This is a genomic window from Leptolyngbya sp. PL-A3, from assembly GCF_039962325.1.
Lineage (GTDB): Bacteria > Cyanobacteriota > Cyanobacteriia > Elainellales > Elainellaceae > Vacuolonema.
The window spans coordinates 1-400,635 of record NZ_JAMPLB010000002.1 but is presented as its reverse complement, the minus strand read 5'-3'; the positions used below and the strand labels follow the sequence as shown (position 1 = coordinate 400,635).

General features: G+C 51.4%; 320 protein-coding genes, 5 tRNA genes and 3 pseudogenes. 172 read left to right on the top strand and 156 right to left on the bottom strand.

Translation table 11 applies throughout. The features are described from left to right. Positions 1–244 precede the first annotated feature (244 nt). Together NDI52_RS03460 and NDI52_RS03455 are read right to left on the bottom strand one after the other, a co-directional pair. On the bottom strand, positions 245–1,312 hold the full coding sequence (locus NDI52_RS03460; RefSeq protein WP_190775089.1) for a WD40 repeat domain-containing protein: 1,068 nt from the start codon (positions 1,310–1,312) through the stop codon (positions 245–247). Positions 1,313–1,588: 276 nt separating this feature from the next. Next, positions 1,589–1,864, bottom strand: a complete 276-nt coding sequence (locus tag NDI52_RS03455) for a hypothetical protein (protein WP_190775088.1) — start codon at positions 1,862–1,864, stop codon at positions 1,589–1,591. Between the two features lie 320 nt (positions 1,865–2,184). Here NDI52_RS03455 and NDI52_RS03450 point away from each other — a divergent pair, with 320 nt between their 5' ends. The 3 genes and pseudogenes from NDI52_RS03450 to NDI52_RS03440 form a co-directional block, all read left to right on the top strand. Further along, positions 2,185–2,301 (top strand): phage integrase N-terminal SAM-like domain-containing protein, encoded by a 117-nt coding sequence (locus NDI52_RS03450; RefSeq protein ID WP_190775087.1) that lies wholly within the window; start codon positions 2,185–2,187, stop codon positions 2,299–2,301. A 310-nt stretch (positions 2,302–2,611) separates the two neighbouring features. Next, entirely contained in the window at positions 2,612–4,240 is a 1,629-nt protein-coding gene (locus NDI52_RS03445; RefSeq protein WP_190775086.1) for a recombinase family protein, read from the top strand. Then, a pseudogene (locus NDI52_RS03440) lies at positions 4,209–5,069 on the top strand (integron integrase); the annotation flags it as partial. The gene NDI52_RS03445 and the pseudogene NDI52_RS03440, both read left to right, overlap by 32 nt. A gap of 19 nt (positions 5,070–5,088) precedes the next feature. Here the strand turns inward: NDI52_RS03440 and mfd are convergent. Beyond that, positions 5,089–8,562, bottom strand: a complete 3,474-nt coding sequence (mfd, locus tag NDI52_RS03435; protein WP_190775084.1) for a transcription-repair coupling factor — start codon at positions 8,560–8,562, stop codon at positions 5,089–5,091. 487 nt (positions 8,563–9,049) lie between these two features. On the opposite strand from mfd, the gene NDI52_RS03430 reads away from it, so the two are divergent. Then, entirely contained in the window at positions 9,050–10,390 is a 1,341-nt protein-coding gene (locus NDI52_RS03430; RefSeq protein WP_190775083.1) for a hemolysin family protein, read from the top strand. On the opposite strand, the gene NDI52_RS03425 is transcribed toward NDI52_RS03430, so the two are convergent. Together NDI52_RS03425 and NDI52_RS03420 are read right to left on the bottom strand one after the other, a co-directional pair. Next, a complete protein-coding gene (locus NDI52_RS03425) occupies positions 10,366–11,244 on the bottom strand; it encodes a stomatin-like protein (protein ID WP_190775082.1) in 879 nt (292 codons plus the stop codon). The two genes, NDI52_RS03430 and NDI52_RS03425, sit on opposite strands and share 25 nt — an antisense overlap. 154 nt (positions 11,245–11,398) lie before the next feature. Beyond that, positions 11,399–11,914, bottom strand: coding sequence for an NfeD family protein (locus NDI52_RS03420; protein ID WP_190775081.1), 516 nt, complete (start codon positions 11,912–11,914; stop codon positions 11,399–11,401). Between the two features lie 409 nt (positions 11,915–12,323). Between NDI52_RS03420 and NDI52_RS03415 the strand changes: the two genes are divergently transcribed. The 5 genes from NDI52_RS03415 (at position 12,324) to NDI52_RS03395 (ending at position 18,731) form a co-directional block, all read left to right on the top strand. Beyond that, positions 12,324–13,094 (top strand): hypothetical protein, encoded by a 771-nt coding sequence (locus NDI52_RS03415; RefSeq protein WP_190775080.1) that lies wholly within the window; start codon positions 12,324–12,326, stop codon positions 13,092–13,094. Between the two features lie 261 nt (positions 13,095–13,355). Then, positions 13,356–13,607, top strand: a complete 252-nt coding sequence (locus NDI52_RS03410; protein ID WP_190775079.1) for a hypothetical protein — start codon at positions 13,356–13,358, stop codon at positions 13,605–13,607. 138 nt (positions 13,608–13,745) lie between these two features. Beyond that, positions 13,746–14,930, top strand: coding sequence for an MltA domain-containing protein (locus NDI52_RS03405; RefSeq protein ID WP_348256317.1), 1,185 nt, complete (start codon positions 13,746–13,748; stop codon positions 14,928–14,930). Positions 14,931–15,009: 79 nt separating this feature from the next. Then, entirely contained in the window at positions 15,010–15,669 is a 660-nt protein-coding gene (locus NDI52_RS03400; RefSeq protein ID WP_190775077.1) for a DUF3386 domain-containing protein, read from the top strand. Positions 15,670–16,688: 1,019 nt separating this feature from the next. Beyond that, positions 16,689–18,731, top strand: a complete 2,043-nt coding sequence (locus NDI52_RS03395) for a M1 family aminopeptidase (protein ID WP_190775076.1) — start codon at positions 16,689–16,691, stop codon at positions 18,729–18,731. Positions 18,732–18,836: 105 nt separating this feature from the next. Here NDI52_RS03395 and NDI52_RS03390 read toward each other — a convergent pair whose 3' ends face one another. Beyond that, positions 18,837–19,757, bottom strand: a complete 921-nt coding sequence (locus NDI52_RS03390; protein ID WP_190775075.1) for a TIGR01777 family oxidoreductase — start codon at positions 19,755–19,757, stop codon at positions 18,837–18,839. A gap of 294 nt (positions 19,758–20,051) precedes the next feature. Beyond that, positions 20,052–20,426 (bottom strand): photosystem II reaction center protein Psb28, encoded by a 375-nt coding sequence (gene psb28 / locus NDI52_RS03385; protein ID WP_190775074.1) that lies wholly within the window; start codon positions 20,424–20,426, stop codon positions 20,052–20,054. A 147-nt stretch (positions 20,427–20,573) separates the two neighbouring features. Here psb28 and NDI52_RS03380 point away from each other — a divergent pair, with 147 nt between their 5' ends. The 10 genes from NDI52_RS03380 to NDI52_RS03335 all read left to right on the top strand — a co-directional run bounded on the left by NDI52_RS03380 (position 20,574) and on the right by NDI52_RS03335 (position 27,282). Further along, complete coding sequence (locus NDI52_RS03380) at positions 20,574–21,272, top strand: phosphatidate cytidylyltransferase (protein WP_190775073.1); 699 nt, start codon at positions 20,574–20,576, stop codon at positions 21,270–21,272. A gap of 382 nt (positions 21,273–21,654) precedes the next feature. After that, complete coding sequence (locus tag NDI52_RS03375) at positions 21,655–21,969, top strand: metalloregulator ArsR/SmtB family transcription factor (protein WP_190775072.1); 315 nt, start codon at positions 21,655–21,657, stop codon at positions 21,967–21,969. Between the two features lie 236 nt (positions 21,970–22,205). Further along, positions 22,206–22,278, top strand: a tRNA-Glu gene (locus NDI52_RS03370). Positions 22,279–22,443: 165 nt separating this feature from the next. Continuing rightward, a tRNA-Glu gene (locus tag NDI52_RS03365) sits at positions 22,444–22,516 on the top strand. A gap of 260 nt (positions 22,517–22,776) precedes the next feature. After that, positions 22,777–23,322 carry a peroxiredoxin gene (locus NDI52_RS03360; RefSeq protein ID WP_190775071.1) on the top strand — a complete coding sequence of 182 codons (546 nt, stop codon included), beginning with the start codon at positions 22,777–22,779 and terminating at the stop codon, positions 23,320–23,322. A gap of 140 nt (positions 23,323–23,462) precedes the next feature. After that, on the top strand, positions 23,463–24,332 hold the full coding sequence (locus NDI52_RS03355) for an AraC family ligand binding domain-containing protein (RefSeq protein ID WP_190775070.1): 870 nt from the start codon (positions 23,463–23,465) through the stop codon (positions 24,330–24,332). A gap of 39 nt (positions 24,333–24,371) precedes the next feature. Continuing rightward, positions 24,372–25,106 (top strand): AzlC family ABC transporter permease, encoded by a 735-nt coding sequence (locus NDI52_RS03350; RefSeq protein ID WP_242045996.1) that lies wholly within the window; start codon positions 24,372–24,374, stop codon positions 25,104–25,106. Between the two features lie 26 nt (positions 25,107–25,132). Next, entirely contained in the window at positions 25,133–25,453 is a 321-nt protein-coding gene (locus NDI52_RS03345) for an AzlD domain-containing protein (RefSeq protein ID WP_190775069.1), read from the top strand. 332 nt (positions 25,454–25,785) lie between these two features. After that, on the top strand, positions 25,786–26,412 hold the full coding sequence (locus NDI52_RS03340; RefSeq protein ID WP_190775068.1) for a CatB-related O-acetyltransferase: 627 nt from the start codon (positions 25,786–25,788) through the stop codon (positions 26,410–26,412). 180 nt (positions 26,413–26,592) lie between these two features. Beyond that, a complete protein-coding gene (locus NDI52_RS03335) occupies positions 26,593–27,282 on the top strand; it encodes a DUF6629 family protein (RefSeq protein ID WP_347280020.1) in 690 nt (229 codons plus the stop codon). A gap of 118 nt (positions 27,283–27,400) precedes the next feature. On the opposite strand, the gene NDI52_RS03330 is transcribed toward NDI52_RS03335, so the two are convergent. After that, positions 27,401–28,156, bottom strand: a complete 756-nt coding sequence (locus NDI52_RS03330; RefSeq protein WP_190775066.1) for a 2-phosphosulfolactate phosphatase family protein — start codon at positions 28,154–28,156, stop codon at positions 27,401–27,403. A gap of 409 nt (positions 28,157–28,565) precedes the next feature. Then, complete coding sequence (locus NDI52_RS03325; protein ID WP_190775065.1) at positions 28,566–29,972, bottom strand: amidohydrolase family protein; 1,407 nt, start codon at positions 29,970–29,972, stop codon at positions 28,566–28,568. A gap of 115 nt (positions 29,973–30,087) precedes the next feature. Here NDI52_RS03325 and NDI52_RS03320 point away from each other — a divergent pair, with 115 nt between their 5' ends. The 4 genes from NDI52_RS03320 (at position 30,088) to NDI52_RS03305 (ending at position 33,650) form a co-directional block, all read left to right on the top strand. Further along, the gene (locus NDI52_RS03320; protein WP_190775064.1) at positions 30,088–30,498 is read left to right on the top strand and encodes a Rid family hydrolase; all 411 of its coding nucleotides are present in this window, start codon (positions 30,088–30,090) and stop codon (positions 30,496–30,498) included. Between the two features lie 134 nt (positions 30,499–30,632). Then, positions 30,633–31,403, top strand: coding sequence for a cysteine hydrolase family protein (locus tag NDI52_RS03315; protein WP_190775091.1), 771 nt, complete (start codon positions 30,633–30,635; stop codon positions 31,401–31,403). Positions 31,404–31,473: 70 nt separating this feature from the next. Next, positions 31,474–31,941: a cupin domain-containing protein gene (locus NDI52_RS03310; RefSeq protein ID WP_190775063.1), complete on the top strand. Its 468-nt coding sequence runs from the start codon at positions 31,474–31,476 to the stop codon at positions 31,939–31,941. 71 nt (positions 31,942–32,012) lie between these two features. Beyond that, complete coding sequence (locus tag NDI52_RS03305; protein ID WP_206758207.1) at positions 32,013–33,650, top strand: CocE/NonD family hydrolase; 1,638 nt, start codon at positions 32,013–32,015, stop codon at positions 33,648–33,650. Positions 33,651–33,912: 262 nt separating this feature from the next. On the opposite strand, the gene NDI52_RS03300 is transcribed toward NDI52_RS03305, so the two are convergent. From NDI52_RS03300 to NDI52_RS03280, 5 genes are all read right to left on the bottom strand, one after another. Further along, on the bottom strand, positions 33,913–34,392 hold the full coding sequence (locus tag NDI52_RS03300) for an NUDIX domain-containing protein (RefSeq protein WP_190769804.1): 480 nt from the start codon (positions 34,390–34,392) through the stop codon (positions 33,913–33,915). A 509-nt stretch (positions 34,393–34,901) separates the two neighbouring features. Next, positions 34,902–35,699, bottom strand: a complete 798-nt coding sequence (locus NDI52_RS03295) for a metallophosphoesterase family protein (protein WP_347280029.1) — start codon at positions 35,697–35,699, stop codon at positions 34,902–34,904. Positions 35,700–36,218: 519 nt separating this feature from the next. After that, positions 36,219–36,938 carry a DUF1995 family protein gene (locus tag NDI52_RS03290; RefSeq protein WP_190769805.1) on the bottom strand — a complete coding sequence of 240 codons (720 nt, stop codon included), beginning with the start codon at positions 36,936–36,938 and terminating at the stop codon, positions 36,219–36,221. 164 nt (positions 36,939–37,102) lie between these two features. Continuing rightward, on the bottom strand, positions 37,103–37,624 hold the full coding sequence (locus tag NDI52_RS03285) for a hypothetical protein (protein ID WP_190769806.1): 522 nt from the start codon (positions 37,622–37,624) through the stop codon (positions 37,103–37,105). Between the two features lie 532 nt (positions 37,625–38,156). Then, a complete protein-coding gene (locus tag NDI52_RS03280; protein WP_199307745.1) occupies positions 38,157–39,113 on the bottom strand; it encodes an AEC family transporter in 957 nt (318 codons plus the stop codon). Positions 39,114–39,526: 413 nt separating this feature from the next. Here NDI52_RS03280 and NDI52_RS03275 point away from each other — a divergent pair, with 413 nt between their 5' ends. Both NDI52_RS03275 and NDI52_RS03270 read left to right on the top strand, forming a co-directional pair. After that, the gene (locus tag NDI52_RS03275; protein WP_347280028.1) at positions 39,527–40,378 is read left to right on the top strand and encodes a M15 family metallopeptidase; all 852 of its coding nucleotides are present in this window, start codon (positions 39,527–39,529) and stop codon (positions 40,376–40,378) included. Then, entirely contained in the window at positions 40,375–41,052 is a 678-nt protein-coding gene (locus NDI52_RS03270; RefSeq protein WP_190775106.1) for an ATP-dependent Zn protease, read from the top strand. The genes NDI52_RS03275 and NDI52_RS03270 overlap by 4 nt, the downstream gene beginning before the upstream one ends. 116 nt (positions 41,053–41,168) lie before the next feature. On the opposite strand, the gene NDI52_RS03265 is transcribed toward NDI52_RS03270, so the two are convergent. Next, the gene (locus NDI52_RS03265) at positions 41,169–41,540 is read right to left on the bottom strand and encodes a hypothetical protein (RefSeq protein ID WP_190775107.1); all 372 of its coding nucleotides are present in this window, start codon (positions 41,538–41,540) and stop codon (positions 41,169–41,171) included. Positions 41,541–41,719: 179 nt separating this feature from the next. Next, complete coding sequence (locus tag NDI52_RS03260; protein ID WP_190775108.1) at positions 41,720–43,306, bottom strand: Hsp70 family protein; 1,587 nt, start codon at positions 43,304–43,306, stop codon at positions 41,720–41,722. An 816-nt stretch (positions 43,307–44,122) separates the two neighbouring features. Here NDI52_RS03260 and NDI52_RS03255 point away from each other — a divergent pair. Next, positions 44,123–44,335 carry a hypothetical protein gene (locus NDI52_RS03255; protein ID WP_190775109.1) on the top strand — a complete coding sequence of 71 codons (213 nt, stop codon included), beginning with the start codon at positions 44,123–44,125 and terminating at the stop codon, positions 44,333–44,335. A gap of 331 nt (positions 44,336–44,666) precedes the next feature. Next, a complete protein-coding gene (locus tag NDI52_RS03250; RefSeq protein WP_190775110.1) occupies positions 44,667–44,879 on the top strand; it encodes a PhzF family phenazine biosynthesis protein in 213 nt (70 codons plus the stop codon). A 71-nt stretch (positions 44,880–44,950) separates the two neighbouring features. On the opposite strand, the gene NDI52_RS03245 is transcribed toward NDI52_RS03250, so the two are convergent. Next, positions 44,951–45,367, bottom strand: a complete 417-nt coding sequence (locus tag NDI52_RS03245; protein WP_348250374.1) for a glutamyl-tRNA amidotransferase — start codon at positions 45,365–45,367, stop codon at positions 44,951–44,953. A 430-nt stretch (positions 45,368–45,797) separates the two neighbouring features. Here NDI52_RS03245 and NDI52_RS03240 point away from each other — a divergent pair, with 430 nt between their 5' ends. The 13 genes from NDI52_RS03240 (at position 45,798) to speY (ending at position 59,355) form a co-directional block, all read left to right on the top strand. After that, entirely contained in the window at positions 45,798–46,955 is a 1,158-nt protein-coding gene (locus NDI52_RS03240) for an ABC transporter permease (RefSeq protein WP_190775112.1), read from the top strand. Between the two features lie 72 nt (positions 46,956–47,027). Beyond that, positions 47,028–47,963, top strand: a complete 936-nt coding sequence (locus tag NDI52_RS03235; protein WP_190775113.1) for an ABC transporter permease — start codon at positions 47,028–47,030, stop codon at positions 47,961–47,963. Positions 47,964–48,046: 83 nt separating this feature from the next. Next, entirely contained in the window at positions 48,047–48,730 is a 684-nt protein-coding gene (locus tag NDI52_RS03230) for an isochorismatase family protein (protein ID WP_190775114.1), read from the top strand. A gap of 41 nt (positions 48,731–48,771) precedes the next feature. Next, a complete protein-coding gene (locus NDI52_RS03225; RefSeq protein WP_190775115.1) occupies positions 48,772–50,319 on the top strand; it encodes an ABC transporter ATP-binding protein in 1,548 nt (515 codons plus the stop codon). A gap of 159 nt (positions 50,320–50,478) precedes the next feature. Next, positions 50,479–51,120: a LysE family translocator gene (locus NDI52_RS03220; RefSeq protein WP_190775116.1), complete on the top strand. Its 642-nt coding sequence runs from the start codon at positions 50,479–50,481 to the stop codon at positions 51,118–51,120. Positions 51,121–51,259: 139 nt separating this feature from the next. Next, positions 51,260–51,928, top strand: coding sequence for an isochorismatase family cysteine hydrolase (locus NDI52_RS03215; protein ID WP_190775117.1), 669 nt, complete (start codon positions 51,260–51,262; stop codon positions 51,926–51,928). 88 nt (positions 51,929–52,016) lie between these two features. Continuing rightward, entirely contained in the window at positions 52,017–52,493 is a 477-nt protein-coding gene (locus tag NDI52_RS03210; protein ID WP_190775118.1) for a TspO/MBR family protein, read from the top strand. 153 nt (positions 52,494–52,646) lie between these two features. Beyond that, positions 52,647–53,057, top strand: a complete 411-nt coding sequence (locus NDI52_RS03205; protein WP_190775119.1) for a ubiquinol-cytochrome c reductase iron-sulfur subunit — start codon at positions 52,647–52,649, stop codon at positions 53,055–53,057. Positions 53,058–53,347: 290 nt separating this feature from the next. Next, positions 53,348–53,773, top strand: a complete 426-nt coding sequence (gene gloA / locus NDI52_RS03200) for a lactoylglutathione lyase (RefSeq protein ID WP_190775120.1) — start codon at positions 53,348–53,350, stop codon at positions 53,771–53,773. A 242-nt stretch (positions 53,774–54,015) separates the two neighbouring features. Next, positions 54,016–55,458 carry a circularly permuted type 2 ATP-grasp protein gene (locus tag NDI52_RS03195; protein WP_190775121.1) on the top strand — a complete coding sequence of 481 codons (1,443 nt, stop codon included), beginning with the start codon at positions 54,016–54,018 and terminating at the stop codon, positions 55,456–55,458. An 86-nt stretch (positions 55,459–55,544) separates the two neighbouring features. Then, a complete protein-coding gene (locus tag NDI52_RS03190; protein ID WP_190775122.1) occupies positions 55,545–56,492 on the top strand; it encodes an alpha-E domain-containing protein in 948 nt (315 codons plus the stop codon). A gap of 92 nt (positions 56,493–56,584) precedes the next feature. Then, the gene (locus NDI52_RS03185) at positions 56,585–57,451 is read left to right on the top strand and encodes a transglutaminase family protein (protein WP_190775123.1); all 867 of its coding nucleotides are present in this window, start codon (positions 56,585–56,587) and stop codon (positions 57,449–57,451) included. A gap of 713 nt (positions 57,452–58,164) precedes the next feature. Next, positions 58,165–59,355, top strand: coding sequence for a deoxyhypusine synthase (gene speY, locus NDI52_RS03180; RefSeq protein ID WP_190775124.1), 1,191 nt, complete (start codon positions 58,165–58,167; stop codon positions 59,353–59,355). 357 nt (positions 59,356–59,712) lie between these two features. Here the strand turns inward: speY and NDI52_RS03175 are convergent, their stop codons facing one another. From NDI52_RS03175 to recA, 5 genes are all read right to left on the bottom strand, one after another. After that, positions 59,713–60,954 carry a hypothetical protein gene (locus tag NDI52_RS03175; protein ID WP_206754923.1) on the bottom strand — a complete coding sequence of 414 codons (1,242 nt, stop codon included), beginning with the start codon at positions 60,952–60,954 and terminating at the stop codon, positions 59,713–59,715. Between the two features lie 430 nt (positions 60,955–61,384). Then, entirely contained in the window at positions 61,385–62,305 is a 921-nt protein-coding gene (gene hetR, locus NDI52_RS03170; protein ID WP_190775127.1) for a heterocyst differentiation master regulator HetR, read from the bottom strand. A 329-nt stretch (positions 62,306–62,634) separates the two neighbouring features. Next, complete coding sequence (locus tag NDI52_RS03165; protein WP_190775128.1) at positions 62,635–62,835, bottom strand: hypothetical protein; 201 nt, start codon at positions 62,833–62,835, stop codon at positions 62,635–62,637. A 56-nt stretch (positions 62,836–62,891) separates the two neighbouring features. Continuing rightward, on the bottom strand, positions 62,892–64,676 hold the full coding sequence (locus NDI52_RS03160) for an FAD-dependent oxidoreductase (protein ID WP_190775129.1): 1,785 nt from the start codon (positions 64,674–64,676) through the stop codon (positions 62,892–62,894). Positions 64,677–64,685: 9 nt separating this feature from the next. After that, on the bottom strand, positions 64,686–65,765 hold the full coding sequence (recA, locus tag NDI52_RS03155; protein ID WP_190775130.1) for a recombinase RecA: 1,080 nt from the start codon (positions 65,763–65,765) through the stop codon (positions 64,686–64,688). A gap of 403 nt (positions 65,766–66,168) precedes the next feature. Here recA and xseA point away from each other — a divergent pair, with 403 nt between their 5' ends. The 4 genes from xseA (at position 66,169) to NDI52_RS03135 (ending at position 69,954) form a co-directional block, all read left to right on the top strand. Next, on the top strand, positions 66,169–67,410 hold the full coding sequence (gene xseA / locus NDI52_RS03150) for an exodeoxyribonuclease VII large subunit (RefSeq protein WP_190775131.1): 1,242 nt from the start codon (positions 66,169–66,171) through the stop codon (positions 67,408–67,410). A 172-nt stretch (positions 67,411–67,582) separates the two neighbouring features. Next, positions 67,583–67,828, top strand: a complete 246-nt coding sequence (gene xseB / locus NDI52_RS03145) for an exodeoxyribonuclease VII small subunit (protein ID WP_190775132.1) — start codon at positions 67,583–67,585, stop codon at positions 67,826–67,828. Between the two features lie 133 nt (positions 67,829–67,961). Beyond that, on the top strand, positions 67,962–68,504 hold the full coding sequence (gene pyrR, locus NDI52_RS03140) for a bifunctional pyr operon transcriptional regulator/uracil phosphoribosyltransferase PyrR (RefSeq protein WP_190775133.1): 543 nt from the start codon (positions 67,962–67,964) through the stop codon (positions 68,502–68,504). A 76-nt stretch (positions 68,505–68,580) separates the two neighbouring features. Next, positions 68,581–69,954 carry a folylpolyglutamate synthase/dihydrofolate synthase family protein gene (locus tag NDI52_RS03135; protein ID WP_190775134.1) on the top strand — a complete coding sequence of 458 codons (1,374 nt, stop codon included), beginning with the start codon at positions 68,581–68,583 and terminating at the stop codon, positions 69,952–69,954. 91 nt (positions 69,955–70,045) lie between these two features. Here the strand turns inward: NDI52_RS03135 and NDI52_RS03130 are convergent, their stop codons facing one another. Both NDI52_RS03130 and NDI52_RS03125 read right to left on the bottom strand, forming a co-directional pair. After that, the gene (locus NDI52_RS03130; protein WP_190775135.1) at positions 70,046–71,833 is read right to left on the bottom strand and encodes a hypothetical protein; all 1,788 of its coding nucleotides are present in this window, start codon (positions 71,831–71,833) and stop codon (positions 70,046–70,048) included. Between the two features lie 500 nt (positions 71,834–72,333). Next, positions 72,334–74,193, bottom strand: a complete 1,860-nt coding sequence (locus tag NDI52_RS03125; protein ID WP_190775136.1) for an ATP-binding protein — start codon at positions 74,191–74,193, stop codon at positions 72,334–72,336. Between the two features lie 527 nt (positions 74,194–74,720). On the opposite strand from NDI52_RS03125, the gene glpX reads away from it, so the two are divergent. Then, entirely contained in the window at positions 74,721–75,761 is a 1,041-nt protein-coding gene (glpX, locus tag NDI52_RS03120) for a class II fructose-bisphosphatase (protein WP_190775137.1), read from the top strand. A gap of 193 nt (positions 75,762–75,954) precedes the next feature. Here glpX and NDI52_RS03115 read toward each other — a convergent pair whose 3' ends face one another. After that, positions 75,955–77,577 (bottom strand): radical SAM protein, encoded by a 1,623-nt coding sequence (locus NDI52_RS03115; protein WP_190775138.1) that lies wholly within the window; start codon positions 77,575–77,577, stop codon positions 75,955–75,957. A gap of 990 nt (positions 77,578–78,567) precedes the next feature. Here NDI52_RS03115 and NDI52_RS03110 point away from each other — a divergent pair. Further along, complete coding sequence (locus NDI52_RS03110; RefSeq protein WP_190775139.1) at positions 78,568–79,590, top strand: tetratricopeptide repeat protein; 1,023 nt, start codon at positions 78,568–78,570, stop codon at positions 79,588–79,590. Between the two features lie 236 nt (positions 79,591–79,826). Here NDI52_RS03110 and NDI52_RS03105 read toward each other — a convergent pair whose 3' ends face one another. Next, complete coding sequence (locus NDI52_RS03105; RefSeq protein WP_190775140.1) at positions 79,827–80,597, bottom strand: glutamine amidotransferase; 771 nt, start codon at positions 80,595–80,597, stop codon at positions 79,827–79,829. Between the two features lie 143 nt (positions 80,598–80,740). On the opposite strand from NDI52_RS03105, the gene NDI52_RS03100 reads away from it, so the two are divergent. From NDI52_RS03100 to NDI52_RS03080, 5 genes are all read left to right on the top strand, one after another. Beyond that, complete coding sequence (locus tag NDI52_RS03100) at positions 80,741–81,013, top strand: hypothetical protein (RefSeq protein ID WP_190775141.1); 273 nt, start codon at positions 80,741–80,743, stop codon at positions 81,011–81,013. 270 nt (positions 81,014–81,283) lie between these two features. Beyond that, positions 81,284–81,631 (top strand): hypothetical protein, encoded by a 348-nt coding sequence (locus NDI52_RS03095; protein WP_190775142.1) that lies wholly within the window; start codon positions 81,284–81,286, stop codon positions 81,629–81,631. A 542-nt stretch (positions 81,632–82,173) separates the two neighbouring features. Then, positions 82,174–83,124, top strand: a complete 951-nt coding sequence (locus NDI52_RS03090; protein ID WP_190775143.1) for an NAD-dependent epimerase/dehydratase family protein — start codon at positions 82,174–82,176, stop codon at positions 83,122–83,124. An 833-nt stretch (positions 83,125–83,957) separates the two neighbouring features. Further along, positions 83,958–84,242 (top strand): RNA-binding protein, encoded by a 285-nt coding sequence (locus NDI52_RS03085; RefSeq protein ID WP_190775144.1) that lies wholly within the window; start codon positions 83,958–83,960, stop codon positions 84,240–84,242. A 224-nt stretch (positions 84,243–84,466) separates the two neighbouring features. After that, the gene (locus NDI52_RS03080) at positions 84,467–85,981 is read left to right on the top strand and encodes a GTP-binding protein (RefSeq protein ID WP_190775145.1); all 1,515 of its coding nucleotides are present in this window, start codon (positions 84,467–84,469) and stop codon (positions 85,979–85,981) included. Between the two features lie 317 nt (positions 85,982–86,298). On the opposite strand, the gene NDI52_RS03075 is transcribed toward NDI52_RS03080, so the two are convergent. The 14 genes from NDI52_RS03075 to NDI52_RS03010 form a co-directional block, all read right to left on the bottom strand. Further along, complete coding sequence (locus NDI52_RS03075) at positions 86,299–87,012, bottom strand: hypothetical protein (protein WP_190775146.1); 714 nt, start codon at positions 87,010–87,012, stop codon at positions 86,299–86,301. A gap of 88 nt (positions 87,013–87,100) precedes the next feature. Next, positions 87,101–88,141 carry a fasciclin domain-containing protein gene (locus NDI52_RS03070; protein ID WP_199307744.1) on the bottom strand — a complete coding sequence of 347 codons (1,041 nt, stop codon included), beginning with the start codon at positions 88,139–88,141 and terminating at the stop codon, positions 87,101–87,103. A 118-nt stretch (positions 88,142–88,259) separates the two neighbouring features. Continuing rightward, entirely contained in the window at positions 88,260–89,063 is an 804-nt protein-coding gene (locus NDI52_RS03065) for an alpha/beta hydrolase (RefSeq protein ID WP_190775147.1), read from the bottom strand. A gap of 20 nt (positions 89,064–89,083) precedes the next feature. Beyond that, complete coding sequence (locus NDI52_RS03060; protein ID WP_190775148.1) at positions 89,084–89,830, bottom strand: lysophospholipid acyltransferase family protein; 747 nt, start codon at positions 89,828–89,830, stop codon at positions 89,084–89,086. Positions 89,831–90,084: 254 nt separating this feature from the next. Further along, positions 90,085–91,026: an aldo/keto reductase gene (locus NDI52_RS03055; RefSeq protein WP_190775149.1), complete on the bottom strand. Its 942-nt coding sequence runs from the start codon at positions 91,024–91,026 to the stop codon at positions 90,085–90,087. A gap of 132 nt (positions 91,027–91,158) precedes the next feature. Further along, a complete protein-coding gene (locus NDI52_RS03050; RefSeq protein WP_347280027.1) occupies positions 91,159–92,481 on the bottom strand; it encodes an AAA family ATPase in 1,323 nt (440 codons plus the stop codon). Positions 92,482–92,547: 66 nt separating this feature from the next. Beyond that, the gene (locus tag NDI52_RS03045; protein ID WP_190775150.1) at positions 92,548–94,719 is read right to left on the bottom strand and encodes a CHASE2 domain-containing protein; all 2,172 of its coding nucleotides are present in this window, start codon (positions 94,717–94,719) and stop codon (positions 92,548–92,550) included. A 221-nt stretch (positions 94,720–94,940) separates the two neighbouring features. Next, positions 94,941–95,897 carry a GAF domain-containing protein gene (locus tag NDI52_RS03040; protein ID WP_348256316.1) on the bottom strand — a complete coding sequence of 319 codons (957 nt, stop codon included), beginning with the start codon at positions 95,895–95,897 and terminating at the stop codon, positions 94,941–94,943. A gap of 15 nt (positions 95,898–95,912) precedes the next feature. Further along, positions 95,913–96,293 carry a response regulator gene (locus tag NDI52_RS03035; RefSeq protein ID WP_190775152.1) on the bottom strand — a complete coding sequence of 127 codons (381 nt, stop codon included), beginning with the start codon at positions 96,291–96,293 and terminating at the stop codon, positions 95,913–95,915. Positions 96,294–96,302: 9 nt separating this feature from the next. Then, entirely contained in the window at positions 96,303–99,395 is a 3,093-nt protein-coding gene (locus tag NDI52_RS03030) for an ATP-binding protein (protein WP_190775153.1), read from the bottom strand. Beyond that, a complete protein-coding gene (locus tag NDI52_RS03025) occupies positions 99,392–100,834 on the bottom strand; it encodes an ABC transporter substrate-binding protein (protein WP_190775154.1) in 1,443 nt (480 codons plus the stop codon). The genes NDI52_RS03030 and NDI52_RS03025 overlap by 4 nt, the downstream gene beginning before the upstream one ends. A 99-nt stretch (positions 100,835–100,933) precedes the next feature. Next, positions 100,934–101,953, bottom strand: coding sequence for an AEC family transporter (locus NDI52_RS03020; protein ID WP_190775155.1), 1,020 nt, complete (start codon positions 101,951–101,953; stop codon positions 100,934–100,936). A 134-nt stretch (positions 101,954–102,087) separates the two neighbouring features. Further along, on the bottom strand, positions 102,088–102,876 hold the full coding sequence (locus NDI52_RS03015; RefSeq protein WP_190775156.1) for an HAD-IIA family hydrolase: 789 nt from the start codon (positions 102,874–102,876) through the stop codon (positions 102,088–102,090). A 62-nt stretch (positions 102,877–102,938) separates the two neighbouring features. Continuing rightward, complete coding sequence (locus NDI52_RS03010; RefSeq protein WP_190775157.1) at positions 102,939–103,718, bottom strand: aldolase/citrate lyase family protein; 780 nt, start codon at positions 103,716–103,718, stop codon at positions 102,939–102,941. A gap of 529 nt (positions 103,719–104,247) precedes the next feature. Here NDI52_RS03010 and NDI52_RS03005 point away from each other — a divergent pair. The 4 genes from NDI52_RS03005 (at position 104,248) to NDI52_RS02990 (ending at position 108,640) form a co-directional block, all read left to right on the top strand. Then, complete coding sequence (locus NDI52_RS03005; RefSeq protein WP_190775158.1) at positions 104,248–105,105, top strand: shikimate dehydrogenase; 858 nt, start codon at positions 104,248–104,250, stop codon at positions 105,103–105,105. Between the two features lie 143 nt (positions 105,106–105,248). Beyond that, positions 105,249–106,937 (top strand): GTPase HflX, encoded by a 1,689-nt coding sequence (gene hflX, locus NDI52_RS03000; RefSeq protein WP_199307743.1) that lies wholly within the window; start codon positions 105,249–105,251, stop codon positions 106,935–106,937. Between the two features lie 372 nt (positions 106,938–107,309). Continuing rightward, a complete protein-coding gene (gene galE, locus NDI52_RS02995) occupies positions 107,310–108,314 on the top strand; it encodes a UDP-glucose 4-epimerase GalE (RefSeq protein ID WP_190775159.1) in 1,005 nt (334 codons plus the stop codon). Further along, a complete protein-coding gene (locus tag NDI52_RS02990) occupies positions 108,311–108,640 on the top strand; it encodes a hypothetical protein (RefSeq protein ID WP_190775160.1) in 330 nt (109 codons plus the stop codon). Before galE ends, NDI52_RS02990 begins: the two co-directional genes overlap by 4 nt. Before the next feature lie 115 nt (positions 108,641–108,755). Here NDI52_RS02990 and NDI52_RS02985 read toward each other — a convergent pair whose 3' ends face one another. Together NDI52_RS02985 and NDI52_RS02980 are read right to left on the bottom strand one after the other, a co-directional pair. Continuing rightward, complete coding sequence (locus NDI52_RS02985; protein ID WP_190775161.1) at positions 108,756–110,765, bottom strand: serine/threonine-protein kinase; 2,010 nt, start codon at positions 110,763–110,765, stop codon at positions 108,756–108,758. Between the two features lie 456 nt (positions 110,766–111,221). Then, positions 111,222–112,511, bottom strand: a complete 1,290-nt coding sequence (locus NDI52_RS02980; protein ID WP_190775162.1) for an FGGY-family carbohydrate kinase — start codon at positions 112,509–112,511, stop codon at positions 111,222–111,224. A gap of 350 nt (positions 112,512–112,861) precedes the next feature. On the opposite strand from NDI52_RS02980, the gene NDI52_RS02975 reads away from it, so the two are divergent. Further along, positions 112,862–113,002, top strand: a complete 141-nt coding sequence (locus NDI52_RS02975; protein WP_190775163.1) for a hypothetical protein — start codon at positions 112,862–112,864, stop codon at positions 113,000–113,002. Positions 113,003–113,539: 537 nt separating this feature from the next. Next, positions 113,540–114,667 carry a nucleoside hydrolase-like domain-containing protein gene (locus NDI52_RS02970; RefSeq protein ID WP_190775164.1) on the top strand — a complete coding sequence of 376 codons (1,128 nt, stop codon included), beginning with the start codon at positions 113,540–113,542 and terminating at the stop codon, positions 114,665–114,667. A 2-nt stretch (positions 114,668–114,669) separates the two neighbouring features. On the opposite strand, the gene NDI52_RS02965 is transcribed toward NDI52_RS02970, so the two are convergent. The 3 genes from NDI52_RS02965 to recN all read right to left on the bottom strand — a co-directional run bounded on the left by NDI52_RS02965 (position 114,670) and on the right by recN (position 121,650). Beyond that, positions 114,670–117,891, bottom strand: a complete 3,222-nt coding sequence (locus tag NDI52_RS02965) for a PAS domain S-box protein (protein WP_206754922.1) — start codon at positions 117,889–117,891, stop codon at positions 114,670–114,672. Positions 117,892–118,242: 351 nt separating this feature from the next. Beyond that, the gene (locus NDI52_RS02960) at positions 118,243–119,352 is read right to left on the bottom strand and encodes an AI-2E family transporter (protein WP_190775166.1); all 1,110 of its coding nucleotides are present in this window, start codon (positions 119,350–119,352) and stop codon (positions 118,243–118,245) included. 450 nt (positions 119,353–119,802) lie between these two features. Next, positions 119,803–121,650 (bottom strand): DNA repair protein RecN, encoded by a 1,848-nt coding sequence (gene recN, locus NDI52_RS02955; protein WP_190775167.1) that lies wholly within the window; start codon positions 121,648–121,650, stop codon positions 119,803–119,805. Positions 121,651–121,980: 330 nt separating this feature from the next. Here recN and NDI52_RS02950 point away from each other — a divergent pair, with 330 nt between their 5' ends. Beyond that, on the top strand, positions 121,981–122,274 hold the full coding sequence (locus NDI52_RS02950; RefSeq protein WP_190775168.1) for a hypothetical protein: 294 nt from the start codon (positions 121,981–121,983) through the stop codon (positions 122,272–122,274). 178 nt (positions 122,275–122,452) lie between these two features. On the opposite strand, the gene truB is transcribed toward NDI52_RS02950, so the two are convergent. Then, the gene (gene truB / locus NDI52_RS02945) at positions 122,453–123,349 is read right to left on the bottom strand and encodes a tRNA pseudouridine(55) synthase TruB (RefSeq protein WP_190775240.1); all 897 of its coding nucleotides are present in this window, start codon (positions 123,347–123,349) and stop codon (positions 122,453–122,455) included. A 357-nt stretch (positions 123,350–123,706) separates the two neighbouring features. On the opposite strand from truB, the gene NDI52_RS02940 reads away from it, so the two are divergent. Next, the gene (locus tag NDI52_RS02940; protein WP_190775169.1) at positions 123,707–124,225 is read left to right on the top strand and encodes a hypothetical protein; all 519 of its coding nucleotides are present in this window, start codon (positions 123,707–123,709) and stop codon (positions 124,223–124,225) included. Positions 124,226–124,442: 217 nt separating this feature from the next. Here the strand turns inward: NDI52_RS02940 and NDI52_RS02935 are convergent, their stop codons facing one another. The 5 genes from NDI52_RS02935 to NDI52_RS02915 all read right to left on the bottom strand — a co-directional run bounded on the left by NDI52_RS02935 (position 124,443) and on the right by NDI52_RS02915 (position 130,649). Next, on the bottom strand, positions 124,443–125,219 hold the full coding sequence (locus NDI52_RS02935; RefSeq protein ID WP_190775170.1) for a PspA/IM30 family protein: 777 nt from the start codon (positions 125,217–125,219) through the stop codon (positions 124,443–124,445). A 326-nt stretch (positions 125,220–125,545) separates the two neighbouring features. Beyond that, positions 125,546–127,432 carry an ATP-dependent zinc metalloprotease FtsH2 gene (gene ftsH2, locus NDI52_RS02930; protein ID WP_190775171.1) on the bottom strand — a complete coding sequence of 629 codons (1,887 nt, stop codon included), beginning with the start codon at positions 127,430–127,432 and terminating at the stop codon, positions 125,546–125,548. Between the two features lie 479 nt (positions 127,433–127,911). Continuing rightward, positions 127,912–128,439 (bottom strand): hypothetical protein, encoded by a 528-nt coding sequence (locus tag NDI52_RS02925; protein WP_199307742.1) that lies wholly within the window; start codon positions 128,437–128,439, stop codon positions 127,912–127,914. A gap of 78 nt (positions 128,440–128,517) precedes the next feature. Continuing rightward, a complete protein-coding gene (gene gltX, locus NDI52_RS02920; protein WP_190775172.1) occupies positions 128,518–129,966 on the bottom strand; it encodes a glutamate--tRNA ligase in 1,449 nt (482 codons plus the stop codon). Positions 129,967–130,172: 206 nt separating this feature from the next. After that, the gene (locus tag NDI52_RS02915) at positions 130,173–130,649 is read right to left on the bottom strand and encodes a hypothetical protein (protein WP_190775173.1); all 477 of its coding nucleotides are present in this window, start codon (positions 130,647–130,649) and stop codon (positions 130,173–130,175) included. A gap of 228 nt (positions 130,650–130,877) precedes the next feature. Between NDI52_RS02915 and NDI52_RS02910 the strand changes: the two genes are divergently transcribed. The 3 genes from NDI52_RS02910 to NDI52_RS02900 all read left to right on the top strand — a co-directional run bounded on the left by NDI52_RS02910 (position 130,878) and on the right by NDI52_RS02900 (position 133,207). Further along, entirely contained in the window at positions 130,878–131,591 is a 714-nt protein-coding gene (locus NDI52_RS02910; RefSeq protein WP_190775174.1) for an ROK family protein, read from the top strand. A 162-nt stretch (positions 131,592–131,753) separates the two neighbouring features. After that, positions 131,754–132,776 carry an endonuclease/exonuclease/phosphatase family protein gene (locus tag NDI52_RS02905; protein ID WP_190775175.1) on the top strand — a complete coding sequence of 341 codons (1,023 nt, stop codon included), beginning with the start codon at positions 131,754–131,756 and terminating at the stop codon, positions 132,774–132,776. A 62-nt stretch (positions 132,777–132,838) separates the two neighbouring features. After that, complete coding sequence (locus NDI52_RS02900) at positions 132,839–133,207, top strand: VanZ family protein (protein WP_242035727.1); 369 nt, start codon at positions 132,839–132,841, stop codon at positions 133,205–133,207. A 75-nt stretch (positions 133,208–133,282) separates the two neighbouring features. Here the strand turns inward: NDI52_RS02900 and NDI52_RS02895 are convergent, their stop codons facing one another. From NDI52_RS02895 to NDI52_RS02850, 10 genes are all read right to left on the bottom strand, one after another. Next, complete coding sequence (locus NDI52_RS02895) at positions 133,283–134,668, bottom strand: GTP-binding protein (RefSeq protein WP_190775242.1); 1,386 nt, start codon at positions 134,666–134,668, stop codon at positions 133,283–133,285. A gap of 369 nt (positions 134,669–135,037) precedes the next feature. Continuing rightward, positions 135,038–136,309, bottom strand: a complete 1,272-nt coding sequence (locus tag NDI52_RS02890; RefSeq protein ID WP_190775177.1) for a DUF3747 domain-containing protein — start codon at positions 136,307–136,309, stop codon at positions 135,038–135,040. A gap of 1,254 nt (positions 136,310–137,563) precedes the next feature. Continuing rightward, positions 137,564–137,986, bottom strand: coding sequence for a hypothetical protein (locus NDI52_RS02885; protein WP_190789314.1), 423 nt, complete (start codon positions 137,984–137,986; stop codon positions 137,564–137,566). Between the two features lie 448 nt (positions 137,987–138,434). Then, a complete protein-coding gene (locus NDI52_RS02880) occupies positions 138,435–138,647 on the bottom strand; it encodes a chlorophyll a/b-binding protein (protein WP_190775179.1) in 213 nt (70 codons plus the stop codon). Positions 138,648–139,089: 442 nt separating this feature from the next. Next, positions 139,090–139,923 (bottom strand): urease accessory protein UreD, encoded by an 834-nt coding sequence (locus NDI52_RS02875; RefSeq protein WP_190775180.1) that lies wholly within the window; start codon positions 139,921–139,923, stop codon positions 139,090–139,092. A gap of 89 nt (positions 139,924–140,012) precedes the next feature. Continuing rightward, positions 140,013–140,834 (bottom strand): tetratricopeptide repeat protein, encoded by an 822-nt coding sequence (locus tag NDI52_RS02870; protein WP_190775181.1) that lies wholly within the window; start codon positions 140,832–140,834, stop codon positions 140,013–140,015. Positions 140,835–141,208: 374 nt separating this feature from the next. After that, positions 141,209–143,488, bottom strand: a complete 2,280-nt coding sequence (locus NDI52_RS02865) for a TolC family protein (protein ID WP_190775182.1) — start codon at positions 143,486–143,488, stop codon at positions 141,209–141,211. Positions 143,489–143,623: 135 nt separating this feature from the next. After that, the gene (locus NDI52_RS02860; RefSeq protein WP_190775183.1) at positions 143,624–145,411 is read right to left on the bottom strand and encodes a M61 family metallopeptidase; all 1,788 of its coding nucleotides are present in this window, start codon (positions 145,409–145,411) and stop codon (positions 143,624–143,626) included. A 139-nt stretch (positions 145,412–145,550) separates the two neighbouring features. Then, complete coding sequence (locus NDI52_RS02855) at positions 145,551–146,234, bottom strand: Crp/Fnr family transcriptional regulator (protein WP_190775184.1); 684 nt, start codon at positions 146,232–146,234, stop codon at positions 145,551–145,553. Positions 146,235–146,639: 405 nt separating this feature from the next. Next, entirely contained in the window at positions 146,640–147,509 is an 870-nt protein-coding gene (locus tag NDI52_RS02850) for an inositol monophosphatase family protein (RefSeq protein ID WP_190775185.1), read from the bottom strand. Positions 147,510–147,878: 369 nt separating this feature from the next. On the opposite strand from NDI52_RS02850, the gene NDI52_RS02845 reads away from it, so the two are divergent. Continuing rightward, the gene (locus NDI52_RS02845) at positions 147,879–148,733 is read left to right on the top strand and encodes a hypothetical protein (RefSeq protein WP_190775186.1); all 855 of its coding nucleotides are present in this window, start codon (positions 147,879–147,881) and stop codon (positions 148,731–148,733) included. 130 nt (positions 148,734–148,863) lie between these two features. Here NDI52_RS02845 and NDI52_RS02840 read toward each other — a convergent pair whose 3' ends face one another. Beyond that, entirely contained in the window at positions 148,864–149,796 is a 933-nt protein-coding gene (locus tag NDI52_RS02840; RefSeq protein ID WP_190775187.1) for a sugar ABC transporter permease, read from the bottom strand. A 334-nt stretch (positions 149,797–150,130) separates the two neighbouring features. Here NDI52_RS02840 and NDI52_RS02835 point away from each other — a divergent pair, with 334 nt between their 5' ends. The 4 genes from NDI52_RS02835 (at position 150,131) to NDI52_RS02820 (ending at position 153,380) form a co-directional block, all read left to right on the top strand. Next, positions 150,131–150,475, top strand: a complete 345-nt coding sequence (locus NDI52_RS02835; protein WP_190775188.1) for a hypothetical protein — start codon at positions 150,131–150,133, stop codon at positions 150,473–150,475. A gap of 69 nt (positions 150,476–150,544) precedes the next feature. Further along, complete coding sequence (locus NDI52_RS02830) at positions 150,545–150,949, top strand: hypothetical protein (protein WP_190775189.1); 405 nt, start codon at positions 150,545–150,547, stop codon at positions 150,947–150,949. A 255-nt stretch (positions 150,950–151,204) separates the two neighbouring features. Continuing rightward, complete coding sequence (locus NDI52_RS02825; protein WP_190775190.1) at positions 151,205–152,380, top strand: hypothetical protein; 1,176 nt, start codon at positions 151,205–151,207, stop codon at positions 152,378–152,380. A 598-nt stretch (positions 152,381–152,978) separates the two neighbouring features. Then, entirely contained in the window at positions 152,979–153,380 is a 402-nt protein-coding gene (locus tag NDI52_RS02820; RefSeq protein ID WP_190775191.1) for a phospholipid-binding protein, read from the top strand. 5 nt (positions 153,381–153,385) lie between these two features. Here the strand turns inward: NDI52_RS02820 and NDI52_RS02815 are convergent, their stop codons facing one another. The 5 genes from NDI52_RS02815 to NDI52_RS02795 form a co-directional block, all read right to left on the bottom strand. Next, positions 153,386–153,877, bottom strand: coding sequence for a YajQ family cyclic di-GMP-binding protein (locus tag NDI52_RS02815; RefSeq protein ID WP_190775192.1), 492 nt, complete (start codon positions 153,875–153,877; stop codon positions 153,386–153,388). A gap of 78 nt (positions 153,878–153,955) precedes the next feature. After that, entirely contained in the window at positions 153,956–154,369 is a 414-nt protein-coding gene (locus NDI52_RS02810) for an MAPEG family protein (RefSeq protein WP_190775193.1), read from the bottom strand. A gap of 54 nt (positions 154,370–154,423) precedes the next feature. Continuing rightward, a complete protein-coding gene (locus NDI52_RS02805) occupies positions 154,424–154,927 on the bottom strand; it encodes a DNA recombination-mediator protein A (RefSeq protein ID WP_190775194.1) in 504 nt (167 codons plus the stop codon). 300 nt (positions 154,928–155,227) lie between these two features. Then, a complete protein-coding gene (locus NDI52_RS02800) occupies positions 155,228–155,971 on the bottom strand; it encodes an FHA domain-containing protein (RefSeq protein WP_190789313.1) in 744 nt (247 codons plus the stop codon). A gap of 272 nt (positions 155,972–156,243) precedes the next feature. Continuing rightward, a complete protein-coding gene (locus NDI52_RS02795) occupies positions 156,244–157,125 on the bottom strand; it encodes an alpha/beta hydrolase (RefSeq protein WP_190775196.1) in 882 nt (293 codons plus the stop codon). A gap of 378 nt (positions 157,126–157,503) precedes the next feature. Between NDI52_RS02795 and NDI52_RS02790 the strand changes: the two genes are divergently transcribed. Together NDI52_RS02790 and NDI52_RS02785 are read left to right on the top strand one after the other, a co-directional pair. Next, positions 157,504–158,415 carry a cobalamin-binding protein gene (locus tag NDI52_RS02790; protein ID WP_190775197.1) on the top strand — a complete coding sequence of 304 codons (912 nt, stop codon included), beginning with the start codon at positions 157,504–157,506 and terminating at the stop codon, positions 158,413–158,415. Between the two features lie 257 nt (positions 158,416–158,672). Then, a complete protein-coding gene (locus NDI52_RS02785) occupies positions 158,673–160,037 on the top strand; it encodes an FAD-binding oxidoreductase (protein WP_190775198.1) in 1,365 nt (454 codons plus the stop codon). A gap of 92 nt (positions 160,038–160,129) precedes the next feature. Here the strand turns inward: NDI52_RS02785 and NDI52_RS02780 are convergent, their stop codons facing one another. Further along, on the bottom strand, positions 160,130–160,984 hold the full coding sequence (locus NDI52_RS02780; protein WP_190775199.1) for a hypothetical protein: 855 nt from the start codon (positions 160,982–160,984) through the stop codon (positions 160,130–160,132). Between the two features lie 677 nt (positions 160,985–161,661). Between NDI52_RS02780 and NDI52_RS02775 the strand changes: the two genes are divergently transcribed. Both NDI52_RS02775 and recR read left to right on the top strand, forming a co-directional pair. Then, positions 161,662–162,822, top strand: coding sequence for an MFS transporter (locus NDI52_RS02775; RefSeq protein WP_190775200.1), 1,161 nt, complete (start codon positions 161,662–161,664; stop codon positions 162,820–162,822). 116 nt (positions 162,823–162,938) lie between these two features. After that, positions 162,939–163,556: a recombination mediator RecR gene (gene recR, locus NDI52_RS02770; protein ID WP_190775243.1), complete on the top strand. Its 618-nt coding sequence runs from the start codon at positions 162,939–162,941 to the stop codon at positions 163,554–163,556. A 125-nt stretch (positions 163,557–163,681) separates the two neighbouring features. On the opposite strand, the gene NDI52_RS02765 is transcribed toward recR, so the two are convergent. Further along, a complete protein-coding gene (locus tag NDI52_RS02765) occupies positions 163,682–164,221 on the bottom strand; it encodes a response regulator (RefSeq protein ID WP_190775201.1) in 540 nt (179 codons plus the stop codon). A 117-nt stretch (positions 164,222–164,338) separates the two neighbouring features. Between NDI52_RS02765 and NDI52_RS02760 the strand changes: the two genes are divergently transcribed. After that, positions 164,339–164,509, top strand: a complete 171-nt coding sequence (locus NDI52_RS02760) for a hypothetical protein (RefSeq protein ID WP_190789312.1) — start codon at positions 164,339–164,341, stop codon at positions 164,507–164,509. A gap of 394 nt (positions 164,510–164,903) precedes the next feature. Here NDI52_RS02760 and NDI52_RS02755 read toward each other — a convergent pair. Then, positions 164,904–164,984 (bottom strand) — tRNA-Leu (locus tag NDI52_RS02755). A gap of 215 nt (positions 164,985–165,199) precedes the next feature. On the opposite strand from NDI52_RS02755, the gene NDI52_RS02750 reads away from it, so the two are divergent. The 6 genes from NDI52_RS02750 to NDI52_RS02725 all read left to right on the top strand — a co-directional run bounded on the left by NDI52_RS02750 (position 165,200) and on the right by NDI52_RS02725 (position 171,875). Next, positions 165,200–166,777 (top strand): adenylate/guanylate cyclase domain-containing protein, encoded by a 1,578-nt coding sequence (locus NDI52_RS02750; protein WP_190775203.1) that lies wholly within the window; start codon positions 165,200–165,202, stop codon positions 166,775–166,777. Between the two features lie 150 nt (positions 166,778–166,927). Further along, positions 166,928–167,578: a hypothetical protein gene (locus tag NDI52_RS02745; protein ID WP_190775204.1), complete on the top strand. Its 651-nt coding sequence runs from the start codon at positions 166,928–166,930 to the stop codon at positions 167,576–167,578. An 81-nt stretch (positions 167,579–167,659) separates the two neighbouring features. Beyond that, the gene (locus NDI52_RS02740; protein ID WP_277874879.1) at positions 167,660–167,782 is read left to right on the top strand and encodes a hypothetical protein; all 123 of its coding nucleotides are present in this window, start codon (positions 167,660–167,662) and stop codon (positions 167,780–167,782) included. Between the two features lie 45 nt (positions 167,783–167,827). Further along, a complete protein-coding gene (locus NDI52_RS02735; protein WP_190775205.1) occupies positions 167,828–169,954 on the top strand; it encodes a thioredoxin domain-containing protein in 2,127 nt (708 codons plus the stop codon). A 146-nt stretch (positions 169,955–170,100) separates the two neighbouring features. Then, a tRNA-Met gene (locus NDI52_RS02730) sits at positions 170,101–170,177 on the top strand. A 234-nt stretch (positions 170,178–170,411) separates the two neighbouring features. After that, positions 170,412–171,875 carry a DUF697 domain-containing protein gene (locus NDI52_RS02725; RefSeq protein WP_190775206.1) on the top strand — a complete coding sequence of 488 codons (1,464 nt, stop codon included), beginning with the start codon at positions 170,412–170,414 and terminating at the stop codon, positions 171,873–171,875. Positions 171,876–172,011: 136 nt separating this feature from the next. Here NDI52_RS02725 and NDI52_RS02720 read toward each other — a convergent pair whose 3' ends face one another. From NDI52_RS02720 to NDI52_RS02710, 3 genes are all read right to left on the bottom strand, one after another. Then, positions 172,012–172,518 carry a DUF192 domain-containing protein gene (locus NDI52_RS02720; RefSeq protein ID WP_190775207.1) on the bottom strand — a complete coding sequence of 169 codons (507 nt, stop codon included), beginning with the start codon at positions 172,516–172,518 and terminating at the stop codon, positions 172,012–172,014. A 97-nt stretch (positions 172,519–172,615) separates the two neighbouring features. Then, positions 172,616–173,311 carry a response regulator transcription factor NblR gene (nblR, locus tag NDI52_RS02715; RefSeq protein ID WP_190775208.1) on the bottom strand — a complete coding sequence of 232 codons (696 nt, stop codon included), beginning with the start codon at positions 173,309–173,311 and terminating at the stop codon, positions 172,616–172,618. A 163-nt stretch (positions 173,312–173,474) separates the two neighbouring features. Beyond that, positions 173,475–174,392 (bottom strand): NAD(+) kinase, encoded by a 918-nt coding sequence (locus NDI52_RS02710; RefSeq protein WP_190775209.1) that lies wholly within the window; start codon positions 174,390–174,392, stop codon positions 173,475–173,477. A 400-nt stretch (positions 174,393–174,792) separates the two neighbouring features. On the opposite strand from NDI52_RS02710, the gene NDI52_RS02705 reads away from it, so the two are divergent. Genes NDI52_RS02705 through NDI52_RS02695 form a run of 3 tightly spaced genes read left to right on the top strand, consistent with a single transcriptional unit; the run spans position 174,793 to position 176,646 of the window. Continuing rightward, complete coding sequence (locus NDI52_RS02705; RefSeq protein ID WP_190775210.1) at positions 174,793–175,584, top strand: DUF2993 domain-containing protein; 792 nt, start codon at positions 174,793–174,795, stop codon at positions 175,582–175,584. 23 nt (positions 175,585–175,607) lie between these two features. After that, the gene (locus tag NDI52_RS02700; protein WP_190775211.1) at positions 175,608–176,258 is read left to right on the top strand and encodes a MotA/TolQ/ExbB proton channel family protein; all 651 of its coding nucleotides are present in this window, start codon (positions 175,608–175,610) and stop codon (positions 176,256–176,258) included. After that, on the top strand, positions 176,242–176,646 hold the full coding sequence (locus NDI52_RS02695; protein ID WP_190775212.1) for a biopolymer transporter ExbD: 405 nt from the start codon (positions 176,242–176,244) through the stop codon (positions 176,644–176,646). The genes NDI52_RS02700 and NDI52_RS02695 overlap by 17 nt, the downstream gene beginning before the upstream one ends. Before the next feature lie 212 nt (positions 176,647–176,858). Here the strand turns inward: NDI52_RS02695 and NDI52_RS02690 are convergent, their stop codons facing one another. Next, the gene (locus NDI52_RS02690; protein WP_190775213.1) at positions 176,859–177,560 is read right to left on the bottom strand and encodes a pre-peptidase C-terminal domain-containing protein; all 702 of its coding nucleotides are present in this window, start codon (positions 177,558–177,560) and stop codon (positions 176,859–176,861) included. A gap of 513 nt (positions 177,561–178,073) precedes the next feature. Here NDI52_RS02690 and dut point away from each other — a divergent pair. After that, complete coding sequence (dut, locus tag NDI52_RS02685; RefSeq protein WP_190775244.1) at positions 178,074–178,508, top strand: dUTP diphosphatase; 435 nt, start codon at positions 178,074–178,076, stop codon at positions 178,506–178,508. 212 nt (positions 178,509–178,720) lie between these two features. Here the strand turns inward: dut and NDI52_RS02680 are convergent, their stop codons facing one another. Next, entirely contained in the window at positions 178,721–178,957 is a 237-nt protein-coding gene (locus tag NDI52_RS02680; protein WP_348256318.1) for a hypothetical protein, read from the bottom strand. On the opposite strand from NDI52_RS02680, the gene NDI52_RS02675 reads away from it, so the two are divergent. Then, positions 178,876–179,451, top strand: coding sequence for a dCMP deaminase family protein (locus NDI52_RS02675; RefSeq protein ID WP_190775245.1), 576 nt, complete (start codon positions 178,876–178,878; stop codon positions 179,449–179,451). The genes NDI52_RS02680 and NDI52_RS02675 overlap by 82 nt on opposite strands. A 104-nt stretch (positions 179,452–179,555) precedes the next feature. Here the strand turns inward: NDI52_RS02675 and NDI52_RS02670 are convergent, their stop codons facing one another. After that, positions 179,556–179,681: a hypothetical protein gene (locus NDI52_RS02670; protein ID WP_348250373.1), complete on the bottom strand. Its 126-nt coding sequence runs from the start codon at positions 179,679–179,681 to the stop codon at positions 179,556–179,558. 327 nt (positions 179,682–180,008) lie between these two features. On the opposite strand from NDI52_RS02670, the gene NDI52_RS02665 reads away from it, so the two are divergent. Further along, positions 180,009–182,963: a PAS domain S-box protein gene (locus NDI52_RS02665; RefSeq protein WP_190775214.1), complete on the top strand. Its 2,955-nt coding sequence runs from the start codon at positions 180,009–180,011 to the stop codon at positions 182,961–182,963. 250 nt (positions 182,964–183,213) lie between these two features. Here the strand turns inward: NDI52_RS02665 and glcF are convergent, their stop codons facing one another. Further along, the gene (glcF, locus tag NDI52_RS02660) at positions 183,214–184,584 is read right to left on the bottom strand and encodes a glycolate oxidase subunit GlcF (protein WP_190775215.1); all 1,371 of its coding nucleotides are present in this window, start codon (positions 184,582–184,584) and stop codon (positions 183,214–183,216) included. A 47-nt stretch (positions 184,585–184,631) separates the two neighbouring features. Here glcF and NDI52_RS02655 point away from each other — a divergent pair, with 47 nt between their 5' ends. Further along, positions 184,632–184,766, top strand: a complete 135-nt coding sequence (locus NDI52_RS02655) for a hypothetical protein (RefSeq protein ID WP_277874376.1) — start codon at positions 184,632–184,634, stop codon at positions 184,764–184,766. A gap of 22 nt (positions 184,767–184,788) precedes the next feature. On the opposite strand, the gene NDI52_RS02650 is transcribed toward NDI52_RS02655, so the two are convergent. Continuing rightward, entirely contained in the window at positions 184,789–186,117 is a 1,329-nt protein-coding gene (locus NDI52_RS02650; protein WP_242035724.1) for an FAD-binding oxidoreductase, read from the bottom strand. A 429-nt stretch (positions 186,118–186,546) separates the two neighbouring features. Between NDI52_RS02650 and NDI52_RS02645 the strand changes: the two genes are divergently transcribed. The 3 genes from NDI52_RS02645 (at position 186,547) to NDI52_RS02635 (ending at position 190,658) form a co-directional block, all read left to right on the top strand. Then, positions 186,547–187,860 carry a branched-chain amino acid ABC transporter permease gene (locus NDI52_RS02645; protein ID WP_190775216.1) on the top strand — a complete coding sequence of 438 codons (1,314 nt, stop codon included), beginning with the start codon at positions 186,547–186,549 and terminating at the stop codon, positions 187,858–187,860. Positions 187,861–187,903: 43 nt separating this feature from the next. Next, complete coding sequence (locus NDI52_RS02640) at positions 187,904–188,668, top strand: ATP-binding cassette domain-containing protein (protein ID WP_190775247.1); 765 nt, start codon at positions 187,904–187,906, stop codon at positions 188,666–188,668. Positions 188,669–189,125: 457 nt separating this feature from the next. Beyond that, positions 189,126–190,658 carry a serine/threonine-protein kinase gene (locus NDI52_RS02635; protein ID WP_190775217.1) on the top strand — a complete coding sequence of 511 codons (1,533 nt, stop codon included), beginning with the start codon at positions 189,126–189,128 and terminating at the stop codon, positions 190,656–190,658. 79 nt (positions 190,659–190,737) lie between these two features. On the opposite strand, the gene NDI52_RS02630 is transcribed toward NDI52_RS02635, so the two are convergent. The 5 genes from NDI52_RS02630 to NDI52_RS02610 form a co-directional block, all read right to left on the bottom strand. Beyond that, complete coding sequence (locus tag NDI52_RS02630) at positions 190,738–191,604, bottom strand: universal stress protein (protein ID WP_190775218.1); 867 nt, start codon at positions 191,602–191,604, stop codon at positions 190,738–190,740. A gap of 572 nt (positions 191,605–192,176) precedes the next feature. After that, a complete protein-coding gene (locus NDI52_RS02625; RefSeq protein WP_190775219.1) occupies positions 192,177–192,371 on the bottom strand; it encodes an NblA/ycf18 family protein in 195 nt (64 codons plus the stop codon). A gap of 772 nt (positions 192,372–193,143) precedes the next feature. Next, complete coding sequence (locus tag NDI52_RS02620) at positions 193,144–193,908, bottom strand: protein phosphatase 2C domain-containing protein (RefSeq protein ID WP_190775220.1); 765 nt, start codon at positions 193,906–193,908, stop codon at positions 193,144–193,146. A gap of 105 nt (positions 193,909–194,013) precedes the next feature. After that, complete coding sequence (locus tag NDI52_RS02615; RefSeq protein WP_190775248.1) at positions 194,014–195,696, bottom strand: AarF/ABC1/UbiB kinase family protein; 1,683 nt, start codon at positions 195,694–195,696, stop codon at positions 194,014–194,016. A gap of 291 nt (positions 195,697–195,987) precedes the next feature. Then, entirely contained in the window at positions 195,988–196,320 is a 333-nt protein-coding gene (locus NDI52_RS02610; protein WP_190775221.1) for a DUF6825 family protein, read from the bottom strand. A gap of 175 nt (positions 196,321–196,495) precedes the next feature. Between NDI52_RS02610 and NDI52_RS02605 the strand changes: the two genes are divergently transcribed. Further along, on the top strand, positions 196,496–197,644 hold the full coding sequence (locus tag NDI52_RS02605; RefSeq protein ID WP_190775222.1) for a DUF58 domain-containing protein: 1,149 nt from the start codon (positions 196,496–196,498) through the stop codon (positions 197,642–197,644). 115 nt (positions 197,645–197,759) lie between these two features. On the opposite strand, the gene NDI52_RS02600 is transcribed toward NDI52_RS02605, so the two are convergent. The 3 genes from NDI52_RS02600 to NDI52_RS02590 all read right to left on the bottom strand — a co-directional run bounded on the left by NDI52_RS02600 (position 197,760) and on the right by NDI52_RS02590 (position 200,530). Beyond that, positions 197,760–198,737, bottom strand: a complete 978-nt coding sequence (locus NDI52_RS02600; protein ID WP_190772423.1) for a fatty acid desaturase — start codon at positions 198,735–198,737, stop codon at positions 197,760–197,762. A gap of 292 nt (positions 198,738–199,029) precedes the next feature. Continuing rightward, entirely contained in the window at positions 199,030–199,377 is a 348-nt protein-coding gene (locus NDI52_RS02595; protein ID WP_190772422.1) for a hypothetical protein, read from the bottom strand. Between the two features lie 673 nt (positions 199,378–200,050). Then, positions 200,051–200,530, bottom strand: coding sequence for a response regulator (locus tag NDI52_RS02590; RefSeq protein ID WP_190772421.1), 480 nt, complete (start codon positions 200,528–200,530; stop codon positions 200,051–200,053). A 468-nt stretch (positions 200,531–200,998) separates the two neighbouring features. Between NDI52_RS02590 and NDI52_RS02585 the strand changes: the two genes are divergently transcribed. Then, positions 200,999–201,421, top strand: a complete 423-nt coding sequence (locus NDI52_RS02585; RefSeq protein ID WP_190772420.1) for an OsmC family protein — start codon at positions 200,999–201,001, stop codon at positions 201,419–201,421. 116 nt (positions 201,422–201,537) lie between these two features. On the opposite strand, the gene NDI52_RS02580 is transcribed toward NDI52_RS02585, so the two are convergent. From NDI52_RS02580 to NDI52_RS02535, 10 genes are all read right to left on the bottom strand, one after another. Next, complete coding sequence (locus tag NDI52_RS02580; protein WP_190772419.1) at positions 201,538–203,385, bottom strand: hypothetical protein; 1,848 nt, start codon at positions 203,383–203,385, stop codon at positions 201,538–201,540. Positions 203,386–203,752: 367 nt separating this feature from the next. Next, complete coding sequence (locus NDI52_RS02575) at positions 203,753–204,694, bottom strand: glycosyltransferase (protein ID WP_190772424.1); 942 nt, start codon at positions 204,692–204,694, stop codon at positions 203,753–203,755. A 56-nt stretch (positions 204,695–204,750) separates the two neighbouring features. Further along, entirely contained in the window at positions 204,751–206,193 is a 1,443-nt protein-coding gene (locus NDI52_RS02570; RefSeq protein WP_190772418.1) for a hypothetical protein, read from the bottom strand. Between the two features lie 442 nt (positions 206,194–206,635). After that, complete coding sequence (locus NDI52_RS02565; RefSeq protein WP_190770120.1) at positions 206,636–207,760, bottom strand: Wzt carbohydrate-binding domain-containing protein; 1,125 nt, start codon at positions 207,758–207,760, stop codon at positions 206,636–206,638. A gap of 45 nt (positions 207,761–207,805) precedes the next feature. After that, positions 207,806–209,044: an ABC transporter ATP-binding protein gene (locus NDI52_RS02560; protein WP_190770121.1), complete on the bottom strand. Its 1,239-nt coding sequence runs from the start codon at positions 209,042–209,044 to the stop codon at positions 207,806–207,808. Next, positions 209,045–209,818, bottom strand: coding sequence for an ABC transporter permease (locus NDI52_RS02555; RefSeq protein WP_190770122.1), 774 nt, complete (start codon positions 209,816–209,818; stop codon positions 209,045–209,047). It lies immediately after the preceding gene. A gap of 128 nt (positions 209,819–209,946) precedes the next feature. Beyond that, entirely contained in the window at positions 209,947–212,646 is a 2,700-nt protein-coding gene (locus tag NDI52_RS02550) for a glycosyltransferase family 2 protein (protein WP_190770123.1), read from the bottom strand. Positions 212,647–212,673: 27 nt separating this feature from the next. Next, complete coding sequence (locus NDI52_RS02545) at positions 212,674–213,813, bottom strand: glycosyltransferase family 2 protein (RefSeq protein ID WP_190770124.1); 1,140 nt, start codon at positions 213,811–213,813, stop codon at positions 212,674–212,676. 196 nt (positions 213,814–214,009) lie between these two features. Further along, positions 214,010–215,467: an NAD(P)/FAD-dependent oxidoreductase gene (locus NDI52_RS02540; RefSeq protein ID WP_190770125.1), complete on the bottom strand. Its 1,458-nt coding sequence runs from the start codon at positions 215,465–215,467 to the stop codon at positions 214,010–214,012. 64 nt (positions 215,468–215,531) lie between these two features. After that, the gene (locus NDI52_RS02535; RefSeq protein ID WP_190770126.1) at positions 215,532–216,572 is read right to left on the bottom strand and encodes a glycosyltransferase; all 1,041 of its coding nucleotides are present in this window, start codon (positions 216,570–216,572) and stop codon (positions 215,532–215,534) included. Positions 216,573–217,392: 820 nt separating this feature from the next. On the opposite strand from NDI52_RS02535, the gene NDI52_RS02530 reads away from it, so the two are divergent. From NDI52_RS02530 to NDI52_RS02520, 3 genes are all read left to right on the top strand, one after another. Further along, on the top strand, positions 217,393–218,487 hold the full coding sequence (locus NDI52_RS02530; RefSeq protein ID WP_190770127.1) for a patatin-like phospholipase family protein: 1,095 nt from the start codon (positions 217,393–217,395) through the stop codon (positions 218,485–218,487). A 125-nt stretch (positions 218,488–218,612) separates the two neighbouring features. Further along, positions 218,613–219,902 (top strand): glucose-1-phosphate adenylyltransferase, encoded by a 1,290-nt coding sequence (locus NDI52_RS02525; protein ID WP_190770128.1) that lies wholly within the window; start codon positions 218,613–218,615, stop codon positions 219,900–219,902. A gap of 18 nt (positions 219,903–219,920) precedes the next feature. Continuing rightward, on the top strand, positions 219,921–220,400 hold the full coding sequence (locus NDI52_RS02520) for an AAA family ATPase (RefSeq protein WP_199307973.1): 480 nt from the start codon (positions 219,921–219,923) through the stop codon (positions 220,398–220,400). Between the two features lie 220 nt (positions 220,401–220,620). Here NDI52_RS02520 and NDI52_RS02515 read toward each other — a convergent pair whose 3' ends face one another. Then, positions 220,621–221,658 carry a DUF1611 domain-containing protein gene (locus NDI52_RS02515; RefSeq protein ID WP_190774656.1) on the bottom strand — a complete coding sequence of 346 codons (1,038 nt, stop codon included), beginning with the start codon at positions 221,656–221,658 and terminating at the stop codon, positions 220,621–220,623. 206 nt (positions 221,659–221,864) lie between these two features. Further along, positions 221,865–222,071, bottom strand: a complete 207-nt coding sequence (locus NDI52_RS02510) for a hypothetical protein (RefSeq protein ID WP_190774657.1) — start codon at positions 222,069–222,071, stop codon at positions 221,865–221,867. Between the two features lie 22 nt (positions 222,072–222,093). On the opposite strand from NDI52_RS02510, the gene NDI52_RS02505 reads away from it, so the two are divergent. Continuing rightward, a complete protein-coding gene (locus NDI52_RS02505; protein WP_190774658.1) occupies positions 222,094–222,699 on the top strand; it encodes a GIY-YIG nuclease family protein in 606 nt (201 codons plus the stop codon). Between the two features lie 49 nt (positions 222,700–222,748). On the opposite strand, the gene NDI52_RS02500 is transcribed toward NDI52_RS02505, so the two are convergent. Next, positions 222,749–223,786: a TOBE-like domain-containing protein gene (locus NDI52_RS02500; protein WP_190774659.1), complete on the bottom strand. Its 1,038-nt coding sequence runs from the start codon at positions 223,784–223,786 to the stop codon at positions 222,749–222,751. A 279-nt stretch (positions 223,787–224,065) separates the two neighbouring features. Here NDI52_RS02500 and NDI52_RS02495 point away from each other — a divergent pair, with 279 nt between their 5' ends. The 5 genes from NDI52_RS02495 to NDI52_RS02475 all read left to right on the top strand — a co-directional run bounded on the left by NDI52_RS02495 (position 224,066) and on the right by NDI52_RS02475 (position 228,869). After that, on the top strand, positions 224,066–225,235 hold the full coding sequence (locus tag NDI52_RS02495) for a sulfate ABC transporter substrate-binding protein (RefSeq protein WP_190774660.1): 1,170 nt from the start codon (positions 224,066–224,068) through the stop codon (positions 225,233–225,235). A 178-nt stretch (positions 225,236–225,413) separates the two neighbouring features. After that, on the top strand, positions 225,414–226,271 hold the full coding sequence (gene cysT / locus NDI52_RS02490; protein ID WP_190774661.1) for a sulfate ABC transporter permease subunit CysT: 858 nt from the start codon (positions 225,414–225,416) through the stop codon (positions 226,269–226,271). Next, positions 226,261–227,142, top strand: coding sequence for a sulfate ABC transporter permease subunit CysW (gene cysW, locus NDI52_RS02485; RefSeq protein ID WP_190774662.1), 882 nt, complete (start codon positions 226,261–226,263; stop codon positions 227,140–227,142). Before cysT ends, cysW begins: the two co-directional genes overlap by 11 nt. Positions 227,143–227,222: 80 nt before the next feature. Further along, positions 227,223–227,540, top strand: coding sequence for an NIL domain-containing protein (locus NDI52_RS02480; RefSeq protein WP_190774663.1), 318 nt, complete (start codon positions 227,223–227,225; stop codon positions 227,538–227,540). Between the two features lie 360 nt (positions 227,541–227,900). Beyond that, complete coding sequence (locus tag NDI52_RS02475) at positions 227,901–228,869, top strand: protochlorophyllide reductase (protein WP_190774664.1); 969 nt, start codon at positions 227,901–227,903, stop codon at positions 228,867–228,869. A 3-nt stretch (positions 228,870–228,872) separates the two neighbouring features. On the opposite strand, the gene NDI52_RS02470 is transcribed toward NDI52_RS02475, so the two are convergent. Together NDI52_RS02470 and NDI52_RS02465 are read right to left on the bottom strand one after the other, a co-directional pair. Further along, a complete protein-coding gene (locus NDI52_RS02470) occupies positions 228,873–229,052 on the bottom strand; it encodes a hypothetical protein (RefSeq protein ID WP_190774665.1) in 180 nt (59 codons plus the stop codon). A gap of 298 nt (positions 229,053–229,350) precedes the next feature. Then, positions 229,351–229,421, bottom strand: a tRNA-Gly gene (locus tag NDI52_RS02465). A gap of 288 nt (positions 229,422–229,709) precedes the next feature. On the opposite strand from NDI52_RS02465, the gene atpD reads away from it, so the two are divergent. Both atpD and atpC read left to right on the top strand, forming a co-directional pair. After that, entirely contained in the window at positions 229,710–231,167 is a 1,458-nt protein-coding gene (gene atpD / locus NDI52_RS02460; protein ID WP_190774666.1) for a F0F1 ATP synthase subunit beta, read from the top strand. A 177-nt stretch (positions 231,168–231,344) separates the two neighbouring features. Then, the gene (gene atpC / locus NDI52_RS02455; RefSeq protein WP_190774667.1) at positions 231,345–231,755 is read left to right on the top strand and encodes an ATP synthase F1 subunit epsilon; all 411 of its coding nucleotides are present in this window, start codon (positions 231,345–231,347) and stop codon (positions 231,753–231,755) included. Positions 231,756–232,074: 319 nt separating this feature from the next. Here the strand turns inward: atpC and NDI52_RS02450 are convergent, their stop codons facing one another. Beyond that, positions 232,075–232,374 carry a 30S ribosomal protein PSRP-3 gene (locus NDI52_RS02450; RefSeq protein WP_190774668.1) on the bottom strand — a complete coding sequence of 100 codons (300 nt, stop codon included), beginning with the start codon at positions 232,372–232,374 and terminating at the stop codon, positions 232,075–232,077. 430 nt (positions 232,375–232,804) lie between these two features. Between NDI52_RS02450 and NDI52_RS02445 the strand changes: the two genes are divergently transcribed. After that, on the top strand, positions 232,805–233,611 hold the full coding sequence (locus tag NDI52_RS02445) for a TIGR01548 family HAD-type hydrolase (protein WP_347280067.1): 807 nt from the start codon (positions 232,805–232,807) through the stop codon (positions 233,609–233,611). 37 nt (positions 233,612–233,648) lie between these two features. Here the strand turns inward: NDI52_RS02445 and NDI52_RS02440 are convergent, their stop codons facing one another. Then, the gene (locus NDI52_RS02440; protein WP_190774669.1) at positions 233,649–234,464 is read right to left on the bottom strand and encodes a tetratricopeptide repeat protein; all 816 of its coding nucleotides are present in this window, start codon (positions 234,462–234,464) and stop codon (positions 233,649–233,651) included. A gap of 313 nt (positions 234,465–234,777) precedes the next feature. Here NDI52_RS02440 and NDI52_RS02435 point away from each other — a divergent pair, with 313 nt between their 5' ends. The 4 genes from NDI52_RS02435 (at position 234,778) to NDI52_RS02420 (ending at position 239,552) form a co-directional block, all read left to right on the top strand. Continuing rightward, positions 234,778–236,187, top strand: coding sequence for an aspartate ammonia-lyase (locus tag NDI52_RS02435; RefSeq protein ID WP_190774696.1), 1,410 nt, complete (start codon positions 234,778–234,780; stop codon positions 236,185–236,187). Between the two features lie 17 nt (positions 236,188–236,204). Continuing rightward, positions 236,205–236,501 (top strand): hypothetical protein, encoded by a 297-nt coding sequence (locus NDI52_RS02430; protein WP_190774670.1) that lies wholly within the window; start codon positions 236,205–236,207, stop codon positions 236,499–236,501. Positions 236,502–236,636: 135 nt separating this feature from the next. After that, on the top strand, positions 236,637–237,605 hold the full coding sequence (locus NDI52_RS02425; protein WP_190774671.1) for a DUF362 domain-containing protein: 969 nt from the start codon (positions 236,637–236,639) through the stop codon (positions 237,603–237,605). Between the two features lie 402 nt (positions 237,606–238,007). Continuing rightward, positions 238,008–239,552 (top strand): hypothetical protein, encoded by a 1,545-nt coding sequence (locus tag NDI52_RS02420; protein ID WP_190774672.1) that lies wholly within the window; start codon positions 238,008–238,010, stop codon positions 239,550–239,552. 207 nt (positions 239,553–239,759) lie between these two features. On the opposite strand, the gene NDI52_RS02415 is transcribed toward NDI52_RS02420, so the two are convergent. The 3 genes from NDI52_RS02415 to NDI52_RS02405 form a co-directional block, all read right to left on the bottom strand. Continuing rightward, the gene (locus NDI52_RS02415; protein ID WP_190774673.1) at positions 239,760–241,052 is read right to left on the bottom strand and encodes an aminotransferase class I/II-fold pyridoxal phosphate-dependent enzyme; all 1,293 of its coding nucleotides are present in this window, start codon (positions 241,050–241,052) and stop codon (positions 239,760–239,762) included. 222 nt (positions 241,053–241,274) lie between these two features. Next, the gene (locus tag NDI52_RS02410; protein ID WP_190774674.1) at positions 241,275–242,438 is read right to left on the bottom strand and encodes an aromatic ring-hydroxylating dioxygenase subunit alpha; all 1,164 of its coding nucleotides are present in this window, start codon (positions 242,436–242,438) and stop codon (positions 241,275–241,277) included. Between the two features lie 207 nt (positions 242,439–242,645). Then, a complete protein-coding gene (locus NDI52_RS02405) occupies positions 242,646–243,359 on the bottom strand; it encodes an aspartyl/asparaginyl beta-hydroxylase domain-containing protein (RefSeq protein WP_190774675.1) in 714 nt (237 codons plus the stop codon). A gap of 393 nt (positions 243,360–243,752) precedes the next feature. On the opposite strand from NDI52_RS02405, the gene NDI52_RS02400 reads away from it, so the two are divergent. Both NDI52_RS02400 and NDI52_RS02395 read left to right on the top strand, forming a co-directional pair. Next, positions 243,753–244,550: a YdcF family protein gene (locus NDI52_RS02400; RefSeq protein WP_190774676.1), complete on the top strand. Its 798-nt coding sequence runs from the start codon at positions 243,753–243,755 to the stop codon at positions 244,548–244,550. A 159-nt stretch (positions 244,551–244,709) separates the two neighbouring features. Continuing rightward, complete coding sequence (locus NDI52_RS02395; protein WP_190774677.1) at positions 244,710–244,940, top strand: hypothetical protein; 231 nt, start codon at positions 244,710–244,712, stop codon at positions 244,938–244,940. Positions 244,941–245,115: 175 nt separating this feature from the next. Here the strand turns inward: NDI52_RS02395 and NDI52_RS02390 are convergent, their stop codons facing one another. Then, positions 245,116–245,340 (bottom strand): ferredoxin-thioredoxin reductase variable chain, encoded by a 225-nt coding sequence (locus NDI52_RS02390; protein WP_190774697.1) that lies wholly within the window; start codon positions 245,338–245,340, stop codon positions 245,116–245,118. Positions 245,341–245,811: 471 nt separating this feature from the next. After that, a complete protein-coding gene (locus NDI52_RS02385) occupies positions 245,812–247,746 on the bottom strand; it encodes a protein phosphatase 2C domain-containing protein (protein ID WP_199307974.1) in 1,935 nt (644 codons plus the stop codon). Between the two features lie 355 nt (positions 247,747–248,101). On the opposite strand from NDI52_RS02385, the gene NDI52_RS02380 reads away from it, so the two are divergent. Both NDI52_RS02380 and NDI52_RS02375 read left to right on the top strand, forming a co-directional pair. Continuing rightward, a complete protein-coding gene (locus NDI52_RS02380; protein WP_190774678.1) occupies positions 248,102–248,527 on the top strand; it encodes an NfeD family protein in 426 nt (141 codons plus the stop codon). Between the two features lie 67 nt (positions 248,528–248,594). Then, entirely contained in the window at positions 248,595–249,545 is a 951-nt protein-coding gene (locus tag NDI52_RS02375; protein WP_190774679.1) for an SPFH domain-containing protein, read from the top strand. A 42-nt stretch (positions 249,546–249,587) separates the two neighbouring features. On the opposite strand, the gene NDI52_RS02370 is transcribed toward NDI52_RS02375, so the two are convergent. From NDI52_RS02370 to NDI52_RS02360, 3 genes are all read right to left on the bottom strand, one after another. Continuing rightward, a complete protein-coding gene (locus NDI52_RS02370) occupies positions 249,588–251,345 on the bottom strand; it encodes a DUF3685 domain-containing protein (protein ID WP_190774680.1) in 1,758 nt (585 codons plus the stop codon). A 168-nt stretch (positions 251,346–251,513) separates the two neighbouring features. Continuing rightward, on the bottom strand, positions 251,514–253,646 hold the full coding sequence (locus tag NDI52_RS02365; protein WP_190774681.1) for a hypothetical protein: 2,133 nt from the start codon (positions 253,644–253,646) through the stop codon (positions 251,514–251,516). 398 nt (positions 253,647–254,044) lie between these two features. Continuing rightward, positions 254,045–254,185, bottom strand: coding sequence for a hypothetical protein (locus NDI52_RS02360; RefSeq protein ID WP_348256315.1), 141 nt, complete (start codon positions 254,183–254,185; stop codon positions 254,045–254,047). A 200-nt stretch (positions 254,186–254,385) separates the two neighbouring features. Here NDI52_RS02360 and NDI52_RS02355 point away from each other — a divergent pair, with 200 nt between their 5' ends. The 7 genes from NDI52_RS02355 (at position 254,386) to NDI52_RS02325 (ending at position 260,331) form a co-directional block, all read left to right on the top strand. Next, on the top strand, positions 254,386–255,948 hold the full coding sequence (locus tag NDI52_RS02355) for a S8 family serine peptidase (protein ID WP_190774683.1): 1,563 nt from the start codon (positions 254,386–254,388) through the stop codon (positions 255,946–255,948). 39 nt (positions 255,949–255,987) lie between these two features. Beyond that, complete coding sequence (locus NDI52_RS02350) at positions 255,988–256,392, top strand: hypothetical protein (protein WP_190774684.1); 405 nt, start codon at positions 255,988–255,990, stop codon at positions 256,390–256,392. A gap of 417 nt (positions 256,393–256,809) precedes the next feature. Further along, positions 256,810–257,628, top strand: coding sequence for an SDR family oxidoreductase (locus NDI52_RS02345; RefSeq protein WP_190774685.1), 819 nt, complete (start codon positions 256,810–256,812; stop codon positions 257,626–257,628). A gap of 44 nt (positions 257,629–257,672) precedes the next feature. Next, positions 257,673–258,347 carry an acetoacetate decarboxylase family protein gene (locus NDI52_RS02340; protein WP_190774686.1) on the top strand — a complete coding sequence of 225 codons (675 nt, stop codon included), beginning with the start codon at positions 257,673–257,675 and terminating at the stop codon, positions 258,345–258,347. 464 nt (positions 258,348–258,811) lie between these two features. Next, the gene (locus NDI52_RS02335; RefSeq protein ID WP_190774687.1) at positions 258,812–259,033 is read left to right on the top strand and encodes an acetyltransferase; all 222 of its coding nucleotides are present in this window, start codon (positions 258,812–258,814) and stop codon (positions 259,031–259,033) included. A gap of 37 nt (positions 259,034–259,070) precedes the next feature. Continuing rightward, complete coding sequence (locus NDI52_RS02330) at positions 259,071–259,505, top strand: hypothetical protein (protein WP_190774688.1); 435 nt, start codon at positions 259,071–259,073, stop codon at positions 259,503–259,505. Between the two features lie 370 nt (positions 259,506–259,875). After that, the gene (locus tag NDI52_RS02325) at positions 259,876–260,331 is read left to right on the top strand and encodes an NUDIX domain-containing protein (protein WP_190774689.1); all 456 of its coding nucleotides are present in this window, start codon (positions 259,876–259,878) and stop codon (positions 260,329–260,331) included. Positions 260,332–260,361: 30 nt separating this feature from the next. On the opposite strand, the gene NDI52_RS02320 is transcribed toward NDI52_RS02325, so the two are convergent. Next, positions 260,362–261,720, bottom strand: a complete 1,359-nt coding sequence (locus tag NDI52_RS02320) for an SLBB domain-containing protein (protein WP_190774690.1) — start codon at positions 261,718–261,720, stop codon at positions 260,362–260,364. A gap of 517 nt (positions 261,721–262,237) precedes the next feature. On the opposite strand from NDI52_RS02320, the gene NDI52_RS02315 reads away from it, so the two are divergent. Continuing rightward, on the top strand, positions 262,238–264,862 hold the full coding sequence (locus tag NDI52_RS02315; protein ID WP_190774691.1) for a M1 family metallopeptidase: 2,625 nt from the start codon (positions 262,238–262,240) through the stop codon (positions 264,860–264,862). A gap of 139 nt (positions 264,863–265,001) precedes the next feature. Here NDI52_RS02315 and NDI52_RS02310 read toward each other — a convergent pair whose 3' ends face one another. Continuing rightward, entirely contained in the window at positions 265,002–266,750 is a 1,749-nt protein-coding gene (locus NDI52_RS02310; protein WP_190774692.1) for a tetratricopeptide repeat protein, read from the bottom strand. A 242-nt stretch (positions 266,751–266,992) separates the two neighbouring features. On the opposite strand from NDI52_RS02310, the gene rpiA reads away from it, so the two are divergent. Further along, on the top strand, positions 266,993–267,700 hold the full coding sequence (rpiA, locus tag NDI52_RS02305; RefSeq protein ID WP_190774693.1) for a ribose-5-phosphate isomerase RpiA: 708 nt from the start codon (positions 266,993–266,995) through the stop codon (positions 267,698–267,700). A gap of 527 nt (positions 267,701–268,227) precedes the next feature. On the opposite strand, the pseudogene NDI52_RS02300 reads toward rpiA, so the two are convergent. Continuing rightward, positions 268,228–268,842, bottom strand: a pseudogene (locus tag NDI52_RS02300) (glycosyltransferase); the annotation flags it as partial. Positions 268,843–269,333: 491 nt separating this feature from the next. Here NDI52_RS02300 and NDI52_RS02295 point away from each other — a divergent pair. Both NDI52_RS02295 and NDI52_RS02290 read left to right on the top strand, forming a co-directional pair. Continuing rightward, on the top strand, positions 269,334–269,573 hold the full coding sequence (locus NDI52_RS02295; protein ID WP_190771476.1) for a hypothetical protein: 240 nt from the start codon (positions 269,334–269,336) through the stop codon (positions 269,571–269,573). A gap of 262 nt (positions 269,574–269,835) precedes the next feature. Beyond that, the gene (locus tag NDI52_RS02290) at positions 269,836–271,017 is read left to right on the top strand and encodes an aldo/keto reductase (protein WP_190771475.1); all 1,182 of its coding nucleotides are present in this window, start codon (positions 269,836–269,838) and stop codon (positions 271,015–271,017) included. 81 nt (positions 271,018–271,098) lie between these two features. Here the strand turns inward: NDI52_RS02290 and rsmG are convergent, their stop codons facing one another. After that, a complete protein-coding gene (gene rsmG, locus NDI52_RS02285; protein WP_190771474.1) occupies positions 271,099–271,839 on the bottom strand; it encodes a 16S rRNA (guanine(527)-N(7))-methyltransferase RsmG in 741 nt (246 codons plus the stop codon). Between the two features lie 66 nt (positions 271,840–271,905). Next, positions 271,906–272,550, bottom strand: coding sequence for an energy-coupling factor ABC transporter ATP-binding protein (locus NDI52_RS02280; protein ID WP_190771473.1), 645 nt, complete (start codon positions 272,548–272,550; stop codon positions 271,906–271,908). 787 nt (positions 272,551–273,337) lie between these two features. Between NDI52_RS02280 and NDI52_RS02275 the strand changes: the two genes are divergently transcribed. Continuing rightward, a complete protein-coding gene (locus NDI52_RS02275; protein WP_190771472.1) occupies positions 273,338–274,312 on the top strand; it encodes a Sll0314/Alr1548 family TPR repeat-containing protein in 975 nt (324 codons plus the stop codon). 165 nt (positions 274,313–274,477) lie between these two features. Here the strand turns inward: NDI52_RS02275 and NDI52_RS02270 are convergent, their stop codons facing one another. Continuing rightward, positions 274,478–277,036 (bottom strand): ELWxxDGT repeat protein, encoded by a 2,559-nt coding sequence (locus tag NDI52_RS02270; protein WP_190771471.1) that lies wholly within the window; start codon positions 277,034–277,036, stop codon positions 274,478–274,480. A 641-nt stretch (positions 277,037–277,677) separates the two neighbouring features. Here NDI52_RS02270 and NDI52_RS02265 point away from each other — a divergent pair. Beyond that, positions 277,678–279,129 (top strand): alpha-amylase family glycosyl hydrolase, encoded by a 1,452-nt coding sequence (locus tag NDI52_RS02265; protein WP_190771478.1) that lies wholly within the window; start codon positions 277,678–277,680, stop codon positions 279,127–279,129. Between the two features lie 410 nt (positions 279,130–279,539). On the opposite strand, the gene NDI52_RS02260 is transcribed toward NDI52_RS02265, so the two are convergent. From NDI52_RS02260 to dnaK, 3 genes are all read right to left on the bottom strand, one after another. Further along, the gene (locus tag NDI52_RS02260) at positions 279,540–281,762 is read right to left on the bottom strand and encodes an ATP-binding protein (RefSeq protein WP_348256314.1); all 2,223 of its coding nucleotides are present in this window, start codon (positions 281,760–281,762) and stop codon (positions 279,540–279,542) included. Positions 281,763–281,913: 151 nt separating this feature from the next. Next, positions 281,914–282,882 carry a J domain-containing protein gene (locus tag NDI52_RS02255; protein WP_190771469.1) on the bottom strand — a complete coding sequence of 323 codons (969 nt, stop codon included), beginning with the start codon at positions 282,880–282,882 and terminating at the stop codon, positions 281,914–281,916. 61 nt (positions 282,883–282,943) lie between these two features. Further along, positions 282,944–285,703 (bottom strand): molecular chaperone DnaK, encoded by a 2,760-nt coding sequence (dnaK, locus tag NDI52_RS02250; protein WP_190771468.1) that lies wholly within the window; start codon positions 285,701–285,703, stop codon positions 282,944–282,946. A gap of 341 nt (positions 285,704–286,044) precedes the next feature. On the opposite strand from dnaK, the gene NDI52_RS02245 reads away from it, so the two are divergent. Beyond that, the gene (locus NDI52_RS02245; protein ID WP_190771467.1) at positions 286,045–286,518 is read left to right on the top strand and encodes a hypothetical protein; all 474 of its coding nucleotides are present in this window, start codon (positions 286,045–286,047) and stop codon (positions 286,516–286,518) included. Positions 286,519–286,669: 151 nt separating this feature from the next. Here NDI52_RS02245 and psbA read toward each other — a convergent pair whose 3' ends face one another. Further along, a complete protein-coding gene (gene psbA, locus NDI52_RS02240; protein ID WP_190770234.1) occupies positions 286,670–287,752 on the bottom strand; it encodes a photosystem II q(b) protein in 1,083 nt (360 codons plus the stop codon). Positions 287,753–288,096: 344 nt separating this feature from the next. Then, positions 288,097–289,515 carry a J domain-containing protein gene (locus tag NDI52_RS02235; protein ID WP_190771466.1) on the bottom strand — a complete coding sequence of 473 codons (1,419 nt, stop codon included), beginning with the start codon at positions 289,513–289,515 and terminating at the stop codon, positions 288,097–288,099. 741 nt (positions 289,516–290,256) lie between these two features. On the opposite strand from NDI52_RS02235, the gene NDI52_RS02230 reads away from it, so the two are divergent. The 5 genes from NDI52_RS02230 (at position 290,257) to NDI52_RS02210 (ending at position 295,310) form a co-directional block, all read left to right on the top strand. After that, entirely contained in the window at positions 290,257–291,225 is a 969-nt protein-coding gene (locus NDI52_RS02230; protein WP_190771465.1) for a sodium-dependent bicarbonate transport family permease, read from the top strand. 4 nt (positions 291,226–291,229) lie between these two features. Beyond that, complete coding sequence (locus NDI52_RS02225; RefSeq protein WP_190771464.1) at positions 291,230–291,538, top strand: P-II family nitrogen regulator; 309 nt, start codon at positions 291,230–291,232, stop codon at positions 291,536–291,538. A gap of 104 nt (positions 291,539–291,642) precedes the next feature. After that, the gene (locus NDI52_RS02220; protein ID WP_199307824.1) at positions 291,643–292,347 is read left to right on the top strand and encodes a carbonic anhydrase; all 705 of its coding nucleotides are present in this window, start codon (positions 291,643–291,645) and stop codon (positions 292,345–292,347) included. A gap of 297 nt (positions 292,348–292,644) precedes the next feature. Further along, positions 292,645–294,405 carry an ATP-dependent zinc metalloprotease FtsH gene (ftsH, locus tag NDI52_RS02215; protein ID WP_242035784.1) on the top strand — a complete coding sequence of 587 codons (1,761 nt, stop codon included), beginning with the start codon at positions 292,645–292,647 and terminating at the stop codon, positions 294,403–294,405. 533 nt (positions 294,406–294,938) lie between these two features. After that, positions 294,939–295,310, top strand: a complete 372-nt coding sequence (locus tag NDI52_RS02210) for a hypothetical protein (RefSeq protein ID WP_190771462.1) — start codon at positions 294,939–294,941, stop codon at positions 295,308–295,310. Positions 295,311–295,382: 72 nt separating this feature from the next. Here NDI52_RS02210 and NDI52_RS02205 read toward each other — a convergent pair whose 3' ends face one another. Further along, the gene (locus tag NDI52_RS02205; protein WP_190771461.1) at positions 295,383–296,057 is read right to left on the bottom strand and encodes a hypothetical protein; all 675 of its coding nucleotides are present in this window, start codon (positions 296,055–296,057) and stop codon (positions 295,383–295,385) included. Between the two features lie 59 nt (positions 296,058–296,116). Then, the gene (gene cax, locus NDI52_RS02200) at positions 296,117–297,193 is read right to left on the bottom strand and encodes a calcium/proton exchanger (protein WP_190771460.1); all 1,077 of its coding nucleotides are present in this window, start codon (positions 297,191–297,193) and stop codon (positions 296,117–296,119) included. A 151-nt stretch (positions 297,194–297,344) separates the two neighbouring features. Between cax and NDI52_RS02195 the strand changes: the two genes are divergently transcribed. Next, positions 297,345–299,180 (top strand): ABC transporter ATP-binding protein, encoded by a 1,836-nt coding sequence (locus NDI52_RS02195; protein ID WP_190771459.1) that lies wholly within the window; start codon positions 297,345–297,347, stop codon positions 299,178–299,180. A 363-nt stretch (positions 299,181–299,543) separates the two neighbouring features. Here the strand turns inward: NDI52_RS02195 and NDI52_RS02190 are convergent, their stop codons facing one another. Beyond that, positions 299,544–299,684 carry a hypothetical protein gene (locus tag NDI52_RS02190; protein ID WP_190771458.1) on the bottom strand — a complete coding sequence of 47 codons (141 nt, stop codon included), beginning with the start codon at positions 299,682–299,684 and terminating at the stop codon, positions 299,544–299,546. A gap of 82 nt (positions 299,685–299,766) precedes the next feature. On the opposite strand from NDI52_RS02190, the gene NDI52_RS02185 reads away from it, so the two are divergent. After that, positions 299,767–303,438, top strand: coding sequence for a CAAX protease (locus NDI52_RS02185; protein WP_190771457.1), 3,672 nt, complete (start codon positions 299,767–299,769; stop codon positions 303,436–303,438). A gap of 204 nt (positions 303,439–303,642) precedes the next feature. Here NDI52_RS02185 and NDI52_RS02180 read toward each other — a convergent pair whose 3' ends face one another. Then, positions 303,643–304,044, bottom strand: a complete 402-nt coding sequence (locus tag NDI52_RS02180; protein ID WP_199307825.1) for a hypothetical protein — start codon at positions 304,042–304,044, stop codon at positions 303,643–303,645. 338 nt (positions 304,045–304,382) lie between these two features. Between NDI52_RS02180 and NDI52_RS02175 the strand changes: the two genes are divergently transcribed. Continuing rightward, entirely contained in the window at positions 304,383–304,595 is a 213-nt protein-coding gene (locus NDI52_RS02175; RefSeq protein ID WP_190771456.1) for a hypothetical protein, read from the top strand. Positions 304,596–305,112: 517 nt separating this feature from the next. Here the strand turns inward: NDI52_RS02175 and NDI52_RS02170 are convergent. Next, positions 305,113–305,727: a peptidylprolyl isomerase gene (locus tag NDI52_RS02170; RefSeq protein ID WP_190772370.1), complete on the bottom strand. Its 615-nt coding sequence runs from the start codon at positions 305,725–305,727 to the stop codon at positions 305,113–305,115. Between the two features lie 542 nt (positions 305,728–306,269). Here NDI52_RS02170 and NDI52_RS02165 point away from each other — a divergent pair. Next, complete coding sequence (locus tag NDI52_RS02165; RefSeq protein ID WP_199307826.1) at positions 306,270–308,114, top strand: NAD-binding protein; 1,845 nt, start codon at positions 306,270–306,272, stop codon at positions 308,112–308,114. 107 nt (positions 308,115–308,221) lie between these two features. Here NDI52_RS02165 and NDI52_RS02160 read toward each other — a convergent pair whose 3' ends face one another. Further along, positions 308,222–309,286, bottom strand: coding sequence for a phosphotransferase (locus NDI52_RS02160; RefSeq protein ID WP_190772372.1), 1,065 nt, complete (start codon positions 309,284–309,286; stop codon positions 308,222–308,224). Between the two features lie 771 nt (positions 309,287–310,057). On the opposite strand from NDI52_RS02160, the gene NDI52_RS02155 reads away from it, so the two are divergent. Further along, positions 310,058–311,047 (top strand): manganese catalase family protein, encoded by a 990-nt coding sequence (locus NDI52_RS02155; protein ID WP_190772373.1) that lies wholly within the window; start codon positions 310,058–310,060, stop codon positions 311,045–311,047. Between the two features lie 471 nt (positions 311,048–311,518). On the opposite strand, the gene NDI52_RS02150 is transcribed toward NDI52_RS02155, so the two are convergent. Further along, entirely contained in the window at positions 311,519–313,786 is a 2,268-nt protein-coding gene (locus NDI52_RS02150) for an HAD family hydrolase (protein ID WP_190772374.1), read from the bottom strand. A gap of 1,086 nt (positions 313,787–314,872) precedes the next feature. On the opposite strand from NDI52_RS02150, the gene NDI52_RS02145 reads away from it, so the two are divergent. After that, entirely contained in the window at positions 314,873–316,279 is a 1,407-nt protein-coding gene (locus tag NDI52_RS02145) for a 1-acyl-sn-glycerol-3-phosphate acyltransferase (RefSeq protein ID WP_190772375.1), read from the top strand. A gap of 12 nt (positions 316,280–316,291) precedes the next feature. Here the strand turns inward: NDI52_RS02145 and NDI52_RS02140 are convergent, their stop codons facing one another. Continuing rightward, entirely contained in the window at positions 316,292–317,227 is a 936-nt protein-coding gene (locus tag NDI52_RS02140; protein ID WP_190772376.1) for an isoaspartyl peptidase/L-asparaginase, read from the bottom strand. Between the two features lie 170 nt (positions 317,228–317,397). Next, positions 317,398–317,553, bottom strand: coding sequence for a DUF2256 domain-containing protein (locus tag NDI52_RS02135; RefSeq protein WP_190772377.1), 156 nt, complete (start codon positions 317,551–317,553; stop codon positions 317,398–317,400). Between the two features lie 62 nt (positions 317,554–317,615). Between NDI52_RS02135 and NDI52_RS02130 the strand changes: the two genes are divergently transcribed. The 4 genes from NDI52_RS02130 to NDI52_RS02115 all read left to right on the top strand — a co-directional run bounded on the left by NDI52_RS02130 (position 317,616) and on the right by NDI52_RS02115 (position 322,995). After that, positions 317,616–318,407 (top strand): RNA methyltransferase, encoded by a 792-nt coding sequence (locus tag NDI52_RS02130; RefSeq protein ID WP_190772378.1) that lies wholly within the window; start codon positions 317,616–317,618, stop codon positions 318,405–318,407. 132 nt (positions 318,408–318,539) lie between these two features. Then, positions 318,540–320,129 (top strand): serine hydrolase, encoded by a 1,590-nt coding sequence (locus NDI52_RS02125; RefSeq protein WP_190772379.1) that lies wholly within the window; start codon positions 318,540–318,542, stop codon positions 320,127–320,129. 89 nt (positions 320,130–320,218) lie between these two features. Beyond that, positions 320,219–320,449 (top strand): NifU family protein, encoded by a 231-nt coding sequence (locus NDI52_RS02120; RefSeq protein WP_190772414.1) that lies wholly within the window; start codon positions 320,219–320,221, stop codon positions 320,447–320,449. Between the two features lie 311 nt (positions 320,450–320,760). Then, positions 320,761–322,995, top strand: coding sequence for a glycoside hydrolase (locus NDI52_RS02115; RefSeq protein WP_190772380.1), 2,235 nt, complete (start codon positions 320,761–320,763; stop codon positions 322,993–322,995). 229 nt (positions 322,996–323,224) lie between these two features. On the opposite strand, the gene NDI52_RS02110 is transcribed toward NDI52_RS02115, so the two are convergent. Continuing rightward, entirely contained in the window at positions 323,225–323,569 is a 345-nt protein-coding gene (locus NDI52_RS02110; protein WP_190772381.1) for a hypothetical protein, read from the bottom strand. A 1,347-nt stretch (positions 323,570–324,916) separates the two neighbouring features. Between NDI52_RS02110 and NDI52_RS02105 the strand changes: the two genes are divergently transcribed. Continuing rightward, positions 324,917–325,459 (top strand): pentapeptide repeat-containing protein, encoded by a 543-nt coding sequence (locus tag NDI52_RS02105; protein WP_190772382.1) that lies wholly within the window; start codon positions 324,917–324,919, stop codon positions 325,457–325,459. Here NDI52_RS02105 and NDI52_RS02100 read toward each other — a convergent pair. The 5 genes from NDI52_RS02100 to ahcY form a co-directional block, all read right to left on the bottom strand. Further along, the gene (locus NDI52_RS02100) at positions 325,431–326,246 is read right to left on the bottom strand and encodes a gamma-glutamyl-gamma-aminobutyrate hydrolase family protein (protein ID WP_242035785.1); all 816 of its coding nucleotides are present in this window, start codon (positions 326,244–326,246) and stop codon (positions 325,431–325,433) included. The two genes, NDI52_RS02105 and NDI52_RS02100, sit on opposite strands and share 29 nt — an antisense overlap. 234 nt (positions 326,247–326,480) lie before the next feature. After that, positions 326,481–327,083, bottom strand: a complete 603-nt coding sequence (locus NDI52_RS02095; RefSeq protein WP_190772383.1) for a 5-formyltetrahydrofolate cyclo-ligase — start codon at positions 327,081–327,083, stop codon at positions 326,481–326,483. A gap of 331 nt (positions 327,084–327,414) precedes the next feature. Then, positions 327,415–329,142 (bottom strand): ABC transporter ATP-binding protein, encoded by a 1,728-nt coding sequence (locus NDI52_RS02090; protein ID WP_190772384.1) that lies wholly within the window; start codon positions 329,140–329,142, stop codon positions 327,415–327,417. A 117-nt stretch (positions 329,143–329,259) separates the two neighbouring features. Then, positions 329,260–329,868, bottom strand: coding sequence for a DedA family protein (locus NDI52_RS02085; protein ID WP_190772385.1), 609 nt, complete (start codon positions 329,866–329,868; stop codon positions 329,260–329,262). A gap of 206 nt (positions 329,869–330,074) precedes the next feature. Next, positions 330,075–331,349, bottom strand: coding sequence for an adenosylhomocysteinase (gene ahcY / locus NDI52_RS02080; protein ID WP_190772386.1), 1,275 nt, complete (start codon positions 331,347–331,349; stop codon positions 330,075–330,077). A gap of 640 nt (positions 331,350–331,989) precedes the next feature. Here ahcY and NDI52_RS02075 point away from each other — a divergent pair. The 3 genes from NDI52_RS02075 to NDI52_RS02065 all read left to right on the top strand — a co-directional run bounded on the left by NDI52_RS02075 (position 331,990) and on the right by NDI52_RS02065 (position 334,065). Continuing rightward, positions 331,990–332,190, top strand: a complete 201-nt coding sequence (locus NDI52_RS02075) for a hypothetical protein (RefSeq protein WP_190772387.1) — start codon at positions 331,990–331,992, stop codon at positions 332,188–332,190. Between the two features lie 234 nt (positions 332,191–332,424). Further along, entirely contained in the window at positions 332,425–332,937 is a 513-nt protein-coding gene (locus NDI52_RS02070; protein ID WP_190772388.1) for an inorganic diphosphatase, read from the top strand. A 210-nt stretch (positions 332,938–333,147) separates the two neighbouring features. After that, the gene (locus NDI52_RS02065) at positions 333,148–334,065 is read left to right on the top strand and encodes an MBL fold metallo-hydrolase (RefSeq protein ID WP_190772389.1); all 918 of its coding nucleotides are present in this window, start codon (positions 333,148–333,150) and stop codon (positions 334,063–334,065) included. Positions 334,066–334,425: 360 nt separating this feature from the next. Here NDI52_RS02065 and NDI52_RS02060 read toward each other — a convergent pair whose 3' ends face one another. The 4 genes from NDI52_RS02060 to ald all read right to left on the bottom strand — a co-directional run bounded on the left by NDI52_RS02060 (position 334,426) and on the right by ald (position 339,196). Continuing rightward, on the bottom strand, positions 334,426–334,854 hold the full coding sequence (locus NDI52_RS02060; RefSeq protein ID WP_190772390.1) for a hypothetical protein: 429 nt from the start codon (positions 334,852–334,854) through the stop codon (positions 334,426–334,428). A 569-nt stretch (positions 334,855–335,423) separates the two neighbouring features. Further along, positions 335,424–336,446: a trypsin-like peptidase domain-containing protein gene (locus NDI52_RS02055; RefSeq protein ID WP_190772391.1), complete on the bottom strand. Its 1,023-nt coding sequence runs from the start codon at positions 336,444–336,446 to the stop codon at positions 335,424–335,426. Between the two features lie 143 nt (positions 336,447–336,589). After that, positions 336,590–337,597 (bottom strand): hypothetical protein, encoded by a 1,008-nt coding sequence (locus tag NDI52_RS02050; protein ID WP_190789388.1) that lies wholly within the window; start codon positions 337,595–337,597, stop codon positions 336,590–336,592. 510 nt (positions 337,598–338,107) lie between these two features. Further along, entirely contained in the window at positions 338,108–339,196 is a 1,089-nt protein-coding gene (gene ald, locus NDI52_RS02045) for an alanine dehydrogenase (protein ID WP_190772393.1), read from the bottom strand. Positions 339,197–339,548: 352 nt separating this feature from the next. Here ald and NDI52_RS02040 point away from each other — a divergent pair, with 352 nt between their 5' ends. Next, a complete protein-coding gene (locus NDI52_RS02040; protein WP_190772394.1) occupies positions 339,549–339,725 on the top strand; it encodes a hypothetical protein in 177 nt (58 codons plus the stop codon). A 255-nt stretch (positions 339,726–339,980) separates the two neighbouring features. Continuing rightward, on the top strand, positions 339,981–340,415 hold the full coding sequence (locus tag NDI52_RS02035) for a heavy metal-responsive transcriptional regulator (protein WP_190772395.1): 435 nt from the start codon (positions 339,981–339,983) through the stop codon (positions 340,413–340,415). 155 nt (positions 340,416–340,570) lie between these two features. On the opposite strand, the gene leuS is transcribed toward NDI52_RS02035, so the two are convergent. The 9 genes from leuS to NDI52_RS01990 form a co-directional block, all read right to left on the bottom strand. After that, a complete protein-coding gene (gene leuS, locus NDI52_RS02030) occupies positions 340,571–343,150 on the bottom strand; it encodes a leucine--tRNA ligase (RefSeq protein ID WP_190772396.1) in 2,580 nt (859 codons plus the stop codon). Positions 343,151–343,301: 151 nt separating this feature from the next. Further along, positions 343,302–345,689 carry a GAF domain-containing protein gene (locus tag NDI52_RS02025; protein WP_190772397.1) on the bottom strand — a complete coding sequence of 796 codons (2,388 nt, stop codon included), beginning with the start codon at positions 345,687–345,689 and terminating at the stop codon, positions 343,302–343,304. Between the two features lie 703 nt (positions 345,690–346,392). Continuing rightward, positions 346,393–347,469 (bottom strand): magnesium-protoporphyrin IX monomethyl ester (oxidative) cyclase, encoded by a 1,077-nt coding sequence (acsF, locus tag NDI52_RS02020; RefSeq protein WP_190772398.1) that lies wholly within the window; start codon positions 347,467–347,469, stop codon positions 346,393–346,395. Positions 347,470–347,943: 474 nt separating this feature from the next. Further along, positions 347,944–349,773: a M48 family metalloprotease gene (locus NDI52_RS02015; RefSeq protein WP_190772399.1), complete on the bottom strand. Its 1,830-nt coding sequence runs from the start codon at positions 349,771–349,773 to the stop codon at positions 347,944–347,946. 159 nt (positions 349,774–349,932) lie between these two features. Continuing rightward, positions 349,933–350,400: a DUF2996 domain-containing protein gene (locus NDI52_RS02010; RefSeq protein ID WP_190772400.1), complete on the bottom strand. Its 468-nt coding sequence runs from the start codon at positions 350,398–350,400 to the stop codon at positions 349,933–349,935. A 450-nt stretch (positions 350,401–350,850) separates the two neighbouring features. Next, positions 350,851–351,627, bottom strand: a complete 777-nt coding sequence (locus NDI52_RS02005; protein WP_190772401.1) for a hypothetical protein — start codon at positions 351,625–351,627, stop codon at positions 350,851–350,853. Positions 351,628–352,107: 480 nt separating this feature from the next. Further along, entirely contained in the window at positions 352,108–352,515 is a 408-nt protein-coding gene (locus NDI52_RS02000) for a hypothetical protein (protein WP_190772402.1), read from the bottom strand. Between the two features lie 551 nt (positions 352,516–353,066). Then, complete coding sequence (psaM, locus tag NDI52_RS01995) at positions 353,067–353,162, bottom strand: photosystem I reaction center subunit XII (protein ID WP_190772403.1); 96 nt, start codon at positions 353,160–353,162, stop codon at positions 353,067–353,069. Between the two features lie 331 nt (positions 353,163–353,493). Beyond that, complete coding sequence (locus tag NDI52_RS01990; protein ID WP_242035788.1) at positions 353,494–354,696, bottom strand: histidine kinase; 1,203 nt, start codon at positions 354,694–354,696, stop codon at positions 353,494–353,496. Positions 354,697–355,633: 937 nt separating this feature from the next. On the opposite strand from NDI52_RS01990, the gene NDI52_RS01985 reads away from it, so the two are divergent. Further along, positions 355,634–356,821, top strand: coding sequence for a glycosyltransferase family 4 protein (locus NDI52_RS01985; protein WP_190772404.1), 1,188 nt, complete (start codon positions 355,634–355,636; stop codon positions 356,819–356,821). A gap of 357 nt (positions 356,822–357,178) precedes the next feature. Further along, positions 357,179–358,807: a DEAD/DEAH box helicase gene (locus NDI52_RS01980; RefSeq protein WP_242035789.1), complete on the top strand. Its 1,629-nt coding sequence runs from the start codon at positions 357,179–357,181 to the stop codon at positions 358,805–358,807. A 133-nt stretch (positions 358,808–358,940) separates the two neighbouring features. Here the strand turns inward: NDI52_RS01980 and NDI52_RS01975 are convergent, their stop codons facing one another. Then, positions 358,941–359,255, bottom strand: coding sequence for a DUF3593 domain-containing protein (locus NDI52_RS01975; protein WP_190772405.1), 315 nt, complete (start codon positions 359,253–359,255; stop codon positions 358,941–358,943). Positions 359,256–359,530: 275 nt separating this feature from the next. On the opposite strand from NDI52_RS01975, the gene carB reads away from it, so the two are divergent. The 3 genes from carB to NDI52_RS01960 all read left to right on the top strand — a co-directional run bounded on the left by carB (position 359,531) and on the right by NDI52_RS01960 (position 365,465). Beyond that, a complete protein-coding gene (gene carB / locus NDI52_RS01970; protein ID WP_190772406.1) occupies positions 359,531–362,827 on the top strand; it encodes a carbamoyl-phosphate synthase large subunit in 3,297 nt (1,098 codons plus the stop codon). 272 nt (positions 362,828–363,099) lie between these two features. Continuing rightward, on the top strand, positions 363,100–364,563 hold the full coding sequence (locus tag NDI52_RS01965) for a HEPN domain-containing protein (protein WP_190772407.1): 1,464 nt from the start codon (positions 363,100–363,102) through the stop codon (positions 364,561–364,563). 383 nt (positions 364,564–364,946) lie between these two features. Then, entirely contained in the window at positions 364,947–365,465 is a 519-nt protein-coding gene (locus tag NDI52_RS01960; RefSeq protein ID WP_190772408.1) for a DUF6174 domain-containing protein, read from the top strand. A 336-nt stretch (positions 365,466–365,801) separates the two neighbouring features. On the opposite strand, the gene NDI52_RS01955 is transcribed toward NDI52_RS01960, so the two are convergent. Both NDI52_RS01955 and NDI52_RS01950 read right to left on the bottom strand, forming a co-directional pair. After that, on the bottom strand, positions 365,802–366,260 hold the full coding sequence (locus tag NDI52_RS01955) for a hypothetical protein (RefSeq protein ID WP_190772409.1): 459 nt from the start codon (positions 366,258–366,260) through the stop codon (positions 365,802–365,804). 105 nt (positions 366,261–366,365) lie between these two features. Beyond that, a complete protein-coding gene (locus tag NDI52_RS01950) occupies positions 366,366–367,805 on the bottom strand; it encodes a bifunctional orotidine-5'-phosphate decarboxylase/orotate phosphoribosyltransferase (RefSeq protein WP_190772410.1) in 1,440 nt (479 codons plus the stop codon). Between the two features lie 360 nt (positions 367,806–368,165). Between NDI52_RS01950 and NDI52_RS01945 the strand changes: the two genes are divergently transcribed. The 8 genes from NDI52_RS01945 to NDI52_RS01910 all read left to right on the top strand — a co-directional run bounded on the left by NDI52_RS01945 (position 368,166) and on the right by NDI52_RS01910 (position 380,450). Beyond that, positions 368,166–368,591 (top strand): hypothetical protein, encoded by a 426-nt coding sequence (locus NDI52_RS01945; RefSeq protein ID WP_190772411.1) that lies wholly within the window; start codon positions 368,166–368,168, stop codon positions 368,589–368,591. Positions 368,592–368,810: 219 nt separating this feature from the next. After that, on the top strand, positions 368,811–369,380 hold the full coding sequence (locus NDI52_RS01940) for a hypothetical protein (RefSeq protein WP_190772412.1): 570 nt from the start codon (positions 368,811–368,813) through the stop codon (positions 369,378–369,380). Positions 369,381–369,673: 293 nt separating this feature from the next. After that, a complete protein-coding gene (locus tag NDI52_RS01935; protein WP_190772413.1) occupies positions 369,674–371,035 on the top strand; it encodes a trypsin-like peptidase domain-containing protein in 1,362 nt (453 codons plus the stop codon). 554 nt (positions 371,036–371,589) lie between these two features. Continuing rightward, positions 371,590–374,604 (top strand): DUF4347 domain-containing protein, encoded by a 3,015-nt coding sequence (locus NDI52_RS01930; protein ID WP_190771502.1) that lies wholly within the window; start codon positions 371,590–371,592, stop codon positions 374,602–374,604. A 373-nt stretch (positions 374,605–374,977) separates the two neighbouring features. Continuing rightward, positions 374,978–376,102 (top strand): THUMP domain-containing protein, encoded by a 1,125-nt coding sequence (locus tag NDI52_RS01925; protein WP_190771501.1) that lies wholly within the window; start codon positions 374,978–374,980, stop codon positions 376,100–376,102. 97 nt (positions 376,103–376,199) lie between these two features. Continuing rightward, positions 376,200–377,819 carry an NAD(P)/FAD-dependent oxidoreductase gene (locus NDI52_RS01920; protein WP_190771500.1) on the top strand — a complete coding sequence of 540 codons (1,620 nt, stop codon included), beginning with the start codon at positions 376,200–376,202 and terminating at the stop codon, positions 377,817–377,819. A gap of 290 nt (positions 377,820–378,109) precedes the next feature. Beyond that, the gene (locus NDI52_RS01915) at positions 378,110–379,051 is read left to right on the top strand and encodes an MBL fold metallo-hydrolase (protein ID WP_190774178.1); all 942 of its coding nucleotides are present in this window, start codon (positions 378,110–378,112) and stop codon (positions 379,049–379,051) included. Between the two features lie 1,018 nt (positions 379,052–380,069). Further along, positions 380,070–380,450 carry a response regulator gene (locus NDI52_RS01910; RefSeq protein WP_190774179.1) on the top strand — a complete coding sequence of 127 codons (381 nt, stop codon included), beginning with the start codon at positions 380,070–380,072 and terminating at the stop codon, positions 380,448–380,450. Positions 380,451–380,700: 250 nt separating this feature from the next. On the opposite strand, the gene NDI52_RS01905 is transcribed toward NDI52_RS01910, so the two are convergent. Next, positions 380,701–381,384 carry a Crp/Fnr family transcriptional regulator gene (locus tag NDI52_RS01905; protein ID WP_199307828.1) on the bottom strand — a complete coding sequence of 228 codons (684 nt, stop codon included), beginning with the start codon at positions 381,382–381,384 and terminating at the stop codon, positions 380,701–380,703. 223 nt (positions 381,385–381,607) lie between these two features. Between NDI52_RS01905 and NDI52_RS01900 the strand changes: the two genes are divergently transcribed. After that, a complete protein-coding gene (locus tag NDI52_RS01900; protein ID WP_190774181.1) occupies positions 381,608–382,255 on the top strand; it encodes a chemotaxis protein CheB in 648 nt (215 codons plus the stop codon). A gap of 54 nt (positions 382,256–382,309) precedes the next feature. Here NDI52_RS01900 and NDI52_RS01895 read toward each other — a convergent pair whose 3' ends face one another. Beyond that, complete coding sequence (locus NDI52_RS01895; RefSeq protein ID WP_348256313.1) at positions 382,310–383,482, bottom strand: CheR family methyltransferase; 1,173 nt, start codon at positions 383,480–383,482, stop codon at positions 382,310–382,312. Positions 383,483–383,947: 465 nt separating this feature from the next. On the opposite strand from NDI52_RS01895, the gene NDI52_RS01890 reads away from it, so the two are divergent. Then, the gene (locus NDI52_RS01890) at positions 383,948–384,685 is read left to right on the top strand and encodes a DUF2993 domain-containing protein (protein WP_190774183.1); all 738 of its coding nucleotides are present in this window, start codon (positions 383,948–383,950) and stop codon (positions 384,683–384,685) included. Between the two features lie 4 nt (positions 384,686–384,689). Next, entirely contained in the window at positions 384,690–385,982 is a 1,293-nt protein-coding gene (locus NDI52_RS01885; protein ID WP_190774184.1) for a glycosyltransferase, read from the top strand. On the opposite strand, the gene NDI52_RS01880 is transcribed toward NDI52_RS01885, so the two are convergent. Next, positions 385,942–386,706, bottom strand: a complete 765-nt coding sequence (locus NDI52_RS01880; RefSeq protein ID WP_190774185.1) for a glucose 1-dehydrogenase — start codon at positions 386,704–386,706, stop codon at positions 385,942–385,944. The two genes, NDI52_RS01885 and NDI52_RS01880, sit on opposite strands and share 41 nt — an antisense overlap. A gap of 455 nt (positions 386,707–387,161) precedes the next feature. Here NDI52_RS01880 and NDI52_RS01875 point away from each other — a divergent pair, with 455 nt between their 5' ends. The 11 genes and pseudogenes from NDI52_RS01875 to NDI52_RS01825 all read left to right on the top strand — a co-directional run. Then, positions 387,162–387,590 carry a peptidylprolyl isomerase gene (locus NDI52_RS01875; protein ID WP_190774186.1) on the top strand — a complete coding sequence of 143 codons (429 nt, stop codon included), beginning with the start codon at positions 387,162–387,164 and terminating at the stop codon, positions 387,588–387,590. A 559-nt stretch (positions 387,591–388,149) separates the two neighbouring features. Continuing rightward, positions 388,150–388,608 carry a nucleoside deaminase gene (locus tag NDI52_RS01870; RefSeq protein ID WP_190774193.1) on the top strand — a complete coding sequence of 153 codons (459 nt, stop codon included), beginning with the start codon at positions 388,150–388,152 and terminating at the stop codon, positions 388,606–388,608. 172 nt (positions 388,609–388,780) lie between these two features. Next, positions 388,781–390,067, top strand: a complete 1,287-nt coding sequence (locus NDI52_RS01865; RefSeq protein ID WP_242045971.1) for a BMP family ABC transporter substrate-binding protein — start codon at positions 388,781–388,783, stop codon at positions 390,065–390,067. Positions 390,068–390,140: 73 nt separating this feature from the next. Continuing rightward, complete coding sequence (locus NDI52_RS01860) at positions 390,141–391,637, top strand: ATP-binding cassette domain-containing protein (RefSeq protein WP_190774187.1); 1,497 nt, start codon at positions 390,141–390,143, stop codon at positions 391,635–391,637. Positions 391,638–391,764: 127 nt separating this feature from the next. Further along, positions 391,765–392,790 carry an ABC transporter permease gene (locus NDI52_RS01855; protein ID WP_190774188.1) on the top strand — a complete coding sequence of 342 codons (1,026 nt, stop codon included), beginning with the start codon at positions 391,765–391,767 and terminating at the stop codon, positions 392,788–392,790. A gap of 56 nt (positions 392,791–392,846) precedes the next feature. Next, positions 392,847–393,839: an ABC transporter permease gene (locus NDI52_RS01850; RefSeq protein WP_190774189.1), complete on the top strand. Its 993-nt coding sequence runs from the start codon at positions 392,847–392,849 to the stop codon at positions 393,837–393,839. A gap of 101 nt (positions 393,840–393,940) precedes the next feature. Beyond that, a complete protein-coding gene (locus NDI52_RS01845) occupies positions 393,941–394,924 on the top strand; it encodes an aromatic ring-hydroxylating dioxygenase subunit alpha (RefSeq protein ID WP_190774190.1) in 984 nt (327 codons plus the stop codon). Between the two features lie 238 nt (positions 394,925–395,162). After that, positions 395,163–395,669 (top strand): hypothetical protein, encoded by a 507-nt coding sequence (locus tag NDI52_RS01840; protein ID WP_190774191.1) that lies wholly within the window; start codon positions 395,163–395,165, stop codon positions 395,667–395,669. A 361-nt stretch (positions 395,670–396,030) separates the two neighbouring features. Beyond that, positions 396,031–397,593: a PAS domain-containing sensor histidine kinase gene (locus NDI52_RS01835; protein ID WP_190774192.1), complete on the top strand. Its 1,563-nt coding sequence runs from the start codon at positions 396,031–396,033 to the stop codon at positions 397,591–397,593. Between the two features lie 408 nt (positions 397,594–398,001). Then, entirely contained in the window at positions 398,002–399,942 is a 1,941-nt protein-coding gene (locus tag NDI52_RS01830; protein WP_347280037.1) for an FAD-dependent oxidoreductase, read from the top strand. A 368-nt stretch (positions 399,943–400,310) separates the two neighbouring features. Beyond that, a pseudogene (locus NDI52_RS01825) lies at positions 400,311–400,635 on the top strand (hypothetical protein); the annotation flags it as partial.

The following is a 400,635-nucleotide window of genomic DNA, read 5'->3' as shown; positions in this document are numbered from 1 at the left end:
AGAGAGGGACTCACACCCTCACGATTATCCAGTTGTCGAGGTTTTATCCTCGCCATCCGTCCCTGAATATTGCTATTCACTTAGGATGAACGAATCGCACACGTCGTAGTTGAACGGCGGCAACCAACTTTTGCATCATAACCGATCGCCCCTTCTCCGCCGTTCCAACGCAGTGTTCGACTGTGCCACAAACTTTTGAAGTACGTGCCTAGCATCATTACAAAATAATGTTTGCACCCTTGTTTTACAAGATTTGCCAAACCTGAAGCATTAAATCTTGGGAACTTAAAGCGAGATACTCACCAGTTTGTGAAAAGCACAATTGCTCAATACCAGATTGAGAAACCTGTTGCTCAAGAAGAACTGCAACATTTTTAACATGAACAGATTGTTCAACAGATTGAGGAAACGATGGTTTAGAAAGTATTGCAGCATTCTCGATGTCAACAAAACGCAGAAAGCCATCTGGTGCACCAAAAGCAACAAAATCCTTGGTGGGCGACCAATCAAATACTCCAGGTGAGTCTAGAAGTAGCATGTTTTCCGAATGTTCAGTCCTAGGTATGCGACGGCTTTCCACAGGTGGTACATTCCATAGAGAGAGAGCACCAATCCCCTCCTCCTTTTTAGAGAATAGAATCTTCTGGTTATCTGGCGAGAAAGCTAGATCAATTCTTTTGCGATCCACTACTCTATCTATATAGGAGTCATATTCATAAGTGCAAACGTGCTCCCCATCCTCAATACACCACTGATCAACAAGCTCACGACAATATATCCAACCGGCTTCTGGAGACCAAGAACTATCTATTCCGCTAGCAGCTAGTTGTGTCCCATCTTTGGAAATTGTGATCGTATCAAGATTTCTACAATCTGTATTAATCCATGAGTTCCCACTAAACCACCTTACAAGTGATGCAGTTTTAGTATCCACCATATAAAGTCCGTCTACTCCTTCGATGAGATTCCGAGGAGGCGGATAAATCCCGAATATGAGATATTTGCCATTAGGAGTAAATTGAGCGCATTCTACTGTCCAAGGGACTGATGAAGTTCGGCTATTAGATAAGGATTGCGCGGTTGTCTGCCCATAGATTGGAATCTTCTCCATAGAGAGAAAATGAGTTCGTTCAATCTGAAATGTGTTGATATTCCAACAAGCAAGGTTTTGCAACTTATCAAAAGAGTATAGATAGTCTTCACAACACTTAATTGCTACTACTGGGGATTTATGCCACTGAAGAGTTGCAACTTCTAAACCACTTTTAAAGTCGTAGCAGTGTATGTCTCCAGCCTGGTTTCCGGTAAACAAACGTGAGGTTCCAGCCTGAAAAGCAAGACTAGCAATTGAGTGTTGAACTTGCCATTGAGATAACCTCTGGATCTCCAAATCTATCGATCCTCACTTTCAAGGCTTACAAACTTTATAGCATTACTTATACAACTCACAGGTAGCTTTCAAGTTACGGCAGCACCAGCACTAGCAGTTTGGCAGTCGAACGGTTGCGGTCAGCGGTTGGCCAGGTCTTTGCATCCCACTCAAGCGGCTTCGGTCAATCCGTTGCACCGCAATTGTTAGATGCGGGATTCACAGCAGTTCGGCGCGGCATCTCTCCGCTTGGTCGAACAGTTGCATGCTCTCCGCAGCGGCTAACATTGCCCGCCAGAACGCAGGCGGGCAATGATTACCCATACCGATCATTTCCAGCTCATCGAACGCCAGCCCCAACTCATTGTGCAATAAGAACTCCTCGAACGCAGTCAGGCTACCGCCCTCTGAATCCTCCCGCAACGGCTGAGGAAGCAAGTGACGAGCCCTCTTTAGGTGGCAACGGGTGATGTTCCAACTCTCTTGTAAACTCATCAATATGTGTCTCGCAGTACATGGGAGAGGCGTTGGAGCCAGCGAGCATCTAACTTGTTATTAGACAGACATAGTCTGCCTAACTACCCCTTAGACGGTAAATAGGCAGACTTGAATCTGCCTATTTACCCAAATCAGGAGTTTATGAAGATCCTTGTCTGCCTAAGATCCTGGATGGAGAATTAGGCAGACAATTTTCTGCATATTAACCCTTGATTCTGGAATTAGGCAGATGTTTTGGGTAAATCTTCAGATGAGAAATTCTTATCTACATTGATACTCTTGAGTAGTACATTTGCATTAACGGAGTGTTTGCAAGAATGGAGGCTCGTCCCAAAAAGCTGTTAGATCAGGTGCGCGAGGTAATTCGGCTCAAGCACTATTCCTATCGCACAGAAGAAACTTACGTTCATTGGATTCGGCGCTTAATGGACTAATCACAAATGATAAATTCTGCTTTGTGAGGCACGCCCACCTCAGCTTGAGTTGGAGTCGGGTTCCGTTACGCTGTCGAGTTGGACTTACAGAGTAAGCAGTCGAAGATCGAGAGGATCTCTATAGTCCTCAAGAGCACGACCATGAAACGCAATTGGAGCGTTAAGCGCAGAGGGGTTGAATACCCAACCGCTCAACGTCGGTGGAATAGCACCTATCAACTGTTGATAGAAATCTCTCAACTCGCAGTTTCACCTTTGTCACCTGCTCAGGCTGATGCTCTGTCCCCACTTGTTTTACCGGAGCAGCACGATGAACACTGCCATTTATGTCCGAGTCTCGACTCAACGTCAAGCGCAAGCGCAAACCATTGAACAGCAACTCGAGCAATTACAAAGCTATGCCAATCGTCAAGGGTGGCAGATCGCCCAGGAATATATCTTTCGAGACGATGGTTACAGTGGTGCTCGGCTCAATCGTCCTGGGTTGGACCAATTGCGAGACCAAGTTGCAATGGCTCAGATCAATCGTTTGTTAGTCCTGGCTCCGGATCGACTGGCTCGAAATTTTGTCCACCAAACTCTGTTAGTAGAAGAACTTCAAAACCGCGGTTGTCAAGTCGAGTTTCTAGAACGTCCGATGAGCCAAGACCCCCATGATCAACTACTGCTTCAAATTCGAGGAGCCGTAGCGGAATATGAACGAACCTTGATTGCTGAACGCATGAGACGAGGACGATTGAGTAAACTACAATCGGGTACTTTGCTGCCTTGGACAGTTGTTCCCTATGGCTATCGTTGCAGCATTGAACACCCTCGTGATCCTGCCGGAGTTGAGATCAATCCGGCTCAAGCAGCGGTCGTTCGTGAGATTTTTAGCCGATATGGGACAGAACACATTTCCTTAGTGCAACTGAGTTGGCATTTGCATGAGCTAGGGATACCGTCTCCAACGGGTAAGGACTATTGGACTCGATCGAGTCTGCGTAGCATCCTGAAGAATCCTTGCTACATGGGGCAAGTATTTAGCAACCGGACTCGGAGTTGTCCTGCCCAGCAACGACGTTCTGCCCTCAAACCGATTGGACGCAAGAGTAGTACCCGTCAGCAGGACAGATCAGAATGGCTACTGGTTTGCCAGATACCCGCCATTATCAGCCAAGAGCAATTTGATGCGGCTCAAATGAACCTGCAACATAATCAGCAATTCGGTAAGCGGAACAATAAAACCCATGAGTATCTACTGCGAACACTTGTGAGTTGTGGACACTGTCAAAGTAGTTGTTTTAGTTGTGCTAGAGGAAAAGGATATCGATACTATGTGTGTAATCGAAGAATAGTTGCAAAACATCTAGAAGGAAACGATAAATGTAACGCTTCCTATATTCCTGCTCAACAACTAGAGAAAATTGTTTGGAACGATATTTGTGAAATATTGCAGCATCCTGAGAGCATTACACAAGCAATAGAACAGCTTCAAGCGGGCCAATGGCTACCTCAGGAGTTACAGGCAAGACTAGCACAGCTAAAGCAAGCTGAAAATAACTTGCAGCAGCAACTAGAACGGTTAACCCAAGCCTACTTGGTTAATGTTGTTCAACTGGACGAATATCAGCGACGACGTGCTCAATTGGAGAGCCAGATACAGGCTTCGGTTGTGCAGCAGCAACAACTGACTCTTCAAGCTCATAAAAAACTTGAGGTCGCCAATTTAGCTCAAGGAATTGAAGAATTTTGTCAACGTGTCAAGACAGGATTGAGTCAAGCTAGCTTTGACCAGAAACGGAAGTTAATTGAGCTACTAATCGATCGGGTAATCGTGACTGGCAATGAAGTGGAAATTCGTTATGTGATGCCAACCCATGCTCGAGGAGAAACCACACATTTTTGTCATTTGCGTTTAGACTATTTTTATCTTGTTTCACAACAAACGGCATCCTAATGAGATGGGAAGTGCTGAGATCGAAGCGTTCCTGACACATTTAGCCGTTAAAGAGAATGTTGCCGCTTCAACACAAAATCAAGCATTAAGTGCCTTGTTATTCCTGTATCGGTATGTCATCAACAAGCCTTTAACAAAACCAATCGATGCATTAAGAGCCAAACCTTCACGTTATTTACCAACGGTACTAACGCCAGAAGAGGTGACGGCTTTACTAGAACGGATGACAGGCACCCATAAGCTGATTGCACAAATCCTCTATGGCAGTGGCCTACGAGTGCGAGAAGGATTACAGTTACGCATCAAAGATATAGATTTTGCTCAACGACAGATCGCTGTTAGAGATACCAAGGGAAATGAGAGCCGAGTTACCATGCTTGCCGAGCGGCTCATTGAACCGATAAAACAACATCTCAGACGTGTTAAGCAATTGCATCATCGTGATTTAGAGGCTGGTTATGGTTCTGTCTATCTGCCCTTTGCGTTAGAACGAAAGTATCCCTATGCCGATCGCGAATGGATCTGGCAATTTGTTTTTCCATCTTTAGGGCTTTCAAAAGATCCACGGACAGAAATTATTCGTCGTCACCATTTGCACGAAACAGGTTTACAACGCGCAGTAAAACAAGCAGCCCGCTCAGCCGGAATTGAAAAGCGTGTGGTGTGTCATACATTTCGCCACTCGTTTGCAACTCACCTCTTGCAAAACGGCTATGACATCCGAACAGTTCAGGAATTGCTAGGACACAAAGACGTAAAGACGACAATGATTTACACCCATGTGTTGAATCGGGGTGGTAGGGGTGTGAAAAGCCCGTTGGATGGCTAATAATTGTTATCCAATCCCGTTACACAGGTAACGCTTCTGGAATGGCTCCCTGCATACGGCTTAACCAATCGGTCAGGTTATCCAACTGCAACTCGGTGCTGAGAACGGCCAGGCCGCGTACGGTGACTTTGCCAGGGGTATAGACAAAGCGCGTTTGCAAATGGCTGGGGAGTTTCTCCTTGAGCAGATTCCAGGCCGGTTCTTCCATCGGGGTTTCCAGCACGATGTGTTGTTTGTTTTCGGGTTTGATGCGAGAGAAGCCGAGTTTGCGGGCGATCTGCTTCAGTTCCATCACCCGCAGCAGTTGGAGAACAGCAGGAGGCATGGGGCCATAGCGATCGCTCCAATCCGCTGCAATCTGCGCCAACTCGCCTCGATTCTGTGCTGTTGCTACCGCACGATACGCACTCATCTTCTGATCCAGATCAGGAATGTAATCGGCAGGAATAAATGCCGTCACACTCAGATCAATTTGCGTATCATCAACCTGTGGAATTTCTTGACCCCGAATTTCCTTAATCGCGTCCTCTAACATTTCCATGTAGAGGTCAAAACCGATCGCATCCATCTGTCCCGATTGCTCAGCTCCCAACAAGTTACCCACACCGCGAATTTCCATGTCGCGCATGGCAAGTTGGTAACCAGAACCTAGTTGCGTAAATTCCTGAATCGCGCGGAGACGCTGACGGGCAACATCCGTTAATTGCGTTTGTTTGGGGTAGAACAACCAGGCGTGAGCTTGAATACCTGCGCGACCAACTCGACCTCGGAGCTGGTAAAGCTGCGAGAGGCCAAATTTCTGGGCGTCCTCCACCAAAATCGTGTTGACGCGGGGAATATCCAAACCCGATTCAATGATGGTGGTGCAGACAAGAATATCCGCTTCGCCGCTACTAAAGGCCAGCATCGTGGCTTCTAGTTCACCTTCTTGCATTTGACCGTGGGCGATCGCAAACCGCGCCCCCGGCACCATCTCTCGCAGTTTCGCTGTATTCTCCTCAATCCCTTCCACGCGAGGCACTACATAGAATACCTGGCCGCCGCGATCGAGTTCCTGGCGAATGGCAGTGCGAACCATTTCAGGATCGTAGGGGGAGAGGTGAGTTTTGATCGGGCGACGAGAGGGAGGCGGTGTGGTAATCAGACTCATCTCGCGCACACCAGAAAGCGCCATGTAAAGTGTTCGGGGAATAGGTGTAGCACTCAAGGTAAGCACATCCACCTGGGTTTTAAGGGATTTGATTTTCTCCTTTTGGTTCACCCCAAAGCGCTGTTCTTCGTCCACCACCAGCAGCCCCAGATCTTTGATCTGCACCCCTTTGCCTAACAAAGCGTGGGTACCGACCACCACATCCAGTTCTCCGGTGGAGAGGCGTTGCACAATATCCTTCTTTTCCTGGGCCGTGCGGAAGCGGTTGAGCAGTCCCACTTTAATGGGGTAGGGAGCAAAGCGTTCCTTTAGGGTGTGGTAGTGCTGCTGAGTAAGAATCGTAGTAGGAGCCAGCAAGGCCACCTGTTTACCCGAAGTAACCGCTTTGAAGATGGCACGAATGGCGACTTCCGTTTTACCAAAACCCACATCGCCACAAACCAGACGATCCATCGGACGGGCATCTTCCATATCCCGCTTCACGTCTTGCGTAGCTTTAAGCTGATCAGGTGTGGGTTGGTAAGGGAAAGAATCTTCCAGTTCCTCCTGCCAGGGGGTATCAACGGGGTAAGCATGACCCGTCTGCTGAGCGCGTTGGGCATAGAGTTGTAGCAGATCCACCGCAACTTTCTTGACCGCTTTGCTGACCTTACTCTTGGTTCGCTCCCAGGCCTTACCTGACATCTTGTTGAGGTCGGGATGGCCTTCGCCCATCGCTCGATAACGAGAAAGGGCGTTGAGTTGGTCAGCGGCAACCCGCAAGGTGCCATCAGCGTACTGAATAACCAGATATTCTCGCGTTTCGTTATTAAGAACCAGGCTCTCCAGTTTTAAGAATTTGCCAATGCCGTGGTTGCGATGTACCACAAAATCCCCCGGCTCCAACTTGTTGGGATCAACCTGTTTAGAGGCGGCGCGGCGGCGTTTGCGAACGTAGTTAGGCGTGGCAAGGGTATGCTGCCCAAAAAACTCGCGATCGGTGATGACGGCAATCCGGAAGGTGGGCAACGTGAAGCCTTCCAACTCCGCCAGGCCGGAGTACTTGACCGCAATGGGAATCTTCTGGGACTGGAGACGATCGATCGCCGGATAGTCACGCGGATTTGGCACAAACTGCGCTGGGCAGTCGTGCTCTTGCAACAACGATACCGAGCGCGAGGGCTGAGCCGAGATGATCCAGATGCCGGTGGTGCGATCGCGCTCCTCCCGCAACAAATCGGCCAACCGCGCAAACTGGTGGGGCATCGACGCAATCGGCCGACTGGAGAGATTCATCCCCCGGTTGGCCTCAGCAATTTCTGACAGTTCGACGGACTCTAGTTCTGCCAATAAACCCAGAGTTCGTTCGGCGTTGCAGTGAGTTTTGGGCAAAGGTTCGGGGTGCTCGCCGTAGAGTTCTTGCCAATGTTCGGTGGCGTGCTCACACCAGCGATCGCCATGAGCCCGACATTGATCCGGCTCGTCCACCGCCACCAGGGTGTTTTTAGGCAGGTAGTCCAGCAGTGAAGCGGGCTCACCATAGGCCAGTCCCAGAAAACGCCGCATCCCTTCAATGGTTTGCCCTTCTTTCAGACGATCCTGGTCTTCTGGGGAGAGGTAGGGGGCGATCGCCTCCAACCCCACCGTCTCCCGCAGCGCTTGCAAAATCAGCGGAGAAAAGCTGGTAGGTGTGAGAACAAGTTGAGAAATGCTGTCGAGCGATCGCTGAGTGGACGGGTCAAACTCGCGGATTTTGTCTAGCTCGTCGCCAAATAGTTCCAGACGGACGGGCAGTTCTGCCGATACGGGGAACACATCAACAATATCCCCCCGGCGGCTCCACTGGCCCTCTGTTTCTACCAGAGGCACCCGTTCATAGCCCAAATCTGCCAACTGCCGTGAGAGCCCCTCCAGGTCTAGCTCCATGCCCTTTTGTAGCGTCAGGCAATAGGGCTGAAAGGCGTTCGGGGGCGGCAAGTGGGGTTGCAACGCCCGCTCAGTGGTGACAACTGCAATTCCCTGCGGCTCCTTTAGCAAATCCGCTAACACCTGCAACTGCCCCCAGATCATTTCCGACTCGGGGTCGAAGGGTTCATAAGGGGAGGCTTCAGAGGTGGGGTAGAAAGCGACAGAATCCCACCCCATGGCTTCCAGTTGTGCTGTCCAACGGCCGGCTTCCTCCAAGGTAGCGGTTACTACGACCAGGGGACGCTGCTGGCTCTGGGCTAAGGCCGAGGCCACCAAACCCTTCGGGATGCGGGCAATGCCATTCAGATGCAGAGATTTTTGCTGCGTCAGTTTGGCGTGCAGCTCAGCGGTGAGGGGCGATCGCCCGAGGGCGCGAACAACAGAGGAAAAGGCCATAGCACCTGGGATGCGACGTGCGGGGGCGAGGCGATCAAGAAAGTTTACATATACGATTCTATAGCGATCGCCACAAAGGTTGGGTTGAGTCGAGCCCGTCCGTCCTCGCTGTCTATTCCCGACTCACCACAGAAAACCTGTACAGGTACTGATTCTATTCCCTAGAAGATTCCGCCAAATTCCAGATCAACCTGCCCAATAGGGTATGTTTTTGTAGCGCTAAATCATAGATTTAGCGCTACAAAAACATACCTAGAGCTGTAATCCTCAAGATCCACCCGATGAGGCTAGCCGATCCCCGGATTTAAGATGTTACTTTCTTCATAACGGTTCTCAATCTCTCCCGTGAAACAATATACCCTTTGGGGGAAGGTACATTCGTCAACCTACCCTTTACAGGATGCCTTGTTCACCCATTGTGGAGACCGTGCGTTACCATCCCGTTGCTCTCGCCCTTTCGTGACCTGCTCATGGGTCTTTCACTGTAATGTCTTCTGCTTCCTTCGAAATTCTGATCGTCCTGGTGCTGATTCTGGCGAATGGTCTATTTGCGATGTCGGAAATGTCTATCATTTCGGCTCGTAAGACCCGGCTCTTAGAACGGGCCGAGAGGGGCGATCGCAAGGCCCAGGTCGCCCTTGAGTTAGCCAATTCTCCCAACCGATTCCTCTCCACAGTACAGGTAGGGATTACCTTGATTGGGATTCTGGCAGGGGCCTTCGGGGGAGCGACTCTGGCAGGACGGCTAGCAAATCTGCTGGCAAAAATTCCCTTCCTGGCAGCTTATAGTCAGCCGGTCGCCTTCGGCATTGTGGTGTTGATTACGGCTTACCTGTCGTTGATTGTGGGTGAGTTGGTTCCTAAACGGTTAGCTCTCAGCAACCCAGAAGAAATTGCAGTACGGATGGCAACACCCATGCGGTGGTTGTCGGCGATCGCCTATCCCCTGGTTCACCTGCTCAGCGTCTCCACCGAAACCGTGATTAACCTGCTGGGAGTTCGGCAATCTCTGGAAGATCAATTAGTCACAGAAGAAGAAATTAAGGTAATGGTGCGTCAGGGTGCTGAGGCAGGCATGTTCGAAGCAGCCGAGCAAGACATGGTGGAGCGGGTGTTTCGCCTGGCCGATCAATCTACCGGCTCTCTCATGACCCCCCGACTGGAACTGGTCTGGCTCGACCTGAACGACTCGGATGAGGTGAACCACCAAAAAATTATCACCAACAACCACAGTCGCTATCCCGTTTGCGAAGGCTACCTGGATAACGTTCTGGGAGTGGTCTACGTGACGGATCTCATGGCCTGTAGCCTGAAGCATCAACCCATCGACCTGGTATCTAACCTGCGTCAACCCCTCTACATCCCTGAGCAGACAACCGCTCTGAAAGTGTTGGAGGTATTTAAAGAGTCAGGCACTCACATGGCCCTGGTAGTGGATGAATATGGCGTGATCCAGGGAGCCGTCACCTTAAATGACGTGATGGAAGTGATCATCGGAGACATCCCCTTCTCGGATCATAACTTCGAAGCACCCATTACCCAGCGAGAGGATGGCTCATGGCTCATGGATGGGATGCTCTCCATTGACAAGCTCAAGGAAGAGTTTGATGTTGAGGAGTTGCCCGGTGAGGATCGGGGCAACTATCAAACCCTGGCTGGCTTTGTAATCAGCCAGTTGGGGCGAATTCCGACGGCGGCGGACTACTTTGAGTGGGGCGGATACCGGTTCGAGGTCATGGACATGGATGGCAACCGGGTGGATAAGATGCTGGTCACACCCCTGCCTCCCGAAGAACCGGAGGATTACATTCCCATCGGTGGCGGTTGAATCCTGCCATTCCCACCACCATTCTCGCCATTGCCCGAACCATTCCCTTCGGGAGGCTCTGTAGAGATCAATTCCCCTAGAGCTTCTGATAAGGCTTTGGGGTCCATAAACACAATCTTAGAGTTGGGGCTGTCTCCCAGGCGATAGTTCGCGTCTACATACCGTTGGGCTACCAGATAGCGCAAAATTTCCCGGCTATTGGGATGCGCCCGGAGTGCTTCTGCCAGCAGATTCATAGACTGCACCGCACCCTCGGCTTCCTCAATGGCCGCTCGCTTTTTACCTTCCGCTTCAGAGATGGCCGCTTTTTTCTTACTTTCGGCGGCCCGCTCCAGTTCCATTGCATCCATCACGGCTTTGGCAGGGGCAATTTTCTGTACCTCCACCCGGGTTACCTTGACCCCCCACGTAGCCGTCGCATCGTCCAATTGCTGCAACAGAGATTGGTTGATTTCGTTACGGGAGGAGAAGGTTTGAGCCAGTTCCATCCGACCAATCTCCGATCGCAGGGTGGTTGTCGCCAGGTTTCGCAGGGCAACCTCCACGTCCTCTACAGCGTAGTAAGTGCGTTCTAGTTGCAAAATACGCCAATACAGCACAGCATCCACCGTAACGGATACGTTGTCCCGTGTAATGGCATCTTGAGGCTCGGTATCAATCACACGTTCCCGAATGGATTCTTCCAGCACAATGGTGTCCAGGAAGGGCACGATGAAGTTCAGCCCAGGGGTTAGCTTTTTGTGATACTTACCCAGGCGTTCGACAAGCGCTTCATTCCCCTGATTAATCGTTTTAACGGAACCGACAATATAGCCAACGGCGATTAGAGCCAGTGCAGCGATGATAGAATCCATAGAATTTAATCCCGGAACGATGCAACGGGTAGCATACAAAAGATCTATATACCCCCTAATCTATCTCGGAATTTGTGGGGTCGGTAAATCTGCCAGCACGCGATGGCCCTACAGAGGAAGCAGGGAGCTCCTTTGTAGGGCTATCGCCTAATTTCTAGAAAGGGGCGCGATCGCGCAAGGTTCGCTGGGGCTTTGAAGCTGGAATGGGCATCACAATCAGGGTGTTGCCCTCGCGCCCCACCACATGTACCGTTTGCCCAGCCCCGATTGTCACATCGGAAATCTGGCAGCGAGCCGACCAGAAAGAGCCCTCATAGGTCACTTCCCCTGTCCCCCCTCGGGGAATGGTGATGCGAACTTCAGCATCGGAGGGTTCTTCTAAGCCAGGGGCTGATTGCGCAGGCACAAAGCCTCGCAATACCAGGGCGATGGTCACGGACAGAGTAGCCCAAACGAGAATCTGAACGGTCACGTTGACGATGGAGAGGGCCGCAATGGACGTAATGATAGCAGCAAGCGAAAGAGCAGCAATCGTGGGTTCAAATAGGAGCAGGTTCACACCGAGGCCCAACAAACCCGCTAGCAGCCAAATCTGATACGGTGGTTGGCTGTATAGCCAGGAGGATTGCTGAGCAGACTGGCCCAAGATAAGCCATTGCAAAGGATTCATGGAAGTTACCCCGCTATCACGTAACGGTGGGTAGATGAAGGTCGGAACCTTAGTTTAAGGGGCCGTTGGGGAAGACTACACAACCCAGAAACACAATTCCTTTCCTATTTTCATTGTGACGTGCTGAGCCGCAGAAATAGAGGCGATCGCCCGTTCTCTTCATGAACTTTGACATAGCCCTATCCCTTGAGGGCGTGGGATTCCCGCAGTAGACAAAGTTACCACCTGGACCATCTCAAACAGATCCTCCACAAAGGAGTACAGATATACTATAATGATGAGAGAAAACTACAGACCTGTTTCCCGCTGAGTCTTTTGGAGAAAGGTCAGCGATTCGATCGGAATCGCCTATCATGAGGGCATTTTCTACCCTCTATCGCCCTTCATCTCAGATAGCGAGCTGCCATCTATGGCCATTATTGCCCTCAAAGCCTGGTACCTCCGGGAATACGAGCCCATCCGTGAACTAGAGAAACGGCCTCATGACCTGCGCCTCAGCCGCAACAGCCTGCTGAAGTCGGGTATGCGAGCTGACTTTTTGGATGACAGCGAGGAAGTCCGCCAATCCGAATGGTTCCAGCGCTACCTGGAAGGTGAAGTCGTGGAGTTTTACATTGAGGGCAGTGGGGGTTATGCCATTTCCAACATTGACCTGATCAGCCACGAAATGTACTTCACCAAGCAGGACGTCATGGCACGGTTGGAGCCCATTATCTTCTTCTCCTACCAGACCGAGTTTGACGACTCCAGCGGGCCCATTCGAGACCTGTTGAATGCGTATGTAGACAAGCTGAATAATGGGCGATCGCGCATCCCCATCACCCTGGAAGAATCTCATCGCCTCACGGACTCCCCCATCCGCCTGGATAGCAGCCTCATGCGCAAAATCCGCAACAGCCTCCTGTTTGTTGCAGACGGTACCCCCATCTTCCAGATCGACGGCACCCCACCCCAGCTCTTTCCCAACCCCAAAGTTTGCGTCGAGCTCGGCTACGCCCTGCAATGCAAGCGCCCCGAACAGATCCTGCTGGCCCAGATGGATCGCGATGACCTCCCCGGCCAATTCCCGTTCGACCTCCCCAACAGCAGCCGAGTTCTCTTTCAAACCAAAACAGAACTCCGCAAGCTCATGACCAACGCTCTCGACAGCCAACTTCAGCGATTCAACCTCGTCAGCTAAGTCCACTGAGCTTTGCTCATAGTTCGTACCTTTCTAAAACCAAAACCCAGAACCGTTGTTCTTTTGTGACGATGCCACGAAAAAACAACGGTTCTGGGTTTTAGGGCGGGATAACCCCTTCTCCCAACTCAAATTCCCCTACCCCGTCAGATTTTCTATACTTTTTGGGAATTATGGTGCCGTTACCCATCGGGGAGTTTATTGTTAAGACGATCGCTCTAACAATGGATTTCTACCGAGCATTGCAGGATTAGTAGACCTATGCCCAGAACCCCTAACGAAATTGCCGTACACATTCTGATGGATGGCGGTCACCGCGAAGAAGTCCGCTTCCCGACCATTCAGGACTTCCAGAAGTGGTACAGCAGCGAACTGGTGCCCAAAGGCAGCTCTGACGAGTTTATTAACGTCCCCATCAAGAACATTCAGGGAGAATACATGGTGGTACGGCCCTCCAAGGTCATGGCTCTACGGGTTGAGCCGATCTTCTCGGGTAGTGTGGATCGGTTCTAGAGGATGGCTGGAAAAACACCTATAGGATTCAATTTTTGTGAGTTATCTCCACAAAAGTTGAATCCAATCTCTCAATGGGACAGGGATTGGTTGCAAGCCCAGAAGCGCCCCTCAGGAAGGCTCCCTCTGGCTATTGCCGTGGGAGCCACACTGATCGGCACCCTTCTGACAGGCCTACCGGCGGCATGGGCTCAAGAAACGCCCGCAGAGAGTGCACCTGCGACTACAGCAGAAGCTCCTCTGCGGCGTTTAGGCCCCGCTGATGTGGTCGATCGCCAAACCCGTTATGCCCTGCTGCGTGACAATCGCCTCTGGCAAGATCGCGCGGCTCTGTTGCAGGCGATCGACCGCTCTCTGGCTTACCTGAGTACTCCTGCCGCCCAGGAAGCTTACACCCAGTATGGAATGCCTGAGTTTACGCGCGATCGCGTCCGTCGTAGCCTTACCCGCTTCCGACAACTGTTGCGCACCTCCAACTCGTTGGAATCCTTCCAGACGGCAATCCTTAACGAGTTCGAGCTGTATCAATCCATCGGTCGGGATGGCGAGGGTACAGTCGACTTCACCGGGTACTTTGAGCCCATTTACCCTGCCAGCCGAGTTCGCACAGTCGAGTTCCGCTACCCCCTCTACCGGGAACCAGCCAATCTAGCTCAATGGCCCCAACCTCATCCCACCCGGCTGGAGCTGGAAGGCATTGATGGCCTGCAAGGAAGCCAGGGTCGGTTGCGGGGGTTGGAGTTGGTGTGGTTGCGCAATCGCCTTGATGCCTACCTGATCCAGGTACAGGGTTCTGCCCGCCTACAATTAGCAAACAACGGCATTATGACGGTGGGCTATGCAGGCCGCACAGAGCACCCCTATGTCAGCCTGGGCCGAGAGCTGATTAACGATGGTAAAGTTCCTGCCGAAGGACTGACTCTGCCAGTCGTTATTGACTATTTTCGGCAACATCCCGACGAGCTAAACGAGTATATTTCCCGCAACAATCGTTTTATCTTCTTCCAGGAAACCGCTGGGCATCCGCCCCTGGGCAGTCTCAACGTACCGGTTACGTCCGAACGCTCCATTGCAACAGACAAAACCGTGATGCCACCTGGTGCCCTGGCCTTGATTTACACCAACCTGCCGTATCCCGATCGTGATGGTCGCCTCTTTTCCCAACGGGTGAGTCGCTTCGTGCTGGATCAGGATACGGGTGGCGCCATTCAGGGGCCGGGACGGGTCGATATTTTCATGGGAACGGGACCGGTAGCGGGCGATCGCGCAGGTCTTGTAAATAATCCAGGGGAGCTTTACTACCTTTTATTACGGGAACCCTGAACGCAAAATCGACGGTTCTTGCTGTCGGGCATTCATCACCCGCTTTACACTAGAGAAGAACCTCAGCAAATCACACATTATGACCGTAACCCAAGATGCTCGTGAGTTAATGCGGGCGGCCTATGAGAATCGCTACACCTGGGATCGCAACTTCCCAGGCTACAAGGCTGACATTGCGTTTGACTGGAATGGCACAACCTATACAGGGCAGGTGCGCGTTAACGCTAATCTCAGCACCGAAATCACAGGAATTGAGGATGAATCGGCCAAGAAGCTGATTGCTGGGCAGTTGCAGGAGATTGCCATCCACCGCATCCGCCGCTCCTTCGATGACACACACAGCAAAAACACCTTTGACCTGGATGAAACCGATGAAACAGGAGCCGTAAAGCTCTTGGTGGGCGGCAAATCCTCTGGAGATTATTACAAAATCTGCAATAACGAAGTGGTGCTGGTACACCGACACATTCATGGTGTTGTCGTTACCATCAACACCTTCAGCAGCCACCAAACCGAAGGCGGCTACCTTTCCCACACCTATGACTCGGTCTATCACGACCCTCAAACAGGCGAACAAAAAGGCGGCAAGAGCTTTTTTGAAGACCAGTACACGAAGGTAGGCGATTACTACATTCTGAGCCAGCGAACTATTCGTACGGAAGGAATGCAGGCAGATTTTCAGGACTTCGCCTTCTCCAACATTGCATTGCTGCAACCGGCTGTTGCTACTGCATCTTAATAACTCAATGCGTTAGACAGTGCGCCATGCTTCGCATGGCGCACTGTTCTTTTTTAACCAGAGTTTGGGTTAAGGGATTTTTCGGAGAGGTGCGCCTCTCCGAAAAATCCCATTTTGGTGTACGTACGCCCAAATGTGGATGAACAAAGCCTGTTCCGTATAAAAAATCATTTAGAGCTATATAAAGCATTTCCCAAGCGGATGAAGTACGAGAGATAGATGCAGGATTTTATCTCACATTTATTTCTCATAAATCATTAGATCGAAAAGGGTTATAAGGGCATCAAAAACAGGGTTCAATCCCACTTAATCAAGCACAAAATTCAAAAAGCTTTGCCATTCGCTTCGTAGGCAAAAAGACTTTTTGGACTTCATATTTAATCATTTCGTGTAATTAAATAAGGGGTAGCGATCGCCTATTTTCTGTCACCTTCTATACAAATTTTCTCACAAGAAAAACAGTCTCTCTCCTTAGGGGGTTGAGGAATACCACTCACATAAAAACAATTTTAAGCTCTGTATTTCCTGATAAAAGATAAGTCTTATACCTTCCTAAAAAAGGAATTTTAAAGATAAAGTTTCCGTAAAAATACTGCCTCTTTTTGATGAGCGTCCCTACTATTAGATGTGTTTACTGTCAGGATTTGCAGAGACTCGAACAAGTATTCTTGCTCAGCTTCTTATTCCTATGGAAGCAGGAATAAAAAGGACATGATAAGCCCCCAAAAAAGGGTTGATTTTTTCATGCGTTTTATACCTCAAAAATTCAATTCTTGATATGTTCTTTGAGCCTGATTCGACTCTCTTGAACCATAAGAATAGAGATTTTCTGACCTAGAAATTTCATTTTCTATGGGGCGATCGCTCTGCTTTTCTATCTTTAGAGTGTTCTTGAAAGCTAATTCTCCATGCGTGATACGCACGAAAATCACCTTTCTTGGAATATCTCAAAGATCGTCTCCAATCCTGCGGAGTAGTAGGCAACTTCCAGCCTCTGTTTTTTACCAACAATAAACTTTATGTGTTCAATTTGTAGGCAGTTTGGCCTCTCTGATCGCTGGTCAGAAGATGCAGTTCAGAGCGCGAATGTCTCGTCGTTTGTACCCCAACAAACAACAACGCTACCTGCGGCAGGGTCGAGCGGTGTAGGAGATTCTCTATATCCTGGTTTTGGGAATGGAGGCTATGACGTTCAACATTACACACTAGATTTGAACGTTACAGATGTTGCGACCAGTGCCCTTACCGCAACAACCACCATTGAAGCTACAGCCACTCAAGCCCTCAGCAGTTTCAACCTGGATTTCATTGGATTTGCGATCGAGGGTATTACGGTTAACGGTCAGGCTGCAACCTTTACTCGTGATGGGCAAGAGCTAACCATTACGCCCACTGAAGCCCTTGGAGAGGGGGAAACCTTTACCGTAGAGGTAGATTATAGTGGCTCTCCAACTCCTACTAACTCGGCAGCCTTTGACTTCCCAGTTCCGACAGGTTGGGTTCTTGCAGATAATGGCAGCTTCGTTCTCAGTGAACCTGATGGTGCTGCGAATTTCTATCCCGTGAATGACCATCCTCTCGATCGCGCTTCTTACACCTTCCGCATTACTGTTCCTGAAAATTTTGATGTCGCCGCCAATGGTGTTTTAGAACAAGAAATTGATAACGGCACAACAACAACCTATTTGTTTGAAGCACGTGATCCAATGGTGAGTTACCTCACCACCATCAATATCTTTGATGGATTTCAACGACAATCCGAAGTTGCTCCCAATGGTGTTGTGATTCGCAATTACTTTGACGAAGATGTTTCAGAGGAATTGCTCACACCATTCCAGCGACAATCTGAAATGATGGGCCTTTTCAGTTCCATTTTTGGACCGTATCCCTTCGAGGTTTATGGTTCAGTTGTCGTGAATGCAGAAACTGGCTCGGCTCTAGAAACCCAAACCCTCTCCATCTTCGGAGTAGATATGCTGGGTGACAACGAGTCTACTGAAGAGACGATCGCCCACGAATTAGCTCACCAGTGGTTTGGCGATAGCCTGGCCCTGAGTGACTGGAAAGACATCTGGCTTAATGAAAGCTTTGCAACTTATGCTCAGGCGCTTTGGGTTGAGTACGACCGGGGTGGTCAGGAAGCTCTGAACAGCTGGGTAACAGACCAATACAACTACATTGCCCGTCGATTTGATACGGTTTACCCACCGGGCGCTCCTCCGGCGAATAACCTGTTTAACGCTGGCGTCTACGAGTGGGGAGCTCTGGGGCTCCATGCCCTGCGATTAGAGATTGGAACCGAGAACTTTCTCGCCACGCTGCGAAATTACTTCACTCAGTTTGAGGGCAAAAATGTCACTCCAGCCGATTTTCTGACAGTTGCGGAGACAACCAGCAACGAGCAGTTGGATAACCTGTTCGAGCGCTGGTTCTATAGCCCCACCCTGGCCTCTATCCCGGAACTGAATCTCTTTGCTGGCACATCAGGTAGCGATCGCTTGGTCGGCTCCTCGGCCAATGAAACCCTGACAGGGTTGTCAGGCAATGACAAAATCTATGGCAGGAATGGCAACAATAGCCTCTTTGGCAATGCAGGCAACGATCAAATCTACGGTGGAGTAAGGGTCGACACCGTTTACGGGGGTGATGGTAACGACCAGATTTATGGCAAAAGTGGTTTGAATGTTCTGAATGGTAACGCCGGCGATGATCTGATCTATGGCGGGTACCAGGCTGACGAAATTCTGGGAGGCACGGGCAACGACACGATCCACGGCAAAGGAGGTGGGGACACCATCAACAGCGGAGATGGGGTAGACGTAATCTGGCTGGGCCAGAGCCGGGCAACGGTTACCTTAGCGGCAGATTCTGGCTATGACACAATCCACAGCTTTAGATTGGGTGCGACCAGGTTCCAGGTGAGTGGCTCCCGCGAGTCTTTGTCATTTACGAATATCAACCAGGGTGTCCAAGTTTTTCAGGGCACCGATCTGCTCGCAGTCGTTCGGAATCAAACAGCGGATACCTTTAGCCGTAACCTGAACAAAATTTTTGTGGCCTAATTTCCACTCAGGTTACCCAACACAAACCCTGTAAAAGGTAAAAGCGCGACGCTAAGCGTCGCGCTTTTACGTGGTTGAATTTTCGAGTTATTTCAATCGTGCAAGTTATTTCAAAACTTCTTCTAAAGCAGGTTTCACCGTTTCATATCGATAGCGGAAACCACTATCCTGGGTGCGTTTGGGAAGTACTTGTTGCCCTTCAAGAACGACGTGGGCCGCATCACCCAGGAGCACTTCCAGGGCGATCGCTGGTACCGGCAACCAGGAGGGACGATGCATCACCTGCCCCATCACCTGAGTAAATTCTGTCATCCGTACCGGGTTAGGAGCCGTGGCATTAAAGACCCCATTCATCTGAGAATTTGTGAGAGCAGCAAGAATCAAATTGACCAAATCATCTCGGTGAATCCAGGAGAACCACTGACGGCCCGAACCAATAGGACCACCAGCAAAGAGCTTGAAGGGCAACAACATTTTTTCGATCGCCCCACCCATACCCAGCACAATACCGGTGCGGAGGATGACCAGACGCGTACCACTCTCCTGCACCTTCTGGGCTTCCGCCTCCCATTCGCGGCATACCTGAGCCAGAAAATCATCGCCATTGGCACTCGTCTCATCAAAGGTAGCGGTTTCGCTGCTGCCATAGAAACCGATCGCTGACGAATTGACCAGGACAGAAGGTTTCGGATTCGCCTGGGCGATCGCCTCCACAATTTTCTGCGTCCCAATATTGCGGCTATCCAAAATTTCTTTTTTGCGTTCAGGAGTCCAACGGCTCTCTGCGATCGGAGCACCTGCCAGATTCACCACGCCATCGCATCCGGCGATCGCCCCCTGCCACTCTCCCGACTCCAGGGGTGTATAAGCCACCACCTCAACCTTAGGAAACGCAGACTCTGGAAACACGCGTCGCCCCCGAACTGCATCACGGGTCAACACTAATACGCTATGGCCTTCTTCCTGAAGCCGTTCCACCAGGCGTGTGCCAACGAATCCGGTGGCTCCGGTAACTGCAATCTTCATGATGGGATGCCAGCCTAAATGATACGAAACTTAAACTATTTCATTATCAAGGTATTCGGCATTCGATTCTACCTAACCTCAGTTCGAGTTAAGCTGAAGTGCTCATTTTGGCGTGCGCAAAGCGCACGCCAAAATGAGCGTTTTCGAGTGCCGCGCAACGCGCGGCACTCGAAAACGCCCTTAACCCGAACTCAGGTTACCTAAAACTCATCCTATTCAGAACAATCACTTGAATAGTTGAAAGAGGGTGGGTGCTGAGCACTCACCCTCTTTCAAAGATAGGAATCATGAAGCTCAATTTCCGGGTTCCCCATACTCCAGCCCATTCGCTTCGGCATAGCGGTAAAGAAAGCGCATCAAGCGTTCCCAATGCTCCTCCTGGTCGATTTCGATGCGGCATTCGACTCGCTGGAGGTCGTCGCCTTCACTGCCACCATAGACAACCTGAAGCGACGAGGGAGTGAGGCTAATGTTACCTTCCTCATCTGTGAGGCGGACACTTTGATTAAATTGGCGTGTGAAGCTATTGAAGCGTTCTAAAGCTTGAAGTTGCTCAAAACTCAGCACAAGGATGTGGGTGCCGGTGTTGCGATCGCGCCGCAAACTTACATCACTCAATGTCTCAGGCAACCCATCAAAGAACTCGATGCTGGGGGTTGAGAAAGCCATAGCAATTTATCCAGGCGGAGGGGCATTGTTTGCAGTATACCGAATAAAAATTGGAGGCATGAAATTACCCCGTTAGAGAGGAATCCATCTTTATAGAAACGACTTTAGGGACGAAACCCGGTAAAATCTCGACAGTCATGAAGAGGGGTGGAACGCACATTGCTAGAAGCTGGAGCAACGCTGCTATTTTGGCAAAAGCTCGTCATCCTGGGCGGGTGGGTTGGCGGTGTTATTCTGCTAGCAGAGATGGTAGGACAACTGGGCCTAGCAGACTCAGAGGTGGTGCGCAAAATTGTTCACATCGGCATTGGCAATGTGATTTTGCTGGCCTGGTGGTTGCAAATTCCAGCGTGGCTGGGGGTTAGCGCATCGCTGCTATTTAGTGGAGTGACGCTTCTCTCATACTGGCTTCCCATCCTACCGGGCATTAACAGTGTAGGGCGTCAGAGCCTGGGCACTTTCTTTTACACGCTGAGTTTTGCATCACTTATCGGCCTGTTCTGGTCGAGTCTGCCCCATTTCGCCGTGCTTGGCATTTTGGTGATGGCCTGGGGGGATGGCCTTGCTGCCCTGATAGGGCAAACTTGGGGCCGGCATCCTTACCAAATCTGGGGCATGAAGAAGAGTTGGGAAGGTACGGCAGCCATGTTTCTAATTAGTTTTATGGTCGCAGGGACGGTGCTATCTGCGTTACCCACACAGGAGCCCATCTGGGTAGTTGCGGGGTTAGTCGCGATCGCCGCCACGATCCTGGAGTCTTGCTCAAAATTTGGGGTAGATAACCTGACAGTGCCGCTAGGAAGCGGGGCGATCGCCTTCCTCCTGAGCCAGTTGTTCCTGGCTTAATAGGCTCTCACCTGGCAAACACAGAATTTACATAACCTCAATTTGGGAGAAGCCCAGATGCCCAATCTTGGCGTGCATTTTGCGCACGCCATTTTTTTGAGGAGCGTGGCTTAAACAATACACTTCTGGGTTCTGAGCACGTGGTGCGATGACCCGAGGACACCCTTTCTAACGTCAGTTCGGGATAAGCCGAACCGCCCATTATTGCGTGCGCGACGCGCACGCAATAATGGGCTTTTTCGAGTGCCGCGCGAAGCGCGGCACTCGAAAAAGCTCTTAACCCGAACTGAGGTTTTCTAGCATCCCCCCAAGATCCTCACATTTGAGCGTCATAATTCAAGCATTCAACTCAGGCATGACCCTTCGAGGGGTTTGAAAACATATGCAAACCTCGACACAACTGGCTCGTTTGGAACAAATGGCTGAGCGATTTCGGGTTCTCTCAGAACCGACTCGCCTGCGCATTCTGGATGTAATCGGCAGCGAGGAGTTAAACGTGCAGGAGATTTGCGATCGCACTGGCTTTAAGCAGGCCAATGTGTCGCGGCATCTCCGACTCCTTAGGGATGTGAAAGCGATCGCCTGTCGGCAGAGCGGGCACTTTCATTACTACCGAGTCATCGATCCCCTGATGCTCCAGTGCTGGCAATGCAACCACAACTCCTGTTCCCGCGAAAGCTCATTGTCTCAGCACTGATCTGAGAGATAGCTGAGTAGTTTCACGTATCTCACAGCTCATCTCTGTGCCTTTTTGCTGGAGGGTTGCAGGTAAGGGCTTGCCTGTAACCCTCCAGCAAAAATCGCACAAAAATCAGCAGAACTCAGGCTGCCACAAAAAATTGCATTCTCTGGGCCAAAAAGTGTTGACAAGTTGCTGCTGTTTTCGCTACCTTAATAAAGGTCAAGCGAAACGCGAAACGCGGTGAGCGACAGGCCCCCATCGTCTAGAGGCCTAGGACACCTCCCTTTCACGGAGGCGACGGGGATTCGAATTCCCCTGGGGGTACTTAAAAAATAGCCTGCCTTTTTCAAGGCAGGCTATTTTTTTATTCTTTAAAAGACGCCCTTTTATTTAGAAAGTAAATTACTTATTCCTGTAAGACTTGGCAAAACCTGCAACATTTAGTGGTAATCTATATAAAGTTGAGGTGCGAGACGCACTGAGCCGCTAGCCCCCATCGTCTAGAGGCCTAGGACACCTCCCTTTCACGGAGGCGACGGGGATTCGAATTCCCCTGGGGGTACTTAAAAATAACCAAGATAGAACCACTACATCTTAGATGCAGTGGTCTTATTTTTTTGTCTTTAAACACTTTTTTTATCTTTGTGCCAACGGTATCCAACGTGTTCTCGTGAGGAGGCGTTGCTGAATGGGGGCTTACAGACCTTTACGCCTGAAAAACCTGGTAATTCTAGTAATGTAAAGCTATGTAAACTTTGGCATGTCCCGCCGCTGTGATTGTTCGCGTGTGACTGCCTGACTTCTAAGCATGATGGAGCTGGTATGAATATCCGTAGATGCATAGTTTTTCTGGGAGCAGCCTTACTAATGCTCGCCGTCTGGTTGCCGATGCCGTCGGCTCTGGCTTTGGGGGGAGAGCAGCCTGCTCTTGAGCAGCCCGCACCAACCTTCACTCTGCCCAGTAACCAGGGAGCCCAAGATATTTCCCTCAGCGATTATCGGGGAAGCTGGCTAGTCGCCTATTTTTATCCCCAAGACTTTACCTCCGGTTGCACTCTAGAGGCTCGGCGCTTTCAGAAGGATTTGCCAAAGTATTTGGAGCGCAACACAAAGATCGTGGGCATTAGCACCGATGATGTCACCTCCCATAGCGACTTCTGCGACTCCGAAGGGTTGCGTTTTCCCTTACTGGCAGACACGACAGGGGCGGTGAGCAAAGCCTATGGGTCTTACCTGACGGGGCGATCGCTCCGCCACACCTACATAATTGACCCCGATGGCATCCTCCGTGCCCGATTCCTCGGAGTCAATCCTGCTATTCACAGCGCTGAAGTGTTGGCTCGCCTGGAAGAATTGCAGGGAGCCTGACGATGAAAGGAAAAGGGGTGCCTCGCACCCCTTTTCCTTTCATAAATATGGAGCGATCCTCGCCCGACTGAAGGATGGTCTGAACGGCAGGAGCAAGGTACACTAACCGCATTTCCATGCCCTTTTAGCCCCTCACCGTTGTGGCCGATCGCTCCCACAAAGAATCTGTCAAGTTTTGGAAAGACCCGTTGTTACCCCAGGTTGAACTACTGCGGGCGACCTACATTACCCACTCCTTTGCTCGCCACACCCACGATGGTTATGCGTTGGGAGTAATTGAGCGTGGGCAAGAAGGGTTCCAGTATCGTGGGGCCTCCTATGTCGCTCCAGCCGGTAGTATTGCGCTGATTCATCCGGGTGAAGTTCATACAGGGCACGCCGCTGAAGCCAGTGGGTGGACGTATCGCATGTTCTACCCGGACGCCTCCGTTCTCGGAGAAGTTGCTAACCAGTTGGCAGGACATCCGGTCACCCTCCCTTATTTCCCCAACCCTGTGATCCATGACCCTGTATTAGTCCGAGAATTATCGGGCGTGCATCAAGCATTGGAACAGGGTGCTTCGCAGTTGGAATGGGAATCGCGGCTATTGTGGGTGCTGGCTCAGTTGATCGCGCGCTATGGGAGCGATCGCCCCATTCCTCGCTCCATCAGCCCCGACCCCCAACGGATGGCCCAGGTGCGCGACTACCTGGCCACCCATCTGAACGAGAGCGTTTCTCTAGATGACCTTGCCGCTTTCGCCCAGATGCAACCCTTCCGCCTATTGCGCACCTTTCGGGCTCAGTTTGGGCTGCCGCCCCATGCTTACCAAAATCAACTCCGCCTTTACTACGCCAAACGGCTCATCGCTCATGGAGTGCCGCTCGTTCAAGTGGCTATTGATAGCGGCTTTACAGACCAGAGCCACCTGAACCGCCACTTCAAACGCATTTTTGGGGTCACTCCTGGCCAATATCAACGCGGCTGCAAAAACGTACAAGAATTTTCCCGTCTGCCTTCCTTAAGCTAACAACCGTGGGCTACCTCTACACCCCCACAGGGCTGTTCTATGCAGGAAAGCATGCGTCTATCCCGTCTCACACCCGTTTCTGAGTTTCTGGCGGGTGCCCGTGACATTATTCCTCTGGTAGTCGGGGCCATTCCCTTCGGCATTATTTTTGGCACGCTGGCTTTAAGCAGCGGTGTATCGGTGGCTGGGGCGATCGCCCTCTCTGCCGTCGTTTTTGCAGGTTCATCGCAATTTATCGCCATTGGCATGGTTGCGGCGGGTACGGCTTGGCCGCTGATTGTATTGACAACCTTTGTGGTAAATCTACGCCACTTACTCTACAGCATGAGCCTGGTGCCCCATGTGAAGCATTTGCCTCAGCACTGGAAATTAGCGATGGGATTCTGGTTGACGGATGAAGCGTTTGCGATCGCCATTCGCCGCTACGAAACCAATCAGCGCAACCCCTTAGCCCATTGGTATTACCTGGGGGCGGCGCTACTGATGTATGTCAACTGGCAAGTCTGGACCTGCATCGGCATTGCCGTTGGCCAGCGTATCCCCAATGCCGCAAATTGGGGCTTAGACTTTGCCATGTCCGTTACCTTTATCGGCATGATCATTCCCTACTTGAAAACGCGACCCATGGGCCTTGCCGTGACGGTTGCGGGTATCACAGCCCTCCTCACCTACTCCTGGCCCCATAAGGTTGGCTTAATGCTTGCGTCACTGGTCGGCATCACGGTTGGGCTATGGAGCGAAAATGCGCTCCGCGACAAATCTTCAAGTCTTTAAACTGCTATCCCCCTTCCCTAAAAACCATGACTGAATTTCTCCTCATCTCCGGTATGGCCCTGGTCACCTTTGCCATCCGCTATAGCATGTTTGCCATGAGTGGTCGTATTCACCTGTCCCAACCGCTATTGAATGCGTTGCGTTATGTGCCACCTGTGGTGTTAACGGCGATCGTTGTTCCGGCCGTGCTGATGCCTTCCGGCGATACTCTGGAAATTGGATTGGCGAATGCGCGATTGGTAGGGGCGATCGCGGCTTTTGCAACGGGATGGTTCACCCGGAATTTGCTACTCACCATCGTGGTGGGCATGATTAGTTTTTTTCTGTGGCAATGGGTCGTGTTTTAAGCGGATCTGCATCCACTACCGAGTTTTGCTACTTCTACAGCGCTTTGCGCTTAAATTAGCTACGGTTGTTTTTGTGAGAACCGCGCGGAGCGCAGCTCTCACAAAAACAACTAGATTTTAAGGGCTTGAAAAGCGTTGTAAGTCGGTAGTTATCATTACACCTGGAATCCAAACTGCTGTGTGGCACGCTTAACAGGTAGCACAGCAGTTCAGATTCTAAACTTAATTGAGATGAGTGCTTGATAGCGTTTCTATGTAACTTGTGAAATGGTTTTGAAAAGGTGGATGGGCTACACTCACTCCACCTTCCCAAAACTATTTAGGATTTTGACATGTACGGCCCCTCCCCCGACACCAAACACCCAATTGCCAGTACAAGCCGATTGGTTTATTTGAAAAATATTATTACCAATCCACAAATTATTGTCGGTGACTACACCTATTACGATGATTTTGAGAATCCTGAGAACTTTGAGAAAAATGTTCTCTATTTATTTGATTTTGTTGGTGATCAACTAATCATTGGCAAGTTCTGTTCCATTGCTTCTGATGTGAAATTCATTATGAATGGTGGCAACCATCGTACAGATTGGTTTACGAATTATCCATTTCCTGTATTTGGTGAGGGATGGGAAAAAGCGATGCCAAATAGCTGGCCCAATAAGGGCAATACAGTCATTGGCAATGATGTGTGGATTGGGTACGGCGCAACCTTTATGCCCGGGGTTGAAGTAGGGGATGGAGCGATTGTTGCAACCCATTCGGTCGTGACGCGCTCAGTACCCCCCTATACGGTGGTAGGCGGCAATCCTGCAAAGGAAATTCGCAAACGATTTGATGACACTACTATTACAGCCCTCTTAGACATCCGCTGGTGGGATTGGGACATTGAGAAAATTACCCGCAACTTACATACCATTTGTGGATCTGAGATTGAAGCATTGCGGCAAGCTCATTAAATTGCCATTCGTTCTAAGGACTGTTTTATAAGGTTGGTTTTCTACGCTCGAAGCACCAAAAAAACCTTTAAAACAGTCCCTCATACGACAGCTGTTCAACGGCCTTATGAAAAGAAAGGTTTTCGCAATCAAGGCTTAACTCTTTCTCGAGAGCCATTTCATGTGAGGGGATTTACAGGTATGTGTTTTTCTGCCACAGCAAGTTTTACAGTGAGTTCGGTCCTGATACCAGCAGGAGTTTGGTGTATTCAGAAGGCCTGGAAGGGCGATCGCCATTATCTTCCCCTCGCCACATTCCCTCTGGCTTTTGGTCTTCAGCAAGGTATTGAAGGGTTAGTCTGGGTGGGGCTGGGAACCGATAATCCAGCGCTTGTAAGCCGCGCGGCTATAGGATTTGCCTTTTTCTCCCACGGGTTTTGGCTTTGCTGGATACCGCTTATGGCATCTCAGCTAGAAAAGCGACCCCAGATGCGTCGGCTTTGGCAAGGCATGGCCTGGGTAGGAGCACTGTACGGCACCTATCTGCTTGTGCCTTTATGGTTTCATCCCGATTGGTTAACCCTCAGCATCCGCCAGCAGACACTCGACTACGCACTCAAAACTCTCATTGATCACCCGCTATTGGGCTATTGGGGTCGCGTGCTCTATATCGCAACTATTCTGACACCTCTACTCCTGACCCGTAACTCAGTTGTCTCAGGAATGGGATGGCTCGTGCTAGGGACGCTGCTAGCAACATCTCGCTTCTTTGAGCAGGGATTTATTTCGGTGTGGTGCTTTTTTGCGGCGATCGCCTCTAGCTATGTGGTCTATCAGTTTCTTCAGGGCGCTGCCACATTAAGACCCAGCTCCCGATTTCGTCCCTCATAAGCATCCAGACGGGAATGAAATCTGTTCCATCACCGTGGAACAGCACAAGCTGCATTCGTAACAAAAAGAGTGTAGAGCCTTTGGCTCTACACTCTTTCATTCAAAGTTAACGATCGCTCTAAGACACGGACACCAAGCTCACATGATTCACCAGCACCCCAGGCTCCCGCTGAATGGGCAACACATCAAGGATGTCAGTCTGAGCACAGTAGGCCAGATCTTCATGATTGTTGAGGCGTAGCAAACGCTGGCCGTGACTGGCGTGGCGCAATAAATCCAGAAGCCGATTTTGCCAGGTGCCATAGAGAGCAGTAGCAGCGATCGCCTCATCATTGCCAGCCAGAGATTCTGCTGGAAGCTCCAGCAGGTCTGCCAGACCTTGAAGAATAGCCCCAGCGCAAACCGTGTCTTCTAACGAATACGCCCCTTCCCAACCGGAGCCAACAATCCAAATTGTCTCGGGGGCATGAGTTTTGAGGAAATTAACAGCAGCGTTGCGATTGATCAAGGAAGCTGCGAGAACCACTTTGGCGGCCCGTACACTGGTAAGGGCACGGGTACCATTCGTTGTGCTGATAAACAACCGCCGCCCGCCAACGACTTCGGGAGTACATTGCAACGGAGAGTTGCCGAAGTCAAACCCTTCTACCTTCGAACCGCCTCGTTCTCCAGCTCGTAACCGTTTCTCAGGTTGCCAACTTTCACTGACCTGCATCAACTCATCCAAGTCACTAAAAACCTGGACAGCCTCGGCCCCAGCAGAGAGGGCTGTAGCCATGGTTGTTGTCGCTCGCAGGACATCAACGGCGATCGCACAATCTGGGACAGACTGGCTCGGAATCTGTTCAGGGGTGTGGTAAACAAAAACCTTCACGGGCGAGCGTTCCTAATTTAGGTGACCAAACCGTGTCTAATGGGCAGGCTGGCCATTCGTCGGCCCCAGGGTTCGGTGCGTGTGTATGGTTATCATCAAGAAAACCAGCGGCCAGCAACTAGCATCTGCCTTATTGTTGCAGATAACGGAATGTTACGAATAGGGATCATTACCTAGATAGCATAGACTTAACTCCATACACCTGAGTTCCATTACGTTAAAGCACCTATACCTTTTTCTTGAGTGTAATGTGTTGTACACACCACACTCAACAGGAGTCCACGAGACTATACGCTCAGAACTAGGCAGTGAATTTTTGAGAGGCCATACTCCGCGCGGCCTCTCAAAAATTCACTGCCCCAACCAGCACGCGCCCCATCCTATGCAGCATCAATAGTTCCGCTGCGGATTAACCAGCCTTCAAACCCATCACTTGCCGATAATGAGACTCCATACTGGCCCGGTAAGCGGATGGGCCCGTTTCCCACTGACTCTGTTGCCAAAGCTCCTGACGCAGTTGAGCCATATCAACCGTCGTAACCTGACCGTCTTCTACTACGGGTTTGCCCTGTACCCACACCCGCTCCACCGCTTGAGTCGGACGCCCCAACACCAGGAGGCCAATCGGGTCAGTGCGGGGAAGCAGCGAGAGGCGAGTCAAATCATAGAGCACCAAATCTGCCTTTTTCCCCACTTCCAGCGTTCCTAGCTGGTCAGCCAACCCCAGACCTATCGCCCCTCCCAGGGATGCCATTTGAATAGCCTCGCGAGGGCTGATCCAGTGCCGATAGTCGAACTCGGTAATAGTGTGCAGCGTTGAGCCGATTTTGATGACCTCTAGCATATCCTGAGCATCGTTGCTGGCTGAGCCATCGCAGCCGAAGCTAACATTGGCTCCCGCCTGCCGCAGCTTTAACACAGGAGCAATTCCACTACCCAGGCGCAGGTTACTGAGGGGGTTATGAACCGCAGTGGACTGAGTTGCGGCCATTAACGCGATGTCGTCATCGGTGAGCCAGACGCAGTGAGCCAGAGATGTACGCGGCCCCAGGAAGCCGAGGTGTTTCAAGTGCTCTACAGCTGAGTACCCATACTTCTCCTGGGCTAGCATTTGTTGGGCTTTGGTTTCAAGCAGGTGAGTATGACGGCAGAGTTGGTGGCGATCGCTCAATTCCACACAGTTCTCGATCAACGCATCCGAACAGAGTTGCAAGCCCGTTGGCGCGACCATGATATGAATCCCTTCTTCAGGCCGGTGGAACTGCTCAACGAGCTGCTCCATTAAGGCCACAATTGATTCTGTCGTTCGGTGATAGGGAGCGATAGTACGAGGAATTCCGCCAGACGGGACACTGGCCGGCAGATCGGAGTCTTGAATCAGCGGCCCTACAAAGGCTCGCATACCCACTTCACGGTAGGCCCGCACAGCTGCTGCCACCGATTCCACTTCTTGCCCCGGCGGAATCGCAAGGTGATCGACGACTGTTGTGCCTCCCGATAGGAGGGTTTCCACCGCTGTGCCTAAGGCACTCAGGTAAATATGTTCTGGGGTTATTCCGGCACAGGCGTCATAAAGTTCTGCTAACCACAATTCCAGCGGTAGGGGAGCGATTAGCCCCCGTTGCCACATCTCCGAAGAATGGGTATGGGCATTGATAAAGCCAGGTAACAGAAGCTTTTGGGAACCGTCTACCAGGGTTCCAAGCGGGGGGAGGTGGGGAGCGATCGCAACAATTGAGTCCCCCTCAATCTGCACATCGACTGTTTGATACCCATCGCTATCCGGAACCAGCACCTGCTGAATTGTCGTACTCACAGAATAATTCCTACCGGTTTGTAAAGCTTCTGTAACGTTGGATTGTACTCCTGTGGACTGTCCTCCATACTCAACTCGACTATGAATTGACTGTGGATCGTTTTAGGAGACGTTTGTGCTGCAATACATTACCCTTCCGGATAGCGTACTGCCTACGGTTGCGCCCTACTGTCATGCTGTCAGGGCTGGTGACCTGCTATTCGTAACCGGACAACTGGCAGAAGATCCTGCTACAGGTCAGGTCGTCCGGGGGCCCATTGATGAGCAAACAACTCGTGTGATGGAGAATCTCAAGTTGGTGTTAGAACACAGTGGCAGCAGCTTCAACCAAATTGTAATGGCGCGGATTTTTGTCACCGACTTCCGTTTTTTTGACACGGTTAATGCCATCTATCGCTCCTATTTCGACCCAGGGCGTCTGCCCGGTCGCACGACGGTTGGGGTCACAGCTCTGGCTGGATTTGGGGATGTGGAAATTGACTTGATCGCCTACTGCGGTGATGAATCGGGTGTGAGTAACCCATAAATCGATCCGCTTCCTGGCTTTGTGATAAAGCCGGGAAGCGATCCACTTGCCGGATCACCCGTGCTTTTGCATACGGAATTCAAGCCCGCTTTGACTTAATAGTACCCGTGTTGCTGTGTTGTATGACTACTGATATGAATGCTCCCTTACGGACGCTGGGCGTGCCTCCTACAGCCTGGTATGTCGATGCCAAAACTGCTGATTTAACACGACCCGGTTTGGAGCCGCACATTGTCACCCTGGCGACCGATACCAAAACGTTACGGCTTGACCTGGCCAAAGCGGCTGTGGTCGTCATTGACATGCAAAACGATTTTTGCCATCCCGATGGTTGGTTATCGCACATCGGAGTCGATGTCAGCCCTGCTCGCAACCCCATCGGGCCATTGCAGGCATTGTTGCCAGTGATGCGATCGCTCCAGGTTCCCATCATCTGGGTCAACTGGGGAAACCGCCCCGACCTGATGAACCTCAGCGCGGCCACTCGTCACGTTTATAACCCCACCGGGGATGGGGTCGGCTTGGGAGACCCGCTACCGAAAAACCAGGCTCCGGTTTTACAAAAAGACAGCTGGGCCGCGGCTGTAGTTGATGAGTTAGAGCAGAAACCTGAAGATGTTCGGGTCGATAAATACCGGATGAGCGGTTTCTGGGATACTCCGCTCGACAGCATTCTCAAAACTTTAGGCCGCACCACTTTATTCTTTACTGGGGTAAATGTCGACCAGTGTGTGATGGCCACTCTGCAGGATGCTAATTTTCTAGGCTACGATTGCATTCTTATCTCCGATTGCACGGCTACGACCTCCCCAAGCTTTTGCTGGGACGCCACCATCTACAACGTGAATCAGTGCTTCGGATTCGTCACACGCTCTTCCCTGATTTTTGATGCGGTGAAAGGCTAGATTCCCTTCATCCCTCTGCTCGGTCTACAGATTCGGTACCACCTACTACTTCACCGGGAGGACTCCTATCATGAGCGCGACCGAAAGCCTACACCAGGAAAGCTGTGTTATCCCAATTATTAAAACGCCGCAAGACTATCAGGCATTCCGCATCAGCCCCCAAGATACGAATCGGTTGGCGATCGTCTTTGATCCCACCTCTGCGAATATGTCACTCACCTACTGTGTCGAAATTTTCGACGTGGGTGGCAAAACACCCCCCAACCGCCATCAATGGGCAGTAGAAATGTTCTTTGTGCTCAAGGGCGAAGGCGTTGCTCGCTGCGATGGCCGCGTCGTCAACATCCGGGCGGGAGACAGCATCCTGGTCCCCCCTACTGGAATTCACGAGATCGAGAACACAGGCTCTGATCGGCTCTACGCACTGTGCATCATGGTGCCCAACGAAGATTTTGCCGAACTGATCCGTAGCGGCATTCCCGTTGAATTGGATGAGGGGGATCTGGCTGTGTTGCGGCGAGTGGATAGTTTGGGGTAATAGAGCAAGGAGGAATTAGAAGGCAATTTTTGCCTTCTAATTCCTCCTTGCTGTCTTCGTTGCTCTGCCCTATGCCCAAACAAACCCTCTCGATGGAGACGCGCGATCGCACTCGTCTCGATGCCGATGTGTATTACCCCGATGTGCCGGGGGAGTACCCGGTGTTGTTGATGCGACAGCCCTATGGGCGGGCGATCGCCTCCACTGTCGTCTACGCCCATCCCTCCTGGTACGCAGCTCAGGGCTATATTGTGGTGATTCAAGATGTGCGGGGGCGGGGAAGCTCAGCAGGCGAGTTTCGGCTGTTTGCCGATGAGGTTGCAGATGGGTACGATGCGGTGCAATGGGCAGCCCACTTACCAGGCAGCACAGGCGAAGTTGGCATGTATGGGTTTTCCTACCAGGGTATGACCCAACTGTATGCGGCTGCGTCTAAGCCTCCCGCTCTGAAAACCATTTGTCCGGCTATGGTGGCTTATGACCTGTATGCCGATTGGGCTTATGAAGGAGGTGCGTTTTGCTATCAACTCAACCTGGGCTGGGCCATTCAGCTAGCTGCTGAAACGGCTCGTCGGGCTGGAGATGCCGACACTTACAAAACTCTCTATGCAGCCGCCCGCAATCCTGACTTGCGTGATCCCGTGTGCCCACGCTCCGAGTTGCTGGAGCGCTTAGAGCCGCATTCTTTTTACCACGACTGGTTACATAACCCAGACCCCCAGGCCGAGTATTGGAAAACCCTATCCCCCACATACATCCTGAAGGATGTAGATTTGCCGATGCTGCACATCGGTGGCTGGTTCGATACCTATTTGAGGGGAACGATGAGGCTATATCGGGCGATCGCCTCCCGCAGTCAGTATCCTCAACACCTCTGGGTGGGGCCATGGGCGCATTTACCTTGGGGCCGTCGAGCCGGAGTTATGGATTATGGCCCCGAAGCCAGTTCCCCGATTGATGAGCTGCAAATTCGCTGGTTCGATCATTTCCTGAAGGGGAAAAATACTGGGATTGGAAATGCAAATCCCGTTTGTTTCTTTGATTTGGGAAGTTATCAGTGGCGTAATTTTTCAGCTTATCCCGAGGGAAGCATTCAGGAATTTTGGTTGGGGAGCGATGGGTTAGCAGCCATGGGCGATCGCCACGGCATATTGATTCCCACCAACACAGCCCAGGAGATACCTGCGGCGATCGATACTCTGGTGCATGATCCCTGGCGACCAGTTCCCGTGTTGGGAGGTCATGCTACAGTACCGGCGGGAGTGGGCGATCGGGCCTCCTTAGACACTCGTACGGATGTGCTCACTTACACCACTCCATGCCTCGAAGCTCCGCTGACTCTGGCTGGCGATCTGTCTGTTGAACTGATGTGCGCCACTGATGCCTCGAGTTTCGACCTGTGCGCGGTACTCTCTGAGGTCAAGCCCGACGGCCGAGTTTTGGCCTTTTCCCAGGGATACATCCGAATAGAAACTGCTACCCCTCACGCCATCATCCCTATCCAGATTTCTCTGCAATCAACTTGCATGAGCCTTCCAGTCGGTAGTGCTCTGCGCCTGAGCGTGAGTGCGGCCTGCTCCCCTGCCTATGCGGTTAACCCAGGAACGGGCACCCCGCCTGCGGACAGTTCCCTGATGCAAGCTCAGGTTATTACCATTCAACTGCACACAGGGCAGGGAGCAGTCTCGAAGGTGAATTTAAGCTCGTAAATAGCCCGACAGGATCAGGGCTTACGCATTTGTGCTGTGGGTGGGGTGCGAAGCACCCCACCCACAGCACAAATGCGCTACGGATAGCGGGCTTGCGTAAGTCCTGAGGATATTAGAGTATTGCACAAACACTTTTACAGTAAAAAATTCAACGTACTTTAGGAGATTTCCAGATAAGAACTTCCCCATTATTTGGAAAAAAGGCGCGGCTTCGCCGCGCCTTTTTTCCAAATAATGGGGATATTGTTTCTCAGAAATCTCCTTAGCTGGAATAGTTTGGTTGAGAAGAGAGAAGCAGCATCAATTCATCCAGCAAGGGTACTTGCCCCTTAACAATCCGACGGCGGGCCTCATCCAGGTCGAACCAGGCAGCCCGATCCACCTCAGGAAAAGTTTGCAATTTTCCTGAATGAGGAGGATATTCAATAGTGAAGGTATTGCTGTGCAGTTGAGATGGATCCCAATTTCCTTCAAACGCCCAGGCTTTGACCCGTTTACCACTGGCCTGTTTTACTTCGGTTAATTCTAAAAACTGACCTGTAGCGACAAATCCGGTCTCCTCGCGAAATTCCCGTTGAGCCGCATCAAAGGGAGTCTCATCATCCAGGTACTCGCCTTTGGGAATGGACCAGGCAGCCAGTTCTTTTTTGACCCAAAAAGGACCACCGTGATGAACCAACAGAACCTGTATGTCTCCCTCGTACCAGCGGTACATCAGTAATCCTGCACTTTTTCTTACCATGTACTGCCTGATGTAGCGATCGCCCTTGACAAATCTGTCCTCTATTGAATCAGGTTTTATCCCGATTTGTCTCTACAGCTTGCTCTTCATCCTCATATACTCGCACCTTGCACCTCTCTTACACCAAAATCAGGTCATGTTCTGACATGTAGATGAGATGTGTGAAAGAGGCGCTTCATACCCCTTTCACACATCTCATCTACTATTTGACCTCCTATTGGGTGAACGAGCTGATTAGGCTCACATTCACTGGAACTGCGAGGAGAGCCTGAAACTAACTTAAGGCTCGCCTCAGTTATAGACGTGTGGGTGGTGGTTGTGAGAGGGGTGCTAAGCACTTCTCTCACAACCACCACCCACACACTTGAGACGAGACTTGAGTACGAGGGCTCGTCGGGTGCATCCCAGTTTTGTTAATGTGGCGGGCGAAGCCCGCCACATTAACAAAACTGGGTTTTCAATCTGCAAAAGTGGGATGTACCCGTCTCGTCTCCCAGTTTGTTGAACCGCTATAGGACGCTGACGTTTGTCTCAGTATCTTGTGCCTGATACATTTTGCGCCTGCGAGGGATAATTTGTTCAGGGTTCACTTCGACACACGCTTCGGACAGAGGCAGAACCCGTACGGTATTTTTGGCAAAAACGTTTACCTGGTAGACCTTCTGGTTGGTCATATCGAGAGCAGTGAGCCAGCCACTGCGGGGATGGTAAACCCCCGTATCAATGCCAAGCCAGCCATGTCCTTTCGCGATCGCCCCGGGTGGCACGTCGGGCAGCGTAAACGTAATCGTGTGCCCCGTAATAATCACTTTGTCTTTGAAATAAGGCTGTTTCATACTGTGAAATTCATCCCGAATCCAGCAGTATTCATGGGGGGTTTGCTTCTCAATCGGGATATCGGGATGTACACCGGCATGAGCCAGCCAAATGTCACCCAAATCCATATGAGTCGGCAAAGAACGCATCCACTCCAGGTGTTCTAATAGAAGCTGGTTGGCTTTGTCGTAGCTCATAACAGTGGTTTGGCCACCACTGTAGAGCCAGGCTTGCAGGGCAGAGTGGTCGATGGCGTCACCCGGAAAAGCTTCAATCAGCATTTGCTCGTGGTTACCCAGCAAGCAAGGAAACCCATTGCTGTAAACAAAGTTAACCACCGCCGCACTCTCTGGGCCGCGATCAATCAGATCGCCCAGGAAGTAGAGCTGGTCATCGGGAGAAAGGGCGATCGAATCTAGCAGGGCCATCAAGCCACTATGGTGCCCATGCACATCTCCGATAAAAATGCGACGACTTCCGATCACGACGATTCCTCGAACTCAGGTAACAGATTGCGATTCAAGAACATGCCGAACTCTTCGAAGTCTGTAAGGCGGTAATCCTAAGACACGCCGGCAGCCACAATGAAGAAGTAACGAAAGCCCTGATAGGCGGCGGCCAACGAAATCAAAAATAAGAGGCACGACCGGGTAGAGTGACAAGATCCGGCATAAGATTAACTGTTTTTATTATGCCCTTTGATCCCCTAGCGAAGATGCATAGTTTATATGAAAGGCTCCTCAAGAAACCGTAAAGTTTGACATGAGCTAGCATTTATTTTTTTGTAGAATTACCACAATATTGCCCCTATGTTAAGTCCCACCAGGGAAGCAAGAGATCGACGGGGATACCTCCTGCGTCCTGCGTTCCCAGTGGCACGTCAGCTGAGCAGTCAGAATAAACTCATCACCAGGCAGCCTGTACGCAAAGGAGAGAGGCGGGACGACGTCCCGCCTCTCTCCTTTGCGTACAGGCTACTTGAAGCAATCGGGTTATTCCGAGCCCAAAACCTATTGATTTAAAGCCCGTAAGAATCCTTTCAAATTGGAGAAAAATCCACGGCGCGGAGCTACTACAGCGGCCTCTGGAGGAGCCTGACCACTGGCCTTCAGGAAAATGGCCTCGATTTGCTCCCCATTAGGCCGTTGGGCTTGCTCTGCAACCAGTTTGTAATCACCATCCTGCTCCATCCAAACCTGCCAAAGGCCAGGGTAGCAGCGGTATACAGCACCTCCTTGAAGGGGGCGCAGATGATAGCAAGATTCTAGAGTGTTGAGGAAGCGATCGCGCAATTGCCGCCCCGCATAACCAATTCCTAAGGTAGCAACATCCTCTAATTTGGGGTTCAGAAACACGACAGGCCGCTCTCCTGCCTGATTGCAGAGTGCTTCCACCTGGTTAACCTCCACCGAGGATGGCTCAATAAACAAAAAGAGCTGCTCTTCCGGTTGAATCTCCGCCTTTAACTCGCCAATGCCCCGGATTGGGAAAGGCTTCTCACCCCAATCTCTCCGGGCCAGAGCCGCCGACCCTGGATCGCTGAAAAACACTCGAAACGCTGGCCCCAGGGATTCAAACTCCTGTACAAACTGCTCTGCCAGAAGCATAATCTTGAGTTCTGAAAACGCCAATTCTACCTGGAGCCGAGTCAAGCCATCATCCAGAGCCGCCTGGGTAGCTTTACGGGCCTGGGCGATCGCGTCATCGAGGGATTGAGGAAGGGTAGACATGGTGGGATCTCCGTAGGGAAAGGGAAGAGGGAAAAACAGCCAAGCATCATTTGAGCTCCTCATTAGATGGAACCGTTTCACGATTCCATCCAGTGAAATATGAAAGAAACAGGTGTGTTTCTTGAAAGGAGACAAAGCCTCCTCAACCGATGCTTGACCGGCCACTACGCTGTCGGATCGACATAATTCTGAATTGTTTCGGGCTTCAAGGGCTTCAGCAGGCGGTTCGCCCGGTTCGTGAAATTGGGTGCCCCTTTAACCACGAGAATATATTTGCCTTCATTCAGGCGCTTGCGGATAGGCAAAGACTCATTATCGTCATTGTTGCCAAACAATAAGCCCGTCCCGCCGCCGATAAAGAAACTACCCATGGCTCCGGCAACGGCCCCAAGCAATGCACCAATCAGGTGATTGCCGATCATACCGGCCCAGGGAAACAGGATGAATTGGGTAGACGCATTGAAAGCAAAGCCTCCAATAAATCCAAAGGGCACCAGCCAGAAGCTCATGAATTTTGCTTGTTTACGGGCAGTTTCTTGAGGATCTAAAAAGCCAAATTCATCCGCAGACTTGTAGCCGTTGCCCAAGATACTGACACCGTCCATGGGAAATTGGTCAGCTTCAAGGGCTGAATATGCCGCTTCGGCCTGCGTGCGGTCGGGCAACACAGCAATCAGATAGTTCATAGGGTCTCTTCGATTCCGGGGCAACCTGCCATTGGCGTTTTCCATTATCCGTGAAAGCGTCTCCCACCGACTTATGGCTTCGCCAGTTGAGTTTCGGTTCAGGTCGTTTTTGAGGACCACACTAGTAGGCTACGGCCTAAGTCCGTAACCTATTTTTCTGTGGGGGTGCTTCGCACCCCCACAGAAAAATAGGTTATATATTTACGCCTCAGCGTACTAGTGCTCTGTCAAAAGGGTGCATCCCACTTTTGTAACCTGAGTTCGGGTTAAGGGCGTTTTCAAGTGCCGCGCGTTGCGCGGCACTTGAAAACGCCCATTTTGGCGTGCGCTTCGCGCACGCCAAAATGAGCACTTCAGCTTATCCCGAACTGAGGTTTTGTAAGTGAAGCGGGCGAAGCCCGCTTCACTTACAAAAGTGGGTTTCCAAATTGCAAAAGTGGAATGCACCCCCTCAAAAACTCCTCAAATCTCATGTTCAAGTGTGGGGTAACCCCATACTTGAACATTGACAGACCACTAGATAGGAAATTGCTTAAACCGGAAACAACCAGACCCAGACAGGCAAGGTGATCAGGAGCGCAACAGAGCCCAAAGCCAGGGCAGTAACCGTTGTCTCCCGATCCAGTTCAAAGTTTTCCGCCAGAACGAGAGTTGAAAAAGCTGGGGGCATAGCTGCCTGGAGAACCATTACTAATCGTGGTGCACCATCGAACCCCAGCAGAGACAACAGTATCCCCATGGTCAAGGGCAACAGCAAGAGCTTGATCCCCAGGCTTACAGAAACCAGTCGGACATGATTCCAGGTGGCTAACTGGCTAAGGCGCATGCCAATGAGAAGCAGGGCTAAGACAACGCTACTCCAGGCGATCGCCTGGAGTATGGAGACGAGAGCGGAGGGAAGGGTGAGCGATCGCAACGCCATCCCTACAAAACAGCTCCAGAGGGTTGGATTGATGACGATGGCCTGTACGGCTTGCGCCAAGGTACGGTGTGCTTGCCCTAGCCGAGAGGCCAACAATACCCCTATGCCATAGGCTCCAACTACAATCGTGGCCATGTCATAAAAAATCGCCCACCCAAAATAAGGAGCGCCTACCAAAGCCAGAATGACGGGATAGCCCAGGTAACCAGTATTGCCCAGCGTGGCTACCAGCAATAGACTGGCCTGGGTTTTGGGTTGCTGAAGTCGTTGCAACGGAGGTGATAAAGACCCACGATGTATTTGCCACTGAATCCATGACCACATCAGCGGCAAGCCTGTTGAAATACCTCCCCAGGCCACCAGAGACGCCAGCCATACCGGTCCCGACAAATCTGCCTGGTATAAAAAGCCAATGACGCTAAGGGGCACCCCGCACCAGAACAAATACTTGCCCAGCAGATACGGAATTTGAAGGGGCAGCAAACGCCCACACATCCACCCAAGGCCAACCCATCCTACCAGTGGCATGTAGAGGTGTAGCAGAGACATTCCCAGGGAGTTGACCATAGGGTGAAGTTTAGTACCTGCTCAGCTTCATCAGGGCGGAGGGAAAACTTGGGGTAAAGCTTGACAATTTTCTTTTGCCACTAAACGGAAGATTTTGTGCAGAGCAAATTTTACCTGCCACACACAATCACTAATCCTGCAGAAATTAGGAGAAGGTTATAGTCGGAGTCGGCCAGGCACAGTTTACAATCGCATGTAGATTGTTGCCGAGAAATTATAGAAGCTCGGCTATTTTGTGGGTTTTGACATAGGATCTTGGGTGCCTGATACCGTTGCATGGATATGTTTCACGCCTGTGGTTGGTTATTGTGGATGGGAGGCGGAACATCCTATCTAGAACAACCAGCCACAAGTTAAGAACAGAACCCATGGTATGAGTGGCGAACCAGATACATGGCAGAGAGGAATTGCGTGTGGTAAACCAAGCCGGACTCCCCGAAGAACAGACCCCGCCAGGAATACCTCTGGATGACATTCCGATGGCTCAGAGAGATGGGTTGTCTGTTGCGTCATCTCCAGAAGCCGCTTCTAGCTGGGCTATCTTCCCGACTCGCCGGAGCTGGAAATTTTTAGGCGGGGTTGCGATCGGCATGGCCATTGCCCTGGGGCTAGCGTCATTGCTAGCCTGGCGCTCTGGGCAACCAGCCACCTCAGTAGCGACCCCTTCACCCAGTCCCGTTGTAGCGGCTGACCTGACACCACCGCCCATGACAGATGGTCTGTTGGGTCACCTGCCCTACGCCGAGGCCCCCGCTAACAGTCTCAAAGCCATCACTCAGGATGGTGAAGTTAAGCTGCGTACTGCCGCTGCTGATCGCTTTACCGCCATGATTCAGGCCGCTCGGGCAGAGCGGGTGATTCTGGTGCCTCTTTCGGGGTTTCGCTCTCTGGACGATCAAACTGAAATATTCTTTGAACGCAAAGCGGAAATGGGTCAGCGCCCTGTGGAGCGAGCTTCCGTGAGTGCTCCGCCTGGATATAGCGAACACCACACGGGCTATGCCATAGATATTGGGGATGGAACGCGCTCTGAAACTAATCTGGAGCTGACCTTTGAATCGACTCCAGCATTCCGTTGGCTCGAAGCCAACGCGGCCCGTTACAGTTTTGAGTTATCGTTTCCCCGCGATAACTCTCAGGGGGTTAGTTATGAACCCTGGCATTGGCGTTTTGTAGGCGATCGCAACAGCCTCGAAACCTTCTACAAAGCTCACCAAATTCGCCCATCTGCCCCTGCGCCCCAACCGTCGCCTGCCGCACCATGAATCAACTCTCCTTCAATCTGATTGCCATTGGGGTGTTTGTCGTGGTGATGACAAGCTTACTGGGGCCATTGATTCATCTGTCTCCCGTCGTTCCGGCAGTCACCGTTGCCGGCATCATGGGCCTGGCGGCCCTCGACACCCTGGGCTGGCAAAACCGGGGTAGCACCCTGCTATTGGACTGGATCGCCCAGTTTTCGGCAGAGCATCGCGATCGCATCCTCCACCACGAAGCTGGCCACCTGCTGGTCGCCCAAAAAGTGGGTATTCCCGTCACAGGCTATACCCTTACGGCCTGGGAAGCCTTCCGGTTAGGGCAACCAGGCAACGGCGGCGTCCAATTCGACACAACGGAACTGGATGCAGAACTGAACCAAGGCAAGCTTTCCAGCACCTTAATCGATCGCTACTGCATTGTTTGGATGGCGGGAATCGCCGCGGAAACTCTCACCTACGGCAGTGCTGAGGGAGGAGCAGGCGATCGCGAACAAATCCAACTTCTCTTCAATGTGTTGAAGCGGCCAGCCAGCGAAGCCACTCAGAAGGAGCGATGGGCCATCCTACAAGCCAAAACGCTCTTACAGGAGGCGCAGGATGTGTATGAACCCTTGGTGGAGGCGATGCGATCGCGCCAACCTGTGAGTATCTGTCAGCAATTGGTGAGCGAGAAGAATTAACCCGATAAAAGAAGAGGACGGTGTTTCCTACCGTCCTCTTCTTTTATGGAGTTTTGAATTGGAAGGCCGTTTTTTCGTGAGCAAAACTCGCAAAAAACGACTTTATAAAGCGGGCTCTAGATGAAAGAATCCAGATCCAGAGCTTTAGAACCACCCTTTTCTAATTGCTTCAGAACTTGACCCAGTTGATACCACACCAGCACACCAATAAATAGGGTCATGGGTACCGCCATCGCATAGGCAATCGTGCTATTAAAGCCAAAGATTTGCATTCCCGCTGACAGGAAAAAACAAATACCCCCGCAAATACCAAAAAACGGCGTGAACAGTTGTAGCCCCTGAAGGTTTGCCAGGGTACGGGTGGATCTGTTCTTCGACCAATCATGTACTGCTTGCTTCAGGGTTGCTTCAAACGCCACACCCGATGTTATGCCCGCAAACAACCCGGCTAGAAGGAGAAAGTAAGGAGGGGAATAGTAGTAATACACGGTGCTGCCTCAGTGGAATGGATGGGGTCACAGTTACAGATCTTCACCATTCTCTCCTGAGATGTACCACGGCGCTAGGCTTAGCAGAAATCCTGTGGGCACAAAGGCCCATAACCCACCTGGCTCATCGGTTGCAAGGCTGATGTTATAAAGCCCTCTATTTGGTGTACAAAACTTCTTTAACTGAGTTGTACGACAGCTTGATCCTCCATCAAGGTTTCCCCTGTGAACAAATCCTCGACCGTGAGGCGGAGAAAGCGATCGCCATCCACAACAAACTGTACTTTGATGCGATCGCTTCCCGGTTTACCCGGAGGGTTTAGTTGGGCAATGCTACGAGCTTCGGGGGTGTCGTTCAGGGGCTTGACGACAGGAGTGCCCCCATCAAGCGTGCGGGTGACCAGGCGATCGCCCTCAAAATACACCTCTGTCGCCGTCGCTTCACGTCCCAATTCCCCCAGCACTAACTCGATGCTGGGCTGGTTCTCTAGAGAAGCACCCAGATACAACTCCACAGGCTTTTCCATCGGGTAGGGTTGGCCTTCGTTGATGATGGGGTGCCAACTGTGGCGGTTGTTGCGACGATCCCAGTAGCGGATGCCGTAGCTGTGGTAGAGGAAATCTTTTACTTCCGCACCTTGATGCAGTTGGAGGGCACCCTGAGCGATCGCCTCAAAGGGCCGCTCTGCTCGAATTTTTTCAGTCGGAAAATGCTGCTTGATCCATTCCTGCACAGCAGGAATTTGGGATGTCCCACCAACCATCAGCACAGCATCAATGTCTTCCGGTTCAAGCCCTTGCTGTCGCCCCTGACGCAGCACATTTGCGAGCGTCGTGTCGAGTCGTTGGAAGAAGCCCCTTTCCTGGAGTAGGGTTTGGAAGCGATCGCGCCCCATCTGCAATTCGTACGTCTCCAGAGTCTCGTCATTGAAGTAAGCTTCTGTCGCCGCCGTCTGCTCTGAAAGCGCAATCTTCAATCGTTCTGCCAACCGCAAGGTCAATGGCGAGACAGGCACGCCCTGTTCCTTCGCAAAATAATCGAGCAGCCAGTTGTCGATGTCGGCTCCTCCCAAATTCTGCCCGGCTTTGCCCAATACTCGCGCGGTTTTCAGCTTCTGCCCCGACTCTTGCAGCGTCTTCTGGCCCCATTTCAACAAAAAACCCATCGGCTTCACCCCCGACGGGCTCTTCTCTAATTGCACAAGAGACAAATCCAGGGTGCCGCCACCAAAATCGACAACCAGCAATGTACTGCCTGCTTCCAGACCATAACCCAGTGCTGCGGCCGTAGGTTCGTCTAGCATGCGCACCTGCTCGACCTGGAGCGTTTCGCACACCTGAGCCAACCACAGGCGATAGGCCTCGAAGCTATCCACGGGCACAGTGATCACCAGAGAATCCAGTCCTTCCCGTTGTTGAATGTCGCGGATAATCCGTTCCAGAAACCACTGGCCTGCCAGCTCAAAGGTAACGGTACGCCCATCCAGCTCAGGCAGAAAACCGCGAATGTCGGTGCCAATGCCCCGCTTGAAGTTACGGAAAAAGCGGGGGTCGGTGCTGAGATCAAGGCCGCGATCGCGCACCTGTTGGCCTGCCAGCACTTGCACAGAAGCGGCATCTTCCACATAGAGCAGGCTCGGCACCAGGGGTGGATTCGCCGCTAATTTCAACGAGAGGTCATTAAGAGAAAGAGTTTCAGCGGTTTGAGTAGCAGCATTCCACCGACAGATGACGGTGTTGCTTGTGCCAAAATCGATCGCGTACATGAAGGCAACCCGACAGAGGACACCACAAAACGGTCAATCGCCAAAATCGAGAATTCTCGATTGCTGATTGTGAACCTAGATTCAGTAAAGCAGATGAGCGCAGCGTTTCACATCTGCCACTGCTCCTATAAGACTTAAGACTGAGACCTGCAGGTTGAGGCCTGAGATTGGGCGCACTACATGAGGTTGGTTGTTGTGAGCTGAGCACTGAACACTTTACTCACAACAACCAACCTCGCATTTAAAGCGCTGTGCGGGTTAACTCAGTACGGTGGCGTGGGGCACGAAGTGCTCCACACCACCGTTTCTGTACTTAACGCACTTGCACATTGCTATAAAGTACGACCTATGCGGCAAAAGAAATTTATGAGAATTTGTTGCAGTGTTTTTTAAGGAAGGTTTTGGGGATGTTTTATCATCTCCGAGAAAACATGGTTCTTTATCGAAAAGAGTTGGAGGAAACCGTGGAAATACGAGTTTAAATCTAATTCATTGCGATCGCCTACAAACCTTACCTAACAAAGCTTTCCAAGCATCTTCTTTTCATTCTTAAAATGGATTCAAAAGCAACATGCAACACATTGTTTCATACGGCTCATTTATGATGAAAACTAGCCCACTTGGGTGAGCCTGTAAGGTGATCGTTTTTGTCATAAAAGTAGGTACCATAGAAGTAAATCAAGAAGGAAATAGATTCTTCTCTCTGATCTAGAAAGCTCACAAAAACATCCAGCAAATGACGCTACAGAATCATTTTCAATATCTGGAATGGGCTTCTCTCCATCAGAGTTAGAAAGAATCTTAGGAGGTTTGAATATGAAAGGAAGACTCGTTGGGAAGGCAATCAATCAAGCATGGCATCGGTTCACTGAGACTCTCACACTCGACACCGAACCCCATGTTTGGAAAACCATAGATCATGGCCATTCGCGTTGGCACACCTATGACCCCAACACCGGAAGAAGCTCGGATTTTGCCTCTGAAGGTGAAGTGCGGGTTTGGTTAGAAGAACGCTATTACAGCCACTAATATGCTGACCACTGGCTCATACTCTGTAGCTATGAGCCAATCATGTGGATGCTAGTTAATGTCTGAAATTGTGATGAATAAGGATAGCAAGGGTGATAGTTATTCACCCTGACTAAACTTTCAAAACTGGCAAAAAAAGGGCAAACCTTCGGGTTTGTCCTTTTTTATATCTAACCCATTGGCATCGTGTGAAATGAGTAGAAACTGAATCATAACTCCCGACCCACATCATGCTATGGATCAATGAGTGCCTTATATAGGCCTAAATGCCAAATCTCCAACACTTGAAAAATTAAGCACAGCACAATGGGCCAATCTCTCATTCAGGTTGATGCATTTACGTTCTGGAGTTGACGAAGACCCCGTAACGGGCTCAGCTCACTGCACTCTGGCTCCTTTTTGGGGCGATCGCCTGCACAAAAATCACTTTTTGGCCTATCAAGCTTCTCCTCGGGGCGGCGAAATTCGGGTGACCTGGGAGGGCGATCGTGTTCTCTTGGCAGGGCAGGCGGTGACCGTCATGCGCGCTGAATTAGCCGTGTAAGAAGAATAGGACTTACGCATTCCTGTTGTGCGGTGTGCTTCGCACACCATACAACAGCCACACGTTGGAAGTCAGACTTTTGCCCCCCAGTAAGCGCGCCAACCGCCCCACTCGGTAATCTCAAGCTGGCCTTCACAGAGGTAAGGTTCCCCCAATACCCCCAGCACCTCCTGTCCATCTGACAGACGCACCCGGCCAATGCTAAGACCGGGGGGTTCTTGCTGCAAAATTTGCACCAGTCCAGCCGGGGGAACAGCCCACACCTCCAGGGCGATCGCAGCCCCTCCCTCAGAAACGCGAAGCATAGCGGGATGGCGATCGCCAATCGACCATAGCCGGTAGCAGGCATCGGTTGTTGCGTCCCGTAAAAAAGTTGCTCCTACCGCCAGCATATTCTTGTTGAGTTCTAACCCCCGCATCAACGTACCGTTGACCGCCAGTTCCAGGGTATCGGGTCGCATCTTCACGCCTCCAGACATAACGTTCATCTTCGCTATCGTCCCACCAAACCAAAGTCAGGCTTAATTTTAAGACTTAACGAAAACAGGACTTATGCAAGTCCGCTATCCGTAGTGCAGTTGTGTTGTGGGTGAGGTGCTTCGCACCCCACCCACAACACAACTGCGTAAGCCCTGGAAAAATAAGGTTGCTGGCGTCACGCAAATTTTGTAACGACCAATACTACTTGGAAACCCCCTGCTGAGTAGGTTAATCCCAAAGCTTCGAACGATGTCTCCCGTTTTCTATTCATTCTCTTTGCGGAGTCACCACCGTGAGTAGTCCCAGAATTTTGGGGTTATCCCATCGCTACGGAGGGCGATCAGCAGAATTTAAGCCGTGCTGAGAGGGGGGTGGCGCGCTCAACCTATCCTCTCAGCCTTCATGATTTGGTTTGAATTTTTGGTTTGGATTTTATTTATGCTGAATCGGCAAAATTGGCGACGGCCATTAGAGTCTATTGTTCTCTCTGGAGGGGCGATTCTGGTGGGTCTGCTCTTGTTTGGTGTGTTCTGTGCTTTGGTAGGGGCAAACCCGATCGCGGTGTTTGGATCTATCTGGAAAGCAGCCTTTGGGAAATGGAGCACCTTCCAAAACACCCTGATTCGAGCAGCTCCGCTGATGCTGTCGTCCCTGTGTACAGCGCTACCCGCTCGTCTGGGTTTAGTCATCATTGGCAACGAAGGAGCACTGGTGATGGGTGGCCTGGGTGCCATCTTTGCCGGGTTGTTTCTCTCCTATGGCAGTATCATTCCCAGCACCGAGCAGTTGGCAGCTCCCCTGGGGATTGCCCCCCTCTGGGTTCATATTGGCATGGCTCTGGCCGGGCTTCTCGTAGGTGGCATCTGGATCATGGTTGCGGGGGCTTTGCGTCACTACCGAGCGGTCAACGAAACCATCAGTAGTTTGCTGTTGAACTATATTGCGATCGCCCTCCTCAACCACTTAGTGGGCGATCCCATCAAGGATCCCAGCTCCCTCAACAAACCTTCCAGTTTCCCCCTTCCCGAAGTCAACATGTTAGGGAATATCCCCGACACGCGAGTTCACTGGGGCCTCGTGTATGGTTTGGTGGCCTGCGTCATCGCCTATATCCTGATTCAGCGCACCACCTTTGGCTTTGCCGCTCGGGTTGCCGGGGGAAACATTCGTGCGGCTCGCATTGCCGGGTTACCCGTCGGTAAGTTGACCCTAATGATCACCTTCCTGGCTGGTTCCTGTGCGGGCTTAGCTGGAATGGTGGAAGTAGCCGCAGTGCAGGGAGCGGCAAACGAATCTCTGAATGTTGGCTACGGCTACGGTGGTATTCTGGTCGCGTTTGCCGCTCGCCATAATCCTCTCGCCGCAATCTTCATTTCGTTACTGGTCGGCGGCATTCTCGCCAGCGGCGGCATCTTGCAGCGTGCGCACAACCTCCCCGATGCCACAGTCCTGATCTTTGAAGGTCTGGTCTTCCTTTGCGTGCTGTACAGCGACTCTCTCTACGGTCGATTTGGCATTTTCAAAGACAAGCCCGTTACGGTTGAGCCGCCCGCTCCCCCCAGCAGCCCAGGGCAGGAACCTGTGGTTGTGTCTTAACCCATTCCTGTTGTCGGTGCAAAGCACCGACAACAGGAATTTCTTGTGAACATTCTTAGCTCTGGAGTAACTATGACAGCCGAAGCAACCGAAGCCCTGGGTTGGTGGGGGGTTCCCCTGGCCATCATTGCGGGGACCATGCGGGGGGGTACCCCATTCTTGTTTGTCAGCCTGGGGGAATGCCTCACGGAGAAAAGCGGCAAGATCAACCTGGGGCTGGAAGGCACACTCTTAACAGGAGCAATGGCGGCCTACGGCGTTTCCTACCTTACGGGTTCCCCCTGGCTGGGTGTACTGGCGGCAGGGATTGCCGGCTGTTTCCTGGGCGCAATCCACGGATGGCTGTCTCAGCAACCTCGGGTGAATGATGTGGCCGTAGGCATTGCCATGATTATTGTCGGAAGCGGTATTGCCTTTTTCTTTGGAAAACCCTTTATTCAGCCTTCGGCTCCACAATTGCCCACGATTAATCTGGCTGCGGGAAGTGTGCCTCCTGCATTGGAAGCGGCCTTGCAGATCAGCCCACTGTTTTTGTTGGGGTTGGCGATCGCCCCCCTGATGCAGTGGTTCTTCCGCTCCACCCGCTGGGGTCTGTTTATCCGCGCGGTGGGCGACAGCCCCGAAGCAGCCCGTGCCATGGGCGTTTCCATCTTTAAGGTTCGTATGCTCAGCGTCGTCGCTGGCAGCTTCCTGGCTGGAATTGGTGGGGCGTCGCTTTCCCTCTATTACCCCGGTCTTTGGACGGAACGCATCTCTAGCGGTCAGGGTTTGATGGCAGTAGCCCTCGTCATCTTTGCTCGCTGGAACCCCATCGCCTGCCTCTGGGCATCGTTGCTCTTTGGTGGTGCGCAAGCCCTGGGACCAGCGCTGCAATCGGTCGGTATTCGTGAAGGGTATTACCTATTCAACGCCGCACCTTACATCTTGACGCTGGTGATCATGGTGTTTACCTGTTCACCGCAGCGATCGCTCATTGGGGCTCCCGGAGCCTTAGGCAAGGACAATTAGCCACTCTACCCCGATCTGCGGATTCTTCAGAAACTTGCAGATCTTCGCCTTCTCAGCAAAAAGTCATCCAGGAGCCAAACACTGTGGGCCGTTACGTCGAAGCCAACCCCTATCCCTATCCCTACAACGGCGATCTGCGTCCCGATAACACGGCGCTGATCATCATCGACATGCAAACCGACTTTTGTGGTGTTGGGGGTTATGTCGACACGATGGGCTATGACTTATCTCTTACCCGTGCCCCCATTGAGCCAATTAAGGCACTTTTAGCAGTGATGCGGAATTTGGGATACTTCATCATTCACACGCGGGAAGGGCATCGGCCTGATCTGGCGGATTTGCCGGAGAACAAGCGGTGGCGATCGCAACGCATCGGTGCAGGCATCGGCGATCCTGGCCCTTGCGGCAAGATTCTGGTACGCGGTGAACCCGGTTGGGAAATCATCCCCGATTTGGCTCCCCTTCCGGGCGAAGTGATCATCGACAAACCCGGCAAAGGCTCCTTCTACGCCACAGATTTAGACTTAATCCTTAAACGTCAAAGTATTCAAAACATCATCCTCACCGGCATCACCACCGATGTGTGCGTCCATACAACGATGCGCGATGCCAACGATCGCGGCTACGAATGCCTGATCCTCTCTGACTGCACCGGAGCCACTGACTACGGCAACCACGAAGCCGCTCTCAAAATGGTCACCATGCAAGGCGGCGTCTTCGGGGCTGTCTCTGACTCCCACGCCCTTATCACCGCCCTCAAAAGCTAACGCCTGGCTCACTCATCCACCCCCTCACCCATCCACGCTCTATGACACCCTCAACCCTGACCCAAAGCACCTCCACCCACGCGGTCCCACCCGATATTCAGGTGGTCAACATGAGCAAGCACTTTGGCCGTCTGATTGCCCTTGATCGAGTCTCCTTGCACTTGAAACCCGGCACATTCCACGCCCTTCTAGGGGAAAACGGAGCGGGAAAAAGCACGTTAGTCAAGTGCTTGATGGGATTCTATACCCCGACCTTTGGCGAAGTGCAGATTGACGGTACCGCGGTCCCCATTCACAGCCCCCGCGATGCTCACCACTATGGCATCGGGATGGTGTACCAGCACTTCACCTCCGTACCCGCCATGACAGTGGCGGAGAATTTAGTTCTGTCTCGCTTCGACAGCCCGTTTCTGGTGAACTGGAAAGCTGAAATGGTCGGCCTTCAGGCCTTTATGGAGTCCTCACCGTTTCGGATTCCGCTGGATGTGCCGATTGCCCAGTTAGCCGCCGGACAGAAGCAAAAGCTAGAAATTCTCAAACAGCTTTATCTCCAAAGCAAAGTTCTGATTCTGGATGAGCCGACCTCTGTATTGACGCCCGGGGAGGCCGACGAAATTCTGGGCCTGCTGCGAGAGCAAGTTACGGCCGGGAATTTGAGCGTCCTCATCATTTCCCACAAATTCCGCGAGGTCATGGCGTTTGCGGACGAAATTACGGTGCTACGGAAAGGCAAGTTTGCCGGTAGCGGCCGGGTGAAAGACCTGACCGTGGCCGATATGGCCGAAATGATGATGGGGGAGAAGAAAGACCCAACGCCCGTCAATAAAACCAATGGGGTGGAGCAGGTTCCTGTCCTAGAAGTCCATGACCTGCGAGCCAATAAAGACAATGGCATCGAAGCTGTAGCAGGCATCAACCTGGCCGTTCACTCTGGCGAAATTGTTGGGATTGCCGGGGTATCGGGTAATGGCCAGCGCGAACTGGTGGAAGTGCTGGCTGGTCAGCGGGAAGCCACCGCAGGCTACATCAAGGTGAACAGTGAGCCCTACAGTGCTACCCGTGCCGAAATGAAGAAGCACCGAGTGTTCGCCCTTCCAGAAGAGCCCCTGCGAAATGCTTGCGTTCCCCACATGAGCGTGGCTGAAAACATGGCCCTCCGGACCTTCGATCATCCGCCCCAATCCAGGAAAGGCTGGCTGATTTTGGGAGCCATTCGGGAGATGGCTGTGGGGCTAATTCAGCAGTTCTCGGTAAAAACTCCCTCGCCCGATACCCCGGTGGGTGACTTGTCAGGAGGAAATGTACAGCGGGCCGTTCTGGCACGGGAATTATCCGCCGATCACATCCGTCTGTTGATTGCTGCCAATCCCTGTTTTGGGCTTGATTTCAATGCGGTGGATTTCATTCACACTCAAATTCTCGAAGCCCGTAATCGGGGTGTAGCGGTGCTGCTGGTGAGCGAGGATTTAGACGAACTGCTGAAGTTGAGCGATCGCATCATCGTCATTAGCGGCGGTGAGTTCGTCTATGAGAGTGCGATCGCCGATGCCAGCTACACCGAAATCGGCCACAAAATGGCTGGGCACTAGTAGGCTGCGGCCTAAGTTCGCAACCTATGTTTTTGTGTAGGGTGCGAAGCACCCTACACAAAAACATAGGTGATGGATTTCCGCCTCAGCGTACTAGTTTATTTTTCGTGCACTCAACGCATAAGCAATAAACCGTTTAGTCAGCGAAAGCACGCATCCATGCCTATCCCCGACTCCGACAAGCTACTGATTTTTATGCTGGCCTCCCTCAGCCTGGCGGTATTACCTGGACCTGTGGTGATGTACATCATTGCCCGCAGTATCAGCCAGGGGAGGAGGGCTGGGGTAGTGTCAGCGATGGGAGCGGCAGTCGGAAGCCTAGCTCATGTTGCGGCAGCAGCCCTGGGAATATCCGCACTGATGGTTTCCTCAGCACTGGCGTTTCAGGCCGTGAAATACCTGGGGGCCATCTACCTGATTTATCTCGGCATTCGCAAGCTGTTAGATAAAACCTCCGATCATCAAGCCCTCACTCTCACCTCCGAATCCCTGCGACGAATCTTTCTGCAAGCCCTACTAGTCAATGTTTTTAATCCCAAATTAGCGCTGTTTTTCCTGGCATTTCTGCCGCAATTTGTAGAACTGGAGAAGGGTGGAGCGATCGCCCAGGTGCTCATCCTCGGTTGCATTTTTATCCTGATCGCTAGCATGAGCGACACCCTCTATGGCTTAGTTGCTGGCAGCATTGGCAGTTACCTTAAGGGCAACCAAAAGTTTTGGAGGTTGCAACGTTACTTTGCCGGGGGCACCTTCATCAGCCTGGGTTTGGTAACTGCTGGCATGGATGTGCATCCCGAGTAAGTTTGGGCCTTTGATTTTCGGTGCATGTCGTGCACAGAACGTTCAAGCCTTGTTATCTGAGCAAGCTTGCGTTGACGGTTGTGCGCTGCAAACGTGAAACATCAGCGCTCGTGATCCATCTTCCCTGGAGACTTCTGCCATGAATTACGTTGATGCCAAGCCCTATGCCTACCCCTTACCCGAAAACCTGAATCAATTGGCTCTGGTCATTATCGATATGCAGCGCGACTTTATGGAGCCCGGTGGCTTTGGCGATGCCCTGGGGAATGACGTGCTGCGGTTACAGGCGATCGTCCCCACCCTCAAAGATTTGCTAAGCACCTTTCGACAACTCCAGTTGCCCGTCGTGCATACTCTGGAATGCCATGCCCCTGACCTCTCCGACTGCCCGCCCTCCAAGCAGGAGCGGGGCAAAGGGAGCCTCAAAATTGGTGATGAAGGCCCGATGGGGCGGATCTTAGTGAAAGGGGAACCGGGAAATGGCATCATCCCCGAATTAGAGCCCATTGCAGGCGAAATCGTGATTTATAAGCCCGGTAAAGGAGCCTTCTACAACACACCGTTATCAGAGCTTTTGCAGGAAAAAGGCATTACCCATCTACTATTAACAGGTGTGACCACAGAGGTCTGTGTGCAGACCACTATGCGCGAAGCCAACGATCGCGGTTACGAATGCTTGATGGTAGAAGACTGCACCGAAAGCTACTTCCCCGAGTTCAAGCAAGCCACCCTGGAGATGGTTACGGCTCAGGGGGGTATTGTGGGATGGACAGCTCCAGCCGCAGCGATCAAAGCCGCGTTGGTTTAGAGCCCCTGGGCTGATGCTGAAATCCTGAATTGGGATTTTAATTTTGAGGTGTCGAGTATCCGGTACCTGAATCGGAATGTGAGGCTCCATGTTGAAATCCTGGATGGTGATTGGGGTAATCACCTTTGGGTTGGCGATCGCTCTCGGTAGCCTGGTTTCCCCAAGAGGCACCCAATGGTTTCGTCGCCTGCGTCGTCCCGACTGGCTCACCTTTGAATGGGCCATTCCTTTGATTTGGACGACGATCTTTACCTGCGGGGCCATTTCTGCCAGTCAGGTGTGGGACACAGAGCCTGGCTCCTCTCGCACTTGGGGCTTGATGGCACTGTATTTGGTTCTGGAACTCGTAACCCTGGCCTATACCCCTGTCATGCTCTGGTTACGGCGATTGCGTGTGGGGGTCTGGATTGGAGCTACAGGGTTTGTGGTGGCGATCGTCCTCACTCTCATCGTCCTTCCCATTGCCAGTTCTGCCGCCTATCTCCTCGTGCCCTACCTGCTCTGGAGCCCTATTGGCACCTACGTCACCTGGGACATGATGCGCCTCAATCCGGGTGATGGCTAACCCAAATTACAGGACGGCTGCCATCTGAAGGCAATTTGTTTTTTCAGAAGTCGCGCTCCGTACGGCTTCTAAACGCCCTGCTTCTGAGCGCGTAGTGCTATGGACCTAAAACAAGGTCTACTATGAAAATGCAGTACTTGAGATAGATGCGTCATGAATCGTCGAGAGTTTTTGGGTTGGATTGGTGTCGGAACCCTTGCTAGCTCGCTGCCTGTGGCGATCGTTGCCTGCACCCCTAGCGGAAAGTCTGACATCTCTGGCCCCCTGACCGTAGGAACCCTGGGAGATCTCGATCAAAAAGGTCAACTTGTCACAGGTGAAGGAGCGGGCAAAGTTTTAGTCATTCGTGACCCAGCCAAATCGGATCAGTTGCTAGCCGTCAACCCCATCTGTACTCACAAAGGCTGTGATGTTGAATGGAAAGCTGACCAAACCGCCTTTGTCTGCCCCTGCCACGGTGCAAAATTTGGTGCTGATGGAACCGTTCAGGCAGGCCCTGCACGAGAATCACTCCCAACCTTTACCGTCAAGGTTGATGGTAGCAACATTGTCGTAGAAGGCTAAGCACTCTGCATTCTGGAATTAAGAGGGTTAGAGCTGCCTCATCCCTCTTAAATTAGGCATTTGTATGGTGTGCAGAGCACACCATACAAATGCCTAAGTCCTGATAGCTATATGCGGTTTAATCTGAGCGTGGGTCAGGTGCATTTTTGAGTGCTGCGCAGCACTCAAAAATGCACCTGACCCAATTGAGGTTAGCTTGCTAAATTCTGATTAGGACTGAGCGTAAGCGACGGTGGAATCCGAATTTTGCTGTCAAAATAATCAGCAGAGTGAGTATTGGAGAAAGCACCATGCGAATGCTACACACCATGCTGCGGGTTGGCAATTTAGACGAATCCCTCAAGTTCTACTGCGATGTACTGGGCATGAAGCTGCTGCGGAAAAAGGATTACCCTGGTGGCGAATTTACCCTGGCGTTTGTGGGGTACGGTGACGAGTCCGACCATACTGTGCTGGAGCTGACCTACAACTGGGGCGTAGAAAAGTACGACCTGGGTAGTGGCTATGGTCATATTGCTTTGGGCGTAGACGATATTTATGGGGCCTGTGAGGCCATTCGGGCGCAGGGCGGCAAGGTCACCCGCGAGCCCGGTCCCATGAAGCATGGCACCACTGTCATTGCCTTTGTCGAAGATCCTGACGGCTACAAAGTGGAGTTAATTCAACTGGGAACCCAGGGTTCGGAGGCTACCAAAGAGGCCGCTGCCACAGTGTAGTGTTCGGTCGTACCAAAGTGTAGAAATCACCCGGCACTTTGGTACTTCTACAAACCATTCCTGGTAGATGGCACAGAAGACCTCAGCCGTTGGTTTTGGAGATTAATTGCCCCTACAAAAACCAGAGGGTTCAAATATCAACTTTTAAGACAACCGACAAAACTGGTATCAGGGGTAACCGATTCATCCCTGGCCTTTGCCCATAGTGATTACGTTAAGCCCCAGCTATCCGTAACCAGACTGTGCAGATTCAGGACTACGACCCCGGAGATTTCTACGACGAGCTGTTTCTCGGAGCCAGGAAGCCTCGCCCCGAGGCAGCGACCCTCTACGACAAACTGTGTGAGCTATCCGTCGAAGAATTATGCCAGCGACAGCAAATTGCGCAACAAGCACTGTTTAAGCTTGGCGCAACGTTCAACGTTTATAGCGACAATGAGGGCACTGAGCGAATTTTGCCCTTTGATATTATTCCCCGCATTGTCTCTGCTTCAGATTGGGCCTGGTTAGATCGGGGTTTAAAGCAGCGCATCCATGCTCTCAACCTGTTTCTGTCGGATATTTACGGTGAGCAGAAAATCATTAAAGATGGGGTGATTCCTGAGGATGTGATCACCTCCTCAAAGGGATTTCTGAAAGCCTGCATGGGGTTGCAGCCGCCCAAGGGGATTTGGTGCCATGTAACCGGGACGGATCTGGTGCGCGATCGCGACGGCCAATGGTACGTGCTGGAAGACAATCTCCGCTGTCCCTCCGGTATTTCCTACGTGTTAGAAAACCGCCGGGTCATGAAGACTACCTTTCCCATTGTCTTCAACCGGATGGCAATCCTACCCGTGGATGATTACCCCGGCCGGCTTCTAGATACACTTCTAAACCTGGCTCCCGAAGCGATTCCACGGCCCGTTGTGGCGGTCTTGACCCCCGGAATTTACAACTCGGCTTATTTTGAGCATTCCTTCTTAGCCCAACAAATGGGGGTTGAGCTGGTAGAAGGAAGTGATTTAGTCGTCTCTGATGGCTATCTCAACATGCGCACCACGAAAGGGCTTAAGCAGGTGGACGTGCTCTATCGCCGCATGGATGACGACTTTCTCGACCCGCTCGCCTTCCGCCCCGACTCTCTGCTTGGTATTCCTGGAATTATGGATGTTTACCGCAAGGGACGGGTTGCCCTGGCAAATGCACCGGGCACCGGAGTAGCGGATGACAAGGTGATTTACGCCTACGTGCCGCAGATGATTCGCTATTATCTGGGCGAGGATGCCATCATCCCCAATGTGCCGACTTACCTCTGCTGGCAACCCAAGGATCAGGGGCATGTGCTGGATAACCTGGATACATTGGTGGTCAAGGCCGCGAATGAGTCGGGCGGCTATGGGATGTTAATTGGCCCCCATGCCACCCCTGAGCAGCGTGAAGAGTTTGCCCAAAAGATTCAGGCTAATCCACGGAACTATATTGCACAGCCAACACTGACCTTGTCGCGAGTGCCCGCCTTAATGGGCGATCGCTTCGAAGGCTGCCACGTCGACCTGCGCCCCTATATCCTCTACGGCGAAGACATCTACATTAGCCCTGGGGGCTTCACCCGTGTTGCATTACGCAAGGGTTCCCTCGTGGTGAACTCTTCGCAAGGCGGTGGCGGAAAAGACACCTGGGTTCTGGCCGATCCCGTGACCTGAAACCTGTGCTGAACGGAATTGCTAACCCAAATTAATCGCCTTCAGGCATCCCCCAATTACTCTTCCCATTACCCATTTCCCTCTTTATGCTCAGCCGCGTTGCCGATTCCATCTACTGGCTCACCCGGTATGTCGAACGGGCCGAAAACATTGCCCGTTTTGTGGATGTGAACCTAAACCTGCTGCTAGATACACCCTTGGGGCTGGCTCAGCAATGGGAGCCGCTGATCTTCACCACTGGAGATCTCGATCTGTTTCGGGAACGCTACGGTGATACCACAGCCGAGAGTGTCATTCACTTTCTCACCTTCGACACCCAGTATCCCAACTCCATCATTTCCTGCCTGCGGGCTGCTCGGGAAAATGCTCGTACGGTGCGTGAAGCCATCTCCTCTGAGATGTGGGAACAGGTGAATGACTTTTACTTTATGGTGCAAGATGCCGCCAAGTCTCCCCTACGAGAGTTCTCCAGCTTCTTTGCAGAGGTAAAAATGGCGAGCCATTTGTTCGCAGGCATTATGGATGGCACCATGGCCCATAACGAAGGCTGGCAATTCGGGCAAATGGGACGAATGCTCGAGCGCGCTGACAAAACAGCTCGAATTTTAGATGTGAAATATTTCATCCTGCTCCCTTCGGTCAAGGATGTGGGTAGTTCTCTGGATGAACTTCAGTGGATTGCACTGCTGAAATCTACCTCTGGCTATGAGATGTATCGTAAGTGTCAGCAGCGCATTTCACCGGAAGGAATTGTCAGTTTTCTGGTTTTGGATCGTGAGTTTCCCCGCTCCATTCAGTTTTGCTTGCTCCATGCAGAGCGATCGCTCCACCGCATTACAGGCGGCACACCTGGCACCTGGCATAACTCCGCTGAGAGAGCTCTGGGCAAGCTGCGGTCGGAACTGGATTTCATCACCGTGGAAGAAATCATCAAGCAGGGCTTGCATGAATTTCTTGATCAGCTTGAAATTAGCCTTAATAACGTCGGCAATCAGGTCTACGACACCTTTATCGCTCTGCATCCTGCTTCATAGCGTGCGATCGTCGCCCCTACCGTAAGGCCAGAGTTGCACGATAGGGGCGCTGCTATCCGTCAGCCATATCTCCACCTACCTCCCCATGCCTTGTGCGCTATTTTGTTTCCCACACGACCCTCTATCAATACGATCGCCCGGTTAGCCTTTCACCCCACGTTATCCGCCTGCGCCCTCGAGCTGACCTGACCCAAACCCTGGTCAATTTCACCCTCGACATCTCTCCTGCTCCTATTCAGATCATCGAAAACGTTGATCTGGACGGCAACGATATTCTGATTGCCCACTTTGACTCCAATCCCTTAATGACCCTGCAAATTGCCACATCCTTTGAGATAGAGACCCATCGGAGTAACCCCTTCGCCTATCTGCTCGAACCCTGGGTCAATCGTTTGCCGTTGGATTACCCCACCACTCTACAGGCCCAACTTCACCCCTATCTCACATCCGCCGCCGCTAACTTCCCGGCTCTAGACCCAGTGGCTGTTGAGCTAGCAGGTACCATTTGGGAGAAAACAGACGGCAACCCAGTGATGTTCCTGTGGGAGCTGAACCAGCAGATTTTTAACACGTGCCAGCACATTGTGCGAGAACAGGGCGACCCCTTTCCACCTGGCCTGACCTGGAAAACAAAAACCGCTTCTTGTCGGGATATGACGGTGCTCTTCATCGAAGCGTGCCGAGCCATGGGTTTAGCAGCCCGCTTTGTCAGCGGCTACCATGAAGGCGATCCGGACTGGAAGCAGCGTCACCTCCACGCCTGGGCTGAGGTCTATCTGCCAGGGGCAGGATGGCGGGGATATGACCCAACTCAGGGGTTGGCCGTGGGCGATCGCCATATTGCCTTAGTCGCCGCGCCCAATTCCCGTACAACAGTCCCCATCTCCGGTAGCCTCAAAAGCGGTATTGGGGTCACTACCGAGATGCAATACGCCCTCACCATCAAAGCTTTGATGTAGAGCATTTGATTGTGATAATGCGGAGTACGCCCTCCTAAGTAACGGGGCGGTTATCCCTGCTGGTTCCTCCGTATTAGCTCCCAAGTGGCTATGGGGACAGGTGTTAGACTAATGGGGATTGTTTAACGATCGAGGTGGATGCGTTGAAGCTGGATTCACTGGCAGGGCGGCCTTGGCTTCCCGTCTGGTATCTAGAAATGAAATTGCAGCGCAGACGGCTCTCCGACCCTGCCCTCTCCTGGGCCGATCGGTGCGAAGGGCCCAGTCCAGGCTGATCGACCTGTAACCGAGGTTTGTGAAGGCTGCCGGTTCAGACAGTCATGCCGAGTCCCTTCTAGCGCAAACTGGGTCGATCGCAGATATAACTTGCACCACTCGATGGCAGTGTTGGAACGAGTTCCGAATTAAACGCAATAGGTGTGTTAATCCTGTCACGTGCAGGATTGGATTCAGAGATGGTTTGAAACGTTGATAGTTCGTGTGTTCCGCACGAAACGTGTTCCCGTTGCGAGACGTTTAATCTTCTCTAACCATGAGCTGTAACAGGATGCAGCCCAAATGCTGATGTTTTGAGGGCAAGCGCTCCCTGGCTCAGTGTTGAATAGCTAAATTTTCCTATGCCTCGGAGGCTCTGAGCCTATTGCTGGAGATCCACACTGCGATCGCATGGGAATTTTGTCATTTTTAGCCATTTCACAACAAAGGAATCCATCATGTCGAATCGTCTTAGCCGCAAAATTGCTCCTGCTCCAGTCTCTGCGAACGTAGGGGTTGTCGAGTTGATTGATCAGTATTTCACCGCCTATAACTCGGCGCGCCTGCGGGAAATTTGCCATCTGCTCACCCGCGACGTGTTCCAAGAGGGCGTTACCGTTGGCCTCAGTCTCTCCGGTGCCTTGACCCCGGCTGGCTTTGGCGTGTCGGTGCTGGCTCCCTTAATGCGGAACGGCTTTATTGATTGGATCATCAGCACAGGGGCTAACCTTTACCACGATCTCCATTACGGCCTGGGTTTTGACCTCTACGCCAGCAATCCTTTTGTGGATGATGTCAAACTGCGTCAGGAAAACCGTATCCGGATTTATGACATCGTGTTTGGTTACGATGTGCTGTTGGAAACGGACGCTTTTATTCGTGAACTGCTACGCGCCGAGCCCTTCCAAAAGCGCATGGGTACGGCCGAATTTCACTACCTACTGGGTAAGTACATCAACGCTATCGAGAAGCAGTTGGGGGTCACACATTCGTGTTTGCTGTCTACAGCCTATGAGTGTGGCGTACCCATCTATACCTCCTCACCGGGAGACAGTTCTATCGGTATGAATGTGGCGGCCCTAGCTCTGGAAGGCTCCAAACTCGTACTGGATCCCTCGCTGGATGTGAATGAGACGGCGGCGATCGCCTACGGTGCCCGCAACACTGGCAACTCTGACCAGGAAGGCAAGAGTGCTGCCATCATTCTTGGCGGTGGTAGCCCGAAAAACTTCCTGCTACAAACTCAACCCCAAATCCACGAGGTACTGGGCTTAGAAGAACGGGGACACGACTTCTTTGTGCAAATTACTGATGCTCGTCCCGATACAGGCGGGCTGTCAGGAGCAACCCCCAGTGAAGCCGTAAGCTGGGGCAAAGTAGATCCCGATGAGTTACCCAACACCATCGTCTGCTATACCGACAGCACCATTGCCCTACCGTTGATTGGTGCTTACACCGTCAATCAGTGTGAGCCCCGCCCGTTAAAGCGTTTGTACGATCGCCGAGAAGAACTGCTGAATACCCTCCGTACAGACTATTTGGCGGCGCTGGAAAAAGGCGGCGAGCACAAGCCCCGCATCCAACCTGTCACGCCCGAGGGTCAGCCCACAATTGCGACTTACCCCTGTGGCACGCCGATTAAGCGTTAATTCCATACCAAAGTGCTTGGTAAGTTAGAAAGCCATCTTGCAACTTAGGCTTTCTACTAAGGAGATTTCTGAGAAACAATATCCCCATTATTTGAAAAAAAGGCGCGGCTTCGCCGCGCCTTTTTTTCAAATAATGGGGAAGTTCTTATCTGGAAATCTCCTAAGCTAACCTTAGTTCGGGTTAAGGGCTTTTTCGAGTGCCGCGCGTCGTGCGGCACTCGAAAAAGCTCATTGTTGCGTGCGCTTCGCGCACGCAACAATGAGCTTTTGGGCTTATCCCGAATTGAGGTTAGCTAATGGCCTGTCCAGATTTTGATAATGTCCCGACTGTTCCAGGTTTGAAACACAATCAGGTATCTAAGGAGCAGCTGTTTCTGCTTCTACTAGAATTCGCCAGGGAATGCTGGGATCAGTCGCGAGATACTCGGCCACGGCTCGTGCCCCATTTCGATTCAGGTGGCTGGGATCTTGGAAGTAGCGAGGTTGAGTATCCCACTGACGGCTCAAATCTCGATAGACAAAGCCGCCCTGAGTCGCCAACTGTTGCATGTGCTGACGAAATTGTTGCTCGCGCGTCAGGCGAAAGTTGTCAAAATGATCTCGGTGGAGGGGCAGGCTGACAAAGACCAGAGGGATCCGCTGACGGCTGAGATAGCGAGCGAGTGCCAGAGTTGCGTCTGTTTGTACCCCTGCCAATTGGAAGGGTGAATAGTTGTTGTCGTACTGTCCTGCCACCCGAGGGAAGCGCTGAAAATAAGTAGCCGGATTATACTCATCTGGGACAGCGTTAAAACCTTTGTCCGTTAACTCCAGAACAGTCGGTTGAGACAGAGTGGCAGTGAGCGTTCGGGTGACCGGAAAATCCTTCCCTTGAAGCAAGCCGGGTAATACGCAGGGCAAAGGCAAAGCAGCTTCACTGGTCATCGCCATGGGAGCCGTCTCAACACAGCGATTATCCTGATTCTCATGAACTGCCACGGGGGGTAGCACGGGGATAGGGCGATCGCCTGCCATCACCTGTCGGTAACCAGGAGACGTTGCAATCCCGTTAAAGGTTAGATCTTCTCGGGCACTGTTAAAGGCGCGGGAGCCGTCGGCCCAAATTATCAGGCGGGGTAACTGCTCAGGGGCCAGCAACTGGCGCACCATAAAATCGACAGCCTGAGCCGTGGCACCATTGATGCTGAAATTGTACACATCAACGTGCGTGAGCCCCTGTGCCACCAGCGCTTGTTGTAAAACAGCTGGATCTACACCCTGCAATGCCCGTGAACTGCCAACAACCAGCACATCTGGCGGCCCATTGGAGAGCACATAATTGCCATAGAGATAAAGCTGCTGGTCTAACAACTCACTATTAAATGTAGGAAAGTCGGGCAAAAAAACACCGGGGCCAGCGGGCAGAATTTGAGTTTCAGCCGTGGCTACCTGGCCGTAATGTCCAGCGCTCAAGTTCATCAGCATGTTGGGCAGTAGGGCAATGGCGATCGCCCCCGGCAAGAGCGACCCCAAATACCAGGGATTGAGATGAGCCGCCTGTTTTGCCTGTTTGTGGGGGGCTGACTTGCTGCGCTTCTTTCTTGTCCAACCCTGCATCATCTGTCAACGTCCATTTAGCTGGCTGTACCGTTAATAGGATATAGCAAGGGTCTGAGATCAAATCCGCCATGTTTTGAGACCAATTAGAACTTCCAGAGGCCCACCATATTTAGAGCATCTATTACTGCGTAGTGCGCTTTGCACACCACGCCATAATAAATGCGTCAGTCTGAACGAATATTGAATACCAGCAGTTCTCATTATGACCTTCAAAGCCAAGATTGCGCGCCCGTCGGGCGCGCAATCTTGGCTTTGAAGGCCGAACGCTTGCCTTCGGCAAGCGGTTTTCGGGCCTAATTCCATACTGAGAATTGCTGATTGAATACATGTGGCATTAGCATAAAGGCCCCGCATCCGTAAAACGAAGCAGAGCCTATAAACAGCCCTTTACTGTTAAAACAAAATGGCAGGTCAGCCCCAAGGCGTCAGGCTAAACGATACCCGGCTCGTCATCCTTAGGCCCAACGGCCATTTGAACAACAAAGGTTGTGGTATCGCCGCCTGTCTGATGGTAGCGATCGGCCCATTGCCGCAGCACCTCATCCAGTTCTTCTAAGGCCTGATCGACCCGCTCTGGTGGAATGTCTAACGTTTCTAACATTCGTACCACTTGAGGTTGGCGATCAGCCCAGTCCTTCATCAAGCGGAAGTAGCGGGCTGTATCTTCCACCATGATGTAGGTGCGTTCTTCATCATCCTGGGGAGAATAAGACGCACGGGTGAGCGCATAGAACGGCATTCCCCATGGCGAATCGATTCGCATGATGGTGCCGGAGTAAAGCAAGCGCCGCTTAATGTGTTCCGCCAGCGCCTCACTCATGGGCAAACGCCGCTCCTCAGGCAGGTCCTCCTGAGAACGTGCATGCAGAAACTCAATAATGTCCATTAACTGGAAGGACGTGATGAGCTGCGCATCGGGAATAATTGGCGGCAACTTCGATTCCAGTTGACGTTTTTCATCCGAGGTCAGACTCGTCCCTGCAATCCGCGATCGCCCCGGTTGCCAGGGATATTGCTGTGTCCAAATATAAGGCAACTGAATGAGATAACCCGGTTCTTGAGAACCCAGCATCTTCAGCAGTTTGCCCTCGGTCAGTGCCTGCCGCACCTCTTCTACAATAACCTTCACCCGCTTTGGCTCAATATGATGCAGGTGGCCTGTCATTCGCAGGTTTTGCTCCTGCTCCAGATAGGTCATGTAGATGGCGCACTTGGCAGCAGTCGCAGCAGCATCTAGAAAAGCTCCATGGCGATGGCCGCTGGTTCGCATCGCGCTAAACGCCAGATAGAGCATGATCTGATCCATTGCACTGGGACCAAGCCGCTTGATCAGATCCAAATCTCTGGTCATTTCAACAAACTCAATCTACGTCGAAGTGTGCAAAACCGTCAGAACTCTGCCATTAGCACCCAAATAGGCAGGTAGCATGAAAATAATGCTAGTTTAGACTATTTTGGAAGCTTCACAACCATTTCTCAGGTATCAGCTCAAGTCTCTGGGTTTGATAGAAGCGGCTGAGGGCTAGATTGACGAATTGTTCTTAGAATGCCCTCTTTACTTGGAAAAACATCGAGCCAGGGGAAAAACCTGTGCATCTAAAGGGGTTGGAAACTGCGCTGCTTCCTCTCCATCAGGCTTCAAACGAAACGCATCCGATATCCGTCAAGTTCGCAATTTACTTAAGCGCTGCAGTTGGGCAGTTCACACCGTCCGCTGCCCCGATGGAAGAATTGCACATGCAACGGGATGGTTGTGGAATGCTGCTTTTCATAGGTCGGATAGGATGGTACACTTGCGCTGGGGCTAGTCATAGCAGGAGCAATCTGGCCAGTAAAAGGCAGCAGAGAAGCTGTCGCAAGCGTAAGAATTGAGATAAGCATGGAAGGGAATCCGTGTTGGGTTTTCTATTCCCTGTTACATGCGTTATGAAATCGAATCAGGACGTTACGTTTAATTTATTGAGATATTCCACTCGAATCCAATTACCATAGAGGTTTGCTTTTCCGTAGACGGTGATGAGCTGCTCGTCTTGTAGCTGACGCAGTTGTTGCTCAACGTCAGGAAACAGAGTCACCAAAGCTGGAGGCTCCGTATTTTTGCCGAGAAGATTGCCTCGTAAACGGTAGCTTTCCTCTGAATGACGCGAAAAATGACCTGTCATTTTCCATGCTTCTGGTGGAGCGGTAGCAGATTCTATTGAGCAGGCTGCGATTCCATTCGTTGGGTATTTTTCTGGATAGTTGAGAAAAAGTTCTTGCTGCGATCGCCACTCCTCATGCCCCAATGTGGGATGCAGGAGGGGAATCACTGCCGCCGGAGCGGTGGGCTCTGCCAGGAGAGCCCGCTGCAACAAAGATACAGGGAGATCGCGGGGCTGGCACTGTTGCTCAATACAAAGAGCGGCTGCCATACCAGCTGCCTGACCAATCCCTAACACTAGCGGTTGTAAACGGGTTGCCCCATTCGCCATGTGGGAAACCGAAATGTTTTTATCGCAGACTAATAACCCATTAAGTGTCAGCGGAACCAGGCTGCGGTAGGGAATGGCAAAGGGTGTCCCCGTCCAGCGACCACCCCAGCGCATTGATTTGGGGTGGAAGGGAATAGCATGGTTCGGGTAGTGGTGGTCATTGGGGTAGTTACCGACGGCGATCGCCTCAACGATTCCCTCAGGAGTCAGCGGCAGCGGGGCAACATTTCCTCCAGAAATCGGCAGAATATCTTGCTCCCGTACCGTCGTTAGCCCAACCAGTCGTCGGCTTTCCCGGAAGTAGGGATGGAGAGCAAAGGCACCACCGCCAGGAGTTCCAGGGATTTGTGGAAATGTATCGGATGCCAGGCCATAGCGATCGCCCAAATTTTGCTGAATGAAGCGAGCAAATTGCTGGCTGTACTGCTGAGCATCCTGAAAAAATTCTTGCCGAGCAGAGGCAGAGGTGACGAGACGATCGCAACCCTCGCCGTAGTCATTGCCTTTCTGGGGCCAGTTGATCATGAAGCGATCGCCTGGCAAACGGCCATAATTCAAAAATGTCTCAGCCCCATATCCATCCCAGGCTCCCTGAAAATCATCCATGACGTCTCCCGGTAAACCAGGGAGAATGTCAGGAGCTCCATGGGAGCCAAAATCCCGTAAAACCACAACCCATGTAGGAGCTTGCACCGGATAGCGAACCATCCAATCTTCTAGCACTGGAGGAGCACTGGGCTCACCCAACTCTGACTGCAACTCCCAGCCCCAGCGGTAAGGTATCTCTGCCAGGGCAAGCAGATCCCCTAACTCGGTGCCATCCAAAATGATGTCGGCTTCAATGAAGTAGTCTTCAAAACGAACAGCGGAAAGGCGATCGCCCGTCCGCTGTACGTCAAGAGGCACCTGCCCCTGAATCCAATGTAAGTTGGGCAGTGCTACTACCCAATTGGCAAAGATTGCGGCTCCAAGACGCGGCTCATAGGTAAAGAAGCTAACCCAGCCATTGTCTAAACCACCTGGCTGTCGCCGTTCTAATTCCTGGACAAAGGTTCCCCAAATGCCGGTCTGCAAAGCTTGTAGCTCATTGCCATCCGGAGCACTCACCCCTGCTGATGTCAGCATCCCCCCTAGCCAGGAAAACTCACTGACTAGAATTGTTTGTGCGCCTCGGCGGGCGGCTTGGAGAGCAGCTGCTGTACCCCCCGTGCCGCCGCCGACAACCAGTACCTCTGTCTTGAGCCGTTCCATGGAAAGACGTTATTCTTCGTCTTCCAGCATATCCTCGTCGTCGCCATCATCAGCGCTTGCCCCGACTGACATGGCCGAAACGACCGCGCCCATCGCCAGCTTCTCACGCACCTTGTTGGCAACTTCTTCTGCCACTTCAGGTTTCTCTTTCATGTACTTGATGGCGTTATCACGACCCTGGCTGATGTTTTCGCCGTTATAGCTATACCAGGCACCTTTACGCACCAGTACGCCCGTCTCTTCAGCCAGGTCTACGATACAACCGAGGGTGGAAATACCTTCCCCAAAGATCACATCAAACTCGGCAATCCGGAAGGGAGGAGCCACTTTGTTCTTGGCAACTTTGACCTTTGCCCGAATTCCGAACTCTTCGTTGCCCTTTTTGAGGGTTTGAATCCGGCGGATATCCAGACGAACGGAGGCGTAGAACTTGAGGGCATTACCACCCGTTGTGGTTTCAGGGTTACCGTAGGTCACCCCAATTTTTAGACGGAGCTGGTTCAGGAAGATAACGCTACAGCCAGTCTTACCGATGTTGCCGGTAATTTTCCGAAGGGCCTGGCTCATCAGACGGGCCTGCAGACCCACGTGAGAGTCGCCCATTTCCCCTTCGATTTCAGCGCGGGGAACCAGTGCAGCGACGGAGTCTACAACCACAATGTCTACTGCGGTCGATCGCACCAGTTGATCCACAATCTCCAGCGCGGCTTCCCCTGTATCAGGTTGGGAAACGAGAAGATTGGCGATATCAACTCCCAGAGCTGCAGCGTAGGCGGGGTCGAGGGCATGCTCTGCGTCTACGAAAGCAGCAATACCACCAGTCTTTTGGACTTCGGCGATCGCATGCAATGCCAGGGTTGTCTTACCCGAACTCTCTGGGCCATAAATCTCAATTACTCGCCCCTTCGGCAACCCACCGCCCAGGGCAAGATCTAACGTAAGAGCACCCGTAGGCACAGTTTCCACCTTCATTCGGGTGGCATCGCCCAGGCGCATGATAGTGCCTTTGCCAAAATTACGCTCAATCTGGTTCATGACCATATTGAGCGCCTTTTCCTTTTCCGAAGTTGCGTCAGTCGCTTTTGCCATGGGTGCCTCAAAACAGGACTAGTGCGGTGAGATGCGGACAGGGTGCAGCCAAAATTAAGGGAAGTCTGGAGGGCAATCAGGCAAGCCTGCTGCTGTGTTTTATCACTCTATAGAAATCCCACCAGAATACAAGGTAACTTTTTCGGACGTTGCTGGCTCTCTCTGAAGATATTGGCGGTTGCCCAACTGTTTGACTAGCTTACAGAACTCCATTATAAAATACAACTGTACTATTCGACCAACTTCAGATCATTCTTCTTGAGTTCTCGCAGAATTTTAGATTTTACGCCCGGTTTCTGGCCTTGAAGATGAAGTAGATTTGGTATCTCGGAAGATGGGGAAGCCAGCAATACTAAAATTCTGATTGGTACATCTTTAGGTTTTATTCACACTCCTCCCTTTAATGTTTCAGGATTCTTCTGATCTGCTCACCGTGGATTCTGTGCTGTCGGTCGCTGGGCTGACGGCCTATCTGCAAATGCTTCTAGAAGAAGATCCGCACTTGCAGCAGGTGTGGGTTACGGGTGAGGTGTCGAGCACGAATGCTCATCGGAGCGGACTTTTCTTTACCCTGCAAGATCCGGACAGCGGCGCATCTATCAATTGTGTCGTTTGGAAAAGTGGGCTCGATCGCCTGGTTTGCCGACCTGAGCCAGGAACCAGCCTGGTTGTGTTAGGACGAATTGCCCTTTATCCTCAGCGGGGCTCGTATCAACTCACCGTATGGCAGGCACTCCCAGCTGGGGAGGGGTTGCGAGCACTGCGCTATCGGCAATTGCGCAGTCGGCTGGAGGCAGAAGGATTATTTGATGTGGAGCGGAAGCGATCGCTTCCCCCACACCCCCATACGTTAGCTGTTGTCACGTCGCCTCAGGCGGCTGCCTGGGGTGATATTCAACGTACACTAAACCATCGTTATCCCGGTTTGACCGTACTGCTGTCTCCTGCCATTGTGCAGGGAGAGCAAGCTCCAGCGTCGATTGTGCGAGCCATTCAGCGAGTCGAGCAGGACGGGCGAGCCCAGGTGCTTATCTTGTCGCGCGGCGGGGGTGCCGTTGAGGATCTGGCCTGCTTTAATGACGAGCGAGTGGTACGTGCGGTGGCAGAATGTTCTATTCCAGTCGTGGCAGGAATTGGGCACCAGCGGGATGAATCGCTGGCCGATCTGGCAGCTGACGTGTGCGCCCATACTCCTACAGCCGCCGCAGAGTTGACCGTTCCCCGTTGGATTGATGTGTATGAAGCCCATCAGGAAAGAATTGTGGCGCTGCAACAAGCGACAGAGCAATATTTTGACTATCAGGCTGACCGGTTGGATGGGTTGCGCGATCGCCTGGAACGGCTACGTCTGGATCATCGGCTGCATCAGCAACAACAGACGCTAGCGTGGTTACGCCAGCGTCTGCTCCATAGCACTCGCCATCTGTTGCATCAGGAAGTACAACGTTGTCAGCTGTTGCGGCAAACTTTGCAAACCCTTGATCCTGCAGCCGTTTTGCAGCGCGGGTATGCGGTGGTGCGCCAGGAGAATAGAGCGATCGTGCGATCGGTTCAAGATGTGGCAGTGGATGAAGTTTTGGAGATTCAACTGGGGGATGGTACGGTTCGGGTTCAGGCGATCGAAAAGTTGCCAGGCTCTGTTTGATGGGGATGAAAGCTTGAATGTGATGATGGTTTGCGGATAGGTTTTGCCGGAAGAGTTTAGTATCGGGGGATGGGATTAGACGGGGCTGGAGGAGCGCTCGGCTCAGTGTTGAACCCCAAGAGGTCTGTGGTTTTGCGCTCAATTGCAATGTTGATTCGGATGGAAAGAACTTATGGCAAGGCGTTCTAAATCTTCAGAAACAGCAACCGATCTGAATTGGCGATATGAGGCATCTATCAGTGAGGTAGAGCGAATTATTCAGGCGATCGAAGGTGGCGATCTGGATTTGGCCGAGGTGTTTGAGCAATTTGCCACAGCAGTCCAGCACTTGAACCAATGCGAAACCTTTTTGGGCCAACAGCAGCAGCAAATGGCGGTACTGATTGAGACGTTGCAGGACGGAGCGGAGGATTTCTGAGGTGATTCACACCTAAATCCAAAGTTCGTCGCCGCTTCTGAGTGACAAACTTTGAGTTCGGGTGGGATGGACATTTCCCCAGGTCTGGCGTCAGAATAAGGGCTGCCCTTCGCAGCACAACGGGAGTTCTACTGTGCCCTCCGAAGTTGTTGAAATCCTCTCGGCTGATGAAGTTCGCCGTACTGTGACCCGATTGGCGTCGCAAATTATTGAACGGGCTGGGGATAACCTATCCCAGGTCACTTTGATGGGGATTTTTACCCGGGGCGTTCCCCTGGCAGAAGTGCTGGCGCGACAGATTGAAGCGTTGGAAGGGGTGAGCCTTCCCGTAGGGCATCTGGATATTACCTTTTACCGGGATGACCTGGATCAGATTGATGTACGAACGCCAGAGAAGACGGAGATTTTATTCGATTTGTCTGGCAAAACTGTCGTGCTGGTCGACGATGTGATCTACAAAGGGCGTACCATTCGGGCTGCGCTGAATGCTGTGAATGACTACGGGCGACCCGCAACCATCTGGCTGGCAGTGTTGGTGGATCGAGGGCATCGGGAAGTGCCCATTCACCCAGATTTTGTCGGCAAGAAGCTGCCGACGGCCCGGGACGAAATCGTCAAAGTGTTTTTGCAAGAGACTGATGGGCGGGACGGGGTTGAATTGCTAACGCGCTCCTGATTTGCTCGCCTTCGATTAATCATTCGTTGTTGAGGAAGGGTTATAGAGCGCTTCCTCTAAATTAATGGAGACTGTCATGAATCCTTCGGACGCGGATGTTCCGCTACCTCAAGCGATCGCCCAATCGTCTGCTGTCGATACTCTCCTCAATGCATTCACGCATTTTGGCGTGGAATTAGGCCTGGAGCGGATTGAACGCTTACTGACCGCCCTTGGAAATCCTCAACGTCGGGTTCCAGTGATCCATGTAGCGGGAAGCAATGGAAAAGGCTCCGTATGCGCATATCTATCAGCTGTGTTGACCCATGCAGGCTATCGGGTAGGCCGTTATACGTCACCGCATCTGGTGGATTGGACAGAGCGCATTTGCTTAAACGAGCGGGCGATCGCTCCCGAAACCCTGACCACTCTTTTAGAACAGGTGATCGCGGCAATTGATCCAGCCCATTCTTCCCCAACCCAATTCGAGATCATTACGGCTGCGGCCTGGCTCTACTTCGCCCAAGAGCAGGTGGATGTAGCGGTGATGGAAGTGGGCCTGGGAGGGCGTCTGGATGCAACTAACGTGTGCGATCGCCCCCTGGTCAGCGTTATCACCTCCCTCAGCCGAGAACACTGGCAACGCCTGGGGCCAACCCTGGCAGATATTACCCGTGAAAAGGCCGGCATCCTGAAGGCAGGCTGCCCGGCAGTTATTGCCCCTCAACCCGAGGAGGCGATGGCGGTGTTAAGGTCGCGCTCAGCAGAGTTGGCCTGTTCAGTCACGTGGGTGGAGCCTTCTATCGCGATCGGTGAAGGATGGGCACTTTGGAACGGTGCCGGGGATGCTAGCCCGGAGGGATTACCAGGGTTAAAGTATCAAGTGCCGCTGGGAGGTGGGCACCAATTGATCAATTCGGCGGTGGCGATCGCCGCTCTCCGGCTCCTACAGAAACAGGGCTGGGCATTGGATGACCTGCACATTTTAGAAGGGCTGGCGAAAACTCGCTGGCCCGGACGGATGCAGTGGATACAGTGGAGCGCTGATGGTTCCTTGAAGAATCAGCGTCCGTTGCTCATAGATGGTGCGCATAATCCGGCAGGAGCCGAGATGTTGCGGCGGTATGTGGATGGAGCGGCCCTTTCGCGCCCCCTATCCTGGGTCATGGGGATGATTGCCAACAAGGATCATGGGGATGTGTTTCGGGCATTGTTGCGGGAAAACGATTCTTGTTCTGAAACGATGGGCGATCGCCTACATCTTGTTCCCGTTCCCGATCACATTACGGCTGATGTTGGGGAACTGACGGCGCTGGCTAAACAAATTTGCCCAGACGTAGACTGCACCGCCCATCCGGATGTATTTTCGGGTCTGGAAGCTGCCTATGCTAACAACCCAGATGGGACGGTTATCTTGTGTGGCTCGTTGTACTTGATTGGGGATTTTTTCAAGCGCGCAGGTATTCATTAGACGTCCTACGTAAACCGTTGCGTGGCTTCGCCACGCAACGGTTTACGCCCTGAAAAATCGATTCATGCCGGAAGCCTTGTCAAAACAGGCCCTAGGGAGGCGGTGCCCATTGCCCCTGGTTGACTAACCGCACATCGGTGCCCGTCAGGTTGGTATGGAATGTCCAGAGAGGCTCCCCCCAATCCGTACTATTCGTCTGGGGTCCTAAAAACTGCACCGCCCAGCCGGGGCGAATATCTGTGCCACAACTAATGGCATCCTCTGCCGTATTCAAGCAGCGGTCGAATAACCGTGCATCAACCCAATGCAAGTGAAGGGAGGAAGCAGACACCCCAGTTTGCTGAGCAGCCGCAGCGAGAATGCGTTGTTGCACCGCTTCCGGAATGCTTTGCTGCCCATCGGGTTGCACTGCCCAGCTTTGCGGGTCGGTTCCCTGAAGGATGTAGTAAACCAGGCGAAATGGATTTTGCGCTGTACCCCCTGCCACTACCATGCGCCAACCTGAACGGGTTATGTTTGGGCAAATCCCTCGAAACGGCCGGGTTGGACCAGAACCTCCCTGGCATTCATTCCAGGTGACAGGTTCAATAGAGTCAACCCCAAAGTCTAATTCTCCAGTAGTTTCGGAATTAGAGTCAGAGACAAGTTCTGTTGTCGTCAGCCGTTCCCAGGCATCTCGCACAACTGCATTGGCAAGGGGAACGGGCAAAGTACCCAGGGCGGCGCGATCGCCCTCACCAAAATAGGCAAACGCATCCTCAACATCAATCGGTTGGCCCAGGGTGGAAATGGGAATAATCCGTTCGCCCCTATTTCCAGCTACCAACACCCGCCAGGCCAAAGCTAGAGGCGGAGAGGGACAAAATCCTTCATCAGGGCATGCGGTAGCAGGGAGTAAGGAGACTTCCTGCACAGCGGAGACTTGCACTTGGGACAGTGGAATTTGGAGCGCTGTAGCGAGTTGCGATCGCTCCGAATCCGTCAAACTAGCCGCCGCATTCATCACTGCCCACCGTTGCCGATCGGCGTAGTAAACCCGTGTGATGCGTTGTTGAATACTGGGAAATTCTCCACTGACCTCAACCCGCCATCCCTCATGCGACTGCGGTTCACAGGGGCCATAGGAGAAGCGCCCCTGGGGTAAGTCGGGCAGGCAATCCTTCCAGGCCACGCGTGCAGAACGGACGATGCGAATATTGGCGAGACGGTTCTGATAATCACGCTGAAAGCTCCGTCGAACCGAGTTCGCAACAGGGCGGGGAAGCGATCGTCGTCGGGGGCGTGTCGTTGTAGTCCCCTCTACCTCCTGAGGCGGCTCCACCGGTTGTTGCGCTTGAGTAGAAATGTTTTCATAGAGCTGTTCTAGCTGCTGCACGAGAGGATTAGAAACATCAATTTGCGTGTTACAACCCCGCAATTCCTCAACAAGCCCATGGACATGTAGAGTATAAATGGCCTCTCGTCCATCCACAGCCACCTGGCAAAGCGGATAAACAGCCCCATTTACGGGTGTTCCGGCGTTGCGAATCGCCCTTATATCGGACTGAGCTATGCGTTCCCGCAGAGATTCTAGTTCGGCTTCGGTCAGATGGCCCGTCACGGGAGTCGTCTGGTGGGTGGTGTAGCGGTAGGTGCCATCCACAAAAATTACGACCTCTGAGAAGCAGCCCGGTTGGATGCATCGCCCCCCTTCCCGACGAATAGAGACCAGCGTTGCGGGAGCATCGCTGCTGGCCAAGGCAGGAGAGGGCGTAATCGACAGACCCAGGAAAGACTCGATCAGGTGGGCACTCTTAGTAGAGGCGATCGGCTGTACCGTTCCAATGGAAATTGCCACCCATATCCCTAATACTCCATAAATCAGTCGTCGAAGCCGCATGGCCGTGCATCCTTCTAGAAAATAGCGAACCTACTGCTAAGGTACTCACTGACGATAGATCAGCGATAGGAGTTTCATTTTTTGCAACCCCTTTAACCCCCTTAGTTCTATGCAATTGAAAAGTAGATTTTTCATGCTTGAACAGCATGAAAAATCTACTTTTTCTACCCCTTATCAAATAGCTTCCAATATGGATTATGAGAGACATTTGCATCTGCCATAATCCCCACAAGCTACCTGATACTATCAGGACATTATTGAATTTAGTTCAAGGGCCCATGTCAGCAGCAATTATCATTATGAGCTTCAAATCAAACAGGACTTACGCAAGCCCGCTATCTGTAGTGCATTTGTGTTGTGAGTGGGGTGCTTCGCACCCCACTCACAACACAAATGCGTAAGTCCTATCAAAATGAGAAGCTAATCAAGATAGTTAATGTAAAAGAGGGTTTGAAATGTTTATTATGGTCTTTCAAGAGATAAGTATTTCAAACACCTCTTTAAGTTGTTTGGGCTTTTTTGCGAACTTTTGAGGCCGTTGATTGTGACGACTGAATTGGCTGTTGAATAGGCAGGGAAACGACAAATCGAGTTCCTTCCCCAATAACAGAATGGCACTCAATCCTACCGTGGTGTTTGGTCTCGATGATGTCTTTGGTAATCGAAAGCCCTAATCCGGTGCCGACCCCTACAGGCTTAGATGTATAGAAGGCATCAAAGATCCGAGATAGCCGCTCAGTGGGTATACCACAGCCATTGTCAGATATCGTTACCTGTATCTCCTCCAGGCTGGAACGGGTTAAATGAATACGAACCGTTGGTGCCCAGGCAGACAGCGCGGTGCCTCCTCTTTCCGTCTCAACGGGCTGTTTTTCCTCCAGAGCATCTAGAGCGTTCACCATGAGGTTCATAAAGACCTGGTACAGGAGCCCGCTATAACCCTGCACCAGAGGCACCTCGTCATATTGGCGCTCAATTGTAATTCCCCGCTTGATACGATTGTTCAGGATTAGCAGTGTACTATCCAGACACTCGGGCAAATTTACTGGATGGGTTCCTTCCTCATCCATCCGGGAAAAGTTTTTGAGGCTCAAGACGATCTGTCGAGTGCGATCGGCCCCAATTTGCATGGAAGTGAGGAGTTTGGGTAAATCCTGAGACAAGAATTCCAAATCAATAGCCTCGGCCAATTCCACCACCTTAGGATCCGGATTAGGAACTGTAGCTTCATAGGTCTTCACCAGCTTCATCAAATCGTTGATGTACTCACTGGCATGAATCAAATTCCCATACATAAAATTGACCGGGTTGTTAATTTCATGGGCAACCCCGGCCAGCATACGGCCCAAACTGGACATCTTCTCGGCTTGCAACAACTGCTCCTGCTGAAGACGTCGCTGCTCTTCGGCAGCAGCCTTTTGATCTTTCAGTAAGTCTTTGACCCGCTGAATTAATTTATTCAGAGAATGCGCTAAAACACCCACTTCGTCCGTAGCGGTAACGGGTGCTCGCAAATCAAAGTCAGCGTCTTCAGTAACCCGACGGGCCACGTTAGTTACGGCACGGAGAGGACTGGCGATCGCCCGGCTCGTATAGGTGGCAAAAAAGATTGCCAGTAACCCCGACAATGCCATGCTGACAAACAAAATTTGCTGCCGCAGTTGCTCAGCCCGTAATACATCCTCCTCAGCCTGTTGTTCCAGACGCTGGGTAATCGTGACCAACTCATTCAATTGAGACGAGAACTCATCTAAACGTTGCGCCGATGAGCTTTGGGTGAAAGCGTCTAGTTCTGCCTCAATCGTTGCCGACGTGGCCTCGGAGGAGGGAGAGAACCGTTGGTTCATCAACTCATTGAGGTGATTCAGGTAGTCAGATGCGATGGGAAGCTTTGTAATCAAATACTCAGCGACTTCCGCTCCCCGCCCCCAAAACTCTGGATTTTTTTGGATATCCTCCATGGTTTTGCGAAAATCTGCCAGAAGAATTTCGGCCCGATCCAGCCGCATATTCGCCATGGAATATTGAAAGGGGAGTTCTTGAGGATCCTGCACCAATCGCATGAGCCGCTGCTCATTGGTACGAACCTCTAGCAAAGCAATTTGGAGATCGTCGATGAGTTTTTCTGCTTGATGAAAGGTCTCTCGGTGTTCAGTGGCTCGATGCTGAATTTGATTTCCGACAATAGAACCAAGGACGGTTCCTAACGTAGCAATGCCCAGGGCGATCGCATAGCCAATCCCAATTTTGGTTCCGATATTGAGGCGACTAATGAGGGGACGAGATTGGGCGATCGCTGTTTTGAGAGAGCTAATACTGGTTGCAGGCTCTCCAGCCTTTGGAGTCGATGGGTTAGACATAATCGCAGGACGTCAGGAAGAAAGTGTGGATAAACCCAACAACAACCCAGAATTTAGTGAGGTTATAGCTTTATAAATTGCTACAACCCATAACATACCCAGGCAACAACCGAAAGTATCGATAACTCTTTACACCCCAATCACTTCATTTTCAGCGATCTTTCACGTTCTTGCCGTAGGAGTAGGCGCCCAAGTGCTCTGTCACTTCTTGAAGGATAAGCAGCCCACGACTTCACGCACAAAAACACTTAGTTTTGTCGGGCCCTGTGGCAAAGTCATGTAGCACGACGAGATGGCTCAGACTCCGTGTATTGAACAACCTGTACTTCTTTTTGTGAGAGTGATAGCTTAGCCGCCACTCTCACAAAAAGAAGTACAGGTTAGTTTATGGATGCCCTTTCAAACTCCAGCGATCGCAGCAGCTCAGATCTGATGTGACTGTTGATCCCCTCAGTCTGGTAAACTTTTAGACTGAACCGATGTCTGTGGAATGACGCAAAATCAGCCGTTTTGGGAGGGTATCTCAGGTGGAAGCAACACTGGGTTTAGAAATCATTGAAGTCGTTGAGCAGGCTGCGATTGCCTCAGCCCGTTGGATGGGTAAGGGCGACAAAAACACCGCAGACCAGGTCGCCGTGGAAGCCATGCGGAAGCGCATGAACCAGATTCACATGCGGGGTCGCATCGTAATCGGGGAAGGGGAGCGCGATGAAGCCCCCATGCTCTACATCGGTGAAGAAGTGGGTATTTGCACCCGCGAAGATGCTAAAGATTACTGCAACCCCGATGAGTTACTGGAAATCGACATCGCCGTAGACCCTTGCGAAGGCACCAACCTTTGCGCTTACGGTCAACCCGGTTCGATGGCCGTACTGGCAATTTCTGAGAAGGGTGGTTTGTTCAACGCTCCCGACTTTTACATGAACAAGCTGGCAGCTCCCCCTGCCGCTAAGGGTAAAGTCGACATTCGCAAGAGCGCCACTGAAAACCTGAAGATTTTGTCCGAGTGCCTAGACCGCTCCATTGATGAGCTAGTTGTAGTGGTAATGAAGCGCGATCGCCATGACGAGCTGATCAAAGAAATTCGGGAAGCGGGTGCTCGTGTTCGTCTGATCACCGACGGTGACGTATCTGCGGCCATCTCCTGCGGCTTCGCTGGTACCAACATCCATGCTCTGATGGGTATCGGTGCGGCTCCCGAGGGCGTCATTTCTGCAGCAGCTATGCGCTGTCTCGGTGGCCACTTCCAGGGTCAATTGGTGAGCGACCCAGCTGTTGTGAAAACTAAGGAATGGGCGAACAAAACCAAAGAAGAAAACGTCGCCCGTCTGAAGGAAATGAACATCACCGATCCTGACAAGGTTTACGAGTGCGAAGAACTCGCCTCCGGCCAAACGGTGCTGTTTGCGGCTTGCGGTATCACCTCTGGCACCCTGATGGAAGGAGTTCGCTTCTTCCACGGTGGCTCTCGGACCCAGAGCCTGGTTATTTCCAGCCAGTCTAAGACCGCTCGGTTCGTTGACACCATTCACCTGAATGAAGCTCCCAAGTACATTCAGCTGAAGTAAACGTTCCTGAGATGTGTGCGGCACTTTTCGCCGCGCATCCTTCAAAGAGGGAGTGGGGCCTATGCATCCCACTCCCTCTTTCTATAGCAATGTGCAAGTGCGTTAAGTGCAGAAACGGTGGTGTAGGGCACTTCGTGCCCTACACCACCGTACTTAATCAACGTGCACAGCGCTATATAGCTGAGCGTATGATTCATACAGCAATCGCTTGCCCTTGCTTTAAAGCATCAGCCCGATGCTTTAATAGTGTGGTCTTCGGCAGTGGCCCACGCAGATGATCCCAGGGGAGAACTTGATCAAGTACCCAGGACTCGTGGACATAGTACTCAAGGGGCGGTAATTGCCCTCGCATTTCCTTGAACGCTCGGCGATAACTGCCCAGGGTATCCCCGTAGTGGCGCACCTTCTCCAGAAGAGGTGCTAGACGGCGATCGCCCCGCGAAATCAAAGCCTGGATCACGGACCAGTTGTAACTCTCCGGTCGAAAATCAACTCCGATGGGGCGCAGATGCTTTTGCAGATACTTCAGCCGTTTCTCGGCCTCTGGATTCACCCCAAACCATTGAAATGGAGTGTGGGCTTTGGGCACGAAAGTACTACATCCCAATGAGAGACGTAGACCTGGTGCCGCTTTTTTGAGATCCTGCATCATCTGCACAGTAGCCTCCATGTCCTCTGGCGTTTCATCGGGAATTCCAGCCATACCATAGAGCTTCATAGCACTTAGCCCGCCAGCCTTTGCCTGTACCGCTGCCTCAATGACCTCCGCTGTGGTGAGCTTTTTATTGATCACTCGACGGAGGCGATCGCTCCCACTCTCGACAGCGATCGTGATGGAACGGGTATCATGCTTCACCAGAGTACGAGCCAGCTTTTCCGTCACCGTGTTGGTTCGCACAGAGGCAATGCTAAGGCGAACATCGTCATATTTCGGTTGATCTAAATAATTCAACAGGGTTTCAAATTCAGGGTGTTGCGTCACCGAAGCCCCAAGCAATCCTAAGCGACGAGTCACCGTCAAACCTTTTTCAATCGCTGGAATGAGAGATTGCTCAAGACTGGCTGTGCGAAAAGGAAGGGTCAGGTAACTGGCTAAACAAAAGCGGCACATCTCTGGGCAACTGCGCACCACTTCCACCATGAAAATGTTTTCCCAGGCCGCATGTTCTGTCACCACGGTAGAAGCCGACAGCACATTCCCCCGATAGGTTTGCTTCTCGACTTGAGTGGGGATGCTGGCATCAATAGGCTCGATGATGGCGATCGCCCCGTCCGGCACATCGTAGCTCACGTGATACAAGCTCGGTACATAAATTCCAGGCACTTGAGCCAGATGCCGCAGTTTTTCTATCCGGGATGCCCCCCGAACCGCCTGGTAGGCCGTTATCAATTCTGGCAGCAGTAACTCGCCATCTCCCAGCAACACAATGTCAAAGAAATCAGCGAAGGGCTCGGGGTTGGCCGTTAGTACGGGTCCACCGCCGAAAATAAGGGGATGAGAATCCTGGCGATCGCTCGCACGTAATGGAATTTCAAAGCGCTCCAGCAGGCCCAGAATATTGACATAGTCAAGCTCCCACGACACTGAAAAACCAAAAAGCTCAGGATGAGCCGGTAATGGCTCTGATTGGTCAGTGAACAATCGGCTAACATTCAGAGCCGGATGGCTGGCCAGAGTTGCCCAAACCACCTGATATCCCAGGCTAGTGATGCCGACACTGTACTCATTTGGGAACGCAAAAATAACCGGAATTGCGTTCGCAGCCGGGATGACAGGTTGAAATAACAATCGTTCAGCAGAAAACACAGAACTCACAAAAGTACCAGCAGGGGATGGAGATTCTTCTTCAGGCTACCACTGCGACTTGATTGTTGGGTTCTGCCCCTCTTGTGCACGAAGGGAGTGTACGTATAATTGCGGGAGAAAACTGGGCTATCTACAGCTCTTCTTCTCAAGATTGGAAACTTGATTTTTGAGCAGCATTCTTCCGTACATTTTCCCTCAATTATCCCTATTAAATTAAGAGATTCCGTGAAATTCGGTAGGCATCCAAAACTGCTATGGGTTAGACCCCTCATTATTTTATCCGCATAAGGAGTATTGTAGAGATAGGTTGCTACTTCACCTAGATCGGGATTAAAGAGGACAGGTTAACAGGTATATGCCTTGCTGTATAGAGGTTTGAGACCGAGAAAGGGTGAACAATATTAGCCCTAAATTACCGTGGATGCGATGAGCTCCTCAGTGGGTTACCAGCAACCGGGTAATGGCTACATCAGCACAAACGAAAGCAATTCAAGGTATGGCCTGAAGACATTACGAGATTTCTCGGATGATCTTCTCTGTACTTTATGAATTTACAAAAGACGATTTCAGAACATATACCGTATGAATTCACTGAATCTTTATGTAAACCTAAAGGAGTTAAAAAAGCTCGTTACCGTTATTCCATACTTCATCCCTTGGGTTTGACCTGAATCACCATTCTCTGAACTATTGGAAGGGAGGGTAGTCCAACAAAGGTGGATCACAAATTATTTCTAAGAAAATACTTTCAAAGTTTGGTACTGATTGTCCCTAGTTTCCCCGCTCAAAGCAGCGTTGGTTCATTTATCCTCTACTGATGTGAAATTTTAGAGTTCGTAGTAAATACTATCGGACAGCTATTACTAAACAGCTCATTTGAAGTAGGTACGATGCTGGGTGGTCGAAGCCAGCCCAGACGGAAAGGTTCCATCCATATCTCAGAAACCGCACAACCGTTATTCAACTCTTCATCTCAGCTATGGGGAGTGAGGTGAATCAATGAAAGAAGCCCACGAACTAAACCACGGAACCTTTGTTCCTGCACTCGAGCGGATGCGGGAGCCCTACGTGGAAACGCAGCAGCAAACCTCCACCGTTGCAGAGCCAGCCCTGGATGAGTTGCTCGAAAAGGCAATTGAGCAATACCAAATTCGTGATCTGGAGTCCTCTCTCTATAACTTTCAGCAGGTGCTGAGAGGATATCGGCAGCACCACGACCTGCAAGGGGAAGGCATGGCGTTAAGCGGTATGGGGCTGACGTTCTATGCCATGGGTCAGTATGCCGAAGCGATCGCCCACTCCTATCAAGCTTTAGCGATCGCCCGCCAGGTGATGGATCGGCGCACGGAGCGCCAAGCACTGGGCAACCTGGGCAATGCTTATCGCCACCTGAACGACTATCCCAAAGCCATTGAATATAAAGTTCAGAGCCTCAACGTCGCACGCGAAATTTGTGACCTGCGGGGTGAAATGGCCGCTTTGAATAACCTGGGTATGGCTTACAAGGCCATGGGAGACCATGCGGCTGCCATTCAATATTACGAGCAGAGTTTGCGGTTAGCTCAGGGATTAAAAGACGTCCAGGTTGAAAGCCAGATTTGGCGTAACCTGGGCAATGCCTACCACTCGCAAGCTAACTACAACAAAACCATTGAGTGCTATGAAGAATTGATGAAGCTAGCCCAGAGCATTAGCGATCGCCAGATGGAGGGCCAGGTACTCAAGAATCTGGCCAGCGCATGCTATAGCCTGGGCAACTACGAAAAAGCGGTGACCTACCACCGCAAGCGCATGGAAATTGCCCGCGCTCTCAATGACTATCGCAACGAAGAACAAGCCCTGGAAAGCCTGGGGGTGATTTACGATTCGATGGGTAACTATACCCTGGCGCTGGAATGCTACGAACAACGCCTGGCTGTAGCCCGCTTGATGGATGATGACCGATTGGAGGAGCAGGCGATCGCCAGCCTCAAATCACTTTGCTATCTCATCGGCGACTACGCCCGTGCCAGCCGTTATTAAATGCAAGCCCACCACAAATGCGTACAGTGCTTTTCAAGCGCTTAAAATTTGGTTGTTTTTGTGAGAGCCGCGCGGAGTGCGGCTCTCACAAAAACAACCGTGGTTGATTCAAGCACAAAGCGCTGTAAGTCCTGTAGCTTGGATGCCGTATTGGGCGTCGTGTGCCTCGCCTGCACCCAATACCCAAGCATCAGAGTCAGAGATCGTAGGTTTGCATCAGTGTTTGGTACACAAGCCTAAGCAACAAGGGCTTCTGGCTCTAACCAGCGACTTAAAAAGCCGTCTAACCATCGCTCTACCTCAGCACCGTAAAGGGTATGGGCTTGGAATTGAGCATCCCGAGACTGGGCTTCAGGACGCTGTAAATGGTCAGGTGGAGCCGCTGTTGTCCAACGATCGATCAGAGTTTGGGTGATTTCTGGGTGAAATTGAAGCCCAACGGCCATATCACCATAGCGAAATGCCTGGTTGGGGAAATCCTGATTACCCAGAGCCAGTAGGGTAGCCCCTCGGGGCAAATCAAACCCTTCGCGATGCCATTGAAAGACATGGCGTAGATTACCCAAATCACTCTGGCCTGCTGGGGTTGGAGCGATCGTGTTGTAACCGATTTCCATACGCCCTTCTGGGTGGGGTGCCACTTCAGCCCCCAACACTCGAGCAAGCAGTTGAGCACCCAGGCATATTCCTAAATAGGGTTTGCCTGCTTCAAGTAGGGTGGCGATCCAATCTAATTCTGTGCGAATGAAGGGTAGAGCCGTGTCATCGTTGGCACTCATGGGGCCACCAAACACGATCGCCGCGTCATAAGGATCAAAAGACGTAGGTAAATCATGGCCAATTGCCGGGCATCGCACGTCCAGATGGTACCCAGCCCGGTGGAGCAACTCGCCGACCAGGCCAGGACTGGAGGTTTCTTGATGTACCACCACTAAAACGCACCGAGCACAAGAGGAGTTTTGAGGGATTCCACCTAGCTTTGGGGAGGGAATATAGGGACTAGCCATCAGCAATTTATCGGAGGAGATCAGACAGGCCTGTGAACTATTTTAGGGTTACCGAGTACAGGCAAGTTGTACCGTTCGTGACGGTTAGTCTAGCGTATGAACGGGCCTGCCGCAGATATCACTCACAATCAGGGTTCTACGCAATGACGACGATGTCAGAACAGTTGACTTACACGTTGGTACAAAATTGCCTTAAGGAAGCAGTCTACGCAAGCCTGCGACGAGATCAGCAGCAACGCAGCCAGTATTTAAGCCTGGTAGCGGCTCGTCTACGGGAATTGCGCCAGGAGCATCGGATGGTCTTCCTGGGAAATCAGAGCAATGATCAGCGATCGCGCTATTTTGCCACTCGCGAACTCGCCCCCCTCTTTCAAAGCATCTCCCAGTACGCTCGCATCTCGCACCAGGTTCACTAATATCTGAGCCGGAGCGTAGAGAAGTGTCGCTACAATTCACGCTCCAAAAAATCGATTCATACAGGAAGTCTACTGATTCCTAAAGAGGGGTGGGAGCTGTATACCTACCCATCTCTCCAGGGAAACAGAAAACCTTTAATTTGTTTTTCAGAAGACACCAATCTCAAGATAGTCGCGGCAACCTGATTATTTAAGGATAATAGCCTCACCCTAGGTTAGCAGGCTGTTTCATCCCTCTTTAAAGTTCCTCATAATAGGTTGCTTTTGACTATGGAGTATACCTTTGACTTTGTGGGAATTACCCCAGTCCTCTCCTTTTTTAACCATCAACTCAATACCAGTACCCCTAAGAAGCGGCAAGGTGCAGCTTATTTAGCAAGCGATCGCTGTACCCTGGATGCCTTTCTAGAATCCATCGAAACCGTTCCACAAGAGCGGGGATGGAATTTGGATCGCGTGGTAGATAGCGTTATTGCTTTCTGGCTCCGCAATGGTGAGCAAGTACAACACTGGAAACGTCGCTTAGAAGATGCAGGTTCCGAAAACCTTCTGGTAGCAAGAGTTGCTGACTTCAGTGCCCTTAAAGCCGAGTTTGAGTCTCTGCTGGGCGAAAGTTGAAGCCCGGTAGGCAACAGGCAGAATTCTCCTAGCTGCTCCTTCTGCATCATGTCTAGCTTTTGCCACCCTGTATACAGTGGCAAAAGCGGGTTGCGGACTCTTACCAGCCCTCAGTGTTAAAAATCAACCTATGTTTAGAGGTGAGGATGCCAAGCACTCGCATCTCTAAACGTAGGCCGACTATCTAGTAAGCTGCGGCCTAAGTTCGCGACCTATGTTTTTGTGTGGGGTGCTTCGCACCTCACACAAAAACATAAGTGATGGATTTCCGCCTCAGCGTACTAGTGGGCCATTTGGCATGAACCTTACTATTGGCGAGCATTGTCCGCAACGCGTATAGGGTGAGCATTGTGCCCGCTCAGTTTCCCGGTAGGCAAGATGCGCACCCCATACGACTCAACCAAATTTGGTATTAGAGCACTTTTGCCACTGTCCCAGCGATTGCTTCCGTGAAGAGATGCCGAAGTGTACAATCAGGCTTTATTTGTAGGGATGTGGCCTGTGAAAGCGCTGCATCCGATTTCTTTTGGGGAGTGGGTTCAATGGGTACGAGCATAGTTACGGGGGCCGCTGGTTTCATTGGATCGCATCTGGTCGAAGCCCTGTTGGAGCAAGGGGAGCGAGTGATCGGGATTGACCATTTCAACGATTACTACGACCCTGCTCTGAAGCGAAAAAATATTATGGCAGCGGAAGCCCATCCTGACTTTCAACTCATCGAAGCCAGCATGGAACTCCTGAATTGGTCTGTTTTGCTGGAGGACGTTGATGTTGTCTACCACCAGGCCGCTCAAGCGGGAGTACGAGCCAGTTGGGGCGAAGGCTTCCGACTTTACACCGAGCGCAATGTGAATGCGACTCAAATTCTCCTGGAAGCAGCAAAAGAGGCTCCAAACCTGAAGCGCATTGTGTTTGCATCGTCGTCCTCTGTATACGGTGATGCTGAAACCCTTCCCACTCGTGAAGATCTGTGCCCTCGCCCGGTTTCTCCCTACGGCATTACGAAACTAGCCGCCGAGCATCTCTGCCGTCTATATGCCCATAACTTTGGGGTACCGGTGGTGTCCCTCCGCTACTTCACGGTCTATGGCCCTCGCCAACGCTCCGACATGGCTTTTCATCTGTTTATGAAAGCCATTCTCGAAAACCGTCCTATTCGGATTTATGGCGATGGTCAGCAAACACGGGACTATACCTTTGTCAAAGATGCGATCGCCGCTAATCTAGCCGCAGCCAGTTCTCCTGATGTTGCAGGAGAAGTTTTCAACATTGGGGGTGGCAGCCGAGTTGCTTTGATGGATGTCATTGACACCCTGGAGCAAATTACCGGTATTCCAATTCAGCGGGAGCATATTGAGCAGGCTCGGGGGGACGCGCGCCACACCGCCGCCGATACGTCAAAAGCAGCCCGCATGTTAGAATACAAGCCCCAAGTAACACTGGCAGAAGGGCTGGCCCAGGAATGGCAATGGATTCAAGCGTTGTATCGGTAAAGCTCACGTTGTAGTGAAGTAACGCTATCAATCCAAAGGCACCCCTTTATAGCGCTTTGCGCGTTACTTCAGTACGGTGGTGTAGGTCGCTAAGCGACCTACACCACCGTACTGAAGTAACGCAGTTGCACACTGCTCTATACAAGTCTGGTTCAAGAAGTATCCTATGCAGTAGTGCGCTGCACTACTGCATAGGATACTTCTTGAACCAGAGATCGTATTTGTCAGGCAAAGCCGAGAGTATTGAGCTTGGTTCGATGCTCTCGGTTGGTTAGGTGGGCGAACAATAAAGTTGGGATTGTGCCTCACCAAGCTATCGGTTTGATACCCAGTTTGTCGCAGGGTGAACATTCCATATAATCCTTTCCAACCGAGTGAGGTACGAGAGATGGATGTAGAACTTCGCCCACATCCATCTCTCGTACCTCACTCGGTCGGGAAATACTATAGATGTTCTTATAGGAACTAATTAGCTGTCAGATTTCTATCTTCAAATGCTGATATAGAAAAGTGTCTTAGAGGTGGTTTAGTTCTTAACTGGTTGTTAACCCCAGTTTTTAGAGACGCTACTGTTAGAGCTTTGCACCTAAATTTTTTGTTAAAAACGCTATATGGCTCATGCCTATATTGAACCCCTATAGAAATTGATAAATAACCTGAATTATTTTTAGGTAAATTGGCGCGATGTTTATTAACAGAATACTGCCATTTTTTAATGGATCAGCTATGATGTCAGCGAATGAAAAGTTCGGTTTGCGTTAAAGCAGTATAACCATATACATTTCTGCCAGTTCATTCCGAGCTGTTTCTTGTATCGAGGTTTGGAGAGCGCCGTGACTATTTACGTTGGAAACCTGTCTTTTCAGGCAACTGAGGAGGACCTGCGCGAAGTTTTCTCTGAATATGGAGAAGTCGTTCGAGTCAGCCTTCCGACCGATCGCGAGACGGGAAAAAAGCGTGGCTTTGCCTTCGTTGAAATGAAGGAAGATGCTAACGAAGATCAAGCGATCGAAGAATTAGATGGTGCTCAGTGGCTAGGGCGTGAAATTAAGGTCAATAAGGCTAAGCCACGTGAATTGAACAATCGTCCTGTGCGAAAGGTTGAAAACCTCTCGTAGAATTTAGGGCGATCGCCAACCTCCCATAAATGCCATCGTCAAAATCGACGATGGTCGCTGTACAGCGCCATTGTCCTCCGGCGGAGCGTTGTGCAAAGGGTAGGCTGCGCGATAATCTGAGCAGGTCCTGGTGTGGATAGCTGATTTCCGCATCCCATCCAGTTATTGGACTGGAACGGGATCTTAAGTGGCTCCAGGTTACCTGTTCGTGTTTATTCCATGCCATGTCGCGTTCACGGCTGCTGCAAATTATTGTAGGTTTACTCGTCATGCTGGGGCTTCTGCTCTGGCTGATTAGTACTCTGGCAAGCCTTCATGCGGGTCTGGCAGGGCTTTCACCTGTCCTGGCGGATCTGGCACTATGGGTTATTCTGGGCCTGATTGCCATTTTGCTGGCAGCTCTCGGCTATTATGCGTACCTGTTTTTTCGGCCCCAACGCCCTCGGGAACGGCCTCAAGTGCCTGAGGTAAAAGCCGAGGCAGCGGCAGAAAACCTGCGGGCTGTGCGGCAGCAAGTCGATCAAATTCAAGACGAAGTAGCCCGTCAGGCTTTTGAGGAGCGCAGTCGCGAAATTGAAGCCTACTTGGCTCGTGGGGAAATTCGGGTCGTGGTATTTGGCACGGGTTCCGCAGGTAAAACCTCCCTGGTCAATGCCATTTTGGGGCAGATGGTCGGGCAGGTCGGTGCGGCCATGGGAACAACTACTCAACCCCAAACCTACAAATTTCGCTTGCCTCACGTGGAACGCGAAATTTGGCTGACCGATACACCTGGCATCCTGGAAGCAGGAGTGGCAGGTACCGGGCGAGAGGTACAGGCTCGGGAGATGGCTTCCAACGCAGATCTGCTGTTGTTTGTGATCGATAACGACCTGCGGAAGTCGGAGTACGATCCCCTACGATCGCTCGCCGTTATGGGAAAACGCTCCATCCTGGTATTTAACAAAACAGACCTGTTTACGACCGAGGAACTGGAGGCCATTCGGCTGCACTTGCAACAACGGGTGCAGGGATTCATTGCTCCGGTGGACGTCATTGCTGTGGCTGCCAACCCGCCAGAGGTGCGGTTGGAGAGCGGCGATCGCTTCCAATCCGCTCCCGAAATTCTCCCCCTCTTGCGCCGCATGGCCGCCATCCTGCGGGACGAAGGGGAAGATTTGATTGCCGACAACATCTTGCTACAGTCACAGCGGCTAGGTGAAGAGGCGCGACAAATTTTGGACGCCCAGCGGCGGCGACAGGCTGAAGCCATTGTCGATCGCTACCAATGGATTGGAGCTGGGGTAGTTTCGGTGATGCCCCTGCCCATGGTGGATTTACTCGCCGCCGCCGCAGTCAATGCCCAGATGGTCGTGGAAATTGGCGAGGTGTACGGCTGCCAGATGAATTTGGAGCGCGGCAAAGAACTGGCCGTCTCACTGGCTCGCACGCTGGTAAGCCTGGGAGTTGTTCGAGGGGCGATGGAATTGCTATCCCTTGCCCTTCAGACAAATGTAGCGACATTCCTCGTAGGCCGTGCCATTCAAGGGGCCACGGCCGCCTACTTGATTCGCATTGCAGGCAAGAGCTTTATTGAATATTTCCGGCGGGATCAGGACTGGGGCGATGGCGGGATGAGCGAGGTGGTCGAACAGCAGTTTCAGCTAAACCGCCGAGATGAGTTTATTAAACTGTTTGTTCAGGAAGCGATCGCTCACGTCGTTACTCCCATTCGCGATCGTCTGGACAATAAGCAATAGGGGCAAAGCATAAATCTTACCCGTATCAAAACTCCTCACACCTATTTCACCTGAGCCGGGTTCAGTTTTTTGGAGGGGCGCAAAGCACGCCCCTCCAAAAAATTGAATGAGGTTATTGCTGTTAGGACTTACGCCAGTCCATATTTAACGCATTCTTGTTATGTGTGGTGTGCAAAGCACACCACACATAACAAGAATGCGTCAGCCCTGTCTGCAATAAGTCCTCTAACGCAGCAACTCTCGGCTTTAAAGCCCGAAAACCGCTCGCGTTAGGCGAGCGGTTTTCGGGCCGGATTCCAAAATGAGAGTTACTAGCTCTAACGCAGACTGGTGGAAGAACCGGAAGAACTACGGCTCAAGACAAAGTCCTCCTCTAGCCGCAAATCCAGGTCCGTGTCGGGTTCGATGACGTAAACATCGACCTCTTCGTTACGCCGAATCAGAACTTCTCCTAAGACCCCAACACCAGCTCCTGCCAGCACCTCTAAAAAATCGATGCTGCCAAAAATTTCGGACAATACAGCCGCAGCCGCAGCCCCAATAGCGGCACCGCGCAAAATATCGGGGTTGGTGCGACGGTCAATAGTTTGAGTTTCGGTAATGGCATCGGAGTACGCGACCAGGGGAATGGCGCGATCGGTGCCATCAGGCACCACCTCTGAGGCCACAAAGTATGTGCCTTCGTCCTCGTTGTCCTCATCCACTGGGCGCAATTCCCCACGGATAATACTGCCTTCGCGCAGTACGACAGTCCCCCGAGAAGAGCGCAGATCCTCTGCCAGCGTTAGCTCTAACTCTACCGTTTCTCCAGGCGCCACAATGACACGCTCAGCAGCATCATAGCGAACCGGGATCTCAGTCCCCGCAGGCAATCCAACCTGGCGACTGGGATTTTGAAATAGCTGAGCAACTTGATACGATTCGCGGGCCGCAGCGGGTAGACTGGCCACCAGGGGCAGTGAAGCGGAAGCGGAAACCCCAAGGGCCATAAACAGAGCAGCGGTCGGCTGCCAGATGCGTGTCGTCTGCATAATCCTGCTCTCAATGCATAGATCAGGAGACGTGGGGCGATCGCATAGGTTCCCCGGCGATCGCCCCTTTGGCTCTGAGAGCAGTTAGTTACAGCCCAGGTGCGGGTTGGGTAGTGTCAGAAGATGCCGTCCGAGACTGGAGTTCTTCGACCAGCCCTTGAGGAATCAGCACTCGGTTGATTGCGTGGATCACTCCATTGCTAGCGGGAACATCCGCCGTTACGACGCTGGCATCATTCACAATCACCTGATTGGGTTCAACCCGAACCGCCAGGCCACCATTCAACGTTTCAACCCCACCGGTTGTCAGCTCATCCGAGGTGACTGCCCCGGGCACAACGTGATAGGACAGAACTTGCGTGAGCAAATCCTGGTTTTCGGGTAACAACAATGCATTCAGAATATTGGGAGGCAATGCAGCAAAGGCTTCATCGGTAGGAGCAAACACAGTAAAAGGCCCGCTGCCTTCTAACGACTCTGCTAAACCTGCGGCTTGAATCGCAGAAACCAGGGTTTTAAACGAACCATTGGTACCTGCAACCTCGATCAGGTTACCCGGCTCCTGCGACACAGGGGGAGTTTGGGCTCCGGGGGTTTGCTCAGATGCAGGCTGTTGAACAGTGCCGGGTTGAACCCCACTTGGAGTTTGGCCACTACTGGGCTGCTGAACAGTACCCGGCTGTTGAACGGTACCCGGCTGCTGAACAGTACCCGGCTGAATCACACTCGGAGTTTGGCCAGTACTGGGTTGCTGAATGGCACCCGGTTGTTGAACAGTGCCAAGTTGATCAACACTTGGCTGCTGGACAGTATTGGGCTGATCAACGGTACCCCGTTGCTGAACGGTGCTGGGTTGATCAACGCTTGGCTGCTGAATTACATCAGGCTGCTGTACAGTACCCGGTTGGGTTGTAGTGGGTTGCTGTATAGTACCCGGCTGCTCGATTGCACTTGGTTGTTCGACAGTACCAGGTGCTTGAATGGGCATGGAATCCTGAGTAATGGGAGTAGATTCCGTAGATTGGGCAGACGAGGGAGCGGGAGTTGCAACGGCCGAGACTGTTGCCAGACCGAAACCACATAAACCCGCTAGAGCAAGCTGTTTGAGGGTTAAACGTTGGTGGGCCATAGTACCTCCGTAATTCTGTAAAGGTTCGTAATGCACCTGTAAAGGTTCGTGAAGTACATCACGCCCTTATGGTAAGCAGAATTACTTTTTTGTGAAGAGGATAAACCTGAATATCCCCTTAGCGGAGGAGTTTCGCCTCTGCCTCTGGAGCGAAAAAATTCTCGGCCTTGAGAATTTGGGCCAGGCAAATGTCTGTTTCTAGAAGACAAGCATGACCGCTGTGAGGTAGGACAACTTTGTGGGCATTCGGCAGGCGATCGATCAGACGATTCGCTTCATCAACAGAGGGGAGGAGGCGATCGCGAGCCGCTGCAATAACCAGGGTCCGTTGCCGTAATCGGTGCAGAGGCAACGCATCCAAATCAAAATCGGTCACGAGCGAGAGCCGCCAGGCAGCACTGGCTTGAGTGACCGAGTGCATAGCATCATAAAGTGCCTGACGATTTTCTGGAGATACCCGGTCAATGGAAATTAACCAGGGCACCAAACCATAACCTGACAGGTTAAACAAGGGGGGCGGAATTAAGCGAGCCAGATCCGAGCCATAACGCATCCAAAACTGGCGGCTAAAGGATGATGCTGGATTGACCAAAATCAAATAGTCAAAACTATCCGGCACATAGCGCGCCAATTTGAGAGCCAGACACCCGCCAAAAGACTCACCACACAGGTAAACCGGACGGCCAGGATTGGCTTCCTTCTCCTGCTTGATAAGTCGGGCCGTTTGCAGGGCCAGCCCTTCCCAACTCGACACATCATCGGGCGGAATGGATAGACACCGAACATCAAAATCTGCTTGTAGTCCCAACTGGTTCCGGTAGAGCTTCCCAGTCCCATCCATCCCAGGTAAAAAAACAAACAGTGGGACGTCCGAACGAGGAGGTGTCAGTTGCAGAAATCGAGAGGAAGTCAGCGCAGTCATTCAGGATACGGAGAAATGGGTTAGCGGAAGTAACGGCTCTTGCGTAATAGGTCGGCTATTTCATCGTTACATGCCCGGGTCAGTTCTTTAGCAAGACGCCCAGCCTGTTTACCGTTGTATTGCTGATGTTGTTCTTCAGAAATCCAAATGGGATTGCCAATGAAAACCTGTACTTTTTGGTACAGCACGAGGGGATGCCAACCTGGCTGCTGAAACATCGGTTCCGATGGGTCAAACCATTGGAAGAGTTGCAATGGGGCCATCGGATTCTGGCTTTCCTGGGAGGGGGAGATCGCAATGGGTAGCACCGCCAGATCCGACACTTCAGCCCGCAGGGCCAGGTGGGCAAACCCCCGATGAAATTCGTTGAAGGAATCTCGCGGAGGAACCTGAATCATGGGTTTAGCTCCTTCAGGAAAGATACCCACGGCTTGTTGCGATCGCAACAGATCCTCGGCTCGTTGAAAGAAACTTTTCTGCTGCCCGGGCTCATCCAGGGGTACGCAGCCCAGCGCCGTTACAATCTCGCGCAAACCGGGTACCTGGCTCATGTAGTGATGACAGGCAAATCGCACAGGCCGCCCCAGTGCTTTCATAAGCAAAGGCGCATCCATAATGCTGCGATGATTGCTGACCACTAACACGCGCTTGGTGCGGGGCAACCGTTCCCGGTGATACACCGATACCTCAACGCCCGAGGCAGAGAGAATCCAGTTTGAACAGGAAAGCGGATCAATGGGAATGGATAGCAGGGGAGACAGCAACATAGAGGAATGACCACCAGTCATAACACGTCCAGAGCACCCCAAGAGGGATCGTTTTGATCAAACCACATTCAACCAGGGGTTATGGTGCATCCAAAGTATAAAAGGCTCCAAATAGCAAGGAAGATTTACAGAGCGTTAAATGTCCTACCTGGCATTAGTTTTAGGACTGACGCATTTTTATAGTGGGCGAAGCTCACCATAAAAATACGCCAGTCCTAACTTTGTTAGATGCCTGCACACCTAACATCAATGCTCTACACTTGCTCCGTTGCGGCAGCAATTTGGGCGACCTCGTCGGAAGATAGAGACCACCCTAGAGCCCCTGCATTCTGCTCAGCCTGGGCGATCGTTTTAGCTCCCGGAATGGGAATCACATTCCCTTGAGCAATGAGCCAGTTCAGAGAGACTTGGGCAGGGGTTTTGCCACGCTGATCAGCAATTTGCTTCAGGGTATCGATGAGCGGAGCCAACTTACGTAAACCATCCGGACTAAAGCGAGGATCAAGACGACGGGCACCCATCGGTGGAGTGTAGGTTTCGGCTGTGTATTTGCCGGTGAGCAAACCCTGGGCCAGGGGGCTGTAAGCCAGAATGGTGATTTGGCGATCGCGCGCCGCCTGCATCACCCCATTGCGCTCAATCTGCCGCGCCAGCAGCGAGTATTGCATCTGATTGACGGCCAAAGGCACTCCTCGTTTCGCAAGCGCGTCATGCGCCCGTTGCATTTGTTCCGATGAATAATTGCTCACCCCGATGGATTGGATGCGCCCTTGCTTAACCTCATCCGCCAGAGCATCCATCAAGGTCTGTTGCCCCATAAAAAAGTCAAAGGGCCAGTGGACCTGATACAACGCCACGCTCGCCACCTGTAACCGCTTCAAACTAGCGGTCAGGGCGTCCGCCACAGCACCTCCCACAAACCGCCAAGGCAGCGGGAAATACTTGGTCGCAATTTGTACAGGTTGATCCGTTTCCTGCATGAATTGCCCCAGTAACCGCTCTGATTCACCCAGACCATAAATTTCGGCGGTATCGAAAAAAGTTACTCCAGCGGCGATCGCTCCCCGAAAAGCCTGCCTCAGGCTCTCGGTGTCGTAATCCTTGCCGTAACTCCAGAAAAACTTGTCACCCCAGGCCCAGGTTCCAATTCCCAGAGCCGGAACGGTGGGGCCACCCGTTAGCGTGATAGTCTGCACAGAGCTTCGTAATATTGCTTTACGTTTTTCAGTGTAGCGGGAAGAGCCGAGATAGGTATCTATCCATTTGTTCAGTCCGGATGGAGTGTGCAGGACAGACGCGATACGAACGAACTAAGCCTATGAAACTCATCAATAAATGAAGAGCCTTCGAGCAGCACGCGTAACGGCAACATAGAGTAACTGATTGCGCTCGCGGATATTCTGGTTGATCAATGCGTTGGGCACATCGACAAAGACATTTTGAAACGTAGAGCCCTGAGATTTGTGGATGGTCAGGCAGTAGGCATAATTTAAGTCCGCAAAAAGGCCTTTCAGGTCCCAAAATTCGCCCCAACGTTTTTCCTGAGCATAGAGGCCGAGAAGCCGCTGAAACTCGCCCAGGCTACTTTCATGGAGGGTATTGACGGTGCGGCGTTTACCTTCATCTGTCAGCACCTGGAGCACCCAGACCTGCCAGGGGCCATGCTGGGCAGTGGTGACCTCCAGCACTTCACATTCGCTAGAAGTTTGCAGAATGACGCTCTCACCCCACAAATAGGGGGTGTTGGCAACCAGACGTTCGCCCTCTACAAAGCGAGGGGTTCCTGCACCGTAGATCGCACGCCGAATTTGCTGATTGAGGTAATCAACGCGGCGGTTGGTGTAAGCCAGAGCACGAACATGATCCGGATCGGCTTTGCACGCATCGCTTTGAAAAGCACGGATCATCAACTTTTCCCAGGCGTAGCGTTGGCAAACGATGACACCCTCGGTGCGATCGCCATTCACATCCGTCTCAAACTGGGGCAAATCCCGTTGCAGCAGGTTATTACGGATAGATTCAGCCAGCAGGGCGATCGCACCTCCATACCGCACGACCTCCGTTAGATCAACCCGCTCATGAATCTCATTGAAGACCGGAGATTCGGGCTCCCCAATAGGAGGCAACTGGGCGATATCTCCGACAAAGAGTAATTGAGTTTTACTGAGAAGATCCATCACGGCCAGGTTTAGCAGTTGCCACAGTTCGGCGTTGATCATCGAGGCTTCGTCCACTACCACCAGTTGGTAGGACTCGATCAGGTTCTCGCTGTCTCGATCTGGCTGAAAGACCTGCTTGCCGGTAGTTTGGTCAATGTCAGGCCGCAAACCCAACAACTTGCAACAGGTCATGCAGTCGATGCTGAGTTCCCAAGACTCGGCCATGTTCTGCAACACTTTGGTCGCTTTGTTACTGAAGGCCGTGAAAACAATGCGGCGGCGATCGCCCTGCTTCCGCATCTTTTTGATGAGGGCTTGCAGCAGCGTAGTTTTGCCCGTCCCTGCATAACCCGTCAGCAAAAACAGCTTTTCTCGGCTCTGAACGAACCCCTCCATTGCCTTCAACGCCTTTTTCTGCTGCCGATTCAAGCGAATACCGGGCAGCACATCAGCCGTGGAACGAGTTGCAGAAACCTGGGTCTTAGAATCCACGGGATAGATCGAAGGGGTGAAAGAACGAGCCAATAGATCAGCACGAAAGCACTTAGAACATTTGTCCTACTTCGGCAGGGTACGTGTCAACTGGTCGGCTTCAATTTTTGGCCAGAGAACAGGCAAACTATGACGGCGATAGTGGCGGAGAATGCGGAATCCAGCGACACCTCCATCTGTGAGGAAAAAAGCGATCGCCGGAGCCACCACGGGAACCCAGCCACCATGGGTAAACAGCACAAACCCACCGCCAACAATCACCAGGAGCCAGAGGCCTGTATTACCCGCTAACAGCAAGGGGTTGCGAACAAACCAACCCAGCACGCCACCGACCACGGCCCAACCCACGATCCAGAGCCCCTCTGCCCAGTCCGGGAAATACCAGAATAGAGGCTGCTCCCCCAAAGCCGCACTGAGCAATTGGCTCGTCATCTGAGCGTGGACAACCACCCCGGCCATCTGGTGTTCTTCCTGCTCCCCCGCGCTGTAGGGCGTGTAGAACAAATCTTTAGCACTAGGGGCGGTAGTACCGATGAGTACAATCTTGCCCTGTACCCAATCGGGTTGAACTTTGCCATCCAAGACATCCGTCAGCCTCACCATACGAGCCGGGCTGCCAGCCTGACGATAGCGCAGCAAAATTTGATAACCGCGATCGTCTAAATTCTGATAACCCCCGGAGGTGGAGTTCAAGGGCGTTAACTGAGCTTGCCCCAGTTTAATTTGATAAGGATCTTCTGAGCTAAGCGGCTGTGGCTCAATGCCTTGGGCCGCTAGGTATTTCAGAGCCAATCGGGTAGCAAACGAAAAATAGTTTTGATCAGCCGTTGAGGCAAAAAGTAGGTTACGTCGAATGACCTTGTCAGCATCGATGGGAAAGTCGTTGAACCCGACCTGCTCAGGTGGAGTTTGAGGGGGCGGTGGAATTTGATCCGCTTCGGTATCGCCCAGTTTGGTAATAGCAATGACGTTATTCGCCTTCAGCTGTTTTAATAGCTCAGCCTGACCCGGTTCTTGAGGGAGATCCCGCAACAAATCTAACCCGATGACTTGGGGCTTTGAAGCCTGGAGCGTCTTAATGGTATTGGCTAGAGTCTGATCAGATGGCGTTGCCCGTTTCAGGGCCCGTAGATCTTCCTCGGTAATTTCGACAACCAATAGGCGTGGATCAGGCTCGGGCGTGGGTTGGAACCGGGTCATTTGATCAAATACGCCGACTTCTAACGGCTCCATCCAACCCAGTTGGCGCATACCCAGTAGCAGACCACTGACCGAAACGGCCGCGATCGCGATCGCCTTAGCCCCGGCCACAACCATCTGCCGCCAACTTTCAGGCGGCAATGGCATGGTGTAGTCGCGACCCCGCAAAGACTCTGGCAGCAGCAGATCTCGGGGCACTTCCGTCAGATTCGTAGGCAATTCAGCCAGTTTATCCAGCGCATTCAGAACATCATCCACATTGGGATAACGCTGGGTGTGGTCATAGCGCACCATGCGATCGAGGACAAACTCGAAACTAGGGCTGATGAGGGCCTTATCTTTCCATTGAATTTCTAATGTATCGGGGTCATCAGGCAGTTGGGATGGGGAAAGCCCAGTCACGGCCTGTACCGCTGTCATGCCCAGGGCGTAAATATCACTGGAGAACCGGGGCCGCCCCATCAACTGTTCGCTGGGAGTATAGCCCTGGGTACCAATACCCACGGTAAAGCTGGTCATCCCGCCCATACTGGTAGACAGTTGCGTGCCGATTTCCTTAACAGCACCAAAATCAATGAGGACAATTTTGCCGTCATGCTCCCGCCGAATCAGGTTGCCCGGTTTGATATCTCGGTGGATGACCTGGTGCTGATGGACGAATTGCAGAACCTCTAGCACGTCACGGAGGAGAGCGATCGCCCCATTTTCTGGCAGCCGGTGCTGTCGCGACAGCTCACTCGCTAGAGAGTGCCCTGCAATATATTCCTGCACCAGGTAAAACTCTTCATTCTCTTCGAAGAAATCATAGAGTTCGGGAATCTGATCATGTTTGCCCAGGCGCTTGAGGGTCTGAGCCTCTGTATGGAACAGCCGCCGGGCTACGTCCAGAAATTGATTATCGTGAAGGGCAGGTTGAAATTGTTTGACAACACAACGTCGGGATTCCTGAGTGTCTTCGGCCAAATAGGTCTGCCCGAAGCCTCCGGCCCCCAGAATAGTAATAATTTTGTAGCGCCCGGCCAGCAGAGTTCCCAGCATGGCTACTCAATCGTGCGTGCTGTAATGATTCTGACACACAACTTTAGACAGAGCTTTAGTTGTTTATAGAAGAAAATTTTCATGAAAGAAAACAGGTAGACGTACGGCTTCTTGTATCGATTCCCCGATGGTTTGTGTCGTCGTCTGCACCCTTGTTGCTGAAAGCAATGACGCTTTCATCCGAAGCGCCAACTACCATCCTAATTTTCAGCTATATAAACTTAAATTAAGGACGGAGGCTCCTTGGAGGAGTCTACCCGCTTTCGCATCAATTCTGCCTTCTTTTTGAGGGATTGGAAAAAGTCGCTTTCTGTAATTTCGGCCACCTGGCGATCGCGCTTGGCCTGGTCAATCTCAATGCGCAATTCCTGAAGCTTCTCCTGCAGCTCAGCCTCCCGCTTGCGAGCCGCTTCCATTTCTTGCTGGAGAAAAAGAGCACTTTCCAGTGCAGGAGCAGCTTGAAGGGCGATCGCCGTCAACAGTTTTAGCTCCTCTGCTCGATAGTTACCCAGCTCATCATTGTAAATACTGATCAGGCCAATCACTTTTTCTTGAGCCTGCATGGGCGCACAGAGCAGGGCACGGATACCCGTCTCTTTTGCCTCAAAGCGGGGATCAGCCAGTACATCATTCACAATTTCAGGCTTTTTAGAAGCAGCAACGTAACCCGTAATTCCTCGACCGGGTTTTAGCACAGGCTCCACAACGTCTGATTGACCCGAAACGGAGATCAGCTTCAGGGTCTGGGTTTTGGCATCTAGTAGGAACAGGGCTGCACTGCTACCCCGGATCAGACGATGCGCTTCTGCCAGAGCCAGCTTCACCACTTCGTCTACTTCACGGCAACTGGTGAGTTTCTCAGCAATGCTATAGAGCAGGTTGATTTCTCGGTACTTCTCCAGGGCTTCAGTGGCAAGCGATCGCCGCTCCACGGCTTGGATCGCCAAGGCCGTCAGCAGTTGAGCCACCTGCTTCGCAGCAGGAGACCCGCTGACCCACCCCAACACCTCATCCTGCACCTCAACGGGAAACCGCTCCCCCTCGGACTCTCGAGCTCCACTCAGCCAGTTACCCTCCTGGTCATAAATCCCGATCGGTGCATCAGCTAATTGCAATACCGGATTTAACAGAGCCGAGAGGTCCCTTTGAATCAGTCGCTTGAGCGTAATTTTTGCCATAGTGCTCAATTCTTATCAGGTGAGACCCAGTACGGCCTGAGACTTCTCCAAAATTTCATCAGGGTCAAAGGGCTTGGTCATATAGACATTGGCTCCTACGACATCACCTTTCTGACGGTCAATTTCCTGCCCTTTCGCCGTCAGCATGACAATGTAAATATTTTGAAGCTCTGCATCATTTTTGACAGCTTTGCACACATCGTATCCATTCATTTTGGGCATCATCACATCTAAAAAGACCAGTTCGGGCCGTTCTTCTTGAATAATGGCCAGAGCTTCTTCTCCATTGGATGCCGTTAATAATTCGATACCTTCATCTTCCAATTCCTCTAGAGTTTGCTCCAGGAGAAGGCGAATATGAGGTTCGTCATCAACAATCAAAATCTTTTGAGCCATAGAAATCCTTTACTCAGTAGCAGAAATCGAAACGGATGCGTCCTGTTGATCGGCCAGGAGAAAAAAGCAAACATCCTCCAAGCCTTCCTCAAAACGCAGGGTCTTAAATACCTCCTGGCGGTTGGCATAGCTGGCATTAGCTAACACCATGTCAGGTTTCATCGCCCGAGCTCGTTCTGTAAATTCGGGCAGACTGTAAGTTTCAGTGACATCGAAGCTGCGCGTTCGCATCAGGTCAGCTAGCCGCTTTACCGTTGCCGCATCGTCATCGATGATCAGTACCGTTTTGCGAGTTGCGGCCCGGGTTATTAACTGACCGACTGCATCTAGCACCGCTTCACTGTCGATTGGCTTGGTGAAGTAGCGATCCACCCCAATTCGAAAACCCTGTTCCTGGTCCTCCGCAATAGACACAATGATGATGGGGATATCCATCGTTTTGGTATCCCTCTTAATCAGGCTAGCCATGTCCAAGCCGTTCAGTTCCGGCATGAGTACATCTGTGATGATCAGATCAGGAGAGACTTGCTTGATCTGGGCGATCGCCTCCACTCCATTCGTAGCCTCCGTCACCAGATAGCCCTGGGCCTCCAACTCCTGCCGCAGCAGCCTACGGATATTGGCGTCATCATCCACCACCAGAACATGCTTCTGGTCTGGGGAAATGGGAGCAGGGGTCACGATACCAACGTGTTGGGTCACCCGCTTTAGCAAGGCATCCATATCCATCGGATGGGATGGCTCCTCGACGGAAACCGAAATCGGCAAGGTAAAGGAGAAGGTGCTACCGTGGCCCAATTCGCTTTCTACCCAGATGGTGCCCCCGTGGTGTTCCACAATTTGTTTACAAATGGGTAGCCCCAACCCGGTGCCCTTTGGCTTATCCGTCAGGGTATCGCCCACCTGCTTGAACTTCTCGAAGACCTTGGGGTGGTCATCCTCCGCAATGCCGATGCCGTTATCGACAATGCTGACGGTCACGAACTGCTGATCAGCACGGGTTCGGCAGATAACGGAACCCTCATCCGTAAACTTGACGGCGTTGGAGAGCAAGTTGATCACGACCTGGAGGAGGCGATCGCGATCGCCCTCCACCACTGGCAAATCAGGCTCCAGATCCTGCTCCAGGGTCAATTGCTTCTGCTCAAACAAAGAGGATGTCGCAGTCACGGCCCGAGCAATCAGCTCATTCACCTGCATCGGCTGCATGTTCCAATCCACCCGGCCCGCTTCCATTTTGGCGATATCAAGCAGGTCGTTAATTAGGTTGGTGAGCCGTTCCCCTTCGGACACGATGATGTCGATATTTTCGTTAACCTGGCGTACTGTGCGTTGCACCTTTTTATCATCAGTTTGCACCAGGGGTAAGACACTCTCCTGAAGCTTTTTCTTGATAACTTTGGCAAAGCCGAGTACCGAGGTCAACGGTGTACGCAACTCATGGGACACCGTGGAAATAAAGTCGGTCTTCATCTGATCGACTTCTTTTTCCTTTGTAATGTCCTGCAGCAGAATCACGGTGCCAATATAGTCTGCCCCAGCCTCATCGGTTGAAGGATCGCCATCGTCGGCTGCATCCTTCAAAATCGCCGTTGCAGATGCTTTCGCAACTCGCCCGTCTGCAAGAGGCACTTCCACCGTTAAAACATGATTGTGTTGACTATGAGATTTGGCAATGAGCTGAGTTAACGCTGGGCTCAAAACCTTCTCTGGGTTCTGAATTTGCATATCAGCCGCTTTCAAATCAAACATTTTGAGCAGGGCTGAGTTGTACTCGGTAATCTTCCCGTCTACGTCGGTTACTAACAAGCCATCGGCCATGTTGTTAATGACCGAGGCTAAATAAGCCAACGTGTCTTGCAGATCAGCCGTAGCAGCCGTGACGCGGGCTTCCAAGTTGCGATTGGCATCAGACAATTGCTCGTTGGAGTGCTTCAGGTATTCCGTCATCTTGTTGAACGCCTGAGACAGAATCCCAATTTCATCCCCTGTCAACACGGGAACACGAATATCCAGGTTACCATCGGCAATTTTGATGGCAGAATCGGCGATCGCCAACACCGGCTGCGTAATCCGCCGGGAGAGCAAGTAAACCCCGACCAGCAGCAAACCTGACAAGCTCAGCCCAATTTGTAGAATTTCACGAGCCAATCGACGGGCCGGGAGGAAGGCTTCCTGCTGCTCAATCTCAACGACGATCGCCAGATTCGCCTTTGCTAACCAGCGATAGACCCCCAACACTGGGGTGTTTTCATAGTTTTGCGTAATCCCGGCTAAGCCCTGAGCATTTTTGGTGTCAACAATGGTCTTCACCCCGGGGCTGTCAACGGTTTCGTTATCCTGGGCTGAAGCATTGGGAGACGGTGTCTGACTCGCATCTGTCTGCTCGTTCTGATCAACCTGTTTCTCACTGCGTGAAATAAAGACGTTATTGGTTCCTGACTTGCCCACTAGATAGGTTTCTGCCGTTCGCCCTAACCCGGTATTTTCCCGAATTAGCGTGTCAATAGCATCCAGATCCAAATCAATGGTGATGGCCCCCATAGGAACATTGTTCAAATCCCGCAGGTTTGTCCCAAAGGTAATGGCCGATTCTCCAGACTTCAAATAGAAGTTCGGAACCGTCAGAGCAGCACTTTCCCGAGTGAAATATGTAGTGGGTTCGCCCAGGGGCCGATAGCGCCCCACAATGGATTGATCCTGGGATGTCGTAAAAATTACGAAGCCACCGTTGGAGGTGATCACCACATTCCGCAGGCTAGGTTTAATGCTTCTCAGGTTTTTGAAATAGTCGTCCAGCTGTTGGTAGGCTTGCTTGTATCGCGGATCTGTCGGGGGCGTTGTCAACAGAACAGCAACGCGAGAACGTACCTCCGGAAGCTGGCTGATCAGCAGAGTATCTTTGCGCTGACTATCGATCCATTCGTTGAGCTGGAGTTCTTTCAGCGAAGCGGCCACCAACAAGCGATCGACAACGGTCTGTTGCAGAGAGTCGCGGGCACGGATATAGGTAGCGATCGCCACGACACTCATGGTGGCAATCGACAGCAACGAGAAGTACCCCACCAACTGAACCAGTAGACTCGCTTTCCAAAATTTCATCGGAACTCCGCAAAAATCTGTTTAGCTTGTTCAATCACATCGTCGATGGCTTGCTCGGCTGACATCCCGTTAATCACCTTCAAAACCGCGCTCGCAAGAACCTTTTGACTGAGCATCTGACTAAATGCTGGGGTGTAGACCTGGTACCCTGGTTCCACACCTTGCTTCAACAGTGCCAGCCCGGCCGCCAAGTGCGGGTCATTTTGTGCCCAGAACGGATCTTGCAGAAGTTGGGGCATCACCGGAAAGAAACGCCCCTTCTGATTGCTGAGCCAGGAATTCACCACTTCAGGGCGAGTCAGATACTCTAGAAACTTTGCAGCCGCTTCAGGATGGGCTGCTTCCTTGAAGGCAACGACTTGTTTAATCCCCACGGTGGAACGATGGGGGCTACCATCCGGATTGCGGGGCCATTTTGCCAGGGTGCGAACCTCGTTGAGATAGCGATCGTTCGATACCTTGTTGTACTGGTTCACACTTTGCTTCTGCGTCAGGGGTACCGACAGTGTCCCGTTGGCTGTCAAAACCGATCGCCCCTCCAAAAAATTGATGTTATTACCGGCATCTGTCCAGGTATTCGCATCAGAAGGCACATATTTGTCGCGGTATAAATCAACAAACTGTGTAAGAGCCTGCACAGCCCTACCCCTCTGCTCAGGTTCACCCAGGCGAAGCTTTCCAGTTTTGTCTACCATCTCAACCCCGTAGGCGTTGAGAAATTCAAGAAAGATTTGGTTCGTATCTTGCCCTTTATCAGACATGCATAGGGCCAGGGCAAAAATGTCCTGTTTGCCCTGCTTGCGCATCCGATCCTGCGCTTCCTTCCAGAAGTTCCAGAAGCCGTTCCAATCTGAGGGAATGTTCTCCTCTCGCAGGTTCACCGACTCAAGGAGGCTCTTCCAATAGTGGATATTGGTTGCTTGCTGAGCCAGGGGAATGGCGTAATAGTGGGGCTCGTTTGTAACGTGGTTGGGATAAAAACTCGCCTCCAGGGCGGCCTCTGTGTAGTTGGCTTTGATGGGTTCAATAATTTTCGAGACATCTGCCAGTTGATCTTCCCAAGCTTGCAGAGGAATCAGATCGGTGTCCCCTGCCACGATAAAGAGGACATCAGGCGGGTTCCCTGCATCGACTGCTTTGTTCGTTTCTTGAATAATGTCCCGCTGGGAAAAGAGAGTGAGATCGGCTTTCAGCCCCGACTCCTTTTCCCAATCGGCCACCAGGGAAACAACAGCCGCATTCTCTTCGGGTAAGAAGCCCTGCGTCCAAACGATACGGATGTCAGTAGCCGTGTCTTCGACAGCAGCCTTATCCGCATTGACGGAATAGGCGATCGGTTCCAGGGAGGTCGAAGCCGAGCAGGTCACCAGCCCCAGCGAAAGGCATAGTAATGCGAGAAACCTGACATGCTGCCGTTTAACCCACTTCAACCATTGCATAACGAGTACCTGCACAAAAATGAGAAGCGATTTCAGAGCCTACGCCGCCGTGTCTGGTAGAGCGCTGCCCAAGGGCTCTGGCTAGCGCAGAGATATCTCCTAGGTCACCGAGCCGAATAGCCATATCCACAGGGGTAGAAGCAGCAGTAAAACAAAAAAGCCGCACACGACATTCGTCACAGCCAGTTCTCGATCGAGGCCGTAGTTTTCTGCAAAGACAACAGTTGCGAACGCAGGGGGCATTCCCATTTGAAGCACCAGGGCCAGCCGCTGGTCAAAGTTGATACCAAAAAACATCAGTCCAGTACCGACAACCAGCGGAATGAGGATCATCTTAATTCCTAAACAGGGAACCGCCTGTTTAATCTTGTTGAGAGATTTAAGCTGGCTGATTTGCATGCCAATCAGCACGAGAGCCAGGTTCACCGAGGTCCAGGCCATGCCTCGAAGCCCATCCTGAACCATGTGAGGCAATATCAGCAGCTTCCATTCCGCCAGCAACCGTAAAAGTAAGCCGGCTCCCATCCCCCACAAAGCCGGATTCTTCAAAACTTTTTGTAACAGTTCTACTTTTTTCAATCGATGAGCCGTTCCATATTTGGCCGCGATCGCCACTCCCAACACGTACGTCCCAAAAAATGAGCCCAACAGGTCATAGAACAGTGCCCAGGCAAAATACTTTTCGCCCACTAGATTTAGCACCACCGGGAAGCCCATATAGCCCGTGTTGCCAATCATCATGGCCAGGAAAAAACTCCCCTGAACGGGAGAGGACCATTGGCTAACCAAAGGCTGATCAGTCGTCTGCTCGCCCCCCAAACCTATCGCCAGGGATTTCAATCGCTCGTCCCCCAGCCCCAGTTCAATCCAGAGCCAGGCGAACATTGCCCCCGAGAGCATGGCAACCCATGCCGTTGCAGGCCCTACCAGGATCAAACCGCTCAAATCTGTGCGGTACAAGAATGAAATCACACTGATGGGAATCCCCACCCGCAGTAGGAGCTGCCCCAACCGTACCGGCACCCGCTTTGGCAAAAGTCGACCCAAAACCCAGCCCACCAGAATCCAGCCAATCAGAGGGGCATAAAGTTTACTCAGGGTCTGAACAAGGTCTGGCATAGACGGGGTTACAGGGCGAGGTTACGAATGGTTGAACTGGAGGTCGGATCTTGAAGGAGCGACTTCAGAGGTTGCATACAGCAAGCGACTGTTGGAACCGAGCAGTGAAGTGAAGACCTATGAGTTGAGGAGAATTACAGGACTAGCGGTTCTAACTCCTGAAGACTCTGAACACAGGCATCAGGGGTGGCGATCGCAGCGTGCACTGCGGCTCGGCTAAGATCAGAAATCCAAACACTGGCAACCCGGGCACGATTGGCCATCAAAACATCAGAGCTAAGACTATCGCCCACCACCAAACAGTCCTCAGGCTTGACCTGTAACCGCTGGGCGATCAGCTCAAACATGATGGTGTTAGGCTTGCCGACCTCAAAATCTGCCGTTCGCTCAGAGCTAGCCTCGATCGCCCCAACCATGGCTCCGCACCCTGGCATTGGCACTCCATTACGCCCTGGATAAGACGCATCTCGATTGCAAATGATGAAGGGAATGGAGCGCTTGAGAGCAATGAGTGCTTGGGCGATAACCGAGTAGTGAAAGTTGGGATCCAGTCCTACTAATAGTGCCCCGCAGGTATCTGGTTGAGAACAAGCCAAACCTTGATTGAGCAGTTCTTGCCGTAGAGCATCCGTCCCCACAACAAACACCCCTTTACCCGAATCAAGATGGTGTTCTCGGATAAAAATTGCAGCCGCCTGACCTGCGGTAATTAAATCACTTTCGTGACAGGAAACTCCCAATCTACATAATTTTTCGACAACCTTTGAGGCCGCAGAAGCCGAATTATTTGTTAAGAAAGCTATCTTTTTACCAGCCCTTCGAAAGTGGGCGATCGCTTCAGGAGCTCCGGCGATCACATCCTCGCCCCTATACACCACCCCATCCAAATCTAAAACCAGGCAGGGTAAAGAACGAAAATCCATAAGACAGACAATATGTAGACAGTTGTTCGACTCGAAGAACAGGAGCTAATCATTAGCGGGTATTACATCAAACGCTTTTCTAGCATTTGAATTCTAAATAAATCTTCCTGAGCCATGATGTTGTAGTAATTTGCTTTATTTTTAAGCCAGAGCAACTCAAACGCTACAGCTTTCTGAATGGCTACTTCAGCATTCTCGATAGCTTCAGGTTTAAAAACGACTTTTCGGGTTTCAAATTTGTCAATTAAATTTTCCTGGTGCAAAGCTTTAATAAAAGAACGGCTTTGAGTCGATATTGCACCACCTAAAGCTGTTTTCAATCCTTGCTTCTTAATTGCCCGGAATGTTTTCTGGCAAACTTCTAAAATTTCATCCCCATCGGCATAGGCACGGGAATAGCCCATAGAACCCGTGAAATCAACCCGTCCAAAAGTCACTCCAGAAAGCAGGTGAAGATTAGGCAAACTTAGAAATTCATCAAGATTTTGGTAGGCTGTAATCGTTTCCAGATTGAACGCGAACTCCATATCCTCCAACACATCAGGAGGAACAAAACTCTCAATGACTCCAAGGAATTTAGAAAGGGCATAGCTACTCTCAACCATGGGTGCCACAATGCCTTTCACCCCAACAGTCAGCCCATGATGAATATCGGTAATAGCCTCCACTCCACCAATTTTAAGGATAATGGGCAAACCTGCTGTAGCAGTTACATCCCGAAGGCGTAGCAATTCCTCTAATCGAGTTCCTTCTGCTTCAAATTCAGCTTTGATTTCGAAAACCCCAAAGTACTCTTTTAATTCTTGCAAACTACTAACAATTTGCCTTTCTAACTTATTCATAAATTGAACTTTGCCCTCTAAGGGCAGTTACGACAATTTTCAGAAGAAGTAACCACGCCATCATGGAATACCAAACCCCAAGGAAACTCCAAACTCAAATATTCATTCTTGAAGGTATCTTTGAAGGTTTGATGAAAATGAAATGTCTTGAGTTATAAAGGAACGAATTATCTGAATAAAATCTCTTGTGTGTTTGTCACGTTTAATACACTCTCAAAGAGATTACTATTTACTCAAATTTAATTACGAACTCTGGCTATCTGTCAAACCCTTGAATGAGTTATAGGTCTTTAAGAAATTGTTGGAAAAGTTGACTTTTTAAAAGTAAGACTCATCAAAAATCAATTTTTCAAACACTTCATAGCCATTTTTCCAGAAAATTCTTTACAGGGACGTTAGGTAAATCAATAAAGTGATCGTTTAGGGTGTTTTTTTGAGAAAATGCTGGCACAGGGTTTCAAATAAACTCACAAGTTCCGAGCATTTTTGAGGACGTTTTAGTCAAACTTAATGGCAGCTTAAAGCTTTTATGATCGACGGTAAAACTGGTCTTTTAGGTGTTATTGGCTATCCGGTCAAACACTCCTTGTCACCTACGATGCACAATGCGGCGATCGCTCACTTAAATGTCAACTACGTCTACCTCCCCCTGCCTGTGCATCCTGATGCGCTGGAGGCAGCGATCGCCGGTTTTAAGGCAATCGGGCTTGAGGGCTTTAACGTTACCATTCCCCACAAGCAGGCGATTCTCCCATACCTGATGGATGTCTCTGACCTGGCGCGGGCCGTCGGTGCCGTCAACACGGTCTATCGCACCGACCAGGGATGGATGGGAACCAACACCGATGTAGAAGGATTTTTAGCGCCTTTGCGATCGCAAGCATCAACCCTGGCTGGGAGCACAGCGCTGGTACTGGGAAATGGGGGTGCAGCGCGGGCTGTCGTCGCCGGATGCACTCAATTGGGTGTGGGAACCATCCAGGTGGTAGGACGCGATCCTCAGAAACTCGAACAGTTTCAGGCAAGTTGGGCTGACTCGCCCCTGGCTAAGGGTCTGGAGGTTCACCCCTGGGAGGATATGTCAAAACTGCTACCTCAAGCGCGGTTGATCGTGAATACCACTCCCATTGGCATGCACACCGATGCAACAGCATCCCCCCTGTCTTTGCAAGACTGGGAGCTGATGCCAGGGGGGGCGATCGCCTATGACCTAATTTATATTCCCCGCCCCACTCGCTTCTTGCAGGATGCTGCTGCCCATGGGCTAACCACCATTGATGGGACTGAAATGCTGGTTAATCAGGGAGCCGCCGCCCTCGAACTGTGGCTTGGGCAAGCTGCCCCTGTGGATGTCATGCGGCATGCTTTGTTGAGTGCCCTGGCATAGCATTAATTCTTGAAGTGGGCAGGTTAGCCTGTCCACTTCAAGAGTGTTTAGCTTCACATTTCGTTGGCTGCTCGTCAGCACATCTCTAATTTGCATTGGTAGAATGCGATCAGCTGTTTTCGAGGGTAGCAGGTCAACCGAGTTTGACAATCGAAACGATTCACGGCAATCCCCAAGGGCTCAAGCCCAGCCAAATCAAGCAAATTCAGAAGCTTTACCATCAGCGCTTACCGGGCGATCGCTTCACAACGGCAGAGTTTGCCCAACGGATAGCGGCCATCAGTAGCGACATTGAGCAACCCCTCTGCGTCTACATCAATCGACGTGGGCAGGTAATTCGGGTGGGAGTTGGAACCTTACGCCAAACTCAGATTCCCCCTCTAGAATTGCCACGCTACGGGGCCGAGCGACTTTCTGGCATTCGCTGTATTGCCACCCAGATGGATACAGAGGCTCCCAGCAGTGGAACTCTGACCGCCATGGCCCTACAACGGCTGGATGCCTTAGTCTCTCTCGTCGTTTCAAAGGAAGGTTTTGAGCGACGGGGGGGCGGTGCGACGGGGTACGTACAATCGGTTTATCTGGCTCACCTGGTGCCGCACCCTGAGGCCACCTGGACGGTGCTCCCTCCGTTCAACTTGGAGGATCTGGCCCAGGAAGATTTTCTCGACCTGGTGGAAGGGTTAGAGGAGGAATTTCGGCGGCAGTATGTAGCCCGCCAAATTCATCCCAGCCAGGATCGCGTGGTGCTGGTGGGGTTGATCGGCGATCGCCAATCCTCTACTGAATTTCACAACACATTAATGGAACTGGGTCGACTGGTGGAAACCGCCGGGGGCGAGGTGTTACAAACCTTGCACCAGAAGCGATCGCACCCCCACCCCCAAACTGTCGTCGGTGAAGGAAAGGTCGAAGAAATCGCTCTGACAGCCCAAACCCTGGGGGCAACTCTGGTTGTCTTTGATCGAGACCTCTCCCCAGCTCAGGTGCGCAACCTGGAGTCCCGGATTGGTGTGCGTGTAGTCGATCGCACCGAGGTCATTTTAGATATTTTTGCTCAGCGGGCCCAGACGGGAGCCGGGAAGCTTCAGGTGGAGCTGGCCCAGCTGGAATATATGATGCCACGTTTGACAGGACGAGGACGGGCCATGTCTCGACTGGGGGGCGGTATTGGTACCCGAGGCCCAGGAGAAACAAAACTGGAAACCGAACGGCGAGCCATCCAAAAGCGGATTGCCCGGTTGCAGCAGGAAGTCAATCACCTGCAAGCCCACCGCTCGCGGTTGCGGCAACGCCGACAACATCGAGAAGTACCCTCCGTGGCTCTCGTGGGGTATACCAACGCAGGGAAATCCACGCTTCTGAATGCCCTCACCAATGCTGAGGTTTACACGGCTGACCAGCTCTTTGCCACCCTGGATCCAACCAGCCGTCGATTGGTCATCACCGAAGCAGACACCCATGAGTCGATGGCGATCGTCGTCACTGACACGGTAGGGTTCATTCACGAACTCCCTGCGTCGTTGATGGATGCTTTCCGCGCCACCCTGGAAGAGGTAACCGAGGCAGATGGCCTGCTGCATGTGGTGGATCTGTCGCATCCAGCCTGGCAGAGCCAAATTCGCTCTGTCATGCAGATTCTCTCGGAGATGCCCATCACGCCGGGGCCTGCTCTACTGGCCTTTAATAAGATCGATCAGGTGGATAGTGAGACGTTGGCGATCGCCCAGGAGGAGTTCCCCCATGCGGTGTTTATCTCAGCGGGCGATCGCCTGGGACTGGAGACTCTGCGCCAACGGCTGGCCCAGTTAATCCATTACGTCCAGGTGTAACGGCTGATTTGGGGCTTTAGATAACCCTAAAACCACCTCTCGAATAAACTTCTGGCGTGAATTGTTGCGCGGCTTCGCCACGCAACAATTCACGCCCTTAAAAACCGATCCATGCAGGAGATTCAATGACGTGCTGTTTCCAGAACAGGGGTGGGAATTCTAGTACCTAGCCCCCTCACTTCTATCGCACAGATCGTGGATCGCGAAATCGAAACTTTACAAACCCGAAGATTTCAGCAAAATCTATCCCGTGTTGATGGATCTGAAGCGGCTAACCGCTAAACATAGGGATGAGGGAAAAATTGCTTCTTGAATAAAAATTCAAAGTGATGCCTTCAAACTTCCCCAGCTTAATCATCGAGGATTTTTTCCATGGCACAAAGCAAACCGACCATTCTCGTTACCGGGGGCGCAGGCTATATCGGCTCCCATGCCGTATTGGCCTTGCAGGAAGCAGGTTACGAGGTCGTGGTGCTCGATAACCTGGTGTACGGCCATCGGGAGTTGGTAGAGGACGTTTTGAAGGTGGAACTGGTTGTGGGGGACACAAGCGATCGCGCCCTCCTGGACCAACTCTTTGCCAGCCGTGACATTGCCGCTGTGATGCACTTCGCAGCCTATGCCTATGTGGGCGAATCGGTTACCGACCCAGCCAAGTACTACCGCAACAACGTTGTAGGTACCCTGGTGCTGCTGGAGGCGATGGAAGCAGCAGGCATTCAAAACTTTGTCTTCTCGTCTACCTGTGCCAGCTATGGGATACCGACCGCCGTACCGATTCCCGAAGATCACCCTCAGGCCCCCATCAACCCTTACGGCATGAGCAAGCTGATGGTTGAGAAAATTTTGGCAGACTTTGGAGTGGCGTATGGCATGAAGTCTGTCATCTTCCGCTACTTCAATGCAGCGGGAGCTGACCCCAACGGTCGCTTGGGTGAGGACCACAACCCTGAGACTCACCTGATTCCGCTCGTTCTACAAACGGCCTTGGGAACGCGTGATTCTATCAAGGTATTTGGTTCCGATTACGCCACCCCCGATGGCACCTGTATTCGCGATTACATTCATGTCTCAGATTTGGCGGATGCCCATGTACTGGGGCTGAATTATTTGCTTAATGGAGGGGACAGTACAGTGTTTAATCTGGGTAATGGCAATGGATTCTCGGTACTGGAAGTGATTGACGCGGCCAAGCAGATTAGCGGTCGAGAGATTGCGGTCGAGATGTGCGATCGCCGCCCTGGAGATCCCCCGGCCCTCGTAGGTAGCAGTGAGAAAGCACGCTCGGTGCTGGGCTGGCAACCTCGTTACGCCGATCTTCCCTCTATCCTGACTCATGCCTGGAACTGGCACCAGAAGCGACACGGAGACGCATGAAGTATTTTTTTCTGTCTGATGGTTGGACAATAGGCCGTGTGTGGGAGTTTGGGGGCCTCTGGAATGAGGTGGCCTGGCGACGTAAGCCAGACATTACCCGACTTGCCATTGCCATGGAGGAAAAGGGCGAGAAGCTCTGGTTATACCGGGTGGAGGAGGCCGTCATCATGGTCGAAGTGAAACCTCAGCCCAACACCGTTGAGGCTCCAGCCGCCATTGGACAGGTAGTACTGAAGCGTTTGATCACAGCAGACCAGGCCATTGACCTGCTATGCAGCTCCGGTGGAATTGCCGAGTCACTACTCTCAGCGTCCACAGCCCTTTAATATCCAATCCCATGAAGAAGTAGCGCGGCGCGCTACTTCTTCATGAAGCTTTTACTGCCCGGAAGGGTTATTTTGCATGTGTAAAACACACCAAAAATAACTTCTAAAGCAGGCTCTAGCCTTGAGTCCAGACCCGAACTGTATTGTCAGAGCCACCACTTACCAGAACTTTACCGTCATTGCTGAGGGCGATCGCATTCACACTATCTGTGTGTCCCATGAGGGTGTCGATTACCTTGCCGGTATTCACATCCCAAATCTTGATAGTGCTGTCACTACTGCCACTGTAGAGCGTCTTACCATCAGGGGCAAACGCAAGCGCATTCACATCGCGGGTGTGGTCTGCAAAATTTTGTACCAGACTCCCGGTGCTGAGATTCCACAGTTTCACCGTCTTATCGCGGCTAGCACTGGCCAGAAACTGAGCATCAGGGCTATAGGCCAAGGCATTAATCGCCTGAATATGACCCGACAGCAATCGCTGCTGCTCAACGGTTTGCAAACTCCAGAGCCGGACTTTGTTGTCTAACCCTCCGCTGGCAAACGAGCGACCGTCAGGGCTGGTGGCAATAGTCTTGATCATGCTTAACACCCCCGGCAGAATCCGCAGGGGTGCTCCATTGGCCAACTGCCAGAGCCGAATCGTGCGATCCTCACCGCCACTAATCAGCAGCTTGCCATCCGGGCTAATGGCGACAGCATTGACATCACGGGCATGACCGGTGCAGGTGCGTTGTAACGCCCCCGTCGGCAAATACCACACTTTAACGGTGCAATCATCACTGCCACTCACCAGAGTTTTACCGTCGGGGCTGATCGCAACCGTATTCACATCTCGGGTATGCCCCGTCAGATTAAAAATTAGCTCCCCTTTCAGGGGGTTCCAGACCTTTACACTATCATCCAGGCTACTGGAGGCTACCAGCGACGCTGAGCCTGCCATGGCTACACTGGTCACCCAGGAGGAGTGATCGACCAGGGTATGCAGGCAGCGCCATCCAGACGCCTGTACCACCGTAGCCCACATATTTGGAGGCCGGGAGGTCGGCGGTGCTGACGCGGGGGAGCGGGAGGGACGAGCGGCCGGAGGTGCCGAGGGCGATCGCATCGCGGGAGGTGGGGGTGCCATCCGAGGAGCGGGACGCTGCGTTTGCTGGGTACGAGTCCGAGACAAATCGGGTGGTCGAAATTTGGGAATGCCGGATGGAGCTCCGGGAGCGGAGGGAATGAAATAATCGGCGTTCAGGTCCCGCATTACTTCATCGGATGACTGGTAACGTTCGCTGACCAGATCTTTCAGCATCGAATCCATAATGTGGGCAAACTGGTCACTGACCGTCGTGCCCCGATCCATCAAATACTCGCGCCAGATCCAGCGACCCTCCAAGGGGTCGTACAGATTGTCTGGACGGTTTTCAGTCATCAAATGCAGGCAGGTCGCCCCCAGGCTGTAAAGGTCGCTAGCAGGATATGCCCGCCCACCGCGAAACTGCTCAATGGGAGCATAACCTTCCGTCCCAATCCGAGTGCCCGTCTCTGCCGGAGAACTTTCGCCAATCTGCTTAGCAACACCAAAGTCAATCAATACCAGACGGTCATCTGACTTACGTCGAAGGATGTTGGAAGGGGTAATGTCTCGGTGGATCACCTGGTGCCCGTGAATAAACCGTAGCACGGGTAGCAAATCGGCCAGAACATCGCGGATTTGGCGCTCGTTGAAAGCACCATTCTGGCGCATCTCCTGAAGCAGGCTCTGCCCTTCAATAAACTGCTGCACCAGGTAGAGGTAGTTGTCCTGCTCGAAATAGGCCAACAACCGGGGAATCTGAGGATGCTCCCCCAGTTCATCCAGACGAACCGCTTCCTGGTTGAACAAGCGAACGGCCTTTTCTAAAGATTTGGTGCCCTGCACCTGAGGCGAAAACTGCTTAACCACGCACTGAGTTCCCAGGCGGTCTTCATCGAGCGCCAGGTAAGTACGGCCAAAGCCCCCCTGTCCGATCGGCTGTACAGGACGGTACCGCCCCCGCAGCAATGGTGTCAGAGGTGAGGCACAGTTCTCACAGACCGTCGCTCCGTCAGGGTTCTGTGGCTTCTTACACTTTGGGTTAAGACAACAGATCATGGTGGTAGCGCACTCGGGCTGTTTTTCCTATTTTCCCCTTTGAGTGGGCGATCGCAACGCCCGGATCGGTGATCCGACAAAAATGGAGTGGCGCGGGGAAGATGCAGCCTCCAGTGCCGACATTACACAAATTGGCAAAATCCCGTTTGGGCGTGTTGAGTAAGCCGTTTTAAGGTTGACGCAACCTGTCAATAAATAGGACACCAAACAGGGGTTAGACCACTCATGTTACCTTAGGTTCCCGCTGTAGTGTTAGCAATCCGACGGTTTTCCTGAAGGCAGGAAAGTGGGGGTGACAGGGGAGGCTAGAAGGTACATTTGGGTGCATCCCAGTTTTGTTAATGTGGCGAGCGAGGCCTGCCACATTAACAAAACTGGGTTTTCAATCTGCAAAAGTGGGATGTACCCGTACATTTTTTAGCTTAGGCCTGAGTTCTAAGCAGTACCCTCCGGCCTCTACCGTTGCTCCGACTCTTGCGCGAACGGCCCCGGTGCCGTGTCCATCGCCAGGAGAGCTGAGCCAAACGCCGCTTCTCGCTGAGTTGAGGCGAGGACGGGAACGCCGAGTTGGCGCGATCGCATCTTGACCCACACAGCATTCTGGGCACCACCCCCAGCGGTGTAAACGCGGCGGGTGGGGGTTGCACCGAGAGCCGCCAAGCGCTCATAGCCCAAAGCTTCGATACGACTGATTCCAGCCAGTAGGCCGTGTAGAAATTGCACGGGATCGGTGGGACGGGGTTCTAGCTGAGGTGGTAGGTCAGGATCGTTGATCGGGAAGCGCTCTCCAGCTTTGAGGAGGGGATAGTAGGTGAGTGAAGTTGGAACATCCAAATTGATGTGCTGGCTGTAGGTTTGTAGTTCAACATCGCTAAAAAATTGTCTCAGCACTGCGCCTCCCGTGTTGGAGGCACCGCCTACTAGCCATAGATCTCCCAAACGATGGCTATAAATGCCTGAGGCTGACTCATCAATGCGGGTGGTGCTGAGCAGTTTTAACACGAGCGTAGAGCCCAGAGAGGTTACAGCATCACCCGGGATATGAGCTCCGCTCGCAAGAAACGCAGCAATGCTGTCTGTTGTACCCGCGCATACCTGACAGGTTGAGGGGATACCAAGACGGGCCGCAACGGCAGGAGTTATAGGGGCGATCGCCGTCCCCGGTGCAACAACTTCCGGCACCTGGAACGGAAGCGGAAGCGCTGTGAACCAGTCTGGGTAACACAACTCACCCACGTCGTAACCCAGCTTGAGGGCGTTGTGATAGTCGCTAATTCCCAAAGTGCCGTGCAGGAGAAAGGCTAGCCAGTCGGCCTGATGGAGAAAGTAAAGGGGATGCGTAGGGGTAGCTTGGGGGAGCCAGTGCTGCTCCCACCAAAATAGTTTGGCAAGGCTGGAGGTAGCACTGAGAACGGTATGTTCAGGTGGCGCGATCGCCCGTAATCGCGCCACCTGATCGCGACCGCGATCGTCGTTATAAAGCAATGGCTCGGTCAGGGGAGCGCCCTCAGAGTCACACAACAGGACAGTGCTGGAGGTGCCGTTAAGGGCGATCGCCTGTAATCCCTGCCGGATGTCAGAAGGCAGGGCCAGAATCAGGCCATCCAAAGCGGATTGCCAAATTGCTGGCTGTTGCACCGTAAAGGATTGCTGGTGCTGGGCAACAATGTGCTGTTGCGCGTTGATGGCGACAGCCCGTGCTCCAGACGTTCCAAAGTCGATTCCCAACCAGTAGGGTTCTGGCATTGGCCTTGAGATAATTACAAAAATTACTTAACCAGAACTTACGCAAGTCCTTTTAAATACACTATTTCCCAATTGGGTGAGGTACGAGAAATGAATGTGGAACTTCTTCCATTTCTCGTACCTCATCCGATTGGCTAGAGTTAAGAATCGCCACAGAACCTCTCTGAGAGTGGACAAACCGTTCTGCCAAAAGGCGAATACCTCTGCATGATGTAATCCTTAAAATTTATTTTTGGTGGGCTATAGAACTCTCCATTGCAGCTAAATCTGTTTAAGATTGCGGATGGATTATTGGTTTTTAGGCACGATGCCGCTGTAAGGACAGCCAGCGCTACAAGGAGGACACCAACATGACCGACCAGAACCGGAGTTTAACAAAAGGAAGCAACGCTAATAGTCTAGTTTCCGTTTGGATTGCAGGTGCATTGATTTTAGGTTCGATCGCCGGGTTGATTTTTTGGGCTTTGCAAGCCGCTTATACCTTCGGCTAATCAACCCGTCGGATCGAACGATTCAAAACAGGTTTGGCCTTCCCCATTGGAGTAACGCGATCGCGTTACTCTTTTTTTGCCGTTGTTGTACCCCTGAGTAACCTCAGTTCAGGTTAAATATAAACCCCAAGTGCTGTGCCGCCCGCTTGACGGGCGATACAGCATTTGGAGAAAGCAAACTTACAAGTCTCACACTACATTTGCACTACATCGCGTATGTTGTAGCGGCCTTGGAGTGGGCAGCCTGTGCACATCCCAGGCTTAAGCATTCATTAATATTTCTGCAACTACCCCTTGTGGAGGGAATAATTATGACATCATTCCAAAACATCGTTGGGTATCTCAGGCGCTACCGCACGGCTGCTTTTTCAGCATTGCTTGTAGTAGAACCCTTGAACTGCTCGATCGGGTGACTCCTTAAGGAGATTTCCACATAAGAACTTCCCCATTATTTGGAGAAAAGGCGCGGCGAAGCCGCGCCTTTTCTCCAAATAATGGGGAAATTGTTTCTCAGAAATCTCCTAACCTGGGTTAGCCATGATGATGACAATCAAACAATGGATGAGGAAGCACTGTTTTTTTCTTGCCCTGTTAGTATCTACGTTTCTTGTTCTAATCGCTTGTCTACCTCAGGAGCCAGCAACACAACCGCCTGAGCTCAGGAGCGATCGCCCCCGCGTTCTCATCACCACCGACATCAACATTGGGCAGGGAGATCCCGACGATCGCCAATCCATGGCTCACCTACTGATGTATGCCGATGAGGTGAACATTCGAGGCATTATTCCCCATCGCTTTTTGGCGGGGGGTGTGAAGGCAACGATGCTAGCGATCGACGCCTACGAGCAGGATTACAACGACACCAACACCCGGTACAAGTCCCTGGGCTATCCTGCACCCGATGCTCTGCGTGCAACCGTCGCCCGTCACCCACGTGCCGCCCGTCGTCTGCTGATTCGAGAAGCGCAACAGGCTACAGCAGACGATCCGCTGTATGTCCTGGTTTGGGGCAATATGCGAACGCTGCGAGATGCATTATTGAAAAAGCCAGCGATCGCCGACCGCCTGCGGGTACTTTCCATCGGCACCCATCTCAGGAGCCCCTGGGATAATGCCTGCCATGAGCAAAACTGGAATGGCTCCGGCCGGGAGGAAATTTACAGCGACCCGCGATTCAATCACCTGTGGTGGATCGAGAACGATTGGACGTTTGAGGGTATGTTTCAGGGCGATGCCCCCCAGGAGTTATTGGAGCAGCTGAAGGGCTACGGAGCATTAGGCCGCAACATCTGGGACGTCGTGCAGCCATTTGAATGGGCTCGTTATTTTCGGGCTGGAGATACCCCCTCCCTGCTCTATGTTCTCGACCCCAACCATTCTCGGGATAAGCCAACACAAGGGAGTTGGGCTGGCCAGTTCTACCAACCCTTCCCAGAAACGCGCCCCAACTACTACACCGACATACATGGTGGGAACGCGTGGGATTACCAGGACCCCTGTCGAACCTGGACTCTTGCTCAGACCGTTTACAAGGCTCGCGTTCAGACCCTGCTGGATCGCCGTCCCATGATGTATGAGGCGTTGATCACAAAACTCAATCGTTTATACAACCAGACGTCTGCGGATGAAAGGTTTTCACCTGGAGCGGAAGCCTTTCATCCGTAGCTCTAGGCTTGCTGGCGGAGCACAGCAAGAATGGTGTCAATGAGCTGGTTGGGCATGATAGGTTTTGCCACGTGAACTTGGAACCCAGCTTCCTGAGTTTGTTGACGATCTTGCTCACCCGCAAAGGCCGTGAGGGCGATCGCAGGAATTTTCCCTCCCGTTTCGGGCGATCGCGACCGGATCTGGCGAATCAACATGTAGCCGTCCATGTCAGGCATGCCGATATCACTGATGAGCAAATCAAAGGATTGCTGATCGAGCAAGGCGAGTCCTTCTTGGGCGGACGGGGCAGCCGTTGCTACGGCTCCACTCTGCTCCAGCAAGAATGCCAGAAAATCGCGAGTGTCGTTGTTGTCTTCGACCACCAAAATCCGCAGCCCCTGTAAACCTGTGGAAGCGCTCAGCGGTTGAGGAGGCTCATCTGGCTCTGCCTCGGTCTGCTGCAACCGAGGCAGTAGCACCGTGAAGGTTGCCCCCTGTTCTTCTCCAGGGCTATCCGCGGTTACGCTACCCCCATGCATTTCGGTAATGTAGCGAACGATCGCCAGACCCAGACCCAACCCTCCAAATTGACGGGTCGTGGTGCTGTCTTGCTGCCGGAAATGCTCAAAAATGTGAGGCAGAAAGTCTGGACTGATGCCTTTGCCCGTATCGTGAATTTGCACCTGCACCTGTGTGTCGGTTTGGGCCAGTTGGATGGTGACATGGCCCCCGTTCGGGCTGAACTTGATGGCATTAGAGAGCAGGTTCCAAATGACCTGCTGAAGACGGCTGGCATCCCCCAATACCATCATCTTGGTATCAATGGGTTTCATTTCAATGGAAATGGATTTGGCATTCGCAGCCAACTGCACCGTTTCAATGGCCGCGTTAACAATGCTGACCATATCGATGGGAATCTCAGTCAACGCCAATTTGCCCCGCAAAATGCGCGACACATCTAGCAAATCATCCACCAACTGCACTTGCAGCCGCACGTTTCGCTCGATCGCCTGCAAAGCTTGGCTCAGCGTTTCCTCACTCACCTTCCGGGTTTGCAACAAGCTTGCCCAGCCCAAGATCGGATTAAGGGGCGATCGCAATTCATGGGAGAGGATCGCCAAAAACTCATCTTTAATTCGGTTAGCCCGCTCGGCCTCGGCACGGGCTAACCTTTCCCGTTCTAAAATTTGCTCCCGCTCGCGCTCAGCCTGCTTGCGAGCTGTCACGTCCGTAATCATCGCCAGCGCCCCAATAAACTCTCTTCTATCGTTCATCAGAAGGTTGGTTGAAATCATCGTCCAGATGTAAGAGCCGCCCTTACACCGAAAGCGGAAGTCTTGCTGCTCCTTAATTCCCTGCTCCTGTTCCTGAAAGTTTGCGGTGGCGATCGCGATCGCCTCATCGTCCATAAACTCGTACATCTTGCGGCCCAGCATCTCGTTTGGGGTGTATCCCAAAAGATGAGCCATCTTTTGATTCACAAATGTCGTACGAGCATTAGCATCGACCATCCAGATGCCTTCATCGGCTGTTTCGACAATTTGGCGATAACGTTCTTCACTCGCCCGTAAGGCCTGTTCAGCCTGCCGCCGCTCAGTGATGTCACGACAAATAGACTGCACTGTCAACTGCCCATCCAGCGTGAAAACAGTCGCACTGACCTCGCAAGGAATCATGTGACCATCCCGATGGCGGTGCACAGACTCGAACATCATTCGCCTATTTTCCAGCAGGGTTTTCAGACTGTAAGCCAAATCGACAAAAGCAGAAACGATAATGTCGCTCACAGCCATAGAGAGTAGTTCTTCGCGGCTGTACCCCAATTTCTTACAGGCTTGATCGTTCACCTCAATGAGCCGACCCGGACGGCCATCGGGTGACAGATGGTACACCAGGCCCCAGTCTTCCATACCATTGAATAGCGTACTGAACCGCTGTTCTCGCTCCCGCAGAATACGCTCGGTACGCTTGTGCTCACTCATGTCAGTGAAGGTGCCAATTACGCCTCGCACCTGCCCCTGCTCATTCCACAAAGGCACCGATCGCCCCCACAGCGTGCGTACACGGCCATCAGCAAACACTACATCAAACTCGTCCTGAGTCTCCTCTCCCAAACGGCCGGCCCGCTGCATCGGCAGATCGGTGAGGGCCAGGGGTTGGCCGTCCTTTTCAAAGTGAAAGGGGAATGGGTAGATACCATTCGCTGGGGTGGCGGTAACCGTGCTACCCGGAGGACAATCTAGAAGTTGATGCGCCGCAGGGTTGGCCGTGACGTGGTGACACTCAGGGTCGTGAGCAATCCATACCCCTGCCGGGACGGCTTCCATAAAGGCTTCGAGTTCCTGGGCGCGGGCACGGGCGATCGCCTCACTCTCGCGCAGAGCCGCCTGGGTTTCCTTCAGGGTATGAATATCTGTAGCAGTTCCCAACCATTGCACCGTCTGTCCTTGCTCATTCTTAACCGGCACAATCCGGGCCAGATGCCAGCGATAAGTTCCATCAAACCGTTTGAGCCGACATTCCACTTCATAGGCTCGACCCGCTTGAATCGCTTGAGAACGAATCTGATAGATTGACTCAAAATCGTCGGGGTGAATCACTGAACGCCACAAACCTTCCCCCAACTGTAGTGCTTGCCCGGTGTACTCCAACCATTGCTGGTTGTAAAACACGATGTTACCTACGGCATCGTTCACCCATAGCAGTTGAGGAACAACGTTGGCCAGCATGCGGTAGCGGCTTTCACTCCGGCGCAAAGCTTCTTCCACCCATTGCTGGTCGCTCTCACTGCAAGAAGGGCGATCGCCCTTCCCAGGACTCGCTGGCCATTCACCTGTTTGTAGCTGGGGCCCCCGTTGCAGATGAAGGTGAAGCCGCGTCAGCAATTCCTGCTGGGAGCAGGGCACGGTTAAATAATCATCGGCCTCTGGCAGAGGTGTATCGCTCCAATCCGAGTGGTGGGATTGTGATAACAACAGGATGAGCGGTATCGATTTGAGTTGAGGAGTTTCCCGAAGAAGCAGCTGTATTTTGATGTCACGGTCAGCCAGGATAATGCGGGGAGGATAGGTTTGGGCGATCGCCACAGCCCTTGCCTCATCATCAGCAATGACTACGTCAAAATAAGGCTCTAATCGTTGCTGTAGAGCCCGTCGCTGCCCTTCATCCTGATTGATGAGCAATATTCGAGAGGGAGGTGACATTGAACTGTCTAGATCGCCAAAATCTTCTACACTGGCCATGCTGTATTGTTTGAATGCGGGCCCAGTCCCAATCTAAGCCTCTCGTCAAATTCTGTTTTCCCTCAGCTTCGGAAAAGCCAACCGCTTAGCAACGATGGTCGTAAATCCCATTGTCTTGAGGACACTATCAAATAGCTTCTATCCTAGGGCGCAATTCTCTACCCTTAGACGTATAGCAAAGTGCTACTTCTTGAAGGGTATCTTTAGTGTAAACATTTACATACTGCTTGTATAAATCTGTATGTTCCAGGTAGATGGTCTTACGTTTAGTTAGTATCTGTTTTAGAGATTATTTTTCGTGCGCGAAACACACGAAAAATAATCTCTAAAACAGATACTGGATCGAGCTACTTACACTTTGGGCTGCGTGTTTGGGTTAGCAGTTGTCAGCACAATAATGTTCTCTGGCTCAACGGTTTGGAGAGATGGATTGGAATTAGGAGCCTTCCAGTTGTTCAGAATATCGTGAATAACGACTTCCTTAATCCATACTTGAGCAACCACAACAATCGGCAGAGCTAGAAATAATCCTAAGAACCCAAAGAAACTTGCAAAGATTAGCTGGGATACCAGAGTCACCGCAGGTAATAGAGACACCTGTTTTTCCATTACCAGAGGTGTCAGGATGTTGGTTTCAACTTGCTGAATCACAATATAGAGAACAATCACCGCCCCAACTTTCCAGGGAGCATCCAGCAAGCCCAAAATAGCAGGTGGAACGACACTTAAAGTTGGTCCTAAATTGGGAATAAAGGTCAACAAGCCGGCCAGAATTGCATTACCAAACACGAGGGGGATATTCAGGATCCATAATCCAATACCACTCATGATAGTAATCACTGTCATATTGAATAAAATGCCTGTTACCCATCCCCCCAAAGCCTTTTCACATTGCTGTAGAATCTCACCTACTCGCCGCCGATAGAAAGATGGAAACAGTAATGTGAAACCTTCACGATAGGGCCGTGGCTGGGCTAAAAGCATAATAATTAAAACCAGCACCAGCAGGGTCCGCAACAAAATACCCAGGGAGTTTGAAAACAGGCTCAAGAAATTATTAAAAACCCGTGGAGTATAAGCTTGTAGCTGTCGTACCAAACCATCTAAACTTCCGAAATCTTCGGTTAACCCTAGAGGAATCCAACGCTGCACTACCTCTGCCCACTGCTCCAAACGTTCTAAACCTGGGGGAATTAGATCTGCTAATTGCTCAAGCTGGTTAATAAAGGGCGGTAAAACGAGGGCAAATAAACCAATCACCAGCGCCAGTAGACCAACAATTGAAAGGGCGATCGCTGGCCCCCGTTTTACATTGAACCGTTGTAGAAGTCGTACCAACCGATTAATGGCCGTGGCAAAGACAACTGCCGCAAAAACCAGAAGCAAAATCTCCCGAATCTTCCAAAGAACGATTAAGGAAGCAACAATAACAACTAAGCCAATTCCACTACCTAAACGCAAGGTAAGACTCCCCTCTTCAAGCGGAATGAATGCCAGATGGTTTTCTATAAAGCAATTCGTCCACTATGGAAAAGGAAGAAAGGAGTTCAATCTTGTAGAAAGGACGGACTCTCAAGCTCCTTTTTCATAGGGTGCGGACGATCGCTTAAAAGCTATGTTTTTGATTCAGAAATCTTGCATGTAGCCTAAAGGCCACACACGTTTTCTCTGTTGTTAGTAATAACTGAACATTGCGAGATACTGTTATTAGCGTAGAAAGAAAGCCTGCACTTCCCATCCACCCTACGCCTTAAATTGCAGAACAACTTGGACGAATTAGTATCCGCTTCTACAGCGACAGAATTAAGACCTTCGGCTATAGGAAAATAGCAGACATCGAGTTTTAATTTCTAATGTTGAGCATGCTTAGCGTGCTCAACATTAGAAATTGAAGTTGCTTTTGCAAGGCTCCTAACTTGATTTACGCCGTTTCGAAGCGCGTGTTGTTGACTTAGCCGCCGTAACCGCTTCTGGCACTTCCCCTCGGGTTTGAGCCGCCTGCGTCAGGAGAGATTCTGCAAAGGCGATCGCCTCCTGATCTGTTCCTCCCACAAGGGCTGCAATCTCCTGTTTACGCTCCGCAGAATCCAATGGAGTGACCCGGACAACGGTACGAACCTCCTCGGTTTTACCATTGTGACCATTGCCATTGCTATCGCCCTTTTTGGCCGTCTTGCTGCCGTTCTGTTGCACGGTACCTGTGGGCAGATCAATGACATGTTTACCAACCCGGAAATGGGCGGTTGCCATCGCTGCAATGAGCGGTTGGTGAGTTACACAGAGCACCTGATGACGTTGGCCGAGCTGATGTAGCTTTTCAGCAATCGCCTGGGCCACCCGTCCCGATACCCCTGTGTCGATTTCATCGAACACCATCGTACCGATAGGGTCTACCTGGGAGAAGCAAGCCTTAAGGGCCAGCAGAAAACGGCTCATTTCCCCACCCGAAGCGATTTCTGAGAGAGGTTGCAGGGGCTCACCAGGGTTGGGGCTAAACAGGAAGGTGATGCGATCGGCACCGCTGGCACTGGGTGTCATGGGAGCCACATTGACCTGGAACTGGACTTTGTCCATCGCCAGGGGTTTGAGCTCCTCCACCAGTTGCGCTTGTAGTTTGTGGGCAGCAGCCTTACGCAAGTCCGTCAGGGCAGCGCAAAGACTGACGAGGGTTGCGAGGCGCTCTTCCACCTGTTTTTCCAGGGTTTCTAGAGATTGTCCACCATCGGTCAGGCTTTCCAGGTCTGCCTGAAGCTGGTTGTGGAGTGCGATCGCATCCGCCAGCGTCGGACCATACTTCTTACAAATCTGTCGCAGTTGCAGGATTCGCTGCTCCACCTCCTCCAGCCGTTCAGGGTCTGTTTCCAGATCCTCACCGTAGGAGTTGATCTGCCGTCCAGCCTCTTCCACCTGAGCCATCGCCTCAATCACCATATCCAGAATGGGCTGGATCTGGGAATCGTAGCGCAGCATGTCTGTCAGGGTATTCTCAGCCCGCCCCAGTAAGTCAGCACAGGCTTCGCCACCGCTATCGTTCTGATAGAGCGCCTGGTAAACCTCATAGCTCTGCTGCTTCAAATCGACGGCATGGGCCAATCGTTGCCGTTCTTGCTCCAGGTCAGTCAGCTCGTCGGGGTCACCCAAGTTAGCCGCGGCCAAATCCCGCGCTTGATATTCAAATAAATCGAGTTGCTGGAGGCGCTGCTGTTCTATTTGGCGGCGCTTTTCTAGCGCTGTGGCCGCTTGCTGATAAGCAGCGTGGGCAGCAGCAACCTTCTCGCGCTGTTCCACCAGAGCAGGCCCACCAAAGCCATCCAACCAGGCTCGTTGCAGACCGGGTTGACCTAGCTGCACTGTTTGACCCTGAGCCGTGATTTCTACCAGGCGATCGCGCAACTCTTCCAACTGCTGCTTATTGACGACCACCCCATTGACTCGAGAGCGGCTCCGCTGGCCGCCTTTCCCTGCTGTCATTTCACGGCTACAGATCAGGTGCCCCTCCGAGGAAGGTTCAATTGCTTGTGCTTTTAGCCAATTTTTCAGCGTCTCATCCAACCGGAAGGTCGCCTCAATGGACGCTCGTTCTGCCCCCGAACGAATTGCTCGGCTCCCGACTTTGCCGCCCAAGACCGCATCCAGGGCATCCAAAATAATCGATTTTCCCGCCCCGGTCTCTCCCGTCAGCACATTCAAGCCGTCGCCAAAACTCAGCGACAGCCGATCAATCAGTGCAAAATCTTCAATTTGAAGCGAAATTAGCATAAATGAAAGATTGACCTACGAAAGCGCTCACAGCCATTCGTTAACACCATCCTTTATCAGTCTAAGTCCTCCTTCGTAGAGGGTGTTTGTCTTGTCGGATTTTTAACCCTCGACCTGCGAAGACCAGACAATAGCCCCACCTTCGGACGGCAAGTGCATAAATGCAAGGCATTTCACATCCCTGACCTATGCTTGATCCTGAATACATCCCTACATCACACGATTTTCTAGGTTAACCACAGGAGGAACTGGACTAATACAATGGATATTTTTCGAACGAATAGAGAGTTTGCCTTAGTATGATAGAACAAGTGTATTAAATTTGGATGCATGCGATCGCATATTAAAGACGATATTCTCTTTGTGCATCACGAAGACCTTCCTGAGTACAAGAAACAGGGATCGGTGGTGCGAAATACTTACTTCTGGGCACTCAAGGCGATCGCCGCTCACGCCCCCTATGAACGGGACTGGGAATTTGACCCTGAGGTCTGGGTTGCCCTTCAGCGAATGTTACTTTCCTTTGCAGAATCCGGCTACCTGGGGCTGCGGGAAACCCTATTGGAATTCCCAGTCGATTCTGAAATTCCTGAACCCTTAAGAATTGTCGCCACCTGGGAATGAATTTGTCGAGCTACCGCCGATTGTAGGGACGTAATATGTTGCATCCCTACAATCGGCGGTAGACGTAGCACAGCTTAGGAGGTTTCTGCATAAGAATTTACCCAGAATGTTGGTGCTTTGCCCGCGAAGCGGGCAAAGCACCAACATTCTGGGGGTAATTTCATTACTGGAAATCTCCTTACTCCTGCGCGAGGACGACCCAGGGAGACAGGATGGGATCTGACTCGTAGGTGCGAATTTGGCCGATACCGAGGAGGCGATCGCCCTCACCATACACTCGAAATGCCTGCTCACCGGGAGCCTCTGTACCTTCCCAAAGCAGTCGTTGACCCATGCACCAACGACGGGCCTCTGGATCAGCCAGTTGAATCACCGGCAGATATTGCAGGGCAACCTCAGGTGAAATGGGTTGAAAGGCATTCTGCTGCAGTTGTTCTTCTAAATCCGTTAGAGACAAGCTGCTGTCGAGGTCAAACCCACTGCTACTGGTACGGATGAGTTTTGCGAGGGTCGCTCCAGTGTGAACGGCCTGACCGAGGTCACGGGCGATCGCGCGGATGTAGGTGCCGGGACCGCAGGCGATCGCCACCTCTAATTCCGGAAACTCCCCTGAATGCCAGGCCAGCACCTCAATGGAGTGCACCTCAACCGTGCGCACGGGAACTTCTACCACTTCTCCCTTACGAGCTTTGTCATAGAGGCGCTGCCCCCCCACTTGAATCGCACTGTATTGTGGCGGTATCTGTTGAATAGAACCCAGAAATTGGTGCAGCTTTCCCTGAATCGCTTCGAGGGTTAAATCGGGGCAGGGATTCGATTGGAGCACCTCACCATCCAGGTCATCGGTAGCCGTTTGAACACCAAAACGAATCACGGCCCGATAGGCTTTATCGGAGGGCAAAAACTGCAATAGCCGGGTTGCCCGTCCCATCGCAATAGGCAGAACCCCCGTAGCTGCCGGGTCAAGAGTACCTGCATGGCCTACTCGTTTCTGGCGAAGCAGTCGCCGCACCCGCGCAACACAATCATGGGACGTAAACCTCAAGGGCTTGTCCAGGTTAAGAAATCCGTCCACTATCTCAATTTCACTGACATTAGCAATCTCCATCCTATCGGGGAAGCGGCTCCTGGAGAGTCCGTTCCACCGTTTATGAGGGCGATCGCTACCAGAAAGACGGGCTATACCCAGTTCTATAGCCTTATACAAAACAGTTTATTTTTTGAACAGCTACGCTTCGCATAGCTGTTCAAAAAATAAACTTCCTGCTTCCAAGCGTGTAGCGCTATAAACAACGGTACTTTGCACCACCTCACTCCTTACCTAACGAAAATAGTTACAGTAGTAGCATTAGTCTATCTGCAAAGATTTTTTCAATAGATTTGTTCTATAAACTTCGCAGTCGGTGATGTAATGACACCCCAAAGGAGATCAATGACTATACGCCGCGCTTTTCTGCTGATGGCTTTTAGCCTTACCTTGACGGGACTAACCGCTTGTTCTCCAGCCCAGGCTCCAGAACAGCAAGCCACAACACCAAGCACCACATCAGCTTCTACGACTGCACCATCCACTAGCTCAGGCGCTGATCCGGCGATCGCATCCGCCACCCCAGCAGGAGATCTAACCATCCTCTTCAGCAAAATTTGGCGCGTCAGCAGTGCGCCTTCAGACCCGGCACCTGGCAGCATTAATGTCTTCCTGCCAAACGGTACCCTCCTTCAAACCTCTTGCGTCGAAACCTACGCTATCAGCGGTTGGACAGCGGATCGGGAGGTACCCAATCGTCTACAGGTAACCGAGGGTGGCCAACCTGTCTACAACGCCGAAATTCTAGAACTGTCGAATACAACCTTACGGCTACGTCTGAACCTCATTCCATCCAATGAAACTCAGGAAATAACCTACACAGCCGTTGAAGACGAATTTACCTGTCCTGACCTACCCCGATAGGCATTTCAGGGCTTACGTATTTGTGTTGTGTGCTTCGCACACAACACACAACACAAATGCTCTAAATATGGCGGACTTGCGTAAGTCCTGATTTCTTACCGCCTTACAGAAAGCGCCTGGAGCTTTTATCTCCAGGCGCTTTGTCATATTTAAATTCAATACGGGAAGTACGAGTACAACGGACTGCGCGCTTCCTATATTCGGCAAACGGCTCCGATTAAAGCTGGTCTAACTGAGTTTTGAGTTTCTCCAACTCATCGTCTACATCACTGGTAGAAGTAGAGTTACCTGCAGGAGCCGAGGCCGCCGGGAGAGAACCCTGGGCTTCAGAACTGCCACCCAACAGTTGAGCTTTCATGGCGGCCAGCTCGTCATCGACATCGCTACCCGACTCTAATTGAGCAAACTGCGCTTCCAAGGTAGAACCCGCCAGTTCCGCTGCGGCCTGAGAGCGGGCTTCCATCTGCAACACCTTGTCCTCCATCCGCTCGAAGGCTCCCATAGCAGTGCTGGTGCCCATGCGCCCCATGGTGCTCTGGAGTTGCTCGTTGGCTTTTGCCGCACTGGCGCGAGCTTTGAGCATATCCTTTTTGGTCTTGGCCTCAGAAATTTTGCCTTCCAGAGCGATCAGGTTGCGCTTTAAGGTGTCTACCGTAGCACTCTGCTGATCCAGCTGAGTTTTCAGAGACGTTGCCATCTCCGTTTGAGTTTTCCGTCGGGTCAAGGCTTCCCGCGCCAGATTCTCATCGCCTTTCTGGAGGGCCAGTTGGGCGCGCTGCTGCCAGTTATTCGATTCCGTTTGCGCCTGATTGTACTGCTGCTGCATGCGCTTCTGGCTGGCGATCGCACTCGCCACCGCCTGTCGCAGTTGCACCAGGTCTTCCTGCATATCAATCAGGGCCTGTTCCAGAATTTTTTCCGGGTCCTCAGCGGCGCTCACCGCTGCATTCAGGTTGGAGCGGACCACTCGGCTGACACGGTCAAACAATCCCATGATTCTCTCTTCCCATATGTAGTGAATAGGGGTGCGACTGCCTGTGCGGGGAGCCGCCAGATTCTATTGTGGCTGACGAACCCACAACTCATCCAGTCCATTAAGGTGCGGATGTCTTGGCTTTCTATGGACTATTTTAGGGGGTGATTTAAGGGACTAGGGGCGATCGCAGTCAACGTTTAAGGTTTGGCCCTGCAGAACTCTCCACAAGTGAGCACAGAACCTATCCCTAACCGCTGTCGGAACGACCGGAGCTCTAAACCCACTTAATCATCAAAAAAGGCGGCGGGCTAAGCCCACCGCCTTTTTAAGAGCGACGTTCTGAATTACAGCTGAGGTATAAACTGTTCCTTCTCGGGAACATTGGCATACTCAGCTACAATCTGACGAAACTCGTCACCGTCAATGGTTTCCTTCTCGATCAGCAGATCCACAACTCGGTCGATCAGGGCACGGTTCTCGCGCATCAAGCGGCACGCATCGTCATAGCAATGCTCAACGATCGTCCGTACCTGAGCATCAATCCGAGAGGCAATCTCTTCAGAGTACTCGGAACGCGTTGTCCAGTCACGGCCCAGGAAGACCTCACCGCTCTGGCTTTCCAAAGACATGGGACCCAAATCAGACATCCCAAATCGGGTTACCATCTGACGCGCCATGCCTGTAACCTGTTGCAGGTCGTTACCGGCTCCAGTGGTTACTTCGGCATCACCAAAGATCACTTGCTCTGCCGCACGGCCACCCAGGGCACCCGTAATCCGAGCCAGGATTTGAGCGCGCGAGATCAAGCTTTGATCTTCGGAAGGCATAAACCAGGTTAAGCCCTGAGCCTGCCCCCGAGGAATCAGGGTTACTTTCTGAACGGGGTCGTGGTGCTTCAGCAGCGTACCCACCAAAGCGTGTCCAATCTCGTGATAGGCAATCAAGCGCTTGCTCTTACCATCCACCAGAGGTGTGCCTTCCATACCGGCAACAACGCGGTCGATGGAGTCGTTGATTTCTGCCATGCCCGTTTCGTCTTTGCGACGACGAGCGGTCAGAATAGCCGCCTCATTCAGCAGGTTCGCCAGGTCAGCACCGGAGAAACCGGGAGTGCGGCGGGCGATCGACTCTAAAGAAACATCAGAGGACAGCTTCTTATTCCGAGCGTGCACTTGCAGCACTGCCAGACGGCCCTTAACATCGGGTGGATCCACCAGTACTTGACGGTCGAAACGACCGGGACGCAGCAGCGCCGAATCCAAAACGTCAGCCCGGTTGGTCGCCGCAATGATAATGATCCCGGTATTACCCTCGAAACCATCCATCTCGGTGAGCAACTGGTTCAGGGTTTGCTCCCGCTCGTCGTTACCGCCACCGATACCAGCACCCCGCTGACGACCTACGGCGTCAATTTCATCGATAAAGATGATACAGGGAGCGTTCTCTTTAGCCTTGCGGAACAGGTCGCGAACGCGGGACGCACCCACCCCGACGAACATTTCCACAAACTCAGAACCCGAGATGCTGAAGAAGGGAACCCCCGCTTCACCAGCGATCGCCTTCGCCAACAAGGTCTTACCCGTTCCCGGAGGGCCAACCAGCAGCACACCTTTGGGAATCTTGGCACCCACAGCGGTGAACTTCTCAGGCTTCTTCAGGAAGGTCACAACTTCTTGCAGTTCTTCCTTCGCTTCTTCAATACCCGCGACGTCATCGAACATAACCCCCGTCTTCGCCTCCATTTGGAAGCGGGCACGGGACTTACCAAAGTTCATCGCCTGGCCAGGGCCACCCGGCATGTTATTAGAGCGACGGAACAATAGGAACAGGCCCCCAATCAGCATCAGCGGGAACAGCAGGTTGCCCAACCAACCCCAAACCGCTGCATCATTACGGGGAGTGTGAATGTCAAAGCTAATGCCTTCGTTACGGAATCTGGAGATCAGCTCTGGTGCGTTGCCGGGCAGGTCAACCCGTAGACGCTGAACCCGGTTGTCGAGGTCGGGATCAACGGCCTCAACAATGGCCGTCCGCCCACTATCAAACAGATCCACTGTCGTGACCCGACCGGCATCCAAATACTCCAGAAAACGCCCATAGGTCATCCGGGTACTGGCGGTGTTATTCCCGGTCGCCATAGGTGCGCTCGAAAAGGCTCCTTGCCAAAAGAAGAAGCCGATGACCAGAACTGGCAACAGCCAGAGTAGGATTACTCTCCAGGAAATTTTCATATTGCGGTGTCGCCCTTTGATACATCTGAGCCTAGAAGCCTGAAACGGTTGCATATGTTGCGATCGCCCAGGACACTAGCCAGTAAACTTAGATTTTCTTTCCGATCTTTTTTTCCAAGCCTGTGGAAGAACTCCTGAGCAGGCTTACCTAGAGGAACTCAAATTTCTGAGAAACGTTCTTAACTAAATTTAACCTAATTTTGTAAAGGCAGACAACCCGGGAAGTGAGGCCCGATTATCATGGCTCCACTTCAAAAGGAGCCATACCCTTCTGTTAAATCCTTATAGCAAATCTAGTGAAAGACCTGGGGCTAGCTAGAGAGAGATAGCGCTATAAAGGTAAACGGTTGATTTTTGAAAAGCTCCCTTCGTGCGGCTTTTCAAAAATTAACCGTTCTAGTTAGGACTGACACATTTATAGGGCGTGGGGTATGCTTTGCACACCCCACGCCCTATAAATGTGTCAGTCCTGAATCAGGCTAGGGTGCAGTTACAGGAGGAGCAACCGGAACCGTGCGGTTGGCGATGGGATTGCTTTCCGAAATCTGGATGACATAGGGATAGTATCGGTTGACCCGATGGGAACCCACCCAAATCTCATAGGTTCCCGGCAACCACTCGCCAGACATACCAGGATTAAAGTCGAGACTGTAATTATCGTTACACCAGGTGCCTCCTGGCCCTCGCACCACTAGGGTCGTATCCGCCGTGCTCTGCACCTGCAAACTCAGATAGGAAAAGCGGCTCGTCAACTGCATTGTGTGATCGGGCTGCTCATCCACAAATCCTAAACATGCCCCAGTGTCTGTCTCTGATTGGCGTGCCAGTTGCGTAGCCGACACTGGCCCACCACTAATCCCTCGGATGGTCGCGTTAGCAAAGTTTGGACTCAGGCTGACGTTCTCAAAAATGCTACTACCACCCGTAACAACAATTTGCTGAGCCTGGGCAGGCAGAGGAAGAAACAGGGCCAACGCCAGTGGGGTAAACCAGAGAGACTTGGGCATGGATAAAGGGAAGTTAAGTTGTGGGGTTAAGACACCCGGTGTTTTTGAAAACACTGGGTGTCTGGTCTGTGGAGGAGACTAGCCTGCGATCGCCACTGCTTTCTCAAGCCGAACACGATCCTGTTGCTTGGCATGAAGGAGGAGCCAGGACTGCACCAGATCAGGTCCTTGAAGAGCACCTGTGAGAGCCGCCCGGAGAGACTTCATCACCAGGCCTTTCTTAAAGCCATGCTCTTTGACCACCTGCTGCACGATCGCCTGGGCATCGGCCTCCGTCTCTAACGGCGCAGACTCCGACACCGCCAGCACGGCCTTCAGCGCATCGCCAACACCCGCCTGTTGGAGGTGCTGCGTGGCATCCTCGTTAAAGGCCAAATCGGTTTGAAACAGATATTGGGTCATAGGCACCGCTTCATCCAGACGAGCCAGACTGGGGGCGATGACAGCTGTCATCCGTTCCAGCCAGGGGCGATCGCCTACCGCATCAATGCTATGGCCTGCCTCCTGCCAGTAGGGAACTAGCAGATCCGTCAGCTGCTCAACGGGCATAGCATGAAGGTACTGGCTGTTGATCCAGTTCAGCTTGTCCCAATCGAACTTGGCTCCCGCTTTGTTCACCCGCTCAAAGCCGAATTTTTCAGCGGCTTCAGGAAGGGCGAAGAGTTCAGTCATAGGCTCTGGGGGCGACCAACCCAGAAGGGTCATGTAATTGGCGATCGCCTCGGCTGTATAGCCCATGCGTTGGAAATCGGAAATGGACGTGACGCCATCTCGTTTCGACAGCTTGGCCCCCTGCTGATTCAAGATCAGTGGCGTGTGGCCAAAATGGGGCACCGTTGCGCCAAGCGCTTCATACAGCAGAATTTGCTTGGGTGTATTACCAATGTGGTCCTCACCCCGAATGACGTGGGAGATGTTCATATCGATGTCATCGACCACCACTACAAAGTTGTAGAGAGGTTGGCCAACTTCACCGGGGTCAGCGGCGCGGGCAATCACCATGTCTCCTCCCAGATCCCGTCCTTTCCAGGAGACGTTGCCACGCACCAGGTCGTTCCAGGTAATCTCGCGATTGTCATCAATTTTGAAGCGAATCACCGCCTGTCGGCCCTCGGCCTGGTAAGCCGCCTCCTGTTCGGGCGTCAGATTGCGGTGGCGGTTGTTGTAGCGTGGTGCTTCATTACGGGCCTTCTGGGCTTCCCGCATGGCATCCAATTCTTCAGGGGTATCGTAGGCCCGATAGGCTAATCCTTTATCCAGCAAGGTTTGGATCTGCTGACGGTAAAGATCCATCCGTTCTGTTTGATAGAAGGGGCCTTCATCCCAGGTCAAACCCAACCACTTCAGGCCATCGAGGATATTTTCGGTATATTCGGGGCGCGATCGCTCCTGGTCGGTATCCTCAATCCGCAAGATAAATGTGCCGCCCTGGTGGCGAGCAAACAGCCAGTTAAACACAGCAGTACGAGCCGTGCCAATGTGCAACAGGCCCGTCGGACTGGGTGCAATACGAACGCGAACCGACATAAATAAAAATTAATTGAGAGTGCAGCCGCACATCTACCTGCGGAAATTCTCCCGGCAGATCTGCACTCCCCATTGTAAGGGCAAGGGAGCAGGGGGGCGGAGGGGCATGGGAGCAGAGGACAGGGGGCAAGGTAACACTTTTTTGATGAACCAGATGCAAGCAATGACTCCCCTGCTCCCTGACTCTCCCACTTCTTTACCTTGCTCTAACCCCCGATGCTCTGGCTTAACAACCGCGCTGACTCAACGGGACAACGCACCACAACGTTGTGATCATCCACTAAGCGGAGATAGCGCAAGCCGATGTCTTGAACTCGATAGACCTTGCCATCAAACTCGACAGAATCGCCCAGGCTGATGGTAGGAGCATCAGGCATGAAGATGGATTCGGTACGCATTTGGCGCTCAATCAGGTTTTCAACGATCGCCAATTCTTCCTCCAGTTCCTTAAGGCGATCGCGACGATGGATGCGTTCAACCCAGTCGCGGTGGCGGGAGCTACCGGCAACGCCTAACTCCCGCTCGCGTACGGGCAGAGTGGTGTGGGTCAATCGCCAGCATTTGTGATTCAGAAAGTCAGCTTCAATCCGAACATTGGGGGGAGCGATCGGCCCCGAAGAAGCGATAGCGTCAATTTGAGCGCGCAAACGTTGCTGCTCGGCCTGTAAATGGGGACTCATCATAAGGAGAAAAGAGCGACAGTAAAGTACTACAAACTCAACAGCTCTAGCCTGAGATATTCTCTCAGTCCGGTTATTTGCTCAATCGTTATCGAGGCTCCTTATGGGCAACCATACCAATCACAAGACCCTTTCGATAGACTTTTTTAAACCAATGAAACATTCCTCAAGGCTGAGCAAGGGAGACGTTAGTCTCTAGAAAGTTATTTAGATATAGAAAAAGGGCGCAGCATGGCATTAAACACATCAGAGCCGCTCAAAACCCTGGCAGTAGATATTGGCGGCAGCGGCATTAAGGTAATGGTGCTGGATGAAAAGGGCGAACCAATGACGGCACGCGATCGTCTGGATACTCCCGTTCTCCCAACTCCCGAAGCCGTTCTTGACATTATTCTGACCCTGGCAACGGACAAAACCTTCGACCGGGTATCGGTGGGGTTTCCAGGTGTGATTCGAGTTGGTGTCACCGAAACTGCCGCGAATCTTCATCCCAGTTGGATTGGGTTTAATCTTCAGGGTGCGCTCCAGGAAAAGTTAGGAAAGCCGGTGCGCGTTGCAAATGACGCAGATTTGCAGGGGCTGGGTGTAGTGGCAGGCCAGGGGCTAGAACTGGTGATCACCTTGGGGACGGGTTTTGGCTCCGCCCTCTTCATCCAGGGAATTTTAGTACCCAATTTGGAATTGGGGCACCATCCTTTCCGCAAAGGCGAAACCTACGAGCAACAGCTCGGCCGAGCCGCTCTGGAGACGGCGGGAAAGAAAAAGTGGCAGGAGCGCTTGAATAAGGCGATCGCCCAACTTGCCCACACCTTCAACTATGACTATCTATATATTGGAGGCGGCAACGCGAAGGAAATCAAAATGGAGTTACCCCCTCGGGTCAAAATCGTGCCCAATATTGCTGGGCTCTTGGGTGGAATTGCACTGTGGCGAGGTGAAGTATAAAAAGAAACGTCCATCCTGAGACGAAGTAATTTCCGAAGCGGCTAGAGTCGGGCTGCTTGTTGAGGATCGTTGCTACAGACGAAGAGTCTCAAAGCATCGATCTAAGCATTCCTGGCACTGCGGTTGTCGCGCCCCAGTCCAGATTATTTCTTCAGGAGGGTTATGGGACTCCGCTCACCGTTGCTCCGATTGGTTTCGAAAGTAAGGGCGATCGTCTCCGCTATCCCCCTAAACATTCCGCTCATTGGGATCCTGGTTCTTTCGCTAGCGGGGTTCCTGAGTCGTTGGAACTTCGTCTTCGATCTGGTCACGCATTTTCGTGTGCAATACCTGCTTGTTTCTGGGTTGCTGTTTGCCCTTTTTCTCGGGCGGCATCCACGCTGGGGATGGAAGCTCAGTCTGTTTTGTCTGGTCCTAAATCTCAGCCAGGTCGTGCCCTGGTACTTCCCCGTCCCCGTAGCCCACGCTGCCACAGATGGCTCTGCTCTGCGGGTGATGATTAGCAACGTTCAGGCAAAAAACCGTAATTATCAAGCGCTAACCGAGCTGATTCGCAAGGAACAGCCTGATTTACTAATTCTTCTGGAAACCAATCCAGCCTGGTTACAAACTATGGATTCGGTTGCCAGCTTGCTGCCCTATGGATTGAACCAGCGCAACACCCATCCCACGGATGTCGCGATTTACAGCCGCTTTCCTCTCACAGAGGTATCTCTAGGTACCGCATCAGGGGCATCCAAAACCCTCAAATCCGTCCAGGAGGATGTGTTGGTCGCCCAATTTGAGCGCAATGGGGTACTGGGAGTGGCGATCGCCATCCACCCGCCGCCACCCCTCTATTGGAATCTTTTCGCCCGCCGCAATCAAGTGTTGCAGCAGGTATCCCAATACATCCAACACATTCAACAGGAAAAAGCTCCTGGGGCTGATCACATTATTTTGGGAGGCGACTTCAACATTACGATGTGGTCTGCCTTCTACCGTGAATTAATCGCCCACACGGGTCTCAAGAATAGCCGCGATGGGTTTGGCATTCTCCCAACCTGGCCTGCCTTCGCTCCACCATTGTTCATCCCCATCGACCACTGCCTGACCAGCCCCAACATCTCCGTTGTAGATGTCCATACAGGGCCTCGAATCGGGTCTGATCATCTGCCAATTGTGACGGATTTAGCTTATCCCTGAAGTTTTTGTTGCGTGTATTGATGCATGCAACAAAAACTTCAGGAAATCACTCCCTCAACTCCATGACTAAAACCCGCACCCTGCCCTGGATTTCAACCATTATTTTTGCTGCATTATTTGTCGTCATCCTGGTGATGGCCTACACCGGCAATTTGCCAGCCGAGCTTCAAGCCATCCCCAACTATGACAAACCGGGGCACATCATTCTGTATTCAGTAGCAGCCTATCTGGGTCATCGCATCTTGCAAAAACGTCGTATCCGTTTTCTAAGGATGTTAATACCCTTGTGGATTTTGATCTTCGGCACCTTCACTGTGGTGGAAGAAGTCATACAAGGTTTCTCTCCAAACCGCAGCCTCGACGCCCTGGATTTAGTTTGTAGTGGACTGGGAATTGCCCTCGGATATTGGCTCGCCGAGCGAGAAGATTAATCCTGTCATTGTTTGAAGCGTGAATCATGGCCTAGCTTCACCAGGCCATGATTCACGCAGAAAGCCCCATACAGGTCAACGTAGCACCGTTACCTTTTCTTCCAATTCCCGGCGCAGGCGATAGAGAACGGTATCACGATCGACTTGATCCAGAATGTTGTGCAAGACCGTATTCACGCCCTCCGGCCCCCAGGTGCAGCCCTGTTCCAGATAAACCTGGGCAGCTTTACCAACACGGTAGGAACCATAGCCGGCCAGGGTAGCTTGGGCGATCGCCGCACTCCCATAGGCCATTACTCCACTCACGCCATCAAAAAACGACACCGCCGCAGAAGCGCTTTTGCCAACACCCAAAAGCAATCCGCTTCCTACTTCCCCAGCCAGGACACCCCCCGCACTCCACAAAATGCTGTTGAGCAGTTTCCCGGCTTCATGGCGGGTCATAGGCAGCCCATACAGTCGAGCCAAAGCGCGAATCATCACGAGATCGGTGGCAAAGCCACCAAGGATGTCGACGACGGCGATCGGGTTGAGGCCAATGGCGATCGCCTTCCACTGGGCAAATTTCCAGATCAATTCCTCGGCTGCTTCCTGGTTGAGGCGCAAAGCTTTGCGGGCGATTGATTGCTCTGACTCTCGGGCCTGCCGCAGGGCATTGAGGGCCAGTAGCGACTTACCTTCCTGGTTGAGGATTGCCAGGAGCTTTTGCTTCAATTCTGTAATGTTGGGCGGTGGAGCCTCCCACTCATACGTGACGCGGCCATCTTCCCACTCCACGCGCACCTGCATCTGGGCAGGCTCTGCGGCAACTCGCACAATATCTTCAGGGCGAAGCCTGGGACGATTGACATCTCCGCTCGCATCAAATAAGTCTTGTAGCCTCTGATAAATAGCTTGCCGATCCTGATCAGGATACAGATCCGTCTTGTTGAACACGACGATCAACGGCTTATGAGCAGCCTGAAGTTCTGTCAGAGCACGGTACTCCGTCCGAGTCATATCGCCAGCAATGACGAACAAAATTAAATCCGCATCATGGGCCACTTCCAGAGCCATTGCTGCACGAGATTGCCCACCCACTTCATCTAACCCTGGGGTGTCAATTAGTTCGACAGTGACCGGTTCACTCAATTCCAGCGACCAGTAGATCGAGCGAGGAAACTGGGTCACCCCGTGGAGTGGGCCTGTGGGTACTAAACGCTGACCAACCAATGCGTTAACTACCGCTGATTTGCCTCGGCTAACCAGGCCAAAAACGGCAATTCTTACCAGATTGGAGTTCAACTTATCGAGGGCGTAGGAAACCTGGTTCAGATCTGCTTTCATGGCGGCCTGCAACTCCACCGAGCCCTGGCGACGAGGTTGACGCATCGCCGTAGAGTAGCGCTGGAGCAACTGCTTCAGACTCGCCTTAGCTCGTTGATAGTGAATATCTTGCAACCCCAGGGGGATCAATCCCATGTTCGTTGCGGGAGAAGACGGCTCGGGGGACTCGATCGGTGCAGCCAAGGTTAGTGATCCTCAAACGCCATTTTAATTTTCGCGTACCCACCTCAATTTTCACTATGGGGTTTACCGGAGGAAGAGGGTGGCGATCGCCCTATTCGGCATCCTCAAAACTTATAGCGCTGCGCGCTTAGAGACCGGGAGTTGACTTTTGAAAAGCCGTGTCTCGCCTGGCTTTTCAAAAGTCAACGGTTCATGCCCTCAAACAACAATTGGTACTACACAGCATAAAAAAAGGGCATGCCCACATGCCCCAAGTTCCCTAAGAGGAACATTGAAATGTTATCTTCTCGTACGGTATCCGTACGAGAAGGTAATCATTCATTACTGCGGCCGTTGCACACAGGTCATCATTCGCAGAGTTGCCGCTGCTGCATAGTTACGGAGGGCTGAGTCGTTGGGGGCAAAAGATGTACCCCGCTCGTTCAGCGGTGACGCAACGCCACAGAAGGCTGACATTTCAGAAATCTGACTAGCAGCCCAGTGGTTCGCGGTATCGCCGAAGTTGATGGGCTGTTGTGTGGGCGTCAGGACTGCCGAAGACCCACGCAGGGTTCGAGCATAGCCTGCTGCACGGCGCAACACCGAAATCAACTCTGCACGAGTCACAGGGCGATCAGGACGGAAGCTACCATCCTCATAGCCGCTGATCAGGTTGTTGTCACGGGCAAACTGAATCTTAGCCGCACTCCAACGGTCAGAACGCACGTCACTGTAGGGATTACGGGTTGCTCGGGTGGGCACTTGCAGGTTCGTATTAGGAACTCGCACCAGAGCATCGAGCACCATTGAGACCATTTGTTCTCGAGTCAGAGTTCCCTGTGGCCGGAAGGTGTTGTCTTCAAAGCCAGCGATGAAGCCTGTTTGTACAGCCTGTTGAATCTCCGTCGCATAAATATCCCCAGAAATGTCACTGAACCGGACAGGGCCAGGGCTAGGCGAGGGCGATGGGCTGGGAGAAGGCGATGGGCTGGGAGAAGGCGATGGGCTAGGTGAGGGACTCGGCGATGGGCTGGGGTTGGTTACCACACCACCGGGTGGAAGCGTCCCCTCATAGGTCAGATAGACGTGCCCCAAGGCCTGGTCGTTAAAGGTACGGCGGGTAAAGCGCCAGCCAGAGTTGAAATTGAGTTTGGCAAAGTCATTGGTGAGGCCATTGGAACGGGCAATCTCCAACCGCGGCACGCCGCTTTGACGAGGAATCGCTGTCAGTACCAAATCATTCTCACGGGGCAACACACGCAACGTGTAGGCCAGACCCATATCTTCACCGTTGATCCGAATGGAGTAGCCATTGCGATCGGTGCTTCGGCGGCAAATGCCCGTAAAGTCAAAGTTGAGCAGGAGTGGGTTCACAATGACCGGCCCAGCACCACTTTCGCTCCAGCAGGCACGGGAGTCGGTAACCTGTTCAACGACGACCAATTGGCGATCGCTCGTTCCACGGGATGAAAAGGCAATAAAGCGGTTTTGATCCACTTCCTGTTGACCGAAAGACGTGGCGGAAGCAGACGTCTGAATCATGGAGTGGGCGATGGGAAGGGCACCCAGTGCAACGGCGGCCAGGGTAGTTAAGCTACGAAAAATGCGTTTCATAACAACGAGGGGTTCTCTTCTAGCAGGATAGATGACTGCCCTATCGGGCGCTTCTGCCCCTTTAAGGCATTATTGCCTCTTTAGGGCACACGGTAGAGTGTTCACTGACACTTCGCAAAACACTCTGGACAGATTTCTTGCCAGGGTATTTAAGTGACTGCCAAGCTTCATCATCCCCATTTGTTGATATCAACAAAACTACAATAGCGTGGCATCAGGAGTGATGAAGAATTTATTCCCAGGCAAGAGGGATCAGTCAGAATCTAATACGAAGTCTCAGAACCGACGGTATTGGACAGAGCGAACCAAATCGAAAAGTTGGGCAATAAATACTTCGAGTGTGGGGAAATTATGACACCCGAATTTTAGCTAATAGATGATGTGAATTGATTTCATTAATCAGATTCACGTCCTGGATGCAAGCATTACCTGATTGGAGTGAATGGATAATTGACTTGACGAAATGATGGCTTTTTTTGTGCCGCGATCGCTCACATATTTTCCATCAAGCTTCATCTACAAAACGTATCTTTGGGGTTATGTTATTAGGCTACACAGCTTAATAGAGGTAATCCGGGAAGTTTGGTGCAAGATAATTAGCTCTCTATCTTGAAGCGTTAATGTCGAGACTGGTCGTCGAATTAGCAGCAATTTATGCGGATCAAACAAGCAGCAACTCCTTGACAAAATCAAGTGAGGACAGTTCTGAAACTGTACATACACAGCCATGTAATAGCAGGCTCTAAGGGGTAAGTAGATGAGTTAAAAACAGCTTTTAATTGTGCCAATTAGGAAATTGGTTATCGTTTTTGCGATTCACGATTAAATTACCTCAGGAAGCCTTTCGAGAAGCCATTGAAAAGGCTTACTTTCCACACTTTCAATACGGAAATCAACCTTTTCAATAGCTAATAAAGGTTATACACAAAACAACCTGAAATTCTTTTTGTGAGGTAGCAGTGCAGCCATCGCTCCTACAAAAAGAACCACAGGTTATAGAACAACACGCTCACTATTTTCCTCAAGCCCTGGATTCTGCGTACGCGCCGCGCCGTAAAATCCCAGCAATTCTTAGTATGGAATTAAGCCCGAAAACTGCTTGCCGAAGGCAAGCGGTTTTCGGGCTTCAAAGCCAAGATTGCGCGCCCGACGGGCGCGCAATCTTGGCTTTGAAGCTCATAATGATAACTGCTGGTAAAATCCAGGGCTTGAGAAAAATGGCGAAGGTATGGATAGAATATGCGGCTCTCAGGGTTATGAACCGTTGAATAGCTGGTAGATCTGGCGACAAAATGTCTTTAATTTTTCTTTGACAGATTCCTTCGGTTGTACGTTACCCAGAAATTGCCAATCATCAATTGTAGACAGTCGCCACTTCTCACCTTCATAGCTAAACCCGACCGCTTCTACACCAATGACCTGCCGAGTTTCTGTAGTCGGATCCTCAAATAGGCGAATTTGTACCAATATGGAACGGCTTTGAAAGGTAGGACTCCAACCGGGAAAATGAAAGCCGATATCAATAGAGTCAGGATCCACGAGCTTGCGAGTATCAGGATCATTAGCCCAGGGCTTCAAGTCAGCCCGCGCATCGGGGAAGAGCGTTTTGAATAGGTTAACCACCGCTGCAATTTTGGTAGTGGTTTCTAAGCCTTTCGCTTGTTCTGCTGCATTCACACCGATCACTCCAGCCACTTTGGGTCATCATCTACCAGGTATCGGACTTAAAGGGTGATGCCTGACACGTTATGAAAGATTTCTTCCTGTTTCACAGTGTAAAGGACTTTGCTGGAAGGCGACATCTACTTAACTTCAATTCGGGCTTGGCCCAAGTGCCCATTTTGGTGTGCACTCCACGCAACTAAAAAGGGCTTTTTCAAGGGGCGCGCAAGGCGTGTCCCTCGAAAAAGCCCTTAACCATACGGCCATGTAAGGATAAGGTGAATGGGCGTAGATGATTTCCCTTCAAAAAACTCCAGATTTCTGCACCTTTACACGTCCATGCAGAAATCTGGAGTTTGGCTCAACAAACGTTCCTACACTTTGTCAGGGTTTTAGCGCCATCAAAACAGGGGAAAAGCTTGAGAGAACTGTTCCCTCCCCACGATAGAGGAAGCAGCTATGACTAGAGGCTGGTCAACCAACCCACAACGCCATGACCCGTTGTGGCTTCAAGAATCAGGGCAGACACAAAACCAATCATCGCCAGACGACCATTGATCTTTTCTGCATGGGCATTGAAGCCAAACTGCTGGGTTTCATCCACATACATCTTGGGCTCTACGGCGAAATTGTTCATCAGCCCACGCTCTTCAGTCGTATAACCCTTGCTAGTCATAGAAATTTCCTTCTCATGTATTTATGTAAATAACTATAACATACATGTTAAGTTTTATTTCAATTCTGATAGAAGCTTTCTCCTTATTCAGAGGAAGTGATTCACCGTCATAAAACAAACCTAGTTTTAACCTCAGTTCGGAATAAGCTAAAGTGCTCATTTTGGCGTGCGCTTTGCGCACGCCAAAATGAGTGTTTTCGAATGCCGCGCGTTGCGCGGCACTCGAAAACACCCTTAACCCGAACTCAGGTTAGTTTTAAGCCTCTGCAGTGAGCAGATTGCAGCAGTATCTTTGGCACACAGACAGGTTCGTTCAACAAGGCACCCGAAAAATCTTGCAGGCTACTTTATGGGAAGGTAAAACCCTAGAACCCCGGTATTTGACCAAACACCGGGGCTCTAGAAACCAACATCTCCCTCTATTAACTTCTGTTAACTTTTCTCACCAAACTCGGGGATGGCAGGCCGGACGCATCAGCAGCTCCTGTCGGACCTGGTGCCATACCTCAGCAAACCAGCGACGGGCTTCTAGAGTCGAATGTCCTCGATAACGGCAGAGCATTCCTTGCCTCAGACGGGTTACACCCACCTGAGCTAGAGGCACAGGCTGGGGAATGGTCGAACCTGGGAGCAGAGTTTCGGTTGAGGCGCGGCCCTGCCAGAACTGACGGGCCACATCTATTAAGCCCGGCGATAGATCCTGGCCTACAACAGAGAAGCTCCCTACTACCGGGCAGCCTGCCAAACCATGCAGGCTGTCCAACATAGCAGAACCACCCTGAAGCCACTGAGGATCAACCCAAAGAGGACGGCCCTCTTGCCATACCTCTGTACGCGATCGCCATTCCCCACTGGCAAACCGTTCTCCGCGAGCTGTACGCCCGAAACGTGTGATTTCCCACCCTATCCATAGAGCTCCTTCCGCCAGATCAATCCGGTTATGCTGGCGGGAGATCGCTCCATTAAACACAATGGTTTCCTGGGGTAACCATTCTAAACAGGCTCCCGCTGCCACATGGATCCGAGTTGATAGCTGCGACTCCAGACCAGCACTGCGGTAAATTTTTCCGGCGGTAGCTGTGGTCAGTAGCGCATGGGTGTTGGGCTGGAGGTGAATTGTGGAGGAGAGGCGATCGCCTCCCACAATGCCCCCCGCTGTATGCAGAGTCACCACATGACACACGTTCCCTTCTGGGTAGAAGGGGCGTTGAACTTTGAAGGGAGCCTGCACAGAACAGCGGGCCAGGAGCGTGCGTTCTGCTGATGGGGAAAACATCAGCTCCAGATTTCCCTGCCAACTCGAGGTTGGGGCAGAAGCAATAGGATCAAGGTGGGTCGTCAAGGGGAGTAGCCGCGATGCGCAAACTAATACAGCGTTGACATGAGTTTACGCCGATAGGCCATCGTTAAGGCATGGTCATCTCCCAATAACGCGAAAATCGTCAGCATGGTCTTGCGTGCTGCATCCTGACGGTATTTGCGATCGCGTGCCACCAGTTCTAGCCAACTTTGCAACGCTGCTTCGTAATCTTCTGCCAGGGTAAGCTGCACAGCCTTTAGATAGTGCGTATCCAGGTCGCTGGCAGGAGTGAGGGTCTCACTGTCTTGGTGAAGTTGAATGAGCGATCGCAAGGCTTCTACCTTTTGCCCAAATTCGCGATCGTGGGGTGAGACTTCTGCCAGGGCCTTCTGGGCTTCGTCAAACTTTTGGCGACTAATGAGAAACTGAGCCGCTTCCATTGCTAGCCCTTTGTCCTCGGGATATTGCTCAGCCAGGTTGACAAAAAGCTTTTCTACTTCTTCCCACTCACCCGCTGCTTTGGCAACCTGAATCGCCTCTAAACCCGTTTCTCGGGCAGATGTTAAATTCAGATCCACCAGAAACTGACGGAGTTGTGGCTCAGGCAACACGCCCACAAAGCCGTTTTGCATCTGCCCATTTTGCACCACTCGCACATCAGGCACCCCTTCCACCGCAAATGCGTTGGCCAGATCAGGGTTCTCATCAATATCAACTTTCGCGAGTACAAAGTCATACTCCTGCACCAGTTTTTCCAGCATGGGCTTCAGCAACTTGCAGGGGCCACACCACTGGGCATAGAAGTCAACCAGTACAGGTTTTTCAAAGGACTTTTGCAGGACTTCCGCTTCAAAGGTTGCATGATTAACAACAACAGACGTTCCCATGGCACAGTGACTCCATAACGAATGAAATGGATTAGCGGAAATTGGCAAGCGAGACAACATTTCTCGCGGGTTAGCATCCGGAACCTGTAACGCAGGATGCCCGCTAACTTTAGTGTAACGTCAGTTCCGAGGAAGCTTTTGCGGATAGTTCGCATTCGCAAATAGCTTATTTGACCTCAGTTCGAGATGGGTCTAAAAGCCCATTTTGGTGTGTGTAGAGCGCACGCCAAAACGGGCTTTTTCGAGGGACGCAAGAAGCCGCCTCTTGAAAAAGCCCTTAACCGTGGTATGCGAAGCACACGACACACAACAATACGCATCCGTCTTGATGTCATTAAAAAAGCAGGGAACGGTATTCCCTGCTTTATGAGGGGCTAGGGGCGATCGCCCAAATCCCCAGTTGGGTAATTGCTAACCGAACGGCGCAACTGAGCCAGAGATTGGTTGTAACCCAAAATGGCCTCCACCAGGTTAAATTCGGCCTGGGTTAGCTCAGTTTGGGCTCGCAGCACATCACTCTGAGTCCCAACTCCAGCCTGAAAGCGGAGGCGAGCCAACCGCAAAGATTCTGTCGCCCGCTCAACGTTGAGCCGAGCAGTGGCAATGTTGGTTTGATTGGCCTGTAGGTTAAAGTAAGCCTGCTCTACCTGAAACCGGACTGTACTGCGAGCATCAGCAAAGTTTGACTCGGCAATCTGAATGCCAATCTCTTGCTGACGGGCCTGGGCCGTGCCTGCACCCGCATCAAACAAGCGCCAATTGAGCTGCAAACCCAATGTCCAGTCGTCTTCTACTCCCGTTTCATCATTGCTTAAAGCATCTTGCACCTGATACTGAGCAAATGCTGAAACCTGAGGACCGTACTGAGCATTGGCGGCCTGCCGCTGATTTTCACTGAAATCGCGTTGTACAAGCTGTTGCTCAAGCTCAGCGCGGTTGCGGAAAGCCTGGACAATACTCTCCTCCAGGGTCAAGGGCCAGTCGCCATTCACCTCAACGGGGTCGGCAGCCGCCAGGTTAACAGTCTGGGAAATATTCAGCCGCTGAGCCAGTTGGCGTCGAGCAACCTGCTGGTCGCTGAGAGATTGAACGAGTTCTTGCTGTCGGTTGGCAACATCCACTTCCGCCTGCAGTACATCAAATCGAGTACCGACCCCAGCTCGCTCTAGAGCCTGAGCGTCCCGCAGGTTTTGCAGGGCCTGGTTCAGAGCGTCGCGGCGAATTCTCAATTGCTCATCAGCCCGTTGTAAGTCAAAGTAGTCTTGACTCACCTCAAACCGCAGTTGCTCAGTTTGGGCTTCTAACTGGAGTTCCTGAACCCGTAAGTTGTTCTCAGCCGCATCAATTTGGGCACTGCGAAGCCCTGAGGTAAAAATGTCGTAATCAACACGGATGTTACCGCCGAAGATAACATCAACTTCATCGCCAACGGTTTCCGTTTCCCCTGTAAAAACGTTCGTCGTGACTTCTTGTTGTTGCCCTTCTGAAGCCGTCAAACTGCTATTTAAGCTGACATTAGGAAAGAGGGCTGCCCGTTGTTCTTCTAACTCAGCTCGACGCTGGTTCAATTGCAACCGAACGGTTTCTAGCTCAGGGTTGTTGCGCTCAGCCAGGGCGACCGCTTGCTGCAAGGTAAGAGGCTGAATTCCCTCCAGCTCCACCTCTTCAGGGCGAGTCGGAAAATACAGAGGGTTGGGGTTGGGCTCCAGGTAGTCGGGAAACTCCACTTCCTCGCCGAGAGGATACTGCTCAAGATTCTCTACGAAGGATTCCACTTCAGGCAGAAAGTCTGTTGAGGTAGACGGCCGATCAGAGGTAGGGAGTGGGACATCAGTTACCCCAGTCGTGGGAGTCGTGGGTTGTGGAACGTCAGTCACTCCTGTTGTGGGAGTTGTAGGCTGTGGAACATCAGTTACCCCAGTCGTGGGAGTTATGGGCTGTTGCTGACTAACTTCAACAGGATTTTGGGTTTCTGGGGGAGCGATCGCTTCGGTAATCGGGATCGGCATCACGGCATCCTCGGTTGCTGGAGAGGGTGCATTCGCAAAAACATTTTCTAGAGCCGAAAAGGTTTTGTCTGTTGCAACCGCAGTATCCGTCTCAGATGCCTCACCAACAGCCGGGGCTTCGGGAGGCGCACCCTGCGCCGATTCGTCTGTTCGCTCTCCACCCGCTACAACGGCAGTATCAACCTCATCCATAGCAGGTTCTGCCGCAGGTTCGATATCCCTTGCACTGAGGGTATCGGCTTCATTGTCAGCAGCCTCATCCATTTGCGAATCCGATGCTGCTTCAGCTGGTGCAATGGAGGTATCAGATGAAGACGCTTCAGCCACAGAAGGGCTTTCGGCAACCTCATCCATTGCAGATTCTGTCGCATCCTGACGAGTTGATGTCTCCTCAGGAAACAGCAAAGCTCGAATTTGGGTCACAGATTCTTCAGAACCGGGTATTGGGGTAGAAACCAGATTAGTCAAATGTGAGTAAGGAGAAGGCTCACCAGTTTCTTGCGTCTGCACCGGAGTTGTCACGGTAGCAGCGATCGCATTGCCAGGTTCAAACTTAGAGTCGAGGGGAGTTGCACTGGCGACCGTGGGGCTCAAGCTCAGAAGCAAGCCAATTCCAACGGTAGCAAAAGCATCGGAAGCTTCCATAAGCACGGGCAGACGGGGGTAATGGTCAGGAAATGCTAAAAGTCGGGAACAACCTCATGCAGAATAGCCGGTAACGGTAACCGGGTAAATGCCCCAGGTGGATGATTCCATCCGAAGAGTGATGCATCTAGAAAGCTATGCTAAATCTGAAGTTGCGATGCTGAGCCAGCCTTTCAGGTTGGCTTGCTGAATTGGCGTGGGTTGCTCCACGGGAACAATGTGATAATTCATTGGCCGGGGCGGAGCCAGATGCAAAACGCCTACCCGCAATACATCCTGATGGAAAAAAGTCACTTCGACCGTATCACCCGGTTGGTAATCTTGCAAGCGATCGCTCAATTGTTCCGCCGTCACTCGCAACCCGTCCAGCGCTAACAATTCATCCCCAGCATCAAGCCCGGCACGCTGGGCAGGAGAGCCGTACTCGACAAACTTAATCACGTCCCGGCCATGCTCTGAGCGCACCTGCATCCCTGTAAATGGCGCGGCGTGAGAGACATCATCCGGCTTCAAGCGCAACCCGAAAGGCTCCAGATAGGTATCAAAAGGCAGTTCTTCCGTGGTATGCAGGTAACGCTGAAAGAAATCGTTTAAGTCAGCCCCTGCTACCCCAGCGATGATGGCCTCCAGTTGCTCCGGCAGGAAGCCAATCTCGTCCTGACCGAATTGGTGCCACATCTGGCGGAGTACATCATCGAGCGATCGCGCATTTCCGTGCCGGGCCCGAATCAGAAGATCCAGCAGCAACGACACCATCTCCCCTTTCAAGTAATAGGAGATCTGAGAGTTGTCGCTGTTGGCATCCCGCCGATACAACTTGATCCAAGCATCAAAGCTAGATTCCCCTAAGGGCTGCACCCGCCGCCCTGGAGTGGTCAAAAATCGCGTGATCTCCCGGCTCATTTCCCGTAGAAAATGGCGCGCATCATAAATTCCTGCACGAAGCGGAATCAGGAGGTCGTAGTAACTGGTCGTCCCTTCACTGAACCAAAGGGAGGGGGTGTAGCACTCGCCGTCGTAGTTAAAGACTTCCAGGGCTTTGGGACGAATTCGCTTCACATTCCACAGGTGGAAAAACTCGTGGGCGACCAGTTGCATAAAGCGGCTGTATTTCTCAGCAGAGCGGAAGACAAAACGCGAGTAATTGAGGGTGCAACTGTCCTTATGCTCCAGGCCGCCATACCCCTGATTGGAAAGGTGAAGCAGGAATAGGTACTGGGAGTAGGGTAACCCACCAAACAGTTCCGCCTCTGTTTCCACAACCTTGCGCGTGTCCCGCAACAAGGCTTCAGAATCTAAATTGTTCTGTCCCCAAACGACAAACTGGTGAGGTTTTCCCAGTACATCAAAGCTGTAGGTCGTATGCTCCCCAATTTCAACCGGACAGTCAACCAATGTGTCGAAGTCGGGAGCCTCGAAGGTATTGGGTTGACCTGGAACGGGCGGCAGTGTTGTCGCAATCTTCCAGGTGGCGTGGGGCGGCACCAGGGTCAACCGCAACGGCGTCTTCTCATGATTGGGAATGTAGAAGAAAGTAGCCGCGCCATTGAAGTATCCGTGCGTGCCATCTAAATGATTCGTGCGAACGGTTAACTCATTGGCAAAGAGCCGGTAAGAAATTGTAATTTCGTCCGTCCCATTGGTATCAATGCGCCAGTGGTTTTTGCTGACCTTCGACCAGGGCAAGGGCTTCTGCTGGGCCGTAGCCGCAAAATCTTGCACATGGCGGGCGTACTCGCGCACTAAGTACGACCCCGGCGTCCAAACCGGCATCTTCAAGTCGAGAACAGGCGATCGCCATCCCCGCACTTCTAACGTAATTTCAAACAGATGGGATTCAGGCTGCGACATTGCGACCCGATAGTGCAGGCCTACGGAGGAATGTCGGGCAGTGAGTGGAGCGGTCTCAATGGCTTCAGTCATCAGGCAGTCGCAAACGTCAGCAATCACGCGCAGAGTCGCACAGTGCCCGAATTATAGCGAACTTCATAAAAGAAGGCAGAAGGGAAGAGATTCTACATTCTCTTCCCTTCTGCCTTCTGCCTCTTGTTTTCTGTCTTAACTAAATTCGGCCAGCCAGGTGCGAAAGCTGGCGCATATTCGCAATATCAATGATCTGATTGCCAGGGTCAATATGAATCCAACCCTTGCTATCCAGCTTTTCCATAATTTTGGTCGCTTCATCAATGGAAATGTCGGCAATATCAGCCAAATCACGCATGGGAATGTTGAAGATCTGCAACCCCTGGCTGGTGCGCTGCCCGTAGGTTTCAGCAACGGCAACCAAAATGTTAGCAAGCTTGATAGCTGGCGGTTGATGACGAAGTTGAAAGCGGAAATTGGTCATCCGAAGCCGCCGTACCATCAATTGCAACATGCGGTGATGCAATTGTGAGTCTTTGAAGAGAGTCTGAATGAAGCGCTGGGCAGAAATACTAAGCAGTTTTACGGAAGAGAGAGCGACCACATCCGTTGAACGGGGAGACTCATCCAGGATGGCCATTTCACCAAAGAAGTCACCTTTACCAAGGATTGCTAGGGTAACAAAATCTTCACCAACATGGCGACGCACCTTCACCCAACCTGATTGGATGAAGTACACAGCATTGCCCCAGGCATCTTCCATCAAAACGGCTCGATCTGCAGGGTACTCGTGCTCAACCGCAATGGACATCAGCCATTCGAGGGTCTCAGGGCTGGCGGAGTGGAATAACGGAAAAATCTCACTAAAAGCTATGGTCTGCATGAAAGGTAATGCTGAATAAACACAAACAGACGAGTCAAGAGGCTTGCGTCAAAACCGGGCACAACAAAACCTATTCCTTACGGGCAAAGGCTTACAGAGGCGAACCCTGGCGTTCCCGATACCACAAGTGAGACAAAATCGGAGGTACATTGGCAGATAGCCCACCCTATCTATCGTACCCACCGCTCCAGCAAAGATTCAAATAATAAGAAATCTGAACCGCACAGAGCGGAACCATACTCATTCTTACCTTATTAGAACCTGTTTCGGCTGAAACGATTCCAGAAATTATAGCCGGAGAAACATAAACGGCCCGGGCAGTGTTCTAGACATACATTATGAATGGGGTGTAGTGAAAGGGGCACAAAGTACGCTTTTTACTACATCCCATTCTCTTATTTGATTCTAAGATTCTGACGCATGAAGAACGGTCTGGGCTGCTTTTTGCAGGGGCGATCGCCATCGTTCCACAGCTTCTGGACTGCCGACCAGGATAGTCTGTTGATGGGTCAGGGTTTCGGAATCTACAGCATCAGGAGTGAACCGCAACGGTTCCCCGTTCAGGTCGCAGCATACCAACCCGGCAGCGTGAGCCAATGCAATAGGGCCCGTGGTATCCCACAGTTTGACCCGTCGGTTGAGGTAGACATAAAGTGCCGCTCGTCCCAGGATCACCTCCATGACCTTCAGACCAAAGCTTCCAAGGGTATTGAATTGAGCCTCGGGAATGTGCTGGGTAATGGCCTCCCCATAGCGCCGTAAATCTTTAGTACCAATCAAAATGGGGCAGTGGTCCTGCCATTCGGGGAACTGTGGCTGAATGGGCGTTGCAGGAGCATCGCCTTGAGCCTGGTAAAGACCAAGCCCGACTCCACCAAAATAGAGTTGTTGAAATACAGGAGCATAAACCCAACCCGCGATCGCTCGCGCCTGCTCCAGCAATCCCACCATCAACGCGTAGTGGGGCTCTCCTTTAATAAAGTCTTCTGTGCCATCCAGGGGGTCGATCAACCACAAGCGGGATGGAGCATCCGGGGCCAGAAATAGGGAACGAGATGAAGCATTTTCTTCAGAAATCAGCCCGTCTGAGGGAAAGAGTGTCCGTAATTCCTGAACCAGTTCTACATCCAGAGCGTGATCGACATCGGTGACGTAGTCTTGCACACCTTTCTCGTAGACCTGAAAATCCTTAGCCGCCATATCGACGGCTAATTGCCCACAGCGCTGCAACAGGAAGCGCATCCGATCCAATTGCGCCGAAGAAAACGAAGTCATGGTGGGAAGTTGGAAGGAATGGGCGATCGCTCTCCACTATCCCATAAATTCTGAATTCAAATGTGGCCAGTTAAATCCCCCTAGAGTTGATTTTGTGTGCAGTTCATGCACAAGTCCACATTGCTAACTAACGCAACAAAGGGTGCGTCCTACTCTTGCAAGTTTGGAAACCCACGTTTGTAGGTGAAGCGGGCGAAGCCCGTTTCACCTACAAACGTGGGACGCACCTCGCAACAAAGGCCCCAAAAACCTGGCTTCACTGACTCAAATACACCTGAGTCAGCAAGATCAAATGCTCCTTTTAGATGTTTCGACAAACGGAAAACGTGCAGTAAGTTTGGGAGTGTTCTATCGGGTTTGGAGAAACGTATGGGATTCTTCAATCTGTTTTGGGTGTTTCTCATCATTTCGTCGGTGGTGCCCATCTTGCAGCGGCGATCGCTTGAATTTCGCCGCATCTCTGCCATTCGAGCTTTCGAACAGGCACGGGGCAGTCGAGCCATTCTGATGATTCACCGCCAGGAATCCATGAGTTTCTTAGGGTTTCCAGTGTCACGGTTCATCACCATTGAAGATTCGGAGCAGGTGTTGCGAGCCATTCGCCTAACGCCCGACACGACCCCCATTGACCTCATTCTGCACACCCCAGGTGGGCTCGTGTTAGCCACCGAGCAGATCGCGCATGCCCTGATTCGCCATCCCGCTAAAGTCACGGTCTTCGTGCCACACTACGCCATGAGCGGCGGTACAATGCTCGCTCTGGCAGCCGATGAAATTGTGATGGATGAGAATGCTGTTCTTGGGCCTGTCGATCCACAACTTGGAAATATGCCAGCTGCAAGTGTCATTAAAGTTGTTGAGGAGAAACCAATTAGTGAGATTGATGACCAAACTCTGGTAATGGCCGATGTGTCGCGAAAGGCGCTGGCTCAGGTGCAAGCGTTTGTGCGATCGCTCCTTCGCGATGAGCTTCCCGAAACTAAAATCAAGCCGGAGAATATCGATCGGATCGTCGAGGCTTTCACAACGGGACGCGTCACTCACGACTATCCCTTCATGGTGGAGGAGGCTAAGGAACTGGGGCTACCCATCACGACGGGTCTTCCCCGAGCCATTTATGAACTGATGGATTTTTACCCACAGCCAATGACAGGTCGTCCCTCCGTACAGTACATTCCGATGCCCTATGAGCCTCGGCCAGCGTTACCAGTCGCTGACAAGTAGTACAAAAGGTGGGCAAGGCCCACCTTCTTTTTTGGGTCGTGTTTCAAATCCGTAGATGGGATGTGGTGGGGTACGAAGTGCCTCACCACATCCCATCCACAGGTCTAGAAAATTACCTTTTTTTGCGGTTTTATGCGATCGCTCCCGGCTCCCCTCGGCTTACAATCAACCGCACCATTGAGAGCCCAAGAATTAGCAAGAAGAGAGCTAAGCCAACCGTACAGGCATAGTTGATCTCCAAATCTTGAAACGCCTGCTCGTAAACGTAGTACACAATCGTTTTCGAGCTGTTGCGAGGCCCCCCCTGAGTCATCACATAAATCTCTTCGAAGACCTTAGTGGCCGAAATAGATGAAATGACAGCCACCAGGAACAAGTAGGGCCGCATCAAGGGAATGGTAATATCCCAATGCTTTTGCCAGCCCACCGAACCGTCAATGGAAGCCGCTTCGTACAAGTCTGCTGGAATGGACTGCAACCCGGCCAGGTAAATCACCATGTAGTAACCCAACCCTTTCCACACCGTTACAGCCATCACGCTAAACAGGGCCATGCTAGGGCTAGTCAACCAGGGAATGCCGTCTTTCGACAGGTGGAACGCCTTGAGGAACTGGTTGAGCAGCCCATTTTCGGTATAAAGCCATTTCCAGGCAATGCCTGCCACAACCATCGAGATCACCACTGGGGTATAGTACGCCGCGCGGAACCAGTGCATCCCTGGCAGCACCCGGTTGACCAAAATTGCCAGCAGCAGCGGGAAGATTACCAGTAGCGGAACCACACAAACGAGGTAAAGCAGGGTGTTTCCCAGGACTTCCCAGAACACTTTGTCACGCAGCAAGCGCTGCATATTCTCCAGGCCCACCCACTCCGGAGGCTGTGTCACATCAAACTGGTACTGGGTGAAGCTCAGCAAAAATGCTTGCACCGCCGGGAAAAACACGGTCAGCCCCAAAATCAATAGGGCTGGAGCCAGAAATAAATAAGGAGTCAGGCGCGGCCCCCAAACGCTCCAGAATGAGGGGCGCTCAGCGCTGTCCCAACGGGAATCACCTTGATGCATAGAAGTGGACACTCAACCCGCAATGGTTTCAGTCTACAGTGCTGTGCGCGATCGTTAAGAACGATGGTGCGGCTCACATCGCCTTCTAAACCGCCAATCAAACACCTACCCTGCCTACCCCCACATTAGACTTCCTGTGTGAATCGTTGCGCGGCTTCACCGCGCAACGATTCACACCCTCAGGAACTGATTCATGCAGGAGGTCTATTACCGGATCGGCAGCATTCTTACAGGGATATGGGCTGGAAATTTCTTCGATAGAGCCCTTGCTTTATAGCAAATTTATAGTACACTTGCACCATAAGTTCAGATGTACTACTTTAGCTATATTTCTATGGACAGTCGCCACCCGCTTTCTCCCAGGTCTCCGCTGCTCGTTTCTCGCCGTTCTCCTGCACCCTCTTGGATGCGGGTGAAAACACTGCTGTCGCCGCCTCGGGGCGATCGCGCCATTCTTCTGGAGGCTTTACTGTGGGTTGCTGGGGCGGCCGTTCTACGTATGGTGGCTGATTTTGTTTTGACAGCGATGCCCATCCTTTGGGTGCCTGTCGCATTAATTTTGGCCCTCCCATCTGTACTAGCTATCAGCCTGGCAACGTGGGCTCCCCCCTTAAGCCTGGTGTTGGGATATCGCTTAACGCTGACCGCAATGGGTCTACTTCTTGGAGGAAAACTATGAGTATTATTCTTGGTGCTGCCTGGTTATTAATCGTTCTGTCCTGCCTGATGCTGGCTGGGGAGGGCCGTCATGATGAAGCCTCGTAAGCCTGCTCGTCGCTCCTCCAATTTCCAGTATTTTCTTGTAGGCGGCTCAATGCTAGTAATGATGAGTATGCTGGCCGATATGCGAGATACCTGGAAGCCCAAACAGGTTAGCAATAACTGTGCCGAGATCGTGCAACCGAGCTCTATACTGGGTCGGGATGAGTTAGCCAAACTTTTGGCTATTCCTGAGCGCGATCGCAAAGAAGCTGTCCAAGCCGTTGTGAGCGAGCCCTACTGCCGCCTACCCAAGGTTGAAATTCGTGAGGGAGTTGCTGCAGAACGGGAGGTTTATCCTCTGGCCTTCGATCCACAAACGTGGTTCGTGGTGCTTTATGAGGGGGATGAGTACGCAGGCTATTCCTTCCTGTTCCAACGTAACGGTCCCTAATTCTTCATCCGTCGTTTTGCTATCAGTCTAGGGTGTGTTTTGAACCCAAGTGGAAGGGTTGTTTTTACGTGTGCTCCGCACATGAAAAAACAATCTCTAAAACAGACCTTAGGAATTGCAGTAGAGGTATCCCTCAAAAGGCGCTGCAACAAGTAGAACTGGCTCGTACGCTCTATACAATGCTGCCGTCAACAGCCCATCAGTGGGGTGTTGGCAAGCTCTCCGTGCCCTTATTGCCAAAATTCTAGCTTGACCATGTCGAATTCCTACGTCCTTGCCCCCTACACGGTCGCCCTACTATCGGCCGGTTTCCTTTGCCTTAGCCCGGTTGCCCAGGCCGCTGAATCGGATATTGCTTTATCCTTTGACCCCGCTCCTGTTGCGGAAGTTCCCAATGAGAGTCTTTCCTTTGAACCCACTTCCACTGCTTCAACAGCGGATGCTGAGCCAGACAAACCCGATCCCAATCTACCACTGACCATTCCAAGCCATGCCATGGAAGCTCCCGTGGGCAAAGGAGGGGATCTGGCAGAATTGCCACCACCACCTGAGCCTATAGCAACCGGGATCGCGATCGCGTCAGAAGCAGCACCTCCCGATCCAGTTGAAGCCCCGGTAGCCCCAACACCCACACCGGCCCCAGCTCTGACCCAACCCGAAGCCGTTGTCGCACAAGTGCCTCAGCCTGATTCAGGAGCCAATGGGCTCTCCTTTGCCATTCCTGATTTACCGCCCCTACCCGACATTGTTCAGAACCTGGCCCAAGCGATACATTCCAAGGCCAATGCTCCTTTCCCCAATGATGCTCAGATTCCAGAAGCTCTGGCTCCCCTGTTTACAGGCGGCCCTGATTCGCTGGTGGCGATCGCCGTTGGAAGTGCAGAAGGCACTCGCACCCCTACCGGAGAAACAACTCCTGCTTATAAAGGACACAAAGATCCGGGTAACGGGGTTTGGAATTTAGGTTCCTTCTCCTACCAACATGGGGCAGCAACCCCTCAAGAGGCTAATGCCCGACAACTGGTACGGCTACAAAAACAAGCGATGACGCTGTTTCAGGATGCAGCACAACGAGGTATGGCTTTATCTCTGGAGGAGCAATTAAACGCCATCGATCTGGCTAATCAATCTCCGGCTGCCGCTTTAAGTCGAGGCGGATACCTGGATCGCCTTCAAGAAGCTCGTCAAATGGGGCTTACAGGAACAGAAGCCATAAGTTGGGCACGCACTCGAGCTTATCTCGACCCGGATACCCGCCAATGGAATGCACCCGGTTTGGGTAATACAGTAGGAAGCATTACCGCTGATCAGGAGCGCCGGATGGGAATGATCGCCCGAGCTTTGGAAGCATGGTCCGCAAACACTCCCCAAATAAGCGCTAGTAAAGTTGAGGCAGTGGCTGATAATCTCTTTGCAATTGATCTTCACTAACGCAGATCTTGCACCAAACCCCGGAAGGGATATTTTCCATACACTTTTCGCACGGGAAATATGCCTTTCGGGGTTTGGTTTTAGGAAGAAGATGTAAGCTAACTTGCATCACAGGATTACGCGAACTGCAAAGGAAAGGTTAGATAGTTATCAACATCTAAAAGGAAAATTTGCTTTCCTTTTATAACTAAAAATACATAGACCGAACGATCGCTTTCACCTTACCTCTTTGTTAAAAAAAACACACTGCCATTTGATTTTTTTCGGTTTTTACGGGAAACTTTATGAAGGATTGACAAAGAAGCCTGAGGGTAAAGTTAATTTTGATACGTGCCACGCTTCGAAATCCTATTATTCTTAGGCTTGAGTAGGGAGTTTTGCCTTCCGTTCTAAAGGCTTCGTTTTTCTGTGTTGTTGTGTGTCCCAGTTAAGGTTGCTGTATTGCTAGTACAACGCCAGTCCTCAGGACGTAAGCTGAGTGCTGCAAGTGATTCGGATGGTTCGTCGCTAGAAAGAGTCGCTTAGGATTTTAGGGTTTTCTAGCTAACCTTAAAGTCCAAAATGCTCTATTTCATTGTGTTAAGCACCACAGACCTTTATGGAATTTCAAAATTCGGTAGCCTCGGTAGGGATACAACCATACCGAACTTGTCCAGCTACCTCTGCTGTGGCCAGTGGCGCATCTACCCTATTTGAGACCATTCCTCCCGAAAGAATGGGATTGAATGGCGAGTACGACTACCACGGTTTAACCAAACGGGTATGCCACGCCTTCTGCCAACGCTTTGGGGAAGCCAGTCTCACCCCCTGGGCGATCGCCCAACGGGGAGGTATCGTTACCATTCGAGGGCGCATTACCAGTGCCTACTTGCTTTATCAATTTATTGACTTAGCTTTAAGAACAGAAGGTACTGTGGGTGTCGAGATCAACGGCAACACAATTTTTTCCCATATCGATTTGCATCGTATGGTTCCTCCCCCACCAAGCCTAGCCAGTTGAAATGGCTATCGGTAATTGGTGAACTGAAGGGCCGCCGGCCAATCTTCCTGCTTCAAGCGCTGAATAACTTCCTGCAACTCGTCTTTCGACTTTGCCGCCACGCGTACAGCGTCTCCTTGAATTGACGCCTGCACCTTCTTAAACTCATCTCGGATGAGTTTGGAAATCTGCTTGGCCAGTTCCGTAGTAATTCCCTTTTGCAAGCGAATCTCCTGGCGTACGCGGCTACCACTGGCCGCTTCTACCTTACCAAAGTCAAAGATTTTGAGGGATAGATTGCGCTTCGCGGCTTTCGTTTGCAGGATCGTATGAACTGCTTGCAGAGTCATATTGCCGTCGGTCACCACCGTGATGGTGTCCTCAGACAGTTCGAGGCTGGTCTTGGTATCTTTCAGGTCGTAACGGCTCTGGATTTCACGCTGCGCCTGGTCCAGAGCGTTAACCAACTCCTGGCGATCAAAATCGCTAACGATGTCGAATGAATAGGTAGAAGCCATAGAGCGAACAAACAATGTCGATGACTAAGGTGAATAAGCAAACCGTAACCGATTCAAACGGTAATCTGCGATCGCCCCTCAAAACACCTTCAGGAAGCTAGAGATCATAAGGGTAGCTGAGCTTAGAGAACCAATTCCAAACATCAGCGATCGCAACAATGGCACATTCAAGATGTAGAAAATGGAATATAACAGCCGCGCGCTGAGATGGGCAATGACAGCACCCATCACCCACCCCCCTGTGATCCCCGTTACATAGGCCAGCAAACAGGCAGCCGCAAATAGAGTAAAGGCTTCGAAGGAATTTTGGTGGGCCCAAGTTGCCCGTTGGGCATAAGCAGGTAACTTATCGACAACCGCCCGGGGAGTCGCCAACGCCTGCATCCCTAACTGCAGCCGCCCATAGGCCACTAACCCAAACGGTACATACACCAGAAACGCCGCAACGACGACGCCACCAACTAATACCGCTTGAACCGATAAGCTTTGCATTACGAATTCTCAGCAATAGAACGACTCGATGAGCAAAGCGGGTTGAACCCGAACTTAATCGAAGTAGAAGAGGGTCACGATTTTACGCTGATCCTCAGCATCCCCACAGGTTTTCAGTAGGGTATGGCTATCGTGGAAGGCAAAGCAAATGAGTTGCTGGCAGCGTGAAACAATCTCCTGGTTACAGATGGCGCTCGCCTCTGCCAGTGACATGTGGTCATTGTCAGGATTTTCCACTAGATGAATCACCTGCTCCAGTTGTTCACGAGATTCCCGAGGTTGCCGCTCTAGGCTTTGGGGCAGAATCACCGTCAGCAGGTTCGGATCAGCCCGCATAGCCCCGCGAATGGCAGCAGCATTGGTTCCCGTAGCCCCTGAGGTCAACAAGCGGTTACGCCCCAGTACAAGGGCGTAGCTCATCTCCTCAATGAGGATCTGGTGGGTAATGGGCACATGGCGGGAGCCCAGAAGTGCAATGCGTTTTGAACCCGTTTGTTGAATGGCCGCAAGCTCTTGCAGGAAATCATCAACCCGGGGTAGATCAACCGACTGGCTCAAAGATACACTCAACAGGCGAAACGACCCAGATATTTTAGCAGGTGTCAGCGACTCAGCGTATCCGTTGCTATTTAACCTGAGTTCGGGTTAAGGACGTTTTCGAGTGCCGCGCGTTGCGCGGCACTCGAAAACGCTCATTTTGAATTGAAGCCTGAAAATAGCCCGCCAAAGACGGACTATTTTCAGGCTTCGGCAAAATTAGGGTGCATTTTAGAATTTGCTGAAATGATTGCTATTTCGTACACTTCACGTACAAAATAACAACTTTTAGAACAGACCCTACCAGAGCCGGTTCTTAACCTAACTTTGCTTCCGGAGAAACATGAAGGTTTCTTCGATGGGATTGGGCCCATCTTGCACTTTTGGTGGGGGAGGCTGAATGTTGGTGGTAGCCTCTTCCTCTGCAACTCCTAGAGGATGGGCGGGTGTTTGCGAAAGTTGCGGCATGTCGCGGGCATTGGGCACCTCAGAGGAAAGTTGAGGTGGCGAATGCATGAAGTCACAGATGAAGAAGGAAAAGGAAACACTACCGAGCCGGATGCGATCGCCATCCTTCAAGGACGTGCAGCGGCGGATTGGTTCCCCATTGATATAGGTGCCATTGCTGCTGCCCAAATCTACCAGGTAGAACTGTTTGTTGGCATAGCGAATAGCAGCATGGCGACGGGAAAGCCGCTTATCTTGAATCGGCAAATTGACCCGTCGAGAGTCGCGGCCAATAATCCATAAATTTTGAGACTGAGTCAAAGCTTGGGTTTCTCCACCCAAAACATTTGTCACTAAATAAACCTGCTGGCGTAGCACCAACCCCTGGATGTAAGGTAACGTCACCCTGGCCAAGGCTTTACTACCACTGTTTTCCAAGCTAAGAATTTCGTCTAACAGCCCCCGGTTTTGCTCATACAGCTTGAGGAACACCTGGTACAAGCCTAAACGCTGCTGAATTTCGGGGTTTTCAGTTGTACTTTGCTCCCGTGAGGAAAAAGCAGACATGGAGTGGGGATCTAGCATGGTGGACTGGCGGGTGAGATGGGGGATTGGCAAGACGCAACCAACGGCAAAAACTCAGAAGGCGGAAGGTCGAGGAGCGTTGCAACCATCCTTATTCCTTGTATTTCCAGAGTAGGCGCTTCTTAAAGTTCGTATAACCGGGTGATCACGGGAAGGAAACGGTTCCCTTGGGAAAACCATGAAATATGGCCCCATTCCTCCTGATATCTACGGAAACCAGTGTCCCCTTTGCTAACATGCCTACTTAAACCATGCGGATATTACGGCCTGGATAGGCTATATGCCTTTCAAAATCAAATTTAGGGTTAGGGTTGCCTGAGAAATTTTAGTAACTCACGGTTAACAATCTGTGGTGTTTCCTGCTGAATCCAGTGCCCACATTCGGGAACGAGCTGAACCTGAAATGGCGCATCTACTAATTGCCGCACACGATCCAGAAAACGAGGGTTGAGGAGGGTGTCATCCTCACCCCAGAGCACTAGAGTGGGGGATTGTACCGGACGGGGCGATCGCTCCCACTGGTTCAGTAGAACCTGAGGAGTCAGTAAATGCCGATAGTAGTTTAGAGCAGCGCTGAGAACTCCAGGCTTTTCGAGGGCAGCCTGGTAAATTTCGGCATCCTGCCTCGTAAACGCGCCTTTGCGGACGGCCTGCCCCTGAAACGTACTGCGGACGAAGTTACTCAGATTCTGACGAATTAACCAGTCGGGTAGCCCTGGCACCTGAGCAGCCAACATATACCAACTCCGACGCAGTTGATCCAGATTGCTCGTCAGCTCCTGCAATAACTGTTGTGGATGAGGAGCATTAAGAATTGCTAAACGGTTCAAATATTGGGGGAAATGGTGGGCAAAGTGCCAGGCAATAGAGCCACCCCAATCATGACCAATAATATGAGCTTTGCTGTATCCTAATCCTTCAATCAGGCCACGAATGTCAGCACCCAAGGTATCCAGGTCATAGCCTGAAGTTGGCTTATCAGAATCATTAAACCCACGCAGATCGGGCACCACCACTTTGAAGTGGCGAGCCAGAGCTGGGATTTGGTGCCGCCAAGAGTACCAAAATTCGGGAAACCCGTGGAGGAGAACAACTAGATCTCCCTCGCCCTGGGTAACGCAGTGGAGACGGATACGATTGGTTTCAATAAAGCAGTGTTGCCAGCCAGCCAGGGTGATTGCAGTCATAGGGATAGGGATACCTGCTGGCAGTTGAAAAAGCCAGGCACGCGTGTAAATAGAAGGTAAGAAGATTTGGAAAAGGAAGATTAGGTCTTGCCAGCTTTTCCGAATAGAAGACTGTGCTAGAAGGCTCGCTCAAGCGCTTTCATTTCTAAAATGAAAGTGCGAGGAGATTTTCTGAAGCTGTAAAGCAGTCTCTAGGATAAGCTTGTATTATACGATACAAGTCTTACTACAACTATCCTAACGCCTGCTGTTAACGATCTGTGTCCGTATTTTCTAGGAAGCTTTCATAGGGTCACTTCGGAATATCCGTAGACCTTCTTTAAAGCACGCACCGGAGACTAAATAATTTGGCAAGGGCAGGTAGCAGGAGCAAAAAGAATGGCAGACAAACGGCGTATTGTGTCTCTGTTACCCAGTGCAACCGAGATTGTGGCATTTTTGGGATTGACGGGGGAATTAGTGGGGCGATCGCACGAATGCGACTACCCTCTTGAAGTCCAGCACTTACCCATCTGCACCGAACCCAAGCTCGACCCCTCTGGAAGTAGTGCGGCTATTCATGCTCAGGTTACCGACGTTTTGCAGGCGGCCCTCAGTGTTTATCGGGTATACGACGACCTGCTGCTACAGCTTCAACCGACCCATATCGTGACCCAGGCACAATGCGACGTATGCGCCGTCAGCCTGCGAGATGTAGAGGAGGCCATAAGCCGATTAGCTGACATTCAGCCGCAGATCATCTCCCTGCAGCCCATGGTACTGACGGATATATGGTCTGATATTCAAAGAGTTGCAGAGGCATTGGGCGTTGAGGCTCCCCTGGAACGTTTGCAGCAGCGGCTTGCTGACTGCCAGACTCGCGCCGAGACCCTCACATCCAGACCAACGGTTGTATGTATCGAATGGATTGAACCGTTGATGGCAGCGGGTAACTGGGTGCCAGAGTTGGTAGCGATCGCCGGAGGTCAGTCCTGCTTTGGCACCGTAGGCAAACATTCTCCCTGGCTCTCCTGGGAAGCTTTGCAGCAAGCCGATCCAGACGTTCTGGTTATTATGCCCTGTGGTTTTGATTTAGAGCGGACTCGTCAGGAAGCTCAGACCCTAACACAGCATCCTTACTGGGCCTCTTTAAAGGCGGTGCAAACTGGACAGGTCTTTTTGACAGATGGCAATCAATACTTTAATCGGCCTGGCCCACGTTTAGTGGATTCGCTAGAGATTCTGGCTGAGATTTTTCACCCTGATGAGTTTGGCGATCGATACCGAGGGCACGGATGGCAACCTCTTTAGAAGAACAAGTAGAGGATGATCAAACATTAGGCCCAAAAGACCGTATCGCCCCCTTCGCGAGCGATACGGTCTTTTGGGCCTGATATCTTAACTAACGCGACAAAGGCTATATGAGGCCATATCACAGATTTCATATCACTGTTCGTTAGCAGAGGTTTCCAGCATATTGATAGATGGAAAGCTGTAGCTAAATTTCCAACTCTATTTTTTTATAGACATTAGGTTAGATAAAGTACCCAATCCGTACAGGTATAGTCATGACTGCTACTACGCTCCGCCCAGTTGACTGGGATGCTTTTTCCGCCGCACTGGAGGGCATCGAAATCATTCGTGACGCCGCACAAGTGGCGAAGCTGTCGAAAGACTATTACACCTACAGCCCAATTTTGGTGGAACAGTTGCAGGACAAGGTAGGAGAGGTGGTCGTGAAACCCACCTCGGAGGCTGAGGTTCTGCGAGTTGCTCAAGTTTGTGTGCAGCAGCGCATTCCCTTAACGGTACGGGGGGCTGGGACAGGCAACTATGGGCAATGCATCCCTTTGCAAGGTGGTGTAATTCTTGATCTGAGCAAGATGCAAGCGGTGAAGTGGATTAGGCCAGGTATTGCCTGTGTGGAAGCTGGGGTCAAGCTAGCAGCACTGGATAAGCAGACACGGGAAACCGGGTGGGAATTGCGAATGGTGCCTTCCACCTATCGAACAGCGACGGTGGGCGGTTTTATTGGTGGGGGTAGTGGGGGCATTGGTTCTATTAGCTATGGTCAGTTGCGCGATCGCGGTAATTTGCTAGCCGTGCGGGTTGTCACGATGGAAGATGAACCTCGGGTGATCGAGCTGCGGGGCGACGACGTGCAAAAGGTGAACCATGCCTACGGCACCAACGGTATCATCACAGAGCTCGAAGTCCCTCTGGGGCCTGCTTATCCCTGGGCTGAGTTGATTGTGGCGTTTGATGATTTTATGACAGCGGCCCGGTTTGGTCAGGTGTTAGGGGAAGCCGACGGACTGATTAAAAAACTGATCTGCATCTGTGCAGACCCAGTTCCCGGCTACTTTGCAGCCTTGAAGAGCGCCATTCCATCGGGCTCGCATGTTGCCCTTGTGATGATTGCGGAACCCTGCTTGGAGCCGTTTGGCGAGCTAGTGAAGGAAATGGGTGGCCAAATTTGCTATCACAAATCAGCTCAGGAAGCTGGGAAAGGCACGATGCTCCTGGAGTTTACCTGGAACCACACAACGCTCCATGCCCGGAGCGTTGATCCGACATTAACCTACTTGCAAACGCTCTTTCCCTATGATCCTAACTTGGCCCTACTGGAGGAGATGTACCATCACTTCGGTGATGAAGCGATGATGCACCTGGAGTTCATTCGGGTACACGGACGAGTAGTTCCGGCAGCGCTACAAATTGTGCGATATAGTACCGCCGAGCGTCTGTGCGAGATCATCCACTACCACGAGGAGAAGGGCGCATTTATTGCCAATCCGCATACCTACATCCTGGAGGATGGTGGACGGAAGACCGTGGATCCGGTGCAATTGGCCTTTAAGGAAGCAATGGATCCTTATGGTCTGTTAAATCCTGGAAAGATGAAAGCGTGGGAATTGCGCGATCGCTCTTAATCCCAAATCCCATGGAGAACCTGATGTACAAAAAAATGGGTAGGCATAGCCTACCCATAGGTCCTTGTCCAGGCCGCTTGAGATAGAGAGCGTTATTTGGCTGCAGGGAAAATACTCTCAACTACGAGAACCGGCTTCTCGATAAATTCGTCATCAATTTTCTGTTTCAAACCGCTGTCCCAATCGAGGTCATAATCCTGTTCAAACTCGTTTGGAATATAAGGCCGAAGAACACCCGTAATCACAATATCTTCCTTCTCGGCTAAGGCTGCATCTGGGGTTGAACCAATAACCAGAACTTCCTCGCCAGCAAACAGGTCGTTATCCTGAAGAGTAAAGGTACTCGGTGTGAGTTGGTCAGCGACGGTTCCCTCGACGGAGATGGTTTGACCGTAATAGGATTCCGGATTTTTGCTAATCTCCTCGGGTTCAGGAGCAAAGGCGATCGATTGGGCGATGACTACAGAGCTGTCTTCGTACTGCTGGTAAGTTTGAGGGTCCAGATTCAAGCCATATTCCTTCTGGAGGTCAGCGGTGGCTAGACGGCGAACCTGCCCTATCACCTGGAGATTCTTGGTGAATTGGTTGCCATCAGGAACCAGAAACGGAGTTCCTGTCGCATTAATAACAAGCACATCTTTACCATCAAACAGGCGATCGCCCGCCATGGAAAATGCAATATCTCCAACAGATTCTCGCATTTCACCACGGATAGAGAGCGTTTCACCCATGTACTTCTCGATATTGCCTGTCAGTTCGCCTGTCCGTACACTTTGATCACCTGTAGTGCTAATTGGATGCTCTACGGCAGGGTTGGGAGATGTGGATTCAGGCTCTTCAACACTCGTTTGAGTGTTGGTTTGGCAAGCCGTTAGGAGCCCGGCCGATAGAATGAGGGCGATCGCTCCTTTTCCAAAGCCTTTGCTGATATCGCCAATCAATTTCATCACGATTCCCTCCTAACCTTGCTTACCCAACAGCTTAGTTTTTGCAGAGAATCAACACCTCTTTCTAGGGGACAGAACTTTACTACAACTGTTTATAGATTTTAAAATTCACTTCAATTCTTTAGTTCAATGAGTGCCTATTTGCAACAAAAGGCTCAATCTCAGCAATTCTCCAGTATGGGCTTCAAAGCCAAGAGTTCACGCCCGTAGGGCGTGAACTCTTGGCTTTGAAGCCCGAAAACCGCGCGCCAAAGGCGCGCGGTTTTCGGACCTGATTTCAAAATGAGAATTGCTGGCTCAATCTTTATATTCGTACTAGAGGTATAGACAAGCAGGAAGGCATACAAATTTTGAATTTTATGTTTGATTGAGTAACTCACTTCTATCAAAAATGAAATATAAACACTGCCAGTTTTAAAACCCCTTCTTTGTTCCTTCTAGGGGGATAGTTTTACAACGGACTTGACATGACTCCTAGCCTATTGAAAACTTCAAAGTTGCACTTTTGACTCGTCAGTTCCAGAAGGGTTACATCATAAGGAAGTCATAGGACAGTTCACAAGGATGCCTACTGGATGAACCATCTCAACCCGCGATCTTCTAGCGTGAAACAATACGTCGAACAGGCGTGGGTGTGATGTGAGGAAGGGACATTGATCGCACTGTTTAAGAAAAACATGTCAACAGAACGAAGCATTCAGTTTAGCTTGTTGCTGTTGGCTGGTTGTTTAACAACCATGACCGGAGGTATCGTCGCGCCAGTCTTTCCAGAAATGGTGCAGGAGTTAGGTTTAAATCCTCGTTGGGCCGGCACCCTCCTGAGTATTCACGCCCTAACCAGTGCTTTGATGACACCCATCATGGGCCTACTTGCCGATCGGATTGGCAAGATGAAGGTCATGATTCCGAGCCTTATACTCTATAGCTTCTTTGGTATTTCGACGGCATTTCTCACAAGTTTTCCCCTGTTGCTGGCATCTCGTGCCCTACTGGGCGCAGCCAGCGGGGGTATTGCCGCTGCCACCATTGGTATTCTCAGCAGCATGTATGAGGGGGAATCCCGCTCCCGGGTGCTGGGGTTTGCCACCAGCGCCATGACCACATCCGCCATCTTGTTTCCGCTTTTGGGGGGATGGGTCGGCAAAACCCACTGGCAATATTCCTTCTATTTATATGGAGCGGGTGTTATTCTACTCAGCTTTATGCTGGTTGTCTTTAATGGCATTTCCTCCAAGGTCTCTGGAATGATGCCTTCGGGGGGAACCTCTGAACTACGCACTGTTCTGAAGCAACCTCAAATCTGGCGTATTTATGGATTGATCGGCGTCGCTGCCACAGTGGTCTATACCGTGGTCATCTATACGCCTCTCTACCTCAAAGCTGCCATTGGCGCAGGGCCTGAACTGAACGGCTTTGTGTTAGCAATCCGGGCAGTGGGAGCTGCCATCGTTGCAGCCGTGGGAGCTGCCTGGGTGGCTAAGCGACTAGGAGAAAACCGGGCGATCGCCCTAGGCTTTAGCCTCATGGCCACCACCATCTTCACCATCCCGCTCCTGACTCACCTATCCCTCATCGTGCCGGCTGCCATCCTTTTTGGCATTGGGTTTGGCATCATCACCCCCAACCTCTACAACGTTCTCGCGGGTCACACACCCCCTGAGCTACGGGCCAGCGTTCTGGGGATCGGAACAGGGTTCAATTCCCTGGGGCAATTCATCTGCCCCTGGCTTTTGGGACCCGTGTGGAAGTATGCCGGATTGCACTCTGTCTTTTTTGCGGCCACTGCATTGGCAGTACTCGCTAGTTTTATCAGCCTGACACACCCAAAAACGAGTTAACGCAGACTGGGCCCACTAATTCTGGTACGTTTTTGGGGCGTGAAACCGTAATTTTCATGCCCCAAAAACGTACCCATAAGCCATCTTCAGAACCGCTATGATGGCGTTGGAAGCAAATTTTTTCGGAGGATAGACCTACGTACACGCGCCCCCTCGCCCGGTTAGTCGAACAATTTCAACGGCTACCCGGCATTGGCCCCAAAACTGCTCAGCGGCTTGCCCTCCACATCCTGAAGCGGCCAGAATCTGATGTGCGTGAGTTGGCCCAGGCTTTGCTGGAAGCCAAACAGCAAGTTGGCTATTGCAGTGTTTGCTATCACCTCTCCGCCGAGGAGGTGTGCGATATCTGCCGTGCCCCCAGCCGCGATTCCGCTACTATTTGTGTCGTTGCTGACTCGCGAGATGTGATTGCTATTGAAAAAACGCGGGAATACCAGGGCAAATACCATGTTTTAGGCGGGCTCATCTCTCCAATGGAGGGAATCGGCCCCGACCAGCTTCACATTACCCCGTTGATCCGGCGGGTGAATCAGCAGGATGTGAAAGAAGTAATTATGGCTATCAGCCCAAGTGTTGAAGGGGAAACTACAACCCTCTACATTGGCAAACTTCTGCAACCCTTCACTCGGGTAACGCGCATTGCCTTTGGCCTACCTATGGGCGGGGATCTGGAATATGCCGACGAAGTTACTCTGGCACGCGCGCTGGAAGGGCGACGAGATTTGGAGGTGTAATGAGGGGGCACTTTGTGCCCCCTCATTACACCTCCTGTTATAGGCGCTTCACCCAAAACCTGAAATAAATATCGCCCTGGTAGAGGGGCAGAAGCCATCCACCAGGGCGATCGCAAAGAATTGGATTATTTCATCCGCTGCTTGATGAAGGTCAGGATTTGGCCCATCTGCTTCTTCATCATGTCAATCTCGGCCTGCATTTTTTCGATCTTCTTATTGAGGAGTTCGACTTCAGCAGACCCAGCAGCACCATCAGCTGCTGGAGCGGCAGCAACAATCGGTTGCGGCCACTTCTTAAACTTCACCATCGCCGCTTTGATCGCTTCCACCAATTGCTTCTGCTCAAAGGGCTTCTCGATAAACTCAAAATACTCGAACGGCTCAGGAATCTTTTCCGTGACCTCTTCTTTACGACCAGACATCAGCACGAGGGGGGCTCGCAACTCTGGCTTCGCCTCGATCTCCTGAAACACCTCCCAGCCGCTCATACGTGGAAGGAGGAAGTCCAGCATGATCAGGTTAGGTCGTTCTTGATAAATCGTATTAACGCCTTCTACCCCGTCCTTTGCTTCTAATACTTCAAAATTACCTTTGGGTAGCATGTCCCGCACCATGTTGCGGATCACCCTGCTGTCATCAATAACCAAAATCTTATGAGTTGCCACGGCGAACTCCTCGGGTAACGGTTGAAGGAAATGGCAAAAGGCTTTAGCTCTCTCAGATTAACGCTGTTCGGTTCTAAACGTAAATCTAAACCGTGCCTGAGCCTACAGATGATACCGATGACTGGCTCTGCATTACAGTCTATGCCACTCCTGATGAACTTTTGCCTGTCGATAGTAGACCCCCCTGAGCGATCGCCCCTGGGAACCCGTCTTACTCCTGGGATAGCATCTAGTGTAGCTGCGAGTCTGGAATTTGGTTCGGCGAAGTGGGATATAGATTACACCTGACGGAAAAACAGAGCCTTTATGCCTGGATCCTTCGCCTAGAGTGCCCAACTTTCACAAAAAATTTACGTAGGTGAAGTAACTTCAGATTTCCTTTAGGACCAGCGAATAAAGTACCAAGCACCCCCATTGATTCTCGCCGCTTAGTACTAGGGGCATGCCCGGTTGAGGGTTGATGCGGCGTGCGAAATACACCACATCAACCCTCAATATTCCTTTAATGAAGCTTTAAAGCTGGTTGAAAGGGTCATTTTTTTTGTGAGAAGCGCCATAACCGAGAGCCCACTTCTGCTAGTTCGCGACAGACATGGATCCTAGGTTATGTAACTAAAAATTAAGGGAGCCCTGCATCGCAGAACTCCCTTAATTTACTTGGTAAGTGCTATGCACCTACAGATGCGGATGGCGAGACTCGAACTCGCAAGGCAAAGCCACACGCCCCTCAAACGTGCGCGTATACCAATTCCGCCACATCCGCTCAGAGGACTCAAGACATCAATGTCTGATGTATTTAAGCATTTACAAGCATAAACTATATTAGCCATCTCTACACAAGAGTTTTTCGATTTCAACGACATTTTTTTAAATTCCTTAGAAAAGCGCCTTTACGTGAGGGGGTTTTTGGGAGGATAGTCGTGAGGAGGGGCATTACTGTATGTCGATCGTAGAGACCACCCATTCCCCCAGGCTTTTATGACCCGTTTACCTGTGTCAGAACATGCGGTTTTGGCCGAAATTGAGCCTCAAATGCGCCGCTTGTTACCCGCTGACCTTTATGCACGGGTGTGGTTTGATCCGGAGCCAGACCGTCTGATGCAGGTGTTCCAGCATTTGCGCACCCTACAGCGAGCTTTGCAGGATTACGTCCCCCGGCAAGTCGCTGAACAGCCACCCCCATCTGGAAAAGTACGCTACGAATGGCGACAGGGTACTCTCCTATTTACGGATCTGGCGGGTTTTACGCCTTTGATGGAGGCCAATGCCGCTTCCGGACGCAAAGGGGCAATGGCGCTCCTGGAGGTTCTCAATCGCTACTTCTCCGAAATGATCGAAATCATTGGCAAGTCAGGGGGGGACCTGCTGGAGTTTACCGGGGACGCGATGCTGGTCCAGTTTCTGGAAGATGTCCAGGGAGACGACACCGCCCAGGCCGTACGGACAGGGCTACGAATGCAGCGGGCGATGCGAAATTTTCGAAGTATTGAAACTCCGCAGGGACGATTTTCGTTAGCCATGCGTGTCGGAATTCATGCCGGTATGTATCTCGCTGCGGATCTAGGCACCCCACATCGTATGGCCCATGTGCTACTGGGGCAGACGGTACAACGGGCAAAACTGGCTGAGAGCAGTGGCAAGGTAGGACGGGTCTGTGTGACCCAGGAGGCGGGCGATCGCCTCCGCGCGGACGACCAATTTGATATGGAACCCTGCCAGAATGAACGCCAGCCAAGCTGCCATTACCTGATTCAGGACGACCTGACCACAGGTTTCCTGGGGGATTATGACATCAGCCTGAACCGGCGGCGGTTGACCAGCCCTCTCCTTCTCGATCGCAGTACGGAGGGCCTATTGAACGAAATTCAGGACGCACTGCGTCGAGTCCAACTCCTCGCATGCTACCTACCCTCCGAAATTCTCACCCAACTTGTAGAGGGCGCTGCCGAGCGGCGAATTCCACCGAATTTTCCAGAACCAACTGTCGTGTTCATTAACCTGATGGGCTATCCCGAAGCAGCGGATATTGCCCATCCTGATGAAGTACCAGCGCTGACAGAAAGCTTTTCAAGGACCTTTTCACTCATTGATGCGGCGGTAAAGGCGCGGGGTGGCACTTTACAAAAAGTTACTTATCACGCCGTTGGCTCTGATATTTTGATCTACTTTGGTGCATTTAGTAGCCATCCAGAGGATGCCTTACGGGCGGCTGGCCTAGCTCTGGCTGTGCAGGAAATTGTGCAACAGCTACCACCTCCTATTGCCGGAGGTGTTCCAGTCTCTTTAGGGCTGCGTGTTGGCATCTGCTCAGGGGCAGTTTTCTCGGCGGAAATTGGAGAACCTCGGGGTCGACGAGAGTTTAATATTCTGGGCGATCCCGTCAATACGGCAGCTCGACTGATGGCTCGAGCGCAGGTCGGCGATATTCTCCTGACGGAGCGCGTGTATCAAGCGATCGCCCCCCATTTTTACTGTGAACCCCTGGGAGCGCAGGTGCTGAAGGGAAAGGCACAACCTCAGATGCTCTATGCCTTGAAGAGGCAGGTGGAGCGATAGTAGGGAGGACAGAGGGCAAAAGCGATAGAAGGTTGAAGAAAAAGGCTGAAGGCCGACAAGCGAGGCTGAAGTTTAAAATTGAGTACTCCGTTCTTACCCTCTACCATCCTCTACTCCCTTGCTTCTTCTGCCCCTTGCCTTAATCCTTTTATGAACAAGTCCGGTTTCTTCATGCTTTGGATGGTGATGGGAGCGCTGGTCGGCTCAGTGTTCGCGATCGCCTATTCAGTACGCCAGGCAACTCGATTGCCCGATTGGTATGTGGCTCAAACGATAGAGTCTTCTAACTCAGCAATAACGTCGGCATCAGAAGCTCAATCAGATGCAGAGGTGGTCTTGAGTTCCGCTCAGGTAGAGCAGTTGTTGCAGGAGGCGATCGCTTCCCATGTCGTGCCATCCGAGTGGCAGGAGCCTGCTGCCAACTTGAGCGCAACCGTGAAGAATGGGCGGTTAGAGACGGGTACAGTGGTCAACCTGGCAGAGTTGCCATTGGATAAGTTGAGCGATCGCGATCGGCTACGCGTGGAGCAGTTGCTCTCGATGGTGCCGGGGTTGGATGAGCAACAGTTATTCATTGGGCTGGAGAGTAGCCCTCAGATTCGAAATGGGCGTCTGGAGCTAGAAGGCAATACCAGTGTCCGAGTAGGACGCCTGCAGCTACCGCTGGACGTGGTAGCGCAACAGTTTGGGGTGTCAGTCGATGACCTGGAGACGCAGCTGATGGAGTTGCTTCAGCAGCAGGGCATTTCACTGGAGCAAATTCGCATTGAGGGCGATCGCATTTACCTTGCACCGCAATAACATGACGTGATCAGAAGCAGGCCGTTGGAAAACCTTACAGAGCAAAGCCTTTCAACGACCTGCTTCTGATCGCATAGCGCTATGCACGTTGATGAAGTGCGGTGGGGCACGAAGCGCCCCACCCCACCGTTGCTGTACTTAACGCATTTGCACATTGCTATAGACGCTGACAACACCCTGCTAGAGATTGAGAATCCCTCTTAAATCTCGCGGTAGACTCTAGGTGAAAATCCTGAGAGGTCTGCCCCCATGCCCAACCGTCTGGCTGACGCCCACAGCCTTTATTTGCGGAAGCATGCCCATAATCCCATCGATTGGTGGCCCTGGAGTGACGAGGCGATCGCCCGAGCTCGCCAGGACAATAAACCAATTTTCCTCTCTATTGGGTATTCCAGTTGCCATTGGTGCACGGTGATGGAGGGCGAGGCATTTTCGGATGGGGCGATCGCCGACTACATGAATGCAAACTTCCTGCCCATCAAGGTTGACCGGGAGGAGCGCCCGGACCTGGACAGTATTTATATGCAGGCGTTGCAAATGATGGTGGGCCAGGGGGGATGGCCACTCAATATTTTTCTAGCTCCCGACGATCTGCTGCCCTTCTACGGTGGCACTTATTTTCCTGCACAGCCTCGCTATGGACGGCCAGGATTTTTGCAGATTCTTCAGGCCATTCGGCAGTTCTACGACACGCAAAAAGACAAGATGCAATCTGTCCGGGACGAGATCTACGGACGGCTGAATCAGATGGCCCAGTTCCGGGACGAAACAGAACTCACGCCCGACTTGCTACGGCAGGGATTAGAGTATAGCGCGGCTATATTAGCGGCTTCCCGTACAGGGCCAAGCTTTCCCATGATTCCCCATGCAGAGGCGGCGCTGCATGGAGCGCGCTTTCAGTTCCCCGATGCGAAAGTAGCGGCGCGGGAGATCTGCCAGCAGCGCGGGCTGGATCTGGCGCTGGGAGGCATCTATGACCATGTAGCTGGGGGGTTTCATCGCTACACCGTAGACCCCAACTGGACCGTGCCCCACTTCGAGAAGATGCTCTACGACAATGGGCAAGTAGTGGAGTTTTTGGCAAACCTGTGGAGTGCCGGAATGGAGGAGCCCGCCTTTGAGCGGGCGATCGCCGGTACCGTTCAGTGGCTCCAGCGGGAAATGACGGCCCCTGAGGGCTATTTCTATGCCGCACAGGATGCTGATAGTTTTGTCAGCCCAGACGAGGCCGAACCGGAGGAGGGAGCATTTTATGTATGGGACTACTCCGACTTACAAACCCTGCTGAGTGAAGAGGAGCTGACCGAACTTCAGGAACAGTTTACGGTCACAGAAAAAGGCAACTTTGAGGGACACAATGTTCTGCAACGGAAGCACCCGGGCCCTCTGAGTGCAAACCTAGAACAAGCCTTACAGAAGCTGTTCCGGGTTCGCTATGGCGATGAACCTGCCAACGTCGTTACCTTCCCCCCAGCTCGCAATAACGAGGAAGCCAAGACCTATCCCTGGCAGGGTCGTATTCCTGCAGTCACCGATCCCAAAATGATCGTCGCCTGGAACAGCTTGATGATCTCTGGCCTAGCCCGTGCTGCGGTGGTGTTCAAAAATTCTCAATACTTAACTTTGGCCGATCGCGCCGCCAATTTTATCGTGACTCAACAACAGGTGGAGGGCCGGCTGCATCGTCTGAACTACGAAGGAACTGTCAGCACGATCGCCCGCTCCGAAGACTATGCCCTGCTGATTAAAGCCTTGCTCGACCTGCACCAGGCTCACCAGTGGGATTTCTCCACCCGAGCTGTAGCCGACCCCGTGGATGTGGTTTCCTCGTTCAGCATCAAGCCCGATTTCCAGAGTTCGGCTTACTGGCTCAGCCATGCCCTCGCTCTCCAACGAGAGTTTGACGCCCATCTATGGAGTTCCAATCTGGGAGGCTACTTCAATACGGATGACAATGCTGACTTGGTAGTGCGGGAACGGAGCTTTGATGACAATGCGACTCCCTCCGCGAATGGAGTGGCGATTGCCAACCTCATCCGTCTCTTCCTCATTACGGAAGACCTGCCTTACTTGGACCGGGCAGAGCAGGCCCTTCGCTCCTTCAGCGGCATCATGGAGCAGTCTCCCGCCAGTTGCCCCGGTCTGTTCATCGCCCTGGACTGGTACCAAACGCAAACCCTCGTCCGCACCCAGCCCCAATATCTAGCAGCGATCGCTCCCCGTTATCTTCCTTCAGCGATCCTTCGGCTCCAGCTCGACCTACCCAAAGGAGATGCAGCCTTAGTCTGCCAGGGCCTGAGCTGTCGAGGCCCGGCTCATAGCCTGGAAGAACTACAGTCTCAGCTCGATCGTAGCCTTACACGTCCATTCAGCTAGCGTGCAGAACGAATGAGCACCCACCGTCTACTCGAAGCCCGAGAAGTAGCCCATTCGGATAAATTCAAATCTTTTTTAGTAAATCATTTGTCAAAACGCTCGATGTTCGCTACTATGAATAAGTGCGAGACGAAAGCACAGAGCGACGCGGGATAGAGCAGCCTGGTAGCTCGTCGGGCTCATAACCCGAAGGTCAGTGGTTCAAATCCACTTCCCGCCACCAAGTTAAAAAGCCCTACCAATTTCAGGTGGGGCTTTTTTAATTCCACCTAAAGGCTAGAAGCAGAGGGAGGGTGCAATGCACCCTCCCTCTGCTTCTAGCCTTTAAGGTATGCCAGTCTCTGTAGCACTGGTAGAAAATTCGGGAAATTCCAGTACAGGGGTTCGGTCGAGGGGATCTCCGGAGGGGGCTACCCCGATACAATAAGAAGAGGTATCACGTCATGAGGTTAGGGACATGGGCCAGGGGATCCGGCAGCCGATTTTGATTGGAGGTTTGGCACTAACAGCAGGAACTTGGGTGCTGAACTGGATACACCCGGGGGCTGCACATATGGGCGAAAGTATGATGTGGGGGGCGATCGCCCTCGGCAGCGGTATGTGGTGGTTACAGCGACCCCGTGCCAGCAAACTTGATTTATCCCCAGCTCCCGTCATTTTGGATCGTGCCACTGTAGAAAAATCTCTCGCGACAGCAGACCATTGGCTTACCCGGCTAAAGGCGGAAGTCGAAACTCCTGGAACAACTTCCAATGTTTTACCAGGTTTGCAGGAGCGGTTGACAGCCTTACAAACTGAACTGGAACGGCAGAATCTGCGGGTTGCGATCGCTGGTTCGCGCGCTTCAGGCAAAACGACCCTGCTCAATTACCTTCAGCAGCAAGGCATTCCCCAACCCACCGAAACCCCTCGGCCCATTGAGCTTTTTGACCTGGCTACAGATGCCGTCAGTTCAGAGTTAGTATCGGCAGATTTAGTGCTGTTTCTGATTACAGGTGACCTGACTGATTCTGACTTGGCTCTGTTGAAGCAGCTCCAACAGCAGCACTATCGCGTGGTGTTGGCCTTCAACAAGCAAGACCAGTACTTACCGGATGAGCGACCGCTCATCTTGCAGCAAATTCGGGAGCGGGCGCTGGGTGTCGTATCTGTGCAAGATGTAGTGGCGATCGCTGCTGCCCCCGCACCCTTCAAAGTACGCCAGCATCAGGCAAACGGCACTATCTCTGAACGTTTAGAGCAACCTCAACCGGAGTTAGCATCCCTGCTAGAGCGGTTAGAAGCCATTGTGACGGTAGATGCGCCACGATTGGTGCTGGCAACCACCGATCGCCAGGCCCGACACCTGAAAGACGAGATCAAAGCCGAAGTGAACCGGATTCGTCGCGATCGCGCCCTTCCTGTCATTGAGCAAGCTCAGTGGATTGCCGCTACCGCCGCCTTCGCCAGCCCCGTTCCCAGCCTGGATCTGTTAGCCACGGCTTCGATTAACGCCCAACTCGTGATGGATTTGGGGTCGATGTATCAGCAGAAGGTGAGCCTGGAGCAAGCCAAGAATGCAGCCAGCACTCTAGCAGAAGCCATGGTGAAGCTAGGCCTGGTAGAGTTGACGAGCCAGGCCATTACTCCCCTTCTCAAGAGCCACGCGCTTACCTTTGTGGCTGGAGGGGCGTTACAGGGCGTTAGCGCTGCCTATCTGACCCGTATGGCTGGCTTGAGCTTGATTGAGTACTTCCAGGAGCAGGAAGCCCTGGAGGCAACCTCGGGCGGTTTGCAGCTCGATAGGCTGGCCCAGAAACTTAGTTGGGTGTTCCAGGAGAATCAGCGCTCAGCTTTCGCCCAGACGCTTGTAAACCAAGCTCTACAACGGCTTAAGCCTCAAGCTAATACAACGTTAGCCTCAGCAGAAGCCAGTGCTTAAATAAACAAAGCAAAAAGGGTGGGAGCTGAGCTTCCACCCTTTTTGGTGACTTACTTCTGAGTTTGAGTTAAGGGCATTTTGGAATGCGCTTCGCACACTTCAAAATGGATGTCAGCTTATCCCGAACTGAGGTTACTTACGACTGAGACCCTTCAAGGAAGCGAATTTCGACGCGATCGCCTGGAGTAATCCCAACTTCTTGAGCCCGGCCACCCCGCAGCTCGATTACGCTATCGACGGCGGTGCTGGGGCCATAGGTGGGGCAGGGTTCATCTTCACAGGGGGGAGCTGTCACCACGGCCTGTACTGTCCCGTTGCGTAAAAACACCATATCCAGAGGAATTAAGCAGTTCTTCATCCAGAACTGCACAACGCGCTGGTACCTGAAGGGGAATAACATCCCGCGATTATCTTCCAGGGACGGGCGATACATTAAGCCCATAGCTTGTTCTGAAGGGGTCCGAGCGACCTCTAGCTGGAACTGCTCACTCCCCAACTCAACCTCAGCGGTAATTGGAAGCATCTGGCCCTCAGACGTACTTGAATCGGCAGTCGCCGCATTACACCCCAGAGCCACCAGGCACAGACCAATAATGGTCCAGCTCAGGAATCGCTGCCGCAGGGTTTGGCGTTTTTGTCTCATACCACTTTTTCCCATAATTTTTTAACCTGCACACCTGGTTCTGTAAGTTCTCATTCCGAAGGCTTTAGCAGCTTATAGAAGCAAGCTCTCTGTACCCTCAAGCTTCTCGCAACACATAGCCGACGCTACGCACGGTCTGAATGAGGCGCTTCTCTCCTTCATCCTCAATCTTGAGGCGAAGATACCGCACATACACCTCAATGACATTCGACTCGCCCATAAAGTCGTAGCCCCAAACATTCTCCAGGATCTGCTCCCGCGTCAGAACCTCTCGAGGGTGTTCCATTAAGTATTTCAGTAGCTCGAATTCTTTCATCGTCAGGTCGATTGGCCGTTCTCCCCGCTGAGCCCGCCGGCTGGACAGGTCAAGGGTGAGATCAGCAAATCGGAGCTGCTCACTGGGAGATGTCTCGGGCTGCAGGTAAAACCGTACCAGCTTGACAAATTCATCGCTGCGGTAAGGCTTGAGAAAATAATCGTCAGCCCCAGCCTCCAGGCAGGCAGTACGGTCTTCCACCGTATCTCGGGCCATCAGCAGCAAAACTGGCATCCGGATGCCCTGGGAGCGCAAGCGGTGGCAGAGAGTCAGCCCTGAGTCCTCAGATAAAGCGCGATCGATGACAATCAGGGCAGGCTGGAGAGCCTGGGCTTGCTTGAGACCACTTTCGGCATCGTGGGCGATCGCAGCCTGATACCCCAAGTCCTGCAAATCCGTTGCAACGTGCTGAGCCAGGCTACGGTCTGTCTCAACGACTAGAACACAGAGGTTAGTTTCGCTAGCAGATGCATTCATAAACTACAGCACAGGGGACACGTCTGTTTTATCACAGAGCCCCTAGCACCTTGGGGCGTTAGTTGCCTACGATCTAACAAGTGAGCGCTGATTGCCCACCTCGTCAAATGGTAGGCAACTGACGCCCGATTCAACCAGTTACTTTCCAGGGACGGCGGCCCCCTCAGGGAAGTTCCACAGAAGTTGGCTTAGCCACGTGGGGCAACCCCCATCCCAGTTTTTCGCGCAGAACATGGAAAAATTCTGGAGGTCTCATTCGGATAAAGCGGGCTGTGTAGGGCGATCGCTGCACCCGTACCCGATCCTCTGGCAGTACGTAACATCCGGCATTCCCATCCACCACCATCACCAATCGATTTGGGTTGGCTGGAAAGATGGTTACCTGTTCGCGATCGTCAAACACCAGAGCTCGTGAAGCCAGGGAATGGGGACAAATCGGCACCAATTGCAACACGGGAACCCCTGGAGTTATAACCGGCCCTCCCGCTGATAGGGCATAAGCTGTAGAGCCCGTTGGCGTAGCAATAATCACCCCATCCGCAGCAATATCGACTGGCGCGTGTTTACCAATTTCGACCTCAAAGTGGCACATGCTAGTCAACGGCTCACGGTGGATCACCATTTCGTTGAGGCAGAGCGCCTCCCAGCAGGCGATGTCATCTCGCACCACCTCTACTGTGAGCATGGCCCGTTCTTCAACGCCGTAATCTTGATTGAGCAATTGCTCCACTGCCTGAGGCAATTGATTCAAGTAAGCTTCCGTGAGAAAGCCCATATGCCCTGTGTTGATTGCCATTAAGGGAATACCACAGGGGGCCACCTGCCGACAGGCCGCTAACACCGTTCCATCGCCCCCTAGAACAATGGCAAAGACCATGTCTTCATCAAAGCCTTCGGGCACCAGGCTAGTGATCGGGGTATGGCACATGGGGCGGTTAGGCTTCGAATAGCCCAAAATCCCGCCGACCCCTGTCGCCATTTGAACATCCCAGCCATTAGCCACGAGCTTGTCTCGCAACTCTTCGGCAGTGCGACAGGCTACGGGCTTAATGTCGTTGTAAATAATGCCAGCTTTGGGCACACGCAGCGTCCAATAACAAATCTCGTCTGAATTGAGCTATTTGCTGTCATCCAGCATGATAGCCTGAGGATGACTGAGCAAATATTGAGCTCTGCATCCGGCCTACGGCCTAAAGCAGGAACTCTGAAGGATGGAGACAAATCCGAATCTAAGATATGGATGCGCTTGCCTGCCAATTCCTCTTTACTAGATTAGAGCTTCCCCGGATCTCTTGCAAAAACTCCAGGTTTACAATCCCTGAATTGTGACTGCAGCCGGCCAAAAGCAGACATATAGCAATTTCAACACTGTGCTATAAGTTTCGCTGTGCTCAAATTGGCCCTCAAACGTTGCAATGTGTATGAAGAATTTGTTACAACAAGGGCGTTACGAAAAGTAACATTCTGGTCTATTCCCCACTATGTTTAGCCTGTTTACCTCTCCCAAACCCGGCGCTGGAACTGACTTTGGGGAACAGCTCCTGAACAAAGTTGCCACCCAATCTATTCGGCATCTTTTTTCGGCTAGCGAAGCTGTCGACGTACAGATTCGATGTAATCCCCCAAGTAAATTGCTTCAGGGCAGTATCGATGCCTTTCAAATGTCTGGGCGCAATCTTGTCATTCGCCGGGAGTTTGAAGTGGCAGAAATGTCCTTTATAGCGGACGCTGTTGCCATTGATCCTGGCTCGATCCTGTCGGGGCATGTACGCCTGAAGAACCCAACCCAGGCCGTAGCTCAAGTCGTCTTGACTGAAGATGGCATCAACCGGGCATTCAAGGCAGAATTGGTGCAAAAACGCCTGGTGAATTTGCAGTCCGAGGCCCTGACTAATCTATCGGGAGGGGAACCGATTACCTTCCGGGATGTCCAGGTCAACCTGCTGCCTGACAATCAACTCAAAATTAGTGCTTTAACTGATCTGCCGAACCGCAGTGATGTACCTATTCGGATGAAGGCAACCTTAGAGGTAGAACGACGACGGCGTATTCAATTCCAGAACCCGACCTTTGAATCAGAAGACGTGCCAGAAGACGTACGGGGGCTTTCTCAAGTGTTAACGATGGCCTTTGCTAACGTGCTGAACGAGATGGTGGATTTGGATCGGTTTGACCTAGACGGGGTCAGCATGCGGCTCAACCGCCTGGAAACTTCTGGCAAAAAACTTATCTTCAGCGGTTATGCTCAGATAGAACACTTTCCTGGTACTTGATACGGGTACCTGAGCCAACTGCGATGCCTTTGCGTGACCTGTTCATAGCGGGTGGGGTCGTGATGATTCCCCTGGTGGGATTCTCCATCCTCGCCCTGGCTTTAGTTATGGAACGGTTAGTGTTTTGGTTTCAGATTATGAAGACCCAGGATCAGGTGATACAAGAAACCCTGTCCTTGTATAAGCGTAGCTCCCGGGCTGCTTTTCAAAAGCTGGAACAGAACGCTCAGTTACCCATGGCCCGGATTTTTCTAGCTGCGCTGGAGTTGGATCACCCCACTCCTGAAGAGTTTCGGCTGGCATTAGAGAGTGCAGCCCAGGCAGAGATTCCACTCTTAAAACGCTTTAACACTGTATTTGACACAGTCATCAGTGTTGCGCCGTTACTGGGGTTGCTCGGTACCGTTTTGGGGCTGATTCATTCTTTTGCATCCCTGCGCCTTGGCGAAGCCTCCAGCACTCAGACAACGAATGTGACCGCGGGCATTAGTGAAGCGTTGGTTTCGACAGCATCAGGGTTGGTGGTAGCGATCGCCACGCTTCTCTTTGCCAATATGTTTCGTGGCCTGTATCAACGGCAAATTGCCCTGATCCAGGAGTATGGAGGTCAGATCGAGCTACTCTACCGCCGCCGTTACGAGAAAGGAGGAGCCCCCTATGCGCCTACCCAGTGAACCGGAGCCACCCTCTCAGATCAACATCGTGCCCATGATCGATGTGATCTTTGCGATCCTCACATTTTTTATCATGTCATCGCTCTATCTAACCCGTTCTGCCGGGCTTCCTGTAAATTTGCCTGGGGCGGCTACTTCCGAGGAGCAAAATCAGACCCAACTGGTTGTCAGCATCACGTCTGACGGAGGTTTAGCGCTGGATCAAGAACCGATGGATCTCAGCACCCTGGCAGGCCGTGTGCAGCAAGCGATCGCCAATAACCCCACTCCACCCATTGTTGTCATCAACGCCGATAAAGCGGTCAGTCATGGTGCCGTAGTAGGCGTCATGGATCAGTTGCGCCAAATTCCTGGGGTGCGCTTGGCGATCGCCACTCAACGCCAGTAATACAGCCTTACGCATACACGCGTCGGCTTCCACTCAGCACACCCAAACAGGCACGGTTGAATAGCAAAATCGCGTCGCCAAACGACGCGATTTTGCTATTCAACTTGGAGTTTAGTTAAGGCCGTTTTCAAGTGCTATGCGTTGTGCAGCACTCAACATGGCAATCCAGCGTATTCCGAACTGAGATTAGTCAAGAATTGGGATGATTGCTCTTATGGCATGGGCATAGGCATGGGCATGGGCATAGGTGTGGGATTCGACCGCATATACTCAAGTTGCTCCCGCAAGCCTTGGGCTGCCATCGTATCTCCTGCTCGCTCGTATAGCTCAGCTGCACGGGTATAGTCTGCAACGACACCCTGAATATTGCCCTGGCTGTAGTAAGCGTCACCGCGATCTAGATAGACGATCGGCTGGTTCGGGTCTTGACCAATCGCGTCGGTAAAGGAGGCAATCGCCTGATCCATCTGCCCATTACGGAGTTGCTCAAACCCACGGGCGTAAGCCTGGTCATAGGCTGTCGCCGGACGTACCACAATTCGATAGGCTCCACCTTGACCAGAGAAGGAGCGGGCCAAAACCGTATAGGTACCTGTTGTTGGCAGCGTTGCCACAATGGTGGAGTTAAGGCTACGCGCGTAGTCATCGTTCATCGTGACGTCTTGCCCATTGGGGCCACGCAGCACGAGCAGAGTATCAAACACATCGCTATTCATCGCGATTGTCACCGTCTGTCCAGCAGTCCCGGAGAAGGTATATTCGTCCTCCATGGGTTGCAGGTTGCCCTGCTCCTCAAATAGCGTCTGCTGAGCCCGGGCGGCAGGAGCGATTGAAACGAGGGAGATGCCTCCGAGGGCGATCGCTGTTGCCAGCATGCACCCAAGCTTCCAAGAACCATTCTTCCAACTTGTCATTGCTATATCCTTACATGAAGAGTTAAAACCGACTGAGCCGGGTATGGAGCTAGTGCTTCGCCCAAATCTCCTGACGCTGCACTCAATTCTCCCATGCAAGGAGGATTTGTCTCAGGACGCCGACAGGGGCAATACAAGCTGAGATACCGGCCCGGTTATTATGACTTCATGACACCCTAGCGGTTTTCCAGACGAAAGTTTGTAAGCCTTCAAATGTTTTAAGGCTTCTCGTTGCTCAGCTATGGCCCTGGTTTCATTGCCGATAGCGAGATTCATGCCAGATCACCCAACACCATAAATTTGAGCCAGCAATTCTCAGTATGGGCATCAAAGCCAAGAGTTCACGCCCTACGGGCGTGAACTCTTGGCTTTGATGCCCGAGAACCGCGCGCCTTGGGCGCGCGGTTCTCGGGACTGATTTCAAAATGAGAATTGCTGAATTTGAGCTGTTAGCCTTCCTAAAGACTCTATCCTCTGGTAGCCTAGTTCGGTTTACTAAGATCTGGTCTGGTGATGGAGTTGTTACTGAAGGTTAAGAAGCTGAACGAAAACGCCCGGTTGCCCCAATATGCACATGATGGGGATGCAGGGATGGATTTGTTTGCGGCAGCAGAAAAAATTATCGGGCCAGGTGAAAGTGCTCTCATTCCTACTGGGATCAGCATTCAGCTACCACCGCATACAGAAGCACAAGTTAGACCTCGGAGCGGTTTAGCCCTCAAGCATCAGATTACAGTGCTAAACACACCAGGAACCATTGATGAGGGCTATCGGGGCGAAGTTGGAATCATTCTAATTAACCACGGGAAAATTCCTTTTCACGTGACCGTTGGGATGAAGGTGGCCCAAATGGTAGTTAAGCCCGTCTTTCAGGTAGCCGTTGAAGAAGTAGAAGATTTAGCTTCAACCACAAGAGGCGAGGGAGGATTTGGTTCTACTGGAGTATAGACATCCTCTTAAATCACAACTCAATCAAAGATGGTTTGAATAATCCGAATCAGCATCATAACTATCAACGTATTTATATCACGTCGGGTTAAATGCTAATGATAGAAAGTGGTGCAGCACAAAGCGCTGCACCACTTTCTATCATTAGCATTTAACCTTACTTGTTATTAGGACATTCAGTCATTCATCTTGAGAAGCTCTTCAAAAAGATATTAAAGGGGTTGATTTTCTGTCTCTTCGGCCCAGAAAATCAACCCCTTTAAACAGGTTTCCAGAATGCTGGCTTCCATACGGATGCGGCTGTCCATATAGTGGTTTAATGATTGCGTCCACTCAAACAGATGCTTCAGCAAAGCCTGTTGATACGATGCAATTGCCTCCACAGAATTCTGCCGCCCACCAAAGGCCATCTTGGGATGAGTATTTCTTGATGCTAGCAAAACTGGCATCTACCCGATCAACCTGCCTTGCTTTTCCAGTGGGAGCAGTAATCGTCAAAAATAAACAAGTTTTAGCAACGGGTTATAATGGCCCACCTTCCGGTTCGGGACACTGCATAACGCAGGGCTACTGTTATGAGGGATTAAGCAGTTGCGATGCTAGCAAAGACATGCCCTCTCGTGCTGTTCATGCTGAAGCCAATGCAATTGCCCAAGCAGCTAAGCATGGCATCTCAACCGATGGAGCTAGCATTTATGTGACTCTGGAGCCCTGTTTGTACTGCCTTAAATTAATTATTTCGGCGGGAATTCGTGAGGTCTTTTATGAGACACCATTTATGTCTGAAAAGAGTGCCACTGTGCGAGATTCTTTTATCGTTGAAGGCTTAATTCAAGTCAATAAAATTCAGTTATCCCAGGCAATTGCAGAAAAGTCAGCGATGTCTCTTCTCAAAACAACTTCTGTTGTGGATTTAAGTACAAGGAATTTGTTTCAACTTTAGAAGTTATTTGAAACGTTTTTGAAAGGATTGATTTTCTATACCTTAAGGATGCAGAAAATCAACCTTTTCAGGCGGGTGTTTGGAGATTAACCGAAAAGGTGTAGCTATCTAACTGCTTGGCCGGGGAAGTAAACCGAAGACAGCGATCGCACACAAGTCTGCTTTGCCTGAATTTGGCTCGAAGGGAGCCCTGTACCCTCAGAAGCAGGCTGCACCAATTCAAAATCCATGCTTGTGAAGCAGACGAGTGGAAAGGGCAGAACCAAAGGCCATATATGGTGTGCTTCTTCTCTAAGATAGACGATAGCTCACAGTCCTGGCGCTACCAGCCCTTCTTAGAGTGTTACCTCTGGGTGCCCTTCAGGCGCGTAAAATCAACACCCTTGAAAAAGTATGTCTGGTAAGCCACGACACATCGACTCGCAATTGGGGAACTTAGTCTTAAGATTGAAGCTACAAGAAAACATGCACTATCGATACGCCATTACATAGGAGACGGCAACGCCGGATTTCCCTTAGTTCCGATCACAAGTTTTCAGAGGCAGACAAGACAGGAAATGGGATTCGAGGAAGACTGCCTGCAAGCACTCCGGGGTTGCTGTCGCGACGACGCAGCATTCGAACAGTTATGCGGTCTTCTGTCAACGATGGACCAGGATACCTTCCAGCGGGCCACCTACTACAAGGCCATGCTAGATGCCAGCCCCGACCTGATGTTCCGCATCAGTGCCGAAGGTCAATATCTTGATTTCAAGGCCAACGGTGTTCGATCAATTCCCCAGGATGTCGTCCTCGGCAAGTATTTGACCGACCTACTGCCGCCGGATGTCGCCGAGCTATGCCAAAGCGTCATTCAAAAAGCCTTAACGAGTGGCAAGTTACAAACCTGCGAATATCAGTTAACGGAGCCCACCGGCCAGCGCTATTACGAAGCGCGGGTTGCAGTCAGCGGTCCTCAGGAAGTGCTGTGGGTTGTGCAAGATGTCACCGATCGCCAGCAGGTTGCAGAGGAATTACGAGCCAGCGAGGAACGCCTACAGAGCTTTTTTGATGCCACCTTCGAAGCTGTCGTTATCCACAACTATCAGAGGATCCTGGATGTAAACCCAGCAGCCGAGGATCTATTTGGCTACACCTACGACGAAATGATTGGCATGTCAGTGCTCGACCTGGCAGACATGGAGTCTAAGGGGTCGATCGCCCAACGCTGGCGCTCCCTCAATAGCCCGACCCAACCCTACGATTACGAAAGCATTGGCATCCGCAAAGATGGCACGCAATTTATAGCAGAGGTGTCGGTTAAGGCCATTTATTACCGGGGAACTCTGGCGCGGGTAGCGAGCATCCGCGACGTCACGGTTCAGCGTCGGTCTGAACAGGTGGTTCGGGAGAGCGAATCCCGTAACCGGGCTTTATTACAGGCTGTGCCTGACCTAATTTTCCGCATCCGGCGAGATGGTACGTACCTGGATTGCAAGGCAGGGGAAAACAGCACTCTGATGGTGCCTGCCGAAAATCTCATCGGGAAATCGGTCTATGACGTTCTCCCTCCCAAAGTGGCAGAGGAACGGATGCAGTACGTCCACCGAGCTTTAGAAACGGGTAAGATTCAGAATTTTGAATACCAACTCAAATTGGCTATGATTCAGCCCTATGCCGGGCTTGATCAGCTCTATCGACAGATGGTAAGCCAGCCTGATGGTTCTCCCATTGATCCCAATCACTTACGGGATTATGAGGCCCGCGTTGTTGTCAGTGGTGAAGACGAGGTGATTGCTATTGTGCGGGATATTAGCGATCGCAAACGCTCCGAAGACGCCCTCCGTCAATCTGAAGAAAAGTTTTCCAAAACCTTTAAGTCCAGCCCCAACCCCATGACCATCGCCACTTTGGGAGATGGCCGCTTGATGGATGTAAACGATGGCTTCCTGGAAACTTTTGGCTATAACCGCGAGGATCTGCTCGGCCATTCAGTTTATGAAATCAATTTTTGGGTAAACCCAGCCCAGCGGGACGAGATGGTGCAAATCCTTCAAACCAAGGGGGAAGTACGGAACCTGGAATACCAATTCCACACCCGCACTGGGGAAATTCGAGATGTGCTGTTCTCGGCTGAAATTATTCAAATTAGTGGTCAAGCTTGCCTGATTGATGTGATGACCGACATCACGGAGCGCAAGCGAACTGAACAAAAACTACTGGAGGCCGCAGAGCGCGATCGCCTCCTGGGCCAAATCGCTCTCCGCATTCGAGAATCCCTCGATTTGCAACAAATCCTTAACACCACCGTAACCGAGGTGCGCCAATACCTAAAGGCGGATCGAGTCTGCATCGGACACGGGGGCGACAATGAAGACACCGGAGTGATTATCGCTGAGGCCGTAGTACCCCAGTGGTCATCTTTGATGGGTTCTTTGCTCACTGACCCAGAGCATTTACGGGAATTAAAAGAGTTATTTTCCAATGGCCAGGTGCGCGTACTGACAGATACGCAGCAGATGACAGGGTATCCGGCGATCGCCGCACACTACGCCCGCTTCCAGGTACGAGCGGCGCTCTCCGTGCCTATCATGCTTGAAAATAGCTTCTTTGGCCTACTGGTAGTGCATCAATGCTCTGGCCCCCGCCACTGGCAGCCCTCTGAAGTTGAGCTGATGCAAAAGCTCGCGGTGCAGGTCAGCATTGCCGTCCAACAGGCCAAGCTCTACGAGAAGGTGCGTGACCTCAACCGAGATCTGGAACGCAAAGTGCAGGAACGCACCGCTGAGTTACAGCAAAAAATGGAGGAGCTACAGGAACTCAACGAGCTCAAAGACGAATTCCTCAACGCCTTCTCCCATGATCTGCGTACTCCAGTGATGGGGATCTCCCTGGTGATCAACAACCTGTTGAATCAACCGGGTGACACCATTCCCGTCTCCCGCATGATTCTGGAGCGGATGGTGCAGAGTAACCAGCACCAACTCCAACTGATCAAATCCTTCCTGGAAGCCCACTCCGCTGAGACACGCGGCGTTCATCTTAACCCCGAATTGGTACAACTGGGGCTGTTGGTTCAGGTGATTGTGGAAGACCTGGAACCCCTGGTGCAGAAGAACAAGGCCACGTTAGTGAACGAAGTTCCCCCCGACCTCCCCCTGGTGAATGCCGACCCGGTGCAACTGCGACGCGTGTTCGAAAACCTTGTTACTAATGCCCTCAACCACAATCCCCCGGGCATTCACATCCGCATTGGCGCGACCGTAGAGGAAGACTGGATTCGCTTCACGATTGAGGATAACGGGGTGGGGATGAGTCAAGAGACGCGCGATCGCCTCTTCCAACGCTACTCCCGTGGCCCCAAATCGCGCCACTCTACAGGCATCGGCTTGGGTCTCTACCTCTGCCGCCAGATTGTTACGGCCCATGGTGGACAGATCGGGGTCATCAGTGAACCCAACCAGGGAGCTACTTTCTGGCTAACGATTCCGTTGGCGATCCCTACTGGGGCTAACTTACTCCCCGAAGAATAGGCAAGCAGCCCAGCTCAAGAACATAGTTTGTGGCTCTTAGCCGACTTATGGCTTGGTAGACAGCAACCTTACGCGCTTCCTAAGCTTAGCGACCTCTTAAAGAAGCCGCTGAGCTCATAAATTAACCTGAGTTCGGGTTAAGGGCGTTTTCGAGTGCCGCGCGTTGCGCGGCACTCGAAAACGCTCATTTTGGCGTGCGCTTTGCGCACGCCAAAATGAGCACTTCAGCTTATCCCGAACTGAGGTTAAATTACAGACTATCCTCATCCAGGCGATCGCCCCGAATTGACATATCCAACAACTGCATGGGGTGCAGCACAGGAATCACCTGCCCCTGTTTCTCCAAGTGCTTAGTAATTTGCACAAAGCAGCCAATGTTGGCGGAGGCAATCACCATCGCTCCTGTATTCAGCAGATTTGTTGCCTTTTGTCGCCCCAACTCCTCAGCCACATCGGGTTGCAGGATGTTGTAGACTCCTGCACTGCCGCAGCACAGAGCCGCGTCAATGGGCTCCCGCAGTTGCACACCGGGGATCTTCCGCAGCAATTGGCGAGGCTGCAGGCTAATTTTTTGACCATGGATCATGTGGCAGGCATCCTGATAGGCCAGCTTCAGAGGTTCATCCTGCAATGGCGAGAGGGGAGCCGTCAGCCCTACGTCATACAGGAACTCCTGCACATCCTTCACCTTGGCAGAAAAGGCCGCAGCCCGTTCACCATACACCGGGTCATCCTTCAACAAATGGCCGTAGTCCTTCGTCGTATGCCCACAGCCCGATGCATTAATCACTAGGGCATCGATCCCGGTTCCTTCAAAGGAGTCGATCAGTTGGCGGGCCAGAGCGCGGGCCTGTTCCTCCTCACCCTGGTGATGGGGCAGCGCACCACAACATCCCTGGGATTTGGGAATGACCACCTCACAGCCATTCGCCGTCAGCACGCGCACCGTCGCATCATTCACCTCTGGATTGAACAGCCGCTGCACGCATCCCAGCAGCAACCCTACCCGATAGCGTTTCTCACCCTGAGCCGGAATCACCTCGGGCAATTTGTCCTCAAATGCCTGGGGGGAAAGGGGAGGCAGCAATCCTTCCATGGCGGCCAGTTGAGGCGAAATTTGCTTCAGCCAGCCGAGCGATCGCAACTTTTCCTGCAATCCCGTTCGCTGATACAGCCCCACCGGGCGCATCAGTAACCGCAGCCGATTGGGATAGGGGAACAGCGAGAAGATGAGTTTGCGGATCAGCTTTTGGGGCAGCGATCGCTCATAATTCCGGTTAATCTGTGGGCGCGTCGCCTCAATCAGGCGATCATACTGGACTCCAGATGGACAGGTCGTGACACAGGCATAACAGCCCAAGCAGGTATCAAAATGCTCCACCGCAGGCTTTTCTAGCGGAGCCTCCCCCTGGTTAATGGCATCCATCAGGTAAATGCGTCCCCGAGGTGAGTCCATTTCCTTGCCCAGAACCCGATAGCTAGGGCAGGTGGAAAGACAAAAACCGCAGTGGACACAGGAACTAATCAGCTTAGGGTCAGGCGGTGGGCTTTGAGTATCAAACCCGTCTGGGTTTGGCTGAACCGGAAGATTTTCTAGCGAAGGGACATCGGAGGTCGGCATAGGAAAGGGGTGGGACGACAGAAGGGACTGAACGTGAAATTGGTTAAATGGGCTTACTTCAGCCGATATTTTTAGCAGATTGGATGCTGAAAAAGCTGAATCAAGGCGGTAGGGGCGGATTTAGCAAGACGATCGCACCCTGGCTGTTCTCCTGGCAAAACCCGCCCTTCTCAGATTTGTAATGGCCAATCGAGATACAAAAGCTCAACAGCCATCTACAAAGCGACCAGCACTAAGAATCGCCCGAGGATCAAAGCGCTGCTTTATGCCTTTCATCAACGGCAGGCTTCCCGGAGCCATTCCCCAGACATCCACCTGCTGTTTGAGCGAGGTGGGCGCTTCCAGTACCGAGAGAAAACCTCCATGGGTTTCGCAGAGTTGACGGATTTCTTGAAGGGTTGCCGGGGTCATCTCGGCTGCCTGCACCATCCCCAACCCACTCCCTGCATGAATCGTTCCTAAACCGAGGGAAGCCAGGCTGGACAATTTTTCCAGCACCGTTACCCCGTCACTAGGCCGTACTCCTATTTTGCAAGTAACAGCAGGAGAATGGGCGGGCTGATCCCAACAGGCTCGCAATTGTTTCCATAGGTCAGCTTCGGGCTGGTCTGTGAGGCGATCGCCCGTCACCCCTACCTGTTGGGCCATGTCCAGCACCTCGACCATCTGCTGCTCTACGCTGACCGCAATACTCTGAAACCTTACCAGTAAGCCCATTCCCTGACCCAGGTTAAGGGCCGTAACGGTGGAGGCTGCCAGCACTTCCATCGCAGTAGGACTGAGAGATGACAGGAGAATGGCCTGGGTGAGCTGGGCGATCGCCTCTGCGTTCCCAACCAAAATCACCGTCCCAGAGGCCTCCGGAATGGGATAAAGACGTAGAGTTAGCTGGCTGAGAATACCCAGAGACCCGTAAGACCCGGTCATCAGCTTCATCAGGTCATATCCCGCCACATTCTTGACTACCCGGCCGCCTGCCTTCGCCACCTGGCCGTCCGATCGCACCAGGCTCAGTCCAATCAGCAAATCTCGAATGCCACCGTACCGATGACGCAAAGCCCCTGCATCCGCCGTGGCGACAATGCCCCCTAAGGTAGCGACCTCAGGATAGGCAGGGTCAATACTGAAAAATTGATTGGTCTGAGCCAGTGTCTCCTGCAACGTTTGAAAGGAAATGCCAGCTTCCACCGTCACTGTCATATCCCCTACGGCGTGATCGAGCACTCGATTTAACCGCTCGGTGGAGACAATTACTTGAATACCGTCGGCCAACCCTCCCCACTTCAGTTTGGAGCCGTTGCCGATCGGGAGTAACCGCACCTGATCTCGACTGGCCCAGGTTACGATTTCGGCTAAAGCCTCCTGGGACTCCGGATACACCACCGCTTCGGGCTGGCAGTCAGGGCGTAGCGCTTCTGTAAACGTTTGTTGCAGAGGTTCTGACAGCTGTTCCCAGGGAACCAATGCTGCCGTACCGACAAGAGAACTCAGTTGGGAGGCGATCGCACCCATCACATCGTATGTCCCATACAAATGACCGAACTTGGGCCCTCGGCCTTAGGCCCAGCCAACACCAGATAAAATCCGAGAGTACAAGCCCTATCTATTCTCACACCTTGTCAGGACTTCAGCATTTGTAGCGTTGCAGAATCCGCCATACTTTATGCTTGGGAAGTTGATTTTCTCAGCACGCGAGTTTGCTTTATAAGGTTATTTTTTCTCGCACTTCATGCACCAAAAAATAACCTTATAAAACAGCTCCTGGGCCTCGCCAGCGGATAGTTTGCTTGTATGGGGGTACTTCGCTCCTGTTTCAAGCAGCCCAACTTGCATTCCGGTTTCTCAAAACGGGTTAAGACTGGCACAATGGTTGATTCAGGGATTTGATAGATATGTTCTATCTGCCTAACTGCTCCCTACCGCATCGCTTCCGGCGATAATTCTCTATCCTCTTCTCCAGCAATGGAAAACTTCATCGTTTCGCTGGTCATTTTTACCACCATCTTCAGCATTTTTGCCCTGGGTCTCAATTTGCAATGGGGCTTCACAGGGCTAATTAACTTTGGCCATGTGGCCTTCATGACGATTGGTGCCTACACCACGGTCTTGCTCAGCATGGCAGGAGTGCCCCTGATCCTGGCAGTTGTGCTGGGGGCGATCGCCGCCTCTCTCCTCGGTCTGCTCATTGGTTTTTCTACCCTGCGCCTGCGCGAAGACTATCTCGCCATCGTCACCATCGGCGTCTCGGAGGTCATCCGTCTGATTGCCGTCAATGAAGACTGGCTCACGAAAGGCACCTTTGGGATCCAACGTTTCCCGCTGCCCCTGGCCACCCTCAACCTCAGCCTACCCTTGCGAATTGTCATGATGGCCATTCTCACAGTCGTTGTGGGACTGGCGTACTGGCAGGTGTTCAAATGGTTACAGCAGGTCCGGAAGCACGTCCCCTTCCAGGAGTTGTGGAACGGTGGCCGTGTTGCCCTGGGTTATGTGCTGTCCCTTGTCCTGCTGCTATTTGGCATCGGGGTCATTGCTCGCTATCTCAATCAATCGGATGCCGTAGCGCCCTGGCTGTTAGGGGTGCTGTTGCTCAGCTCGCTAGCCGGAACTGTATGGCTCTATGTGACGCTCGGAGAACGAGCGGCCAAGCGTGTGGCCGGATGGTCAGCCGGGTTAGGCGTTGTGATGGCCCTTATTGGTAGCGTGATTGGGATATGGGTCTTTGGATACGGCCTGACAGCTCTGTACCACTACCAGGACAACCCCAGCAAGAATGGATTGATGCTGCTATGTGTAGTGCTGCTGGCCCTGGTGTACTGGGGGTTGGAACGGTTAGTGCGATCGCCCTGGGGACGGGTGATCAAAGCCATTCGCGAAGACGAAGAAGTAGCCCGAGCCCTTGGCAAAAATGTCTTCGGCTATAAACTGCAATCCTTGATGCTGGGAGGATTTTTGGCAGGCTTGGCCGGAGCGCTCTATAGCTGGCAACTAACTACCGTTTATCCCGATAATTTCCGGCCGTTGGTGACGTTCAACGCCTGGACTATGGTGGTATTGGGGGGTGCCGGAAGCAATTTAGGTACGGTGCTGGGAGCTACGATCTTCTGGGCCTATGACACCATTACTCGCTTTGTCTTGAAGGATATTATTCCTCTCGAAGACGCCCGTTTGGGAGCATTCCGCGTCATGGTCATTGGCTTCATTCTGATTGTTCTGATGATGTGGCGGCCTCAAGGCATGCTGGGCAAAAAGGAGGAATTGACCCTTGGTCGATAGGTTTACCGAGACAGGGGCAAATGCCCCATTACCTTCACAGGCCATTACCGCCCCACCCCTGTTAAATGCGCAGGAACTATCCAAAAGCTTTGGTGGAGTACGAGCGGTAGATCGAGTGAACCTCGCTGTACAGCCAGGCAGCATTACCGGGCTGATTGGTCCCAATGGAGCCGGAAAGACGACACTCTTCAACCTGCTCGCCAATTCCCTACGCCCCGATTCTGGTGCTGTGATTTTTGACGGAGCACCCGTTCACACCCTGCCATCCTATGAGGTAGCACGACAGGGGCTCGTGCGAACGTTCCAGGTCGCCCGAGTGCTCTCGCGACTGTCAGTGCTCGACAATATGCTGCTAGCCACACAAAAACAAACGGGCGAAATTCTGTGGAATGTATGGTTACGCCCCGGTCAAATTGCCCAGGAGGAGAAGCAACAGCGCGATCGCGCCTGGGAACTACTCGAATCCGTGGGTTTGGCCGCGAAAGCGCACGACTATGCTGGCTCTCTTTCTGGCGGCCAGCGCAAGCTGCTGGAACTGGCTCGCGCACTCATGACGCGCCCCAAGCTCATCCTGCTCGATGAGCCCGCCGCCGGGGTTAACCCCACGCTGATTAACCAGATCTCTGATCATATTCGCGCCTGGAATCAGCAAGGCATGACCTTCCTGATCATCGAACACAATATGGATATGATTATGAGCCTTTGCGATCGCATCTGGGTGATGGCAGAAGGCCGCAATTTAGCTCACGGGACGCCTACAGACATTCAACGCAATAGCCAAGTGTTAGAGGCGTATTTAGGGCAGTGAGAGACAAGGGGTGCAAGCGATACTCGCGCACCCCTCGCCTGAAAAAATCTTCCCTACTTTGGTGCTCTCCCTCAGAATTCGGGAATGTTGACATTAGACTTTGTGTTCCAGGGATGACAACTCCTGCGCGCGATTGCCTATGAAATACGAGGTGGGCAGGAAAGCGGATTCGTGATTAAGATAACTTTATGACTTTCGGCAGTAATCCACAGGAACTCTGGCACCTTCTATGGGTTTCCTTTGGTTTTTTGTCGTCATTTGTATGGTCATCTGACGAAAAGGGGTAGTAAGTCAACAAGTTAGTCCAACTACCACATTGGGATAACGAAATAAGTCCCGGCTTTTGTGTGTTCAGATCTCAGTGTTTCATTCACAACACATTATGTAAGTTGACAGCCAGGAGACTGAGTTTTCTCACGTTCTCTGAGCCTGTGCCGCTGGAGTAATACCTATGGGGATGGCAGACCCAAACCTTGGCCGCATCTTAAATAACCGATATCAACTGGTGGAGCTGCTAGGTCAGGGTTCCATGGGGCGGGTTTATTCAGCTCGGGATACGCTCCTTGGAGGCGTGCCTGTAGCCGTAAAGTTCCTTTCCCAAACCATGTTGAACCAGAAGATGCGCGATCGCTTTGAGCGAGAAGCTACAACCTGCGCGCTTCTCGGCCAACGCAGCATCCACATTATTCGCGTCTCCGACTACGGCATTGATGAAGATGGTATTCCGTTCTATGTCATGGAGTACCTGAAAGGCCGCAGCCTGAGCGAAATTATTATGCAGCAGCCCCTGCGGTTGCCCCGGTTCCTTAGCATTAGCCGACAAATTTGCCTGGGGTTACAAACGGCTCACCAGGGTATCCCAATTGATGGCAAGCTCTGTCCTATCGTGCACCGTGACATTAAACCCAGCAACATTCTAGTTACACAGGATGACAGCTTAGGGGAACTCACGAAAGTATTGGACTTTGGTATCGCTAAAACTCTGCAGGCGGATTCCAATCAGACCAATTGCTTTATGGGCACCCTGGCCTATTCCTCCCCGGAGCAGATGGAAGGCCAGGAGCTAGATAGCCGCTCTGACATCTACAGCATGGGCGTGATGATGTATCAGATGTTGACGGGCAGGATGCCTATCAACGCCGATACACACACCTTTGGTAGCTGGTATCGGGCACACCATCAACACCCCCCCCGTGCCTTTACAGAGGCAAATTCCAACGCTCGGGTACCGAAGGCGCTGGAAAACCTGATCATGAGCTGCCTGGCGAAAAAACCGAGCGATCGCCCTCAAAATGCAGTCGAAATCATTCACGCCCTCGAACCTCTGGAACAACGGTTTGGGAGTGGTCGTGAGATCGGCAAGCGGATTGAAGCCGTTTTATCCAAGGTACCCATTGCCGAAAAACCATCCTCTTCCAAGGTGCTATCACCTGATGAGGTTTGCCGGCTGACGTCTTGGCCGAAGGATAAGCCTTTAGGGGACATCACATTCCCTCAGCCCATCCCCACCAGCGAGGAACCCTTGCCCGCTCTATGGGTCATGTTTCCCCAGGACGAAATCGATCGCCGTCGTGTCTGTACCCGCTATAACCAGTTTCTATTTGCTCCTCAGCCTCATCCAACGCTGTTGTGGCTGACCGTTCTCTACACACCTCAGCATGGCCCTCGTTGGCTCCCCAGTTACTTAGACCTCAAAAGCAACTTTGGTCAAAAAATGGCTCGCCTCCTGGGGGATGCTGGCAACTATCGGATTCTTTTTTTTGCAAAAGAAGCACCGCAGAATTGTGCAAATGTGCTTACGTCTACCATCGACTCAGCCCAGTGCCAATTGCTTAATAATTGGGTCACGATGGCTCAGATGGCTCCTCAAACCCACACCTTTACTCCCGCCAAGCTGCAACTGAAGCAAGCCCTAGAGGACTTAAAACCCAAGATTCTGATGAAATTAGAATCCCTTTACGACAGCCACTCCCCCGATCTTTCGGGTTGACGGCATCGTACAGTCGCGACAGAAGTCGCAGAGACTCTGCTGGCTCTGCAAGCCGTCAAAAGCAATTCCAATCCAAGCTTCACCGGATGGGGAAGTAAATGATGGGATGCCAGCTTTTCCGTAGGAGTTCTCCCGTCAAGCTAGGAACTGACAGCTCAATCAGCTTGCCCACATTCCGGGAACCGCTGACGATCGCTGTTATATCGCGCTCGACTGCTAAATCCAAAATTTCAGTCACAGCATTACCGAGACACACTTCGGTTTCTACCCTTAAGCCAGGGTCCAGGCTCGTCTTTACCGACGCCAAGACCTTTTCAGCATTGTTAATGGCATTTTTCCGCAAATCGGCGTTACGGCTCACTTCATCAACAATCCAGGCTAATAGGCAGCATTCTAAAGCTGTTTGTTTACCCGATGTTTTCTCGCGAATCCGTTGCAGGGTGTACTGTGCAGACTCGCTATTGTCGTAAGGTAGCAGGAAGTAGCGGAATAGATGGCGACAGCGTAGGTCCAGTTCCTCCTCGGTGTAAGTTGAGATGAGCTGTGGGCGCAGAATCATGCAAGGTATTGCTACGCGCTGACACAGGTTAATAGTCGTGCTGCCAAAGAGTTTTTCGTTGAGTAGACTACGGCCTGCCGTACCTAAGATCAGGAGTTCTGGATTGTGGGTACGAATCGCATTCAGAATGTGTTCGGGAGGATTACCTGAACGAACATCAACCTTCACCTCCAGACCCGAGGGGATGTTCTGCAGAGCCGGGGAGAGGCGATCGCGCGCCTGCTTCTCCTTCTCCTCGTTGGGGCGAGGCACAGCACCATCAGCTAGAGGAGCCGTATGTAGAAAGACAATTTTTTTCAGACCACTAGCCGCCAAACTTGGCACAAAGCGCACAAAACGATGCAGGCCATCGGTGAAATCAGTGCAAATCAAAGCGCTCTGAAACATAGGAGGCTGTCACCCAGAATGGTTACATGTTCCCAACCCTATCACCCCAATGGGCTTGGTGTTCCATCCTTCTGGACAGTTTTTATAAAAAGCAGCTTTTGCGCACAGTTTCCCTGTTCAGAATATGCAGCATCCTATACAAGGTCTGTACGAGGTTCTGTTACCCGCCTGAAAATCCGATGAAACGCATTGCAAAACAAGCCTTGCGCTGTGCGCATAGTTCGCAATAGCAAAACATGTTTCGTTGGGGTCTACGATACCCACACCGAAAGCCTATTCATCGTCTTAAAACCTGATAAAAGGCATTGCATTAAAGCGACGGAAGTCCGTTTGGCCTGCAATGACAAATAGTGAGTAATGATTGGCAGCGAATCTTATACCCTGGCGGGAAACACTTGAAAAGAAAGCACAGAGAGATTCAACTTAACAAGAGAGCACGATCAGCAAACAAATGAGAAATGCCTGATCGGAATTGAAGCCTTAGAGTTGGAATCGAGTGACGCCCCAGCATCCCCTGCTTATTTCCCGATGGAACCGAGCAAGAGAGGGAGGTCGCCGCTGCGACACCTTCATTACAGATTGGGGCTAGAATCAATTCCCCATTGATGCTTTAGGAAGTGGCGATACATGGTTTCCCGCATCATCATTTGTTCATAGAGCTTAATCAGGAAATCCTGAGCCTGTTCGTGGCTCATGCGTGCAACCTGAGTTTCGAAGGAACGCAGGCTGAACTGCTGTTCTAGAGTCAATTGAATGGTGTCGTCCATAGTAGTTCTCCTTGTGGAATCAGGGGGTGGTAGTCAAACCCATTAGAGTCACCGGGGTTGGAGAGAATGACAGACCGCCATGCTGCCTACCGGGGTAGCCTCTTGATGAGATTGCTTTTAGGATGCCCATTTCTGTCATCCAATCTCACCCAGATGTTAAAAACTCTAACAATGATTTGACAAAGTTACCATCACCCGAATTGGGTACTTGATCAGGATGCTAAGGGTATATCAAGTTAAAAACTGTAAAACCGTTCGCCTCGAACATTCACCCAGCCCATCAGCTGGGATCAAATAGGTATAAAAGCTTATTCCTGCCCCATTCCATCAAGGATTCAAGCGGCATTGAGGGATTATCTTGATCGTTAGAAAAGTTTACAAATACTTTGAAGACTTGAAGAATTGAATTGGCTTTGATGGGTGATCGCCGCTCACCGCCCATCGTGGGGTCTATGGCTGAGGGTAGGTATAAGCGTAAATGGCTTCTCAGCAGGTGTGTAATATAAATTTGAGATAGGACGAAGTATAAAAATTAAGCTCTTCTCCACACTAAAACTTCCTTGAGTGGGGAAGTTGGAAGCAATGCCTTCACGATGGCCCTTAGCGGGCTAGTGAGGGCTATATCCTCACTAGCCCGCTAAGGGCCATGGGAGAGCTACAGCACGTTATTTGGCTAAAGTGGCTAACTACCCCTAAAACTAGGTGGAATGTGGTGTAGAGGGCGTTACGTGACCTCTACACCACACTTTATAGGATGAGTTTGAACAACCCCTTACTCAGCTTGCAAGGCTGTCATTTCTTCAGAAGCACTGACAGACTCAATAGTGATCACCACAACCGTGATGTTGTCTCGCCCGCCCTTATCCTTAGCGGCGTTAACCAGAGCGCTAACCAGCTTCTCGCAGGAGCGGATGGACTTAAGGTGAAATGCAATGAGGTGGTCAGAGAGTTCTTCGGTGAGGCCATCGCTGCATAGGAGAAGGCGATCGCTCGGTCTGGCCTCCACCATGGCGACATCGACATGACGCAGGTCTTCCCGCCCCAAACACTTCGACAGAATATGCCGCCAGGGATGGACACGGGCCTGGTCTGAGGAAAGCTCGCCCATCTTCATGGCGCGGGCGACCCAGGTGTGATCCTCGGTGATCTGATCCAGTTGGGCACCTCGCAGCCGATAAAGGCGGGAATCGCCCACATGGGCGCACCAGGTCTGCCCTTGCCGAAAGATAACCACCACAGCAGTCGTTCCCATATCCGACCGTTCAGGATGGCGGGATTGGTCACTGAGAATGGCTCGGTTAGCCCGCATGAATGCCATCTCCAACAGGCGACGCGAATCATCGGGCGAGAACCATTTTTCATCCAGATGTTGCTGAATGGCTTCCGTCGCAATTCGGCTGGCTTCCTGGCCGCCGGCATGGCCTCCCATGCCATCTGCCACGATGAAAAATCGACCCGATGGGTCTATGTAAAAAGCGTCCTGATTAACGGTACGGAGGAGTCCCGGATCAGTGAGACCCGAGAAAAGGCACTTCATAGGGCAGTTCGTCTCGGACAAGGATACATAATAGTCACAACGGTAAGCGTAATCGCAGCAACAGGATTTTATTCAATTTAATGCAAATCTTTAAAGCATTGGTCTTTAAAGCATACGATCAAGCCGATCTATCCGTTGCAGCAGTCGGATAAAGGCAAACGCAGCGATCGCCCCCGGCACTATCGCGATACCCGCCAACCAGGCAAATCCGTTTACCAACAACACTACCGCCGATATAGTAAAGGTGCCCATCAGGAGGACGTAATTCGTCCCCATGTTGACATTGCTTACCCGACGGAGAATGCGATCGGTCTCCTGAGAGCGCACTCGCACTCGCAGATCACCCCGCTCCAGCTTCTCAATAGTGTCTTCAATGCGCCGAGGCAAACTTAGGGCCGAGCTACTAACCTGGGCGGCATGTCGGCCGAGTTCTTCCAGTAACCCACCATCCGAATGGCTGCCATTGGTCATAATTTGCATCGCAAAAGGCTTTGCGACCTCCATAAAGTTAAATTCTGGGTCAAGTCCTTTGCCAACGCCTTCCAGGGTTGAGAAAGCCCGCATCACAAAGGTGAAGGTAGCCGGGAAGCGGAAGGGCTGGTCGTAGGCAATGTCGTACAGGTCGTCGCTAATCTGAGCGACAGACTGCGCCTCAAAAGGCTTATCCATGAAGTGGTCGAGCATGTATTGAATGGAGCGACGCACTGGCCCCATATCCTCGACTTCTGCCAAAGCTCCTAATTCCACCAGCGAGGTTACTACCTGATCAGCATTTTTCTGAGCAATACCAAAGAAGGTGTTGAGCAGACGCTCTCGCGTCACGGCCTGCACCCGCCCCATCATGCCAAAGTCGTAAAAGATGAGCGCACCATCTGGACTTACAGCAATGTTACCGGGGTGAGGATCAGCATGGAAGAAGCCGTCATTGAGCAATTGCTGGAGGTAAGCTCGTGCTCCCAACTGAGCCAGAGTCTTGCGGTCTAACCCAGCCGCTTCAATAGCATCGTAGTGACTAATTTTGATGCCAGGCATGTACTCCAGGGTCAGCACTCGGGGCGAACTGTAGCGCCAGTAAACCCGAGGCACCTTCACCCACGATTCATTACGGAAATTGCGCCGGAAGGTATCTGCGTTGCGCCCTTCATTGAGATACTCAATTTCTTCCCAAAGGATGCGACAACATTCGCCATAGATACCCATCCAATCGCGTCCTCGGCCCCAGTCTGGATGGTTCTGGAAGTAGCGGGCAATCCCCTTGAGGATCTCCAGGTCAATTTCAAATAGCTTCCGCAGACCAGGACGTTGGACTTTTACGACAACTTCTTCACCCGAATGCAATTGCGCCCGGTGAACCTGACCCAGACTTGCGGCGGCTAGCGGGATCGGGTCGAAGCTGCGGTAGAGCTCCGGGATTGTTTTGTTTAAGTCTTGCTGAATGATTTGCTCCGCTTGCTCATAGGCAAAGGCCGGAACCTTATCTTGCAGCTTCGACAGCTCCTCAACATACTCAGCAGGAAACAGGTCAGCCCGAGTGGAGAAGAGTTGACCCAGTTTGATGAAGGTCGGCCCCAAATCAAGGAATGTTTCCCGAATCCAGATAGCCATTCGACGGCGGCGACGGGCTTTTGCCTCATCCGTCATACCACCCGAATAAGTCCAGGCTTTGCCGTAGGACCATTGAGCCGCTAGAAGCTTGAGCGCAAATGACCAGATGTCAACAAAACGCCGCTTCTTGGAGTAGCGTTCCCGGCTCCATCGGTAAGACTTGCCTTTACCACCAGCGTACATACGCGTAGCCTTGGTAGGGTCGAGATAAGAGGGATCAGACGTCGCCTCTAGCACAACCGCATCCAAAACCGGCGCTTCCGCTTGAGGGTCAGTCAGCGGCAGGTCTTCACCGGAATCAGGGTGGCTGCTGGAATTATGGGGATCAGATAGGGCAGACACGCAGTTCTTTGCTCAGCACTACTCAACAACAAACAAGGAGATGAAACGAACGTCAACTACAATCCGGAGGATGTAAATGAGAACGAGTAACTTGATTCGCCCTATGGTCATAAAATGACCGTGATTTCCAGTTTAAAGGGTGCGGTTACGGTAGCGCTGCAACTCAGTGCGTAACTCGGCAATCTCAGCCCGAAGTTCATCGATCATGGTCTGCAAATCGGATGAGGCTCCACCGGAAGAAGTAGATGTTGCAGTAGAGGCAGGTCGTCCTTGCATAGCAGCTTCTTCATCTTGCCGGGCTTTTTCAAGCACCTGCTCTGTAAACTGCCGCAGCCGCTCCCGTTGTTCTGCATCAAATTTGCCCAGATCGCTGAGGACATCGCTCAGTGTAGATTCAGCCTGCTGGGCGATAGATTCTGCCAGGGCACGACCAATAAAAAATGCATGAACGAGAGGGTTGTCCATAAAAATAACAAAGAGTTTATGTGATGGCATCAGCCCAAATTATAGCTTGCCTCCCAAAGGCATAGGGCTCAGACTTCGTATGAGTCGATCGCAAATTCTCCTCTACCTTGTCCTGGGCGAATGGGTGCCCGCCTTGCTTGAATGAAGCTATACCTCATCCCGAAGTCTGAACCCTATGCCAGCTTTTTTTGTTCGCTTTCAAACCTGGCTTGAGTACCGTTGGGTTGCACCCGCCTACAGTGGATGGGTCATGCTAAGTCTGGCAATTTTCTTCTTTGTGGCCGCAACCAATACCATGGCTGGCTGGCTCTATGCGATTAGCGGAGTCATGCTGGCCCTGCTGACTGTTGGAGTGACCCAGCCGGGGCGATCGCTGCGATCGCTCCACATCACCCGCATTCCCAACGACCCCATCAGTGTCGGCGATACCCTCACCCTAGAATTGGAAATTCACAATCCCCGCCCCCGTCCCCAACTTTTGCTTCAGGTGCAGGATTTGCGGCCTCGAGGGTTGGGAGGAACCCATGAAGCCGCCATTGAACGCATCCCGGCTCGGGGAGCTTACCACTGGCGACAATCTCACGTCGCGCAGCAGCGTGGTCTGTATCACTGGCAGGGAGTGGTGTTGCGGACGGCGGCTCCCCTGGGATTGTTCTGGAGCCGACGACAGGAACAGGTTCGGGCTTCTGTAGTGGTGTACCCAACCGTACTACCGCTGAGCCGTTGCCCCCTTGTAGATGAGTTGGGCCGCGAAGCCAGCGCGACGGTTCAAAGCCCTATTCAGGCTCAGGGAGCATCAGAGGGTGTTACCCGCACGTTACGGCCTTACCGTTGGGGTGACTCAACCCGGCTCATTCACTGGCGCACCAGTGCGCGTTATGGAGAGCTTCGGGTGCGGGAACTGGAGCTATTTACGGGTGGACAAGAAGTGGTCTTGGGGCTGGATAGTGCGATCGCCTGGGATGCTGAAGCCTTTGAGCAAGCAGTCATTGCGGCGGCTTCCCTCTACTTCTATGGGTTGCGACAGAAGTTGCCGGTTAGCATCTGGACAGCCGAGAGTGGAGTCGTGCGAGGCGATCGCCCCGTATTAGAAACTTTAGCCGCTGTAATGCCAGGGCAAAATCCTCGTAGCCCTTTGCTTCCGGGAGTGCCAATTATCTGGATGACGCAGAAAAGCGATCGCCTCAGCAATCTCCCAACGGGTAGCCGCTGGTTACTTTGGCCCCAGAACGGCCAGACTGCGTTACCTAACCAGACAGCCCATGGGCGAATTATTGTGCCGGATGAACCTTTAACAACCCAATTACAAGCTTCTTTAAACTAAGGAGATTTCCAGTAATGAAATTACCCCCAGAATGTTGGTGCTTTGCCCGCGAAGCGGGCAAAGCACCAACATTCTGGGTAAATTTTTATGCAGAAACCTCCTAAAACATGGCCGTCTATATCAATTGAATTTGGGAACTGAAGTGTAGTGTCTCGCGCAGATATCCCCGATCGCGCACCAGGAGGGGCCGTTGGTGGCGCTCCAGCACAGCTTGGGTTCGGCGGAACGCTTCGGGCAAGTGATTGAAAGGAATGCCAGGAAATGCGTGGTGTATCGCATGATCAGGCAAGCCACCCATCAACCAGTTAACAAAACTGGAGGTTGTGAGGTTACGGCAGGCATAGAGTTGGGTCATTTGATGGTTCTTCTCGGTTTTCCAGAGGGCGTAATGTTCCAAATGATCCCGAGCCTGTTGGACGGCTCCGATAATGCGTTCAAGTACCAGCCAGAACAGCAGGTAATCAATAAAGCGACCTTGCAAGATGGCGACGATCGCAAACCCACTCTGCATAGCCAGTATTCCTACTCCATCCAGGAGTAGCGATCGCCCCAGATCTGGCACCTGCCTCCGCAGCCTGAGTCCCTGGTAGACAGTTTTAGCAATGAGCCCCAGTCCCCCCAGGACAAAGAGATCCATGCTCCACTGGTGCCGCACATACCATTGCTGCCAGGGTTGGGCCTGCCGGTATTCGGCAACTGTCCACTGAACCCGTTCGGGATCCCGCAAATCAATCCCATTCCAGGCATGATGCAACCGATGGAGCCGAGCATAGGTGCCATAGGGCCACAACATGGGGTAAGCCACCAGACGTGGCATCCAGGTGTCAAACCAACGCCAGCCCGTTAAGGTCTGATGAGTTGTGTCATGGGTACAGACGAGCCAGAAGGCGTAGAGCAGCCCGGCGATCGCGCTAAACCCTATAAATCCTACGAGCGTAGAGCTTGACCAGGCCAGAACCACAAAACTCAAAAAAAGTGTTCCAATGCTCACAAAGCGCCACAGGCCTACCCAGGGATTGACCTGTTCGAGATCTGTGACCGCTGCGCGCAGATCCTGGCTCAATGCATAGGAGGGTGCAGCACTCGTTTTCATGCGTTATCTCTCCGGCGTGCATACACCGCTATCCTCTCAACTGATGCGATGTTGTCAAGAGAGATTGCTATATTTCAGTAATTCTTATTGTATTTTTACCTGCCCAACAAAATTCTCGCTCAGCACGAGAACGGCCACGTTCTTGATGGGGAAAGTATGTTCTCTTTTGCTCGCACTCAGCGACGACAAAAAGGGGACAGGCTTTGTAACGGAAACAGGGAACTGTTTTAAAGGTTGTTTCTCGTACACTTTGCACAAAAAACAGCCCTTCTAGCAAGCTTTAAAGCGCACCCTACATCGCCTTATAGAGATGCCGCATACCATATAAACCGTTCAACTCCGGCGTTTGATAAGTTGTCTCGACAACGGGGCGGGATGGACGAGCGCGCCGCTTACGATATCTTCGCTTCCGCATGGAAATGGGAGCCGCAACTTTTTGCTGTTCAAGGAGGTTGATTGCATCATCTCGGCGCGCCTGCTCAGATTCAGTTAATTGCTTCGTTGATTGGACCATTAAAGAAGCAAGATCCAATGCATTTGAATCAGCAACCCCTACCTGCTTTAGCTGGAAAGAATAGTGGTTTGCGAGCTCTTCTACCGAAATAACCAATTGATTTGGGTTTTCTCGAGTGACCATCATCTCTCTTTTCCTATCCTTGGTTCTCTGGAGTTTTCAAGCTCAACTCTGTCCAGAGGATACCCTTTTTGACGCAAAAAATATCATAATTGTTTCTCAAATCCCAAATTTATAGAGCTGGGATCAGAAAGATAGTGTTTAGGAATTACTCTGCAAATACCCTCTTAGAGGCTATTTGAGAGGCCATTAAAAAGGTTAATTTCTTGTATGCGAGCACACAAAAAATTAACCTTTCTAGATGAGCCTTTAGACTGTATAACCTACCAGATGCTAACAGGAAGATTTCGGTTAGAAGCAGCAATCTGTGCAAATTGTTCAGCCGCTTCGTAAGATTTTGAGGTATGAAGAGCTTGCCGATTTGGATAATCATCACAGCCAGGGCGCAGCTCAATACCGTCTTTACTTAGGTATACAGTAAAAAGAGTTTGGTCAAGAGTTGTTGACATATCAAGGGAGATGAATCAGCAATATTAGGTGGCTTTTTAATCTGTTATGGCTGAGATTCTTGGGAAGCGCTATCTGTCTTTTAGAGGAACTTCGGAGTATTAAAAAAGAAAATGAGTATTTTCTCTTTAAGCCAATTCTGGAAATGCCGAATTAGCGTTGGTGACAGCTGTTAAAAGTGGCTTGCCTCAACAATACTCAACATTTCCACGGGTACTTGAAGCGATACTTATCAACTTCCCTGCATTTGAGATGTAGAGAATGATTGAGATTTGAAGGATTCTACTTCAGATGCTTGTTTGGAGAGCTGACGGTTTTGATTTCGTGTTGGTCTATGACGCAGCAAACGCTCAACTTCTGAAATAATTTCCGAAATATCTGTTTGTTTGCTAATAATGCTATCTGCCTCAGGGCAGGAATGGGCCGCGTGACTTAACAGATCTTTGGTGAAGTAGCCAGAAATTAAAACGAGTAGAGGCGGCTTTTCAAGAATCTGCTTGGCCTTACAAATAATTTCGGGCCCATCCATTGCGATCTGATAGGCCGGTGTTGGAATCGAAAAGTCTACCAAGACCAAGTCAAACAGACTTGCATGCTGAAGAAATTTATAGCCATTGGTAAAGGTGGAAACCGCATAGCCTTGTTGCTGTAGGCGCAGTGCCAGAACATAGCACCATGATTCATTGTCATCAACAATCGCGATGTTATACATAACCCACTAAGCCGAAAACTTCTCTTGCCGCTTTCTCTCTTATACTCGGTTTATAGAAGTAAACTCACTATCCCAAGCATGAGTTTCACGCCTGTAATTCGCGCGATCAGCCCCAAATCCCTGTTTCTTTGCCCTAGGAAAAAATACAGCCAGGATTAATTGCAAGATACAAGGTGTTTACTCAAGATTTGGTAATCTTGAGCGATTCAAGCAAGACCATGCATCCCTCTCTTTCGGGAGATGCTTCCGTTGCCACAACCTGTTAACGTCCCTAACTGTTTTTCTGTTGCTGAGAATGATCGGTTGCGTTCGGGCTAACATCGCCGTTCAGAAAAACCCTCAGAAAACAAAACCGTGCTCCTGGGTGTCAACTCACAAAGGGGTAAGCAGCTGAATGAATAGATGCCAGAGGAACTCTCCCGTTACTGGCCTCTTCTGTTACCGTGGCAGAAACTCAGGAAATTGTCTATGAAGCCCGTGACTGTTTCGTCAACCAGTGCCCGTTATACCCAGGATATTCATATTCGTCAGTTTCGCCTGATTGTTGATGAGCCTGTTGCTGTAGGAGGCGATGACAGTGGCCCCAAACCCACAGAGCTGCTGTTAGCTAGCCTGGGTTCTTGTAAAGCGATTACCCTCAAAATGTATGCTGAACGAAAAGGCTGGTCTCTTAATCACGTTCATGTCGAACTAACCGAAGCCAGCGGGGGGAATGCTTTGGAAGGAAAGGGGCGCGATCGCCCTCAAATTCAAGCCACTTTGCATATCGAAGGCAATTTAACGGACGAACAACGCCAACGGCTTTTGGTGATTGCCGACAAATGCCCCATTCATAAAATGCTAAGTGCCAGTGCCGATATCCACACTCAACTAGCATCCGGAATTGCATGAAGCATCAATCAATACTCATACTCAGATCCTGTACCAAACGAATCGACATTACGAATCGACATTTTCGAAGGTAGCGCTGTGCGCTACCTTCGAAAATGTCGTTAGCCCAGTTGAGGCTAATGTACCGGAGCCCGTTCTATCCCTCCGGCAATGCCTCGCTGTGGATTACGCAGGCGCACCTCCCAGTCTAATGGCCCCAAAGCACAGGGATTAGGGGCTCCCCAACAGACATCCGCCCCAAACCGTACTGGGTAAACATAGGAGACATCCCCACTTTGAGCTGCCACTAATGCAGGTCTAGGAAGTGAAGGTGGCAGGAGAAAGTGGTTGGTTCCTTTGACCAAACCGATCGCCACCAGCAGGGCGATCGCTCCCACCGACAACCATCGTTTGCGATGCAGTTGCCCGAATGAAAGAGACTTCCCAACTCGCTTCCAGCCTGGGTTTCGCTCTAACCACAGGCCCAAACCTCGATGGGCTATCCAGGCCATGAGAAGGGCTGGAATTAGCAGCAGATAGCCCAGTCCAAATCGAATTAGGGGAGCTGTGGCAAAGGTGAAAAGACTACCCAGTATAGCCAGGGCAATCATCCAAATCTTAGCTTGAGCATGAAGGCTAGGCGGTGTCCTTGTCCAGCGGCGAATCAGCAATAGAACGGTAACCAGCAGCATCACCGCTAATCCGGCCATGACCTTGTTCATGGTGCTCAAAGAAAACCACTGCATCATGACCCAGAGCAGCCAGGGCTTTCCCTCAGGTGGCGTCCCAAACCATTTAAACCAGCCCTGGATTTGGGCCAGTGCTGCTGCCGCTGCGTCAGACGGAATTCCCCAGGGTACGTCTACACACAGCAACGAGGCTGGGTAAAACGCACAACCCGAGGTCATGTATCCATATAAGGCTGTCGGTGTGAGAAATGCAACCACCAATCCCACGCCTTTCAGTAACGCCCAGTAGCGGCGACGGTAATGGAACAGGTAGGCAAAAACAGCGACCGCCAGTAACGGTAACCCACTCAATTTAATGGTGACAGCGCCCGCCCCAAGGATGAGGAGAGACACCAGGATCCCATCTACACGGTCTACCAGATGATATTCTCCCAGTTGCAAGAGCAGCCAACCCGACAGGAGCGAAAGCAGCATGACAGGGATGTCGGGCGAGGGAGAAACGAACAAATCTGAGAGGAGACTAGAGCCAACCCACAGTGCCAGAAGACAAGTTAAAGCGCTGAGGCTGAACCAGTCTGCCAGACAAGGCTTTTTAGTACGAAGGTGTGTGACTGTGGCCCACCAATGAACCATGGCCAGGCACAACATAAACCCATTCGTTACGGCTGTGACATGGGAGCCCAAAAATGCCGGGTTTAGAGGGGCTGCCAGGGCGAACCAGGATGAGGCAAAACTAAAGCGGTCATGAATTAACCCAACGCCCATCACTGTGCCATAGTCAGCTAGCCAGCGAATGCTGCCAAAGTGATACAGCCCGGTGTCTCCCCAGGTAACGGGGCCTGTGGTGACACCTGCTGCTACCAGGGCGATCGCCCCAACTTCAAGCCCCTGCCTTGATAGCACTTCATACCTCAACCGCACCAGCTCCCGTCGAACATCGGGGTGGCTTGCACTCCAGGTGATCCATCCCATCGCCACCAAACCCCCGATCCAGGGTGACAGGGGAAGTATTAGGCTTACAGCTAATAGCGAGACTGCCAGACAAACAATTCCCAACCACAGAGCCAGTAGAGTTTCTAATTTGAGTAGGTGAGATCCAAAGTCTGGTTTAGGGCGCAGAACGATGGGGTTTAGAACTGCTGTTTTGGACTGTTCATGCCGTATGCCTGGAAGTTGGCGTGGATTATATGCCGCCTTAGTAGATACATACGACAGTCCCAATTGGTAAGTTAAACGGGAACCAATGGCTAGACTTACCGTTGCTAAAATGGCCCAGGCAAATAAGAAATAAAGCATGGAGCTTGATAGGGGAAGCTGATGCCATCATAGAATCTGTCAGGGGAAGATCGGGTGAATTTGCGCTGAAGTTTATCTAGTAATAAATAAAGACGTTGCTGAAACTATCCGTTCTTTCCGTACACCGCGTATATAAAATCACTCAAATCTTGCATTAAACCCCCAATCTGTCACTGCAGCATTTCTCATTTAGGTCAGACACAAGGGTATGGGACACACCCTTGTGTCTGACCTGAGGTGCTTTGCGCTTGAATCAGCCATAGTTATTTTTGTGAGAGCTGTGCGGAGCGCGGCTCTCACAAAAATAACCAGATTTTAAGCGTTTAAAAAGCGCTGTGAATCAGTTTATCCACGAAACGTTTGGGGCTCAATCTAATGGCTCAAAACCATCCATTTCGGCAAGGGTATACATAGGGCGACCCTTCACTTCCTCATAAATACGACCAACATATTCCCCCAAAATTCCAATACAAATCAGTTGTACGGCTCCCAAGAAAAAAATGGCCATTGCAATTAAGGCAAATCCAGTGACGGGGGAATTTGGCTGGAATAGCCGCCAGTAAAGTACCAGGATGACCATAATGAGGGCGATCGCCGCCGCCAACAGCCCTGTATAAGTCGCCAACCGCAACGGCACCTTAGAAAAGGAAACCAGACCATTGATCGCGAGAGCCAGGGATTTACGAAAGGTATATTTCACCTCACCTGCATACCGAGGCTCCCGTTCAAAGGGTAAGACCGTTTGCCGAAACCCTACCCAGGCCCGCAACCCTCGGATGTAGCGATTACGCTCCGGCATGGCATTGAGGGCATTAACTACTTTTCGATCCATCAGGCAAAAGTCGCCTGTATCCGTGGGAATGTCCACATCCGCCAATTGCTTGAGCACTCGGTAGAACACATAGGCATTCAGGCGCTTAAAGAAGCTTTCCCGACGACGGTGAGTCCGCTGAGCATATATCAGGTCATAACCCTGCTGCCACAGCTCTACCATTGCCGGAATCAGCTCTGGCGGATCTTGCAAGTCAGCGTCGAGGATCACAACGACTTGACCCTGAGTAAAGTTCAATCCCGCTGTGACTGCGATTTGATGACCAAAGTTACGAGCCAGGCTGAGATACTTGACCCGTTGATCGCTTTCTCGTAGTTTTCGTAGTAGGTCGAGGGAACGATCGCGGCTCCCATCATTCACCAGAATTAATTCAACCGTTCCCTCTAGCTGATCCATCACTCGACTAATGCGCCGATATAGCTCTGCAATCGTCTCCTCTTCGTTGTAGATGGGAACAACAAATGAGTAGGTCGGCACCATGGAATCACGCCCTCAGCAGCCGGGGCATCTGCTTGAATTGAGATGATAAAAAACTAACCCCCTGAACGAATCATAGCTAAGCGACTGGCATGAGCGGGCAGTTCTAACCGGATGATTCCATCATGAACGCGTTCTTGCCCGGCCACTTCATCATGAACTTGTTCACTAAACTCCCACAGGGTGGCCTCTCCTTCGGACACCAGTGAAGCCAAGTCTGCCGTAATTACCTGAGAATCATCAGAATCATTCACTAAAAGCAGATGAATCTGTTGCTGGCCGTCCTGGGTGGCGATCGCCATCACCTCAGGGTCAGAACTGGTGGTCAAAAACACTGGACGGCCACCCTGCAACGCTCGAATTCCCATGCGAAAGGCGTAATAGCTGAGGCGGCGATCGCCCCCTCCATCAACCAGCCCTGCAAATTGGCCACTACGACCCCAATCATAAAGCGAGAAGAGATGGCTCCCGTATATGTAAGTTTCGCCCGGTTGAGAGGCTCGTATCATATTTCGAACCAGATTCAAGGAGAAGGAAAGGTCATTGTAACCCCCGGTATAGGTTCCCCATTCTCCTAACCAAAGGGGCGATCGCGCATGGATAGTGCCTTGCATCCACTGTCGCACCTGCCGAACATAGCCGGAAATATCCAGGTCGTAATTATGGACGTTCACGCTGTCAAAATAATCAGGGACAGAGGCCAGGGTAGCCACAGGCCAGCTGCTTCCCCCGGTAGTTTTCGGAGCATGAATGTGAAATTGGCGATCGGGTAGATAGGTTTGATAAACATGAGCGATCGCATCAGCGCCTACCCGAACTAACTCAAAATAGTCCTCCTGGTTGCCTCCCCACCCTTGCTGTCGATTATCGGGCTCGTTGTGAATTTCGAAATCGTCCACCTGATAATCATTCCGCACATTTAACCAGTACACAGTGGCGAAGACATGCTCCCACCATTCATTCCAGTCCGCCTCTGTGCGTGGAGGATTGAGTTGCAATGCCCAATCTGGTTGCCAACCCGGATCGCTGTTGCGAATCGTCACGACAGGACGAATATGGGCTTGTTTCAAGGACTCAAAAATCGTTCTAGCATTTCCCTGCCATACTTCCTCTGAAGCACCAGAAAAAGTGTAGTCTGAGCCACTTTCTGGGTGAGTCATGACCTCATCCCAATGCTCCCAGGGAATAACATTTGGGTTGGCCTTAATCTGGGCAATACTCGGTAAACCATACGACCCATCATCATCCTCAGTTTCCCATCGGGACATACCACCGTAGATGCGATAAGTATTGATTCCTAAATCCGATAGGTCGGCCATATTAAAGCCAACATTTCCCTCACAGGCTCCGATATAACGAGTGCTGCTTCCTAAGATTGAGTCATAAACCTTAATTGTGGACTCAAGCCTGGGTGCTACAGCTTGACCTGCCGTACCCCAAGCAATAGCGATCGAGAAACCCAAAAGGATGCCCAATAATATCTTCCATAAACGTTTCATGATTACTTCAAACCTTTGATTACAGTAGGGTCGCTTCTCTATAGGTTTTATCCATTAGTAAACTAACGTTTTACATTAGTTCGGACAGTTTTTGTGAAACCCTTGATTTTGCGTGCGTGAAGCGCACGCAAAATCAAGGGTTTCACAAAAACTGTCCAGAATATTGGTTTTGTAGAAATAACTTAAGTCCAATGGTACTGAAATACAGCGCTTTGCGCTTGAATCAGCTTTGTAGAATCTCAGTCGATCGCAAATGTGCTCGAAAACTAGAAGGGAACGATTTGTGCCTCTTTTCTCTAAGCTTTTGAGAATTTGAGAGTGCAAAATACCCTCAAAATTCTCATGGGCGATCGCCCTAATTTACCAAACAACACCATTTTGTAGGCCCTGTTTTATTCAGAACCTGGTTGTTTAGCCAGCTCACTTTGGTGGGCTGCTCCATTTAGGGTATATGCCATCGCAAAGGAGGATTCAAAATTCCCTGTTGCGATACAGGAGCTGAGATTGTAACGGGATAACGATGCCAGTGGAAATCGTACATATATTGCCAATCTGGCGTAAAAGCACCCGCGTTTAGAAAATACTCTCCACTAATGAGATCCAGGCGATCAATTTGTAACTGAAGCCGATGCAGTATTTCACAACTTTCAGGAAGAGGTTCTACTTTAAGCTGGGTGTCTAGATAGATAAACCCTTTATGATCACTCAAACTAATACTAAAGATTGCCGCTTCAATAGGAGCCTGAAGTTGATAGGTCAGTTCCAACGTTACCCCTTCACCCGTTTGAATTGCAGCATCAGGGTGACAGGTAAGGTTAAGAATTTTTATGTGTTGAACGGTTTGCTTCGGCGACGGGTTTGAGGCTGTGGCTGAGGAGGAATCGGTTGTTTCCTGGTAGTGATAGAGATAGATTTTGGGGTGTACAAGAGGTTGCTTGGCCCAGGGCGACTGGATTAATGCCTGAAGTTTTGGGTAGTTAGGGAGGCATTCACACCGCACAAAAATAAAGCTATTTTGGGCATACCAGGGTTCTACTAGGGGATGATCCCAAAGCTGTGCCCGCAGACCATCAACGGCTATGTATCCCCGATTCTCAAACTGTTGAATCCAATAATCCGGCCATTGTTCATTAATGTGATGAGTTCCACCTTGATGGGGAATGGCTGCCGAGAATAAAACGACATCACTAAGACGAATCAGAGAATCCACGAAATCAGAAGCACTGGCTTCAGGTAAATGCTCAGCCACTTCCAGAGACATTGCCAGGTCAAAGGTTCGATCCAGGCCTAGAGGTTGGGTCAAATTCCACGGCATGAACTGCTGGACAGGAATTTGAAGATTTTCAGGTTCAACATAGTCGCCGTCAATGCCTAAAACATCTGTAACTCCATGCTTCCGGAACATGGAAAGCCAGGTTCCATCTCCACATCCCACATCTACAACTTGCTTTGGCTGAACCCAATCTAAAATGAGTGGCACAACGACAGCAGCAGACTGCCGAGAACCATCCCGGAGGGCTTCAAAAAATGTCTGATCATAGGGTTCATGCAAAACCTGCTCAGTCATCTGAAAAACCTCCAGATTTATTGTTGATTAAGAAAACAGGTCTGTTTATGATGCAACCATTTGAGACACCAATTCCCAACGTAAGGGTGGGGCTAGAATCCCCTTAGAATGCACCTCAGACAGAACCGTTAGAGGGTAAACATGCCAGTGGTAGTCGTAGGCATAGGCCCAATCCTGCTTAAAGATACCGACGTTAACAAAGTACTTGCCTGTTCCCAGATCAAGGCGATCGCACCACAATCGAATAGTCTGCCTCCCCTTCAAAACTTCAATCGGCACATTCATATCTGCTGTATTTACATCCATGCAGGAGGTACCGTTTTCCTGACTAATGCCGACGCTAAAGACGGCAGAATCAATCGGCTGGTTTGCGTGGTACTCAATTTCGATGCAGAGAGGGCCACCTGAAATAAGAGGACTAGTAGATTGCAAGCGCACATCAACAATCTCAATCTCCTGAGAACCAAAGCGATTCTCATTGACCCGCAATTCCGTACCCATACGGGTTAACTGAGGTGGGCGTTGGGGGGTGCGCTGCTGACTTTGCGACCGCATCTCCGTAGTGTATTGCCCTGCAACTACCGTAGGCTCCCCGCAGGCAGCAACAGTGCCCTGCTTAAGCCAAAGGGCGCGATCGCACAATCGCTCCACCTGTCCCACATCATGGGACACCAGCACAATTGCACATCCCTGTTCCTTCATCTCAGCAATCCGGTTCAGGCATTTTGACTGAAAAGATAGGTCTCCAACGGACAAAAATTCATCAACCAGTAGAATCTCAGGATCCGTATGGACAGCCACAGAAAAGGCAAGGCGCATCATCATCCCAGAGCTGTAGGTGCGAACCGGATTATCGATAAAACCTTCCAATTCTGCAAAAGCCACAATTTGATCGAAACGACGGGTGACTTCTTGGCGTGGTAATCCGGCAACGATGGCTGATACAAAGACATTCTCTCGCCCTGTCAAATCACCATGGAAGCCCGCTCCCAAATCCAACAATGCGCCGACCCGACCACGCATTTTGATACGCCCTTCTGTGGGGTAAGCTACTTTACCAAGCAGCTGTAACAATGTAGATTTCCCTGCACCATTGTGACCAATCACTCCCAGCATTTCCCCAGGAGCCACGCTAAAGGACACGCCCCGCAATGCCCAAAATTCATCAACCGATTGAATCTTCCGGAAGCTAGTCAGAGCTGCCTCCATAAAGGTGATGGGCTTTGCAGCATGGTAGCGGTTAAAGCGCTTCCCTAAATCCTCAATTAGAATAGCGTCCCGCATTTAAATTTCCTCCACAAATCGAAGGCTTTGGTGCTTGAAAACTCGATAGCCGATAGGAAGTAGGAGCAAGGTCAGCCCCGAAATAATGGCTAATGCTAGCCAATCTGGCTGAACACCCCATATGAGGATTTGCCGATAGGCTGTAACGACATGCACCATAGGGTTAAGCCCATAAATATACCAATATTTATTAGGAATACTATCGAGCTCGTAGAAGATAGGGGTGAGATAGAACAAGAACTGGAGCAAAACTCCAAGAGTGTGTTGCGTGTCTCGGAATGTAACGTTGAGAGCGGCTAAAAAGTAGGAAAAGGCAACTGTTAAAGCAAATTGAATCAATTGCAGAAGGGGTAGGAGTAGAACAAGTGGTGTGAGTTTTACCCCATCAATGAGCAGGAATGCTACCAGAACAGGTAGAGCTAAAGCAAAATGAACCAGGCCAGTCGTGACAACAACAACCGGTAGAATTGCAATAGGAAAGCCTGGTTGTCGAATTAATGGACGGCTATTGATGATAATGCCAGTCGCTTGAAATAAACAATTCTGAAACCAGTTCCAAACCAGTAGGCCTGTGAATACGTAGGAAGAATATTGGTCAATATCGATTTTGATAATAACTTGAAAGACAAAAATGAATACTAATAGTTGTAGTAACGGACTGATTAATGTCCAAGCTACTCCCAAGGCTGATCGCTTGTACATGAGTTTCATTTCACGATCAACAAGTGATCGTAACAAATCGCTCAAGTAAGATAGCCGCCATTTCTGTAACATAAGGATGGGTTATCCTAACCACTGGAACAATTGATTCTGCCTTAGCGCGGGGTAAAAACGTTGATTTTGTAGAGCCACAAAATCAACGTTTTTTTCTTGTTACTGATGGCTTCAAGCCACTAACCGTATTATCGGAAAGGCTCTAAGGTGGTTACCCCAACTCGTTCCATGAGCTCGACTGGGGCTTCAAGTTTCGCTTCAGATCTTTCAGCCGGGGGGATGTAGCGATCGCTCTTGCCTTCTCGCTCTACCCTTCGGTGAGACTGCCACAAAGACCACGGTCCTGCCAGGTTGCCCCAAATTTCTAAAAGAATTAGAGAGAGGGGATAATCTCTGCGGCCTAGCATCCAGAGAACGAGCCGCTTGAGATGGTAAGAGGAAAGACCTATGAGAATTTGATAAATTCCTCGCCAGTCTCCATCCCGGAACCATGTTGTCAGGTTGTAGGACACATGTCCCTTGCTGTAACCATACAGTTGGCGCCGAAGGGCAGCGTCAGTATTTCGGTGCTTATGCCATACATAGGCAGAAGGTTCGTAAACCAGGGTATAGCCTGCCTTAATTGTCTTGTAGAAGAGGTAAGTATCTTCCCCAACACCAGATGGCATACCAGGACCAAGGGCTTCATCCATCAATCCAATCTCAGGGTGAGAGAGAATTGCGGCACGAAATGCAGCATTTGCTGTTGCCCCTAAACTCCAGGTTGGCAATGCATAACGTGGAACCGATTCAAACCAATCGCCACCTACTTCGAACGCTCGGAACCCTCGACCTAGTCCACCATACTCTTCAAATGCTTGTTGGGACAGCGTTTCCAACTGGATAGGTAGGACGTTACCCGTCACAATCATGACATCATGACGCGCAAAGGGAGCCAGAATTTTTTCTAACCAATCTGAAGGAAGCGTTACATCATCATCTGTGGCGATAATAATCTCCCCGGTGCTGGCGACAAAGCCTGCATTGCGAGCATAGGCTAGCCCTTGGCGTGGCTCATTAACAAGTTTAATACTCGGGAATTCAGCAACGACGGGAGGGGTTAGACCTGAACTGGGATGATTATCCACCACCACAATTTCGACTTCGCGTTGGGTATCTTGGGCTAGTAAGCACCGTAGGCAGTTACGCAAGTCGTCGGGACGGTCAAACGTTGCCAAGTTAATTGTTACTTTAACCTGCTCGGGCAATCTCACGGGTTGACTTTGGACCACACGATAATGCTGTTGTAGCCGGTTGCAAACTTCTGTGTCATTTAGATGCAACCAGGCTTCCGCTAGCTTTGAGGAGAAACTTGGGATCGCAAGATTTAATAAACGATCAACACTAATGGGGTGGTAGCGATTGTCGATATCGAGACTACCCAAGAGATCTTCACCAAGAGTTAGAAAAACCCTTGTCACTCCATAATTACAGATATCTGTCAGGGGCTGAAGGGGCTGTTCCAGTCGAACCTGCCGAATCGCAATACCATCGGAGTAATGTATTGGTGCTTCTTCTACTGCCCCAACAGGTACTGTCTCATTCTGCTGTTCAGCATGAGAATTTGTTTCTAATTCAGGAATTTGTTCGCCAAATTCCTGAACAATTTGACGCACCCTTTGACAGGCCTGCTGATATCGGAAGAGGCCTGTTAGAGAGCCTTTCATCTCACCCCATACAAGCTCAGACGGGATTCTCGTTGGATGTTTAAAGTTAATCCAAAGACGGCGTAAGTTCCAGTAAACAAACCACCACAACCCTATCCAGAGAAACAATGAACGCTCATCTGGATAAGATGTAGCTCCACAGACAAAGTAGGAGTACAACCCGATTCCGTTATTCGTAATTTGAGCTTTCAGTTTTTCATAGCTTGCACGATGGCGGTGGCGAACCATTGCTCTAGGTTCGTAAACTAGAGTGTATCCCTCTTGCAACACCCGGAAATACATCTCCAGATCCCCGCCCCCATTGGTTACGGTACCAACATCTAGAGCCGGATCAAAATGCCCAATTTTGCTGAAAAGGGAACGACGGTAGGCCATGTTAGCTCCTGTGCCAAATTGTCCTGTCCCTAATAGTTGCCAGGGTAACTTAGAACCCGTCTTGCGGTACCAGTGTTGCTCAAACCCTCGCCCAAATCCTCCATTGCTTTCAAAGATGACTTGAGCCTGTGTTTCGAGTTCATACGGAACAACCAGCCCCGTTACGGCCATCACTTCCGTATTCTCGCTAAAGACCCGAGCCAGAGCTTTAACCCAACCCGGATCAACCACAACATCATCGTCGGTATAGGCAATAATTTCGCCTTTGGCCTCTAAAATGGCACGGTTACGTGCCCAGTCTAACCCGGGGCGGGGTTCGCGCACGTAGCGTACAGACGGATAAGAGTTTGCAACTAATTCCTTTGTTGAGCCTGTTTGAGGGGCATTATCCACAACCAGAATATCGAGGTGCGGATAGTCGAGCTTGCTTAGGGCTTCCAGGCACAGCTTCATATCATCGGGGCGATCGCGCGTACATACCGCCACAGTGACTAGAGGCCACTCACCCTCATACTCTACAGGAGGCAGACCAATTAAATTCTCCAGGGACAGATCCTTCGGGTGCTGTGGGGATGCCAGCCCATTTTTAAGTAATTGGCAGATAATGTCCCAACTGTGTTGTTCCAGAATTCGCTTGCTCAAAGTTTCTGCTGTGCAACGCCCCAGAGAAATTGGGGCTTCCACATAACCCAGGGGAACACCATGGAGTCGTACCAGACCCTTCAGCCCCATGTAGGCCTCTAAACCCTCGAAGGTAGGTAGGGGCTGAGTCAGTTCGATATCTACAACTTTGATGGGAAAAAGCATGAGAGGGCTTCCTGTTTTGATAAGGGGCTAAAGATATGCCAGAGATAAATGAAGCAGATGTCCTACAAAAAGCCTGAGGCGAAGGAATGCAAGAAGTGACGGTGACTGTGCAATATTCAAGGGGAATGTAGCAAACAGCGATGAATGAGAAATGGAGCCGCTAGGTGTTGGTTCGCTTGGGTCTGCAACACGGAGCGTCTCAATTTTTCCTTTGGCACTATCTACCTTGGTTGAGTGTTCCCGCTGTTGCCATATCTGCCACAAGCTAAATAACCCAAGCCGATAAAAACCGGGGCGAATGAGCGGTGTTACGGGTTCGGCCTGAAGCGCTTGGCTTAGCCAGTAGAGTGTTTTGTGCGGTTTACCATAGGCATAGCATTGATGGGCAAAATAGATATAAAAGCTACTGCAAGACAGGTGAAATAGAAGAGGGGAAAGGGTTGGGCACTTCTGGCGCACTTGTTCCAGCATGAGCAGGTGAGAACGGGCCATCTGGTCAAAGTCTCCTGACATACTGCTGGATACTTTGCGATAGCCCACCAAAACTTCTGGCACAACAGCAAACTGAAAATGTATGGCCAGGCGCAGGTATAAATCCCAATCCTCACAACCCTGGGCATTTTGAGCCTTGAGCTGAGGGTCGTAGTAACCAACCTGATCTAGACAACGCCGACGGATTAACGTTGCACTGGCATTGGCAATGAAATTATGGCAGAGCAGGGTCTTGAGTACGTTTCCCTGAACCATATCGGCATGGATAATCCCCAAGGATTGATCCTGCTCATCGATGTCGATAGACCAGGCATAGGCCACTGCGGTATTGTCTCCCGCGTCCTGGAGCCTTTCCATCAGTTTTTCGACGGCCTGAGGATGCCATAGGTCATCGGCATCGATGGGAGCAACAAATTCGCCCTGGGCATGGGCGATCGCCAAATTACGTGCCGCTGCAACCCCTGCATTGGTTTGATGCAGAAGTTGGAGTCGGGAATCCTGGTGGGCGATCGCGGTCACGACCTCTGGAGTCTGATCGGTAGAACCGTCATCAACCACCAGGATTTCCAGATTTTGATAGGTTTGGCTTAGCACCGAACGGAGGGTTCGTTCGATCAAGCTGGCTGCATTGTAGGCAGGGATGATTACCGATACCAGGGGCTTATCGCTAGACATCAGCTCGTCCTATGAGTTATTTCAATGTGAGGTCAACCCTCACGTGCACCGTTTCCATGTCTGAAAATCTTGGGGGCTGATCTTTCAAACATCTCTTTGGCGTTGAAGGAGCTTTAGATAGTTGGATTGATCTTGAGGTAAGGGTGCTTTCTGTAGGTTTCCCACAAAAAAACACCCACCCACTCTGTGCTTCGCTTTAGCTGTACTGCAACTGTTGGGCGCCCACAGGAACAGCAACCTCTGCTTTAGAACGCTCAAACTCCTCGTAGTAAGAGCGTTCGGTGTTAACGTCCCATAAGGGATGCTGTTCGCCGATGATATTGCGGGCGGCCAATAGCCCGGTTAGCATCGAATGATCCTGGTTGTTATAGCGGTGCATTCCGTTCCGGCCAACGGTCTGCAGGTTCTCAAAACACTCGATATAGTCTTGAATCACTTGCAGGTGCTGGCGATATTCGGCATCGTAAACGGGATATGCTTTCCGCTGACGAATGACCGTACCGTCCTCGATCGCCATAGAAGGTTGTACCAGACCAAGCCCTCGTGCCTCCTGACTGGCGAGCTTGATCAAGTCAGCATCCGAGGTTTCCCAAAGAGCATCCCCCTGGCTACAGAAGTACTCCATCCCTAAACAGGTCTTGCTAGAGTCAGGTACCATTTCAGGGCTCCAGTTTTTGAAGTTCTGAATGCGTCCTACCTGGAATTTAGGGCTGTGAATGTAGATCCAGTTGTCAGGAAATAAATCTGGAGCATCTACCATGAGGGCCACAATCAGGAAGTCGCGATATTTTAAGGAGCGTGCTGCATGCATCACCTCTTCGGGTGGGGCCGGATTCATGTATTGCAGTAACTTGCTCACTGGCATACTGGAAACGAAATGGTTACCCTCAAACGTCACTGGGCTACCGTTCTGCTCCGCTACAACACGGGTGATTCGGAAACCTTCACGTTCAATGCGTACAACACCTGTATTCAGGTGAACAGGGTTGCCCTTCTGCTCTAGCAGGGTTTGAAACCGCTCCCACATCATGCCGGGGCCAAGGCGGGGATAAACAAACGATTTAATCAGGGTTTTGGTATCGGTGCTGCCAAAGAAGGCATCTGTAATGGCTTTCTTTAAGGACAACCCACGAATTCGCTGGGCGGCCCAATCAGCGCGAATTTGGTCACAGGGAATGCCCCAAACTTTTTCGGTGTAGGTCTTGAAAAATGTATGGTAAAGCCGCTCACCAAAGCGGTTGATAACCCAAGATTCCAAATCTTCCTCCTGAGGTAGAGGAGAAACCCGAGATTTAAGATAGCTCAGGACGATAGCCAGGCTATTCCAAAAGCCCAGTTTGAGTAAGGCATCCTTGGGTTCCAGCGGGTAGTTGAAAAAGACGCCATCGTAATAGATGCGGGAAAGCCGAGGGACTGAGATCATCTCGTCGCCCAGTACTTCCTCCCAGAGTTGTTCAACTTCCTTCACCTTGGTGTAAAACCGATGACCACCGATGTCAAAGCGGTAACCATTGTAGGTTTCGGTACGGGAGATGCCACCGACGCGATCGCCCTGTTCTAGAACGACAGTCGAATGTCCGTTTTTAGCCAGCTCATAAGCTGATGTAAGACCTGCAGGGCCTGCACCAATGATTACGGTGGATGGGTGAGTCATGAAAATCTCGTTAGTTCTAAGGGACTGAGTAGCTCAGGGATGAACGAAGCATATCGGGGCACACTCAAGCGTCTAAGTTCTCAGAAGCAAGAGTTGGGAAGCTTAGCGTACTCATTAGGGAAGATAACCAGTACTGGCAGCAGCCGATGGCAAACCCAAGCCCGCCATAGAGATAGTACAGCCAGTGCATAGGAATCGTTCCTAGCGCGAACTTTAGACCCCGTTTCCGTTTGAAGAAGCGGTAAACTGAAGCATTAATCCACAACAGCCCTGCCCCTAAAAAGAAGGCAACTAGCAAAGCCAGTTGCCATAGGGGGGAAAGTAATAGTGCGGCAACGAACCCGTAAGCCAAAACGACACTGACTCGGCTAGAGGTTTGTAAGTTTAGGTCGTTGTTTAGAGCTTTGTTCTCAAGAATGAGTTGAGTCCAGGGAAGTGCACGGTAGAAAAAGTCGGCTTTAAGTAGGGTGACCAGGCCCCAGCGCTTCAGATGCTTCACCTGGAGATTTTTGCAAAGTCGAATTTGGTATCCTGCATTTCTCAAGCGATAGCCCAGATCAATGTCTTCAACACAGGGGCGGCGGAACCGCTCGTCAAAGCCGTTGATAGCAAAGAATGCTTCTCGTCGAATTGCACCGCAAGCTCCCCAGAAGGTCGATGCATTTTCATCAGAGATTTGATGCGTGTAATGGTGAAAGAGGTTGCGATATTGAGAAAGAAAATCAGGGCACCCAGGCGCATCATCATAAGACCCAATCACGGCGGACAAGTCCGAAGAGCGGAGAAATAGAGTCTGAATTGTGTCGATGACGTTGGGCGCGATTTGCACGTCGGCATCGACAAAAAATAAGATATCGCCACTGGATATCTTGGCTCCATAATTCCGTGCAACTGCTGGCCCCCGATTAGTGGGTAGATTCACAACTCTAAAGCCATGCTGTTTGGCAACGTAAGTTGATGCATCATCCTGTCCATCTACTACAACAATTACCTCAAGGGGAGCCGGACAAGCAGTCTTTAGGGCATTGCAGCAGTTAAGAAAAGCTTCCCCTCCGTTGTACACCGGAACAATGACAGAAACCGAAGGGATATTGGACAGGCTCATAGCGATTTCCTTGGGAACAAACAGGGATTAGATGAGTCTAAGGAAGTGAATTTGGTTTAGAGATTGTCGAGTTTAAGGAGTGAAGTAAGACGCCTTTAGAAAACCTATTCTTCTAACCTTGAGCTGGAATTTCCCTAGTTAAAAAGCAATTTTGGCTAGAGGAGTTACGCTTGAATCGAAACTCATGAAAATTGCAGCAGAAGGTTTTTTGACGAGGTTTCTGTCTCCCTCAGAACCAATATTTCAGCCTCTTGTTAGAGATTATGGCCTTTCTTTTGGTCAGGTACCCTTGGGATTCCAGCGGTTTCACCAATATTTCATGCGCCGGCTCTAACTATAAAGACTTCATCACGAATAATCCTTTTATTCGTCTTAACTGTACAGATTCGATTATTTGGCTGCTGGATAATTTAACTCCCTAAAAGCTATAGAAAAAAGTTTGTTGACAATTGTTCTCCTAGTAATCTCTCTGAATTGGAAAATTATTTGAAGGTAAGGTAAATTAAATTCGTGAAATTACGGAGGAAATTGAAGTGAAAAAATGATTCAAAATTTCTTGTTGATGACTTCTTTATGTAAAAGAATCTTTCCTTGCAATCCCTTCACAATTAGGCGCATTCTTGCTAGAAATAGCGTTATATGGTCAATGAAGTTAGAGGAAATCGTCACTTTTTAAAGGCCTAGAAAAATGGCTTGAGCTTGTGAGGGGGCTTGTAATCTGTGATGCCGATTACCGTCGCACCTACCTTAAAGTTCCCACAACTCAAAAAGGTGTTTTCATTAACTTCAAATAAAATTTTATTTGTTCGAGGATTTATCTATGCCTATTTGGGACCCGGTAAAAACCCGTGCGAAGGCAGAGCTCTCCCTGACGGATGCTGAGCGTAGCGCAATTTTGGCGAAGCTGCCTCAACGGGAGGATGGTACGTACTGTGCGGATGCGATTTTTGAGGGGGGAGGTGTTAAAGGAACGGCTTTCCTGGGGGCGCTACGTTGTTTTAACGATGTTGGGATTCAGTGGAAAAAAGTTGCAGGCACATCAGCAGGAGCTATCACGGCCACTCTGGTCGTGGCTGATCTGGGCATTGATACCTTAGAGCAAATCATCGGCGGGTTGGATTATCTGGCGGCCTTTCTACCGCAGAAAACCAGTCCCTTTATTCTGAATGGAGACCCCAAGGATGATTTGGATAAGCCCATAGGCATGATCCTGGGCCTGCTAACCAACCAGAAACTTGGGCAGTATTCGACTGACCCCTTCAAGCGGTGGTTGCAGGACGTATTAGGCGATCGCCTCCGTACCTTTAAAGACATTGCCTGGCGGGATGGCCGTGCCCTGAAGGTGGTGGTTTCGGATATTAGTCTGGGGGAAATGCTGGTGCTTCCAGATGACTTGAACCGGCGTATCCAGGGGTATCGGGTTCAGGATGGCCTGGATCGATCGCTAGAGTTTGAGGTTGCCGAGGCAGTACGCTTATCCATGAGTATTCCCTTCTTCTTCACCCCCGGCAAATTGGGTGATAGCACCATTGTGGATGGTGGCATTCTCAGTAACTTTCCCCTTTGGCTTTTTGACGTCACCTCCCCCAACCAGCCCCCCCGTTGGCCGACCTTTGGGCTACGGCTCTCAGAGGATGGGCAACGGCAAAAAATTGGCAATGCTATCGATATCTTCTCGGCCCTTCTACAAACGGCGATGAAGGCGAGCGATCGCTATCACCTGCAACGCAATGGGCAGGGGCGTGTCATCCACATCAATACAGAAGGCGTCAGTGCCACCGAATTCAACCTCAGCAATGAGACAAAAGACTACCTTTATATAAACGGTTATCGAGATACCAAAAAATTTCTACTGGAGGAGTGGTCTTGGGATAGGCACCTGAAGTTGCGCGGGTATGATCTGGCGTCTATCTAAAGGGGCTGAATCTTTTTTCAAGAAAAATCCATTTCTCTGCCCTGATCCCCTTGCAAACTGCGCAGTCGCGTACCACACTGTTGGTGAAACTGATAAGCGTTTAATAGACGGTTAAGGGGGCGCTGGTGAAAAGAGTTTTAGCCATTATTCTAGGAGGCGGTGCAGGTACCCGCCTGTATCCCCTCACAAAATTGCGGGCCAAACCGGCAGTACCGTTGGCGGGTAAGTATCGGCTGATCGATGTGCCTGTGAGCAACTGTATTAATTCTGATATTTTCAAAATCTACGTTCTGACGCAGTTTAACTCAGCGTCGTTGAACCGCCATATTTCTCGCACCTACAATTTCTCCAACTTTCATGAAGGATTTGTCGAGGTGCTGGCGGCTCAACAAACTCCCGAGAACCCCAATTGGTTTCAGGGTACTGCGGACGCTGTACGCCAGTACATCTGGTTGTTCCAAGAGTTCGATGTGGATGAGTACCTGATTCTCTCCGGTGACCACCTTTACCGGATGGACTACTGCCATTTCATCGAACACCACCGCTCAACTAACGCCGATATCACCCTTTCAGTGATTCCGATTGATGAGCAGCGGGCGTCTGATTTCGGTTTAATGAAGATTGATAATAATGGACGCGTCATAGACTTCAGCGAAAAACCCAAAGGGGAAGCCCTGAAGCAGATGCAGGTGGATACCACCGTCCTGGGGCTGAATCCTGAAGATGCGAAACAAAGCCCTTACATCGCGTCCATGGGTATCTATGTTTTCAAGCGCGATGCGCTGGTGGATTTGTTGAAGAAGATGCCAGAGCATACGGACTTTGGTAAGGAAGTCATCCCCAATTCCGCAAAAGATTACAACCTTCAGGCCTACCTGTTTAACGACTACTGGGAAGACATCGGGACGATCCAGGCTTTCTATGACGCAAACCTGGCTCTCACCCGGCAGCCACAGCCGCCTTTCAGCTTTTACGATGAAGAAGCTCCTATCTACACCCGGGGTCGCTCTCTGCCTCCCAGCAAACTGTTGAATTGCGAAATTACCGAATCGATGATCGGCGAAGGCTGCATCATTAAGGATTGCCAGATTCGCCACTCTATTCTCGGTATTCGCTCTCGGGTTGAAGCGGGTAGCATTATTGAAGACACGCTGATTATGGGGGCCGACTTCTATCAGCCTCTAGTGGAACGTCAAACTGTCCAGAACACGGGTAAGCCTCCGATGGGTATTGGCTCTAACACCGTGATTCGTAAGGCCATCATTGATAAGAACGCCTGTATCGGCTCGGATGTTCAGATCATCAACAAGGATCACGTTGAAGAAGCGGATCGTGAAGCTCAAGGCTTCTATATTCGCAGCGGCATCGTTGTTGTTCCGAAGAACGCCTGCATCCCAGACGGGACAATTATCTAGTTGGCGCAACTGTTGATCATGATTGGGTTGCCAGGTAGTGGAAAGTCTACCCTGGCAGCCCAATTTGCTTTAGAAGGTTGGACATGGGTTTCGACCGATCGCATCCGAGCTCAACTTTATGGTGACGAGGCCATTCAGGGAAATTGGGCGCAGGTATGGGGGGAGGTGCAACGAGAATTGCGGGCGATCGCCCAACTCCCCCACGGCAAAGCCCTCTACGATGCGACGAATGTTGTCCGTCGCCCACGACGTCAGTTGATTGCCCTGGCTCGTAGCTGGGGTTTCAGGCGGGTCACGGCCTGTTGGTTGGATGTGCCGTTGGAGGTTTGTTTGGAGCGAAATCAGAGGCGATCGCGTCAAGTCCCAGTTGATGTCATTTGCCGCATGCATCGACGGCTAGAAGGGGGAAGGCCCAGTTTAGAAGAGGGGTTGGATGCGTTAATTACAGTAGATTTTATGCCCACTCAATGCACGGATAGCCTGACGTCATCTGATTAACCTCAATTTGGGATAAGCTCAAAAGCCCATTTTGTAGTGTGTGAAGCACACTACAAAATGGGCTTTTTCGAGGGGCGCGCTTTGCGCGCCCCTCGAAAAAGCCCTTAACCCGAACTCAGGTTGATTAGGAGAGTTTATTTTTGAAAAGCTGGGCGGAGCCCAGCTTTTCAAAAATAAACTCTCCTCGCTCTAAGCGCTTAGCGCGATCAAGTCAGCCTCTTTACAGGATGGCTTTCAGTAGAGGGGCCGCTCCATATCGAATGACGTCTGTACAGGGGAGACCGATTTCTGCTTGGGTTTGAGCGATCGCCTTCTGAGCGGTTTCATCATCTAAGTGGAATGTATTCAGGGCAATTCCTACAACTTTTGTGGGGGCGAATGTGCCCCCGGCAGCGGCGATAGTTTCGTAGACTTGAATGGCCGCTGGCAAGGAGGGGATTTGGAAGTCTGGAAAACTGTGGATGTGGGTTTGTCCGGCGCGGTGTACCAGGATGAGGTGAGTGGGTTGGCTCCCGCGTATCAAAGGGAGGGTGGCCGTGGAGGCAGGGTTCATGAAGGAACCCTGGCCCTCAATATGTAAAATGTCGTGCTCATGACCATACTTCATCACCATCTGCTCGACGGCTCCAGCGGCATAATCAACGCGCACTGCATCGAGAGGAATGCCATCCTCTCCCAACATAAGCCCAGTCTGCCCGGTGGCAATGAAGCGCGATCGCATCCCCTGTTCTGAGCAAGCCCGATGTAGCTCCAGGCTGGTGGACATCTTGCCCACACTCATATCAGTACCTACGGTGAGAACGCGGCGGCAGGGGAGCGATCGCGCCTTGCCACTGCCAACCGTCAGCCCCGTGGGCTCCTGGCGCACGTCCCAGATCCAGCGATCCGGTTGAAGGGCAGCTTTCAGATCCGGTTCCTGGGCCATACGAGTATGCAGGCCGTTGACGATGGAGAGCCCTGCCTCCAGCGCTTGCTTTAATTCTGCACGCCAGGCGTCGGGTAGTGCGCCACCTGAGGGCGCAATGCCAATACTGAGTACGGTGGGGCCGTAGGCGAGGGCATCTGCGACAGACGCGACGATAGGTATAGGGCGATCAATGCCAGTTAATTGAGTCAAGTCTTCCCCGGCACAGTCTTGATCAATAACAGCCACGATGGGGAGGTTGCTATAGCGAAGTAATGAGATTCCAGTTTTCCCCCGGTTGGTCGTGGTGCCCCCATGGAGCAAAATGGCTACGCGATCGCCAGAACTGAGCATAAGTTTCCCTGAGCGTCTTTTCTGATTTAGATTAGCGAATCCTTAGAAGTGATTTTGTAAAAGGGCTGGAATTTTGTGTACCCTATGCACGCAAAATCAGCAATTCTCATTATGAGCTTCAAAGCCGAGAGTTTGCGCCCGTCGGGCGCGAACTCTCGGCTTTGAAGCCTGAAAATAGCCCGCAGAAGGCGGGCTATTTTCAGGCTTCAATTCAAAAACGTCAGTTCGGGATAAGCCGAACCACCCATTATTGCGTGCGCGTCGCGCACGCAATAATGGGCTTTTTCGAGTGCCGCGCGAAGCGCGGCACTCGAAAAAGCCCTTAACCCGAACTGAGGTTCAAAATGAGAATTGCTGACGCAAAGTTCCAGCCCTTTTACAAAAACAGCTCGTATGCTACGCTGATCTGCCATATCTAGTGGTGTGGGATGGGCTATGACACAATATGAGCCACGGTATGAACAGCCGTCTCTATTTTCGGCAGCAGATGTGTCGGGAAGTTATCGGGTTAATGCCCCCTCCATGCTGCTGGATATTAGCCCAGAAGCATTGCAAGGCTGGAAACAGCGTATCTTTGACTTTCAGCAACAGGTGCGAGAGCAACCGGCCCCAACGCAGGTCAGTTTATTTGACCTGGAACCTACTCCCACCCAGGCAGATAGCTTAAATCCATTTACCTTACCCAGGCAGAACACGGAATTTTGGCGATGGCAAGCCAGTGACACGGGAACCTCTGCCCTCTATTTCGTGATTGACGAGGAGGTTCCTTTGCTGCTGTATGTGGGGGAAACGGTGAAGTCCAATCAGCGATGGAAAGGCGAGCACGACTGTAAGCGATACCTGGATAACTACCGGATGATCCACTACACGCACCAGATTCCCACGCAGCTCAACATTGCGTTTTGGCCCCACGCGCCACAGGCTACCCGACCTCGGCAACAGTTGGAATTGGCATTGATTTTGAAGTGGCGATCGCCCTTCAATAAGGAGAACTGGACTCTTTGGGGCACACCTTTTACCGGTGGGAAAAGCCCTGATTAAACGCAAAGAAAAACCGCACCTTAAGGTGCGGTTTTTCTTTGTAATTTGTCTAGGAATGAATAGCGACGAGCTGACGCTCATCGACATCCTTGAAGATGCGATCGCGACGAGCCTTTACAAATACCTGCTGAGCCCGACGCAAATCTAAGGTGTCAAAGTTTTCGCGAGAAAGGTGAGCTGTTATAAATTGCCCATCGGCGAGTGACAATTCCACCTGAATTTCACGGCCTAGGTGAATCAACCGCTCCACAGAAGCTGGAAGGGTACCTGCTTCCGGTTCAGAACGAATGACAACGTCGTGGGGACGCAGGAAGAGTCGTTGGCTGTCACGCGCTGCCGAATGGCTTGGCACTAAGTGGGATGCGCCCGACAGTACGTTGACCGGGCCAATGAAACTCATGACAAACGGGGTTGCCGGGTGGTCGTAAATCTCGGCGGGAGAGCCAATTTGTTCGACCCGCCCTTTATTCATCACCACAATTTCATCGGCAATTTCCATGGCCTCTTCCTGGTCATGGGTTACCAGAACTGTTGTGACATGAACTTCATCATGCAGTCGGCGAATCCAATTCCGCAGATCTTTGCGGACTTTTGTATCCAACGCGCCAAAGGGTTCATCCAGTAGAAGCACATTGGGTTCAATCGCCAGCGCCCGAGCCAGGGCCACCCGTTGCCGCTGACCACCGGAGAGTTGGGAGGGGTAGCGATCACCCAATCCCGTCAATTGCACTAATTCCAGTAGTTCATCAACACGATTCTTAACCCGTTTTTTAGGCCATTTATGAATTTCTAGGCCAAAGGCAATGTTCTCCCGTACCGTCAAATGCTTAAACAGGGCGTAGTGCTGAAACACAAACCCAACGTGGCGGTCTTGCACACTTTGATGGGTCGTATCTCGCCCTGTCACCCAAATGCGGCCTTCATCTAATGTTTCCAGGCCAGCAATCAGACGCAGCAGCGTAGATTTTCCAGAACCAGACGGGCCTAACAAAGCTGTTAGAGAACCTGTTTCAACTTCTAAGCTGACCTGATCGACGGCCTGGAAATCTCCAAAACGACGGGAGACATTTTCTACTTTGATTCCCATAATCCTCTTTTTTGATAGCCAGCAATGGTGGCGGGGCTAACGGGCTAATTCTATCGAAATGCAATCAAAATTGCATCCTAAAAAAAACAAGCTACATTTTGTTTGAATTCCCCTCTTGCCATGATACACTCATAAGCCGATAGGGTTTATGGTGATTGTGAAATACAGGGTACTAGGAAAATGCCTCTTGCGTCTGCCTTGTACTTTGTATCAAGCCTTTCAGTAATTAGCCTCGCCACCTAAATCGTTAGATTCGCCGCTTTCTAGGAGTTAGCAACAATGGTTCAGTTTGGGTTTAAGTTCTTCGGTAAATCTTCTGCGCGATCGCCCCAGGCTCAAGAAGCAAGCAACTTAACAGTTAATCGTTTTGCCTCTCGGCCCGTTAAGAGAAGAACTGCTCTATTCCTTAGCGGCTTGGCGATGAGCTTTGCAATTGTATCCTGCACGAATTCTGGCACAAATACAGAAGCAGGTAGCGCAAGCCCCGATGCGCAGTCTGCTGAATCTCCCAAGCCTGACGTAGAATTGACCCTCGTATCCTTTGCGGTTACTCAGGCGGCTTATGAAAAAATCATTCCTCTGTTTGTAGAGAAGTGGAAGGCAGAGCATAACCAGAACGTTACCATCAACCAGAGTTACGGCGGTTCTGGTAGCCAGACTCGTGCCGTTATTGATGGCCTAGAAGCTGATGTTGTTGCTCTGGCTCTGGCTCTCGACACCAAAAAGATTGAAAAAGCAGGGCTGATTCAGCCCGGTTGGGAGAAGGAAGCGCCCAACGATGGCATTGTTACCAAATCCGTTGCTGCCCTTGTGGTGCGGGATGGTAACCCCAAGAATATTCAAGGTTGGGAAGACCTGACTCGGGATGATGTAAAAGTGGTAACAGCAAACCCGAAAACCTCTGGAGGTGCTCGCTGGAACTTTCTGGGAGCTTGGGGCGCTGTAACCCAGGCTGGGGGAGATGAGGCGAAAGCTGAAGAATTTGTGACGAACCTCTATAAAAATGTACCTGTCCTTGCTAAGGATGCTCGGGAGTCTACTGACATATTTTTTGCCCGAGGTCAGGGAGATGTGCTGATCAACTACGAAAACGAAGTGCTGCTGGCGAAGCAGAAAGGTGAGGATTCGACCTTTATTATTCCTGATGTCAACATCTCAATCGACAACCCTATTGCCGTGGTTGATGCGAATGTTGATAAGCACGGTACCCGTGAAGTTGCCGAAGCCTTTGTCGAGTTTCTGTATACCCCCGAAGCGCAGCGTGAGTTTGCCAAGGTAGGCTTCCGTCCGGTTGATAAAGCTGTTAGCCAGGAATTTGCCAGCCAATACCCTGAAATTAAGCAACTCTTCACTGTGGCTGATTTGGGTGGTTGGGATACAGTTCAAGCGCAATTCTTTGATGACGGGGCCATTTTTGACAAAATTCAGGCCTCCATTGGTAAGAAATAGTCCAGAGGGCGATTGAGGACCCCTAGAAGCTTGATAATTCGTGTGCAAGGCACACGAATTATCAACTCAAACAGCCTAGAAATCGGACTTGATCAAGACAAAGGACGATTTGCTTGATAATGAGGAGCGAATTGTCCTTTGCCCTTCTTGGTTTTCTATCGTATCTTCAGCGTTATTTATGACCGCCTCTTCTGCACCCACATCGGGTTCACCACTCCGGCAATTCCTGCACCGTGCCATCCATCTCCCCTGGACCTGGCGTGTGACCTGGCTGTATCTCACGATCATGCTGTTCCTACCGATGGCAGCTTTGTTCCTGAGAACCAGTAGCCTGTCACCTGCTCAAATGTGGGCGATCGCCACCGATCCCGTTGCGATTTCGGCTTATGAAGTCACCTTCTTTACAGCCCTTGTGGCTGCTGCCATCAATGGTGTTGCAGGAATGGCGACAGCCTGGGTATTAGTCCGCTACAAATTCCCCGGCCGTCGTTTCCTGGACGCCATGATTGACTTACCCTTTGCCCTGCCTACTGCTGTAGCAGGTCTAACCCTCTCCACGGTCTACAGCAATGTTGGTTGGATTGGCTCATTACTCGAACCCTTTGGTATTAAGGTTTCCTTCACCCGATTAGGGGTGTTGGTTGCCATGATCTTTATTTCTTTGCCCTTCGTTGTACGCACGGTGCAGCCTGTGCTTCAGGAAATGGAGCCGGAGATGGAAGAAGCGGCCTGGAGTTTAGGGGCATCCGACTGGCAAACTTTCTGGCGTGTTGTTCTACCCCCCCTGTTACCCGCTGTTTTGACGGGCGTGGCATTGGGTTTTTCCCGAGCTGTTGGTGAATTCGGCTCCGTCGTAATCATCTCCGGTAATTTGCCATTTCAAGACTTAATTGCTCCTGTATTAGTGTTTCAACGGTTAGAGCAATTTGACTATGCTGGGGCAACAGTGGTTGGGGCGGTGTTGCTGCTGATTTCCCTGGCTGCGCTGATTGTGATTAACCTTCTGCAAGCCTGGGGACGGCGCTATGACGATTAAACTTGGACTCAATACTAAGGCGGCGGCTACTACAGCACCCGGGCCTCACGCTAAGGTTCAGGGCAAACGAGAGTGGGTTAAATGGGCTTTAATTGCTTCCGTCGCGGTTTATTTGACATTAGTGCTCTTTGTTCCCGCCCTGAACGTTTTTGTACAGGCATTTAGTGGGGGATTGGGAGGATTTTTTGAATCCCTAACCGATCGCAAGTTTCTTCATGCGGCAAAACTCACCCTGATCATGGCGGTGGTCGCCGTTCCCCTCAATACGGTGTTTGGCTTGTGTGCGGCGTTGGCGATCGCCCATAAAACCTTCCGCGGCCGTACTCTGCTGCTGAGCCTTATTGACTTGCCTTTCTCGATCTCTCCAGTGGTTGCGGGTCTGATGATTGTGTTGCTCTATGGCCGAAACGGATGGTTTGGCCCATTGTTAGATGCAAACAACATCAAGATCATTTTTGCGGTTCCTGGGATGGTTCTGGCCTCTGCTTTTGTGACGCTTCCCTTTGTCGCTCGGGAAGTTTTACCAGCCTTGGAAGATGCGGGCACTGATCAGGAAGAAGCGGCCAAAACCTTGGGAGCAAATAGCTGGCAAGTACTCTGGCGGGTAACGTTACCTTCCATTCGGTGGAGCTTGCTATACGGCATTCTATTGACCAATGCCCGTGCTATGGGTGAATTCGGGGCGATCTCCGTTGTTTCGGGCAACATTACGGGTAAAACACAAACCCTGCCCCTGTTTGTAGAAGAAGCCCATGTGCAATACCAAAGCCAGGCTGCTTATTCTGCCGCTGTGGTTTTAGCGTTGCTAGCCGTAGTCACGATTATTTTGAAAGAAATTTTAGAGCGCAGAACCCAAATTAAGGAAGGCTAATCGTCAGGTTGTTCTCGGCTTCTCGGTTAGAAAGACATTTAGCTTGGCATCACTCCTTATCGTTACTCCTGGAGGCCCTCATGATTTCTGTCGAATCCCTTGAGCCCATCGATCCCAATCAACTGTCGAGTGACGGTAGGCATCGAGGTCATGTCCGATTGCGCGTGAGAATTCCGGCAGAATATCGGCAGGATCCGGTGCTCTCAGTGCTCATCACCCAATACGGGCTGACGGTTAATATTTTGGCTGCACAACTCAGTGGTCAGGGCACCGACAGTGGGTGGTTTGATCTGGAGCTAAAGGGAGCAACAGAGCAGATTAATAACGGTATTCTGCATCTCAATGATTTGGGCGTAGAGATCTGGCAGGAATCAGATAACCACGACGGCGGCTGGTAGGGCGTTAGATTTCTAGCAACCAAGAGTGGGGGCTTTGTCCCCGCTCTTTGTTTTATAGCCTCTTCCGATTTAAGGAACCTGGGTTCGGGATAAGTTGAGGTGCCCCTTTTGGCGTGCGTTTCGCGCACGCCAAAAGGGGCGTTTTCGAGTACCTATGAGGCATATTACTGAATGTTGATAAAACTAACGTTTCTGTTACTGGAGATTACGAGATCGCTACAACGGATCCCCTTTCCCCCTATCCTGTAAAACCGTGGAGCATTTGGCACCGTCAACTGCTCTGCGGTTGGAAACCCCGGATTTCGATCCAGGCACTTTCTCGACATTAGTAAACGGCGATTGAAATAGAGTCTTACGAGAATGGAAAACGATCGGAAGTCAACCGTTGTAATTACTGGAGCCTCCTCGGGGGTTGGTCTATACGCCGCGAAAGCAATGGCCAACCGGGGATGGCATGTAGTGATGGCCTGCCGCAACCTGGACAAGGCAAAAGCCGCCGCTCAGGAAGTTGGGATACCAGAGAGCAACTATTCCATCCTGCACCTGGATCTGGCATCGTTGGCGAGTGTACGCACGTTTGTAGAAGAGTTTCGTGGGACGGGGCGATCGCTCGATGCCTTAGTCTGCAACGCTGCCGTCTACCTACCCATCGAAAAAGAACCCCAGCGTAGCGCCGATGGCTATGAGTTGAGCGTGGCTACCAATCACCTGGGTCACTTCCTGCTTTGTAACCTGATGCTGGATGACCTGAAGAGTTCTCCCGCCGCAGATAAGCGCCTGATCATTCTGGGTACGGTAACGGCTAACCCGAAAGAACTGGGTGGCAAGATTCCTATTCCTGCTCCCCCAGACCTGGGCGAACTGGATGGCTTTGTTCAGGGCTTCAAAGCGCCGATCGCCATGATCGATGGGAAGAAGTTCAAGTCCGGTAAGGCGTATAAAGACAGCAAGCTGTGCAATGTGCTGACGATGCTGGAACTCCACCGCCGCTATAGCAAGGATACTGGGATTACCTTCAGCTCCCTCTATCCCGGTTGTGTGGCTGATACGCCGCTGTTCCGCAATCACTATCCGCTGTTCCGCACAATTTTCCCCTGGTTCCAAAAGAATGTCACTGGCGGTTACGTAACTCAGGAACTCGCTGGAGAGCGGGTAGCCCAGGTGACTGCCGACTCCGAATTCCGCCAATCTGGAGTGTACTGGAGTTGGGGTAACCGTCAGAAGCCCGGTCGTCGCTCCTTCGATCAGGAGTTGTCTGACGAAGCGCAGGACACCCAAAAGGCCGGACGGTTGTGGGAACTGAGCGAGAAGCTGGTGGGCTTAGCTTAAGCGTCAAGCTTTTGTAAGAGCGATCGCCAGGTCCACTGATACAAAAAGAGAGTGTGGCATTGCCACACTCTCTTTATTGTTGCACAAACGAGACAGCTTTGAAGCGACACTGGCGATCGCTCCCAACACCTTCAGTGTGGCCTTCTGCGCCTCTGTTAAGCCATTCATTCCAGTAATATTCATACCCTCATACAAACGTTCAGGTCGGAGAATGTTTAATGCCTTCTATTGCTTGGGCCATTTCCAAGAGACAGCGAGCCAATTGCCGTCCCCCTGGGCTACAAGGAAAGCGCCAGTGCGGTAGAGACAGCGGCGCTTGTGTTAGGAGGTTGGCACAGAGAGGTAAACCAGCACCTGAGTTCATTAAGCTGTTCACTCATTCTGTTCGCTATTGAGGCAACTGAATGAGAACACCTATGCTTTAGGTTTCGCCCTGATGCTTGGGTCAGGATGATGTTGAAGAATTACATCGTGTTTTCAAAGCGGGCACGCGGAATCGAACCGCGATCATTAGCTTGGAAGGCTAAGGTTTTACCACTAAACTATGCCCGCAAATTTGCTTGCCTTAGCTAGTGTAGCATAACCCTCACCGCTTATGTCAATGAGTATTTCTATTACTCTCGAAAATTATCCTTATGCATGGAGAGAAATGTTGAGAACGGTGGGTGTGAAGGCGATCGCAGCCCCCACCTGGGATCATGAATGTGCGCCAAACCTTGCTGTCAACGGGAAGCTGAAAAATTTCGGTAACCTTTGGTGATAAGCTGAAAAGTGGCAATTTTACAGTATGTTAAATCTGTCACTTTACCCCTCAAAAGCAGATAAGCAGTAGGCGTAAGCATGGTCACCACAGCAGAGAAAACAAACGTTGGCTACCTCACTCAGGTTATTGGCCCCGTTGTGGACGCAAAGTTTCCCAGCGGCCAGATGCCAAAAATTTATAACGCGTTAGTCGTTCGGGGGCAAAATGCGACCGGGAACGAAGTTTCAGTTACCTGCGAAGTGCAGCAGCTTCTGGGAGACCACCAGATCCGCGCGGTAGCCATGAGCTCTACCGACGGTCTGGTACGGGGCATGGAAGTTGTGGATAGTGGCGCTCCTATCAGCGTTCCCGTCGGCAAAGTAACCCTGGGCCGGATTTTCAACGTACTGGGTGAGCCTGTAGATGAGAAAGGCCCCGTCGACGTGTCGGAGACCTTGCCCATCCACCGTGAAGCTCCCAAGCTGACTGACCTGGAGACCAAGCCTTCCGTATTCGAAACCGGGATTAAAGTGGTTGACCTGCTGACCCCCTACCGTCGAGGTGGAAAGATTGGTCTGTTCGGTGGTGCCGGTGTAGGCAAAACCGTGATCATGATGGAATTGATTAACAACATCGCTACCCAGCACGGGGGTGTGTCGGTGTTCGCCGGTGTGGGTGAGCGGACCCGTGAAGGGAATGACCTTTACAACGAAATGATCGAATCTGGGGTAATCAACCCTAACGATCTGAACGCGTCTAAGATCGCGTTGGTGTATGGTCAGATGAACGAACCACCCGGAGCCCGGATGCGTGTTGGTCTGTCTGGTTTGACCATGGCGGAGTACTTCCGTGACGTGAACAAGCAAGACGTACTGCTGTTCGTTGACAACATTTTCCGATTCGTACAGGCCGGTTCTGAAGTATCCGCTCTGTTGGGCCGGATGCCTTCTGCGGTAGGTTACCAGCCCACCCTCGGTACTGACGTAGGTGACCTGCAAGAGCGGATTACCTCCACCACCGAAGGTTCAATCACCTCCATTCAAGCCGTTTACGTTCCTGCGGACGACTTGACTGACCCCGCTCCTGCCACTACCTTCGCTCACCTGGACGGTACCACCGTGCTGTCTCGGGGTCTGGCTTCCAAGGGTATCTATCCCGCTGTGGATCCCCTCGGTTCTACCTCCACCATGTTGCAGCCCGGTATCGTGGGCGGCGACCACTATGACGTGGCTCGTGCGGTGCAGTCCACTCTCCAGCGTTACAAAGAACTGCAAGACATCATCGCCATTCTGGGTCTGGATGAACTGTCGGAAGATGATCGTCAGGTTGTGGCTCGAGCCCGTAAGATTGAGCGCTTCCTGTCTCAGCCCTTCTTCGTGGCTGAAGTATTCACCGGCTCCCCCGGTAAGTACGTGAAGCTGGAAGACACCATCAAGGGCTTCAAGATGATCCTCAGCGGTGAGCTGGATGAGCTGCCTGAGCAAGCCTTCTACATGGTGGGCGACATCAACGAAGCGATCGCCAAAGCTGACAAGATGAAAGCTGAAGGTAAGTAATTCTTGCCTCTTATTGGGGATTCTCTAACGGGAATCCCCAATCTCCCTTGCAAAGGGGGTTTCCGGAAGCGGCTCCTCCTGATGTAAGGAGGATTGGGGGATCAAATGCTTCTTCCCGACAGGTTTCTCGTATTGCCCCCAGCAGAGCTAACTTTTCGTTCACTTCTAGATATTGCTATGACACTAGCTGTACGGGTAATTGCACCGGATAAAACCGTCTGGGATAATACATCCGATGAGGTGATTCTGCCCAGCACGACCGGACAACTGGGTATTTTGACAGGCCACGCGCCGCTGCTGACTGCCCTGGATACGGGTGTGATGCGTGTGCGTGCAGGGAAAGATTGGGTGGCGATCGCCCTCATGGGTGGGTTCGCCGAAATTGAGAACAACGAAGTGACTATTCTGGTCAACGCGGCTGAGCGCGGTGAAACCATTAATCTAGAAGAAGCACGGTCAGCCTTTGCCGAGGCTGAAGCGAAGATGAATAGCCTTCGTGGTTCGGGTTCTCGTCAAGAACAAATTCAAGCGACCCAAGCATTCAAGCGGGCGCGAGCACGGGTTCAAGCCGCTGGTGGTGCTGCTTAAGGCAATTCCCTGAAATTCAGATTGAGATGTGCGTCGCCTCAGAAGGGGGAGCTGGTTCCAGCTCCCCCTTCTTGTTCAGAGCTGACGCATTCCGTCCTTAACTAACCTGAGTTTGGGTTAAGGGCATTTTGAGTGCCACGCAACGCGCGGCACTCAAAATGCTTATTTTGGCGTGCGCAAAGCGCACGCCAAAATAAGTACTGCAGCTTATCCCGAACTGAGGTTAACTAAACCGTGTGGAGAAAAAGAGAGAGCAGGGGCTTTACCCCCGCTCTCTCTTTTTTTGCAAAGCTTTGTCGAATGGCCTGAGGCCAACCAATTAGTTGCTGCCGGTGAAGGCCACTTCAGGAAACCGCTCTTGGGCTTCCATCATGGATTTTTTCTTGCCTTCTTCCTGCCAGTAGTTAATAACTTCCGTGGCTTTGTTCAGCAGTTCTACCCGCTCCGTATCAGAAATCCAGGTTTTGGATTGCAGTTCGCCGTTCAACTGTTCCCACGCATCATTGCGGGGCCAGAAGAAGTAGGACGTGAGAGGGCTGGTGCCTTTACCAACGACCTGATCTACAGCCAGGGCAACATTTTCTTCCAACCACAGTACTTTGAGAATAAACCTTGACAAATGAACCTCCAGACAGAACTGAGCTGCTTTAAACTCCTACAATCCTCCATGGTAACTCATTGTTAGGCTTACATCTTGCACCTCTACAAAACCATCAGCAATTCTCATTTTGAAATCAGGCCCGAAAACCGCACGCAAAAGGCGCGCGGTTTTCGGGCATCAAAGCCAAGAGTTCACGCCCTACGGGCGTGAACTCTTGGCTTTGATGCCCATACTGAGAATTGCTGACAAAACCATAGCAATTCTCATTTTGGAATCCAATCCGAAAATAGCCCGCCCTCGGCGGGCTATTTTCGGGCATCAAAGCTGAGAGTTCGTGTCTGTAGGCGTAAGCTCACAGGCTTTATTCCCAAATGAGAATTGCTGACGAAATCAATGCGAAGCGTCCTGATAAAACCAAGACATCAATTTGATAGGATCGCTGGGTTGTGTGGTTAGGAGGTTGGAAGCTGTGGGGAACGAGGCGATCGCAATCATCGTTTTTGACATTGATGGCGTCATTCGAGATGTGAGCAATTCCTATCGACGCGCTCTTGCGGATACCGTGGAGCACTTTACCCAGGGCTCCTACCGTCCGACACAGACCGACATCGATGCTCTTAAAGGTGAGGGAATTTGGAATAACGACTGGGAAGCCTCCCAGGAAATGGTTCATCGCTATTTTGAGCAGCAGGGAAAGGCGCGATCGGAGCTTGGCCTGGACTATGACGTTCTGGTGCGCTTTTTTCAGAGTCGATATCGGGGGCCAGATCCCGACAACTGGACGGGGTATATCTGCCAGGAACCGCTGCTATTAGAGGCCGATTACTTAAACCAGCTAACAGCAGCGGGGCTGTCCTGGGGCTTTTTTAGTGGGGCAACTCGGGGATCGGCAACGTTTGTGCTGGAAAAACGTTTGGGCTTATCGGCCCCGGTACTGGTGGCCATGGAGGATGCTCCTGGCAAGCCTGACCCAACCGGCCTCTTTGAAGCCGTGAGCCGGTTAGAAGGAGAAAACCGTGGCATGCCTGTCATTTACGCTGGGGATACGGTGGCAGATATGCAAACAGTACTGCGGGCACGGGAGCAAGACTCAACGCGACGCTGGATTGGGGTAGGAATCCTGCCGCCCCATGTGTTGGGTTCGACGGAGTATGCCTTAAATTACTCCAACGGTTTGATAGAAGCAGGAGCTAGTTTGACCCTGGCGAATGTTCAGCAGTTGACCCCCGACCGGGTGCGGCAATTAATGAAATGATTTCTTCAGAAGTTTTTGCCAGCTTGCCATGCAGAAATTACATCAGGCTAATTAGGCTTTGAAATTCCTCGTAGTGACGAACTTCGTCAAAGCTGGAGTCGGTTTGGGCCATGACCCGGTATAGGTTAGGGCTTAATATAAAGGCACGGTGCAGGCTGCGAATAGTCTGGGAAATGTCGCCCCGCAAACCGTACGAACAGGCTTTGCCATACCAGGCTTCTGGGTTATCGTCGCGGTGATCAAGGGATTTATTAAAACTTTGAATGGCTTCGTCGTGGCGGTTGAGTTTGGTCAACACAATACCGCGATGGCTCCAAGCGTAGTGGCAGTTAGGTTTAATGGCGATCGTTGTATCTAAACTACTCAACGCATCGTCATAGCGCCGCAACGATGCCTGGGCAACACCCCGGTTGTACCAGGCCCGATAATTCTCCGGTCGCAAATCTACCACTCGGTCAAAGCAGGCGATCGCCTCCCGATACTGAAACATTCGCTGGTAGGCATGACCCTTGTTGTACCAGGCTTTGGCATCTTCAGGCTTGAACTTAATGATCCGGTTGAAGCAGGCGATCGCCTCTTCATAACGCTCCAGCTTGGCCAGAGCCAATCCCTTCCCCTGTAGGGCCGCTGTATTTTTCGGCTCGACGTCTAACGTGCGCTCAAAGCTATCGAGGGCTTCTGGGTATAACCCCATGGCCTGGAGAGCGTGGCCTCGTTTATTCCAGGCCTCGATGTGACTGGGATTAATCTTAAGAATCTTGTCGAAGCGGGATACCGCTTTCTCATAACGTCCTACAACAAAGAGGGCGGTGCCCTGGCTCAACCAGGTGTGAACTTCAGGATTGCTGTCCATGGTGGTGCAAGATCAAGGCATAACCCAGATCGGTAGATGTCGAAAATTTTTGAGAGACGTTATCCCGAAGCTTGAGGAACGCTCCACAGTGACACCGCTTCAGAGAGTCGAACGAACTCCCCGAAATCGCTATCGGCTCTCTGTAAAAAGCTGTGGCTTGCTCGATAGAGCGCCGCACTCCATAGCGTCTTCAGATCAGGAAAACGGCGGCAGGATTGGCAGATTGTAAAGACACCCTATGGCCCAGTATGCCCACTGGACGGACAATATATATAAAATTCGCACCAAGATTACGGAAAGATTTGTTGAAATTATGCGAACTGAGCGCGATTCAATGGGGGAGCGGCAGCTTCCAGATCAGGTTTATTATGGGATTCAAACCCTACGGGCAACAGAAAATTTCCCGATTAGTGGGCTGAAGCCGCTACCAACCTATGTCGATGCCTGTGTGTTGATCAAAAAAGCAACGGCGATTGTCAACGGGGAGTTGGGTTGTATTCCCGCTGATATTAGCCAGGCGATCGTGCAGGCGGCAGACGAGGTATTGCAGGGCCAACTGCGTGATCAGTTTGTTGTTGACGTTTACCAGGCGGGAGCGGGTACCTCACACCACATGAATGTGAATGAGGTGTTGTCGAACCGAGCGCTGGAACTGCTAGGTAGCGACAAGGGGGATTACAAACGGGTCAGCCCCAACGACCATGTGAACTACGGCCAGTCCACGAATGATGTGATTCCTACGGCGATTCGGATTGGCGGATTGCTGGCCCTAGAGGCTACGCTGTATCCGGCTCTGGCAGGAGCGATCGCCACCCTCGATACCAAAGCGGAAGAGTACCAGGACGTGGTGCGATCGGGCCGTACTCACCTCCAGGACGCCGTTCCCGTACGGATGGGCGAAACGTTCCGGGCGTGGGCACAAATTCTGGCGGATCACCTGGTACGTCTCGAAACGGCTGCGCAGGATTTGACCGTGCTGGGGCTGGGAGGGAGTGCTGCCGGAACCGGCCTCAATACTCACCCTCAGTACCGCTTCCGAGTGGCCGAGGTGCTTTCTGCGTTAATTGGCCAGCCGCTGAAGACGGCTCCCCACCTGATGGCTGCCATGCAGAGTATGGCTCCCTTTGTGAATGTGTCGGGGGCGCTGCGAAACCTGGCCCAGGATATTGCCAAAATCTCCCACGATTTGCGACTGCTGGATTCTGGCCCTAAAACTGGGTTCAAAGAAATTCAACTGCCTCCTGTGCAACCGGGCTCTTCCATCATGCCGGGTAAGTACAACCCCGTTATGGCAGAGATGACCTCGATGGTGTGCTTCCAGGTGATGGGGTACGATGCGGCGATCGCCCTCGCCGCTCAAGCCGGACAACTGGAACTGAATGTAATGATGCCCTTGATCGCTTACGACCTCATCCACAGTATCGAGTTACTGGGTAATACCCTGAAGGCGTTGACCGAGAAGGGACTGAAAGGGCTGACAGTGAATCGCGATCGCTGCCTAGCTTATGCCGAAGGTAGTTTAGCTCTGGTGACGGCCCTTAACACGCACATTGGCTACCTCAACGCGGCCGCCGTTGCTAAAGAATCTCTGGAGACTGGGCAGTCTCTCCGGCAGATTGTGCTAGAAAAAGGGCTAATGACAGAGGCGGATTTGGCGCAGGTGTTAAACCTGGAGCAGATGAGCGCCATGCCTGCGCCTCCGTCGGATGGTTCACCTTCCTAGTAACCAGAGAGTTCCCTATGTACAGCCAGGACACGATTTACACTCAGATCACGTTTCATTACATGAACGGTCAATCTGAGTCGTTCAACCTCTACGCACCGATTGAGTCGGATGGCAGCAATCAAACCATTCAATTGGAAGTGCGTCATCTCCTAAAAAAAGACTGGTGGATTATTAATTTGTCAGAGCAGACCGTTTTCATCAACATTGAAAACGTCGTCAAAGTGGAGATGAAACCTCCGATCGCCGAGCTGAAGGGTGAAGATGTGTTCTCTAACGCAGAGCGGGTAACCGCTCTCAATCGTGGTCGTTAGGCTTCTATCAGGTGCCAAAACTCCAAACCCGCTCTTTGTCGTTGCTTAGCGACAATAAAGAGCGGGTTTGGAGTTTTGGGCAGGTGCGGCCATAATACGTCTAAAGCTAAGTGTGACATCCTACTCGATAGACCTATGGCACCGAGCGTTAGTCTCCTTCGTGCAAACGACTATAAATATGCGGCCCTAAGAGAATCTCTCACGGCTCTGCTGCAACCCTTGGGTGGCATCGAAGCTTTTGTGAAACCGGGCGATCGCGTTCTCCTCAAGCCCAACTTGCTGACTGGTGGCCGCCCCCAAAACGAATGCACGACCCGGATGGAGGTGGTTTACTGTGTGGCAGAGATGGTGGTGGCAGCGGGTGGCCAACCGTTTCTGGGAGATAGTCCGGCGTTTGGCAGTGCGCGAGGGGTGGCGATCGCCAATGGCTACCAACCCATCCTGAATGAATTGGGTATCCCCATCACAGAATTTAGTGGGAATCGTTACGCCACCGATAACCCAGAATTTAACCATCTATTGCTGTCTAAAGAGGCGATGAATGCGGATGTCATCATCAACCTGCCCAAGATGAAATCCCATGTGCAGTTAACGCTGACGATGGGTGTGAAAAATCTGTTTGGTTGCGTTCCCGGTAAGATGAAAGCCTGGTGGCATATGGAAGCCGGTAAGGATCGGTTGCGCTTTGGCACGATGTTGGTGGAGACGGCGCGGGCGATCGCTCCCACACTCACCATTCTCGATGGCATCATCGGTCACGAAGGCAATGGCCCCAGTGGTGGCACTCCACGCACCTTAGGGATTCTGGCGGCCTCCGCTGATGTGTTTGCGCTAGATCGAGCAATGGCAGAAATCCTTCAAGCCGACATTGCGACCGTGCCGACTCTGGTGGCGGCCCAGCGTCTTGGCATGTCTCCTGCCCTGTCTTCTATCGAATTCCCATTGGAGCAGCCCCACCATCTACAGATTTCTGACTGGAAATATCCTGAAAATCTGGTGCCCATTGACTTCGGGTTGCCCCGTGTCATCAAGTCCACTTTCCGACATTTCTACATCCGCTTCATCAAAGAACCGATGAAAGCGTATGCCGGACGTTCAATTTGAAGGGCTTTTGCATCAATGTGAAGGGTGGCCGGTTTTACCGGCCACCCTTCACATTGATGCAGAAAACATTTTCGAGCGCCACACATTGCGCAGCATTCACGCACGCCAGAGTAGGCACTTCAATTGATAGGTCCTGTTTCAAATGTGTGGATGAGATGTGGTGAAAGGGGTACTTCGTACCCCTTTCACCACATCTCATCCACACGTCTAGAACACTGCCAATTTATACGAACTGAGGTTTGGTATTGTGCTGAGAATGATCACAAAAGTGCATGATGGTTACCTAACAGGGTACTGTCAGAATCACCAGATTCCTCTAAGCTTTTAGAAACGCTGGGCCTTGATGCGGTGTTGGATGGTCAGACGCTAACCTTACAGAACTAAAACTCAGGATAGAAAACTATGGTGCTTGCCGAGAATATTATTCATTCTCTCCCGCCCTTTGGTGCTCCTGACTGTGAATCCGATTTGGCAATACTGGGTGAAGCTGCCTATAGCCGATACTACTTTCACTCAACGCACTTCAATCAAGCATCCCTTGACCCTTCTGTATATCTGATTTTGGGACGAAGGGGAGCGGGAAAAACAGCGTTAACCAAGTTCTTCTCCTTCCAAAAAACAATCCCCAATTGCATGGAAATTGCGATTGATGAACCTGTGGCTTTCCATGAGGTAATGTCACGGATTGCAGAGCAAACATCATTAAATCGTGAACTGCAAATTCCTCAACTTGTTAAGATCTGGGAATACATTGTTTGGACAGCTATTTTTTACCAGTTAAGAAACAAGGATTTAAGAATTCGTGCAGCCTGCAGTTTCGCAGATGATGAGGGGCTTTCAAAAGTTATTCGGTCTATACTTCAATCTTTACTTTCCAAATATTTAGGCGTTAATAATACGGTTTCTGATGCATTAGATAAAATTTTTTACAGCACAACCTTTCGTGAAGCCAAGCAAGCTGTTTTAGAGTTTGCACGAAAGAGGCCACTAATTGTTGCCCTTGACACATTAGAGAAGTATTCCGTTAGTGACGAACGGCTGATGACCACTGTAGCCGCACTGGTGGAGTTTGCAGCCTTATTTTCTAGAGAGTTTGCTCCAAAAAACATCCATATCAAAGTCTTTTTGATGGATGAAATGTTTCCCTATCTCATTGAAGACTATATTTCTAACACGTTGAAATATGTCAAAAATGAGGTTTATTTACACTGGAAGCCGAAGGATCTGATGCGGATGATCTGTTGGCGTTTATTTCAGTCTTTAAGGCTCAAAGGCATCTGCAAATTAAGAGCTGAGCAGATTGATTGGGATAGTTACCGGGACGTTAAAGAGAAGATTTGGAAACCTTATTTTGGGGAATGTCTGGATGATGGCTGTGAGACTCAGGAAAAAACATTTCCCTATATTCTGCGCCATACTCACCTCCGCCCACGGCAATTAATTGTTCTCTGTAATTCTGTTGCTGAAGAGGCTTTGCGAAACCAAAATTTCCCCAATTTTAGTTTGCGGAATATTGTGATGGGTGTTCAAAACGCCAGTGATTCTTTAGCCGATGAGGTGTTTAACGCTTATAGTTCGGTGTATCCAAAAGCGTCAAGAATTGCCGATGCCTTATCGGGAATTTCACCCGTTTTTCAGGCAAAAGAGTTGGATAAACGTGCTCATCAAACAGCATCTCAATGGCAGGGAGACTATTCGCCTTACCGATTTCGGCAGTTTGTGGCGGAATTAGGAATTGTAGGTCGTGTTAGACGCAAAGATGATACCACAGGTATTATTGAGGCAGATTTTGAATACTTTAAGAAGGGCCGCTTGATGCTATCAACGGATGATTTGTGTGTCATTCATCCCATGTTTTACACCAAGCTTAATGTCACTATCCAACAGAAGTTGCACGTTTACCCCTTCCCTGACCACGAAGAATTTGTCAGCCTAAAGCATCCCTAAAGGAGAAGCCAAACTTATGTATTAGACCTCCTGCATGAATGGTTGCGCAGCTTCACCGCCAACCATTCATGCAGGATATTGAACCTCTTGTAGGACGTTGCATGCAACGTCCTACAAGAGGTTTATACATGAGCTTAGTCTGACGCAAAAAAGAGACGCGCTGGGCGCGTCTCTAAGGTTTAGCGGAGACTATTGATCAAGTTGTAATTAGGCGCTGATAGTGCTCACGAGAGCAGGCTTGTAGGTTGCTTCACGGGCGGCAACCATACCTTCCACCAGACGATCCATTTCCTCCTTCGTATGGACGGCGTTCGCCGTAATGCGCAGACGAGGCTTGGCGATGAACCAGATGGGGGAGACCCACAGTTTGTAATCGTTTAGCAGCACACGGGCAAAGACTTTGGGATTGACCTCGGAGGGTAGCATCACGGGGATAACGTTCGTTTCGCCGATCGCCACAAAGCCGTTTTCAGCGAGGCGATCGCGCAAATACCGCGTGTTCTCCTGCAACTTCTGCACCAGCTCAGGCTTCTGACGCACCGTGCGGATGGCAGTCAAAGCGGCAGCCGTCAGAGGAGCAGACAGAGAGCAGGTACCGATGGAGGTGGGGGAAACATTCAGCAACGGCTTCAGTTCTGCAACGTGAGTGCTGATAGCAGCGCCCACAGACGCACCGAACTTGGAGAAGGTGGTCATGATCAGCGGTACCACACCCCGCTCGATAGCGTACTGGGGAGTGATTCCAAAGTACTCATAAATACCCCGTCCGGTGGGCCCGATGGCACCGCTGGCATGGGCTTCGTCCATCACCAGTACACTGCCAGGATAGTTGGACATAATGTCGATCATTTCGGGCAGGGGAGCCAAGTCGCCATCCATGGAGAACACCGCATCGGAAATCACCATGATGCGATCGTCCGGCTGAGCGTAGCGCTTTAGCTTGCGAGCAAAGTCCTGCATATCGCAGTGACGGTAGGCTTTAACGCGAACCCGAGGGCTATGACCGAACATCTTGCCCGAGCGAGTACCGGCGTTTGCCAGAGCGGAAACGATACAACCGTGATTTAGAACGTCCGTGAGAATCAGGGTTTCACGGGTATTCTGGAAACCAGGAACGGGAATCGCCAGGTGGCAGAAAGCATCCATCAACGCCTGCATCGCCATCCAGGCGTTCAGGAACAATTGAGTATGGGGCAGATGCTTAAACTCAGAAACTTCATTTTCCAGTTGCCGATGCAGGTCGATACGACCGCTCAGCACAGAGGTGGAACTATTTGAGGTACCGTATTGCAGAATGGCATCGATGGCGGCCTGCTGCACTGCCTTATCTTGCACCAGACCGAGAACGTCATTGGTGCAGAAGGTCAGTACGTTGTGGCGCTTCCCGGTTTCAGTCTCTTCGATGTCTACCATGTTGCCATTTTTGGCGTGGCAGATGTATTCATCTGGATCCAAACCACTCTCGTACCAGCGCTGAACGTATTCCTTTACAACTTGCACAGTAAACTCCCCTCACCGTAATTCGCTAAACGTGACATTTTTCATGGGGCACGGCTTACATCCGTGGCCGATTTCTAAATAGACAGAACTGAGGCTAAGCCAAGTCCAGGAGCGCCAGCGCGCCACTCTACCGATTAAGGTTCCCAATGAAATTGTTAAGAAAGCTCTCCATACTTTGCCAGAAGTTGTGTTTTCTTACCACCGCTCCTGTTCCAGTTGGGATTAGACTCTAGAACTGTCCACAGATATTCCAGTCGGAACCGATCCCTGCTCTGTTTCGGCTGAGAGGGACGATCCATTACCATTTTTTGCCTGATAGGTTTCTAGACGAGATTGAGGGCTAGATTGTTGCAGGAATTGGGTATATTGCCGATAAATAACCCGTTGCAGTGCAATAATGGCCGGATTAATCTCTACGTAGCGCCGCTTTGAGTTGCGGTTGTAGTTGACCTGCTCGCTTTCCATCATTTCCACATCCTGCATCAGGAAGGGCATGAAGAAACGCTCACGAATTAGAGGCATGAGCGGCTTGCGGATGGGGTTAACAAGCCATTGGGGAAAGGGCAACCGCAAGAACAGCATCGAGAAGGAGCGGGTTTCCTGGGGGCCAACAGGCAGGCGCATCAAGTAAAGCGAGGAAACGCCTTCCATGCTGCTGTGGTAATGGGGGTACTGGTAGTGAATGGACACCTGACGGGTCGTTACGCCACCATCTGTACTGAGACCCAGAACCTTCGTAATCCAGCCCTTGTAGTAGACCCGATACTCTGCCTGAATTGAATCGTCCGACTCTTTCAACTTCAGCAGTTCAGGGTTGAACCAGCCCTGCAAGTTTTCGTGCAGATAGCCGTGGAACACGTCCATCGTGTTTTCATTGCAGATGGAGAAGTGTGCCTTGAAGTGACCCGGAATCGGAATCATGAAATAGTTTGGGTCGTCATACTCGGGCACTTCGGGAAGCGATCGCTCCCTCGCCAATGCTGCATCTCCCGGAAACACCCAGATAATGCCGTAACGCTCTTTCACCGGGTAAACCTTAGCCTGAGCGCAGGGCAGCTTTTGGCCCTCAGGAAAATAGGGAATGTGGGCGCAGTTGCCGGTGGGGTCGAACTCCCAGCCATGATAGGGGCAAGTGAGGCGATCGCCCTTCACCTGACCCTTGTGCATTTCCACACCCTTGTGAGGGCAGGCATCCTCCATCGCATAAAGATGGCCAGAGACATCCCGATAGACAGCGATTGGCTGTTGCCAAACCTTTACTGGAATAACCGCACCGGGCTTCAAATCTTCGGCCCAGCTTACCGGATACCAGTGGTTTGGGTTAATGCCCACCTCGCGTACGGCGTTTTGGACAGTATGCCCCCGAAGTGTTGTTTCCAATTCCATTGAATATGGCCTTCCTCAGTCAGTGAGCTCAATGTTAAGCCTGTGATGGCGGCTCGATAAGAGTGAACGGATGAGAGTGTTTCGAAGTGTAAACACCCTTTAATGTAGCTTGTTGAAACGGAAATCCCTCAATTTCCTTGCAGGTAGGCAAAAAGACAGAAGTTTGACCAAACTACTCTTTCAGAATGTCTTCACTTTGACTAAACACTATTTCAGAATGTCTTCAAAGTGTTTTTCCCAGGTGGCGTGGTTACGGCGGGCTACCTGAACGATAGGGGACACGCCAATCATGAAGTTGACTAACCCATTTACCAGGGAGAGAGGAAAGCGCAAAGGGCGTGCAATATCAAGAAACAGCACAGCGCGATATTCGTCCGTGTCGTTCCATACTTCGTGATAGAAAGTGTCGTCAAAAATCAGGCTTTTCCCTTCCTCCCAATGGGCGAATTGATCAGCCACACGAATGCGACAGGCTTCTTTCTTTTCGGGAACCTTCAAACCCAGGTGATAGCGAATGAGACCCTTGTGCTTGCCCCGGTGTTCCGGAATGTGCTTGCCAGGAGCCAGAATGGAGAAAAACGCTACCTTCAGACCGGGAACTTTTTTGAGGAGTTTGACGGTTTCGGGGCAGCGATCGCAATTGGCCTTGGACTTGAATCCAAAGGCCCAGAAAAAGTAAGTCTTCCAGAGATTGTCGCCAGCAATTCGCACCTGACGGGGAGAAATGTCGTGGAAGTTGGGCAGATCATCGACATTCAGCATGACCTGGTCGAGTTCTTCCCGAATCACTTTCCAGTTTGCCTCCAACTCATAGCTGAAGGGAAACTGCTCATTCGTGAAGAACACTGAATCTCCCACCTTTGAATAAGCGGGAACCATGCTCTCCAATTTTTGCGCCACGGACGCAAGCCAACCTTTCATGCCAAGCCTCAATGATATGCCACACGAAAACAGGTTACAGGGTGGCAGGCGCAAGCGTGGGGGGTTGGGGTGACAGATACGGGGATTGTCCTAGTCAGGGGGATGGGTGGGGCGTGGATAGGTCGATACGAGGATGAGTGCATGGGCAGGTGAGCCAGAGATGGGCAAGTAGGGGGGAAGTGAGTGAGGGAAAAAGTTTTGCTTAAGGAATGGCGTTATTTATGCTGGGAGGGATTGTATGTCTATTGTGTGTAGTTGAGGTCAGCACGAGAAATGAAACTCGTGGGTAAGTTTCTCGGCTGCCACATTCCTCCAACGGCCATACTCGGCCAATAAACTTTGGCAGGCCCAAATCCAGATCGTTCCACCCACTCATCGACTCATTCACTCCTCATGTTCCTCTACCTCTCTAAACTCCTCCCACTCTTCATTTACCCGGTTGGTCTGAGTTGCCTGTTACTGACAGTGGCCTTGTTTCGGCTCTGGAAGCATCCGGGGCAGGCAGCAGTTTGTATTAGCGTAGCGCTGGCGTTATTGCTAGTGGCGGGAAATGGGCGAGTGGCAACGCGACTGGTGAAGTCGTTGGAGTGGCAGAATTTGCCGCTCGAATCCGTGCCTCAGGCAGAGGCGATCGTCGTGTTGGGTGGGGCATTGAAACCGCAGATGCCACCCCGGCCCTGGTTTGACTTGTCAGAGGCGAGCGATCGCATCCTCCACAGCGCCAGGCTCTACAAGGCAGGAAAAGCACCGCTGATCATTTTTAGCGGGGGACATATCGATTGGAGTGGGAAAGGGCCGCAAGTCTCAGAGTCGGAGGATATGGCAACCCTGGCCGAGGCTCTGAATGTACCCGCTGAAGCTATCCTGCAAGACCCAACTTCGCTCAATACTTATGAGAATGCAGTGAATGTGAAAAAGATTTTGCAAGAGAAGGGGATTAATCGGGTGTTGCTCGTGACCTCAGCCATGCATATGCCGCGATCGCTTAAAATCTTCCAAAAACAAGGCATTGAGGTCATCCCTGCCCCAACGGATTTTCTCGTGTCTGAACGAGAGTTGTGGGACCTTAGCAACAGTCCTCAATCAGCCGTGCTGAGTATTTTGCCAGATGCAGAACGCGTACAGCAAACGACGCGGGTTCTGAAGGAGTATATCGGCATGCTGATTTACCGCCTGAAGGGATGGCTGTAATACTTCCGCAATTTGGATTGTCGTTTTGAACTGACTTTGTAAGCTGAAACCTTTAGCGTAGGGTCATTGCATGCAATGACCCTACGTCAAAGGTTTCAGCCCAACACGATACTTGAAGGATCGTTGTAAGATCGGCATCAGACCCGATCGGCAGGTTTCATGGCCCACGATTCCATTTTCCACCGCGAGATCGTTCCACTGCCTCCAGAAGCGGAGGATGTGTTTGCAACCTATGAGGTTGCCCACGAGTTTTACGAGGAAGTGCAGTACCGGGAAGATTTGGATGCCTACTGTGCCTGGTATTACCAGGTTGCGGAGCAGCATCGTCAGGAATTATCTGCGATGCAGAAGGACATCAACATTCTGGGATGGTTTTATGGCCGCCAGTGAACCTCAGGCGTTGCTGGGAGTGTGAAATTGGCACGGAAAGCATAAATCTTCCGTGCCAATTTCACACTTTCTAGCATGTTTTGAGGGCCACGCATTGCTGCGCAGCCCTCAAAAGGGAATTGGAAATTTACGAACCCCGGGTGGTCGTGACAACGTAAACGACCAACGGTTTCAATTATTCAATCGTTTCTAGCTCATCTTCCCGCAGGTGGGCTTTGAACTTTTTGGAAAACTTCACCAGAACTGGAAAGTTGGCACTAATGGGCTTCCCTTCCCACTCCTTGACCAAATCAGCGACCTCGCCTTCCTGACCTTGCAGATCAAAGGCTTGGTTGCGGTGTTCGGGGTGATGGTAAACCACAACGGATTCTTTAACACGAACGCGATCGCCAGCTTTCATAGGGTTCGACAACATACTCCTGGGTGGCTTGCCGGGGCAAAATCACCAACGCTGAAAACAGAACACTAATTATCTTTGCACAGCTTGGTATTCCTGCAGACAGATGAGCTAAAACTTCAGCAATTCTCATTTTGAAATCAGGCCCGAAAACCGCGCGCCAAAGGGGCGCGGTTTTCGGGCATCAAAGCCAAGAGTTCACGCCCGTAGGGCGTGAACTCTTGGCTTTGATGCCCATACTGAGAATTGCTGCTAAAACTTCCTTGCCCTATCGTCCTAAATCAACCTGAGTTTCGGTTAAGGCTGTTTTCGAGTACCGCGCAATGTCTGGCACTCGAAAATGCCCATTTTGGCGGGCGCTTTAGCTTATCCCAAACTGAGGTTAAGTTAACCCTTTGGCTGGCAAACACAAGGAAGACAGCGACAGAACTGCTCGTCGCGCATCAACAATGGCATCGCTATGATGGGTGTCGCCTATTGTTCAGGTGTGGTCTCCTCGGGGGCAGGGTACCGCTGCCAGAAGCGGTTGAAGCTCTCAGGACTGAGCAACTGCCACACAATTGTGCTTCCTACCCCTACCACTAGCATGGCTAGCAACAAAGTGAGAACCTGCATCCAGTAGTTGGATTTGCCGGGCGTAGGAGTTTTTGGAATCTCAGCCTGGCGGGGGGCTTCGGCGGTGTCGTAAAGCAGGGCTCGGGCTGACTCAGAGAGCTCAGTTTCTGTGGGCTCAGCGGTTTTTTCTTCTGCTACTACGCGGCTTGGATCGAAGAGTCTGGGCTGCTCTGGAGTGACCTGGCAGTGCATCAGCACAACTGAGACATTGTCATGGCCGCTCTTCTCGTTTGCTAAATCGACCCAGCGTTGTGCAATCTCATCCAAGGTGGCTCTGTCCTTAAAGAGCGGTTGGAAGACGGTTTCCCAATACTGCTCTACCCGATCTTTATCGCTTAAACCATCTGAGCAAAGTAACAGCACCCCATCCTCTTCCAGAATGAACCGCTGCAGCGTGGGGTAGATGTAGTCCCCAACGCGGGTTCCTACAGCCTGGGTCAGTACGCCCCCATCCATACGACGGAGGGCTTCTCGGTGCAGGTTGCGGCCATTGCGTACCTCCCGGACGGCGACATCATCATCAACGGTGAGCAAATGGCAGTAGCGAGGGGTGATCCAGTAGGCACGGCTATCACCCAGGTGACCCAGGTAAAGCTCATGGCTATTGCCCTGGCCGTCTTCAGTCTGAAGCATTTGGGGAAGTTGGAGTGCCATCACCAGCGTGGTGCCCATGCGATCGCGCGCTTCCCGTTCCTGCTCATCGTTTTGATTGGCAATTAAGTTATTGGCAATACGAATCAGGGCCTCCAATTGCTCAGCTACGACCTGGGGAGAGGAAAGCTCCGTTTGCTCAGAAATTTCGTTCAGCAGAGCTCGAAGCTGAATTTGTAGCGATCGCACGGCCATCTGGCTGGCCACTTCCCCACCCGCATGACCACCTACGCCATCACAGACAATGGCCAAATGAGAGGCGAGGGCATCTGACTCGGACGAGCTGCGGGCGTTGGGATGGGGATAACAATAGTCTTCGTTGAGGCTGCGGCGAGGGCCTGTGGAGGTAGCCGAAGCAATATTTAAGCGCAGAGGCAGAGTCGCTGCCCGTTCCAGTAGGAGTTGGTTGAGTTGTAGGGCGATCGCCTGAATTTTCTCTGGGGGGGCATTGATCTCTACGGCCTGCATCGCCTCGCTGATTTGCTGTAGAGGCTGCTGGATGGTCTCTCGATAGCCAGTCGCCCAGGACTGCCAGAGGGCAGCCAGATCACCGAGTTGGGGTGGGGCTGTCTCTTCGTTATCCAGATAGAGGGCTCGGAGCCGCACTCGCCACCCTTCAATGCGAATGTTGTCCGGAATCAGCAGGCTGGTAGCAACCCCCAATTCCTTCAACGGCACCCATAAATCGAGTAATTGCCAGAGCCAGTAGACCTGCCGTACCGCCGTTGCCGTGGGTAGGAGTGAGGCGATCGCCGGAAACAACTTTCCCGACGAATCAATGGGGGCATTTTCTAACAGCAACACTCCTGTTGATTCCCATACCGTGAAGCTGTAAATGGTGGGAGTGTGTAGTCGGTAGGCAAATAATTTGAGGTAAGCCAGTAAGTTCTCTGGAATTTCTTCTGGAGCTTCTGGCGGACGGTTGGGGCGGGTATCCAACCAGATTTGTGGGGCTATGACGCGATAGCGATCGCCGACCACGGTTCCGGGTGCAATCTTTTCAATGCCGTTACCAATAGCCCACAGGTAACGGTAGGTCAGCGGGGTCTTGCATCGCTGGCACAGCCGTTGCCCCAAGGGCGTATCCTCGGATAAGCAATCCGGATTTGGGCATTGCATTTGAGAAAGCGTGGGGGTCTGCATAGGCGATCGCGTTAGCGGTAGCGTACTAAAAAAATAATTCTTGTCAGGTGCTACTAAATGTAGAGCAGTATAGCGAATTGCTTTTGAAATGAAACCCTTTTAAGGGGAACTAGCTTTATCGTGCTGCATCACAACCCTGCATTTTATATTCGCCAAAGTTCAACGTTTCCCGAAATAAAAAGGCAAAAAGTTGTAGTACTCGTTGAAGGGATACTACCGCCTCCCTCGGCACGCTGCAACTCTGAAGATAAGGTGATAGCGCCGAGGAGCTACCCAAATCCTGGGCTAGATTGAGAAGCAACACGGTACTGTCTATCGCGATGGAAACCTTGATGGTTCGGTACACAAAAATTCCATGAGTTCCACGACGATCTGGTTGTTAACAGGGCTTGCCCTGTGCATGTTTGAGGCTGTGCTGCCCACCGCCTTCGTGACATTAACCCTGGGGATAAGTGCGATTCTGGTCGGTCTGCTGGCGCTGGTCATTCCCAATACGGGAATACAGATTGCTCTGTGGATGGTGTTTTCATTCGTGCTGGTGATTGCATCTCGCCGGTTTCTGCCCGTGAAGCCATCCAACGTGCTAGAAGACTCCCGTGAAGCTACCACCCTGACCGAAATTTTACCCGGGAAAACGGGTCGTGTTCTGTATGAAGGCAACTCCTGGCAGGCGTTGCTGGATGCCGACCGGGCGATCGCCCCCAACCAGCCCGTGGTTGTGGTTGGTCGTCGGGGTACAACCCTCCTGATTGTGCCGTTGCATGAGCTTGACCAGCACTGAGGGCACCCTACCATTATTCCTTCCTGATTAATCGAAACATTCGCTCTTCACTGGAGATTTGGAGTTTATGGACGGACTTTTAGCATTGATTTTGGCGGCCTGTGGCATTGCGGGGCTATCCAGCTCGGTCAAAATTATCAACCAGGGAAATGAAGCTCTGGTAGAGCGTCTGGGGAGCTATAACAAAAAGCTGAAACCCGGTCTCAACTTTGTGATGCCCTTTGTGGATAACGTGGCCTACCGGGAAACCATCCGGGAAAAGGTGTTGGATATTCCGCCTCAGCCCAGCATTACGAAAGACAACGTGTCGATCACCGTGGATGCCGTTGTGTATTGGCGCATTGTTGACATGGAGAAGGCCTACTACAAGGTGCAAAACCTGCATGCCGCGATGGTGAACCTGGTGTTAACCCAGATTCGGGCTGAAATGGGCAAGTTGGAGCTGGATGAGACGTTTACGGCGCGATCGCAAATCAACGAAACCCTTTTGCATGAACTGGATGTGGCCACTGACCCTTGGGGCGTCAAAGTCACCCGGGTGGAATTGCGGGACATTGTTCCTTCCAAAGCGGTACAGGAGTCGATGGAACTGCAAATGTCTGCAGAGCGCCGCAAGCGGGCTGCTATCTTAACCTCTGAAGGGGAACGGGAAGCCGCCGTCAACTCTGCCCGAGGGAAGGCGGAAGCTCAGGTGCTGGAAGCGGAAGCTTCCCAGAAGGCAACCATTTTGGCGGCGGAAGCAGATCAGAAGGCCCGAATTCTTCAGGCCCAGGCGGAGCGTCAGAGCCAGGTGCTAAAGGCCCAGGCGACAGCCGAAGCGGTCAACATTATTACTCAGGCTCTTAAGCATGACCCCCGAGCCGCAGAAGCGGGTCAAGTTTTCCTGGCCCTGGGTTATCTCAACACCACCAGCGAAATTGGCCGCAGCAACAGTAGCAAGGTTATGTTTATGGATCCAGCCAGCATTCCAGCGGCGTTGCAGGGCATGTTGTCGCTGGTAGATGAGAAGAAGGGTTAGGGCATGAAGATGTGCTGCATTTCGCGTGGCACATCTTCCTGTTTATCGGGGGCGTTCGCCATTGCGGGGGTAGCGCTGGTCTTGCCAGACGTTGCCAACGCCTTTGATAACGCCACGTCCCACCAGCCCAATGCCGCGCCCGATCACCTCCGTCAGCACATAGACCAGGCTGCTGCCGACTACGGAAAAAGCGGAGCGTAGACGGGGGGCGATCGCATCCCGCGTTTCCAGGGCCAGAGTCACGAAATACGGAATGCCGTTGAGTTGATCGAGTTCCTCTCGGCGTGGGGCGTAAATCGAACGGTACTGAATCCCGCTGAATTGAAAGGTGAGCAGACGATAACGGCTTTCAAAGATGTCTTGAGGTTCGATAAAGTAGCGATTGCGGCGGTAGTGCCAGGATAAATCGTTGCGAAAGCGTTCGATCTCACGGGTCGATATCAGTCGACGATTGTAGAAGTTTTGCTTCATCACTTCTAAATCCGAGAAGCGGTTTAGCAGCGGTTGCATGACTCCATTCGCCACCTGAATGACCAGGTGGCTCAACAACATCTCGGCCCGAATCAGTGCTTCAGGATTCCCGGCAGCATAGGGGAGGCCATCAATGATGAGAGGTGTTTGAAATAACAGGTGAGTGATTAACGTTTCAAATCCGGGAATCGGGTCAAGAATTTCAGCCTGAACGGTATCGGCTTCATCCAGCAATTCCCCCACTAACTCCAACTCCCCCTGGGCAGTGGTCAGGGTGTAGTATTTGCCCAAGAAGTCGATGATGGTAGCTTCCCAGAGGTCGCGCAGAAGCTGCGATCGCTTCTCTGGCAAGTGCTCTATCGACACCTGCGAGAAGTTCAATTCGTCGAGAATATCTTCTAATTTCCGCAGAATGAGAATGAACAATTCCTGCTTCCGTTCGGCCCGCAGGATGTCTGTCTCCATGGGGGTATGGGTTTGATTCTCGACACTGGTTCCTAGTCTGCGCAGTACTGCATTGATAAGGAGCGATCGCAAACTTTGAGCACTCATGCGTGTCTCCAACGTCTCCACGGGAGCCGTCGCGGCTAAAGCGGGAACGGGCATGGTTTGAGGCACCATCAGGGAGGACGCAACCGGCTCAGTGCTGGTATCTCTGACCGGCTCTTCTGCCGACAACGTAGGGGTTGCCAGGATCCGTTGCACCAGCCACCGGGACGCGTTGAGCTCCCGCCTGCGGCCTTCCAGCACAAGGCGATCGAGCGAAGTGAGGCGGCGATCGCGCAATTGTTTATCCAGGTCAGCGATCGCCCGATCAATCTGCTGAGTACCCAGCATTCGCCAATTACGCCGCAGTCTCCGTAGCGGGCCGGGTGTTGTAAGGGGTGCCGCTGCTGGAGCCATTTCAATCCAAACCGCCTGCCCTGCTGCTACCTGCCGTATCGTAGCCACTAGTGTTTCAGGATCGCTATCGCGGAGCCAAAATCCTGTTGCCCCCGTTCGCCGCGTTGCTGCAACCAGCACAGGTTCGGCGGATGTTCCCAGTACCAAAATAGGCACCTGGGGAAACTGCGCGCGGAGTTGCTGGCACAAAGCAAAGCCGTGGGCGCTTCCGGGTAACCCCAGCACGATTAGGGGAGCGGGTTGACCCGCTACATCTGAGGCCGGAGGAAGGGAGAGGACAGTGGCGATCGCCTCTTCCAAACCCAACCCACCGTCGGCTATTACCTGAATATCTCCAAACTGCTCTAACCAAAGCCGCATCCCTGCCCGATAGGTCGGGTCATCATCCAGCAGAACCAGGTATAACAGCGAGGGGATCGGTGGCATTGGCAAGGTAGGGACAGAAAAATGGTTCGCCAGGAACCCTTTCTAGCTTAATCACTCAACCAGCGAAGAACCGTGTTGCAGACGGCAGAATTAGAAGCCGCTCATGGGGAAAGGGTAACGGGTACTCGGCTGTGTTATTCCAAATTTTCTCCTTCCCTAATTTCCCACCTAATATTCCTCTTCGTAAGCAGGCTCCTCATAGACAGGCTCTTCGTAAGCAGGCTCTTCGTAAACGGGCTCCTCGTCGGCAGGCTCTTCGTAAGCGGGCTCCTCATAGTCGGAAGTCGCTTCTGGAGCGCTCCAGCTATCCCAGACGGCATCTCGTTCGGCTTCCCATTGGTTGATGGAGGCACGAGCTTCACCATAAAGAGGGCGACCGCGCCCGATTTGAGCGGCCGTGTCGATCGCCCGGGTCAGGCTGCCCTGGGCAGCGAGGCCATTGGCTTCATCCAGAATCTTGCGGTCTTCGGCAATGAGCACCCGATCAATTTCGGCCTGCCAACCGTCAGCGGCGGCACTCGCTTCGGCATAGAGCGCTCGCCCCTCCTGAATCTGACGGGCTTCACGAATGGCGTCACGCAGCTTATTCTCCTTCGCCAGTTGCCGCGCCCGGTCGAGGATTGGCTGGTCCTCAATGGTTTCGATCTGGGCAACCCATTCGGCAATCCGCTCCTGGGCTTCTTCATGAAGGGCACGATCCGGGCCAATGGTTTCGGCCACAGCGATCGCCTTTCGCAAATCAGGAATCACCTTAGAATTGGCCAGATCAATCGCCCGTACCAGTATGGGTTGATCCTGAAGGAGTTCAATTTGCGATCGCCAGAAGGCAATTAATGTTTGGGCCTGCGTACGGCGAGGCCGTTCCATACTCACGTCAGCTGCCTGGTTGATGGCTAGCTCCAGAGCCTGCTTCTGGCCCAAGCTGGCGATCGCGCTGGCCATCTGCAACTGGGTCACATCCTTCAACTGGCCCTGCCAGTCTGCCATCGTGGTCTGGGCGACACTGTAGAGGGCACTGCTACGGGGGATTCCCTGAAGCGCGGCGATCGCTTCTTGCAAGCGCCAGAGCTGGGCTGGAGACGGTTGCCAGTCGGTATTTACGTCCCAGGAGGCCAATTTTTGAGCGTGGCTGTAGCGCACCAGGGCGGCCAGTTCTCCTTCCAGAGGTAAGTCAGTCGGGATGGCCTGGGCCAGGGCGATCGCCTCGTCCGTATTGCCTTGCTGCCACTGCTGCCACCCCATACTGGCGAGGGCCGTGCCCCACTCCTGACGGTTCTCCTGAGCTTCTTCCCAGGCATGGGTTTGAGGGATGATTTCGCTCAATTGTGTGAGAGCGGCCTGTAAATTATCGGGGTTCTTCCGGCGAGCTAACCGCCGAGCCTCTTGCAGAGAACCCCAGGAACTGCGCTCTGCAAAAATTTGCTGCGTGAGCTGCGCCATGCGCTGTTCACGCCAGTAGGGCGACTGCAACCGTCCCAGAGCCAGCAGTTGTTGAGAGGCTTCGCTCCAAAGCTGATTTTTCAGGGCTTCCTGGGCCGTTTCGTAAATAGCCTGACCTTCCTCCCATTCCGCTTGCCACTCCTTGATTGTGGCTTGAGCCTTGTCATAGAAAGGGCTGCTTTTAGGCACAAGGCTGGCAATTTCTAAGGCTCCTTTCAAATCGCTATTGGTGTAGCGCTGACGGGCCATTTCCATCAGGTTGCGTGACCAGCGCCCCAGCCATTGTTGTGACTCTGCGTACAGGGGGTGGCGAGGGGTCCAATCTTTGACCAAGTCAACAGCCGCTTTCAGGTCGCGCAACTCCCCAGAACGGGCCGCTTCCTGAGCACAGTAGAGCTGTTCTGGGTCGGGGGAGAGCCGGGAGACGCGATCGCACTCCGGCATAGGCGGCAGGCTGGTCAACCAGATCAGCGCGAGTATCCCTAGCCCGCCTGTGACCCCGAGACCGGTCATAAACATCATGGACAGCGTCCAACCCGTCCGCCTCTTACCCTGTCGGGTTGGATTCTTAGCCGGAGGCGATTTCTTTAGCCGGGGAACCGGATGTTTAGGCGCAGGTGCTTTTGGTGGAGCCATTCGGGCTGCTTTTTGCCGACGGAGCGCTTCAGCTTTTCGCTGAGCCCGTTCAGCTCGTTTGCGGCGCGATCGCTGCCTCGAACGTTGAGGAGGCATGACCTCCGGTGGACTGATGGGCTGTGCTACAAGCTGAGCCTGAGATCCCTCAACACTCCAGCCGAGTTCTTGCCCTTGGCGCATCCGTTGTCCGTTCACTCGTTGATTGCTTACAACCTTATCTGGCATTGGCTCTGTCCTTTCGCTGGTAGGGGCAACCCAACTCCCCGGCTATACTGGCCCGGAAACCATCCTCAACCATAAAACTAGGAGAATGCGGAATCCCCATCCCTATACGTCATCCCAAACCCAATCTTGAACCTCAAGAAACATCCTTGAACCACTACACCACATCTTGCGTATGAGGCCGCAAGAATTATCAGTAGATACTAACTGAAATCTCTAAAAAAGCATCAAAAACTTCCCGTTACCTCTACCCAACCTCAATTCGAGATCAGCCCAAGTGCCCTTTTTGGCGCGGGCTCTGCACCCACCAAAAGCCCTGAACCTGAGCTCAGGTTTACTCATATCTTCCTTGCTAGAACCAGAACCCGGACCGTTATTTTGCAGCAATTCTCATTTTGAAATCAGGCCCGAAAACCGCACGCCTTTAACGCGCGGTTTTCGGGCATCAAAGCCAAGAGTTCACGCCCGTAGGGCGTGAACTCTTGGCTTTGATGCCCATACTGAGAATTGCTGGTTCCGGTGCCCAATACGGGTTTACCCATAACCGATCCCTGATTACCGATTAACCCCCCAGAGTCTCGAAAAGTCCCCGTGACATAATAGATAGATAGGGAGCACGAGGAAGTGCGCGTTCGTCTTTGGCTGGCCGTTCTGCCAGAGAGACGGCTCTTTTGATGCCATATCCTCGTCAAGATGGGTGCAGGGTGACTGCCGCGAGTTACCTCTAGGGACAGGGACGCTTATGAAAAAACAGATTCGTGAACAGGTGGAGCGCATTTTAGATGAGGAGTCTGGGCGCGTCCACAGCGTTATTGTGCAAATGGAAAGCCCGGATGAAGAACTGCGGGCCATGCTGGATGCCAGCATTGAAGCCATGCAACGGCGGCACCTCACCACCAGCCCCCGAGAGCTGCTGCCTCCCAAAGCCGATGTAATACTGAAGGATGCCGATTTTACGGCCACTGAGCGTCGTCACCTGCGGGCCAGCCAGGAAACGATGACCTCTCAGATTGCGTTAGCTGCCATACAAACCTCTACGGTACAGAGCCTCCGGCAAGCCGGGTTCCGTGTAGTAGCGGATTTGATGAAGTCGGATGTCGTGCAGGAGGCGATCGCTGCTGCCGTCAACCGCAGCAGACACAAAGACCGCCCACCTGAGGGCTTTCGCTCTTTCTGGAGTTCTCAAAGCGCCGTCCTGCGACTACGGCGCGATGACCTACATCGCTTACCGGAAGCGGTGCCCAATATCAGCGCCATCTTTCCCAATCGCTCGGTACGGCTGCCTCCCGTGCTGGAGGTGAAGCAGGTGTCGGAAGCCGTAGCAGATTACAAAACCAGTGCCTGGGGGATTGAGAAGATTGGGGCTCTGGCGGCCTGGGGAGCCTATGGTACCAAGGGCAAACACCGCACCTCCGGCCCTATTAAAGTAGCGGTACTGGATACCGGGGTTGATCCCGACCACCCTGAACTCCTAAACAAGGTAGTGGAGTGGGCTGAGTTTGATGAGAATGGCGAACGGGTTTCCGATTCGCTACCCTATGATTCGGGGGAGCATGGTACCCATGTGTGCGGCACTATCGCTGGGGGGCATCCCGGCGCACCGAACGGTCATCCCTGGATTGGGGTGGCTCCCGACGTGGATTTGGCGGTGGGGATGGTGCTGAAGGGCGGCGCGGGGACGGACGCGCAAATTCTGGCGGGGATTGATTGGGCTATTGAAGTGGGAGCAGAGGTAATCAACATGTCTTTGGGGGCGATCGCCCTTGAACCAGACGTGGCTGACCTCTACACCCGTTCCATCCTGAATGCGAACCGTCTGGGGATTCCTGTCGTCGTCTCCATCGGCAACGAAGGGGCGCAAACCTCAGGGGTTCCTGGCAACGACTTACTGGCTTTTGCGGTGGGTGCTACAGATACTAGTGATCGCCCCGGCGGCTTCAGTGGTGGCCGAACCCAAATTATCCGTGAATCTCGCTACATCGCTGACGAGTATTTGCCGTTAGTTTATATGAAGCCAGATGTTTCCGCCCCGGGAGTCGCGATACAATCGTGCATACCCAAGAATCGTTACGCGGTTTGGAACGGCACATCGATGGCCGCTCCTCACGTAACGGGGGCAATTGCTCTGCTACTGGCCGCAACAGATATCCGCTCCGTGCCCGAACCTCGCCGGGCCTTCCTGTTGCAAGATCTACTGGTCAGTTCGGTGGAAGAAATCGGGGAATCAGGGAAAGATCATCGTTACGGGTTTGGGCGCATCAACGTTTTGAGGGCGATCGCCCATGCTAAAGAGCAGGGCTATTGAGGCGTCCCTCACGGACAGAAACACCACTAGGAGTTACGTATGGCTACCTCGGGAGACCGTTGGGAGAAGAAAATCCGGAATGAGGATTTGAGAAATTTCATCGCATCCGAGCAGGCTGACCCGGTGTCCGTCCTCATTGAGGTCGAGGCACCGGACTCCGTTTTGGAACTGACCCATCCCCCCTCTGGGCGGGGGATGAATTTCCGAGTGCAATCGGTACAGCATATTGCTGAACCTCGGGATAATGGGCAGCGGGCGATCGAGCAGCTCCGTACGTTACTGGAGACGCTGCACCTTCCTTATCATTTTTTGCAGGGAGCGCGGGCCTTCGTTGCTAGCCCAACACCTCAACAACTGCGTTGTATTACGGCCTCACCGTTTGTGCGGTCCGTCATTCCCAATCATCGACAAAAACTTGGTATGCCTAGAAGTCATCAGACTTAAGGGGTGAAATTCGCAGGCTCTATGCGAAAAGTAAATGCTCCCTGATATTAGGATGCGTTTCTTCTTATCAGGACGCAGGGCATGAAGCTCGAGTTCCTGTTGGTTTTTATGCAAAAGGAGAGGCGCTGCATGGCACCGCCTCTCCTTTTATTTTCTATTCAAGTTGTTATGAAGTAACAGCAAGCTCCTCACTGGGTGAAATCGTTTCACGGTTTCACCCAGTGAAATAGCGTAACTGGGCTGTGCTTAGCCAAAATACCTGACAAAAGTTAGACCCTTTTACCCGCAATTTTGACAACACTGAAGAGGTAGTTTGTGGTGTTCTCAACCTGTGTTGAGTTGTGAATAGGGTGTGTGCAATCTATCCACAACTCAACATCGAAGGGAAACACGACGAGGTAGTTGTAGAGGCTAACGATGACAGAAACCGTCTTGATTACAGGGGCTTCTCAGGGGATTGGGCGGGCGATCGCTCACCGCTTTGCCAAGCATGGCTACAACTTAGTGCTGGCGGCGCGGAATGAGGAGCGGTTAACAGAAGCGGCAGAGGAATTACGATCGCGCTATTCCGTTGCGACTCTCCCTGTGCCCACGGATGTGCGGGACGCGGATCAAGTTGCGACTCTGGCTCAGGCTGCGGTTACCCGCTTTAATGCCGTTGATGTTCTCATCAATAATGCTGGCATTTATCTTTCTGGCCCTGTCGAAGCGTTTACCCTGGCTGACTGGCACCAGGCGATTGATACCAACCTGTGGGGCTACATCCATACCATTCATGCCCTGTTGCCTCATCTATTGGAAAGGGGTAAGGGTACCATTGTGAATCTTTGCTCTATTGGGGGTAGTGTTCCTGCGGCTTACCTGACGCCCTACACCACGACAAAATTTGCGGTCGATGGTCTGACCCAATCGCTGCATACAGAGCTTAGCCCCAAAGGTATTCATGTCTGTGGCATCTACCCCAACATCATCAGAAGCGACTTCCTGGAGCGAGCTATCTTTCGGGGAGTTGACGAAAACGACCAACAGGAGCGACGACGACAAGTTGAGAAATTGCTCGAAAATCCCCTGGTTGAAAAGCCCGAAGATGTAGCAGGCGCAGTATGGGATGCCGTGCAGTCTCGTAAAGAGAAAGTTTATGTTGGTTCCGCACAGGCCACTGCAGCGCTACATGCCGCCCTCCCTCAATTGACTCGCTGGATGACTCGCAAAGTCTTTCAGCATAAAGATAGCTGACGTTGGTTAACGATCCTCCCAAACCTTCACCACTGGGAAACCCTATGACTACCCAATCTGCCATTCCCAATACTCAGCAGTATCCAGCCGCTCCCTGGTCACTCCAGGGCCGAGCGCTGGTGAGTGTGCAAACGGTTGATGTCGCCGCAATGCGAGAATTTTTGCCCGCTGCCCTGGATGTGATTCAGATTTTTCCCGGTAAGACGTTGGGAGGGGTGTACCTGTCCTCCTATGAAGAGGGGTCAGTGTTGACCTACAACGAGTTGATTGTGTTTTGTGGGCTGACTCGGTATGGCGATCGCATTGGCCCCTGGGTAACTCACATTTATGTGGATAACCCGCGATCGGTTGCTGGGGGCCGAGAGATTTGGGGCTTGCCGAAGGAAATGGCCTCGTTCCGCTGGACGGCTGGAGAAAATCCTCAAGTGGCGGTTTACCAAGATGATCAGTTGCTTTGTCGGCTGAAATATCACAGCCAGTTTCCGGGTGTGCCGGTTTCTCTTCCCCCGTTTTTGGGAGCATTTAGCTTACTACACTCTAATTTCGTGTGGTTTAAAGCTCAGGGCCGTGCGAAAACTCATCTATTAATGGGAGCAGAAGTGGAAGTTCCCTCGGATAGCCCCTTTGCTCCTCTAAAGCTGAACCATCCCCTGATGGCGTTTAACCTGGAAGATTTTGCAATTTCAATTGATCAACCCAGGGTTCAACATTTGAGTTGAGTAGCTGTACGTAAACCCAGCTCGGAATAAGCTGAAGTGCCCATTTTGGCATGCGCTTCTTGCATACCAAAATGGGCGTTTTCGAGTGCCATGCATTGCGCGGTACTTGAAAACGTTCTTAACCCAAACTTATGTGAATTAGCTGAGCTGCCTAGAGCTAAATGTTTTTTGTGAGGTATGGGGAATGCAGTTCAAATTTTGTCCTGCAAAAACTACTTCAGAAATTATGAAATCTTGTAGCATCTAACAATTGAACCTGCGTTCTCCACTGCCTGTTACTCCTGTTTTAAGAATGTTTAAAGAGACGATTCTTTGGTCTGTCATTTGCACAGAGAACTGGCTTGTCAAACGTTCTCTTTAGATTCGTTCGGATGATAGATGAAAGAATATTCGGTAAAACGTTACGGTTCAGATAACCCAATTATTTGGGTTGTTTTGCCCCCTTATACATACCGTCTATTGCTATGTTTCTGAAAGACAAGCAAACTGGTCAATTGGTTGAAGTGGTTGAAATAACTGAGTTAATCAACCCTAGCAACAATCAAATTTCGGCCCAAATGCAAGCTGGTCAAAACGAGGAACCGCCAACTGCCTTTTCGAAAGACGGATTGGTTTTTCCCTCAGGAGAAGAACTGCCCCGCTGTTGGGTAGACGCTCATTATCGTGATCAGATGCCTGCGGAGTAGTTGTGTGTTCTTGATGGATTCTTTTGGGGACTTTGCTATGGCAAAACCTGTTTTATTCTCTCGATTTCGTCGTTTGTGGCAGGGTTTAGTTGTACTGGTGATGGCGCTCGCCCTCACCTTTCCTGTAGGCAGTGCCCAGGCTTTGAATGTACTCTCTCTTCCCGCTCAAAGTCCCCTCTATCTGCTCACTCAAGGTACGGCAGGCACGAACCAAAGTGGTGTGGATTTGGATGCAGGCATTGATGCTGCCCAGCAAGCACCCGATCAAATTTATGAAGGATTAGATAAAACCAAGAAGATCATTGGTAAAACCGAAAAGCGCAACGAAATTATTCAGGAGGGGCGCGATAAGGCCAGTGACAAGTGGCAATCTCTGGCTGATAAAGCCCGTGCGGCTCAAAACTCTGATGATGTAGAGTTATCGCCTGTTGAGGAGCACACGCTTAAGCACTTGACGAACTCAAAACGTTAACTGCTTTCCATCGTTTTTGTCCACAAAGATTGCATAAATACAGAGACTCTGCCGCTATCAATAGGGGTGGAGTTTCGGTTTTTAGTACTGTTTTAGAGCTGTTGATAAGATGCGGAGGAAAGGACACGCGGTCTGCTTTCTTCCACACTTCATCTATAGGTTTGAAACATGGCCGCCTTTTTGACCTACCTCAATGGCTATGAGGATGTCAATGCAGTATCTGAAGGTATTAATTATATTGGCTTGGTAGCGCTTGCTACAATTTGTCTATTGCCGAAATAATTTCTATGTCATTTCATATCATTAGTTAGCTGGAAGGATATCCTGAAAAGCTGAAGTTAATCTTCCTGAGTTAGGTAAAACAGGCTTCATGGCCAAGGATATTGCAGAGAAGGTTGCAGCCTTCATTGTGCGCTTAAGGGCAAATCAGTACGAATTGTTATTATTTCGGCATCTAGACAAAAAGGATGTTCCGGTTCAGGTGCCGGGAGGTGGTATCGAAAAGGGTGAAACGATTGAGGCGGCCCTCTATCGAGAAATTAATGAGGAAAGCGGTTTAACCGACTTGACCTTGATACGGAAGATTGGGATTTCAGAGCGTTGTCGCTTAAATAGTCGTGTAACCGTACGGCGGCACTTCTACTTGTTAGAAGCACCGAATGATATTGCCGATAGTTGGGTTCACACAGTTCATGGCACCGGCAATGATGCAGGATTGCGGTTTTCTTACTTTTGGGAGCGATCGCCCCTACAACAACCTCTCCCCGACAACTACAGCCTGTTTCTCAACGAAATTTATTTGCCAGAACTGTTCAAAGCATCTTAAGTAACCTCAGGTCGTGTCTTTTTAGCACTCTTAAATCCCAAACAATCGCAACATAATTCCCAGCGGTACGGCTACGTTGCTGAGAGCATCTGAAAGCGCTGCAATGCCCGATCGCCCAACGACCACGGTATCCCCTGGGCGTAGAGGCGGATTGCTTTCCAGGTTGGCATTGTTGGAGAAATCCACATCAATGTCGCGGCGGCTGACGGTGCCATCTGGGTTAAGGCGAATGAGTTGCACTTTCCCACGTCGGGCCCGGTTGTTAAAACCACCCGCTGTGAGAATCGCCTGGTTCAGTGGCGTGTTGGGTGGAATTGAAACCGTCCCCGGTTGCCGCACTTCCCCGACCACATTAACCGCCATAGAATCAGCCGAGAAACTGGCTGAAGCCTGCTCGGTCAATTCTTCGGGGGTAAGGGCAGTGGCAGTGGGTACCACTACGGTATCTCCCGCTTGCAGGGGCAAGTCCTGTTGTAAATCGCCATTCCGAAGTAAGGCCCAGAAATCAACGTCGATGACGCGTTCCTGCCCATTCGCGAGGGCGCGTCGTATCTGAATGTTGCGAATATCGGCTGTTTGCGTAATGCCCCCTGCCGTCTGAATGGCCTTGGTCACAGTGGGCGGGGTATTTTCGCCGCTGGTTGCGGCCAAAATGTGAGGGCCGGGGCGGTTCACCTCACCCACGATCGCCACCTGAATCGGTTCCGTTTCGCGGCTGGCAAAGGTCGTACTGGCCAAGAATCGAGCATCTTCCAGGCTCATATTCATAGCCGTTGGAATCATAATCTGATCTCCGGCTCGCAGCAAAATATCCTGGCTCAAGTCGGCTGACTGCGCCAGTTGCCGCAAATCTACCGTCAGCATCTCGGCTTGCTGAAAAGGACGTCGCCGTCGGATCTGCACCTGACGAATATTAGCTGACTGTCGCACTCCCCCGGCCTGCCGTAGCGCATTCGTCAGGCTAGGCGGATTCTGCGGGTCCAACGTGTAGGAGCCGGGACGGCTGATTTCTCCGGCGATCGCTACGGTTACAGGCCGCATTTCTAACAACGACAGCGTCACATAGGGCCGTCGAATCACCTGCAGATACCGCTGAGCTACCACTTGAGACGCCTGAGCCAGCGTTAACCCCTCCACCGCCACTCCGCCCACGACGGGTAGGTTCACAGTGCCATTCGCCAGTACCGTAAACTCGCCGCTATACTCGGGCACGTTGAAAACATCGACTCGGACGCGATCGCCCGCTCCCACCAGGTAGCCGTCATCTACCCCTGATGCTTGAGCTACCGTGGTTTGGGCCTCCACCGGAAGGATGGCTACCGGGAATCCCACCAATCCCCCCATGAGCACACCGCTCAGCACGCCAAAGGACTTCCAGTTCTGCTGCATAGCGCTTTGTCTCACTTCGCAAACGTCAGCGATACCCTTATCTCAAAGGATTCGCTACTCTTTGCAACCTCAAAGCCCCATCATCAGGAAAAATTGAGGCATCTTATTCATCCCGCTAACCTGAATTAACCTGAGTTCGGGTTAAGGGCGTTTTCGAGTGCCGCGCAACGCGCGGCACTCGAAAACGCTCATTTTGGCGTGCGCTTTGCGCACGCCAAAATGAGCACTTCAGCTTATCCCGAACTGAGGTTGGATTAGACAGATGGAGTGGTGAAAGGGGCTGCAAAGTGCCACTTTGACCGCACCATCCATCTCTTTGGAGTATGACCTCGCTCTGAAGGAGTGACGTTGCATACAACCTCACTTTTTCAGAGACTTCAGCCGTTTAGAGAATTCCTGTCGCGTTCTCTGACCCTCGCGTTACTCTGAGAAAGAATGCATCTCCAGATTACCCTTCGTCGCGTGGGGGTCTGGTTGAGCTTTGCTGACTCTATGACTATTAAAGGCCAGTCCACCAATGTCGCAGTCCCACTTCTTTGCCCGCTTGTTGAATGGTGAGAGCGATCGCAAGTTTGAGTTACCCGGTGCGAAACCCCATTACACCCCCGATCGCCCTGGCCAGGTAGAGCACATTGCTCTGGATCTGCGGCTGGACATTCCGAGTCAGCGCTATAGCGGCACCTGTACCATTCGCCTGAATCCTGTTCGGGACGGCATCGAAACGCTGACCCTGGATGCGGTGAACCTGGACATTGATACAGTGACCGTGGGTAAGACCAAACTGGAGTTTGACTACGATGGCGAGGTGTTGCACATTCACCTGAAGCAGCCGACGGTGGCTAGGAAGCGGGTGGAAGTGGCGATCGCCTACCACAACGACCATCCCCAACGGGGTCTCTATTTTGTTGGTCCTGAGCCTCACTATCCCAACAAGCCCGTTCAGGTGTGGACTCAGGGGGAGGACGAGGACTCACGCTACTGGTTCCCCTGCTTCGACTATCCAGGGCAACTGGCGACGTCTGAGATTCGTGTGCGCGTGCCGCAAAACCTGCTGGCGATTTCCAATGGGGAACTTGTCGAGACCCTGGAGGATGGCGACGAGAAAATTTACCACTGGATGCAAAAGCAGGTCCATCCCACCTATTTGATGACGTTGGCGGTGGGTGACTTTGCCGAGTTTCAAGACACCTGGCAAGACAGACCTGTGACTTACTATGTAGAAAAACGCCGGGCTGATGATGCGCTTCGTAGTATGGGCAAAACCCCGTCTATGATTGAGTTCTTCAGCCAGACCTTTGGCTATCCCTACCCCTTTCCTAAGTACGCCCAGGTCTGCGTTGATGACTTCATCTTTGGTGGCATGGAGAACACCTCCACAACCCTCCTGACAGACCGCTGCCTGTTGGATGAACGAGCGGCGCTGGATAACCGTACCTGTGAAAGTTTGGTGGCTCACGAGTTGGCCCACCAGTGGTTTGGTGATCTGGTGGTTGTAAAACATTGGTCGCACGCCTGGATTAAGGAAGGCATGGCGACTTACTCCGAGGTGCTGTGGACAAACCACGAGTATGGAGCCGAGGAAGCGGCCTACTATCGCCTCAATGAAGCCCGTAGCTACATTGACGAAGACAGTTCCCGCTACCGTCGTCCCATCGTCACGCATGTATATCGGGAGGCGATCGAACTTTACGATGGTCACCTGTACGAAAAGGGAGCCTGCGTCTATCACATGATTCGGGCAGAGTTGGGGGATGAGTTGTTCTTCAAGGCCATCCACACCTTTGTCAATGACAACGCCCACCAGACCGTTGAAACAGTAGATCTGTTGCGGGCGATCGAGAAAGCAACAGGACGCAATTTGCAATTCCTGTTTGATCAATACGTATTCCGGGGCGGTCACCCTGACTACAAGGTGAGCTATTCCTGGGATAACGACAGCAAGCTGGCGAAGGTCACGATTGTTCAGACTCAGGCGAAGGATGGAGAAACGCCCCTTGCCAGCGATTTGTTTGACCTGAAAATTCCCATTGGCTTTGGCTATGTGGATGATGCCAAAAAGGGCAAGAAAGGTGCCACTTCAACCCTCCAAACTTTTACGGTACGGGTCTTCGAGAAGGAACAAACTTTCTACTTCCCCCTGGAAAAGAAACCCCAATTTGTCAGCTTTGATGCAGGCAACGCCATTCTCAAAACGGTCAAGTTGGAATATCCGATGGCTGAGCTGAAGGCCCAGCTACAGCACGACCCCGACCCCATTTCTCGAACGATGGCAGCGATCGCCCTCGCCAAAAAAGGTAATCTAGAAGCTGTCAAAATCCTCGCCAAAGCCCTCCATGACGAGCCCTTTTGGGCCGTTCGGGCCGAGGTGGCGGAACAACTGGGCACCATCAAGCTCGATCAGGTGGTGGAAGTTCTTCTGAAGGGATTGAAAGACCCCGAAGCCCGCGTTCGTCGTGCCGTGGTCGAAGCGCTGGGCAAACAAAAGACTCCCGCCAGCTTTAACGCCCTCAAAACGGTTGTGGAAAAAGGTGACCCCAGCTACTACACCGAGGCTGCTGCCATTCGCTCTCTCGCCAGCGCTGCCACCGTATCCATCGATGGCAAAACTCAGGAGGACACAGTGCTGGCCGTACTGAAGTCGGTGCTAGAGCAGCGGGCCGGATGGAATGAGGTGGTGCGGAGTGGGGCGATCACTGGCTTGGCCCGTCTCAAAACCTCGGAAGCTGCCCTCGATCTGATTCTGGCCTACACGGCTCCCGGTACACCACAAGCTCTGCGCTTGAATGCGATTCGTTCTCTGGGGGCTATCTCCAGTGGTCAAGCTCCCAGCCAACTCGATCGCATTCTAGAGCGACTGAGTGAGCTGGCCGACGAAGCCTTCTTCCTGACGCAAGTTGCCGTGGTTAACGCTCTAGGGCAGATGGAAACGACCCGTGCCATCGGAATTTTGCAGAGCTTGAGCGATCGCACCCCCGATGGTCGTGTTCGCCGCATTGCCGAGGAAGCCGTCAAGCGCGTCTATCGCAAAGTCGGAGAAAACCAGGCCGTGAAGAAACTTCAGGAAGATCTAGAACAGGTCAAGAAGGATAACCAGGAGCTGCGCAGTCGCCTGGAGAGTTTAGAGGCCAAGTCCAAGGCGTAACACCAACCGTAAAACGTCATGGGTGCATCCCACTGTTGTCAGTGAAGCGGGCGAAGCCCGCTTCACTGACAACAGTGGGATGCACCAACGTTATGGTCAAGAAGGGGGTGCGTGGCATTCACCTTCTTTGCAATGCACATTACCCGTTGCCGAACGCCAGGATCGAGCCCACCGCAAGGGTAATCAGAATGGCGTTGTAAATCGCGTGATCGGCTGTGCTGGCTGCGACTCCGGCTTCTTGAGCCTGGAGGGTATCGCCAGTTTTGCGGAAGTGGCGATCGCGCACAAACTTATAGCGCCACGCAAACAAAAATCCTGGCAAAATCAACACAAATCCGCCCAGAATGGGAATTCCCGCCAGCAAGTGAATGAGCCCGAACTGGGTCGATCGCACCCCAATTTGTCTCCAGCTATCGGCTCCCCGACGAAAAATGCGTTCCTCCAGGCTGGACCAAAAGGGAATTCCCAGAATCAGAACCAGCCAGAAGCCGAGAATGAGTAACACTTTGCCGTCAAACGGCAGTAAGCCAGCGGTGCTGAGGAGAGGCGCAGAGGGGCTGTAGGAGACGGCGATCGCCTCACCTGTCTGCTCAGAAAACAGATTGAAGGGTTGAAAGATAATGTTTCCTGGCTGACCAAAGACCCAGTTGGCCCAACCCCAACGCATCCAGGCTGGAGCGATCGCATCTGTCACGGTGTAAGTAAAGAGGGTCAGCACCACCGTACAAAAGGCTCGCAAGTAAATCAGCGGATTTTTGTGGAAATAGGTCTGCCGCACAAAACCCAGACGCAGCCGATAGCGCCATAGGTCTGCTACCACTACTGCCACCACCCCCAGAGACAGCAGCGCAGGCAGAACTTGCCGCAGAGCCATAACCCATGCTCCTTGACCAAACCCCAGGAGCAATATCAGCCCGACCAAAATTCCCAGCCGGTACTTCAACGTGTTGAAAATAATGCCCAGGTTACGGAGTAGTGGGGGACGCAGCTGCCGATGGGAAAGATGGCGAAAAAATTCTCCAGCCTGGACTAAAGTGACAAATCGGTAAAGCGCCGCGAGAGGATAACCCGGTTTAATCTCAAGAGCCTGGTCAAAATCGACGATCGCTTCCTCATACAGCCCCAATTTCATCTGGCCATAACCCCGGTACGTCAAACCGTTGGCTTTCCAGTACTCCCGTGACTCCGGTTGAATCGATAGGGCAGTATCCAGGCTGTTGATTCCTTCCTGGGTATGCCCCAGCCGCATCAGTGTGCTGCCCCGATTGCACCAGGCGCGATCGAAGTTACCATTCAGGGCGATCGCCTGGTCAAAGCACCCCAGCGCTGGCTGGAGTCTGCCCCCTGTGATCAGCACGACTCCTTTGCTGTTCCAGGCCTGGGCTGAACTGGGATAGTGCTCCAGCACGCGATCGCACATCTGAAGTGCTTCCCGCCGCCGTCCCAGGAGTGCCAGGATGGAACCCTTTGCCCCCATGGCTTCCTCATGGGCTGGGGCAATTTCTAATGCCTGGTCATAACTATGTAGGGATTCTTTGTAACGGCCCAGACCCCGTAAGGCATTGCCGCGATCGCACCACCATTGCGCAGAGGGTTGGGGGGTGAGGGCGATCGCCCGGTCGTAGGCGGCCAGGGCTGCTTGCAGTTGCCCGAGGTGTTCTAGCGCAAGGCCACGGTAGTAGTAGGCCAGGGCAGAATCGGGCTGGAGCTGAAGGGCTTGCTCGGTGGTAGTAATGGCTGCTGTAGGGTTGCCGCGTTGCAGATGTAGCGTTGCAAGGCGACACAGGAGGTGGGTACGCTCGCTGGTGGATAGATGAGGGTTTTGCAACCGCTGCTGGCATTCCTCTAGAGACAACGAAAAAGAGGGAGGATAAGGCTGCTCAACCATGGTGTTCCGCAAGACTACCTTTGTTATCTTGCCGCATTTATAACCCTTTCCGCCCGGCGCGGTGCGAGAGTATTTAGATCTTGTACCTTTCCTGCACCAGAGCTCAGAACCCTTATTTTCCCCACGAAGCGACAAAAGATAAGGGCTCTGAGGTCCGGTGCAAGATCTGAGCCTATTTTTTGCGGGGCTTAGAAATGATAGCCTTTAGTGTTGGTAAGCATTTAAACGCAGGACAGGCTCCCATGAGTACAGGAACAGATCCCGTCAAGGTCATGAAACAGCAGGTCGGTAAAGCCGCCGCCGATCTGGTGCAATCCGGCAATATTGTTGGGTTAGGCACAGGCTCTACGGCCGCTTTCATGATCCAATACCTGGGAGAACGGCTGCAGGCAGGTACTCTTACAGATATCAAGGGGATTCCCACATCGTTCCAGGCTTCCGTTCTGGCCCGTAAGTATGGCATTCCGCTGACGACGCTGGACGAAGTCGATCGCATTGACATCGCCATTGACGGTGCGGATGAAGTTGATCCACAGAAGAACTTGATCAAGGGCGGCGGGGCTGCTCACACCCGGGAAAAAATTGTAGATGGTCTGGCATCACGATTTGTGGTGGTGGTAGATAGCTCCAAGCTGGTTGATCACTTGGGGGCGTTTCCGCTGCCCGTAGAGGTCATGCCGATGGCCGTGACACCGGTGATGCAGGCGATGGAAAAGCTGGGTGGGGTGCCTGAAATCCGCATGGGAGTTAAGAAGGATGGCCCAGTGATCACAGACCAGGGCAACATGATTCTGGATGTGAAATTCGATAGCCTGGATAACCCGGCAGAACTAGAGAAAACTATTAACAACATCCCTGGAGTGCTGGATAACGGTTTGTTTGTCGGCCTGACCGATCTGGTACTGATTGGAGAAATTATTGACGGTGTTCCAACCGTGCGGGAAATGTAAAATCCTTTGAGTACTTGGCAAGAATGGCGTGGCACATTGTGCCACGCCATTCTTTATGTTCAACCTCAAGTCGGGATAAGCTGAAGTGCCCTTAACCGTAACTCAGGTTATTTACACCCAATTTGGCTGAAGAATTTTAATCAGAGATGCCACGTTGCGTCGCACCATTTCTGATTACGGTTCTTCAACCGGATGTCATATCACCAAATCATCTTGCAGGGAAATGTGTGCTAAGGCGTTCAATAAATGATTCGGCAAGACTTGGGAGAGTTGGCGCAACATATATGAAGCCCTGAGCGCTAATTGTTCAATAGATGGCACGTCAAGTCTTTTGGGAGTTGGCGAAGCATCTATCCAATAAATTCTGAATAATACTCTGGGTTGTGAATTCGATTGAGGCGGTTACAAATACCAATGGATTAACGTGACTAGAGCGTTTCTAGGGATTGTCGTAGCTGCATCAGGTGACGTAAATAACCAATCACCTTAGAACCGAAGCTATGTTTCCGTTTGTCTGGCCGGCCATGAAACACATACCCAACCTCGGCAATGTTTTGAATATCGCCTCGGCTCAAGACTTCCAGCAAAATCTTATAGCCTGAGGGAAAGAGAACGCGACCAGCGATCGCTTCCCGACGCACCAGAAAATAGCCACTCATCGGATCGGACACGCGCCCTACCACATTCGGTAGGATGAGCCTTCCTAACAAACGCGCCCCAAACCGCAGAAGACGGCGAGCGGGGCTCAGGTTCCGGCTACCCCCACCCTGAGCATTGCGACTGGCGATCGCCAGATCGGCTCCCTGTTGCATCCGTTTGACCAATTCTAGAAGTACTTCCGGAGGTTGTTGGAGGTCTGTATCAATGACTCCCAGAATTTCCCCCTGCGCTGCTTCCCAACCCCTGACCACAGCAGTCGCCAGACCTCGTTCTTCCATGCGTCGAATGACTCGTAACGCTGGGTAGTGATGGATCAGTTGTAGAGCAACGTTCCAGGTTTGATCGGGGCTATTATCATCTACCACAATGAGCTCGTAAGCGTTGGGTAGCACTTCATCTAACAGGTAGGAAAGGGCGGTAACCATTCCCAGTAGGTTTGTACGTTCTTTGTAAGTTGGGAGAATAACAGACAGGTAAATGGATTGTGTGGGAACCGTAGGTGGACTAAGCGCATCTGATTCAGGCGCGGAGGGGATTCGATAGCTTCTCTGGACAGGTGGTAGAGGCTCTGATGAATCTCTCCTGCGCGTGTTGGGTTTTAACAACTGTTGTGTCATAAGAGACCAGGCGACAGGGGCACTATTAAAGTATTCGTGTAATTTAATATCTGTTCCCGATACTCAGGGTAAATACGGAGGTTTCAACACGAAAAACTCACACTGTATTTTTCCGTGTAAAGGTAGTATGAACTTAATTTTTGCCGTATCTAATAACTCGATAGACGAAGGTTTGGAATGTTAGTTTCTGCAAAAGCTTAAATCAGTAGGGAAATCAGCCTTAAGTTAGGTATTGGCAATTTATTTAGATGATTTTAAGTCGCTCAACTCAGTGAAACATAAGGTCTAGAAGACTGTGCCACCTACTTTGTGGGTGGCACAGTCTTCTAGACCTTATATTTAGGAGATTTCCAGTAATGAAATTACCCCCAGAATGTTGGTGCTTTGCCCGCTTCGCGGGCAAAGCACCAACATTCTGGGTAAATTCTTATGCAGAAACCTCCTTAGTAATAACTACCTACTCAATCTCAATTCGGATAAACCCAATTGTCTGGTTTGGTGTGCGCTTTGCCCGCCCCTCGAAGGAGCTTCTAAGCCGCGCTCAGGTCATTGAGTTACTGATTGAATTAGGGATAAAGCACTTAGTAGTGTTTTAGACAGGCAGATGGGGTTGTGGTGAAAGGATTCCTTCGTGCCCCTTTCACCACAACCTCATCCTCAGGCTTGAGATATGACCGAGCACGTTTAGAACTTGATTAAGGAGTTTATTTGCATTGCCTCTCAGGTAGACAGACTGAGCCAAACAACTTCTTCAGGAGGGTCGCTGCACTTCGTACATAAACAAGGTGGCATGGATCACCACGCTATATCGCTCGACTTGATACAGTGCACAAAGCACTATTGCAACCCGTTGATGTTATGGACTATCGCCGATTTGGACGAACAGAACTGGCCATGCCGGTCTTTTCCTGTGGAGGAATGCGTTACCAGTACAAATGGAAAGATGTACCCCAGGCCGAAGTCTCTGAGGACAGCCAGCAAAATCTGGAGGCGACCATTCGTCGGGCGGTAGACCTGGGAATTAACCATATCGAGACGGCTCGGGGGTATGGAACCTCTGAAATGCAGCTAGGGCGCATTCTGCCCCGCATTCCCCGCGAGAAGCTGATTGTGCAAACCAAGGTCAGTCCTACGGAGAATGCAGAGGAGTTTCGAGCAGATTTAGAGCGATCGCTCGCCTACCTGCAACTGGAGCAGGTGGATTTATTGGGAATGCACGGCATCAACACGCCGGAAATCCTGGAATGGACGCTACGGCCTGGCGGTTGTCTGGATGTGGCGCGAGAATTTCAGCGCCAGGGACGGGTTCGATTTATTGGTTTTTCGACCCATGCTCCGACGGAAGTGATTGTGCAGGCGATCGCCTCCGATCAATTCGACTACGTCAACCTGCACTGGTACTACATCAACCAGATCAACTGGGCGGCGATCGAAGCAGCAACCCAGCATGACATGGGGGTTTTCATCATCAGCCCCACCGATAAGGGGGGGCATCTGTACAGCCCACCTCAGAAGTTGGTGGATCTTTGTGCGCCTCTCAGTCCTATTGTGTTTAACAACCTATTCTGCCTGAGCCATCCTCAGGTTCATACCTTAAGCATCGGGGCTGCCCACCCTGGCGATTTTGATGAACATATTAAAACCCTGGCCTTTCTGGATCGAGTCAAAGACGTATTGCCCCCTATTCTGGATCGGCTGGAACAGGAGGCAATTCGGACGCTGGGGGAGGACTGGTATCGCACCTGGGAAGTGGGCTTACCCCGGTTGGAGGAGGTGCCGGGTCAGGTGAGTGTACGCAGCATTTTGTGGTTGCGAAATTTGGCGATCGCCTTTGGCATGGTGGACTATGCCAGAGCCCGTTACAACATGCTGGGGAATGCAGGACACTGGTTCCCTGGTAACAAGCTGACCCATGCAACGATGCCGGAGCTACAGGCATGCTTGAGCCGTAGCCCCCACGCAGAGAAGCTCCCAGCATTTTTGCAGGAAGCCCATGAGCTGTTGGGCGGTGCTGAAGGGCGACGCCTGATGCAGTCGTAAGAAAGGCAAGTGGACTTTTTTGTGGGGAGTGCGGCTAAGTCGTACTCCCCACAAAATCGGGTTTGATGCTGTACGAAATCCTCAAAGCGGACGTTGGCGCGGAATGCCAACCCCTCTGGGGAAGCGTTCCGGTGTAGGGGCGACTTTGTCGAGATGAATGCAGTGGCGCAGACTTTGGCTCAGTGGCGTCGTCAGGGCATCAACTCGGAAAAGTTGACCTCCCAATTGGGCGATCGCGCCCTCCAGCTCCTGTTCCTCCTCTGGCGTCCATTGGCCCCGATACAGGATGGCTCGTCCGCCTTGTTTTAGCAGGGGGAGTGCATACTCTGCACAGACGTTCGCAGGGGCGACTGCCCGAAGTAGAGCCAGATCGTACTGCTCACGGTGTGTGGGGTGCTGACCCAACGCTTCAGCCCGCTCGGTGATTGGAATAACATTGGTGAGCCCCAGGGAGTGGGCCAGGGTTTCGAGAAAGGCGATCTTTTTGCGGGTGGCGTCGAGGAGAGTAATCGTACTTTCAGGGAAGGCGATCGCGGCAGGGAGGCCCGGAAAGCCGCCCCCGGTGCCGATGTCAATAATGCGGGTGGGAGGCGGTGTCGTTTGAGTGAGATAGCCCTGTAGCCCACTGAACGAATCCCAAACATGCTTCTCCCAGAATTCTTCGGGGGCCGTGATACGGGTCAGGTTCAAGACCTGATTTCCCTCCAAAACGCCCTGATAGAGCTGTTGTAGTAACTCCTGCTGGATGGGTGTAGGGACCCACTGAAGGGTCGATTGCCACAGGTCGGTTTGGGAGGGGAGGGAGGGGGGGGATTCGATCATTAATGGGATGAGAGATGGGTGGATGGAGCAGGGGAGTGGACGGGAGAAGTCGTGGAGTGAGATGGGTTAGCTGGCCTGGGGGACGGGATTGGTGATGAGGCGCCCATGATCGATGATCCAGCAATGGTCAGCGATCGCCGCCATATCTCCCGCATCGTGGGAGACGACAAGTAGGCTCCACTCCGTTTTGAGTTTGCGGAGGACGCTCACGAGTTGTTGGCGCATTGACCAGTCTAGACCCGCCGTAGGTTCGTCGAGCATGAGCAGGAAGGGTTGTCGGATCAGTTGTACGGCCAGGGCCAGCCGCCGTTGTTGGCCGCCGCTGAGGGCTTGGGGGGAGGTATTGCGGGGCAAGTGATTGAGCCCGACTTCCTGAAGGGTTTGTTCGATGCGATCGCTCTTCACATCAGGATGGCCCAACCGCAACTCTTCCAGCAGGGTGCCCCCACAAAAATGCCGTTCAGGAAACTGGAAGACGAGCCCCCCCAACTGCCGTAGATCGTCAGGGTTCAGTTCCTGATCGCGCCACAATACCTGGCCAGAGGTTTGCTTTGCTAAACCTGACAAGATTTCTAGTAAGGTGCTCTTTCCGGAGCCACTAGGGCCGATAATCAGGCCCATTTGCTGAGGGCCTAGCTCCAGGTTGATGTCTTGTAGGATGGGGTTTGGGGTAGCGGCTGGGTGATAGGCCAGGTCTTTGACGCGAAGCATTCGGTGTCAGTCTAAAAGGCTTTATCCATTGTGGCAAACTCTGAGATACCCGCAAACAATCAGGGGTTCGTGGTATTTGTCTGGGGAGGGCTAAAATTCCAGGGTTTGCGATCGCCACACGACAGTAAAACATGAACTTTAGCCCTAGTCCTCTGTCAAGAAGTTTTTGAGGGGTCGTAGACCCCTCAAAAACTTCTCAGATTTAATGTTCAAGTGTGGGGGTACCCCACACTTGAACATTGACAGACCACGAGTTGGTTGGGTCAGAGAGACTATAGCCCTATAAAAAACGCCTAGGTCTGAGTGCGTAGCGCTATAAGCTGGCCTGACTAGATAACTGATGAACTAAGTTTGGGATAGGCGAAGTACCTGTTTTTGGGTGTGCTTCCCAGGCGAAATTCATGTTTTTGAGTGCTACGCAATATGCAGCACTCGATGGCGCATCCCACTTTTGCAATCTGGAAACCCATTTTTGTAAGTGAAGCGGGCTTCGCCCGCTTCACTTACAAAAATGGGATGCGCCCGCACTCGAAAATATCCTGAATCCAAACTCCGGTTATGAACGGTAAAACAGGTCGCAAGATTTTGCTGAAAAGGCTTCGGATTGTGTCTTTCCAAAATGTTATGACAGATGTAATTTGTACCTCTCGGCGAGTTTGAATCCTACCTTTTAGAATGGCGTGGGAACCCTTGATAGGCCCCTTTTCGTCAATGGCACCAGCTGAGCCCCGACGGGTGACGCTGCCCTCATCCTCCTCTTATGCAACGTCGCACACGGTCTGAAACTATGGTTGACTCTCAGGTTTTTCGGGGAGATCGCTCCCCTAAGAGCAAGTTTTTGGAGCAGGGGCGCTGGAAGCCTCTGAAGCGATGGGCTGCTACCTTTGTGGGCGGCTGTGCGATCGCCCTCAGTCTGTTGGGTGAAGCGGCTCTGGCCGATCCCTTCCGTGCGGCTCAACCCCACGCTGTGGGTGAGCAGGCCGAAGCCGCCTTCAATGCCATGTTTAAGGAGGGTGACTATAAACAGGCTCGGGAACTGCTTCGCACGGCCGAGGATGATGAGCCCCTGACCCATGCCCTGCGGGCAGCGATCGCTTACCTGGGCGAAGATTGGGACATTTTAGAGCGCAGCAGCGTGCGCACCCGCGAAAGCGCTGAGGCATTGGTTGATGCCGATCCGCTGCGAGGTCATCTTTATATTGCGGTAGGCCACTTCCTGGAAGGGGCGTATATTGCCCACGATCAGGGCTTGCTGGAGGCAACACCTACCCTGCTGCGGAAACTTCAGCAGGTGTTTAGCAACCTCAACGATGCTGAAAAGATTAACCCCGATGACCCAGAACTGAATCTGGTGCGTGGCTTTATGGATCTGATGCTGGCGGTAAACCTGCCCTTTTCAGACCCAGCTCAGGCGATCGCCCGTCTCCAGGAAAAAGCTGGCCCAGACTATATGGCAAACCGGGGAATTGCAATTGGATACCGCGACTTGAATCAATTTGACGATGCGATTCGGGCTGTTGATTCTGCCCTCGCAGACACTCCAGATAACCCTGATTTGCTTTACCTCAAAGCCCAAATCCTGGTACGCCAGGGGCAAGATCAGGCCAGCCTGGATTATTTTCAGCAAGCTCTGCAATATCGCGATCGATTGGTAAAACAGGTCGGCAACCGCCTGGCCTGGGAAGAGTGCCGCACACGCAACCGAATTGGCGGAGTGCCCGATGCGGAAAGTCGGACTCAATGCAGTGCTCTCATTAATTAACCTCAATTTGGGATCAGCCCAAACCTCATTTTGGTGTGCGCCAAAATGAGGTATCTCGAAGGGTACGCCCCTCGGAAAAATCCCTTAATTCAAGCTCAGGTTCATTTAAAAGGAGAGGCGAACGAAGTTCGCCTCTCCTTCTACGAAGGGAACAAAGCCCTATGCCTATGCCTGTACCGTGAACCCGTTCCGGGATAGGTCGGGGCTGCCCGTCAGAACTGCAAACTGGCCGCCTGAGCCAAAACCACTTTGGCTACCGTTTTCGTTGTAAAACAGACGGCCATTGCTGGTGTTGTAGACAATTAGCGCTCCACTACGGGTTACTGCAGCATCCTCGCTGACTCTGGCAAATTCGCTTGAGCGAAGCCCCTCGCCCACCCCACTCTGAAGTTTACGGAATACCGTTTTATCTAGAACGATGCGATCGCCCTCATCCCCGGTAAAATCGGCGATCGTGTCCACCCCAAGCCGGGCCTGGCTGAAGGATTGATTCGCTGTAAAACGGAATGCATCGGCTCCATCGTTGCCCACTAAGCGGTCATTTTCCCGGCCTCCGACCAGGGCATCGTTCCCCTTACCACCACGCAGGGTATCCTTCCCGCTGCGGCCATCAATCCAATCTGCACCATCCTGGCCATTGATGGCATCATCGGAATTGTTAAACCCGCGTACCCAGTTGGCACGATCGTTTAAAAACGTGGTCGTGTCTCGCCGCCAGAGGGTTTGCCGAGACGAGTTGGCATCAAATACGTCAAAGCTGTCGCGTACTTGCCTCTGCCCATTGAAGATGATGTTCCCCAGCCCTGAAGGGAAGTTCTCCAGGTTTTCCAGGGCAAAATCCTGCAATACGATGCGGGTGTTCGCAACTCCCTCAAAGGCCAGCACCAGATCCGCACCTTGTTGTTGCAGCAACATACGACGGGGATCTAACCCAGAGCCAATAAGCCTCAGGGTATCCAATTCAGCTTTTTCGGTTGTGCTGAGGGAACCTGTACCATAGCCACCGAAATTCGCAATTTCTACCGTTCCATCTCCGGTACGTACGGTAAAGCTGCGTCGTCCCCCTGCCCCAGATAGCGTTGGCGTTTCGCTGCTGGGGTCAATTGCCCAGACGCCATTTCCCGCGATAAACATGAGCTGCCCATTGACTACAGCGAGCCCACGGGGGTAAGAACCTGCGCTACCTGGATTCAGGTCTGCAACGAGAGAAGTGCCGGCTGCTGTGCCATCAGTAACCCAGAGTTCAAACCCATGGGATAGGTCATAGCCTTGGAAGTATGTTTTTCCAGCCAGCGAGGTAAAACCAGACGGGACGGTTTCGTAATAGGCGTTGCCACCTTCGTTCGCCTCGAAGAAGTCATCGTCACTGACCCCTGCCATTAAACGACGGGTACCCGCTGCTGTTCCATCCGTTACCCATAACTCGTTGTAATTGGCGTTGAAAAGAACTCGGCCATTGGCCATATAGAAGTCAAAAGGGCGAGAGCTGCCACTGGCATTCAGATCTTTCAATAACTGGGTGCCTGCTGCAGTGCCATCGCTGATCCAAAGCTCCGAACCACCAGCAGCGTTTGTGCTGGAGCGGAATATGGCCTTACCATCCAGGATCGCCGGGACAACAGTGTTGTAATTAGGTGGCCGATCTACCAGTTCAAAATCGATATCAGCTAGACGTCGAGTGCCGGCTACCGTGCCATCTGTAACTCCCAGGAAGCTGGTCCCTGCAAAGAAAACTTTGTCACCAGCCGCGATCGCCCCCACCCCTACTTCATAAAAATCGGTGTCATACAGCTTTTGGGTACCCGCAGTCGTACCGTTGGTAATCCACAGATCCATATTGCCGTCCTGGTCACCGGCAAAAAACACCATGCTGCCGTCCGCCGTGTAAGTTCCTCGGTATATCTCGCTTACGGACTCTGGACCACTTCTAATGTCTTTGAGCAGGTGAGTGCCTGCTGCTGTTCCATCCGTGACCCAAAGCTCTCTTCCTACGGTTTCGTCGTAGGCTTTGAATATCAGACGATTGCCAACCTGCCCTAGAAGGGATGGGTATGACGAAACATCCCCCTCTGCAATATCCATTAAGAGTTGCGTACCTTCGGGGGTGCCATCGCTGATCCAAAATTCCCGCCCGGTGGCATCGGTGTAGGCCGAGAATAGGAGGCGACCGCCCAAGACAACGAAGTTATTAGAGTCGGAGCCTTTCTCAGGTGATGTATTGGGTTGCAAATCGTCTAAGACCCGGGTGCCGGTTTGAGTGCCATCACTAATCCAGGGCTCAAAGGCTCCATCGGTCCCAAAGGAGAAGACCAGTTTCCCGTCGAACACTGTGGGCCGTTGGGTTTCCAGGCTGAATTCGAGCTCCTGATAGGTACCAGGATTTGGCCCCGAGAGCCGTCGGGTACCCGCATCAGTGCCATCGGTAACCCATAGGTACGCGCCCCCCGGAGTGGCCCCTGTGCCTTGTTGGTAAGTGAAGAAATAGACTTGATTTCCAATGCTTCCAACTGTGCCGATCAAAGCTCCAGTGTGGTTAATGGCGCGGGTACCCTCTACGGTGCCATCCAGAACCCAGAGGTGGCGATCGCGTACACCTTCATCAGGGTAAAGATCATCGCTCTCTTCAACAGCAACGTAGGTTAGATCATTGACAGCAGTAAAGCTGCTACTGATGTAAGCGGTACCAGGTGCGAAATTCAGGATTTGGAGTGGAGCTGTGGACATATTGCCTCCCAAAGAATGAGGGTTTTGGCCAACCAAATAGATTTAAGAAAATGCTCGGGCCAACAACCAAAAATTAATCTTGAAGTTAAAACGTGTCTGAAGCCTGCCGAAATGGACTGATTTTCTATGAAAATGCGCACAAAGATTACTGCCTCAAACATTTTCTGTAGAGGCAAACTCAACATATGAAGAAATGAGCGATTACAGTCTCTCTATTTGGGCGTATTTACAAAGAAACCCTGATAGTTTGAAAACCAATAAACCAACACAAACGCTCTACCAAAAGTTAGATATTGAAAGCTCTTACCTTTGGCCTATGAAAAGGGCTGGCAAGACAAAATCTATGCCTTTTGGGAACCACCACGACATCATTGCAATAAACGTACAATACGTATCTTTACAGAAGAATCCGTAGTAATACTTACTCTCATGCCCCTAATTTATCTCAAGAAATGTGTTGCTTCAAATAGCCTTGACAATTTCTTTACAGTAATTTCATCTGTCTTTAGAGAGGTAAATAAGGAGATATTTTCTAGTAACTAATGAAATTAAAAATTATTCCTTAAATGTTCCGTTCAGGCCTCGCTTGCTCGTGATGGGATCGTTATCTTAATCCTTGGAGTTATGGGTTTGTCGCCATGGTGCTGATACACACCCCAGATTGGGTTAAACATGCTGTTTTCTATCAAATTTTCCCCGATCGCTTTGCCCGGGCTATCCCTCCTGGCGGGCCATTACCTGCAGAACGGGTGCCTCTTGAACCGTGGAATGATCCGCCTACTTTGCAGGGTTACAAAGGCGGTAATTTCTGGGGCATTATTGAAAAGCTCGATTATTTACAAGATCTCGGTTTTACCGCTATTTACTTTACGCCCATTTTTCAATCCACCTCAAACCATCGCTATCACACCCACGATTACTATCAGATTGACCCCCTATTAGGGGGGAATGTGGCTTTTGAGAAGCTACTCAATGCTTGCCATGCGCGAAACATGAAGGTGGTGCTAGATGGTGTGTTTAACCATGCCAGCCGGGGCTTTTTCTTCTTCAATGACATTCTTGAAAATGGCTCCTTTTCCCCCTGGGTAGATTGGTTCCAAATTGAGAGCTGGGGCTTATCGGCCTACGATGGATCTCTCCCCGCTAACTATGTTGGTTGGGCTGGGAACCGTGCTCTCCCTGTGTTCAATCACAAAAATCCTGCTGTGCGCGACTACATTATGCAGGTGGGCGAACATTGGATTCGCCAGGGAGCGGATGGATGGCGTCTAGATGTACCCTTTGAGGTGAAAGAGCCCGGATTCTGGCAAGAATTTCGCGATCGCATCAAAGCTGTAAACCCCGAGGCCTACATTGTTGGGGAAGTTTGGGAAAACGCCACCGAATGGCTAGAGGGCGACCAGTTTGACGGGGTAATGAACTATCCGTTAACGGCCGCTAACATCGCTTTTGTAGGAGGCGATCGCGTCGTCATGGATCTGGTGCTGGACCGTTCCTATGAACCCTACCCAGCCCTCTCTGCTCAGGGCTATGCCGAGAAGGCTCACGACATCTTCCACCGCCATCCCTGGGACATTGCCCTGACCCAGCTCAACCTGCTGGATAGTCATGACACAGCTCGTTTGTTGTCGATTGTGGGGGGCGATCGCCCGGCCATGGAGTTGGCAACTCTGCTGATGTTCACCTCCCCCGGTGCCCCCTGCGTCTACTACGGCGACGAAGTGGGTCTGGAAGGCTGGCTCGACCCCGACTGCCGCCGAGGTTTCCCCCCAGAAGACGAGTGGGACCGGCAAGTGCTGGACTACCATCGTCGTCTGATTGCGTTGCGGCATCAGTATCCCTGTCTCCGGTTAGGCGGCTATCGCATCCTGTATGCTGAGGGCCTGGTCTACGCCTTTGCCCGTCAACACCAGGGTGAGACGCTGATTGTGGTCGTCAATGCTGACACAGAGCCACAAAAAGTGGCCATCACCCTCAACGAAACTATGGACTCTGTCTCTCAACATGTTCTCTACGGCTCCGGAACCGTAGACCGGCAAGGAGATACCCTCCATATTTCCCTTGGAGGCCGTCAGGGGCTTGTAATTGCCTAGTTACGGGCTTGAGTGACAACCATTCAGAAGAAGAGGACGGGTGCAATGCATCTGTCCTCTTCTCTTAGGAGATTTCTGAGAAACAATATCCCCATTATTTGGAAAAAAGGCGCGGCGAAGCCGCGCCTTTTTTCCAAATAATGGGGAAGTTCTTATCTGGAAATCTCCTTAGACCTACTGCGTGAATCGTTATACCAATCTAAAGACCAAACCAGTGCAGATGTTTGTAAGGAAATGGTTCTACGAGCCATTTCCTTACAAACATCTGCACTGGCTTCTGTTCAAATTGGTATTACAACATGAAGCCGTGCAACGATTCACGCAGTAGGTCTCTTGAATGGCTGTATTAGCTTTAGAGCGCGTAGCGCCTAGAACCAGAGTGCGTCAGGCCATCACCTGAGTCGGGTTGACTATTGCTTGATTAATTCAACAATGGCTGTGACTAACTCTATGGGATCAACGGGTTTAGGGATGTGAAGTTGATAGCCTGCGGCGATCGCCCGCTCCCGATCTTCCTTACGGGTAAAGGCTGTCAAAGCAATGGCTGGAATGGTCCCTCCAACGCCTGCTTCCCAGGCTCGTACCCGGGACATAAAGACATACCCATCTTCCTGGGGCATCCCAATGTCAGACAGAATGACCGCGGGTTTCCACGCCGTAATCGTTTCAAATGCCTCTGCTGCAGAGCTACAGCTTTTAACCTCAGCCCCCTGTTGCATCAGCACGGCGGCGATAAATTCGCGGGCATCCCGTTCATCGTCAACAACTACGACCCGCACATCGGGTAGTTTATTGGCTTCCAAAACTGACAGATTTGGATTTTGGGTGGTTAGAGCCTGGGGCGATCGCCGCCGTATTGACGGAGATATTGTGGTGATGGGAAAGCGAAGAGTAAAAATTGCTCCTTGGCCGGAGCCGGGGCTATCCGCCTCAACTGTGCCGCCATGCATTTCCACTAGATGCCGAACGATAGCCAATCCCAGTCCTAACCCTCCAAATTCCCGAGTCGTCGAACTGTCTGCCTGACGGAAGCGGTCAAATACATGGGGCAAAAACTCTGGCTTAATGCCCCGACCCGTGTCGCGAATCACAACCTCGGTAAACGAGTCAATCGATTGCACCTCAGCCGTTACTTGCCCTCCCCGTGGGGTGAACTTGACCGCATTAGACAACAAGTTCCACACGACCTGTTGTAAGCGGTTTTGGTCCCCCATGATGGGCTCTATGGTGGACAACCGATGTAGATACAGCTCAATATCTTTGGCTTCAGCCGCATGCCGAATGGAGTCCATAGCACTGGCAACCACGCTGGAAAAATCCAGGGGCTGGGTTTCGAGCCGCAGTTTACCGGTAATAATCCGCGATGTGTCTAGCAGATCATCCACTAAATGGGCTTGAACTTTGGCGTTACGCTCGATGGTGGCGATCGCCTGCTCCATCTTCTCCCCTTCTAATCGCCCCGTTCGCAGTAGCGTACTCCAGCCCAAGATGGCGTTCAGCGGCGTTTTCAGTTCATGGGAAATGGTAATTAGAAATTCATCTTTCAGACGGTTGGCGGTTTCTGCCTCAGCCCGGGCTGCCTCAGCTCGGGCTAAGTGCTCGGCTCGCTCTTGCTCCCGTTGGGTCAGCAACTGAGCCGAACGCTCCAGCGCTTTTCCCAACAACGCTACTTCCAGAATGGCTGAAAAGCCAACTTTGGGGTCTTCCCCTTGGGCGAGGGCTTCAGCTCCGGCTGTTGCGGAGGCAATGCTACGAGAAATGCGATCTGAGAGGGCGAGCGCTCCTCCAATACTGAACAATAACAAGACCACCCCCGAGCCGACTACCAATCCCATGGCTTGCCGCGCCGGACCATGAACGACATCGATGGGAACAATTACCGCCGCCGTCCACCGAGAATCGCTCAGCCGATGAAAGGCCATATAAACCCGTTCACCTTCTAAGCTTGTATTTTGGTAGATGCCTTCTGTGCTAGAGGCAATTTGTTCTAGAAATAGGGGTGTCCCCCGTTGCCCCACAAACCGTTCAGGCGAGCGGGTACGGGCAACGACGATGCCAGCACTATCAACGATGGTGCGAGTCCACTCGCCATCAATGGGAGCCTGAGTTTCTACCGTACTGGTCAGAGCTTGGGGGGTAATGACGGCTGTCAGAACGTACCGTAATTCACCATCACGAAGTACAGGCACCCGAATGGGAAAGGCCATGGTTTGAGTAAGCGTACCAACGGCTAAGTCTCCAATCGCCGGCTTACGAGTCTGTACGACGCGCCAAAAGCTACCTCGCTCATTGATGGACGGCAACGGTTTGCCAAATGGCTGTCGAGCATTAACTAATTGCTGGCCGTTGGGTGCAACCAGAACGATGGTCATCCAGGTGGGCTGGGTTTTCAGAACCCTTCGGATCTCGGTATGAAAGCCCTTAAGGTCATCCTGCTCCAACCTTTCAGATTCAGCTAAAGCCTGGAGAGTTCTGACGGTGCTGGAGGTTTCTTGTTCAACCGTCTCCGCTAATGTACGGGCCGCCAGAACTGTGCGCCGTTCAGTGGCTTCTTGCTCCTCTATGGATAGCTTCTGGACAATGACAACGGCAAACAAGGCTACGGGCAGTAAAGACCCCGCGATCAACACCACGAGGTGCCACTTAAGGGGCCAAGGCTGGCGGCCTATCTTTTGGAAAGGGTTCTTGCGGAGACGCAATGCGCTTCTTGCTGTGGGAGGATTCTAAACTTATCTATTCTGTCATGCCCTCTGGAGAGATAAATAAAGTGGGTAGCCAAAATGCTTAAACTAATAAATCGGCTCGAGGGTTAAAAGTCTCGACCTGGCGGAGTTTTTCGTAGAGTTCCTTTTCGGGTTCGCTGATGTCACGGGGAACCAGCACCAGAACTTCTACAATCTGGTCGCCCCGTCGCCCTTCAATGGGATAGCCCTTGCCCGACATCCGCAATTTCTGGCCACTGCGAACTCCCGCAGGAATCATCATTTTGACCAGGCCATCTAGAGTTGGCACTTCGATCGCTCCCCCCAGCACCGCTTCACTGGGAGTAACCGGAATCTGGCAGTAGACATCGGCCCCCTGAAGGCGGAAGAGGGGATGGGGAGCCAGGTTGATTTTGAGAAACAGATCGCCGCCATTCACGCCCTGGCCTTTCAGTCGAATTTTCTGACCGTCCAGCATACCAGCGGGCATGTTGACCTCGAGCGATCGCCCATCCTCCAGACGAATCCGCTCACGACCTCCCGCATAGGCTTTGTCTAGCGGTACGGTGAGACGAGCTTCGGCATTGCGGGGGGTAGCGCGGGGCACCGTGTACGCTGTTTTGCTGGTACCCGGTCGATAGGGGTCACGCTCCGCAGCAGGACGCGGCGCTCCGACCTCATCATCCCGACGGTTTAGGAGTTGATCAACGAAGGTGTTGAAGTCGCGATATTGACTAAAGTCGACCTCGTCAGGCGCTTTACGGGGGCGATCGGCCCATTTGCGAGTACGAGTGGCCGCGTTACCTGCCGTTTGGAATCCACTTTGTTTCCAAAAACGACTGAACTGGTCATACTTGGCCCGCTTCCCGGTGTCCGACAGAACCTCGTAAGCTTCGCCAATTTCCTTAAACCGTTCCTCCGCCGCCTGATCCCCTGGATTCAAGTCCGGATGGTACTGGCGGGCCAATTTACGGTAGACTCGCTTGATTTCTTCAGGGGTTGCGTCCTTCCCAACTCCTAAAATTTGATAGTAATTCCGAAAATTTTGCATTCAAGTAGCACAGGGGTAAGACACGAAAGGTTAAGGCAGACAGCGGAAGGTAGATGCCCCGTTACAGCCAGTTGTCGTCATCATCGTCGTCATCCCAAGCACCCCGACTGCGGCCAGGCAAGGGGCGATCCTCCACAGGGCGACGGTCAGAGGGGGCTGGGGGTAAGCTATCACGGCGGGCATCGCTCGGTCGACGATCTCCATTATCGCGATTCTCGCGATCGAGGTTACGCGCTGGCTCACGGCGACTGGGGGAGTCGCTCCAGGCATCGTCGTCATCCCACCGTTCAGTTGGCTGCTGAACAGGACGGTTCGTGGGACGAGCTGGGGCATCCCAATCATCCGAACGGTCCGTGACAGGACGGTTAGCAGGACGGGCTGGAGTATCCCAGTCATCGTTGCGATCGCGCCGGGCAGCGGGGCGTGCCGGCCGTTCATCCCGACGACTCTCATCCCAACCATTATTACGAGGAGGGTTAGAGCGGCGGTTATTGCGATCGCCTGTGGGAGCATCCCAATTATCCCGAGCAGCCGGACGGCGATCGCTCGTAGGCTCATCCCAATCATCGCGAGCGGCGGGGCGACGATCTACCGGATTGTCCCAATTATCCCGAGCCGCAGGACGGCGATCGTTGTTGCTAGACCACCGATCACTGGGGTTATCCCAGTTATCCCGAGCGGCGGGGCGGCGATCTACCGGGTCATCCCAATTATCTCGAGCCGCCGGGCGACGGTCATTTAGCGGATTGTCCCAATTATCCCGAGCGGCCGGACGACGATCAGTGGAGCGGCTGTCCCAGTTGTCGCGAGGTGCCGGACGGCGATCGCTACTCCAGGGATCACGACGCTCATCCCAGGGATCACGACGGTTGCCCCAGGAGTCGCCGCGCTCGTCCCAGCGGGAGTTGTAGTCGCGATCGCTGCGGTAGAAGAAATCGTCGTCTTCCTCATCTCCAAACAAGGTGCGCTTGATGGAGCCCAGGATCCCTTCGCCTTCCTCCTCCTTATTGAAGTCGTAGATCTCCTGCTGCAACTCGTACAGGGCATCGCGTAGGTCTGCCTCGGCGACGTCAATGCTGCGATCGTCGTCTTTCTTGAGGGCGTCGCGTAGCTCTTGAACCAGGTTCTCGATGCGGCGACGGTGGTTGCTGGCAAACTGCATGCCAAAATCTAACGCCACTTCCCGCAGTTGCCGTTCAGCCTGGTAGGTGAGTGCTTCGGCACGGGTACGCTTCTCGACCTGCTCCCGCCGCTGACGGTCTTGCTGGGCAAACTTCTCGGCGTCCTGAATCATCCGCTGCACTTCATCTTCAGCCAGGGTGGATGCTCCCTGGATGGTGATGCCTTGCTCCCGGCCTGTGGTTTTGTCCACTGCCGTTACTTGCAGAATGCCATTGGCATCAATGTCGAAGGAAACCTGCACCTGAGGTACCCCTCGGGGAGCCGGGGGAATCCCCATCAGCTTGAAGCGGCCCAGAGATTTGTTGTCCGAAGCCATTTCACGCTCCCCTTGCAGGGCATGAACTTCCACCATCGTCTGATTATTCTCGGCGGTGGAAAAGATGTCGGAACGCCGCACCGGAATTGTAGTGTTACGGGGGATCAGCTTCTTCATCACCCCACCAATGGTCTCCAACCCCAGGGATAGGGGGGTTACATCCAGCAGCAGAATGTCGCGCACTTCCTGGGTCAGGATGCCTGCCTGGATCGCGGCACCGACTGCCACCACCTCATCAGGGTTAACGTTCTCGTTAGGCTCCCGGTCGATGAGCGATCGCACCAGCTCTTTCACCATGGGCATGCGAGTGCTACCCCCTACCAGCACCACCTCATCAATATCGCTGGGGCGAAGGTTAGCGTCGCGTACAGCCTGTTTAACCGGACCCCGCAGACGGCTGACCAGATCGGTGCACAGCCCTTCAAACGTGGAGCGGGTCAATCGGGTTTCTAAATGCTTTGGCCCATCTTCCGTGGCGGTAATAAAGGGCAAGTTGATTTCAGAAACGCTAACGCCCGATAGCTCAATCTTGGCTTTCTCGGATGCTTCCATGAGGCGCTGAAGGGATTGGCGATCGCGCCGCAAATCAATATTCTCTGCTTCTAGAAATTGGTCCGCCAGCCAATCTACAATCTTCTTGTCGAAGTCGGTACCCCCAAGCTGGGTGTCTCCGGCTGTAGCCTTGACCTCAAACACACCATCCCCGACTTCCAGGATAGAGACGTCGAAGGTGCCACCCCCCAGGTCGAAAACTAGAATGGTCTGGTTGTCAGCTCGATCCAGCCCATAGGCCAGCGATGCGGCGGTAGGCTCGTTAATAATACGCTTGACTTCCAGCCCCGCAATACGGCCTGCATCACGGGTGGCCTGACGCTGGGAGTCGTTGAAGTAGGCCGGCACCGTGATAACGGCCCCCGTGACCGGTTCCCCCAGATAGCGGCTGGCTTCATCTGCCAACTTCCGCAAAATCATGGCAGAAATTTCTTCGGAAGCAAATTCTTTTTCGAGACGGGGACATTTGATTTTGACGTTGCCGTTTTCGTCGCGCCGCAGGGTATAGGGTACGCGCTTCGAGTCGGGGCTAATTTCGCTGTAGCGCCGACCGATATAGCGTTTGACCCCATAGAACGTATTTTGAGGATTGAGGACTGATTGGCGACGAGCCATCTGCCCTACCAGGAGTTCTCCCTCCTTGCTGAAGGCCACCACCGATGGCGTCGTTCGCATTCCCTCGGCGTTGGCAATGACGATCGGTTTCCCGCCCTCCATGACGGCAACTACAGAGTTGGTTGTGCCCAAATCAATGCCGACGACCTTGCCCATGCGTAGCGATGCTCCTCGCGAGTATCGTAATGTTGCGAACTGCTAATTCATCCATTCTATATTGCCAGCGTTTGGGCAATGAACGTGGGTGGTTGAGATACGGATTTCCTCCTTTTTTATAGTCTCGATCTTGTCGACTGAAACCCGTACGGTAGGCGCACTGCATGCGATGTCCTTACCATAGGGGTTTCAGCTTATACAGCATCTTCCGGTCTGGTGGGGTGCCAGGGGTGGATGTGGGACAAAGCCCCGTATCTGTGCTCTCGTCCCTCACCAGATTCAGAAAGGGTTATAAATCTATTTTCGGAAATAATGCCAGCTAGCACTGGATTGAGACACGGATGGGCATCCCCCTGGATATTTACATACTCTATCGATTGCAACGGGAAGAGGCTGGGTGTGAGCATTTTCTTCTGTTAAAAGTTGAGCGGCCTGGTTTTCGGAATGCCATTGAGCCAGAGTATGAGGCGGCGATCGCTACAGCAGAGCATAAACAAGCTCATTTGCTGTCCATTTACCAAACCCAAGTCTTACCCCACGAATGCCCAGGTAAGCACTTATTAGCACGGGTCGGCGAACTCCAATCTCGACCGGTTGGCGAGGAATTGCTAGAGGATGGCGGAGGGTTTTACGTTGAGCTGTGGGTAGCAGAAACCCGGTTTGGTCATCCCTGGGTTGTGATGGGTACGGCCAGGAATGAGGAGGAATTCTGGCAGAGAGTTGAGGAGGATGAGGACCTGGTGAGCCTGGGAGCAATCAGACCTGCTGTGAAGCGGCGGGTCTGGTTTCTAACGGAGCATCGGAAAGCGGGTTAAAGGTGGGCGATCGCCCCTAACGCGAATACATTCCCCTTCAGCTGTAGCCCTGTTGCGCAACAGGGCTACAGCTGAAGGGGAACTTTATAAAAAAGGGCGCTCCCCGAAGGAAGCGCCCATCAATTCATTTTGGCTCGATACAGACTAAAGATTAACCGTTGATAGCAGGAGCGGTCAGAGCGACAGGAGCAGCCTCACCAGCAGCCAAGTCGAGAGGGAAGTTGTGAGCGTTGCGCTCGTGCATCACTTCCATACCCAGGTTCGCGCGGTTCAGAATGTCCGCCCAGGTGTTCACTACCCGACCCTGAGAATCCAGAATCGACTGGTTGAAGTTGAACCCGTTCAGGTTGAACGCCATCGTGCTGATACCCAGCGCGGTGAACCAGATTCCCACTACAGGCCATGCACCCAAGAAGAAGTGCAGTGCGCGAGAGTTGTTGAAGGACGCGTATTGGAAAATCAGACGACCGAAGTAACCGTGGGCTGCCACGATGTTGTAGGTCTCTTCTTCTTGTCCAAACTTGTAACCGTAGTTCTGAGACTCAGTCTCGGTGGTCTCACGCACCAGAGAAGAGGTCACAAGAGAACCGTGCATCGCAGAGAATAGAGAACCACCGAACACACCCGCTACACCCAGCATGTGGAAGGGGTGCATCAGAATGTTGTGCTCTGCCTGGAACACGAACATGAAGTTGAAGGTACCAGAGATACCCAAGGGCATCCCGTCAGAGAAGGAACCTTGACCGATGGGGTAGATCAGGAACACTGCGGTTGCGGCTGCAACAGGTGCAGAGTAAGCAACGCAGATCCAGGGACGCATACCGAGGCGGTAGGACAGTTCCCACTCACGACCCATGTAGCAGAAGACGCCGATCAAGAAGTGGAACACAACCAGTTGGTAGGGACCACCGTTGTAGAGCCACTCATCGAGGGAAGCAGCTTCCCAGATGGGGTAGAAGTGCAGACCAATGGCGTTGGAAGACGGAACAACCGCGCCAGTGATGATGTTGTTGCCGTAGAGCAGAGAACCTGCAACAGGCTCACGGATACCGTCGATGTCCACAGGAGGAGCCGCGACGAAGGCAATGATGTAGCAGATGGTGGCGGTGAGCAGAGTGGGGATCATCAGAACGCCGAACCAGCCTACATAGAGGCGGTTGTTGGTGCTGGTGACCCAGTTGCAGAACTGCTCCCACACATTGGCGCTCTCGCGCCGTTGAAGGGTTGTTGTCATGATGAATTAGTGCAAGTAAAGGACGAATTGACTTGGGTTATGTATGTCCTAATATTAACCAGGCCGTTAACTTTTGTAAAGTAGTTTTAACGGAATTGTTGGGAAATCTCGTCCAATAGGGGCGGTTTTCCGGACTGAACCCTGACGCCATATGGTTTGTACGAGATACAGCAGTGTTACAGAACTTGTAGAAGGAGAGGGGTAGAGCTTCTCTTCTTCTACAAACTGTCTGGCGATCGCCGGCCACGATACCTGACCTCAGTGCATCTGGAGCATTTTTGTTAGGGGTAGTGTGCTTTGCACACTACCCCTAACAAAAATGCGTGAGCCCTCCAGGTGAGCTATTAAATTGCATTTGGGAAATAATGGCGCATGATGGCCTCATAGGCTTCGTTCACCCGTTGGGCGCGCTCTTTGCTGCCACCTGTATCGGGGTGGGCCGTTTTCATAGCCTGGCGATAGGCATGCTTGAGGGATTCCAGGGAGATGGGTGTAAAGGGGCCGATGTTGAGCACGGCCAGGTAATCGCTGAGGGCATTGCCGGGGCAGCGCTGCTGGGGGTTAGGCTGTTGGGAGCTATAACCTGAGCGGGAGCCACCCTGCCGTTGTTGCTTGCCGTGTTGAACGATTTGTTCGAGAGCGGCGATCGCTTCCGTCTCCCACCCAAACAGCTTGAACACCTCTCGAAAGCGGCCCACCTTTTTACTTAGACGTTCTAACTCCTGGAGCCAGGGGTATTGGGGATGGGTTGCCATCTGCCAGAGGGCTTCGTAGGCAGAGTAGCCCCCGATCCTGTAGATGTAGTAGCGATCGCCAGTTCGAGGATCGATATGGCAGCCAAACTGATGCAGCACATCGGCTCCACTGAACCCAATGCCATCCTCACCGTGGATTAAATTATAGAGTTGAGCCAGGGTAGAGTTCAGGCGACGGGCCCAATCTAATTCACACAAGGCGATCCAGTCAGGGGTAAAGAATAGGGGTGTTTCAGCATTGCTTTCCCGATGGCTGTTGCTGTACTGCTCATAGTCGCCCACGGTGCCAAAAGTTTCCTTGATGCGCTGGATCCATTCCGTTTCTGAATGGGGAGACGGAGTTTCTTCAGGAGTGTCCCACTGAGCTCCTAGTTGGTCCAACTGAGATTGGAGGGCATCCATACGTTCCGTTAGACGGGTGGCGATCGCCTCCATCTTCTCAGCGACCTGGTTCACCATCTGACCTACAACCATAGCGGCCTGAGCTTCCAGTAGCTCTCGGAGCATAGTGGGATCAATGGGGGGCGTGGTAGGGGCCGGTGGTGGGGGTGACGAACTGGCTTGAATGCGGATTTCTAGCGATCGCTGGTGCTCCGTGAGCTGCTTGAGGGTTTCTGTCAATGTTTGAATTTGCTGACCCATCTGCTTCAACATATCCACCTCAACGGGCAGGTTGAGCTGCCCTAAGGAGCGTGGAGTGCGGCGGGTGTAGAGGAAGCGATCGCCCTCCTCTGGCTGAAAGATCAGTAAGTCCGCTTCAATGCCAGGTTGGGCGTTGTTAAAGACGAGGGTAACCTTTCCAGATTGATAGCCGAATTTGCCTGTTTGCCAGTCTTCTATTAAAGTTTTGCAGAACAGGCGCAGGGGAAAGTCGGTAGCTTGCTTACCCAGTTTGATTTTGCCTTCTTCAAAGCGCACAAAGCGCCCGGAAAGGTCGGCGATCGCCTCCTCCAGGGTCGCTGCCTTAAGCAGATGATTAACTTTAATTGGCTTTACTGGTGCAGCCATGCCGGACATTGAATGGGGTCAGCGTTGCCGCGATTTTATTGTAGAAAGAAACGTTTAGATGGCGGGGAAATTAATGAATAAGTTTAAATCTTTTGAGGGCAAATCATTGGCTACTGTTTTAAGTACAAAACTAGTATAAAGTTGTTGGTGCCAATTGTTTTCCCCTAAAATACTGTTTTTCAGTAAACAACATCTAGGGCTCTTTTTGAGAGAAGCCGTTCTTATAAAGCATTTTCCGGCCTAATGAAGTACGAGGGAGGGATGTGGGACGTCGCCCCACATCCCTCCCTCGTATTTTGTTAAATTAGAAGTTAGATCTAGCTCAGTTCAATTAATCACAAAATCCCAAGCTTACTCAGGTATTTCTAAGAAACAGTTTTGAACAGGTGAAACAGCAATAAGATTCTTAACTTATATCAGAGTAAATCTGAAGCTTGATAGATTGGACGGTACATTGCATATAGGGTACAGCATCCAATTCATCAAGCTTCAGATTCAAAAGTTGTTGACAAAATGCTTGGGAAGACTTTCAGTCGTCAATTTTTTTGAGCAATAAATGCAAAAAATAATGGCTTAAACATCCCCTAAATGGAACAGATTAAAAAAATACTCAAAATCTTAATGTGTTAACTGATTGACATATTGGGACTATACGCGATACATGATGGGTTCAACCGTTATGTTAGTGGTTCACAATGCAAAGTTTTTTGAATACAAAAGCCTCTACCCGGAGGAGACGGCATGGATGGTAGCTTAATTTTGTCTAACATTCTGAATCCGCCGGTTCTGTTTTTCTTTCTAGGAATGACGGCGGTTCTTGTAAAGTCTGATTTGGAAATTCCGCCTCCTGTTCCCAAACTCTTATCCCTGTATTTGCTATTTGCAATTGGGTTTAAAGGAGGCGTTGAGCTGATCAAAAGTGGAATCACTCAGGAGGTGGTTCTGACACTTCTGGCAGCTATGTTAATGGCATGTTTTGTCCCGATCTATACGTTTTTTATCCTCAAGCTGAAGCTTGATAATTATGATGCGGCGGCGATCGCTGCCACCTACGGTTCTATTAGTGCCGTTACCTTCATCACGGCCAGCGCATTTCTGACAGAATTGGGCATTGATTTTGACGGGTACATGGTGGCCGCCCTGGCGTTGATGGAATCCCCAGCTATCATCGTGGGCCTGATTTTGGTGAACTTGTCATCAACAGAAGAAAAGCGTGATGTCGCCTGGTCTGAGGTTTTGAGAGAAGCCTTTCTGAATAGTTCTGTGTTCCTGTTGGTAGGCAGTTTGTTGATTGGGGTTGCTACTGGAGAGCACGGTTGGCAAGTGCTAGAGCCATTTGCCCAGGGTATGTTTTATGGCATCCTCACCTTCTTCTTATTAGATATGGGGCTTGTCGCTGCCAGAAGAATTAAAGACTTGCAAAAAACAGGTTTTTTTCTCATCTCATTTGCGATATTCATTCCAATCCTCAATGCTGGCCTTGGTTTGCTAATTTCCAAGCTGATCGGGATGCCTAAAGGAGATGCCCTTCTATTTGCTGTTCTCTGTGCCAGTGCTTCCTATATCGCGGTTCCAGCGGCAATGCGAATGACGGTTCCTGAGGCCAATCCAAGTTTATATGTCTCAACGGCGTTGGCAGTGACATTTCCCTTCAATATTATTGTGGGAATTCCGCTCTATTTATATGGCATTGAGTTTCTGTGGAGATGAAACTATGCACGAAGTTAAACGAATAGAAATTATTGCTAACTCCTTTGAGCTTGGCAAAATTTTGGATAGTTTAGATAAGGCCGGTGTTCACGGCCATGCCGTCATCAGAAATGTTGTGGGTAAAGGGTTGCGCGAGGGTAACGAAGACCTTGATATGACCATGCTGGACAATGTTTATATCATTGCGTTTTGTTCACCTGATTTGGTTAAGCCCGTTGTCGAAAATCTCCGACCCTTACTGAATAAGTTCGGGGGAACCTGCTACATTACGGATGCTCTAGAGATTCGTTCAGTTAAGTGTGTTTCATCTTAGGGACTTCTTGTTGATAAAACGTTGTCTATTTCTAGCGATTTCATCAACCTGAAAAAGTTACTGTTTACCGGTTTTACCGGATTATGCCCGGAGGTGGTTAAGGGATGAGTTTATCGCAGCACTGGATGGAACGTCGTGACTTTTTAAAGCTCGGTGTCGCTGGGGCAATGGGTCTATTCGTAACAGCAGCAGAATCTGTTCTACGGGTGCAACCTGCTCAAGCAGATACTCTACAGCTTGAGCCCGATATAGCCCTACAACGGTTAATTGAAGGAAACGAACGCTTTTCTCAGCATCACCCGCAGTATCCTGACCAATCTCAACGGCGTGTGCGAGAAGTTGCTCAGACTCAACATCCCTTTGCGACCATCCTGAGTTGTGCAGATTCTCGGGTGCCGGTTGAGATTGTGTTTGACCAGGGGGTTGGGGATATTTTTGATGTCCGAGTTGCTGGCAATATTGCCACCCCTGAAATCTTAGGTAGCATTGAGTATGCTGTTACTCTGTTAGGCACGCCTGTGCTCATGGTGTTGGGGCATGAGCGCTGTGGAGCTGTGACCGCTGCAGTTCAAAACGAAACCTTACCCGGTGATATTGGTAGTTTTGTAAAAGCCATTCTGCCAGCGGTTGATCGCGTTAAAAACAAGTCTGGTGATGCGGTTGAGAATGTGGTTGTCGCTAATGTGCATTACCAGATTGAACAGTTAAAGCGATCGCCCCTCCTGACCGAACGTCTACAATCGGGTGCTTTAAAAATCGTAGGCGGTCGCTATGATTTAGACACAGGCCGCGTCACCATTCTTACCTAAAGAGGGGCTCAGTTCCCTTTCCTATCACTACTCTGGTTAGAACAGGTTATTTGAAAAGCCACGCTTAGCGCGGCTTTTCAAATAACCTTCCTGGTTCTTAGCATGTCGTGCCATACACTATCAGATTGCCATTATTATGCTCCTCAACTTTCGGTAAACCCGTAAAAGGAGTGTAGTAATCTCACCTGCTATTCCTGAAGCGGTTACAGGATGATCAAGGAAGTCAGAAACCTGAATTTAATGCGAGCTGGAGTTTGGGTTTCTACATGTTCCCTTCGTGCTTACAGGAATTCTGCTATGAAGACGGAAACCCGTTCACATGTGGCGTACAGCCAGTTTATCGAGCAGGTTAAATCCTCCCAGGTGCAACGGGTGACCATCAAACCCGATCGCATTGAATACAACCTCAAGCCTCAGTTTGGTAGCCACGCTTATTACACCCAATCATCCGGGCAAGGTGAAGACCTTCCAACCTTGTTGCGTAGTCATGGAGTCCCGTTTACCACCGTTCCTGATAGTGCTTCAGCGACCGCAGCAGGGCTTTTGAGCCTGCTTTCGGTTGGGGTGTTAGCGGGTATGGCTACCTGGCTGATGAAATCGGCTAAGACGGGTAACGGCCTGGGCGTAGGCGTTGGCATGGGTAACAGCAATGCGCGGGTCTATAACCCTGGTAAAACTGGAACTACTTTTGCTGATGTTGCGGGTGTAGATGAGGCCAAGCAAGAGCTGAAAGAAGTCGTTGACTTCCTGGCTAATGGTGAAAAGTACCGGAAGATCGGGGCCAAAATTCCTAAGGGCGTCCTTCTGGTTGGGCCTCCGGGAACGGGTAAAACCCTTCTGGCAAAAGCTGTGGCTGGGGAAGCCGGAGTCCCTTTCCTGAGCATGTCGGGTTCAGAATTTGTGGAAGTGTTTGTGGGTGTAGGTGCGTCCCGAGTACGCGACCTGTTCAATCGGGCTAAGCGGCAGGCTCCCTGCATCGTCTTCATTGATGAATTGGACGCAATTGGTAAAACCCGGGGTGCAAATCCCATGGGCGGTAATGATGAGCGGGAGCAAACCCTGAATCAGTTGTTGACGGAAATGGATGGTTTTGACGGCAATGATGGCGTCATCATGATTGCAGCCACCAACCGCCCTGAGACCCTAGACCCGGCTCTGCGTCGTCCTGGTCGTTTTGACCGACAGGTCTTAGTCGATCGCCCTGACAAGAGCGGCCGTCTGGAAATCCTACAGGTTCACGCTCGTCCCGTTGTTCTGGGTGAGGATGTGAATTTGGAGGTGATTGCTACCCAAACCGCAGGTTTCGCTGGAGCTGACCTTGCAAACCTGGTCAACGAAGCAGCTCTTATGGCTGCCCGTAACAATCGTCAGGCTGTGCTCATGGCTGACTTTAAAGAAGCGATTGAGCGGGTCGTTGCCGGCTTGGAGAAGCGATCGCGCATCCTCTCTCCTCTGGAGCGACAAACTGTTGCTTATCATGAAGTCGGCCATGCTCTAGTGGGGGCTCTGATGCCAGGTGCGAATAAGGTGTCCAAGATCTCCATCGTGCCTCGTGGGTTAGGGGCGCTGGGGTATACGATGCAAATGCCGGAGGGCGATCGCTTCCTGCTGCTCGAAGATGAGCTACGGGGCCAACTCGCCATCCTCCTGGGGGGGCGCTCTGCTGAAGAAATCATCTTTGGCAAAGTCTCCACCGGTGCTAGCGATGACATTCAGAAAGCAACGGATTTGGCGGAACGGGCGATTACTCAGTACGGTATGAGTCGCACCCTGGGCCCTGTTGCCTTTGATCGAAATTCGGCGCAATTTCTAGACGGAGGTAGCTCTCGTCGTTCAATTAGTACGGAAGTTGCGACGGAGATTGATCGCCAGGTCAAGCAGACGCTTGATAAAGCCCACGGTATGGCACTTGAGATTCTGCAACTCAACCGCAGTCTTCTGGAAGCAACCACCCAAATCTTGCTGGAAGAGGAAGTGTTGGAGGATGCCCAGTTAGAGGCCATTTTGTCGCAGGTGAAGGCTCCTGAAGGATTGGCTGCCTGGTTGATGAAGGGATAGGAATACGTGTGAGCGATTGAATTACAAACAACTCAATCGCTCTGCTTTGAAAGGGTTGTCATGTGAAACATGGCAACCCTTTTGCTACTAAAGTGCCTGGAAAGGTGTGGGGCGCTCTAGACACCGGGTGTTTTTAGAAACACCTGGTGTCTGAGTTTGTGGAAGCTCAACAAATGGCTCTAAAAAGAGCAGGACTTAGGCATTTGGGTTGGTTGTGGTGTGCGAAGCCACCACAACCAACCCAAATGCTCTCAATATAGTGGGCTTGCGTAAGCCCCAAAGAGGTCTTGAAAGAGAGCTTCCGTCGAAGATCTGCCCATCGTTTCTATCCTGTGGAAGACGAGAACTGGGCGATGCTTGTTTAAGCTACTGAATGAAACGGAAGCTCAGCAATATCGATTAGCTGGTAAATCTTTTGCAGGTTTATTTAAGAAGCTAATACTAAAGCATTACTGCTGAGCTTATAGACATCTTCCAATTCATGTCTTCATTGGATTTTGTTACGTCAGTTCATTTGTTTAAAGGGTAGAGCTATGACAACTCCTGTATTCCAATCGCTTAAGGCGATCGCCAAACGTTTAACGATGCTGTTTGTCGGTGTCGTCATGTTTTTAAGTCTTACCCAAACTGCTGTATTAGCGGCTTCTCGTGCTGACGCTGAGCCTGTACGTGTACCTGGTATTACCGAGCCTATTCCGGGTGAAAATCTCGCTGAGATGCGGGAACAACGGCGCGAGTGGCAGAGCAAAGCGTCTGCTCTCCATGAAAACAAGAACGATGAGTCTGAATCGCTGGGTGAAGCGATCAAAGATAAGCTGAATATTGATGAACTGGAGCAAGGTCATTATGACCCTGAGCGTGAACTTGAGAAGTCGCTGGAGCGCGATCCTCTGGGCTCTCGCTAAACCATAGGAAACTGAAAATGGGACGGGTTATCCCCGTCCCATTTTTCCATGCAGATTGAGTGCGATCGCCCATCAAGCAACGTGATCCGGTTCACGAAACTCGAATCCGCACCAACCAATTTCAGGAACCAGGTCAGGGAATGGAGGTTCTTGTTCAAGAGGAGTGAGCTGGATAATGTAGCCAATGTCTGGAGGTCCAGGACGATGAGTCTTGTACCATGCTTCCATCGCCTCATATCGCTGCATCCTATCTTCCGCTTCGATAAACGGGTGGAGAAATACCTGGACGGTCATGCTGGATAAGTAAGCATAAACATTGACCTGATATTCTCCAGGTAGCACATCAATGACCTGAAAAAATTGGTAGTTGGGCTCAGGAGGACGTCCTGATATTGCGTGAGCTAAATCTTCTTCATCCCCTCCACCACACTGAAGAATCAATTTGCCACAGGGAATGCTTAACTTCCAGGAGATTCGGCCAATCCAATCTCGTTCTTCTGCTTCGGTTAGGTCACCTAAAACAAAAATAGTGTGATTGTCTAGTGCACAATCACCATCGAAGAATAATGGAATACAAATTCCTCGTCTAAGCACATCTTCAATGTGTGATGGCTCGGATTCACCCAGGATAGTTGCAAGTTCCTCTGGTTTAAGGCCACTATTTGCCAAACTGGATGACGTTAATACATAGTAATACCCATCGCAGAAGAAGTCTTTTGCTATTGGGATCAACTGCCGTTCAGACATGTTTTATATGTTCCCGTGAACGTGACGATTGATCGATCAATAGCTTCTGGATACGGCAATTATGCTGGATGGTAATAAAACGCTACGCCTAAAACAATGTAGGTCGCGAGGAGCAACGCTCCATCCAACCAGTTCGATCGCCCACTTAAACTAATCAAACTGGTCACGGTAACGGCGATCGCGATCGCAATCACCTCAAATGGGTTGAAGTTGAGATCCATCGGTTCTCCTAAAATCTGCCCTACCAGCACCAGCACAGGAGCGACAAATAGCGCAACTAGCAGGCTTGACCCTAGAGATATCGATACCGTGAGATCCATGTTGTTTCTCATCGCCACCCGGACTGCTGTGATATAGCCTGCAATATCTCCTAACAGGGGCAGCAGAATGACGCCTGTGAAGAGGGGCGTCAGGCCAAAGCGCTGGGTGACGGTTTCCACGACTCCCACAAACAACTCAGACTCCAGGGCAATACCAACGCTGGTAACTAGCAGAATACTGATCAAAAGGGTAACGCTGTGATTGGTTTCTTCAGGAGTATCGTCTTCCTGGATGGCGAGGCCCACATCATAAAGATAGCTGTGGGTTTTGAGTGAGAACAGCAAGGTGAGGCCATAGACGATGACCAACACCGCAGCGGCAATGATCGACAGATTGGTGATGGCGGTTGCGTCTACCACATTGGACGTATTAATGACGATAGTGGGAAGGGCGATCGCCGTTACCGCCAGAGCCATTGTTGGCGCACTCACCCGCACCACAATTTGCTGAAATTTCTGCTCCTTGTAGCGAAATCCGCCCAGCAGCATTGCCAGCCCTAATACCAGCAGCAGATCTCCCAAAATACTGCCCGTGATACTGGCTTTCACAATATCCACCAGTCCGGCTCGCAGGGCTGCTAAGGCGATGATGAGTTCTGTGGCGTTGCCAAACAAGGCATTGATCAGGCCGCCAATGGTAGGGCCAGTGGCGACAGCCAGTTCTTCGGTGGCGATGCTGAGGCAGATGGCGAGGGGGGCGATCGCTCCAACCGAGGTTAGAAACACAGCCGTTGTGCCCCAATGGCACATCTCCGCTGCAATAGACAGCGGGACAAACACCAGCAGCATGGCTGAAATCAGAACCTGGATAGTCATAGAGGTTGAGCCAATAGGGGGGCACTTTGCCCAGGATAGCGAAACCTTACCCGAAGGGGGATTTCGGGCGGCATCCCGGGGACATTTGCATACTACGCTACAGTTGATTAGAACGGCTCCAGCACAACGTTAGATCTTCACTGCTTGCCTCATGTCTTCTGCTACTTCTCGTTCCACGGATGAGCTAACCACTCGGCCTTCTCGCCAAACAGATTGGCGATTGCTGAAGATGCTGCTTCCCTATGCGGCTCGTCATAAGCGCACTCTAGCCCTGTCGCTGGTCCTGCTCATTCCAGTTTCCCTGGGGACGGCACTACAACCCTTTTTGGTGGGGCAGGCGATTTCGCTGATTAAGAATGAACCTGTGATGAGCTTTTTTCAGGGTTTGCCCCTGCGGGATGCTCTAAACCGAGTTGCCTTACTCCTGCTGGTCACGATCGCCGTACGCCTATCGTTGGATGGCATGCAGAGCTACCTGGTGCAGAAGGTCGGGCAACGTATTACCGCTGATATTCGCAATGACCTGTTTCACCATGTCACCTCGTTGGCAACTCGCTTCTTCGATCGCACCCCCGTTGGTAAACTGATCACCCGTCTCACCAGTGATGTCGATGCTCTGGGGGACGTGTTCTCTACCGGGGCGATCGGCATTGTGGGTAACTTGTTTTCCATCGTTGTGGTGATGGTGACAATGTTTACGCTGCAATGGCAACTGGCGTTGATGCTGCTGGCTATTCTGATTCCCATAACCGGGTTGATCATCACCTTTCAACGGCAGTTTCGCAAAGCTAATTACCGTGCGCGAGAAGAACTATCTGCCCTGAACGCAACCCTACAAGAGAACATTGTCGGTATTAACGTCGTGCAGTTGTTCCGACGGGAAGCGTTTAACTCAGAGTTATTCCACAAGATCAACTCTCGCTATGTGCATGAGGTGGATCGCACCATCCTTTTTGACTCGGCTGTGTCGGCAACATTGGAGTGGATTTCGTTAGTGGCGATCGCCGCTGTTCTCTGGTTGGGCGGTACCCTTGTTTTGAAGGATGCCCTTCACATTGGCCTGCTGGCTTCCTTTATCCTCTATGGTCAGCGCCTCTTTGACCCACTGCGAGAGTTCGCTGAGCAGTTCACCTCCATTCAGGCCGGGCTGACGGCTTTAGAGCGGGTGAGTGACATCCTCAACGAACCGATCGAGATTCGTGATCCCGCTGTCCTCTCTCCCGTCGCCCACACCCCCCACGCCAGCGAGCCCACCATCCCCGGTGAGATTCAGTTTGACCATGTCTGGTTTGGCTACAAGTCTGATGAAATGGTACTGCGTGACCTCACGTTTACCATCCGTCCTGGCGAAAAAGTAGCCCTCGTTGGCCCTACAGGAGCCGGAAAAAGCTCCATCATTCGCCTGTTGTGTCGCTTGTACGACGTAAGCCAGGGGCGTATCTTGCTGAATGGGGTAGATATTCGTGATTTGCCCCAAGCAGAACTGCGCCGTCGCATGACCGTCATTTTGCAGGATGGCTTCCTGTTTGCGGGGGATGTGAGAAGCAACATCACTCTGGGAGAATCCTACTCCATGCTGGAGGTGCAAAAGGCTGCGGCGCAGACGAATGTGGCCTCATTTATTGAGCAGCTGCCGCAGGGCTACAACACCGAATTGCGCCAGCGAGGCACAAACCTTTCAGGCGGTCAGAAACAACTCCTTGCCTTTGCCCGCGCGGCCATTCGCAACCCTGGCATCCTGGTACTGGATGAGGCAACCGCTAATCTAGATGTGGGGACTGAGGCACTGATTCAGGAAGCCCTGGATACGCTGCTGGTCGATCGCACTGCCATTATCATTGCTCACCGTCTTTCTACAATTCGCCGGGTCGATCGCATTTTGGTCCTGAAACATGGTCAGTTAGTAGAGTCTGGCAATCATGACGAGTTGCTCGCCATGGATGGCCTGTACGCGAGCCTTTATCGACTTCAAATGCTGGAGGCTTAGAAGATTTCTGCAAAGAACCATAATAGGTAGCGCTGCAGCGCTACCTATTATGGTTCTTCAACTGGAGATCAGATTAGCTATCGAAAGTTATTTTTGATACGTGCTGAAGCGTATAGCTTATCAAAGATAACCTTTCTGGTTTTTCACCCGCAGTTCTATATAAAAAAGGGCAAGACGCACGTTTAATGCCTGAACCAAACTGCCAGTTTAGAATGAAGGCTAGATACCTTGCAATCCTGAAAGGCGTTTGAAGCACGACGGCTGCGGCTGCCCCCAATACGCTCTTAGCTGACTGAATTCAACGTAGTTCTAAAAAATAAGAAATTAATAACGTTGCAATTGATCTGAGTGGTTTTTCTAAAATTAACCTGAGTTTAGGTTATTGACCTTGGAGTTGGCGGATAGTACGACATCCCTGACTCCCAGTACTGATTGAGAAATCCACTTCGAGGCAGTTGCGATCGCCTGTTCCTCTAGCGAAACTAGGGTTATTGTCTGGGGCATAGCCCAAGGGAGAGCTGTCGGCTACTGCCAATTGGGCCTCATCACAACTTGCTCCCGCAATCTCTCGTTTAATAAAACAGTTATGGGAAACAGCCGCTTTGCTCACTTTTGGGATTTCCTGGGTGGAGTTTTCAGCCTGAATGGTGAAACCTTTCAACAGATCGTCGCCGTTCCCTGGGGGTTCTGGTTTGCCTTAGAGGTTGTATTAGCAGCCGGATTATCTCTGGCCGTTGGGCAAAGCATCATTCTATTTATTAACCGGGTGAGGCCAGTTCGCTTCATCTTTAGCCTTCTACTTAATGCCGTTCTCTACGTCTGCGGTTTTCTTTTCCTGGTATTTAGCACCTGGCTCATTACCCTATTCCCCTGGGCTGTACAAGCTTCTCTGGGAGACCTGATCCGGGTATTGGGAATCACCTATGCGCCGTTGCTGTTTGGCTTTCTAGCGGCAATCCCCTATCTGGGTATTCCTCTGCTCACATTGCTGTCGGTGTGGCATTTTTTGGCTCTGGTGGTGGGTTTTGCTGGGCTGACAGAGGTTTCCCTGACCCAGTCCATCTGGTACGTGGCGGTGGGGTGGGGTGTGCTGCAAATTTTGCAGCGGGTGATTGGGCAACCGATCGCTAACTTGGGTCGCTGGGTGGCAGATAAAGTCGCTGGAGTAGAGCTGTCCACGAATCGCCAGGATGTGCTTGAGATGGTGCGATCGCGCATGGCAGAAGCCACTTCTCCACTCTTAACTGCCCCGAATCCATCGCCGATTCCTGAAGCCCAACAACTAATTAAAACGGCCCGTCAACGGGTTGAAAATTTAGCAGAAAACATTGTCCGCAATGCTCCCAGCGATGCCGATGCAGCCCTGGTGTTCAAAGATGAAAGCACCCGTTGGGGGTGGGTTAAAGTTGCCTCCGGTTTAGTGGGTATGCTGCTGCTGGCCTACATAGTGGCCGTTCTACTGGCACCTGTACGAGATGGATTGTTTGGTTGGTATGCAACCCTGCCAGGAGTTTTACGCTTCCTGTTTGATCTGATGTGGATTGGGGTAATCGCCCTGGCTTTTGCCGGATTGCTGGCCCCTCTTGAAACCCTGGGCTGGTGGGCCGGGTGGTATGACGACGAAATCAATACCAATGTGAATGTGGGGGAATTGGCTGAACCCATCACCGACCCCCGCAGTATTTCCCGCTACATCATTTACCTGGATGGCATCGGGCAATCTACTGCGGAGTACTTGCCGGATGTAGAGGATTTTCTAGATTCCCTAACCCCTGCCCTGCCTGACAATATTGCCTTGATTCGGGGGTTGGTCAGCTATTCAGTGCTCAATAACCCTTTGGATGAAGACCGTCCCCTGGCATTTCTCTGGCGACTAGCCGACAAGCAGCGATGGACTAACCCTGCCAGCCTTTTAGGAGTACTCGTTAACCTCCGCAACGTCTTAATTGTGGGCGTGTCCTCAGACAAACGCTACGGGCCGCTCTATAACCGCGGTATTGCTCAGGTGATGCACAATGCTCTGCTTAAGAATGGCTACCAGACTGGCAGTGGCGTGCCCATCACTTTGATTGGATATAGCGGAGGTGGGCAGATGGCCTGTGCCTCGGCTGCATTTTTGAAGCGGGCGATCGGTGCTCCCATTGATGTGATTTCTCTGGGGGGCGTCATCAGTGCCAACAACAACATCCTTGTGCTGGAACACCTCTACCACCTGGTCGGCGGGAAGGATAACGTTGAGAAAATTGGGCCGATTATGTTTCCAGGCCGCTGGAAGTTGTTTCCCCTATCCTACTGGAACCGGGCTAAGCGCCTGGGCAAGATCAGCTTTATTGCGCTGGGGTCAACCGTTGGGCACCAACTTCCGGGGGGCTTGATGGACCCCAAAGCTCGTGTCCCCGATGGTCGGACTAACTTGCAACAAACCATCGACTTTATTGTGCAAATTCTTCAGGGGCAACTTCTCCGCAGCCGCGATCGCCTGCCTCAGAAGATGAGTCAGTACACCCGCTACCAGGAAGCTGCGTTTAACCGATACACCTACTACCCAGCCCAACAGGTAGTGGATACTCAGTGGTATCAGCCGATTGCGCCCTGGATAGGGCGATTGATTCTGCCTACCCGTGAGGAGCGCCCCCAGGTGCGAGGGGTTTGGTTTGAGGTGTATCACGCGGCCCAGGGATATGAGCATCTGGTGGGGCGGAAGGTCAAGCTCCAATGGCTCGAAGAGCCCGCTCTGTGCAGCCTGGTCAATGCGGTGACACGGGATGTTCACTTTAGCGCTGATGCGGAGTACACCAGCACGTATGGCGGGTTAGTACATCCAACCCGGCTCAATCACCGGCAGCAGGTGGGGCCACTGGAATCCCTGGCGGGTTCTCATCCCCAGGATGACATCACCGTGATGCTGGAAGGGCTAGTGCAGGTAGATGCGGGAAACCCTGCCACTCTTCGCATTCAGAGTACCCCTGTCCAGGTGACTGGGCGCTACTATGCCCTGGTGCGGTTCCATTCCCCAGTCGGGCATGACGCTTTTCAGGTGGTGCATTTTAATCGTGCGACCCGGCAGTTTGATGGGCCAATGGAAGTCGTTCAAACGCCCCCAGTGTTACGGGCTGCGGATTATGGCAGTTGCCCTTCAACCTTACGGGATATTGAGCGATCGCCCCTCAATGAAACGGGCTGGTATATCTATGGGGCAAAGAATGAGGCAGGCCAGTTTGTGGTGCAATCCCTGGCACCACGATCGCTTTTCCGCCTCCAGCCTGATCGGGTGATTGTGGGTAATAAGGCCGGCTACCGCTACATTCGCAAAGAATCTTGGGCCAATGTGGCTGCGCAGAAAGGAAAGATTAACTCGGTGCTGATTACCCCCCGAGAGGAGTCGAATCAGCGGGCGATCGATGAGTGGCGGGAAGGCGATCGCGCCCTGGTACTCCACACCTACGGCGGCATTGGAGGTAAGAAAAAAGAACCTGCTGCGGGTGGCCCTATCTTTTTCGGGCACTTTGCCTATGGGCTGGCGAAGGTGATTCGTGACCCTCTGGTCGATGAGCTCCGATTTGATATTCAGTATTACCAGGTCTACACCCACAACATCGATGGGCTGACGGCAGGAACACTGCACTGGTCACGGTATATGGGCGATCGCCAATTGGGCTGGCTCGGCAATCGCCCTACCTGCGACATCGTCATTAAACTAAAGGCGTTTACAGATAGCTTTTCGGCCCACGATCTGCGGCAATCTGCCCTGGATGTGATGCTGGCAGCCCTTCAGGTAATGACGGCGCGCTATCGCATTGGCGACGGTACGGGAGGCACTTATGTTGGCCCGGCTAACAACTGCTCGCAAGATTCTAACCAGGCGTTGTTCAACAGTCTCCGCTATATCGAGCGACGCATTGAACGGGCTAATGCAGCAAGCTTAAGCCAGTGGATGAACGATAACCCCGAGCAGGCCAAGCGCTATCAGGATTTGGTGCAGGTCGGCAATGCTTTGGAACGGGAACTGCAACCCCTGGGTGGCCCACGCCCAGACTGGGAGAAGAATGAGTTCAATCTAGGCAGTACCTTGCAGGATGAACCCCTGCGTAACCTGTGGATCGGCATTGGCAGTTGGCGGACCCTTCTGCCACGCAAGGCCAGTGACACTATCGTGCGAGTGTTTCTGCAACATAACGCATCGGTATGGGTCCTGCGTACAAATCAAGTGGGAGGCTATGACCCCGATATTGAGCCAATTGCTCCCATGACCTTGTAGCTAAAACTCCACATCATCTGCTAAGACAGAGTATTAAAGCTGCGCTCCGCGCAGCTTTAATACTCTGTCTTAGCAGATGATGTAAGGCTACATAGCAATGTGCAAGTGCGTTAGATACAGCGACAGTGGTTTAGGGAACTTCGTGCCACACACCACCGTACTTACATCAACGCGCACAGCGTTATATAAACAGAATTTTGGATGTTAGGGATGGTGCAAGCTCTCGCACAACGCCTCGAACACCTCGTCCTGAATGATGCCTGCTTCCCCCAGGGCGATCGCTCGGTACCCATCATCGGGGTCATCCTCTAACCAAAAGGAAAGACGGATGGGTTGTTGATGACGATTTAAGCGAGTAGAAATTTCGCTGGCATCGGCCAACTGAAAAAATAGTTCGATCGCCTCGATAAGCTTCGCCCGTGCTTTTTCTGCAGTGGCCCCATACGTCGAAAGCTCTAATTCTGGACATTCGGCCTGATAGTGTTGGGCTCCATCCGTAGCCTGCTGGGTCTCTGTGGATGCAGGGGCTTCCTTTACTGGTTCAATGATGATGCTAAATTGCTGAATTTGTCTCATTCGCATCACACCCGTCAGCTTTTGCTTCATAGTTCGGTCAGGAGGCGTGAGAGCATCGGCCTGAAGCCTGCTTGCCCAGATCTCCCCTTAACACTATGGGGCATCTGAGAAAGGATTGAAAGGGTTGTTTTTTCAGGTGAAACACTATAAAACAGTTCCTTCCCGCGAGAAATTCTCATATCCTCATGGAAAGGAGTGTAGTTTGTTAGTCTCTTCTTACGGCACCCTTGGTATGTTTATACTCAAAGGTTCAAATAGGCGGAGTCGAGCTTCTCATTGAGCGCCTGAACAGTGGAACAAGCCTGGAAAAACTTGTTACTCGATCGTTGCCCTTAACGTTATACCTGTTTCTACCCTGGCATAATCCTATGACTCTGCTGTGCCGACTTCAGTGGCGTATCCTCCGTCTCAGTTACCCCTGGTTGCCGCTAGCGATCGCACTCTGGCGGCTCACGACTTCCCGTGGTATTCAGCGGAGCCGTGCCCAAGCCAAGTTTTGGCTACTTTCAGTTCGCATTGATTTTGCGAACTTGATGGCGATCGCTCTGGACATGACGCACCCCGAATATTGGTTGCTCTAGCACTGACAGCATGGCCCGAGAAACTTGGATGAATGGTTGGTCGGGTACTTTGTTATTGATAATCTACTCATTAAAAATATCAATACTCTGGACAGTTTTTCTGAAACCCTTGATTTTGCGTGCGCGAAGCGCACGCAAAATCAAGGGTTTCAGAAAAACTGTCCGAACTAATGAAATATAAGCTCTGAGGTTTTGTTAGTGTAGCGATCGTTTTACAGATTAATAGAATCTTTTATCATAACTTTGTTGCGGGGTTCCAAATAGCTTGTATAGGGTGGGAATAAAATAATTGAATTGGCATAAATAACTGTTTTATATAAGATCCGAAATCTTTTGAATAAGACGTTTCTCTAGAAAGTTGATTGATCGTTTAATGCTCCCCAGGATAAAAGTGTTCTAAACGTGTGGATGGGATGTGGTGAAAGAGACGCTTTGTGTTCCTTTCACCACATCCCATCCAGGTATTTGAAATATGGACATCGTGTACAAGAATTTGCTGCAAGCGTTTCAGCCTGGCTTACTCAGCAGGGTTGTCCTTAAGCCAGATGTCTAGTAACTCATTGAGTAGTGATTGACGCATAAAGTCGTCGAACTGAACGGGTAAACTTTCCTCCAGTCGTGCAATAACAATCCATTGATCCAGCTTTAGGGGTGCCCACAGTTGCCCAAGTTGGGCTCCATAAAACAATCGGGCTAATCGCGGATGCAGTTGTCCTAACTCAACGGGGCCAATTCTGCCACCATTGCTAGCTTCGGCCCCCTGGGAATAGGTGCGCGCAATTTCGTCAAAGGTCGCTTCTCCTTCAGCAATTCTGAAATAAAGTTCGTGTGCTAATCCTTGATCCGTCAAGTAGATCAGTGATGCTACGACGCGATCGAGCTCATGCTTACGATCCAGGAAATAAGATGCGACCTTGCGTCCCCATTGTTGGTTCTGGAATTTTCGGATCGCTAATTCTCGCTTGACCCACAGTTCAAAATCTTCCGGTGTAACTTCTTGCTGTTGCAGCCAAACCTGATAATCTTCCGCATTGAGAAATTGCTGAAGAAATTCTTCCCACTCCTCGGCTGTATAGTCAACGGCAGCGACAACGCGATCCAAATTGGGTTCGCGAGAGAATGGAGATAGCATGCAGTTTAAGCCATCCAGGGAGAAGCGCTTTTGCCCCAACTATAGCAATCTTGAAGCAGGGTACGTCCCCACGGCGAACTTCCCCCGTCACACCAGACTTTACATCTTTTTAATAGCAGGACTGTCGCACACTCACTGTACCTGCTGCATTTATGTAGTGTGCGTACACCACACAAATGCACATCCTCCTATTGAACCCTCCGTTCGGGATAAGCTGAAGTGCTCATTTTGGCGTGCACTATGTGCACGCCAAAATGAGCGTTTTCGAGTGCCGCGCGTTGCGCGGCACTCGAAAACGCCTTTAACCCGAACTCAGGTTATTGAATTGGTGCTGGAGGGGTTTTGTAGATATTGATGGCTGACGTAGCGATCAGAACCGAATGGGGAATACTACGGGATACCCCTGGTGTCTTACAACACCAAGTAACGAATTGTTTCCCGAGCCTCCCATGCAAAACCTTCTTCCGAGTCGTGCAAGATTCAGCAACCGAAAACGCCAGAGTACCCTTACCGGCCAACTCCGTTACAGGTTCGACAACTTCATGGCCCGAGGCACTGTTGCCCTGGTCAGCGGATTGGCATTGGTTTCCTTCGCGTTTATTGTGCTGATGGCTGTGCTGGTCAGCGTGTCAGGAGTTGCACCGGAAGGAGGCGATCGCCTTAATCTCCCAGAAGCTCTGTGGGGCGTTCTGATGCGAACACTCGACTCAGGAACTGTGGGCGGCGACACGGGTTGGGTGTTCCGTTTAACCATGCTGTTTGTCACCTTCGGTGGCATCTTTGTGGTCAGTACACTGATTGGTCTACTCAGCAGTGGTATTGATGCCAAATTAGAGGATTTGCGGAAAGGGCGATCGCGTGTCATCGAAACCGATCACATTGTTATTTTGGGTTGGTCGCTGCAGATCTTCACCCTGATCTCGGAGTTGGCGCTGGCGAATGCAAATCGTTCAGATACCTGCATTGTCATCCTCAGTGAAGAAGATAAGGTTGAGATGGAAACTGCCCTTCACGATACGTTGGGGAGGTTGCCTCGAATTCGCCTGGTGTGTCGTACAGGCAGCCCCAGCAGCATGACAGACCTGGGTATCGTGAGCATTCAAACGTCCCGATCTATCATCATTCTGAATCCGGGCCAGGATGCTGCCGATACGCAGTTGGTGAAGACCCTTCTGGCGATTACCAGTATTCCGCGATCGCATCCCCAACCCTACCATCTGGTCGCGCAAGTGCAGAGTCCCAAAACTCTGGATGTGCTCAAGCTGGTTGCTCATAACAACGTAGAACCATTATTAATCAATGATTTAATTTCACGTATTGTGGTGCAAACCTGCCGTCAGTCCGGGTTATCCACGGTGTACATCGATCTCCTGAACTTCAGTGGCGATGAAATTTACTTCCGGGAGGAACCTGCACTCTATGGCAGTACCTATGGTCAAACGCTTTTGGCGTACAACGATTCGGTGGTCATTGGGATTCAAGATGCAGAGGGTGCAATTCAGCTCAATCCTCCCAGCAATAGGCTCTTGCAACCCGGGGAACGACTGATTGTTATTAGTGAAGATGACGATACAACGCATCTGAATCAGGCCGCAGAAGCTCCAATTGATCGGCAAGCGATTCACCTTGCCGAAGCGACGTTACCTACGGCTGAACACACACTAATTTTGGGTTGGAATGATCGGGTCTACAACATCATCCAACTCCTGGATCAATATGTGGCACCGGGCTCGACGGTGATGGTCGTGGCGGAGTTTCCTGATGCTGAGGTGGATTTGTCGGAGAAATCCCTGCAACTTCAAAAACAAACGGTGCGCTACCAACAGGGAGATCCAACGGATCGAGATGTATTAGACAGTCTCAACCTGACGCAGTATAACCATGCTCTTGTCCTGTGCAACTCAACCCTGGATGCAGAACAGGCGGATGCTCAAACTCTGGTGACATTGCTCCATCTGCGGGATATTTGCGATCGCCATCATCACGACTTTCAAATCGTCACTGAAATTCTAGATGTCCGCAATCAAGCATTGGCCCAGGTTGCTCGCCCTGATGATTTCGTAATTAGCGAGCAAATCATTAGCCTGATGCTAGCCCAGGTCGCAGAACAGAAAAACGTTAATGCTGTGCTGACGGATTTATTTAGTTCTGAAGGCTCAGAGATTTACCTCAAACCCGTCGATAACTACGTCACAGTTGATCGCCCTGTCAATTTCTACACTGTAGTAGAAGCCGCCAGACAACGGGGAGAATCTGCGATCGGGTATCGCCACAAAGCTGATGCGAATAACGTTGCGCGATCCTATGGAGTGGTCATTAATCCATCTAAAGACAAACTCATCGAATTTCAACCGCAAGATACGATTATCCTGCTAGCAGAATCTTAGATATTCAGAAAATTGCATCAAAAAAAGCCCGGCTCTGCCGGGCTTTTTTGATGCGGCTCTAATTCAAATACATAGATGCAACGCGTATCCAGTGACGCACACAACACTCACCCTGATTCCACAGGGTAATTAAGCCAGTCCATTACCTCCTGCCACAGCTCAGGAAATTGCTGCTGGCTGCGCTTCAGCCGTGCCATGCGATCGCCTGCATTAGGGCTGTCCGTATCGGCATACCAGCGATTTGCGGTAACCCAGTAGCCCGCTGTCCAACAGAGCGATCGCACAGCCGGGTAGGGCCCAAACGCGACAAAATGCTGTCGAATTCGTTCCGCTAAATCTGCATCCTCCAGAGCTTCGTAATAACAGTGCAGGAAAAACTCGCGATCCTCGGCTGGCAGACGATAATTGTGGCGGCGGCGCACCGTGACGGGAGAAAGAAAGTGACCCAAATCCCCAGCGGGGGAGCCAATTTCGGCCCACTCCCAATCCACCAGGTAAGCCTGTTGGGAATTGACGACCCAGTTTTCGTAGGTGTGGTCACTATGAACCAGACACTGGTGAGGGTAATCCGATAGCAAAGATTCAGCACTCAACCGCTGTTCCGCTTTCGCCAACACCGCCTCTAGCATTTTTACAATGTCAGCATCGGCATCGGCAGATTGCAGGTAGGGTTGAGCGTAGTCGCGTGATTCCTCAAAGAAGAGGGTGAGGGGGTGTGCGATCGTGGGTACATGGTGGCGCAACTCGTCCAGGGCATAGCCAGGGTTTTGAGGCAGACGATGGAGGTGAGCGAGGGTTGTGGCGCAGTGTTGGAGGTGCGATCGCCCATAATCTAATGGCCCTCCTTCCAGATAATTGGTAATTAAGTAGGTGTAATTAAAATCGTCACTGGGTTGTAGCTGGCGTGCCTGTAACTCATGACCAATACCCGATCCGCTCAAATAGGTGAGAATTTTCTCCTCAAACTGAGTTACGCGCTTGAAATCCCCTTCAAACCGTTTGTTGGGGGTGTTGACTGCAACCCGTATTAAACGATTTGAGTTGACGCGAAAAATTAGATTTGCTTCTCCATGGGCCATCAAGGTGAGGGTAAAGCCTTCTCCAAATCCACGTGTCTTTAGATGCTTATAGAGATGAGCTTGAATTTCGGCAATGTTTACACTATGACTCACGTTAATTTCAACTAATTGAATAGATGAATGTGCTTATGCGTTTTTATTGTAGGGGTGGGCGAAGCTTCATGTAAGGAGGCAGTTGAGACCTAAGCTGTGTCCCATGCGAAGCGGTTGGTACAGTTTAGATCTTCTGTTTAATCAGGCTGAGCCATTTAAAAACGGTTTCTTGCAGAACAATACCTTCACCATTTTTTTCAAGCCCTTGATTTTGCAGGCGCATCGCGTCTACAAATCAAGGGCTTGAAAAAAATGGTGAGCATATTGATAGAAAAGATATAGAAATCCTAAATGCTTTTTCAAGATGAGATAGGTACGACTCATCCCAACTGTTAAATCCTATGAAGGCGCTTTTCCTGTCATTTTATGGCGGAAAAACTATCTTTATAGGTTTCAGTAGGAGATCTGAAGCGGCTCAGATTCAAAATTGAATTGAAGTTATTCCCTAATGGATGAGCTTTACTAAAATTAATTTTTGTTGGGCGATGCAATCCAAGGAAACTCAGTCTTGTGGCACATAGTGAATATACGACAATAGTTAGGCTCATCAATAAAACATATAAAAATTGTTCTGTGCTGAATATTTGAAATTAAGAATTGGCAGCTATTCTGGCATTTCAGCTCATCAATAAATAGGTTCTATATTTGGATCAATGTATTTAGCATGAGCCTCATCATTTAATAGGGGTGCTGTTTCTCAAATCGTTGAGAAATACCTGAATTCAAATTGTTCTTGTACTCGTTTTAATTGATGTAGCCAAGGAGCATTCTATGTTTTATCACGTTAAAGAATTGGAGTTTAATGCACGAGTATCGGGGCCCGATCCTCGTTTTGCCAGTTTATTATTAGAGCAATTTGGTGGGCCAAATGGTGAATTAAAAGCCGCCATGCAATACTTTACCCAGGCTTTTGCAGCCCGAAAGCCTTATCCTGACAAATACGATATGTTGATGGATATTGCCACCGAAGAGTTGAGCCACCTGGAGATTGTTGGGGCCACCATCACAATGCTGTTGGATGGGGTCAATGGTGAGTTGAAAAATGCTTCCGAATCGACCTCATGGATGAACCTTCTGCCGAATCAGAAAGAGCAGATGATTCATCAGGCTATGACCAATCCCCAGTTTCTGCTACTGTCCGGTGGTGCTCCCCGGTTAACGGATAGTCAGGGAACGCCCTGGATGGGCTCCTTCGTCAACGCCAACGGGGATTTGACAGTGGATTTGCGATCGGACATCGCCGCTGAATCCCGAGCCAAGATTGTGTATGAACACTTGATGCAATTCACTGATGATCCCTATGTTAAGGAAACCTTAGGCTTTTTGATGACACGGGAGATCGCCCACTACAAGATGTTCGCGTCGGCCCTGGAAACCATTGAACCCAACTTCCCACCGGGAGTTCTGCAAGGCGACCCCCGCTATACCCATGTCTATATGAACATGTCCAATGGAGCCGATGCTCGTGGCCCCTGGAACCAAGGGCAAGGAGCCTGGGAATCTGGAGAGGAATGGGAGTACGTGCAAAAGCCCTATGAGCATGTCGTAGAGACGAAGGGCATGGTGGAGCAGCCTGTTAAGGGTAATAAGCATACCCTGGATGAGGCTCAGGAAAAGAGCCGTGCTCTGGGCAAGCAGCGCAGCCAAGAGGTGAAGTCATCCGTAGGGGGTGGCGCAAATCAATGGTCAACCTATCCCCAAAATGATTTGGCAAGTCCTAAAACGGTGGTTGACCCTGAGAGCCACGGTTCAGTAATTTAATACACTGCTTCAATCTCTGGGTGTATTTACACTAATTTACTGTGCTGAACAAATCTTCGAAGTCCGGCTCCTTAAAGGAGCTGGGCTTCTTTTTCATTCGGGGCACGCTTTCCGTCCCCCAAAAAAGCTCATATTGCCGTGTGCTCCCTGCACGTCAACATGGGCGCTTGAGCTTATCCCAAATTGGGGTTACATATGGCTATAACCTGAGTTCGGGTTAAGGGCGTTTTCGAGTGCCGCGCAACGCGCGGTACTCGAAAACGCTCATTTTGGCGTGCGCAGAGCGCACGCCAAAATGAGCACTTCAGCTTATCCCGAACTGAGGTTGCTATAGAACGGGTTGTCTCTCTTTCAAAAAAAAACTGTGCAGGTTGCACAGTAGGGTTGGAGCTTATTTGGGAGATTCTTAAGCTCCGTTAGGAGTTTGTTTGGCTAAATAGTTGCACACAGTTTTGCTGCTCCCAATGTTTCTTAAACAGCAACAGCTTCTGTTTCTGTCTCTGTCTCTGTTTCGGCTATGAAGTCAGCTTCGTAATCGAAATCGGGCTCGATTTCGGGCTGGAGGCGATCGCGATCCTCGATAAAGTTGTAGTGATCCAGTGCCTCCATAATGCCCCAGGAGTAGTTACCCTTCGCGAAGTAGACTTTAGGATACTCGCGCAGTTTTTCAACTTCCTGGCTGTAGTTGCCAACCACAACCGCCAGCGTGTTGCCAGCCAGCATACTTTCGTCATTGCCTGAACTTCCAGCAACCAGGAAACGGTCAATCGCCAGATTCCACTTCATTGCGCAATACCGAATGGCATTACCCTTGGAAGCTCGGATAGGCAGCAGGTCGAGGTACATGCTGTGGCTGAAGATGCCATTGATATGCAGCCGCCGCCGCCGCAAATGTTGCATCATCTCGTTATAGCTGGGAGCCTTGCTGGCATCGACAAAGTAGCTGAGCTTGTACTGGCCCTGGCACTCATCAGGCTGTAGCTCAATACCGGGTAATTCTGCCATCGCTTGCCGCACAGCGTCGGGTTGCCAGCGATAGTTGATGTGCCGCGCCCAATTGGGATCGGGAATGACCTGAGGGCCGTAGTAGATTTCCGAACCCGTTGAAGCAATCAGCACATCCGGCATGGGGAACTGCCATTCGCCCAACATTGCCAACGCACTGGTGAGCGATCGCCCTGTGGCAATCCCAATTCCCGTCGTGCCGCCCTCTTGATTGAGCCGCTGAATCAGCTGTTGCAGCGCTGCATGATCACCCAACAAGGTATTGTCGATTTCGCAGACCAGATAGCGATCGGCGTTCATCAAACGGTTCATGCTGGGCATATTCCATGCTTGAGATGTCGCTGTTTTTTCCACCGTGAGGTAGCTCAAGGGGGACTGCACACGCCGCTGGGGCAGCTGGCGCAGGTGCTCCAGGTAGCGCTCCACATGGCTCTTCCAGGAGAAGTTTTGGCGTACACGATTGAGGCCGTTGGTTGACCACTGTTGCCATTGTTCGGTGTCGGTTAATGCCTGGCGCAGAGCGGCTTGAATATCCGCAATATCGAGAGGATTGATTAACCGCCCGTTATCACAGGCTGCCAGAATGTCGCGAGGGCCACCATCTGCCGTGGCAATGATCGGCGTTCCACAAGCCGTCGCCTCAATGAGAGTCAATCCAAAGGGCTCGGTTAGCGCTGGGTTGATAAATACGCCCCGAGTCTTGGTTGTGAGACGGTATAAATCAGGCACCTCTTCCGACTTGTGATGTTTTGGATAGGCTACTTTTCCGTAGAGATCATAGCGGTCGATCAGCCGGAAAATATCAGCCATCACCTTGCGGGGGCCAGATTCCATCTGATTGATGTCATCCCGGTTACCGAGCACTAACACAAGATTCGCCAGTTTTTGAAGTTCTGGATCTTGACCGTAGGCTTCCACCAGACCGGCCACGTTTTTCCGCATAGCTGCACGAGACAAAGCCAAAATAATAGGCTTGTCTGGTTCTCGTAGAAAGCGCTTCAAATCATCAAAAATGGGTGGCTCAACCCAATCATCTCCAGCCGGGTAAAACCGCTTCAGGGAAACACCCGGGGGAATTACCACCATGCGATCGGGCTGGTATTGGTCGTAGATGCCGTACTGATCGGTTACTTCCTGATGGGTGCTGGCAATGATTAGAGAAGCACTGGCCAGAGTTTTTTCTTCTGCTTCAATACGAGTGCTGATATGAAAGTGTTCTTCGACAGCTTCAGGCTTGGTGCCTTGCTCTAAAAGGCGATCGCGCTTCACGCGCCCCAAAGAATGGCCGGTGTGAACTTGGGGAATCCCCAGCCACCCGGCCACTCGGCAACCCACATATCCGGCATCAGCATAGTGAGTATGAATTACATCTGGAACACGGCCTACTTGCCGAATATGCCGCACCATTTCATCGGCGAAACTATCAAGATGAGGCCATAAAACCTCTTTGCGTAAGTAGCGGCGAGGACCGCAGTTAAGACGAACAATCTGCGCTTTTTCACAAATCTTTTCGATGGGTTGCGCGTAATCTGGACTGACTTTTGGATCGTTGACTAAACGTGTTACCAGATCGACCCGATCAACTAGGGGATTTTCAGCCAGCGCTTGAGCAAGTTCTACTACGTATTTGGTTTGTCCTCCGGTATCGGCATCCCGGCCAAGTTCCAGATTATGCCCTCGAATCAAACCATGAACGCTGACAAGTAAGATGTACAACCCTGCGGGTTTTGACATAGGTGTTTTATCCTCCTTGGACTAATCACTGCGAAGAGCGTCAGTCACTTTGTGATCACCGAAACTTGACGTTGCCCGTGCGTTTTCAAAGTAGTTGGGATTTACGGGTAATTATATAGATTTGATAAGATTCTGCCGTTATCTTGCTAGTTTCGCTTCACTCCAAGGAAATACATCACGCGGAAACAGAGGCATAGACTGGCATTCAACCTTTGATGAGAATGTATTACAATTTGTTGCTGAGCTCGATAGATGCAACGTGAAGGGTAAATTTCTAAAAAACTTTTTTGTGTTTGTGCCCTACAAAGGCGTGTCATATTTATTACATTCAAGCCAATTAACCCGTAATTCCTCTTAAGAATTATGGAATTTAAGAATTGCTTAATGATGTATGAAATCTCTTTCTGCTTAGTCGGTATTTCTGAATACTATAGTTGGTCGAGTGAGGTACAAGAGAGGGGTGTAGAATTTCATTCCTCTCTCGTATCTCGACAGATTGGAAAGGGATATCAGTAGCTCAATTCAATTAAATCCAGACTCTAAAATGCTGTGCCACCCGCCCTCTCTATAAAGATATTCGAGTTAATTAAACAAGGTAGTGGATGGAGCTTAGCCCTACACGCTACCTTCCTTGTGAACCAACGTGCCGTATAGCTGTTCTGAGCTTGGCAACTCTGCTTGTTCTTGGAAAGCTAAATGATAGGCCTTGGGAAAACCAAAATTCATAATGTAACTCTTCTCCTTTGATGGAATAAGGAGGAGCTAAAACAGGCATGTTTCCCGGTTGGAAACTGCTCAGCCCGATCCTGTGCCTGTAATAGACTTCGCCCAGGCACTCGTAAGCACAAGATGTACCCATTGGCCGTCTGATAAATTCAGTCGAATGGACGGATCAGTTTGTGTACGAGCACTTCAACAAAGTTCCTTACGCGGGCTCTTAAATCCGTCCCCACGGCGTGAAAGCTGTGTTGGAGGAAATTTTTAACCAATTTGAGGGGGGATTTAGAACGTTAATTTCCGTATGCTGTACATACGAAAATGACTGATTCATGATTGTTTCTTACCCATGTTTCGTGCACTCGGGTTATGCCTCAAACCATTCGACAGGTTTATCCTGGATTAAATCCTCTGCCCTCTGCGTACAATCCGGTTGTGGTGCGATTGGTGCATGCCTTTCTGCCCCTCGTGATGCGATTTCGCACACGGCCCTGGTTACCCGCAGGTATTACCAGGGTTGACGTAAGCAACCCAGAACGATTGGCTAGCCTATATCAACAATTTCAGGCTGGGAAGGTTCGCTTCATGCTGGCCTTTCGCCATGTGGAGGTGGATGATCCCCTTTCCGGGTTGTATATGCTTTCCCGAATGATTCCCAAAGCAGCTCGGGAGAAAGGTGTGAAGCTGCGCTCCCCTTTGCACGTCCACTTCCTTTTCGATCGCGGGATGCCGCTTTGGGGTGGCCCCTGGTTGGGGTGGCTGCTGTCCCGAATGGGTGGTGTCTCGGTGCATCGGGGTAAGCATCCTGATTGGCAGGCTCTCCGCACCTCTCGGGAGTTGATGCTAAATGGAGAACTTCCATTTGCGATCGCCCCCGAAGGTGCCACCAATGGTCACAGCGAGATCCTGGGACCCCTGGAACCGGGTGTTGCCCAAATGGGTTTCTGGTGCGCTGAAGATCTGCAAAAGGCTGGCCGCCCCGAAACAGTGTGGATTGTGCCCATTGGAATTCAATATCACTACATTGGCGCTCCCTGGCATAATCTCGATCGCCTGATGACCCAGTTGGAAACCAACATGGGCCTTCCTCCCCAACCCCTCGAACCCCTCGCCGATGACCAACGGCCCGATGCGTATTACAAGCGCCTTATCCGGCTAGGGGAGCATTTCCTGACCAAGATGGAGCAGTTCTACAGCCGCTTCTACCATCGCCCCCTTCCTCCTAAAGACCTTCCCCCCGATGCACCTAACATCACCCGACGTTTGCAAGCCCTCCTGGACGAAGCCCTGAAGGTTTCGGAAGAGTACTTCGGTGTTTCATCCAAGGGCAATCTTTCCGAACGCTGCCGGCGCTTGGAGGAAGCGGCGTGGACCTATATTTACCGAGCGGATGTGAGCGATCGCAACGCCCTCTCTCCCATCGATCGCGGTCTGGGTGACTGGCTTGCCGAAGAAGCCAGCCTGCACGACACTCACATGCGCCTGGTAGAAAGCCTGGTGGCCGTCACTGGCTCCTACGTCAAAGAAAAACCCTCCTTCGAACGTTTTGCCGAAATCACTCTGCTACTGTTCGACGCTACAGCTCGTATTCGCGGCGACAAATATCCCCGCCGTCCCCGTTTGGGCTACCGCCGCTGTCAAATGACCGTCAGTGAACCTATTTGCGTGAGCGATCGCTTTCCTGATTACCAGACCAGTCGCCGGGCTGCACGGGATGCCATCAACACACTCACAACGGATCTCCAGCATGCTCTAGAAGCGACGATTGAGTCGTGATGGGCGATCGCCTTAACAAAATCCTGTTACAACACCCGTATCCAACGACAACGTGTCGCCTTTCGCATCGCCTGTGTGATACGCTGCCAGCAACACCTCGCTGGTTTTGCCCCAGGAAATCGTTCCGTCGTGGGAGAGGGCGATCGCCCCGAAATCTCGCTGTCGGCTTCCCGCCTCCTGGAAGGAACGCCCCATTGCTTCCCCAAGGGGCAGACCGTCCGTCACGCGAACCACAATACGAGCGGCCAAACATTCATCAATAATGTCTTCACCAATGCCGGTGCAACTTACGGCTGCATGGGCGTTAGCATAATTTCCCGCAGGTGTGGCCGAGTCGCTCACCCGACCAATGCGCTCAAAGCCCTTGCCTCCTGTGGATGTGCCCACCGCCAAGCGACCTTCTGAGTCCAACGCCACCACACCGATCGTGCCTCGCCCAGGCTCGGAGGCAAGTTCGGGTTCCGCTATGACCCCAGCCATTTCATGGGAAAAATTATTGTTCCGTTCTGCCATCCACTCCTGTAAGCGAATATCTGTCAGGGGGTCATAAATGGGTTTGCCTAACTCTCGCAGCAGTTCAGCAGCTCCATTGTCGGAAAGAACGCGATCGCTACCCTCTTGCAAAAACTGTGCCAACTCAATGGGATTCTTCACTCGCGATACGTTGATCACACCGCTAAATCGCTGAATCAGCCCATCCATGAGCGATGCACTCATCCGAATTTGCCCGTCTGACTGCAACACTGAGCCCGTCCCAGCGTTGAAGCGGGGATTGTCCTCCATCAATCGGCATCCTAAAACGACTGCCTCTTTGGCCGAACTCCCCGCCTTCAACAGGGCATAAACCTTATCAATGGCATCGAACAAGGCCGTGCGAACGGCCTCCTCGCCGCCTTTGCCCCGCAAGGAACTTCCGGCTCCGCCGTGGATGATCAGTTTAGGTTGCATGGTAGTCAATGTGTAGAGAAGTGAAAGGAAAAATGAAGTCAAACGAACGCTTTTAGGCCATCAGGAAATGATGAGATCCTATCTGTGTGAGCCTACAAAAAGAGTTCCCAAACGAACGATGGCTATTATCTGACAAATATTGAGGGGTGAGTAGGTGCGATCGGGTGACTCTACCCGACCCCCTGATTCCGCCGCCGCCGACACCGTTCGGAGCAATACTTCACGTCATCCCAACAATCGGCCCACTTTTTACGCCAGGTGAAGGGGCGCTGACAGACAGGGCAGAGCTTTGTGGGCAAATCCGATTTGGAACGGGTGCGCGCCATGGCAATCTGGAATGTGCAGTGGGTGAATTACTGTGGTAATTGTAAAGGATTGTAAAGGCTTAATGGTAGAGACAGAAGCCAGTCGACTAGCGCGATTGCATCAGGTACGGATTGTGTTGGTAGAGCCAGCCGGGCCGCTGAATGTGGGGTCGATCGCCCGCATCATGAAAAATATGGGATTGTCTCAACTGGTTCTGGTCAATCCTCAGTGCGATCCTTTAGGAGCAGAGGCGCGGCAGATGGCGGTGCATGCCTTCGATATCCTGCAATCTGCTCGTATTGTTTCCAGGCTGACGGATGCATTGGAGGGATGTCGGCGGGCGATCGCCACCACTGGCCGTGATGACACGACTCTGAACATTACCCTGGAAGGCCCTCGTGCTGTACTGCCCTGGCTCGTGGAAGCTGTCGATGGCCCAACCGCTCTCCTATTTGGTCGGGAAGACCGGGGGCTGACCAACGAGGAAATTAATCGGGCACAGCGGTTCCTTTACATTCCCAGTGATGCGGCTTATACCTCGCTGAACCTGGCGCAAGCTGTGGCCCTCTGCTGCTACGAGCTGCGAATGGCGTTGCTAGAACCTGCCCCTATTGCAGCGGCTCCGGTCGGCACGCATAACCCGGCCTCCCACGATCGCTTAGATCAGTATTTTCAAGATTTAGAGTCCCTATTATTAAAAATTGGCTATCTTTACCCACATACAGTAGCCAGCCGCATGAAAAAAATTCGCCAGATCTACAATCGAGCGCTACCCTCTGATAATGATGTGGCCCTTTTGCAAGGCATGATCAGCCAAATGCGCTGGGCGTTGCAGCAAAGCCATCCCCGTAACGAGTCAATGCAGGATGAATAATTTGACGAATCTCCCCCATGCTGGTGATAATTTGCGGATAATTTCAGAGTGGTGGGTTGCATCTAATCAGTCATACTGGCTCTGGAAGCTTGATTTGCTTGTTCTTGAGATGCGTTAGAGGTGTTGATGTCAATGGAATCTGGAAAACCCTCACGCCCTCCCCGTCGCCGCCGTCCTGGTCGTCGACCTCCCACATCCTCCAGCGCCCCTGCGAATGAGAATGGGCGACGCAGCTCTCAGAACGGTTCGGGCAGTTCATCTTCGGACCTCTTTCGGTTGCCGTCAGCTTCAGCCGATAGCAATCGTAGCGATACTCCAGCCCCGTTGGTGCGGCGGCGTTCGTTGCGATCGCCCCGACCTGACTCCCAACTGAACCTGCGCCGTCTGCTAGACGAGCCAACCGGGCGCAATGGCTCTAGCGCTCGTCGTCGCCCCTCTGAAGAGAATGGAGCTTTAACACGGTTACGCCCAGTGCAGCCCGTCCTGTCCAAGAAAACGAGCCTGCCACCTACCGTTATTCCCATTCAGGCGCGTCCCGTGCGCCCTCAGTCACCTGCTGAAGCGGTGATCTCGCCGCCCAGCCCTCGGCGGCGACGACGGCGATCGCAGAAACCCGCCACGCCCCTGCTCTACATCACTCGTCTGCTAATCTTTGGAGTGGGTGTTGGGGCGATCGTCGGCACCATCCTTTCTATCTGGACGCCAGCCCAATCTTCCTTTACCGCCGCCGGTACCGTTCCCGGTTCTGCTGCGGCATCGGAGGCCGCGAAGCAGCCTTCTGACCTGGGAGAAGGGATGTTCCGTCTGGATGGAGCTCCCCCTTCCACTGTTCCGGCTCCCGTAGCCGCTCGCTTGAAGCAACCGATTAATGAGCTGGCGTCGGCAATCCAGCCCCTGGTCACCCAGTCACCCGATCTGAAACCCGGCATCTTTATCGTGGATTTAGACACCGGTAATTATGTTGATATCAATGGCGATAAGGCAATTCCGGCTGCCAGTACGATTAAGGTGCCTATTCTGGTGGCCTATCTGCAGGATGTAGATGCCGGAAAGGCCCGTCTGGACGAAGCCATGACCATGAAGCCGACGGATATTACGACGGGTTCTGGCGAATTTCAATACCTGCCTCCAGGTTCCAGCTTCTCCAGTTTAGAAACGATTACCAAGATGATCACCATCAGCGATAACACGGCCACTAACATGGTCCTGGAGCGAGTGGGTGGGGCGCAGATGCTGAACCAACGGTTTCGCACATGGGGGATGACCCAAACGGTGATTCGCAACCCCCTGGCCGACTTAGCTGGAACCAATACCACCAGCGCTCGGGATCTCTCGCTGCTGCTGATGGCCGTTACTCAGGCTGATTTTCTGTCCTTGCGCTCGCGCGATCGCCTCATGGAAATCATGCAAGGCACTGTGACGGATACCCTGATTCCCGCTGGTACGGGCCCCAATGCGGTTGTTGCCCACAAGACCGGTACCATCGATTCGATGGTTGGTGACACGGGTATTGTAGATTTGCCCAACGGCAAACGCTACGTCATCACCGTACTGGTGCAACGCCCGACAGATGACGGACGAGCCCAAGAACTGGCCCGTCAAGTTGCCCGGGTTGCTGCCGAATACTTTGGTAAAGCGGCTCCGGCCCCGGGTGCAGCCTCAGCCCCAGCGGCCGCTCCAGCGACGCCGGCAACAATGCCCGCTACGACGGCTCCTCAGTAGAGCTTCCCGGCATCACTTTATGTCGCGAATGAATCCCGTCTTCTACAATGGGGGTGTTGCGAGCGCAAAACCTTCAGTCGATTCAAATTATGGAACTAACAACCGTTAACGTCGAAAAAGTATTGGATGAGCTTCGCCCATATCTGATGTCGGATGGAGGCAACGTCGAGCTGGTTGAGCTGGATGGTCCCGTTGTTCGTCTGCGTCTCCAGGGTGCTTGTGGCTCCTGCCCTAGCTCCGCCATGACCCTGAAGATGGGCATCGAGCGCAAGCTACGCGAATCTATTCCCGAGATTGCCGAAGTCGAGCAAGTATTCTAATTTCACTTGCCAACCTATAACCTCATTTGCGCGGAAGGCAGCACGTATCGTGCTGCCTTCCGCGCAAATGAGGTTATGGGTGCATAACCCTGGTTACTTGAAAAGGTGTTTTTTGTACTCTTGGGCACAAAAAAACACCTTTTCAAGCAAATTCGGAGGGAAGGGTGTAGGGTGTGGGATAGTTATAACGTTTTGTCACATTCTCGATTTTTTGAAACAATCGAGAACATTGCAAGAGATACGCGATCGCCCGTTCTCAAAACCGGATTTCGCTTCCTTCTGCCCATTTACTTATCCATCGTTTTGCTCCCATGCCTCATCCTCTCTACGTTGCGTTTATTTGGCATCAGCATCAACCCCTCTACAAAAGTCGGGCTGTGGGTCAGTATCGCCTTCCCTGGGTGCGCCTCCACGGGACGAAGGATTATCTGGATTTGATCCTAATTTTGGAAAAGTTTCCCAAACTGCATCAGACGGTGAACCTGGTGCCATCTCTGATTCAGCAGATTGAGGATTACGTAGAAGGAACGGCCTTCGACCCGTATTTGACGCTGGCTCTGTCTGAAGCGGATGCCCTCAACCCAGAGCAGAAGCAGTTTGTGGTCGAGCACTTTTTTGACGGCAACCACCACACGCTGGTCGACCCCCATCCCCGCTATGTCGAATTATTCAAGCAACGGCAAGACAAGGGCGGGGATTGGTGTATCGAAAACTGGTCGCCGCAGGATTTCAGCGATCTTTTAGCCTGGCATAACCTGGCCTGGATTGATCCGATGTTTTGGGATGATCCTGAAATCGCTGCCTGGCTGAAACAAGACCGTGGCTTTACCTTGAGCGATCGCCAACGCATCTACTCTAAGCAACGAGAGATCATGTCCCGCATCATCCCGCAACATCGCCACATGCAGGAGACGGGTCAACTCGAAATTACGACCACTCCCTACACCCACCCCATCCTGCCCCTCCTCGCCGATACGGATTCCGGAAGGGTAGCTGTACCCGATATGGTACTGCCCCAAAACCGCTTTCAATGGGAGGAGGACATCCCCCGCCATCTAAAGCGGGCAAGGCAGATGTACCGCGATCGCTTTGGCTGCGAACCTCGCGGGTTGTGGCCTTCAGAACAGTCTGTCAGTCCTGCCATCCTGCCTTATATAGCCGAGCAGGGTTTTAATTGGATTGTGTCTGATGAAGCGGTGCTCGGCTGGACGCTGAATCACTTCTTCCACCGTGACCAACATGGCACTGTGCAGGAACCCGAGTTAATGTATCGTCCCTACCGTCTAGAAACACCTCAGGGAGATCTGGCAATTGTCTTCCGAGATCATCGTTTGTCGGATTTGATTGGATTCACCTACGGAGCGATGCCAGCGGAAAAGGCAGCAGCTGATATGGTAGGGCAGTTGGAGGCGATCGCTCAGCAGCTCATCTCTCACCAGTCTGAAGGCACTACGAGCTTAGAGCAACCCTGGCTGGTGACGATTGCCCTTGACGGTGAGAACTGCTGGGAGTTCTACCCCGAAGATGGAAAGCCTTTTCTGGAAGACCTTTATAGTCGCTTGAGTGAGCACGAAGATATTCGTCTCGTCACTGTGTCAGAATTTCTAGAGCAATTTCCCCCAACGGAAAGTTTGCCTGCCAACAAGTTACATAGCGGCTCCTGGGTTGATGGCAGCTTCACGACCTGGATCGGCGACCCTGCTAAAAATCGTGCCTGGGATTTGCTGACTGAAGCACGTCAGGTTCTTGCCAACCACCCTGAGGCAACCGAAGAGAACAACCCCGAAGCTTGGGAAGCGCTGTATGCGGCTGAAGGTTCTGATTGGTTCTGGTGGTTCGGCGAAGGGCACACCTCGAACCAGGATGCCATGTTCGATCAACTTTTTCGGGAACACCTTGCTGCCCTATACATGGCCTTGAATGAGCCTGTTCCGACCGAAGTGCGCCGCCCTGTGGAAGACCACACAGTCCATGGCGATCATGCCCCTCAAAGCTTTATTCACCCCTTAATCGACGGGCGCGCTGATGAGCAGGATTGGGATAAAGCGGGACGCATTGAGGTGGCCGGAGCTCGAGGTACCATGCATCGCAGCAGCAAAATTCAGCGCCTCTGGTATGGGGTTGATCACCAAAGCTTCTATTTCCGCTTGGATTTTGCGGCTGGCAGTCGGCCGGGTGTAGACTTCCCCTCAGAACTGCATCTGCTATGGTTTTACCCCGACCGTACTACCTTCAATGCCCCGGCTCCCTTGGCCGAACTGCCAGACGAAGCCCCGATGAATTACCATTTTCGCCATCACCTGGGAATTAATTTGGTGACGGGCGATCGCTGGCTTCAGGAGGCAGGGGAGTACTTCCAATGGCATTCCTGTCCCACTACGGCACAAGTAGCTATAGACACGTGCCTGGAAGTCGCTATTCCTTGGGCTGACCTCCAGGATATAGAACCTGACTGGGCTCTAAGGGTTGTGGTGATTCTTGCAGAGGACGGCCACTATGTCAGCTATCTTCCTGAGAATGCCCTGATTCCTGTTGAAGTGCCATAACTACAGTGCTTTTCAAGTGCTTAAAACCTGGTTGTTTTTATGAGAGCCGTGCAGCGCGTAGCGCGGCTCTCATAAAAACGCAACCAGATTGGAAAAGAGGAGTACGAAGCACTCCTCTTTTTTAAAGTAGATAACTATGAGTATGAAACCAGGAGCTGTTTTAAAAGTCATTTTTTCGTTCTAGAAGCGCACGAAAAAGTGACCCTTTCAGACAGCTCTAAAGTACGTCCTAGAACAATTTGCGTGATAGCAAACCACCTAAGCCAGGCTTCTCGGGTTTGGCGGGTGGCTTCTGATCGGCTTTCGCCTCAACCAGCTTTTGACATTCGAGGGCGAGGGCGTCCTGAGAGTTGATTTGCAGGGCTTGACGCACACTGATTGCTGCCATTCCGACCAGTCCCTTTGCAAGGTTTACCTTTGCCATCCAGGCATGATATTCACTTTGGGTTGGGTCGTTTTTAATGGCGTCTCGTAACTCGGCTACGGCTTCGTTATAGCGCTTCATTTTGAACTGTTCCTGCGCCCGTTGCAGATGTCCCCGAGCACGTTCTTGCGCTGCAAAAGGCACTTTCATAACTATTGCAGGAGACGAATTATTGGGTTGAGAAGAACGAGGGGTAGATGACATTTGCATAGTTCCTGGAACTCCTGAAAAGATTTAGTTAAGTGCACTCGTGGTGGCTAAATCATTTACATAAACCACCCGCATTATTGAATAAAAGTAACGCATTATGGGCGTTATCTTAAAACAACCCAAAGCAGATCAAACATCAACAGGGTAAGAAACAGAAATCATCCCTTATTTCTACAACAACTTATGACGCGTTGTTAAAGAAAATATTCAACTTCAAGAGAGAAAAGGATGGCCGGATACGCTGTCCAGAGTACAGCAAAACTTGCCGTTTAACGAAACCCTCTGAAAAGGTATTCAGTGCTATTAAGGATATAAATTTCAACCTCAAGAAGACATCGGGATAAATTCTGATCTAGCGTTATTCAAGCCTCACTCGAAAAAAATGGGTAGGGAAAACTTACGGGCTTTCTAAACTGATGAGGTGATAAATTTAACACGGCTTACCTGGTATCCAAGCGAGTCTCAATTCGTACTCTTCTAAAGTCAAAACAAGGGTAGAAATACGTATTGTTTTCAAAAGCTTCCTCCCGTATTCAGGCCGTATTTCAGCCATACGGCTGCTTGTTAAAGAAGGGCGATAAAACACAAAAGGCTGTGCTGCCTATAAAGCTTATGGCACAGCCTTTTGTGTTTTATTAGCAAAGCCGTTCTTCTCCTTGAAAATACGCAAATTCGATTGAATAGTACGGCACTTAATCGACTTTGATATAGAAATTTTAGATATAACTATCACCAGCGGGTGCATCCCAGTTTTGTTAATGTGGCGGGCGAAGCCCGCCACATTAACAAAACTGGGATTTCAATCTGCAAAAGTGGGATGTACCCTTACCAGCTATCTTGTATCAAAAGGAGAGAGGTAGAGCTTCGCTCCTTCTGATACAAGCTTGGTGCTCTCGAGGCTCTTAGTAACAAAGTTTCTAGCCCGGTAATTCACTTCGGTAGAACCAGGTTTTTCCGGATTCTCCGTTTAATCTGCGTAAGGGTCGATAGCAGTATCAAGGTTTTTCAATTGTCTCGTTGATAAAGCATGAGGAACATCTAACAAGTTTTGTAGACCAAATAAATGGTGCTGATCCTTGATGGAGCTTCTATCACCGAATGTGTCAAGATTTAAGGTTCTTGACAACTTGTAGGTAATTTCACGCAGTTCTTCACTTGAAATATATAGATTTAAAGCCTGTGGCGCTTATAAAAGAGTCCAATCATTCACAATAACTTGCATTTCACGTTCCGGCTGAGCTTGGGAACCGCTCGAAAAATGAGGTAGCAAACGTGACATAGACACCTATGACCGACTCTCCCGTGCGTTCCCCTCAGTCTATTGCTCCTACGGTTTCTACCTCTTCCTCGGCACTGCCTCCTCGTGAGCAGCCCACCCTAATCTACAAACTCAGTGCAACCGATTTCCTGAGAGAGTACGAGAATGGGAAAAAAACCTTTACTCGTCTTCTGGTTAAGGATGGTAAGTTCTTTGTTCAAGCACCTACCTTAAGTGGAGGTAACCTGCAAGGAGCCTGGTTATGGGAAATTGGGCTTTCCCGCGCATTGCTGAAGCGAGTCAATTTTAGTGATGCAAAGTTGTACCGTGCTGATTTGAGTGGTGCTGATATGACGGAAGCTAACCTGTGGAAGGCTGACCTACGGAAGGCGAACTTAATTCGCACAAATCTCAGTGGTGCGTTTCTGGGTGGTGCTAGCTTGCAGGAGGCTCGTCTGAATGGTGCAAATCTCAGTCGTGCTGACCTGCGAGGCGCTGACCTGACGAATGCTGACTTATCCGGAGCGATTCTGGATCAAACAATTATGCCGGACGGGACAATCCATAACTAAGCCCCTGGGCTGCCCGAACAAATGCTCGAAAGATCCGTTGCTGATGAGGGTCTTTCTCAGCAGATAGCTCGGGATGCCACTGAACAGCGATCGCCCACGGATGCGACCCATGCTCTATCGCCTCGATCAGTCCATCGGGAGCATAGGCTGCTACTCTCCACCCCGGGGGAATTGTTGTAATGGCTTGATGGTGCCACGATACGATCTCGATCGACAGGCTACCCACTAAAGCTGCCATCTGGCTTCCCGCTACAAGGCTTACCCCATGGCGTGTCGGAATGGGGGTTTCAGCCTGTAGAACCAGATGGGACACCTCGCTTCCAAACCGTTCGGGTACATGGGGAACAAGGGCTACACCACTGGCCACACTTAACACTTGTAATCCCCGACAAATTCCTAAAATAGCCCGCTCGCTCTGGAGCGCCCGACGGGCTAAGTCTAATTCGAACTGGTCGCGCTCCAAATCGATACGGGCCAGGGTGGGATGACTTGTTCCGTTGTAGTGCTGGGGGTGCAGGTCACCGCCTCCCGTAAACAATACCCCATCCAGATGAGCTAATAGACGATCGCTCTTTTCTTCACCCGGAGTCAATAAAACTGGAATGCCGCCCGCTCGCCGGACGGCATTGATATAGGCAATGTTCAGTTGAATGTTGCCCGTTGCATCCTGCCCGGGCGTGGTAATGCCAATCAATGGAGCTGCCATAATTGCAGAGAGACGAATCAGGAATACACACAGGCTACCCAGAGGTACCGAATGGGCAATCGTTGTATTTGCTGAAGTCATGCGAGCTTCCCTTCGGAAAACCCGTAGAGCACTACGCGATTAGAACCAGGAAGTTTATTTTTGAAAAACCGTACTCAGCGCCGCTTTTCAAAAGTAAATTGTCCTAACCCAGTTGCCTACAGCGCTTTTCAAGCGCTTAAAATCTCATTGTTTTTGTGAGAGCTGCGTGGAGTCAGGCTCTCACAAAAACAACCGTGGCTGATTCAAGCGCAAAGCGCTGTAAGGCTATAAACTTTATGCTCCAATTTGCGTTGATGAAGAGCCGCTCATGAATAGCCCAGCTTCCGTGCAAATACCATGCAGCTTTCGATCCCATGGGGCGACAGGAAGCTTGGGAAGACGGGCGAATTCAAACACAATACCGATGGTGGGAATGTTTAACCAGGCAGGAGAGCTGAGCATACGATCGTAAAAGCCGCCACCATAGCCCAGGCGATAGCCGCGTACGTCACAGGCAACTGCCGGAATCAGAATCAAATCAACTTCATGGGGAGAAATAACAGGGGCTCGGGGGTGGGGCTCGGTGATGCCGTAGGCACCCTGCTGGAGGGGGAGGATGGCATTCGGTGCCCAGCGATGCCATGTGAGAGTTTTGCCCTCACAACGTGGAAATCCCCAACGTTTCGGTAGAAAAAGAAGGGGTCTTAATTCGGGTTCTTTCCGAAAGCTGAAGAAGGCCAGCACAGTTTGCGCCTGCTGGAAGGTGGGCCAGTTTTGTAAGTGCACGCAGAGGCGATCGCTCTTTTCATGCCAAAGATCTGGGTGCATGGCCTGTCTGGCCCGGAGAAGCGATCGTCGAAGGTCAGCCTTTTGAGATTGCGGATCCGCTGCGTTCACTGCGATGAAACTGTCGTAGGGTAAGGGATTGACAGCCTTTGACAACCACTTTACCTGAAAATTTGGCGGTCGGCTTAATTCACACTTTTTTGTCAGCAATTCTCATTTTGAAATCAGGCCCGAAAACCGTTCGGGCATTAAAGCCAAGAGTTCACGCCCGTAGGGCGTGAACTCTTGGCTTTAATGCCCATACTGAGAACTGCTGCTTTTTTGTGATGTAGAGTGACCTCAGTTCACCCTACATCACAGATTTAGGGTCCTTACAGAGATAACTGTTTGGAAGAGTAAGGCAGAACCTCACTCTTCCAAACAGTTATCTCTGTAAGGACCCTCAGGTATCAAACTGCTGAGCATAGTAGCGGGCATAACGTCCGCCTGCATCTAGCAGTTCGGCATGGGTGCCTGACTCGACCACCTGGCCTTGTTCTAACACCAGAATGCGATCGGCCCGGCGAACAGTGGCAAGGCGATGAGCAATGATGAAGACGGTGCGATCGCGCATCAATCGCTCTAGCGCTTCCTGCACCAGCGCTTCTGATTCAGCATCCAGAGCGGAAGTTGCTTCATCCAGAATCAGGATTCTAGGATTAAGCAGGACGGCGCGGGCGATCGCAATCCGCTGACGCTGTCCACCCGATAGATTCATACCCCGCTCTCCGACCCAGGTGTCGTAGCCGTCGGGGAACTGACGGATGAAGGAGTGGGCATTGGCAATCTTTGCCGCTTCTTCGACCCGCTCCAGCTCAAATACTTTTTGACCAAAAGCTATATTTTGGGCGATCGTGCCGGAGAACAGAATGGTTTCCTGAGGAACCAGCCCAATCTGGCGACGCAAGCTTTGAAAGGTTACCTGACGGATGTCCGTACCATCGATGAGAATTTGGCCCGATTGAGGATCGTAGAACCGCAGCAGCAAATTGACTAATGTGGATTTTCCGGCTCCTGATGCACCGACAAGGGCGATCGCCTCTCCCGGAAACGCTAGTAAACTCAGATTACGCAGCGTTGGTTGATGGGCTTCATATCCAAAGGTGACCTGGCGATACTCCACCTTGCCGCTAACTCGGGGGAGGGCGATCGCATTGGGTGCTTCCACCACCGACGGCTGCATATCTAATAATTCAAAGATGCGATCGACGGAGGCTTGCCCTTGCTTAAACTCGTTGTAGTTCTCTGTCAGGTGGGCAATGGGATCGATCAGCATGGCTACCGCTACGACGTAGCTACCAAATTCCTGCCCGGTCAGGTTGCCCAGGCTAATCTGCCATCCCCCCAGCAACAGCAGCAGCAATACACTCAAGGCATAGAGGAATCCGACGACGGGAAACTGCACCGATCGCAACCAGGCTGCCCGATACTTTGCCCGCCGATTTCGCTCCGCTTCTCGGGCAAACCGGGCAATCTCGTACTCCTCAGCGGCAAAGGCACGAATTAGACGAATGCCGCTAAATACTTCTGTTAATAGGGATGACAAGTCAGAGATTAAGCTCTGGCTTTTGCGGGAAAACACGAGCATCTGTTCTCCAAACCAACCGATGAGCCATCCCATAAAGGGCACCAGCACCAGGCTAGCGACGGTGAGTTGCCAGTTGAGGTACACCATGTAGCCAAACACGGCGATCAACTGCAAAATGCAGGGCGTAAAGTCATGGAAGACTTTATTGACCACCTCTCCGATGCGATCAATGTCTTCGGTTAAGCGATAGGTGAGATCTCCAGTTTGCTTGCGTTCGAAGTAACTGGGACTGAGGGTTTGGAGGTGGGCATAGGTGTGGTTGCGCAGGTCGAGGGCGATCGCCAGCGCCGCTCTAGCCATTAAAGAATCCTGGCCATACTGTGCGGTTTTTTGCACTAAAAATATCCCGGCTACCACCAGTGACCAGCGAGCCAGCGGCCCCACTTGCCCCTGCACCAACAAGCCCAGCATTTTTCCGGCTAACCAGGCAAGCAACGGCCAGGCAGCAGTAAAAACAGCGGTGCAGCCCAAAGCAAACGCAATGGTTCGCCAGTGTGGGCGAAGGTAAGGGAGAAGCCTTAAATAACTCGAACGCTGTTTCAAACCACTACCAAGATGCTTGCTTAGCTAGGCTATCAGGTTTCGCCCTCAAAACCCTACCGCCAAAAACGATGAGAGGGTGAGAGCACAGCTCTCACCCTCTCATCGTTTTTGACTGACTTATGGATGATTTGTGCGTTGCTGACGCCGCCAGATCCAGAGGCCAAACCCGATCCCTAGCGACAGAAGCACAATTTTGGAAACGGGGCCCAGATAATGGTCAACCTCGTCGTAGTTCTCGCCAAGAGCATAGCCCAACCAGGTCAACAACGTTGTCCAAATGACAGTTCCAATGGTGGAGTAAAGCAGGAACAGGGGGAAGTTCATCCCGGCTAGCCCAGCAGGCAACGAGATTAAGGTCCGTACCCCTGGCACCAGACGACCCAGAAATACGGCTTTACCGCCGTGTCGGTTGAACCAGTTGACTGCCTTGTCAATATCTTTGCTAGAAACCGTGATCCATTTGCCATAGCGATCGGCCCATGCTTTGAGCCGGGCTTCTCCAAAGAAGTACCCTACGAAGTACCAGGGGAAGGCTCCTAACACGGTGCCTATGGTGCCAGCGGCGATCGCTGGTAAAAATCCCATTTTGCCCTGACTGATGGTAAAGCCCGCTAACGGCATAATCAACTCAGACGGAATTGGGGGGAACAGGTTTTCCAGAAACATCAACATGCCAATCCCCAGGTATCCCAGAGATTCCATCATTTGCGTAATCCATTCAGTCATAGCGTCAGTGGGGCGATGGGTAGAAGAGTCAAGGTTGAGTCAATCCTAGGTACTTTAAGGAACCTGAATGGACAGGTTATCGAGTTTTCATAAAAACTTTTTGAGGTTTGCATCTGCTGTAAATCCTTATTGAAGAAGGGCCGAATTCTCGACCCTTCTCCAAAAGATTTAGTCGTGCGGGCTGAGCACACAACCCATACGCTTGATCAGGTACCCGCAGTCCAGGAGTTGATGTACTCGATCTGTTCAGAGGTGAGGGTATCCACAGCGATGCCCATGGCTTGCAGCTTCAGGCGAGCAATGTCCTCATCCAATTCCCGAGGAATGGAGTGAATGCCAGGAGCCAACTTGCCCTTGTTCTTCACCAGGTATTCAACGGCTAGAGCCTGGTTCGCAAAGCTCATGTCCATCACAGCGCTGGGGTGGCCTTCTGCGGCGGCCAGGTTCACCAGACGGCCTTCGCCCAGAACCACCACAGACTTGCCGTTGGTCAGACGATATTCCTCGGTGAAGGAACGGACAGTCTTCACTTCGCTGGCCATCGACCGCAGCGACTTGAGGTCGATTTCGATATCGAAGTGGCCAGAGTTACAAACGATCGCCCCATCCTTCATCCGCTCGAAGTGTTCCTGACGGATGACGTGTTTGTTGCCTGTCACGGTGATGAAGATGTCGCCCTGGGGAGCCGCTACATCCATGGGCACCACCTTGAAGCCATCCATCACAGCTTCTAGCGCCTTGATGGCATCAATTTCAGTCACAATCACGTTGGCACCCATGCCGCGAGCCCGCAGAGCGGTGCCCTTACCGCACCAACCGTAACCGGCGACCACCACAGTCTTACCGGCCAGCAGAATGTTGGTCGCCCGAATGATCCCATCCAACGTGGATTGGCCCGTCCCGTAACGGTTGTCAAAGAAGTGCTTGGTGTCTGCATCGTTCACGTTCATCGCAGGGAAAGCCAGCACCCCATCCCGCAGCATGGCCTTCAGGCGCACAATACCGGTGGTTGTCTCTTCGGTGGTACCAATTACATCAGCGATTTGGTCCTGACGCTCCTGAATCAGGGTGGCTACCACGTCGCTACCATCGTCAATGATGATGTTGGGGCGATGATCGAGAGCGGTCTGCACGTGGCGGTGGTAGGTTTCGTTGTCTTCGCCCTTAATGGCGTAAACGGAAATGCCATGGTGTACCACCAGGCTAGCGGCCACATCATCTTGAGTGGAGAGGGGGTTGCTGGCAATTAGCAGGGCATCTGCCCCAGCATTTTTGATGGCGATCGCCAGGTGAGCCGTCTCAGTGGTGACGTGGCAGCAGGCAATCAGGCGCAGACCCGCCAGGGGCTTTTCTTTGGCGAAGCGATCCTGAATTTGGCGCAATACCGGCATCTCCCGGCCTGCCCACTGGATCCGTTGCTGCCCCTGATCTGCCAGGGACAGATCTTTCACTTCATGTTTGACAATGGTTGTGGTGGTCATTTAGGGGAACCGTCTTAAGAAATCTTGAGAATTTGCTTTCACTAGCCTACCCATCTTCGTCCAATCCGACAAATGATCTACACCGTTAGCAGCGAATATCCTGCTAAAGAATGAGGCTGATGGTGAATTCAGCGAATTTTTAACTCATGCCCACAGAAGTGCCAGTTTGTAAGCTATCTCAGGGTTTGCTACAGCTTCAAATGGGCTAACTCAGAGGATGGTTTTTTTGAGGTTTGTAAAATCGTTGACCTTACCTCTTGAGAAGTCCGGGAAGCTGCGGTTGTTGCTACCCTTTGGAATATTTAACCTGTAACTAGGTTTTGGGAACGCATCCGGAATTACCGTCTACGGCGGTGTAGAACAGAACCGTTCACGGTTTTAGGGGGTTTACTGTCAAATCCCTGGAGAAACCGAAAAAACTCTAGTTAGGAAATTACGACCCTGTCTGCTTGGGTTAACCTCGCTAGAATATAAGGTAGGAAGAATCTTTTTAGCTGGTGGCACGTCTGTCCTGGCTAGGAGCCGCCCCACCCCATCCATTTGAGCTCTGGCTCTAAACGTGGGTATCTTCTAACCCCGTGTGAATCAACTGATTTATCACGGTAGAGGTTGGCTCCATTGTCCTCTCGCATACAGCTTTATGGAATCTGGTAGTCAAGTCGAGACTTTTACTGAACCTCCTCCGCATCGTCTTGCAAACATCGCAGGTACGCTGATCGCCCTGGTGACGTTAATTCTACCTGTAGCGGCGATCGCCTACTACTCCACCAGTCCACCCCCTGTTTCCACCCCTAATACGATCTCGCCAACGTCGGCTCCTGCCACCCACCAAGGTCTATAGGGTTTGAGAACCACCTCTGGATTTAGAGGCATTCGATCCATCCCCGTGAGGGCAGTGTTTCATGCGGTATTTAAGCGAAACATCAGCGGATCAAATGTCCTCTTTTACAAGTTAATTCCCGTCTTCCCATAAAATGCTATTCGGGTAGGCTGGTTTTTATGGCTGTGGCTGGTTATCCTGTCACAGCTTTTGGCTGGTCATACTCAACCGAAGCACAGAAGACGGAGAGTTATTGTGGATTTATCGCGCATTCCGGCTCAACCGAAACCGGGTTTAATTAATGTCCTGATCGAGATTCCTGCGGGCAGCAAAAATAAGTATGAGTTTGACAAAGACCTGGGCGCGATGGCCCTGGATCGGGTGCTCTACGGCTCCCTGATGTATCCCTTTGATTATGGCTTTGTGCCCAACACTCTGGCTGACGACGGCGATCCCCTGGATGGCCTGGTAATTATGGATCAGCCCACCTTTCCGGGTTGCGTGATTGCAGCACGTCCTATTGGAATGCTGGAAATGGTTGATGGCGGCGATCGCGACGAGAAAATTCTCTGCGTTCCCGACAAAGACCCCCGCTATGCCCAGGTCAAGACCCTAGCGGATGTCGCTCCTCATCGGCTTGAAGAGGTTGCCGAATTCTTCAGAACTTACAAGAATCTGGAGAAGAAAGTGACCGAAATTCTGGGGTGGAAAGATGTTGATCTAGTTATGCCCCTGGTCGAGAAGTGTGTAAAAGCTTACCAAGCTTAATCCAATGGGGTCTGGCGGATGAGACTTTGTAACAATCTCATCCGCCGGCACCGTGAAATAAACACCATTTCTGCCAGAATTGCTATGCTAGAGAATCTGGGATATCTTCATCGCGTCTTCAGCCCGGGTTGGATGACAATCCCAGGCATCAGGGAACTCTATAGCCAGGGGACAACTTGCCCTGCCCACTACGATTAGGCCGATTCCCAAATGTTAGGTTTTGACCCGACCAACGCTGAAGCCAACACTGGTTCAACGACCTCCTTCAATCCGGTGCCGGACGACTTTCAAGTTCGGTTTTGGGGTGTGCGAGGCAACATTCCAACGCCCGGTGTAGAAACTACACGGTTTGGGGGTAATACCTCTTGCGTAGAAGTTGTGGTAGCTGGCCAGCGCCTCATTTTTGATGGCGGTACGGGATTACGGCTTCTAGGTAAGTACCTCCGGCCACGATCGCCCGTCTCGGCCCACATCTTTTTCACCCACACCCACTGGGATCGCATCCAGGGGTTCCCGTTTTTCATGCCCGCCTTTGTGGAGGGGAATCAGTTCAGCATCTATGGAGCTGTGGGGCCAAATGGCGCATCCATTAAGCAGCGGCTCTGTGACCAAATGTTGATTCCCAACTTTCCGGTGCCACTTCAGGCAATGCAGGCTAGTTTGCAATTTCACGATATTTCGGCTGGTTCGATTATTCCCATTGATGGGGTAACAGTGGAAACAATTTCCCTTAACCGGCCCCATGGTGCTTTGGGTTATCGGATCGCCTGGGATGGCCATTCTGTGGTCTATGCCACTGACACGGATCATGAATCGGGTGCGCTGGACCAGGGGCTACTCTATCTGGCTCATGAAGCCGATGTACTAATATACGATGCTTTCTATACAGAGCATATTTACAAAGGGGATCAAGGGGCAGAGCATCGCCCAGCCATGTGGCAAGCAGGAATTGAGTTAGCGATCGCCGCTAACGTCAAAAAGGTGGTCTTATTCCATCATGACCCGGAGCACGACGACCAGTTCCTGGAGCAGGTTGAAAAGGATATTCAGCAGCAGTTTCCTAATGTTCTTCTAGCTCGGGAGGGGATGACCATTCCTCTAGTTAAGACTCAGGGGAAATCCGATTAGCTCATTAACTCAGTGGCAGGTTGGATTTAGTCGAACAACACTGTATCGCTGTCAAAGTTTGGAGCGACGGCTCCTTATATTGTTGGTGCTACGTAACCTCAGTTCGGGTTAAGGGTGTTTTCGAGTGCCGCGCAACGCGCGGCACTCGAAAACGCTCATTTTGGCGTGCGCTTTGCGCACGCCAAAATGAGCACTTCAGCTTATCCCGAACTGGGGTTACGTATCGTCAATATGAGAAGTCCTGTTTTTAGCCCCGCAGGGATTCACGCCCTCAAAAACTGCCTCATGTAGGAGGTCTAATAATGGCGAAAAAAAACAGGGGTGAATTTCACCCCTGTTTTTTATGTGAAACTAACTGCCTTAACTTTGAGGCTTAATTTGCTTGGCCATATCTAGGAATGGATTCAGGCTGGGGCCAGGACGGCGACGGCTTGAAGTCCCATTCACGGAAAAATTGGTGGCAAAGTTGGTAGGTTGAGGTTCAGCTACAGCGACGGGCTTGGTTGCAGCAACCGTGGGAGCGGGATTAGCAACCTTCCCATTCGTGCTGGCCGCAGCAGGAGCTGCTTTAGCTTTTGCTGCAGGCTTTGCCTCGGCCTTGGCCGGAGCAGGCTTTGCCTCGACTTTAGCGGGAGCAGGTGCTTTTGCTTCCGTAGAAGCACCTGCGGCTGTATCTGCTTCCAGGAAATATTCTGATTTCTTACCTAAACCGATGAGCTTGAAGAGGCCCCCAAAAATTGCCCCCAGGACGGCAAAAAGACCACCGAATAGTTTATTGATAAAACCCATTTGTTTGACTGCTCCAAATGCTACGCTACCAGGTCACGGATCAGATTCAACCGCTGTTTCAATCAGCAATTCGTTCAAGTGCTTATTACGCCGGAGGGACATTGATGAGCAGATGCGTCCCTAAGGCCGCTGCATCCCAAACCAGGGTGACTCATAATGTCTCAGCTATTCCTTATTATCCCTATCAAGGGACAGGTTGGATGAACTGACTTAGGAGATTTTCGGATGAAGTTTTTCGAAGCGATCGCCGTTATTCATGTGGTATGAGACTTAAGCACAGTTGTTAACCTTAATTCGAGATAAGCCAAGAGCCCATTTTGGCGTACACTCCGAACACGCCAAAATGGGCCGCTCGCATCTGTAGGGTTTAGATCAAGTTTGTGGGGTGGACGTCAGCAATTCTCAGTATGGGTATCAAAGCCAAGAGTTCACGCCCTACGGGCGTGAACTCTTGGCTTTGATACCCGAAAACCGCGCGAAGGCGCGCGGTTTTCGGGCCTGATTTCAAAATGAGAATTGCTGGGTGGACGTAGGGGTAAGGTAGGGGTGTTTTACTTTCATTAGATGCTTTAGTCCGGCGATCGCTGGGGCGATTCTGCAGGAATAATGGTTAGGCTCTGCCGGGTTGCGTCACGTATCACGGTAAGAGTAGCCGGTTGATCGACTTGCTCCTCAGTGAGGCAGCGGTGTAAGTCGTCAATGCCCGTTACACGTTGGGTGTTGAACCCGATGATGATATCGCCCAGCCGTAACCCAGCTCGTTGAGCGGGGCTGTTGGCTTCGATGGAGGAGATGCGAACGCCGCTCTCGAAGGTGAGGTCAAGCAATCGCACGAGCCGACGAGGAAGCGAAATATTTTGGCCACCCACCCCAATGTAGCCCCGACGAATACGTCCGTTTTGAATGAGCTGACCAGCCACGTAACGGGCTGTGTTGACGGCGATCGCAAAGCAAATCCCCTGTGCTGGAAGGATAATGGCGGTGTTCACACCAATAACCTCGCCTCGAGAATTAACTAAGGGGCCACCAGAGTTACCGGGGTTCAAAGCTGCATCGGTTTGAATGATGTTGTCAATCAGGCGGCCAGTACGGGAACGGAGCGATCGCCCCAGAGCGCTCACAACTCCGGCGGTCAGGGTAGCCTGGAAGCCATAGGGGTTACCGATGGCGATCGCCATCTGCCCTACTCGTACTTGATCAGAATCTCCCAGCGTAACAGGCACCAGCGTTGGCGCATGAACTCGAATGACCGCCAAATCTGTTTCTGGATCGCTGCCCACTAGATCAGCAGCACCCCGCTGTCCGTCGGGTAGGGTGACTTCCAGACGGCTTGCTCCTTGAACAACGTGGCTATTGGTGAGAATGTATCCGTCTGGTGTAAGCACAAACCCCGAACCATTGCCAGCGAGGCCACTTCGCTGCCCACGCCGTCCCCACACCTCAATGTTCACAACGGATGGACTGACGGTTTCGGCAACATTGACTACGGCCTCAGAGTAGGCATCCAACAAGGGGCCGTCGTTCACTCGGGGTAGCTGTGCCGGACCATGAGACTCGGAGCCAGAATTTGAGACGAACTGCAAACCAGTCATGTGATTGCTCCCTGGCACGATGAGAAGGGTGTTTCCATTGTGCCGAGCGCCCTCAACATTGGGGGTGCAAGAATGGTACGGTCGTCTCTCCTGACAGGAACGGAAATCGCGACTTGAGCGTTAAAGAGTCTGCTGGGAAATGTCTACAGGTTTTTGGTTTCTAACGCGTGGGGCAGAACTTCACCCTCTTCTGGAAAAACATTGATAGAAAACATGCTCTGCAACGCCGTTAAGTAGGGCGAAAATGTTTTGTAGTTTTCGGGGTTAAGGCGCCGTTGCAATTCCTGATTTAAACCTTCAACTAATTGACGCACTAAATTCCACTGCACCTTTAGTGGGGGATAGAGCATGACACAAAGCGGAAAGAGTTCTTCCTGAACACTCGTCATGCTTTCTTCCAGTACACACAAACAAAGGTAAATTTGGAACATTTCGATGTCCCGAATGCTGGAAGTTTTGACGACGGTATTGCTCAAATAGCCACTATAGGTTCGATAGCTAGAATTTTGCTCCGCTACATGGGCTGCAATAAACTCAGCAATGCGAGTCGATAGGGGCAGAAGCTGCCGTACTGCGAGCAATGCAGGCGCATTTAAGGAATGTTGAGCGGCTGCATCATAGGCTCTTTGTAGGGGCATATAAAGGTGATCATCCATCACCTTGAAGTAGTCAGCAATGAAGATTCGTTCCACAGGGGTCAATTCCTCAAGAAGGAATTTGCCTGTGAAATGAAACTGCATACTTAGAAACCCTAAAAGCCGGGGGTCAACCGCCGTATGATGCTGACGAACTTGACCGCATTGAGGTGAAATAATGACGGAAAACTTTTCAGGGGTGATGTGATTCTGATAGTTTTCACATGCTTTTTCAAACAGTTGGTGGGAGTCTTCAGCAATACGCCAGGGATTAATATGGCTGGGGTCAATCCGATGTCTCGCAATCTCTTTGATAAGAAGATTCTCAGTTTTTGTCCAGGCCTGGGAACTGCAAAATCTGAGGCGATCGCGCAGTTTAGCCGCAATCCTGGTGCGATCGCCTACAGGAGGCGATCGATCTTCGCGCTCTGAAGGGTCACACAGGTTTTCGATATATTTTTTTGCCCAAAGGCCAGCTAAAGACTGATGGTCGGTCGAATTAAACCCTGGCTGCATAAAAACCTTCGTTATATTCACTTAGAATGAATGCTGAATTTTGGGCAAATCCCAATGGTTTTTAGGATTATACCGAGACTAGGTGTGATCTTCGTTACATGCCTCCTATTAAGAATTACAACTTTAGAGGCGATCACTACATTTATCTCATCAGATTTATCATATACGTTCTGCTACGTGACCAAAACCTAGAACTCTAGTAGGCTACGGCCTAAGTTCGTTGCCTATTTTTTGTGGTGGGGTGCGAAGCACCCCACCACAAAAAATAGGTTGTACACTTCTGCCTCAGCATACTAGTATTAAGCAGCAGAAATTAACCTCTGTTTGAAGCCGGGGGATCAAAGCATCCCAGCTTTAAACAGGGGCAAACTAGGTCGTTGAGTATTAGCTGTTTACCATGCTGCTTTTGACAAGTCAGCCTGTCAAAATCGCATAGTAGATGACGAGATACAGTAGGGAGTGGCCTAAAATTGCCAACCCCTATCTGCCCAGATTACCTCTACATCCTTACTACTGAGCTAGATCAGGGAATACCTGCTGAACAGCAGGATGAACCAGCTCATGGTGCCGAACGTTAAGCCCTCCGGCTAAGGATGCATCCATCTCCAATGCTTTGACACCGTAGTTGGCTAACTTCACGACATAGGGAAGGGTGCTGTTATTTAGCGCCTGAGTCGCTGTCCAGGGAACGGCTCCCGGCATGTTGGGCACTCCGTAATGGACGACATCCGAAACCGTGTAGGTTGGGTTGCTGTGGGATGTAGGGTGCAGGGTTTCTACACAACCACCTTGATCGACCGCCACATCCACAATGACCGAGCCAGGTCTCATTTGGCTAACCAGTTCTTTTGAGAGCAGGATCGGGGCCCGACGACCAGGCACCAGGACTGCACCTACAACCAGATCCGCTGTTCGAACCGCCGGTTCAATGGCGGCAGGGCTGCTGTAGAGCAACTCGACCCGAGACCCAAATAGGGTTTCCAGGTAGCTTAGCCGTTCGACATTAATGTCAAAAATTTGCACTCGGGCACCCATGCCAACGGCAATGCGAGCGGCTTCTGTACCCACAACGCCACCCCCCAGTACGACAACATGGCCTGCTTGTACTCCGGGTACGCCTCCCAATAATACGCCCCGACCCCCTTGCTGGCGCTCCAGGTAGCGGGCTCCAAACTGGACTGAGAGCCGGCCGGCAATGATGCTCATGGGAGTGAGCAGGGGTAGAGTGTGATTGGGAAGTTCGACGGTTTCGTAGGCGATCGCCGTGACCCCAGCCCGCATCAGTTGCTCGGTCAGTTCGCGAGTTGCAGCCAGGTGCAGATAGGTAAATAACAACTGATCCTTTTGCATATAGCCATATTCATCGGGCAATGGCTCCTTCACTTTGACCACCATCTCGCGGTTCCAGGCACTTTCGGCGGCAGGAACGATGGTGGCACCGATTGCTTCATAATCTTCGTCTTTAAAACCAGAGCCGAGACCCGCGTTGGTTTCTACAAAAACGCCATGCCCGGCTTCAACCAATGCGCGAGCGCTAGCCGGGCTTAATCCTACGCGAAACTCCTGGTCTTTAATCTCTTTGGGGACACCGATTTCCATAGCAGACCTCGATGATGTGTAAAACTGGCTCTACTTCTAGCTTAGGCATAATTTCGCAGCCCTTCTTCACCCAAGGGATTGAGCCATATCCATGAGCCAGTAATCTCATACCGATGGGAATAGACAGAGTCGGGTGGGTGCTGTACTCCCGCCTGGCTCTGTATGTCAACCACTAAAGTTTTCGGGCCAGGGCTTTTCCGAGGGGCGAGCAAAGCGCACCCCTCGGAAAAGCCCTGGCTCCGACATCAGCTTACCTATGGCTGTAGCTCCATTATGTAAAAGGGACTACATGGGCTTGACGATTCTCCCAACCCTTCTACAATAAGAGGGAATGTAAAGTTTTGTAATAAAGATGACTCAGTCTACTCCTCAACCCACTGTCACTCCTACTCTAGACGTTCCTAAGTTCGGGTTCAATGACTACGCCGAACGGTTAAATGGTCGTGCAGCTATGGTTGGTTTTGTCATTACTCTGATCATTGAATATGTAACGGGACAAGGGCTTATGTCCTGGCTGGGTCTCCTCTAGAGATTTAGTTGTTATGGAAGGGCGATCGCCCTCTGTCCAGCTATTTGTGAGAGCGTCGGCGTGGTCCACGCTCTCATAGTTGTTTTAGGACTTATACATTTTTATTATGTGGAGTGTATGAAGCACACCCCACACAATAAAAATGTATAAGTCCTATGTCTACGAATACGGCTGAGCCAATGAATTTTGGGGCTGAACGCTATAGTTTTAGAAAGGTCAAGAAGCCTGCATCTCTCAGCTATAGAGCACACGCCAATGGTTTCCCTCTCTTCCCCCACAAACCCTCTTCTCAAGGTCGGAGATGTCGCCGAACGCACGGGCCTTCCCTCTAAAACGATCCGCTACTACGATGACATTGGTTTGCTGAGTCCGACGGTTGAACGCTCAGAAACAGGTTATCGGCTGTTTTCGACGGATGTATTAAATCGGCTAGCTTTTATTAAACAGGCTCAGGCTCTGGGGCTGAGTCTGGCTGAAATTCACCATATTTTAGAGATTCGCGATCGCGGCGAGTTGCCCTGTGGTGAAGTACGCCAGCACCTGGAGGCAAAGGTTGATGCGATCACACGGCAAATTGAGGCACTCATATTGTTGCGGGCTGAGTTGCAAGGCATTTTGTCGGGTTGGGACGAGCATCCATCGGGCGATCGCCTGGCTCACACCATTTGCCCTAACTTACAAAAGGATTAACTGGCCTACAAATCTTCTTTACAGCGCTTTGCGCTTGCAGCAGCCACGGTTGTTTTTGTGAGAGCCGCGCTCCGCGCGGCTCTCACAAAAACAACCAGATTTTAAGCGGTTCTCGCTTTAGAAAACAAGAGGGGTGGCATTGCCACCCCTCTTGTTTAGTTCACAACGAAGTTTACAAGTTTACCCGGTACGACGATCACCTTCTTGATCTCCTTCCCGGCGATGTACTTCTGAGCTAATTCAGATTCAGTAGCGAGTTTCTCCAGGTCGTCCTTGCTGGCCGTAGCAGGTACCTGAACTGTTCCTCTCGTTTTACCCATCACCTGAATCACTAAAGAAATTTCATCCACCACCAGGGCTTCCGGATCAACCTGAGGCCAAGGAGCGAGATGAACCGATTCTGTATGGCCCAGCCCATGCCATAGTTCCTCAGCAATGTGAGGGGCAAAGGGAGCCATCAACACAATCAAGGTTTCGATAGCTTCAGCGTAAACAGGGGAATCCTTGCAGCTTGCATCTGCCAGAGCATTGCTCAGTTTCATCAATTCCGACACAGCGGTGTTGAACTGGTAATCACCATCTATGTCTTCGGTGATTTCCTTAATGGCCGTGTGGACAGCGCGCCGCACATCCTTTTCTGGTTTCGTGGTTGCTACGGGAGTTGTACGAGGGGGCTGGTTTTCGCTGTATTCCGTTACTAGGCGCCAGACGCGATTGAGGAAGCGGGATTGGCCTTCCACGTCGGCATCATCCCATTCCAAATCCTTTTCAGGAGGAGCTTTGAACAGGATAAACATACGCGCCGTATCAATGCCGTACTTCGCAATCACATCCTCCGGTGCAACCCCATTGCCCTTGGATTTGGACATAGTGGCGTAGAGCCGTTCTAGAGGATCGCCGGTTTCGGGGTCACGGGGGTCATTGGGGTCAGTGACGCGATCGGAGGGAATCCACTGGTCTTTACCACTGCGTTTGGGGTTGCGGTAGGTGAGGCCCTGCACCATGCCCTGGGTCAGCAGACGTTGAAAGGGTTCATCGAAGTTGAGGAGGTTGCGATCGCGCAAAAACTTCGTAAAGAACCGCGAATACAGCAAGTGCAAAATCGCGTGCTCAATCCCACCCACATACTGATCCACCGGCATCCAGTTGTTTGCCTTAGAGGGATCGAACACCTGTTTCCCATTCCGCGCATCGGTGTAGCGCAGGTAGTACCACGAAGAATCGATAAAGGTGTCCATCGTGTCAGTCTCCCGCTTGGCTGCTGTGCCACAGCACGGACAAGACACATTCACCCACTCTTCCAGCTTGGCCAGAGGAGATCCGCCTCGTCCTGAGAACTCCACGTTCTCTGGCAACAGCACGGGCAGGTCGGCATCAGGGACGGGTACAATGCCACAGCTTGGGCAGTGAATCACGGGAATGGGTACACCCCAATAGCGCTGCCGGGAAATCAACCAATCCCGCAAGCGGTAAGTGGCGGTTCCCTTCCCCTTGCCGTTGGACTCCAACCACTGAATGGCCGCCTCCACACTCTGGCCTTTGCCCTTTCCGGCAGGTGTTCCATCCAACGGGCCGGAGTGAACCATCACACCGTCACCGGGCCAAGCCTCTGCCATGGTATCGCCATCTAATTCCTGCCCTTCTGGCTGAACGACAACTTTCACCTTCAGGTCAAATTTGCGGGCAAAGGCAAAGTCACGTTCGTCGTGAGCCGGAACCGCCATGATGGCACCTGTGCCATAACCCATGAGCACATAGTCTGCAATCCAGACGGGAATCTTCTCGCCGTTGACGGGGTTGATGGCATAGCTGCCCGTCCACACCCCCGTTTTCTCGCGATCCTCCATCATGCGATCGACTTCGCTCTTCGTAGAGGCTTCTTTCTGGTAAGCCTGTACCGCTGCCAATTGCTCAGGAGTGGTCAGCTTTTCCACCAGAGGATGCTCGGGAGAGAGCACCATAAAGGTGGCGCCCCAGAGGGTATCGGGGCGGGTGGTAAAGACGGTGAGGTCATCCCCTGATTCCGTGGTGAAGGTGACTTCGGCCCCCGTAGATTTGCCAATCCAGTTTTCTTGCATTAATTTGACGCGATCGGGCCAGCCATCAAGCGTCTTCAGGTCTTGCAACAATTGCTCGGCATAGGCGGTGATTTTGAGGAACCACTGGCTCAGCAAACGCTTCTCTACCAGAGCCCCGGAACGCCACGATCGCCCTTCACTATCTACCTGCTCATTGGCGACCACGGTTTGATCCACTGGGTCCCAGTTCACCGCTGCTTCTTTGCGGTAGGCCAGACCTGCCTTCAGGAATTCGATAAAAATCCACTGGGTCCAGTGGTAATAATCGGGAGCACAGGTAGTCACTTCCCGATCCCAGTCATAGGAAAGACCTAGCCGCTTGAGCTGGCCTTTCATGGTTTCGATATTTTGGTACGTCCATTTAGCGGGATGAACGCCGCGATCGATCGCAGCATTCTCCGCGGGCAAACCAAAGGCATCCCAACCCATGGGATGCAACACACGATAGCCCTGCATCCGGCGAACACGGGCAATCACATCCGTGATGGTGTAGTTACGGACGTGACCCATGTGCAGGTTGCCAGAGGGGTAGGGAAACATGGACAGGGCATAGAACTTCGGCTTATCGGAATCTTCCACGGCCCGATCGAGCCCCTGTTCCGCCCAAACGGCCTGCCATTTTTCCTCAATCGTTGCGGGGGTGTAGCGCGACTCCACGAACGTCTCTCCTCTAGTGGACTCTCAATGATACATTTCTAGGCTATTGTGACACACTCAGGACGCCCATAAATTCGTGTGAGGTTGCATCCCAGTTTTGCGAGTGCTGTGGTTATGCCCACGGCACTCGCAAAGCCAGGTTTTGAATTCATTAGGTCGCCTGTTGAGGCACCAACAGGGTAAAGTGCGTCCAACCATCCTCGCTTTCAACGGTGATGGTAGTTTTTAGTTGCTCGGCCAGTTTTTGCACCAGCGCTAATCCCAAGCCCGTTCCCCCATGCTTATACCGATCGACCTGGAGAACCCGATAGAACTTTTCAAAGATGTGGGGAAGTTCGCTGGCTGGAATCTCAGCCTGGTTTGAGAGCCGAAACTGAATCCCTGGGATGCCGGATGGGGTCGTCATGCCACCTGTAACTTCCAAGTGAATGCCAGATTCAACGGGGGTATATTTGCAGGCATTGTTCAGCAGTTCAGCCAAGATGCGCTGCAAGATTTGGGGGTCGGAGGCCAGGATAGGCAGCTCCGGCGGGCAGTGAATGGAGAAGGTTTGGCGGTAAGTTTGCATACGGGTACGGAAGGGGTCGACGACCTTGAGTGCCCAGCTTGGTAAGTGGATGGGTTCTACAGCGATCGCCGACACTGACTCCTCCAACCGCTGCAAATCCAGCAGGTCGTTAATCAAATCCGCTTCACGGGCCAACTCGCTTTCCAAAATCTTCAGGTATTGCTGCTTCTTCTCCTGGCTCGTCGAGAGTTGCAGCATGTGCAGCGCCATTTTGAGATTGGCGATGGGAGTTCGCAGTTCATGGGAAACGGTGCTGAGAAATTGGTCTTTCAGTTGATTGAGTCGTTCTAACTCCTCAACTTGGGCTTTGGCGGCACGGTAGAGGCGGGCCTGGCGGATGGCGATCGCACACTGGTTCGCCACCTGTTGCACTAACCGAATATCGGAATCATTGAACACATACCCCTTCTCGTGGAGCAACCACAGGTCGCCCAGCACCGTCTGGTCGATACCCTCAGAAGAATCAGGATCGACGAAGATGGGACAGGCCAGCATAGCCAGCGATCCCCGCATCGGGTTGGGGTAGAGAGAACAAAATTGGAACGACAACCCATCCTTGAGCTGGCGGTAAATGTCGGGGGAATCTTCCATCCGCGACACTTTGCCGTAGGAAGCCGGGATTGAGTCGGTGTACTCGTACAGGATGGTGGAGGTGTTTTCGTCCAGGTTGTAGAGGGCCGCGTTACAACCGGACAGCTCCAACACGACCGTCAGTTCCTGCACTGCTGCCTGTAGAATCTGGTTCTCATCGAGGGAGTCACGCACCTTGTCAGTAATGCGCTTCAACATCGATTCGTACTTCAGCACCCGCCCAATCTGCTCAGTGCGTCGTTGAACTTCTTCTTCTAAATTGGCGTTGAGTTGTTGTGCCCGCTCATACATGCGGGAATGGTGCAGGGCGATCGCGACCTGATCCCCCAATTGCCGCAGCAGGTCGATCTCAAACCCCTGCCACACCCGCATCGATTCGCACTGATGCACCGACAACACTCCCAGCAGATGCCCCTCACGGGTAATGGGCACTGTTACCATTGCCTGAATTTGCTGTCGTTGTAGAAGTTTGACCATTTCCATAAGGTTGGGCAATGTTGCCACATCATCCAACACCCAGGGTTCTCCCAAAGCTTCGAGCTGGGTTGCCAGATCAACGGCGAGGGGTTGCAGGTCGGCTCCCAGCAGCGAATCCCACCCGGGTTTGACGGCTTCGGCGATCGCCTTCAAACTACCCGACTCGTCACTGTAGATCACGACCCGATCCGCCTGTAACACCCGTATCACTTCGGTAACGGTGTTGTGCAAAATCTGTCGTGGGTCAAGGGATTGGCGGATTCGTTGAATCACCAAATTGGTCAGGTGTTCTCGCTCAATGCGCTGGTGCAGGTCAAACTCGGCCTGCTTGCGCTGAGAGGCATCCCAGACCTGCCAGTGTAAGGGCTCCTCAGCATCACCTACCGTCCGAATACGGAAGACCCCATAGACCGCACGATCCAACTCAGAGCGCAAACACATCTCTAACTCACAGTGCCCCCCCTGTTGCTGCAAGTGGGCCAGATTGGTTTTGAGCACGGGCTGGGCGTCTATGGTGATGAGCTCGGTGAGCGATCGCCCCGACCATTCATCGGCCTTCAAACCGAAAAACCGTAGGGCTTCCTGGTTGACCCGCAAAAGTTGGCCTTCCCAATCGGTAACCAGATAGGCCATCGGCGCATCGTCAAAGAGCCGCTGATAGGCCACTCGCTCGCGCTCCTGGTGATCGGCGCGGGCCACCAGGTCAGAGTAGTTGTGATACAGCTTAAGAATGGTTTGCTGGAGTGCCGCGAGGGTGGTTTTGAAGACCGCTTTCTCGGGCGATCGCAGTATCGCCTTATCACCATTGGGAAAGCCTGTTTCCAAATCTAGCTCCCCTAGTTTCACGTCAGACGTGTCGGGAACAGCCATGCGAGGAGATTGAGGGTTCTCTGGTTTTCTCACAACTGGCCTCCGTTAGTAGGGAGCATCTCGTTGAGCCGACTTAACCCCTGGCAGCACCCCATCATTTCTTGCGATGCTAAAAGGAGCAATTGGAGACTGAAGACGTCACGGTAGATAACAGATTGCATTCTGTGGTCGCGGTAGAACCATCTGTTGTGCCTATGCAATCCCCTGGAGAAGCATGAAGTTCACTGAGGAATTATATGGCGATAAATCTGGATTGAGATGCGCTGAGTATGAACAATGAACCCAAGTACATTTCCGGATGACACATCCGTTAATAAGGCTCAAACAATTCGAGCCCTACCCTATCATACGCTCCCATTTCTAAACTAAAGGTCAAGTGTAAACAAGGACTGTTCTAAGCCTCTTGAAGTGCCCATTTCTATAGAGATGCCTTTTTTGGAGAGTGGCGCGCGAAATATAGAGCTTTGTTCGTTAGAACATCAAGAGCGAATAGGCGCACTGCCCCATTTGCTCCTGATGTCCTAACGAACACAACACTAGTACGCTGAGGCGGAAATCCATCACCTATGTTTTTATGTAGGGTGCTTCGCACCCTACATAAAAACATAGGTTGCGAACTTAGGCCGCAGCCTACTAGATACCACACTTAAAAAGAATATGTAGACAAAAAATAAAAGAAGCGGCCCTGGTTAACCAGGAGCCGCTCTATGCAGGAATTCAAAGCGAATTGTGCAAATTAGCGCACACTGCCCTCAAGACGAGCGGTATCGATAGGCTTCATGAGGTAGAGGCGCAACATATCAACCCCAATCGAGACGATATGGGGCACACTCTTCAGTAACTTCACAACTTTAGAACCGGGCTGGGAGTTAACCTCCACCAGCTCCATGTTGTGAGCAGCGGCATCGTCCATCAGACGAATGAAATCGGGGTGCTCAACGTTCAAAACGAGAGGAAAGACGCGGCCTGCGTTTTCATTGGTCTTCTTGATGACATGGATGTCATAGTCACGGGCATTCAGGCCCAGAGACGCATAGAATCCAGAACGCTGCAAGTCGTTCAAGTACATGGTGGCAAACACCGACAACAGGAAAAACCGGCACCAGAGGCGCGCTTTCCAGTCGTTCAGGATGCTGGGCTGGGCCCGCATAATTGCGTCGAAGAAGTCGCCATGACGGTTTTCGTCCTGACACCAGTTTTCAAAGAACTGGAAGATAGGATAGATGCGATTTTCGGGGTGAGATTCAAGGTGGCGATAGATGGTGATGTAACGCCAGTACCCGATTTTCTCAGACAGGTAGGTCGCGTAGAAGATGAACTTGGGCTTGAAGAAGGTGTAACTGCGGCTCTTCGTCAGGAAGCCCAGATCCAGCGACAGGTTGAAGTCTGACAATGCTTTGTTCAGAAAACCTGCATGGCGCGCTTCGTCGCGCGACATGAGGTTGAAGCACTCGGCCAGCACCGGGCTTTTGTCTTTTAGACGACGGCCCAGTTCTTTATAGAGCAGGAAGCCGGAAAATTCAGCGGTGCAGGAGCGCTCTAAAAACTCAACAAACAGCCGGCGGGTTTCCTCATCCATGGAATCCCAGGACTGATCAAAGAGTTCATTCCGTACAAAGTGATGGCGGTTATAGTCGATCCGGAATTCTTCCAGAATGGCTAGCAACTCATCCTCGTTGACGGAGATGTCCATTTTGGCCATCTCGTCAAAGTCCGTAGTGTAAAAGCGGGGAGTGAGGATGGTTTCCTTGGCAGGAACCTTAACCCCCGGACGGATTTCATCAAATTCGGGCTTTCTGAGGGAATCTACCATTGCTACTCGTAGGGTGCTTGCTAATGCGTTACCGCTTTTTCAAATAGGATAAGGCTGAACCTAGCCTATAGTCATTATTTCACGTCCATCAGTCTATCAGGCTCTAATCGTGTAATTCATCGGGACTTTGTTAAGAGTTGCAACTCTTAACGATCGCCTGTTGAGCCATGTTCAGATTTATTACGGCGTGGAAAGGGCATAGGGCTTAGCCTCATGCCCCTTCTGTACCTCTGGCTGCGGAACTATACGCTGAGGCGGAAATCCATCACCTATGTTTTGTGTGGGGTGCGAAGCACCCTACACAAAACATAGGTTGCGAACTTAGGCCGCAGCCTACTAGGCATCGAAATGATTGGGTGTAGTGCTTAACGCCACACAGGTAGTGTTCTAGACATGTAGATGGGTGGTGAAAGGGCCACTTCATGCCCCTTTCACCACCCATCTACATGTTTGAAACTGGCCTGTTACACACAATTATTTTGATTGAGATTCTTCGGGCTGTCCTACAACTTCGCGAAGGCGCTGGCGCACCTGTTCGTGGCGCTCTACGCCTTCATAGGCAAAGATGTTATAGCGACTGCGTTCAATCTGTACAGCCATGTTGCGCAGGCGTTCGTCCGTATCAGGATGAGTAGAGAGCCATTCCAGAATGACGTCGGGATTTTCTCGTTCCAGGGTTTCCATCATTGTGTGCAAGCCATCGGCAGCATACCCAGCGGTAGCTAGGAGACGTGTACCGAAGGCATCCGCTTGGCGTTCCATATCACGGCTGTAGCGCAGCAAGGCCAGGTCTGCAATGATGCCGCCATAGGGTAGGAGTTGGATTGTATTACCTGCCAGGGTTGACTGCATCATCAGCTCGAAGCCGTGAGACAGCACAGTGTGCGCCAGTTCATGAGCGATGAGGCCAGCCAATTCAGCTTCGGAGTTGCTGTTGAGAATGGCTCCTGAAAAGATGAAAATCTTTCCGCCTGGAAAAGCGAACGCGTTCAATTCTTCGTTGTCGACCACAAAGAATTCGTATTCAAACTCGTCCCGCCCGGTCATCTCGGCTAACCGTCGGCCAATCTCATTGACGTAATTCACCACCATTTCGTCTTCTACCAGTTCCAACTGGTCAGCGGCCTGGTTGGAGAAGGCTTCGCCCATGCCATCTTCCCCTTCCAGCAGCATCAGGTTGGTTTGTAGAGTGGTGAGTGGGCCGTAAAGGTTGCCTGTCACGACAAAGCTAAGGGCACTGGTGAGGGTGTTGGCGATCGCATTCAACGCCATATCCTCTCGCAGGTCGTCCTTGAACTCATCTAGATACTCACTGGCTTGAGCATCAAATTCAGCTGCTATTGGATCTTCGGAATTTAGCAGGGCAAACTGCCGGGCCGCAATGGAGGCTTCCAGTAAATGGTCTGTGCGGGCCAGGACAGAAATCCTGGTCCGCGTAAGTTCGGGATTGTCGCCAAACTGCCCGGCTGCCTGTTCTATAGCACTCAAGGCATCCTCCGGGCGCTCGCGCTCCAGTAGTGCCTCAGCATACCGAATCTGTCCGGGAATAAATTCGGGCTGTTGTTGCACCAACAGCTCCAGTCCTACCATTTCACGGCTGTCCTGTCCGCGTGCTTGCCCTTCCTGGGCCTCACGCCAGTACACAGTTCCTTCAGGAGATAGCAGGGCGGGGTCTGAGAAGGGTTGCACTTCCGGAGCAGGAGAGGCGATCGCCGTTCCAGGAGTTTTCGCTTTGCGATAGAGCCGTTCTGCTTCGTCGTAACGACCTGCCAACCAGAGGCGATCGCCCTCAATCAGCAATTGCCGCCGAGTTGCTGCATCTAATGCTGCTTCGTCGGGTGGTTTGGTATCAGAGGGGGCTGGGCCTGGTGGTGTTGTGGCCGCAGGCTCTGAAGGGGACTCCCGAGTTGATGGTGCTGCGGCCGCAGGCTCTGAGGGGGACTCCGGAATTGGTGGTGCTGTTGGAAGATCTGAAGGAGATTCCAGTGCAGGCGTTGCTGCGGTTGCTGTCGGGGGCGTTGCCAAAATATCCCAAGATTTTGCAACGGGTTGAGCTGTTGGAGTGCTCAGTTTTTCCGCCGCAATAGGACTTGTCTCAATTTCTGTTGACTCGTCAGAATCGACCCACAACTTAGGCCCGTCTGATGCAATAGCCTCAAACTTGGCAACAGACTGAGGGCCAGAGGTCGTTGGAGAAGGTTGTAGGGCCAAGCTGGGAACGGCGATCGCCCAGACTAACGCCCCCAGGAGAGGGTGGCTCCAGTGGAGCGATCGCTGCCAATCAATAACTCCCATCCGATTCATAACAACCTTCCTCGATTGGTGGGCTGCTAATTCCTAAGTACCGTATATCCAGTGCCGGTGAAAATTTTGAGGAGCCAAAAGCTCCTCAAAATTTTCTTGGCCAGGTAGACGGACTACAGAGATTGATGTTCCCTAAATAAGGAACTTCTTTGACTAGGTTTAGTTCACCGTTAACCACTTCTGGCCGTTCAACCGTTGAATGGTGTAAAGCACCATCAGATCCAGAGTGATCTTGCGCTCATCAATCATGAAAGACTCCATCTGGCTGGGATTTGAACCCTTGTCTGCCCAGCAGAAAAACTTCTGCCCACTAATGTCTTCCTTGATAAAGCCAATGCGGAACTGCCGCTGGCCTCCCTTCATATGGCCAATCACTTGCCAGCAATCCACATCCGTGAGGCCTTTAATCGGAACGGGTTGCTTTTCAAACTTCAGATCCAGGTCGTTGACGGCAAACTTTTGCAGAGTTTGGGTCAGAGCTGGCAAAAAGTGCTGAGTGATAAACTCAGCAAAAGGTTTGTCTTCAACCGCTGGCGGCTTTTCCTTCTTAGGCTTTGCAGCGGTAGCAGCGGGCTTTTCCGCTTTTGCTTCTGCCGGAGCTTCGGTGGGTTTGGTTTCTTCAGACATAGCTTACGCTCTCACGGTTGTATGGGAGTCAGCAGACAAAAAGCGATTGCAACAGAGCTGCAATGCTGGAGTTGCTTCCATAGTACAGGCTTTAACCGGGCAAAAATTCAGCCTCGGCGGAGGAATCCCTGCAAAGATTTTGATGCTTTTTATAGCCTTACTCACATCTTGCGCCTTTCCAAAACCAAATTCCAGAACCCTTACTTTTTCATCGCAAAGCGCCAAAAGAGTAAGGGTTCTGGAATTTGCTACAGGATTTGAGTCTACTTACAGCGCTTTGCGCTTGAATCAGCCACGGTTGTTTTTGTGAGAGTCGCGCTCCGCGCGGCTCTCACAAAAACAACCAGATTTTAAGCGCTTGAAAAACGCTGTAACCCCATTTAGGGAGAACCGAATCGTTCATTTTTGCGTGCGCGTCGTGTTGCAAAAATGGGCGTTTTCCAAAATCTTTTACTGAAGCACCGCCAGAGGGCTATCAATGCTTTTTGACTGGTAGGTGCTTGGGCTGTATTGATCGAGATGACGGTAAAGCATGCGGGGCTTTGAGTAGCGGCAAGAGAAAAACTCAACAGCCGCCTGTCCATCATCAAACACTTTCACCTTGGGCCACAGATCTTTGGGCTGTGCTGTGCGCCAGTTCCAGTTAGCGGCTGGGGCTGCATCGATCAGTTCATGCTGACCCCATTTTTTGCGATCGCCCATCGCCCCAAACTCCTCCAACTCCCGCCGTAGAATTGATGCCATCAGAAAGGACGCAGGGGTGCGATCGCCTTCAACGGCCTCCATAAAATGTTCCAGAGCCTTTTCCGGCTTAGGCGGCTGTGCCATGGTTTGCTTTCCCGTCAACGCCTTCTCCAGAATGGTCATGGTACTGTACGCCTCTGGCACCGCCCAGACGACTCCTACTCCCTGCCCCTGAGAGCGAAATAGGTAGCTCACCAGGCGATAATCTGGCTTCATCTGTAAGCCTGGTAGCTTCAGAAAGCAGGCTCCTGGATTCACCGTGCTGACAAACCATTCATCCTGCACGGTAGCGGGAGGATGTTGGGCTAGAGGTGTACCACCAAACGTGAAAACCCCACTCAGTTCGTCCAGGGATTCTGGTTCTGGCATTTCATCCGATGTTTGCTCCTCCCCGGTTTGTTCTGTATTGGGTACAGCAAGGGATTGGAGGAGATATTTCTTGACCTTTTGAAGGGATGACAGTGGATATTTTTTAATGGTCATAACCGGGCGGGAATCCTACTCAGGACACGGTTTCTGGGTTTTACCAGGGGGAGTTATCGCTCGGTGCCTGGTGCTGAGGGATCTTGATATCCCCGCATGTCTCTTGAAGTTAGAGTGCCCAGACAAAAGCACGGGATTGAAACCAAGCGAAGAATCGTAAGCTTTCTTCGGGACCAGAAGCCTCGGCTAATGAAAACTGAAGGAAATTCAGTTTTCGACTGATCCCTTCTAAAACAGGACGGTTGTAAAACTTACAGACATTTCATGTCGCCCATCACTGTATCGCAACCGACCGGGTCAGCTTCTAAAACCCCAACAAATTTGAATACTTCTCAAAAATCCCGTTTTTCAGAGCCTAGACACTCGAAAAATGTAGCTCGGTTTAGCCTTGAAAGATTGATGTAGGAGTTTAGCGCCCCCCTGGCCTGTATATTCCTAAATTCACGCTAAGCCTGAGGCATACTGCAGGTTAGGTACGGCTTATCTGGGCACATCTGCATGATGTGGCGAGGATTCCTTCCAGATAACTCGTACCTGGCCAGGTGCAACCCGATTGCTCTGCTCCTGCATAATGCGCTGAGCTTGTTCCGGGTCGAAACGGTAATTAAAGTCAGCCTGAAGCTGATTAACGCGAGATTCGAGTTTAGAAACTTCCTGGGTAATTTCTTTGAGCTGGGTTTGCTGTGCTACCGCCATCGGGATGAGTTGAGCCAGACCAACACAGGCGGCGATTGCCGCACCCACACTGACCACTAATTTACTCCCCACTTCGAACGCCATTGCGCGATGAGGATTGGCTCTACGAGCCACCCGCCGTCGCCGCCGAAGCACACCCCCGGGCTGAGAGCCGGGAGCGGGAGGATAGTTTTGAGGGGAACGCGCGTTCATGGGGGCAAACCTGACGGAGGAGCGAATGGCATGAAAGCCTACCCCAATATAATGGTTGTCTGTTGCAATCGCGAAAAAAATACATCTCCCATTTACGATCGCAATGGGTAGTTATTCCTGAAGATAGAATTCGCCGATGCCTTCCCACTCTGGGTTAAAGCCTTTTGCCATTGCTTGGTAGCGGCACAATACCTTAACCCAGCATGGCCCATCGTGAGGCTATAGCAATGTACAAGTACGTTAACCTGAGTTCGGGTTAAGGGCGTTTTCAAGTGCCGCGCAACGCGCGGCACTTGAAAACGCTCATTTTGGCGTGCGCAAAGCGCACGCCAAAATGAGCACTTCAGCTTATCCCGAACTGAGGTTACTTAATCAACAAGCACAGCGCGATAAAGATGAGGCTGACATTCAAAACGATGGGGTGGAGTACACTGTACCCCACCCCGTCGCTTTCAACCAAAGCGAAACCGCTCTAGATTTTGAAATATTTCATGGGAGTAAACCCACAAAATAGGATGAAAGAGCCGCCCAGGAAGATCCTGGAAACGGAGTTACTTGTATAGCTCGGTGGAGAGGCGGAATGCCATTACCCCAGGCAGTAGTGCAATAACCAGAGCTGCAAAGATTTGAGTATCTGAAAGAGCCATCGTGAAAACTCCTGTATTTAACGATAAATACCCTAGAACGGTTGTCCATTCATGAGTTGAATGGCACCAACGTACATTAATTTCAGCGATCGCGGCCCCTTCTGGAACATCTTGTTATACAGCTTAATATTTGGCAGAGGCTGAGGATATGGATTCCGTCAGGGATGATGTGCAATACGCCCAGCGCACCCATCGACCATCCTTCCCCTAACAACCTTCCGAAAGCCTAATTGTGGGAGGGTGGGGCGCATACGCACCCCACCCTCCCGTAGGCTCTAGGAATCTCAGACAAGGTTGTGTGCTACAGCGCGCACAACCTTATCTGAGATTCTCAGGAGCGATAAACCGGCAGTGTAAAGTGAAAACAACTTCCCTGGCTGGGGGTTGAATCTACCCAAATTTGGCCATAGTGGGCACGTACAATACGTTGGCAGAGGGCCAGTCCAATGCCATAGCCATCTTTTCCGGCGTCCCGCTCCAGGCGAAATTGGTCCTCGAAAATGCGTTCCCGGTTTTCTTCAGGAATACCCGGTCCTGTGTCGCAGACGCTCACCTGTACCTTTTGAGTGGTGCGATGCAGGATGGCCACCTGCACACTACCGCCTTTAGGGGTGTACTTAATCGCGTTATCTAATAGGTTAATTAATACCTGCCGTACCTTTTCTGGATCTGCATAAACTGTGGGGAGATCCGTAGGGATATCTGTTTTGATGTGTTGCGCTTTGACTTCAAACTGGTTTTCCAGGTCATTCAAAATTCTGAGACAGAGCAACCCCAGGTCTAGCTTTTGGGGTTGAATTTCGAGCTTGCCGCCGCTGCCCTGAGCCGCTTGCAGTACATCAGTAATCATGCGATCGATCACTTTCGCCTGGGTGCGAGCATGGCGGATGAGCTGGGCAATGGTTTCTCGGCTCAGACGTTCTTTCCGTTCTTCTGCCTTAATGCCGCTCCGAGTATCAAGGCCCAGTTCTAGAGTTTCCAGGGCGATCGAAACTGTGGTCAGAGGGTTCCGGAGGTCGTGAGCCAGCATAGACATTAATCGCTCCCGAAACTGAAGTTGTTCCTGGAGTTCTTCGTTCTGTTGCTTAAGGCGAAAAATTTCGTCAGAGAGGTGGGTGATCTCGGTCAGGTGAGAGATGGAAGCGGAAGGGGGATTATATTCAGGCTTGAGCGTTGTTTCCTGAACGTCCTGGTCTTCCGAAAACTCTTCGGCAGATTGCCGCCAACGCAGCCACCATTGGTCGAGCTGCGCCACAATATCACTACCCGCCAAAATATGACGGGGTTCAGGGTGATATTTGATCAGGGCAGGGGTAGCCACTAGCTTGAAATGTTCGACTAGATGGGGCTGCTCACCCACATCGATGACCTCTAACCCAAAGGGGTAATCTTGTCCGAGCTCCTTAAGCCGTAGCCGAATCTGCCGGATCTTCTCGTTCGATCCGGGGCGTTTGTCCACAAACAACAGGAGTTGTAAGGGAACTTCAGAACTATCAGTGGCGACGGGCAACGTTTCCATAGACCTTGAAGTCATTGGATACCAAACTTTCAGCAACCTGAACGACTAAGACAATTATCAACGTTGATAGAACCGCAGAACGTGCCAAACATTACCCAGGAGCCTTAGGGCTATTCTATTCCCAAATCACATCTGAAGCGCCTGGTTAGTTTCGCGGTATCCGGCTTTAGGTTGCCCAAAATGGCGGGTTGCCGCCAAGCAGATCAGAGAGAAGTGGAGAAGTGCCTAGCCAATCCTCCGTTTTTGGAGGGGCTGATTACTATACCCACTAAATTTCTGAACCTAATCTAGCTTCGGTTATACCTTAAAACTTTTGTCTCTATGCGTAATCATGTTCACTTTCCTGCATTTTTCGCTAGGGACTCTAAAGCGGAGATTTCCGCATAAGAATTTACCCATCATGTGGGGGCTTTACGCAGTCGCAGGCAAAGCCCCCACATGATGGAGGCAATGTCATTCCTGAAAATCTCCCAAGAGTTTGTACTGGTAAGGCATGAAGATGCTGTTCTCGACGTGTGGTTGGCTGTTGTAGCGCAGAATATGGGCTCAAGCTTTACCGGCTTTTGCCACCCTGTAACTGACCGTAGCATGATGAAGGCTATAGAAGTTTTGGGAAGATGGGAAGGCGTACACTTCTGGTTTGATAAATTTGTGCGAAGAGACGGTCTGAGATAGAGACGCCAGTGGAGAAATGGGGGAGCATAAGATTAAGGAAGACCTGTTGGATCTTGGGGTCGATTCATCGATTCGGCACATGTGGGTCAGGGGGCTCAGTCAGAAAACCTGGTAATTTCTACGGTAGGAGCTGGGTTTCGGCTAAACTAAAACGCTTGGATAATGTTCGCGATGCCCCTTATGGCTCTATGCTTTTGCGAGGCACTACCAGCGACGAAGCGATAGTAACCTCGCCACTTCAAAACAGGTGTACTCTCATCGGACGGATTGCAGGGGAATGAAAATTCTGGTTCTGGCCTGGGAGTTTCCTCCCCGCATTGTGGGAGGGATTGCCCGCCACGTTGCAGAACTATATCCCGAAATTACCCGGCTTGGACATCAGGTTCACTTGCTGACGGTGGAATTTGGGCAGGCACCTCACTACGAAGTTGTGGAAGGCATCCATGTGCATCGGGTGCGAGTGGGACCCGGCCACGACTTTTTCCACTGGGTAGACAATATGAACACCAGCATGGGGCAGCATGGGGGTAAGCTGCTACTGGACGATGGGCCATTTGACCTGATTCATGCCCATGATTGGCTGGTAGGAGATGCGGCGATCGCCCTCAAACACATTTTCCGCATTCCCCTCATTGCTACCATTCATGCTACCGAGGCAGGCCGCCACAATGGACTACATAACTCCACCCAGCACTACATCCACGGTAAAGAGTTGCGGCTGGCCCACGAAGCCTGGCGAGTGGTGGTGTGTTCGCGCTATATGCAGCGAGAGGTGGAGCGATCGCTCCGCAGCCCCGCCGACAAAATTGATGTGGTCTACAACGGCATTCGTCCTGAGAAGAAACCGGCTCGCGCCACCTTCGACTATTTGAGCTTCCGCCGGCAGTTTGCCAAGGATGATGAACAGATTGTGTACTACGTGGGCCGGATGACCTATGAGAAGGGAGTGCAGGTCATGCTCAATGCTGCCCCCCGCATCATCCGAGCCATGGAAGGGCTTGTGAAGTTTGTGATTATTGGCAGTGGTCAGATTGACCCCCTCAAGCAACAGGTGCGGGATTTGGGAATTTGGGATTACTGCCACTTCACCGGGTTTATGCCCGATGATCAGTTGAATTTGTTTCAGGCGATCGCGGACTGTGCTGTCTTCCCTAGCCTCTATGAGCCCTTCGGCATTGTGGTGCTGGAAAGCTTCGCAGCCCAGGTGCCTGTGGTTGTGTCCGATGTGGGTGGCCTGCCCGAGGTGGTACAGCACGGTCAAACGGGCATTGTGACCCAGGCTAATAGCCCTGAATCGCTGGCCCGTGGCATTCTGCAAATTCTGGAACAACCTGATTTCGCTAAAACCCTGGTAGATAACGCCTACATTGACCTTTATCAGCGTTTTAGCTGGGCAGAGTTGGCAGCACAGACCATTGAGGTATACAAGCGGGTTGCCCTGGAGCGGCAACTGGTGGCCTGGTAGTCTGAACTTCAAGACACCCCGATGTTTCAAAAACAGGGTGCATCCCACTTTTGTAAGTGAAGCGGGCTACGCCCGCTTCACTTACAAAAGTGGATTTCCAAATTTGCAAAAGTAGGATGCACCCCAAAAACACGCGTGTCTTGAAGTTCAGGGCTTATAACAAGTAAGGTTAAATACCGATGATAAAAAGTGGTGGGGCGCTTTGCGCCGCACCACTTTTTATCATCGGTATTTAACCCGACATGATATTACGTATCGATGTTGGTGATGGGGGCGGCGCACTCCACCACTAACATTGATGGGGTTGAGGTCGAAAGTACAGGTGAACTCTGCTAGATTTAGCCATAGAAATAGGCATTGCCTATCCCTCCTATTAAGTTCTGGCTGCCCGTCTGGATGAGTGATCCGTCGCCCCACGTTCCCAAATTGCGCCCCTATCAGGTGCAATTGATTAAAGACCTCTATGACAAGCTGGGGGAGGGCTACAAGCGAGTAGCCGTGATCGCCGGAACGGGAGCTGGGAAAACCATTATTGCGGGGCAAATCTGCGCCCATGCCGAGTCGCGAGGCTGTCGTCTGCTGTTCCTGGTGCACCTAGATGTGCTGGTGGGGCAGACCTACGAAAAGATGCGAGATTTTGGGTTGCACTGTGGCTTCATCAAAGCTGGTTGGAAGGAAGACCCCAGTGCCCCTATCCAAATTGCCAGCGTGCAGACCATGGGCAAGCGTACCTGGTGGAAGAAGTGGCACGCTGATGTAGTGCTTTACGACGAAGCCCATACGACTGTCTTTAGCCGGGTAGGGCAGCAGTTGCTCTATCACACCCATACCGATGCTGTACACCTGGCACTGACCGCAACGCCCTACCGTTTAGGTCAGGATCAACTCGGGGATCACATGGAAACCCTGGTTTCCTCCCCGGTACCTTCCGAGTTACAGAAGATGGGTTTCCTGGCACCGATGAAGTACTACGGTATGACCCAGGAGGACCGCGTTGACCTGGCCGATGTGCGAACGGTAGCGGGGGATTTTGATGAGCGAGATTTAAAGGTGGCGTGCGATCGCCCCGAACTCGTCGAACGCATTGTGGAAGAATGGCACCGCCTGGTGCCCGACAAGCGCACGATCGCCTTCTGTGTGGATGTAGAGCACGCCCGTCACGTTGCCGATGCCTTTAACCAGGCCGGGGTGTCAGCAGCTACTGTAGACGGCAACACTCCGATCAAGGAGCGCCAGCAGCTCTATCATGCTCTGCGAGATAACGAATTGCTGGTCTTGACCTCCTGTAACGTTATCAGCATTGGCTTTGATGAACCCAGTGTGGAAGCGGGCCTACTGCTCCGTCCCACCCAATCTCGCGCCCTGCACTTTCAGCAGATTGGTCGGGTAATGCGGATCTCGCCCAAAACCGGCAAGCTCTACGGCACCATCCTGGATCAGGCAGGCAACCTGGAACGTTTGGGCTTCCCCGAAGATATTCGCGAGTACACCCTGCCCAACCGAGAGGATGCCGAAAACCAGGGCGTGGGTAGCGCACCCACCAAAATGTGTCCGTGCTGCGGCTTCATCGTGTGGATTTTCGTGATGACCTGCCCGGAATGTGAGCATCAGTGGGTGAATGAAGCTCCCCTTCCTCTAACCGAGTTGGCAGAAGTTCTCAGTGAGGAGCAAATGGCTATGCTCCAGGAACAGGAGATGCTGCGGGTATTCCATGAATTACGCAAACGCCATTTCCGCGAAGGGGCATCCCCAGCCTGGACAACGCGCAAATTCTTCGAACAATTTAACTGTTTGCCTAAGGATGTGTGGTGCCTGGGATCGATCTTTGGCAAGCATCCCAGCACGGATAACAAGTATGAATACAAGCATTATTTGATGACATTAGCCCAACAACAAGGCAAATCTATTTCCTGGGTCGTTAGCGAATATCAAAAGGAATTTGGCTCATCCAATTGGCAAGAAATCATTTTTGATCGCATGGCATAAAGACTCAAGTACTCGGCAGCTTAAGTCGACCATGTTGGAAGGTGCTTTGCACCTTCCAACATGGGTTGGTTTCCGACGCTAGGACTAGATTGTAGGGTGGAGCAGACTGCCAACCTGCAATCCTTGCCAGTCGTTATTTGGCAGAGGTGTCAGGGGCGATCGCCTCTCGCTTCTGCTGAATGGCCTGGCGAAAACCCAGGACGACCAGAATGTTGGCGAGGGTCAGGAAAACCTCTGCACTGCCGTGGAGCCAGTCGACATTCGCGAGTTCATCATGATAGGCGACTTTGGCATAGATTCCCGCAGGGATGGTAATGGCAACGAATACCAGAGTCATGTAGAACCCAACCAGGGCAAGCCGTGGGGTTTGCTGGGAACGGGTGAGAAACCAGAGAAATCCGAGATACGGGAAGAGGGAAAGGGCAAACAGGTTTTCTTTTGCAAACATTAAAAGTTAAGGCAGATTGTCCATTTCTTAGAATACTGCCTGAGCAAAGGGCCGTTGTCGGCGTTGCCTATATTAACTGCGCGCCATATATATTCATAGATCCCTAACATAAAGAAAGCTTGATCCTCGCCAGATACATATTCGAAATCGTTCTTGGCAAGCCTAGCAGGGTGTATCTTTTCCCATGATCCCAAGGATTGCTTGTGAAACACACTCGGTGATCCAGGAATACCTCTAAAATGTTTTGGACTCACTGCATATTGTAAAGACAGCCTATGCCCCGCCGTAATGACATCCGCAAAATTTTGCTGGTTGGTTCTGGTCCCATTGTGATTGGACAAGCCAGCGAATTTGACTACTCTGGCACTCAGGCGTGTAAAGCGTTACGGGATGAGGGCTATGAAGTAGTGCTGATTAACTCGAACCCGGCCACCATCATGACCGACCCGGAGATGGCCGATCGCACCTACATTGAACCCCTCACCCCAGAAATCGTCGAAAAGGTCATCGAAAAAGAACGCCCGGATGCCCTGCTGCCAACGATGGGGGGCCAAACCGCCCTCAACCTGGCCGTAGCCCTCTCCAAAAATGGCGTATTAGATAAGTATGGTGTGGAGCTGATTGGAGCCAAGCTTCCGGCCATTGAAATGGCGGAAGATCGCAAACTCTTTAAGGAAGCCATGGAACGGATTGGGGTGGCGGTGTGCCCCTCCGGTTTGGCGGAGACGATGGAAGAGGCGCGGGCGATCGCCCAACAAATCGGCAAGTATCCGTTGATTATTCGCCCTGCTTTCACCCTGGGCGGTACGGGTGGCGGTATTGCCTACAACCAGGAAGAATTTGAGGAGATCGCTCAGAGTGGTCTGGATGCCAGCCCTGTCTCGCAAATCCTGGTGGAGCAATCTCTGCTGGGATGGAAAGAGTACGAGCTGGAGGTGATGCGTGACCTGGCCGATAACGTGGTCATCATCTGCTCCATCGAGAACCTTGATCCCATGGGGATTCACACCGGGGACTCGATCACCGTTGCCCCTGCCCAAACGTTGACGGATAAGGAGTATCAGCGGTTGCGCGATGCTTCTATCAAAATCATTCGGGAAATTGGGGTAGAGACAGGTGGTTCCAACATTCAATTTGCGGTGAACCCTGTTACGGGTGAGGTCATCGTCATTGAGATGAACCCGCGTGTATCCCGTAGTTCGGCGCTGGCGTCTAAGGCAACAGGCTTTCCGATCGCCAAGATGGCGGCAAAACTGGCGGTGGGCTACACCCTGGATGAAATTCCGAACGACATCACCAAGAAGACCCCGGCTAGCTTTGAGCCAACTATCGACTATGTGGTGACGAAGATTCCCCGCTTCGCCTTCGAGAAGTTTCCCGGTTCGGAGCCGGTCTTGACTACCCAGATGAAGTCAGTGGGTGAGGCGATGGCGATCGGGCGAACCTTCCAGGAGTCCTTCCAGAAAGCGTTGCGATCGCTGGAAACGGGACGAGCCGGTTGGGGATGCGATCGCGCCGAAAAGCTCCCCAACATTTCCCAAATCCAGGCAGGCTTGCGTACCCCGAACCCTGACCGGATTTTTACGGTACGCCATGCCATGTCTATGGGTATGAGCGTGGAGGAAATCTACGAACTCACCAGCATCGACCCCTGGTTCCTCGACAAGCTCCAGGAAATTTTGGAAACGGAGAAGTTCCTCAAGCGCACACCGCTGAAGGAACTGACCGAGGACAAGATGCGGTATGTGAAGCAGCAAGGGTTTAGCGATCGCCAAATCGCCTACGCTACCAAGACCACCGAAGACGAAGTGCGGACCTACCGCAAATCCCTCGGCATCATCCCGGTCTACAAAACTGTGGATACCTGCGCGGCCGAGTTTGAAGCCCTCACCCCTTACTATTACTCCACCTACGAAACGCCGTACCAGAACCTGACTGATGGTGACGACCCGATCGCCTCTGTCGAAACGGAAGTACTGGCTTCCGAACGTCGCAAGGTGATGATTCTGGGGGGTGGCCCGAACCGGATTGGGCAGGGGATTGAGTTTGACTACTGCTGCTGTCACGCTTCCTTCGCGCTGAGGGATGACGGGTTTGAGACCATCATGGTCAACTCCAACCCAGAGACCGTTTCGACGGACTATGACACGAGCGATCGCCTCTACTTTGAACCCCTCACGAAAGAGGATGTGCTCAATATTATTGAGGCAGAAAATCCCGAAGGTATCATTATCCAATTTGGTGGTCAGACTCCACTGAAGTTGGCGGTACCGTTGCAGCAATACCTCAACTCCCTGGAAAGCCCCACCCTCAAAATCTGGGGAACTTCTCCCGATGCCATCGACACTGCTGAAGACCGCGAACGCTTCGAGCACATCCTGCGGGAACTAGATATTCGCCAACCCGCTAACGGGATTGCCCGCAGTACCGCTGAAGCGCTCCAGATCGCGAAACAGATTAGCTATCCCGTCGTGGTGCGTCCCAGCTACGTGCTAGGCGGTCGCGCGATGGAAATCGTCTACTCGGACGAAGACCTGGAGCGCTATATGGCCTATGCGGTGCAGGTAGAACCCGACCACCCCATCCTGGTTGACCAATATCTGGAGAACGCGATCGAGGTGGATGTGGATGCGATCGCTGATCACACTGGCCAGGTCGTCATCGGTGGCATCATGGAGCACATCGAACAGGCCGGAATTCACTCCGGCGACTCTGCCTGCTCTATTCCCACTATCTCTCTTTCCGATGAAGTGCTGACCACCATCCGCATCTGGACGGAGAAGCTGGCGAAGGCCCTCAATGTAATCGGCCTAATGAATGTGCAGTACGCGATTCAGGGTACGGCTGATGGGGAAGACAAGGTCTACATCCTGGAGGCAAACCCCCGCGCATCCCGGACGGTGCCTTTTGTGTCGAAGGCGATCGGCGTACCTCTGGCGAAGATGGCCTCCCGCATTATGTCGGGCAAAACCCTGCAAGAGCTGGGCTTTACCGAGGAAATTATTCCCAAACATATGGCGGTGAAAGAGGCGGTGCTTCCCTTCTCGAAGTTCTCTGGCACCGACATCATTTTAGGGCCAGAAATGCGCTCTACGGGTGAGGTGATGGGTATCGATACAGACTTTGGTAAAGCGTTTGCCAAGGCAGAACTGGCTGCATCCCAGCTACTCCCCCTAAAGGGTACGGTGTTTGTGTCGATGAACGATCGCGACAAAGTATCTGCCGTTCCCGTCGTCCAGGGTCTTATGGAGTTGGGCTTCCATGTGGTAGCAACATCGGGCACACGTCAGGTGTTAAAACAACACGATGTGGATGTGGAACTGGTGCTGAAGGTGCATGAGGGTCGGCCTAATGTGATGGATGCCATCAAGAACCACGGCATCCAGTTGATCGTGAACACTCCCCTGGGTCAAGAGGCTCAGTTAGACGATCGCACGCTCCGCCGCGCGGCCCTGGTTTACAAGGTGCCGACGGTGACAACGATCGCTGGAGCCAAGGCAACGACCGCTGCTATCCGCTCCCTCCAGGCCAACCCGCTCGACGTAAAAGCCATTCAGGATTACATCCGGTAAGATTGAACTCTAGCTATCAATTCTTAAACCCTCTGTTTCTTATTGAAGAAATAGAGGGTTTTATTATTGGTACAAGGAATTTATGAGTTATGTCAACTCTGTTGATTAACCATAAAACCAAAGGCGGGAAGTGTGTAATGCTTCTCATTGCACACTTCCCGCCTTTGGTTTCTTTGACCAGATTTGATATTAGACAGGATATTAGGAGAATTATACGGCAAATAAAAACTTAAACTACAATTGTACTACTCATTAAGCTGGATACATAAGACATGATAGAAGAATCTGTAATTCTCCAAAGAATAAGCGGTTTCCTTAATACTCTTAAAGAATTTGTCCTGAACTGTAAAAACACTAGGGCAATCGACTGTGGTAAATACCAAGGAAACATTCGCTTGGCCTCTAATGTCGTTGTGGAAGTCAAAGCTACAAATGTTAGCTATGAAGAAGGTAAGCTGAGAAATCTAAAGCTAGAGCAATCAGTACTTTTTGGTCCACACTGGGGGTCAGTAGAGTATATCTTTGAAGACTGTATTCTAAATTCGGATGAATACCTTACGCTGCTTAATGATTTAGAAAATCTTTATCAATTTACAGAAGCTCAGAAGAACTTTCCACTCTTCGTTAGGAGAGTGATAAGAACTTTGCTAGAGGGTGAACAAGATACTGATGAAAAATTAAATGAGCTCTCAAGTTTATGTTTGAATAGTTTTTATGGAAGACCCTTTAAATATGGATCTGAGAGTTTTATATATGGAATTGAACTTGAGCTGGGTAACATTCAGCTTGAAGTCCACCAAATCAAAGTAAGGATCAGTAAATTAACTAATGAAGATTTTGAATTTAAGGGCTCGGTTGATGAACTAATTAAATTAGAGAAAGAGAGAAATTTTGCTCCAAGAATTCCATTAGCAAAACTAGAAGTAGAGTTTGACGGCTTTTCAAGGGGAGATATATACCCGAAAACGCAAAAAATTATAACTGCTCTTAGGCTGTTCAGGGTTGGAAGTGTTGATTATAACTGTATGCGAGAGTATTCCAACTCGCTAACGGATGAGGAATTTCTTAGTCTTAATGAGTATGGCTACAAAACTGCAACGATTAAATACTTTAGTAATGTTGGAAATCTAAATAGGGCCTTCGATACATATCAAATAAAGGAAGAAGAATTACCATCTCTGGAGGCTTTTTTAGGGATGATATACTTAGAAATTCCACATAACTTTTATGGCGGTGATCTTAAAAAGAATTACTTAAGCATATCATATGACAGATATGTAACTGCTCTGCTAGATGGTCAGTCTTTGGAATACCGGATAGCGTCTGCAGTTATGGGACTTGAAAGTATCTACCTAACGGAGAGTATGGAGCTAAAGTACCGCTTAAGTGTCAGAGCAGCGAGAGTTCTGAGCATTTGGTCTGATAAGAATTCCAACTTTAGTCCAGGTAAAATCAAGCTGTTAATAAGTTATGCATATGATATTAGAAGTGCATTTGTTCATGGTGATGAACCGAATAAAGATTTGCCGAAAAAGATTAAAAACTATGTCCCGGATATAAACCATTTTCTTCTTGTTATTCTTGGGTACTTACGTATATCCATTGCCCTTCATCTAATGTTAAAAATTAGTAAAAAGGATTTTGTCGCTCAAATTGACAACTCATTAATTGATGATGATTGCTTGTATTTATTAAAAGAGAAAATCCTTGCTTTTAAGGAGGTAATACCTGTTTGACAATTTAAGATAAATGAAATTTGGTGGTTAAAATCAATTTCAACATATTTTAGAAGGAGTATTTGAAAAGATAGATTTTGATTATTCCGCAGTCAACTTCTTGCATGAAGAATTGAGGGAGAGATCACCAGATAAACACCAGTGATGGGGGTTAGAGGAGGCTGATCGCTTGCTAAAGCTGGAAAAGGGCGCTCGCTTGTTGGGTATGAGGGGACGATCGCTTAGTACCCAGCCTAAAAGTTACTTGGCTGAAAAGTGCTTCTGTGGAACTATTAGTGAATCTTTTGGGTCGAGGAGGGTAGAGGCGATCGCTCTAATGCAAGCCTCTTAAAGGCGCAAGACCAGGGAGTGAGCTGATCATTACGATTTCACGAGCAACCACCATGCGAAAAATTATTTGTTTAGCAACCTGTATTGGGGTGCAAAGTTTTCTGCTGCTAGCGCCAGCCCTGGCTCAGGCACCCAGTCGTACCCAAGTACAGATAGGCCCAAGTGAAACATCTCAAGTTATCAACCGAGCTTCACGGGATATCCGGGCTCAGCAGCGTCTTTGGACGGGGCAACGCCTGCGCGACTACCGCTATGTCCTGGAAGTGAGTTGCTTCTGCGCTGAAGAAGTGCGGCAACCTGTGGTGATTGAAGTGCGGGATGGGATTCCCACCTCTTACACCTATGAGTCGACAGGACAGCCTGCCAACCCTACCTATTTTGAAAACTACAGCACCGTTCCCAAATTGTTTAATTTGGTGCGGGCTGCACTCTATCGCAACCCCAATTCTTTGAATGTGCAGTTTAATCCAGAGTTCGGGTATCCCACGCAAATTACGATCGATTATTCGGCCATGATGGCTGATGAGGAGATTTATCTCACCATTCGTGATTTGCAGCCATTACAGCAATAAAATCCGTTATTGCTGTCAGATGAAACAGCACAGGGAACTACAGTTTCCTGTGCTGTTTCATGTCTAGTACGCTGAGGCGGAAATCCATCACCTATGTTTTTGTGTGGGGTGCGAAGCACCCCACACAAAAACATAGTATGCAAACTTAGGCCGCAGCCTACTAGTGATGCATTCTTGTTGTGTGATGTGCTTTATACATACAGCGCTTTTCAAACGCTTGAAATCTGGTTATTTTTGTGAGAGCCGTGCGCCGCGCGGCTCTCACAAAAATAACCGTGGCCGACTCAAGCGCAAAGCGCTGTAACAAGAATGCGTTAGACCTGCTCACACTATCAATTAGGGCCTTGACTCACCCACTTCTTCCAAAATGGCCCAATCTTGATCGTCGCACTGGCCTACTAATAAAGAGAAGGGACTCGAATACTTCTTTAATGCCGAATAGCGGGTTGCTGTAATACGGATATTATCTCCTTCTGGGGTATAGGTCACATTGGAGAAGGTGCTGTAATCACCTCTTGCTTTAGCAACTGGCATAGCCGTAATAATTAACGCCTTCCATTCTGGAGCCTTCATTTCTATCAGGCGCTTTTGTCCATCCGGATAGGTGCGGGTATTCAGCATTCGTCCGCTGTCACAATAAAGGTTCGCTATGGCCGGATCGTAGGCTAACCCTAGCAATTGATAGTTATTAAAGAGAGCTTGAGCATCTTTTGCCGAAGGCTTTTGGGATGTGGAGGTACAAGCTGCACATAACAGGGCGATCGCAAGAACACAAGAATGAGCAATAGTTTTCATTGGAAGCCGATTAGATTGACAGCTAACAGCTAGGTGAACAAGAAGTGAATAGCTTGGCTAACGTAACTGTGAACAGTATACGTTTCCACGCTCTCCGATTCGTTCTTATTCTTCTACTAAAAACTTCGCTTGCTCTGCATCAATCCGTCCTGCCTGATAGAGTGTTTTGGTAATTTCAGACATGGTCAGGACGGAGTACCCCCGGAAACCATGGGCCCGCAATCGATCCTTTACACCCCGTTCGTGGTCGAGTAGCACCACAATGTCTTTGACTTCCAACCCCACCGATTGAAGCTTCCCGGCTCCTTCTATGGCGCTGTTGCCACTGATAAAAACGTCGTCTACCACGACAACGGTTTCTCCGGGATGAAAGTTGCCTTCCACAACGCGACGGGTGCCGTGAGCCTTCACTTCCTTACGGGGGTAGATCATGGGGTAGTTGAGGTGCAGGGCTAATCCCGTTGCGGTAGGGAGAGAACCGTAGGGAATGCCGGCAATGCGATCAAACTGAAGTGTTTTGAGAATCCCTGCATAGGCGTTGAGCACCTGATGGAACAGTTGGGGATTAGAAATAATTTTTCGCAGGTCGATATAATAGGGAAAGACTGCACCGGATGCCTGTACAAACTCTCCAAATAGCAGGCAGCCTACGTCAAAGAGTTGCAGAATCAGATCGACATGAGAATTTTGCTCCGAGGAACTGCCATTGCCAGTCCACAACTCGCAGCTTGAAGCACCCTGCTGAGCCTGGTTGCGTATGGCGTTAATTTCAGTTTTGAGCGATCGCATCAATTCCGCCAAATTCTCCTGGCTCAACCAATCTTGTGGTATTGGAATGAGAAGACCATTGCCATTCTGATTCAGCCCAGCCGTCACAATAGCGTTGACGCTGGCTGCCTCCTGCCAGATGCTACGAGCTAGAATAAGGCGTTCTGGGGCGATCGCTCGAATTTTCGCGAGCACCTCTGGCTGCGTCGTTCCCACTTCCAACCCAACCTGCTCGGTAGGCCCCCAATTGCGCGCTTCCTCAACAACCTGCAAGTAGAAAGGATTGGTCGTGTTGGGATGGTGTTGCAGAGCGATCGCGCCAGGATTGGAGGTGTGGCAGAGAACGAAAACGGCTTTGCCGGGATATACCAAAAAAGGGGCGGCTGAATCCTGGCCTGTAAAAGGGCTGAGGGTAATGGCGTCGACTTGCCATTCCTCGAATACCGTGTGGGCGAGCGTTGTGCTGGTGTTTAGATCGCCATGTTTAGCGTCCAAAATGACGGGAATATTTTGAGGAATGGCCTGTAGCACCTTCTGCAATAGCTCTAATCCAGGTGCTCCGAGAGCCTGGTAAAACCCAAGGGTGGGTTTATAGGCGCAGACAGATTCGGCGGTTTGGTTAATAACCCACAACAACCATTCATATAACCCCTGAAGGTCGTCCTGTCCTGATTTCCTGAAGCGATCGGGTAGCAGTTCAGGGTTAGGATCGAGACTAACGAAGAGGAGGGATTGGTGGTGGGCGATCGCTGTTTCTAACGCTTCAAAGAAAGCCATCAGATTCTTATCGATTGATTGTTCTATTTATATACTCATATTCCATACCTTTAGAAACAAAACTCAGAACTTTGATTTTGCTATTGCTTCACAATTACAAGATCAAGGTTCTACAGCATCTTTAAGTTTATCCAGGTACGAGAGAGGAGCGTAGAACTTCGTTCTACGCTCCTCTCTCGTACCTGATGCACTCGGACAACGGTTTCGCCCGGCGAAACATAGGACAGATGTGTTTTCTGGAATCTTATCTCATAGCAACAGCTCGCAGTCTATGCCTTATGGCTTCTGTCAAAAGGTTATTTTGCTAACGAATGGAATGGAGTAGAAGTAAGTATGACAAATTTCGTAGAAACTCTTTCCATGAATACAATTACTAAATTGTTTGCTACTTTGGGACGTCTGGTAGCTGTAGCTCTTCTCTTTGTCTCGGCAACCGCGTTTGTTTGGCAAGGCGCATTCTTCTCCAATACGGCAGCTGTAGCTGCTCCTGGTAATCCTGTACTTGCGGCGACAACGGATGCAGGTGACAAGGTTCAACGGGAGAACAAGGGTTTTGTTCGGGATACGGCTGAGAAGGTAAAGGAAACCGCTAGCAAAAATGCTAGCCGAGTTGAGCGAGCAGCAGGCGACGACGGTGGCGTTGTTGAACGTAAAGCTCAGCGAGATGCAGCCCGCATTCAACAGAGAGCTGATGAAGATGCGGATCGGACTCAAAAAGCAATTGACAACAACGTCAATGCTATTGAGCGCACTGTTGACAACATCAAAGACGCGTTCACCAAGTAAGAACTAGTCAGTTATCTGCTTTGTTGAATAGTGGCTGAGAACCTAGCCTAAGCTAGTTCTCAGCCACTTTTTTAGGCAGTCTGATTCAATACAGCGCTTCGCGTTTGAATTAGCCACAGTTTGGCACTACGCATTTAGCACCAGGAAGGTTATTTTTGAAAAGCTGTGCTCTACTCGTCTCTTCGAAAATAACCCTTCTAATGGGATTGCGAAGGCTATATGAATGCAAGAATAACCAACAACGTTAACCCTACCTATGACGACGTGTTGGAGTGGGGCTATGACGAAGATTATTACTTTATGGAGCAGGATGAAGACCTTTTACTTTACGGTCTTGACTATGTGCTTGCCCTGCTGGAGTTAGCGCAAGACCCAGCCTGCCCGAAACAGAGCTATGCGCTGTGCATTATTAGCCAATTTGCGCGGATGGCAGCACTCCACCGTAAGCCGCATGACTTGCAGGGTTTAGAGCAGATTATTCATGCCTTGCAATCCACAGAACCTTCTGTGCTGGATTGGCAACACTACGTACGTCGCTTGTTGATTTACCAGCAACATCCTCTAATGGTAGGCAAACAAAAGGCTTGGAACATGGCTCAGGACTTGTTACTAGGCATTGGCCGTATTGGAACTGTCAAGCAGGAGAAGCATGACAAGGCTGATACTTGGCATTTCTCCTTGACTACCAGCATTCAAGAGCATTTGTTTATTAATAGACGAACGGGTATCTATACGTATGAGCGGGCGTATCTGCAACGCAGCAATTCTCATTTTGGAATGAAGTCCTAAAACAGTTCATCGTCGGTGGGCTGTTTCAGGACTCCCAGGCTTGAAGCTCATAATGAAAGTTGCTGTCTGCAACGATAGTTTCGTAGCCTTGTCCTATGGACTTCCTGATATTTGGGAGCCTTGGTAGAAAAAACTAGACGCCAAGACTGTACACGAAGTGCTGACACAGATGTCCGTACAATCATCATGGTTGCTTTGTACAAGTTACTGATTTCTCAGTAAATACTCTATATGCAGCGAGCTGGACTTAATCAGACGATCTGATGATCTGCTTTTTGGGATCCATTTCAGTTATGGCCAAGGTATCCATTTGGAGCACGATCGCCACTCTTGTACTGTGCTTCTTTATACTGCAATTTCCTGCCCGGGCTGAACCGCTACATGCTTTGTCTCCTTTGATACCGACTTCTATGAGCGATGTTTCCAGAGCATCCTGGGAAGAGGTGGAGGATCCATGGGAACCGAGCACAAAGGTTGAGATTGCTAAAATTCGTTCTGGAGTACTGCCGGGTGTTGTGATTGGTGGTCACTATGACGGTTTACTAAAGATTCGACAACAGCGTTATGTGGCATCTGGACGTCTGGACGAACAGTTGGAGAACTCTGTTTACGATCTATTGGAGAATGAACTGAGTGATGCAGGTTTTGAGGTAATGCGATCGCATCCTCACTCCCTCTTCGCAGAAGTCGTTGAGTCCTCAGAACCGGGACGCTTCCTCATCGGCGGAACGATTACTCAAGAGCATCTCAATTCTTACAGTTCATTTTTTAATGAATATACCAACACTGAACGCAGCATTCGGTGGGAGTTATTCGATCGAGATGCGAATAAAATTGTGTACCGTCAAGAAATTGACGGGAGCGCCCAGGTAGAAGGAATTGATAATCCTGCTGCAACCTACGAAGCCATTCGTGCAAGTTTCAGGCAGCTTCTGCACGAACCCCGCTTTATCTCGGTCCTGAATCATCCTGCACCGCAAGACCCGCCTGTTCCGGCTAAGCCTTACAAAATTGAAGCGATCGCCTCAACCAGCCAACCTCTCACCTTGGAGGAGCTGGTCGGACGATCCATTCCCTCTATCGTTGGTATTCGCACCCCAACTGGACGAGGAAGTGGATTTTTGCTCGATTCATCGGGTTTGATTATGACGAATGAGCATGTCGTTGGTTCAGCCTTCTCGGTCAAAATCAGACTTTATGATGGCACTACCTTGAATGGTCATGTGTTGCGGCGGGATACGGTTTCGGATGCTGCCCTGGTGAAACTGGAAGGCGATATGACGAATGTTTCTGGTCTACCCATTTGTCATACCGATGTCGTGCGGGTAGGACAATCGGTGGTGGCGATCGGCAACCCGCTATCCCTTGCCAATACCGTGACGCAGGGAATTGTCAGTGGTTTTCGACGCAACCCCTCCCGCAGCTTGATTCAAACCGATACGGCTGTGAATCCTGGTAACAGTGGTGGACCGCTGCTCAATCGGGATGGCACTGTCATTGGCATTGTGACGGAAAAAATTGCGAGTGAGGGCATTGAGGGTTTGGGCTTTGCTTTACCCATTGGCGAAGTTTTGCAGCGCTTAAATGTTTCGATAGATCCACCGGCGAATTCAAAACTGGATTCCTGTGGCAACCCACTGATGGCCTACAAGTAACTTGACACGGGCTCTATTGTTATGAAGGCGGCTAATTTTGGGTGAAATGCGCATCCCCCGGGCATCTCACCCAAAACTAGCAGATTTTGAATCGGGTGCATCCCACTTTTGTAAGTGAGGCGGGCGAAGCCCGCCTCACTTACAAAAGTTAAATGCTTATGATGAAAAGTGGCGCGGCGCAATGCACCGCGCCACTTTTCATCATAAGCATTTAACTTTACTTGTTATTACAAAAACAACCGTGGCTGATTCACGTGCAAAGCGCTGTACTTAAAAGATGTGAAGTATGGATATTGCAAGGGTGATTTTTGCTACTGATGGGCACTTTAGAAATTAAGAGTTAGAACCTGCGCTTTAGCGATCGCAGCCTCTCCAACGGATCCAACAAAATTACCCCCTACGAAGCGACCCTCGCCCCAACCTGCTTCCTAGGGTATTTCCCAGTGCCTTCTCATTTGGCAAGGTAAGTAGAGCAACTTGAGGCTTTATATCAATCTCTAAATCTTGTTACTGTCTGATCTCCCAATCGTTTATCCAGCCATCTCTTAGAACCTATGTCTGCTTTAACTGCTGTGATTGCACCTCATATCGCATCTTCGCCGACCTTCTCAACATTGGTTGCCATCGACCCGAATGTCTCGGATTATGAAATCCTTGTTTCAGGTGTGCTTCCAGATGTCAGCGTGATTGTGCTTGATGATAAACAGGATGTCATTAACCAAATCACAGCAGCGTTACAACAGCATCCTACAGTTAAAACCCTACACCTTCTGGCTCATGGTGCCCCTGGCGTGTTATTCGTCGGTAACAAACCATTAAAAATAGAATCCCTTGAACACTACAGAAGGGAACTGCGGTATTGGACGATTGAATCACTATTTATTTATGGTTGCCAAGTTGGCCTGGGCAATGTTGGCATGGAATTTTTGCAGAAGCTCCACTGTTTAACAGGAGCTGCGATCGCTGCATCCACCACTAAAACTGGAAGTGCAGCACTGGGTGGAAATTGGCGACTGGAGGTGTCGATTGGAACACCACAACCACCTTTGGCATTCGATGAGGCAATACAGCAGCTTTACCCCGGTGTTCTGGAACTTCTGAATGCGGACGATTATGCTGCCTTAAAAGCCCTCTATCAAAGTACGGGTGGGGAAAATTGGACAGACAATACAGGCTGGAAGGATTGGGACTTTAACAGCAACACACCACCGGATGTGAGTGTGGTGAGCCAATGGAAAGGTGTGAGCTTGATGGGCGATCGCGTCACCTCCATTGGCCTAAGCTCGAATTACCTGAGTGGTACCATCCCTGTTGAATTGGGGACATTGAGTGAACTGCAATCGCTCAATCTTTATGGCAACCAGTTGACTGGCAGCATTCCATCGGAGTTAGGTAACCTGGCCAACCTGACACATCTCTATCTCAATAATAATCAACTGAATGGAGAGGTACCCCAGCCACTGGTTAATCAATTCGGTAATAGCATCACGGATTATGATTTAAGTAATGCACCGTTTGTGACAACGATCGCCAATCAGTCTATTAATGTCAACCAGTCACTCACATTAAATCTGTCGATTAGTGATATTGACACAGCGGGTAACGATACTAACTTGACACTGAGTGTCACCTCTAATGCCACTGCTTTAATTGATAGCAATGGCATTTCTATTAGCGGAACGGGGAGCGATCGCGTTCTGACTCTAACGCCAATCGCTGGGCAAGGGGGAAGCGCCACCATCACAATGACACTTCAAGATGGAAATGGTGAAGAAACGGCGAAAACTTTCACCCTGGATGTGGTCGGGGTGCCGCTTAATGCTCAGGATTATGCAGCCTTGAAGGCGCTCTATGAAAATACGGGTGGAGCCAATTGGACAAACAAGAAAGGTTGGAAAGACTGGGACTTTAGCAGTAATACGCCACCCGATATGAGTGTGGTTAGCCACTGGAGGGGGGTAACAGTAACGGGCGATCGAGTTGTAGCGCTGAGCCTACCTAACAACAACCTGAGCGGTACTATCCCACCTGAGCTGGGCAATCTCAGCAACTTAACCAGCATTAGTTTTGGCTTCAACCATCTGAGTGGTACTATCCCACCTGAGTTGGGTAATCTCAGCAAGCTGACTAACCTTGCCCTGAGAGGTAACCAGTTAAGTGGTAGCATCCCTCCTGCGTTGGGCAACCTGATTAATTTGTCTAATCTTGGTTTGAGGGAAAATCAACTCAGTGGCAGCATTCCTGAAGAGTTAGGCAATCTAACCAACTTGGCTAGCCTTCTCCTGGACAACAACCAGCTTAGCGGCAGCATTCCGACAGCGTTAGGCAATCTGAGTAACCTGCAAAGCTTCAGCCTTAACAATAACAACCTGAGTGGTGTTATCCCAACCGAGTTAGGCAACCTCAGCAAACTAGCATTGGTCGAACTTTCTCACAATCAACTGAGTGGTTCCATTCCGACACAACTGAGTAACCTGGCTAATCTGGAATATTTTCACCTCAATAACAACCAACTGAGTGGAGAAGTACCAGAGGGTATCGTCAGTAAACTGGGTAACAAGATTGTTGATTACAACCTGGATAATGCACCGTTTGTGAGTGCGATCACCCACCAAACGACTACGACAGATAGATCGCTCTGGCTGAATCTATCCATCAGTGATCTTGATACAGGAGGTAATAATGATCCGGCAGGATTAACGCTAACGGCTGTTTCCAGTAACACAACCTTAATTGGAGCACGGGGAATTGCATTCTCGGGTACGGGGAGCGATCGCGTTCTCACCCTTACACCAAATTCTGGGTACACAGGCAATGCAACCATTACCCTAACCCTTCAAGATACGAGTGGTGAAAAGACACAAAAGACTTTCGCCCTGACCGTTAATATTGGTTCCACTGTCACGTCGCTATTTGATACACCTCACAATAAATTTGTGGTGTCGAATGCTTTGCTGAACCTGAACCCCGAAACCCTTAGATCTGGTAGTTCTTTCCTGCTCCGCAATGGTACAGCGAATGCAAACAGGCTCTATGGCACAGGTAGTAAGGATGCTATTTTCGGGCGGGATGGAAATGACCAAATTTGGGGCCAGGGAGGCCATGACTTCATGGCGGGTGGCAGAGGAAATGACATTATCAATGGTGGTGCAGGAAATGATCTGATCTTTGGGGCCTCGGGTCGTGACACCCTGGTGGGTGGTACGGGAGACGATATCTTGATCGGTGGTGGAACCGGCGATCGCATCACCACGGGCACAGGTCGAGATAAGGTGGGCTTTGCGAATTTGACTAGTGGAAATGACATCATCACAGACTTCAATGCAGCAGCAGATGTAATGGTGGTTTCAGCTGCCGCATTTGGGGGTGGGTTACGAGCAGGCACCCTTGCTGCAACGCAATTTCATGTAGGTAGTCGAGCGATTGGAGCTGAAGATCGGTTCATTTACAATCGTCAAACAGGAAGCCTAATTTTTGATGCGGATGGTGCTGGTCGCGGGGGGGCGATCGCCTTCGCAACTCTCAAACCAGGTCTTAGCCTTAGCAGCCAAAATTTCATGGTTGTTTAAGGATCGTGCACTGACTCAGCAGTTCTCAGTATGGGCATCAAAGCCGAGAGTTCGTGCCCTTGGCACGCGGTTTCGGGCCTGATTCCAAAATGAGAATTGCTGCCACTGACGCATAGTTTGTTAAATATTGAGTGTGGAATACACCACACTCAACAAGAATGCTCTACCTAACCTCAGTTCGGGTGAAGGGCGTTTTCGAGTGCCGCGCGTTGCGCGGCACTCGAAAACGCTCATTTTGGCGTGCGCAAAGCGCACGCCAAAATGAGCACTTCAGCTTATCCCGAACTGAGGTTACCTATGGGGACTTGCGCAAGTCTTATAATTGTTAAGGGCAACTGGGTTTCACAGTGCCTTACAGTTATGAGCCGCATGAATGAATCAGTATTTTGCAACAGTGGCGCGGGGGCTAGAAACGCTGGCGGCGCAGGAGTTAGAACAATTGGGTGCGAATGCTGTAGAGCCAGGTTTTTGTGGCGTTTCATTCGAGGGCGATCGCACCCTCCTTTACCGCGTTAACCTCTGGGCTCGGTTACCGTTCCGCATCCTGATGAAACTGCATACATTTCCCTGCCAGGACGCCGAGGATCTCTATCGGGGTATTCAGACAATCGACTGGTCGCAGTATCTCACCCCTGATCTGACGTTAGCGGTGAATGCGACGGGCAAAAGTGAGCAGTTGAACCACACCCATTTCACGGCGCTACAGGTGAAACGGGCAATCGTCGATCAGCAGCAAGACCGTTTGGGCGATCGCTCCGATGTCAATCTGCAATCCCCAGATGTGCAAATCACTGTACACATTGATCGGGAGGTCTGTACCGTCAGTCTTGATAGCTCAGGGCAGAGTCTGCATCGTCGTGGGTATCGTCCAGCGGTTGGCTCTGCACCATTGAAGGAGTCGTTAGCAGCGGCGTTAATTCAACTATCGGACTGGCAGCCTGAGCAGATGTTTTACGACCCGCTTTGTGGCTCTGGCACGTTACCCCTGGAAGCGAGTCTGAAAGCGCTAAATATTGCACCGGGGCTATTTCGCGAGCGATATGGGTTTGAAACCTGGCTCGACGCAGATCGATCGCTGCTAGAAAGCCTGGTACAAGAAGCGAAGGATAGCCAGCGAGAGAGCCTGCCTGCGCCGATCTGGGGTAGCGATCGCGATGAGAATGTGGTTGAACAGGCGATCGCCAATGCAACCACCTGTGGCGTCGTGAACCATGTTTATTTTGCGGCGATCGACCTGGAAGATGTTGCCGCGCCGGCCGATAGTGGCGTGCTGTTCTGTAATCCCCCCTATGGCGAACGGCTGGGTCGAGATAGCGATTTGGGCGCGTTTTATAAACGTTTAGGCGATGTGCTGAAGCAACGCTTCAAAGGCTGGACGGCGTTTGTGCTGAGCGGTAACCGCGCACTCGCACAGTCGATTGGACTGAAATCGTCTCAGCGGTTTGCGGTTTATAATGGTACGTTGCCCTGCCAGTTGATGAAGTATGAATTGTACTAGTTCAATTGGGCGTAAGTTTGCCTACCAGTTGATGCGGTGGGCGTTAAGCGCCCACCGCATCAACTGGTAGGCAAACTTACGCCCCAAAATATTAAATATGCTGCGATTAACTGAAATTAAGCTGCCGCTTGATCATCCTGAAGACGCCATCAAGGCGGCAATTCTTAAAAAGCTGCAAATTTCCCCCGAGGCATTAACTGGCTACACCATCTTCAAGCGGAGCCATGATGCCCGTAAGAAGGGGGAGATTTCTCTCGTTTACATTGTGGATGTGGAGACCCCCCAGGAAAAGGCATTGCTGCAACGCCTAAGGAAAGATCCGCATGTGATGCCAACGCCAGATATGAGCTATAGCCTGGTGGCGCAGGCTCCCAGCAATCTGGCCAGTCGTCCGATCGTGATTGGTACTGGGCCTTGTGGGATGTTTGCAGGGCTGCTGCTCGCACAAATGGGGTTTCGTCCGATCATATTGGAACGGGGGAAGGCAGTGCGCGATCGCACCGCAGATACCTTTGCCTTCTGGAAAAAGAAAGACACGTTGAACCCCGAATCCAACGCGCAGTTTGGCGAAGGCGGGGCAGGCACCTTTTCCGACGGCAAACTTTACAGCCAGGTGAGGGATTCTAATCACTATGGCCGTAAGGTGTTGACCGAGCTGGTGAATTCGGGAGCTAACCCGGAAATTCTCTATATCAACAAGCCCCATATCGGTACCTTCAAGCTGGTGGGTGTCGTCCAAAGTCTGCGTGCCCGAATTGAGGCTCTTGGGGGTGAAATTCGCTTTCAAAGCCGGGTTGTTGACATTCACATTGAGCGGGGGCAGGTACAGGGTGTAACCCTTGCCAGCGGCGAGTATATTGCCAGTCAGCATGTGGTATTGGCGGTTGGCCATAGCGCCCGTGACACGTTTCAAATGTTGTTCGATCGCGGCGTTTACATCGAGCCGAAACCATTCTCCATTGGCTTTCGCATTGAGCATCCACAACCGTTGATCGATCGCTGTCGATTTGGCGATCAGGCGGGACACAAGCTGTTGGGTGCTGCCGATTACAAGCTGGTTCACCACTGTCAAAATGGTCGGTCGGTCTATAGCTTTTGTATGTGTCCGGGTGGTCTGGTTGTGGCGGCTACGTCTGAGCCTGGGCGGGTTGTCACCAACGGCATGAGCCAATACTCGCGGAATGAGCGCAATGCGAACAGTGCTATTGTGGTGGGCATTACCCCTGATGATTATCCAGGGCATCCCCTGGCGGGTATTGCGTTTCAGCGACAGTTAGAGGAACGAGCCTTTGAGCTAGGCGGTCGCACGTATAACGCACCGGGTCAACTGGTGGGAGACTTTCTGGCGGGTCGTCCTTCTGAAGCGTTTGGGACTGTGCTGCCGTCTTACGCACCGGGGGTGCATTTAGGGGACTTGAGTACGAGTTTGCCGGAATATGCGATCGCCGCTATCCGTGAAGCTCTGCCCGCTTTTGACAAACAGATCAAGGGCTTCGCCATGGCCGACGCTGTGCTAACGGGGGTGGAGACGCGCACCTCCTCGCCCATTCGGATCAAGCGTAACGATGAGTATCAGAGTTTGAATACCAAAGGCCTTTTCCCGGCAGGGGAAGGGGCGGGTTACGCCGGGGGTATCCTTTCGGCTGGTATCGATGGCATCAAAGTTGCAGAGGCCGTTGCGTTGAGTATGGTGCAATTGGTTGGGGCGCGGCGGTAATTAATATTGGCGTTGCTGAAATGAAACGGGAGGAGAAACGATTGGTTTTCCCTCCCGTTTCAGCAATAGGGGTTGGGAAATACCTGTATGAATACAGCAACGCCGAATATGGACATAATGAGTAACCCTATAAAATCATTGGGTAATTACTTAGTCTCAGTTCGGGTTAAGGGCTTTTTCGAGTGCCGCGCGAAGCGCGGCACTCGAAAAAGCCCTTAACCCGAACTCAGGTTATGTATTGTCTGGATTGTTGAATGTTTTATCCGCTGATCGAAAGGGAGTTTGAGTTTATGTCCTCTTTTGTTGCTGAATCTATTAACTTTCATCTTCCTGAAGTTGCCCCTGGAAGTTTGGATGTGCGCTGGATTCATGGTTCAGTTTCAGCTAAACATAATACTGATCCGGATATCCAGGTGCATCTCTATAATGAACACACCATGATCATGCGGCAGAACATGGCGGTGCATCCAGAAGCCCCCTTTATGTTTCTGTTGTTTGGTAACGATCGCGCTATTTTGCTGGATACGGGAGCGACGCGATCGCCTGAATACTTTCCCCTACGGCAAACCGTGGATGCTTTAATTGACCAATGGCTAGAAAAGTATCCACGAGAAAACTACGCCTTGGTCGTAGCCCATACCCATCTGCACCGCGATCACTATGAAGCAGATCCGCAATTTCTCGACCGGCCCAACACCGTTATCGTTGGGAAAAGCTTAGCTGAAACAATGGAGTTTTATGGCTTTCAGAATTGGCCACAGGAACAGGTGAGCTTTGACCTGGGAGGGCGACAACTTCAGGTATTAGCGACCCCAGGGCACGAAGAAGCGGAAGTATCAATCTACGATCCGTATACTCAACTTCTCTTCACCGGTGATTTGTTTTATCCTGGTCGCCTCTATGTGCGAGACTGGGCTGACTTTGTTGACAGCATCGAGCGGATGATTGCCTTTTGTGAGACACATCCCATCGCTCATATTCTGGGTTGTCATATTGAAATGTCCATCTATCCAAAATTGGACTATTTAATTCGTACCAGCTATCAACCCCACGAACGACCTTTAGAAATGACGGTGGAGCAGCTCAAGTCGTTGCGCGGGGCGATCGCCGAAATTGACGGCAAACTCGGTATCTATATCTTTGACGATTACATCATTTATAACGGTGTACCAGACCGCTATTTCAGCTATGAAAGCATCGATCCGAACGTTGAACCTGGTGATCTTTGCTAAGAGGATGTTTCCCTACAAATTCAGCAGACCCGAAAGACGCACCAGGTATGTTCGATTCGGGTAAGTCTTGGTTTCGACTTAGTCAAAACGAATATACCTAAAAATCTTTGTATTAAGCTTTTACCTCAGCCTACCATTCTTCGAAAGCTGTTTGAGGTGGTTGATTTTTGGTGCAACCTAGGTATGAAAAGCCAATCCTTTCAAATAGCCTTTGATAAATAGTTCTTATTTTTCTCCTGCTTTGAAGAAACAAGAAAAGGGGTTTGGTTTCTGTGCGGTATATCAGAATACTCAGAAAGCCTTGAAATAAGGAAGATGCGAGTAACTAAATGCCCAAGCTCTTCAAAAATCAAGAATTTAAATGTCTTAATCCCGTATAGTACGGCTAAGTTCCTGATTTTTTGGTGCTTGAAGCTTGTTCAGCACCAAAGATTTTAGAAATGGTGCCTAAAGGTTATATAGTGCTTAGAGGGAATTTAGATTCCCGATGGGCTAAGAGGGTATTTGAAACACAATCGGTACTTGAAACAGGCTCACCTGTTTCTACCCAGAGACTCAAAGAAGGTATATGGCTAACCAACTTAGTAGTTCGCGAAGCTTACTTCTCTCCTGCTTGTCCCTTACCATTCGGGTATGTGGCAGTATTGCCATAGGTGGCATTGTCCTTAAAATTACCAAATGTAGGCGAACGATAGAGACGCGATTTCAGGGTAAAGCGAATCTACGGATGGCCTTTCAGGCAGCCTATGTTAGCAATTTGCTTGGGACCTGTGTTTCCTGAATGGTCTTCTGTTTAGAGGAAATATATTACATCACAGGTTTGCTTACCCTGGTCACCGTTGGAAGGTAGGTGCTGTTCTAGGCGTGTGATGGGTTGTTGTGAGAGGGGCCGCCTAGTGCCCCCTTCACAACACCACCCACGACTTGCAGCGCGGCAAGGTGCAGACCGAGCTGAATAGCACTTTAGGGCAGGAAAGCAATTTCTATTTCATTACACCTGTTTTAGAAGATAAACCTGATGGCAACGAGGCGCATTCTGTTGATTGACGATGAACCTAGCATTCGCTTAATGGTTCAAGTTGCACTTAAAGTTACAACTTCCTGGGAAACCCTAATAGTAGAATCCTATCAGGCTGGAGTCGCCCTTGCCGAAACTGAGCAACCCGACGCTATTTTGCTGAATGTGATGATGCCTGAAATGGATGACATTATAGCTTCTCAGGAGATACAAACAAATCCAATCATTCGACACATTCCCATAATCTTACTTATGACAAGAAGCCAGGCTAATGAACGAGAACGATTTTCCCACTTGGTGATCGCTGGAATTATCACCAAGCCCTTCAGAGTAAGTGAGTTAGCCAGGCAGATGCGTTCGATTTTGGGCTGGTATGATTAACCTCTGCTGATTTTTAGTACGTGTTTGAAAGGTTATTTTCTCGTGCGTTTTGCACAAGAAAATAACCTTTCAAACAGGTCTCAAATGTCGGAAGTGCACTAAAGATCAACCGAGTTTAATCTTGCCCTCAGTGCAGGACATGCTGCCCTGGATTGGCATCGTCATTGGAGCGATCGCCAGAATAAGTCATGGTCTTTCCTCAATATTTCTAGAATCAGTGTTGTTTAGGGCTCATGCTGAATCATTGCGATTACATCATGGTGTTCCCACCAATCAGGCGCTCAAACTCGGCTTTGATCAGTGAATAACACTCACAGCTTGTTGCTTCTAATCCCTCTCGATCCAGAATCGTGATTTTGCCATATCGATAAGAAATGAAGCCTGCATTCTGTAACTTAGCGGCCACCTCACTGACCCCCGCCCGGCGCACCCCAAGCATTTGAGATAGAAACTCATGGGTTAGTGCAAATTGGTTATCTCCGACCCGGTCTTGGGTCAAGAGCAGCCAACGACAACAGCGTTGCTCGATCGAATGCATCCCATTACATACTACAGATTGTGAAATGAGATTAAACAATGCTTGTGTATAGCGGTGTAGAACGTTATAAAGCACAGTGTCGGGGGTGACATGAGTGCGCATTGCCTCGGCTCGCATTCTCAAAGCATTACCCAGAACTTGAACCATTGCCACCCCTGGAATTTGCTTAGCTCCCAGAAATACAGGCAGCCCCACCATGCCTTCATAGCCCACTGTTCCTACTTCGATCAGATCACCCGCTGCGGTTAGCGACAGTAGCGAGCAAACTCCTTCTAGCGGAAAGTAGACAAACTCAATCGGTTCATTGGGTTGGTATAACTCTTGTTTAATTTCTAAGGGAACGGGCTCTAGGTAGAACGCAAGCCGTTCGTATTCTTCTATTGGTAAGCTGGCCAAGAGTCGATTTCTGACAGTATTTGAAAGTCCTTCACGCACTACTTTAATGGTTAGTTAGGTGATCTCTATGCACTGGGATAACACAAAGCTGGTAAGGAGCCCTCTGGCATAGGGAGGAGTATAGCTCTCGGTGCGGTTTGTACGAAAGAGTACAATAGAGGGAGAGAGGAGTGTACGGCTAAGTACAGTCTTTTCATCTGATAATTTCCTGGTTCGTACTCTCATGAACTCTCTCACCTGCATACCGCAATCTCGGATCCTTTCTCATTTTCCGAATATTGCATTTAATGTTGTCGTGTTGGCAACTTCAATAGGTGGGTTAAAAGCGTTGAGTGCTATCGTGTCTACCTTACCCGCAGATTTCCCGGCTGCTACTCTGGTGGTTCAGCATCTCAGCCCCAGTTTTCCCAGCCAATTAGTTCAAATCTTGAGTCAGCGAACTCAACTTCGGGTTAAAAGTGCTGCAACGGGAGATGTTCTGCGGCCGGGCACCGTTTATGTGGCTGTTCCAGATCACCACTTAATAGTTCAGCCCAATGGTACGCTACTGTTATCGGATGCACCTAAGATGAACTTTGTGCGTCCTGCTGCCGATAAACTGTTGATGTCAGTGGCAAACACTTACAAATCGCGGGCGATCGCTGTCGTTCTAACCGGCCGAGGGTCTGATGGTGCGCTGGGCGTGCTAGCCATCAAGAAACATGGAGGCACGGTGATCGCTCAGGATAATTTAACTTCTGAAGCTTTCCATATGCCGCAGGCCGCGATCGCCACTGGAAACGTAGATCAGGTATTGCCCTTGGAGGAGATCGCTTCTATGTTGGTGCGCCTGGTAACGTCAGAAGCTGTTACGTCATACAGAAGAGGGTAAGGGCAACGCCCCTACCCTCTTCTGTATGAATGAGCTGATGATGTGTGCAGGCAATCAGGCGGATTTAGCTCGCAGGTGACGATGAATTTCCTGATTCATGAGCTCCAATTCCTTCTGGGTTGCCCGTAGTTCTTGCTCAATATCGTGCCGTTGCTGAATCTGCACAGAGAGTGCATCTTGAAGCGATCGCACCTGATCTTGTAGCCGCTTCACTTCAAGCTGCAACATTTCTAACTGGACGTGTTGCTGCTCATAGTCTTGTGAAGCGTTAGTCGAATCGGAAAGATGTTTCAAACCAGCCTCGTTCATATCTGTTAGTGCATTATTTACAGCAGGTATAGGACAAAATGAGAGTGGGAGTAATGAATAGTAATCATGAATAGTTGACCCTTTTGTAAATAACCTTACTTTTGAATTCTTCGATTCAAAGAGAGACTGTCGTAAATAAGGAATTTGTCCTTCTGTCATACCCAGTAGTAGAAACCCTTGCTGCTGCAAACTGAAATGAAACCGAACCAGTGCTTGAAGTTGCGCCTGTGGTATCAGATACATCAGTGTGTTTCTACAAAGGAGCAAATCAATGTGTGATAGCGGTGGGCTTTGAATTAAGTCATGCTGATGAAAGGTGACGGAGTGGTAAAGCTCTTGTCGCCAGCGATAACCTTCGGCTGTGCACTCAAAATATCGCTCTAAAAGTTCTGGTGGAATTCCTGTAACTTTGTAGGGGAAATAGCAGCCGCGTTGCGCTTGCCACAGCGCATCGGCATCAATATCAGTGCCATAGATCTGCACGCGTTGCTGAAATTGTTCGACCCCCAAAGCTTCCGCTAGTAGGATTGCCAGGGAATACGTTTCTTCCCCTGACGCACACCCTGCACTCCAGATACGGATCAGTTCGTTTGGAGCTTTGTTGGCAATAATTTGGGGAATGATGGTGCTTTTGAGATAATCCCAGATGGGGCGATCGCGAAAGAAGAATGTACAGTTGATAAAAACAGCATTCAAAAGATGTGTAACTTCATCAGGTTGTTGCGTTAGGTGGTCGAGATACTCCTGGTAATGCTGCGCTCCAACATGTTGCATGCGCTTTTTGATTTGACGCATTAAGCTAGAACGCTTGTAACTCGTCAGGTCAGCCTTCTGAACATGCTTGAGATGATTAAGTAAATCTTCTAAATTTGTTGCTTTTAGAGATGGTGATGTAGTGCTAACAGAAAGGTTATGCATGAACAGATAGCCAACTTAGCTGGGCGTTCATAGAGTAAATTCTATATTTTTGAGTTTAGGCGTTTCTCGGGCAGATGACTGTCCAGTAGCGTACAAGTCATCTCCATTACTCAGGTTGGGTTTCAAGGGTGTGGTGGGTAATTTTATGTTCAAGTGTGGGGTTAACCCACATTTGAACATTGATAGATCACTAAAACAGCACCCGTATTCGCTACAAGAAACCTTGATATGGGGGGTGCGGAGCGCACTAAAATCTAGGCAAATGAAGTTGCTGAATACTGGATTGATGAATAGAGTAGCGTTCTACTCTATTCAGAGATTAAAGACATAACCCAAACGGCATATTGTGTTATATGCCCTACGTTTATTCGTTGCGACCCTTGGGGCTTCTGCCATTGGATCGATACAATTCCTGCCGTCCCAGACCAATATTAGTGCATTACGGACGTTGGCATCGGTAGCGTTGTGAAGGATGAAAGAGAAAAGGCGGGGTGGAAGGCGCGAACGGTTAATCGGATTGTTGGGCTTGCCATATCCAGGCTCGTAGAAGCAGAGCGGGTTGATGTTTGGGTTAACGCAACACTATCCAAAGCGATGCGTGGGGAGGTTGATGGGCTAGCCATCGAACTCCAAGAGTTTTTAGCGCGGAAAAATTTGCGAATTGAAACCTTTCAGCTTCAGATCGGGCAGGTGACTGTCCTACCAAAGCTGGCTATGAAGGGTACGATTCAACTGCTTCAACCATCTACCGGAGAACTCACGCTGACGCTCCTTGAGAAACAGCTTTCTGACTTTTTGAGCCTGCAATTTGTGGGAGAGCGATCGCAACCCTCAGCCTCTGCAAACCCGACTCAAAACTACAGACTTCATCAAATTCATGCGGCCTTTCTGCCAGAGAATCAACTTCAGCTTCATCTGGATTGGACGGCGGCATCTATTGAAGCGGTACAGTCCAGTACGCTGCTGACGACACCAGAAATTGCATCTGAAGGACAGATCGTTAACCTGGCTGTGCAATCGACCTCCGGAGAGGATGTACCTGCCGAATTAACCACTGCAATTCTGTCTCCGATTAATGAAATTCTTAGCCTGCAAGACTTCAAACAGCGAGGCACATCTTTTCAAATTCAGCAGATCGAGACGATGCCCGAGAAGCTGACTCTGCATGCCTCCGCGACAATCGACCAGTTTCCTACCCGGTAGACCTATGGTTCACTTTGGAATTATCTGCCCCCCCTATCCCGGTCATTTAAATCCCCAGACGGCTTTAGGACGAGAACTTCAGTCGCGTGGTCACCGTGTTACGGTGCTTCAAATTTCTGACGTGGAACCTCTGGTGCGATCGGAAGGAGTCGGCTTTCATGCGATCGGGCAATCGACCTATCAACCCGGTTCTCTCGCACAAACCTTTGTGCAACTGGCTCGGCTGAGTGAAATTGAGGCACTTCAGTACTCTGTTAAATTCTGCCGCGAGGTGACGGAAATTATTTGTCGGGATGCCCCGGCGGCGATCGCTCAACTCGGCATTGATGCCCTGCTGGTTGATCAATTGGAGCCTGCCGGAGAAACCGTAGCAGAAGGGCTGGGGCTCCCATTTATCTGTGTTTCCTGTGGGCAAGCCATTCACCGCCGGGCCGATATTCCTCCCTTTTTCATGCCCTGGAATTACGAAGACCAATGGTGGGCACGACTTCGTAATCAGGTTGCCTACACCATTCTGGATCGCAATTGCCGTCCGATTTTGCAGGTGATTAATGAGTACCGCGATCGCTGGAATTTGCCCCCCTATCGGCAAATGTATCGCTCCAACACACGCCTGCTCCACATGAGCCAGCAGGTTGCCGCATTTGATCTGCCCAACCCCAACCTCCCTGACTATTTTCATTACGTTGGCCCTTTGCGGAACCGTTCTCCTCGGTCCGTTTCATTTCCGAGCGATCGCTTGACGGGCCAACCCTTGATCTACGCTTCTTTAGGAAGTGTTCAAAATCGTAAGTATGAAATCTTTCACCAAATTGCCACAGCCTGTGAAGGCTTAGATGTGCAACTGGTCATGCCCCACGGCGGCGGTATGGATGCTGCACAGATCGCCAGTCTACCCGGCAATCCCCTGGTCGTTGAGTACGCTCCTCAGCGAGAAGTTCTATCCCGAGCCAGCCTGACTATTACCCATGGCGGCATGAATACCGTGCTCGATTCTCTGAGTTATGGTGTGCCTCTGGTTGCGATTCCCATTACCTTTGAGCAACCAGGAACGGGAGCCCGCATTCGCTGGACAGGTGTCGGAGAGGTGATTCCATTAACGAAGCTCACGCCGCCCCGGCTCCGAGAGGCCATTCAGCAGGTAAGTGACTCTCCCACCTACGCTGCCAATGCCGCAAGGGTACAGCAAGCGATTCAGCAAGCGGGAGGCGTTCAACGGGCCGCAGACCTGATTGAGCAAGTTGTTCAGAGAGAATCTACAGGTAAATCATCTTTCGCGTCATCCCTCCGTCAATGATGAAATTTTCCCCTGTCATAAAGCCTGCCGCTTCCGACGCAAGATAGACCACCATAGCGGCCACATCATCAGGTACGCCAACCCGCCCGGCTGGATGCTGTTGATGGTCTTGTTCTGTCAACTGGGGCGTCCCTCTGTTCGCAGCCTTCTTCCAGTCTTCTACAGCAATCCAGCCAGGGCTAATGCAATTGACTCGAATATCGGGCCCCAAACTATTGGCCAGGGCGTGGGTGAGCGCAACAATGCCACCCTTACTCGCGGAATAAGCTTCGGTGTGGGGTTCCGACATGAAAGCTCGGGTTGAGGCAATGTTAATGATACTGCCTCGACAGGCTCGGAGATGGGGAATAGCATACTTACTCGTCAGAAACGCACTGGTTAGATTCGTCGTGATGATACGGTTCCACTGCACCAAGTCCAGTTCCTCAACGGGCGCATTGTTGGGATGGGCGATCGCTGCATTATTCACCAAAACATCCAGCCGATGATAAGCGGCAATGGTATCAGTAACCAGTTGCCGAACAGAGGCTTCATCACTCACATCCGTGGGGATAAAACGGGCCTCTCCCAGGGAGCTATACTCCTCCGCCGTTTCTGTGCCGGCGTCAGAGTCAATCTCGGCGATCGCCACCCGATATCCTGCCTGCAGCAGTTTCAGCACGGTTGCCTTGCCAATGCCCTGACCGCCCCCGGTTACGATCGCCACTCGATTTTCAGCATTCATTACCAATCATCCAATCCTTACATTGCATCCAATTTAATCAAGACTTACAGATTCTTGTTGCGTTGGCGTACTTCGCACAGCGCACAACAAGAATGCAGTAATAGAGAACTTGCATAAGTTCTATTAATAACCGAAATGTATGTTGGCGCATCCCACCCGATAGCGATCACTGCAATTACTATTGTTGATGTTGTGTTAGTTAGGGCATCAGGCGTAATGCTTCCACTCGCTTCTGGTGTCCCAACTAACGTAATAAAGGCTATATCAAGTTCGATTAAATGAAGGTATTGTGGCGCATTGCACTGGCTTTTCCCCATTCAATCGGATGTCATCTAACATGAAGGAAGTAAAACAAGCAGTAACCAGGCTGCAATCAAAAAACAAGCTTAAGTAATGGGACAGACGTTGGGCGATCGACCATACTTAACGCGAGAGAGTCATCAAGGAGACATAGAATGGTACAAGCACAGCGCGGCAATACGGTTAAGGTTCATTACACTGGCAAATTGGATGATGGTACAGTGTTTGATTCCTCTGTAGACCGCGATCCACTAGAGTTCACGCTTGGAGAAGGCGGAATTATTCCCGGTTTTGAGCAGGCAGTTCTTGGGATGTCAACGGGTGAGTCTAAGACTGAGACCATCCCCAGCGAGAACGCCTATGGCCCCTACATTGACGAGATGGTTTTGACGGTTGATCGACAACAGATGCCTGCTGAAATTGAACCTCAGGTTGGGCAACAGCTTCATCTTCAGCAACCAGATGGTCAACTTATTCCTGTGACGATCACAGAAGTTTCGAACTCAACCGTTACGTTGGATGCGAACCATCCGCTAGCCGGTGAGAACTTGACCTTTGATATTCAGCTAGTTGAAATCGCTTAGTGCAATAACTCACGTTGTAGGGTGTGTTTGCTATTCAGCAAGCACACTCTACCGGGGAGGATAGTGTTCTAGACGTGTGAATGGGATGTGGTGAAAGGGGTATGAAGTGCCCCTTTCACCACATCCCATTCATGAATTTGAAACATGGCTCAGGAGGGCGATCGCATTGCAAGTACTTGGTTAGTCCAAACTCCAGTGAGTCATAGTGTTCTAATAACAAGTAAGGTTAAATGCCGATGATAAAAAGTGGTGGGGCGCTTTGCGCCCCACCACTTTTTATCAGATGAAGCGGACACAACTATACGGAAAAATGCTTACAACGAAATTAAGAACTCAGTACTGTACGTTATTTGTTACATAAGATACATTGTCTGGGACGGCGATCGCCTTAATTGGAAAGCAGATACTTGGTTGCCTCCATGTTGTGTTCTCCACTGTTAATGTTGCCTATCGTATTCGCAAGGAGAAGAGTGTGAGCGATCCTCTGGTGGAAACTGTTCCTTCAGAGCCATCTCCCTATCATCTCCCGCCCCCGGGGGCTGATCCCACCCGTGAACAAATGGTTCGGCATTTGCGGCACGCCAACCAGATTGCCATGCGTGTCGCTCAATCGGGTCACCATCCCTTTGGCGCGCTCTTAGTAGCCCCAGATCACGAAACAGTCCTAATCGAGCAGGGCAACGTGGATACAGTGAACCATGCTGAAGCGGTGCTCGTTCGGCAGGCTTGGGAGAAGTTTACTCCTGGTTATTTATGGGGCTGCACACTCTACAGCACGGTAGAACCCTGCGTCATGTGTGCTGGTACCCAGTATTGGGCCAACATTGGGCGATTGGTTTACGGTGTTTCAGAAACACAATTGCTAATCCTAACCGGGAACCATGAGCAAAATCCTACGTTGGATCTACCCTGTCGATTGGTATTTGAACGAGGTCAGAAAAAGATAAAAGTTTGGGGACCACTTCCTCACGTTGAGGAAGAGATTGTAGCAATTCATCGCGATTTCTGGAGAGTGTAGGAACCGGAGGCTGCTCGTCATCCAGATGCCTCAATTTGCCAGATTTTTCGAGTTGTCAGTGTTTGAGTTGATGAATGGGCGATCGCTTTGCTGTTCCAACTGGATTGCCTCTAACCATCAACGTCAAGGTGTGTGATGTGAACGAGAAGTTTTGTCTTAAATCCGTTGAACTATGAACAAAATGGCTGATTTTCCCAAACGTTCCCTTTTCCGCCCATTACGGGTGTCCTTCCGGCGATATTGGCGGGTGCTGGCCTTATTTGTGGCAACCTGTGGGTTAATTGTGGGTTGTGGTAACCCATCGGCTAACTCACCAACTCCAGCAGAGTCATCTTCACCAGCCGCAGCAGGGCAAGACTTCACGATTGGTATGGTGTTAGTAGGGCCGAAAAACGATGCCGGGTGGAACCAGGCTCACTACGAGGGTATTGAAGAGACGATTAAACAATTTCCGGGTGCCAAGCTGGAGTACGTCGATAAGGTAAACCCAGCCGATCGCCCTAACGTAACTGGAGCCCAGGTTGCCGATGATCTGATTGCCAAAGGGGCAAAACTCGTCATCTTCAACTCCGATGACTTCAAAGACGATGCTCTAGAAGCCGCTAAAAAGCATACTGATATTCCCATCATCCATGCCTCAGGCGATTACTCCTGGAAGGAGGGCCAAAACTTTCAAGATCAGGCGAATCTGTCCAACATCATGGGCAAGATGCAGTATGGCGAGATGATAGGGGGATGTGCAGCGGCTCTCTCGTCGGAAACTGGGAAAATTGGATTTTTGGGTGCTCTCATCAATGACGAAACGCGTCGCTATGCCTCGGCGGCCTATCTCGGTGCTAAGCATTGTTGGGAAAACTATCGCCAGAAACCCGTGGATGACTTGCAGTTTAAAGTGACCTGGATTGGTTTCTGGTTCAACATTCCCGGCAAAACGCTTGACCCCACCAAAGTTGCAGATGATTACTACAACGGCGGCTATGATGTCGTGATGTCAGGCATTGATACTCCTGAGGCCGCTGTGCAGGCGAAAAAGGCAGCAGCAGCAGGGAAAGCCGCGAAATACGTTCATATCGACTTCAAGGGCGGCTGTGACCTGGCTCCTGATTCTTGTCTGGGTGTGCGTTACTACAACTGGAATGTGCCTTACACCAGCGTTCTCAAAGACCTACTGGATGGCAAACAGTTGGAGCCCTTCACCTGGCTCGGCCCCGACTGGAAGGACATTAACAGCACAGAAACCTCGATGATTGGCTTCCTCCCCGGAAAAGCGCTGGGCGAAAACCAGAAGTACATCGATGAGTTTGTGAAAGGCTTAGGTGACGGCAGTATCAACCCTTACCAGGGACCGCTCAACTATCAAGATGGCAGCGTCTTCCTGAAGGATGGAGAAACGGCAACGGATCAGCAAGTCTGGTACATGCCTCAACTCCTGGAAGGCATGGAAGGGCCAAGCACATAAGCTAACGAGCTAACGGAGGAGTGCCGCGTTTTGCGCGGCACTCCTCTGTCAATTAACATTGAGCAGCAGACTTATGAAAGTCGAGTTACACCACATCTCCAAACGGTTTGGCAGCGTCCAGGCAAATGACAACGTCTCGCTGACCGTTGAGGCAGGCAGCATTCACGGGTTGCTGGGTGAGAATGGCGCAGGTAAAAGCACTCTGGTCAAAATCCTGAGCGGTTTTATCACGCGGGATCAAGGGCTTATGCTGTTGGATGGACGCGAGGTTGATATTAAAACCCCGGCTGATGCCATGCAGATGGGGATTGGGATGCTGCATCAAGACCCCCTCGACTTTCCGCCCCTGTCGGTGCTGGATAACTTTATGGTGGGCAAGCCTGGTCGCTTGTTTACCAGCCGACAGCAGGTGATCAAGGAATTCCGGCGATTAGCTGACCAATTTAGTTTTTCGCTGAATATTTATCAGCGCGTTGGTGACTTAACAGTAGGGGAACGGCAACAGGTCGAGATTCTCCGGCTATTGTCGTTAGGTGTGAATACATTAATTTTGGACGAGCCAACCACAGGCATTTCTGCCTCTCAAAAAGATGCGTTGTTTGATGCCGCGCGACAACTGGCAAGCCAGGGAAAATCCGTCATTTTTGTGTCGCATAAGTTAGAAGATGTGAATGAATTGTGCGATCGCGTCACGGTCATGCGCCAGGGCCAGGTGGTCGGAGATTTGCCCATTCCAGCCTCTGATGAACAGCTGATTGAGCTGATTTTTGGACGGGAACTGGCACCCCCTGTGAAGCCCCACACCCGTAAATCTGGAGTGGCTCTGGTGCTTGAGAAAGTGACCTTGAGTCGCGGTCGCTTCAACATCAAAATCGATCACCTAACGGCCCATGAAGGCGAGGTCATCGGTCTGGCCGGTCTGGAAGGAAGCGGTCAACAACTGCTCCTTCAACTATGCGCCGGTCTGCTGCACGCCAGCACAGGCCGCTTGCAGATCAACGGCGTGGATATGACGCATAAACCCTACCCAGCGTACCTGAATTCTGGGGTAGGATATTCTCCCGCCGATCGCCTGCGAGAAGGTCTGGTTCAGGGGTTAACGATTCACGAGCATGTTGCCCTCAAAACTCCGCCGAAGGGCTGGTTTGTCGATTGGAAAGGAACACTCAAGCGGACCCAAGAAGCGATCGCCCTCTTCAATATTCGGGGCAAGGCCAACACCAAAGTCGAACGGCTTTCCGGCGGGAATCAGCAACGCACCCAACTGGCACTTTTACCCGTGCCCCTCAACCTACTTCTAATGGAGCATCCGACGCGGGGCTTAGATATTGGCTCAACGCTATGGGTCTGGCAACAACTCATCGCCCGTTGCGAAGGCGGCACCACGATTCTGTTCATGTCCTCCGACCTGGATGAGATCATGCAGTACAGCGATCGCGTCATCGTCTTCAGCGGCGGCAGCGTATCTGAACCGATAGATGTGAAAGAACTAACGGTCGATCGCTTAGGCCAGATGATCGGCGGCAAACTTGATTATGATTCCCCTGCTTTAGAAGAGAGCCGAGCTTAAATCAGAGGGCGGCAGGTAAGGACTACTCGACTGCATCTATCGTCGCCACCCCTTCCACATGCCTTCCCCTCTGCCCTCCGCCCTCCGCCCTCCGCCCTCCGCCTTCTGCCCTCTGCCCTCCTACTCCATGTCCAGATCTATCTACTATCAAGCGGCTTCCCTGGCACTGTCTCTGGTGTTTATCGCTGTGGTCATCGTGCTGGTCGGCGGCTCGCCTACGGAAGTGGTGACCTATATGTGGTCGGGGGCCTTTGGCACAGCCGACCAGTTTGCCCGAGTGGTAGCAACCCTGGCTCCCCTGCTGTTGTGTGCCAGCGGTTTGTTGTTTACCTTTACGGCAGGGCTGTATAACCTGGGCATTGAAGGGCAGATTGTGCTGGGAGGAATTGCCTCCATGGTGCCGATCCGGCTGTTTCAGGATGTGTTGCCAGCACCAATGGTGATTGTGCTGGCGATCGCCGCAGGTGCTCTGGGAGGAATGCTTTGGGGCTTACTGGCCGGTGCGCTCAAAGTGTATGGACGCATTGACGAAATTTTTGCCGGGGTTGGACTGAATTTTGTGGCCGATGGTTTGGCCCTCTACTTAATTTTTGGCCCCTGGAAGAAGCCGGGTGTCGCTTCCATGAGTGGTACTGAGCAGTTTAACGAGGCGATCTGGCTGCCAACATTTGGGAAGACAGAGGCCAGTCCGGTGGCGTTAGCGATCGCCCTTGCTGTGCTTATCCTGACTATCGTTGTGATGCGGGGCACCTATTTCGGTTTACGCCTCCGAGCCGTGGGCCATAGCTTGCGGGCCTCCTACGTCCTGGGTATTCCTTCGATTCGGCAGTTGCTCAGCTCGTTTGCTATTTGTGGGGTCTTTGCCGGCATTGCCGGTTCGTTGCAAGTGTTAGCCGTGTTTCACCGCCTCATTCCCAGCATTTCCAGCAATTTGGGATTTTTGGCTCTGTTGATTGCGCTGCTGGCAGGCTCAAATGCGTGGCTCTTATTGCCGATCGCCTTCTTTTTTAGTGCCCTCAACATCGGTAGTCTTCAACTTCCCCTTTCCCTGGATCTGGAGTCTTCCCTATCGGGCGTCATCCAGGGAACCCTGGTGCTATTTGCCCTACTGGGCCGAGGGTTTAGCGAAATGAATAAAGCCGCCAAAACATAGAATGAGATACTCTTTGCGCAACCCATTAGCCGCCTAAGAACCCTAGCTTTGCTCTTATGGAAACTTCCCAACTGATCTCAATATTGTCGGTGGCGATCGCCACATCAACACCTCTGGTCTTTGCCTCCATTGGCGAAACCATCACCGAACGTGCCGGAGTCATCAACCTCTCCGTGGAAGGCACCATCCTCCTTTCCGCCATGGTGGGGTTCGCCGTCGCCAAAACGGCGGAGGGGTTGGGTACCGTCCCCAGTCTATTGTTGGGGTTTGGGGCGGCAGCATTGACAGGTGCGGCGATCGCCCTGATTGTTGCTTTTGGGGCGCTGACCCTACGCCAATCTCAAGTGGCGATCGGTTTTGTGCTGACGCTATTGTGTGCAGATTTATCCTCGTTTCTGGGCAATCCCTTTGTGCGAATTCCCGGCCCCACAGTTCCCAGTTTTAAGGTCCCCATCTTGCAAAGCATCCCGGTCATTGGGCCACTGTTCTTCCAGAGTGATCTGCTGGTCTACGCGAGTTTCGTTTTAGTCATTGCAACCTGGATTTTTTTCTATCGCACCCGTCCTGGGTTGATGTTACGGGCGATTGGTGAACAACCTGCGGCAGCCTTTGTGCGGGGTACCAATGTGGTCTTGATGCGCTACTTCTACACGCTGCTGGGAGGTGCTCTCGTTGGAATTGCAGGGGCTGCCTTCTCGCTGGATTTCAGGGCTGGATGGAGCCATCGCCATACGGCAGGTTATGGTTGGATTGCACTGGCGATCGTTATTTTTGGTGGCTGGAATCCCTTACGAGTTGCGTTTAGCTGCTATCTATTTGGTATTCTTCAATCCCTCGCAAGTGTGGCGCAAAGTACTATCCCCAATGTACCTACGCAAGTATTCACGGTCGCTCCTTTTGCCTTGATGATCGTGTTTCTCGTTCTGACTTCAAGCGAGTGGTTAGAGCGTTTATTGAAGTTATTACCTCCAGGTATGGGGCGGGCGATCGTCCAAACGATTCACAGTTCACCACCGGCTTCACTGGGGCGTACCTTTCAGCAGGATTGATGCTTTGCTGGTAATCAGTAGTTCATAATCCGCCCTTTATCAGCGATAGTATTACTCGCCATACAGCGTTCATCACCTTCCTTTACTTGTTCTTATATCCTATGGATTCTGTTTTATTAAATGACTGGCACGTTGTTGCCCGTTCAGAAGATGTACAACCCGGTACATTAACGAAGGCTAAATTACTGGGTGTCGATCTGGTTATCTGGCGGAATACAGCTTCTCAAGTTTTGGTTTGGCAAGATCGCTGTCCCCACCGCAGTGTACGACTGTCAGGGGGGGAAGTCGTGAACGATACTGTGGTTTGTCCCTATCATGGGCTGGTATTTAATGATGTAGGGCAATGTATCGAAGCTCCGGCACATCCTGGCTATACGCCACCCAAACAGGCCTGTGTTAAGGCATTCAAAACCCATGAACAGTATGGGTTGATTTATGCCTCGTTAGGTGAACCGGTCAGGGAAATCCCGGTTTTTTCAGAGTGGAATGATCCCAGCTATCGGCTCTGTCTCAGTGGCCCCTATCACTGTCATACCAGTGGCTTGCGTGCGATCGAAAACTTCCTGGATGTATCCCATTTTCCCTTTGTGCATCCCGGTACATTAGGCGATCGCGCCCAAACAGCCGTCGAAGATTACACCGTTTCAACAGACGAGGATGGTGTGGCGTTGCATAATGTGCGCGTCTGGCAACCTGACCCTGACGGGCAGGGAAAGGGTGAGTTTGTGACCTACAACTACCGGGCTTTTCGGCCTCTCACAGCTTACTTCCGCAAAGAAACACCCAATGGCAACTGCCTGGCAATTTTGTTCCACGTCACCCCCGTTGAAGAGGAGGAGTGTGTGGGATGGATGTGGGTTGCGATGAACTATGCCCACGACACGCCTACTGAGGAAGTACAGAAATTCCAGGACCACCTGATTGTTGAAGATTTTGTCCTGCTGGAAACCCACAACCCCAAACGCCTACCCCTGGATCTTCAGCTTGAGTTTCATCTGCCCTGCGATCGCGGCTCTCTAGCCTATCGGAAATGGCTCAAGCAATTGGGGTTAACCTATGGAGCGATCGCTGAACCGCTTAGCTAGAGACTTCTTGTAATGGTTGTTTTTCCGTGCGTCTTACACTCGGGAAAATAACCCGTCCAGCGAGTTTTATAGCAATGTGCAAGTGCGTGAAGTACAGCAACGGTGGTGTGGGGCACGAAGTGCCCCACACCACCGTACTTAATCAACCCGCGCAGCGCTATAGTACTAAGCGAAGGAAACTGGCGGTATACTTAGATAGTATAGGTATTAGTACATAAATACCAAGACTGAAACTCCTATGGTTCAATACACCCTTGCCCAAAGCCCTGAGGTTATTCTTACAGTGGCTGGCAAAGATTCGGCCAAGGCCCGCGAGAAGGCCATGGATCAGCTCATCGAGTTGATGGAAACCGGCCAGTTGCCCACCGATCTTTCTGATGGGTTCAGTCCTCAACAATTTATTGAAGTGAAGGAGAGTGTTCCGTTGAATCCTGCTGCCGAAGATTCAATTAACCAAGCGGTTCAAGTATTAAGCAATCTAGCAACGTTAAAGCTGAAGGTGCAGTCGTCACGTTCCGAAGCTTTAGAAATCCGCGGCCAAATTGACAAGCTATTTACGGATGAGGAAGTCACAGAAGACGAGGTCAATACCTTAAAGGAAGGGTTTAAGGTACTCAAGACCTTCGCTCAGGCAAACTTGCGTTACCGTGAGGCTCGGGAACAAGCTGAGGAAGCCCGAACCATTCTTGATCAAGCACTGAAGTCGGATTCAGGAAGTGCATCATCGGGCCGCTCATCCAAGTAGGCACTACTCGTTCAAGGCATACGCAAGCTTGATAGACTGCATGATTTTTGTTGGGTATGGGCTCTTTACCAGCCCACATCCAACAAAAAGTAGGTAAATTCTGCATTTTTGAGTCATATAAAATCTGCTTGTTTCAAGCGCAAAGTGCTGTAATAGGGGTGCATCCCACTTTTGTAAGTGAGGCGGGCTTCGCCCGCCTCACTTACAAAAGTGGATTTCCAAATTTGCAAAAGTGGAATGCACCCCATAATAGTGATTACTCAATGTTAAGATTTTTGCGGTTTGCGGAATTCTAAAGCGGAATAATACAAAGCTACAGCGCCTCTGCTGTGAACTTCTATCGGTTTTCCGCGGGTTCCTCATGACTTCATTCACCCATGCGTCTCCTCCGGTGGCATTGTCCGAGCTGGCTCCGTGGCTACTGGATCAACTGGACGAGGCGATCGCCTTCTTCTCGGCAGATCTGCGGCTGGTTTGCTTTAATCAATCCCTGGTTAAGCGTTGGGAGTTGGATTCAGAATGGCTACAAACGCAGCCTACCTGGTCCGATTTCTTACAAACTGTGAGTCAGCAGCAGCAGTGGTTACCCGAGCAACGGGAAACAATGGAACAGTTATTGGAGCTGGCCTGGCGATCGCCCCATCAACCACTCACACCGAACGCTGATATTAACCTGAATGCATCCAGGTACTCAAAATCCCCGCCGCTACGGCTGAAGCTCACAGGTTATCCCGATCGCAGTTTCCTGCTAACACTGCTGCCAACTCCCCCTGCCAATAGTCCAGAACAGCAGCTTCAAGAGGAACGGTTGCGCCTACTAGAATCTGTCGTGGTGCACGCCAATGATTCCATCCTCATTACAGAAGCGGAGCCCCTGGAGTCGCCAGGTCCTCGCATTCTCTATGTCAACCCTGCCTTTACACGGATTACTGGGTATTTGCCAGAGGAAGTGCTGGGGAAGACACCCCGCCTGCTGCAAGGCCCCAATACCGATCCGGCTACCGTGGCCCGTCTGCGAACTTCGCTGCATAACTGGGAAGCGACCGTAGTGGAATTGCTGAACTACCGCAAGGACAGGTCTGAATTCTGGGTGGAGTTGAGTGTGGTTCCTGTCATGAATCAGGAGGGGCGCTATACCCACTGGATTGCCGTACAACGGGACATCAATCAGCGCAAACGGGTTGAAACTGAACTGCAAAATACTCTACAGCAACAGATCGAAGTCAGCCAGATGCGATCGCGCTTCGTATCCATGACCTCCCACGAGTTTCGCACACCTCTCACGTCCATCCTGTCGGCATCGGAACTACTGGAACATTACGGCCACGCCTGGACGGAGGAGGAACGCCTGGAACAATTGCACCTGATTCAATCTACGGTGCAGCACATGACGCAATTGCTGGACGACATTTTGCTCATTGGCCGTTCAGAAGGAGGCCGACTGGAAGTTTATCCAGTCTGGTTTGATGTGGTGACATTTTGCCACACACTGACTAGCTCTATTCAAAACAGTGTAGGCCGAGAACACCTGATTACGTTTGATAGCCAGATTACCCGGCCTTACGCGTTTCTAGATCAAAAACTGCTCCAGCGGATTCTTTCCAATCTGCTGTCCAATGCTGCAAAATATTCCCCCCAGGGCACCTTAATTCGCTTTGATCTTGAGCAAGATGTAGACAACTTGACGTTCATCATTCAAGACGAAGGAATTGGCATCCCCATCGAAGATCAGGCTCACCTCTTTGACTTCTTTTATCGGGGTAATAACGTGGGAACAACCCCTGGGACAGGTCTGGGATTGGCTATTGTTAAAAACTGTGTTGACCTGTGCAAAGGCCAAATTCGTGTTGAAAGTACACCCAATGTTGGAACCCTATTTCGAGTCACATTACCGGCCTCAACTGAAGCAACAAGGCCTGAATAACCAAAACCTGGTAGTTCATTCCACCTGCCATTGGCATGATGAAGCATAGGTACTCAACAGCTTAAGCTTGCTCATCTTTGAGGTGGTTTGATTCCTGCCGTTTATTACCTCGACTTTGAACGAAATTGGGTTTCGCTTGGCTGAAATGCTTGCGTAGAAAGCATTTCAGCCAAGCGAAACCCGAAAGTCTGCCGCGCAGCGAAACGTGCTCTGTGAGCACGTTTCGCTGCGCGGCAGACAGAATTAGTCCAAACTCCAGTATTACTAGAAGGGTGATTTTTCTGTCGCTTCGCGACAGAAAAATCACCCTTCTAAGCTTTGGGACAGATTTTGAGGATGGCCACAACATACCACCGATGATTCTAATTCCATGCTAAAACTCTGGGTGACGCTCCTTGTCAAGAAGTCGTGATAAAACGTTCACCTGCCCGGAAGCGATCGCACCCTCGACGATCCCTCTGGAAAACTCTCTGCCTGGTGGCCTGCGCTTGCTTTAGCCTGGGCTTAACAGCCGGGACGGTTTTCTGGAACCCTTCTCAGCCACCTGAAGCTACAGAGGTCGTTTCGCAGCAGGAAGCTCAACCTGTTGCTGCCATCCAGAACGGCAGACCTCAGCTCTCTCCTCTACCTGAAGCCGAGGAAGTATGGGCCTGCGATGTCGTGGTGATTGGTGGTTCTCTGGGAGGAATCGCTGCCGCTACCCATGCGATGCAGGCGGGCGCTGTCACCTGTCTCATCGAACTCACGCCCTGGCTGGGTGGGCAGATTAGTTCGCAAGGCGTTTCGGCCATTGACGAATCCCGGGCGATGCAAACTCGGCAAAATCACTCCCAAAGCTGGCTTAAATTTAAGCAGCGCATTGCCCAGCAGCCCCTACACTTGCCTGCATGGTTAGAGCACTCTGAATCCAGGACAGTGAAGGAAAGCAATAGCTGCTGGGTCGGGAAGCTGTGTTTCCCGCCAAAAGCAGGAGCGATCGCGGCCCGAGAAGCGCTTGAAGCGGCTGCCAAAAAGGCTCCGGGAAGCCGATGGGAGACGGCGATCGCCTTCAAAGGCGCAACGTTTGATGCCACAGGTCGAGAAATTATTGCTATCCATGCCCTCCGGCGGGTGCCGCACAGTCCAGATTACGTGCCCGCAGGCCGCTTTTCCAAGGAGCTGGCTTACTGGTATTCCTGGTCCGATGATGCCATCTTTGAAAAAATACCGCTACGCCTGGAGGCATTTTCAGGTAAACGGTTGATGGTGATTGATGCAACGGATACGGGAGAACTGGTGGGATGGGCAGGCATTCCCCATCGATTGGGGTCAGAGTCAAAGGCCACTACTCAGGAGGCCAATGCAGCATCTCTGGATAATCCAGAATGTACTCAGGCATTTACCTACCCGTTTGCGCTTGCTCTCCACGATGACGGGGGAACCAGCCACTCCGAACTGCGTCAAGTTCAGCCGCTTTATGGGCGGCATGAGCACCGCCGGGAATATGACCTGCAAAACATGCCCACGTTCTCAGGGAAAAGCTTTTTCAATTACAGGCGCATTGTCAGTTCCGTGCGGAATGATCCCTTCACCGCAACGCCGGTTCTGGGGGATGTCACCATGGTGAACTGGAATCAGGGGAATGACTGGAACTGGATGAACCCTTCGCTCATTCTGACTGATGAACAATTGGATGCATCGGGTCAACGCCAAAATTGGTTGGGTGGTATCTCGGAAATTGCACTTCGCAAAGGGGAAGACCATGCTCTCCTGTTTGCCGAATGGCTCCTGGAAACCCAGGTTGACCCTGAATTTCCATTGACCTATTTAATGGGAGCGGATAGCCCAATGGGGACGGTATCCGGTCTCAGCATGGTGCCTTACATCCGTGAAGGACGGCGGATTTTAGGGCGCAAGGCCTATGGCCAGGAGGAGTTTATGATACGGGAATCAGACCTGCGACGCGATATGTCGGGAGGCCGTGATTTCAGTGCCACCAAGATTGGCATCACGCACTATGACCTCGATATGCACGGCTGCCGCTACCGCAACTGGCAACCCTCTGGAGAAGCTAGCACTGCTCCGGCCCACGAAACTAAAATCCATCCGGTCCAAATCCCCCTGGAAAGCCTGATTCCCCAAGGGGTAGACAATCTACTCATTGGGGGCAAAAGCATTGCGGTGACGCACATTGTCAATGCAGTAACACGCGTTCATTACGGTGAATGGACGGTTGGTGGGGCCGCAGGGGCGATCGCCGCCTACCTGCAAACATCTCCCACGCTTACCCCGGGGGATATTGTTCCGAACGGGCTCATATCTGAAGTGCAGGCGTATCTAGTAAAACAAGGGTTGCGATTGGAGTGGTAATATGACCTCCAATTGAGGAACCATAATGTGCAGTGGTGCAGCGCAGCGCCCTGCACCACTGCACATTATGGTTCCTCAATTGAATTTGCATATAGCAATAGCCATTTTGGTTAACACATCAGAAGGGCGCTTCCTTCTGATGTGTTAACCAAAACGGCGAAGAGTGTGAGTGCGTCTGGTGGCAAAGCTATCATCGCCCACGAAGTTAGTTAATGCAGCGTAATAGAGTCTTCACGCAGCAGACATTCATTTGTCACTTAGCTGACACATAGAGCGTCTAACTTGAATCAGCTATGCCTTTTCTATAACTAAATTTCCTTATGTCCGTGCCTTCGCATCCGTTTCGTGAATCCCTTCACACCTCACTTATGAAGCTGCGCTTACATCATCGTGTCGTTTTAGCCTCCACCATTGCCCTTTCCGGAGTTTCTGTTTGTGCCCTAACGGCACGAGCCATGTATCGTGACAGCCCCAAAGCGGTTGTTGATCAGGCATGGCAGATCGTCAATCGCGATTATGTTGACCCCAACTTTAATCAGGTTGATTGGCAGGAAGTGCGCTATTCCTTGCTGGATCGCAACTTGTATCTTGGAGACGAGCAGGTCAATCTGGAATATCCAGAGAGTGGGAGTGAGGTTGACGCGCAACTGAGGTACTCAGCCTGGGGAATAGATAGGCCCCTCCTACTTCCTG

Bases quoted from the DNA above. Each gene is read 5' to 3' on its own strand.
- NDI52_RS03455 (WP_190775088.1), bottom strand. From the start codon at position 1,864: ATGAGTTTACAAGAGAGTTGGAACATCACCCGTTGCCACCTAAAGAGG.
- NDI52_RS03450 (WP_190775087.1), top strand. From the start codon at position 2,185: ATGGAGGCTCGTCCCAAAAAGCTGTTAGATCAGGTGCGCGAGGTAATT.
- NDI52_RS03445 (WP_190775086.1), top strand. From the start codon at position 2,612: ATGAACACTGCCATTTATGTCCGAGTCTCGACTCAACGTCAAGCGCAA.
- mfd (WP_190775084.1), bottom strand. From the start codon at position 8,562: ATGGCCTTTTCCTCTGTTGTTCGCGCCCTCGGGCGATCGCCCCTCACC.
- NDI52_RS03430 (WP_190775083.1), top strand. From the start codon at position 9,050: ATGTCTTCTGCTTCCTTCGAAATTCTGATCGTCCTGGTGCTGATTCTG.
- NDI52_RS03425 (WP_190775082.1), bottom strand. From the start codon at position 11,244: ATGGATTCTATCATCGCTGCACTGGCTCTAATCGCCGTTGGCTATATT.
- NDI52_RS03420 (WP_190775081.1), bottom strand. From the start codon at position 11,914: ATGAATCCTTTGCAATGGCTTATCTTGGGCCAGTCTGCTCAGCAATCC.
- NDI52_RS03415 (WP_190775080.1), top strand. From the start codon at position 12,324: ATGGCCATTATTGCCCTCAAAGCCTGGTACCTCCGGGAATACGAGCCC.
- NDI52_RS03410 (WP_190775079.1), top strand. From the start codon at position 13,356: ATGCCCAGAACCCCTAACGAAATTGCCGTACACATTCTGATGGATGGC.
- NDI52_RS03400 (WP_190775077.1), top strand. From the start codon at position 15,010: ATGACCGTAACCCAAGATGCTCGTGAGTTAATGCGGGCGGCCTATGAG.
- NDI52_RS03395 (WP_190775076.1), top strand. From the start codon at position 16,689: ATGTGTTCAATTTGTAGGCAGTTTGGCCTCTCTGATCGCTGGTCAGAA.
- NDI52_RS03390 (WP_190775075.1), bottom strand. From the start codon at position 19,757: ATGAAGATTGCAGTTACCGGAGCCACCGGATTCGTTGGCACACGCCTG.
- psb28 (WP_190775074.1), bottom strand. From the start codon at position 20,426: ATGGCTTTCTCAACCCCCAGCATCGAGTTCTTTGATGGGTTGCCTGAG.
- NDI52_RS03375 (WP_190775072.1), top strand. From the start codon at position 21,655: ATGCAAACCTCGACACAACTGGCTCGTTTGGAACAAATGGCTGAGCGA.
- NDI52_RS03360 (WP_190775071.1), top strand. From the start codon at position 22,777: ATGAATATCCGTAGATGCATAGTTTTTCTGGGAGCAGCCTTACTAATG.
- NDI52_RS03350 (WP_242045996.1), top strand. From the start codon at position 24,372: ATGCAGGAAAGCATGCGTCTATCCCGTCTCACACCCGTTTCTGAGTTT.
- NDI52_RS03345 (WP_190775069.1), top strand. From the start codon at position 25,133: ATGACTGAATTTCTCCTCATCTCCGGTATGGCCCTGGTCACCTTTGCC.
- NDI52_RS03340 (WP_190775068.1), top strand. From the start codon at position 25,786: ATGTACGGCCCCTCCCCCGACACCAAACACCCAATTGCCAGTACAAGC.
- NDI52_RS03335 (WP_347280020.1), top strand. From the start codon at position 26,593: ATGTGTTTTTCTGCCACAGCAAGTTTTACAGTGAGTTCGGTCCTGATA.
- NDI52_RS03315 (WP_190775091.1), top strand. From the start codon at position 30,633: ATGAATGCTCCCTTACGGACGCTGGGCGTGCCTCCTACAGCCTGGTAT.
- NDI52_RS03310 (WP_190775063.1), top strand. From the start codon at position 31,474: ATGAGCGCGACCGAAAGCCTACACCAGGAAAGCTGTGTTATCCCAATT.
- NDI52_RS03305 (WP_206758207.1), top strand. From the start codon at position 32,013: ATGCCCAAACAAACCCTCTCGATGGAGACGCGCGATCGCACTCGTCTC.
- NDI52_RS03300 (WP_190769804.1), bottom strand. From the start codon at position 34,392: ATGGTAAGAAAAAGTGCAGGATTACTGATGTACCGCTGGTACGAGGGA.
- NDI52_RS03290 (WP_190769805.1), bottom strand. From the start codon at position 36,938: ATGTCTACCCTTCCTCAATCCCTCGATGACGCGATCGCCCAGGCCCGT.
- NDI52_RS03285 (WP_190769806.1), bottom strand. From the start codon at position 37,624: ATGAACTATCTGATTGCTGTGTTGCCCGACCGCACGCAGGCCGAAGCG.
- NDI52_RS03280 (WP_199307745.1), bottom strand. From the start codon at position 39,113: ATGGTCAACTCCCTGGGAATGTCTCTGCTACACCTCTACATGCCACTG.
- NDI52_RS03270 (WP_190775106.1), top strand. From the start codon at position 40,375: ATGAATCAACTCTCCTTCAATCTGATTGCCATTGGGGTGTTTGTCGTG.
- NDI52_RS03260 (WP_190775108.1), bottom strand. From the start codon at position 43,306: ATGTACGCGATCGATTTTGGCACAAGCAACACCGTCATCTGTCGGTGG.
- NDI52_RS03255 (WP_190775109.1), top strand. From the start codon at position 44,123: ATGAAAGGAAGACTCGTTGGGAAGGCAATCAATCAAGCATGGCATCGG.
- NDI52_RS03250 (WP_190775110.1), top strand. From the start codon at position 44,667: ATGCATTTACGTTCTGGAGTTGACGAAGACCCCGTAACGGGCTCAGCT.
- NDI52_RS03245 (WP_348250374.1), bottom strand. From the start codon at position 45,367: ATGAACGTTATGTCTGGAGGCGTGAAGATGCGACCCGATACCCTGGAA.
- NDI52_RS03240 (WP_190775112.1), top strand. From the start codon at position 45,798: ATGCTGAATCGGCAAAATTGGCGACGGCCATTAGAGTCTATTGTTCTC.
- NDI52_RS03235 (WP_190775113.1), top strand. From the start codon at position 47,028: ATGACAGCCGAAGCAACCGAAGCCCTGGGTTGGTGGGGGGTTCCCCTG.
- NDI52_RS03225 (WP_190775115.1), top strand. From the start codon at position 48,772: ATGACACCCTCAACCCTGACCCAAAGCACCTCCACCCACGCGGTCCCA.
- NDI52_RS03220 (WP_190775116.1), top strand. From the start codon at position 50,479: ATGCCTATCCCCGACTCCGACAAGCTACTGATTTTTATGCTGGCCTCC.
- NDI52_RS03215 (WP_190775117.1), top strand. From the start codon at position 51,260: ATGAATTACGTTGATGCCAAGCCCTATGCCTACCCCTTACCCGAAAAC.
- NDI52_RS03210 (WP_190775118.1), top strand. From the start codon at position 52,017: ATGTTGAAATCCTGGATGGTGATTGGGGTAATCACCTTTGGGTTGGCG.
- NDI52_RS03205 (WP_190775119.1), top strand. From the start codon at position 52,647: ATGAATCGTCGAGAGTTTTTGGGTTGGATTGGTGTCGGAACCCTTGCT.
- gloA (WP_190775120.1), top strand. From the start codon at position 53,348: ATGCGAATGCTACACACCATGCTGCGGGTTGGCAATTTAGACGAATCC.
- NDI52_RS03190 (WP_190775122.1), top strand. From the start codon at position 55,545: ATGCTCAGCCGCGTTGCCGATTCCATCTACTGGCTCACCCGGTATGTC.
- speY (WP_190775124.1), top strand. From the start codon at position 58,165: ATGTCGAATCGTCTTAGCCGCAAAATTGCTCCTGCTCCAGTCTCTGCG.
- NDI52_RS03175 (WP_206754923.1), bottom strand. From the start codon at position 60,954: ATGATGCAGGGTTGGACAAGAAAGAAGCGCAGCAAGTCAGCCCCCCAC.
- hetR (WP_190775127.1), bottom strand. From the start codon at position 62,305: ATGACCAGAGATTTGGATCTGATCAAGCGGCTTGGTCCCAGTGCAATG.
- NDI52_RS03165 (WP_190775128.1), bottom strand. From the start codon at position 62,835: ATGCTTATCTCAATTCTTACGCTTGCGACAGCTTCTCTGCTGCCTTTT.
- NDI52_RS03160 (WP_190775129.1), bottom strand. From the start codon at position 64,676: ATGGAACGGCTCAAGACAGAGGTACTGGTTGTCGGCGGCGGCACGGGG.
- recA (WP_190775130.1), bottom strand. From the start codon at position 65,765: ATGGCAAAAGCGACTGACGCAACTTCGGAAAAGGAAAAGGCGCTCAAT.
- xseA (WP_190775131.1), top strand. From the start codon at position 66,169: ATGTTTCAGGATTCTTCTGATCTGCTCACCGTGGATTCTGTGCTGTCG.
- xseB (WP_190775132.1), top strand. From the start codon at position 67,583: ATGGCAAGGCGTTCTAAATCTTCAGAAACAGCAACCGATCTGAATTGG.
- NDI52_RS03135 (WP_190775134.1), top strand. From the start codon at position 68,581: ATGAATCCTTCGGACGCGGATGTTCCGCTACCTCAAGCGATCGCCCAA.
- NDI52_RS03130 (WP_190775135.1), bottom strand. From the start codon at position 71,833: ATGCGGCTTCGACGACTGATTTATGGAGTATTAGGGATATGGGTGGCA.
- NDI52_RS03125 (WP_190775136.1), bottom strand. From the start codon at position 74,193: ATGTCTAACCCATCGACTCCAAAGGCTGGAGAGCCTGCAACCAGTATT.
- NDI52_RS03110 (WP_190775139.1), top strand. From the start codon at position 78,568: ATGAAAGAAGCCCACGAACTAAACCACGGAACCTTTGTTCCTGCACTC.
- NDI52_RS03105 (WP_190775140.1), bottom strand. From the start codon at position 80,597: ATGGCTAGTCCCTATATTCCCTCCCCAAAGCTAGGTGGAATCCCTCAA.
- NDI52_RS03100 (WP_190775141.1), top strand. From the start codon at position 80,741: ATGACGACGATGTCAGAACAGTTGACTTACACGTTGGTACAAAATTGC.
- NDI52_RS03095 (WP_190775142.1), top strand. From the start codon at position 81,284: ATGGAGTATACCTTTGACTTTGTGGGAATTACCCCAGTCCTCTCCTTT.
- NDI52_RS03090 (WP_190775143.1), top strand. From the start codon at position 82,174: ATGGGTACGAGCATAGTTACGGGGGCCGCTGGTTTCATTGGATCGCAT.
- NDI52_RS03080 (WP_190775145.1), top strand. From the start codon at position 84,467: ATGTCGCGTTCACGGCTGCTGCAAATTATTGTAGGTTTACTCGTCATG.
- NDI52_RS03075 (WP_190775146.1), bottom strand. From the start codon at position 87,012: ATGCAGACGACACGCATCTGGCAGCCGACCGCTGCTCTGTTTATGGCC.
- NDI52_RS03070 (WP_199307744.1), bottom strand. From the start codon at position 88,141: ATGGCCCACCAACGTTTAACCCTCAAACAGCTTGCTCTAGCGGGTTTA.
- NDI52_RS03065 (WP_190775147.1), bottom strand. From the start codon at position 89,063: ATGACTGCGCTGACTTCCTCTCGATTTCTGCAACTGACACCTCCTCGT.
- NDI52_RS03060 (WP_190775148.1), bottom strand. From the start codon at position 89,830: ATGTTGCTGTCTCCCCTGCTATCCATTCCCATTGATCCGCTTTCCTGT.
- NDI52_RS03045 (WP_190775150.1), bottom strand. From the start codon at position 94,719: ATGCTGGGAACTCTGCTGGCCGGGCGCTACAAAATTATTACTATTCTG.
- NDI52_RS03040 (WP_348256316.1), bottom strand. From the start codon at position 95,897: ATGGCAAAAATTACGCTCAAGCGACTGATTCAAAGGGACCTCTCGGCT.
- NDI52_RS03035 (WP_190775152.1), bottom strand. From the start codon at position 96,293: ATGGCTCAAAAGATTTTGATTGTTGATGACGAACCTCATATTCGCCTT.
- NDI52_RS03030 (WP_190775153.1), bottom strand. From the start codon at position 99,395: ATGAAATTTTGGAAAGCGAGTCTACTGGTTCAGTTGGTGGGGTACTTC.
- NDI52_RS03025 (WP_190775154.1), bottom strand. From the start codon at position 100,834: ATGCAATGGTTGAAGTGGGTTAAACGGCAGCATGTCAGGTTTCTCGCA.
- NDI52_RS03020 (WP_190775155.1), bottom strand. From the start codon at position 101,953: ATGCCAGACCTTGTTCAGACCCTGAGTAAACTTTATGCCCCTCTGATT.
- NDI52_RS03015 (WP_190775156.1), bottom strand. From the start codon at position 102,876: ATGGATTTTCGTTCTTTACCCTGCCTGGTTTTAGATTTGGATGGGGTG.
- NDI52_RS03010 (WP_190775157.1), bottom strand. From the start codon at position 103,718: ATGAATAAGTTAGAAAGGCAAATTGTTAGTAGTTTGCAAGAATTAAAA.
- NDI52_RS03005 (WP_190775158.1), top strand. From the start codon at position 104,248: ATGATCGACGGTAAAACTGGTCTTTTAGGTGTTATTGGCTATCCGGTC.
- galE (WP_190775159.1), top strand. From the start codon at position 107,310: ATGGCACAAAGCAAACCGACCATTCTCGTTACCGGGGGCGCAGGCTAT.
- NDI52_RS02990 (WP_190775160.1), top strand. From the start codon at position 108,311: ATGAAGTATTTTTTTCTGTCTGATGGTTGGACAATAGGCCGTGTGTGG.
- NDI52_RS02985 (WP_190775161.1), bottom strand. From the start codon at position 110,765: ATGATCTGTTGTCTTAACCCAAAGTGTAAGAAGCCACAGAACCCTGAC.
- NDI52_RS02980 (WP_190775162.1), bottom strand. From the start codon at position 112,511: ATGCCAGAACCCTACTGGTTGGGAATCGACTTTGGAACGTCTGGAGCA.
- NDI52_RS02975 (WP_190775163.1), top strand. From the start codon at position 112,862: ATGACCGACCAGAACCGGAGTTTAACAAAAGGAAGCAACGCTAATAGT.
- NDI52_RS02970 (WP_190775164.1), top strand. From the start codon at position 113,540: ATGATGATGACAATCAAACAATGGATGAGGAAGCACTGTTTTTTTCTT.
- NDI52_RS02965 (WP_206754922.1), bottom strand. From the start codon at position 117,891: ATGGCCAGTGTAGAAGATTTTGGCGATCTAGACAGTTCAATGTCACCT.
- recN (WP_190775167.1), bottom strand. From the start codon at position 121,650: ATGCTAATTTCGCTTCAAATTGAAGATTTTGCACTGATTGATCGGCTG.
- NDI52_RS02950 (WP_190775168.1), top strand. From the start codon at position 121,981: ATGCGATCGCATATTAAAGACGATATTCTCTTTGTGCATCACGAAGAC.
- NDI52_RS02940 (WP_190775169.1), top strand. From the start codon at position 123,707: ATGACTATACGCCGCGCTTTTCTGCTGATGGCTTTTAGCCTTACCTTG.
- NDI52_RS02935 (WP_190775170.1), bottom strand. From the start codon at position 125,219: ATGGGATTGTTTGACCGTGTCAGCCGAGTGGTCCGCTCCAACCTGAAT.
- ftsH2 (WP_190775171.1), bottom strand. From the start codon at position 127,432: ATGAAAATTTCCTGGAGAGTAATCCTACTCTGGCTGTTGCCAGTTCTG.
- NDI52_RS02925 (WP_199307742.1), bottom strand. From the start codon at position 128,439: ATGCCCAAGTCTCTCTGGTTTACCCCACTGGCGTTGGCCCTGTTTCTT.
- gltX (WP_190775172.1), bottom strand. From the start codon at position 129,966: ATGTCGGTTCGCGTTCGTATTGCACCCAGTCCGACGGGCCTGTTGCAC.
- NDI52_RS02915 (WP_190775173.1), bottom strand. From the start codon at position 130,649: ATGATGAGTCCCCATTTACAGGCCGAGCAGCAACGTTTGCGCGCTCAA.
- NDI52_RS02910 (WP_190775174.1), top strand. From the start codon at position 130,878: ATGGCATTAAACACATCAGAGCCGCTCAAAACCCTGGCAGTAGATATT.
- NDI52_RS02905 (WP_190775175.1), top strand. From the start codon at position 131,754: ATGGGACTCCGCTCACCGTTGCTCCGATTGGTTTCGAAAGTAAGGGCG.
- NDI52_RS02900 (WP_242035727.1), top strand. From the start codon at position 132,839: ATGACTAAAACCCGCACCCTGCCCTGGATTTCAACCATTATTTTTGCT.
- NDI52_RS02895 (WP_190775242.1), bottom strand. From the start codon at position 134,668: ATGGGATTGATCCCCCTGGGGTTGCAAGATATTCACTATCAACGAGCT.
- NDI52_RS02890 (WP_190775177.1), bottom strand. From the start codon at position 136,309: ATGAAACGCATTTTTCGTAGCTTAACTACCCTGGCCGCCGTTGCACTG.
- NDI52_RS02880 (WP_190775179.1), bottom strand. From the start codon at position 138,647: ATGACTAGCAAGGGTTATACGACTGAAGAGCGTGGGCTGATGAACAAT.
- NDI52_RS02875 (WP_190775180.1), bottom strand. From the start codon at position 139,923: ATGTTTTCCCCATCAGCAGAACGCACGCTCCTGGCCCGCTGTTCTGTG.
- NDI52_RS02870 (WP_190775181.1), bottom strand. From the start codon at position 140,834: ATGGGAACGTCTGTTGTTGTTAATCATGCAACCTTTGAAGCGGAAGTC.
- NDI52_RS02865 (WP_190775182.1), bottom strand. From the start codon at position 143,488: ATGGAAGCTTCCGATGCTTTTGCTACCGTTGGAATTGGCTTGCTTCTG.
- NDI52_RS02860 (WP_190775183.1), bottom strand. From the start codon at position 145,411: ATGACTGAAGCCATTGAGACCGCTCCACTCACTGCCCGACATTCCTCC.
- NDI52_RS02855 (WP_190775184.1), bottom strand. From the start codon at position 146,234: ATGCAGACCATAGCTTTTAGTGAGATTTTTCCGTTATTCCACTCCGCC.
- NDI52_RS02850 (WP_190775185.1), bottom strand. From the start codon at position 147,509: ATGACTTCGTTTTCTTCGGCGCAATTGGATCGGATGCGCTTCCTGTTG.
- NDI52_RS02845 (WP_190775186.1), top strand. From the start codon at position 147,879: ATGGGATTCTTCAATCTGTTTTGGGTGTTTCTCATCATTTCGTCGGTG.
- NDI52_RS02840 (WP_190775187.1), bottom strand. From the start codon at position 149,796: ATGCATCAAGGTGATTCCCGTTGGGACAGCGCTGAGCGCCCCTCATTC.
- NDI52_RS02835 (WP_190775188.1), top strand. From the start codon at position 150,131: ATGGACAGTCGCCACCCGCTTTCTCCCAGGTCTCCGCTGCTCGTTTCT.
- NDI52_RS02830 (WP_190775189.1), top strand. From the start codon at position 150,545: ATGATGAAGCCTCGTAAGCCTGCTCGTCGCTCCTCCAATTTCCAGTAT.
- NDI52_RS02825 (WP_190775190.1), top strand. From the start codon at position 151,205: ATGTCGAATTCCTACGTCCTTGCCCCCTACACGGTCGCCCTACTATCG.
- NDI52_RS02820 (WP_190775191.1), top strand. From the start codon at position 152,979: ATGGAATTTCAAAATTCGGTAGCCTCGGTAGGGATACAACCATACCGA.
- NDI52_RS02815 (WP_190775192.1), bottom strand. From the start codon at position 153,877: ATGGCTTCTACCTATTCATTCGACATCGTTAGCGATTTTGATCGCCAG.
- NDI52_RS02810 (WP_190775193.1), bottom strand. From the start codon at position 154,369: ATGCAAAGCTTATCGGTTCAAGCGGTATTAGTTGGTGGCGTCGTCGTT.
- NDI52_RS02795 (WP_190775196.1), bottom strand. From the start codon at position 157,125: ATGACTGCAATCACCCTGGCTGGCTGGCAACACTGCTTTATTGAAACC.
- NDI52_RS02790 (WP_190775197.1), top strand. From the start codon at position 157,504: ATGGCAGACAAACGGCGTATTGTGTCTCTGTTACCCAGTGCAACCGAG.
- NDI52_RS02785 (WP_190775198.1), top strand. From the start codon at position 158,673: ATGACTGCTACTACGCTCCGCCCAGTTGACTGGGATGCTTTTTCCGCC.
- NDI52_RS02780 (WP_190775199.1), bottom strand. From the start codon at position 160,984: ATGAAATTGATTGGCGATATCAGCAAAGGCTTTGGAAAAGGAGCGATC.
- NDI52_RS02775 (WP_190775200.1), top strand. From the start codon at position 161,662: ATGTCAACAGAACGAAGCATTCAGTTTAGCTTGTTGCTGTTGGCTGGT.
- NDI52_RS02760 (WP_190789312.1), top strand. From the start codon at position 164,339: ATGACTGGCTCTGCATTACAGTCTATGCCACTCCTGATGAACTTTTGC.
- NDI52_RS02750 (WP_190775203.1), top strand. From the start codon at position 165,200: ATGACCCGTTTACCTGTGTCAGAACATGCGGTTTTGGCCGAAATTGAG.
- NDI52_RS02745 (WP_190775204.1), top strand. From the start codon at position 166,928: ATGAACAAGTCCGGTTTCTTCATGCTTTGGATGGTGATGGGAGCGCTG.
- NDI52_RS02740 (WP_277874879.1), top strand. From the start codon at position 167,660: ATGCACGTTGATGAAGTGCGGTGGGGCACGAAGCGCCCCACCCCACCG.
- NDI52_RS02735 (WP_190775205.1), top strand. From the start codon at position 167,828: ATGCCCAACCGTCTGGCTGACGCCCACAGCCTTTATTTGCGGAAGCAT.
- NDI52_RS02725 (WP_190775206.1), top strand. From the start codon at position 170,412: ATGGGCCAGGGGATCCGGCAGCCGATTTTGATTGGAGGTTTGGCACTA.
- NDI52_RS02720 (WP_190775207.1), bottom strand. From the start codon at position 172,518: ATGAGACAAAAACGCCAAACCCTGCGGCAGCGATTCCTGAGCTGGACC.
- nblR (WP_190775208.1), bottom strand. From the start codon at position 173,311: ATGAATGCATCTGCTAGCGAAACTAACCTCTGTGTTCTAGTCGTTGAG.
- NDI52_RS02705 (WP_190775210.1), top strand. From the start codon at position 174,793: ATGTTTAGCCTGTTTACCTCTCCCAAACCCGGCGCTGGAACTGACTTT.
- NDI52_RS02700 (WP_190775211.1), top strand. From the start codon at position 175,608: ATGCCTTTGCGTGACCTGTTCATAGCGGGTGGGGTCGTGATGATTCCC.
- NDI52_RS02695 (WP_190775212.1), top strand. From the start codon at position 176,242: ATGCGCCTACCCAGTGAACCGGAGCCACCCTCTCAGATCAACATCGTG.
- NDI52_RS02690 (WP_190775213.1), bottom strand. From the start codon at position 177,560: ATGACAAGTTGGAAGAATGGTTCTTGGAAGCTTGGGTGCATGCTGGCA.
- dut (WP_190775244.1), top strand. From the start codon at position 178,074: ATGGAGTTGTTACTGAAGGTTAAGAAGCTGAACGAAAACGCCCGGTTG.
- NDI52_RS02675 (WP_190775245.1), top strand. From the start codon at position 178,876: ATGCAATTGCCTCCACAGAATTCTGCCGCCCACCAAAGGCCATCTTGG.
- NDI52_RS02680 (WP_348256318.1), bottom strand. From the start codon at position 178,957: ATGCCAGTTTTGCTAGCATCAAGAAATACTCATCCCAAGATGGCCTTT.
- NDI52_RS02670 (WP_348250373.1), bottom strand. From the start codon at position 179,681: ATGGATTTTGAATTGGTGCAGCCTGCTTCTGAGGGTACAGGGCTCCCT.
- NDI52_RS02665 (WP_190775214.1), top strand. From the start codon at position 180,009: ATGGGATTCGAGGAAGACTGCCTGCAAGCACTCCGGGGTTGCTGTCGC.
- glcF (WP_190775215.1), bottom strand. From the start codon at position 184,584: ATGCCGACCTCCGATGTCCCTTCGCTAGAAAATCTTCCGGTTCAGCCA.
- NDI52_RS02655 (WP_277874376.1), top strand. From the start codon at position 184,632: ATGGGCTTACTTCAGCCGATATTTTTAGCAGATTGGATGCTGAAAAAG.
- NDI52_RS02645 (WP_190775216.1), top strand. From the start codon at position 186,547: ATGGAAAACTTCATCGTTTCGCTGGTCATTTTTACCACCATCTTCAGC.
- NDI52_RS02635 (WP_190775217.1), top strand. From the start codon at position 189,126: ATGGCAGACCCAAACCTTGGCCGCATCTTAAATAACCGATATCAACTG.
- NDI52_RS02630 (WP_190775218.1), bottom strand. From the start codon at position 191,604: ATGTTTCAGAGCGCTTTGATTTGCACTGATTTCACCGATGGCCTGCAT.
- NDI52_RS02625 (WP_190775219.1), bottom strand. From the start codon at position 192,371: ATGGACGACACCATTCAATTGACTCTAGAACAGCAGTTCAGCCTGCGT.
- NDI52_RS02620 (WP_190775220.1), bottom strand. From the start codon at position 193,908: ATGAAGTGCCTTTTCTCGGGTCTCACTGATCCGGGACTCCTCCGTACC.
- NDI52_RS02615 (WP_190775248.1), bottom strand. From the start codon at position 195,696: ATGTACGCTGGTGGTAAAGGCAAGTCTTACCGATGGAGCCGGGAACGC.
- NDI52_RS02610 (WP_190775221.1), bottom strand. From the start codon at position 196,320: ATGGACAACCCTCTCGTTCATGCATTTTTTATTGGTCGTGCCCTGGCA.
- NDI52_RS02605 (WP_190775222.1), top strand. From the start codon at position 196,496: ATGCCAGCTTTTTTTGTTCGCTTTCAAACCTGGCTTGAGTACCGTTGG.
- NDI52_RS02600 (WP_190772423.1), bottom strand. From the start codon at position 198,737: ATGAAAACGAGTGCTGCACCCTCCTATGCATTGAGCCAGGATCTGCGC.
- NDI52_RS02595 (WP_190772422.1), bottom strand. From the start codon at position 199,377: ATGATGGTCACTCGAGAAAACCCAAATCAATTGGTTATTTCGGTAGAA.
- NDI52_RS02590 (WP_190772421.1), bottom strand. From the start codon at position 200,530: ATGTATAACATCGCGATTGTTGATGACAATGAATCATGGTGCTATGTT.
- NDI52_RS02585 (WP_190772420.1), top strand. From the start codon at position 200,999: ATGAAGCCCGTGACTGTTTCGTCAACCAGTGCCCGTTATACCCAGGAT.
- NDI52_RS02580 (WP_190772419.1), bottom strand. From the start codon at position 203,385: ATGCTTTATTTCTTATTTGCCTGGGCCATTTTAGCAACGGTAAGTCTA.
- NDI52_RS02570 (WP_190772418.1), bottom strand. From the start codon at position 206,193: ATGAAACGTTTATGGAAGATATTATTGGGCATCCTTTTGGGTTTCTCG.
- NDI52_RS02565 (WP_190770120.1), bottom strand. From the start codon at position 207,760: ATGACTGAGCAGGTTTTGCATGAACCCTATGATCAGACATTTTTTGAA.
- NDI52_RS02560 (WP_190770121.1), bottom strand. From the start codon at position 209,044: ATGCGGGACGCTATTCTAATTGAGGATTTAGGGAAGCGCTTTAACCGC.
- NDI52_RS02555 (WP_190770122.1), bottom strand. From the start codon at position 209,818: ATGTTACAGAAATGGCGGCTATCTTACTTGAGCGATTTGTTACGATCA.
- NDI52_RS02550 (WP_190770123.1), bottom strand. From the start codon at position 212,646: ATGCTTTTTCCCATCAAAGTTGTAGATATCGAACTGACTCAGCCCCTA.
- NDI52_RS02545 (WP_190770124.1), bottom strand. From the start codon at position 213,813: ATGTCTAGCGATAAGCCCCTGGTATCGGTAATCATCCCTGCCTACAAT.
- NDI52_RS02540 (WP_190770125.1), bottom strand. From the start codon at position 215,467: ATGACTCACCCATCCACCGTAATCATTGGTGCAGGCCCTGCAGGTCTT.
- NDI52_RS02535 (WP_190770126.1), bottom strand. From the start codon at position 216,572: ATGAGCCTGTCCAATATCCCTTCGGTTTCTGTCATTGTTCCGGTGTAC.
- NDI52_RS02530 (WP_190770127.1), top strand. From the start codon at position 217,393: ATGCCTATTTGGGACCCGGTAAAAACCCGTGCGAAGGCAGAGCTCTCC.
- NDI52_RS02520 (WP_199307973.1), top strand. From the start codon at position 219,921: ATGATTGGGTTGCCAGGTAGTGGAAAGTCTACCCTGGCAGCCCAATTT.
- NDI52_RS02515 (WP_190774656.1), bottom strand. From the start codon at position 221,658: ATGCTCAGTTCTGGCGATCGCGTAGCCATTTTGCTCCATGGGGGCACC.
- NDI52_RS02510 (WP_190774657.1), bottom strand. From the start codon at position 222,071: ATGGCAGATCAGCGTAGCATACGAGCTGTTTTTGTAAAAGGGCTGGAA.
- NDI52_RS02505 (WP_190774658.1), top strand. From the start codon at position 222,094: ATGACACAATATGAGCCACGGTATGAACAGCCGTCTCTATTTTCGGCA.
- NDI52_RS02500 (WP_190774659.1), bottom strand. From the start codon at position 223,786: ATGGGAATCAAAGTAGAAAATGTCTCCCGTCGTTTTGGAGATTTCCAG.
- NDI52_RS02495 (WP_190774660.1), top strand. From the start codon at position 224,066: ATGGTTCAGTTTGGGTTTAAGTTCTTCGGTAAATCTTCTGCGCGATCG.
- cysT (WP_190774661.1), top strand. From the start codon at position 225,414: ATGACCGCCTCTTCTGCACCCACATCGGGTTCACCACTCCGGCAATTC.
- cysW (WP_190774662.1), top strand. From the start codon at position 226,261: ATGACGATTAAACTTGGACTCAATACTAAGGCGGCGGCTACTACAGCA.
- NDI52_RS02480 (WP_190774663.1), top strand. From the start codon at position 227,223: ATGATTTCTGTCGAATCCCTTGAGCCCATCGATCCCAATCAACTGTCG.
- NDI52_RS02475 (WP_190774664.1), top strand. From the start codon at position 227,901: ATGGAAAACGATCGGAAGTCAACCGTTGTAATTACTGGAGCCTCCTCG.
- NDI52_RS02470 (WP_190774665.1), bottom strand. From the start codon at position 229,052: ATGAATATTACTGGAATGAATGGCTTAACAGAGGCGCAGAAGGCCACA.
- atpD (WP_190774666.1), top strand. From the start codon at position 229,710: ATGGTCACCACAGCAGAGAAAACAAACGTTGGCTACCTCACTCAGGTT.
- atpC (WP_190774667.1), top strand. From the start codon at position 231,345: ATGACACTAGCTGTACGGGTAATTGCACCGGATAAAACCGTCTGGGAT.
- NDI52_RS02440 (WP_190774669.1), bottom strand. From the start codon at position 234,464: ATGGACAGCAATCCTGAAGTTCACACCTGGTTGAGCCAGGGCACCGCC.
- NDI52_RS02435 (WP_190774696.1), top strand. From the start codon at position 234,778: ATGCGAACTGAGCGCGATTCAATGGGGGAGCGGCAGCTTCCAGATCAG.
- NDI52_RS02430 (WP_190774670.1), top strand. From the start codon at position 236,205: ATGTACAGCCAGGACACGATTTACACTCAGATCACGTTTCATTACATG.
- NDI52_RS02425 (WP_190774671.1), top strand. From the start codon at position 236,637: ATGGCACCGAGCGTTAGTCTCCTTCGTGCAAACGACTATAAATATGCG.
- NDI52_RS02420 (WP_190774672.1), top strand. From the start codon at position 238,008: ATGGTGCTTGCCGAGAATATTATTCATTCTCTCCCGCCCTTTGGTGCT.
- NDI52_RS02410 (WP_190774674.1), bottom strand. From the start codon at position 242,438: ATGGAATTGGAAACAACACTTCGGGGGCATACTGTCCAAAACGCCGTA.
- NDI52_RS02405 (WP_190774675.1), bottom strand. From the start codon at position 243,359: ATGAAAGGTTGGCTTGCGTCCGTGGCGCAAAAATTGGAGAGCATGGTT.
- NDI52_RS02400 (WP_190774676.1), top strand. From the start codon at position 243,753: ATGTTCCTCTACCTCTCTAAACTCCTCCCACTCTTCATTTACCCGGTT.
- NDI52_RS02395 (WP_190774677.1), top strand. From the start codon at position 244,710: ATGGCCCACGATTCCATTTTCCACCGCGAGATCGTTCCACTGCCTCCA.
- NDI52_RS02390 (WP_190774697.1), bottom strand. From the start codon at position 245,340: ATGAAAGCTGGCGATCGCGTTCGTGTTAAAGAATCCGTTGTGGTTTAC.
- NDI52_RS02385 (WP_199307974.1), bottom strand. From the start codon at position 247,746: ATGCAGACCCCCACGCTTTCTCAAATGCAATGCCCAAATCCGGATTGC.
- NDI52_RS02380 (WP_190774678.1), top strand. From the start codon at position 248,102: ATGAGTTCCACGACGATCTGGTTGTTAACAGGGCTTGCCCTGTGCATG.
- NDI52_RS02375 (WP_190774679.1), top strand. From the start codon at position 248,595: ATGGACGGACTTTTAGCATTGATTTTGGCGGCCTGTGGCATTGCGGGG.
- NDI52_RS02370 (WP_190774680.1), bottom strand. From the start codon at position 251,345: ATGCCACCGATCCCCTCGCTGTTATACCTGGTTCTGCTGGATGATGAC.
- NDI52_RS02365 (WP_190774681.1), bottom strand. From the start codon at position 253,646: ATGCCAGATAAGGTTGTAAGCAATCAACGAGTGAACGGACAACGGATG.
- NDI52_RS02360 (WP_348256315.1), bottom strand. From the start codon at position 254,185: ATGGGTAAACCCGTATTGGGCACCGGAACCAGCAATTCTCAGTATGGG.
- NDI52_RS02355 (WP_190774683.1), top strand. From the start codon at position 254,386: ATGAAAAAACAGATTCGTGAACAGGTGGAGCGCATTTTAGATGAGGAG.
- NDI52_RS02350 (WP_190774684.1), top strand. From the start codon at position 255,988: ATGGCTACCTCGGGAGACCGTTGGGAGAAGAAAATCCGGAATGAGGAT.
- NDI52_RS02345 (WP_190774685.1), top strand. From the start codon at position 256,810: ATGACAGAAACCGTCTTGATTACAGGGGCTTCTCAGGGGATTGGGCGG.
- NDI52_RS02340 (WP_190774686.1), top strand. From the start codon at position 257,673: ATGACTACCCAATCTGCCATTCCCAATACTCAGCAGTATCCAGCCGCT.
- NDI52_RS02335 (WP_190774687.1), top strand. From the start codon at position 258,812: ATGTTTCTGAAAGACAAGCAAACTGGTCAATTGGTTGAAGTGGTTGAA.
- NDI52_RS02330 (WP_190774688.1), top strand. From the start codon at position 259,071: ATGGCAAAACCTGTTTTATTCTCTCGATTTCGTCGTTTGTGGCAGGGT.
- NDI52_RS02325 (WP_190774689.1), top strand. From the start codon at position 259,876: ATGGCCAAGGATATTGCAGAGAAGGTTGCAGCCTTCATTGTGCGCTTA.
- NDI52_RS02320 (WP_190774690.1), bottom strand. From the start codon at position 261,720: ATGCAGCAGAACTGGAAGTCCTTTGGCGTGCTGAGCGGTGTGCTCATG.
- NDI52_RS02315 (WP_190774691.1), top strand. From the start codon at position 262,238: ATGTCGCAGTCCCACTTCTTTGCCCGCTTGTTGAATGGTGAGAGCGAT.
- NDI52_RS02310 (WP_190774692.1), bottom strand. From the start codon at position 266,750: ATGGTTGAGCAGCCTTATCCTCCCTCTTTTTCGTTGTCTCTAGAGGAA.
- rpiA (WP_190774693.1), top strand. From the start codon at position 266,993: ATGAGTACAGGAACAGATCCCGTCAAGGTCATGAAACAGCAGGTCGGT.
- NDI52_RS02295 (WP_190771476.1), top strand. From the start codon at position 269,334: ATGAAATTACCCCCAGAATGTTGGTGCTTTGCCCGCTTCGCGGGCAAA.
- NDI52_RS02290 (WP_190771475.1), top strand. From the start codon at position 269,836: ATGGACTATCGCCGATTTGGACGAACAGAACTGGCCATGCCGGTCTTT.
- rsmG (WP_190771474.1), bottom strand. From the start codon at position 271,839: ATGATCGAATCCCCCCCCTCCCTCCCCTCCCAAACCGACCTGTGGCAA.
- NDI52_RS02280 (WP_190771473.1), bottom strand. From the start codon at position 272,550: ATGCTTCGCGTCAAAGACCTGGCCTATCACCCAGCCGCTACCCCAAAC.
- NDI52_RS02275 (WP_190771472.1), top strand. From the start codon at position 273,338: ATGGTTGACTCTCAGGTTTTTCGGGGAGATCGCTCCCCTAAGAGCAAG.
- NDI52_RS02270 (WP_190771471.1), bottom strand. From the start codon at position 277,036: ATGTCCACAGCTCCACTCCAAATCCTGAATTTCGCACCTGGTACCGCT.
- NDI52_RS02255 (WP_190771469.1), bottom strand. From the start codon at position 282,882: ATGCAAAATTTTCGGAATTACTATCAAATTTTAGGAGTTGGGAAGGAC.
- dnaK (WP_190771468.1), bottom strand. From the start codon at position 285,703: ATGGGCAAGGTCGTCGGCATTGATTTGGGCACAACCAACTCTGTAGTT.
- NDI52_RS02245 (WP_190771467.1), top strand. From the start codon at position 286,045: ATGGGCATCCCCCTGGATATTTACATACTCTATCGATTGCAACGGGAA.
- psbA (WP_190770234.1), bottom strand. From the start codon at position 287,752: ATGACAACAACCCTTCAACGGCGCGAGAGCGCCAATGTGTGGGAGCAG.
- NDI52_RS02235 (WP_190771466.1), bottom strand. From the start codon at position 289,515: ATGGCTGCACCAGTAAAGCCAATTAAAGTTAATCATCTGCTTAAGGCA.
- NDI52_RS02230 (WP_190771465.1), top strand. From the start codon at position 290,257: ATGGATGGTAGCTTAATTTTGTCTAACATTCTGAATCCGCCGGTTCTG.
- NDI52_RS02225 (WP_190771464.1), top strand. From the start codon at position 291,230: ATGCACGAAGTTAAACGAATAGAAATTATTGCTAACTCCTTTGAGCTT.
- NDI52_RS02220 (WP_199307824.1), top strand. From the start codon at position 291,643: ATGAGTTTATCGCAGCACTGGATGGAACGTCGTGACTTTTTAAAGCTC.
- ftsH (WP_242035784.1), top strand. From the start codon at position 292,645: ATGAAGACGGAAACCCGTTCACATGTGGCGTACAGCCAGTTTATCGAG.
- NDI52_RS02210 (WP_190771462.1), top strand. From the start codon at position 294,939: ATGACAACTCCTGTATTCCAATCGCTTAAGGCGATCGCCAAACGTTTA.
- NDI52_RS02205 (WP_190771461.1), bottom strand. From the start codon at position 296,057: ATGTCTGAACGGCAGTTGATCCCAATAGCAAAAGACTTCTTCTGCGAT.
- cax (WP_190771460.1), bottom strand. From the start codon at position 297,193: ATGACTATCCAGGTTCTGATTTCAGCCATGCTGCTGGTGTTTGTCCCG.
- NDI52_RS02195 (WP_190771459.1), top strand. From the start codon at position 297,345: ATGTCTTCTGCTACTTCTCGTTCCACGGATGAGCTAACCACTCGGCCT.
- NDI52_RS02190 (WP_190771458.1), bottom strand. From the start codon at position 299,684: ATGCCCCAGACAATAACCCTAGTTTCGCTAGAGGAACAGGCGATCGCA.
- NDI52_RS02185 (WP_190771457.1), top strand. From the start codon at position 299,767: ATGGGAAACAGCCGCTTTGCTCACTTTTGGGATTTCCTGGGTGGAGTT.
- NDI52_RS02180 (WP_199307825.1), bottom strand. From the start codon at position 304,044: ATGAAGCAAAAGCTGACGGGTGTGATGCGAATGAGACAAATTCAGCAA.
- NDI52_RS02175 (WP_190771456.1), top strand. From the start codon at position 304,383: ATGACTCTGCTGTGCCGACTTCAGTGGCGTATCCTCCGTCTCAGTTAC.
- NDI52_RS02170 (WP_190772370.1), bottom strand. From the start codon at position 305,727: ATGCTATCTCCATTCTCTCGCGAACCCAATTTGGATCGCGTTGTCGCT.
- NDI52_RS02165 (WP_199307826.1), top strand. From the start codon at position 306,270: ATGGCCCGAGGCACTGTTGCCCTGGTCAGCGGATTGGCATTGGTTTCC.
- NDI52_RS02155 (WP_190772373.1), top strand. From the start codon at position 310,058: ATGTTTTATCACGTTAAAGAATTGGAGTTTAATGCACGAGTATCGGGG.
- NDI52_RS02150 (WP_190772374.1), bottom strand. From the start codon at position 313,786: ATGTCAAAACCCGCAGGGTTGTACATCTTACTTGTCAGCGTTCATGGT.
- NDI52_RS02145 (WP_190772375.1), top strand. From the start codon at position 314,873: ATGCCTCAAACCATTCGACAGGTTTATCCTGGATTAAATCCTCTGCCC.
- NDI52_RS02140 (WP_190772376.1), bottom strand. From the start codon at position 317,227: ATGCAACCTAAACTGATCATCCACGGCGGAGCCGGAAGTTCCTTGCGG.
- NDI52_RS02135 (WP_190772377.1), bottom strand. From the start codon at position 317,553: ATGGCGCGCACCCGTTCCAAATCGGATTTGCCCACAAAGCTCTGCCCT.
- NDI52_RS02130 (WP_190772378.1), top strand. From the start codon at position 317,616: ATGGTAGAGACAGAAGCCAGTCGACTAGCGCGATTGCATCAGGTACGG.
- NDI52_RS02125 (WP_190772379.1), top strand. From the start codon at position 318,540: ATGGAATCTGGAAAACCCTCACGCCCTCCCCGTCGCCGCCGTCCTGGT.
- NDI52_RS02120 (WP_190772414.1), top strand. From the start codon at position 320,219: ATGGAACTAACAACCGTTAACGTCGAAAAAGTATTGGATGAGCTTCGC.
- NDI52_RS02115 (WP_190772380.1), top strand. From the start codon at position 320,761: ATGCCTCATCCTCTCTACGTTGCGTTTATTTGGCATCAGCATCAACCC.
- NDI52_RS02110 (WP_190772381.1), bottom strand. From the start codon at position 323,569: ATGAAAGTGCCTTTTGCAGCGCAAGAACGTGCTCGGGGACATCTGCAA.
- NDI52_RS02105 (WP_190772382.1), top strand. From the start codon at position 324,917: ATGACCGACTCTCCCGTGCGTTCCCCTCAGTCTATTGCTCCTACGGTT.
- NDI52_RS02100 (WP_242035785.1), bottom strand. From the start codon at position 326,246: ATGACTTCAGCAAATACAACGATTGCCCATTCGGTACCTCTGGGTAGC.
- NDI52_RS02085 (WP_190772385.1), bottom strand. From the start codon at position 329,868: ATGACTGAATGGATTACGCAAATGATGGAATCTCTGGGATACCTGGGG.
- ahcY (WP_190772386.1), bottom strand. From the start codon at position 331,349: ATGACCACCACAACCATTGTCAAACATGAAGTGAAAGATCTGTCCCTG.
- NDI52_RS02075 (WP_190772387.1), top strand. From the start codon at position 331,990: ATGGAATCTGGTAGTCAAGTCGAGACTTTTACTGAACCTCCTCCGCAT.
- NDI52_RS02065 (WP_190772389.1), top strand. From the start codon at position 333,148: ATGTTAGGTTTTGACCCGACCAACGCTGAAGCCAACACTGGTTCAACG.
- NDI52_RS02060 (WP_190772390.1), bottom strand. From the start codon at position 334,854: ATGGGTTTTATCAATAAACTATTCGGTGGTCTTTTTGCCGTCCTGGGG.
- NDI52_RS02055 (WP_190772391.1), bottom strand. From the start codon at position 336,446: ATGACTGGTTTGCAGTTCGTCTCAAATTCTGGCTCCGAGTCTCATGGT.
- NDI52_RS02050 (WP_190789388.1), bottom strand. From the start codon at position 337,597: ATGCAGCCAGGGTTTAATTCGACCGACCATCAGTCTTTAGCTGGCCTT.
- ald (WP_190772393.1), bottom strand. From the start codon at position 339,196: ATGGAAATCGGTGTCCCCAAAGAGATTAAAGACCAGGAGTTTCGCGTA.
- NDI52_RS02040 (WP_190772394.1), top strand. From the start codon at position 339,549: ATGACTCAGTCTACTCCTCAACCCACTGTCACTCCTACTCTAGACGTT.
- NDI52_RS02035 (WP_190772395.1), top strand. From the start codon at position 339,981: ATGGTTTCCCTCTCTTCCCCCACAAACCCTCTTCTCAAGGTCGGAGAT.
- acsF (WP_190772398.1), bottom strand. From the start codon at position 347,469: ATGGTAGATTCCCTCAGAAAGCCCGAATTTGATGAAATCCGTCCGGGG.
- NDI52_RS02015 (WP_190772399.1), bottom strand. From the start codon at position 349,773: ATGAATCGGATGGGAGTTATTGATTGGCAGCGATCGCTCCACTGGAGC.
- NDI52_RS02010 (WP_190772400.1), bottom strand. From the start codon at position 350,400: ATGTCTGAAGAAACCAAACCCACCGAAGCTCCGGCAGAAGCAAAAGCG.
- NDI52_RS02005 (WP_190772401.1), bottom strand. From the start codon at position 351,627: ATGACCATTAAAAAATATCCACTGTCATCCCTTCAAAAGGTCAAGAAA.
- NDI52_RS02000 (WP_190772402.1), bottom strand. From the start codon at position 352,515: ATGAACGCGCGTTCCCCTCAAAACTATCCTCCCGCTCCCGGCTCTCAG.
- psaM (WP_190772403.1), bottom strand. From the start codon at position 353,162: ATGGCTCTTTCAGATACTCAAATCTTTGCAGCTCTGGTTATTGCACTA.
- NDI52_RS01990 (WP_242035788.1), bottom strand. From the start codon at position 354,696: ATGACTTCAAGGTCTATGGAAACGTTGCCCGTCGCCACTGATAGTTCT.
- NDI52_RS01985 (WP_190772404.1), top strand. From the start codon at position 355,634: ATGAAAATTCTGGTTCTGGCCTGGGAGTTTCCTCCCCGCATTGTGGGA.
- NDI52_RS01975 (WP_190772405.1), bottom strand. From the start codon at position 359,255: ATGTTTGCAAAAGAAAACCTGTTTGCCCTTTCCCTCTTCCCGTATCTC.
- carB (WP_190772406.1), top strand. From the start codon at position 359,531: ATGCCCCGCCGTAATGACATCCGCAAAATTTTGCTGGTTGGTTCTGGT.
- NDI52_RS01965 (WP_190772407.1), top strand. From the start codon at position 363,100: ATGATAGAAGAATCTGTAATTCTCCAAAGAATAAGCGGTTTCCTTAAT.
- NDI52_RS01960 (WP_190772408.1), top strand. From the start codon at position 364,947: ATGCGAAAAATTATTTGTTTAGCAACCTGTATTGGGGTGCAAAGTTTT.
- NDI52_RS01955 (WP_190772409.1), bottom strand. From the start codon at position 366,260: ATGAAAACTATTGCTCATTCTTGTGTTCTTGCGATCGCCCTGTTATGT.
- NDI52_RS01950 (WP_190772410.1), bottom strand. From the start codon at position 367,805: ATGGCTTTCTTTGAAGCGTTAGAAACAGCGATCGCCCACCACCAATCC.
- NDI52_RS01945 (WP_190772411.1), top strand. From the start codon at position 368,166: ATGAATACAATTACTAAATTGTTTGCTACTTTGGGACGTCTGGTAGCT.
- NDI52_RS01940 (WP_190772412.1), top strand. From the start codon at position 368,811: ATGAATGCAAGAATAACCAACAACGTTAACCCTACCTATGACGACGTG.
- NDI52_RS01935 (WP_190772413.1), top strand. From the start codon at position 369,674: ATGGCCAAGGTATCCATTTGGAGCACGATCGCCACTCTTGTACTGTGC.
- NDI52_RS01930 (WP_190771502.1), top strand. From the start codon at position 371,590: ATGTCTGCTTTAACTGCTGTGATTGCACCTCATATCGCATCTTCGCCG.
- NDI52_RS01925 (WP_190771501.1), top strand. From the start codon at position 374,978: ATGAATCAGTATTTTGCAACAGTGGCGCGGGGGCTAGAAACGCTGGCG.
- NDI52_RS01920 (WP_190771500.1), top strand. From the start codon at position 376,200: ATGCTGCGATTAACTGAAATTAAGCTGCCGCTTGATCATCCTGAAGAC.
- NDI52_RS01915 (WP_190774178.1), top strand. From the start codon at position 378,110: ATGTCCTCTTTTGTTGCTGAATCTATTAACTTTCATCTTCCTGAAGTT.
- NDI52_RS01910 (WP_190774179.1), top strand. From the start codon at position 380,070: ATGGCAACGAGGCGCATTCTGTTGATTGACGATGAACCTAGCATTCGC.
- NDI52_RS01900 (WP_190774181.1), top strand. From the start codon at position 381,608: ATGAACTCTCTCACCTGCATACCGCAATCTCGGATCCTTTCTCATTTT.
- NDI52_RS01895 (WP_348256313.1), bottom strand. From the start codon at position 383,482: ATGCATAACCTTTCTGTTAGCACTACATCACCATCTCTAAAAGCAACA.
- NDI52_RS01885 (WP_190774184.1), top strand. From the start codon at position 384,690: ATGGTTCACTTTGGAATTATCTGCCCCCCCTATCCCGGTCATTTAAAT.
- NDI52_RS01880 (WP_190774185.1), bottom strand. From the start codon at position 386,706: ATGAATGCTGAAAATCGAGTGGCGATCGTAACCGGGGGCGGTCAGGGC.
- NDI52_RS01875 (WP_190774186.1), top strand. From the start codon at position 387,162: ATGGTACAAGCACAGCGCGGCAATACGGTTAAGGTTCATTACACTGGC.
- NDI52_RS01870 (WP_190774193.1), top strand. From the start codon at position 388,150: ATGGTTCGGCATTTGCGGCACGCCAACCAGATTGCCATGCGTGTCGCT.
- NDI52_RS01865 (WP_242045971.1), top strand. From the start codon at position 388,781: ATGAACAAAATGGCTGATTTTCCCAAACGTTCCCTTTTCCGCCCATTA.
- NDI52_RS01860 (WP_190774187.1), top strand. From the start codon at position 390,141: ATGAAAGTCGAGTTACACCACATCTCCAAACGGTTTGGCAGCGTCCAG.
- NDI52_RS01855 (WP_190774188.1), top strand. From the start codon at position 391,765: ATGTCCAGATCTATCTACTATCAAGCGGCTTCCCTGGCACTGTCTCTG.
- NDI52_RS01850 (WP_190774189.1), top strand. From the start codon at position 392,847: ATGGAAACTTCCCAACTGATCTCAATATTGTCGGTGGCGATCGCCACA.
- NDI52_RS01845 (WP_190774190.1), top strand. From the start codon at position 393,941: ATGGATTCTGTTTTATTAAATGACTGGCACGTTGTTGCCCGTTCAGAA.
- NDI52_RS01840 (WP_190774191.1), top strand. From the start codon at position 395,163: ATGGTTCAATACACCCTTGCCCAAAGCCCTGAGGTTATTCTTACAGTG.
- NDI52_RS01835 (WP_190774192.1), top strand. From the start codon at position 396,031: ATGACTTCATTCACCCATGCGTCTCCTCCGGTGGCATTGTCCGAGCTG.